Source organism: Bacillus sp. FSL W8-0640 (genome assembly GCF_038007725.1).
Lineage (GTDB): Bacteria > Bacillota > Bacilli > Bacillales > Bacillaceae_G > Bacillus_A > Bacillus_A cereus.
In genome coordinates, this window is the sequence record NZ_JBBOXT010000001.1 from 4,702,501 (window position 1) to 5,163,873 (window position 461,373).

Sequence of the window (461,373 nt, forward strand, 5' to 3'; positions counted from 1 at the left end):
GTTTTCAAAGAACTACTTGGTCGCTCATTTGCGACTTCCTTATGTTAACATCTTCGTTTTTCGATGTCAACTAAGTTTTTCAATTTCTTTTTTGTCGTTTTCTGCGTTTCCGCATCAGCGACGGTTATTAATATATCATGGTGAAAAATGAAATGCAACACCTTTTATAAACTTTTTTTAAAACTGCCCACATTTCTTTTTTTATATCATATACTTAAACGAAATATCTCTTTCATGTATGAGCAATTCCTACATATATTTTATATAAAGTTACTCTATCAAAAGACGTTTCTTTCTATAATAAGCGTTTTATTCATATAGCATATCATACAAGGAGGAATATATATGGACTATACCGATTTATTAATCAAACTAGGTCTCTCGGCTATTTTAGGATTTGCCATTGGTTTAGAACGCGAATTAAAACGGAAACCACTTGGTTTAAAAACGTGTTTAGTTATTTCTATTATTAGTTGCCTCCTAACGATTGTTTCTATTAAAGCAGCTTATAACTTACCACATACCGATCATATGAATATGGATCCACTTCGACTTGCCGCTCAAATTGTATCAGGAATTGGTTTTTTAGGTGCTGGCGTAATTTTAAGAAGAGGCAACGATAGCATTGCAGGGCTCACGACTGCCGCTATGATCTGGGGTGCTTCTGGTATTGGTATTGCTGTTGGGGCCGGATTCTATATTGAAGCGATATTCGGAATGTGTTTCCTTATGATTAGTGTTGAACTTATACCACTCGCGATGAAATATGTAGGTCCTAGATCATTTCGTCAACGTGATATCGCTGTGAAACTTGTTGTACGAAATATGGACAATATCCCAATCGTAATTGAAGAAATAAAAGAAATGGATATAAAAGTTAAGAATATGAAGCTTAAAACATTAGAAAACGGTTCTCACTATTTACATCTTAAACTGTCCATTGATCAAAAAAGACATACCGCTGATGTTTACTATGCTCTCCAGCATCTTGAAAGTGTCCAACAAACTGAAGTGGAAAGTATGTAACGTAAAACAAACTCTCTTTAATTAGAGAGTTTTTCTTTTTTCTATAATGGCAACAATGAATGTAGTCCTACAAAGTAAGGAGGAATAGGCAATTGAAATCCCGTCCGAATTTAGTAGATACATTTCGTGATTCCATTATTTTTCGTTTAATTTGTTTTATTATTGTACTGACTGCTTTTTCCGGTTTTCTTATACATAGATTAGAACCTTTTCATTTCACTACATGGTTTGACGGAATTTGGTGGTCAATCGTTACCATTTTTACAGTTGGATATGGCGACTTTGCTCCCCATACGACGATAGGAAAACTAATAGGTATAAGTATTATTTTATTAGGAACTGGCTTTTGTTCTTATTATATGGTGCTGTTTGCTACTGAAATGATTAATAAACAATATATGAAAATTAAAGGTGAAGAAGCCGCTACTTCTAACGGTCATATGATTATCGTTGGCTGGAATGAGCGCGCAAAACATGTTGTAAAGCAAATGCACGTATTACAACCAAACCTTGATATCGTTTTAATTGATGAAACACTTTCTTTACTCCCAAAACCATTTCATCATTTAGAATTTATAAAAGGTTGTCCGCATCACGATCAAACTTTATTAAAGGCTAATATTGCAACGGCACACACCATATTAATAACAGCTGATAAAGAAAAAAACGAAAGCTTAGCGGATACACAGTCCATTTTAAATATTTTAACTGCAAAAGGGCTCAACCCAAACATTCACTGCATCGCTGAACTTCTTACTTCTGAACAAATACAAAATGCAACGAGAGCTGGCGTGTCAGAAATTATAGAAGGAAATAAATTAACGAGCTATGTATTTACCGCTTCTCTTTTATTCCCTTCCATTTCAGGTGTACTATTTTCACTTTACGACGAAATCTCTGATAATAAATTACAACTGATGGAGCTTCCATCGTCCTGCACCGGACAAACTTTTGCCAATTGTAGCTATACTCTTTTAAAGCAAAACATTCTCTTACTAGGTATAAAGCGCGACGAACAATATATGATTAATCCAGTTCATTCCTTTGTTCTCATTGAAAGCGACATACTCATTGTTATTCACCATTAGTAAAATGACGCTCTAATTCTTGCATGAGCACTTTCCCAATATTGATATGTTTTCTTTTCACATCTCCATCTGGATCTTTCGGCTCAGCAAATTGATCCATTCCACTTGTTCCAGCTGTTAAAGTATTCACATTATCATCTAGTTCGTCTTGATATACGTGCGAAAGAATATACGGCGTTCCAAGACGAACTATTACGCCTGGTACATCTAGTTCTCCATCAATGGCTGTAAATGGAACTCGTAAAAATTGATACCCATCTTCTTCATCGATTTTGTAATCGAAGCATCCTTTATCATAATCCCAATTACCACCAATGCTATATCCAAGTGGTTTCATAATCTCTTCTAACTTATATAACGCATATGTACGTCCTTCTAAATTTGATTGAATCGGAATCAAGCCCATCCCTCCTAGACTTTTCCTTTAGCATACCCACTTTAGTTTGAATATACTGATGGACTTTTCGATAAAATAATAAAAAGCGACCGGATTCCGGTCGCTTTTTATTATTTTAAACGCTCTTCTAATTCTGCTTTTAATTCTTCAAATCCTGGTTTACCAAGTAAAGCAAACATGTTTTTCTTATATGCTTCTACTCCAGGTTGGTCAAATGGATTCACGCCTAATAAGTAGCCGCTCATCGCACATGCTTTTTCGAAGAAGTATACAAGGTAACCGAATGTGTACTCATTTAATTCAGGAATATTGACGATTAAGTTTGGTACTCCCCCGTCGCTATGTGCAAGTAATGTACCTTCGTATGCTTTTGTGTTTACGAAGTCTACGGTTTCACCAGCAAGGTAGTTTAATCCGTCTAAATCGTTTTCTTCTGATTCGATTGTTAGTTCATGTGTAGATTTACCTACTTTAAGAACTGTTTCAAATAAGTCACGACGACCTTCTTGAACGTATTGACCTAATGAGTGTAAATCAGTTGAGAAGTTTGCTGAAGATGGGAAAATACCTTTTTGATCTTTTCCTTCACTTTCACCAAATAACTGTTTCCACCACTCAGCGAAGTATTGAAGTGCTGGTTCATAGTTAACAAGCATTTCAATTGTTTTTCCTTTATTGTATAAAGCGTTACGAACTACTGCATATTGGTAAGCTGGATTTTCTTCTAGTTCTGATGTTCCGAAGTCATCACGACCAGCAGCTGCACCTTTCATCATCTCTTCAATATTTAAGCCACTTACTGCGATTGGTAATAAACCAACTGGCGTTAATACAGAGAAACGACCTCCAACATCATCTGGAATAACAAATGTTTCGTAACCTTCGTTATCAGCTAATGTTTTTAATGCACCACGCGCTTTATCTGTAGTTGCATAAATACGTTTGCGAGCTTCTTCTTTTCCATACTTTTCTTCTAATAACTTACGGAAGATACGGAATGCTAGTGCTGGCTCTGTTGTTGTACCTGATTTGGAAATAACGTTAATAGAGAAGTCTTTACCTTCTAATACGTCCATTAAATCTTTCATGTAAGTGGAGCTAATGTTTTGTCCAACAAATAGCACTTGTGGAGTTTTACGTTGTTCTTTAGAAAGCGTGTTGTAGAAAGAATGGTTTAACATTTCGATTGCTGCACGTGCTCCTAAGTAAGAACCACCGATACCTACAACAAGTAAAATGTCAGAGTCATTTTTAATTTTTTCTGCGCATTTTTGAATGCGAGCAAATTCTTCTTTGTCATATTGAAGCGGAAGGTCTACCCACCCAAGGAAATCGTTCCCAGCTCCAGTTTTTTCGTGGATTGCGTGATGTGTTACTTTCACTGCATCACGTAAATAAGTGATTTCATGTTCACCGATGAAGGATAACGCTTTAGAATAGTCGAACGTTACATGTGTACTCATCTTTTTCCCTCCAATTATGGATATGTATTTCTGTATTCACTTTAGCGAAACTGAAGTTGTAAATCAAGCGATTCAAACATTGTAAACGTAACCAATATATATTTTTTAGAAAAAGTTCATTTTTTGCATAAAAATTCGCGTTTTTCGGTATAGATGTATATACATCTTCTTTCAAACATTTTTTATGTATAAAAACAACATAACTACCCCATTCTATAAAAGAGTTAATTAACTCATCGCTTGCTCATGCTTCACAATTAAGGGGGGCTTTTTCATGAGTACTTTACAACGTATCGCATTAGTCTTTACTGTAATTGGCGCTGTGAACTGGGGACTAATCGGGTTTTTCCAGTTTGACTTAGTAGCAGCCATTTTCGGTGGACAAAATTCAGCTCTTGCACGTATTATTTACGGCATCGTTGGTATATCTGGGCTTATCAACCTTGGTTTACTGTTTAAACCATCTGAAAATCTTGGTACGCACCCAGAAACAAACGAAATTCGATAATCAGTATGTCCTTTCACCTCCGACATACGAATATGATTGCATGCAATCATATTTGCAAATATATATCATAAGATAAAGTAAAAGAGGAACGCTCATATGCGTTCCTCTTTTACTTTGTTAACTCGGACTCTTCAATCCATTCTGCCAACTTTTCTCGCAGCGTATTAAATCCGTTTTCAGATGGGTTCGGTATAAGAATCCTTCCTTGTTTTCTTTTCGCCGCTTTTAACGATAAACTCATTTTTCTGTGCTCTTCATCAATTGAAAGTACCTTTACTTCTACTGTATCGCCGACCTTTAAAAAGTCATGAATATCCTTTACATATCCATTTGTAATTTCAGATATATGCACAAGCCCTTGTGTTTCTGCATCTAACGCTACAAACGCACCGTAATCTTGAATTCCAGTCACTTTCCCTGTTACAACCACTCCTGTTGTATATTGTTCTGACATATGAAACACTCCCATACGTTTACCATTCTCTCTACAATTATAGAGAGCAAAGCAGATATATTTATTTTAAATATCCGATTGGTTAGTACGCATTCTAGATAACGTTATCTAGAATGCGTATACCTTATATTAGTAAATTATACCACTATGACAGAACTCATTCAAAATTCATGAAAAATTTCCCTTAAAGAAGTATAATTATCCAATATTGGGATAGAATACTAACACATGGCTTTCTAGTATTCCCCCCCTTTTATGGACAAAACGTATTACGTTTTGTCCTTTTTTTATTCTCTACAAACCGTTCCATTCTCTTCATTGCTTCCATAAGTTGTTCAAGCGATGTTGCATAAGAACAACGAATAAAACCTTCACCACTTTCGCCAAATACGCTACCAGGGACAACAGCCACTTTTTCTTCCAGCAATAACTGTTCTGCAAATTCCGCTGAAGATAATCCTGTTGAAGATATAGAAGGGAAAACATAAAATGCTCCGCCTGGCACATGACACGTTAAACCCATTTCATTGAAAGATTTCGTCATGAAGTTACGACGCTTCTTATAACTATCTCTCATTCGAATCACTTCATCGTTCCCTGCCCGTAACGCCTCAAGTGCTGCAAACTGAGACATCGTCGGTGCACACATCATTGAATACTGATGGATTTTGAGCATTAATTCTGAAAATTGAACAGGAGCTGCAATCATACCGAGACGCCATCCTGTCATCGCAAACCCTTTTGAAAATCCCGAAATTAAAATCGTATGTTCACGCATATTTTTAATACTCGCGAAACTTGTATATACTTCGTCGTATACAAGCTCTGCATAAATTTCATCAGATAATACAATTAGATTGTACTTCTCAACAATCACTGCTATTTCTTCAAGCTCGGATTTATTTAGCATTGCACCTGTCGGGTTATTTGGTGAACAAAGCAAAATCGCCTTTGTTTTCGCTGTAATAGCTGCTTCAATTTGTTCTGGTAGTACTTTAAACTCATTTTCTAAAGTAGTCGCCACAGGAACTGGAACTCCTCCAGCTAATGTCACAAGTGGTGCATAAGAAACGAAGCTTGGTTCAATAATGAGCACTTCATCATCAGGATTTATAATGGCGCGCATCGCTACATCTAACGCCTGGCTCGCTCCAACTGTAACAATGATTTCATCACTTGGGTCATAAGATACTGCAAATTGTTTTTTTAGATACTTTGCTATTTCTTGACGGAGCTCTAATAATCCTGCATTTGCTGTATATGACGTATACCCTTGTTCCAAAGAACGAATACATGCTTTCCTTACATTCCAAGGGGTAACAAAATCTGGCTCTCCTACCCCGAGGGAAATAACACCTTTCATATTTGCTGCTAAATCAAAAAATTTTCGAATACCAGATGGTTTTAAAGATTCTGCTGATCTAGATAGTTCAAATTGCTTCATGGTGTCACCACAATTCGCTTATCATCATCGTCTTTTTCATAAATAACACCCTCATGTTTATACTTCTTCAAAATGAAATGAGTAGTTGTAGAAACGACAGATTCAATTGTTGCTAATTTCTCAGAAACAAACATCGCTACTTCCCCCATCGTTTTCCCTTCTAATGTAATAGAAAGATCATATGTCCCTGACATTAAATAAACGGATTTCACTTCTGAATAACGATAAATTTGCTCAGCAACCGCATCAAATCCAACGCCGTGCTTTGGCGTAACTTTCACATCGATCATTGCCGTTAAACCTGTATGTTCTTTCACTTTCGTCCAATCGATATGTGTTACATAATCCACAATAATCTTTTCATTTTCTAATCTCGCAACCATCTTCTTTACTTCTTCTACTTCTATATTTAACAGCTTCGCTAATGTATCTACAGATAATCGACTACTCTTTTCAAGACAAGCTAATAATTCTAATTCTTTTTCTGTCACCATATAAATCATCCTTCCTTTTCGTTTGTGTCTAAATTATACAAATACCCTTTCAAGTTTGAAAAGAAGATTTTTCTATTGAATTATGTCAAAATAAAGTGAAACTTTAATCAGCGGAAAAATGCGGGATAAAGCGAAAGGGGATGGAACCGTGAAACCAAAAGTTTATATTGCTGAACCAGTTCCAACATTTGTAGAAAACTATTTATCAGAACACTGTGATTATGAAAAATGGGATCAAAATGAGAAAGTACCTCGTGATGTTCTATTAGAGAAAATACAAGATAAAGATGGGTTATTAAATTTCGGATCTGCTATTAATGAAGAATTACTGACAGTAGCTCCTAACTTAAAAGTAGTGAGCAACATTTCTGTTGGTTACGATAATTTTGATTTACAAGCGATGAAAAACCGAAATGTTATCGGAACGAATACACCATACGTATTAGATGATACAGTAGCTGATCTCGTTTTCGCCCTTATGTTATCAGCTGGGCGCCGCGTTTGCGAACTCGATTCTTACGTGAAAAATGGTGAATGGAACGCTGAAATCGGAAAAGAACACTTCGGACTAGATGTACACCATAGCACAATTGGTATTATCGGTATGGGCCGAATTGGAGAAGCCGTTGCAAAACGAGCAAAATTCGGATTTGATATGAATGTTCTTTACTATAACCGCCGTCGTAAAGAAGAAGCTGAACAAAAATTCGATGCTACATATTGTGATTTACAGACGCTACTGAAGCAGTCTGACTTTATTGTTCTTCTTACTCCATTAACAGATGAAACATATCACCTTATCGGAGAAAAGGAATTTTCATTAATGAAAGACACAGCAATCTTCATTAATGCTTCTCGCGGCAAAACAGTAGATGAAAAAGCGTTAATCCATGCTTTAACAGAAAAGAAAATCTTTGCAGCAGGTATCGATACATTTACACAAGAGCCGATTCAAAAAGATAATCCACTCTTATCATTACAAAATGTTGTGACTTTACCACATATCGGATCTGCAACATTAAAAACTCGTCAGCAAATGGCCATGACCGCCGCTGAAAATTTAGTTGCAGGGTTACAAGGAAAAACACCGCCTAATATTGTTCGCGGGTAATACTGAATAAACGAAAGGCAAGATGACATCGTCATCTTGCCTTTTTTTGTTAACATATTTTCTTCTTCCTTGGAGATGATATGAACAAAAATCAATGGAGTGACAAAAAATGAATCATAAATATACTTGTCCTTATTTCACTTTTTCCACTCGCGGCACTACTGTTCATTACGAATTGTATGAACATGATAATAAAACAGAACGTCCTACTTTCATACTCGTTCACGGCTTTTTATCTTCCTCATTCAGTTACCGCCGTCTAATTCCTTTACTATCGAAGGAAGGAACAGTCATTGCTCTTGATTTGCCACCGTTCGGAAAAAGTGATAAGTCTCATCTGTTTAAGTATTCTTATCACAATTTAGCAACGATTATTATTGATTTAATTGAACATTTATCTCTCTCAAACATTGTATTAGTTGGGCATTCTATGGGTGGGCAAATTTCTCTCTATGTAAACCGTATACGTCCTGAACTCATTTCAAAGACGATTTTACTATGTAGCTCGAGCTATTTAGCTCGCGCAACCTTACCTTTACTATACTCTTCTTATTTACCGTTCTTTCATTTATACGTAAAGAACTGGATTATAAGGCGCGGCATTGTTCATAACTTAATGAATGTCGTTCATGATCACTCATTAATTGACGATGAAATGAAAAAAGGTTACTCCGCTCCTTTTTATGACGACCGTATATTTCCCGCTTTAACTCGCATGATACGAGACCGTGAAGGTGACTTATCTTCAACTGAATTACAAAAAATCGAAACACCTATCCTACTCATTTGGGGTGAAAAAGACCGCGTCGTCCCTGTACATGTAGGTCATCGTCTACACAAAGATTTACCGAATTCAAAATTTATTTCTTACGAAAATACAGGACATTTACTACCTGAAGAAAAGCCTGAACATGTTTATGAAGAGATTATCGCTTTTTCCGCGCAATAAAATGAAGCTTTAATCAGCCCCCACCTAACTTCTTTGCTTCCGCTGAATTTTGAGGTGAGGGTCTTACTACCCAGCAAATAGCGGGATAATATAAAAAAGGCTGTCGGAAATCCCGACAGCCTATAATGAACAGCTTCCGCCTTCTTTTATTACAAGTAATTCCACAGCTAATTTCTCACATTTTTCAAGCGCAGGTACTTCCTCAAAAGACATAAAGTATATATGTTGAATCTTCTTTGCGATGTATTTTGGATCGTCAAACACACTTATGACGCTCACAACATCGCTCGCTTCTGTTTCATAAAACTCCGGTCCCATTTGAAACGGATCCCAATTCTTCACAACCTCTATCATCTTTTCATATGTACCCATTCGCTTCCCGCCTTTTCACTTTTTAATACTTTTCTTTATCCTATCACATCAGCTATTCTATAAGAAGAGAGAGAACTTTCATAACTTATTGGTTTTACAGAAGAAGGGAGCAAACTTATGCAACTATTTCATAAAGCAATCAATCGACGTGGAACGCATAGTATAAAATGGGATACATATAAAAACGAAGAACTTATCCATGCTTGGATTGCTGATATGGATTTTGAAGTACCAAAACCAATTCAAACTGCCTTAAAACAACGAATCGAACATCCGATTTTTGGCTATACACTTCCTCCCGAAAATATTGGAGATATTATTTGTAACTGGACAAAACAACAATACAACTGGGATATTCAAAAAGAATGGATTGTCTTTAGCGCCGGAATCGTTCCAGCTCTTAGTACGAGCATACAGGCTTTCACCAAAGAAAACGAATCTGTTCTCGTACAACCACCTATTTATCCTCCATTTTTCGAAATGGTCACAACAAACAACAGGCAGTTATGCGTGAGTCCATTACAGAAACAAAATGATACATATGTGATAGACTTCAAGCATTTAGAAAAGCAGTTTCAGCAAGGCATCAAACTCATGCTTCTTTGTAGCCCTCATAACCCAATCGGACGCGTTTGGACGAAAAAGGAACTTGTGCAGCTCGGATCGTTATGTACTAAATATGACGTAATCGTTGTGGCGGATGAAATTCATTCCGATATCATTTATGCAGACCATACACATACACCGTTCGCTTCTTTATCTGAAGAATTAGCAGCTCGCACGATTACTTGTATGGCTCCAAGTAAAACATTTAATATCGCTGGATTACAAGCGTCGATCATTATCATTCCAAACCAAAAACTCCGTCACGCCTTTACTGCTATCCAGTATAGACAGGGCTTCCACGGGTTAAATATCTTCGCTTATACAGCGATGCAAAGTGCCTATACAGAATGTAATGATTGGCTAAACGAAATTCGATTATATATAGAAGATAATGCTCAATTTGCTTATGAATATATTAAAACTCACATACCTGCTCTTTCCGTAACGAAGCCAGAAGGTAGCTTTTTATTATGGATTGATTGTTCTCGTCTAAAGCTTTCTCAAAACGAGCGTACCGCACTACTTGAGGAAAAAGGAAAAATCATCGTTGAACCTGGTGAGAAATACGGGTTAGGTGGCGAAGAACATATTCGAATTAACATCGGCTGTCCACGATCTGTTTTAGAAGAAATTTTAAACAGACTGCATCATACGTTTTCATAATAAGAAAGGAGTCTGCCCCTAATCATTCTTGGGGCAGACTCCTTTGTCATATTTTGTCGGTAAGTCGATATATTTCAATAATCGCTGATATATTTCAAGTTACGGTCGATATATTCCAATAATCGCCGATATAATTTGAGTTACAGTCGATATATTCCAATAATCGCTGATATATTTTCAATTACATTTCACAAAGAAAGCTACCATTCACGGTAGCTTTTACTTTTTCTTCATATCCGATGCTTTTTTTACAATTACGCCACAAGCAATTCGATCCCCTGATTTACCTGTCGGTTGTGTCATACCATCATCAGGGGTTTCTGTAATAATAATAGACGCTCCATCTTTTCTATGAATCGTCGTTTTCCCTTCTTCAAGTGTAATGTGAGGTGCATCGATTTCTGCTTTAATCTTTCCAGAACCATCTGCAACTACGTTCGGTAAATCACCGTTTTCTGCACCCTTCGGATTAAGGAGTCCATGCTTTTTATTATCAGGATTAAAATGATTCCCAGATGATTCAAATCGTGGTGCTTTACACTCACCAATTTCGTGCACATGTATGCCGTGCGGGCCTGGCGTGAAACCTTCCCCTTTAATCTTAATTTTCACTCCGCTTGTTTGCTGAGTTACTTTCGCAGTCCCCACTTCATCACCTGAAGCATTATGTAATTTCACGTCAATTTCTTTCGGCTTTCCTTGGTCACAACCTGCCATCAGAAATAGTAAACAACAACTGAAAAAAAGCCGTTTTTTCATTTTATTCCCTCCAAAATATATTCTGCCCTTAGATTGTCCGAGCATAGAAGGAAACATACAAAAATGAGTTACTGTTTCTTTTCAGCTAATAGTTTTTCTTCAACTTTCTGTAATCGGTCTGCTTCTCTTTTTGATATACGAATAAACATGCGCCACGTGGCAATAGCACCGATAATAAATAGAACGCAAACAATCCCTGGAATAATATATTCTGTTTTATCTTCCGGAAAATATAAAGGCATCATATAGAACACTCCTTATTATAGGATTTATAAAACATCAGAATTTTCTGTTATATCATTTTAAATTATAGTGCAACCTACCCATATTCTCAAGGGGCGTTCTGAAAACGAAGGATTTCTTTGACTCCTTCCCTCACTTTCCTTACTATAAACTTGAGGTGAAAAATATGAGAGAAACATTTGAAATTGGTGAAATCGTTACTGGTATTTATAAAACAGGAAAATACATTGGCGAGGTTACAAATAGCCGCCCTGGCAGTTACGTCGTAAAAGTATTAGCTGTTTTAAAACATCCGGTGCAAGGTGACTTACATAACGTAAAACAAGCTGACGTACCATTTTTCCACGAAAGACGTGCTTTAGCTTTTCGTGAGCAAACGAACATTCCAGAACAAATGGTGAAGAAATATGAAGGAGAAATTCCGGATTATACAGATTCACTAAAATTAGCATTAGAAACTCAAATGAATTCATTTTCTGAAGATGATTCACCTTTTGCAGAGCGTAGTCTAGAAACATTAGAACAGTTAAAGAAAGACTACAAACTCTAAAAAACAAAACGACCAAATTACATAATGTGCAATTTGGTCGTTACTGTGTGCTCACTTTCTTTAACACTTTTGAAAAATCAACAAGTTCTCCTAATGTTGGAGGTGCTGGTTTTACTAAATACTCTTTATCTTTTTCTACTAGTTTAAAAATGTTGTACGTCGTCATTGCATCATCAAGCGCACAATGATGCTTCCCTGTCCCTACTTTTCCATACGCCTCAATTGCTTTCCATAATCCTGTTTGATTTCTTTCTCCAAAAAACTTCTTATACTCAAGCGATAAATCACGACACTGTCCGAAGAATGGAAAAGCTATCCCTGCCATTTCACAATTATGCTTCAGCACTTTCATATCCATATTTCCCCACGTTACAATTGTCGGTTTACATTTCGTTTCGTATTCTGAAAGCTTCTTAACGAGTTCAGGAAATGAAATCCCTTTATCCACGACTTCTTGTTTTATTCCTAAAAACTTCTTACATCGATCCGTTAAAGAGGGAAATGTTTTCGGCCTAACATGTGATGAATACGTATCTTCTACCTTACAGCCAGCAACTGAAACGAGTCCTACCTCAATAATCTCTGGAAAAAATCCTTTCGGTTTCTTTCTATGCTGGGGCATCGTAAACTCAAAGTCTAAAAATAAAAATCGTTGTTCATCCATACGATCCCTTCCTTATCATTTTTGTCATTCCTTTCTATTTGACACTCCTACACGAACAAGCTCGAATGCTAATTCCATTTTAAATATTCAGATTGGATGTATCTTATATATATGTCAAATGCCCACAAATATTTTAAAAAATAAGAAAAAATGACCTATGCAGAAAATATGACAAAATCTCTCCTTTCATTTACATCCGCCATTTTCCTACTTTATAATGACGTTATGTGTGTTTCTTCTAGAGCATTTTTGACACACTAAGAAAAAGTGAATGAAAGGAGATGAGATTTTTGCACGAAACAACGCAAGAACTCGCTAACTGGCAGTATTATTTTGCTATCGCAGTCTTTTTAATTACATATGCCATTATTATTTCTGAAAAAATTAATCGCGCTGTCATCGCACTTCTTGGTGCGGCACTCATGGTAATTGTGGGGGTCGTCGATTTACATAACGCCTTTACGAAACATATTGAATGGGGAACGATTACGCTACTCATCGGTATGATGATTTTGGTGAACATTACGAGTAAATCAGGTGTCTTCCAATACGTTGCCATTAAAGCGGCAAAAGGAGCGCAAGGAAATCCAATTAAAATTTTAATTTCACTTTCCTTACTTACCGCGCTTGGCTCCGCATTTTTAGATAACGTTACAACTGTACTTCTTGTTGTTCCAGTTACTTTATCTATTACGCGCATACTGCAAGTAAATCCTGTTCCTTATTTACTTTCTGAAATTATTTTTTCAAACATTGGAGGAACAGCAACATTAATTGGTGATCCACCTAACATTATGATTGGTTCTGCAAATAAGCATTTAGACTTCAATGCTTTCCTATTGAATCTAGCACCAATTGTAATTATTATTATTGCAGTTACAGCGATAATACTTTACTTCATGTATCGCAAACAATTAATTGCCGATCCTGTACAAGTTAAAAAATTAATGAGCTTAGATGAAAAACAATACATTAAAGACCCAGTATTAATGAAAAAATCTTTAACGGTACTTGGACTTACGATTGTAGGTTTCATGACTCATTCTATTTTCCATATCGATGCCGCTATTATCGCCTTAACTGGTGCTACTGTACTTATGTTAATTGGTGTGAAAGAGCATGAAATTGAAGAAGTATTTGCAAGCGTAGAGTGGGTAACAATCTTCTTCTTCGCAGGGTTATTCGTACTTGTTGGAGGACTTATCGATATCGGTCTTATCAAAATGTTAGCTCAAAAAGTAATTGGTATAACAGGCGGAGATATTTCTTACGCATCCATCCTTATTTTATGGGTATCTGGTATCGCCTCTGCAACAATTGATAACATCCCATTCGTCGCAACAATGATTCCACTTATTAACGATATGGCAGTTGGGCTAGGCTTATCACCATCTGACGCACAAATCGATGTATTATGGTGGGCATTAGCACTAGGTGCTTGTCTGGGCGGAAACGGAACATTAATCGGAGCTTCTGCTAACGTAATCGTTGCAGGTATCGCGAGCCGCGAAGGACATAAATTTAGTTACATGGACTTCCTAAAAGTCGGTTTCCCAATTATGATCGTTTCATTAATCATTTCTCACATTTATATTTATTTACGCTACCTTATGTAGTAGAAAAAGCGCTCTGATAATCAGGGCGCTTTTTTACTTATAGCTACTTATCAACAAAAATGAAAAATCTACCCTTTATATCTCACCGGTTCATTTCGAATAATAAATAAGTGAATCGGTAAGAACACCGAAAATGTGATTACATGAATAATCGTAAATAATATAGAGTTCGTTCCGTATCTGTCTAAAATAGCGTAGATAAGATAAATGGACAATACAATCGATACAGCTGTTGCTAGTAAACTTATAATTGGTACGAAATTAAAAATGAAACATGCAACATATATGCCGAATACTTTCCACCCTGCTTCTTCTTTCAAAAAATCTGGTAATTTATCTTTCGCTAAGTCCCCCCACGTCTTACTATTCAAAAACGGAATAAACGCAAGCACCCCGTCCGTTGCACCATCATTTTTCGCCATCGAATAAAGTGCAAAAGCCGTTAACAAATATGAAATAATTGCCCAAATCAATATAACAAGAATAAACGCAAAACTAAGAGCAAAGAAACCTGCTAGTACGCCTTGATCCTCCATCTTATCCTCTCCTCTCTACTTTCAACATATTTCATTACATTGCAAGTTATGTTTTAAAATTTATCCAAACTCTTTGTATAATAAGAGAAGAAAGAGAATAAGAGAGGAGAAACACGTATGCATCCATTTGTAAAAGCATTACAAGAGCATTTTACAGCTCATCAAAATCTTGAAAAAGCAGAACCCATGGCTCGTTATATGAAAAATCACTTCCCATTTCTAGGTATTCAAACACCGGAAAGACGCCAATTATTAAAAGACATCATTCAAATACATACTCTCCCAGATAAAAGAGACTTCCAAATTATCGTACGTGAACTTTGGGACTTACCAGAACGTGAATTCCAAGCGGCTGCACTTGATATTATGCAAAAATATAAAAAGCATATAAACGAAACACATATCCCCTTCTTAGAAGAATTGATTGTAACAAAATCTTGGTGGGACACTGTCGATAGCATCGTACCTACATTTTTAGGTAATATCTTTTTACAACATCCAGAATTGATTTCTGCCTATATCCCAAAATGGATTGCATCAGATAACATTTGGTTACAACGTGCCACTATTTTATTCCAACTCAAATATAAACAAAAGATGGATGAAGAACTTCTTTTCTGGATTATTGGACAACTACATTCTTCAAAAGAATTTTTCATTCAAAAAGCAATTGGCTGGGTCCTTCGTGAATATGCAAAAACAAATCAGGATGTAGTTTGGGAATACATGCAAAACAATGAGCTCGCTCCATTAAGTAAGCGTGAAGCAATTAAGCATATTAAGCAAAATTACGGAATAAATAATGAAAAAATAGGCGAGACTCTATCATAGATAGACGCGTTCCTCTATTGAGATTTAAAAAAGAACGTGTTAGAATATGTTCATTATTATTAATATAAGTAGCGATGACGGACTTATAAGTACTTGCATAAAAAGCGATTCAGGGATAGTGAAAGCCTGAAGACGCAAGGAAACGGCAGTCTCGAGCAATACATGATAAAGTGGATGCACCTTTTGTGTATCAACTAGGGTGGAACCGCGGGCAAACGCTCGTCCCTAGGCAAATAAGCCTTTGGATGAGCGTTTTTTTATGTTCTTTTTAACATATACTGCCCGTTTCCAAAGTATCAGAGTATGTCATCGCCAATACGTTAACTTTCAAAAGGAGGATTTTCTTATGTATTCAATGGAACAAGTTGTAAACTTAGCGAAACATCGCGGTTTTGTTTTCCCTGGTTCTGAAATTTACGGTGGTCTTGCAAACACTTGGGATTACGGTCCACTTGGAATCGAATTAAAAAATAATGTTAAAAAAGCTTGGTGGAAAAAATTCATTCAAGAATCTCCACACAACGTTGGTTTAGACGCAGCTATTTTAATGAACCCTAAAACTTGGATCGCTTCTGGTCACGTTGGTAACTTCAACGATCCAATGATCGACTGTAAAAAATGTAAAGCTCGTCACCGTGCTGACAAATTAATTGAGGATGCTTTAGATGCAAAAGGCATCGAAATGGTTGTTGACGGTCTTACTTTCGACCAAATGGCTGACTTAATGAAAGAACATGAAGTAAAATGTCCTGATTGCGGTAGTGAAGAATTTACTGAAATCCGTCAGTTCAACTTAATGTTCAAAACATTCCAAGGTGTTACAGAGTCTAGCACAAACGAAATCTTCCTTCGTCCTGAAACAGCACAAGGTATTTTCGTAAACTTCAAAAACGTTCAACGCTCTATGCGTAAAAAGCTTCCATTTGGTATCGGCCAAATCGGTAAGAGTTTCCGTAACGAAATCACACCTGGTAACTTCACATTCCGTACACGTGAATTTGAACAAATGGAACTTGAATTCTTCTGTAAGCCTGGTGAAGATTTAGAGTGGTTCGCATTCTGGCGTGAAACTTGTAAAAACTGGTTACTTTCACTTGGTATGTCTGAAGAGAGCATGCGTCTTCGTGACCACGGTGAAGAAGAGTTATCTCACTACAGTAATGCAACAACTGACATTGAATTCAAATTCCCATTCGGTTGGGGCGAACTTTGGGGCGTTGCATCTCGTACAGACTTCGACTTAAAACGTCACATGGAACACTCAAACGAAGACTTTAACTATATCGATCCACAAACGAATGAGCGTTACGTACCATACTGCATCGAGCCATCTTTAGGCGCAGACCGCGTAACATTAGCATTCTTATGTGATGCATATGAAGAAGAGCAATTAGAAAACGATTCTCGTACAGTTCTTCGTTTCCACCCTGCTTTAGCACCATACAAAGCAGCTATCTTACCATTATCTAAAAAGCTATCTGAAGGTGCTACTGAAGTATTCGCAGAATTAGCTAAAGACTTCATGGTAGACTTTGATGAAACTGGTTCTATCGGTAAACGTTACCGTCGTCAAGACGAAATCGGTACACCATTCTGTATCACATACGACTTCGACTCAGTTGAAGACAAAGCTGTTACAGTACGTGACCGTGACACAATGGAACAAGTTCGTATGCCAATTAGCGAACTAAAAGGTTTCTTAGAGAAGAAAATCCAGTTCTAATTATAAGAAAAAGAGGCTGCTCATAAGAGCGCCTCTTTTTTATTTTTCACGTTTTTCTTTAATTGCTACTGTACATCTTGATATACATAGTAAATCATCATTTTCATCAATAATGCGAACATCCCAAACCATTGTCGATTGTCCTCTATGTATTGGTGTTCCAATCGCTGTTACAATTCCATCTTTCTTTGAGCGAATGTGGTTCGCATTAATTTCTAATCCGAAACAAATACATTTTTCTTGATCAATTAAATTATATGAACCAACACTTGCCACTGTTTCTGCTAATGCAACCGATGCACCACCATGTAAAAATCCAAATGGCTGATGCGTACGCTCATCAACAGGCATCGTAGCAACCACCTTATCTTCTGTCATCTCTAACAACTCAATTCCAAGTGAATCCATTAAAGTTTTTGCCATATCGCTTCCCCCTTCTCTTACTTTAATTAAATGTATAATTTTACCTATTTATTTTCAAACTACTTATAACACTTATATAAGGAGGCTTCACCTAAATGAAACAGAAATTTTGTATATTACTGCTTATGTTCTCCTTGCTGACTATTGTACCAAATTGTGCAATAACAGCCAAAGCATCTAACCTGACAATCGATGTTAAGACTGTAACGCAAAAAGGTAAGAAACCTTATATAGAATATCAAATAAACAGGCCTTCTTTTCACGAATTTTCTGACTCTAAATTTCAAAATAAACTCAATTTATACTACAAAAAATCCACTGACAAATTTAAAACCAAATTAGAAAAAGAAGCAAAAAAATATTATAAAGAGACAGAAGGATCTAGTACACCATTTCATCCGTACGTAGCAAATGTTGATTATAAAGTCTCTTTAAACAAACCACCTTTTCTTAGCCTATATGTGAATTACTATCAATATACTGGTGGAGCACACGGTCTTTATACGTGGAAGGCAAATACATTCGATTTAAACGAAAAAAAGGTACTGCACTTAGACGATTTATTTGAACAAAAGGATAAATATAAAGATGTAATCCGTGCGGAGATTGTACGACAAATTAAACAAAATGAAAGCATTTATTTTCCTGATGCAACTGAAAAAGTAATGAGTATGAAAAAATTCCACTTCTTTTTAGAGCCAGACAATCTCGTCATTTATTTCCCTTTATATGAGATTGCTCCCTATTCAAGTGGAATTCCGCAATTTCGTATTCCATATACGTTGCTAAGAGACTATTTAAAGCCTTCTTATCAAAATATTTTGATTGACAACAAGTAAATATTTTCGCTACGATAATGTTAACCTAAAAACAACAGGAGGTTAACATTATGAGAAGATTTCATGTTTTAGATTTAGCATTAGCTGCCATGTTCGTTGCTCTTATGGCAATCGGTGCAAATATTGTATCTTGGGCACCATTCCTTCAAGTAGCAGGCATCCCATTATCTATGCAACCATTTTTCGCAATTTTAGCAGGTCTTCTTCTTGGAAGTAGACTTGGTGCCTTATCCATGACTGTATATATGCTCGTTGGCTTAGCCGGCGCACCAATCTTCGCTAACTTCAAAGCTGGATTTGGAGCACTTTTAGATCCTACTGGTGGTTTTATTATCGCATTTATTATCGTTGCTTACGTATCCGGAAAACTAGTAGAACAAAAAGAAAGACCAACATTCATTACATTTGCAGTTGCCTCTTTCACAGGAATTATTTTAACTTATATAATCGGTACTACTTACATGTACGGGGCAGTCAATCTCTTTATGGGCGGTAATATGAGCTATAAAGCTGCTTGGATGATTATGATGTGGTTTGCAGTAAAAGATATTGCATTTACAATTATCGGTGCTATTATCGCACCTCGCATATATTATGCTGTGCGTCGTTCTGCTTATCAGCATTCTCATTCGACGATTTCATAATAAAAAAATGAGTTATTTCAGTATACTGAAATAACTCATTTTTTATTATGACTCTTGATTCGCTTGTTCTTCTAAAATTTTCTTCATCATCGCAACCATGTCATCACGTAATTCTGGGTGTTGCAGAGCCATTTCGATTGTCGTTTGAACGAATCCTAGCTTTTCACCTACGTCGTAGCGCTTTCCTTCGAAATCGTAGGCAAATACACGTTGGATTTCATTTAAACTTTGGATTGCATCTGTTAACTGAATTTCACCACCAGCACCGACATGTTGCTGTTCTAAGAACATAAAGATTTCAGGCGTTAAAATGTAGCGCCCCATAATCGCTAAGTTTGAAGGAGCTGTACCTTGTGCTGGTTTCTCAACGAAATTGCGAACTTGGTAACGACGACCTTCTTGTTCTAATGGATCGATAATTCCATAGCGATGTGTTTCCGACTCTGGAACAGTTTGTACACCAATAACAGAAGAAAGTGTTTTTTCATACTCATCCATTAATTGACGTAAACACGGTTTCTCAGCTTGGACAATATCATCACCTAGTAACACTGCAAATGGCTCATCACCAATGAATTTACGTGCACACCAAACAGCATGTCCTAGTCCCTTCGGCTCTTTTTGACGGATGTAATGAATATCTACCATTTTTGAAGAAGCTTGTACTTTTTCAAGCAACTCATATTTTTTCTTCTCTAATAAGTTTTGTTCTAGTTCAAATGCGTTATCAAAATGATCTTCGATAGAGCGCTTTGTTTTACCAGTAACAATAATAATATCTTCGATTCCCGATTTCACTGCTTCTTCTACAATGTATTGAATCGTTGGTTTATCTACTATCGGTAACATTTCTTTCGGCATTGCTTTCGTTGCTGGTAAAAAACGTGTTCCTAATCCAGCTGCTGGGATTATCGCTTTTCTTACTTTTTTCATCACAAAATACCCTCTCTCCTGTCGGAATCAATAGCAAGCATTTCCTACATAAAACAAAAGGGAGATTTCGCTCCCTTTTGTTCCTTACTACTTAAAATTACTTTGTATTATAAACGATTCATAATGTCTTCTTTAATAGTAAGTAACTTTTGTTCACTATTTTGTAAAGAACTATCTTTTACACCAAAGTAAAACTTAATCTTCGGCTCAGTTCCAGATGGGCGTAGGCAGAACCATGAACCATCCTCTAATTGATATTTTAACACATTTGATTTCGGTAAGTGAATCTCTTCTTTATGTCCATCTTGTAAAGATGTAACAACGCTCGCTTTATAGTCTTCAACTGCTACGACTGTTAAGCCCGCCACTTCTTTCGGAGGATTCTCACGGAACGTTGCCATCATCTCTTGGATTTTTTCCGCTCCATCTTTTCCTTTTAACGTTAACGATACAAGGTCTTCACGGAAGAAGCCGTACTTCTCAAATACTTCTAATAGACCGTCATATAACGTTTTCCCTTGTGATTTGTAGTATGCAGCTACTTCACATGCAAATAGAACAGATTGTACTGCATCTTTATCACGGCAGAATGGGCGGATTAAATAACCATAGCTTTCCTCATAACCGAATTGGAATTCATATTGTCCGCTTTCTTCATACTGTCTAATTTTCTCACCGATAAATTTAAATCCAGTTAGCGTATCAACTGTATCTAAACCGTATGCTTTTGCAATTGTACGACCAATTTCAGACGTTACGATTGTTTTTAATACGACACCGTTCTCTGGAAGCGTTCCGTTTTCTTTCTTTTGAGATAGTAAGTAATCAAGCATTAATGCACCTGTTTGGTTTCCTGTTAATACTTGGAACTCACCATTATGATTACGCACTGCTACACCAAGACGGTCTGCGTCAGGATCAGTTGCGATTAATACATCTGCGCCTACCTTTTCACCGTCACGAATTGCATACTCAAACGCTGCGTGCTCCTCTGGGTTCGGTGATTTTACTGTAGAGAAGTTTGGATCTGGTAACTCTTGTTCTTTTACAACTGTTACATCTGTAAATCCAACTTCTTTTAAACCACGGCGTACAGAAATATTTGATGTTCCGTGTAATGGTGTAAAGACGATTTTTAAGTCTTTACCGACCTTTTCCACCATTTCTTTATTAATGATGACATTGTTCAATTCTGCAGCATATGCATCATCTACTTCTTGTCCAATAATATGTAATAAACCGTCAGTTTTTAATTGCTCTACATCAGCGACTTCAACTGTTAATTCATCTTCTACTGCATTTACGTAGCTAATTAACTCATCTGCCTCTTTTGGAGGTAACTGTCCACCATCTTCACCGTATACTTTGTATCCGTTATATTCAGGTGGATTATGGCTTGCCGTAAGAACGATTCCACTTACTGTATGTAAATGACGAACTGCGAAAGAAAGTACTGGCGTTGGACGTAAGCTTTCAAACACATATGTTGTGATACCACATGCACCAAGTGTAGCAGCAACTTCCATTGCAAACTCAGGTGATTTATGACGAGAATCATAGGCTACAACAACACCGCGTTTTTTCGCTTCCTCACCTAACTTTTCGATAAAGCTTGCTAATCCTTTTGTTGCTTTACGAACTGTATATACATTTAAACGGTTCGTACCAGCACCAAGTTCACCACGCATACCACCTGTGCCAAACTCTAGATTTTTATAAAAGCTATCCTCGATTTTCTTCTCATCTTGCTTCATATTTTCTAGCTGTTCTTTTAATTCTGCATCTAATTGTGCGTAAGAAAGCCAGCGACTAAATTCTTGTTTCCAATTCATTCTTCTCTCTCCTCTCGCTCGTCATACCTTTATTATATGAAAAAAACATGCTGTATCTCAATATTTTATAAAATCTAACAGGATTTTACTAGGAATATTTGTATACACTATTATTAAATACTCCACTAAAGGGAATGAGGATTATGCACGAATGGGGCTTGTCAGAAGAGCTCAAAATACAAACAAAGCAAATGATTGAAATTGCTGAAAAAGAACTATCGATTATGAGGAACGCAATCGATAAAGAAGACGAATGTATTTTATGCAAAATGGAAGATATTCATCATATGTTAGCAAATGTACAAACATTGGCAGCTACATACTATATTCAGGCATATTTATCACCTTATACGGAAAGTTCATCTTTTATTACGACAGCTATCCAACATTTAAGCGCCAGAAAACATGGTGCTCTTATCGTCGTGGAACGAAACGAGACGCTTGAAGCTCTCATTCAAACTGGAACGACATTAAACGCTCATTTAACTGCGCCATTACTCGAATCAATATTTTATCCAGGTAACCCTCTTCATGACGGTGCCGTTCTCGTAAAAAATAATCATATTGTCTCAGCTGCTAATATTCTTCCTTTAACGAAAAGTACAGAAGTTGATCCTGAGCTAGGAACACGTCACAGAGCTGCAATTGGCTTATCTGAAAAGAGTGATGCACTTATATTAGTTGTCTCTGAAGAAACGGGCCGTACTTCTTTTGCTTTAAATGGGGTTTTGTATACGATTTCTTTATAAAGTGAAACTTTAATCAGCCCTCACCAATCGAGCGTTTACCGGCAATCCGACCTAACTGCTTTCCTTTCGCTGAATTTTGAGTTATGGGTCTTACTACCCGGCAAATAGTGGGATAAACAAACCTATAAAAAAGAAGACTGTTCCAAAATATCGGAACAGTCTTCACTTATACTCTTATTCTTCTCCAAAACGCTCCACAAGTGTTGCAAGTGTACGTACCATTGCGCCAGTTGCTCCAGCTGGACCTAAGTCGTGCGCACCTTTTGTTTCTGATGTTCCAGCGATATCTAAGTGTACCCATGGTGTATCTTCAGCGAATTCGCCTAAGAATGTACCTGCCATAACCGCATGTCCTTCACGGCCTGGTGAGTTATTTAAATCAGCAAACTTACTGTTTCTCACACGTTCTTTATCACGATCAAAAATCGGTAGTTGCCAAATTGGCTCATCTGTTTCCATAGAAGCCCCTAGCACTTGCTCAAATAACTCTTCATTATTTGTCATTGCGCCTGTCGTATAGTTTCCAAGTGCAACAATTACACCGCCTGTTAATGTTGCAACATCAACAAGGTAGTTTGCACCAAGTTTTTTCGCATACGTAATACCGTCAGCTAAAGCTAGACGACCTTCTGCATCCGTATTTAATACTTCAATTGTTTTTCCGCTCATAGATGTGATTACATCGTCTGGCTTAAATGCCGTACCACTTACAACGTTATCAGTTGAAGGAATAACAGCGATCACATTTTGTTCTGGGCGAAGTTCACCGATAATTTCCATCGCACCTAATACAGCAGCTGCACCGCCCATATCACCTTTCATACCAACCATGCCTTCACGTGGTTTTAAAGAATAACCACCAGTATCGTATGTAATACCTTTTCCAACGAACCCAATGACATCTGTCCACTCTTCTTTTCCTTTATAAATAAGAGCAATCATTTTTGGTGGCTCTACACTACCTTGGTTTACTGCAAGTAACGCACCCATACCAAGGTCTTCCATCTCTTCTTTCTCAAGAACTTTATAGTCCATATCATATTTCTCCGCTAATTCAACAGCATACTCAGCAAGCTTTGTCGCTGTTAATACGTTTGGCGGCATATTTACAAGTGTACGAGCTGAATTTGTTGCACGTCCATGTACGTAGCCAACTGTTAATGCTGCTTCAATTTCTTGTGCATCTTCCGCTGTAATAGCCGTGAACTTCTCTAACTCTACACGATCCTTTTTATCTGATTTATACGTTTGTAACTCATATGTACCAAGGCCTTGTACCTCTGCCGCAATATGAGCGACATCAATCGCGTCTAATTTCTCTGTTACGAAAGAATCAAGTAAGATTGCTGCATCTCGTACTTTTGCTGCTTGCAGTGTTTTAAACGCCTTACCAAGAGCCGCACGTAACGTTTCTGTCGTGTAAGATTCTTTCTTTCCTAAACCAACAAAGTAATAACGTTTCACATTTGTTTTCCCTAAGCTATGTACTTTCGAAATGGCCTTTTTCTTCGTAGATAATTCTTTCTCTTCTAGTAAAACTTGTAATTGCCCTTCAAACGCTTTGTCCAGTTCTTGTACAAAACTACTCATTTTCTCTTCTTCAAATAAAGCAACAATTACCGCTTCATGACCTGCTAATTCTTTTTGTACTTGAAACATGTTCAGACCCCCTAAATTTCTCTACCACCATTATAACTTTATTTTCGATAAAATGCGATAATTCTAACTACAGTTATATGGCGTGTAAAATCGCAGATCCAAAATCTCCTCTATCATGAAATAAGCCAAGAAAAAAAGTCTAGCGTAATTACGACTAGACTATCTTTGTTTTAAATATTGACCACGAAACACTTGCATCGTTTCGTCTTGATTTAACATCGTTAACTCTTCTTCTGTAAACTTACCATTTCCTACTTTTACTACGTACACATTTACTTTTTTCTTACCCCATTGGCTATAAACATCTTTCACCGTATCATAATATAGATCAAGACGGTTTCCTTTTATTGCACCGCCCTTATCAGCTACTACACCATACCCGTAACCTGGCACGAAGAGAATCGTTCCAATCGGGAATACGCGTAAGTCCGCAGCAATTGTGGAATATAAATCCCTTTTCACTTTGACACCTGAATATGTAATACCATACTCTGGATGCCCTGGCCTCTTACCAGTTGACTCAATCCCCGATGTATAACCTGTTGCAGTCATTTCAATTGAACGATATTTAGACCAGTCGTTTGCCTGCTCTAAAGCATTTATCACTTCTTTACTCGGAGCAACATTTCTCTTAACTTCTGCTGCATGTACTTCTTTTGCACTCATTCCTTCATATATCTTTACAATCTCTAATAAAGAAACTCCTGTGAAAGCATTCCATGTTACGCATAATGCAATTGCAAGTAAACAAGTCATCATAATGCGAATACAATATCGTTTTAACATTTTTATATTCCACACTCCTTCATCGTTAATCATTCCCTATACGATGAAGGAATATGCAAAAAAATAATCTCCAACTTAATTGGAGATTAAAACATTTGATATCCGCTTTTCCGAAGTTTCTTGATTACGACTCCTGCTAAAGCAGCCCCTACTAATCCAGTAGATAGAATAAATACGTCTGCTTGTCCTAAGTGCGATACACTTGTCCCAAATGAAGAAAATGTTTCTTTCGGTTTTGAAAAATAATCCCACATACTCGCTTTATTAATAATAAGCATACAAACAATCGGATACACAATAACCATTACCCAAGTAGCTCGCAAAATCATGTTGAGTAAAAATCCAATTCCAAAGAACAAAATAAAGAATAACATCATTGAAATAAGTAGTACCGGTATACTCACTCTTTTCCCCTCTCCTCCGCACGTGCCGTAAATACGTGATAAGCTGTATAACCAAATGGTTCACCTGGATTTAATGTTTTGTCCACTTCAAGATGTAGTTCTGATCTTCCTTCTAACAAATATTTAATAAGCACAGACGTATTCGGATCGTCTACAATCTTATTCGGATGTAAGAACGCCACTTCAGACAATTCTTTCTCCTGTACAATAATATTTTCTCCTTCAGGTTCCAAAAGGAAAATAATCATATTATCACTAATCTCATTACGAATAACACCCGATCGAACACCAATAATCCCCTTCACATGAGCGACAATGCCTGTCTCTTCTAACACTTCGCGTTTCACAGCTTCATCAACCGTCTCACCTTCATTTACAAAACCAGCCGGTAAAGACCATTTCCCTTTTAATCCACTGTATTTCTTCTTAACAAATAGCCACCTACCATCTTTTGTAGCTACTAAACCACTAACAGCTAGCCATACCTTCCCTCGTTTCTCCATGATGTAATAACCTCCTCCATCAGAACGGACAGAATATTCTTTCTTTTTTATATATTATACTATATTTTTAATATGAAAAAAGCAGAAACAGCTCTTAGCCGTTTCTGCTTTTTCTACTATATATTAAAAGAACTTTAATTTACCTTTTTTAAGAACTAATAAAGGTCCACCTAATAAGAATAGGTAACGGTTATCGATTACTTTCTTCATGAAGGAAGCTTTCCAACCTGTTAACTTTTTACCCATAACAACGCCCATTGCATCGTCATGACCTAAAGAACATACAGATCCTTTATTATCGAATGCGAATTTCTTCATTTCGCCCTTGCCACGAACTAATACAGTTAAGTTGTGTGCAATATTGTAACCTTGTTGAATTGCAATTTGTGCTGTTGGTGGGTAAGGACGGTTAATTTCTTCATTAATGATTAACGCTGCGTCACCAACCATGAATACATCTTCGTATCCTGGAGCGTGCATGTACTCATCAACTTTTACACGTCCGCGCATTGCTTCAAAGCCAGACTCTTCCACAATACCATTACCACGAACACCTGCAGCCCAAACTACTGTTTCAGACTTAATTAATTCAGTGTCATCGCCATTCGCAACGATAATACCTTCTTCAGTTGCTTCTTTAATTGCTGTACCGATGCGGAATTCTACACCTTTTTTCTCAAGTTGTTTTACAGCGTATTCTACTAACGCTGGATCGAAACCTGGAAGTGCTGTTGGAGCAGCTTCTACACAGATGATACGTGCTTTTTCACGTGGTACATTATACTCTTTGCAAAGTTCAGGAACACGGTTTGCAAGCTCACCTACGTACTCGATACCAGTAAATCCAGCACCACCAACAACGATTGTTACTAACTCATCGCGTTGTTCAGTTGCATATTTAGAGAAACTAGCTTCCATATGCTCACGAATTTCACGAGTTGCATTAATGTTAGCGATTGAGAATGCATGCTCTTTTAATCCTGTAATTCCGAATGTTTCTGATTCGAAACCAAGACCAATTACTAAGTAATCATACTCTAACTCGCCATCTTTTAAGATAATGCGTTTTTCAGCAGCTTTAATTTCTACTACTGTGTCTTGTACAAAGTTCACTTTATTTGTATCAATAACGTCTTGAATATCTAGACAGATTTTTTCATCTTGTAATGTACCAGCTGCGCTCTCATGTAACCAAGTCGCTTGGTAGTGATAGCTGTTGTTGTTTACTAGCGTAATTTCAGCTTCATTTACAGATAATGCTTTTTGCAGACGAACAGTCGTAATCATCCCGCCATAACCTGCACCTAAAACTACGATTTTTGGAGTCTTCACCAAATCACAACCCTTTTCTTTATATAATAGTAATAAAAAATAATACCAAGTACTAAAAACTCTATTTGTCAAGAATGTGGAATTTATCACATTCTATATCATAACAAAACGCAGTCAAAAAATCGTACGAATTTTGTCATAGAAATTTAACATAATACTTCCCTATATTAGTCGGTTTTATTCCAGAATTCAAGCGTCTGGAGAATTATCAATATTTTAAAATAACATAGCGTTTTCAAGGGTTTTTTAGCCTTTTTTTCATGTATTTTCCTTTCTGTATATTTTATACAATAAAAAAGAACCTATGCGAAAACTTACACACAATTCAGTCGTTTTCAGAAGTATTATGAACTCAAATATGCTATCATTTATTTGAAAGTGTCATCATTTGCAGGATTTTCGTGTACATATGAACAATATATGAAATCAATATCAAAATTCCATCTATAGGGGGAATGAAAGTGGCAGAAAATCAAAAAGTTTACGACATAACAATTATTGGTGGTGGTCCAACGGGACTGTTCACAGCATTTTATGGCGGTATGAGACAAGCAAGTGTAAAAATCATTGAAAGCTTACCTCAACTTGGCGGACAATTATCCGCACTCTACCCTGAAAAATACATTTATGATGTGGCTGGATTTCCAAAAGTGCGCGCACAAGAATTAGTTGATAACTTAAAAGAGCAAATGAAGAAATTTGACCCAACTGTTTGTTTAGAAGAAGCTGTCGATACGCTTGAGAAACAAGCTGACGGTATATTTAAACTTGTTACGAATAAGCAAACTCACTATTCTAAATCAGTTATTATTACTGCTGGCAATGGTGCTTTCCAACCACGCCGCTTAGAATTAGAAGGTACAGCGAAATACGAAAAGAAAAACTTACATTATTTCGTTGATGATATGAATAAATTTGCTGGTAAGCGCGTCGTAGTATTTGGCGGTGGCGACTCAGCAGTAGACTGGACAATGATGTTAGAACCGATTGCTGAAAAAGTTACAATCGTTCATCGTCGTGATAAATTCCGTGCGCATGAACATAGCGTAGAAAGCTTAATGAATTCTCGTGCAGAAGTAAGTACACCATACGTTCCAGTAGAACTCATTGGTGATGACAAGATTGAACAAGTCGTTCTTCAACATGTAAAAACGGAGGAAAAAATTATCATCGATGTTGATGACGTGATCGTAAACTACGGCTTCGTTTCTTCTCTTGGCCCAATTAAAAACTGGGGCTTAGATATACAAAAAAACAGCATCCTTGTAAATTCAAAAATGGAAACAAATATTCCTGGCATTTACGCTGCTGGTGACATTTGTACATATGAAGGAAAAGTAAAACTTATCGCTTGTGGATTTGGCGAAGCACCGACAGCAGTAAACAATGCAAAAGCTTACTTCGATCCAAATGCAAAACTTCAACCGATGCATAGCTCAAGTATGTTTTAATATGCAAAAATAAAGCTCCTTCCATACGTGGAAGGAGCTTTCCTTTTATATAACATAAAAGCACACTGAGTCCAATAAACTATCGAACTCAGTGTGCTTTTCGTCTAAAAAATTATTGTTTTCTTCTTCTACCTAATACGAATAATACTCCGCCAACTAAGAATGAAATTCCCGCACCAACTGACATCATCCATGAATGTGCTGCCCCTGTTTTCGGTAATTCTTTTTCTACTTTTACTTGCGGTTCTTTAATTAACTTTTCCAGTCTTACTTCCGGTTTCTCCGGTTTCACTTCTGGTTTCTTCAGATCTTTCGGTTCCTCCGGTTTCACTTCTGGTTCCTTCGGCTCTTTCGGTTCCTCCGGTTTCACTTCTGGTTCCTTCGGCTCTTTCGGTTCCTCCGGTTTCACTTCTGGTTCCTTCGGTTCTTTCGGCTCTTCTGGCTTCACTTCTGGTTCCTTCGGTTCTTTCGGTTCTTTCGGCTCTTCCGGCTTCACTTCTGGTTCCTTCGGTTCTTTCGGCTCTTCCGGTTTCACTTCTGGTTCCTTCGGCTCTTTCGGATCCTCTGGTTTCACTTCTGGTTCTTTTGGTTCCTTCGGCTCTTCTGGTATCTTAAGATCTTCTTTTGTTTTCGGTAAAATTGTAACTGTAGGCTCAAGTGGTGGATTTATTTTATCGTCCACTACCGCTCTATTTGTTATCCCTTTACTTGGTGCTGCTTTTACCTTCACTTTAAAAATAATACTACGTTCTTTCGTATCTGTAATTTCTAGATACTTTGCTATTACTTTTCCAAACTCCATTTTTAACTCTATTGGATTTGGTTCAGCCCCTTCAAATCTAATGCTATCTTGCACGTACTCTAAACCGGCTGGAATTTCATCTTCTACCTTTACCTCTGCTAGTTTGCCGTTTTCTACCGTATTTTTGAAACTAATTCGGTATTCTACTTCTTCTCCTAGCTTCGGTTCTTTATTATTTACTGTCTTCGTCGCTTTTAACTTACCATCTTTATATTCTGGCTTTATTGTCGCTGTCGGTTCCATAACTGGATGATCTGGATCATCTACATGAATGATCGCTTTATTTGTTATTTCCTCTCCAACTTTTACTGATTCTTTTACCTTTACTTTAAAGATGATACTTCTTTCTTTCGTATCCATAATTTCTGGATACTTCACTGTTACTTTTCCATTCTCGACTTTAAGTTCTGTTGGCACAGGCTTATCACCTACGGCCTCCAGACTTTCTTTCACATACTCTAAACCAGACGGAATTTCATCTTCAATCTTTACATCAACTAACTTCCCGCCATCTACTGTGCCGTTAAAAGTAATTCGATATTCGATTTCTTCCCCTAGCTTTGGTTCATGGTTACTTACTTCTTTCCTTGCCTCTAGTTTCCCATCTTTATATTGAGGTGTAATTGGTATAAGTGACTCAACTGGTGGATTTGTCGGATTATTATCATCCACAACCGCCTTGTTTATAATTTCTTTTCCTACTTGTACCGTTTCTTGTACTTTCACTTTAAAGATGATACTTCTTTTTTTCGTATCCGTAATTTCTGGATACTTTGCTGTTACTTTTCCATTCTCAACTTTAAGTTCTACTGGATTTGGTTCCGGCCCATCAGACTTTATACTATCCTGTACGTATTCTAAACCAGCTGGAATTTCGTCCTCTACTTTTACCTCAGTTAGTTTGCCGTTTTCTACTGTATTTTCAAAACTAATTCGATATTCTACTTCTTCTCCTAACTTCGGTTCATGGTTACTCACTGTCTTTTCAGCTTGTAATACACCCTCTTTATGTTGAGGTTGTATCGCGACATTCGGTTTCTCTGGTGGATTTATAGTATCTTCCACAACCGCCGTATTCACAATCGCTTCTCCAATTTTAGCTTTTTCTTTCACTTTTGCTTTAAAGACGATACTTCTTTCTTTCGTATCCGTAATTTCTGGATATTCTGCGAGTACTATGCCGTTTTTCACTTTTACATGCAACGGTTTTGGATTATCCCCCTCAGCTCTTTCGCTACCTTCTACAAACTCTAAACTGTTTGGTAATTCATCCTTAATTTTCACCTTCGCTAATTTTCCGTGCTCAACTACGTTACGGAACGTAATTCGATACTCTACTTCTTCTCCTAATTTTGGAGCTGGGTTATTTACTGTTTTCTCAGCTTTTATTTTTCCATTCTTATACTCCGGTGTAATAATCGCTTCTGGTTTTTGCGGAGGATTCTTCGGATTATCATCATCCACAATTGCCGTATTCACGATTTTCTTCCCGACTTTTACTGCTTCTGTTACTTTTACCTTAAAGATAATGCTACGCTCAGCTGTATCAGTAATATTTTCATACTTCGCTGTAATTTTTCCAGCTTCTTCTTTTAACTCTACCGGATTTGGTTCATTACCTTCTGCTTTTAAACTATCCTTCACATACTCTAATCCATTTGGTAGTTGATCCTCAATTTTCACTTCTGCTAGTTTTCCGTTTTCTACCGTATTTTTAAAACTAATTCGGTACTCTACTTCTTCTCCTAGCTTTGGATCTTTTTTACTTACCTTTTTATTAGCTTTAAATTTACCATCTTTATGCTGCGGTGTAATATCTACTTCTGGTCGCTCTGGTGGATTTTTTGTATCATCAACAATTGCTTTATTTACAATTGCCTTGTCCACTTCAACGGAATCTTTCACCTTCACTTTAAAGATAATGCTTCTTTCTTTCATGTCAGTGATATTTTCATACTTCGCACTAACCTTACCAGCTTCTTCTTTCAACTCTACTGGGGCCGGCTTATCACCTTCTGCTTTTAGACTATCTTTCACATACTCTAAACCAAACGGAATTTCATCCTCAATTTTAACCTCTGCCAGTTTTCCATCTTTCACCGTATTATTAAATGAAATTCGATATTCGATTTCTTCACCTAGCTTCGGTTTATGATTATTCACCTTTTTATGAGCAGCAATTTTACCATCTTTATATTGTGGTGTAATTTTTGCTGTCGGATCAATTACTGGATGGTTCGGATCATCAACATGGATAATCGCTTTATTTGTAATGTCCTTCCCTATTGTAACCGAATCTTTTACCTTCACTTTAAAGACAATACTTCTTTCTTGCGTATCCATAATCTCTGAATACTTTGCCATTACCTTACCATTTTCTACTTTCAACTCCACTGGTTTTGGCTCTTCACCTTCAGCTTTTTCGCTTCCTTCTACAAACTCTAATCCAGCTGGAATTTTATCTTCTATTTTTACCTCTGCTAGTTTTCCATCTTTCACCGTGTTATTAAAAATAATTCGATATTCGATTTCCTCACCTAACTTCGGTTCATGGTTACTTACTTCTTTTCTTGCCTCAATTTTCCCATCTTTATATTGTGGTGTAATCGGTACATAAGGCTCTTCTGGCAGATTCTTTGTATCATCTACAATTGCCTCATTTACGATTTCTTCTCCCACTTTTACGCTTTCTTTTACCTTCGCTTTAAAGACAATGCTTCTTTCCTCTGTATCTGTAATTTCTGGATACTTTGCCATTACCTTATTATTTTTCACATGTAGCTCTACTGGTTTCGGTTTAGAACCTTCTGCCGTGATACTGCCTTCCACATACTCTAAACCATTTGGTAATGCATCCTTTATATTTACCTCTGCTAGTTTTCCGTTTTCTACCGTGTTTTTAAAACTAATTCGGTATTCTACTTCTTCTCCTAGTTTCGGTTTATGATTATTCGCCACTTTCTGCGCAGCAATTTTACCATCTTTATATTGCGGAGTAATTTCCACATGAGGCTCTTCGGGCTCATTTTTTGTATCTACTACGATTGCTTTATTAACAATCTCCTTGCCTACTTCTGCCTCTTCTTTTACTCTCACTTTAAAGATAATACTTCTTTCTTTTGTATCCGTAATTTCTAGATACTTTGCCATTACCTTGCCGTTTTCAAATTTCAATTCTACCGGACTTGGTTTAGAACCTTCTGCTTGTAAACTGTTCTCCACGTACTCTAATCCAGCTGGAATTTCATCTTCTACTGTAACCTCTACTAGTTTTCCGTTTTCTACCGTGTTTTTAAAACTAATTCGGTATTCTACTTCTTCTCCTAATTTCGGTTTTTTATTGTTTACAAATTTCTCTGCTTTAAGCTTACCGTCTTTATATTCTGGCGTAATTGTTACTTCTGAAGTTGTTGGATCTTTTGTATCATCAACAACCACTTTATTGACAAGGCCTTCACCAACTTTAAATTCTTCTTTTACTTTCGCTTTAAAGACGATACTTCTTTCTTCTGTATCCGTAATCTCTGGATATTTGGCGATTACTTTTCCATCTTTCACTTTCAGTTCTACTGGATCCGGCTTAGTACCTTCCGCTCGTAAACTATCTTTCACATACTCTAATCCATTTGGTAAATTGTCTTCTATTTTTACCTCTGCTAGCTTTCCGTTTTCTACCGTGTTTTTAAAACTAATTCGGTATTCTACTTCTTCTCCTAACTTCGGCGTTTCATTATTTACCGTCTTCTTCGCTTCCACTTTTCCGTCTTTATGCTGCGGAGTAATTTCTGCCGTCGGTGTTTCTGGTTCATTTTTCGTATCATCAACAATTGCTTTGTTAACGATTTTTTTACCGACTTTCACTTCTTCCTTTACTTTCACTTTAAAAGTGATACTTCTTTCTTCTGTGTCCGTAATCTCTGGATACTTCGCCATTACCTTACCATTTTCCATTTTCAATTCTACTGGATCCGGCTTAGTACCTTCTGCTTTCACACTGTTTTCTACATACTCTAAACCTTCTGGTAAAGTATCTTCTATTTTCACCTCTGCTAGTTTTCCGTCTTCTACCGTGTTTTTAAAACTAATTCGGTATTCTACTTCTTCTCCTAACTTCGGCGTTTCATTATTTACCGTCTTCTTCGCTTTCACTTTTCCGTCTTTATGTTGCGGAATAATTTCTGCTGTCGGTGTTTCTGGCGGATGTTTCGTATCGCTCACAATCGCTTCATTAACAATTGAATCGCTCACTTTACCTTTTACTTTCACTTTAAAGGTAATACTTCTCTCTTTTGTATCTGTAATCTCAGGATACTTTGCCATTACCTTACCGTTTTCAAATTTTAATTCCACTGGATCTGGCTTAGAACCTTCTACTTTTAAACTATCTTTCACATACTCTAATCCATTTGGTAAATCATCTTCTATTTTTACCTCTGTTAGCTTTCCATGTTCTACCGTATTTTTAAAGCTAATTCGGTATTCCACTTCTTCTCCTAACTTCGGCGTTTCATTATTTACTATCTTTTTTGCTTCAAGTTTTCCATCTTTATACTGAGGAGTAATTTCCGCTGTCGGATTAACTGGCTTATTTTGCGAATCATCAATAGTTGCTTTATTAATGATTTTTTTACCGACTTTTACTTCTTCTTTTACTTTCACTTTAAAAACGATACTTCTTTCTTCTGTATCCGTAATTTCTGGATATTTTGCCATTACTTTACCGTTTTCAAATTTCAGCTCTACTGAATCTATTCCGGCACCTTCTGCTTTCAAACTATTTTCTACATACTCTAAACCTTCTGGTAAAGTATCCTCTACTGTCACGTCTGTTAGCTTTCCGTTCTTTACCGTATTTTTCATACTAATTCGGTATTCTACTTCTTCTCCTAACTTCGGTGTTTCATTATTTACGATTTTCTTCGCTTTAATTTTTCCATCTTTGTGTAATGGTGTAATTTTCGCTTCTGGTTCTTTCGGATCTTTCATATCATCAACAATTGCCTTATTGATGATTTCCTTCCCCACTTCCGCTTCTTCCTTCACCTTTACCTTAAAGACAATACTTCTTTCTTTCATATCCGTAATATTGTCGTATTCAGCAATAACTTTTCCATCTTTCACACTTAACTTTAATGGAGCTGGTTTATCACCTTCAGCCTTTTCGCTGCCTTTTACATACTCTAAACCGTTAGGAATTGTATCCTCTATTATTACCTTTTCTAGTTTTCCGTTTTCTACCGTGTTCTTAAAGCTAATTCGGTATTCTACTTCTTCTCCTAGTTTTGGTGATGGATTATCTACTGTCTTCTTCGAATCAATTATTCCATCCTTATGTTGCGGAGTAATTCTTTCCTCCGGTTCAATCGGTGGATTTTTCGTATCATCAACAATTGCTTTATTGACAATCTCTTTATCTACTTTTACTTCTTCCTTCACCTTTACTTTAAAGACGATACTTCTTTCTTTCATATCCATAATATCGATATACTTAGCTTTGACTATCCCATTTTCAACAGCTAATTCTACTGGTTCAGGTGCTTCTCCTTCGGCCTTGATGCTATTTTCTACATATTCAAGACCTTTTGGAATTGTATCTTCCACTCGCACCTCTTCAAGTTTTCCGTTCTCAACCGTATTATGAAAACTAATGCGGTACTCGATTTCTTCGCCTAACTTTGGCTTCTTATTATTAACTACCTTTGTAGCAGCAATTTCACCTTTTTTACTTTGCGGTGTAATAACAACCTTTGATTCAACAGGCTCATTTTTCGGATCTTTTGCAATTGCTTTATTTACGATTGCCTCCCCTACTTTTACCGAATCTTTTACTTTCACTTTAAAAACAATACTTCTTTTTTCTGTATCCGTAATTTCTGGATACTTGGCCATTACTTTGCCATCTTCCACTTTTAGTTCTACTGGCTCTGGTTTTATACCTTCAGCTTTCAAACTATCTTTCACGTATTCAACACCTTTAGGTAGTGTATCTTCTACTAGCACCTTTTCTAGTTTTCCGTTTTCTACCGTATTATAAAATGTAATTCGGTATTCCACTTCTTCTCCTAGTTTTGGTGTTTGATTCGTTACGCTTTTTTCTACATCCACTTTACCGTATTTATAATCCGGCGTAATCTTTTCCTCTGGATGCTCAGTTTGTCCATTTGGCTCACTCACAACCGCTTTATTAACAATCGTTTCTCCCGCTTTTGCCTCTTCTTTTACTTTCACTTTAAAGGCAATGCTTCGCTCTTTTGTATCCGTAATCTCTGGATATTTTGCGATTATCTTACCATTTTCTACTTTTAACTCTACTGGATTTGGTGCAGCACCTTCAGCTCTCACACTGCCTTGAACAAATTCTAAGTTAGCTGGAATTTCATCTTCTATTGTAACTGCATCTAGTTTTCCGTTTTCCACCGTATTTTTGAAGCTAATTTGATATTCAACTTCTTCTCCTAGCCTCGGCTTCTTATTTGTTGCTTTTTTCTTTGCAGCAATTTTACCGGCCTTATGCTGTGGTGTAATCTTCTCTTCTAGATTCTTTGGTGGATTTGTTTTATCTCTAACGGTTGCTTTATTAACAATTTCTTCACCAATTTTTGCAGTTTCTTTTACTTTTGTTTTAAAGACGATACTTCTTTCTTCCATATCCATAATTTCTGGATACTTTGCAATTACTTTTCCATTTTCAAACTTCAGCTCTACTGGCTCTGGTTTTGCACCTTCTGCTTTCAAACTATCTTTCACGTATTCAAGACTACTTGGTAATTCATCTTCAATGGTCAATACATCTAGACGTCCATCTTTTGTCTTATTTTTAAATGTAATACGATACTCTACCTCTTCACCTAACTTCGGTGTTTTATTAGAAGCTATTTTTCTCGCCTCTATTTCCCCTGGAACTTCTTTTGGGGTAGTAACCGTAACATTTGCATCGTCCTCAGTTTCATACTTTATCTCGGCACTATCTTGTCCCTTTACAACAACGACATTTTTTACTGTTGTATCTGATTGTACAGAATCTTTCACTTTTACTTTGAATGTAATAACGGTACTTTCACCAGGCTTTAAAACACCACCGTTTTTAGCATCTGCACCCTCACCAACACGGAAATCAATTTGATTATTTACAAACTCTGCTTCATCATCGCTTGCATTATCTGTTTTATTTCCTTTATTACTTCCAGAAACATATTGTATAGACCCTGGAACATACTCTAAACGATCATCTAATTTATCAAAACCTTTTACATTTGATACCGGCGCTTGGTTATTTTTCGTATCATTTTTCACTTCAATTTGATACGTAAACTCTTCACCAACTTTAACGTCCTTAATTTCTTTTCCGGCACTATCTAATGCCTTTTTATCAACTTGTAAGTTTGGAGCATTATGTTCTGTAACGAATGTAGCGTTATTTAATACGTAAATATCACCGCCACCACCATATGCTCTAAAACGCATTTTTGCTTCTTTTAAATCATTTTTCACTTGAGTGGGTCCTTCAAGGTGATACGTATGAATATCTGTACTGAAAGAATTTGTCCAATCTGGATTATATCCTGGGTATTTTTTCGTAACAAATTCGTTAGTACCATCTACTTGTACTTCTGTCATAGATGAGTCATTAACATCATTATCTTTACCTTTAATATTTTTAAACTTTTGATACCCTAACCCAAAATCATACTCTCCATAATCATAGGCATATCCATCATTATCAGCTGGATCACCTTGCGATGAAAAATAACTAAATTTCGCCTTAAAAGCACCTTCTTTTGGTGTGTTTATTTTATTAACATTAATATCTGTCCAGGCTGTACTTTTTTGAGAGACTAGCCCTTCCCAAATCTTCATGTCTTTTACTGTTTCTTTATAGTTTTCATAAACTAAGATAAGATTCCAGTTACCCCAGTAATAGCCACTGCCTTTTTCAAATTTAATTTGTGGCACATTTGCAACTGTCACCGTTTGAGAAATACCTTGCTGTGCAATTACATTTGTTACATCTGCATACGCTACGTATCCTGCACCACTGCCATAGTGATTTGCAATATACGGTAAAGAATCCGCTTTTCGTATACTATCAGCACTTACTTCAGCGTATTGCTTATTTCCCATCTTCATTTTAACGGGTTGTCTTACATCTTCATCGCTAACTCTATAATCTGTCCTTGCATCACTCGGAGTCCCCATAGCAGCTGTCCAAAACAAATACGCCTTTTTCACTTTACTTCCAGCAGGAATGTTAGGAAATGCACCTGTTGACGAATTAAATGTAGTATCATCATTATCAACATCTACAGCTTTTTTATTGGTTTTGCCACCAACACTTTGCCTAGTATAATGATTATCTGTTAAACCAAGCGTCACATTACCAGTCTGTACTAAATTACCAGGAGCAATTGTAGAATACAACGGGTCTCCAAATCCTTGTTTATCTCCTGTTTGGATTTGAACCTTCGAAGCATTTTCTGATGCAGCTTGTACTTCTGCATCACTCTGCTTTACTGCTAAAGGTGATTGCTTTTTCTCTTTTTCTAGTTGCTTCTCAGCCTCAGGTTGTTTTATCTTCTCTATTTCTGTTTTTTGTGCAGATGTATTTTTATCTTCTACAGATACTTTTAATTTTCCATCCACTTCTTTAGTTTTTGAATCAGTTGTTGATCCGATAGCTTTCTTACTACTGTCAGCCTCATCATCGGTATTAGCTTCTAACTTCTCTTCAGAAGGAAGCCCTTCAACATCTACAGACATGTTTCCTATTTGTAGTTGATCCTTTTGCACACTAATTTTTTGCTTATACTCTTTATTAAAATGTTGCGCACGACGAGCTTTTATTAATACAGTCATTTTTTCATGTGATTTTAAATCTTGAATTTTAAGATTAGAAGAAAGAACCTTTCCTCCATTATCTTTTTCCTCTACATAGAAATCCGCTACCTTATTTTCAAGTAACTTCTCTCCGTTTACTTTCACAGATTGCGAAAGAAACTCAATTCCATTGTCATTATTTTGTTTAATTACTAATTCTCGGATTGGTGTATCTCCCGTATTTTCAATCTTATATTGAAATACGTGCTCCCTCTCCGCTACTTCTCCCTTATACATTTCAGCATTCACTTGATCTGCCTTAATTTTCACATCATTTCCTTGTAACTCATCCCAGCTTTTTTTATTTATCTCTGTAGCAAAAGCACTGGGCGAAGGCAATATGATGGATAGAAGAAGTGTGATCATTGTTACGACATTAAAACACTTCAATACTTGCTTCATATTTTCTACCTTTCTCCTTTCTATATACTTGCTATCCGCCTACTTCATTTCAGTAACCCTTTCATTTAGTAGCCGAATACATAGCAATATATATCCACTCGCAACAATCCGACCTACGAAAATGTATCGTTGAAATCCCAATGTCAACAATATAAATCTCATAGAATATTACTATTTTAATTTATCAAAAATAGCATATATACCGGACACTTATACAAACCTTTACCATACTTTTAATATAGTAAAAACACCGTGCTGTATAGGTTTATATAACAGTTAAAGGATACTTAAAAATTTTAACATACTCCTCATCCTATTTATACATACAATAGAAAATTTACCATTTTTTAGTTATTTTCAGTTTGTTTTTTATGATTAAAATTTTCTAAAAATAACAACCGTTACATGTAAAAATATGTTATATTAAAACAAGAACAAATGTTCTTTTTTTTAAAAAAAAGGAGGAATTTTTTATGCTACACGAACCTATTATCGTAAAAAAAGAAGCTTTCCACGCAATCGGCGTTTCGGTTACGACGACTAATGAAAAAGAGGCATCTACTGAAGGAAACATTCCACAACTTTGGAACCGATACTTTCAAGAACAAATGATGCATCACATCCCAAATCAACAAACGAAAGAAACATTCGCTTTCTACTCAAACTACGAATCAGATGAAACCGGTACATATCAATTTACAATCGGTATGCCTGTTTCTTCATTAGAAGACGTTCCTGAAAATATGACAACTTTAACAATACCTGCCGCTACATATGCGGTATTTACAACAAGAAAAGGACCAGTTGCTGAAGTCGTTTGTGAAGCTTGGGAATATATTTGGAAATGGTCGAAAGAAAATAAACGTGCCTTCACAACAGACTTTGAGCTTTACGATGAAAGAGCGTTAGATCCAAACAACGTTCAATTGGATATTTATATTGCGTTAGCCTAAAAAAAGATGCCCATTCGGCATCTTTTTTTGTCGTTAAATAGCTACTGGGCAAATTCATTATTATTGTCTACAATGAGAAAGTGCAGTATAGAAATATTAGAAACTGTATAAAACGATTGTTAATAAGTTTTTTAGTTTAAATTCGTCACATAGAAAGGAAGCAATATGGAGGAACTACAACAAAATAAAACTGCTTTAGAAGGAAGCGGAAAACCGTTATTAAAAAATACGAATTTCCTTTTTCTTTGGGCAGCTACTCTTTTTTCAAGCTTTGCTTTAGCCTTTTTTACTTTTTCACAAACGTGGTACATAGCAAAAACATTAAACCTTGAAGCTTCACTCGGTGTTGTTTTCGTAGCCCTTAGTGTTCCAAGGCTTATTTTTATGATTGTCGGCGGCGCTGTAGCTGATAAATTCCCGAAAAAAAACATTATGTTTTACTCCAATATCATTCGAGCGATTCTTGTCGCAACCATTCTCACATGGTTCATTGTCGGTGATGTAACACTATATACATTTGCTTTATTCGCTTTATTCTTTGGACTTGCTGATGCTTTCTTCTGGTCAGCGGATGGATCTATCTTACCGGAATTGGTAGAAAAAAGCCGGTTAACACAAGCAAATTCACTTACACAAATGACGAACCAAGCATCGGTCATCTTAGGCCCTGTACTTGGTGGTATTCTCATTAAATTTACGAACTATGAGACAATCTTTTCCATTACGATTTTATTACTGATTGTCGCTGCCATACTCGTTCAAAAAATACAATTTACGATGCCAGAACAAAAAGATACAGATAAAGGTATGTTCACTTCCATTAAAGAAGGAATCTTATATGTAAAGGAATCGCCATTCCTTTCAACTTTCCTTATTTGTAGCGCTTTTTTAAACTTATTTTTAATCGGCCCGATGCAAGTTGGTTTCCCGCTTTTTGTTAAAAACGTTCTGCATGGTGATTCGCTCCATTTTAGTTACTTAGAAGCATCTGTAGGTGGCGGAATGGCAATCGGTGCTGTCATTGTCGGTTTAAAAAATATTAATCGTAGACGCGGTCTATTTTGTATTATCATGATGCTATTGTCTGGTATATTCTTCTTAGCTATCAACTTTAGTACCGTACTTTGGCAAGCACTATTAGCCGGCATGTTTTATGGTATTACAATCGCAATGGCGATTGTACCGCTTATGGCAATGATTCAATCGACAGTAAAAGAAGAAATGATGGGACGCGTAATGAGTTTACTTATGCTATCATCAATGGGCTTTATCCCGCTCTCTTATGCATTCACATCACTTGCACTTGCAATGGGAATTCCAATCGTAACCGTTATGAAAAGTGGTGCAATAGCTGTTATCGTCTTCGTACTATTTGTAGCGATTCGTGTTCCAGTTGTAAGGAAGTTCGATTAGCCACTTAGAGTCATGTATTATACGCATGGCTCTTTTTTGAATGGATCAAATAGTGATATTCCCTTACTTCTCCTTAATGCTGCTCCCCATTCTAATCCAACCTCTAAAAATAAATCTCGCACTGTACTGTATAAAAGTGCCCCAATGTCTTTACGAATTTCCCCATATTTATATGCTCTTACAACACTTTTCACGCGCCAAATTAAATTTCCATACACTTCTTCGTCAGCTAATATTTGCTCCAGTAAAACACCTTGTTCTAGTAACCCACTCTTTTTATACGCAAGCTCGACCTTACTCCAAAATATATTAATTTTCTTCGGATTACTCGTCATCGGCACCAGTGCGTATATAAAAGGCTTCGGTATATCATGACGGCAATACGTCTCATCAAGCTCATACGTTCCTTTTCTTTTCTCTTTTATTTGTGAAATGTTTTTAGAAAGAATTGTTTCCCCAGCAATTTTTTGCTCATTTTTACTACAGCCAGTTGCATTATCCTCAGTTTTACAAGCGGACATTTTCATACGGTCATCCATGCGGTCAATCGCAGATGTAAGAAATACATATAAGTTCGCACTATACCCGCCGCGTTTATGCCTTTCTTTTGTTGCAACACGCTTTATAATTCCTAGTTCCTCTAACTTTGCAATTGAACGGCGTACTGTACGAATACTCTTTCCAACATTCGTCGCAATCGTCCCCATTAATGGACAAGCGACTCCTACTGTTTTTTGTTTCTCATTCACCGCATATTTTCCTAAAAAATGAATAATGATAGAATCAGTTTTATTCAATTGAAATCGGTAGCACTTCAAAACTTGTTTTTGATATGTATTAAACTCTTCTTTACTTCGAAATTCACTATATGGTTTCATTAAATTATATAAGCTTCCCATTTATATCACCTCATTTATAAGTAAGAGGCAGGAAGCGAAATTGGCGTGATAGTTAATATTTTTTAATGGAGATGAAAATATGATCGTAATTAGCGCTTGTTTAGGTGGGATTGCTTGCCGTTATGACGGGAATGACAATCTCGTTTCAAAAATAGAGGAGCTTCTGCAAAAAGAAGATACAGTCCTCATTTGCCCTGAAGTATTAGGAGGACTACCAACACCTCGTCCTTCCGCTGAAATTATTGGCGGGAATGGCGACGACGTTTTAGACGGAAAAGCGAAAGTGATAACAAAAAATGGTGAAGATGTCACAGCAGCTTTCGTAAATGGTGCTTATAAAGCATTAGAACAAATTAAAGATTTACACCCAGAATATATTATTTTAAAAGAACGCAGCCCATCTTGTGGTAGTTCTACGATTTACACTGGAGAATTTAACGGTAATAAGCAAACTGGTTTCGGAGTGACAACTGCTTTATTTAAAAGACACGGATTTAAAGTCATTTCAGAAGAAGAATTTGAAAACAAAAAAAGGAATTGACCCTGTTCGTCAATTCCTTTTTATCTGTCTTATTTCACACTTAGTTTTTCTTTCACTTTCGCTGGAAGCTCGTCTTTTTTCACTTCTTCCCAAGCTGTTACACCTTTTTTATCTGAGTGGTATACGCGTAGGAATGCTTCTTTACGAAGATTTTTTTGAGCTATGAATTCTAATTCTTTCTCTTTACCGTCTTTATCAAAGCCAGTCAGCTTATATTCATAATCTTTAAATTTCTGCCCATTACTAGCTTTACTATCAAATTCTTTTCCATCTACTGTAATTTGAACATAATACTCATCTTTACCCATACGGTTTAAATCACAACCAACTAACAAACTTGCAAATACAACTAAAATACTAAATAGTGCAATGTATCTTTTCATTTCCTTCACCTCATATGTTTTTTCTTATATTCTTATCTTAAAGCCCGGAGCTTAAAGAAGAAATTCAAAAACATGACATGAACATTACACTTTTGTAAGATAATAATTATTTCTTCACTTTAGAAATTGTCATTCCATTAAGCTTCTGTATAACGTTTTTGTTTCTCACGCTCATCAGCTACACTACCGCCAATAACGTCTTTCACGCCAATTTCGCCACTTATCACGTAATTTCCTTATACCGTTTATTACGCCTTCTATTATGCCCTCAATTATAATCTCTATTACAAGATATCTCACTAAACTAATAATAGGTTTAATTACGTATCTCCCTATAAATTCAAGAATATCCTCCATCATATTTTCCTCCTTCTTTTAAAAGGAAGCTGCTACTCCTCCGCGTCCAGTTACAATTTCTGCCCTACTGCGGTATATATCAACAAAGATAATACGACAACAACATCCACGATAACGCTATTGAATTTGGAAGAAACTTCGGTAAATACTAATACTATAGTTAACATGGCTAAGAGAATTATTTTTTCACCTATATTCGGAGATGCTCCCAAAAACTTTATAAAATCAAAGACAACTTTACTACAATTCTTCCCGTAACTAATTTATTATCGTGGTAAACCGTCTTCCACTACATCCGTAACAGTTCCATTCGGTTCAAAGATTACACGTAATGATCCTTCTCCACCATAACCAGTATAGTCATATACTGAATAAGATTTATATTTCTCAATCACATGTGGCTGTCCAATTGCAGCTTTTACCTGATTCGCGGGCATACCTTTTTTGATTTTCAAATAATGATTGTAACTTACTGCTGCCGAATTGTTATTTACATCTTTATACCACGGTACACGATCGTTTTTTTCTTCATATTCCTTTACAGGCTCTTCACTACGTTTCGTAAATACCTGATTCTCTTTATCTGTATCTTTATCTTCATCCTTTATAGCAGTACGTTCAATGTTTACAACATAACCATATGTATTTAATTCAACCATAATTTCATATGTACCATCCGTATCTTTTTCAGTATAAAATACGCGTTTTTCATGGTTATTATAATGTTTTATGTTCTCACCACCATAGTCAATCGTATTAAGAATATCCGTATACGTCATCCCTTCCTCAATCTTTTGAGATTCATCATGAGAAATATAACGCTTTTGTGATGATGGTGCATCCTCATTTTTAATACTTTCACGTTTGCTCGTAGTCATAGGTGTTTTCTTCTGATCTTTTAGTACTTCACCTTCCGCCTTCGCTGGTTGCTTTGCTCCTGCTTTTGTTAATACGTCTGTATCGCTAGAACAAGCTCCCAAAATCGATACTGTAGTCAACGCCATCCCTACTATAAGTACTCTCTTAAATGACTTCACTCTAATCCCCCCGGTGTTTTTTATATCTAATAATCAACGTATTTTAATTAATACGGAACTATTCAGTTCTATACAATTTGCTATAGCCTTCTCGCTCATGCACCTTTTTTGTATAAAGTGAAACTTTAATCAGCCCTCGCCAATCATCTTCGTTACAAATATTAACATTAAATATAACTAATAAATAGTATATTTTTGCTAATCATTTACATTTTTTCTACATAATCTTATCTTAAAATGAACAATATGAATCTCGAATTCACAGCATTAATCATATATACCATATATAATAACATTTAAATTAAGATCTAAAGTAACTTTACATACATTTCCTGTTTTAACGCAAAAAGAAAAGACCTTTCTAACGATTTTATTCTATCGCTAAAAAGGTCTTTTCTTTTTTGGCTAAAAACTTAGCACTCTTCTGGCTTACCAGCATTCGATGCTGTACGGAAAGATGATCCACATCCGCATGATGCGATTGCGTTTGGATTGTCGATTGTGAATCCGCCGCCAAGCATAGATTGTTTATAGTCAATTTTTACTCCTTTAACAATTGGAGCACTTTCTGTATCGATAACAAATTCAACACCGAAAAACTCAAGCACTGTGTCGTCTTCTTTTGGTTCTACTTCAAATCCTAAGCCGTAAGAAAGACCGCTACATCCGCCGCCGTGTACAGCAAGGCGCACATACTTCTCTCCATCTTCAGCATCTTTTAACATATCTTTAATTTGAAAAGCTGCTTGTTCTGTTACTTCAATCATGAAATACACCTTCCTTTCTGTTCTTAGTCCATTATACATCTTTACGCTTCTATCTTGTACTCATACACTCCGCGGCAAATTACTTCCGCAGGTCCTTTCATCAACACGTTTCCTTCTTCAGTCCACGCAATCATTAAATCGCCGCCAGCTAAATGGACTGTAATTTCCTTACCACGTTCCATCTTTCCATTTAAAATAGCAGCTACAACTGCAGCGCACGCTCCTGTTCCGCAAGCTTGCGTTACACCAGATCCACGTTCCCAAACGCGGAAGTTCATCTCGTCATTATTCAAAATTTCGATAAACTCAACATTTACTCGCTCTGGGAACATTTCATGTGTCTCGAGAACTGGTCCAAGTGTTGTAAGAGGTGCTTTTTCTACATCATCAACAAAAATAACCGCATGCGGATTTCCCATTGAAACAGCTGTAAATGCATAACGATGATTATTGTATAAGAAGTTTTCACGAATAAATGGTGTTTCACCTTCACCAAGCATCGGTATTTCTGCACGTGTTAGACGAGGTGCTCCCATATCGATTTTTGCTAATGTCACGACACCATCTTCTACTGTTACTTCAGCCGTTACAATACCAGCTAACGTTTCAATTGTGAAAACTGTTTCTTCTACTAGTTTATGCTCATACGCATATTTCGCTACGCAGCGTAAACCGTTACCACAGCTCTTTCCTTCAGAACCATCATTATTAAACATACGCATCTTCACCGGAGCTACGTCTGAAGGGCAAATTAAAATCATCCCGTCTGCTCCAATACCAGTATTAATATTTGAAACCTTTTCGGCCACAAGGGCTAAATCTTCTTCAGGAATTTGCTCTTCAAACATATTTACATATATATAACTATTGCCAAGACCATGCATTTTTGTAAAAGAAAATTGGCTCATTTATATTCACTCCAAAAATAATTTGTTAGGTTAAGTATAAAATGCATGCTTTTAGAACACAATATGAATGTCCCCCGTTTCTCATATTTGACAACGTTTGGCGATGAGCCACTCTTACACAATTTGTGTAAGAAAAAAGCCCTTCTAAAAAGGGCCTTTTTTTATTTATCCTACTATTTTCGATTGGGGAAGACTAATACTCAGTATTAGTCTTCCCCACGAAATAAAGTTTTATCTAATGAAAAAGGTGCTACTAATTCGCAACACCTTAAAACATTGGATTTTCATCCAAATACTCATATACATTATTAACAAGCTCTTCTACTGTTGCACCTTGTACAACTTCACCATTTACAAGTGCAAATGGTCCTTCAAAACAAATGCCACAATATCCTAAACAACCATACTCCATTACATCTAAATTCGGATCTTTTTCTAATTTTTCTAGAGCTGCTTGTGAACCACTTGCAAGGTTACCTACACAAAATTCAATTAATGGTTTAATCAAAATTCTCCCCCCTGTACTACAAAACAAATTACCTTTTCACTTTATCTATAAGAAGAAAACTAAGCTGTTTCTTGTTGTTTTCGTTACACAGTCTAAACTATTTAGTTACTTCATTACTTCACTTCAAAGTAGATGATTTCTTCTATATAACATGCTACTTACAATGAAAGAGTAACTTAAAAAGAAAAACAGTTTACTTTTCTTCTTATTGTACAACAGAGTATTCATTCATGCATTGTTATTTGTTCACAAATTCGATATAATTTGATTGAGTAAAGTCAAAATATTTTATTAATATAAAATTTTATGATTAGGGGATATTTCAACAGAAAAGGGGTAATCCATCATGAAACACCTCGTAATACTAGGTGGGGGCTACGGTGGAATGAGAATTCTGCAAAGGCTACTTCCAAGCAACCAACTTCCGGATGATGTACAAGTGACATTAATCGACAAAGTACCATATCATTGCTTCAAAACTGAATATTATGCATTAGTTGCGGGTACTATTTCAGAAACGCATATTCGTATACCGTTTCCTGAACACCCACGCCTCAATATTCAATACGGCACAGTAACAAATATTGACCTCGAAGAAAAAGCTGTTCATCTTGATGGCGGCGAAGCGATCCAATATGATGATTTAATTATCGGACTTGGCTGTGAAGATAAATATCATAACGTTCCTGGAGCTAGAGAATATACACATAGTCTACAATCAATTGAACAAACACGTAAGACATATGAACAATTAAATAGTCTAGAACCAAATGCAACAGTAGCTGTCGTTGGTGCTGGCTTAAGTGGCGTTGAAGTAGCAAGTGAACTTCGTGAAAGCCGTTCTGATTTAAAAATCTATTTATTTGATCGAAAAGATAGAATTTTATTCCCATATCCAGAGAAATTAAGTAGATACGTAGAAGAATGGTTTGTAAAGCATAAAGTTAACATCATACGAAACTCTAACATTACAAAAGTAGAACCAAATATTGTGTACAACCACGATGAACCACTTGAATGTGATGCAATCGTTTGGACAGCTGGTATTCAAGCCAATGAAGTTGTTCGAAACCTTCCAGTTGAACAAGATGGTAGCGGACGGGTTGTCTTAACTAAATATCATAATATTCCAAATAACGATCATGTTTACGTTGTAGGAGATTGCGCAGCACTTCCACATGCACCATCTGCCCAACTGGCTGAAGGTCAAGGAGAACAAATTGTCCAAATATTATTAAAACGTTGGAATAATGAACCACTCCCGGATGAACTACCTGTTATTAAATTAAAAGGTGTTCTAGGATCTCTTGGTAAGAAGCACGGCTTTGGTTTACTAGCAAACCAACCATTAATGGGACGTGTACCGAGATTATTAAAATCTGGTCTTCTTTGGATGTACAAATATCATAAAGGTTAATACCTTACAGGCTGTCTACTATGTAGGCAGCCTCTTTGCATCAGTTTTTAAAAATTATCAGACACATCTTTCTCAATATTTATAATGATTTATTTTTCATTTTTATATTAAAAAATATTGATAAACATTGTATGCTATTTGTAAGTTGTTTTATTCTTTCCTTTAAGACCGAATTCATTCGGTCTTATTTTTTATGTGATAAATAAGACCGAATTCATTCGGTCTTATTTTTTATGTGATAAATACTTTTGTAGGAGGCATTACATTCCACTTATGAACTTATCGAAACTAAACAATCGAATAGAAGCGAAAAAGAAAGAGTTAATCTATCTCGTTGAACGATACGGATTCACTCATGATAAAGTGATTTCTTTCAGCCAAGAATTAGATCGTTTACTTAACTTATTAATAAAACTCAAGACGAAGAAAAAACGTTGTTCGTTATAACCATTTTCCCCTCTTTTTTTGATACGATATAACTAGAATCAGAAAGGAGCGATTTATGTTTATATTAAAAGACGTTATATATAAAGATATACTACACATTCCTTATTTACAGATTCAAAAAGAAAAGATTACTTGTATTATCGGTGAAAGCGGAAGCGGAAAAAGCACATTACTTCGCATGTTAAACGATTTACAATCCCCAACATCCGGTACAATTGAATATAACGGAAAATTAATTTCTGATTATTACCCTATTCAATTACGTCGTGACGTAGTTATGCTTGGGCAAACTCCACCTATTTTTGATGGAACCGTTAAAGACAACCTATTAATGGGACTTCGTCTTTCTGAAAAACCATTTCCAAATGATGATGCCCTGCGGAGTGCATTACAAACCGTTAGCTTAGACAAGCAATTAGAAGATAGCACCTCCTCATTATCCGGCGGTGAAAAACAAAGACTTGCCTTTGCACGTATCGTACTTATGGATCCGCCTGTCTATTTATTAGATGAACCCACTTCAGCATTAGACAGTGATACAGAACGCCGCGTTATGAAACAATTTACTGAACTAGCACGAAAAAAGAAAAAAACAGTTATCTTCATCACACACTCGCAACAACTTCCAGAAGAAATTGCAGATGATATTATTGAAATTAGCAAAACAAAGGGTGCAACTAGAAAGGAAGTGCTCTCAGTTGAAGGGCGTTATTGAACTCCAAATTTGGCAACTTGCAGCTGCCTATATTTTCATTCTTATTTTAATTGGACTTGTAAAATTAAAAGGAATACCTCGCGAAAAACAAATCGCGCTCGCAACATTCCGTATGACCATTCAGCTCGTACTTGTTGCATATGTCCTTACATACGTATTTGAAAACAGTAATCCATTTTATACAATCGCTCTCATCACTTCTATTACTACCTTTGCAATTTTTAATATTTATAAACGAGTTAACATCCCAATGTCTAAAGAATTAAAACGAGTAGCCGCCCTTTCCATGGTCGCCGGATCAATTGGGCCACTTCTACTATTTATCTTTGTTATTATCGGTCATGACCCTTGGTATGCTCCGCAATATATCGTCCCTATTACAGGAATGTTAGTTGGGAATGCCATGACTGGTGTTTCTCTTGGTGCAAATACGTTCTTAAATAATATGAAATCGCAAAGAGGTCAAATTGAAGGTGCACTTATGCTCGGCGCAACACCGAAAGAAGCTGCTGCTCCGCTCATTCGAGACGCTTTTGACTCTGCTATTTTACCAACAATTAATTCTATGGTCGGAATGGGAATTATAAGCTTACCAGGCATGATGACTGGTCAAATATTATCCGGTGTATCACCATTCACAGCCATTCAATATCAAATCGCCATCATACTCGGTATTTCTGGAAGTACTGCCTTTGCTGTCATTATCTTTTTACAGCTTGGATATAAAACGTTCTTTAATAAGCGATGTCAATTGAAAGAGGTTGACTATGATGCGAGGTAAATGATGCATCGTTCTCGGTGAGTGAAATTATATTAACGATTTTTTCAATATATCTATCATAACTTGCAATATATCAACGATTTTTCAAATATATCTATCATAACTCAGAATATATCAACGATTTTGTACGAAATATCGATTTACCGACAAAAAGTGACATAATAAAAAGAGGAGGCTATTCGCCTCCTCTTCTATTTACTTACGCCTTCTTAACGAACTGTGATTTTAACTTCATAGCTCCGAAACCGTCGATTTTGCAATCGATATCGTGATCGCCATCAACTAGACGGATACTCTTTACTTTCGTACCGATCTTCACAACTGAAGAAGTTCCTTTTACTTTTAAATCTTTAATAACAGTAACAGCATCGCCATCTTGAAGAACGTTTCCGTTCGCATCTTTTACAACTTTTGCACCATCATTATTTTCAGCTTCTGCTTCTTGGCCCCACTCATGAGCACATTCTGGACATACGAAAAGAACGCCATCCTCATACGTATATTCTGAATTACATTTTGGACAATTTGGTAAAGTAGCCATAAATTCATTTCCTCCGTTCATTATTTATACGTAAAAATCAAAATTGATGTTTACATCTCGATAAATAAAATTTGTATAGCATTTCTTTATAGTGCCATAGTCTCACGTTATTGACAACCCTACCTCAAATTCTCATTTTTTATTGTATTTTACAAAATTTCAATTTGTATGCCGTTTTTCTATTTGCTCTTCTACTAATTTTAAAAATCTTCGTTGTGCATTTTTATTTTTTACGAGCAATCGAACTCTTAGCTTACTTTGTAAATATGAGCGAACTTTGTAGTTCGTAATAAATAACTTTCGATACTTCTCGTCTTCATATGTCATTCGAAACCATTCATACTGCCGCAAGTAACGTATGTAACATCAATCTTTTTCGTGTGTAAACCCGTACTTAAACTAATAGATCCTATTAGAGCTTCTATTCATGCTGAAATCATTTCTCTCCCCCTAATAAACAAAAGAAGAACCTTCACAAGATTCTTCTTTTCAAAATGAATGAGTTCCCTCTAGAACCCCCAATTATTTTCTTCAATGTAAATTTGATATTCTTCTACTTCTTCTTCACTTAACTTCTTATTATCTTCATATATCTCTTGCCACTCGAAATAATCTTCATCGAAATAAACAGCAAATTTAATTTTCACGTTTTTCTTCTCTGTATAATCATAACCAGTAAACTCTACTACGTCATAATCTTTTTCTTTCTTCACAAACTTCCAAGTTGGATTATCAGTCATAATCTCTAACGTAACCCCTTCACCACTTGAACGAACAACGTTTTTAATATTCGGTTCAGTTGGTAAAAAGGACAGCCCGAACGCAGCTAACCCAAACACAATCCCGACTATAACTTGTAAACCAATCATACCAGCAATACTCACGCCACCCTTTGATTGTAAGAAATACGCCTTCTCATGATCAGACGCATCTTCTCCCTTACGAAAAACACGAACAGCATGCTTGTAATATAAACGGTTTCCTTGCCATCCAGTAAATATCATCATTCCTAATTGAAGAGCTAAATTAAATGTTACATAAATCCCACCTGGAATATCTATAAAAGGGGGTATAACTATACTAGGTATAGCCAATAACGCAAATATAATAAATAACTTATACATTTTTCGATAAGCTAACCAAAAAGTTGGGAAGAAAAAGGCTACCCAATTCCATGTATTCCCTTGCGCTGGATTTTCTACTTTCCCCCACTTAAAGTCATAATAAGCTGTATTCTTTTGAACAACTTTATGTAATTCTTGTGGAGAAATCGTTTCTTGTAAAACAGTGTCCTTCACGTACATCATCCTTTTCTTATTTCTATATACATTTATTGTATATGCACAAAATGAAGGAATCTAACAAAAAGTACACATATTTCATAAAAATGAACGGAAATCGAATATATTCCGACAATTATCCGTTTCTTATTTCATTTTACTTTTAAATATATTAAAATAATCATGTATCATATCTTTAATACACTAAGTTAATTATTTTATATATTCACTAAAAAGGATGCATCAAAATCATTTTTATACATCTTTTTTAGTGAATATATACTACATTTCCTCCCTCTTAATCACATTGAAATACTATTTTATTTCTCGCACATTCCCCTTCACTTTCTCAATAATATCTTCTATACGCTCCGCTATACATTCCGGCTCCCATTCTCCCTCACCGTGCATAGCTGTATAAACTGGACAGTTCTCATCATTACTATCTACAAAAATCGGGTCTCCAAGATATGAATCTATCCCTATTACAATCCATCCTTCTTTCCAATCTCCTTCTTCATTCCCGACTAAGCTTTGTCCTTCTTCATCAAAACTATAACCAAGTTGCCCTTCTTCTATTTCTTCACTATTAAACAATTCTATCGTCATAGGTTCAGATTCATACTCTAGCTCAATTTCATTATCATCAGCACGATCTACATGTGCTAAAAGTTGTTTAATTTTATTATGGTTAATCAAGATATCTTCTCCATTCTATCTTTTAAAAATCTAATTTTATTCATAATGAGCTGCCGCAAGTAACATTTGAGCAATAAACTTCCATGAAATATTTTCTGGAAACTTCTCTCCTTGATTTATATAAACCGATTCACAAGAACCTAACCAACTATTTAATGCCTCTAAATAAGTCTCTACCTCTACATTCTCCCATTCATCTCTATTCACTTTAAAATCCTTTTGGAGGTATACAAGAAATTTTAATAAATCTTCTTTAGAATTTACGTGATCGAGGTATTCATACACATCCATACTCCGTCCCTCCCTCTATTGCATGTTATCTAAACTAACTATAATATATGACATAAGATTCTTAAAACTATTATTTGAGGTGATCGAATATGAAGAGTACAATTTGGGCAGACGATGACTATTTAAAACTAGCACCCATTAACGATGAACTAATCAAAAAAGCAGAAGAAGTACTGAACGTAAAGCTTCCAGAATCATATATAAACCTTCTAAAAGAACAAAATGGGGGAACTCTTCGTCTCGATGTTCACCCTACTTCAAAGCCAAATTCTTGGGCAGACGATCACGTTAATGTATCTGGTTTATATGGTATTTCTTTTGATGAAAATGAATCTAGTATTTTAGAGAGCCGCTATTTAATTCGAGAATGGGAAATGCCTGAGAATATCATACTTTTATCTGGTGATGGACATACATGGATTGCATTAGACTATCGAAATGTAGCTGAAAATCCTCCAGTTATATTTATCGATAATGAGTTTGAGGAAATTATTGAATTAGCACCTAACTTTGAAAGTTTCTTACAAAACTTAACTACTTATGGATATGACGAAGAATAAGCCTGGCTCTAAAAAGGAGCAAGATTTTATTACAAATTTACACGCCACTTTAAAACCACTCGGCTTTAAGAAAAAAAGACATACATTTTTCAAAGCTGAAAACGGATTTTATAAGCTCATTAACATACAAAAAAGCCAGTTTGGAGATGACTTTTATATAAATATAGGAGTCCACCCTATCGGTCTCCCGCAGCTTATTACGCACCAATTACAAATAAAAGAAAACATTTCAATATTCGATTGCATTCTACAAACGAGAATAGAGCCTATACATATCAAACAGAACCAGCTATTGCATAATGTTTCACATGAAACTATCAACATTCCGAATTACCTTTCTACTATTTTCGACTGGTTTCAAACGTGGACATCTTATGAAAATTTAGTGGAAATAAATATACATTCCATTACTCCGGTACTAGCTGTCGTTCCAATATTAGAAGAAAAAGCGTTTCTACTTCTTACTTGTTTTTCTTTCTACAAATTAAAACAGTACGAACAAGCTAATCGCTACTTACAGCAATATTTACATTGCACCGTGCATCTGAATACTAAGGAAAAAGAGTCCATATTCTTTCACGAAGTTGATATGTATATGAAAAAACTAGTAGAAAGTGCAATGTAATTTCACATTGTTCTTTCTACTAGTCCTTTATCACAATTTTATATCCTATCCTACAACTCCCAAGTAATATTCATTTCTGCAAATGACTCCTTACTAGCTTCCAATCCTTCGCTATCTTCCGTTCCAATCATTGCTACTTCTTCTTTAGACAACTTAATTTCCTCATTTGGCCTTTGGATTTTTTTCTCATACACGAGTTGTAAAAGCTCTATTTGTTCCTCTGTCAGTTCATACTCTTCTTCCAGTCTTTCCATTGCTGATTCTGTATCAAGTAATGGAATTTCTAATAAGAATCCGCCGTGCTCTTCCATCTCTTCAAATGAATCAATTGAATACGCACCACTATCCTCAATCCAAAATGCAGTTGTAATAAAAGGAACTGTTTCGCCTTCTACTTCTTCTAATACGTATTGAAGTGCTTCTTCTTTCGCAATATCTATTACTTCCGAAGGTGCCCCTTCAAAATAACTTTTCGCATCAATCCACTCATCCATTCTCTCACTATTCACATCTTGAAGACATACAATCGTGTAATTCGGATGAAACGTAATTACCCCTTGTCCGCCTTGGCTATCTTGCATACTATAGTTAAATCCATCCCATGAACTTTCATGTGAGAAATCTGGACAATGCGCTACATTAATTGCATGGGCAATCGAATTTAAAACGCATCCTTTCCATAATTGTTCTCTATCTATATGTAATTTATATTTACTCATCATCTTCCCCCATGCACATATTTTTTCTATTATCTTTCCTCTACACAATACTTGTAAATACTTTTCTATCTACTACAAAATAAAAAAGACAATACACCACACTGTATTGTCCATTTTCTTCCCTACCATTTCTCTCTACACATCTCAATTAAATGTAGTAAGTACCTCTTCGTCATATCTGCCCTTCTCCACCTTGAGAGCATTCGCTTTTCTTTTGGGTTCTGCCGTATTCTCGCTACTTCTTTTAATAAAAGCTCCCATTCTTCCGCTGAACGTTCTGACAAGTATTGCAAGCCTCTATCTTTTGAAACGATTGTTTTATGATCTAGTGTATATAAAATACGTCCCATCGTAACGACAGCTGATTCTACCCACTCTTCTATAAAAAATAAATATGGCTTCTTCGCCTTTTCACTCCAGTACTGTTCTACGTTGTATTTCATCGTATTTACTACATCATTCCATTGTATTTGCAGTGGAAGATCTTCTGCTTCTTTTCCGGTAACTGTAATGCCTTGATTTTTCAACGTCCACCATGTGACCGCATTAATGTCCCAATGACCAACATTAGCTTTACCATCTGCACAATACACGTACTCGTTCATTTCATCATTGTATTTCCCTAAGTCAGCAAGCGGAATATACATACCGTCCATTCTTTTACCTAGCATATTATCACTAAGTTTCTTATGTAGTTCCACAAGCTGCTGTTTTTCAGCTTCATTCACGGAATCATTTATCACTGTAACAAAATCAACATCGCTCGTTTCCTTATGAAATGCACCTAGTGCGATGGATCCGTAAATATATACCCCGACTATTTTTTCATCCAAAAAAATTTCTTTTAATTCTACTGTGTACCGCTCCATTAACTGCTCTACTTCCGTTGGTAACGCATGCTTCACTCCATTTTTCATATCTATCCCTCCAATAAAAAAAGCCTTTGCAAATTCGCAAAGACTTCTTGTTTTATAAATATTTCTCGATTTCTTCGTAAACATCCTTCAAACGAGGATTTCCTTCTCCAACAATTTCTCCATTTACAAGAACGACCGGATAAAATAAATCTTCTTCCACTACGCGCTCTGCGAATGCTTTTTTATCCGCATCTTCTTGTTCTTCTTGGAAATCAATATACTCGAAATTAAATTTATTTTCTTGTCCTTCATATTTACGACCAATTGCCGCTTGTAACCACTCAAACGTTTCTGTTGAAGATGGCATTCCAACGCAGCTCGCACAAATTACTTTCGTCCCATACACTTGAACATTAACCATTTCTTCTCCCCCACTTCTTGTCCCAACAGTATATTCAGATGTCTTATTACATAAGCACATCATTTTACAAACTTATTCCATACCCCTATACTGAAAAAACACGATACAAAATTTCGACAATAAAACAAGAAGAGAAAAAATAGATTTTCCCCTCTATCTTGATTATAATAAAACTGATGAAAGGAGTCGATAAAAATGGAAAACCCACATATGCAAGAACAAGTATTAGAAGTATTAGATAAATTACGTCCATTCTTACTTCGCGATGGCGGAGACGTTGAATTAGTAGACATTGAAGAAGGTATCGTAAAACTACGCCTTATGGGTGCATGCGGAAGCTGCCCAAGTTCTACAATCACACTAAAAGCTGGTATCGAGCGCGCGTTACTTGAAGAAGTACCAGGCGTTATCGAAGTAGAACAAGTATTTTAATTAAAAGCGGAAGCGGCTCGTTCAGAACAGGAGGTCATTGGAGCTCCTGACGAAGAGGCGCTTTTTGCCTCACAGGAAGGCGCGAAATGGCCGACTGTTCTAGCCGCTGGAGCTAGATACTAATCTAAAAGCGGAAGCGGCTCGTTCAAAATGTGAGGGGGATGGAGCTTCTGACATAGAGGCGTTTTTTGCCTCGGCGGAAGAAGCGAAGCCACCGAACATTTTAGCCGCTGGAGCTGGATATTATCTAGCGGCTCGTTCAAAGTCACTTGCTAAAAGGAGACCAAATTTGGTCTCCTTTTTTTATTCAAATCGCATTTATCCGTTAACATCATAAAACAAAATTGGAAATCCCTCTCAAAAAATGCGATAATTAATACTATATAGTGAATCGTTCACACATATAAAGTAAAAAACATAGGGGGACGACAGATGCCAAAAATGGGGAACACTTTTTTAACAATTCAAGAACTAGAAAAGAAAAAAGAATATTTATTAGGCCTTTCATCCGTTATACCAACATGGAATACAAGCTATCAATTTTTATTTAAAGAAATCCAGCAAGAATTATTGGGTAAAGTAAATGAAAAACTCGAAGGGCATCAGTTCGTTTTAAATATATGTGCAGATCAGCAGGTAGGGGCATAATGTATTACATAAAATTGTGGTATAAAAAAGAGACCTCCATCGGTCTCTTTTTTATACTTTTAAGATAGCCAATCTAATTTTCTAATCCCAAGCTTATCTACTGGTAAACGAAGCGAGCCATAAAAATGCTTCATAAATTGCTCTGAGCGGTTCACATCGTGTAAAATGGCTTCTAAGCGATCTCTATATATGCTTTTTTGTTCTTCGTTTCCAGTTTGGTAATATCGTTCGACCGTTTCAAAATAGTGAAGCGGGAACAGGAGCCTTGCAAATAATAAGCGCCAGCCAAATGAGGATAGCGAATAATTCCGTTCATAATCCGTAACAAATTGAACGATTGTTTGCTCCCAGTCTTTCTTTTTTTCTATCGTCATATGGCGGATCCATTCTGCAATATCTCGACTCGGGTGATCATACACCCAATCAAAAGGAAGTTTGAGACGCTTCGTTTGATGCCATAATAAAGGTGTGAATCGTTCTTGGCAAATTGTTGCTGCATCCGTTAGTTGCGGCGTATCATCCATTTCTGTATCGACAACATATTGAATGGCATTTTCTGCAACTCCTAAGTAATACGGGAAGGATTCAATAAACAATTGATCGAATACATCTGAAGGGTGGTTCATCACTTGTGATTGCCAAAACTTTTCTAATTGATCGAGCCTTTTTTCCCATAACGCTTTCCATTCACCAATTCGGCTTAATTGCTCAATTTCTTCTGGAAAGAATGCACCTCGTTTATGGAATATAGAAAGCTCACTTCCTAATGACATAGCATGTCGTTCTAACGTGCGCATACCTTTTAATAAGCAATAATTTTGTTCTTCTATCTCACTTACATAGTAGCCGTGTATAGTCGGAACGAAAGTCGCTACAGTTATATCCCCTTGCTGGTTCATATAATCACTGAGCTTTTTCATCTCTACAAGTACTTCTTCCTCCATTTCTCCAATTGGAACAAGTACATAAATTTTGTTGCGAATCCAAAAGCTTTTATAGGGGCCAAGGGGGATTAATTCTTTAACATGCATGTGATAATGCTCATAAATATGCTGAATCATCGCAGTCGCCACCTATGGTTTTTCTTTATATATATGAGCTTGTGCTCGCCTTTCATTCCTATGCACATGATAAAGCAACGAAACGTATACAAATACTAAAAAGAAAAAAAGGTGATAAACATGAAAGAATCAAATCAACTACAAGAAAGAGCATTAAAACTATTACAAGAACGCGGTGTAACAATTGACGATATTGCTGAACTTGTTCATTTTCTTCAAAAAAAATATCATCCAAATTTAGAGATGTCAGAATGCCGTTACAATGTAGAACGTGTACTATCAAAACGTGAAGTACAAAACGCACTGATTACTGGTATCGAGCTTGATGTCCTTGCTGAAAAGGGAATGCTAAGTGAACCGTTACAAGATATTGTAAAACGTGATGAAGGCTTATACGGAATTGATGAAGTTATCGCACTTTCTATCGTGAATGTGTACGGCTCTATCGGTTTCACGAACTTTGGATATATTGATAAATTAAAACCTGGTATTTTAGAATACTTAAATGATAAATCAACTGGAAAGGTGCACACGTTCCTTGATGATATCGTTGGCGGAATCGCTGCCGCTGCTTCAAGCCGTTTAGCGCACCGAGCTGAGCACTCAGAATAATAGTGTTTTCTAGGCCGTCAGGTTCATGCTGACGGTCTTTCATATTCCATCAGCATAAATTCTCTTCCGCGACTCAAAAAAATAGGCCCTTGCTTAAATCCGATATTTTTATATAACGTAATCGCTCTTGTATTAAATGTCGCTACGCTTAATCGAAACATTTTTGCATTAAACTCTTTCGTGGCAAACGCTATTCCAGCTTGGAAGAATTCTTTCCCCATTCCTTTCCCGGTTAACGCCGGCTTCATGCCAAGTCCGGTATCAATCACATCTTCTCCACCATATAAATGAGCATCTCTTCCACCTGGTACTTGTGCATTTGCTCCAAAACAAAAATAACCGATGAAGTCTCCTTGATCATCACAACAGCCATAATACGTTCCATCTAATAGCTCTTCCATTACTTCTTTCTCGCCTGAAAAACTATATAAATTATATGGTTCCTCGTACGTCCAAGTATTTATCTCATTTGCTTCTTCCTCTGTTAATTTATGTATATCCACTTTCTCTTTCCCCCTATTATATTTCTATTAACAATATTCGATATTCATCTTATAATTCATCTTTCTCAATATATTTTTTTAATTTCTTGCTTCATTTTTATGGAAGATTTTTCTTATTATGTTACGATTAAACAGAATCATTATAAATAAGGTGGTGACAATTTGAATTACTTTTCTTATCTCTCCTCAGAAGAACGGCAAAATTTTTTCTATAAAGAACCTCTTAATTTTTCAAAAAATATAGGAAAAGAACAACTAGCTTACGCACTAGGCGCTACACTATATACTCCTGGCACGAAAGAAACGATTGCGGAAGATATAATTAGAAGGAAACATGTGGATGCTATCTCAATTATTCTTTGTCTAGAGGACGCTATAAGCGATGAGGAAGTAAAACTTGCAGAGCAAAACATCGTCGTTCAAATACAGCAAATCGCTAACTTAGTCAGTGCCAACATACTAAATCAAGCAGACATCCCACTCCTTTTTATTAGAGTTCGACAGCCAAGTCAAATGAAGAAAATTGTTACTGAATTAGGTAGTGCCGTTCATTGTTTATGTGGTTTTGTCTTTCCAAAATTCACACCGATTAACGGAAAGACTTATATCGATCAGCTTGCATATATAAACGAGTTATACTCATTATCGCTATATGGCATGCCGATTTTAGAATCACCCGAAATTATGTATAAGGAAACACGGGCAGAATCATTATTACAAATAAAGGATTTACTAGATTCTTATCACGATTACATCTTAAATGTACGTATTGGTGCTACTGATTTTTCAAGTATATTTAGTATTCGGCGTAATAAATACACACCTATCTATCATATTACTGTTGTCCGTGATTGTATTTCAGACATTATTAACGTTTTCTCAAGGGCAACAAATGAATATATTATTTCAGGATGTGTATGGGAATATTTTTCTAATGATCATGAAGAAGGGCTTATTCAAGAGGTATCACTTGACCATGCAAATGGCTTAATCGGAAAGACAGTTATTCACCCATCTCATATTAAAGTTGTACAGGCAATGCACATTGTCACAATGGAAGATTATTTAGATGCGAGATTAATTTTACAAAATGCAGATACGTATAATGGAGTGCTAAAAAGCAGTTTTTCTAACAAAATGAATGAAGTAAAACCTCATTATGGGTGGGCTCGCAAAACCATTTTAAAATCTAATATTTACGGGGTGCTACATGAAAACAAACAATTCACCGATCTCCTTATTACAAACGCAAAGCAACACGTATAACGTTTTAAATAATATACAAGTTCATGTAGAAGTACGTGATAATCCATATAATTTAGCGCTAGACAATCTTTTTCAAATGGCTGCGAGAATAAATAAGAAACGTAGTTTTTTATTTGTGAGTACAATCCTTGGAAAGCATCTTCCTATTAAACCTGCAGTCTCTCTATCAAGTGGAGTTGCTCTCGCTGCAAGATATATGGAAATACTACATAATATTTCTCATCCATTTCAAAAAGAAATTTTAAATCTCATTTCATTAGAAATTGATGAAATCCCAGAGGAAGTATTTCGTTATCAATATCCTCTGCAAGAAGAAGTTTTGTTCATCGGATTCGCTGAAACAGCGACATCACTTGGTCATTCTATGTTTCAATGCTTTCAAAATGCAAAGTATGTACATACAACTAGGGAATCGATACCCCACCTAGAATCTGTCATTACATTTGAGGAAGAACATTCTCATGCAACATCACACCGTTGTTATGTAGATGAAAGCTTTTTTCAAAACAACAATCCAATTGTTCTCGTAGATGATGAGATGACAACAGGAAAAACAGCATTAAATATTATTAGATCTATTCAAAATAAATTCCCACGAGAAGAATATATAATTGCTTCTTTGTTAGACTGGCGTTCTCATACTAATAGAAAACAATTTAAACAATTAGAAGAAGAACTTCAAATTAAGGTTCATGTTATTTCTTTATTAGAAGGCAGTATTCATACAACTGGCCAACCATTAAATATTGCAAAAAAAGAGATTCAAATTGAAGAAACAAAACCTGATTTCAAAAAACATACCCTTACCTGCCTAAAATCACCCTATACATCAAATTATATAAAATATACTGGGCGATTTGGCATTTCAGCATATGAACAAAAGCACATTCATTCTTTCGCCCAAGAAGCAGGAAAAACTTTAAAAAGAGAAAGAATTGGAAAACGAACACTCTGTCTCGGAACGGGTGAATTTATGTATATCCCAATGAAAATTGCTGCTGAAATGGGTGAAAATATTTTATATCAATCTACAACAAGAAGCCCTATCCATTCTGTTTCAAATGATGTGAACTACGCCATTCATAATCATTTCTCATATCCAAGTCCTGAAGATTCTACTATTACAAATTACTTTTATAATATTTCACCTCATGATTACGATGAAGTATTTGTTTTCATTGAGCGTGATTTAGGGGAAGAAGCCCTATCTCCTCTTCTACAGCAGTTACAAACAGTTATTCCTTTTATTCATATCGTCTCATTTTCAAATAGCATAGAAAAGGAAGGTTGATAATTATGGTAAAATTAAATTCTCATATTAGTAGTTACAATCCAAATGATGCTATTTTTCTATTAAAAGATATTAGTGATTTAATGAAAGAAAGTTCCACGGAAACTAGAGAACAAGCAATTCAAGCTGGCACACATTATTCCGAAATGTTACCAATGGAATATAAACCCTCTAAAGCGTATATGGATTTATTCTTTTCTTCCCTGCAACAATACAAACACAAACTAGCCATCGCTGTTGGAGTTGTCGCCGAACAGATTATACAAACTAAAGGAACTAACCTTGTCCTCGTTTCATTAGCTCGTGCTGGTACACCTATTGGCATTCTTATCAAACGCTACATACGCTATCAATACAACCTTGATGTACCTCACTATTGTATTTCTATTGTTCGCGGACGCGGTATTGATGAAAATGCACTCCATTATATTTTGGAACATCACCCTAAAGAAACAATTCAATTCATTGATGGGTGGACTGGAAAAGGTGCAATAAAAAAAGAATTAGAATATGCAGTACACACATTTAACGAACGAAATAATACACACATTTCTCATTGTATGGCTGTGCTTGCTGATCCCGGTTACTGTACTTCAATTTACGGTACACGTGAAGATTTTCTTATTCCTAGCGCTTGCTTAAATGCAACAGTCTCTGGACTCATTAGCCGCACTGTACTAAATGACACCTATATCGGTCCAAATGATTTTCATGGTGTTAAATATTATAAAGAGCTAGAACAAGAAGACTTATCAAATTTATTCATTGATGAGGTAACAGATTTATTCCCTTCTGTTCATTCTCATATAGATAATCAATTACGTTATATTACTTCAACTTACACTGATCCCTCTTGGCAAGGATTAAAAGATATACAGTCTATCCAAAATCACTTTGAAATTGACGATATTAACTTAATCAAACCAGGAGTGGGCGAAACAACTCGTGTATTACTCCGGAGAATACCATGGAAAATTTTAATACGGAAGCAAAACAATCCCGATTTAAAGCATATTTTACTTCTTGCTAAAGAAAAGAATGTCCCTATTGAAATCTATGAGAATATGGCTTATTCATGTTGCGGGCTCATTAAGCCTCTTAAGAGGGAAACGATATGATTTTCGCCAGTGATCTTGATCAGACGCTTATTTATTCCCGGAAATCGTTTCGTGCCCCTATAGAAGATGAATCAATTCAACTCATTGAAACTTTAGATGGGAAAGAAATTTCTTTCATATCACATAAAACCATTTCACTACTAAAAAAATTGCAACTGCACTCACATTTCATCCCAGTTACAACAAGAACTATTGAGCAGTTTCAGCGTATTTCTTTATTCCAAGACGAAATCATTCCCGAATACGCCATTACAAGTAACGGCGGTAATATCCTTCATAACGGTAAACAAGATGGTACTTGGAACAGGATAGTAAAAGAAAGACTATCGTTTGAATGTATAGAGGGAAACGACATACTAAAGGAATTTGGACAAATAGCTCATAAAGATTGGGTTATATCACAAAAAACAGCTGATGATCTATTCCATTATTGCATTATTAAACGGGAGAACATTCCTTATGATGAATTATCATCCTTCACTTCCTGGTTAGACAAACAAGGCTGGAATCATTCACTTCAAGGTAGAAAGCTATACTTTGTACCAAAACCAATTAACAAATGGGACGCCGTGCAATATATAAAAGAAATTTTGCAAATAGATACGATTATTACAGCTGGGGATTCTTTACTTGATTTATGCATGCTTGAAAAGGCGAACCATGCCTTTGCACCACTTCATGGTGAGTTAGGGGCAATGCATGATAACTTACAACCTCATATTTTAAAAACAGACGCAATCGGCATATATGCCGCAGAAGAAATCGTAAATAAATCACTTCAAATTATTCACAGTTCATTACCTACCTCATGATCATAATATGCACAATTGCATACGCACCACAATTAAACAAATGGTACAATCTATTTGAATCGCTGTTGCTACACTTCTTGATTAAAGAAAAGGCGTTAACACGGAAATTAGCGTCTTATCAACCTCAAGCAATTGGCACATTTTGTCATCTTAAAAGACACTCCACGAGTGTCTTTTTTTCTATATCCAACAAGGACTTACTCATTTCAAAGTATAAATACATAAAATAATGTAAATCATTACACGCATGAATCACTTTCTAAAAGTTATAAAGTAGATTCAAAATAAAAAAGCACTCTTAACTAGAGTGCTTTTTACTTTCAAACAAGGAGGCTACATATATGGATAGTACTCTCGTATTTAACTTCGGCATTGGTATTGTCATTATTTTATTTGTCTTTTTTGTACTTTGTATGAGCGGGGTATAAAAAGGCGATTTTCGGGCGTCTTTTTATACATACATATGTATTACTTGACTTCTATAAAGGTAGTAACCATAATAGTTACAGATATACAAATAACTATTCACATATCCACAAATAGGAGGAAGAAAAATGAAACATGTAATCGTTTATGCACACCCGAATACAGAAAGCTTCAACCATGCGATTTTAGAAACGGTAAAAAGTGAATTAGAAGGAAAAGGTCACGAAGTACGCGTTCGCGATCTATACGAATTAAACTTTAATCCAGTATTAGGCGCTTCCGATTTCATCTCATTTTCTAAAGGAAATACACCAGAAGATATTAAAGAAGAACAAGAGCATATCTCTTGGGCTGACAGCATTACATTTATTTATCCAGTTTGGTGGGCGGGACTTCCTGCTATTTTAAAAGGATACGTTGACCGTGTGTTTAGCCATGGATTTGCTTATGCTTACGGTGAAAACGGTATTGAAAAGTTATTAAGCGGTAAAAAAGGATTGTTATTATCTACAATGGGTAATACGAAAGAGGCATACACAGCAGGCGGCATGTTTGATGCAATGAAGAAAACAGCGGATGTTGGTATTTTTGAATTTACAGGCATTGAAACAATTGAGCATACATTCTATACAAGTGTTCCTTCTGTGGATGACAGTGTGCGTAAACAATATCTTGAAGAGGTTAAAGACGTTGTGAATCGTGCTTTTTAATAAAATTATATCAGCGATTTTCTAAATATATCGGCGATTTTTCAAATATATCGACTTACCGACAAAAATCGACACTAGTCACAACTGAATGTTAGCCTACACCAATCGGGCTGCCCGCAAATATTAGAAAAAAAGCTGTTCCAAAGTTTGGAACAGCTTTCTTCATTACATCTTCTCAATCCACTCCGTCAAGTTATGCACAACTTGCGTTGGTTGTACTTCGTATTCTGTTAACTTCTCCACAGTTGTGACTCCAGTGTGGACAAGAAGGGTATGCATGCCAGCATTTATTCCTGCTAAAATGTCTGTATCGTAGTTATCCCCAACCATTAATGCTTCATTTTTTTCTATGCCAAGTACTTTTAAAGCTTGTTCCATAATGATTGATTCTGGTTTTCCGATAAAGATTGGATCCACACCTGTTGATACTGCTACAACTGATGTTAATGAACCATTACCTGGTAATAATCCTCGCTCAGTTGGGATGGCAATATCCCCATTTGTAGAAATAAACGTCGCGCCATTACGCACAGCAAGACACGCTTTTGCTAACTTTTCATATGTGATGTCACGATCTAAACCAACAACAACGAAATCAGGATTTTCATCCACAAGTTCAAATCCTTTTTCCACAAGTGCATCGTGTAAGCCTTCTTCACCAATCATATATACAGTTGCGTCTTGTTTACGTTCATAAATGAAGTTCGCAGTCGCCATACTCGTTGTGAATACTTGCTCTGCTTTCGCTGGAATATCGAAACGAACAAGTTTTTCTGCCACTTGTTCTGGTTTACGCGTTGAGTTATTCGTAACGAATAAATAAGGAATGCCGCGCTCTCCTAATGCTTTTACGAAGTCGCTTGCCTCTTCAATTTGTTCTTCTCCGCGATACATCGTACCGTCTAAGTCAATTAAGTAACCTTTATACATCGATTATGTCTCTCCTTCTATGCTAACGTTCTCACCTTATCATACCACTCTTATATTACCCGCTTTTTCCAAAGAAAAAAACGCTTTACCTAAAAGCGCCCCATAACGTTCATTTTTTCTCTTTTACTTGGTAAGAACAACTACAATCGCCCTCACACATATTTGCTAACGTCTTTACATCTGCTCCTGCAAATAAACGCTTATACATCTCTTTTTCATCTTCACATACTTGCGGGAATCTCTCTGCAATTTCCTTTAACGGACAGTTTTGTTTTTCAATTACGAAAGAATTCTCTCCATCTCTCTTTATTTGAACCATATAACCGTTTTTCTCTTGCATAGCTGCTATCTCTTGCACTTTATATGCTAAATTCTTTTGATTACTCACTCTCTTTTGTAACTGTTCTTCCATTCGCTTCGTTCTCTCCTTTAAAACGTAACGAAGTATTTTTTCATCACCCATTCGAGCTAAATCTTCTAGCATATCAATCGCAAATTGCTTATACTCTTTCGGGAATGTATCTTCTCCCTTTTCACTTAATCCATACAAATAAGTTGGTCTTCCGACATGTTGCCTTACCATCTTAGAATAAATGAGTCCGTCTTTCTCAAGATTACTTAAATGTCTTCGGATCGCCATTTCTGTAATCTCTAAAACGTCAGCTAGTTCAGCTACCGTGTGCTCTCCCTTTACTTTCAACAATTGTACAATTTCGTCTTTCGTCGTACGTGCTTCCCCCATACTTCACCCTTCTCCCTTTTCTTTCTCACATACAATATAAGATCCCCAAAAGGCATTCTCTGGGGATCTTATAAGCATAATTATTCTGGTACAAATGCAGATACAGGTCCTAATTCCTTTTCTAAATAACTGCGAATATTTGCTGGGTATTTCTCTACCACTGCAATATGTTTTTGAATCGTCTTATATAATTCATCATGATTCATTTGAATATAGTCTTGCGTAAGCATTTTTCGAAGAAGGATAATTTCTTTCATCCCTTGTCCATCTTCTTCACTTATCACTCGCTCGTCCATTAAAATATCAATAATATCTTCATAGCTTCCTGGATCGCGCATAATAAATCCATCAATCATCGCATTCCCGGCATCTAATACACAATCAATAATAAGATGGGCTATGCGCTCTAATGCGTAAAATTCAAACTCGGTTTCATATATCTTTTTCTCTTGAAATGTACTTGTTGCTCGTTCTAAACATACTAGCATTTGTTCTATTTTCTTTCTGTCTACAAAATACATGAATGTCACCTACCTGGAAATTAAAGCATTTACATTTTAATTGTAACGCTTTCTTCTGAAAAAATCGACAATTTTTCGAATTCACCTTTTCTCCGTTATTTGTTATAGTTATATTTGTATGATTTTTGAAATTGGAGGAATGGAATCTTGGAACGTGAACTCGCACTAGAAATTGTCCGTGTAACAGAAGCAGCAGCCTTAGCATCCGCACAGTGGATGGGCCGCGGAAAGAAAAATGAAGCAGATGATGCAGCAACTACAGCAATGCGTGATATGTTCGATTCAGTAAACATGGCAGGTACAGTTGTAATTGGTGAAGGAGAACTTGATGAAGCACCGATGTTGTATATTGGTGAAGAACTAGGAACAGGTAACGGTCCAGAAGTAGACATCGCCGTTGATCCATTAGAAGGTACAAACATCGTTGCAAAAGGTCTTGCAAATGCAATGGCAGTTATTGCAATCGCAGACAAAGGGAACCTTCTTCATGCTCCTGATATGTACATGGAAAAAATCGCGGTTGGTCCAAAAGCAGCTGGTAAAATTAGCTTAGATGATCCAATTGAAAAAACAATTGAAATTGTAGCAGAAGCTAACAATAAAAAGATTCGCGATCTAACAGTTATCGTTCAAGAACGTGAACGTCATCAAGATATTATTGACCGTGTTCGTGCAAAAGGTGCACGCGTAAAATTATTTGGTGACGGTGATGTTGGTGCGTCAATCGCAACAGCACTACCTGGAACGGGTATCGACTTATTCGTAGGTATTGGCGGAGCTCCAGAAGGTGTTATTTCTGCAGCAGCATTAAAGTGCCTTGAAGGTGAAATGCAAGCTCGTTTAGTTCCAATGAACGAAGAAGAAGAAGCTCGTTGTCGTGAAATGGGATTAGAAGATCCTCGTCAACTTCTTATGTTAGATGACTTAGTATCTGGGGATGATGCAATCTTCTCAGCAACTGGTGTATCTGCTGGTGAGTTATTAGACGGTGTTAAATTCCTTGGTGGAGATTTAGCTGAAACATACTCTATCGTAATGCGTTACAAAACAAGAACAGTACGATTCATTAAAACGCATCACCATTTAGATCATAAACCACACTTAAACTTAGATATTTAATAAAGGAGCCATGTGTATGGAAGAACGTTTCTTTCTGTACGACGATACTGTCGCTACAAAAACTCGTTTCGTTAGCTTTATGGGAGAAAATGAGCGTCACGATTTAGCGCTATTATACTCCGATCGTCATTACGGTAAAACAATTGTCCTTGATATGCAACGCAATAAATTTGCAATCATCGGTGCTGACGATTTAAACGAACCAGGCTACTTAGAGCACGCATTTTCTATGACTGAAGAAATTGCAGAAGAATTACGCTCATTTTTATTTGAACTTATATAATTTATCGTATGCACCAGCTATTTTAGCTGGTGTTTTTTCATTGTAAGTATTTTTAATTTTCAAACTAATATGTTATAATTAAGAATAAATCTATTTGGATAGAAAAGACGTTATCTACGTATGCCAACATTTACTTTGTAATGGACCAGCAATTGGATAGCATTACTCTCAAAAAAGCACCACGCTTTTTCAAGGGAGTAGTCTGCCCATTCCCATTACAAAGGAACGTAACGCATCTGTAGTATGATGTTTACGGAGGTTCCTAAGGGAACCTCCTTTTATTTTTGTCTTTTTCTCATGTCTTCATACTACAAGACATCCAAATAGCTGTATTACGTTCCTTTGCCACTACTATAAGAGGTGAAGGAAAATGCAGAAAGTACAACTTTCTTGGAGTTTATATGAAAATGAACAAAACACAATCGAAAAGTATTGTAAAAATTGCAGACGCACTACCCTATTTACCGACACAAATATTCGTAGGCATAACGCCAACGGAAAAAACATATACCGCTTTGCCATTTATAAATGTCCGAAAGATCATACGTGGAATCAAAAACTGCGTATTTATAAATCATTTACTGATCACGTTGAAACAGTCGATATGACGCAGCAAGATCAAGCCGAAACAACTACTACTATTTCCATTATGCAACATAAAGAAAACGGCATAGCTAAAATCACGATCGTATTAGACATCGTTTTCGGTTCCCACCGCATCGATAAAGCCTTATCCACATATATTTCCGACTGGAGCCGTACACGCATTGTGGATAAAATTAAAAATGGGGATATTCAATTGAATGGACAACAAATGAAGCCAAATACAATACTATCTGAAGGAGATTATATCTCGATTTGTTTATAATGCAAAAAATCCTCTTACAATCGTAAGAGGATTTTTTTATTTCTTCACTTTTCGCAATACGAAGTGTGCACAACCGAAGTTACAGTACTCGTATAAATACTCCGTTAACGTACTAATTTTCGTATCATATGTCGCACGTTGGTTACTATCATCAAAGAATCCGCGCAGTCTAAGTTGCTCATATCCCCAGTCTCCAACGATATAATCATATTTATTTAAAATTTCTGCATAGCGCTCTTTAAATGCTTCTTCACTAAAACCGTCACGAAAGTTTTTAATTACTTCGTACTGCACATTATTAATGCTCACCGTAGCATGAATCTCTTGCTTTTGCTCCATCATTAACTTCCTCTCTAAGCATTCTTCTTTTTATCGTATCACAAAGCATAACAACCAACAATTTCAAATACAAAAAATTGAAAATTAGTGCATGCTATGGAGAAGGAGGTGATACATCGTGAAAAAACAAATTATACTCTCTCTCCTCACTCTTTCCTTATTTGCAGGCTGCCAATCAACGAATAAAGCCGAAATGGAACGTGAAGAAGGAAGCCGTGTTCTTGTTTCCAACAAAAACGACATGTATCATACGGAAAATACAAATACACGATTAACGAGAGTCGGTTATTCATCTAAACAAAAGCATGAAGTGTCTAACAAACAAGTAGGGGCCATTAACCGTGAGAAAGTCGCTGAAATGATTACAAGCATGACAGTCAAACTTCCTGACGTTACAAACGCTGCTACGCTCGTTACCGATGATGAAGTATTTGTTGTATACCGTGCAAACACAACGGATCCAAAACTCGTAGCGGATCAAGTATATAGAGCTGCTTTGTCCATCGTCCCTCGCTATTATAAAGCATATGTATCAACAGACCAAAAGTTGATTTCCCAAATTCAAGGTCTTCAATCTGGCGCATTAAATGATACAGAATATACGCAAAGCCTCGATATGCTAAAACGTGAAATGAGTAAAAATCCTCATTTGAACAATACGGGAGATCAGACTTTGAATGATATGATTAAAAAGTAAAACAGGTGGAGAAAATCTCCACCTGTTTTACTTTTTATTTTTTATTACGATCCGCATAAACCTCCATCGCATCACACATAAACTGCGCTAACCCTTCACCAAACTTATCGATATTTTTCGTAAAGCGCTCATCAGCGACGTACATTTGACCAAGTCCTTTAAAAGCATCTAATGAATATTCACCGAAGTTTTGCAAGTAATCGTACCACACCCCAATTGCTTCTTGTGCCTCTTTAGAATCTGGTGCTCCGTGTCTAAGCGCTGCTAAATTTCTATAAATAGCATTAAACTCCTCTTGGTTCTCTTTTGACATACCTTTTGCATATTCATTTGCTTTATCTACAGCTGCGTCTCCCCATTTTTCACGTGCTTCTTCTTCATATGGGTTATGGCTGAAATCGAATCCTTCAAATTTCTCTTTGTTCGTCATTTCAATCTCTCCTTTTGTATGCTGAATTGTTTTATCAATCGTCGCAATCACCTTATCTAATCTAGCACGCTTTTCAAGAAGCATTTTCTTATGAAGCTCTAGTGCCTCTTCGCGATCAAATGATGGACTCATGATAATCTCTTTAATTTTTTTCAAAGGGAAGCCAAGCTCTTTAAAAAACAAAATTTGCTGCAATGTCTCTAAATTTTCATTGGAATACAGACGATATCCAGACTCTGTCGTCTCGTCTGGGGTTAACAACCCAATTTCATCGTAATGATGCAGTGTGCGCACACTAATTCCAACTAAATCAGCTACTTCTTTTACTCTCATTGTCATTTGTATCTCCCCCTTAGTACATACGATAAAGTATGACGCAACGTTAGAGTCAATAAGTAAATTCATTTTATCTTAAAAAGTTTCATCTCTCCTATATTTGATGCATAATAGTTATGTACATATATTAGAAAGCGGTGAAAGTATGGTTTCAAATACTGTAATTGCCAGCATCATCTTTCAACTCATTGTCTCGATTCTGGTCCCAATTATTGTACTCGTTTATTTCCGTAAAAAATATAATATGAATTGGAAAGTGGTCGGCATTGGTGTTCTTATCTTTATCGGATTTACCCAAATTCTTGAAACACCATTCCACCTATTTATACGCGGTAATCCAACAATCGCTCCATTTTTAGAAAATCCGTTTGTCTTCGCAATTTATGGCGGATTGACTGCTGGTATTTTTGAAGAATTAGGACGCTTCGTTGCCTTCTTCTTCTTACTAAAAAAATATCTAGAATATAAAGATGGCTTCGCTTATGGAATTGGTCACGGCGGAATTGAATCTATTTTAATTGGCGGTTTTTCTGCATTACAAGCATTAATCTTTGCTAATTCTATTAACGATGGTAGCTTCGCTCGACTGATTGAACAAAAACCCGAGCTGAGCATTTTACAGGACATGTTAATTCAGCAACCTGCCTACTTATACTTCCTTGGTAGCTTAGAAAGAATTATGGCACTCGTGCTTCAAATTGCCTTTACAATGCTTGTTTTATACGCAGTAAAACAGAAGAAATATATCTTCCTAGTATACGCTATACTATTCCACGCATTTGTAGACTTTTTCGCGGCACTTTACCAAACAAAAACAATCAATATCTTCGTTGCAGAAGGAATTACACTTCTTTGTACAATTGGCGCTGTCGTTCTTATTCGCAAAATGAAAGCGAAATTAATGAGTGTACCGGAGTAAAAAATAAACCACCAATTGGTGGTTTATTTTTTATGGATTGTCGCAATGATGATAGCTTTTTCCTTCTTGCAGCTCCCTCTTTGTTTCTGCATCTATAACGATATATTTATGAAACTCTTCTACTTCATTTTGAGAAAAGGAAGCAAAAAAATAAACTTGGCGATCAGGATGAACAAAAAAATCTTGAAGCATCACACTACTCCGACAACCCACGGCTGTTTTTTGTAGGAAAGAAAATTCTTCATCGGGCACTTCTTTAAATAAGATTTTTTTCGAACACTATATGCTGCATTATTGTATTCTTTATAGATTTTCTTATCTAACTGTTTATAAAAAATATCCTCACTCACAAATGACTTATTTCGATTGCTTGGATAATTTACTTTTTGATTCGACTCTGCATAAGTTGTGGACAAGTGTATAAAAAAACAAAGACTAACTACAATACATATCATTTTATTCATGATTGCACCTCAAATGTTCATTATCCACATTACTTTTCCACATATTTAAATCCATATGCCGTTTTACAAGAAAAAGGAATTATTTCCACATTTGTCGAAGTATATAGCGTCAACTTGAAAGATGGGGATGAATTATGAAGAAAATTATTGTAATACGACATTGTTCAGCAACTGGGCAAAAACGTGATGCTGAATTAACGACCGATGGAAAAGACCAAGCAAATACCCTTGCTACATTTCTCTTAGAAAATCATCTACAAATCGATCATATTATTTCAAGCCCATTTGTCCGAGCTATCGATTCCATTCGGCCCTATGCGCTCCAAGCTAACTTATCTATCCAAGAAGATGAACGATTAACTGAACGCATATTGAGCAACGTTCCAATGGATGATTGGATGCAAAAACTAGAATCTACTTTTACAAATATAGATATTGCCTTTTCAGGCGGAGAGTCAACAAAACAAGCAACAGACCGTGCCATATCGCTTATTCAAGACGTTTTACAATTAAACCATACAACAACACTACTTGTTACACATGGCAATTTACTTACGCTCATTTTAAAGCATTTTAATCATACGATTGGCTTTAATGAATGGAGAACTTTAACGAATCCTGATATTTACGAAATTACAATCGACGAACAATGTATCATAAAACGCTTATGGGAAGCATCGTCTAAGTAATATCCCTTTCCAAAACATTCAGTTGACGCCACGAGAAGAAACTGTACTAATAATAGAAAGGGGTATCACTCCATATGTACGAAGATGTACTTGCTCTACTACATAAAACAAATGTTTCTTATGAAAAATTTGAACACGAACCAGTACTCGATTATGAGACAGATCGGATTGTACGTGAGAGACTCGGCTTACAAGGCACTCCAAGTAAAAGCTTATTTTTAAAATCAAAGTCTGGAGATTATTACGTATTTTTTACGTTAGAGGGCACAAGGCTCAACCGGGGAGAGATGAAAGAACTAACAGGAGAACGCTTATCTCTCTGTTCTCCTGATGAACTGCGAGACAAAACTGGTTGTACGCCGGGATGTGTGGCTCCTTTCGGATATTCACACGATGTAACAATTATTGTGGATAACGCTATTTATACGTACGATAAAATTTTAATTACACCTGGTGTACCTGAATTTACAATTGAATTATCCACAGAAGAATTAAAAAAGATTTTATTAACATGTCCAAATACCGTTTTAGAGTATAAACAAAAAGAGAGCTAATCGTTAGCTCTCTTTTTTCATTATTTAGCTTCTGCTGTTTTTTCTTTTGCAGAACGTACTTGCTCGTCCGCATGGTAAGAAGAACGCACAAGTGGGCCAGCTTCACAGTGGCTAAATCCTTTGCTAAGTGCAATTTCTTTAAGCTCTGCAAATTCTGCTGGTGGGTAATATTTAAGAACTGGTAAGTGCTTCTTAGATGGTTGTAGGTATTGCCCAAGAGTTAAAATATCCACATTGTTTGCACGTAAGTCATCCATTGCTTCAATTAAATCTTCTCTCGTTTCACCTAAGCCCACCATAATGCTCGATTTAGTTGGAATATCAGGCTGCATTTCTTTCGCTCGACGTAAAAACTCTAATGAACGTTCATATTTTGCTCTAGCGCGAACTCGGTCAGATAATCGACGTACTGTTTCAATGTTATGGTTTAAAATATCTGGTTTTGCATCCATTAACATTTTTAAGTTTTCTTCTACTCCACCCATATCAGATGGTAATACTTCGATTGACGTAAATGGATTTTTACGACGTACAGCGCGTACTGTTTCAGCAAAAACAGCTGCTCCCCCGTCTTTTAAATCATCACGTGCAACCGCTGTTATAACAACGTGCTTTAAGCCCATTTGTACTACTGAATCTGCCACGCGTTCTGGTTCTTGTAAATCAAGCTCAGTTGGTAAGCCTGTTTTAACCGCACAAAAACGACAAGCACGTGTACAAACCGCACCTAAAATCATAAATGTTGCTGTTTTTCTTACAGCCCAGCATTCATGAATATTCGGACATTTTGCTTCCTCACAAACGGTATGAAGATTTTTAGAACGCATCATTTTCTTTAAGCCTGTATAGTTTTCATTCGTGTTTAACTTAATTTTCAACCATTCGGGCTTGCGCTTATATTCTGTTTGTTTTGTCATGGTTATCAACTCCGCACAATATGAAATAGTTTACCGTGTTCGCTTCTTTCAATGTAACATATCTATTCTAACGTATGAAAGCGATTTGCTCAAATGAAGATTCTAAGATTTTTTCCAATCGTTCCCTATAATGAAATACTCCGTATATCCCACACTAAAAAGAGTGATGTTGTGAAAGGAGTCTATTTCATGCTTCGAAAAATTTCTCTTTTGCTTTCTATTTGTTTTCTTCTCCACCAAAACATCGCTTACGGTGAAGATAATCAGCAAAGCATATACGAAAAGCGCATGGTACTATATAAAGAAACCGAGCAGTCTTCAGGCATTCCATGGTATTACTTAGCTGCAATGGATCAATATGAAAGAAATATACGGAGCGTAAGAAAAGATATTCCGAAAAAACCAGATGCCATCATTTCCCTTTATTTCAAACCAGAAATATGGGCTGGACCTATTAATAGTAACGATACTCTTCCCCATACAATTTCTCTATTTGGCGGAATAGGTTTAGATGGTGACAAAGATGGATTTGCAAATGCAAATAGCGACCGTGATCTTCTGCATACCGCAGCGACTATTTTAAGGAAACAAGGAACATCAGAAGACCGTATTAAAATTATGCTCTGGGAATATTATAGACGTGCCAAAACAGTTGATTTAATTAGCGAATACGCCCAAATTTATAAACATTATGGACGTATTAATTTAGAAGGAAATGCTTTTCCTCTTCCGATCCGTAGTGACCATAGCTACCGTAGTACTTTCGGCGCTGGAAGAAGTTTTGGCGGCAGAAGGATTCATGAAGGAACCGATATTTTTGCCGGATATGGCGTGCCAGTAAGATCGACTTGCTATGGCATTATTGAAACGAAAGGTTGGAACCGCCTTGGTGGATGGCGCATTGGTATTCGCGACCTTCATAACAATTACCATTATTACGCTCATTTAGGCGGGTTTTCAAAAGAAATACAGCTTGGACAAATTGTTGAGCCAGGGAAAGTAATCGGATTTGTTGGTAGCACTGGTTATGGACCTCCTGGTACAGCCGGAAAATTTCCGCCCCACTTACATTTTGGCATGTATAAAGACAATGGCTATACAGAATGGGCCTTCGATCCATACATGCATTTAAGCCTTTGGGAGCGCAAAGAACGAGCAAATACAAAACGATAACCGTAGCTGCATTGCTACGGTTATTTTTTATCCAGTAAAAGTCTGACTGAGCCGGGTTTCACTTTATTTACAACTAACTATCTGTTTTCTTTTTATCAGGTACAGCAACACTTCCGCTTCCATAATACGTAGGCACTTCCCCTTGAACGATACGCGTCGCAATCGGAACATTTTGTTTCACCTTTATCTCTTTCGTATGAAATGGAATAATCACTTGCAATGTTACTTCCATTTCCATAACAATTTGAATCGCTGTAGTATTAATCCCATGCGGCTCAATTTTTTGTTTAATATCTGTATTCACATGTCCAACTGGCGTGAAATGAATCGGAATATCTGGTCCTATATTACCAAGAAGTGCATTATCAGTTACACGCCCAAAAGGAACTGCCATAGTCGCGCCGTTTTTTTCAGCAAAACCTAGCTCCTTCAACTTCCCTTGTTCTACTTGCTGCAAATATTTTTCTATGTACGTGGTCGTTGATGTTACGATTTCATTTACTTGCTTTGTATTTAAATTAATTGTGGATACTTTTCCGTTTTTATCATTCTGTACTTTCATTAATGAATCTACATCGAATCCTTCATTAATTCGATCCTTTACTGCCTTCGTCATAATTGCCGTCGCCATTTTATGTGTCTCTACTTCCCCATATTTAATTAAGGTCGGCTGAATATTATTATTCACAATCCACAACCCTTGCGTAAGTAATATAACAAAAAGAATAAACGACATAAGCAGTATATACCGAAAGGCAATAGGTCCCCTTCGAAACCGCGAGTTTTTCGAGCGAAATATACTCATAAAAAAACCTCCTTCTTATATCATTTCTATGCAAGAAGGAGGGACGATATATGCTTATCTCATTTTTAATAATGCTTCTTTTCCAATCGTACCTGCTGGAATGCCTAATGCTTCAGCTCCAGTCGTTACCGATTCTAGTGGCGCTTCAAGAAGTTGTTCAATCGTTCTTACACCAACCGCACGGCCAGCAATAATTCCTCGATCACCTAATTTCTCATTTAAAAGACCTACATCTAATGCACCACACATAATATATCCTTTATCGCTCATTACAGCTAGCAAATTCGTCTTTGGAAGTTTCACGCTAACTGCAATAAACGTATAATTATCAATTATAATTGGCTCCACATTAACCATAGTTCACACTCCTCTCTTTCTTATCTGTATGACAAGAGAAAAATGAGTGTTACAAGTTAACTAGCCTATAGTTTAACGGAAGATGTATAAGTTATTAACATATCTGTTAACACATCTCTAAGTAGTTCTGGCATATAATATTGTTTGTCAGAAAGTGTGGATAGCTCTGGGTATAAGTAGCCAAATGTAAACATATCAATCGTTCCTACTGTATATATACGATCTAATTCCAGCGATTCCCCGTTAATTAATACATCTTCGAGTAAAATTTTATTCCCGGGAATCGTATCTGGAATGACTTCTACACCAGCGTAAATCATTTTCCCCATCACTTTTCCCCGAAATCCAAATCCTTTCACCTCAAGATTCTCCATATTCGGCTTACGTGCTTTCAAAATAACTTCTCTTAATATCTTTCCTGGAACTTTCAAAGCACACGGATTAATTGGATGTGGACAAATTCTGTGAATATCTCCGCGCGTTACAACACCCTCTTCTAACCCTTCAAGAAGTACACCAGCGTTCACCATGCCAATCTCTGCATTGCACCATGTTTTCAGCGCACTTGCTAACATGTGAGAAAACGGCGTCTCATGAAACCAATCAACCGGTAATGACTCTTTTAAATGAACGACAGACTCTGCCATTATATGCTCACTTTCTTCCTGCAGTATTTCAATTGTGGATAACGGCTCGCTATAAGCACCTAACCGTTCCGTCTTAATCGCCCTACCGTCTTTTTTCAGCAATTTCTTCATCTCTATATCCACAGTAAGCTGCACGTGACCAACGTAACGCCCCCACTTTTCACAACAACAAAGTAAAGTATTATTCAGTAGAATACCACGCTCAAATAAATGATGCGTATGTGCTCCTAAAATAACATCTATATCATAATGCTCTGCCATATACTCATCCATACTTTTTCCAAGGTGAGAAAGGACAACCGTAATATGAGCCTCATCTTTCACTTCTTCTAAAATAGACTCTAAATGAATAATGGGATCTTCAATATGCCAATCGAGCATCTGATAAAACTCTGGATAAGCTACCGTTAATCCGATAAAAGCAATGGTAATCCCATCCGTCGTTGTATGCAATTTATAAGGCCTTGCCCATGACGGACGTACCCCTTCTTTTTCAAATAAATTTGCGACAAGTATTTCAAATCCAGCATCATCATAGAGCCGATTCAAATGCTCCTTCGCTAACGTAATTCCTTCATTATTTCCGATCGTTACATAATCATATAACGCCTCATTCAAAAGCTTCGTATTCCCAAGTCCATTCGTCGCTTCCGAAATACTATGAAAACGATCCACATGATCGCCGATATCAACCGTCAAAACAGTCTCTCCCGCTTCCTGTCTTCGCTTTTTCTCCCCTAGAACAAACCGAGAAATTTGCGGCCAATTTTCAAAATGACTATGTATATCGTTTGTATGATAAAGGTGGATGATTGTTTCTTTATTTGTATTCAGAGAAAAAACCTCCTCTCAGTTCCTTACTGCCATTTACGCTATGCGCACACAATAATCCTGTAAATACTTTTCGTCTTTTCTTGCTATTTTACATTGTACTCGCATTGTGAGAAAAAGCAAAAGATTGTCCTTTTTATATGAGAAACTTTATTTTTGCCAGTGTGGGGATTTGTTGGTAGAGCGGGGATTTGTCAGAAAGTTAGCCGTGGGGATTTTCCCATAAGTTCTTTGCTGCATTTGTCAGTATTTTAATCTAAATTACTTTCAGTTGCCCTCTTTATGTATAAATGCTCCTTTCCTTTTTGAAGGGTACGGGGTATTCGTTCCTCTTGCTATGTCGTAATTTGTTGATAAGTCGATATCCCTTGTCGAATCGTCGATATATTGAAATAATCGCTGATATATTTCGAGTTATGGACGATATATTTGAAAAATCGCTGATATATTTAACTGAACACCCACCCGGGTATCCTCTCCCAAGCCAAGACAAATCCGCAAAACAAAAAAGCGCCCTGCACAGCAGGGCGCTTTCTTCATACATATATTATCCAGCTTTGCCTCCTAGACCCTCATGTCTAAGAACCTTCCGCACGAGAAGATAAAAAGCATCTTCTGTGCGAAAGAACCTCAGCCAACGGGTCTGAACAGTCGGCTCCGCATTTCTATTTAACCAATAGAACCTTCCATCTCAAACTTGATCAGGCGGTTCATTTCAACTGCGTATTCCATTGGAAGTTCGCGAGTGAATGGCTCGATGAAGCCCATTACGATCATTTCTGTAGCTTCTTGCTCAGAAATACCGCGGCTCATTAGGTAGAATAATTGTTCTTCTGATACTTTAGATACTTTCGCTTCGTGCTCAAGTGAAACGTAATCGTTTTTGATTTCGTTGTAAGGAATTGTATCAGATGTAGATTGGTTATCCATGATTAACGTGTCACACTCGATGTTAGAGCGAGAGTTTTTCGCTTTTGGTCCGAAGTGTACGATACCACGGTAAGTTACTTTACCACCATGCTTCGCAATCGATTTAGAAACGATTGTTGAAGACGTGTTTGGTGCTAAGTGAATCATTTTCGCACCAGCATCTTGGTGTTGGCCTTTACCAGCAATCGCGATAGATAATGTTAAACCACGAGCGCCTTCGCCTTTTAAGATAACTGCTGGGTATTTCATCGTTAATTTAGATCCGATGTTACCGTCAATCCATTCCATCGTTGCGTTTTCTTCACAAACCGCACGTTTTGTAACTAGGTTGTATACGTTGTTCGCCCAGTTTTGGATTGTTGTATAACGGCAATAAGCATCTTTTTTAATGATGATTTCTACTACCGCACTGTGAAGTGAGTTAGTAGTGTAAACAGGTGCTGTACAACCTTCTACGTAGTGTACGTGTGCGCCTTCGTCTACAATGATAAGCGTACGTTCGAATTGTCCCATATTTTCAGAGTTAATACGGAAATACGCTTGAAGTGGTGTATCAACTTTAACACCTTTTGGAACGTAGATGAATGATCCACCAGACCAAACTGCAGAGTTTAATGCAGAGAATTTGTTGTCTGTTGGTGGGATTACTTTTCCGAAATGTTCACGGAAAATATCTTCGTTCTCTTTTAATGCGCTATCTGTATCTTTGAAGACGATTCCTAGAGCTTCTAGGTCTTCTTTCATGTTGTGGTATACAACTTCAGATTCGTACTGTGCAGATACACCAGCTAAATATTTTTGCTCAGCTTCTGGAATACCTAATTTATCAAATGTTGCTTTAATTTCATCAGGTACTTCATCCCAAGACTTCTCAGATTTCTCAGATGGTTTTACGTAGTACGTAATTTCATCGAAATCTAAGTCGTTTAAGTCGCCGCCCCATTGTGGCATTGGCATTTCGTAGAACTTATCCAGTGATTTTAAACGGAAGTCTAACATCCACTGTGGTTCTTCTTTCATACGTGAAATTTCTTCAACGATTTCTTTTGTTAAACCGCGTCCAGCACGGAAAATCGAAACGTCTTTGTCTTTGAAACCATATTTATAATCGCCGATATCTGGCAGTTGCTTCGCCATGTTGGTGTGTCCCTCCTTAGATAACCTCGTTTTTAGGAACCTTTAACATTACTTATCTTCGTTTAAGCCCTTTTCTAACGCTTTCCACGCTAATGTTGCACATTTAATACGTGCAGGGAACTTGCATACGCCTTGTAATGCTTCAATATCTCCTAAATCGATGCTGTCATCGTACTCTTTTCCTAGCATCATGTCAGAGAAAATTTTCGAAAGCTGAAGTGCTTCTTCAATTTTCTTACCTTTTACTGCTTGTGTCATCATTGAAGCTGAAGACATTGAGATTGAACATCCTTCGCCTTCAAACTTCGCCTCTTGCACAATACCTTCTTCTACTTTCATCGTAAGTTGAATACGATCGCCGCAAGTTGGATTGTTCAAGTTAACGGTAACACTATCTTCTAATACGCCATGGTTACGAGGATTTTTATAATGATCCATAATAACTTGACGATATAACGTATCTAAATTATTAAATGACATTTGTGAAATACTCCTTTGTCTTGATTAGCGAGTCAACAAATGTATCAATTTCTTCTTTTGTATTATATAAATAGAAGCTCGCACGTGCTGTTGAAGAAGCTTTTAGCCACTTCATAAGCGGTTGTGCACAGTGATGTCCTGCGCGAACTGCAATGCCTTCTACATCTAATACAGTCGCTACATCGTGAGGATGTACGTCTTCAATATTAAATGTAACAAGACCAGCGCGATGCTTTGGACCATAAATTATAACGCCATCTACTTCTGATAGTCTTTCTAAAGCGTATTGCGCTAATTCATGCTCATGCTTTTCAATATTATCAAGACCGATTTCTTCTAGGAAATCAATTGCCGCACCAAGTCCGATTGCATTACCGATAATCGGTGTACCTGCTTCAAACTTCCACGGAAGCTCTTTCCAAGTAGATTCTTGTAAATCTACGAAATCAATCATTTCACCACCAAATTCAATTGGCTCCATATTGTTTAGCAATTCTTTTTTACCATATAATACGCCGATACCTGTAGGGCCACACATCTTATGAGCAGATAATGCGTAGAAATCACAGTTTAAATCTTGTACATCTACTTTCATGTGAGGTGTACTTTGTGCACCGTCAACGACCATAATTGCGCCATTTTCGTGTGCAATTGCTCCGATTTCTTTTACAGGGTTAATCGTTCCAAGTACGTTAGAAACATACATGATAGAAACGATTTTTGTATTCGGTGTAATTGTTTGACGAGCATCTTCTATTGAAATTGTCCCATCTGGTTGAAGCGGAAGATATTTTAAAGTTGCACCAGTTTTCTTCGCAACTTGTTGCCACGGAATGATATTACTATGGTGCTCCATGTAAGAAATAACGATTTCATCGCCCTCTTTTACATTTTCAAGACCATAGCTAGCCGCTACTGTATTTAATGCAGTTGTCGTTCCGCGCGTGAAAATAATCTCTTCCATTGATTTCGCATTGATAAACTTGCGAACTTTCTCACGTGCACCTTCATACGCGTCGGTAGCTTTCGTACCGAGCGTATGAACACCGCGATGCACGTTAGAATTATATTCTTTATAGTAACGTTCTAACGTTTCAATGACTTGAATTGGTTTTTGAGAAGTTGCTGCACTATCGAAATAAACAAGTTGTTTGCCGTTCACTTTTTGATCAAGAATTGGAAACTGTTTGCGTATTTCATGAATATTCATTAGCGAACTTTCCTTTCAATTACCTCAACAAGCTGTGCCTTTACTCCTTCAATTGGAAGCTCATTAACTACAGGTGCTAAGAATCCATGGATGACTAAACGTTCTGCTTCGCGTTTTGGAATACCACGGCTCATCAAGTAGTATAGTTGGACTGGATCTACGCGACCTACTGAAGCTGCGTGACCTGCCATTACATCATCTTCGTCGATTAAAAGAATTGGGTTTGCATCACCGCGAGCTTTTTCATCTAACATAAGAACGCGAGAAGATTGTTGTGCATTTGATTTAGATGCACCGTGTTCAATCTTACCAATTCCGTTAAAGATAGATGTTGCACTATCTTTTTGTACACCGTGTTTTAAAATCCAACCTTCAGAATGTTTACCGAAGTGAACAACTTTAGTTGTAAAGTTTTGTGTTTGGTTACCACGGCCAATTGTTACTGTTTTCGTATCAGCATATGAACCGTCGCCCATTAAGTTCGTAACGTTCTCTGAAATTGTGTTTCCGTCATTCATAAGGCCTAGAGCCCAATCAATACGGCCGTCGCGTCCTACAACGCCGCGGCGGTTAACGTAAGTTGTTACGTCTTTTGCTAATAGATCAACCGCACCGAATTTCACTTGTGCGCCTTGTTCCACGATTACTTCTGCTACGATATTTGCAATACCTTTAGCATTTTCATTTGCAACATAGTTTTCTACATAAGTTGCAGTACTGTTCGCATCAGCTACGAATAGTACGTGGTTATATACGTTAGCTTCTTCGCCGTCTACTAAGAATACAGCTTGAAGTGGAGTTTCAAGAACAACGTTTTTCGGAACATATACGAATGCACCACCGTTGATTAATGCAGCATGAAGTGCAGTTAGACGATGCTCGTCTACTTTCACGCCGTCTTTCATTAAGTACTTTTGTACTAGTTCAGCATGCTCAGTTGCTGCTGTTACGATGTCTGTAAAAATAACACCTTTTTCTTTTGCTTCGTCTGCTAAAGAAACGAATGCAGTTGTACCAGTGCGTTGTACTAATACGCTGTTATTTTCATCGATTAAGTTTTTCACTGCTTCTGGAAGTTCAGTTAAAGAACTTACAGGCTCTTGCTTAGCAGCGTCGCCTTTTCCGATAAAGTCCCATTTGTCAATTTTCGTTTTATCAGGCGTTGGCATTGGAAGTTCAGTTGCTTGTGCAAGAGCTTGTAAGCGGAACTCAGTCAACCAAGCAGCTTCGTTTACTTCGCTTGCGCGTTGACGGATTGTTTCTTGATCGAAAGGTAATGTACCGATTGTCATGTTTATGCTCCTCTCTTACGCTTCTTGCTCTGTTGTTTCGTCTTCAATACCTAATTCTTTTTTAATCCAGTCGTAACCTTCAGCTTCTAGACGTTGTGCAAGCTCAGGGCCACCAGATTTAACGATACGACCGTTCATCATAACGTGAACGAAGTCTGGAGTGATGTAGTTTAATAAACGTTGGTAATGCGTAATCATTAGGCAACCGAACTCTTCGCCGCGCATTTCGTTAATACCTTTAGATACAACTTTTAATGCATCGATATCAAGACCTGAGTCGATTTCATCTAAGATTGCGATTTTTGGCTCAATCATCATTAATTGAAGGATTTCATTACGTTTTTTCTCTCCACCAGAGAAACCTTCGTTTAAGTAACGTTGTGCCATTTCTGGATCCATTTCTAGGAATTCCATGTTTTTATCTAATGTACGGATAAATTTCATAAGAGAAATTTCATCGCCTTCTTCACGACGTGCGTTAATTGCAGAACGTAAGAAGTCAGCGTTTGTTACTCCGCTAATTTCACTTGGATATTGCATTGCTAGGAATAGACCTGCTTGTGCGCGCTCGTCTACTTCCATTTCTAATACATCTTCACCGTCGATGATGATGCTACCTTCTGTTACTTCATACTTTGGGTGACCCATAATTGCAGAAGATAAAGTTGATTTACCTGTTCCGTTAGGTCCCATAATTGCGTGGATTTCTCCACCTTTTACTTCAAGGTTTACACCCTTTAAAATTTCTTTGCCATCAATTGATACGTGTAAGTCTTTAACCGTTAATGTAGAACCAGCCATCTCAATACCTCCATTAATCCTATATATACATTTTAAAAATTCCTAAAACGTTCATATTCTCATTTTATTCTCATTCTAATTTTATATCAAATAAAATGATATCGCAAACGACGAAAAAAAGTAACCGTTTTTTCACAAATGTATATAAGTATTTCCTTCACATCTTTCTATGATACACCTTTCTTCTTATTTATATAAAGAAAAAAGGACTGGTAATTTTCCAGCCCTTTCCTTATATTTATTCACTTACCGGAAGTACAGCACCTTTATATTCTTTATTAATAAAATCTTGAATTTCTTTTGAATGTAGCACTTCTACTAGCTCTTTAATTTCTTTTTTCTTCTCATCACCTTTACGAACTGCAATGATGTTTGCATACGGAGAGTCTGCTCCTTCAATCGCAATTGCATCCTTTGTTGGATTTAATTTTGCATCAATTGCATAGTTTGAATTAATAAATAAAGCATCACCTTCATTATTTTCATACAGCTTTGGTGACAATCCAGGCTCTACATCTGTTTTAAACTTTAAGTTTTTCGGATTTTCGACTACATCTTTTACTGTTGCCTTAACAACATCTACTCCGTCTTTTAATTTAATAACGCCGCCTTTTTGTAACAGTGCTAGCATACGGCCACGCTCCGCTACGTTATTACTCATAATCACTGTCCCGCCATCTGGTAAGTCTTTTAAGCTTTTATACTTCTTAGAATAAATACCCATCGGCTCTAAATGGATTTTTCCTGCGTTTACAATTTTATATCCCTTTTCTTGAATTTCTTTATCTAAGTACGGAATATGCTGGAAGTAGTTCGCATCAATTTCTTTATCCGCTAACGCTTTATTTGGCAGTACATAATCCTGAAACTTTTTAATCTCTAACTTAATGCCTTTTTTCTCTAATATCGGCTGTGCCTTTTCTAAAATAACAGCGTGCGGCACGTTAGAAGCTCCCACAACAAGCTTATTCTCTTCCTTCCCTCCGCAAGCAGCTAATGTAAATACAGATAATGCTGTAACAACTGACAATAGAATCTTTTTCATATGACGTCCCCTTCTCCCTATAGTTATGTAGTAAAAAAGGACCGGCATACACCAGCCCTTTTTCAGCAATTATTCTTTTACAGGAACAACTGCACCTTTATATTCTTTAGTAATAAAGTCTTCAATTTCTTTAGAATGTAATACTTCTACAAGCTCTTTAATCGCTTTTTTATCTTTATCACCTTTACGAACCACTAGTACGTTTGCGTATGGAGAATCATCGCCTTCAATTGCAATTGCATCTTTTTCTGGGTTTAATTTCGCATCAATTGCATAGTTCGAGTTAATTAAAACAGCGTCGCCTTCTTTATTGTTATACACTTGTGGCAACAAACCAGGCTCAATATCCGTTTTGAATTTTAAGTGTTTCGGATTATCTGCAATATCTTTTGGAGTTGCACTAACTGGATCTACTCCGTCTTTAATTTTTAAAATGCCTTCTTTTTGTAAAATTGCTAAACCACGTCCATGGTCAGTAACGGAATTACTCATAATAATTGTCGCCCCGTCTGGAAGTTCTTTTAAACTCTTATATTTTTGAGAATATACACCAATTGGTTCAATATGAATTTTCCCTGCTATTTCAAAATCATATTTTTTATCTTTAATTTCTTTTTCTAAATACGGAATGTGCTGGAAATAGTTTGCATCTAATTCCTTATCCGCTAACGATTTATTTGGCAACACGTAATCTTGGAATTTTTTCACTTCTAATTCAATTCCTTTTTTCTCAAGTAACGGTTTTGCTTTTTCTAAAATTTCAGCATGCGGTACGTTAGAAGCACCAACAACAAGTTTCTTTTCATCTTTATCTTTCCCGCCACAAGCAGCTAACCCAAAAATTGAAGTTGAAATAAGTGCCGTAAGTAATAATTTTTTCATTTAAAATATCCTCCCGTTTTTATTATCGTTTATCTATTCGAGTCGTTAAACTATCACCAATCCACTGGATTAAAAATACAACTAGTAATACACAAATCGTCGCAACGATTGTTACATCGTTATTCCCTCTCTGGAATCCTTCTAAGTAAGCAAGTGTTCCAAGGCCACCAGCACCAACAACTCCCGCCATTGCTGTATAGCCTACTAAAGCAATTGTCGTAACCGTAATACCAGATACTAATGCTGGTAATGATTCTGGAATTAACACTTTCAAAATAATTGTGCTTGTTTTTGCTCCCATTGCTTTTGAAGCTTCAATTACACCTTTATCAATTTCACGAAGTGCAATTTCAACCATTCTCGCGTAGAATGGTGCGGCTCCAATAATTAAAGCCGGCAGAGCTGCACTTGCTCCAAGAATTGTTCCAAGAAGAATCTTTGTAAATGGGATTAATAAAATAATTAAAATGATGAACGGTATAGAGCGGAATATATTTACGAATGCTCCAATCACCGTATTAATTGATTTGTTTTCCCATAAATTATCTTTTGCTGTCATGAAGAGTAACAATCCTAAAATTAGTCCTAAAACAAATGTCGCAAGAGCTGCGATTGCCGTCATATATAACGTTTCACCAGTTGCTTCTAACATTTGATTCCAATCAACATTTGCGAGTAACTTATCCATGTGCAATCACCTCCAGCTCTACTTGATCTTGATGAATTCCTTCTATTGCTTGCTGGATCGCTGTTTCCTCACCATTTAAATGAACAACTAAACTACCGTAAGAACCGTTATTCGTTTGTGCAATATTTCCTTGCAAAATGCTAACTTCTATATCACTGCGTTGCATTAATCTTTGAAGCACTGGTCTTTCTACAGCCTCACCGATAAACTGCAAACGAATTACTTTTCCATCTGGATATTTTTCAATTAAACTTTCAATTGTTTCATTTGTATCTTCAGAATCTGTTAACTGCTGTACAAATCGTTTCGTAATATCTTGCTTCGGATTACGGAATACATCAAGTACTGGACCCGTTTCTACAATCTTTCCTCTCTCCATTACCGCCACTCGGTTACAAATCTTTCGAATCACGTGCATTTCATGTGTAATGAGTACAATTGTTAAACCAAGACGCTTATTAATGTCTAATAGTAAATCTAAAATTTGATCTGTCGTTTCCGGATCAAGAGCTGACGTTGCTTCATCACATAAAAGCACTTGTGGATTGTTAGCTAATGCTCTTGCAATCCCGACGCGTTGCTTTTGTCCTCCACTCAGCTGAGATGGGTACGCGTCTCCTCTTCCTTCTAATCCAACAAGATGAATTAATTCATCAACACGTTTTCTTCTCTTCGCTTTATCAACACCTGCAATTTCAAGTGGAAACTCAATATTTTCACGTACAGTTCGTGACCAAAGTAAGTTGAAGTGTTGAAAAATCATTCCGATTTCTTGTCTTGCCTTACGAAGTTCACTTCCTGTAATTGCTGATATAACACGATTCGCAATTGTAATTTGGCCAGAAGTCGGTTTCTCTAACTGATTAAACAATCTGATTAACGAACTTTTTCCAGCGCCGCTATATCCAATAACACCAAATATTTCGCCTTTTTCTATTTTTAAATTGGCGTTATCTACAGCAGTGACATCACCGCTTTTCGCCTTATATATTTTCTTTACGTTCTCTAATAGAATCATGATGTTCACCCCTTTTTTGTTTGGATCGACTCCGCAATTTTTTATTTTTAATGCGTGTAGTCCACTGTTATCATTACTTTTATTATTTGAATGTCCTCCACATTCAAACAATAAAAAAACCTTTCTGCTTTAGAGAAGCAGAAAGGTTTATATGCGTATATAACAACATTATCCCTCTCTCTCATCTCTCAAAGCATTCGCTTTGCAGGAATTGGCACCATTTCAACATAAGTTGACGGTTGCCGGGCTTCACAGGGCACAGTCCCTCCACCTCTCTTGATAAGAGAAATCAGATTCAATTTTCGTCTGATTTGAAATTTATGAAATTGTCTATATTTTATGACTTGAATTGTATCAATATACACTCACCATGTCAACAGAAATTTTCGCAAAAAATGAAACTTCAGAATTTTAAGCACCTACTGACATCGGTTTACATATATGAAACATCGATTCCACTAATAACATCGTTCGGTACGTTCCTGAATATTGTACACGTCCATCGTTCATTAACATTTGCAATCGTACATTTCCATTCACCAATTGTTCTATATCCTTTTCATCTAAGCAAATGATTTGTTCCGTTCCTCTTTCCTCATGTACCAGCTCTATATAATCTCTTGAAATTTGTAACGAACAACTTTCATCTCCAAAGCGAAAATTAACAGTTTTTTCTTCTTGTCTTAAAAGCGGTTCTAAATGATATTGACCATTAGCGTAATTTACAAATGATTGAAGCAAAGAATATAATCTCACCCTAAATCACATCCTTCATATCACTTTCTATTACATACCATTCCCTCTCACTAAAGAGCAATCCTGTTATTTTCGCTCGACAAATACTGTATCCACCCTGCATCTCGACATATTTCCCAAGAAATATGTCGAGGCGGCAAAAATTTTGCCGCCTACTTTAATTCCGTATATAAATATTCAACCGAATGAAATGCGTATATCTTCTTCATCAGTGTCCCATTTTCAAAAACAAGTAAACAAGGTACACTTTCAATCCCATACTCTTTCGCTAAATACGGAGCATAATTTAAATCTAACATCCCAATTTTGAGGCCTTCAATTGTCATCTCAACGACTGTTAACATCTTTTTTGCTAATTGGCATGTTCCACACATTGGAGTATATACATATAATACTGTTTTTTCTTCGTTCTCTATTAGGGCTGTAGCTTCGGCTCCTGTCCAATCAATCACTTCTATCATTCCTTACCGTAAATATTCTGTATAAACGTCAATGTCGGCTCCCCATAATACATTTGCTAAGTGTGTAGATGGCGCAGTTGCCACTTCTCGGTACGAGCGATCAATATAGATATGCTCGGCTTGCGGAAATTCTTTTCGAAATTGTTTCCTTAACTTTTCTCCAGCATCATCAGCATCCACTAGCACATACACTTCCTTATCAAAAAACTGATCAACGAGCTCATCCATTTTCGACAAACCAATTGTACCATTTGTACAAACAATTTCCACCGGTTCACGAATAATAGATTCAATCTTTCTTCTATCTGATGTACCTTCTACAATAATGACTTTTTCTACATAAATCATATGTCATCACCCGATCACCATATACTATATAACCTTGAACTTAGTATATAGTATATTCGTTATTTTCATGTTGTTTCCTGTTTATTTTTGCAAAAGAAAAGCGGAAGCGGCTCGTTTAGAACAGGAGGGCATTGGAACTCCTGAACTAGAGGCGCCTTTTGCCTCAAGTGAAGGAGTGAAATGACCGACTGTTCTAGCCGCTGGAGCTAGACAACGAAAAGCGGAACCGACTGTTTAGCCCTGTTGGCTAAGGTTCTTTCGTACAGAAGACGCTTTTTGTCTTCTCGTACGGAAGGTTCTTAGACATGAAGGGCTAGGAGGTGGAGCTGGACAATGAAAAGCGCAAGCGGCTCGTTTAGATTGTGAAGACTTATGAAACCTTACCACAAAACAGTTTTTCTCATAATAGCTTATTTATTTACATATAACTTGAATTTCATTATTTCACACAAAATAAAAAAGGACAGCACAAAGGCTGTCCTTTAGTCGACTATAATTAGTCTTGGTTTGTCATTTCTGCATATTTTTCTGCAGTTAATAACTTCTCAACTTGGCTTGCATCAGAAAGTTCAACTTTAACCATCCATGCACCCTCGTATGGAGATTCGTTAACAAGTTCTGGTTGGTCACTTAATTCTTCGTTTACTGCTACAACTTTACCGCTTACAGGTGCGTATAACTCAGAAACTGTTTTAACAGATTCTACGCTTCCGAATGGCTCGTCAGCTTCGATTGTTGCACCTACTTCAGGAAGTTCAACGAATACGATATCGCCTAGCTCACCTTGTGCAAAGTGAGTGATACCGATAACAACTTCATTACCTTCAGTTTTTACCCATTCGTGTTCTTCAGAGTAACGTAAATTATTTGGAATGCTCATGACTGTACCTCCAGTGAATGTATTAATTATGTAAAAATACCTTATTGGTACTTTTTCCACACACTTTCAAACTGCTCTTCGTTAAAACCAAGTGTTACATTCGTTCCATCTGTTACAATTGGACGTTTAATCAACATGCCATCAGATGCTAAAAGCTCATACATTTCGTCTTCGCTTGCATCTTTCAACTTATCTTTTAGACCAAGTTCACGGTAACGCATTCCACTTGTATTAAAGAATTTTTTTAATGGTAATTCACTTTTTTCATGTAAATTACGTAAATCTTCTTTTGATGGTGGATTTTCAACAATATGAATCATCTCATATGCTACATCGTTTGCCTCAAACCATTTCTTTGCCTTTTGACATGTGCCACACTTTGGATATGAATAAAATGTTACTGTCATAAATTCACCTACTTTTTTACTAACCTTTACCTTTATCATATAGAAAACGTTTTATTATTTCAAACCATTATTCGCTAAACTTTTACTTATTTCGTGATAATTTTTAATAATCCTGCGAATTTTTCTTATTTTTCCGCCATTTGTTAAGAAAAAAATAAATATATAAATTTTTTAGATTCTGCACCAAACATATATCTTAAACAAGCGTTTGATTAATTCTCCATTTTTCTTTCTTAACCTTTGAACTACAGGAGTTTCTTCCTACCGAACATACAGCTTAAACAAACGTTTGATTAATTCTCCATTTCTCTTTGTTAACCATTGAGTTACATCAGTTTCTTCCTACCGAACATACAGCTTAAACAAACGTTTGATTAAAAAAATAAGAAGCCTCGTTTACAGGCTCCCTCATCATCTATTCAAATAATCTGCGATGGTTTGAAATACGACGATATACATATTATGAATACTTTCTTCTGTATTTCCACCATTAGATAAACCAATTGCCCATTGTTGCCCTTCACCACTTCCGATATTTGCAAAGCCTTGCGTATACATAGCATTTACATCTTTTCGTGCACTGTTATACTCTATTCCTTTTGTAATAAAAATTGAATATGATTTATCTTGTAAACCGATAAAAAACACTGGTTTCTTTAGCGATGAAAATACATTTTTATACTGCTCTGTTGAGGCTTCTTGAAAGTGATCTTTCATTATTAGAAAACCATCCACTTCCTTAGATTTCTTTTCTAGTTCCTCTAACTTCATTTCTTCAAACTTTACATTCCTAAACGTATCTTTCGGCTTTTCTCCAACAACTCCAATTACGAGTGCTCTTCCGTTATATTCTAATTTCTCTCCTTCTTTATCCTTTGCACACCCAGCACCTACTAGGCATATCAATATAAAAAATAAGAAATACGATAAACGCTTCATTTAGCACCCTCTCCTTCTTTTTAGTCAAGTGACAAAAACGTAAGGTTAATTCAAGAAAATGTAAGTAAAATCGATAGCCCAATTCACGTTTCTATATTATAATCAATTGAATTTACTTACATTACTAAACATAGGAGATCAACATGAAGAAATTTAAACTTTCATCTTTTCTTCCGTTAAGTTATATACTTCTACTCGTGCTCGTAAGTCCCCTTTACGACGTATTAAATAAATCGACTGTTCACGCAGTAGACGTTACAACTGTAGTAGATGATTGGATTCCATTTGTAAAAGCATTTATTATTCCTTATTTACTTTGGTTTCCATACTTATACGGCGCACTTATTTATTACTGCTTTGCTGACCGAAAGCAATATTATGTCACTTTAAGTAGTGTTATTTTTGGAAAGCTTGCTTGTTTTTCTATTTATTATTTTTGGCAAACAACTGTACCGCGTCCGACTGTCGTTGGAACAGATGTATTTTCTGAACTAGTTCGCTATATTTATAGTATCGACCAGCCAGTAAACTGTTTCCCTAGCATTCACGTTCTTACTACATTTGTAATTATGTTAGCTGCCTTTAAGCGTAGAGAACAGCATGCTTTTGAATATTACATCCTTACTTTCTTCGGTACACTTATTATTTTATCAACGCTATTTACGAAGCAGCATGCCTTTGTAGATGCCATTTCTGGAATGACGCTTGCAAGTATACTTTACTTCGGCGTTCAGCTCTTATTGGCCAAAGAACCAATAAGAGTTCCAGTAAAACAAAATCATAGAATGTAGCATGACAAAAAAGCAGACTGTGGCTTCTCAGTCTGCTTTTATATATTATTAAGGAGATTTTCAACTTAAGATTGCGGTACAGTCATATCACCAGAGTGAATACGACCTGCTTTTTTAAGAGCAATGTAAAGTATATAAGAAACAGCTACTGGAATGACGATATAAGTAATTACCATCGCCGGGAGAACTTCCCATCCTTGGCTGGAAATTAAATTAATTGGTGCGATAAGAGAACTTAATCCAAGACCTGCAATTTCCTTTCCTGCTTCCAGTTGGAAAATTAATGCGGATACTGGACCGACTATAGCACTGGCAACGACAGTTGGGACGAGAATCATTGGATTTTTAGTGATATTTGGTAACTGTACTTTCGGAGTACAAAGTGCTTGAGCTAATATGCCACCTAAATTATTTTCTTTCGCTGAGATGACAGAGAATCCGATAAACTGAGCGACGCATCCGGCAAGAGCAGCACCACCTGCAACACCGTCTAAGCTAAGTGCAATTGCTAACGCAGCTGATGAAGCTGGAGAGATAAGTAATAGCCCCCAAACTACTGCAATGACGATAGAAGCAATAAACGGACTACCAGCTGAGCTATCTTTAATAAACGCTCCAACTGCATTTAAAACAGGAGTAATATTATGAGATAACCAAATACCAACTAAACCAGAACCTAATATTGCTGCAAATGGAACGAGCATCATATCTAACGCAGTTTTTCCGCTTAAACGTTTACCAATATATACAGCTAAAGTTGCTGTTAATAATGCACCGATTGGCTCACCTGTTTTAATAATTAGACCGGCTTCAGTAATTGAAATGGATCCGGCACCAATTGCTCCGGCTACCATCGCCGAGAAGATTACAAGACCGTTTGCACCGAGCATAAAAGCAATTCCGGCACCAATTGCCGGTGCCATTAGTGATTTTGCAACAACTCCGATTGTAATAAGTAATGGTATATCAACAATTCTTCCTATATTTTCGATCAGTAAACCAATTCCGAGGGATACGAAAATACCTTGTGCGATTCCAGCAGATGCTTTAAATACACGAGACATTATATATTCCTTCATTTGTTTCACCTTCTTCTATAAGTTAGTAACCAATTGTTTTCATATAATCACGTAAAATATCGTTTGATTTTGCGAATCGAGATTCTTCATCCTCTGTTAAATTGAGTTCTACAACTTCTCTTATACCATCTCTAGTAATAATAGCTGGTACTCCTGTACAAATATCATATTCACCGTACTCACCATCTAAAATGGCTGATACAGCAATGACACGGTGATCATCATTAAAGATTGAACTCGCAATATATGCTAGAGAATTTCCAATTCCGTAATAAGTAGTTCCTTTACGTTTATAAATTTCCCAACCAGCTTTTGCAGTCTTCTCAACAATTTCATCTAAATCTATTTTACCAAATCGTTCTTTTTGTTCTTCTAAAATTTGCAGAATTGGCTTTCCACCAACAGTTACGTGAGACCAAGCAACCATTTGAGAATCACCATGTTCTCCTAATGAATACCCATGAATACTACGAGGGTCTACATGTAACATTTCAGATAAAATTGTTCTTAAGCGAGAAGAATCTAATGATGTACCTGTACCGATTACGCGATTTCTAGGTAATCCAGATAATTTCCACACTTCATATGTAATAATATCAACTGGGTTCGATGCAAGTAAGAAAATACCATCAAATCCACTTTCCATTACGCCGCCAACAACACTTTCCATAATCTTCGCACTCGCTCCTAAAGTATCTAAGCGACTTTGTCCAGGTTTTGGTGCTGGCCCTGCTGTAATAATAACAATGTCCATATCTTTGCAGTCTTCATAGCTTCCTGCATATACTTTTGTTCTTGTATTTGTAAAGTTAATGCAATGTGATAAATCCATCGCTTCCCCAACTGCACGTTCATGATTTATATCAATTAATAATAGCTCTTCGCAAATACCTTGATTCACAATAGAATACGCACAACTTGATCCAACTAATCCAGTACCGATAATTGCAATTTTTCTTGTATGTCTTTTCATAGCAATCTCTCCTAATTAATCATATAATCTATTTCTTTTGCTCTTTACACTCCTAATTATAAAGGTTCTCACGATAGAAACCATGGATACTTTGTGAAATATTGAGCAAAGTGTTTGTCCTTTTTGTGAATTGTTATATTCCATTTTCGTCATATTTGTTACAGCTGGAAAAATATTTATTATGTATTTATTGACATATACAAAAAGAAAACGAGCGAATCCATTTTCGCTCGTTTTTTCATCCTATTATTCTGCACTTAACTGACTTTTCAATTGCTGCACAATCATCGGATTGGCAGGTGCTGCCGGTTTGTAATAACTTTTTTGCTTTGCGTACTCATACATATTACGTTGGCGCATCTCATCTTGATTACGAATTTGAATTAACGTTTGATGTAACTGCTCATTATCAGACTGAGCAATATAATTTGCATAGCTTGTTAAACTTGCATTTAATCCTGCTAAATAATCATTTACCATATCTTTTTCATTCATGTTCCGCTTCCTCCTATCCTAGGAAAGTCATTAATTGCTGTTTCGTATTTCGTGCATCTTGCGCATCCTTTTGTAACATTTGTTTCAATTGTGGATCTGTACACGTTTCTGCATACTGCTCCAACTTGTTAATAATTGTTGCGTGTCCACCAATTAAATGACGTAAGTTTTCTACTTCAAGCTCTGTTAAATTTTGCATGGAATACTCCTACCTTTCTTTATTCGTTCACTGTTAGTATTTAGCTATTTTTTGATTGTATACATGAATTAACTTTTTCACGTGCATACAAAATAAAAGATGAATAGCTAAGCCATTCATCTTTTATACTCGTTATGTATTTATTTTTATAGAGATACAATCATACTTATACTCACAAGTAAGTTCCATACAATGTGTAAAATAATACTAGGTATAATCGATTGCGTCTTTTTGTATAACATTGCAAATACCGTTCCCATAATCGTTGCTGTAATTAGAAGACCTCCATGAAGAATTCCAAAAATGAAGGAAGAAATAATGATACTAACTAAAAAATTATATCTCTTTTCTAAAAATCGATATAAAATACCTCGAAATAGAATTTCTTCTTTAATCGGTGTAATGATAGCAACACTTAACACATATATAATACTTTGTATGCTATTTTGAAGCCTTAAACTCCCTAATTGTTCCTTTTGTTCCGCTGCACTTTCAAAACTAAACACATGTAACATTAAATATTGTGATACTGCAATGATAATAAAACCAATTAATAGATATAAATATGTCTTTCCACTCTTCAAAACGGATACATCCCAAATAGATTTAATAAAATGAAAAACCGGTTTATAGGCTAATAAAACGATAGCAACAACAATTGCATCGAATAAGAGTAAATAATATCCTTCTAATTTAGTACTTAATGCTTCTTCTCCATAAATCTCAAAGGCTAAACCAAGAAATAATCCTCCTAGGAGTGAAATCCCTATAATCATTGCTATCATTACAAATAGATTTTTATATGTTATATTCTCGATTTTTCTTTCCACACTATACGCTTCTAACACTGTTTTACTCACAGTATCCCTCCAGTTATTCTCATTTACCTTATTAAAATCCTTGAATTCGAATATAGGGATAATATAACAAAATTTACAAAAAGAATAATATGCAATTTTACATATTATGAAAACTTTATATTTTATAGTTTTAGGAATAGGATTGCTATGCAATAATTATTATATGAAATTTCAAAAAACACTTCCTATCCACCATAACCCTCGCATCATATAAAACTTATTAGTTAAAGGAGCAATGAACATGAAAACACATGACTTCCTTACAGAAATCCAGAAGGGCTCTGAGCCTAGTCCATATCAAGACCCCATCGTATTCAGTTTCGTTTGCTTTTTCTTAGCGATATATACATTTTTCAAACCTGCAAAATAATATCATTTCATAAGAAAAAGCCTACCATTCTTTTCGAATCATATGCACTAAAAAACCTTAGAATCACTTCTAAGGTTTTTGTTTACCTTGCTTCTTATTCACGTAACCCTTTAATAAACGTTTCCAATAATACATGTAAACTTATATCTAGATCTAACGGCAAACCAAATCCGCCTTGCTGTTCAATCGAAGCAAATCCATGACAAATACTTCTGAATCCGCGTGTCGCATGAAGTGCATTCTCTCCTTCTAAGCCATACTGTTGTAATACTTGAAGACAAAGCTTTACAATTCCGTCACCTGCTTTTCTTACTTCTTCATCTCGTAAAAAAGTTGCTTCATATAGTCCAGGATGTTTTCGGACAAATGCTACATACGCTTCTCCTAATGCATGAATTGCTTCATCCATACGTTTATCCTCGGTCGCTTCTTCCAGTCTGTTATACAGCTGTTTGATTCCGTAAATACCAAGATTTTTCCGTACATCTTGTAAACCTTTCACATGATTGTATAGTGAGGGCGAACGTATCCCTAACCTTTGCGCTAATGAAGCTAACGTTACTTCTTGTATTCCATTTGTATCTGCAATTTCTGCAGCTGTTTCTACAATTTTTTGTAATGTAAGTCCGATTCTCGGTGACATAAATTAACCCTCTTTCTTACTTTCTATATTCCGTTTCGCTTCCTTAATAGCAAGCTCTATGACAGTCCCTGGATTCTTTATCATTTCCCCATGCCCTGCCGCAAGTAAGGAAGGCTCATATTCGCTTAACTTCTCTGCACTTTGTAATGATATTTCTTTGCTCCACGTTGCCATCGCAGGAAACGGAAACCAAAATTTCATTTGTCCCGAAACAGCCATACCTCCTCTTGTTTGGAATGCATCCCCAACAATAAGAGCTTTATTCCGTACATCAAGAAACGACATGGATCCTGGTGTATGTCCCGGTGTCATAATTGCAAGAAGCGATCCAACTCGGTCGCCATCTTCTAATAAAACATCAGGTACCGTTTTTACTTTTTTAGGTACACCGCCTTTTATCGGTATATTCGGTTCATCCTTTTGTAACGTCGTATCTCCTTCTAACAGCTTTGCGTCCCGCTTAGAAATATAGACTGGAACATGAGGAAGTACTTCCTTTAATGCGTCTAATGCACCGATGTGATCATCATGCGCATGTGTTAATACAATTTTAGTAATTGGTTTTCCTATTTTCTCAGCCGCCTGTAAAATACCTTTTGCGCTATATGGCAAAGCCGCATCAATTAAAGTTAAACCATCTTCTTCCTCTACAAAGTAACAATTTACAGGAAACGCTCTTGGCAAAAATGACAATTGATATAACGTTTTTTCATGTATCATCCTCATAGTCCCATCCCCCTTTTCACGAAAACTAATACCATTAGTTTTATTGTACTAATGGTATTAGTTTTATGTCACTAAAAAATTTCTTTTTTTCAAAAAAAAGAACAGTAGCCGTATAAACGACTACTGTTCTTTAAAGATATTAAACTGTGTAACGCTCATCTTCTAAAATTTTCGCAGCGATTTCACGTTTCTTCGGAATTACGTTAAGTGGTGTGTGACGAGTTAATTTACGTAATGATGATAACATCATGCGCAGCATGTCGCCGTTTTCAACTGCGATAAGTGTTTCTTTCGCATCTGCTTCGATTTCGTTAAATGCTTCTTGGCAGAATACTTCAGTGTATAACACTTTTTGTTTATTCTTTTCAAGACCAGTTGTTTTGATCGCTTTTTCTGTACGAAGAACAGCTGATTCCATTGCGTATAGATTACTTACGATGTCAGCGATATTCACAAGAATTTCTTGCTCTTTATCTAATGCTTTACCGTATTTTTGAGCCGCTAATCCAGCTACCATTAAGCCGATTTTCTTCGCATTAGTTACTAAATACTTTTGAAGTGCTAATGGCTCATCGCCTACTTCTTCTGGCATCATCATCATTAACTCTTCTTGTAATTTTTGTGCTTTTTGAAGAAGTGGTAATTCACCTTTCATCGCTTTACGTAAGAACGTACCTGGTACGATTAGGCGGTTAATTTCGTTCGTTCCTTCGAAAATACGGTTAATACGAGAATCGCGGTACATTCTTTCAATCTCGTACTCTGCCATAAATCCATAACCACCGTGAATTTGAACACCTTCATCTACTGTATAGTCTAATACTTCAGAACCGAATACTTTGTTTAAAGAGCACTCGATTGCATATTCAGCGATAGAAGCTGCTACTGCTTTACCGTCTTTTACTTCTTCTTCAGATAATGTGCTCATGCGGCTTTCGAATAAACCTACTGTACGATATACAGAGCTTTCAGCTGCATATGTTTTTGCTGCCATATTCGCAAGTTTCTCTTGAATTAATGGGAAGCGAGCGATTGGTTGTTTGAACTGTTGACGTTGGTTTGCATATTGTGCTGAAATTTCTACTGCACGTTTCGCAGATCCAACTGTACCAACACCTAATTTATAACGACCGATATTTAAAATGTTGAATGCGATAATATGACCTTTACCGATTTCGCCAAGTAAGTTTTCTTTCGGTACTAACGCATCTTCTAAAATTAACGTACGAGTTGAAGAACATTTAATACCCATTTTCTTTTCTTCTGGGCTTGTAGATACGCCAGCGTAGTCTTTCTCTACGATAAATGCTGAGAAGTGCTCGCCATCAATTTTTGCATATACAACGAATACGTCAGCGAATGCAGAGTTTGTAATCCATTGTTTTTCACCGTTTAATACATAATGTGTACCTTCTGCATTTAAACGTGCAGTTGTTTTTGCGCCTAATGCATCAGATCCTGAACCTGGCTCTGTTAATGCGTATGCAGCTAATTTTTCACCAGTTGCAAGCAATGGTAAATATTTTTTCTTTTGCTCTTCGTTACCGAATAATACGATTGGTAAAGAGCCGATACCTACGTGAGCACCGTGAGTAATTGCAAAGCCACCAGCGCGAGAGAACTTCTCTGCGATTAACGCTGAGCTTACTTTATCAAGACCAATTCCGCCGTACTCTTCTGGTACGTCAGCGCCTAATAAACCAAGTTCTCCAGCTTCTTTTAAAAGACGAACTGAACGATCAAACTCATGTTGCTCTAAATATTCAAGCTCTGGAAGAACTTCATTTACGATAAAGTCCTCTGTCGTTTTAGCAATCATTTTATGCTCAGATGAAAAATCTTCTGGCGTAAACACTTGATCAATCGTAATCTCATCTACTAAAAAGCTACCGCCTTTAACCGCATTTCCTACTGTTTTTTCCATGAAAATTTCCTCCTTCATATTTTCATGAGCCGCTTCTCTCTTTTTGAAAGAAGCTGGCTCTCCCTTTTTTTATAAACCTTTGTTGCTTCCATTTTTTTCATAATCCAGTTCCAGTGGCTAAAACAGTCGGTCGTTTCACCCCTTCCTGTGAGGCAAAAAGCGCCTCTTCGTCAAGGCTTCCAACGCCCTCCTGTTCTAAACGAGCCACCTGCACTTTTTAAAGTAATTCAAATACTCCCGCTGCTCCCATTCCGCCGCCGATACACATTGTTACGATACCGAATTGTTCGTTGCGGCGTTTCATTTCGTGAATAAGAGATAGTGTTAGTTTTGCTCCTGTACAGCCAAGTGGATGTCCAAGTGCGATTGCACCACCGTTTACGTTTACTTTTTCTTCATCTAAACCAAGTTCACGAATAACTTGGATCGATTGAGAAGCAAATGCTTCATTTAGTTCGAATAAGCCAATATCAGATAACTCTAAGCCAGCTAGTTTTAACGCTTTTGGAATTGCAGCGATTGGGCCGATTCCCATTACTTCTGGTGGTACGCCAGCTACTGCAAATGAACGGAATTTCGCAAGTGGCTTCATGCCATCGCTCACTGCTTTTTCGCGATCCATTAATAATACAGATGCTGCACCATCACTCATTTGTGAAGAGTTACCAGCTGTTACAGAACCGCGAACGTTAAATGCTGGACGTAATTTACCTAAAATGTCTAGCGTCGTCTCTGCTCTTACACCTTCGTCTTGTGCGAAAGTGATTGTTTCTTCTTGAAGTTTATTGTTTGATCCAACCGAGCGTAACGTCACATCTACAGGTACTGTTTCATCAGCAAAGTTTCCTGCCGCTAATGCTTTCGCAGCACGTTGATGGCTTCTTACTGCAAATGCATCTTGCTCTTCACGAGAAATTCCATATTTCACAGCAACTTGCTCTGCTGTATGTCCCATACCCATATAATATTCTGGAGCCGCTTCTACAAGGCGACTATTCGGACGAACAACGTGTCCCATCATTGGAACTAAACTCATTGATTCTGCTCCGCCTGATAATACAGCTTCAGAGTGACCAAGCATAATACGCTCAGCTCCGTAAGCGATACTTTGTAAACCTGAAGAACAGTAACGGTTAATCGTAATAGCTGGAACATCGTAAGAAAGTCCTGCTAATCCGCCGATATTACGAGCCATATTTAAACCTTGCTCTGCTTCTGGCATCGCACAACCGAAAATTAAATCATCGATTGGTCCTTCATAATTTGCACGCTTTAACGTTTCCTTTACTACTAACGCCCCTAGATCGTCAGGACGAACTGTTTTTAATGAACCCCTCTTTGCTTTTCCAATTGGTGTTCTTGCTCCCGCAACAATGACAGCTTCTCTCATGAACGATATCTCCCCTCGTTATTAGTTACGTAATGGCTTTCCTTTTACAAGCATGTGCTGCATTCTTGCTTGTGATTTCATCTCACTTACTAAGCTAATAAATGCTTCACGTTCTACATCTAATAAATATTGCTCATCAACTTCTGTTCCGTACGGCACTTTTCCGCCCGCAATGACATATGCAAGTTTCTTAGCAATGTGAAGATCGTACTCTGAAATGTAACCAGATAAATGCATTGCTTCAGCACCAAGTGCAAGAGTTGCATATCCTGTTTCCCCAACAACTGGTATCTTTTTACGGATCGGCGCTTTATAACCAGCTTCATATAAAGCAAGTGCTTTCTGTTTCGCATCGTATAGTAAGTGATCACCATTCACACTAATACCATCTTTATCACCTAAGAAGTTATGAGAAACTGCTTCTTGTCCTGAAGTTGAAACTTTCGCCATTGCGACTGTTTCGAACACTTTATTTGCAACTTTTTGCAGATCAAACTCTACACCGTTTGCCATTTTGTTTAAGTGTTTAATGTATAGCTCTTTATTACCGCCTCCGCCAGGGATTAAGCCAACACCAACTTCTACTAAGCCCATATACGTTTCACTAGAAGCTTGAATGCTCGCTGCTGGTAAGCAAACTTCTGTACCTCCGCCAAGCGTCATACCATATGGTGCTGCTACAACTGGCTTAGAAGAGTACTTAATTTTCGTCATTGCATCTTGGAAGTTTTTCACAACCCACTCAATTTCAAAGTAGTTGTCGTCTTGTGCTTCCATTAAGATCATTGCTAGGTTCGCACCAACGCAGAAGTTCTTCGATTGGTTACCGATAACAAGACCTTTATAATTCTTTTCTACTTCATCAACAGCGTAGTTAATCATTTGCGTAATATCCATACCGATTGCATTACTCTTCGAATGGAACTCTAAGCAAAGGATGCCGTCGCCTAAATCAATTAAGCTCGCTCCGCTATTTTTCTTTAATACACCATTTTTTGCTTTTAATTGCTTAAGAGAAATTGCTTTTTTATTACGCTCGATTAGCTTATATTCGCCATTATCGTAATAGTAGCTATCGCCGTTATCATGTTTATAGAAAGTAGTGAAACCTTTCTCTAACATTTCTTTCACCCACGTAGGAACAACTACGCCGTTTTCTTCCATCTTTTGAACAGATTTTTCAACGCCGATTGCATCCCACACTTCAAATGGCCCTTGCTCCCAGCCGAAGCCCCACTTCATCGCTTGGTCAATTGCAACGATATCGTCAGCAATTTCTTTATGAAGTTTTGCAGAGTATAAAAGAGTTGGTGTAATGATGTTCCATAATAACTCTCCTGCACGGTCTTTCGCGTATACAAGCGCTTTCAATTTATTCGCTAATCCTTTTTCTTGTTTACTTAACTCTACGGATGCAGCTTTTAATTTTTTACGCGCTTCGTATTCCATCGTTTCAGGATTTAATTCTAAAATTTCTTTTCCTTGTTTTAAGAAGAAGCCTTGCCCCGTTTTACTTCCAAGCCATTTTTTCTCAAGCATGTCATGCATGAAAGCTGGTACTTTAAATACATCACGCTCTTCTTCTTGCACATTTTCATATACGTTATTTGCAACGTGTACGAATGTATCTAAACCGACAACATCTAATGTGCGGAACGTTGCGCTCTTCGGACGACCAATAAGTGGGCCTGTTACAGAATCAACTTCCCCAATGCTATAGCCGCGTTTTACCATCTCTTGAAGAGTAACAAGTAAACCATACGTACCGATGCGGTTTCCAATAAAGTTTGGTGTATCTTTTGCGATAACAACGCCTTTTCCAAGAACGTCTTCGCCAAATAGTTTCATGAAGCTTAATACTTGTGGATCTGTTTCTTTCGTCGGTATTACCTCTAGAAGTTTTAAATATCGTGGTGGGTTAAAAAAGTGTGTGCCTAAGAAGTGTTTCTGGAAGTCGTCTGAACGACCTTCTGCCATTTTTTCAACTGAAATGCCTGACGTATTCGAGCTTACAATTGAGCCCGGTTTACGAACAGCGTCTACTTTTTCAAATAATTTCTTTTTAATATCTAAGTTTTCAACTACTACTTCAATAATCCAATCTACATCAGCTAGACGCTCAAGATCATCTTCTAAGTTACCTGCTTCAATCAGTGCTAGATTTCCTTTCACTGTCAGAGGAGCTGGTTTTTGCTTTAATAGTTTTTGCACAGCCGTATTACTAAAACGATTTCTCACACTTTTATGTTCTAATGTAAGTCCCTTCGCTTCTTCTTCTTTCGTAAGCGCAGGTGGTACAATATCAAGCAATAATGTCGGAATACCAATATTAGCTAAGTGTGCCGCAATTCCCGAACCCATTACGCCTGAACCTAGAACAGCAGCCTTTTTAATTTGGAACATCCAATTCTCCCCCTATTCTTGAATGAATGCTCATTCAATTTTTCGACATAAGTCGCAATCAATGAGTGAGCCTCTACTAATAAATATATGATACTGTTTAAATTTTCGCAATATATTTATTGATAAAATTTTCTGAAATAAATATTTTTCTTTCATTTGGCCATGCTATATATGTATTTTCTTCACTAAAATACACTTTCCCTTTTTATAATCTGACGAAACTGGAGGAATATATATGGCAAAACTTAAGAAGAACCCTTCAAAGGCTGGAATTAGTGCAGCTAGTGTAACTGGAAATGCAGGTCCGCATAACCACGGCGTGGAAAAAGGACGTCAAGGTAATAACCAACAATATAAAAAGCATAATATGGGCGAAAAATAACGCTATATTTTTGGGCAGAGAACGTGGCATAATGATTAATGGCTGCTTTTTCTGCCCAATTTATTTGTAACAAATGAGGGAATTATAATGAAACGAACAATAGTTATGATTGTAATGATTGCTACACTATTTACAGGGATGATTTTCTTCTCTTATGCACAAAGGCAACAATCTGTAAGAGCTGATCAACCTAATATTACTGGGCAATACGGAGTTACAATCGATGCAGACACAGGTGAAATTTTGTATGGGAAACGTGAAGACGAACGCTCTTATCCGGCTAGTATAGCCAAAATGATGACAACCCTTCTTTTACTAGAGAATGTAAAAGAAGATGAAGAAATTACAGTTACAGAAAACGCAATTAAAACAGAAAGTCAAAGCAAGAAAATTAAACTTCGTGCTGGAGAAAAATTAAAGCGTGATGAGGCATTAAAACTTATGCTTATCATTAGTGCAGATCCAATAGCTGAATCAATTGCAGAACATATCGCAGGATCAAAAAATGAATTTGTGAAAATGATGAATGCTAGAGCGAAGGAACTTGGTACAAAGCATGCGACTTTCAAGAACGCAAGTGGTGCTGATGCACTTGGAAATAAAGTATCGCCATATGACATTGCTATTATTACGAAAGAAGCATTAAAGTATCCAGTTGTTTTAGAATATATGAATTCAACGCGTACAACTCTACATACTTCAGAACGCTCTCCAAACATCGCAAACTACGGACGAGAAGAACTATATGACGATCCATATGCGATTGGAAGTAAAAGCGGTCTATCAGCACTTGGCAAATATACAGTCGTAACAGTGGATGAAAAAGACGGTAAACGTGTCATTAATGTTGTATTATCTTCTACCCGCAAGCAACTGTATCCTGATACGAAGAAAATGGCACATTATGCATTTCAGCAATTAAAATAACCAAGGAGTATTTTCTCCTTGGTTATTTTTTAACCATACCTTTTAATACGAACGCAACGTTTGCTGGACGCTCTGCTAGACGACGCATGAAATATCCATACCAGTCGTTTCCATAAGGTACGTAAACACGCATTTTGTAGCCTTCTTTTACTAGCTCAAGTTGACGCTCATTACGAATACCATATAACATTTGGAATTCAAATTGATCCCTTGGAATGTTGTGTTCTTCAGCAAGTTTTTTTGTATATTCAATAATCGCTTCGTCATGTGAAGCAATTGCAGTATAATTTCCATTTAATAAGTGCATTTTAATAATTTTTTTATAATTGTCATCTACATCTTTCTTGTCTGGGAATGCCACTTCTTCAGGTTCTTTATAAGCACCTTTTACAAGACGTAAATTAGGATTATAAGCATTTAAATCTTCAATATCTTTTTCTGTACGATATAGGTAAGCTTGAATAACAGTACCAATATTATCGTATTCAGATTTTAATTGTTTAAAGATATCAATTGTTTTACCACAGCGTGTATAGTCTTCCATATCAATGGTAACGAACACACCATTTTCTTTCGCCGCTTCTAAAATACGGCGCATATTGTTCATTACGATTTCATCAGAGATATCTAATCCCATAGAAGTCATCTTTAAAGAAAGCTGCGAATCAAGACCTTCTCTTCCAATTGCACGGATTGCTTCAATCGATTGGTTAGCCATTTCATTTGCTTCCGCTTCATTATCAACGAATTCCCCTAAATAATCGATTGTTACACAAAGTCCTTGCTTGTTCAATTGTTTAATAGCTGCTGTCGCTAATTCAATTGTCTCCCCTGCGACAAAGCGACCTGCACCAAAGCGTAAACCGTACTTTTTAGCCAGTTTTGTTAGCGCTTTATTTTTAGATAAGAAAAGAAACGAATTTCGCATTAATTGTTCCATGTAATTCACCCCTATGACTTGATTTATCTGTTTTTTACCCCTCTTCAAAATTATATCATTGTTTAAAATTATTGGATACAAATAATTATTTAGATAATTTATAAAATACTATAAAAACATTTAAAACCCTATATTTCCGCTTATAAATATAACTGAAATATTTTTCGACATTTAGAAAAATGGAGTTTACTAGGCATAAAATAGGCATGTCGAAAATATTCGACATGCCTATAAAACCCTTAATATTCCATGTAAATTATATAAGGATATTAATACAGAAAACTTACGATTATATTTCCCTCAAGTTTTTTTATTGCTCATTTCGCTTCTCTTCATTCAGCCTTTTAATATCCGTAATTAACTGCACCATCTCTTCTTTCGCATCGGGATACGTCTCATTCCAATGCTTCACTAAAGCTGGCATCGTCTTCGCTATGTAAGAATAAAGTGCCCACTTCTGTACCTGTTCTTTTCTCTCTTCATTGCTCTCTCCAAGTAACAGTTCCGTGTATTTCTCTAACAACCCGTCAAATTGTTCGTTAAACTTTTCACTCATCTTATTTACCTCCTATATGAAAAAAGCAGCGAAAATCGCTGCTTTTCTTTATAATTTTGATCGAACAGAGTTTAATTTTTTCTCCATTGTGCTTACTTTATCACGACGATCATCAATACGAATTGTTGTTGCAACGCGCTGCGCACCTTTCGTATATGGAACTTCATGCATTTGTTGAATTACTTCTAGAATGACAGGAAGATCTCCTTCAATAATTGTATTCATCGGTGTTAATTGATACTTCACGCGATCCGCATTTTTCTCTAGCACCTTTTGTACTTCTGCTACATATTCACTCACACTTGGATTACCTGTTCCTACTGGAATAATCGATACATCAACAATTGCCATAGTAGTCTTCCTCCTATAATCGTTTCTTATATATCCATTGTCTATTTTACCGAAATCCTCATCATTTTACTAACATGTTACTCTTCCACTTTAAACTGCTCGACTAATCTTTCTAAATCTCTCATATGTTCTGTCAAACTTTCCATCGTGTGAGCTACCTTTTCTAAATGATTCACCTGTGATTCCGTTGCAGCATGTACCTCTTCAGAAACAGCTGCACTTTCTTGACTCGTACCAGCAATTGTATGCATTACTGCTGTAATTTCCCCTTGCTCGTAACCTATGTTATGTACCTCTTCTACAATTTTTTCAACTGAAGTACTAATCGTATTTACGACTGACATAATTGTGCGGAACTCCATTTCCGCCTCTGTCGTCACTTTATTTTGCACATCTGCAATGTCTTTCAATTTACTTACAACTTCTACAACCCTTTTTACTTCTAATTGTACATCACCAATCATCGTTGTGATTTCTCCCGTTGCCTCTTTTGATTGTTCCGCTAATTTCCGAACCTCTTCAGCAACAACCGCAAATCCCTTACCTTGCTCACCTGCACGGGCAGCTTCAATCGATGCATTTAAAGCAAGTAAATTTGTTTGATCTGAAATGCCTTTTATAAGCTCAACAACATTTTGAATCGATCCAACTCTTTGTTCTAACTTATCCGATGCTTCTTCTGTATGAACAACAATCGAAGATGATTGTCCCCTCGTACGGATTAAATTCCTCATTGTATTTAATCCTTGCTTAGATGCCTCTTCCGCTTTGCCAGCCACTCCTTTTATTTCACCAACGGAGCTATTCATTTGTTCCACTGACTCCGCCATATTCTCGAGCTGAGCTGAAACTTCATCCACACTATTCGCAAGAGTAGAAGCTCCTCCACTCACATCATCCATTGCTCCTGAAACTTCTCTACTAGCCGCTACTGTTTCATTCGTTAAGTAATGTAAACTATTCGTTGATTGTTGCACCGTTGATACGCTGTTTTTAATTTTACTTACCATTTCATTCATTTGTTCAACCATATCATTAAAGTGCTTAGTCAACTCTCCAACTTCATCTTTACTTGTCACTTTCATTCGCAGCGTTAAATCGCCTTCTGCTACTTTTTGCACGTGATTCTTTAATAGTTGCAGTGGTCTTGCTAATCTTCTTGAGAACAAGTAGGAAGCTACGATTCCAACTAATAAACTAATACATGCCATTATAATAACTGTATTTCTCGTACTATTTAATAGCCCATCGATCGTTTCTTTCGGATAAAAGATTCCTATCGTCCATTTCATCGTATCAAATGATTGACTGTAAACAACTACATCTTCACCTTTTATTGTAGTGACCGCATATTTTGTTACCTCTTTATTTAAGCTCTTTATAAGTAGCTCTTTAGAAACATCTTTTCCTATCTTTTCTGGATAAACAAGAGCCATATTTTTATCATTTATAATAAACATTTCTCCGTCATTATTGTATTGAATATTGTGAAGCAACTTCTGAATCGTCCCAAGCGATACATCCATCGCAACAACGCCTAATATAGATCCATCTTGAGCTGTAATTGCTTTAGAAACACCTACACTTAACTTTCCTGTTGCAATTTCATAAGAAGGTTGTCCCCAGTGGACCTTTTTTACATCAGCCTCTGAATCTTTATACCATGGTCTTGTCGTTGGATCGTATCCTTCTGGCACTTGCCCACCTTCAGCAAGATTGGCACTTAATGTTTTTTTATCTTTCGTACCAATATATAAATCTAAAATACCAGGATGATTCTTTTTATACTCCGCAAACTCTTTCGTTAAAAACGCTTCCTCTTCTGGAGTAACCCCACCTTGAAGTATATTACGAATCATCTCACTGTTCGCGTAATACCCCATATCTTCATCCGTTCTTTGAACAAATGTCGTAAGTTGCTCTGTTACAAGATCCATCGCATTTTGAGAATACTCGTCTAAGGAACGCACTTCCTTTTCTTTCTGTAATTGATACACAGCTGTACCCAATATTACGAACATCATAGAAATAAGAACTGAAAACACTACCGCAATTTTTAAACGTAAACTTCTTAACATCTTCCCCAAAGCATCCCCTTCGCATTAAATTAAAATCTTATTAATCATTATATTAAGTATAATAGATAAAATTAAAAAATTGAAATTAATTCTCACCTTAATACAATTAGAAAACGGACTACCACTTGTGCAAAAACAAATAGTTCATTATCCTTAAAATATAATCTCATTCGTTCGGAGGGAACTATGTTACAAAAATTCGGTTTCTCACAATATGAAAGCCAAGCTTATGAAGTTGTCGTATCAAGCAATGAACCATTAGATGCTACAACAATTGTGAAGCATTCAGGTGTTCCAAAAGCAAAAATATATGAAGTACTAGCACGCCTAATCGATAAAGGAATGGTAATGGATTCTGTTTCAGAAAAGAAAAAATTGTATACAGCATTACCACTAAAGCTAGCAATTGAAAAATTAACGACAGAATTCCAATCAAATATTAAAGAACTGGAAACAAATATATCAAAAAAATCATTTACAGATGACCGTGTGTGGAGCTTAAAAATGCAATCTTCTATTCGAGTTCAAAGTAAAGAACTCATTGAAAGTGCAAAAGAATCAATCCGCATTTCAGCTTGGAATGATACTCTTTTAGAATATCTTCCTTTACTAGAACAAAAAGCAAAACAAGGTGTTCAAATTGAATCCCTTATTGTTGGAGAAGTAGAGACAGACTTAGAAAACATGCATTTTCTAATCCCAGCTGAAGAACCTAATGCATTAGAGCGCTACTTGCTACTCATCGTTGACGATCGTGAAATTTTATTTGCTGGCGTAGAACAAGAGTCATGGCAAGCGATGAAAACAATGTCACAACCTTTCGTGAAGTTCTTTACAGAATTTTTCTATCACGACGTTGCACTTGCAAAGATCACCCAGAAGCACCATGACCTCTTTATGGAAGATGAGGAAATTAAGAGTTTGTTGATGAAATTAAGATACTAATTAAATAATAAAAAGGAGTCTAGTTTTTCACTTAGACTCCTTTTCGTTTTGTTCCTTTATCTCCATCAACAGCTCAATGATTTTCTCATTTTGCTCTACTTGTTTCTCTGAATTTTTATAGATGAAACGAACCCATCTAAGTGCAAGAATAATAAGAAACAAAGGGAGCATTGAAATTAGAAGACCAATAATTGAAAAATTCGTATACATATACATCACCTCGCTACATACAAATTCTCCACCTTTCTACTAAAACCTACAATTTTTTACAAATAAAAAAAGAACCTATCAAACGATAGATTCTTCTTTCACGAACTGAGTAGAGCGTCCTCTTGTAATCGAGAAAATCGCACAAAGCAGAGCTAATATAATAAAGCCACCGCCTACCCAAGCATTATATATAACAGATGATTTTTCGATAACAACTCCGCCTACTGTTGAACCAAGTGCAATTCCTAAATGAAGGGCAGAGTTATTTAAACTTTGCTGAATACCAGCTGATTCTGGTGCAATTTCAATTAAATAGTTTTGTTGCGCTGGTGAAATCGCCCAGCTCAGCATACTCCAAAGTCCCATCATAATGATGAAGAGCGGGAATGAGAATGTCATTAATGGCAGTATGAAGATTGCACACGCAAATACGATAATGATGGAAATAATACTTTTCTTCGATCCCCATTTATCAGCAAGCCAGCCACCAAAGCCGCCACCAATTACTGCTGCGATTCCGAAAATAAAGTAAAACACACTAATCCAGTTTGCTTCAACATGCATGACATCTTTTAAAAACGGTGTTAAATATGCATACAATGTTAAATGCCCTGTTAAAAACAAAAATGATGTTAACTGTGCACTTACAATTTTTTTATCTTTTAAAGTAGCAAGTTGTTCTTTTATTGATAATACCGATGTCGGTGGTACTTTCGTTAAGAATAATGAAATACAAGCAATTGCCATAACTGTTAATACCGAAATTAATACAAATGGTGCACGCCATCCGTATGCATTTCCGAGTACAAGACCAAGCGGTACTCCAAGTACAAGTGATCCACTAATTCCCATAAAAATGATTCCAATTGCACGCGCACGAAAATGCGGTTCTACTACACTAGAAGCAAGTGTTACCGATAGTGCAATAATTAATGAACCACTGGCCGCACAAATAACCCTTGAGAACATCAGCATTCCGTAATTCACACTAAATGCCGAAATAATATTTCCGATTAAGAAAATCGATAATGCTCCAACATACAATGTTTTTCTTTCAAACTTCCCTGTCAAAGCTAATAAAACTGGACCTGACAAAGCAAATACTACCGAAAATATTGTTATAAGCTGACCAGCTGCACTAATAGATACTCCTAAATCATTGGCAACTAAATCGAGCGTTCCTCCTATAATTAGCTCAACCGTTCCGACTACAAAAGCCGCGATAGCTAAAATATAAACACGAAAATTCAAGTCTTTCCCCACGCTTTCTATTTTGGTTACTACCATCATAGTAACCAAAATAGAAAGTGGAAGCAAGTACAATTTTTTTACAGTAAAAAAGGTAGGCGTATAATACGCCTACCTTTTTATCATTCTGTTTCTTCCTTCTTATTCAAGTACCAATACACCGGCAGTCCCGTAAATACAATTCCAATCGATAAGAAACAACTTACTGGATCGTTAATAATTGCACTACCAATTACAAATAACGAACCTAAAATCGCTACGATTGGTACGATTGGGAATAACGGTACACTATATGCACGCTCTTTATTCTTATTACGTTTTCTTAAAATGAAGACACCAATAAACGTCATTACATAGAAAATATAAATAATGAATACGGAAATCTCAGATAGCTTATTTGGATCACTAATAATCATTAAAATAATTCCTAAAATGATTTCAACAGTAATCGCATTTGCTGGTGTTTTAAATCTCGGACTTTCCTTTGCAATAAACTTAGAAAATGGAAGTTGTCCACGCTCTGCCATAGACATTGGGATACGTGGGAACGTTAAAATCTTTCCATTTAAACAGCCGAAAATAGAAACGATAATACCGATACTAATAATTTTTCCGCCATATTCTCCAAGTAACATGCCTGCAGCTGTCGCTGTTGCATTTTCTCCAAGGTCTACAATTTTCGCTGCTGGTAATACATTTAATAATGCCAAGTTAATTAATACGTAAGCAGCCGTTACGATTAAAATCCCTACTGTCATTGCTTTCGGTAATAACTTTGTTGGATTCTTCATTTCTCCACCAATCGAAGCAAGTAAAATCCAGCCGTCATAAGCAAATAACGTTGCTAAAATTGCCATACCGATACTTTGATTTTCCGATATCGGCACAACTACGTTAAAAATATCGCTATTCCCTTTCCAGAAACCTAGCACAACAATTAACACAATCGGAATCATCTTCCCAATTGTCGTGATTGTTTGAACGATACCTCCGTATTTTGTTCCCATACTATTTACAACGCCAAGGAACACAACCGTTCCAATTGCGATTGGTAAATTCCACACTTTATCTAAATAGAAAAAATTAATCACTAAAGAACTAAAGTATAAACCTAATGTTCCGATAATAGCAGGTCCATAAACAATTGTTTGCATCCAACCTGATAAATATCCCCAAAAACTTCCGTAAATCTCCTCTAAATACGTATACAACCCACCATTTTTCGGGATTTGCGCTCCAATTTCAGCTACTGTTAAACCACTTGCTAGCGTCAACAGGCCACCAATTACCCAAGCAAGAATGGCCATATTAGAACTCCCCGAGTAATCTAATACGCTCCCTGGTTTCATAAACACACCAGATCCAATAATCGTTCCTACTACGATAGAAAGTGCTACTGTTAAACCAATTTTGTTCTTCTCATCATGATGCATGCTGCGTATCCTCCTTCCAATCCTAGTGTGATGCAAAAATGAAATAAAAAAACACTCCTCCCTAAAAAAGGGACGAGTGTTGTATTCGTGGTTCCACCCTTGTTTCAATTCGTAAAGTAATACACTTCACCAATTTCTCAAGTCTAAATAACGGTTTTTGCCGGCAAGCAATTACTAGATGCTCGTTCACTGCTGCAGTTCAGAGGTGGTAATCTATTTTTCCGTATTAGGAAGCTCACAGCCAAAGGCTTCCCTCTCTGGAAATCGTAAAAAATTGATCGTGTCCTCATCATCACTTCTTGATGTCGAATTTTGTAGTTATTGTTCATTATATTGAATTGTTAGAAAAAATCAATATATTTTTTATATAACATAGGAAATATTTATCTTCTTATATTATAACAGAAGCTGTAATATTTCTCTAATTCCCTCGTATCTTTGGAGCAGTGTAGCTGTAAAAATTATATCAGCGATTTTTCAAATATATCGATTTACCAACAAAAAACGCCAACAATAAAAGGAGGTCTTTCAAAAGAAAGCCCCCTCACGCCTGTACCTTTCGGTTGCCCACACGAAAGATACGACTTCATTCAATTATTTCTCATCTTTTTTCATAAAAAACTTATGGTGCGGTAAATCAACATTCAATGCCTCTAATTGTTTCTTTTCATTGTCTAAAATCGCTTTCGCTTTTGTTTTTGTTGCTTCATCTAATCCTGCAAAGATGTCTTCATGCTTCTCTTTCTCTGGAAGTTTCACACCTAATTTTGTTAATTCTTCTTTTGCTTGCTCATGCGTTAATTTTCCAGATTTCTTTTGCTCTAAAATTGACTTTGCTTTTTCTTTTGCCTGTTCATCTAAGTTAGCAAACATGTCTCCATGTTTACCTTTCTCCGGCATTTTCACGCCTAGCTTTGTTAATTCCTCTTTTGCTTGCTCATGCGTTAATTTTCCAGATTTCTTTTGCTCTAAAATCGACTTCGCTTTCTCTTTGGCCTGTTCATCTAAGTTAGCAAACATGTCTCCACGCTTACCTTTCTCCGGCATTTTTACGCCTAACTTTGTTAATTCCTCTTTTGCTTGTTCTCGTGTTAATTTTCCAGACTTTTCTTGCTCTAAAATCGACTTCGCTTTTTCTTTCGCCTGTTCATCTAATCCCGCAAACATTTCTTTACGTTTTTCTTTTTCTGGAAGCTTTACACCTAGCTCCTGTAACTGTTTCTTTGTATCGTCCATAATCGTTTTTACTTTTTGTTTTGTAGCGGCATCTAAATCTTTTTTCACTGTTTTTGTCGCTTGCTCAGCTGTTGGAGTATTTGTTGCCGCGAATGCCGGAACACCGACTCCTCCAATGATTCCGAATGATAAAGCACCTGCAATCGCTAAATAACCAACTGTTTTCTTCTTCATAGGAAATTTCCTCCTTCATATTTCTAAAGCATGTACACTTTCGTATACAACGCCAATAGTAATATTGGTTTCTTAAAATTTCCTTAACGATTCAAATAAAAAACACCGCTCGTAATGAGCGGTGTTTCTCTATGCTTTTTGTAATTGTAACTCTTCACGTTCCATTATTTTTCTTAATACAATTGTTTGTGTCATTGTAAATAAGTTACCTGTTATCCAGTACAACACAAGTCCTGATGGCGCCGCAAACCCCATAAATAGAATCATTGCTGGCATCATAATTTGCTGCATCTTTAGCATCTGTACTTGTTCTCCAGGTGTAATATTCGATTGGAAAACTTTCATCTGAATAAATGTCGTTAACGCTGCAATAATCGGTAATATATGATATGGATCTGCATGTCCTAGGTTCACCCATAAAAACGAAGATGTGCGAATCTCTTCCGTTCTGCTAATCGCATAATACAAAGCAGAGAAAATCGGCATTTGTATAAAAATTGGCCAGCAACCAGCAAGTGGATTCCAACCGCCTGATTTCATTAGTTCTGACATTTCTTTTTGATACTGCTTTTGTTTTTCAAGGTCTTTGCTTACATCACCGTATTTTTTCTTTAGCTTCTGCAATTCAGGTTGCATTTTCTTCATTTTCGCTTGGCTGCGATATTGCGAAACAGCTAATGGAATCATGGCTGAACGAATAACGAGCGTCATAATAATGATAGCAACCCCGAAGCTAGCTCCCGGTATATGATGAGCAACAAATTGAATCATATACGAGATTGGATATACGAAATAATGGTTCCATATCCCCGTACTATGTGAATCAATTGTGCCTGCATTACTGCAGCCAGATAAAACAAAAACAAGTACTACTGATAAACTAATGAGCGCAGCTCGGTATGATTTTAACATGTTCATTCCTCCAATGTTTCGTAATTATTTAGCGAAACATTGGTGTATACGGACCAACCTCATCATTCTCTTCACTTGATTCTTGTCTGCGTACGGAACGAATCATTCCATATTTATAAAAAATTGAAAATAGCGGTACATTTCCCGCACTATCTTCACATGTATCAACTAACGTAAAAGCTCTTTGTCTACCGCTTGATGCTTGTTGACGCACAAAGCGAGAAACATTAGCAAGGAAGAAAACTTCTAATAAGCAAAGTGCTGTCGTTACAAACGATATATATAGAATTGCATCCTGCAATAAAAATTCCATCGCTTCACATCCTTAATAAGGTCATTTTAGCACATCGGGCAAATATTCTCTATTTCCTTTTATTTTCAAAAAAAGTATTTTGCATATTTTCTCAAGAAAACAATAATTAAGAAACGTTGTATTCGCTTTCTTTAGCATATTCACACACATCAATGAATAGGCTTGATTTATTAGAAATTTATAAAATTTTTGCATTATAATAAAACTATTGCCAGTTTTTGAAAAAACCTTTATTCTCTTCTTGTAATCAAAAATGAATATGGAGATGAAACATACTATGGGTCAACTAGGAGACGCCGATTACGTTCCCGACACCGCCTTTTTATCCTTCCCAGCAGCTAAAACATTTCACTTAGAATTTATGATACAGTTGGTTGTTATTTTTATAGCTTCTATTTTGTATGCAATTTCTATGAATATGTTTTTTATCCCGCATAATATGATTAGCGGTGGATTCGCTGGTGTAGGGATGATTATCGGTTATTTAATGCACTACAATATCGGTGCACTTATCTTTTTACTAAACATTCCTCTTCTTATTTTAAGTCACTTTTACTTAGGAAAGAAGACAACCTTTTTAACAGCGTACTTTGTAGCTGTATCATCGTTAGCGATGAACATTATCCCGGTACACCAAGTTTCAGACGATATTTTACTTTCTTCTGTATTCGGTGGTGTTATCTGCGGAGCAGCTTCAGGAATTATATTCCGATTTGCTTCTTCAACAGGTGGTTTTGATGTTGTCGGATTGATTGTAGCGAAATATCGAGATGTTTCAATTGGAGCAATCATATTTGTATTCAACTTAATCTTACTTGTAGCAGCAGGTTTTATTTTCGGATGGGATATTACACTTTATACGTTAATTAGTCGATTTGTAGTCAGCAAAGTTATCGACGCTGTGCATACGAAACATATTAAATTAACGATAATGACTATTACAGAAAAAGGCGAGGAAATAAAAAGCGCACTACTACATCACGGCATACGCGGGGTGACAATGGTAGACGCTGTCGGCGGCTATACAAACCATAAGAAAAAAATGATTTACACTGTCGTGACTCGCTATGAGTTAGGCGAAATGAAACGTATTATCCGTCAAGTGGATAACAAAGCATTTATGAACATTACTGAAACAGTTGAAATTGTCGGCCGTTTCAAACGCATATAAAACAGGTTAACAAATTAAAGGGCATAACATATTAGTCATATATAATATGTTATGCCCTTTGTTATTCAACTAACGTACCTTTTAGCATAATAAAATCACTAAGTTTATTACTACAAATCGGAGGATAGCATTCCATATACAATACTATCTGTCCATTCATCTTTATTCCAAAAATCTTGTATCAAATGGGCTTCCTTTCTCATGCCTATTCGTTCACACAATTTTTGTGAAGCTGTATTACGTGCATCAAGATTAGCCTGTATACGATGTACATTACATTCATTAAATAATTTCAATACCAAACTACTTACTGCTTCTGTTGCCAAACCTCTCCCAGCTACTTCATTTGAAAAACTATAACCAATCTCAACAGTGTCTTTCATATTTGTGTACCATACTGATAAATCACCAACTACTTTAGTTTTGTATATAACTGCCAAACTTAATATTGTTTCTTTAGTAAGTACATTATTTGCTAGCTTCTTATTAAATCTTTTCTGCATGTCTTCATGAGTCCACTTATTATGTAATAGGAACTTACATGTATCAGCACTATTATAAATAGCAAATACATCCTGTAAATCAGTACTCTTAAAAGGTCTAATTATTAATCTTTCTGTTGTGAACTCCAAGTTAGCTCTCCTCCCTTACATTCATGCTATAAAACATTTTTTATAGTATTTAAGCCTCATTCTTAGATCTCACCTTGATTACATATTTCATCATAATAAATTAAAATCCTTCTTCCACTAAACTGCACCGTTAATGGTATTTCCTTAAGCTTTTTATTTTTTACACTTATCACAAAATCAGATAATTCTATTATTATGTCCCTAAATGTGTTATAATGAAAGCAGACTCACAAAAAAAGAGTATATAGACTTGGAAGTTTCTCTTATTTTACAAGCAAAAAGAAACGAGCAGTCGGGTATATTTCAGACACCATACACGTAACGGTTTAAACAACCGATCATCTTAGTTACTCTTCAATGATCTTTTTATAAAAAGATACGTACAATTAAAACTCACTTCAATATACTATACCTACCTTTTTGACTTCCAAATCATCTTATTACATAGGGAGATGAACATATGAATCAATATATACGATATACAATAGCTGTCCTGTTTGCTATTATCGGCGGAACAATCTGCTTCTGGACAAACACTCAGCTTGGAGAGAATATCATCTTTAATGGAATCGAAACGCTTGTAAGCGCTTCAATTTTAGGCGGATACATTTACTTCCTCTTCAATCCAGAAGAAAATGCTCAAAAAACAATGTTATTAACAATGATCGGAATCGTTGGTGGATGTATTTCCTACTCAATGACAAACTATACATTACCACTTCAATTAAGCTCAGCTTTCTTCCACGGTCTATGGACTTGGTTCATTGCATTCTGCCTAGCAGACGTATTCAACCTATTACAAGACACTGAAGAAGATAGCGGTCGTCAAATTGAAAGTAACTCTTAAGCTGGAAGATACTCTTCCAGCTTTTTTATGTTGGTTTGCATACCCCGCATCACGATAAAAAGAAGTTGCCCTCACGGCAACTTCTTTCTCACATACCCCATCCAGTACCAACCGGATTATATCAGCGATTCTCCATATATATCGGCGATTTCTCCACTTATATCAGCGATTTTTTCATTATATCGACCGTTCGACACAGGATATCGACTTACCGGCAATTTTCGGCAACCTATTTATGCTCTATACCCTGCCACTACAATAAAAAGAAGCTACCCAACGGCAACTTCTTTTCCACATACCCCACTTCGTATTCACTAAAATATATCAACGATTTTTCAAATATATCGATCATTTCTCCACTTATATCAACGATTTTTTCATTATATCAACGGTTCAACACAAGATATCGATTTAACGACAACCTTCGACACTCGAAACGCACAATATACCCTATCCCCCAAGCAACTTACTGCCGAACTCTACGATTAAAAAGATAATTAATAGGATCGCGAGTATCTTTAATGCTACATATGCCACTTTAAAAACAACATAAATGAGCAAGACTATCAAAATAATTGATAAAATTTCCATATTTACTTCCTCCAAGCTTTGCTCTTCTTATCTCATTTTACTCGCCCCGGACTATTTATGGAACGGCATAAGATGACATAGAAAAAAGAGGATACCTCACCCATCGTAAGATACCCTCACCTTCAACTGCTCAAACCATTCTCTTTCTAATTGTAAATATCCCATCTCACTCTTCTCGGCGCTCTTTAATTCTTTATCAGCTTTCTTCATATAAGTATGGGAAGCTTCTAGATCATTCTCTAAATATTTGATAATTCCTTGTGTACGATAATATCCGTTTAAGTCCATTTTTGTAATAGCCTTTGCATGTTCCTTTGCTTCTTGCAAAGAAAGACTATCCATCTGATAAAGGGCTTTATATAAAAGATACCAACTATGAAAACTGCTAACGAAAAACTTATTTTCTTGCGTTACAGGTAGTTGAACAATTCTTTCTATATACGGTATCGCTCTTTCCATTCCCTCTTGATCTGCACGAGCAAAAAAGACAAGCATAAGTCTACTCATTATCTCTCTTATCCCTTTATTGTCTTTTATTTTCTCCTCACTCAATTCTACTAATCTTTCATCCCAATCTTTCGGTCTTTTATAACTAAATAACTCACTCGATATTTGAATCTCATATAAATGATTTCTAGCTCTTTCATCATCTTTAATTAAAATAAGAAATTGCATCCCATCACTCATAAGCGTTCCTTTTATCGGCACAATTGTAACCGCAAAGGTTGCAAAATGGAAAAAGGAAAAATATAAAAGATATTGATAATAACTCACCATGTATATGTAACCGGAAGTAATACCAAACAGTAAACTCGTAATTGGTCCACCTAAAGTGAGCCACGCCCATTTTTTCGAAAGATTCGGTGTCTCTATAGAAGGTGGTACTAGTGTTGCAACGCCTCCAAAGTAAGCCCATAATTTATTTTCTCGAATGCGTAATTTTCCCTTTTCTTTTTGAATAGTAATGGGTCCTACTGTCATAAATTTAAATGTTAAACCACCTATTACACCAAATACTACATGTCCTAGCTCATGAATGGCTAACACTAATAATGAAATTCCAACTATTGCCCATAGGTTCAAAATTACTTCTAATTTCCCAGTTCGGATTACTCCGTATAAAATGGACAGAATTAACGCCACTGTCATTGAGCCAGCTGGCCTTCTTAAAATATCCACCTTTTTCTCCCCTTAATAAATCATTTTCCTCTGCATTTCGTACATGAACTTCCCAAGATGCAATATCCAAATAAATGAGATTAAGCCAATTAATACAAAATCGATATTACTAGCAGCTGTATATATAACAGCAGCCCACCATACATATGCCAATATTGTATTCGTAAATTCATATGCTTTATATCCAGCCTCATGCACAATGTGCTTTAATCCTTCATCTGCATTTTTCGTCCACATTTTCATAGATTCCATATACGTTACACCTTGTTCAGGATATAGCTTATTATAACGATTTTTTGTTATGAGTCCGATAATTACTACAGTAGTTAAACAAGCAATAGAAGCTACTAAATTCCACACCGCAAATGAAACATTTGTATCCTGCAACAGTGCACGTCTACATGTAATAACTGCATATACAAACCATGCCTGCGTAACTATATCACCTACACGTAAATATATACTTATAATGCCTAATTTTCTGCCTTGTACGCTCTCTTCTTCATCGCGTGCCTCTGCTAACATACGTGTATTCTTCCAAGTATAGTACATCATTAAAATTCCAAAAATAGTACATATACCTATAAATGTATTGGATGATAATTTTCTCGGTTCATCCGAGAGTAAATTTAAAGCTATATAAGACGTTAAAAATCCTCCTATCATACTTAATGTTATTTTCCCCACAGAATCAAATTGTTTTTTTCGCTTACTCTTCATCGTCCTCTTCCCCCTCTACTAACGTAAATATTTCCTCCACCGGTACATTGAAAATTTGTGCAATTTTTAACGACAATACGATAGATGGTGCATAATCCCCACGCTCAATTAAACTAATCGTTTGCCGTGATGATCCAATCGCTTTCCCTAAATCCCCTTGTGATAAACGATGCTTTGCTCGCAATTCCCTCACTCGATTTTGAAGCTTCATGTCTTCCCTCTTTTTCATTTATTTAATTAAAATTGTAAATAATATCCTTATATTTGTCAATTATATTTGTCATTACGACTATAATAATTGACAAAACACTTATTTCTTATCCTGTATCAAATTCCTATAAAGAATGTAAAATGTGCATTAAACATAGTCTTAAAAATAAAATAAAAAAGGCAGTGCTTTTGCACTGCCTTCCTAAATTCTGACATAGAATGGATTTCATATTAACTTGCGTTTTGTAGTAATACTCGTTTTAACTGCTTACGGAAACGAATACCTAACGTAACCGCTACAATCACAATAACTCCAAAAATAATTTTACCGATATGACCTTCTAGCACTCCAAAGATATCATGTAAGTTTCCACCTAACCAGTAACCACCGATTAAGAAGAATGATACCCAAAATAGAGCGCCTGAATAAATTGTAATGGCAAAACGACGGAATGGTAAATTAATAATTCCTGCAAAGTATCCTGTGAAATGACGTACACCAGGAATAAAGAAACCAATAAAAATTAGGAAGTACCCATACTTATCAAACCACATTCTCGTTAAGTCAATTTTTCTTTGTGTTAAAAATACGTATTTCCCATACTTTTGAATGAAAGGCATACCTAATTTATTTCCTAAAAAGTATTGAATCGTCATTCCTACACTTGTCCCAATAAAGGATAGAATAATTAAAATTGGTAAACTTAAATCACCCTTATGTGCTAAAAATCCCGCATATGCTAATGTTGGCTCTCCCGGAAACGGAAGTGCAATATATTCTAACAGCAAGCCGACAAGTACAACATAATACCCGTATTGCTGAAATAATTCATGAATCCATTCCATGTCATCTCTCCTTTCAATCACGTACAACTTCTTACTATTATTGTATAAAAAAATTGTCGAAATAACTATCACAATAGCTTACATTTTTATTACATTTTTGTAAGGGTCACACTAATGATTTTCGTTCTTTATTAAATAGTAAAAATTATTTTCCAAGTCGCAATAGCGAAAAGACGCATTAATAACATGCAGATTTTATCCATTTTTTAGCACTAAAAAAGCTCTCTTATTTTGTTCTCAATAAAAAACCATCACAAACTCATGCTAACTTCATATTAGCTTCATATACGTATTGTAAGATTATATCGGAATTTGTTGAAAAATTTAACCAATATATGACTAAGCATTAATTTGAATAAATATAAGTCGTTTTTCGAAATTGAAAAAAGGGTGAATACGAAATGGAAGCATATAAAATGCACGATTTTATTAATACAAATGTTGAATCTCATCAAAATGAAACCGTTTTTAATTTACAAATATGTGAAACAAGTGAATTTGACGTAAGTTTAACAAAATCTACAACACTATCTTTTATCGTTTCAAAAAAGAATATTAAAATTGTCACGAAAAAATGGATTAATTCAAATCAAGAAAGCATGATTGGCAAAAGCTACATCATTCCAACAAAAGCTTTTCACTATTTCTTACCAATCATTTCTGAAAATGAAGATGAGCTAAATATTCAAGTTCAAAGTTTTGGACTACGTGGTGAGCTTTTATTAAATGAAAGATTACTTATTGATAACAACAAACACAACAGCAAAATCACTACATTCTTTGAAACATTAGATGAAAATGTAAATAAAGCATTACGAGGATTACAACTTCATTGTATGTAAGACTATTACGATAGTAAAAGGAGAATAACAATGAAAAAATTATTATTAAGCGCACTATTATCATTAGGATTTTTAACTCTTCCATTCGCTAGTGCAGAGGCAGCTACAACGAAAGATCAATTAATCGTAGACACTCAGTTAAATAAAATGGATTATTATCAGGATGGAAAATTTATAAAAAGTTTTACTGTCGCTACTGGAAAAGCTGCAACACCTACACCTAAAGGCACTTTTCAAATCGTAAATAAAATTAAAAACCGCCCTTATTATACAGGCAAAATTAAAGGCGGCGATCCACGTAATCCACTTGGTGACCGTTGGCTCGGATTAAATATGGCAGGAACTTACGGAACAACTTATGCGATTCACGGAACTAACAATAATCAAGCAATCGGCAAATGGACAACACTTGGTTGTATTCGTATGTATAACAATGATATACACTGGTTATTTGAGCGCGTTCAGCAGCAAGCTACTGTCACTGTAAAATAGCCTAAAAACAAGATTTATGTGTAGCCAAGAATTTTATGTCTTGGCTTATTTTATTTATTCATTTACAGTAGCAAAACAACTGTATTTACATATATAATAGGAATAGATTTGATTAGCTAATATCTAAACATTGATAAACGTAGATATTAAAATTATACAGTTATAATGTTTTATAAATTTTATAATACATACTATAATAGAACTACTGTAATTCTGAACTATTCAGTAACACTAAACTATTCCCCTTGCTACCTTCATGATTATTTTATAGCGGGGGCTTATTATATGTATAAACAATCTGAGTCACTCGAAAAATGATGAATTCGAATATTGCAGTAAAAAGCGTTATTTAGGAGGTGTTACTATGACGCATATACTGGTGATTGAAGACAACCCAGATATACAAGAACTTATTCGTGAATTTCTAATGGCACAAAACTTTACAGTTGATGTAGTTGGTGCTGGAACAGAAGGTATTCTTCTTTTCCAAAAAAATTCATACGATCTTGTCCTCCTCGATGTAATGTTACCAGATATAGATGGCTATAGTATTTGTAAAATTATGCGAGGACAATCTGATGTACCAATCATTATGTTAACAGGCTTACATAATGAAGAAAGTGAAATTAAAGGATTTGAGTTAGGTATTGATGACTATATTACGAAACCGTTCCATTACACTGTATTTATTAAGCGTGTAGAGGCTGTATTAAGAAGGGCAGCAACGAAGGAAGCAGAAGCTGCAACTATACTACAATTCCATGAATTGATGTTAAACTCTACAGCATATGCAGCTTATGTTCATGGTAATCAAATTGAATTGACAACAAAAGAATTTGAAATTATTTATACTTTACTGCAAAATCGAGGAAAAGTATTATCAAGAAGTGATTTGTTGAATAAGGTATGGGGCTATGAACATTATGGTGATGTAAGAGTTATAGATACACATATTAAAAACTTAAGAAAAAAATTAGGAATTCCTTATATTAAAACGGTGAAAGGCATTGGCTACAAAATCGAATCGTAGCAAAGACAACATCACCAAAAATATTTTCATCAAAACCTTATTATTTTGTATTCTTTTATCACTTTGTCTTTATCAAATTATTTACTTTCTAGCTTCAAACTACGATAAAGAACGTTTTGCGAAAGAAAATGGAACGCCGACTACAGAACAGGCCGATTCAGATAAGCAAAACGACGGAAGTAAAACGAAGCAAAATAAAGCTGTGTCAAAGGGGAGTATTTCTAATTTCCAATCTTCTATTATAGATTATAAATCTCTTTCTACAGCTATCAATCACCTTTTGCAGCCTAGCCAAACTGCAAAGGCAAAAGAACATACACAAAATCTTTCGGGGAAAAATAGCACTTCTAATCCGCCTACAGAAGCAGAAAAGAAAGCCGCTAATAATGATGCCTTACATACACAAAATGCAGCAAGTAAAACAAATGATACAAATGATAATCCAAAGTTAGCAGATGCGTTGCAGCAATTAGCTCCACATATTGGCGCGACAATGCTTGCATTATCACTACTCGGATCATTAATTTATACAAAACTAATTGCCAAACCTTTTCAATATATGAGTGATGCTTTAAAAGATATTATGAATCTTGATTTCTCCGATAAAAAGCTACTTAACAAAAATGCAGATCAAACAGATTTTAATTTGCAAGTAGCTGCTTCACAAGTACCAAATATTGTGAAGAATTTACATGCAAGCAATCAAGATTTAAGAAACGAGCTCAAGAAGGAACAACAATTAGAACAATCTCGTAAAGAATTTATGTCTATGGTGTCCCATGAATTAAAAACACCAATCGCAGCCGTTATGGGACAACTAGATGGCATGATTCACGGAATTGGAGCTTATAAAGATAGAGATAAGTATTTGAAACGTTCCTACGAGATGATGCAAGACATTAACATATTAACGGAAAAAATGTCGGAATTATCCAAAATACAAAACCCTCAATTTAAACCGAATTTAGAAGTCATTTCTTTATCTAATATTATTGAGGATGTTATGAAGAAAGTAGATTACTTTGTATCTGTAAAACAATTAAATGTACAATCTAATATTAAACACGACGTACAAATTTTAGCTGATCCTAAATTTATTCAAACTGCTATTTTTAACATTATTTCAAATGCAATTCATTATACAATTGACCATCAGCACGTATATATAAAGCTTTATGAAAAACCAAATGGTTACGCATTAGAAGTATTAAATACAGGTTCACAAATTGATGAAGATAAACTTGCTCATTTATTTGAGCCTTTTTATCGCGCAAACCCTGATAAACACGGTTTAGTACAAGGTAGTGGTCTTGGATTATATATCGTGAAACAAATATTAGATAAACATCAGTTTCCTTACGGGATACAAAACACAGCTCAAGGTGTAAAATGCTCCATTGTATTCCCAAAAGCAATGTAACATTCACTATAATTACATACCCCAAACTCATACTTCATGTGTGAGTGGCGGAATTTTGTAGAGTGTCTTACTCTGTTTCGTTCGCCCGTTATCCTTATTTGGATAGCGGGCGTTTTTTATTACTTAAAAGGAGGATTTTTTATGGAAAAGTTTAAATATTCATTGCTCGTTTTATTCGGTGCTTGCAGCTACGGCATACTTTCAACTATTTTCAAACTCGGATTCATAAATGGATTTTCAGCACATCAACTCCTAGGGGGACAATATGTCTTCGGATGGATTGGACTATTTCTACTCGTTCTTTTCTTTTCACATCATAAAGTAACAAAAAAACAATTTTTTTCATTACTAACCGTCGGAACAACAATGAGTATGACTGGGATTTTTTACGCTATTTCTGTAGAAGAACTACCCGCATCTATCGCTGTCGTCCTACTCTTTCAGTTCACTTGGATTGGTGTCATTATCGAAGCCATTGCAAATCGAACATTTCCAAGCCGCGATAAGATCATATCTATCCTTATTTTATTTGCTGGTACATTGTTTGCAGGTGGTGTATTTGAAGGCCTCGGACAAAGTTTTTCTACGAAAGGGATTATCTTTGGGCTATTAGCTGCGGTCTCTTTTTCATTCTATGTTTTTGCAAGCGGGCGCGTCGCTACGGATGTTCCGCCTTATACGAAAAGCTTTCTTATGACAACAAGTGCTACTCTTATCGTATGCCTATTCTTTCCGCCAACCTTTTTAACAGACGGTGCTTTGCAAGCTGGCCTATGGAAATATGCTTTCTTCCTCGGCTTGTTCGGTGTTGTCGTACCTGTCATTTGTTTTTCAATCGGTGTACCAAAGGTTGGAACAGGGCTTAGTACGATATTAGGTGCAGCTGAATTACCAACTGCTATTATTGCTTCAATTACACTTGTACATGAAGTCGTAACGTTCATGCAGTGGATTGGAATTATTTTTATATTGGTTGGGATCTTCACTCCTCAGCTGCTTACGGCTAGGAAAGAAAGGAAACACAATCGCGTGCACAGCGCTTGAAAAAATACAGAATTTATATAAAAGATATAACTGCAATTAAAATAAGTAAATTTATCTGGAGGTATAAATGACTATTTTAAGCATCGTATTTTTTGCTATTATGTGTATCTTCTTCCTAATAAGATATATGAAAGAAAAGAAATTTTACGATTTACTTCTCGTTCCCGTTTGTATATATGCAGGAGCAGTGAAAACTCCTTTCGTAGAGTACTTAAACTTTAATACTACATTTAAAATAACGTATGATATTGCAGCTATTATTCTTGTAATCCTTGCTGTACTTTTCTTTTTGAAAGATAAGAAAGAGAATCATACTGCATAACAAAAGACCTTTCATTTACTTGAAAGGTCTTTTTCTCTATCTCATTTTACCGCTCCATACAGCTTCTCTATCTCATGCTCAATTTGTTTTACATCGATTCGCTCAAATAATGGCTGCACGCTATCAATTCTACTTGGCAACGTATTTTGCGGTTCCCAATTTCGGTTCACAATCGACAATGTGTTTCGAACTCTTTCACTTGAAAATGGTAAAAATGGTTCAAGGAGATGGGCAAAATTAGCGATAAGATACACACAGTTATAAATCGTTTCTTCAGATGAAACTGGATCATCTTCTCTTTGTTTCCAAGGCTGCTTTTCATCAAAATATTTATTTGCAAAACGTACTGTATCAAATATTATTTCTAGCGCCACCTTAAATTTAGTTTGCTCAATCGCCTCTCCTACACGCTTATATAATCCTTCTACTTTATCTTTCAGCTCTACCTCAATACTTCCCTTCGGCACGATACCACCATAATATTTTTCGATAAACTTTAATGTCCGGTTCACAAAGTTCCCGTATGCACCTAATAATTCACTATTATGACTGTAAATAAATTCCCTCCATGAAAAATCAGTATCGCGATTTTCTGGTGCGTTGACGGTTAAAAAGTAACGAATAGAATCTGGATCATAGCGTTCTAATATGTCAGGCACCCATACTGCCCAGTTTTTACTTGTAGATAATTTTCTTTTTTCAACTGTTAAATATTCATTCGAAACGATATGACGCGGGATTGCTTCCTCCCCTATTCCAAGTAATACCGCTGGCCAAATGACGGAATGAAACGGAATATTATCCTTTCCGTGCACATAATATGTTTTCGCTTCGCTATCCCAAAACTCTTGATCATCTTTCCCTGTTTCTTCAGCCCAATGTTTACTCGCTGAATAATAGCCTGTCACTGCTTCAATCCATACGTAAATTTTCTTATCTTCATACCCTTCTACTGGAATTGGTACCCCAATTGGTAAATCACGTGATACGGCCCTATCTAGTAATCCTTCCTTTACATATCTCTCTGTTAGTTGAATCGCATTGTCGCGCCATGTCCCTGTTTGTTTGGCAATTTCTACAGCTCTTTTAATTTGCTGCTGAAATGTATGCAATGCAAAATAGAAATGCTCTGTTTCCTCTACAGATGGCGTACTACCACATAACTTACATTTCTTTTCTAACAAATCGAGAGGATCTAAAATAGCAGAACAAGCATCGCATTGATCTCCTCTTGCTGCTTCATGGCAATGTGGACATATTCCTTCTACATAACGATCCGGTAAAAACTGTGTACACGTTTCACAATACGCTTGTTCCACTGTTTTTTTATAAATATGTCCTTCTTCTAATAAACGTAAAAAAACATTTTGAACCGTTTCATGATGGTGCTCACTATCTGTACGTGTATAACAATCATAAGTAAAACCAAGGCTACGAAAACATCGCTGGAACTCTTCATGATACTTATCAGCAATTTCTTTCGCTGTCACACCTTCTTGTTTTGCTCTAATTGCAATCGGTGTTCCATTACAATCACTCCCTGAAACATACAGCACATTCTCACCTTTTGCCCTGTAATAACGCGCTAAAATATCTCCAGGTAACAAACTCGCAATATGGCCAAGGTGTAACGAACCATTTGCATACGGCCAAGCGCCTCCAATAAAAATACTCATCTTACATTCCTCCTTTTAAATATAAAAAGCCCCGCCCTTATCTTAAAAAAGATAAGGGCGGGGCTGTATAAACAGTCGCGGTACCACCTTATTTCGCTAATTACTCACATAATTAGCCTTAACAAGTACGGAGCAATATGCTCTTATACTGTGGTTTTGATAACGAGTACCAACTCTCGTCGCCGCCTACTATTATCATTTGATAAGTTCAGGACGAAGCTCAAAGGCCATTGTTCAAATGAATATTCTTGCTTCTTCTCAGCTACCGAAGCTCTCTGGAAAGAATGTGTTCATCCTACTTTTCCTTTTCAACGCTTTTACGTATAAAAAGTATTGTACGACTTAATCACGGAAAAATCAAACTTTTATCCAGAAAGAAAAGGAAATCCCATCCCCCTGCCGAATAACTATACGTTCACAAAAGGAGTGATAACATTGAATCAAAAACAACTAAGCACTATAAATGAAAAAAGCTGGAATGCAGCTGCTTATGAAGCTTGGACGAATCGCCACGGGGCACCAGCTGATTATGCGAAAAAAATCATGAAAGATCCCACGCGCGAAGTAGCACATTATTTACCTTACATAAAATCCCCAAAAGGAAAATGTATTATTAATTTACTCGGCTCAAAAGGAAATAAAGCTGTCGCACTCGCCCTTTTAGGCTCTGACGTAACAGTTGTTGATATTTCAGCAAGTAATGCAAAATATGCAAATGAACTTGCGGAAGCCGCAGGCGTCTCTATTCATTACATCGTTTCTGATGTACTAGATGTAAATCTCTCCAAATCATTTGATATCGTATTACTGGAACTTGGTGTACTTCATTACTTTCTAGATTTAAAACCACTTTTCACAACAATCTCTCAACTACTAAAGCCCGGTGGAATACTTATCCTTCGCGATTACCATCCAATATACACAAAGCTATTAGGAGTAGACCATCCATCATTTCGAGCAAGTGGAAATTATTTCGATGAAGAATTAATTGAAGATGATGTTGCTTATAGCATCCTTCTTACAGAAGCACAGAAAGAATCGCTACCTAAAACAGCCATCCGTCGCTGGACGTTAGGAGAAATCATTACAACACTCGCGGAAGAACATTTTAAAATTGAAAAACTAGTTGAAGAACACGGACCTCATCAAAGATGGCTCTTCCCTTCTACTGCACCGGAAAGAATCGAAGAACGTATCCCTGGTCTATATACAATAATTGCGACAGCATGCAAAAAAGGATCCCTTCACGGATAGGATCCTTTTTGCATGCTCACGCATATAAGTTGAGGTTGGAGATTACCATAATTCTGTAGAATAGGACACAAGATATTTCAACATTTCGTCTCTGACTTACGTCGTCAAAAAGGGGTATGACCAACATAACGAAGAGTAATGTTTTAGTTGATACTGATAATCGTTATCAACTAATTAGAAGTATACATGATGTCATTTCAAATTTCAATAGCATTTCTAATATTTATTTATGAATTTTATGATATGCAAATGTATACATTTTAAGAACTTTTTCTAATATCAATCTGACTCCTTCCATTATCTGCTATAATTTTCATTGAACAGATTAATAACTTCATAATAATGTTTTTATTAATTTCGTTTTAAATATCTACAAATCATAATAAACAGTTTAAACGAGGGTAGGGGTAACGATGAAATATGTTAGTATTCGAAAAAAACTACTGTTCACACTCTTAAGCATTTCTTCTTTATTTAGCATTGCTCTTATTGTTATTCTTTCATTCGCCATGAATCAAGCAAGTGAAATCGAAACGTTAAAAAATGATGTATCAAAAAGAGCGACGATTTTAAAAGAACGTGGCGATTGGTTCCAAGCACAAGTTGCTGGTTTACAAGAATATTTACTATCACATGATCAAAAAGGATTAGATAAGTTCAACCGAGAAGGGAAAAAATTAGCTGATACTAGAGAGAAAGTAACAAGTGACAAGAAGCTCCCAGAAGGAATGAAAGAAGCTATTTTAATGGGGGGAAAATGGCGTAGCGTCATAGATAATGAGGTACTACCTCTTGCTCGTGAAGGAAAATGGGACGAAGCATCCAAAATTGCTTTAGCACAAACAGATTATGTAAATGATCTTTTAGGTCGTTTTAATAAATATACAAATGAAGAGAATGAGAAACGTGACGCATTAATTGCTGACGTCGAGTCTTCTTCATCACTTATTCAATATATTATTTTCTTCTCACTCATTACATGTACATTAACGTCTATTTTATTAGCATGGTGGTTCTCTGGTAAACTCGTTAAACCAATTCGACAAATTGATGAGAAGTTAAAAGAATTAGCTTCTCAAGATGGAGATTTAACGGCTAGATTACACGTAACAAGTAAAGATGAAATAGGTGACATTGCAAATTCCTTTAATCAAATGCTCACTAACTTACAGCATATAATAAAACAAGTTCAACAAACATCAACAAGTGTAAAAGAAGCTTCCGAAAATGTATTTATCGAAACGACTGCTTCTATGGAAAATACCGCAAGGACCCAAGAAACTATGAATGCTCTTGAACACAATATTCGTTCACAAGTTTCTAGCATTGAAGAAAGTTCAACTGCAATGGATGACATGGCAACAAGTGTTCAGCGTATCGCTGAGTCCGCCTCTTCTGTTACTAGTTTAGCTGTCACAACTTCAGAAAAAGCAGATGATGGGAATAAAGTCATTGAGAAATCTATTACACAAATGCACACAATTAACGAAGCTGTTAACGCTACATCACAAGTAGTTGAGCGACTCATTACACATACAAATCATATCGATACTGCACTTCAATCTATTTCGAATATCGCCGAGCAAACAAATTTACTCGCTTTAAATGCTTCTATTGAAGCAGCTCGTGCTGGTGAACATGGAAAAGGATTCGCTGTTGTTGCTGATGAAGTTCGAAAACTTGCTGAACAATCTCAACTAGCCGCAACTGACATTAACCATTTACTGCATCAAATTCAAGCCGATACTAAAATAGCAAATGACATGATGACACAAGGTCAAGCAGAAGCTTCTGAAGGAATTACTGTTATTCGTACTGCCGGATCTTCATTCTCAGAAATTGTTAACCACATTAACAAAGTCTCTACGCAAATGCAAGAAATGTCTGCAACTGCTGAAGAGATGGCTGCAAGCTCTGAAGAAATGAACGCAGCTTTAAATAATATCGCCTCTATTTCAAATGAAGTTGCTGCAGAAACATTACAAACAGCACATTCAGCTGGTGATCAAGTAAACAAAATGAGTATCGTGGCTAACAAATCATCTGAAATGAAAACAATCGTACAAGAACTTGAAGTTCTCGTCTCTCATTTCAAAACAAACGCTTAAAGTGAACCTTTCGCTTGTAATGACACAAGCCCAAAGGTATAGGAAAGAAAATTTTACAGTCTCTCTTTTTTCAATTTAAAATATCTCTTTCTATCTCTCATTCCGTCTGCTATAATTCCTAAAGGAAATAAGAAAGCTTTATTCCAACTGGAGTAAAGCTTTCTTTCAATTTTTTACATTTATTAATTCTAATACTAAGATTTCACAAAGGAGGCTTTTAATCATATGAATTTTGTAAGTATCAGAAAAAAACTTATGTTCATGATGGGAACGATTTGCGCTTTATTTGGCATCGCCTTAGCTTTTATTTTATTTTTTGCTATTGACCAATCTCGTAAAGCTGAAACATTACAAAAAGAAATTTCTCCACTGGCAACAGAATTGAAAGAGCGTGGAGACGCTTATCAAGTACAGCTATCTGCTTTAAGAGGTTATTTACTACAACATGATCAAGTCGAATTAGACAAGTTTAATGAGATGAGTAAACGTCTTGAGGATTCAAAAGATAAACTTCTTTCTAATCCAAATCTTTCTTCGTCCGTAAAAAGTACAATGGAATTAGGGTCTACTTGGAGAAAGTTCGTTGAAGAAAAAGTATTCACTCTTGCAAAAGAACAAAAATGGGAAGAAGCTTTACAAGTAGCTTCTTCAGAAAACGGAACGGTCTATAAAGTAATTGGTGACTTCACAAATTACAGTAATGAACAAGCTAAATTACGTGAACAATCTATTGAACAAATTGATCAATCTTCACTAGGAATTGAATATGCAGTCTTTCTATCACTTGTTATTTGTATTGTCGTTGCAATTATTCTTGCATGGTGGTTCTCTGGTAAACTGGTGAAACCAATTCAACAAATTGACACGAAACTAAAAGAATTGGCCTCTCAAGAAGGTGACTTAACGGCACGTCTACAAGTAAATAGCAACGATGAAATAGGTGCTATCGCAACATCATTTAATAAAATGTTAGAAAACCTACAACATATCATTAATCGTGTTCAAAAAACATCAGTGGAAGTGCAAACCGCTTCTGAAAATATGCTAGAAAAAACGAATACATCACGTGAGGCGACATTAAGAGTCCAAAGCTCAATGTCCAACTTAAATGCAAGTATTCAATCACAAACTTCTAGTATAGAAGAAAGTTCAACTGCAATGGACGATATGGCAGTAAGTGTTCAGCGTATTGCTGAATCTGCTTCATCTGTAGCGGAACTTGCTGTTGCCACATCTGAACATGCTAGCGATGGAAGTACCGTTATCCAAAAATCTGTTTCACAAATGACAACAATACACGAAGCTGTAAATGCTACGTCAGAAGTGGTTGAACGTCTAATCACTCATACGAAATATATTGATACTGCTGTACAATCTATTTCTAATATTGCTGAGCAAACAAACTTACTTGCTTTAAATGCTTCTATTGAGGCTGCTCGTGCTGGCGAGCAAGGAAAAGGATTTGCTGTCGTAGCTGACGAAGTTCGAAAACTTGCTGAACAATCTAAAACAGCTGCAACAGACATTAATCAATTACTACATCAAATTCAAAATGATACAGAAACTGCTAGCTCTATGATGTCTCAAGGCCGTTCTGAAGCATTTGAAGGTATCAATGTTATTCGTGAAGCTGGTACTTCTTTCACAACAATTGTGGAACAAGTAAATAAAGTATCTACTCAAATGCAAGATATATCAGCAACTGCTGAAGAAATGGCTGCAAGTGCTGAAGAAATGAATGCTTCACTTAATAACATCGCTTCTATCTCTACTGAAGTATCCAGCGAAACTGCCGCAACGGCACAATCTGCTGAACAGAAAGTTATTGTTATGAATGAAATGACAGTAACTGCTAGAAAAATGAAACAAACAGTTGAAGAGTTAGATCAGCTCGTATCTCATTTTAAAACAGAATAGATGTTCAAAAAATATCCCTCTTGCGAAGAGGGATATTTTTTTGAGCTCATTTCCTGCACATTATGCTCATTTCCGTTATAATGAGAATCGATATCATTAAAGTGTAGGAGGGGCTGCTTATGTCACAAGAAGCATTTGAAAATAAATTACTTGCCAATTTAGAAGCTGTTATTGACCCTGAACTAGGTGTTGATATCGTTAATCTTGGATTAGTTTATGATGTTACAGCAGATGAAAATAATAATGCTGTCATTACGATGACTATGACTTCTATCGGTTGTCCAATGGCTGGGCAAATCGTATCAGACGTTAAAAAAGTATTATCAACAAACGTACCTGAAGTTAATGAAATAGAAGTAAATGTCGTTTGGAATCCACCGTGGTCGAAAGAACGTATGTCACGTATGGCGAAAATCGCATTAGGTATTCGCGACTAAATAAAGTGGAAATTTCATCATTTGGGGATAGCGGGATAAAGAAAAGACCTGACTAGGATGTCAGGTCTTTTCTCTTATTATTTTACACCTACTGCATCATAAGCTTTCGTTACAGCTTGTACAGCTTTAGAGTTTTTACCGTATAAATCTTCAGCTGACTGAAGTGCCGCTTGACGCATCATTTTGAAGTCAGAGTTTGCAGTTAAATATTTCGTAAGCGCACGGTAGTAAATTTTTTCTGTCGCTTCACGGCCCACTCCAGTTACTTTCACGCCGTAATGATCTCCGCCTTCAGAAACTAAATAAGCAGCTTTATTATTAATACTACTGTTAATATGAACGCCGCCATTATCAGCTGTTCCAGTATAACGTTTACTATAGTGATCTGGGTAACCTTCACTTGGTTTTAATGGGTTTGGAATAGATGCTGGATCTTTTAGTGAACGAAGCGCATCACCAGGTTTATCAGGTGTATAAATGTCAGCACCTAAATCCCAGCTCTTCTTCTCAACCATAACACCCATAATATCAGATAACGATTCATTTAACGCCCCTGACTCATTTTTGTAAACAAGGTTTGCTGTATGTTCAGTTACAGCATGCGTTAATTCGTGACCGATAACATCAAGTCCAGCAGATAATGGAATGAATGTTTTTCCATCGCCATCACCGTACATCATTTGCACACCATTCCAAGCTGCGTTATTCCAAGCTGTACCTACGTGAACAGTTGAAATAAGCTTCGCACCTTTATCATCGAAAGAGTTACGATTAAATGTCTTTTTGTAGTAATCATATACTTTTCCTGCATTTACATGAGCATCAACTGCAGCTTTATCTTCGAAGAACTTAGATTTACTTTCAACTTCTTCTCCTGTATATCCAAGCCATTGTGAGAATAAATTAAACCAGTTCTCGTCCATATTTTCTGCATCAAATGTATGAACACCTTGTCCTCGTTTACCATCAAACAAGTTGAATTGTCCTGTTTTCGTATCTTGAGCAATTTCAAATGATTGTCTAGCACCTAATACTCCGTAACCAAATCCAGTAATGTTATCTACAGCGTTATATTTCTCAATAACATTTCCATTCGTTGCATCAACAAAATAATGCCAATACCCTGGAGCTGGTTTTGAAATCGATGCCTTAACTAAGTATGCAAGGTAGTAATTACCGTCCTTTTCATATACAAATAAATCTTTTTTCACACCATCATAACTCTTTACTTTACCAATTTCTTTCTCAATATCTGCCTTTGCAATTGTTTCTGCTTGTTCCGCAGTAATGCTTGCAGCTGCAGGAATATTTTTATCATCTAAATTCGGAATAACTTGTCCGAAGAATGCTTTTACATTATTCTCTTTATCAAGTGTAACAGTTTGATCAGAACCGTACACAGGAATGTTATTATGTTTCTCAACTAGCTTCACATGTGTCGTATCAGATTCAGCGTCTTTTTCTTCCCCAACGATATTAAAATGCTTTTCAATATTTCCTGCTAATTTAAACATATCTTTCTTACTCTCTAAGTATTGAAAGACTGTCTCTTTTTTATCTAGTCCTTCCGGTGCTTTCCATTCTTCACCTATGTATGCAGGTGTTTTAAATTCTTGATGATATTGAATTTTTTGTTCTTCCGCTTTCGTTGTCGTTGCCCCAAACGCTCCAAATCCCCCGGCGATAACAGTTAACGCTAATGCTGATGAAATGACTTGCTTTTTCACTATAACATTCCCCATTCCCATAAAGATTTTTGACACTTTTATACAATTCTTATTTTCCCAGCCAATACCTCTACCGAAAATTTGAGAAACATTTTTCAGACAATTCCAATCAAAAAAAGAGGACATCTATCGGATGTCCTCTTTTCTATAAACCTTTTATTGTTTTTTCAATTCAATTGCTAAATAGTGTGATTGCTCTTTCGCTTGAATGTGAATATCTTCTTCTACAGATTCTGCCGCATCCCGCATAACAAACGTTTCACCATTGATTACACTGCTTCCTTCAATTTGTACAAGATACAATTGACGGCCTTCTTTCACTGGAAAATGAATTTCTTTTCCAGCCTCTAATGATAAGGAGTATAAATTCGCATCTTGGTGAATTTGAATTGGTGCATTTCCTTCTACTGAAGATACCATATGGAACCATTCATTTTCGCGCTTGCTCCAATCAAATTTAAACTCACCATAGTTTGGTTTATGATCCGCACGGTCTGGTAAAATCCAAATTTGTAATAAACGCAGCGTTTCATCGCCTAAATTATGCTCGCTATGAAATACACCCGTGCCAGCACTCATATATTGAACATGTCCACGCTCAATCGTTCCGCGATTTCCCATGCTGTCTTCATGTGTTAAAGCACCATCTACAACGTAAGAAATAATCTCCATATCACGGTGCGGATGCATATCAAAACCAGTTTGCGCCGCTACTAGATCATCATTAATAACACGTAACGCTCCGAAGTTCATTTTATTTGGATTGTAGTAATTGGCAAAAGAAAAATGAAAATGTGTATTTAACCAACCATGATTTGCTCTGCCCATATTTTTATGATCAACTTTTCTAAACATATCCTTCACCTCATACTATCTCGAATTCGAGATTTATTTTAAAATTTTTTCTTACTGTAACTTTTTTAATAGTGTTAATAACTGCTTTTGTTCCTCTATATTTAAATTATGAAACTTCTCTGCTTGGAACGTTTCTTGAGGTGGGACGATTTCCTCATATAAAGCTCTTCCCTTTTCTGTTAAAGAAATATATTTCGTAGTACCCTCTTGTTCACGCAAAATCCACTCAAGCTGCTCCATTTTATTTAAAAGCTGCGTTACATTTCCTTTCGTAACAAATAGCTTATTTCCAAGTTCTTGCTGCGTTAAACGATTATGTCCTCCAACTTGAGCTAACACATCAAACTGGGCGGCAGATATATTCCATTTTTTCAAATGCTGATTCGTCTCACGAATACTCTTATTATAAAAGCGTGACAAACGAAACCATAATAGTAGCCCTAGTCTATCTTCTGTTTTCATTTCATCACCTCGCTCGTTTCATATCATTAGTTTAGAACTAAACTTTATAAAAGTCGAATACTTATTTTTAATAAGTGAAAAAGCACAGCGCTATTTCTCCACTATGCTTTACTTTAACTTTCTACTCTTATATTCATCCAATTTCCTCTCCGCGAACTTCCTCGCATCTTTTTCAATCCACCGCTCTTCGTACCGTTCACTTCCCACATACAATATATCTCTCTTATGTTGCATCGCATGGCGAAATTCATGCAGTAGCGTTTTGAGAACTTGCTCATACTCTTCCCACATACAAACGAAAATTAATTTCTTTTCTTTATGATAAAAACCACCTACTGGGAATAGGAACTCTTCTTCCTCTTCCCCTAATGATAGAAGTACATCATTTGCATCACACGTATCACAAAAAATAACGGGCGTTTTACATACTTCAATAAGAGAACACAAATCCTCTCTCAGCTTTTTGACATCCCAAGGAAGCTCCGAATCCAACACATACCAATTCTCTACCTGTTGATATACATTTTGAAACTGGAGTTCCATTTCTCTTTATTCCCCTTTCCAAACTCCCTTTTCCTATATGTATGCCACAATATAGTAAATATTAAACGTATTCTTTCATCCTTGAAAAAATGCCAATAAAAAAAGAATCTATGTCGACATAGATTCCCAGGCTGTGGAGAAAGTCTTCTCCACAGCCTGTTTTTGTGTCTGAACCTCTTTTTATGTGTCAACACTGATAAAAAGAGGTAAAGGAGAGATTTTTTATGATGGGTGCTTTAAAAAATCATCGTGATGAACGTGTATCTGTTTCTGTAGAAGAGTTGGTTCCACAAGATCATTTCCTTCGTGCGATCGAAGCGACAATTAGTTTTGATTTTATTGAAGAGAAGTTACGCCCTTATTACTGTGAAAACAATGGACGTCCTTCAATCCATCCTATCGTTTTATTTAAAATGATGTTTATTGGATATTTTTACGGTATTCGTTCGGAGCGTCAATTGGAAAAAGAGATTAAAACGAATATCGCCTACCGTTGGTTTTTAGGGTTTTCTCTATCAGATACTATTCCGGATCATTCTACAATCAGTTGGAATCGTCGTACTCGCTTTATTCATACAAATATTTTCGAAGAAATTTTTGATGAGATCGTGAGGCAAGCGACAGAGCACCGGATGGTGGGAGGACGTGCGCTGATGACAGATTCTACGCACATTAAGGCCAATGCTAATAAAAATAAGTTTGTACATAAATATAAAAAAGAAAAGGCAAAGTTTTATATAGATGAACTAGAAGCTGCGGTAATTGAAGATCGTGAGGTACACGAAAAAAAGAATTAAAACCCAGAAAGGAAAGTGATACTCCCACTAAAAAAACTCGTATAAGTACTACGGATCCAGATAGTGGATTTTTAATGAGAGATGGAAAACCAAACGGTTTTCATTTCTTAGACCATCGTACGACTGATGCGAAGTACAATATTATTACAGATACTTATGTAACGGCTGGAAATATGGCAGATTCCGAGCCATATTTAGCGCGTCTACAAGCTCAAATTGATAAATTCGGATTTAAAGTGGAAGCTGTAGCTCTTGATGCAGGCTATTTTACAGGGTATATCTGTAAGAAATTATCGGAGAGAAATATATTTATGGTGATGGGGTATCGCCGATTTGGAAAACGAAATAAAGAAGTACCAAAAAGCCAATTTAAATATGTAGAAGAAATGAATGCATTTGCTTGTCCGATGGGGTGTATTTTAGAGTATGCGACAACGGATCGTGAAGGATATCGTCACTATAAATCCAACCCAGAAGACTGCGCTGTTTGTCCGCTACGTGAGGTATGTTTTTCAAAGAAACAAAAACAAAAAGTTATCACTCATCATATATGGGAGAAATATAAGGATATCGCTAGAAAAAACAAACTAACAGTTACAGGGAAAAAGTTGTACAAAGTACGCTGTTCAACTATAGAGCGAAGCTTTGCGGACGCCAAAGAACTACATGGCTATCGATATGCTCGATTTCGGGGGCTGAAGTCTGTCCAAATGCAGGCTTATCTCACCGCAACTTGTCAAAACATGAAAAAAATAGCCCTCCATCTGACCAAAAAAGGTCTGGTGGAGGGCTATTTTTTTGAAACTCTATTATTTTATGTTGTTTTTATTCGCTAAAATCAAAATGATTCCAGAGTGTGGGGAACCCTAAAGGGTTTCCCAACACTCTGAGAATCTATGTCGACATAGATTCCTTTTCTGTAATCACTTTTTTTTCATCATTTTTTTTAATACAAAATAACCAATTGCACAAACAATAGCAGCAAGTGCAAAGTATTTCACATATGGCCCCGCAACTTTATTAATACTTTCCCACTCTGTTCCTAATTTAAAACCTAAATATACAAACACAATTGACCACGGAATAACAGCTAATGTAGTTAGCGTAATAAACTTAGCATGTGACATTTTCGCAATACCCGCTGGTATCGAAATAGCATGACGCACAACCGGAATAAAACGTGCGGTAAAGATAACGCCAGTTCCATAACGATTAAACCAATCTTCAGCATAATCAATATGTTTCTTCTGAATTAAAATATATTTTCCATATCGCTCAAGAACAGGTCTTCCTCCATATCGACCAATCCAATAAATGAATAGTTGTGCAATTACACCACCAATTGTACCGAACGCGACAGCGCCCCAAAATGTAATGCTTCCTGTTGATACTAAATAGCCTGCATAAGACAATACGATTTCACTTGGAATAACCTCTAGCATTAATCCAAGCATAATTCCCCAATAACCAAGTCCTTCTAAAAAAACTAAAACCGAATGAATCAACTCTCCTAACATCATGTACCTCTCTTTACTGTTTTCATTACAAAAATAAAAGTACAAGCAGGTAATATCTTGTACTTTTATTTTTTTAATTTAGTTAGTCTTCGTATCCCACTTAAAGATTTTATTTAAGAATTTATATACATTCTTCGACTCTTTTGTCAGAAGTGGGCCTAAAATGGATAGTATAAGCACGTATAGTGCTGAAAATGGTTTCAGTACTGACATTAAACCACCGGCGATGCCGATATTAGCCATAATGATGGAGAACTCTCCTCTTGAAACGATTGTTAATCCGATATTTGTTGATGCCTTATGAGATAATCCAGCTTGTCTTCCTGCGATCATTCCTGCTACAAAGTTACCGATTATCGTAAGAAGGACAGCACCTAACGTTAACCATATCGCTCCGCCTAATGAGAACGGATCAATACTTAACCCGAAGCTGAAGAAGAAAATAGCTCCGAAAAAGTCTCTAAATGGAACAACAAGATGTTCAATTCGGTCACTATGCTCTGTCTCAGAGAAAACTAATCCTAGAAGAAGTGCTCCAATTGCTTCTGCAACGTGAATTGTTTCTGAAAAACCAGCAATGAAGAATAACGAAGCAAATACTACAATAATAAAGATTTCATCTGAGCTAATATTGAGCAATTTATTTAATAACGGCGTAGCCTTTCTAGCTACTATAAAGAATAGAAGCATATATCCTAAAGCAATTCCAATTGAAGTAAGGGCACCTAAGAAGGAAGCGTGATCTCCAAGTACTAAACCAGAAACAACTGATAAATATACAGCAAGGAATATATCTTCAAACATAATAATTCCTAAAATTAATTCGGTTTCATTATTACCAGTTCTTCTTAAGTCCACTAACACTTTAGCAACGATAGCGCTAGAAGAAATCGTAATAATACCCGCAATAATTAAGATTTCTAGTAATGGGAATCCCATTATAAATCCGTATAACAAACCAAGTGAAAAGTTAATTAAAATATAAATCGTTCCGCCAATCGCAATAGAGCGTCCAGATTTAATTAGTTTTTTCATTGAAAATTCTAATCCTAGATAGAATAGAAGGAATAGAACCCCAATTCGTCCAAGGAAGGAAATTACACTTGCACTTTCAATAAATTTGAGATCGATAACACCTATTGTCGGTGCATGCGGTCCTACTAACATTCCAAGAACGATTAGAAAAGGAATTACTGAGAATTTAAATTTTCCAGCAATTACTGCTGCAATTGCCACTAAAACTAAAGCTGTACCAACTTCAAAAATTAACGTATCCATCTAATCAGTCCCCCCTATTTGAAAGTAATTCATTAATGATTTTTTTAATTTCTTCTCTCTCACCTGAAACTACAAGCATATCTCCTTCTTCAATTACTGTTTCTGGTCCTGGATTAAATAGCTTCTTCATGTTCTTCTTCATAACCGCGATTATTGTTACGCTATATGTTTTTCTTATTTCAAGATCGCCAATTGTTTTTCCGATTGCTGGAGCTGTATTCTCCACTTTGAACCACTCAATCGCTAAACCTTCAAAAACCATCTCAACATTTTCTAACGCCCTAGGCTTATATACCATTCCACCTAATATTGCAGCGATTTGTCTTGCCTCTGAGTCACGTAGTGAAATACTTGAGATGCTTTCTTCATGGTCTGAATCAAAATGATACATTTCTCTACGACCATCATCATGAATGACAATTACCATCTTTTCATTGCCTTTCGTAACGATTTGAAACTTATAACCAATACCCGGAAGTTCACTTTCTCTAATATTCATTTTTAGCTCCTCCATAACTTGTTTATTTTAATTTTCTGTTTTTCTGTCTTTTATTCATCCAATCAACTTTAGAAATTCTAACCACTCAGGATATTTGTGATTTGGAAATCTTTTATTGTAATAATAAGTGGACCCTAAAAAGATACTTAAAGATGTAATGATAAAAAATATATTACTTCTCATTTTCAAACTCTCAAGGCTTACTTTCCATAAAGAATCTTCTTTCAAATTATCCCCACCTTCTCGCTTTAAATTTAGTTTTTTAAAATGTAAATAATTCTAAAAATATTACGATGTAACATAATCATAACATAAAAATGTTTTAAGTAACATAATTTTTTAGAAAAATTGATTCTCGTATATTTTTTGCATATAATTTTCTTATTACGAAAAAAAGGAAGTGTATTATATGGTTGATATCTTTAGCAGATTCCTTGAGGTAACGAATAATATTTTATGGTCATATATTCTTATTGCAATGTTAATCGGCTTCGGTCTTTACTTCTCTTTTAAATTAAAATTTGTCCAAATTACTCATTTCAGTGAGATGGTCAGCTTAATTAGTAAAGGGTTTAATCGAAAAGAAAAAAAGAAAGATAGCATCTCACCATTCCAAGCATTTTGCTTAAGTGCAGCAGCACGTATCGGTATCGGAAACTTAGCTGGTGTAGCATTAGCAATTTCAATGGGTGGACCTGGCGCAATATTTTGGATGTGGTTTATCGCAATTATCGGAGCAGCTACTAGTTTTGTAGAATGTACACTTGCGCAAATTTATAAAGTAAAAGATGGAAGTAGGTTCCGTGGTGGACCAGCATATTACATGGAAAAAGGGTTAAACAAACGCTGGATGGGCGTCTGGTTTTCACTTCTTATTACAGTTGCGTACGGATTAATTTTCAATTCAGTGCAAGCAAATACAGTAACAATAGCGTTTGAAAATGCTTTTGGACTAGAGCGAACAATCGTAGGAGCTCTATTAGCCTTATTAGTTGCAGTTATTATTTTTGGTGGCATTAAGAGCATTTCACGTATTACAGAAATGATTGTTCCGCCAATGGCAATCGTTTATATCGGCGTGGCTATTTTTGTCGTTATTAACAACTTCAGTATGTTACCAAGCATTTTCATGGAAATCTTTAACGGTGCATTCGGTTTAGACCAAGCCATCGCTGGTGGTATTGGAGCAGCAATCAAGTTCGGAATTCAGCGCGGTTTATTCGCTACAGAAGCGGGAATGGGTAGTTCTCCTAATGCAGCCGCAACATCTGATGTATCTCACCCTGTAAAACAAGGGCTTGTTCAAGCGTTAGGCGTTTTCGTAGATACATTCTTAGTATGTACATCAACAGCATTTATCGTATTATGTTCTGGACTTTACAAAGGATCAAATTTAGAAGGTATCGAATTAACACAAAACGCATTAAGTTCACAAATTGGACCGTGGGCAAGCACTTTCTTAGCGATTATTATTTTCCTATTCGCTTTCAGTTCACTTCTAGGAAACTACTATTATGGTGAAACAAATATCGCATTCATTAAAGAAAGTAAAACATGGTTAATGATTTATCGTGTTGCAGTTGTCGGAATGGTATTCTTCGGATCAATCGCTGCTCTTAAAACAGTTTGGAGTTTAGCTGATTTATTCATGGGACTAATGGTATTCACAAACTTAATTGCCATCTCATTCCTTAGCAAATTTGCTTACGCTGCATTAGTAGACTATTTGAAGCAAAAGAAACAAGGAAAAGATCCTGTCTTCGTTGCAAACTCTATCCCTGGCTTAAAGAATACAGAGTGCTGGGATGGGCAAGATGTAGAAGAAAAACAAAAGGCTGTTTAACAAATAAAAGCGGAAGCGGCTCGTTCAGAATCTCAGGACACTTCAAGCTCTCGACCTTGAAGCGCTTTTTGCTTCGAGCGAGAGAGCGAAATGACCGGAGATTCTAGCCGCTGGAGCTGGATATCAATTAAAAGCGGAGGTGACTTGCTCAGAACAGGAGGGCATTGGAGCTCCTGACGAAGAGGCGTTCTTTGCCTCACAGGAAGGCGCGAAATGACCGACTGGTCTAGTCACCGGAGCTGGATATCATTAAAAGCACAAGCGGCTCGTTTAGAACAAGAGCCATATCTCAAACAAAGGCCCTATTACTTCACCGTAATAGGGCCTTTTATTTACAACAGTTCATAATTTGTTCAAATTAATTCCAGCAAAAGGGTTGATTTATAGAGATTACTAGATTATAATGATTATAAATTAGTAATTGATATCACATAACAACTCAAAAGGAGATTGATCATAATGAACAAACAAGTAATCGAAGTATTAAACAAACAAGTAGCAGACTGGAGCGTTTTATTCACAAAACTTCACAACTTCCATTGGTACGTAAAAGGACCTCAATTCTTCACATTACACGAGAAATTCGAAGAACTTTACACAGAATCAGCTACTCACATCGATGAAATTGCAGAACGTATTTTAGCAATTGGCGGCAAACCAGTAGCAACAATGAAAGAATACTTAGAACTATCTTCTATTCAAGAAGCAGCATACGGAGAAACTGCAGAAGGGATGGTCGAAGCAATCATGAAAGACTACGAAATGATGCTAGTCGAACTGAAAAAAGGCATGGAAATCGCTCAAGACTCTGACGATGAAATGACATCTGACCTACTACTAGGCATCTACACAGAACTAGAAAAACACGCTTGGATGCTACGTGCGTTCTTGAATCAATAATAATTAAAAGCGGAAGCGGCTCGTTCAGAATCGCAGGGCATTGGAGCTCTCGACCTTGAAGCGCTTTTTGCTTCGAGCGAGAGAGCGAAATGACCGGAGATTCTAGCCGCTGGAGCTGGATATCACCTAAAAGCGGAAGCGGCTTGCTCAGAATGTGAGGGGGATGGAGCTTTTGACGTAGAGGCGCTCTTTGCCTCGCAGGAAAAAGCGAAGCCACCGAACATTCTAGCTACCGGAGCTGGATATCATTAAAAGCGGAAGCGGCTCGTTCAGAGTCGCTTTTTTCTATAGATTGGTCGCGCATGCTGGTACATGAAATTTATATCAGCGATTTTTCCAATATATCGGCGATTCCCCCCAATATATCAGCGATTATCCAATTATATCGGCGATTCCCTCCAATATATCAGCGATTTTTCAATTATATCGACTTATCGACAAATCACGACAATATTAACAAACACCTCTCCCCTACTTTTATCAATATATTACAATCTCATCTATGTTAAAATATAGGAAACACCCTTTAGTATCATAGACCCAAAAAGCTTTTCCAAATTCATCATTTACTACTTAAATGACGGGAGTGGTTCAGTTGAAAGACTACTTAATTAGAGCATTTTTTGCGTTAATAACAGTTGGGATTCTCTTACTTATAGCTAATATTTTCAATATACGTGTCGAGGTTAAGGACTATGCTTTCCTCGTTGTCGTAGCAATTGGTGGCGGCTGGGGTGGCTGGTACCTGTATAAAAAACAAAGCAATCAAAATAATAAAGGCATTCCAAAGTAATACGGAATGCCTCTTTTTATTGCCTTCTGTAATAAATAATGAAATTCAGACCACTAATACAACCAATCGCAATAAACATACAAAACGATTGTGGATCTCCACCTAGATTATACTCATCAACGATAAATCCAGACATAAACAACGTTATCGCGGAAACACCGATACATAATACCGAAATAAACCAAAGCGAAAATTCATTAATCAACTCTTTCTTCTGTCTCAAAACAATTAGCATAACAAGAATAGACGCTGCTAAAATACTTTTAAAAACCGGACGTAAATATACGAACTCCTCCATCTATTTCTCCTTTCCCAAAAACATTACATCTAAACATTAACATATTTAACCAAATTAAAAACACATGCCATCTTAAATTAAAACGACATGTGTTTCCGTATTTGCTATGATAGTTGCTTCCACTTCGTTCCCAAAACAGGACGCTCATAATTTTGGATTGCATGAATTAGTTTATCTGCTGTCTCTGCTGAAACGATCAATTCTTTATTTGATGGATTCATAAATCCTTCTTCTGCTGCACGTTCAACCATTTGCAAAATTGGTCCGTAAAAACCTTTTATGTTTAATAAACCAACCGGCTTATTATGTATACCAATTTGTGACCAACATACAACTTCAAATAGTTCTTCAAACGTTCCGTATCCACCTGGAAGCGCGATAAAAGCATCCGCAAGCTCTGCCATTTTCGCTTTACGTTCGTGCATTGTTTCTACTTCAATTAATTCCGTTAATCCTGTATGCACAATCTCTCCTCTAAATAGACCGCGCGGCATAACACCTGTTACACGTCCACCTAAACGAAGAACTTCGTTTGCTACTTCTCCCATTAATCCGACACATGAACCACCGTATACGAGCTCATAATCGTTCTCAACAAACATTTTACCTAACTGAATTGCCTGCTCTTTAAATTCCGGTCTCTCCCCTAAATTAGAACCTGCAAACACACAAATCTTTCTCATCCCTACACCCCAAAACTATATATTGTTATGATACAATGAACATTGTACAACATATTGAGGAGATGAGGAAGAAATGGATATCGTTGCATTTCAAAGATGGGTTGAGGAATTTTACGAAAAACGAAGCTGGTCACAGTATAATGCCTTTATTCGCTTAAATTTCTTAACCGAGGAAGTTGGGGAAGTTTCACGAGTCGTTCGTGCTATTGAAATTGGCCGCGATCGCCCTGATGAAGATGCGAAAACAGAAGAAGAGCTAAAACAAGAACTAAAAGAAGAACTTGGCGATGTACTATCTAACCTTATTATTCTTTCGCAAAAATATGATTTAGACTTACAAGACATTATGGATGCACACGTCACAAAGCTTTCGAAAAGGTTCGAAGTATCTAAATGAGAATATTATCAATTATGGTATAATATTATTGTCACAATACTAAGGGGGATTTTATGTTATCAAAAAAATTGCACGACGCATTAAATGAACAAATGAACTTTGAATTTTACTCTGCCCATGCTTATATGGCAATGGCTGCTTACTGTACAGCTGAGAGCTATGATGGATTCGCTAACTTTTTCCTTGTACAAGCTGAAGAAGAACGTTTCCACGCAATGAAGCTTTACAACTATATTAATGACCGCGGAGAACGCGCTATTATTACTGGATTTGATAATCCAAATAACGAATACGAATCTGTATTAAACGCTTTTGAAGTCGCACTTGAGCACGAGCGTGAAGTAACGAAACGTATTTATAACTTATCTGATATCGCTTGGGACGAGCGTGAACATGCAACAATTACATTCTTAAAATGGTTCGTTGACGAACAAGTTGAAGAAGAAGCTTCATTCGATAGCATCATTCAAAAATTAAAACGTATTACAAGCGATTCAAACGCACTGTTTATGCTAGATGCTGAATTAGAGAAACGTACATTTACGCCTCCAGCTGAATAATATTTCAATCACCTTAATACATGAATTAAGGTGATTTTTTTGTTTGCTCTCTATCTTAAAATCACCTTAAATTTCCTCATATTTGACATAGTGCCAGCTATAAAATGGTATTATTTTCAATATAAAAACGAATATACGAGGAGAGGAAAAATGAATCAACGTGTAGAAGCTGTTGATGCAATTCGTGGTTTCGCTTTGTTTGGCATTTTACTAGTCAATATGACATTAATTCAATTCGGGTTCTTCACCAGTGAAAAACCAACTTATCTATTCGGCGATCTTGATAAAGGCGCTAATTGGTTTATTCAATTCTTCGGCACACATAACTTTATATCCCTATTTTCTTTTCTATTTGGACTTAGCATTATTTTGTTACAAAAAAGTATTATCGCAAAAGGAAAAAAATTCTTCCCCACATACATAAGACGTATTATCATTCTTTTACTACTCGGCTACATTCACGGCACTTTTGTTTGGGAGGGCGATATTTTATTTGCATACGGAATAATCGGGATTTTCTTAATGATGTTCATCAATCGAAAACCGAAAACTTTGCTCATTTGGGCGATTATTCTACTCGCACTTATTACACTTATGTCTTATCAAACTGATCCATCTACAAATATAAATGATTTTGCACCTTATACTGAAAAAGAACATAAAGTCCATCAAACTGGAAGCTATATGGATCACGTCAACTTTAGATTGACTGAAAATCCTTTTGATTACATGGGAATTGACGGTGCATTCGGATTATTTTTCATATCAGTTTTCGCAATAATTTTTATGTCTCCACTGTTCCTACTCGGAATGTATGTAGGGAAAAAAGGCTGGCTATTTGAGGTCAGTAAACATATACCTGCTGTCAAAAAAATATGGTTTGCCACCGGTCTCTTCTCTTTTACAATTAAAATCTTAGCTATGTTCGTAAAGCACCCGCTTTTAATTATGTTACAAGATGGCCTTACACCAGTAACTATGACCTTCTTTTACGGAAGCACAATCATTTTATTATTCCATTACAAAAAAGCAACCCGTCTACTAACATACATGGCGAACATGGGGAAAATGTCCGTTAGTAATTACTTAGCTCAATCTATTATCGCAACAACCATTTTTTACGCATATGGATTTGGCTTATACGGGAAAATCGGCTATTTCTTCGGTATTCTTTTAACCATCGGAATTTATACGATTCAATTATTCGTTAGCACCTATTGGCTCCAGAAATACCGAATGGGGCCAGTGGAATATGTGTGGAGACTGGGAACTTATTTAGAGAAACCACGTTTTAAAAGAGACTTGGATAAAGCAAGTTAAACAAAAAAAGCAATGAGCCTACGCTCATTGCTTTTCTTAATTTATTAAAGCATAACCCCAACGATAATCGCTGATAATATACTTACTAATGTTGCACCGTATACAAGTTTTAAACCGAATGATGATACAACGTTTGCTTGTTTGCCATCGATACTCTTCGTTGCACCTGCGATAATTCCGATAGACGAGAAGTTCGCAAATGATACAAGGAAGATAGATAAAATACCTACTGTACGAGCTGATAAATCACCAGCTACTTTTCCAAGGTCAAGCATTGCAACGAATTCGTTCGTTACTAATTTTGTTGCCATAATTTGTCCTGCTTGTAGCATCTCTGATGTTGGAATACCCATTACGAATGCTAATGGTGAGAAGATGTATCCTAAAATGCTTTGGAATGTGATTCCGAAAATTGAATCGAATACACCGTTAATTGCTGTAATTAATGCTACGAAACCGATTAACATCGCCGCTACTGTTACAGCGATTGAGAAACCAAGCATAATATATTCGCCTAACATTTCAAAGAATGTTTGTTTCTTGTCTTCTTGTAATTCTAAAATATCGTCTTCTTCTTTTACTTCATATGGATTAATGATATGAACGATAATGAATCCACTGAATAAGTTTAATACAAGTGCCGTTACTACATATTTTGGATCAATCATTTTCATATAAGAACCGACGATTGACATCGATACTGTAGACATTGAAGATGCACAAAGTGTGTATAAGCGATTTTTCGGTAATTTGCTTAGTTGATCTTTTACTGTAATGAATACTTCCCCTTGACCAACGATTGCAGCTGCTACCGCATTATATGATTCTAGTTTTCCTAAACCGTTAACTTTACTTAATAGAAAACCGACTGCACGAATGATAATCGGTAAAACTTTAATATGTTGCAGAATCCCGATTAGTACTGCTAAGAAAATAATCGGTAATAATACTGTTAAGAAGAATGGTGCTTGTCCATCGTTTGCTAGACCACCAAATACGAAATTAACCCCAGCTTCCGCAAATTTTAAAATAGCGCCAAATCCATCTGCGATTCCTTTTACTAATACGAATCCGACCTTTGTATTTAGTAAGAAATACGCAAGTACCAATTGAATGACAAGCATAAGTGCAATTGGTTTATATTTAATTTTCTTACGATCTGAACTGATAAGGAAACCTAGTACAAACACTACAAGTAAACCGACTAGAAACATTACGAACTTCATATGTGAATCCTCCACTTCTCCCACGAGTTATTGGTCGTATAACGTATAACGAATGACGTCTGACCATTGTTGTTAAAAAAATTTAAAACCCCTAAAACTATTCAACTGTCATCTAAAATCAGTAAGCGTTTACATAAATTGCAATTTATAAAAGGTAGCTTCTTCTCTCCTACCATAATTGAAAGTCTGAAATTGATACCACCTACAAATCAAATTGTAAGCGTTATCTAGACGAAATGCAATATAAATTTTAAAAGATTTTTATATGTTAATATATTCCTAATTAATTGGTTTTTTCATGCAAATTTACCATAAAAATAGCCCTAGCTATGAGCTAGAGCCATCTTTTTTATAACATAACACCAACGATAATCGCTGATAGAATACTTACTAATGTCGCACCGTACACAAGGCGTAGACCAAATGATGATACAACATTTGATTGATTTTCATCGATACCTTTCGTTGCACCTGCGATAATTCCGATAGATGAGAAGTTCGCAAATGATACAAGGAATACAGAAAGGATACCAACTGTACGAGCCGATAAATCACCAGCTACTTTTCCAAGATCAAGCATCGCAACAAACTCGTTTGATACTAATTTTGTTGCCATAATTTGTCCGGCTGTTACCATCTCAGCTTCCGGGATACCCATTACGAATGCTAATGGTGAGAAAATATATCCTAAAATAGCTTGGAATGTAATACCGAACATTGAATCAAACAAGCTATTAATTGCTGTAATTAATGCTACGAAACCAAGTAACATAGCTGCTACTGTAATCGCAATCGTGAAACCAAGCATAATGTACTCGCTTAGCATTTCAAAGAATGATTGTTTTTTCTTATTTTCTAATTTCAGTGTATCTTCTTCTTCTGTAATATCGTACGGGTTAATAATATGAATGATAATGAAACCACTAAATAAATTTAATACAAGTGCTGTTACTACATATTTCGGTTCGATCATTTTCATATAAGAACCAACGATTGACATCGACACTGTCGACATAGAAGATGCACATAATGTATATAAACGATGTTTTGGGATTTTACTTAATTGATCTTTTACTGTAATAAATACTTCTGCTTGTCCAACAATGGCAGCTGCTACTGCATTATATGATTCTAGTTTTCCTAGACCATTTACTTTACTTAACAACGTACCAATAGCACGAATAAATATCGGTAAAATTTTAAAGTGTTGCAGAATTCCGATTAAAACCGCAAAGAATACGATTGGTAATAGCGCTGTTAAGAAGAATGAAACCTCTCCTTTATTAACAAGACCACCAAATACGAAAACGATTCCAGCTTCCGCATATCCAAGAAGTGCGCCAAATCCATCTGAAATTCCTTTTACTAAAATATAACCAACTTGCGTATTTAATAAGAAATAAGATAATGCTAGCTGAATAATAAGCATAATTGCGATTGGTTTATACTTAATCTTCTTTCGATCGGCACTTATAAGAAAACCGAGTACAAATACAACGAGTAATCCTACAAGGAACATAACAAACTTCATTAATAAAATCCTCCATTTAACTCTTCATTAACGTTGAACGTCTGACCATTCAAAACAAGAAATAATCCGAACTTTCCATTTCTCCTCCGTAACCTTCGATTGGATAGGAAATGTCATAAAAACTCTTGTTTCAAAGGCATTTTCCATTCTAACATAAATCACAACTCATATCCGCACTTTTCTTTAAAAAATTACATTTAATTATGAAATGCTCATAAATGTTCGTCTTTTACCATCTATAAACAACTGGATAAAACAAAAAATGAGCATCAAGTTTCACTTGATGCTCACCTCATTATACTGCTTTTTCTTTATCAGCTACTGCTGACTTATCCCAGCACTCTGTATTTTTCAAACCTGGAATAGAATCCGCATAGAATACCGGATCTTTCCCTTGTTTCTTTTGATTTACGTAATCTGATAATGCCGCAAAAGCATACTTAGAGAGGAATACAATCGCCACTAAGTTAATAACAGCCATAATACCCATGAATAAATCTGCTACATCCCAAACGATTTGAATTGTCGCTACAGATCCTAACATAACCATACCAAGTACAGCAATGCGGTACGCTGTTAATAGCACTTTACTTCCATTTAAGAATTCAATATTTGTTTCACCATAGTAGTAGTTACCTACTAATGAACTAAATGCAAACAAGAAGATTGCAACTGCTACAAATATAGAAGCCCATGGACCGATATGTTGACTTAACGCCTGCTGCGTTAATTGAATTCCATTTAAATCAGCTGCATTATGCACATCTGATAAAAGAATAATAAATGCTGTACAACTACAAATTAATAATGTATCTGTAAATACCCCTAAAGTTTGAATAAAACCTTGTTTAACTGGATGCGTTACGTTTGCAGTCGCTGCTGCGTTCGGCGCACTACCCATACCTGCTTCATTTGAGAATAATCCGCGTTTTACCCCTAGTAAAATCGCGGCTCCTAATCCTCCACCTACTACTTCTTTAATTCCGAAAGCATGTAAGAAAATCTCTTTAAATACATACGGAATTGCCGTAATGTTTGTTACAACAACGAATAATGCCACTGCTACATAAATAATTGCCATTACTGGAACAATCATTTCAACCGCGCGAGCAATTCGTTTTACTCCGCCGAAAATGATAACGGCAAGTAAACCAGCCATAACAAGACCTACTAATCTACTATCTGTTTTGAATGCCCCATCAAAAGCTGCCGCTACAGTATTAGACTGTACAGCATTAAAAATCAATCCGAAACTTACTGTTATTAGAACAGAGAACACAACACCTAACCAGCGTTTATTTAAACCCTTTTCCATATAATACGCTGGGCCCCCACGGAATGCATTCCCATCTTTCACTTTATAAATTTGCGCTAATGTGCTCTCTACAAATGCAGAAGCACCCCCAATTACCGCGATTAACCACATCCAAAATACTGCTCCTGGACCACCCGCTGAAATTGCGATAGCTACACCAGCTAAGTTACCAGTACCTACACGAGAAGCTGTACTCATACAAAATGCTTGGAATGATGATACGCCGCTCTTCTCTTTTTGTGCTTTCCTCGTTTTCGAGCTTGCTCCATCCCCAAGCAATCGAATCATTTCACCGAAGTAACGAACTTGGACAAATTTCACACGAAATGAAAAATAGAGCCCTAACCCAATTAACATCGCAATAATGACATATGACCAAAGGATATTATTTACATCCCCAATTACCCTAGCTAAAAAATCCATATTTGCATTGCCCCCTCTTCCTAACAATAAGAAAATTATATTCTAAAAACTTTTAGTAATCAAGAACTTTATGTTAGGTTTCATGACATGAATACGTTAACTATCTTAACATATGTGTTTTTTTCATAAAAATATAGCTATTACATGCATTTATCCAATACTCAATCTCTTATCCTCTTCGACCAGCCATACTTTTAAAACAGTACGTTCCCCACAAATAACGAGAGGAACAAACAAAAAAGTTATATTAATAATTACCCCTCACCCTTTTCATCATTTACTACAACAAAAAAGGCGAGCATCAAATTTACCTCGATGCTCGCCTTTTCAATTACACTGCTTTTTCTTTATCTGTTACCACTGGCTTATCCCAGCACTCTGTATTCGTTAAACCAGGAATAGAATCTGCACTGAAGACTGGATCTTCCCCTTGTTTCTTTTGCCTTACATAGTCTGTTAATGCCGCGTACGCAAATCGGCCAAGAAGTGTAATCGCAATTAAGTTCGTTATTACCATTAGACCCATAAATAAGTCTGCCATATTCCATACAACTTGAAGCGTCGCAACAGAACCGAATAATACCATTCCAACTACCGCAACACGGTAAATTGTTAACCACGTTTTACTTTGCTTAATAAATTCAATATTTGTTTCACCATAGTAGTAGTTTCCTAGAAGTGAACTGAAAGCGAATAAGAAAATAATAATCGCTAAGAAACTGCTCGCCCACGGGCCAATTTGTGAACTTAATGCATTTTGTGTTAGTTCAATACCTTCTAAATTCGTTGCTTTATATGCACCAGAACATAGTACGATAAATGCTGTTGATGTACATACTAAGAATGTATCTACTAAAACCCCGATTGTTTGAATAAAACCTTGTTTGGCTGGATGCGTTACATCAGCTGTTGCTGCCGCGTTCGGCGCACTACCCATACCTGCTTCGTTCGCAAATAATCCGCGCTGAATACCATATTTCATCGCAGCACCGATACCACCGCCTACAGCTGAATCTAAACCAAATGCACCTTTAAAGATTTCTGTAAACACATCTGGTAGTAAATAGAAGTTTTTAATAACAACGAAAATCGCTACCGCAATATAAAGAATTGCCATTGGCGGAACAATCATTTCCGACATACGTGCAATACTTTTTACACCACCAAAAATAATAACCGCAACTAATACTGCTAATACAATCCCAACAACGTAACGCTCAATACCAAATGCATTTTTAAACGCTAATGTAACTGTGTTTGCTTGTACTGAGTTGAAAATTAAACCGTAACTAATTGTAATCAGAATAGAGAACCAAATCCCCATCCAACGTTTATTTAAACCTTTTTCCATATAATAAGCAGGACCACCACGGAAGCCACTGCCATCTTTTATTTTATAAATTTGTGCAAGCGTACTTTCTACGAAACTTGAAGAAGCCCCGATAATCGCAATAACCCACATCCAAAATACAGCTCCAGGTCCTCCCATAGAAATAGCTAACGCTACACCAGCTAAGTTCCCGATACCAATACGAGCTGCAGAACTCATACAAAATGCTTGGAACGATGATACGCTGCCCTTTTTACGTGTCTTTCCAGTTAGTCCATCACTCATTAAACGAATCATTTCACCTAAATGAGTAATTTGTACAAATTTCAATTTAATAGAAAAATAAAGACCTAAACCAATTAACATTGCAATAAGAATATATGACCAAAGAATTGTATTTGTTGATGAAATAAATTGCTCTAAAATATTCATACAATTAACCCCTCCTTTTCTCCATAAAACGAATTATATTTAAAAAACATTCAAAAATCAACATTTTTCGACAATTTGCAATTTCCAAATATTAGCCAGGTTCACAGTAACAATATCTTTATGACTGACTACCCTCCCTCTAACTGTGCATACTAAAACAAAAAATAAATTCACAAACAACCCTATTGACAAAAATACCAACCTGTAACTATAATGATTACAACAAGTTGTAACAAACCTAATTACAACAAATTCATTTACTTTCAGATATACACTTTAACAAAACACTTTGGAGGGATTTATTATGAAAATCGGAATTATCGGAGCAACTGGTAAAGCAGGAAGTCGTATTTTAAAAGAAGCATTGAATCGCGGACATGAAGTAACTGCAATCGTAAGAAACGCTGCAAAAATTACAGAAGAAAACGTAAAAGTTTTAGAGAAAGATGTATTCTCTCTTACATCTAACGACCTGCAGGCATTTGACGTAGTTGTAAATGCATTCGGTGCTCCAGCAGGCGAAGAACACCTTCACGTAGATGCAGGAAACGTACTTATTGAAGCTATGAAAGGTGCACCAAATACAAAATTACTTGTAGTTGGAGGCGCTGGAAGCTTATTTGTAGACGAAGAGAAAACAACACGTGTATTTGAGACACCAGGTTTCCCGAAAGAATATCTTGCAACAGCTCAAAACCAAGGTAAAAACTTAGAAATTTTACAACAAACAAATGATATCACTTGGACATTCATCAGCCCTTCTGCACTATTCGCATTAGGAAAACGCACTGGTTCTTACAAAGCTGGCAAAGACAATCTTCTTGTTAACTCAAAAGGTGATAGCTACGTAAGTTACGAAGACTTCGCAGTTGCAGCACTTGATGAGATTGAAAACCCAAAACATGTAAACGAACGCTTCACAGTAGTTTCTGAAGCTGAATAATAAAAAAAGCTCGTAAAACATAATGTTTCACGAGCTTTTTCTTATTATTGCACTTGCTCTAAACCATTTGGAGTAATCTTAAAGGAAATTTCTTTAAACTTTTTCTTATCTCCTTTTCCAACTAACTCACTCTTTTTATACCAATTCAAACGATCTGATTCCGCATGATACACTTTCACTACGTCACCATACTCGAACGCCATACCATTTACTTGTTCTGCAAAATTCTGCGAAGTTTCTTGTCCTTCTGCGGTTACATGCTTTTTCTCAGTTCCATTTTGATCATAAATCGTAAGGCCTATATACTGTTCATTTACAAAGCGATAATGAATCTCATCATTTGTAAATGTTGCATGTAATTTCTTTTCAGCGTGGTTTAACGTAATAATTGAACGTGTAACATCGGACACACCTTGATAGACTAGACTATCCCCATATGTCACTTCTACAGGAACTTCCGTCACTTTCTTATTTCCAAATCGATCTTTCGTTTCTACTTTCACTTTTTGCTGACCAATTTTTGTCGTATCTATTTCCCCTACAAAACCTACTACTTCTCCACCCTGTACTTCAACAAAGTTCTTCGCGTCTAGCGTTTCGCTATTTGTTCCGATTACTACTTGCTGCGGATTTGCTTTTACTGTTTGCTCACCGTCTAATCTTTCAAATCCATTTTCAGTTATTTTGAAGACTAATTCCTTTATCTCTTTACTTTTTCCTTCGCCCACATATACATCTTTTTGATACCAATGTAAACGAGAAGATTCCGCATGATATACTTTCACTACATCTCCATACTCAAATGCAATTCCATTTACTTCCTTAGCAAATTCTTGCGTATTCTCTAAACCTTTTACTGCTATATTTTTCTTCACTCTTCCTTCTTTATCGTACAATGTGAATTCAAAATACTTTTCATCTTTAAAGTAATCATGAATTAGGTTCTTTGTATCTGTCGCACTCAGTTTTTTCGTATCATGATGCAAAGTTACAATTGATTTCAAGTCACCATCTCTATAGCTCAGCCCATATACAAGTAGGCTATCTCCATATGTTACTGTTAGAGGAACTTCTGTCACTTTCTTATTTCCAAATCGATCTTTCGTTTCTACTTTTACTTTTTGTTCTCCGATTTTTGATGTATTTGGTTTTTCTGCAAAACCAACCACTTCTCCATATTTTACTTGTACAAATTCTTTCGGATCTAGTTTCTCTACATCCATTCCAACTACTACTTTTTGCGGTTTCGCCGTCACTTCTTGTAAACTATCTTTTAATTCGAACCCTTGCTCAGTGATTTGGAATAATTTCTCTTTTTTATTTTTAGCCTTCCCTTGATCTACAAGTGTATTATTTTGGTACCACTTCAGACGATCCGGTTCTGCATGGAATACTTTTACTACATCACCATATTCAAAATCCAATTCATTTAGTTCCATCGCAAATCTTTTTCCCGTTTCTTGTCCTTCTGCAGATACACGTTTCTTTTCAATCCCATTTCGATCATATAGCGTTAAGCCCATATATTCTTCTTTTTCAAAACGGTAATGTATTTCATTATTAGTAAAGTTTACATTTAATTTCTTCTTATTGTGGTGAAGTGTCACTGTCGACATTACATCATCTGAAAGTCCTTGAAAAACTATACTGTCATCATAAAATCCGTTAACTTGGACAGGAATTGAATTTTTATTTCCTTTCTCATCCCCAATTTCTACTAACACTTCCTGTTTACCATTCTCTAATTTAGGCCATACAATCTTTCCTGTTACTTTTACATTCTCACCTAAATTTCGAACAAGTTTACTTGCTTCATTCTCGTCAGAATCTGTACCAACTAAAAGATTTTGTACTTCATTAGCAGGTTCACCATATGGAACCTTATACGGTTCAACTTGCTTCTCACGAATATCATTACTATCTGTAGCTTTCCAGATTTCCTTTTCTAATTTAGGTAACTTTGATTTTTCTATTTTCTCTCTAATATCATCATTTGGTGTTAATCCCCATTCCTCAAAGAAAGGAATTAAATTTTGCCCTGCCACTTGCGATGTCATATAAATAAATAGCTGCTTTTTCTCTTCATCAGAATGAGGCATTTCACTCTGAGGTAACAAACGATAAGCTTGATGTAACCTAGGATAAAAATGTTCTCCATACACTACATTTAATTGCCAAAACATTGTAAGAGGATTAATGTCATCAATGAATCTTTCTGCTTTAGGCTTCTCTAAATACTCAAATGAGTTTTTATAGTGCTCATCCATTTCTAATTGATTCCCTAACGCCTTTTGAGCAGCTAATGAGTAAATATTTACTGTTACTTCCCTTACTTTAGACCACTTCCACGGTTCTTGCTGATGTAAATGACCAACTTCATGCCACGGTCCCCATCCATCCTTCTCAAGTACCTCTATATCTAAAACTCTATTCATTGCAGTTGGAATATATCCTGTATGATAATGTTTTGCAAACATAAAGTCCCCTTTAGCAGGCTTCCGTTTTTCAACAAACTGAACATAATGAGTTGGAGATTTTGCAAACCCAACACTGTCCTCAGATAATCCTGCCACTGCGTTTTCTAAACGGATAATCTTATCATGCAATTTCATTAAATCTGTTGGATCCGTATTCTTCATATATTTCTGCACAGAATCGTAAGTAGTAGTAATTAAGCTTCTCTCACCTTTTAATTCAACTGCATAAGGATCCTTATATTTTTTTAACATTTCATCCCAATCTTTTTTTGTATGCTTACCTAAAATAAATAAAGGAAAGTGACTACCACCATTTGTAACGGAAGCTGTTACTTCTCCTTCGTTATTCATATTATAAAAATATAAAATACCGCCTCTTGAAGATGAAATAACATTTTTCCCTGGTTTTAAATTAAACTCCTCTGGGTCCTTTTCATCATAAGATCTCGTTCCAATAAAAGCTTGGATAGACTGCGTTCCTTTTATGTCAATTGTAATCTCTTCATTTGGCTCTGCATAAATTCCAGTCGGTTCATTAGCGGAAAGTTTCCAAGTAACTCTTAAACGATTATTTTCTTCTTCTACGCTACCTTTCCCCGGCAACTGAAATACTCTCTGCTCAAACTTATTCTCTTTTACCTCTTCTAATTTCCCACCTTTATTTTCTTCCAAAGGTGCTGCATATCCTTTCGATGCTTCGAAAGCTACTGGCGATAATAATGTAGATATACATATTCCAGCTACTAATACCCTACTCGTCTTTTTCTTCGACATAATCTGTGTCCCCTGTTCCTTTATTTAGATAAACTACCCTATATATTCATCTAATAAGTAATCCTATTATTCCTATAAAAACATTTGATGAATGGACTAACACCTCGCGCACCTGTATATATTACTACCGCATTTCTCTCCATGCATTCGCTTTCTTACATTGTAAAATTTATATGTAATATGCCCTCCTCACTTCTCTCTATTTGTGATGAGTTCTCTTGCTACATAAAAAAGAGAATAGTAAAAGATATTTTTCAGTATTGTCATCTATACATCTAAAAATAAAAATAACAATAAAAACTTACATTTTCTTCATATATGACCATCTATAGGTAGTTTTTCCAAATGAATTTTACACGCTTTACACTTTGTTTGATAGCCTCTCTAATTAGAATAATGTTACAATTTCGTGAATAAAATCTATTTATTGCAACGTTTAGATTTTGTCACATTTTATTATTTTTAAATACTTTTTAAAACGTTAAAATAGTGTTTCACTCGATTAATTATTATCTTGATATACCTTTAAAGAATTCATATGAAAAAGCATTGGCATACGCCAATGCTTTTTCATTATCTCTTTTGATTCGGTTTATGCGGTTCATTTGGAGTATATGGCTTATTTGGTTTATTTGGAGCCTCAGCCTTTTTCCAACTTACCGCTAACTCTGGACTTGTTTTTTCTTCACTACGCTCAAGTAATACTACTGCATTTTGAATAGTCGGTGTACCTTTATGCGCAATCCCTTGTAATTTCGTTAAATTTCCTGATACTTTAAAGCTAAATCCACCAGCTGGTGTTTGTTTCGGAATTAAAATGCGGAACTTTTCTCCTACATTAAATTCTGTTTTTGTTTCGCCTTTTTCATTTGCAAATTTCACGCCCGCTGGCGCACCTGTTGCTTGCACTTTATACGTTCCGCTTTTTGCATTTGTTTCTACTGTATATAAACCTGTTTCAAAGAAATCATTTTTTAATACTGCTTCTTGTTCTTCTGTAGGAGTTACACTCATCGTAATTTCTTGTAACTCTTCACTAGCGCTTGCTTTTGCAACGATGTCTTTCGTTACTTTCTCTACATTTTTATTGCGGAAATCTAAATCATTAATATCGATTTGTTTTAACGCATTCCACACTGCAAGCTGCGTTGCGTAATGTGCTTCTCTCCAATCAGAAACACCTAATTCTTGTGGACTCTTTTGTGGATATCCATTCAATAGTACACGGTATACGTTAATATCCACTTTCCCCATTTCCGGTAAATCTTGACCGCTTGGAGATTTCAAATCTACATTTAAGCAAAAAGCAATTTTGCCATCTGCGGTTTTAATAAGCTCTGTTCGAATTGGTTTCTTCTTTGACTTACTATAACTCCAATTCATTTCATACTTTGTATGGTCCATAACTTCTGCAAATGCTTTTTGAAGCGGGAATAACACAAATAAAACACTTAAAAACATAGCTAAAATCTTGAACGATTGCTTTATATTCATGTTTACAGCCCCTTATCACAAACTTAATACTAAGTAGTATTTATTTAGAAACTATTTTTATGCACAAAAAAAGAGTGCTTTTACGCACTCTTCTTTCTTACTTTAATCTTAGAAATCGAAGTTATCAGGATCCGGACCAACGCGGTGATTTTGATTTAACGCATCGATTTTTTCCATATCTTCTTTCGTTAATTCGAAATTAAATATATCGGCATTTGCAATAATGCGGTGTTCTTTCGTTGATTTTGGAATAGTGATTACTCCATTTTGAAGATCCCAACGTAAAATAACTTGCGCTGTTGTTTTACCGTGTTTCTCAGCAATTTCTTGTAATTTTTCGTTATCTAATAATTGACCTTGCATAAGTGGTGACCATGCTTCCATTTGAATACCTTGTTCTTTACAGAAAGCTTGTAATTCTTTTTGTGTTAAACGAGGGTGGTATTCTACTTGGTTAATCATTGGTTTAATTTCTGCATCTTTCATTACATCTTGTAAGTGATGAATTTGGAAATTACTTACCCCAATTGCACGTACGCGTTTTTCGTTATAAAGTGTTTCTAACGCTCTCCACGTATCTTTATATTTCCCTTCTACAGGCCAATGAACAAGGTATAAATCTAAATAATCCAGCTCTAATTTTTTTAAGCTTTCTTCATATGCAGCAAGTGTCGTTTCATATCCTTGATCCGAATTCCACACTTTTGAAGTAATGAATAAATCTTCACGAGAAATGCCTGCTTCTTTTATACCCGCGCGAATTCCTTCACCTACAGCTTTTTCATTTCCGTAAATTGCAGCTGTATCAATGCTGCGGTATCCTGCTTTAATCGCCGATTTCACTGCTTCTACAAGTTCTGGTCCATCCTCTACTTTAAATACACCTAAACCGAACCAAGGCATTTCTACACCATTATTTAATACTGTTTTACTTTGTAAGTTTTTCATTTTATTTTCTCTCCTTTTATTTTACTTGATCTCTTTTTTCTAATGTCATACTCCACGCAGTTAAAACAACAGCACCTACTACCATAATTCCACCTACCCAAGCCGTATGAATTAATCCTAACGAGTTCGTTACAATACCGCCCAAGTAAGCACCAAGAGCAATTCCTGCGTTAAATGCTGCAATGTTAATCGCCGATGCTACATCAACAGCGCTAGGTACAAACCTCTCAGCTAATATAACAACATACACTTGTAGCCCTGGAACATTCATAAATGCGAATAGTCCCATGAAAATAATTGTGATGAATCCAGCGACTTTAAATGGCGCTGTAAATGTTAAAACAAATAATACAATCGCTTGAATAAAGAACATGTAAAATAACGCTCGAATCGGATTATGGTTTGATAATTTTCCCCCGACCATATTCCCAATCGCAATTGCAATTCCGTATACTAACAAAATAATTGTAACGGTACTTGCTTTAAATCCTGTTACTTCTTGTAATAACGGAGATAAATACGTAAATGTTACGAACGTTCCCCCGTATCCTAATGCAGTAATAATAAATAAAAGTAACAGTCTTCCATTCGTAATCAGCTTAAATTGATCGCGAAATGATACAGACGTACCTTTTTTTAAATTAGGAGGAATTAGCATACTATTGGCGATTAAAGCAACGATTCCAATGGCCACAATAACAATAAACGAGGCCCTCCAGCCAAATTGTTGACCGATAAATGTTCCAATTGGTACACCTGTAATAGTCGCAACAGTTAAACCAGTAAACATAAATGCTATTGCACTTGCACGTTTATTCTCAGGTACAAGCGCAGCCGCAATTGTAGATCCAATTGACATAAAAACACCATGCGCAAATGCAGATACAACCCTCGCAATAAGTAACACAGTAAAACTTGTTGCTACCGCCGCAATTCCATTACCAATAATGAAAATAATCATAATCCACATTAATAACGTCTTTCGCGACATACTAGCTGTTAATGACGTTAATACTGGAGCACCAAACGCTACTCCTAATGCATATAAAGAAACAGTTAACCCCGCTGTTGTAACAGAAACATGTAAATCCTCTGAGATAGATGGTAATAAGCCGACACTAATAAATTCAGTTGTACCAATTCCAAACGCACTAATTGCTAGTGCTAATAAAGCAAACATACTTCTCCGATTCGTCTGCATAACCGAAGAAGATACTGTATATGAATTCAATTGAACTCCTCCTTAATGCGAGAAATCCAATCATAATAGTATGATAAAAAGGCCTTTTTATCTTCTACAAAAATAACTTTACTGTTGATATACGCTATTATGAATGGCTTTACTCTTTTTTTGAAGAACGCACTTAAAAGTACGATAGGTACCTAAAAGTAACATAGGCACTTTTTAGTACCGTACTACTCATTTCCCTCTTACGTATGCTATTATGGAACATATTCAACATGATAAAAAGTACGTACTTTAAAGTGCTATAGGCACTTTTTAGTAACATTTAATTATTTAGCTTCTTTTGTTGGAGAACTTAAATCTACATTCATCAAAGGAGATTTTTATATGAAGAAATACAATATTCCCGTTGAAGCGACTTTAGAGGTTATCGGTGGAAAATGGAAGGTTGTTATCCTTTGTCATCTAACGAAAGGCACAAAAAGAACGAGTGAACTAAAACGTTTAATGCCTGGGATTACACAAAAAATGTTAACTCAGCAATTACGTGAATTAGAAGACGATGGGGTTATTCAAAGAAAGGTATACAATCAAGTACCACCAAAAGTAGAATATTCACTTACAGAATACGGTTGGTCTTTAGAGTCCATTCTTGATTCTCTTTGTACTTGGGGCGAATGCCATCTTGAAAAAAGCGGTAACACATCGATGCTAATTGTAGAAGGTGAATAATAGGAAAAAGGAAAAAACGAACATGAATTTGTTCATTTTTTCCTTTTTTTCTTTATATGTATATACATTTCTAACTGGAACAAAATATTTTATACGCTTTCATACCTTGTCAGCACTACGTTATACACTTAATATCAAATAATTAGGAATCATTTTTATGTTAACATAGGTGTATATAGTATATAATATAGGATATATATTATATACACTTTCCGGTAACGGAGCTTTTCCATTATGCGGACAAGCCATGTATCGGACAGTTCATAAATAATAAGTAAGACGTTATGGTTTTAGATTTATGTTTGCAGCTTACTTGCTGTCATAAATTTAAAGGCATTTTATTGTGTTTTGTGAAACTTTGTATAAAGTTTCGTAAACGTTTACTATCTTACTTATAAAAAATAAGAGTATTGCTATCGTAAAGGAGAATTGGAGATGCCAGAAACTATGACTCAAACAAAGCCAGAACAAGAAACTGTACAAATTTCTGCTAGCCAAGGACAACTTGATGTACTTGATCAGTTGTTAAAACCTGAGGTACAAGAATCATTAACAACACTAGTAGAACAGCTTCCAAAATTAACTGAGCTTGTTAACATTTTAACTAAGTCTTATGACTTCGCTCAAACTGTTGCTACTGATGAAGTATTAAAAAGCGACACTGTTGGTGCAATTACAGAGCTTGTAGAACCTGTAAAAGATACAGTGAAAAGCATGGCTGCAACTGCAATCGAAGCGAAAGATCGTGCTGAAGAAAGCAACGAAGTTATCGGCCTATTCGGTCTGTTAAAATTACTAAAAGATCCACAAGCACAAAAAATGTTCCGCTTTGTGAACGCATATCTTCAAATTAGTGCAGAACGTAACAATAAATAATTTAACTTATAACAACAATTAGTAAAGACGGGGGATATCATACTATGTCAAAACAAATTGTCATCTTAGGCGCTGGTTATGGCGGTCTTCTTGCCGCTTTAAACGTACGTAAATATTACAGCAAATCAGAAGCACAAGTTACAGTGATTAACCAATACCCAACACACCAAATCATCACTGAACTACACCGACTTGCAGCTGGTAACGTGTCTGAGCAAGCAGTTGCAATGCCACTTACAAAGCTTTTCAAAGGGAAAGACATCGATCTTAAAATCGCAACAGTTGAGTCATTCTCAGTTGATAGCAAAGAAATCAAACTAGCTGGTGGCACTACTTTATCTTACGATGCACTTGTAGTTGCTTTAGGAAGTAAAACTGCTTACTTCGGTATTCCAGGACTAGAAGAAAACAGCATGGTATTAAAATCTGCTGCTGATGCAAACAAAATCTACAAACACGTTGAAGACCGTATTCGTGAATACGCGAAAACGAAAAACGAAGCTGATGCTACAATCGTAATCGGTGGTGGCGGATTAACTGGCGTTGAGCTAGTTGGTGAGCTTGCTGACATTATGCCTAAACTTGCAAAAAGCCACGGCGTAAATCCAAAAGAAGTGAAACTTCTTCTTGTTGAAGCAGGTCCAAAAATCCTTCCAGTATTACCAGACCACTTAATCGAACGTGCAACTACTAGCCTAGAAGCACGCGGTGTTACATTCTTAACTGGTCTTCCTGTAACAAACGTTGCTGGCAATGAAATCGACTTAAAAGACGGTCAAAAACTTGTTGCTAACACATTCGTTTGGACAGGCGGCGTACAAGGTAACCCATTAATCGGTGAATCAGGTCTTGAAGTTAACCGTGGACGTGCAACAGTTGATGCATACCTACAATCTACTTCTCACAAAGACGTATTCGTTGCTGGAGACAGCGCTGTTGTCTTCGCTCCAGACGGACGTCCATACCCACCAACTGCACAAATCGCTTGGCAAATGGGTGAGTTAATTGGATACAACTTATACGCAGCACTAGAAGGCAAAGCATTAGAAGAGTTCGCACCTGTAAACTCTGGAACACTTGCTAGTCTAGGACGTAAAGATGCGGTTGCTACAATTGGAGCAAGCAATACTCCACTTAAAGGCTTACCAGCATCATTAATGAAAGAAGCAAGTAACGTTCGTTACTTATCACACATTAAAGGTCTATTCAGCTTAGCTTACTAATCTGAATATAAGCCCGAATCATGCCCTGCATGGTTCGGGCTATTTTTTATCCGTAATTTTCTCTAACTTATTTATTCGTCAAAAAAATTATATACCCTTTAAATTTATCTAAATATACTGACTTTTTATAATAAAAGCTGTCCCGTTCGGAACAGCTCTTATTGTCGCTTTTTGTCGGTAAATCGATATATTGGGAAAATCGCTGATATATTCGGATTTGCGCTGATATATTTCGAAAATCGCCGATATAATTTGAGTTACGGTCGATATATTCGAAAAATCGCCGATATATTTTCCAGCCTTACTTATTATCCTAATTTCACAAGACTGTAGTTCTTCTTCCCTTTACGAATAATAATAAATCTTCCATCAAATGAATTTTCTACAGTAACATCTGTACCCACATCTGTTACTTTCTCACCATTCATAGAAATCGCACCATTATTAATGTCCTCGCGTGCTTGTCGTCTAGATGGTTCAATCCCTAAATCGACTAGCCACTCTACGATGTTTTTCGTCTCTTTTGAAGACTGGAATGTTGGCATTTCTTTAAAGCCTTGTTCAATTTCATCAGCTGTTAACGATTTAATATCTCCGCTAAATAACGCTGCTGTAATTTTCTCAGCTTGCAGGAACGCCTCTTCTCCATGAACAAATTTCGTCATTTCTTCCGCTAACACTTTTTGCGCTTCACGTTTATGAGGCTCTGTTTCTACCTTCGTTGCTAATTCATCAATACGCTCTTTCGTTAAGAACGTAAAGTATTTCAAGTATTTAATTACGTCACGGTCATCTGTATTTACCCAGAACTGGTAAAATTCAAACGGTGTCGTTTTTTCAGGATCAAGCCAAACCGCACCACCCGCTGATTTACCAAACTTCGTACCGTCCGATTTTAATAATAACGGAATCGTTAATCCGAATACTTTCGCCTCATGACCTTCTAACTTACGAATTAAATCTAAACCACTCGTAATATTTCCCCATTGGTCACTGCCACCAATTTGAAGTTGAACATCCTCTTTCGTGTATAAATGATGGAAGTCCATCGCTTGCAAAATTTGGTACGTGAATTCTGTGAAAGAAATACCTGTATCTAAACGGCTTGCTACAATATCCTTCGCTAACATGCTATTGATGCTAAAGTTTTTCCCGTAATCACGTAAAAACTCAATAATATTTATTTCATGTGTCCAATCATAGTTATTTACCATCTTCACTTCGCTATTTCCACCAAAATCAAATAGCTTTTTCATTTGTGCTGTTAACGCATCTACATTATGCTGAACCACTTCTAACGTTTGGAGCTGACGCTCTGATTGTCGTCCACTCGGATCACCAATTGTTCCTGTTGCCCCGCCAATTAAAATAACAGGATGATGGCCAGCTAATTGGAATCTCTTCATCATCATAAACGGAATCAAATGTCCGATATGCATACTATCACCAGTTGGATCAACTCCGCAGTATAGTGAAATCTTTTTCTCTTCTACTAGCTTACGTAAGCCTTCTTCGTCAGTCTGCTGATTAACGGCGCCGCGCCATTCTAATTCATCAATAATATTCATCTTTTGTCATCCCCTTTATTTTTTAAAAACAAAAAAGCCCCTATGTCTACGATAGACATAGGGACGATTATTCACCGTGTTACCACCCAGTTTGCATAAATAGCATAGCTACTCATACCACTCTTAGCAATAATATCGATTGCTAGTCCGCTTAGCATTACCTAAGATACTCCAGAGTGTAATTCGCAAGTTTGTTTGTGCTAGGTTCCAGCAACCCCTAGCTCTCTCGTTAACAGTGACAAACTGCTACTGGGCTCTTTCAACGTATGTTATTTGTTAAATTATTAGCCATTATATTGAATTGAAAACAAATTGTCAACAATACCCAAATGTTATTTTAAAATAATTCATATCTTCATACGTATTTCGTTATTCTTTATCTTCTCCAATAATCCTTACTTCTCGCTCCAACTTCACGCCAAATTTCTCTTCAACTGTCTTTTGTACGAAGTGAATTAAATCGATGTAATCTTGTGCTGTTCCGTTATCAACATTCACCATAAATCCAGCGTGTTTTAAAGAAACTTCTACTCCACCAATTCGCTTACCTTGTAGTCCTGAGTCTTGAATTAACTTACCAGCAAAGTTATTTGGTGGGCGCTTAAATACGCTACCACATGAAGGATATTCTAGAGGCTGTTTTGACTCACGTTTAAACGTTAAATCATCCATTTTGGCTTTAATTTCTTCATGTACACCTTCTTCAAGTTCAAATCTCGCTTCAAGAATAATGTAATGGTTGTTCGCAAATACACTCTTACGATATCCAAATTCAAATGCTTCTTTCGTCAAAGTACGTAGCTCTCCATCACCTGTCATTACGACAGCTTCTGTTAATACAAACGAAATTTCACCGCCGTATGCACCAGCATTCATATATAATGCTCCGCCAACTGAACCTGGAATACCACAAGCAAACTCAAGACCCGTTAAGTTATGGTCTAAGGCAATACGTGATACGTCAATAATTGCTGCACCGCACTGTGCTACAATCGTCGTTCCTGTTACAGTAACACCTGTAATATGAATTAAACTTACTGTAATTCCGCGAATTCCACCATCTTTAATAATGACATTCGATCCATTTCCTAAAAACGTAACTGGAATATTATATTCGTTCGCATATCTAATAACTTCTTGAATTTCATCATAATTTGTAGGCGCAACAAAAACATCTGCTTTTCCGCCAACTTTAATATGCGTATGATTCTTTAACATTTCATCTTGTTTAACATGTCCTTCAGGCAATACCGTACTTAAATATTTATAAACCTCTTGCATATTCATTTTACGATTCCTCTATTTCTATATTCATTTTATCCCGTTATACGGGCCCATAATATCCCCACGTACATGAAAGAACCTAAAGTGGTGGATACAGTGTACCCAAAATCAATTCGAGACACCTATAAACCTCTTAATTTATAAGAGGTGCCACTCATATTAAAATATATATTGCATAATAAAGCAACCCAAATGGACTACTAAACTTGACATGTCATCAGAAAGACAACAATTTGTAAAATATATGACTTTTTCAAAACACTATCCCTCAGTATCTTACTATACCACACAAAAAGAAAGTGGTATTTTTTTGTACTTTTTACTTTATTTACATCAATAAAAAAGAGCACATCCCACAGAATGTGCTCTTTCTATACTCTTTATATTACTTTTCGTTCTCTTCTTTTTCTTTATCAAACCATAACAGCTCATCGTTATCAACTTCACCATTATAATTGATTAAAATTTCTTCTCCTGCTTTTATATCTTTATAAGCATAGAAGTTAAATGTATGATTCTCAAAAACGATGTCATACGTTGCATTCGGTGTATATGAATGATTAAATAACATACCATATCCTAAAAGGATTGCCGTATGATTGATTCCATACTCAAATGCGTAATCAGCAAGTAACGTTTTCTCAATATGTTCATGCTGTTCATTCGGATAAGAGATAACTGGTGCTGCGTGTATCAGCTCACCCTTTTTAATATCACGAGTTGCAAATACACCTCTATTAAATTCTCCATCACTAAGTTCAGAAGTCTTAACTTCGATCATATGCGTCACCTATATAATTCTTTCTTTGAAGTATTTTATTCCGCTATTTGCGGATAGCTTGATTGGTGAGGGCTAATAATCAGTATGTACTAGTCTCACTTTATCTCCTTAAGCTTGGCAGAAAACGCGCAGAAAAGCAATTAAATTCCTATCAAGTATTCGTTTCAATGAAAAAAGAGCACATCATTCGTGCTCTTTCCAAGCAATATTACTTTTCTAAAATATCTTCTAACAACTTCACTTGCTCACTAACAGTTTGTAACGTCTTCACTGACGTATCATTTCGATGTTTTTCTTCTTCCACACTCGCTAGCACTTCTTCTGTAGCTGTAGAAGTTTGCTGAATTACGTTAGAAGCATGCGTAACATCCTTTACAATATTCGTCGTTTTAACTTGGAAACTTTCTTGATGAACAACAACCTCTCGCATTACTTTATTAATCGCATCAATAAACTTCCCTAAATCAGTTACATTTGTTAAAACACTTGCTAACATCTCGTTACATTCTTCTTGCACTCTTTCTGACTTCTCTACCTGCACTTCTACCTTACTTGCTTGATTACTAAACTCCTTCAAAATCCCTTGAATTCTTCCCGCAGAACGATTTGATTCTTCAGCAAGCTTTAACACTTCACTCGCTACAATAGCAAAACCTTTTCCATGCTCGCCTGCCCTCGCAGCTTCAATATTTGCATTTAAAGCTAGCAAACTCGTCTGACTTGAAATATTCGTTATTACATCTACAATTTCATTAATTTGTTTCGATTGCATCATTAAATCTCTAAATATAATTCCAGACTGTGAAACAACATCATTTAAACTTCTCATGTTAGTTTCAAAATTTCTTAGAGTATGTACACTACCTTTTGAAATTTCTAAGCTTTCATCCACATGAGCCGATGCAGTTCTTACTTGAGAGATGATTTGCTCAATATTTCCCTCCATATCATTCAATACTTCTACCGAACGATACATCATCTCTGATTGTGATTGCGTACCAACTGCCACCTCTTCAAAGGCAAAATTAATTTCACTCATCGATTCCATCGACGTGTTCATATTTTGTCTTAAATGATTGAAATTACTATCTAGTTTCACAACTGTTTCTTCAATAAGTCTTTGCGTCTCTTCTAACTCCTGAGCTTTTCTCATTACTTCTTGCTTCTCATCACTTAAACGAAGGAGCAGATTAGAACCGATTTTCGTGACGCCCCACATAGCGATTGTTACAATCGCTAACAAACTTGCGAAATTAGCAGCTTCAGATGAGGCTGTATAAGCAAAAAATTGCTCCGGCCAATAGCTACAAAGGATAAATGTGATCACAACAGCTACCCCGCCAATAATTAAAATGAGGCGCTCGCTTAAATAAATAAGTGAAACAGCTAATGTAAAATAGACCATTTGAAATACAGCCGGGCTTTCATTAAAAGCTTGTACCATAATGTAAGACATTGTAAGCAACATAAATGTCATGATATATTTATACGCTGATTCCATACTTTTTATAAAAGTAAAAAGCGTTCCAAATGCAACGACAGAAATACCACAAATCCAAAATGCTATGGCTCTCTCTGTAAAAATATATCCATAATACCCAATTGCGATTATCCCAAGGAAGAAACTACAAATCGTTATAAACAGTAATAAATGATTTTTCTGTGATTCTTTCTCAAGGTTAGAAAAACAAGTCCTCTTTAACCACTCCATATGAAGCCCCACCTTCTACTTATACATATCAATTACTTCAGTTTAAATACCGCACTTACTGGGTTATGATCGCTATTTTCAAACTTTAAATCTTTCCCTTGTACATTTACAATCTCTACATTCGGTGAAACGATAAAGCCATCAATAATAGTGACGAAATTTTCACCTTCTACATATTTCTTTACATCATCTCTTACAGTCATAACAGACGGATCTACAGCCCACTTAAAGCCACCGTCTGTAAAGTCCTTCGGTAACTCTACTAACCACTCAGGACGCTCTTTCACGAACTTCGGATCACTTAATTGAGCGTTCGAAACCAATTGATTCCAATCTCCACCCATTATTACGTAATCACCATTTTCATAATGCTTGTTCATATATTCTTTTAAATACTCTACTTGCTGTTTTCTAATTTTCCCGCCTTCATCATAAGCAGACAAATGTAAATTTACGAGTCTAACATGTTTTCCATTATTAACAGGAATTTTATATTCCACAATTGCTCGATCTAAATCAAACAAACGCTTTGGCCAAGGCTCCATTCCAGGCAGCTGGAACCTCTTCGCTTCTTGAACAGTGTATTTAGAAAACGTACTTAATCCAGCCTCCGCATATCCCATTGGATTTGTTATTGGCACTGGAACCCATTTCGTATCGTAGTTCTTGCCAAATGACGAAACATAATTAGGTAATCCTTTTTTCAAAAATTCATGTTCATTTACATCAAATGAACGAAGTGACTTTATATCAACTTCTTGTAATAGCGCAAAATCACTATTCTCATTTTGTAAAAACGAAAGCATATTCTTTAAATTAGTTTCCGTTTGCTCTTTACTACTTGAACCAGATCCCTTTCCACCATCCATAAAGAAATCTTGATCCTTATCTAACCCAGCATATCCAATATTAAATGTTGTAACTTTAAACTCATTTCCAGTCGCTAATACGCGCTCCTTATTATTCTCTACCTTCAAGCTTATAACATCAGCAGGCTGTTCTTTAGTAAGTGTCATATAAGCTAGAAATCCTCCTACAATGCCCGCTACTACTAAAACACATGTAAATACGATTTTTAAAAATTTCTTCAAATAAATGACTCCTTTTCACGCAAATTTATTTTTCTTTATTTTCAGTCAAATAAAACAAAACGACACACATAAGAAACATTTTATCATAATTAAAACCGTATATCACTATATTTAGTTGATAAGTAATCAATCCCATTTTAATTACTTAAAAAGCCTTCAGACATCAAAAAAAGAAAAGTTACACCCTCCTCCTCACTGGAAATTAAACGGTATATTTAGTACACTATATGTAATAATCATAGGCGATGGAGTTCGCCATAAACGCTGCTTAGCTAATGACTCCTACCAGTATGGATACTGGTAGGAGTCTATTTTTTTGAGCAAGCTATTTAAAGAGGTGAGAAAATTGATTTATATTATCGTTGGCATTGCTGGTATATTAGGAGCTCTTTCTCGTTATTATTTAGGTCTTAATATCAACACATTTTGGCATCATTCATTTCCATTGGCAACATTACTCATTAACTTAATCGGTTGCTTTTTCTTAGCGTGGCTAACTACTTATATCGCTCGGCTAAACATCTTACCTTCAGAGGTTATCACAGGCATCGGAACTGGATTCATCGGTTCCTTTACGACTTTTTCAACATTTAGTGTAGAAACTGTGCAATTGATCAATCATTCTGAGTGGAGCATAGCCTTCTTATATGTATCATGCAGCATACTTGGTGGCCTCATTATGTCTGGCCTTGGCTATACACTTGGAGATTTCTTAATTAAGAAATCTCTTACAGAAGGTGATTACTCATGATAGAAGCTTTATTAGTCGCAACAGGAGGATTTTTCGGTGCGATTACACGATTTGCAATTAGCAATTGGTTTAAAAAAAGAATTAAAACACAATTTCCAATTGCTACATTCCTTATTAATATAACAGGGGCATTTTTACTTGGATATATAATTGGCAACGGAGTCACTACAGGCTGGCAACTATTATTAGGTACTGGATTTATGGGCGCATTCACTACATTTTCTACGTTTAAATTAGAATCTGTTCAGCTTCTCAATCGTAAAAAACTATACATCTTCCTTTTATATTTAAGTGCTACTTACATAATTGGTATCGCCTTTGCCTTCCTTGGAATGAAGTTAGGCGGAATATAAAAAAGCGACTCTATTGAGTCGCTTTTTTTCATAAGAAATATGTCCCGCCATATGGAATGGAAAATAAACCAGCTGGATGTACATCGTAATGTATAATTTGCATCGGAAGTTGTGAATACGGCATATACTGACTTTGCATCATTTGTGCAAAATATGCTTGTTGCTGCATTTGAATAGCTTGATTCACAGCATGAATTGTCCCTTGTGCCCCAGCCAACGTAATAGCAGCTCCTACTTGTCTACCATTATAAAAATAATGATTCATCATGATTCATCTCACTTATTCTTTTTCTTCCATATGGTATGTTTCTATTTCATAGTGAGTGTTTTGTCCCTATCTATTGCCCTTTTTCAGCTTTGAAGTAATAAATCCAAATAGCAATATACCAATACCACTAAGGAACAATATATAACTTATCGGTACTAGGAAAAAGAAAGGTTCTTCAAGAAATCCATCCGCTCCTACTTTACTGTTTGAAGCATGTATCGTTAAAGAAATAATCGCTAAAATCATGAAAGAAATAGCTACTACGTATTTATTTTTCATTTCACATTCTCCTCTACTTATGTAATTCCCCTTAGATTCTTACCATCATATTATCTAAAAAAGAATTAACAGTCAATAATTATTTATTGTTAAACAATAAATAATTATTGACTAAACAAACAACAAAAAGGTTTGCAAAGCATCTTAAATCACTTCGCAAACCTTCTAAATTATAAATATTTACACTTCAAACCTCTTGCTTAATACAATATACATTGCGCAAAATAGCACGAATATCCCAGCATAAATTAACAAAATCTCTACACTAAACATATCCGACAACGGACCAAATATTATCATTCCTAAAGGAAGCGCGCATGAATTCGCAATTTGTACAAGGCTAAACATCCGTCCGTGCATTGATGGTTCTACTTTCTCCTGCAATAACACAGTAACTGGTGTATTGAAGCACGGCATTGTTATACCAATTAAAAAATTAAAGACTAAATACATAATAAATATCGGTGCTATTCCGAGTCCAATCATAAGCAGTCCATATAATGCACAAGCTAGCGCTGTTGTATGCATACGATTACGAAAACCACCCCACGCTGCAATCAATACGCCACCAGCTGCCGCACCCACACTAAAGGTCATCTCACTAGCAGTAAGTCTCCACATTTCGGCCCCGAAAGAACGAGTTACCATTAAAGGTGTTAAAAAAGCAGCTGGACTTATTAAAATCATGACGATAATCAATAAAACGATTAGCCTTTTAATAAATACATTTTCTTTTAAATAAGTGAACCCTTCTTTAATTCCTTGTAGATTAGATTTTTGCTTACTTTCTACATTCACATGTCCTTCCACATGAATGACAAACATAATACTAATTCCAATCATAGCTGTAATAACATCAATAAAAAATGTTGTTTCAATGCTGGCAATAGAAAGAATCGCAGCACTTGCTGCTGGAGAAAGAAACATAATTAAAGATGTAATACTGCTATTTATTCCATTTACTTTCATAAGATACTCTTTCGGAACGATTTGCGGAATTAATGCATTCACAGCTGGCGTTTGTACTCCTGTTCCAGCTGAACGAATGAGTAACACAATAAAAAGTAACCAAATACTTTTATATCCTGTTAAAAATAAAATTGCTAAGACTAACGTCGCAATCGCTATAATTCCATCCGATAACATAATCATCTTTTTACGGTCATAACGATCAATCCAAACACCTGCAAACAAAGATATCGCAATTTGTGGTAGAAAACCGCAAACAGTTGAAATAGTCAACATCACTCCTGATGATGTTGTAAGGGTGATATACCATATAATCGCGTATTGCACGAGAGAGGAACCGAACAACGAAATAGTTTGAGCGGTCAAAAATAATATAATTTTCGTTTTCCAATTGTTTTCACTCATATGTTTCACACCCCCTTAACTAATCCCGTCTCTATATGAAAGATGCTATCTGCCCAATCAAGATAAAAACTTGCTTCGTGAGATACGAGTATAATGCTGCCCTTAAACTTAATTAACGCCTTTTGCAAAGCTTCCTTCGCTTCTGCATCCAAATGATTTGTCGGCTCATCTAAAATTAAGAAGTTACAAGGTGATAGTAATAATCCACACAGTTTCACCTTCGATTGTTCACCACCACTTAACGTACGAATTTCTTGCGAAACGTGCGTATCCTTCACTCCACACGCAGCTAAATGATGGCGTATTTCCTTCATATTCAGTTTAGGAAACTGTTCTGAAATAATTTGAAGCGGCGTTAAAGAATCATTGCTCCAATTTAAATCTTGCTCATAATATCCAATCTTTATTTGCTCTGAAAAGTGAAACTCTCCAGAAATACTAGCAATATTTCCAACGATTGTTTTTAATAAAGTAGATTTCCCTACTCCATTGAAACCTGTAATGACAAGTTTTTGCCCACCCATTACTGAAAAATTCAACTTTGGTAAGAGAGCGAAGTCGTAACCAACTTCAAGATTATTTACTTCAAGAACTGTCTGAACTGAAATGGGAAGTTCCTGAAAATGAATAGACGGTTTATGAGTAAAACTTGGTGGCGCAATTCTTTCCATACGCTGTAATTGTTTTCTACGACCTTGCGCTATTTTTGAATTCACCCCAGCAATATTTCTACGAATATACTCTTCCGTTTTTTCAATTTTCTTTTGCTGTGCATAATATTGGCGAATATAATCTTTTCGCAAATGCTCCTTTTGTCTTACAAAATCTGAGTATTTGCCGTAATACTTCTTAACTGTTCCGAACTCTACATCACATATGCAAGAAGTTACCTTTTCCAGAAAATCAAAATCATGTGATACGACAATAAACGCTCCTTCAAAATTCATTAAATAATTAGCAAGCCACTCCACATGCTCCTTATCGAGAAAATTCGTCGGTTCATCTAGCAATAAAATATTAGGCTCTTCTAATAAGAGTTTCGCTAAAATTACCTTTGCACGCTGCCCTCCGCTTAATTCACCAATCACACGATTCATCCCAATCACATCAATACCTAAACCGGCTGCCACCTTATTCGTAATACTATCTACTGAATAAAAATCACGAGCCTCGAGCAGTCCTTGAATTTCTGCCGCTTTCAATAGTTGATTTTCATCTCCAGTCATCGCACTTTCTTCATATAACTTGTTCATTCTCTTTTCCATTTCATACAAATCATAAAAGGCTCTCTTTAAATATTGTGAAATGGTATAACCCTCATCAATTTCTGCGTATTGATCAAGATGTCCAATTTGAATATTAGGTTGCCACTTTATGTCTCCCTTATCAGGAATAATTTCCCCCACCAATATTTTCATTAATGTGCTTTTTCCTGCACCATTCTGTCCAACAATTCCCATATGCTCCCCTTTATGCAAATCAAAAGAAGCATTTTCGTATAATACTTTATCTATAAAACTATGTGATAAACTTTCCACTTTAAGTAAACTCATTTTTATTCCTCTTTTCCTGAAATTAAAAAAAGCAGAGAGATAGCGTCATTCGACACTAGCCCTCTGCTTCGTGGTTTTTCCTATACTACTCCAATTTATAGTAAAGACTCATCGGAATAATATACACAAAGGGCCATAGACAAAGCATTGTCTATGGCCCCTTAATCTATTTTATACACCAGCTGAAAAACCATAACGAAATAAGCATAGATACACTATACTTTTTTAGAAAAGTTATTCAGCCGATGAATATAGGGGATTTATACCCCTTGATTAAGCTCCGTACAACGCTTCACCGTATACATTTGTGCGGAGCAAAGTTTTCTAATGAGTTTTACAAATTTTATATAAAGCATATTATGCACCTTCCTTAATACTTAAAAAGGATTTTAGCATACGGTTTTACGAAGCGTCAACATTACTTCCGAATCTTTCAACTACTTGTTTTCAAAATATTGCTTCTGAAACATACACATTCTTATTGCATTATGATAGTTACCATCAACGAAAAACTCATCGATAAGCTCACCTTCTACCATAAACCCAACTTTTTTATAAACATGTACTGCCTTTTCATTTTCCTTATCCACAACTAAATAAATCTTATGCATATTTAGTACGGAAAAAGCGTAATCCATTGCTAAACGCGTCGCATCCACTGCATAACCATATCCTTGATAATTCGGATCAATAATAATTTGGAATTCTGTTCTACGGTGAATATAATCGATTTCTACTAACTCAACTAATCCAACCATTTCATTGTCTTTCTCAACGATAAATCGACGTTCGCTTTGATCATGTATATGTTTATCATATAAGTCTTGCAGCTCCACAAATGCCTCATACGGCTCTTCAAACCAATACGACATAATATGCGCATTATTATTCAGTTCGTGTACAAACTTTAAATCTTCTCGTTCTAATGGACGTAACTTCAATTCCTGATTCATTCCTATAACCTCCAAGTAAAAGAAACCTCTTCACTTAATTTCTCAATTTTTTTCGATTTCAAACGCCCTAATTTCATTGTAAACTTTCAAGCAACTTGAAGGTCAAGATGTAAAAAAGTAGTGCTGACTTATGTCTGCACTACTACTCTTTTCTCAAATCTCTCATATTTGATATGTATAAAGCAATAACTAAAACAAGAATTGCTCCTGCGTATAATAACGTCTCCATCGGTTCCTCATGAGACACAATAATTAATCGAATTAAGGCCGTAATTCCGATATAAATAAAATAGCGTAACGGGAAATGATAATTCGATTTAAAATACTTAATAATTAATGCAATGAACTCGAAGTATAAGAAATAGACGATGATACTTTCAACCAATTTATAAGACGTATACTCTTTTGCCGAAAAAATATACTGCACGAACGTAATTGTCTCATTCACTAAGAAAATTGATAACACAATGGATAATATAATTAAGGCTATATTTAATATCCATTGCAAAACACTAGCTATAACATGATCGATATTAAATGACTTCATTTTCTCTTTAGACTCCCCTTCGTATAAGTACTTATTTATTATAGCAAAATTACGATTGGAAAGAAGTTAAATCATATATTCGTCCTTTGTTGTTGCCAGTGAAGGTGATGTTCATTGTTTGGAGGAGTCTTTTAACCGCAGAACTAGATTCCATATTAAGAAATTCCCTCAATTCGCTATTAGTAGTTATCACACTAAACAGAAGTGTGTAATCTTGTACAGCACGTAAATGAGCATGTTTAGACATACTATTGCAATTTGAACAACGCCATCCCTGTCTTTCTTTTAACATTGCCATTGTAAAACATTCCTCACACTGTACACCCTTTAGCAATTCCTCTTTTTTAATTTTATATTGCGCAAGAACATTTTGACGTTGCGGAATGTGCTCATTCATAATCTGGCCTATAAGTCCATTTATATTATCAATCACTTTTTCTTTATATTAATTTTTAATCTGTTTTATTCTATTAGGTAAATTTGCACTGTGGATAATTTTACTAGACAGTATTTCATCTGAAGTTTTAATAATTGTACGAGGGGAACTAATTACAACGAGGGCTTCAATCGGAATATTATGTAAATCATGTAGATTCAGCCATTTTCTCAGTTGCATCTCTTACCGTTTCAGTTGTAAAAGCGGATCTGGGAATCCTTCTTCCGTATTACCATCTACTATTCGAATAAGTTGATTGAACTTTGTATCAAAAATTAATGTACCAATAATATTTTTTATTTCAAGAAAAAGAAGAAAATAAGATGAAACTATGAGGGTATCAATTTGGAAATAATGTTTTTGATCAAATAACCTAATATCATGTAAAATACTGTATTCTGTTTCGGGTAAAGAACTAAGTGGATACTCAATCGCCTGCTCTCCTTTATAGCCGGCCATAAATTTCGCTAGACTTTCAACCACCACATTCCTTTTTGGATGATGAGCAGGCAATCTTCTAAGTAAAGCTTCTAATTGCAGCAAATATACGGGCATTTTCCGCTCTTTCACAATCATTTTTATCCCCCTCCAAAATATATCAGCGATTTTTCAAATATATCAGCGCAACTCCAAATATATCGGCGATTTTCGAAATATATCGGCGCAACTCCAAATATATCAGCGATTTTCGAAATATATCGACTTATCGACAAAAACCGACACAACATACACACATAAAATCTTATACACAGTATAACATCACATCTAAAATCGCAATGTAAGCATAATGTGTATACCCCAATGTGATTACGCCAGTTTCAAAATAAAAAATTCACATTCACCCCATGTAAAAAACCTTTTTATAAGTATGAAAAAAATTTAGGAATTAGTTTATCTTTTTTTAATGTTTTATTTAGAGGCAGTTTATAGTCGAGTATTAACATAAGAAACGTAGCAACTAAGCTCGTATATGACGCACTGCTACTTTAATCGCTAACCGTACTACCTAAAATCATAAAATAAGGAGACGATAAAACATGAACAAAAAAACAAAAACACTATCATCCATACTGCTCGGATTCACATTAGCATTAACAGGGTGTGCTGGTACTAAAGCTGAAGAAAATCATGGGAAACAAAAGCAAGAACAAGTTGCTAAAGAAACAAAAAAGGAAAATAAATTAACTAAAGGGCAAAAAATGGCTAATATTCTTAGCGAGACAAATTGGCAAGGTACACGAGTGTATGACAAAGATAAGAATGACTTAACAAAAGAGAATGCAAACTTCATCGGTCTTGCAAAATATGATGCGAAGTCAGGCAGATATGAATTTTTTGATGCTAAAACAGGTGCAAGTCGTGGCGATAAAGGAACTTTCTTTATCACAAATGATGGGAAAAAGAGAATATTAATTTCAGAATCAATGAAGTATCAAGCTGTCGTTGACATGACAAAACTAAATAAAAATCTATTTACTTATAAACGAATGGGGAAAGACGCTAACGGTAAAGATGTAGAAGTTTTCGTTGAACATGTTCCATATAAAGAAAAAGAACTTTCTTTCACTGATCCGGACAAGCAGCTGAACACGACTACAGGAGATATTGTTAAAAACGTTGATGGAGATAAAATTTTAGGCGGTACCCTTTGGCACGGAACAAAGGTATTAGACGAAACTGGTAACGATGTAACACAGTTTAATTCGAATTTTATAAGTCTAGCAAAATTTGATGACAAATCTAATAAATATGAGTTCTTCAATAGCGAAACAGGTCAAAGCCGCGGTGATTATGGCTACTTCGATGTTGTACACGAAAATAAAATAAGAGCCCATGTTTCAATTGGAAATAACAAATACGGTGCTGCTCTTGAACTTACTGAACTAAATAAAAATAAATTTACGTATAAAAGAACTGGTAAAGACCAAGCTGGTAACGATATAACTATATTCGTTGAACATGAACCTTATAAAGGTGATATGAAACCACAATTTAGCTTTTAAAAACGTTTGATTCTCTTTAAAAAATCATCTCATATCCACCCTCAACACTTCAGCTTGATTGTTGAATATGAAAACTTTAAAAAGCCTTACTACACATAAATTGTAGTAAGGCTCTGACTATTTAAGATAAAAATTAAAAGACTTCATTCCATCTATACAAATAAAGTTTAACAACTGATATTATCATCCCCTCCAAGGAAAAGAAACCTTATTTCAACTTTCCTATTGATAAGTTAACACGATAATTCCCGTATTTTAATAGTCGTCCTAGAAAGTTATCTAAGTCTTCATTGGAAGCAAAATGTGTTTTTAATAAATAACACCCCTCACCACTTATACGGTGTACTTCAGAAACCCCTTCTTCTCCTTGAAAGAAATTCATAAACTCTTGGTGATTGGCTGTTGTTACGAACAAAGTAACAAATGCAGTCACTACTTGCCCTAATTTAATTCGGTTTATTGCAATTGTATACTGTTCAATAATCCCTAGATCCTCTAATCTTCGAATTCGATTTCCCACAGCTTGCCCCGTCATATGTATTTTTTGGCCAAGTTCTTTCCATTGTATTCTTGAGTTTTCTCCTAATAATTTCAGTATCTCAAAATCTGTTTGATCAATGATATAAACCAATCCTTTCACCGTGAAAGTAGAAAGCCCGAAAGTATTTCGCCAACTTATTCTGCTTATCGATACAATTCACTATACTTAGTTTATCCTCTTACATCACATTATTTATCAGCTATATTTACTTATAACACAGAGGACACAACAAAAAAATACATCTAGATTTAAAGGAGGTTACAAATATGTTATTACAAGAAATTCTAGCGTTCAATGAACACTTTGTAGAAAATAAGGAATACGCTCATCGTGAAGCGACAAAGATGCCTAAAAAACGTATGGTTGTTGTTTCTTGCATGGATGCTCGTTTAATTGAGCTACTTCCAAAAGCTTTAGATATACACGATGGTGATGCAAAAGTTATCAGAAATGCAGGTGGTAAAATTGCTTCTGCTTTTGATAGTGTTATGCAAGGTGTTGTAGCGTCAGTATACGATTTAAATGCAGATGAGATTTTCCTTATTGGACACCATAGATGTGGCGCGAGCCAAACGAATCCAAAAGGAACACTTCAAAAAATATTAGATCGCGGAGTAGTTTCACCAGAAATTTTATCAGCGATTGAATATGCTGGTATTGATCTTGAAAAATGGTTATTCGGATTTGATGATGTTTGCGACTCAACGCAAGCTAATGTTGATTTAGTAAGAAATCATCCACTTATCCCAAAAGATGTTCCTGTACATGGTTTAGTTATTGACCCTCACACAGGTAAATTAGATGTAGTGGTTGATGGCTATAAAGCGTTAAATAGTGAAACAAAATAATAATTATCACGTATATGAAAGGAAGTTATGAGATATGAAAAAACAAGTATTAGATATGAATAGACAAGAAGCTACGCAAAAAATTCTAGCAGCAAAAATTAAAAAAGGGTTAACTTGGGAAGAAATTGCAAAAGTAAGTGAAAACTCTGAGACTTGGGTTGTAACAGCATTATTAGGACAAGCTACAATGACACGTCCAGAAGCAGAAAAAATCGGTAAACTATTAGAATTAGATGAAGAAGTAGTTCAAGCATTAACAGTAGTTCCACTTCGTGGCCAAATAATGGAGATGCCTCCTACGGACCCGATTGCATATCGTTTATATGAAATGATGTTACAATATGCACCAACTATTAGAGAATTAATCTTAGAAAAAGCTGGCGAAGGTGTAATGAGTGCAATTAACTTCAACTTGGGTGTAGATACACAAGAAGATCCAAAAGGTGGCGATCCTCGTATCGTGATTACACTTAACGGTAAATTCTTACCATTCCGTGCATGGTAATTAATTTAAAATCTATCTATATAATTAAATTAATTTTATAGATTTACAAAATCCATCCTTTTTAATCTAACTGTGTAGAAAGGATGGATTTTTACTATGAAATTCTTTTTCGGCAAAGGAGAATAATATGAATAAAAAATACTTTAATACGAGCTTTAATATTCTACAATGGTTTGTGTTTCTATTAGCAAATGCAATTGCATTACCTATAATTATTGGTGGCATATTTCATTTACCAATAGAAGATGTCTCAACATTAATGCAGCGAACTTTTTTAGTTGTAGGAGTAAGTTCATTTATACAATCATGGTTTGGGCATCGCTATCCCATTGCGGATGGGCCAGCCGGTTCATGGGTAAGTATATTTGTCATATTGGGACAAGTCGCTATGCATCAGGGACAAAGTGCAAAAGACGTTTTGCAACTTTTAGAAGGTGGATTAATTATTTCAGGCATATTACTCTTCGTTCTTGGTATAACAGGGCTTGTTCATCGAATCTTACGTTTATTTACCCCTTTAGTTACAGGAACTTTTCTTTTAATCTTAGCACTTCAGCTTAGTGGTGTGTTACTAAAAGGAATGATGGGATTACAAGGATCTGCAACTCATCCTGACTATACAACAGCTACTATTGCTCTCTTTGTTTTTGCCCTTATTACTTTCTTATCAATTAAAGGGAGAGGATGGATGAAAAGTTACGCTGTATTACTTGGAATTTCATGCGGTTGGCTTTTGTATGCAGTATTAGGAAAATCATCTCATATGCCTTCGCACACAACGCTAGTTAAGTTACCAGAAATATTTGCTTGGGGCACACCTAGATTCGATATTGGAATGACTCTAACTGCAACTTTATTTACATTTCTTTTAGTTGCAAATACAATTGCTGCTATTTCGGCTGTAAAACAAGTGGCCCCATTATCTAAAGAAAATGAAAGGCAAACACTGAACCGTGGTGTCTGGGTCGGAGGTATATCACATATTATCTCGTCGTTGTTCTCTACAATTGGAATTGTACCATTACCTGCATCAGCAGGATTTATCCAACTAACAGGACAAAGAAAAGTGAAGTCGTTCCTTATAGCAAGTCTTATATTAGCAGGAATTTCTTTTATTCCCTCAATTGTAAACTTTATATCCTTGCTACCAGGACCTATTGCTAATGCTGCACTTTTAGCAACACTTGTCCAAGTAATAGGAATTTCATTTCAATCCATTTTACGCGAAGAAGTAAATCAACGCCGATTAACTATATTAGGAATTTCATTACTAATCAGTTTAGGAATAATGTTTCTTCCAGAAAGTGCATTTAGCGGTATTACTTCTTCCTTACAATATGTTTTAAGTAATGGCTTACTTGTGGGTACCATACTTGTCATTCTATTAGAACAATTTTGGAAAGAGTAAAAAGCGCCCTACTTATAGGGCGCTTGTTTTATACTTAATGACTAATACTAGCTGTTGGGTATAATGTTGTTCCTCCAATTGAAACTTTTATTTCATTTGTTAATGGAACATTTTGTTCATTAATAATTGTTCTCCACCATTCCCATGCAAGACCTGTACATTCTCTTGCTACAATTTTTATATTTTTTGAGTTCGGTGGAAGAGGGATAACTGTAGAGTAATGAGCCGTTTTGTCTTTTCCGCTACCATCCCATGTTTTATGTGTTAATACTTCGTTACCCTTTTGGTCAAATGTGAATTCATCCCAAGATACATCAAATTGAGCAACGTAAGCACCGTAATGATCAAGTGTCATTTTAGCACTTGAATATTCTGTAGTTGTCGTCTCAATATAATCTGTATTGTTATGAACAGCAGCAGTTGCATTATCTTTTAAGAAAGTGCTTGTATATGAAATTGGGTATGCTGGATTTTTAAGACTTAATTCAGCATTATCTTTAATGATATTTCGGATTTCATTGAAATCTTTAGTAACAACCTTGTTATGCTCTTTCGCATCTCCGCCTAATACTACAGCAGTAAAGGTACTTTCTTCAAAAATATCTTTATACTGTCCACTTGTTTCAACGCTGTTATTCTTAAGTAAGGCTTTAAAAGCAGCTTGTACATCTTTGCTCTTAGATGTTGTTTCTAATTTTACATAAATCGTTCTACCATAAGCTACATTTGAAACCATAACAGGTGGAGCCGAATTACTTACGCCTTTTCGAGTTAACTCGTCAAAAGTAACGCTATTATCAAAAAGGTCGGATGGATTGTTAGGTAGTTCAGCACTTACCGTATAAAATATTTGCTTATACGCCGCTACCATCACTTTTTTCTCTCCATTTGCAACCGCATTAAAATCAATGTTTAGACTGTTATCAAGATATTTAGCGTTAACATTAAGAGCACTTGCTATTTGTGATTTACTATAAACCATAGATTCCGTATACTGCATTCTTGCAGGTAACGTATGTGTTGTAGAATACTTTTCATTCCAAGTAGATACTAAATCGTCTACTGCTCCAGCTACATTACCATATGTCGGATTTTGGACAGTGATTGTATTTTCTTTTCTCATGCCCGGTAAGTCTATACTAATATTCAAAGGCTTTCTCTTAGCCACTAATAAACTTGGTTGATTGTCTGCAAAAGCTTTATTTGCAAGTTGTACAGCTCCTGGATACGTGCGATTCACTACAGAATCAATAATTGAAATATCGACTGGTGACGTTGTAAGTGATTTTTTCTCGCGTTCCACTACTACAAATTTACCATTTGAATTGATACTTTCTTTCGGAACAAAACTTTCTACTTTATCACCATTTACAGCTAAAACCTCTTGATTATTATATTTAAGATTTGCTATACCAGTATTAATGCCACTAGCATTTTTGGTTACATCAGTTGCATTACTTGCTTGTGTTTCTGCGAAGGAAATAGATGAATAATTAATAGTGCATAGACTAACTAATAAACATGCAAGGAACTTTCTTCTTTTAGTGTTTTTCTTAATATTCAGAAAAATCACCCCGTTCTTTTTTTAGTAAAATATGATAATGATTGATAAATGATAGCTAACTAATAAACTTACATAAATGCTTTTAAAAGTTCTTGAATTAACGGGATTACGCCACCTACAAATTTTAAAACTGCCATTGCGATTTCCATATTATTTCCTCCTTTTTATTGCTACGAAATTTTGATTTATCTTTATGCCCTCATTATAGTGACCCCTTACACTTTTATCAATACACTCTGATATGCAATATTACATATAAAAAAACAAGCTGAATTCTTTTAAAAAGTTATACAGAGATATTTTTTTCGTTTGGTACATACTTGAAAAGGTGAAGTATTCTTTTGCATTTTATAAGTAATCACATAAAAAAAGCTGCTGCCTATAAAATACAGACAGCAACTTCAACTAGAGTGGCTTGCATAATCTACGCAAGCTACAGTATTTTTTCACATTTTATAACTAATAAACTGCGATTGGCCCATAAGGACCATTAATAATTTCTATTTTTGTTTCAAAAATATCTGTCAAAAGTGTTGAGTCCATAACCTCTTCTACTGTTCCAAAAGCAGCAATTTGTCCATCTTTCATAGCACAAATTTTATCCGAGTATTTAGCTGCAAAATTTATGTCATGCATAACAGTCAAAATTGTTCTTCCAAATTCATTAGCTGCACGTCTTAAATGCTCCATCATTTGAACAGAACGAGCAACATCAAGGTTGTTCAGAGGTTCGTCCAAAAGTACATATTCCGTCTCTTGGCACAATACCATCGCTACATATGCCCTTTGTCTTTGACCACCAGAAAGCTCATCTAAATATCTATTCTCTAAACTAGTTAAATCTAAGAAATCGATATATTTAGAAATGATAACCTCATCTTCTTTAGTCAATCTTCCCTTTGAATAAGGAAAGCGCCCAAATCCAACTAATTGTCTAACTGTAAGCCTAGTTACAAAATGATTTTCTTGTCGCAATATAGTCAAAACTTTTGCTAAGTCTTTCGATTTAGATTCAGAAACATCCATATTTGCTACCTGAATTTGGCCTTCATCCATATCTAAAAGTCTGCCAATCATCAAAAGTGTCGTTGACTTTCCAGCACCATTTGGTCCAATTAAAGAAGTAAAGCCTGCTTTTGGTATTTCAATATCCAAAGGTCCTATTTTTACCTTATCAGTATAGAACTTTTTAACATTATCAATTTTTATCATAAAGCCCTCTTCCTTAAAACTATAGTTAAGAATATGATTCCACCAAATAATTCAATAATAACTGAAACTACACCTTGAGCATGGAATACATGATACATTAAAAAGTATGCGCTCGTCATTATTAAAAATCCTATAGCAAAAGCCATTGGGAAAATATATCTATGATCATAAGTTGACGCCGCCTGATAACTCAAAGTTGCTACTAAAAAGCCGTAGAAAGTAAGTGGCCCAATTAGAGCTGTTGAAATAGACATCAAAATAGCTACTAATACAAGCGTATAAATTACACTAGGTTGATATTTAACTCCAAAAGAAGTAGCAACATCTTTTCCTAGTGACAAAACATTCAAATTCTTAGAATGAGCAAAAATTAATACCGCTACAATTATGATCATAGGAATTACAATAGGAAAATATGCAGGATCTGCATGATTAACAGAACCAAATAATCTTGCTTGTAAAATATCAAATTCTGAAGGCGCAAGTAGTTTTCTCATGAAAGTTGACACAGAATTTAGCCCGGTACCAATAATAATTCCAACTAAAAGCATAAGTTGTAAATTCCCGTATTTACCGGAAAGTAACCATCCATAAAGTATTAAACTCATGAAGACCATAACAACAACTTGGAATAAAAATGATCCAATTCCATTAAAATTTATTAACGCACTAGCACCAAAGAAGAATACTGTACTCGTTTGAATTGCTGAATAAAGTGATTCGAAACCTAAAAGTGAAGGAGTAATAATTTTATTATTCGTAATAGATTGGAAAGCAACTGTCGACAAGCTATGGCAAACCGCAGCAATAATCATTGCAACAATAGCTACTATCCTTCTCTTAACGACTGGGATAAAAGAAGGTGAATCTATCGGAACTGGATTGTTATAAACTAAAAGTCCATATGAAGAAAGAAGACCTAAAGCAATCAATGTTATCAGTAAAATCCAATAACGTCTTGCTTCCTTCTTAGACCGAAAAGCGCTAGCTGATCTACTTTCATTATGAAGGCTAGAATCGATTTCGACATTTTCTTTTTTTCTATATTCTAATGTGATCATCGTAGCCTCCTTGGTTTTCTTTTTCTCAATAAAATAGTAATAAACACGACTGCTCCCACTGTTGCAAGTATTAAAGAAACAGGTAATTCAAAAGGCTGTATAATTGTTCGAGAAATGATGTCACAGGCAGTTATTGATCCCATTCCGATCACACAAACCCAAGGTAAATTACTCCTAAGATCATCACCTCTAAACATTGAAACGATATTTGGCACAATTAATCCTAAGAAAGGTAAGTGTCCAATAACAGCTGCAACAATTCCAACTGCAACAGAGATAAGAGCAGTCCCAAAAAGAACAATTCTATTGTAATTAACTCCAAGACTTGTTGCGACATCTTCTCCTAGTCCAGCTAAAGTCAATCTATTAGCATACATAAAAATAAGAAAAGTAATGATAACAATCAGCCATAAATATTCATATCTTCCCACCTGAATGTTAGCAAATGAACCTACAAACCAAGTTTCAATACTTTGCGTCTTTTGAAAAAGGAGTCCTAAAAAAGTAGACACTGCAGAAATTACTGCTCCAAGCATCAATCCAATAATCGGAACAATTAAAGACGAACGAAGCTTAACTCTTCTTAAAAATAGAAAGAAAATCATAGTTCCTATAAAAGAAAAAATGATTGCACCAGTCATTCTTTGAACTAAAGTCGGGGCAGGAAATAGTAAATACACAAAAAGCAGGCCTAAGCCTGACCATTCAATCGTCCCCGTTGTAGTAGGTTCAACAAAGCGATTCTGTGTAATGAGTTGCATGACGAGCCCTGCCATCGCCATTGCAGCTCCAGTAAGCATTAATGCAACTGTTCTCGGAACACGAGTGATGAAAAACATCTCCATTCCGTCCTCTTGTCCACGTATATCATAAACTCCAGTAAACAGTGATATAATCCCTAAAATTATAACAACTACAATCGCTATTATAAAAGGTTTTGTCCATATTTTATTTTGATTATAAAACTGGGGTTGAGAAATATTCTCAACCCTAGAAATCATATTTTTTGACACTGTTTCGTACCCCTTTACACTACTTAGCTAAAGTTTTTGCAAGATTTCCAAATAACTCTATATAAGTTTGAATTGATTCATTTGTGTAAGTATCTTCTGGTGCATAAATAACTTGTTTTTTAGAAACAGCAGTTGTGTTTTGAAGAGCTGGTGATTTAGAAATAACATCCTTAGCTGGAGCTGACTTAGCTGCATCAGATGTTGCAGCATCACGATCTAATACGAAAAGCCAATCAGGATTTGTTTGTGCAATAGCTTCAACAGAAACGTCATCACCTTTATGACCTGCAGTAGAATTCGAAACTTCTAATGCTGGAGTCCAACCGAAAATGTCATACATAGGTCCCCAAACGCGACCAGAATGTGGAGCAGCAAAGCCAATATTTCCACCAGTAACGATAACACTCATAACTTTATCTTTTCCGTTATAAGCAGATTTTGCTTTTTCAATAGATTTATCGAAATCAGCTACTAATTGTTTAGCTTCTTTATCTTTATCAAAGATTTTTCCTAGAGTAGTTGTAGAATTTTTAAGTCCATCTACTAAATTTTTTCCAGGCGTAGTAGATTTCTCAGAAACATCAAAATTAAGATCAATAACAGCTGCATTTGGCACTAATTTTTTGATTTCTTCGTAATGATCAGCAAATCTTTGACCAACGATTACAAGGTCAGGGTTTGCCGCTGCAATAATTTCAAGATTTGGTTCGCGGTGATTTCCAATATTTTGAACTTTTTCATCCTTTTTATATGCTGAATCAGCAGGCATGATATCCTTTGGAGCAGCCGCTAATTTAATTCCCCAATCAGATAAAGTTTCAAAAGTTCTGTTATCCAAAGCAACTACATTCTTTGGGTTTACAGGTACTTTAACAGTTCCATGAGCATCAGTGATTTCAACCGTTTTTGGCTTATCATTACCATTATCTTTATTATTAGCCTTCGAAGTTTCTTTACTTGAATCTGAGCAAGCCACTAACATTAAAGTAAAAATTGCTAGAATACTCACTAATTTTAAAAGCATAGATTTTTTCATATGTATACTCCTTATAGTGTGATTTATTTCGAAAATGATGACATCCATAGATTGAATTAGAAGGTAACTTTTATTCAATTGAATCGCTATTGATAATCATTTTCATTTGAACATCCTGTTAATTAGTATAGTCATTAATTCTGTGAAAATCTTGTGAATGGTGCGAATTCATAAAATCAGGCATAGAAAGTAATATGTGAAGTCGGGCGTATTGATTAACCTTTATTCTTCAGAGCGTGTCGATTTTTTTCGAGTAGACACTTTCATTAGATCTGGTCTCAACTAATGCGAGCTAGAATCGTCCCCTCCACACTACCCAAAAGATGCTCATTAATAGCTAATGTTTTCATAATCCATTGCCTGATAGAAATATTCTTTTTACAGTTTTCATCTATTAATATTTCTCAGAAACTATTTGATTATCACATTTAACAAAAAAGCGAGTAAAACTGAATGAAACAATTTTACTCGCTTTTCTATTACCTTATTTTATCATTCAATCATTGAATAGCCTCTGCCGTGTATCGTTTGAATATATCTGTCTTTCTTCTCGCACTTTAACTTTTTTCTTACATACCCAATATATAAATCTACTACATTTGGATTTACTACTACGTTATATCCCCAAACTTGATTCAAAAGCATTTCACGGCTCAATATTGTGTTTTTATTCTTGATTAAAAATACAAGTAAATCGTACTCACGCTTAGTAAGTGAGAGATTTTCGCCACCTTTTTTCACAAGATTGCTAGATGCATCAACAAAGAGATCTTTAAACTGAAAAAAGTTTATCTCCTTTTGCTGGTTACAATCACTTCTCCTTAAAATTGCTTGAACCCTTGCTACTAATTCTTCTTTCGCAAATGGTTTTCTAATATAATCATCTGCTCCTGCTTGTAACCCTGCAACGCAATCCTTACTAGAAATATTGTCAGTCACAATAATGATCGGTGTCGTTTTAACAAGTCGTATTTGTCTGCAAATTTCTGGTCCCGATATACTTAATGAATCCCAATCCAATATGATAATATCCCAATCTTGTTCATATATTATATTTAAACCTTCGTTTTCATTGTGAAGTTTTAAAATGAAATAGCCTTCTTGCGTTAGACCGCTTACTATTTTCTTTGCTGAAGACCGTTCATTTTTAATCACCAACACCTGCTTCACCGATGGTTCACCTCTACTTCAATATAAATTATTTAGATAAAAAATTATCCCGAAAAAATAATTTAAGATTTATAAATTTAAAACCCCTAAATAATCCATTAAAACAGTTTATTAGGAGAACTCTATATAATCTTACAATAGGTATGGATAAAAACACAAAACATATGAAGATTCGAATAAAGTAAAAAAATAATAACTACTTAACAATTGAGCGTTTACAATCTGCTATAGTATCTACCCGCTTATCATCAATAACCATTTTTTATTCTCTCTTTCAGGGATACCGTCCCATCAACTTCAGCATTCTATAAAACCACAAACAAAAAGAACCATAACCTCGCCAATCTGGCAAAGTTATGGTTCATATCATACAAAATAAAAAACCACCAAATATGTATTGGTGGAGACGGTGGGAGTCGAACCCACGTCCAAAAATATCGGCACTTAAGCTTCTACGAGTGTAGTCGATATATTAGCATTTCGCGAACTCTTCGGCCTATCGACAGGCTTCCAAGTTGCTAGTCTGGTTATTCTCTTCCTTTGTCCTCAGACGGCGAACTCCGGCGTAGTCCACTTAGTTTGAGTCCCTTACCCTACCACATGGACGATGGAGGGAGGAACCTTTAGTGCAATTAAGCAGCTAAAGAAAGATTGTTTTGTTTGCCAATTATAGGCTTTGACGTTTTAACGAGGCCGATCCCCTCGACTCGCAACCTAAGCTCGAACTATCCCTGTCGAATCCGTAACGTCCCCATGATAAAAATGGAGCATACGAAGAAAATATCGTGATAGCTACTAAGAGCTGTTTTTCAATGTGCAACAACCTTACATAAGTTATTATAACATACGCGCTCCATTTTACAAATGTAAATATCTGTATTACATCTTTTGGCGATCACGGAACGCGCGTGCAATTTCACGTTTAGCTTCTTTCTCTTTTAAATCGTGACGTTTATCGTATTGCTTCTTACCTTTTGCTAAACCAAGTGCCATCTTTGCAAATCCATTTTTTAAATAAATTCTAAGTGGAACTAATGCGTAACCTGTTTCTTTCGCAGCGCCCGCTAGTTTATCAATTTCTTTTTTATGCAGAAGTAATTTTCTCGTACGAAGTGGATCATGGTTGAAACGATTCCCTTGTTCGTACGTATTAATGTGCATATTATGAACCCATACTTCACCATTATGTACACGTGCAAACGCATCTTTCAAGTTTACGCGTCCAGCGCGAATCGACTTAATTTCCGTTCCTTGAAGGACAAGCCCTGCTTCGTATGTTTCTTCGATGAAATAATCATGAAATGCTTTTTTATTCTGTGCAATAACCTTACCTGTACCCTTTGGCATATAACGTCCCTCCTCTATTTTTACTATTGTAACAAATGTTAATAAAAAGCGAAAGTGGCTCGCTCTCAAGCCACGAAGAAAAAAGAAAACGGCCCCGCTTTTCATCAAAGCGAAGCCACTCTTTTCTTACTTACGCTTTTTCTTTTTCTTCTTGAATCCTGGTACGTTTTCGAAGAATGCTTTTTTCTTCTTACCGTTACCATCTTTTTTTCCTGGCTGGCTAGCAGAAGCGGATGCAGATGCAGATCCTCTTCCTTTTCCTTTTCCTTTACCACCACGGTCAAATTTTCTACCTGTGCCACGTTCACCGCCGCGCTCATTACTGCGCTCGCTACGTCCACCGCGTTTCTTTCTGCCTGTTCTTGGCTGCTCGATAACGACTGGACGATCTTTGAACTTACGGCGAGGTGTGCCTTTCATGCCAACGATTTCAAAGTCGATTGCACGCTCGTCTTTGTTTACGTTAATAACGCGAATTGTAATTTCATCACCGATGCGGAATACGTTTCCTGTACGTTCTCCGATCATAGCGAAATGTTGCTCGTCATAACGGTAGTAATCATCCGTTAAGTAGCTAACGTGTACAAGACCTTCAATTGTATTTGGAAGCTCTACGAATAAACCGAAGTTTGTTACAGAGCTAATCATACCGTCATACTCTTCACCGATCTTATCAACCATATACTCTGCTTTTTTCATCTCATCTGTTTCACGCTCTGCTTCAACAGCACGGCGTTCCATATTAGAAGAGTGCTCTGCAATCTCAGGTAATTTTTCACGCCATTTTGCTTGCGTTTCGTTGTCGACTTTACCATTAATAATGTATTCACGAATTAATCTATGAACGATTGTATCTGGGTAACGACGAATTGGTGATGTGAAATGTGTGTAGAACTCAGTTGATAAACCGAAATGTCCTAAACTATCCGCATCGTAACGAGCTTGCTTCATAGAACGAAGCATAACTGTTGAAATAACTACTTCTTCTGGCTGTCCTTGAACCATTTCAAGAATTTGTTGCAGCGCACGAGGGTGCACTTCATTCGCACGTCCTTTTACCGCATATCCGAAGTTCGTTACAAACTCGAAGAAACGCTCAAGCTTATCTTCTTTCGGATCTTCATGGACACGGTACATAAACGGTACGTTCATCCAGTGGAAGTGCTCTGCTACTGTTTCATTCGCAACAAGCATAAATTCTTCAATTAACTTCTCTGATACAGAACGATCGCGCATGACAACGTCTGTCGGTTTTCCTTCTTCATCTACTAATACTTTCGCTTCTTTAAAGTCAAAGTCAATTGCACCACGGCGCATACGTTTTTCACGTAAAATTTGTGCCAATTGACCCATCTCTTTAAACATCGGTACGAGCGGCTCATAACGCTTAATTAACTCTTCGTCCTCATCTTCTAAAATGCTTCTTACGTCAGCATACGTCATACGCTCTGTCGTTTTAATCACACTTTGGAAAATCTCGTGTTTAACAACATCACCTAAGTTGTTGATTTCCATTTCACAAGATAATGTCAGACGGTCTACTTTCGGATTTAATGAGCAAATACCGTTAGATAGACGATGCGGAATCATCGGGATTACACGGTCAACAAGATACACACTTGTCGCTCTTTCCGCTGCTTCAACATCAATTGGAGAGCCTTCTTGAACGTAATGACTTACATCCGCAATGTGAACGCCTAGCTTGTAGTTACCGTTCTCAAGCTTCGTTACTGTAACAGCATCATCTAAGTCTTTCGCATCTGCACCATCAATCGTTACGATCATTTGATCACGCAGGTCGCGGCGATCTTTTAAATCTTCTTCTGAAATCGTTTCTGGTACACTGTTTGCATGCTCCATCACTTCCTCAGGGAATGCTAAAGGTAAATGATGTTTATGAATGACAGATAAAATATCTACTCCTGGATCATTTTTATGACCTAGAATTTGAATAACTTCACCTTCTGCACTTAAACGATTCTCTGGATAGCTCGTAATTTTCACAACTACTTTATGACCTTCTACAGCACCCATTGATGCGCTTTTCAAGATAAAGATATCACTCGTCCAGCGCTTATTGTCAGGTATAACAAATCCAAAGTTTTTCGATTCTGTATATGTACCAACTAGTTCTTTCGTTCCACGCTCTAAAATGCGTACAATTGAACCTTCTTGACGCGAACCGCTCGATTGAGAACTAAGGCGTGCTAATACTGTATCGCCATGAAGTGCACCGTTTAATTCTGTAGGCGGGATGAAAAGATCATCGTCTCCCGTTTTCTTCTCGTCTGGTACAACGAATGCAAAACCACGTGCATGTCCAATTAACTTACCTCTTACTAAATTCATCTTTTCAGGAAGACCGTAACGGTTGCTACGAGTACGAATAACAAGTCCCTTTTCTTCCATCGTTACAAGTGCCTTTACGAAATCTTTAAAGCCCTCAGAACCTTCAATCCCAAATGCCTCTTCTAACTCTTGTATCGTTAGCGGTTTATACGCTTCTTCTCTCATAAATAATAACAACTTATCAATATGTTCTTGTATGATTTCTTCCAAGCAAAAATACCTCCTTTAAAACCTTATATTATTTAGTGTATCCGAAAGATAGGGGATGTATAAAGTGAAACTTCAATACTCCCCTTATGATTTTTACAGTTTTCACAAAAAATTCCTTATGAAAAAAAGAGGCAACTAGATCTTACCAATCTAGTTGCTCCAAGAAGTTATATACATCCTCATGTAGCTCGTCACGTTGTTTATCAAGTGTAATGACATGCGTAGAGTCTTCATACCATTTAATGTCTTTTAACGTAGATTCTACACCGTTATAAATAATGTTAGCACTATCTGTATTAATCATTTCGTCATGACGTGCTTGTACAACAAATGTTGGCGCATAAATCATATCCACATTGTTACGTACGTCAGCAATTAATTGTTGTAATGCTTTTAATGTATTCATCGGTGTCTTTTGGAATTCCAACATTTCTTGTTCAATTTGTTCTGGTGATTTTTGCTCACGTTTTTTATATTCGCGGGCATATGCCAATATACCTTGGTACATCGTTTCTTCACTCTTAATATACATCGGTGCACACATTGGTACTACACCTAAAACCGGTACTGTATAACCTAATTTTAAAGAAAATACGCCGCCAAGTGACAATCCAACAACAGCAATTTTCTCAAAACCTTTATCTTTTAAAAGCTGATATGCCTCCGTTACATCTTGCCACCAATCTGTAGGCCCTGTATGAACAAGCTCTTCTGGTGGTACACCGTGCCCTTTATAAATTGGCGCATGACAAGTATAGCCTTTCTTTTCTAAGAAACGCCCTAACATACGTACATCAGCTGAGTTCCCTGTGAATCCATGTAGTAATAAAACAGCGCGGTCTCCACCCTCAAATGTAAATGGTTTCGGAGATGCTAATTTCATCATGTATTTCTCCTCTTTCTCTTCTGTAATCTAGTCGTATTCTTTCTATATCTAGTGTACCATATTTGTATTTCTATAATCTAATTAGAAACATCTTTCAAATAGCAAAACAAAAAAAGAAGAACCATTAGTACCATTCACTAACGCTTCTTCTTTCAATTCTATAAATTGAAGTACGTAACACCAATTGTTAATACAAAGAACAATACAGCTAAAACAATTGTAATACGGTTTAATACCGCTTCAATTCCACGTGCCTTTTGCTTACCAAATAATTGCTCCGCACCGCCTGAAATTGCACCTGAAAGGCCTGAGCTATTACTAGATTGCATAAGTACCATAACAATCATTAAAATCGATACAATAATAAGTAAAACTGATAATAACGTATGCACTTGGCGTACCTCCTACAAAGATTCAGTTATTGTAACTGTAGCATAAATTCTATAGAAAAGCGAGAGCTATAGAGGCGCTCTCGCTTTTCTTCTATTACATAAACATCATCGCAAATAACGGTCCAAGTAAACATGTCAAAATTGCTGTTAATGTCATTGTTACCGATCCAATAACACCTTCATGTTCGTTATTTTTCATCGCTCTCATCACGCCCATAATATGAGAAGCACATCCAAATCCGATACCTTTACCAACTGAGTTTGTAACACGGCTCCATTTTAATAAAAGGGGTCCTGTAATCGTTCCAGTAATACCTGCGATAACAACGAAAGCTGCTGTTAAGGAAGGTACACCACCAACTTGTTCAGAAACACTCATCGCAACTGGCATTGTCACCGATTTTGGTAATGACGATAAGATTAAGCTTTTATCCGTTCCCATAAGTGAAGCAATCGCAAAATCACTAGCGATTGCAACTGTTGTACCTACTAATACCCCGCCAGCAATCGGTACAACATATTTTTGCAGAACATGACGTTGTTTATAAAGAGGAATTGCAAATGCTACAACACCGGGTCCAAGTAGCTTTGCAATCCAGCCACCACCACTTTCCATATAATGTTGATATGGTATATCAAGCACGATAAATAGGAAAGCCATTAATCCAGTTGCTACAAGCATTGGAATGGTGAATGGTGTTGGAAATAATTTATAGATTTTTTTAGATAATTGATATAATAGCACCGTAAAAAGAACCCAACCGATTCCGATTAATATTTGGCTCATCGCGACTCTCTTTCCTTCCTATTCGCAAGATATTGTCCTGTATGTCCTGCGACAATAATAATTAAAAATGTACTCGCTACAACTGTAATGAAAAGAGAAATTCCTTTACTCATAAAAAAAGCACCGTAATTCATTAGGCCAAGCGTTGGCGGAATTAATAAAAACGGCATAATAGCAACGAGTGTTTCTGCTCCTAAATCGAACCATTTCACTGGAAGAACTTTTAGGCTAAGTAAAACAAGTAAGAGGAACATTCCAATCAAACTTCCTGGAATCGGAATATTTAACATTTCTTGCACCCAAGTTCCAACCATATAAAACACGTAAAGAGCAGCAATTTGGACAAGAATCTTTGTAAATTTCATGTTCATCATCCCTCATGTTTATACGATCTTCTGTTAATATCTTTATCATAGTATAAATTGTAAAAAGCTGCAATTTATCAACTTGACAGCAAAAACAGCCTATGTTATACGCTTACAACCTTGATATGACTGCATTTTCAAACGAAAATTACGTCAAAAACCTTGACCTAATATAAAAAGTTTTTATTTTCTGAATTTAAAAGACTATTATTTCAATAAAATAATCTTTTTATCCTTAAACTTACATATATATAAAGTGAAACTTTAATCATTGAGGTTTTCCTCATCCCCATTAATTATTATCCCTCACCAAGCGGATTTGTACCGGATAAACAAGATAGGTGGTGAACATATGCCCAAAAAAGTTCTCATTTTTTGTGATCCTGGGATTGATGATACGATGGCTCTCCTCTTAGCATTCTTTATCGATGAAATAGAAATCATCGGTATCGTTGCTGATTACGGCAATGTTCCAAAAAAAATGGCCGTAGAAAATGCTCATTTTTTTAATAACGAAACAAAGAATAGAAATATCAAGATATTCGGTGGTTCAGAACGTCCCCTTACAGGTGCCCCACCTGCGTTTTTTACGGATGTACATGGGAAACAGGGGCTCGGTCCAATTATTCCAAAGGTGAATGTGACTAACGGAGAAATGGAGAATTTTTTTGAAGTCATTCCTCTTATTGAACAGTATAAAGATGAATTAATCATTGTAAGTTTAGGAAGACTTACCTCCCTAGCAATTTTATTCATCGTATGTAAACAGTTAATGAAGCAAGTTAAATCTTACTACGTAATGGGCGGTGCCTTTTTACATCCTGGTAATGTTACCCCTATCTCCGAAGCAAACTTTTATGGCGATCCTACTGCTGCTAATATAGTCCTTCAATCTACAGCTAACATGTACATATACCCATTAAACGTTACCCAATATTCCGTCATTACACCAGAAATGGCAGAATACATTGAGGCAAAAGGAAAAGCTCCACTTGTCAAACCGTTATTTGATCATTATTACTACGGATATTATAAAGACGCCCTACCACATTTAAAGGGGAGCCCCTTCCATGACACAATGCCAATACTCGCTTTATTTGATAACTCTATGTTCACGTATCATAAATCACCTATTGTTGTCATGACAGAATCCTCTGCACAAGGAGCAAGCATAGGGGAATTTCGTTCTCTAGTGAACCAGAAGCCATTTATTGATTGGCCGGTTCATCAAATCGCAATTGATTTTGACTATAACCGCTTCTTCAAACATTTCATGTCACTTATGACGGGTGAACAATTTTAGCATAAAAAAACAGACCGTGATTTCTCACGGTCTGTCGTTTATTTTCTACAATTATCGTTTGATGTTATAGAAAGATTTGATACCATCGTAAACAGCGATTTCGCCTAGTTCGTCTTCGATGCGTAATAATTGGTTGTACTTAGCAATACGGTCAGTACGGCTCATAGAACCAGTTTTGATTTGGCCAGCGTTAGTTGCAACTGCGATGTCAGCGATTGTAGCATCTTCAGTTTCACCAGAACGGTGAGATACAACTGCTGTGTAACCAGCACGTTTAGCCATTTCGATAGCTTCGAAAGTCTCAGTTAAAGTACCGATTTGGTTAACTTTAATTAAGATTGAGTTAGAGATACCTTTTTCGATACCTTCAGCAAGTTTTTGAGTGTTAGTTACGAATAAATCGTCACCAACTAATTGTACTTTATCACCGATACGCTCAGTTAATAATTTGTGACCATCCCAGTCGTTTTCGTCTAAACCATCTTCGATAGAGATGATTGGGAAGTCTTTGCAAAGCTCTTCATAGAAATCAACCATTTCTGCAGAAGTTAAGCCAGTACGGCCTTCGCCTGCAAGGTCATATTTACCAGTTTCTTTGTTGTAGAACTCAGAAGAAGCAACGTCCATTCCTAAGAATACGTTCTCGCCAGCTTTGTAACCAGCTTTTTCGATAGCTTCGATGATTACTTCTAAAGCTTCACGGTTAGAACCAAGGTTTGGAGCGAATCCACCTTCGTCACCTACTGCAGTGTTAAGACCTTTGTCATGTAATACAGCTTTAAGTGCATGGAATACTTCAGCACCCATACGGATTGATTCTTTGAATGTTGGAGCACCAACTGGTAAGATCATGAACTCTTGGAAGTCAACGTTGTTATCAGCGTGAGAACCACCGTTGATGATGTTCATCATTGGAGTTGGTAATTGTTTTGCATTGAATCCACCAAGGTAACGGTATAATGGAAGACCTACGAAGTCAGCTGCTGCGTGAGCTACTGCCATAGATACACCAAGGATAGCGTTAGCGCCTAGTTTACCTTTGTTTGGAGTGCCATCTAATTCGATCATAGCACGGTCGATACCAGCTTGGTCAGTTACATCGAAACCAGCGATTTCTGGAGCGATAATTTCGTTAACGTTGTTTACTGCGTTAACAACACCTTTACCAAGGTAACGAGATTTGTCACCGTCACGTAATTCTACTGCTTCGTGCTCACCAGTAGATGCACCACTTGGTACGATAGCGCGTCCGAAAGCGCCGCTTTCTGTGTAAACTTCTACTTCTACAGTTGGGTTACCACGAGAATCAAGGACTTCGCGAGCATAAACATCAATAATTGTTGACATAATAAATTCTCTCCTTTTTATATAAGCAAATTATTTAATAATTGTTTTACCTGTCATTTCTTTCGGTTGTTCCACATTTAAAAGTGTAAGCATTGTTGGAGCGATATCTCCTAAAATACCACCTTCACGAAGCTCTACATCATTTTTTGTAACGATGAAAGGAACCGGGTTAGTTGTATGAGCTGTCATAGGACCGCCATCAGCAGTTAACTCCTGATCAGCATTACCATGGTCAGCAGTAATAAGTGCTACACCATCTTTTGCAAGAATCGCTTCTACAACTTTTCCTAAACATTCGTCAGTTGCTTCTACTGCTTTAATTGTTGGTTCCATCATCCCAGAATGGCCAACCATATCACAGTTCGCAAAGTTAAGAATGATAACATCATGTTTATCATTTTCGATTTCATTTACTAAAGCGTCCGTTACTTCGTAAATGCTCATTTCAGGTTTCAAGTCATACGTTGCAACCTTCGGTGAGTTAATTAAGATACGCTCTTCTCCTGGGAATTCAGCCTCACGACCACCGCTAAAGAAGAATGTAACGTGCGGATACTTTTCAGTTTCCGCGATGCGAAGTTGCTTTAATCCCGCTTGCGCAACAACTTCACCTAAAGTGTTATCAAGGTTCATTGGCTTGAATGCCACGTATCCATCTACAGTTTCACTGAAGTGTGTCATACATACGAATTCTGGAATGTGAGGTACTTTTTCACCACGATCGAACTCACGGAAGTCTTCGTTTGTAAATACACGAGCAATTTGAATTGCACGGTCTGGACGGAAGTTATAGAAGATAACTGCATCATCATCATTGATTGTTGCAACTGGCGTGTTATCTTCGTTAACAATTACAGACGGCAATACGAATTCATCATAGATACCGTTAGCATAAGAGTCTTCTACACACTCTTCTGCTGATTTATAAGTAGGGCCTTCACCATTCACCATAGCACTGTAACATTTTTCTACGCGATCCCAACGCTTGTCACGGTCCATAGAGTAATAACGACCAGAGATAGTCGCGAATTGTCCTACTCCTGTTTCTTTAATTACTTCATTCGTTGCATCGATATAACCTTTTGCTGTTTGTGGTCCAACATCGCGGCCGTCTAAGAATGCATGGATATAAACTTTCTCCACGCCTTCTTTTGCTGCTAAGCGAAGAAGAGCAAACATATGGTTCATGTGACTGTGCACACCACCGTCAGAAAGTAAACCGAATAAATGAAGTGCAGTACCTTTTTCTTTTACGCTTTTAATTGCATTTTGAAAAGTTTCGTTCTTATCGAACTCGCCTTCACGAATTGCAACGTTAACGCGTGTTAAGCTTTGATATACTACGCGGCCAGCACCGATATTTAAGTGACCAACCTCAGAGTTACCCATTTGACCTTCTGGAAGACCTACTGCCTCGCCACAAGCTGTAAGCGTTGTGTGAGGGAATTTGTTCCAGTAACCATCAAAATTAGGTTTCTTAGCTTGTGCTACAGCATTCCCGTAAGTTTCTTCACGAAGTCCGAAACCGTCAAGAATGATTAAAGCTGTTGGCTTTCTCATTTTACCGCCCCCAGAAGACCTAAGAACGAAGCAGGCTCTAAGCTAGCACCGCCAACTAAAGCGCCGTCGATGTCAGATTGTGCCATATACTCTTTAATGTTTTCTGGTTTTACGCTACCGCCGTATTGGATACGAACAGCTTCTGCAGCTTCTGGAGAAACAGCTTCTGCAACAACTTTACGGATGTGCGCACATACTTCGTTTGCATCTGCAGAAGAAGAAGATTTACCTGTACCGATAGCCCAGATTGGCTCATAAGCGATAACAGTTGCTTTAACTTGCTCTTCTGTTAAACCTGCAAGTGCTTTTGTCACTTGACCTGCTACTAGATCAAATGTTTTTCCGCTTTCGCGCTCTTCTAAAGTCTCACCACAACATACGATTGGTGTTAAACCATGTTCAAATGCTGCGATAGTCTTTTTGTTTACTGACTCATCTGTTTCAGCAAACATTTCACGACGCTCAGAGTGGCCAAGTACTACATAGCCAACTTTTAAGTCGCTAAGTGCTACTGGGCTAATTTCGCCAGTGAATGCACCATTTTTTTCGAAGTGCATGTTTTGTGCACCTACTTGTAAGTCAGTTCCTTCAGTTGCTGCTACAAGGCGCTCTAAGAATAGAGCTGGAGAGCAAACTACTGCATCAACAGCTGAAGCTGCTGGGATTTGACCTTTAACTTCCTCTACGAAGCTAACTGCTTCAGATAGAGTTTTATTCATTTTCCAGTTACCTGCGATAATTGGTTTACGCATGCTTTGCACCGTCCTTTTTCTTTGGCTGCTACTTATTTGTCGTTAAGACAAACTACACCTGGAAGCTCTTTACCTTCCATGAATTCTAATGACGCACCGCCGCCAGTAGAAATGTGGCTCATTTTATCAGCCATACCGAATTTTTCAACAGCTGCTGCAGAGTCACCACCGCCGATAACAGAGTATGTATCTTCTGCATCTGCTAATGCTTGTCCTACTGCTTTTGTACCTTCTGCGAATGGAGTCATTTCGAATACACCCATTGGTCCATTCCATACAACAAGCTTAGAATTTTTAATTACATCTGCATAAATTTCACGTGTTTTAGGACCGATGTCCACGCCTTCCCAGTTAGAAGGGATAGAGTCGATACCAACGATTTTAGTTGTTGCAGTTTCAGAGAATTCCTCAGTGATTACAACATCAACTGGCATGTAGAAGTTTACGCCTTTTTCTTTTGCAAGTTGCATAAATTCTTTAGCTAGTTCGATCTTGTCGTCTTCACATAGAGATAGACCAATTTCATGACCTAAAGCTTTAACGAATGTGTAAGCAAGTCCACCACCGATGATTAAGTTATCTACTTTGTCTAATAGATGACGAATTACACCGATTTTATCTTTTACTTTCGCACCACCGATGATAGCTGTAAATGGACGTTCTGGGTTAGAAAGTGCTTTACCAAGTACATCTAACTCTTTTTCCATTAATAGACCAGATACTGCTGGTAGGTGGTCTGCGATACCTGCTGTAGAAGCGTGAGCACGGTGAGCTGCACCGAATGCATCGTTTACGAAGATGTCAGCAAGTGCTGCAAATTCTTTCGCAAGTTCTGCATCGTTCTTTTCTTCGCCCGCATAGAAACGTACGTTTTCAAGAACTAATACGTCGCCTTCGTTCATTGCTGCAACCATTTCTTGTGCAACTGGTCCGAATGCTTCGTCCGCTTTTTTAACGTCTTTACCAAGAAGCTCGCCTAAACGTGCTGCTACTGGAGTTAAACGCATTTCTTCTACTACTTGACCTTTTGGACGGCCTAAGTGACTTGCTAAAATAACTTTCGCACCTTGCTCTACTAAATATTGAATTGTAGGAAGAGCTGCACGGATACGAGTTTCATCTGTAATTTTGCCTTCTTTCATAGGTACGTTGAAATCAACGCGGCAAAATACACGCTTACCTTTTAAATCTACGTCACGAATTGATTTTTTGTTCATTGGATTTCCCTCCGACTACTAGTTAGGATTGACAAAACCCACTCAAAAGCTTAACACATTTGCTTTTAAAACGAAAGAAGAGAGAGAGGGAACAAACCCTCTCCCTCGTTTTGTCATTGATAACTTATATAATTAAGAATTAAAGACCTTTTGAAGTCATGTAAGCTGCTAGGTCTACTACGCGGTTAGAGTAACCAGTTTCGTTATCGTACCAAGAAAGTACTTTAACCATGTTACCTTCCATTACCATTGTAGATAATGCATCGATTGTAGAAGAAGCTGTACATCCGTTATAGTCGATAGATACTAATGGCTCTTCGCTGTATCCAAGGATACCTTTTAATTCGCCTTCAGCTGCTGCTTTGAATGCTGCATTTACTTCTTCAACTGTTACTTCTTTGTCAAGTTCAACAACTAAGTCAACTAGAGAAACGTTAGCAGTTGGAACACGTACAGCGCCACCGTTTAATTTACCTTTAAGTTCTGGTAATACTAATGCTACAGCTTTAGCTGCACCAGTAGATGTTGGGATCATGTTTTCAGCTGCTGCACGAGCACGACGTAAATCTTTGTGTGGTAAGTCTAAGATTTGTTGGTCGTTAGTGTAAGAGTGAATTGTTGTCATCATTCCGCGTTTTACGCCGAATTTTTCGTTTAATACTTTAGCGAATGGAGCTAGACAGTTTGTAGTACAAGAAGCGTTAGATACTACGTTGTGGTTAGCTGCATCGTATTGTTCGTGGTTAACACCCATAACTACAGTGATATCTTCGTCAGAAGCTGGAGCTGAGATGATAACTTTCTTAACTGATCCACCTAAGTGTTTCTCAGCATCTGATTTTTTAGTGAAACGGCCAGTAGATTCTACTACTACTTCTACTCCGTAGTCGCTCCATGGTAATTGAGCTGGGTCACGCTCAGCGATAACTTTAATTTCTTTACCGTTAACAACGATGCTGTTTTCGTTAGCAGATACTTCTGCATTTAAAGTTCCGTGAACTGTGTCATATTTTAAAAGGTGAGCTAATGTTTTAGCATCTGTTAAGTCGTTGATTGCTACTACTTCTACCTCAGAGTTGTTAAGAGCTGCGCGGAATACGTTACGTCCGATACGTCCAAATCCATTAATACCAATTTTAGTCATTTGAATTTCCTCCTTGGGGGATTATATTAAAGGGTAAAACCCTTTGTTAACTGTTTTGCTGCACCTTCATCTGTAATTAGAATTGAAGTGTGCCCTTGTTTAATTACAGCCTGTATTGCTTTTGCCTTTGAAGAACCTCCAGCGACTGCAACAACATGAGATACATTTTGTAAGTCCTCTAGTTGCATACCAACTGTTCTTACTTTATGAACAACATTTCCTTCTTCATTAAAGTAGTAACCGAAAGCTTCGCCAACTGCTTCGCTTGCCTGAATCTTTAACCAATCTGCTTCTGAAGTACTTCTGCGACGTGCCATTGTTAACGCATCACCTATTCCATGAATGACGATATTGGAAGATCGAATCAACTCAAGAATTTCTTTCACGGAAGGCTCTGTCACAATAGACGCATATGCTTCGCTACTAACATGGTCTGGAACATACAATAAGCGATAATTACTCATCGTATTTTGCGCCATCTTGGCACAAATGGTATTGGCTTCTAATTCAACACCTTCTCCAATTCCACCACGTGCTGGGACAAACAGCATATGTAAATCTTTGCAATCAAGTTGCATCATGTCCGCAGCAGCAGCTAGCGTAGTTCCTCCAGCCACAGCAACGATATTATTCGCTGTCAGACGGTCTTTTATACAAGTCACACAAGCACGGCCCATCTCCAGTTTGACCCAAGGTGATTCATCACTATCACCAGGGACAACGAAAACTTCATCCAAGTCTAATGTTTCCTTAAGTTGCTTTTCTAAAACCTTTAACCCGGAAATTTCTTTCATAAAGTCTTCCAAAGCAAGAACTAAAGCTGTTCCTTCTTCTGTCAAAGTCATTCCAGAAGAAGCGACGTGAACTAAGTTTTGTTCTTTCAAAACTTGAACTTCACTTCGCAATACTCGTTCTGTCATACCGAGACTTGCTGATAAGTTTCTTCTTCCAATCGGCTGCATGAGCCTAATGTATTGAAGAATTTGCATTCTCGTTTGCATAACAGGTAGCAGATCAGGTAATAATTTTTTTGTGTTCTGAATCCATGAGCGCATATCTTTTCTCCTCACTACATCGGTTCATTTTCCCTCGTGGTCACTTTACGTCCCGTAGTGACATTTTGTGTCCCACATAGGTTAAAAAAATAATCCCTGCTACGTGTATTATTGTAACAGGAGATAGAAACTTATTCAACTCTTAACTGCATTCTTTATATAGTTTATTATGACACCTTTGTGAATGTTACCATATTCTACTTGTTTTCCGTCCATTTCTACAACCGGAATCATTAAGTGATATTTTTCTAAAAGGTCATTATCTTCATATATATCTATTTCCTCGATTTGAAAAGAATATTCACATTGTACTTCCTGTAAAACTTGTTTTGCCTTCACGCAAAGGCCACAATCTTTTTTAGTATACAGTACAACTTTCATCTTCTTCACCTATCCGATCGTTTTTCGTAATGACGAAGCTGGGATATGCATTTGTTCTCTATACTTCGCCACTGTTCTTCGAGAAATAACAATTTCATGCTCTTCTTCTAATAATTTTGAAATCTTTTGATCTGAAAGTGGCTTTTTCTTATCCTCTGCCCCAATTAGCGTTTGAATAAATTGTTTTACACGTTTTGTAGAAACTGCTTCATCTTCAGTCGTCGAAACGGCATTGCTAAAGAACGATTTCATCTCAAATAAACCGTGTGGTGTTTGCACATATTTATTTCGCGTCGCACGACTAATTGTCGATTCATGCACACTTAACTCTTCCGCTACCTCTTTTAAAGCGAGAGGTCTTAAATACTCTGGACCTTTCCAGAAGAAATCACGTTGTTTTTCCATAATAATAGTCATTACTTGCAGCAATGTCTGTTTTCTCTGCTTCAAACTGCGCATAATCCACTGCACATGCTGATACTTTTCTGATACGTAAGATGCTACTTCACTTTCACTATTATTAAGAAGCGCACTATATTCAGAATGAATTTCAATTCTCGGCATATTTCTCTCATTCATTTGTAAAACGAGGCGATCGCCATCTTTTTTCACCGCCATATCAGGTACAATGTAAAGTGGTTTATCTGAAGAAAACGCAAGACCTGGTTTTGGTTGTAATGACGTTATACAATTTACCGCAATCTGCAATTCCTCATTACTACACTTCAACACTTGAACGAGCTTTCGCCAATCTTTCTTCACAAAATAAGCGAAATGATCTTCTACAACCTCTTCTGCTAATCCATTACGTCTTTGTAAGCGCTTCAATTGTAAGGTTAAACATTCCTGAATATTACGCGCCCCTACCCCTGCTGGCTCCAGTGATTGGACAAGCTCTACAGAACGGTCGACTACATGAATATGTGCAGAAAGGAGCTCTGCTAACTCTTCATTCGTTTCTTGTAAATATCCATTTCCATCCATGTTCATAATAATGAAAGAAGCTACTTTTCGCTCTTCTTCATCTATTTTATAATACTGTATTTGATTTAATAAATGTTGCTGAATCGTTGTAGAATCCACACTGTAGATCTCCATCTGATTCTCGACTTGTTTGCTGGTACTTTTACTGTTGTTAGAGCTCTTTTTCTTCTCCCTCTCAAAACCACCTAACTCAATAAGGGGATTCTCTAACGATTGCTCATACAAAAACTCCGATAATTCTTGTACATTATACTGGAGCATTGTAATCGCTTGCCTTAACTCTTGTGTCATTGCCAAACGTAAGCTTTGTTCTTGTAAAAGACTTGCCTTCAAACTAATCTCCCCCTTGTTTCTATTGTACAATAAGTTTGGTAAAAGGAGAATCCTCACGCAGACACCCATTCCAAAATATTATTAATTTATATGTATTAATGAGATTTACAACTTACAACCGAAATTTGAATAATATTGAAAGAAAATAATAAAATTAAAAATTATTATCAAGTACTAATAGTAAATCTTATTACTAGATATAACAAGAGGTAAATAAAAAAAGTCCTAACCTACAAAACGTAAGTTAGGACTTTTTGACGCGCCCAGAGGGATTCGAACCCCCGGCAGACGTGGTACCGGAAACCACCGCTCTATCCGACTGAGCTATGGGCGCATGATTATAGAAAACACTTCATTTTCTTCTCATAATAATAGCAATAAAATCCATCTAAATCAATAAAAATATCCCCGTAATACCTTATGCATCTTAGCTAAAAGCATATAAAACCCATTCCACCCCTAAATTTTCCAATCATAAATTCTCCCCAACTCACAAATTATAATCTTTGAATTGATATTCCAAAGGGGGCTTCATTCAATGACTGTAATTACAAAATTAAAGCAGACTGTTTCTGGATTAAAAAGTGCACAAGCTAGCTTAGAGGGATTCGCTCTTGATACGGATAACCAACAAGCTAAGCAACTTTTCCAAACAGCTGCGCAGCAAACACAAACGATTATCGATTCTTTAAACCCACGTGTTGAAGAAGTCCAACAAGAAGAACCACAATACTCACAGCAATAACGAATCAATCTTGCTGTGAAATAGAAAAAGGATGATATGCAGTCATCCTTTTTCTATCACATTACATATTGCAATAGAAATGGAATGATGATTATGCGAAAGATTGGACTTATAACCGCGTTATTTATACTTCTATTTAGTTCTTTTACCGGTTGTGATCATAGCCCATTAGATAAAAAGGTAAAGAAAGAAGAAACAAAACGAACAGAAAAAGAAAAGGGTCCAAAATTAACAAAGATGAGTACAGAATCCTTTAATCAATCTATATCGCAAGGAGCTAAGAAAAAGGCCCTCGCTATGGATGAAATTATAAAAAGCGCAGCAGTGAATTCAAATTTAGATCTCTACATAGCGGTTATACCTGAGCATCATGAAAGGTTTGGATTAAAACCTTTGCGCAAGAAACTTCAAAAGCAACTAAGTGATGAATATCCTACTTTCGATGTTCGTGTTAGTACAGATAAAAAAATCTTTATGTTACTCGAAAAGCTTGCAAACAAAATTAAGAAAAAAGAAGTATCTAAAGATGAGATCAAAAAACAGTTAAAGCTAATCGGATCAGAAATGGAATCTAACACTTAACGCTTTCGAATAGAAAAGGAAGGATTGCAATGTCAAGTAAAGATAAAAACTTAACCCCTGTACAACAGGAATACAAAAAATTTGAGCAAGAACGCGAACCGAAACGCCCTGTTCTAAAAAATTGTTTAAAGGCCTTTTTCGTTGGTGGTTTTATCTGCCTAATCGGGCAACTGATATCAACTTTTTATATTACGTATTTCGATTTTACCGAACGCTCAGCAGGAAATCCAACAGTCGCAACTCTCATTTTTATCTCAATGTTGCTAACCGGATTCGGTGTATACGATCGTCTCGGTCAGTTTGCAGGCGCTGGAACAGCTGTACCTGTCACTGGATTTGGTAACTCTGTTATCTCCGCGTGTATTGAACACCGAACGGAAGGTTTTGTACTCGGTGTCGGCGGCAATATGTTTAAACTAGCTGGTTCTGTTATTTTATTTGGTGTATTTTCCGCTTTCGTCATCGCACTTATTAAAACTATTCTCGTTCAATGGGGAGGGCTATAAATGTTACAAGGACACCGAACGTGGGTATTTGAAAACAAACCAGTCATTATTTCAACAGGGGTTGTCGGTGGACCATTTGAAGCAAAGGGGAACATCCCAGAAGACTTCGATATCCTTCATGAAGATTTATGGCTCGGACAAGATTCCTATGAAAAAGCACATAAGATTTTATTCGAAGAAGCTTGTAGTCGCGCTACTGAAAAAGCAGAGCTTCGTAAAGATGATATTCAATTCGTACTCGCAGGAGATTTAATTAATCAAATTACTCCAACAAGCTTTGCTTGCCGCACACTTGGGACTCCTTATCTCGGATTATTCGGGGCTTGCTCTACTTCCATGGAAGGTTTAGCACTTGGGGCAAGTATCGTAAATGCAAAAGGTGCAAAATATTTATTAACTGGAGCTTCAAGCCATAATACAGCTGTAGAAAAACAGTTCCGCTACCCTACCGAATACGGTGGACAAAAGCCGCCTACTGCACAGTGGACAGTAACCGGAGCAGGAGCCGCTATTTTAAGCGATACTGGACACGGTCCAAGAGTAACCTCTGCAACAATCGGCCGAGTGGTTGATATGGGATTAACGGATCCGTTTAATATGGGAGGCGCAATGGCTCCAGCTGCAGTTGATACAATTGAAGCCCATTTACGTGAACGTCAAATTGATGCCTCTTACTACGATTTAATCGTAACAGGCGATCTCGGACATGTAGGACGCGAAATTGCTTATGACTTACTACATAAACACGGAACGAAAGTAACGAGCGAACAATTTCAAGATTGCGGAATTATCATTTATAGAGAAGGACAACCTGTCATAGCTGGTGCTAGCGGACCTGGATGTTCTGCAACAGTCGTGTACGGTCATTTATTAAACCGAATGAAAAGAGGAGAGTTCAAAAAAATACTTGTCGTTGCGACAGGCGCTTTACTATCTCCACTTACATTCCAACAAGAAGAAACGATTCCGTGTATCGCTCACGCCGTTTCGATTGAGTTTGGAGGTGCAACGCAATGATTTTTTTCTGGGCTTTCGTCATTGGCGGACTCATATGTGTAATCGGCCAACTTATGTTTGATGTCGGCAAACTAACACCTGCTCATACAATGGCAACACTCGTTGTTGCTGGAGCTATATTAGATGGATTTAATTTGTATGAGCCATTAATTGATTTCGCTGGAGCCGGGGCAACTGTACCTATTACAAGCTTTGGTAATGCCCTCGTTCATGGCGCAATGGAAGAAGCTGCAAAACATGGCATCGTTGGCGTTATTACCGGCATGTTTAAAGTAACGAGCGCCGGTGTATCAGCGGCTATTATTTTCGGCTTCATTGGAGCATTGTTATTCAAACCGAAAGGATAAGAGGTGTTTATATGACTGTTATCGCTAGCGTAAAAACTTGCCTTGCTAGTGTAAGGGGCGCTCAAGCAAGTTTAAGCTCCCTTTCATTAAATTCACAAGACGAAGAATCAAAACGCGTATTTCATGAATGTATGTTAGAAATGGACAGCGTCATCGCTGATTTAAAGGATAGAATTTCAGTATTAGAACGTGAAGAACCTCAATATAAAGGGTTTTAAGTAGACTGGAGGAAACGACTATGTCTCACCTGCCGGAATGGACACTTGTCATTCTTCGCTCTGTATTCATATTAATTATTTTATTCGCTATTACGAAATGGTTAGGGAAAAGACAAATCTCTCAGCTTTCCTTTTTTGAATACATAGCCGGAATGACGATTGGTGACATCGCTGCCCAAGTATCTACAGGGCTCGATTCAAAATTTTTTCACGGCGTCTTTGCGATACTCATTTTCGCTGTGGTACCTTTTTTAACAGGAATCCTCTCTTTAAAGAACAAAACAGCTCGGGACTTCTTTGAAGGGAAATCTACCGTATTAATAAAAGACGGAAAGATACTCGAAGATAACTTAAAGAAAGAAAAATATACGAGTGACGAATTACTGGAACTTCTCCGTGGAAAAAGTGCGTTCAGCGTAGCTGAAGTCGAATTTGCTGTCTTAGAACCGAGCGGAGAATTAAATGTATTATTAAAGAAAGATTCCCAGCCACTTACAGCAAAAGACATCGGTTTAAAAGTACCAAACGAGAAAGAACCACAAACTGTTATTATGGATGGAAATGTACTAGATGAACCTCTTTCAGCAAGCGGACATAACCGCGCTTGGCTACATTCAGAATTAGAAAAACTCGGTGTTGTTATTGAAAATGTCTTCCTCGGTCAAGTGGATTCATACGGACAACTTACTATCGACATTTACAATGACAAACTCCAAATGCCTTCTCCTCAAAACAAACCTTTATTATTAGCATCTTTAAAAAAATGTCATGCTGATCTTGAACTATTTTCCCTAGAAACAAAGTCGAAATCAGCAAGCGAAATGTATAGTAAAAACGCGAAACAAATCGAAAAGATTTTAAATAAAGTAACCTATCTTTTAAAAGACTAATTATCGAAAGAACGCTTCAGTTAAAAGGCGTTCTTTTCTTTTTTCTCCAGTTTTCATAACGTTTAAATTTATGTAATTCGGTTATGATGTTGAAGATACATAAGCAGGGAATTTCGAAAACATAGCGAATATTTCATGGTACAACTACATATTTTTTTGATTTAAAGTGGTTTCGTTTGACCTTTATTGACCATAATTGTATTATAAGACTAAGAAAGCTTTATAAGGAGGAAATAACAGATGAATTTAATTCCTACAGTAATTGAACAAACAAATCGTGGAGAACGCGCTTACGATATTTACTCTCGACTATTAAAAGACCGCATCATTATGCTTGGTAGTGCAATTGATGACAACGTAGCTAACTCAATCGTTTCCCAGCTTTTATTCTTGGAATCTCAAGATCCAGAAAAAGATATTCACATCTACATCAACAGCCCTGGTGGTTCTATCACAGCAGGTATGGCAATCTATGATACAATGCAGTTTATTAAACCACAAGTATCAACAATCTGTATCGGTATGGCAGCATCTATGGGTGCATTCTTACTTGCAGCAGGTGAAAAAGGAAAACGTTATGCACTTCCAAACAGTGAAGTAATGATTCACCAACCACTTGGCGGAGCACAAGGTCAAGCGACTGAAATCGAAATCGCTGCAAAACGTATCCTATTCTTACGTGAAAAACTAAACCAAATTCTTGCTGACCGCACTGGTCAACCACTTGAAGTACTACAACGCGACACAGACCGCGACAACTTCATGACAGCAGAAAAAGCTTTAGAATACGGTTTAATCGATAAAATCTTTACAAATCGTTAATAACTAAAAGCGGCAGCGGCTCGTTCAGCTCTGACTGGCTAAGGTTCTTTCGCATAAAAGGCGCTTTTTGCCTTCTTATGCGGAAGGTTCTTAGACACGAAGAGCTAGCCGATGGAGCTGGATACAACTAAAAGTGGAAGCGCCCTATAATTGGGCGCTTCTTTTATATATTGTTCCCCGCTCACATACCCCATCCAGTATCTCTCTAAATATATCAGCGATTTTTCAAATATATCGACCGCAACTCCGATTATATCGGCGATTATTTTAATATATCGACGTTTCGACATAACTTATCGACTTACCGACAATTCTCGACAAGCACGTACCCCTTAAATACCCCTCCTCGCTAATTCGCACAGACAACAAAAAAGCTATCGCATATACGCGATAGCTTTTTATTGTACATATGCAGCTAATGCTTCTAAAGCCTCTTCTGCATCTGAACCTTCTGTTGTAATTGTTATCATGCTTCCAGTTCCAATTGCTAAGCTCATAATCCCCATTATGCTCTTTGCATTTACTGTCTTTCCATCTTTCTCGATGAAGATATCTGCATGAAAGCGATTTGCCTCTTGTACAAACAACGCAGCCGGACGTGCTTGTAAACCGTTTTTTAATGAAACCTGAACTCGTTTTTGAACCACAGCTCCATTTCCCCTTTAACCTCTTATTTTTTTGCTACCGTTTCCCCCGCGCGTAATTTCTCTGCAATTTCATCGATTTTACGCAAACGATGATTAATACCCGACTTACTAATCTTCCCCCCGGATACCATCTCACCTAACTCTTTCAATGTTACATCTTGATAATCTCTTCGTAATTGTGCAATCTCTTGTAGTTTATCCGGCAATATATCAAGACCAACTGTCTCATCAATGTAACGAATATTTTCAATCTGCCTTAGTGCTGCACCAATTGTTTTATTTAAATTAGCTGTTTCGCAGTTCACTAAACGATTTACAGAATTACGCATATCACGTACGATTCGAATATCTTCAAATCTTAAAAGTGCATTATGAGCACCTATAATATTTAAAAACTCTGTAATTTTTTCTGCTTCTTTCAAATACGTAATGTACCCTTTTCTTCTCTCCAGCGTCTTACTATTTAAATCAAATCCGTTCATCAGTTCACATATAGCATCATTATGTTCCTTATATAACGAAAAGATTTCTAAATGATAAGATGATGTTTCTGGGTTATTTACTGAACCACCTGCTAAAAATGCTCCGCGTAAATACGATCGTTTACAACACTTCTTCTCAATCAATTCTTGTGATATATTTCGAATAAATGAAAAGTCATCTCGAACAATATGAAGATCAGCTAATATTTCGCGAGACTTCTCAACAAGCCGCACAATATATACATTATTTTTCTTCAATCGCATTTTTTTACGAACAAGTAATTCTACCGTCACGTCATATCCTTTTTTCAAAAGCGTATAAATCCTTCTTGCAATTGCCGCATTTTCCGTTTGAATATCGATAGATAGACGACGGTTTGAAAAAGAAAGCGACCCGTTCATTCGAAGTAACGCTGATAATTCTGCTTTCTCACAGCATTCCTTCATCTCAAGATTCGTCAACTCTTTCTTTGTTTCTGATGCAAATGACACAGTCAACACCTCCTTATACGATTATTATGGAACAAAATTCTTGTCCTATATGAATGAGGAGCGCTACCTCAAACGAGGCAACGCATATTTATAACAATGAATATAAAATGGAAGCTAACTTTAACGTATCATGCCTTACAACATGATCATCATACTTCGCTAATCCCTCTTGAATAACATCAATATTATTTTCAACAAAACGTTCTTCATCCACTACAACTGGTGTAGACATTTCTTCATCATATAACTTACGTAATTCACAAGGAATCTCACGGTTATTTACAATTGCAGTATTGATAAATGGTTGCCCTAAATGATCGTGTAACGCCTGCACATGATCAAAAGCAGTATATCCCATCGTTTCACCCGCTTGTGTCATAACGTTACATACATATACCTTCTTCGCCTTTGCAGCAAGAACAGCGTCTCCAATTTTGTTAACAACTAAATTGGGCAATATACTCGTATACAAACTGCCAGGACCGAAAACAAGTAAATCAGCTCGTTTAATCTCAGCCAACGTTTCATGCAATGGCTCTACATCTTCTGGAGTTAAAAAGACACGATTAATCTTCTTTCCGTAATAAGGAATCTTTGATTCACCTGTTACAATTTCCCCATCTTCAAGTTCCGCATGAAGTACCGCACTTTGATTCGCTGCTGGTAATACACGTCCTCTGACATTTAATACTTTACTTGTTTCTGTAATTGCATGGAAAAAGTCTCCTGTAATCGAGGTCATACCTGCCAATAATAGATTTCCTAACGCATGACCTTTCAGTCCGTCTCCTGTTGTGAAACGGTGCTGAAATAAAGCTTCCACCAGTGGCTCTACATCCGATAACGCAACAAGTACGTTACGGATGTCACCTGGAGGTGGAATTTCTAGCTCATCACGTAATCGACCCGAACTGCCACCATCATCAGCGATTGTAACAACTGCTGTAATATCAACAGGATATTGCTTTAATCCTCTTAATAAAACTGAGAGTCCAGTTCCGCCTCCCATGATGACAATTTTAGGTTTTCTCTCTTTTTTCATCCCTTAATGGCCCTTTCTCTTCTCCACATCACGATGAGATACATGAACACTATACTCTGGTTTCAAATGTTTCCCAAGGTATTCTGTAAGCGTAACAGAACGATGCTGTCCACCTGTACATCCAATTGCAATTACAAGTTGACTTTTGCCTTCTCTTTTATAATGAGGCAGCATGAAAGTAATCAGATCCGTCAACTTCTCTAAAAACTTATGTGTCTCATTAAATTTCAGTACATACGAAGAAACTTCTTCATCTAGTCCTGTTAATGGCTTCATGTGTGGAATGTAATATGGATTTGGTAAAAAACGAACATCAAATACTAAATCTGCATCAATTGGAATACCGTACTTAAATCCAAATGACATAACATTTACACGAAATGCTTGCTCAGTTTCTGTTGAGAACAAGTGAACAATTTTTTCACGTAATTCTTTCGGTTTTAAATCCGATGTATCAAGCACAATATTCGCTCGTGCTTTCATATCTGTTAATAAATTGCGCTCTGCTTCGATTCCCTTTAACGGCAAACCAGTTGGTGCAAGTGGATGCGAACGTCTCGTTTCTTTATAACGAGTTACAAGCGTACTATCTTTCGCATCTAAAAATAAAATATGAGGAATAATCCATGTACGTTCTGATAAATCATCAAGTGCTCCCCATAAATGTTCGAAAAACTCGCGGCCACGTAAATCAATACCAAGTGCCACTTTATTCATTTTCCCTTTTGAATCCGCCATAAGCTCAATAAACTTTGGCAATAACATCGGTGGTAAATTATCTACACAAAAATATCCTAAATCTTCAAAACTTTGTAAAGCTACTGTTTTTCCAGCTCCAGACATCCCTGTAATAATTACCATTTTTATATCATTATTCTCTGTCATCGTATCCTCTCCTTGACGGTTTAACTCGGATCTAATCGATATGAAAGCAACTCAAAATCTGGGGTATATACAAATGTACCGTAGATTATGCCATTTCCTTTAATTAAATAATCAATAATGTGATAATCTCCTGGCGCCATTGCTAAATCATCAATTTTATCAAATGTATGCCAACCAATGATGCCTTCTTCGCTCTCTAGTTTGTTTTCTCCTGCAAAATCTGTCGCTAAAAAGGAGAACATCATCCATTCAGAAACAACTTTATCACCTTCTTGGATGACAAAGGTGAAGACCCCCTTTAACGCTGGGTTTTTCAAATAAATACCTGTTTCTTCGCGATATTCGCGAACAACGGAATCTCTTACAGTCTCACCACGCTCCATTTTCCCGCCTGGTGCAACCCACCAATTCCGGCGAGGTTTTTGGAGTAAGAGTACTTCATTATCTCTAATTAACACACAGTTTGTCACTCTTTGCATGTTTCTTCACCTCAGCTACTTGCAGTAAAATTCCTCACTGCATACTTCTTTCATTATACTATCAAAAACAGTTTGCTACAACGAAGGAGCCAGTCCTCTTTCGCTAAGCATATGCTACTCAGCAATTTTAAAAAAGCTTTCTATAACAAGCAATGTAAATGCTTAGACTTTTAATGAATAGCATGAAAAATCCCCTTAACGATTTTTATCGCCAAGGGGATTAAAGCCCTTATTTCTTACCGAAATAAGTAACAATCGCAAATCCTAAAATAAAGGTAATGATTGAACTTATAATTGAAAATCCACCAGTCGGAATCCCTGGGAATACAATTACAATCGAACCGATTACAAGTCCAATAATTGCCGCAAATGTCATACTTTTATAACGATCTAATAAAAAACTAATGCCTTTACTACTTACAACAAATCCGACCATAACACCAGCACCGATAACCACGATTAAAGGTAAATTAAGTGTAGTTAAAGCGTTAATTGCTGTTGGATACACACCAATAATTAATAAAATAAACGATCCACTAATCCCAGGAAGCAGCATGGCCATACTAGCCATCCATCCTGCGAAAAATAAACCAATTGCATTTAAAATTGTTAAAGTCGTAATTGGATCTGCTGCCTTATCTGGTTTAAAGAAAGCTGTAATCGCAACAAGAATTGCTGCAACTATTAATAAAACGATGTGCTTACCTTTAAACGATGACTTTGCATCAGCTTCCCTCATTAACATCGGTAATATACTAATAATTAAACCGAGGAAGAAAAATTGAGTCGGTTCATAATGATTTGCAAGTAAATATTTAATAACGTGACTTAACGTTAAAAATGCAGCTGCCACACCAGCTGCAAGGGGAATTAAAAATCCTAAATGTTTTTTCCATTCACGACTAAAGAATCCACTAATTGCCGCAAGCAATTGTTCATAAATCCCTAACACAACAGCGATTGTACCGCCGCTCACACCAGGAATTAAATCACTAACGCCCATACAAAATCCACGATATATATTACGCCATTCCATACTGAATAAATTCCTCATTTCTTATAGTGATTTTTTCCGTAAAGTCCAGTATATCAATAAGAAAGCTTATAATCCTTATATTTTTTGACAAAACTTTGACATTTTCACACAAAAAAAGAAGAAAGCTCCTGTCGGTAGCTTTCTTCTCAAAAGGTATATTATCCCTTATTTTTCTGATACAGTTTTTAATTCCTCTAATAATTCTTCTACGTAATGTTGTGCACTTTGCGCTGCAATACTACCGTCACCTGTTGCAGTTACAATTTGACGAAGCATTTTTTCACGAACATCACCAGCTGCGAAAATACCAGGGATTTTCGTTTCCATACGCTCGTTCGTTTCAAGGTAACCATTTTCATTTGTAATACCTAGTTCAACAAATGGTTTTGATAAAGGTAACATACCGATGTATACGAATACGCCGTCAGTTTTGACTTCTTTCTCTTCTCCACTATTTACGTCCACAAGTGTTACACTTCCTACTTTACCACTTGCTTCGTTGATTTCTTTTATAGTGTGATTCCAAATGAAATCTACTTTTTCGTTTTGGAAAGCACGGTCTTGTAAAATTTTCTGTGCACGAAGCGTGTCACGACGGTGAACGATCGTTACTTTTGATGCGAAGCGTGTTAAGAACACACCCTCTTCAACAGCAGAATCTCCGCCACCAATTACGATAAGCTCTTTTCCTTTAAAGAATGCTCCGTCACATACTGCACAATATGATACACCGCGGCCGCCAAGTTCTGTTTCACCCGGTACACCAATTTTTTTATACTCTGCACCGCTTGCAACGATAATTGCACGTGCTTTATATTCTTTTTTACCAGCAATAATTGTTTTGTATTCTTTACCATCGATGACTTCTTTCACATCACCGTATGCATATTCAGCACCAAATTTCTTCGCATGCTCAAACATTTTATTTGATAAATCTGGTCCTAAAATAGACTCATAACCTGGGTAGTTTTCTACATCTTCCGTGTTTGCCATTTGGCCACCTGGAATACCACGCTCAAGCATTAATGTGCTTAAATTTGCACGAGATGTATATACTGCAGCTGTCATACCAGCTGGTCCTGCACCAATAATAACGACATCATAAATTTTTTCTTCTGACACACTATTCACTCCTATCCATTCCTACACAATTAAGTTACCCTCATTATACTGTTAGCATCATTTTTTTCCCAATGATTTGCTTATCTTATGTGTGCGTACGCTTAACAGCTTGCACATACTTTCGGACAGTCGCTACAGATACATTATATACATCTCCAAGCTCCGACTGTGTCATTTTATTTCCTTGTTCGCCGCGTACAATGTATTCAATCGCAGCTGACCAGCCGTACACATTTGTAAATATGTCTCCAGATGTATATAAACGTATGAACGTACAAAACCAAAAGTGTAAACACTCTTCAATTAATTCATCATCTTTTTTCGTATAATTGTATAATGCATCCGCAATTCTCGCGCACTGCTCAAATTGCTGTAAATCAGCTGGAATACTCTTATGACTATTAAGTAAAAAGAAGTACTTTGCAAGTTGCGATACGATGGGAACACCGTTCTTCGCTTGCGTTATATCAAAGAAGAATCCAACCTTCTCCGGCGTTGACAATTCATTCATTAAATATAAAGCTAGCATTTGTTCTTCTAGCGTCGCACTTTGCTGAAATGATTTTCGTAATTCTTCAAATAACACATTTTGCCCTTCATCTGCTAAATTCAGCGCATTCCACGGTTCTTTTCCCTTTTTATCAGGATGTAATTCCACGACATATTGCCACATTTTTTCAGCTAGTTGCTGGTCTTTCACCATATACGCAGAATATGCAAACCAATAATAAAAACTAACGTCTCCCTCATATCCTTGACGCTTTAATAGTTTGAACCACTTATATGCATGCTCGAAATAACCAATTGTTGCGAGTGTAGTTCCCAGTTTCAAACGATGTTCAAATGAAATCGGATATACCGAAACTAGCTGTCCCGCTAATGCCTCTACTTGTTTATGCTCTCCAATTGAATATAGAAAAATAAGCGTATTACAAAGCGCATGTATATTACCAGGGTTTTTCTCTAAAATCATTTCTGTTAACTTCAGTGCTTTGTCTACATTACCAGATTGAAAATGTGCAATGGCTAAATTATTATGACCTGACCAAAATTCCGGATAATCTTTCGTAACAATTTCTAATGTAGCAATTGCTTCTTCCAATTGTCCATTACGAATATAGCGATTCGCTTCTTCCTGCATAACAATTAAATCATCTTCATCTTCAATCTCTTCCGCACCCATTGCTTCTTCTTCCATAATCTCAAGAAGTTCTAATGTATCTTCTACGAATTCCTTCTCTTTTGCAACTTCTAAATAACGATCTGCATATTTCTTCGCCTGTTGAAATAACCCCATATATGCATAATTATTTGCAATAAAATAATAGCACTGTTCAAGTTCTGGATTAGATCTAACTAACTTTAAGAAGATTTGATTCGATTCTTGATATTCACCAGCCTCAGATAATACTGATGCTAATTGACATAAAATAAACGGCTCCTTCTCACTTTGTGCCGCTCTTCGAAAATATTTAATTGCATCTTGCAATTTTTGTCCTTTGTAAGCTCTCATCCCTTTTTTATAAAAGAAGTCCGCTAATTGATTAAAAGAGATAACTTGTCCGTTCTCCTTATATATCCTTTGATTTTTCCCCATATATCCTCCAGTTTTTTGTTTTCTTCGTTCACACATTCTTCTATCTATAAGTATAAACGATTCCGTAAAAAACAAAACAGTATATTATACTCAATTATTTCCTTTTTATTCATAAAAAAAGAGGAGAAATGTTACATTTTCACCATGAACCTTCTCTTGCGGTCATTTGCTCTTTCGTATAAATAATACGCATTGGATTTCCACCTACGAAAGCACCGCTCGGTACATCTCTATGAACAAGTGTGCCAGCTGAGACAGTCGCACCGTCTCCAATGTTCACACCTGGTAATATTGTTACATTCGCTCCAATCATTACTTCATTTCCAATGACGATTTCGCCAAGTCGATATTCACGAATTAAATATTCATGTGCTAAAAGCGTTGTGTTATAGCCAATAATCGAATTCTCTCCCACAGTTATCTTTTCTGGGAACATAATATCCGGCATTACCATAAGCGCAAATGATGTTTTCTTTCCTACTTTCATCCGTAAAAAAGTGCGGTACAACCAATTTTTTACGGATAAAAATGGCGTGTAACGCGCAATTTGGATAATAATAAAGTTTTTCATTACCTTCCAAAAAGACACTGTTTTATACACATTCCATAACGAATTTTCTCCTGAAACAGGATAGCGCGTTGTCCGTCGCACTTAGCTCGCTCCTCTACTAACTTACTTGGACCTTTATGAACGGTTCATGTTAGACAAAATCGGTAGCAAATCACTCATTTTATCTAGCATAAAGTCCGGCTTGTAAGCCTCTAAATACGCTCTACCTTTCAACGTCCATGAAACCGCAGCTGTTTTCGTCCCCGCATTTTGACCACCGACAATATCATGATGATTATCCCCAACCATCAATGCCTCTTCTGGTTTTGCATCTAATAATTCAAGCGCTTTTTGAAGTGGCTCCGGATGTGGTTTCACATGCTCTACATCATCAATTGTCACGACAACATCAAAAAATTCATCAAGCTTTGACAACTGTAATCCCATCTCAACGGTTTGTCTCGCTTTCGTTGTAACAATACCAACTTTATAACCTTGCTTCTTCAACTCTCGAACTGTTTCATATACAGTTTCATATTCTTCTACTAATTCATCATGATGATCATGGTTAAATTTCCGATAGCTAGTAATCATCTCTTCAACCTTACTTTCATCAATCTTGCTGAAAGTATCATGCAAAGATGGACCGATAAATGGCAACACATCTTCACGCTTATATTGATTTGGATAATATGTATTTAAAGTATGTAAAAACGAAGAAATAATAAGTTCATTTGTATTAATTAAAGTTCCATCTAAATCAAATAACACGGTATTTATTCTCATCGCCTTAGTCCTTTCGCCTTCCTGAATATGAAAGAAGCAGCATCTTATAATAAGATGCTACTTGTCTCTAATTTTCTAAATATCTTTTATCAGCTTGCCCCATTTTTCGTCTCACAATAATGAAAATAATAGAAATAACAACAAGTCCAATTGACATTACTTGTGCAATACGAAGTGGTCCTAGCATTAAACTATCTGTACGTAAGCCTTCTACGAAGAAGCGTCCTACTGAATACCAAATTAAATATGTGAAGAATAACTCCCCGCGACGTAAATTCACTTTTCTTAATGCAAGTAGTAAAATTACGCCTGCAAAATTCCATAATGATTCATATAAAAACGTCGGATGATAGTACACACCCTCAATATACATTTGATTAATAATGAAATCCGGTAAATGAAGACCTTCTAAAAACTGTCTCGTTACTTCATCACCATGCGCCTCTTGGTTCATAAAGTTTCCCCATCGGCCAATTGCTTGTCCTAGTAAAATACTTGGTGCAGCAATATCAGCCAACTTCCAGAAGGAAACCCCGCGTCGCTTCGCAAAAAGAATTCCGGTAATAACAGCTCCGATTAAACCACCATGAATCGCCAAACCGCCTTGACGAATATTAATAATTTGACTCGGATTTTGTGCGTAATATTCCCATTCAAAAATAACATAGTACATTCTCGCAAAAAGAATAGCGATCGGTACTGCAATTAATACAAGGTCAACAAATGTATCTTTTGGAATACCTAGCCTTTCTCCCTCGCGAGTTGCCAGCCAAAGACCTAATAGCACACCTGTACCGATAATAATCCCGTACCAATACACAGGAAACGGCCCAAGTTGGATAGCTACACGGTCAAGCTGTGGTACAGAAGCTAACAGCATATGTATATGACCTCCCTCTCCAAAGTTTACTCCTGATTTCCTAACTCAATTGCACTCATTAATCGTTCAGAGAACTGCTGTGCTGCATTGACTCCCATACGTTTTAAACGGAAGTTCATCGCTGCTACTTCAATAATAACAGCCAAGTTTCGACCAGGACGAACTGGAAGTGTAATCTTCGTAAGCTCTGTATCAATAATTTTCATCTTCTCTTCATCAAGACCTAAGCGATCGTAATTTTTCTTTTGATCCCAAATTTCAAGATTAATAACAAGTGTAATACGCTTATAATTTCGTACTGCCCCTGCACCGAATAACGTCATAACGTTAATAATACCTAGACCACGAATTTCTAATAAATGCTCGATTAAATCTGGTGAACTTCCGACTAACATATCTTCATCTTCTTGACGAATTTCTACACTATCATCCGCAACAAGACGGTGACCACGCTTTACAAGCTCAAGAGCTGTCTCACTTTTACCAACACCACTTTGACCTGTAATTAAAACACCAACGCCGTAAATATCTACTAACACACCATGAACAGCTGTTGTTGGTGCTAACTTACCTTCTAAATAGTTTGTTAAACGACTTGATAATCTCGTTGTCGTTTGAGAAGAACGTAATAAAGGCATACCTGATTCACGTGATGCTTGTAATAACTCATCTGGTACATCTTGATTACGAGTTACAATAATACACGGCGTCTCCTCAGTACAAAGCGCTTTCATTCTCTCTTGTTTTTGCTCTGACGTTAACGTGTCAAAGAAAGTAAGCTCCGTTTTACCAAGAAGCTGCACACGATCTGCTGGATAGTATGTAAAAAATCCTGCCATTTCAATTCCAGGTCGTGATAAATCACTTGTATCAATTGGACGATGAATACCTTCTTCACCACTGATTAACTCCAATTGAAATTGTTCAATTAAATCTTTTGTCCTTACTTTCGGCATATGTATAAACCTCCACTCCGCTGCGGGTTCAGTCTCGTTTGATGTAAAATTCCATTCTATCGGATATTGTACCATTTTTTTCTGAAAACAAGAAATACGGTTTCTAATAAATAGAAAAAAACATTTCATACGAATAATGAAATGTTTTTCTTTTTGTCACTTTCTCTTTTTTTCATATAGAGGCTCAACAATTGCCTTTTCAATTATCATATTAAAAATTGAAATACAAATTGCCGCAACAATCGCTACACCAAATCCTGATATATTAAAAGCATCTCCTAATAATGAATCTGCTATTTTTAACGTAATCGCATTAATAACAATTAAGAAGAAGCCGAAAGTTACAACAGTAATTGGTAGCGTAATTAAAATTAAAAATGGCTTTACGAACACATTTAAAACCGCCAATATAATACTCGCAATAATTGCAGTTTGTATATTTGCTACGTAAAATGCATCTGGTGCAATCCCTTTTAAAAGTCCCGATACAGCGATTAACACAACGCTATTTACAAGAAGTGATACAATCCATCTCATTTCGTTACACATCCTTTTAAACATATATATTTCATCATACGCTAATAGATAAGAAACGCAAGTATGATACGAACACTTATATCAACTTATTCTATCTTTCATGCTTGTATACCTACTAACATTTCTTAGTAAAATAAGGGCCGCACCATCTATGTTCATGAGTTTTTACAAAAGTCCAAGTGAACTCCTTATCTACAATATAGATATCACCCTTATACATATCGTCCCTCTCACACAATATATCATCCATATGTAACAAACTCGCATCCTTTATTAACAGTACCTCATCACAGTGTTGGTAGAAAATGTAGCAATCCTTTTTCACTTCATTATGAAACGCGTTCTTTGCTTCTTTACCCTCTAAACACTTCTTTTTCTCATAACTAAATATGTGCCAAAGATACCCACATCCATACTTATCTCCATAAAGAAAAATGTCTTCTTTTTCTTCATCACTTAAATGATTTGCAAAGTGATCCTCCCAGCGCTTTCGAAAATATACACCCCAACTTTGAAACTCTCTTACTTTCATATTTTTCTTCCTTAACACCTCTAAAAACTTCATCTTCTCCCCCTATACAATAAAAACCGAGCGTCATTTCCACCCGGTTTTCATCAATAAACTTATTGCGATAATTCTACTTCTTTTATTTTCTCTTTCATTCTTGCTTTATCACGATTTAAAATCTCTTTTAAATATTTACCTGTGTACGAGCGCTCTTCTTTCACTACTTGCTCTGGCGTTCCGGAAGCAACGATTTGTCCACCTTTATCTCCACCCTCTGGTCCAAGGTCAACTATATAATCAGCTGTTTTTATCACATCTAAATTATGTTCAATTACAAGTACCGTCTCACCGCTCTCAACAAGACGTTGCAACACTTCTAGAAGACGTGCAATATCATGCGCATGCAAACCAGTCGTTGGTTCATCTAAAATGTATAACGTACGTCCTGTAGAGCGACGGTGTAATTCAGAAGCTAATTTCACACGCTGTGCTTCCCCACCAGATAATGTTGTTGCTGGTTGACCTAATTTCATATAACCAAGCCCAACGTCTACAAGCGTTTGAAGTTTACGCTTAATTTTTGGGATATTAGCAAAGAACTCTACTCCATCTTCAATTGTCATCCCTAACACTTCAGAAATATTCTTATCTTTATATTTCACTTCTAACGTTTCACGGTTGTAACGTTTACCATGACAAACTTCACACGGAACGTATACGTCTGGTAAGAAGTGCATTTCGATTTTAATAATTCCATCACCACGGCACGCTTCACAACGTCCACCTTTTACATTAAAGCTGAAACGTCCTTTTTGATATCCGCGCACTTTCGCTTCATTCGTTTGTGCAAACACATCACGAATATCATCGAATACACCTGTATACGTCGCTGGATTAGAACGTGGTGTACGACCGATTGGTGATTGATCAATATCAATTACCTTATCTAAATGTTCAAGACCTTTAATCTCTTTATGAGTACCTGGCTTCGCTTTCGCTTTATATAACTTTTGAGCTAGCGATTTATATAGTACTTCATTAATCATCGTACTTTTACCAGAACCAGATACCCCTGTTACCGCTACAAACGTACCAAGCGGGAATGACATTTTCGCATTCTTTAAGTTATTCTCTTTTGCGCCGACAATCTCTACTTTACGTCCATCACCTTTACGTCTTTCAAGTGGAACTGGAATAAACTCTTTACCGCTTAAATACTTCCCTGTTAATGAATTATCATCTTGCATCACTTCAGCCGGCGTCCCTGCTGAAACGACCTGTCCACCGTGAATACCTGCACCAGGCCCTATATCAAGTAAATAGTCAGCAGCCATCATCGTATCTTCATCATGTTCAACAACAATTAACGTATTACCTAAATCGCGCATTTCTTGCAATGTACGAATAAGACGATCGTTATCACGCTGGTGTAAACCAATTGAAGGTTCATCAAGAATATAAAGTACGCCAGTTAGACGAGAACCAATTTGCGTCGCTAAACGAATACGCTGCGCCTCACCACCTGATAAAGTTCCTGCGGCACGACTTAACGTTAAATAATCTAAACCAACGTTCACTAAGAACCCAACGCGCTCCTGAATTTCTCTTAAAATTAAATGAGCTATTTTTTGTTGCTTCTCCGTTAGCTCTACATTCGAGAAGAATTCTTGTACTTCTTGAACTGAATACTTCGTTACGTCAGCAATCGTTTTATTGCCAACAAATACAGCTAAGCTCTCAGGCTTTAAGCGTCCACCTTTACACTTCGGACAAGCTTGTTCTGCCATATACTTTTCCATTTGCTCACGAATGTAATCGGAGCTCGTTTCACGATAACGACGTTCAATGTTTGGAATAACACCTTCAAATAAAATCTCATTTTCCTTTACTTGACCAAATTCATTTACATAGCGGAAATAAACCTTCTCTTCCCCGCTTCCGTACAACACTTTATCAAATAAATCTTTCGGTATATTTTTCACAGGCACATCCATATCAACGCCGTAGTGATTACATACAGATTGTAAAAGTTGCGGGTAATATTGTGAACTTGTCGGTTCCCAAGGTGCAATTGCATGTTCATTTAATGATAAATCCCAGTTCGGGATAACAAGCTCTAAATCTACCTCTAGCTTTGAACCAAGTCCATCACAAGAAGGACATGCTCCGAACGGACTGTTGAATGAGAACATACGCGGCTCTAATTCTCCGATTGAAAAACCACAATGCGGACAAGCATGATGTTCACTAAATAGAAGTTCCTCTTCTCCCATTACATCAATTAACACTCGGCCTCCGCCAAGCTTTAATGCACTTTCAAGTGAATCAGCAAGACGGCTTGCGATTCCTTCTTTTACAACAATACGGTCAATTACAACTTCAATGGAATGCTTCTTATTTTTATCTAACGTAATATCCTCAGATACATCAAGCATTTCACCATCAACACGTACACGAACATATCCTTCCTTCTTAATATCTTCAAGTACTTTCACATGTGCACCTTTACGCCCAGACACGATAGGAGCTAACACTTGTAATTTCGTACGTTCAGGATATTCAAGAACACGGTCTACCATCTGCTCTACTGTTTGTGATGTAATTTCAATCCCATGATTTGGACAAATTGGCGTACCAATTCGCGCAAATAATAAACGTAAATAATCATAAATCTCCGTTACCGTTCCGACAGTTGAACGTGGATTACGACTCGTCGTTTTTTGATCGATTGAAATCGCTGGTGACAATCCTTCAATCGTGTCCACATCCGGCTTATCCATTTGTCCTAAAAACTGGCGCGCATACGCAGATAATGATTCTACGTATCTGCGCTGCCCTTCTGCATAAATCGTATCAAATGCTAATGATGATTTCCCCGAACCAGACAATCCCGTTACAACGACAAGCTGATTTCTCGGAATGGTTACATCAATATTTTTTAAGTTATGTGCTCTAGCACCTTTTACAACGATAAAATCCTTGCTCTTACTCACTTTTTTCACCCTTCCGCTTTTAATTCTAATAGTAAATCTCTTAGTTCAGCTGCACGCTCGAAGTCTAACGCTTTTGCTGCTTCTTTCATCTCTGCTTCCATCTTCGCAATTGTCTTTTCGCGCTCTTTTTTCGTCATTTTCTTAGAAGGAGTTGCTTCGTATGTTTCTGTCTCTTCAGCAGCTGTCGTTGCACGGATAACATCACGAACGCCTTTTTGAATCGTTTTCGGTGTAATACCATGCTCTTCATTGTAAGCTTCTTGTATACTACGACGACGCTTCGTTTCTTCAATCGCAATCCCCATAGATTTCGTTATACGATCTGCATACATAATAACGCGGCCGTTTTCATTACGCGCGGCACGACCAATTGTTTGAATTAATGAACGTTCTGAACGCAAAAATCCTTCCTTATCAGCATCTAAAATAGCGACAAGTGATACTTCCGGAATATCTAATCCTTCTCGCAATAAGTTAATGCCGACAAGTACATCAAATTTACCGAGGCGAAGATCACGGATAATTTCAATACGTTCTAACGTTTTAATTTCAGAGTGAAGATAGTTAACTTTAATTCCTACATCTTTTAAGTAATCCGTTAAATCCTCTGACATTTTCTTCGTTAAAGTCGTAATTAATACACGTTCATTTTTTGCAATGCGATCTTGAATCTCTCCTAATAAATCGTCAATTTGCCCTTCAATTGGTCGTATATCAATTGGCGGATCTAAAAGTCCTGTTGGACGAATAATTTGTTCTATTACTTCTGGTGACTGCTCTAACTCGTACGGTCCTGGCGTTGCCGAAACATAAATAACTTGATTCGTTTTCTCTTCAAACTCATCAAACGTAAGCGGCCTATTATCTAAAGCCGATGGCAGACGGAATCCATGATCCACAAGCACTTGTTTACGTGCTTGGTCACCGTTATACATCGCTCTTACTTGCGGTACTGATACGTGCGACTCATCCATAACGATTAAGAAATCTTTCGGGAAATAGTCTAATAACGTATACGGCGTTGCCCCCGCTGGACGAAGTGTTAAATGACGGGAGTAGTTTTCAATACCTGAACAAAAGCCCATCTCGCGCATCATTTCTAAATCATAACGTGTACGTTGCTCTATACGCTGCGCTTCTAACAACTTACCGTTATCATTTAACTCCTTTAAACGCTCTTCTAATTCTTTTTCGATATTTTCAATAGCGACCTTCATTTTCTCTTCACGTGTAACGAAGTGAGATGCTGGGAAGATTGCTACATGATCACGTTCTGCTAATACTTCACCTGTTAACGCATTTACTTCACGAATACGATCGATTTCATCACCGAAAAATTCAATTCGAATACAATGCTCATCAAGTGATGCCGGGAAGATTTCAACTACATCTCCGCGTACACGGAATGTACCACGCTTGAAATCAATATCATTACGTCCATACTGTACATCAACAAGTTCACGAAGCAATTGATTGCGGTCTTTTTCCATACCAACTCGAAGCGAAACAACTAGCTCGCGGTATTCTTCTGGAGAACCTAAGCCATATATACACGAAACACTCGCAACGATAATTACATCGTCCCGTTCAAATAATGCAGACGTTGCCGAGTGACGCAATTTATCAATTTCATCATTAATCTGCGCATCTTTTTCAATAAACGTATCTGTTTGCGGCACATACGCTTCTGGCTGATAATAATCGTAGTAACTAACAAAATATTCAACTGCATTATTCGGGAAAAAGTCTTTCAACTCACTATACAACTGCCCTGCTAACGTTTTATTATGAGCCATAACAAGTGTTGGCTTTTGCACTTCTTTAATGACATTTGAAATCGTAAATGTCTTACCCGTTCCTGTCGCTCCAAGCAACACTTGCTTTTTCTTTCCACTATTAATTCCCTCTACAAGCTTCTCTATAGCTACCGGCTGATCACCTTGCGGGGAATACGCTGAGACAATTTCAAATTGACGTTCCAAGAAAATCCGACCTCCTCATAAAAATCTGTATTATTATTTTACCACGAATACCTATAAAAAACCTAAAAAAACGAACAGATATTCGGTAAAGTTTTCGACAATATACACATAGAAAAAGGAAGGAGTAAATACTTCCTTCCTCTACTAATTCTATTTTTTAGGTACATATACTAAGTCATATCCATTGCGCCCAGCTTCATTCATACAATCTATTAACCGATAAGTACTTTCTGATTCGCGCTGCTCTTTAACAATACCTTTACAACTATCTTTATGTAACCCTTTATCCTTCCCAGCAAATTTGTCTTTTCTATTATCTGACACATAAAATATATCGTTCCCACTATACTCTAACGTTTGAAAAATCGGGTCCCCTTCAAGGGTATACTGTACAATTCTTATTTTATCAACTTCCCTTTGCTCGACATTCAAAACGAACTTTTCAAATTTATCTAGATTGAGAATTCCTGCTCCCTTTACAATGACATCATTCTTCTTATCAATTGTAGTGCTAGATGGTGAACATGCTACTAAACTAAAGAGAAATAGACTTATAAAACTGGTTCTTTTTCCTATTGTCATCCTCTCCTATAAAAATTATTTGTATACCAGAAAAGCTACTTTCAATTATGAAAGTAGCTATTCTTTTCCTTTCTCCTTCTTCGGAAAAATCACATATGAAAATGAAATCGCTGTATCAACTAAAAATATAATCGCCCACACTTGACTCACGCGACTTGCAGCTTTATTTAAAACGATTCCCGATTCTAACCAATTACCCCATTGTTCAAATGGAATAAATCCATACGCGAAGAAAAAGAATATGTGCACACCAACGAATAAAACAAGATGTAATACCCAATTTTTTATTTCCTGCTTTGCATAGGCCATACCTGTTAATTCTACCTGTTCTTCAATAATAGGCGCCGGTTCATTACGCCATTTCGCAACTGATTTTTGTACAAATATATCAAGCTTCTTTAAATCCTTTTTCCCGTAGAAAACTGCATATAATAAAATGATTACAGTAATAATCTGAAAGTTAGAGAACTTTCCTGTTTGATAATAGTCCACTACCCCTAAAGTTAAAATAAATACTTCATTTACGAGGAGTACAATCCCCATAATAAAACTCGCTCTTTTCAAACGGAATCCGTAGCGAAGTAAAAAGAAACCGATAGCTGATAACCAAAATACAATTTCTGCCCCAATTAAAAAATACCAACGATATTCTGCGAGTATACTCATTTATCCTTCTCCCTTTCATCATAAATACGAAAAGCCTCATCCATATATGCTAAAAGTTCTTCTTCAATTGGATACATGCTCATTTTCTGTGAATCTTCCTTCGATTTTCTAACTTCCCATAACTTATCTAAAAACGCTTCGTCACCATTAGCCATTTCTAAACATTTCTGCATTAATTTCTTCGTTGCCTCTTGTACTTCATCACTTGCGACTTCTTTACCGTCTTTCATAAAAGTACGTAATTGCTTTAATAAATCTACCCATTCTAAAACATTCGGATCTTCCTCACTCATATTTGGCAAATTCTGAAGCAATTTTTGTTCTTCCTTTGAAAATACTTCATTTTGAAATATTTCACGTATACGAGGAGACTGTTTTGAAAGCTGAATAAGTTCAAACATAACTTTCCAATCAAGTTCTCCCTCTACATCTACCGAATAAACAACTGCTTGTAAAACACGCTCCATTCGATTAAATTTCTTTTGTTCTTCCTGTACAAACCGAAGTTGTTTTTCAAGCGAATTTTTTAAATCCAGCTCACCTTTTACTAACATATTCGCAGCTTCTTTTAATGAAAATCCCATTTCTTTCAAAAATAAAATTTGTTGCAAACGAATAACGTCATTTTCACTATATAACCGATGTCCACCCTCTGTTTTTCCGCTCGGCTTTAATAAATCTATTTGATCATAATAACGTAGTGTACGTACTGTAACCCCTGTTTCTTTCGTCAATTCTTGTATTGAAATCACTACCATCACCTCTTCCCTCTCATTATAAAAGATGACGTTACGTAACTTTCAAGCGTTTTGTAAAAAAAATACAAAAAGCTGTTTATACAAAGTGTATAAACAGCTTTTATGGAAATAACCCCTTTTGTATGGCGCGCCCACAAAATAAAATAAGTGCTCCAACAACAACACTCGTTGCCGTTTTATGATAATGGGCTAATAATAATAAATAATACGATAAACCTACAGTACCAATCATAATACAAATGCTCGGCACTGGATTACGAGAAAAGTTTTGCATTCCCCAAAGAAGCGAAAATATAGCTGTAGCGACACATAACACCGGTAATCCCATCCCAGTTCCCCTTTTTCTATCTATTATTCCTTGTTGCTAACACGCTCGTTGATGCGATACTAATTAATAAATCAAAACCAATCCTTATATATTTAAACGTTTACTCTAATTGAAATCTCTCAAGCTTATCATTTATTTTCTTTCTCCTTACTCCAGCGTAAATATTTCCTCCACCTTCACTCCAAAATACTTGGCGATTTTTAAAGATAACTCTAGACTCGGATTGTAATGATGGTTTTCAATCGCCACTATCGTCTGCCGCGTCACCTGCATCGCCTTTGCCATTTCAACTTGCGTTATATGATTTTGCTTTCTTAACTCTTTTATTTTATTTTTTACACCCATAGGCTCCACCTTCAAAAGTAAAGATATCTTTACTTAAATTATAAATATTTTCCAGTTATAAGCAAAGATATCTTTACAAATTTTAGAAAAACGTTTCACTGAACACCTACTCTAATAAAGTACAAGAGTAATTCAATTTATATCAGCGCAACTTAAATTATATCGGCGATTTCCCAAATATATCAGCGCAACTCCATTTATATCGGCGATTTTTCAAATATATCGACTTACCGACAAATATCGACATCCGTAGCGCTACTATAATCATAAGAAAAAGCTGTCCCCAAATACCTTCGGGAACAGCTTTCTCCTCTACTACATAAATCCTAGCGCATATACAAGAACGTATCCAAGAACCGATAAGCAAACCGAGCCAATCAGCCCCGCCACGAACGCTTTGCTTCCTAACTTACGGAACGTTTTAAACTCTACATTTAAACCAAGTCCTGCCATCGCCATTGCGATTAGCATATAAGCAATGACAACAATGTATCCCGCAACAACTTCTGGAATAATCCCGAGCGAATGCACGGCACTCATCGCTAAAAATCCGAAAATGAACCATGGAATTGGAAGGTCGCGCCACGATCTTTTTTCCTTGCTTCCTTCACTCTTTCCAAACCATAATCCAATTAAAATTGCTACTGGTACGAGCATTGCAACGCGCGTTAACTTCACGATAACTGCGATGTCTACAGCTGTACTTCCTCCTGGCGCCGCAGCTGCGATAACATGAGCAATTTCATGCAGCGTGGCCCCTGAGAATACACCGTAACCATATGGAGATAGGCCAAGCACTGGATATAATAACGTATAAATAAGCGTAAATATCGTACCTAAAATAGCAATAATTGCAGCCCCAACTGCCGTTTCATCATCTTTTGCTTTCACTTGCGGCGCAATTGCCACGACCGCTGCCGCCCCGCAAATTGCTGTACCACATGCTGTTAAAATCCCAAGTTTCTTTTCTACCTTAAATACTTTCGTTAGTCCATATACAACGAAAATCGTAAATGTAATAACAACCGCTGCGATGACCAATACTTTCGGCCCTGCCTTCGCAATATCAACAAGATTTAATCGCATTCCAAGTAAGATGATTCCAAAGCGCAGCAACTTCTTACTCGCAAAGTTCGTCCCTGCAATCGCATCTTGAGGGACTCCAATTGCCGCACGCCAAACCATCCCAATTAGAATAGCAATTACTAATTGTCCCATAATATTTAAAAATGGAAGCTCTGCTAAATATTTCGCGGCAATTGCGATTAATAATGTAATCCCAATTCCTTGCGAAAATCCAAAACGCTTCTTCTTTTGTATAACAAGTGTTTGTTCCATTTTGAACCACTCCAATAATCGTATTGGAACATGCATGTTCTTTCTACTTACATTATAAGAGAGTTTCTATAATAAGTTTAATACCAATACCAAATCTCTATCATTAGAAATACTTATGATAAGATAATAGAAAAAGAAAGGAGCCCATTATATGAACGTAGACATTTTAAAAATTTTTGTTACTGTCGTTGAACAGAAACACTTCTCCCGTGCAGCAGAATTATTAAACCTTTCACAGCCTGGAGTAAGTATGCATATACGCAACTTAGAAAACGAATTTGGCACTACACTTATTCAACGCTCCCCGAAGCACGTCCAAGTTACTGAAGCTGGAAACATATTATATATACATGCAAAGCAAATGCTCTCTCTTTACGAAGATGCTAAACAAGAAATTAATGAACTACATAACGTTGTAACAGGAACACTTCGCATTGGTGCTAGTTTTACAATTGGCGAATACTTACTTCCAAAAATACTGGCTAACTATGCGAATGAAAATCCACACGTCGAAGTTCATACTTTCATCTCAAATACAGAAGACGTTTTGCAAAGCCTTCGCTCTAATCAAATTGATATCGGCCTAGTGGAAGGACAAGTCGTATACGCCGACGTAGATGTTGAAACATTTATGCAAGATGAAATGAAGCTCGTCGTCCCGCCAAATCATCCATTACTCCGCACAAATGAAATAAATGAAAGTACACTCCAAGATCAAGTATGGGTATTAAGAGAAAGTGGTTCTGGTACACGCGCTTATAGTGACCGCTTTATTCATCAACACCATTTAAAAATGAAACGATTCTTTACATTCAGTAGTATCCAAAGCGTAAAGGAAGCTGTTAGTGCCGGGCTTGGCATCGCTATCCTTTCTGATTGGACTGTACGGAAAGAGCTACTAGCAAAAGAACTATTCCACGTCGAAGTTCCAAATGAACAACTCATCCGTCCATTCTCCATCGTGCGCGGCAAATATTTTATTCCGTCTAAAGCTATTCAAGTGTTTTTAAATCATGTAGATTCCTTTGCGAAAAAACAGCATTGACCTTCACATTAGTGTGAAGGTTTACAATACATGTAAAAGGAGTGAAACACATTGCGAATTGGAGAGTTATCAAAAGAAACTGGCATTAGCGAAAGATCTCTAAGACATTATGAAGAAAAGGGGTTACTCCCTTCGAAACGCCTCGCAAATGGTTACCGTGATTTTGATGAAAGTGCCATCGAAAAAGTGGAGCTTATTCAAATGTACTTACAAATTGGCTTAAATTTAGAAGAGACGGCAAGGATGCTGCGCTGCCTTGAAATTGAACCGCACCTGTACGACAATCCGTGCAGCAGTATCCTTACGCTTTACGAAGATAAACTCAATGAAGTAACAAAGCAAATCTCATTGCTTTCCAACATCCAAACGAATTTGCAAAAACACGTTTCACTCCTAAAACATGCAAAAGAAAAGGGATGATTACATGTTTGTTATACATGGCAGTTCAAGACAAAACGGAAATACAGAAGCTTTAACACATATGATGATAGAGGACATTGAAACAGAACAAATTTATTTGCGTGATCATACCGTCTATCCTATTACAGACCAACGTCATGATGCAGAAGGATTCCAATCCGTAAATGATGACTATGAGCAGTTAACGAAACGCATGCTAGAACACGACACGATTATCTTTGCTACACCATTATATTGGTACGGAATGAGTGGACATATGAAAAATTTTGTTGATCGCTGGTCACAAAGCTTGCGCGATACATCCCTTCATTTCAAAGAAAAAATGAAAGGCAAAAAAATGTATGTTGTCATCGTTGGCGGGGACAACCCAAAGGTAAAAGCATTACCGCTTATTGCTCAATTCCAATATATCTTTGATTTTGTTGGCTCTTCATTTGAAGGTTATGTTATTGGGAATGCGAATGGACTGGATGAAATTAAAAACGATGCTGAGGCGCTGGCAAAAGCACAATTGTATAATGATAAATTCAAAAATAGCGAACAGAAATAAGTTTGACAAACCCTTTTGTATGCGCATACAATAAAAGTAATATTATGAAAGGAAGGTACTTTGACCAATGAAGTTCTAATTCTCTTATTTATTTCATCCATCACAAATAGTGAACAAAAATGATGAAAACTAGCAGGGGATTAGTCTGTCCATTTGTCGATACTTTCTTTCGAAACGATCATGTAAAAAATCGTTTATTTATGTACGATTTTTTACATACAAGGGCGACGTTTATCCTCTCTAGTGAAACTAGGGAGGTTTTTTTATGACTATTTTATTCGCAAGTAATATTGAAAAGAGCTTTGGTGATCGCACACTATTTACATTACCATCACTGGAAATTCAAGCACAGGATCGCATAGGAATTGTCGGAGTCAACGGAGCTGGTAAATCTACGTTATTACAAATATTAAGTAAAGAAATAGAAGCTGACAGAGGCATAGTAACTCATCATAGTTCTATCAGCATCATTCCTCAGCTTAGCGAAGAACTACCGGAAACTGCTTCTTCTCTTGCAAAAGGAAAATGGAGTATTTCAAACGTTACCGACGCAATGAGCGGCGGTGAACGAATGCGGCTAAAGATCGCTCATGCTCTCGAACAAAATGCAGGCATTTTATTCGCTGATGAACCAACAAGCCACTTAGATATGGTCGGTACAGAGCAATTAGAAAAGGCACTTTCATCTTATAAAGGAGCACTTGTTTTAATATCGCATGATCGTGAATTTCTAGATAATATATGTACCAAAATTATTGAAATTGAAGATGGTACTATTCAAGAGTATAAAGGGAATTATTCCAACTATCGAAAACAAAAAGAACGTGAACGAATACAAAAACAAGCAGAATATGAGCAATATATACAAGAAAAAAATCGTTTAGAGCAATCCATTCTACAAAGAAAGCAACGTGCTTCTAACATGACAAAAATCCCAACGCGGTTCAGTTCATCTGAATCTAGACTTTATAGGTTAAGTGGGGCTCATGGCCAAGAACAGGTTAGCAAAGCAGCGAAGGCATTAGAGACACGTCTCGAAAAACTAGAAAAGAAGGAAAAGCCAAAGGATCTTTCTCAAGCTCAATTTGACGTGCAATACCATACTCCCATTCATAGTAAGGTGGCAGTACAATTCAATAAAGTAACAAAGAAAATAGGCGACCGCACACTATTTAAAAATATGAATGGAACTATTGCCCCTGGTGCAAAGCTTGCCGTTTTAGGGGCAAATGGAAGCGGCAAAACCACTTTGTTCAACATGCTTCTCACAAACGAGCGTGGCATGCAGCTATCGAAAAGTTGTAAAATTGGATACTTCGAACAAACATTATCTATTTTAAAAACAGATAAAACCATTTTAGAAAATGTTCTAGAAGAAACAAACTATACAGAAGCATTCGTTCGCACAATACTTGCACGACTTCTATTCCGCCGTGAGGATGTTCATAAACCTGTGCACGTTCTAAGCGGGGGTGAACGAATGAAGGTTGCACTCGCAAAAGTATTTTTAGGAAACTATAATATGCTTCTGCTAGATGAACCGACAAACTATTTAGACTTAGCGACGCAAGAAGAATTAGAAACCATGTTACAAGAATATCCTGGCACAATACTTTTCATTAGCCATGACCGTGCCTTTATTCGCTCTGTTGCAGACCATATTCTACAAGTAGATGAGAGTGAACCAAGAATCTTCCACGGTAATTACGAGCAATACACAAAAAGAACCACCGGAGCTTCTGTAAACGTTACTGAGCAAGAATTGTTACGATTACAAACAAAATTAACAGAAGTCATCGGCCGGATTTCCATTCCAAATCATCACGATGACATCACATCTCTCGAACAAGAATACGCAAAATTATTAACTCAAATTCAAAAATGTAAAGAAGCGCTCTAATGTCTTCCCTATATATCGACGGGGCCTTCCACATTTCCCAAGAAATATTGAAACTTCGACATACAAAGTAAAAAGCCGTGCATCAGCACGGCTTTTTACTTTATATGCGGACAGCAGTCCCGCTCACCGCAACCATTAACATACCTTCGCGAACTACTTCGTAATCCACGTCGATACCAACAATTGCATTTGCATTTTTTTGTCTTGCGAAAGTTTTCATCTCTTCCATTGCGATGTCGCGTGCTTCTTTTAATTTACTTTCATAAGCGCCAGCACGACCACCGACAACGTCACGAACAGAAGCGAAAAGGTCACGAACGATATTCGCACCCATAATCGCTTCTCCATTGACGATATCGATATACTCAATAATTTCTTTTCCTTGAATTGTAGACGTTGTTGTTACAATCATACTTTATAGCCTCCCATATGAGATTTTTACCTACTTATGGTGCACTAATTCAGTACAAATTATATTTACGAACTAAACTGAGCTTCGTATAACCTACTGTATCCTCCGCCTTGCTCAATTAATTCATTATGTGAACCTTGTTCTGCAATGCCATCTTTATTTACAACGACGATGCGATCTGCATTTTTAATCGTTGCAAGTCTGTGAGCGATAACTAGCGTTGTGCGACCGACAGCTAATTCAGCAAGCGATTTTTGAATCGCAAGTTCTGTCTCTGTATCTAGTGCAGAAGTTGCTTCATCCAATATTAAAATTGGCGGGTTTTTCAAGAACATACGAGCAATAGCTAGACGCTGCTTTTGTCCACCTGAAAGTTTCACGCCGCGCTCACCGATAACAGTATCTAAACCTTCCGGCTGTGAGTAAATTAAATCTTCTAACTGCGCACGTTTTACTGCCTGCCAAATTTCAGGCTCTGATGCCTTTAAATTTCCGTAAGCGATATTTTCACGAATTGTTCCTGAAAATAAGAACACGTCTTGCTGCACAATTCCAATTTGCTTACGAAGTGAAGATAATGTCATATCTTTCGTATCAATCCCATCAATTTGAATTGATCCAGATGATTGCTCATAAAAACGTGGTAATAGGCTACATAACGTCGTTTTCCCAGCTCCTGATGGTCCAACGAACGCAACCGTTTCACCTGCATGTATTTTCAAACTAATGTCATTTAAAATTGGTTCTTTATTTTCATATCCGAACGTAATGTTGTTATATTGAATATCACCATGTACATGTTTAACTTCCATTGCATCTTTAGAGTCTACAATGTCAGGCTCTGTTTCAAGAAGCTCTACATATCTTTTAAAACCGGCGATTCCCTTCGGATAGCTTTCGATTACCGCGTTAATTTTTTCAATTGGGCGGAAGAAAATATTCGTTAATAGAACGAATCCGATAAATCCACCGTACGTTAATTCTCCTTGCAGAACAAACCATGTACCGCATATTAAGACGAAGAGCGTTACGAGCCGCATGAGCATATAACTAATCGATGAATTTAACGCCATAATTTTATACGCCATTAATTTCGTTGTACGGAAACGAGCGTTGTTGACAGCAAATTGCTCTTTCTCAAACTTTTCATTTCCGAATGCTTGTACAACACGAATTCCCCCAACATTGTTCTCAATGCATGCATTAAAATCAGCAACGTCTGAGAATAAACGTCTAAATGTACCTGTCATTTTTTTATTAAAGTAAAGTGCTAACCATAATAGGAATGGAATGACGAAGAACGTTAATAACGCTAACTTCCAGTTGATCATCATCATAAATGAGAATGCCCCAACTAAAGTCATTACGGCGATAAATAGATCTTCTGGTCCATGGTGAGCAATTTCCCCAATTTCCATTAAATCGTTTGTAAGGCGTGAAATTAAATGACCAGTTTTATTATTATCAAAAAATCTGAATGATAGCTTTTGAATATGATCAAATAATTTCTGCCTCATATCTGTTTCAATGTTAACACCAAGCATATGTCCCCAATATGTAACGACATATTGTAAGCCTGCATTTAACATATAAACTGCGAGTAAACCGAAACAAGCCCATAAAATAAGCGTCCAGTTTTGCCCTGGCAATAACTTATCAATAAATTGATTTACGATAAGCGGGAAGCCGAGTTCTAATAATCCTGCGACAACCGCACAAGAAAAGTCGAGTATAAATAAACCTTTATACGGTTTATAGTACGAGAAAAATTTAAGCAGCATATCTTACCTCCATTTTCCAAAATTAAAAAGACTCCCTAAATGATAACCATTATCAAATAATTATTCAAGTTATCCGTCTATGAAACTGAAAATAAGCTTTGCGATAGTTGTCGTTTTTTGCTGGAAAGTCGATATATTCGAATAATCGCCGATATATTTCGAGTTGCGCTGATATATTTGCAAAATCGCCGATATATTTCAAGTTGCGCTGATATATTCGGATAATCGCCGATATAAATTTCATTTACTAACTACTCTCCCCTCCCCCAAAAACAAAAAAGGTACCACCACAAGGTGATACCTTTCCTTCTATTACATCGCTTCCGAATCCCACTCATGCTCCTGTTCAACGAATACAATACCTAATTCGTGATGCCCACCAGCATATAATGCAGTTTGTGCAAGACGAAGCTCACCATTTGTATCTAATACTTCTAATTTACAAAATGCTCCTGTCGTCTTCGTTTGAAGCGCATCATAAAATTCCTCGGCGCTTTTTGGAATGACTCCATTTACTTTCGTAATAATTTCTCCAGGCAGTAATTTTAGCTCTGCTCCAATTGTATTTGGAATTGTATCTAGTACAACGAGCCCATCATTGCGTGCAGCAAAATATGCTGGTCTTGTTTCATCGGCAATTTTCTCTTGCATCGAGATTGTGAAACGCCCAAGCATTGCGACTCCCATCGCGATAATTGCAAGTACGTGCCACCAATAACTTGCGATTCCTAAAACGAGCACAAGTCCTGCTAATCCATAAACACGTCTTCCTGTAAATAATAAAGCTTCCGTCGGCTCATAACTTTTAATCTTTCTCATAAATCCAATTAAAAATGGAACGAGGAATAGAGAATATGTATTTGAACCGATTGAAACGACAGGCCACCATGAAATAAACTGCGTTACCGCATCACCCGGTACAAGAATAAAAATAGGAACGATCCATAAACGCTTTGATTCGTGTAAACCAATCTTTAATCCACGCTTCCCCTTCCTAATCCTCGGCGTCGAATATCCTACTGCGTTTTTAGAAATCAATAAGCCTTCTACAATAAGCATAACGCCTAGTAAAATAACAAGGGATACAATGGTACTCTCTTCACCTTCTCGAAGCTGTAAAAAGGAAACTGGTAGCTTAGAAGATAATAGAACACATACAATCGCAATGCTAAATGTATAAGCCGCCGATAAATATCGATACATAGCCGTTAATCCAAATAGTAACGTCCAAATTAAAATGGCCCATAAGCTCGCTTTAGAAACAACAAGTCCAAGCCCAATCGTAACAATAGATACTACTAATCCGTATCCAATCCCTGCCAATAGAGAGGTTCGCAGTTCAAACCAAATATCATAAACTTTAAAAGAAAAATCTTTTCGTTCTCTTAACATACGTAAGTATCCAACGAAGATACTACTTATTACAAATATATAGACAGCAGGGTGTAAGAAAAAACGTCCAACTGCCCGCATTATTTCAAAAATCCACGCCTCCATGAACTCATTCACCACCATTTATATCATTCTTTCTTTTTATATTATCATAACTAAACAAACGTTTGTTTAACACAAAAAAATACAGGCAGCAAACTGCCTGTATTTCTTCTTATTTTGCCATTAATTTTAATGCTGACTGTAATTGTAGATCATTTTCTCCAGAACGAATTTTTTCGATAATTTTAGTTTGAATCGCTTCAGCTGTCTTTTTATCAAGCTGTCCTGTCGCTTCCATCTCATTTGCATTTTGGAATGCTTTCAGAGCCGATTCTGTCTCTTTACTAAAGTATCCATCTTCACGACCTGGTACATACCCTAAGCTCTTAAGCATTTCTTGAGCATGTTTTACTTGTACATCATTTGAATTGTATGAAAGTGTTTTTTCAATTTGAATTGGTGTCGCATGATAATAATTTGGTTGCTTCACTTCTACTGTTGGCGCGATTCCTTTTTTATGAATCCAGTTCCCATCCGGTGTTAACCATTTAAACATCGTTAATTTAATGTTGCTGCCGTCTTTAAATGGAACAGCTTGCTGGACAGTACCTTTACCAAATGTCTTTTCACCAATTAAATCGTATCCTTCTCCTTCTTTTAGCGCACCCGCTAAAATCTCTGAAGCAGAAGCACTTCCATTATCAATTAATACTGAAATTGGATATGGTTTTCTCTCTTTCAGTTCCGTAGAGAATTTCTTCTTCTCACCATTTCGCTGCTCTACTTGTAGCATCGGCTTTTTATTCGTCATAATTTCCCCTAGTATATCTTCTACACTATTTAAATAGCCACCAGGATTACCACGTACGTCAATAACTAAGCCTTTTATATTTTTCTTCTCTAACTCTTTTAACTGATCCTTAAATTCTTTCGCTGTATTTTCAGCAAAAGAAGTGATTTGCATATAACCGATATCTTTTCCACTCTCTTGCTTCACAGAACTAAATACTGTAAAGATTGGAATCTTTTCACGCTTAATTTTAAATACGATCGGATCAGTTACTCCCGCACGTTTAATTTCAATTGCGACAGTCGTTCCCTTTTTACCACGAATTTTTAATACCGCTTCTTCACGTGATAAGTCTTTCACACTGTTTCCATCTACAGATAAAATTTGGTCATTCGGTTTAATTCCTATCTTTTCTGCTGGTGAACCTTTAATTGGCGATACGATAATAAGCTTACCGTCCGTCTTGTTCACCTCAGCCCCAATCCCCTCTAATTCGGGATCAAGCGATTCACTAAACTGTTTGGCTGTTTCTTTATCCATATACGTGGAATAAGGGTCCTTCAGCGTAGACAACATACCTTGTATTGCACCTTCAACTAACTTTTCATCTTTCACGTCTTCCACATAACGTGAATCAATTAGTGCATACGCCTCATTAATTTTTGCCAAATTCCCTTGCGCAGTGCTAGCATTCCCACTCGAAATTGTTTGCGTTACTTCTGATGGGTTAACCCCAAATACAGACATGCCTGCAAACATTCCGCCAGCACCAATTAAAAATGCAACAACCATTCCAATAATTGCAACTCTACGTTTCAATGCGGAATTCCCCTTTCCAAAACACACAGGTGGTGTAGCAAAAGGCATCACACAGTGTGTGATGCCTTTACCTATTTCTACTATATGATAAGCTTGTACGAATTATGTTTGCAACTTTTTATACTTTTAAGAAGCGACGAATTGACATTACACTTCCCCACATACCGATTAAAGCACCGATTAACACTAGTAAACCAGCTAATTGGAATACGAACGGACTGTATGGTAGAAGCTCGAAAATTGTTCCGCCAAGTTTTTCATTAAACACACCTTGCAACGAATTATACGTAATTAGAATTAGGCCAATTGGAATAATTGATCCTAATACTCCTAAGAATAATCCCTCTAGCAAGAATGGCCAACGAATAAACCAGTTTGTTGCACCAACAAGTTTCATAATTTCAATTTCTGTACTACGAGCATAAATTGTAATTTTAATTGTATTAGAGATTAAGAACATCGCTGTGAATAAAAGACCAGCAATTAACGCAATCCCAATGTTACGACCAGTTTTTACAGTATCAAATAATCGTTCAACTTGTCCTTTTCCGTACTGAACATTACTAACAAACTGCATTTTTTCAACCTTCTTCGCGATTGTCGCTGTATCGGTTGGTTCTTTTGCTTTTACAACGAATACGTTTTTAAGTGGGTTATCTTGTTCAAATAACTCAAACGTTTTTCCACTATCACCTAAGCTTTTAATTAAACGTTTTAACTCTTCTTCTTTAGAAGAATATTTAATAGAATCTACTTTTGCAATCTTACTCATATCTTCTTCTAATTTCTTTTGATCCGCTTCTTTTGCAGCTGGATCAATGTGTACACGAATCTCTACATCTTGCTCTACTTTCGTCGCAAAATGGTTCATATTCATAATCGCTGTTAAAAAGACACCTACAAGTAATAATGTAACTGTTACTGCACTAACAGAAGCAAATGTCATCCATCCGTTACGTGATAGATTCTTTACACCTTCTCGCAAATGTCGACTAAGGGTCTTAGCCTTCATATCCGTATCCTCCCTCAATCTCATCTCGAACAATTTTTCCGCCTTCAATCGCGATTACACGATGACGGATTGTATTTACGATATCTGCATTATGCGTCGCCATAACGATCGTTGTGCCGCGCTCATTAATGCGAGTAAAAATATTCATAATATCAAGAGCTGTTTCAATATCTAAGTTACCTGTTGGCTCATCGGCAATTACAACCTTTGGTCTATTTACAATTGCTCTTGCAATAGCCACACGTTGTTGCTCCCCACCTGAAAGCTCACTTGGAAGTGCGTCTGCACGATCTTCAAGGCCTACAAGACCTAGAACTTCTGTTACACGCTCACGAATTGCATCCGGTTCTTCTTCAATTACTTCTAAAGCAAACGAAACATTCTCATATACCGTTAATTTAGGTAGCAATTTAAAATCTTGGAAAATTACGCCTAATTGACGACGAAAATACGGAACGTCTCTTTCTGCCAATGTTTCGATAGTAAGTCCATTTACATTAATAGATCCTGTAGATGGTTTCTCTTCACGATACATCATTTTAATAAATGTAGATTTCCCGGCTCCACTCGGTCCAACTACGTATACGAATTCACCTTGTTTAATGTTAACTGTAAGACCAGCAATGGCTTTCATACCATTCGGGTACTCCTTATAAACATTCGTCATTTTTATCATTATTTATCACCCAATACTTAATGATTTTTTTCGAAATACTTTTCTGTACATCTGAAAATAAAAGACATCCTTCATTTTCATTTAGTCATCCTTGTTGAAGGTAGTTTACTTATGCTTTCTCATAAGCAATACCACTCTATGTAATATATTTCAGCAAAATTCTACAAACCCCATTGTAACATCAAACGGTTTCCAATTTGGATACATTTTTGTTACAGTTATGTTACATACCAGAAAAAGGAAAACGAGTTGACTATATTATCAACTCGCCCATTTCACCTTTTTTATTTATGTTCAGCTAACCATTCAGATACTTTTTTTGCATCTTCACCTTGAATAAGTCCTGGTGACATTGAACCACGGCCTTTTTTAATAATCTCTTCGATATCTGCAGCGTCGTACTTACCGCCTACTTTTCTTAAATCAGGTCCAGTTGCCCCTGATAAATCTGTTGCGTGACATCCCGCACAACTTCTTTGGAAAATTTGTTCTGCGCTGTCTGTGCTTGCAGACTGTTTCGAAGACTTACTCTCTTCTTTATTTCCGCATGCTCCTAAAGCAAAAACAACCGATGTCCCTAGCGCAATAGCCAACAATTTCTTTTTCACTTCTATCGCTCCCTATTGTTGATATTCTTTTTATTCCTAACACACTCATTTTCATTATAAGCATTATCTTTATATAGAAAAACTAAGGTGTATTTTATATTCCTCAAAAATACAGTGAGAACCTTGATAAAATAAAGCTTTCATAAGTTGTTTCAATTCTGTGAACAACTTAAAAAACTTCTATAAAGTATCCTTTTTAAAAGGAAAATTAGAAAAGTTCTATATAAATCTTTACCCTATTACCGCTCTATTTTACTATTCTCTACTTTTTACAAAACAATATACAGCATTGTAATCTACATATAATCCCATCAAAAAGAGAAGTTGTCGTTTCCAACTTCTCTTCCTCTTTACTTCATCTATAAAAATAAAATCAAATTCTTTATATCCTCTATTGTCCTCAGCATGCGCCAACAATTTCGTTGGCTTTTTTTCGCTTATTAGATGCGAGAACGTAAGTAAGCATCAATAAATGGATCAATCTCTCCATCCATAACAGCTTGTACGTTACCAACCTCCGTATTTGTACGATGGTCTTTTACAAGAGAATACGGGTGGAATACATAAGAACGGATTTGGCTACCCCATCCGATTTCTTTTTGCTCTCCGCGAATTTCATCTAATTCTGCTTGTTGCTCTTCTAGTTTCTTTTGATATAATTTCGCTTTTAACATTTTCATCGCATGCTCACGGTTTTTAATTTGAGAACGCTCCGACTGACATGTTACAACCGTATTTGTCGGTGTATGTGTAATACGAACTGCTGAATCTGTCGTATTTACGTGCTGCCCACCAGCTCCACTTGCTCGGTACGTATCAATTTTTAAATCTTCTGTACGTACTTCGATTTCAACTTCATCATTGAACTCTGGTACAACTTCACAAGATACGAACGATGTATGACGGCGCCCTGAAGAATCGAATGGTGAAATACGTACAAGACGATGTACACCTTTCTCTGCTTTTAAGTAACCGTAAGCGTTATGACCTTTAATTAATAAAGTTACACTCTTAATACCAGCTTCATCACCTGGTAAATAATCAACCGTTTCTACTTTGAATCCGCGTTTTTCAGCCCAGCGTGTGTACATACGTAATAACATAGAACCCCAGTCTTGTGACTCAGTTCCACCTGCACCTGGATGTAATTCTAAAATCGCATTATTTTTATCATAAGGATCACTTAATAGTAACTGAAGCTCATACTCATTCATTTCTTGAATTAAGCCTTTTACTTCTGATTCTAATTCCTCATGTAAATCTTCATCATACTCTTCTTTTAAAAGCTCATGCGTGATTTCTAAATTTTCAAACGTCTCATCTAACTGACGGAACTTTCCAACCATATCTTTTAACGCATTCGCTTCATTAATTACAGCTTGTGCGCCTTGTTGGTCATCCCAAAATCCTGCGCCCATCATTTTTTCTTCTAATTCTGCAATTTGTTTCTCCTTAGTAGGGAGGTCAAAGAGACCCCCTAAAAGCCGCTAATCGCTTAGCCATTTTCTCTAATTCCTGTCTAATTTCTACTAATTCCATTTCCTTCACCTCTATGTAATTGCTGTTACTTTCGTATGAAAACAAGGGAAACTCTCTCCACTTATTACGGAGAGAGTTTAATCCTTCTTAATTATACATTTTTGATATAAAAGTTTGCAAAACAGCCAAAGCTACCGTCCTATATTACTGAACGATACCACAGCAGTTTTTATATTTTTTACCACTACCACATTTACATAAATCGTTGCGGCCCACTTGGTCACCTTTTACAACTGGCTTTTTCTTTGCTTCTTCGCCATCGCTAGAAGGATGAACAGCTTCACCTTGAACAACTTCTTGACGTTCTAAGTTTTGTTCAATTTCAGCTTTCATAATGTAACGAGAAATTTCCTCTTCAATAGAAGCAACCATTGACTCGAACATCGCGAACCCTTCCATTTGGTACTCACGAAGTGGATCGATTTGACCGTAAGCACGTAAATGAATACCTTCACGAAGGTGATCCATTGCATCAATATGCTCTGTCCATTTCGTATCTACAACGCGGAATACAACAACCTTCTCAAACTCACGCATTTGCTCTTCTGGCATAAGCTTTTCTTTTTCATTGTATCGCTCTATTAATTTCGCGATAATCGGTTCGCTCATTTCCTCAGGAGCAAGGCGACGTAATTCTTCTTCTTTTACATCTCCGTCTTGAAGAAGGTTTGTATTTAAGTAGTCAACAAGACCTTTAATGTTCCAATCTTCTTCAATTTCCTCTTGCGTATGAAGGGCAACAGCACGTTCTACTGTAGATTTCATCATACCTTCAATAATGCCGCGTAAGTTGTCAGACTCCATTACCTCTTGACGCTGTTTGTAAATAACTTCACGTTGTTGACGAAGTACATCATCATATTGCAGTAACTGCTTACGTGCATCATAGTTATTTCCTTCAACACGTTTTTGTGCAGATTCTACCGCACGAGAAACCATTTTACTTTCAATCGGCTGAGAATCATCCATACCAAGGCGGTCCATCATTGCTTTCATATTATCTGAACCAAATCGGCGCATTAATTCATCTTCCATCGATAAGTAGAACTGCGTAACACCAGGGTCCCCTTGACGACCAGCACGACCACGTAACTGATTATCAATACGACGACTTTCGTGACGCTCTGTACCGATAACTGCTAAACCAACGTTTTTCACATCGTCTCCAAGCTTAATATCTGTACCACGACCTGCCATGTTCGTCGCGATTGTTACAGCACCTTTCATACCAGCCTCTGCAATGATATCTGCTTCACGAGCATGGTTTTTCGCATTTAAGATGTTATGACGTACACCTTTACGCGTTAACATTTTTGAAATAAGCTCTGAAGTTTCAATTGCAACTGTACCTACAAGAACAGGTTGTCCTTTTTTATGACGATTTACAATATCCTCAACAACAGCATTGAACTTACCTTCCATTGATTTAAAGATTAAATCGGCACGATCATCACGAATAATCGGTTTGTTGGTCGGAATTACAATAACGTTCATATTGTAAATGTTACGGAATTCCTCTTCCTCTGTTTTCGCTGTACCAGTCATACCAGATAATTTTTCATACATACGGAAGTAGTTCTGGAATGTAATTGTTGCAAGCGTCATGCTTTCATTTTGAATTTCTACACCTTCTTTTGCTTCAATCGCTTGGTGTAATCCTTCGCTATAACGACGACCTTTCATAAGACGACCAGTGAATTGGTCTACAATTACGATTTCGCCTTCTTGTACAACATAATCTGTATCACGGTGCATAACAACGTGTGCACGAAGTCCCTGATTAATATGGTGAAGAAGTGCTACATGTTTTAAATCGAATAAGTTTTCAATATGGAAAGCTTTCTCCGCTTTCGTAATACCATCTTCTGTTAGCATTACATTTTTCGTTTTCACATCAAATGAATAATCTTTTTCATTTTCTAACGTACGAACAAATGCATTTGCAAACATGTATAGCTCTGTTGATTTTTGAGCTTGTCCTGAAATAATAAGCGGCGTACGTGCTTCATCGACTAAAATAGAATCGACTTCATCGATAATAGCAAAGTGAAGTGGACGTTGAACGCACTGCTCTTTATATAAAACCATGTTATCACGTAAGTAATCGAATCCAAGCTCATTATTTGTGCTATACGTAATATCAGCAGCATAAGCCTCTTGTTTCTCTTCGCGTGACATACTATTTAAGTTAATTCCTACCGTTAAGCCAAGGAACTCATGAAGTTGTCCCATTTCGCTCGCATCACGTTGTGCTAAATATTCATTGACTGTAACAACATGAACACCTTTTCCTGTTAAAGCATTTAAATATACAGGTAATGTAGATGTTAACGTTTTACCTTCACCCGTTTTCATCTCAGAAATATTCCCTTCATGTAAGGCAATACCACCCATTAACTGTACGCCATATGGACGCATTCCAAGAACACGAGTTGCCGCTTCGCGAACAACTGCAAAAGCTTCAGGTAGTAGATCATCTACTGTTTCACCTTTTGTTAGACGTTCTTTAAATTCAAGCGTCTTTCCTTTTAATTGTTCATCAGTTAGTGGCTTAATAGATGACTCTAATGCATCAATTTGCTCAACTGTCTTTTGCATACGTTTAATTTGGCGTTGATTTACATCAAACACCTTTTTTAAAATACCGATCATAGGAAATACGCTCCTCTTTTTATTAAAATAAAACTTCCGATTGTTTTCTTTTTCTCTATTACAATCAGTCGTTATAAAAATCAAATGTATGTTATGCCAATTTTTCTCCTAATTAAAAAAACTAAAATGTATATACCTAATGATAATTGTAACACTTGTCTCATAACTATGACAACAATCGGCAAGATGTCGGGCCTTATATTCAGAAAAAGTTTTTATTTCATTTGTTACGTTCCTTTTCTCTGTCTCGCTATTTCAATTTCACGTTACAAATTTCGTATTAAATCTAAGTCATATTCTTTCAAGTTTCCTTTTAAAGAATATGACTACCAGAAATTCCTTAATAAAATCTAAATCGACAATTACAAAAAGCCGGAAACTTTGCAGGTGCAGCATCCATAGATACTTACACCTACAAAAAAACTCCGACTTTAAAAGATATTGTTATGTTGCAAGATCTACAAACACCATTAAAATATAGCTGTATCAATCATAAATTTTATTAATTTATCGGTATTTCTAATTCATGATATTTCCCTTTCTTATCCTTTATACAAGAAATGAATTTCACTTTAGTTGATTCATTTGAAAAGTTTTTATAATTTTTATAAGGGTCATCTCCTATAAAATAATTTGTCCCTATATACCCTCGTACTGTTTTACCAGCAGGTATTACAGGATCAAACTGATATTTTTTAGGTAATTCCATTGAATAAGGGATTAAATTATAAAACTCACCTATTTTAGAATAAAACATTGTATCGGAAATAGACTTATTACTAAGCAAGTTAATATCTCGATTTGTTGTATTTGTAATATCTAAAGGTAAAACATACGTCACTACTTCACGGTCTTCATAGGGATCATAAACTTTTGTAGGATCAAGAGGATTGAGTGCATGAAACGTAACTCCTTGCCCATCTTCAAAAGTTCTATTAGATAAAAACTCATCTTTTACCACTTTATAAGATTCATTATTAAGATTTAATGTTTTAAATCTTAATAAACTAGCAAATATACATAGCAACAGACACAATCCAATACTTATTAAGATATGTTTTCTCGTCACTCTTAATCTACCAACTTTCCATTATTAACATGTACAATACGATCTACCATTTCATTATCTAGAACATGCACATCATGACTGGCTACAACAATAGTCGTTCCCTTGGCTTTTTCTACTTTCAAAATATCTAAAACATCTTTTATCCCATCACTATCTAAAGCATTAGTTGGCTCGTCTAATAACAGTAATTTGGGTTGTTCCATTAAAGCTTGCGCTATCCCTAAACGTTGTTTCATACCTAAAGAGTATCTTTTATACTTTCTCTTATCTGTTTTATCAAGTCCAACCCTTTGAATAATATTATAAATCTCCTCATCGGAGATTTTATTGTTAATCGATGATAAAAATTTCAAATTCTGAAAACCAGTATACCCTGGAATAAAACTTGGATATTCAATCAATATTCCCATAGAATCAGGAAATTGCTTTTGTTTTCCAATTATTTCATTATCTATATAAACAACTCCAGAATTCAAGCGCATTAACCCTGATATAGCGCGTAAAATCATCGTTTTACCAGAGCCATTATGCCCCTTCAAAACTAAAAATTCGCCTTTTTTTACTGACAAACTAATATTATCTAACACAATATTTCCTTTTAATCTTTTCGTCATACATTCACATTTAATATAATTGTCCATAAATTATTCACCTATCACATCTAGTTTTTTAAAACAAAAACTACCTAATAAAATCATTACAACAACAATTACTACTCCTATTAAAAGTAAATCATTATATTGAATAGATTGATTATTACCTAAAGTCAATTGAATTGAACTGTGATCAACAAAATACCAACGATTTGGCATAACAAAAGAGCCTAAAAAATAAATACTATGAAAGAAAATAGACAAAAATAGGTACAACAACATTAGTACAAAAACAATAGTTATCGGTATATAAAAAGTTAAAAACTCAAAAATCAAAGCTAATAAAAAGCTTATAATTATTTGAATTAGCATAGTACCTAATATCTTATAAGGAAATTGACTATATAAATTTAAAAAATTATACTCGCCTAAAGAAAGCAAATAGTAAGCGCTAAACCAAATAAAATACATACCAATCCAAATAATAATTATATAAAAAAACAAAGATAATATTTTCGTTAACCACAGAAAATGCTTCTTCTTAACACGAGGAAATAAATAAACACCATTCTGTTGAATATCTGAAAAAGCAAAATTCCCTACAAGCAACAAAGGAGTGATTTGAAAGAAGATCCAATAAAAAGGGATAGAAAATCGCCCCTCCTTATAAAAATAAAATAAATCCACAAAATCTACTCCATGAAAAAATCGATAAAAGGTAGCATCTACTAATACAGATTCTTTACCATTACTAAGAGGCTGATTGTATAAAAAGGCAATTGCAATAATAGCGTAAATTAAGAATAAAAAAACCATTATCTTGATGGAATCTCGAAACCTTACATATAAATCTCTTTTTAACAAATAATATAAGATCATAATGTAAACTAGACCACCTCTGTCTCATCATTCATAGAAATATAACTTTTTTTAGATAAAATCCATACACTTATAAAAAAGATAAAAAAACAGCCAAATAAGCGTATAAATAAACCAGTAGCATCTTCAAAGACATTTATATAAAAAGCATTTGTAAATAAAAATCCATGTAATATAAATCTATCTAATAAAACAGCAGTAATCATACATATTATTACAAGTAAACTAGGTAAAAATAATTGCAATAAAGCACTTATCATACATATAAAAACACTCGCAAATAATTGAATGCAAAATAATAATGGATAATTTACATCAACACTAGTTACAGCCATCATAGTTGACATCAAAAACAACTGTAAAATCATACTCCCAGCAAAAAAGTAAACAAAAACGAATAATTTTAAATAATATATAGAAACTAATTTCAATGCATTATTCACTCTGTAAACAACATAAATACTAAAAAAGTTCGACATAGAATATACAGAAAAAACAATTGTTAAAGGAATAAATATAGTCGACAAATTATACAACGACATAACCTTATACAAAGCTTCCAATTCGTTCATTTTCTCTTTTACAATTCCGGGTTCAAAATAATTGAACAAGCAACCAATGATACTAACATTAAGTACAAAAAGAATACTTAACCAAACATATTTCATCCTTATAGTTTCTTTCATAACATTATAAAAGAACATGCTTCCTACTCCCCCGTAAATAAAGAACTACAGAACAAAACCAAATACATAACAGTACACTAAGAAAAATTTGTAATTCAAAAAAGCCAAAATCTTTAATTAAATAATCTTTAGGATTGAGAATCCCTTTTCCAATACCAAGCCAAAAAATATGTAAAATAAATGGAACTAAATAAATAAAATAAACTCGTTTTATAAAAAACGAAACTGATAAAGCTAAACTCGAAAAAGCCGCACCGTATAAGCCATTTAAAAATACATACATTAGAAAATATAAAGTAGGGTACTTATAATAAACTATATGAAATTGAGCTGTTGGCGAAACAGTAGAAGCCATATAATTTAATATTGGATGCGGAGCAACTGTTGGATAAGTCATCACATATAAATAAAAATTAAATAGTAAAGGGACACTTATAATAAAAAAAGATACAATAAAATTAATAAAATAAAGCAGCTTAAAATAATAACATGTTCCCATCTTAGAAATAACAGGATAAATAAATCCATAATTTTTATCAATTCTATAAATCCCTGCTACAGCCATTGCGGAAAGCATAGGAAATATAAGTAAATAAAACTCACTATAAAACGATAATCTATTAAAATATTAGATAAATATGGGGATACCTTTATAATCCCAGCATCGTTAAATCCTTTAGTTGTCACAAACATAGCAATATATTGAGCAATAACAATTACTAACATAATAAATAAAGACAACCAAAACATCCTACCTTTTAAAATCCTTCCTAAAAAGTAACTCATCTATAGCTCCTCCATAAACCATTAAATTTAAATCTTTTTTAATATGAACAATTGATCCGCAACACCATAACATTTCTTTTCTTTATTTAACCAAATGTAACGAAAAGAAACATTTGCTCTCTCTCCTTCAAATTTAGGAAACTCAACTTCATACTGATAAACATCATTTGCGCCTTTTCTTTTTACACTCTTAACTTCTTGTTTCCACTGAATTACTTCTCCATCAGTTTGTTCAATCCGTCCCAAGAGATACGTTGGTTTTTTCTTATTCGTAACACCCGTCAAAAAAACATAATAATTTTCTGGTATAACTCCTAATTTCAATTTTTTATTTGAAAGCTTATCCTCTATTAAACTATCATTTTTTTCTATTTGTCCTTGAAAGAAATCATCACCATTTTCACTTTCCAAAAACACTTGTTCAAAAATAGTATTTTTGTTAATCCCTTTTAATTCAATACTTTTCAAATTATCTTTTTCCGTTAAAGTATCTTCAATATGTACAATAGGTTCATCTACTTTCTTTTGACAAGAAACTAAGAAACTAATACTCAATATAAAAAAACAAACTAAAATATATTTTGAAATAAACCTCATTACAGCTCCTCCTATTTTAAAAATGAAATAGCAGGAAAAGTCGTATAATCCGGATTTGAAACTATACCACTTTTTCTAGCACTATAAAATAAATAATTTCAATTTATAATTTCTAAATCAATATTCAATGTAAGGTCCACTAGGTCTTACACTATCAGGACTCCAAGCAGTAGGATAAGCATTATTTTCTCTAGAATAACCACCAAATCTCACAGGCACATTTTTCCGATGGTTTTCATATGCATAATTTTGAAAAAGATATGTTCTACCTGGTATCACTGTTCCTTCATGCTTACCTGAAACATTTACCCATTTTCTATCTTCTGCATTTTTATTTTTATCTGCTTCTGTCCAAACATTGAAAGAACCTCCGCCCTTCTCACTGCTCTTCACACGCATATACATAGAGGTAGGCGTCTCTTTAGGACGTGCATTAGTATAATCATATGGACTCCAAAGTCTAAAGGTAAAATTCACATGGTCATCCCTTGTACTAGCCTTAGCCGGTTCGGTTAAAGCGAAAGTACTAGCTAAAATACCTAACGATAAAACAGATCCAAACATAAAACGACTTTTTTTCTTAATGCCCACTAAAAGCACCTCCGATAATTTGTAGCATTATATTGATTGTATTTTTCGACTGAAGGAACAAAATCAATATAATACAATATTATGGTAACAACACCTCAACACACCTTCAATGGATTTCAGAATATTTAATATTACTTTTACACTTGCGAACATTTCGTTAAATTTTTAAAAACAATACTATATCCCTAGCAAAGAATTACTTGTAAAGGTAGCTACATTCCTATGCCTGTTCCAAATAATAAAGAGTAACTCACCTCTCTAAGTTTCGAATTTTCTCCTGCTGTTTTGAGGAAATACCGCCTAAAAATCACTTCTTAATGAAATCGGCTACTTATAAAACTTTTTTAACCTTGCTGCGAAAAATACAAAAAAAGCGCAGCCATTTCGGCTGCGCTTTCGAATTATTATTTAGTTTCGATTAAACCGTATTTCCCATCTTTACGGCCATATACAACATTAGTTTCGTTTGTATCAGCATTTGTGAAGACGAAGAAATTATGTCCTAGCATATCCATTTGTAGGATTGCCTCTTCAACGTCCATCGGTTTTAAATCGAATCGTTTTGTACGTACAAGTTCTAATTCATCTTCTTCTACCTCATCCAAAACAGCTACTGCTTCTGGAAGGATAAAGTTCGTTTTCATAGAACCTTTCTCACGTAACTTACGATTTACTTTTGTTTTATGTTTACGAATTTGTCGCTCAATTTTATCAACTACTAAATCGATAGCAGCGTACATATCGCTATTAGTTTCTTCTGCACGAAGTAATAAATCAGTAAATGGTATTGTTACCTCGACACGTTGCTTGTCAGAGTATACTTTTAAATTAACTTTAATCTCTGGGAATGTATCAAAATAACGCTCTAACTTACTTAGTTTTTTCTCTACATATTCCTTTAATGCTGGAGTTACTTCAATATTTTCACCACGAATGTTGAATTTCATAGATGAATTCCTCCTTTCAAGCCTATGTATTATAATTTCGACATTGGCTTAAAAACTCCTTCTAACTTTTTTAAAAAAATTAGTGGAATTGCGATTTTTTTATCGTTTTTTGTTGAAATGAAAAGATGCATCGTTTCTATCTTTATTTTATCCTATTAACATCGTGAATAACGAATATTTCTGTGGACAATTCGTTACAGAAAAGAAACAACTTTTTGACAACTTACACTATAACAAAAACCCCTTGCGAAAAACAAGAGGTTCTACTACATATATATAACGTTGCCACAAACGCAGCTTTCTCTTCCAAAAACAATATACCCTACAGTTTCACAACATTAGCTGCTTGTGGTCCACGTGCTCCATCTACAATGTCAAACTCTACTTGTTGCCCTTCTTCTAATGACTTATATCCATCTTGTTGAATAGCAGAAAAATGGACAAATACATCGTCACCATCTTCACGCTCAATAAACCCAAATCCCTTTTCTGCATTGAACCATTTCACTCTTCCTTGCATGTTCATTCCATTCCCTTCACTCTAAAAATCAGGGCATTCGCCCCATATTTTGACTATAACGAATGACAACATATGAAGTCAAAGAAGACTTATCGCCTTTTTATTATCCCTTTCGACACTGCCATATTAACTTCTACAAAGTGTCAAACTAGATACTTCTCTTGCCCCTCTTTCATATAACAAACTTCCGATTTGCCTAACTGTAATCCCTGTCGTATACACGTCATCAACGAGTAAAATATGTTGCCCAGAAAACATCTCTTCTCCCTGAAAATAAAAAGGATTGCTTCCTGACACCCTTTCTTTACGTGTCTTCTTACTTTGCTTTTCTGTTTCCCTTCTTCTTAATGATGGATAAGAAATTTTGACAGGCAAACAAGTTGCTAATAACTCAGCTTGATTAAAACCACGTTCAATTTCCCTTTCCTTACTAAGCGGAACAGCGATAACAGTTGAAACATTGGCAAAATGCTTTTGAAATAAATTTCGAAAAGGACGATAAAAAATGTGCACTAACTCTGCATCCCCCCGAAACTTAAACTGCGCTACTATTTCTTTCATCTCATCATCATACATATATAACGAACGGTTTTTAAAAGAACGATACTTCTCCTCTTTCGTCCACCTTATACAATCTATACAAATACCGTCTTCTTGAAATGAGGCAGGAACAAATTCTAAAGGTCGCCCGCACTCCATGCAAATTTCTCCTATAATATAGGAAAGTTTCTGCTCACATCTATCACATATATATTTTCTATGACACTTTACAAAAAAAGTGTACCAACTAATCTTTTCTACAAAACACTCATCACAAAGTAAACAATGCATTAATCGATCAATCCTTGTTCTTTCGCATTTTTATTCATACCTTGAATATGTTTTTTCGCGCGCACCATCGCCTCTGTCTTGCCATAGTGAAAATAAATGACCTCTCCATACGGTGCTTCAAAGCTCCGCCCTGCTCGGCCCGCAATTTGTACGAGCGCACTTTCTGAAAATATTTCTTCTTCCGCCCCCAAAACTGCGACTTGCAAATTTTTCACCGTTACGCCTCGCTCTAAAATTGTCGTTGTAACTAATAATGGGATTTCTCCCTTTTTGAAAGCCGCTACTTTTTCTTTTCTCCCTGGATCTTCTGCATGTACACCTTCAATTCGATTGTTTAATGGTTTTAACAACAAGCTTATTTCTTCTATATATCGCACATGGGGGACGAATAAAAAAATAGGGAATTTTTTATTTAAGTATGTTTGTAACCACTGTAGTAAAACTCGAGGAATTCTTTTATGAATGAGGTTTTTTTTCCAATTCCCGCACCAACAAAATAAAGGAACTGGCAAAGGATGACGATGATATCGTCCAGAAACAATAACACCTTTTTGTTTACCTTGTTTAAGTTTTCGCTTCCACGTTTCATCTGGAGTCGCAGTTAAATAAATACGCGCCGCTTTTTCTTTCATCGCTTGTTTTACCGCGTACTGTAACATTTGATCTGCACAATATGGAAACGCATCTATCTCATCTACAACCATGACATGAAACGCCCTATAATAACGTAATAATTGATGCGTAGTCGCAACGACTAGTACTTCATCTTTTTCTTTATCCACACTCCCTCCATATAAAGCCGCTACCTTTATATATGGAAATACTTCTTGCAATCTCGGTGCTAATTCCAGAACAACATCCGTTCTCGGCGTTGCGATACAAACTCTTTCTCCTTTTTGAAGCGCTTCGTTAATTCCGTAAAACAACATCTCTGTTTTCCCAGCCCCGCATACAGCCCAAATAAAAAATGATTCTTTTTGCTTAATAGCCTCTATAACTCCTTGCGCCGCCAAATTCTGGCCAGTAGACAACGTCCCGTTCCACTGTAACAAATTTGAATTCTTTTCTCTCTTTCTTTCAGCAATCCCGCGAACAAGTACAGCACATTCACTTACTCTCCCCATCGTTATACACTTCCGGCAATATGCGCACACTTTACTGCACCTTTTACATAAAAACGACGCAAATAGCCGCCGATCTACATTTCCGCAGCGTTGGCACATATATTTAGAATTCTTCTTTTTTACACCTTGTACACATACGATCTCTCCCTTCTTTTTCAAATCGTTTAATTCCCTCTGTAAATCTGAAGAAAGTTCTTCTAATAGCAACTGTTTCCCCGCTAGCATCAACAATCACCTCCAGCACTACTATAAACCTTTCTCATCATCTCGTAAAAACTCAAAAAAGCCGATAACCTACTTATAAAATAGTAAGCTATCGACTTTATACACGTTTTTTATTCTTTTATAAATCCTAGAATCGACCGTATCCTAAGAAATGTTTTTGGTTATACGAACTGTTAATATCACCGTACGCAATTCCTTTATCACTAGCATGGATCATTTGGCCATTACCAACGTAAATACCGATGTGAGATGGACCTGCTTTATAAGTACCTTGGAAGAATACTAAGTCTCCTGGTTGTGGGCTATCTACTTTAGAAACTGAGTTCCAGTAACCCCTAACGTCTTGACGACCTACACCAAAGATGTAAGAAATGAATCCACTACAGTCAAAACCACCGTTTGATGGAGATGCACTTCCCCAAACATATGGTAAACCTAAGTAGCTTTGCGCTTTACCAATTACGCCACCCACATTTGGAGCTGGTTTTTTCTCTTCTTGTTTAGGTGCTTCTTTCTTAGGCTCTTCCTTTTTAGGTGCTTCTTTTTTAGGCTCTTCTTTTTGAGCTTGTCCACCATTGTTTGCTGGTGCAGCTTGCTCTGCAGGTGCTTGTGCTGGTTGAGCTTGCGCAGCTTTAGCAGCTTGCTCTGCTTGTTTTTGAGCAGCAGCTTCTTGTGCAGCTTTTGCTTGTGCTTCTTCTTCTGCAATGCGTTGTAATTGTAACGCTTGTTTCTCAAGCTCTTTCAATTGACCTTCCGTACTTGTCATTGAAGTTACAACTGTATCCATTTTACCGCTTAAATCGTTTACCGCTGTTGCTTTTTTCTCTTTTTCAGCGTCAAGTTCTTTCTTAGCAGTTTCAATTTGAGCTTGTGCTTCTTTTAATTCTTTTTGTTTCTCTTTTACCGTTGCAACATCTTTTTTCACACTAGCTTGATCTTCTTGTTGTGTTTTCATGATATCTTCATCAGACTCAAGAATTTTAGAAACAGAAGTTAAACGATCAACTAAATCTGCAACGTTTTTAGAGTTTACAAGAACTTCTGTTACAACGTTCGTATTTGGTTGTTCTTGAAGTGCAACTAAACGCTTTCTTAATAGCTCTTCACGTTTTGCAATCTTTGTTTGTAATTCTGCAATATCTTTATTTTTCTTTTCAATTAATTGCTCAGTATCAGCAACTTTTTTCATTGTTTCATCAAGCTTTGCAGCATTCTCTTGAACAGATTTATCTAAACCTTGAATTGTTTTGTTTAAGTCATTCATTTGCTTTTGTAATTCATCACGTTCTTGTTGTTGTTTATGTAAAGTGTCATTTTGTGTGTTAATTTGTGATTTCACGTCAGAAATTTTATCTTCTGCAAATACATTTGGTGTTAGCCCAGAAAACATTAATCCTGCAACTAATGCACAAGATGCCATTTTTAGCTTTTTCATTTTATTTTTTACACCGCTTTCTTTTTTCTTTTTCCGTATATAACCTATAAAATTTATACCATAATTCGGGATTTTTTTTGCTAATGTTACGTTTTTGTAAAACAAATGTAATATTATATGTAGCTCTAGCGCAAAATGCGTATATTTTTGTATGTATGTGTAGAAATTTATATACTTTTCTCACTTCTATAAACAAAGAAAAAACGTAAGGAATTCCTTACGTTTTATTAAATATACGAATACAGATGAAATGCTACTTCATCCATTTCTCAGCCCAATTTTGGACCTCATCCATAACACTTTCTAACGCTTTTCCCTTGTCAGTTAAGCCATACTCGATTCGAACTGGTACTTCTGGATAGACATTACGAACTACAATGCCCTCGCTTTCCAATTCCTTCAAACGCTCTGACAACATACGATCGCTCATATTTGGGATAATATCTGCGATTTCTCTAAAACGTTTCGACTCTTCAAGCAAAGATTTAATAATTAAGCCAGTCCACTTCTTACTAAGCAGAGTAAAAGCTGACTCAAACTTTGGACATAAACAAGAATTATGCTCCATATGTTTCACCTCTCTTCCATTATAATATAGTTTCTTGTAAAAAGTAAGTTATAAAACTTTCCTCATTATTTTATTTTACGTACATTTTACCATTTCCAAATATTAACTTGTCAACTAAACGTAACATACCCGTAAAAAAACCCTCTTAAAAAGAGAGCTTTTTATATCTTTATTACTTCGTATACCATCCAAGACCTAATGCACCTTCACCTAAGTGCGTACCAATTACAGCTCCAAAATAACCTGTACGAATTGTGACGTGAGGATATTTTGCTTCTAATTCTTTCTTCCATTCATGCGCTTCCTCTTCACGTTGCGCATGAATGATAACTGCTTCCATAGGTACACCTTTACTTGCTTGCTCATCAAAAATTTCAATGATACGTTTTAATGCTTTTTTACGTGTACGAATCTTTTCAAACGGAATAATGATTTTATCTCTAAAATATAAAACTGGCTTCACTTGTAACAGACTGCCGATGAAAGCTTGCGCGCTATTTAATCGACCACCACGTTGTAAATGATGTAAATCATCAACTACAAAATAGGCGTCCATCGTTTTCTTCATTTCATCAAAACGAGCGATAATCTCTTTTGGATTCTTTCCTTCACTTGCTAACTTTGCACCTTCACGCACATAAAATCCTTGTACTTCACAACTAATTTCAGAGTCATACGTGTATACATCAATACCTTCTACCATCTGTCCAGCTGTTGTTGATGTTTGATATGTACCACTAATTCCACTTGATAGGTGAATACTAATAACTGCATCATAATCTTTAGCTAGTTCTTCATATAGCTCAACAAACTTTCCGATTGCTGGTTGAGAAGTTTTTGGAAGTTCCTCTTGTTCACATACTTTCACATAAAAATCATCTGCTGAAATTTCAGCTTCTTCTTGATAAGATTCTGTTCCAAACACAACGTTTAATGGAATCATATATATATTGAGTTCATCACGAATTTGCTTCGGTATATATGCCGTACTATCAGTAACAATAGCTATTTTCATTTTCGTACCTGCCTTATAAAAAGTTTTATTTCCTAATTTTACACGAAAACTACAAATGGTGCATCCATACATGAAAATGCCGGTTGAAATTATACCTACCATCTCGACAAATTACAACAAAAAGATTAAATACTCACCAAAAACTTCAGCATATTTAGAAAAAATGTTTGAATATAAAAAGGCTCGCTTTTAAAATGGAAAGTACTAGTCATTTTGATAGATAGGGGCGTACACAAGTGCTATTACAATATTTTACAATCAAAGACTACGGCGAACACGAAATCGTCATTCAAAAATCAAGATTTATTTGTTATATTAGCCGAGCAACAACTGAGGAAGAGGCTCAAGAATTTATACAAAAAATAAAAAAACAACATTGGAATGCAACACATAATTGTTCCGCTTATTTAATTGGCGAACAAGATCATATTCAAAAGGCAAATGATGACGGTGAGCCTAGCGGTACAGCTGGCGTACCAATGTTAGAGGTACTAAAAAAACGCGGACTAAAAGATACCGTCGTCGTCGTAACACGCTATTTTGGTGGCATTAAACTTGGCGCAGGTGGATTAATTCGTGCATATGGAAAGTGTACAAGCGAAGGCATTAATCATGTCGGTGTTGTTCAGCGAAAACTAATGCGTGTGATGCAAACCGAGATTGATTACACATTACTTGGCAAAGTGGAAAATGAATTACGCAATTCAAAATATGTCATTAAAGATATTCATTATCTAGAAAATGTCACATTTGATACGTATGTAGAAGAAGACGGCAAACAAGCATTTACAGATTGGATGATTGAATTAACAAACGGGAAATGTACAATTACAGAAGGAGATATGTTGTACTTAGAACAAGATGTTATCTAAGAATAACCCATTTATCACCTTCAAAGATTAATGTAGTGAATTACTTCCCTACAAATGAACTAACGAACTAAGGAGATTATATATGGAAGAACGTTATTATCATCTCCAAAATAGCAGAATAAAAAAGAAGCGAAGAAGGAAACTTTTCTTCTTCCTTATTTTCGCATTTTTATTTGGCAGCATAGGAGTTTATGTGTTAAATTCTTACTCTTCTCTTATGGGGATGTATAGTGGTTTTACTCGTGAAAAATCGGATTTAAGAAACGAAGATGTAGAAATTACAAAGGAACCTTTTACAATTCTCATTATGGGTATAGAAGATTATGCGACAGATGGTCAAAATGGTCGTACAGACTCATTAATGTTTGCAACAGTCAATCCGAAAACTAAAAAGATTTCGCTTATGAGCATTCCTCGTGATAGCCGCGTTCCGATTGTCGGAAAGGGAAAAGAAGACAAAATTAATGCCGCCCATGCTTACGGTGGAGAGGAAATGGCAATCAAAACTGTAGAAGGTTTTCTAAAAGTTCCTGTAGACCATTATATTAAAATTGATTTCCAAGGCTTTAAAGGTATCGTTGATGCTGTTGGCGGTGTTACCGTTGACGTACCCTTCGATTTCTGGGAGCGCTCTGACGTGGATTACTACAAAAAAATTCAGTTTAAGCAAGGACAGCAAAACTTAAACGGTGAAGAAGCACTTGCTTATGTCCGTATGCGAAAGCAAGATCCAAATGGCGATTATGGTCGAGCTGCTAGACAAAGACAATTACTGGCCGCTGTTGCCCAAAAGCTAAACTCCACCTCTACTGTATTTAAAATTAAAGATTTAACAGCTGTCGTTGGAAAATATATAAAAACCGACATTCCTATTTCAGACGGACTTGCTCTTTACAATAAACTTTCTGGATTTGATCCTTCTACAATGCAAACGTTAAAGCTTGAAGGCGAAGACAAAAAGATAGGCGGTATTTATTACTTCCTTCCAGATCCAATCAGTGTAGAAACGGTGCGTAACGAAATTGAAAAAGAATTAGGAGAAAAAGCAAAAAAACCAACTACAAAAAACAACTCAAGTCCTGATTCAAATTCTAATTCTAACGAACAAACAAAAAAAGCAACAAACCAAAATAAAACACCAACTGATCCGCCACCTTCTACAAATGCTCATGCAGAGTGGATTATGCGCAATCAGCCGTAACAAAAAGGCCCAATCTATGCGATTGGGCCTTTTTTATTTACTTATTAAAGTGCTGTAAAATTGCTTCTACAATACGCTCTGATGCACGACCATCACCGTAAGGGTTAGATGCTTTCGCCATCTTATCATGAGCTTCTTTATCTGATAACAGCTCATCAGCAAGACCAAAGATTGTCTCTTCGTCTGTTCCTGCTAATTTCAGCGTACCTGCTTCAATACCTTCAGGGCGCTCTGTTGTATCACGAAGAACAAGAACTGGTACACCAAGTGATGGAGCTTCTTCTTGTACACCACCAGAATCCGTTAACATTAAGTATGAACGAGCTGCAACATTGTGGAAATCAATTACATCTAGCGGCTCAATTAAATGAATACGGTTATGTTCACCTAAAATTTCATTTGCTATTTCACGAACAACAGGGTTCATATGAACAGGGTACACAACTTGTACATCTTCATGTTTGTCAACAAGACGCTTAATTGCACGGAACATATTACGCATCGGTTCACCTAAGTTTTCACGGCGGTGAGCTGTCATAAGTACAAGACGATCATTTCCAAGTTTCTCTAGTACAGGATGACTATATGTTTCTTTTACAGTCGTTTGTAGCGCGTCAATCGCTGTATTTCCTGTGATGAAAATACGTGACTCATCTTTATTTTCCTTCTGTAAGTTCGTTGCTGATTTTGCTGTCGGTGAGAAATGAAGATCCGCCATTACACCTGTTAATTGACGATTCATCTCTTCTGGGTATGGAGAATACTTATCCCACGTACGAAGGCCCGCCTCAACATGACCTACTGGAATTTGATTATAAAAAGCAGCTAAACTTGCAATAAATGTTGTTGTTGTATCACCATGTACAAGTACAATATCCGGCTTCGCTTCTTTCATTACTTTATCCAAACCTTCTAAACCACGTGTTGTAACATCAATTAAAGTTTGGCGGTCTTTCATAATATTTAAATCGAAATCTGGCGTAATTCCAAAGATACTTAATACTTGATCTAACATTTGGCGATGTTGTGCTGTTACAGTCACAATCGATTCAATTTTTTCTGGGTGTTTTTGCAACTCTAATACAAGAGGTGCCATTTTAATTGCTTCTGGACGTGTCCCGAAAATTGTCATTACTTTTAAACGTTCAGTCATGTGATTGCCTCTTTTCTTTCACTAATTACAGCTTCTATTATGACATATAAAAATATGCATGAGTACATCCCTTTTTAACGCATAACAGAAACTTTTCTATTACAAATACTTTTTCTTCCCACCGAGTAATAATCTATCTTTTGTTTCTTAACATCTTCATCAGTATAACAATTTCTCCCATCAAATAAAATAGGCTCCCTCATAAGTTGTACGTACTTTTCTAACGGATAAGTTTGAATATCTCCCCATTCTGTTACGATAAAAACCGCACTCGCATCTCTAATCGATTCATCTATACATCTACTATATTGTATAGCATCTCCAAATATATTCTTTACATATTGAATTGCTTTTGGGTCATAAAGAACAATATCTGCACCTATATTAATTAATGCTTCTATTATAATAAGAGATGATGCCTCTCTAATATCATCCGTATTCGGTTTAAAGGATGCGCCAAGAACTGCAATCCGCTTTTTATTCATGTTCATAACTTTTTTCGCTTTTTCAATCAATAGCAGCTGTTGCTTATTATTTACTTCAATAACTGCTTTTAACAAACGAAAATCATGAGCAACATTTCCCGCAATTTGTACCAGTGCTTTCGTATCTTTCGGAAAACACGACCCTCCGTAGCCAATGCCCGCATTTAAAAAAGATGCACCGATTCTCTTATCCATTCCCATCCCTTTGGCAACATCCAATACATTCGCGCCTACCTTCTCACATATATTTGAAATTTCATTAATGAAACTAATCTTTGTAGCTAAAAAGGCGTTCGACGCGTATTTAATCATCTCCGCACTTTTAATATCTGTAACATACGTTTCTAAGCATAATTGACTATACAAACTCTCTACTCTTCTTGCTACTTCCTTACTATCCGCTCCAATTACAATACGATCTCCATGAAAGAAATCATAAATACCTGAACCCTCACGCAAAAACTCTGGATTCGATACGATATGTACTGTATGCCTCCCTTTTAACTTCTCCTCAATCCATCCCTTCATTACATCATTTGTGCCTACTGGAACTGTACTTTTCGTAACAACAATAATATCGTTCGTCGCATATAATCCAATATCGTTACAAGCACTCTGAATATACGTTAAATCTGCCGTCCCATCTAATAACGGTGGTGTTCCAACTGCAATAAATATAAACTCTACATCATCAAATGCCTCTTCTTTATTTGATGTAAAAGTTAAAGCATTATTCTCATATGCATAATTTATTAATTCATGTAATCTGGCCTCATAAATAGGTAAATCCCCTTGTTTTATCCGTTCAATTTTTTCATCATCTATATCAAAACATGTAACTGAATGCCCTAATTTTGCCAATCCTACTCCTGTAATCAATCCAACATATCCAGTACCTACTATCGTAATTTTCATTTCCTTTTCGCACAGGAATTTACAATAGAAAAGATATGAAATATAGAACTCTCCCTGCGCTTCCCCCTCTCATATTAAAAATGAGAAAACCCTTTTCCTTCTTCATTATATGAATTACTTCCCTTACTTTTTTTAAAGTTTTTGTAAAATTAAATGCACTATAAAGTAAAACTTAATCAGTGAGAATCAGGCTGCCAGGTCACGCGTGATAAATTCCCACATTTTAACACGAAACTTACTCATTTCTACGTGCAACACTTATAATACTGAAATAAAAGTATTCACTATTGAAGAAAAAGAGGAAATGTTACATTCCAAAGCCCAGTACGATTAACCTTCTTATATGATTCAACATTCTATATACAATTGTCATATATTCTATCCGCTTCCATTAACCGTAAAAAGAAAAAAAGATTGAATTCTAATCTTTTTGTGATACCATATGTTATGAGCCTGTAAATAAACATCATAATTTTCAGATAAATATATTTTCAAAAAAAAATTACGTTAGACTATAAAGGGTGGGGTATTAATGGACTCACAAGTGATTTATGCCATTTTGGCATCTTTCATCACTGTACTCGTCGTTACTCCTTTAGTTATTAAATTAGCTTTTAAAATAGGAGCGACAGATAAGCCAAACGCACGTAAAGTGCACCAAAAGATTATGCCACGTCTTGGCGGGTTGGCAATATTTATTGGTGTAGCTGTAGGATTTGTTGTCGGCGGCTTATATGAACAAAGAATGTTATCGATAACGCTAGGTGCGATTATCATTGTAATCATCGGAATTTTAGATGATATGTACGAGTTATCTGCGAGAGTAAAATTCGGTGGACAACTGTTAGTTGCCATTATGATTGTAAAAAGTGGATTATTAGTGCAAGTATTATATATCCCATTCCTTGGGGATACTGAACTTGGATGGCTTGCTTATCCAATTACAGTATTTTGGCTTGTAGGTATTACGAATGCAATCAACTTAATTGACGGCTTAGATGGATTATCTGCTGGGATTTCATCTATCGTACTTGCAACGCTAGCATATATGGCCTTCACTAGCCCATGGGGTACTGGAACAGCTATTATCTTGCCACTTGCATTAATTATATTAGCAAGTACAATTGGATTTTTATTCTACAACTTCCATCCAGCAAAAATTTTCATGGGAGATACAGGAGCACTATTTTTAGGATACTGTATTTCTGTTATATCGTTACTTGGATTATACAAAAGTGTAACGTTATTCAGTTTTATCGTTCCAATTATCATTTTAGGTGTACCTATATTTGATACGATATTTGCAATCATCCGTCGTATCGTAAATAAAAAACCTATTTCAGCACCAGATAAATCGCATTTACATCACCGCTTACTTGCAATGGGATTCTCTCATCGCAAAACGGTACTAATTATATACGCATTCGGTATTTTCTTTAGTGTAAATGCCATTATTTTCACTAGTGCAACGTTATGGTTATCCATTATTCTTCTTTTCGCTTTGATTTTCTTCACAGAAATCATCGCTGAAATAATCGGGCTTGTACATGAACGCTACAAACCAATCATTTCCTTTTATAAAAAAGTGAAAAAACGCGAAGACTAATTGTAGTATAGCCTTTTCAATTATGAAATATTCAAATAGCATCCTCTTTCTTATAAGAGGATGCTATTTTTTATTCTCATTTTATATTTCCAAAATATAGATTGTTTGAGAGTTCCTCTATTGGAGAAAGATATACATAATAAGAAAAGTATCAAGTTTTCTTTTTACATCTTGATTGTCAAACTGAGGGTGAATGTTATGATCAAGCGAGTATTTCAATGTATTATTTTATTTTTAACGATTACTATGTACGTATCATCTAATACTGAAGCAACAACTGTTATTCCTGCTGAATATCATCCAAATACTGAAACAACTTCTCCTACACAAAAAATTGCGTACTTAACATTTGATGACGGGCCAAACAAATATACTACACAAATTTTAAACATCTTAAAAGAAAAGAACGGAAAAGCAACTTTCTTTGTTATTGGCGGAAAAGTGCCACATTACACAAAAACGATGCAACGATTAATTAAAGAAGGACATTATATCGGGCTCCACAGCATGTCACATGATGTAAAACGCCTTTACACTGGTGACCCTTCCACTTTAATTGCAGAAATGGAGCAAACACAAAGCATTGTCCAGCAAGTTACGAAATTAAATACACATCTCGTTCGCGTTCCATATGGTAGTATGCCTTACTTAAAAAAGAATTACCGTGACGCACTTGTATCGGCCCAGTATAAAATGTGGGATTGGACGATCGATACATACGACTGGAAAAGCTATGACAATCCTTCTGCCATACTCGAAAGAGTACGTAATCAAAGCGATGAACAAGTCGAAGTCATTTTAATGCATGATTCGAGTGTAACCGTACAAATACTGCCAAAAGTAATTGATTATTTACAGTCACAAGGATACAAACTTCTTCCCTATAATCCTTCTTCTCATCTCAAGGTGAATTTTTGGAAAGACACAAGATTGTAACAGCTTTAGTGCCTATGTGCTAAAGCTGTTTTATTTTTCTCTTCCCACCCTTCCCATTTTTGTGTAAAATTTTAAATAGTGATGAAGTTTCGAGGTGAATAGAAATGAAACGAATAGATCTCATTTTTAACGCAATACAAAAAGGCAATTATACAGAAGGTGTAACCGCATCAGAACTCGCTACATTTCTGCAACTAGATCGCGCCAATGTAAGTAGCGATTTAAACAAACTTGTAAAAGATAAACGTTTATTAAAAACAAATACGCGACCTGTTCGTTTTTACATAGAAACGAACACTTCGTTGGAAACGCATTCAAAAGACATAACTTCATTAGATACATTTGCAATTGAAAATACGAGCCTTAAAATTGCAATTGAAAAAGCGAAAGCTTCTATTCTCTATCCTCCAAACGGTATGCATACTTTACTACTGGGAGAAACAGGGGTCGGAAAGTCTATGTTTGCTTCTTTAATGCACGAATATGCAATTGAAGTTGAACAGCTTCCAAAAGATGCACCATTTATCGTATTTAACTGTGCTGATTATGCAAATAATCCACAGTTACTACTCGGGCAATTATTTGGGATTAAAAAAGGAGCTTATACAGGAGCAAGTGATCAAAAAGGGTTAATTGAAAAAGCACATGAAGGAATTCTTTTCTTAGATGAAGTACATCGCCTGCCTCCAGAGGGACAAGAAATGCTTTTCACCTTTATTGACCGCGGAGTATACCGCCGCCTTGGAGAAACAGAGAACGAACGTAAAGCACAAGTATTAATCATTACTGCAACAACAGAAGAACCAAATTCATTTTTATTAAAAACATTTACAAGACGTATACCAATGACTGTTACGCTGCCACCACTTCGTGAGCGTACACATAAAGAGCGCTTTGCTTTACTACAGCTATTTTTCACAAATGAAGCAATTCGTCTACGAAAAGACATTCACGTTAGCCCAAATGCAATGCGTGCTTTCGTCTTTTACAATTGTCCCAATAACATTGGTCAATTAAAAACAGATGTTCAAATTGCCTGTGCGAAAGCCTATTCTGATTTGGTCACAAAGAAACGTGATTCTGTCTATGTTTCAAGTACAGATTTACCTTGGTATATGAAAGAAGGATTGTTCATTGAAAGGAAGAGCCGTCACTTATACCAAATACCAAATGAAACATTTGTATTTACAGGTGAGGAAGGTTGGAGTAATCATAAAACAGAAGATGAAAAACGCTCCTCTATTTACGATTATATTGATTATAAATACGAAGAACTTCAAGCACGTGGTATTGAAGAGGAAGAATTAGAATTACTAATAGAAAATGATGTTCAAAGCTTTTTCGTACAATATTTTAACCAAATATCAAAAAAAACAAGCCATGAAAATGTTTTTAAAATTGTGGATCGTAATATCGTTTCCGTATGTGAAAAAATAGCGGAACTTGCTGAAAAGCATTTATCTAAGACGTTTGATGAAAAAGTATTTCTCGCTTTAAGTTTACATGTACAGACAACTCTACAACGTTTACAAAGCGGAAAACAAATACATCACCCACAATTAAATCAGATTCGTACGAAATATAAAGAAGCTTTTTCCGTAGCTATGCAATGCATTCAACTACTGGAGGAAGAATTACAAATAACAATGCCTATTGATGAAGCTGGCTTTTTAACAATGTTCTTCGTTGTTGATCCAATTCCTGCCTCACAAACAGAAGTAAAAGTATTAATATTAGCACACGGTAATGGCATCGCAACTGAAATGGCAAACGTCGCAAACGAACTTCTCGGCATTGAGGAAGTAACCGGTATTGATATGCCGTTACACGAATCACCGAAAGATTTCTTGGAACGTGTGAAAGTGTATATGAAAACACTACAAAATGTAAATGGGCTTCTCTTACTTGTCGATATGGGGTCACTTGCTTATATCGGTGACATATTAGAAACGGAGTTCAAAATCCCTGTACGTGTTCTCTCGATGACGAGCACACCACACGCACTAGAAGCAGCTCGAAAAGCTCAGCTCGGTTATTCATTAGATGCGCTGTATGAAACAGTAAAAAATTTAACACCATTTTACTTAAACGTACAAGAAGAAAAGAAAAAACCTCTCTCTCCAATGAAATCTGTTATTTTAACAGCTTGCTTAACTGGTGAAGGAAGTGCTTTAGCTATTCAAAAAATGTTAGAGAACTATTTACGATTTGATAAAGACTTAATTGAAATTATACCAATTAGTATCGTCCATGAAAAAGATTTAACGAAAATGATTGAGAACATAAAAAAAGAGCGTAACATCATTTGTATTGTCACGAATTTCGATGTGCAAGTACCATGCTTAACATATCATTTCCAAGACATCGTAAACTACACAGCGATTCAGCCAATTCAAGAATTAATTACGTATGAAGAAACATATGCAAAAATGGCGGATATTCTTGAACAACAAATGCAGCGTAACGATGGAGCATTACTTATCAAAACAATTCGTTACGCATTAAATACAATTCAGGAATTAATTTCCTTACAACTAACTCCTGATAGCTTAATGGGTGTTATTCTGCATATGAGCTGTATGGTTGACCGTCTTCAAAAAGGAGAAAGCCTTCTTCCTCACCCTGATAAAGAGAAAAGAAGACAAGATGAGTACTGGATGTATATGAAAGTAAAAAAAGCGTTGCAACCAATTGAAAATACATTTGAAATACAAATACCTGATGACGAAGTATTTTATGTTATGGACTTCTTTATTAAAAATCAGCCTGTGAAAAATTAATCGAGGCCGTTTTTAAAAATATCGACCGTAACGTGAGTTATATCAGCGATTTTCAAAATATATCGGCGTAACTCAGATTATATCAGCGATTTTCAAAATATATCGATTTACCGACAATAATTGCTAAAACTAGCACCTTATATAATGAGAAAAGGCTGTTCCAACATATGGACAGCCTTTGCCTCTATTTCTTTACTTTTCTAACTCGCCCTCTTATTTCTCCTCTTTTTTGTGATTTCGTATGGACATTAACATATACATTTGCTTGAATAATTTCTTGAAGTAAATGTACGAATGATTTCCCTTGTAAAGGTCCCTCAAAATCCTCTACATTCACTACACCAGTAATACTTCCCTCGTTCAAGCTAATCCCTTGCTCCAGTGGACCATACAAATATAAAACAACAGGACCAATTTGAGTAGACTTCCCTAAATGAATTTGACAAGATGTAACCTTTTCTATATTTTTTAGTATTACTCTGTAATGCAATTTCGTTAAATCATCACTAAAAATAAACTCTGCTACCCCAAAAGCTTCTGTATTTACAGGAGGCACTTCCCTCTTACCTGTTAACCTGGCAAAGAAATGTGTTGTCATAAGGCATTCTCCTTATATAAATTTCCCAGCACTACTTCTACTACTTTATGGTTTAAACATAATCATTTATGACTTTTTCAATTTTAATTACAAAGAAAAGATTCACAAAATCTTTACATTGTGATTGTTCCTGTAGATTGAAAGTCTCTTGTATAATGCACATAGAAAAACATTATAGGAGGTTCCATTGAAAACTAACAAATACACTTTTCATACATTATTAGAGATTTTTCTCGTCTCATTTAAATTAGGACTTACTTCATTCGGCGGTCCTGTCGCTCATCTCGGCTATTTCCACCACGAATACGTGCAAAAAAGAAAATGGATGGATGAACGAAGCTATGGAGATTTAGTAGCACTATGTCAATTCCTTCCCGGTCCTGCCAGCAGTCAAGTCGGTATGGGGGTTGGATTATTACGGGGCGGTCTATTAGGAGCTATTATTTCATGGATTGGATTCACTTTACCGTCTTTGCTTGTTTTGGTTTTCTTCGCCTCATTCCTTAATCAGTTCGATCTTGGAAGTGCTGGCTGGATTCATGGACTAAAACTTGTAGCAGTCGCTATTGTCGCTCATGCCATATGGGGAATGGCGCGAAAGTTAACTCCAGATCGAAATCGTGCAACGATTGCGATTGTAACTGCCGCAATCGCCTTATTATGGCCAAGTAGTTGGACACAAGTCATCCTTATTATAATATGTGGCTTTATCGGTTGGTTTTTATATCGCAACCAACCAATTAGCCAATCTCAAAATATAAGAGTACCTATTTCAAAAAAGATAGCAGTTTCTTGCCTCGTCTTATTCTTTGGACTATTACTACTGCTACCAATATTAAGACCGTTCTCTTATTACATCGCTTTATTTGACAGTTTCTATCGCTCTGGCGCACTTGTATTTGGAGGAGGACACGTCGTGCTGCCCCTTCTTGAAGGTGAGTTCGTACAAAACGGAATGATGACGAAAGAACAGTTCCTAGCTGGATACGGATTAACACAAGCAGTACCAGGACCACTATTTACATTCGCCTCTTATATAGGAGCAGTGTTAAACGGGACGCTTGGGGCAATAATCGCAACAATTGCGATTTTCCTCCCTGCTTTCTTACTCGTTATTGGTGTTTTACCATTTTGGAACAATGTGAGAAAAATATCATTCATACAAGGCGCACTACTTGGTGTTAACGCCGCAGTTGTTGGTATTTTAATTGCCGCTTTTTACGATCCTATTTGGACGAGTACAATTATAAATGCTTCAGATTTCGTTTTCGCTTCGCTTCTTTTTTGCTTACTAGCTTTTTGGAAAGCACCGCCTTGGGTTATCGTTATACTTGGAGCTTTTGGCGGATATATTCTATCCATTTTGTAAATAAAAAACGACGGCATGATGTAGCCGTCGTTTTTCTATTAAAACTTCACAAGTTCTATCCCTTCAGGCAACTCACTCTCTGTTAAAATACGCAATTCCTTCACACGATCCATTACGTAAGAAGAACGCTTCACAAGCTCTGGATCAATATAAGCTGGATGAACCATAATTTCTACCGTTTGTTCACCTTGTACTCTTTCTTTTAACTTCACAAAGTAATCTTCCGTCACACCATCCGCATAAAAGTCACTGTAAAATACATCAGAAAATGGATGCACCGCTCTATCTTCCCCACAACGACGAATTGGAACATTATATTTAGCTGCTAATCTCTCAAGAACCTCGTGTAAGATCGGTAATCCGTGTACATGATGATGACTATCTAAATGAGTTGGTGTTAATCCATAAGATAGGAATTTCTCAATTTGAGCAGTCCACTCTCTCTCAACTTCTTCTGGATTTATATTCCCTTCCCTTACAACACTTTGTTTATGAAACGATCCGTCGCTACCTACAAGTGATGGTACGTTTCCAAGAAGTGGTTCCCCTGCTGTTAATACGAGATGTACGCCTACTCCGAGTAGGTTATACTCTTTCGCTAAGCGTACCGCATGCTCTGTTCCTGGCATATTCATCATCATCGTCGTTGAATTTACAAGTCCATTTATATGCCCATCAATAATGCCGTAATTTGTACCTTCTGTAAGACCGAAATCATCTGCATTTACAATTAACTTAATCATCATAATACCTCCTAATAGAATAAAAAAAGCGGGCTAAATAGCGCCGCTTTTACTTCTCTACCTTTTTAAAGAACTGTGGAAGATACTCTTTATGTGCTTCCAACATTTCATCTAAAATTTGTTTTGCAACTTTATCTGATGGTACAAGTGGATTGATTGTCATAGCAAGCAGCGCCTTATGATAATCCCCTGTAACAGCAGCTTCAATTGTTGTGCGCTCGAATGATTTAATTTGTTGTACTAAACCGCGAACTGGTACTGGAAGATCTCCAACTGCAATTGGTTTTGGGCCTTCTTTCGTAATAATACAGTTCACTTCAACAGCTGAATCATGTGGTAAGCTTGCAATTGTTCCGTTGTTTCGTGTATTAACAGGCTGGATATCACCTTTATTATTGTAAATAGACGTAATTAAGCTACATGCTGCATCACTATAATAAGCTCCGCCACGTTTTTCTAATTGTGGTGGTTTAATATCTAAGTTCGGGTCTTTATATAACTCAAATAAATCATTTTCTAATTGTTTTACTACTTCTGCACGTGTACCTTTTTCAACAGAAGCCTCTTTCTCTTCTTCTAACATTTCACGTGTTTTGTAGTAGTAACGATGGTATGGACATGGAATTGCACGAAGGCCCCGAATAAAGTCTGGTTCCCAGTTAAGCGCTGCGATATTTTCCATCGTAATTTGCTTTTCTGGATCTGTCACAAGCTCTAACACACGATCCATTACACTTACGCCATCTAAGTATACATCTAGTCCGTATACCATATGATTTAAACCTGCGAAATCAACGTGGACACGACTTGCATCTACTTCAAGTAATCTTGCAAGACCCATGCGGATTCCGATTGGAACGTTACATAGACCAACTACTCTTTGAATATTTGTATAACGAAGGACAGCCTCTGTTACCATACCAGCTGGATTTGCAAAGTTAATTAACCATGCATTCGGACAGAGCTCCTCCATATCTTTACAAATATCTAAAATAACAGGAATCGTTCTCAACGCTTTAAATAAACCACCAGGACCATTTGTTTCCTGACCGATTACATCATATTTTAATGGGATTGCTTCATCTTTTGCACGTGCTTCTAATAAACCAACGCGAAGTTGTGTTGTTACGAAGTCTGCATCTTTTAATGCCTCACGGCGATCAAGTGTTAAATGTACCTCGATTGGTAAACCTGATTTTTTCACCATACGTTTCGCTAAGTTACCAACGATTTCTAACTTTTCTTTTCCTGCCTCAATATCTACTAACCAAATTTCACGAACAGGAAGCTCATCATAACGCTTAATAAATCCTTCAATTAACTCTGGTGTATAACTAGATCCACCGCCGATTGTAGCAATTTTAATTCCAGTCATGCTTTATTCCCCTTTCACTTCAAACTTTTTATAAAGATCGATAAACTCTGCTGCTAATTCTTTCACTGTAATCGCATTCATTAAATGATCTTGTGCGTGAATTAAAAGAACACTAACCTCTGTTTTTTCTCCTCTTGCTTCTGATTGTATGAGCTCTGTTTGAAAATGATGCGCTTCATTAATCGCTTCTTTCGCCTTTACCATCGCTTCATCTGCTTCTGCCATTTTCCCCTGTTTGGCAAATTGAAGTGCCTCCATCGCAAAGCTTCGTGCGTTACCACTATTTAAAATCAATTGGAATGGAATTTGTTCTGCTGTAGTCATCATAATTACCGCCCTCTCTATAAGGTTCAACCGATTTAAATACCCCTTCAGTTTGAACATGTCTATTAAATTATTATTTTATGAATGATAGTTTGGTGTTCTTGTAGATGAGTATCATCTTTTTGAACATGATATAAAGGTAATTATTCTGACGAGCTATAGGAACTCGCCAGAATAATATTTTTTAAAGTGATACTGAATTGTCGCTTCCTTTTGTTTCAGCTTTTGCAGCCTGTACATAAGTACGGTCACACATTAATACGAATGGATAGTAAATTACTACCGCAATAGCAAAGTTCACCACTTGTAGTGCTGCACCAGCGATGCTTCCGCCCGATACAAGATAACCACTAAAGATTGGTGGCATTGTCCATGGAACTAACGCAACTGTTTTTGGTACCCATCCTAAAGTGATTGCTGTATAAGAAGTAATAACTAATACAACTGGTGTAAGTACGAACGGGATAATTAACGTTGGGTTTAATACAATTGGCGTACCGAAAATAACTGGTTCGTTAATATTAAAGAAACCAGGACCGATAGATACACGGCCTACACCGCGAAGCTGCGCACTTTTCGCTACAAGCATTACTGCCACTAAGAATGCTAACGTTGCACCCGATCCCCCGATATATACGTATACATCAAAGAATGGTTTTGTGAAGATATGCGGTACGTCATATGCAGACATACCATCATTAAATAATTTCATATTTTTCTCTAATGCTGGTAAATAGATTGGGTCAATAATCCCCCCAATAATATTTGGACCATGTAATCCGAAGAACCATAATACGTGAATAAGTAGAGCAATAATAATTGCACTTGGTAATGTACCCGCTAAACCTTGTAATGGTAATTGAATTGTTTCAAATACCATTTTATGAATGCTTGTTCCCGCAAGTTTCACAGCTAATTGAATACCTGCTGTTACAATCAAAATAACGAATGCTGGAACTAACGCTGCGAATGATTTCATTACTGCCGGTGGAACACCATCTGGCATTTTAATTGTAATATCCCTTTGAACAAAGAATCTAAACACTTCTGTTACAAGAAGAGCCACTATAATGGAAACGAATAGACCTTGTGCCCCTGTCCACGCTAAATCAATACCGCCTTCTTTTGGCGTTGTCGGAGAAATAATAATTAATGCACCGAATGTAATGATTGCTGCTGACAACGCATCGACGCCGTAAGATTTCGCTAAATTGTAACTTATCCCAACTGCGACTATGAGGGCGAGTATAGCAAAGGAACCAGTCCACATACCGCCACCGACATCTTTCCAAGCGTCACCAAATGTGCCCTTCATAAAGTTTTGGAAAGCATCAATTGGTAAGTTATTTATAAGTACTGCAAATGATCCAACTAAAATAAGAGGCATAACTGCGATAAATCCGTCACGGATTGCAACTAAGTGGCGCTGCGATCCAATTCTACCTGCGACTGGAACTAAATATTTCTCCATAAATGCAATAAACTTTTGCATTTCGCTTCCCCCCTAATTATTTTTTAAGTGTTAATGCGTGATCTAAAACTGCTTCTCCATTCATCATGCCGTAGTGCATTGGATTGATAACGTCGATTCCAACATTTTTCTCGTCAGCAAGCGTTTTCATTGAAGAGAGCATGTAACGAACTTGTGGTCCTAGTAATAACACATCTGCTTGATCGATATTCGTTTTTACTGCATCCCCAGATACAGCCCAAATCTTGCCTTCTAGACCGCGAGCTTTTGCAGCCGCTTCCATTTTTGTAACTAGTAAACTTGTAGACATCCCTGCTGAACAACATAATAAAATATTCATTTGAAAATCCCCCTTGTGTAGTATAAAAAATTTATGTTTATTTATTTTTCTTTACGCTATTTATTAATGCAATTAGCGTGCCAACTTTTTAAAACCACTAAAATCAGTGCTTTTTCGAGCATTTTCTTTGTGTGTTAACGCTTTCAATTAGTGTGTCGTCCAAAAAATACACAGTGTGTTATAAAACAACACGCTTTTAACACATAACTGTATGAAAATAGATTAGTGTTTAGTCGTCTAGTTGTGTTTAATATGAAAAAACACTAAAAAAACTTTTTCAATGAAAAATAATTCATTATTTTAACCCACTATTTAGTGAAATAAAAAAACCTTGCATAAGCAAGGTTCATTCATCCACCGACATCTTCCTATATAACTCTACAAACTCACTCGCTAATTCTTTCACCGTAATTGCATTCATTAAATGGTCTTGCGCGTGTACCATTAAAAGAGTAACTTCGGTCTTTTCGCCACCAGCCTCTTTCTGGATAAGCTCCGTTTGTACGCGGTGCGCCTCCTTTAATTCCTCTAGTGCTTCTTGTAATTTAGCTTCAGCTTCTGTAAACTCCCCACGCTTCGCACAATCAATTGCTTCCATTGAACAACTTCTCGCGTTTCCCCCATGCAAGATTAAATGAAAAGCTTTCGTCTCTATCGTATCCATTGTAGTTCTTTACTCCCCCTTTTCTTCCGCCAGTTTTTGTTTATCCCATATTTTTAAGAACGGTAAATAAATGAAGAATGCTAGCGCAAAGTTAACAAGTTGCAAAATAACACCTGAAATTTTCCCGCCCGATCCTAAATATCCACTAAAAAGAATAGGTGTCGTCCAAGGTACAGCGGCCCCACTCGGACGTGCAACCCATCCCCATTCCATTGCAAAGTAAGAAACAATTGTTAGCACGACTGGAACTAATATAAATGGAATTAGTAAAAGTGGGTTCATCACAATCGGCATACCAAAAGTTACCATCTCATTAATATTAAATATACCAGGTGCAATTGACAATCTCCCTAAACTTTTTAATTGTTGACTTCGTGCAAATAGTAACATTCCGACAACTAGAGCAAGCGTTGCACCAGAACCGCCCATATAAATCCATAAGTCAAAAAACTGTGCCGTAATCGTATTTGGTACATCTTGCCCAGCTTGAAAAGCAACTCGGTTTTGATCCATTAACGACAACCAAACGGGGCTCATTACACCACCAACAATAGTAGCACCATGAATTCCACAAGACCAAAGAACATGAACGAGAATAACTGCTATTATCGCGCCCCAAAGACTAGCACCAAGTACACTAAGCGGTTCCTGTAAAATTTGTCCTACAATATTATGGATACTGCCAAAAGAAGTATTTTCTATAATTAAGCGCAAAATCCAAATAACTGTGACAACAATAAATCCTGGAACAAGTGCTGCAAATGAACGCGTGACAGCTGGTGGAACTGTCTCTGGCATCTTTATAATTATCTTTTTTTGTACAATAAACCGATAAAGTTCAGTAGATATAAGTGCAATAATCATTGCTACAAATAACCCTTGGCTTCCCATTAATGCAGCTGGGATAGCGCCTTCTACAAGTACACTTTCTTTTGTACTTGGTATAATATATGCAACTTGAAATGGAGTCGCAAGTAAAAACGTCACAAGCGACAATGCCCCGGATGCTAAAGCATCTACTTTATAATACTCTCCAAGTCTGTAAGCGATTCCAAAAACAGCTATTAAAGCCATTATATTAAAAGTTGCACTAACTGGATACCCTAAAGCTCGCTGCCAATTCTCCCCAAACAAACCTGCCATAAAATCTTTATATCCCGGTATCGGCAGTGCACTAATAATGAGGAAAAACGATCCAATAATTAAGAAAGGCATCGTTAAAATAATTCCATCTCGAATTGCTTGTAAATGCCTCTGCTCTGCAACCTTCCCTGCTACCGGCATCACATACTTCTCTAAAAACCGTATCATCTATCCCACTCTCCTCATGGTTTCATTAACAAAGCTGCTTGCAAGATAGCTTCTCCATTACAAAGTCCGTAATGAACAGATTGAATGACATCAACAGGTATCCCTTTATCCTTACATAGTTCTTTCATTTTCGGTAATAAATAACGTACTTGCGGTCCAAGTAAAAGGACATCAGCTTTATCAATATGACTATTCACTTCAGAACCTGATACTGCCCAGATTGTTACTTCTATCCCTCTTGCCTCTGCTGCTTTCTCCATCTTTGTAACAATCAAACTGGAAGACATTCCCGCTGCACAGCAAAGTAAAATATTCATCCCGCTTCCCTCCCCCTTTTTCTCTACCTAAGTTATGGTGCATCCCTTGCCACCACTAGGTTACAAATATATATGTCTAGATTTCCTGCTGTATGCCGAGCTTAAAAACAAAAATTTCTTCGTTTTCACGCTATTCCATTTATCCGTATTCTCCTAGTAAAGAGGACGCTAACTCGCTATAATAATTCAGTATGATTTTTTTAATTGATAGGAGGATATATTTATGAAGGCATATCGCTTTCCACTTATTTTGTTATCTTCTATCCTAATTGGTGGTTTCATTGGTTATTTCATGGGTGCCGATGCAGTTGCTTTAAAGCCGCTTGGTGACATTTTCTTAAACTTAATGTTTACGATTGTTGTACCTCTAGTGTTCTTTAGCATCGCATCGTCTATTGCTAATATGGATGGATTAAAACGTTTCGGTAAAATTATGTCTAGTATGGCTGGGACTTTCTTATTTACAAGTATTTTAGCTGCTATTTTTATGATTATTGTCGTGAAAGTATTCCCGCCAGCACAAGGTGTTGTACTAGAACTAACACAACCTGACAAAGCCGGCAAAGCTGTTAGTGTTGCAGATCAAATCGTCGGTATTTTAACAGTATCTGACTTCTCGAAGTTACTATCTCGTGAAAATATGTTAGCTCTTATTTTCTTCTCTATCTTAATGGGGATTGCAACTTCAGCAGTTGGCGAAAAAGGAAAGCCATTTGCTACATTCCTACAAGCTGGTGCAGAGATTTCAATGAAGGTTGTATCTTTCATTATGTACTACGCTCCAATCGGACTTGCTGCTTACTTCGCAGCATTAGTTGGCGAATTCGGACCACAACTTCTTGGAACTTACTTCCGAGCAGCAATGGTATACTATCCTGCTTCTCTCATTTATTTCTTTGTATTCTTCACATTCTATGCATACCTTGCAGGTCGCAAACAAGGTGTACAAGTATTTTGGAAGAACATGGTCTCTCCTACAGTTACATCACTTGCAACTTGTAGTAGTGCCGCAAGTATTCCAGCAAACTTAGAAGCAACAAAGAAAATGGGTATTTCTTCAGACGTTCGTGAAACAGTTGTCCTTCTTGGTTCTACACTTCATAAAGACGGCTCTGTTTTAGGTGGCGTATTAAAAATTGCTTTCTTATTCGGTATTTTCAACATGGAATTCGAAGGACCGAAAACATTAGCAATCGCACTTGTTGTTTCTCTATTAGTAGGAACAGTAATGGGTGCTATTCCAGGCGGCGGTATGATCGGTGAGATGTTAATTGTATCTCTATACGGTTTCCCGCCAGAAGCACTGCCAATTATCGCAGCAATTAGTACAATCATTGATCCTCCTGCAACGATGTTAAACGTAACAGCAGATAACGCTTGTGCCGTAATGACAGCTCGCCTTGTAGAAGGTAAGAACTGGATCAAAAACAAATTTGCTTAATAAATAGAAAGAGGATGCTCGTTTTGAGCATCCTCTTTCTTTGTTGTTAATCCATTCCGCCACAAATTTGTTAAAACCTTCACAAATATTCCACACCTCTTATCCATTCTCCGTACTATAATCATGTATGGAAAAGGAGATGGACACAATGACACAAAGCGCACCAGAATTTAAAGTTTTGCAAAGCATTGCATTTCTCGCTGTCGTTTTGCAAAGTTCTTTATTATATACAATGAATCAAGGAAATGTCTTACTTGAGCAATCCCTCATTATGGGCATGCTATTTAATCTTGCAAAATTCTCAGCACCAGCATTCATATTTATCGTTGGATTTCACTTAATTCGTCACTATACAAAGCAATTAGTATACAAAGAATATATTTCCGAAAAAGCGATACACTTACTCATTCCTTATTTCTTTTGGTCTATTCTTTACTTATTAACAACAAATAATCTTATTACGTTACAAAGTGGAATAAAAAGTTTATTACTCGGAACAGCCGCTCCCCATCTTTGGTACGTTATTATGATGTTCCAAATTCACTTATTGTTCCCTTTACTATGCACACTTTTTTATTGGTTTCAAAAACGAACAGAAAATAAAAAAGACATATATAAATATATGACCTTTTTCGCTTGCCTATATTTTCTATTAATGTGGTTCTCTTCTCACTATATTTTTAATGGAGAAAAATTAACAAGTTCAACAATTTTACATTATACAGATCGATCATTTCTATTCTACTCATTCTATTTCGTTATGGGCGGCATTGCCGCTGTAGCACTAAAAACTTGGCGTCTATTCGTCATGAAACATATCCCGCTTATAACAATATTATTTTTCATCTTATTTTTATTCATCAATTATGAGTTGTTTAGTTTTTACGGAGCAAACTCTATTCATTTAACTGTTTCTACCTATTTAAAACCATCTATGTTTTTATATATCGTATGCGAAATTATCATACTGTATGTGTTATCTATTATGATAGTACAGCGTCGTGGTTTCTTATATAAAACGTTACGTTTCATTGGTAATTACACGTATGGTGCTTATTTAGCTCATTTATTCTTCTTGCAACTATGCACAAAACTTCTTTCCTTATTCACACTGCAAGAAAATACTATATTATATGCCCTATTACTATTTGTGTTAACGGCCATTATCTCTATTTCAACAATGGTCATTTGTAGCACAATACCATTTCATACTTGGATTACAGGGCCTTCTCCTACAACAAAGATGAAATGGACGAAGGTTGTATTACGAAAAAATCATAAAAAACTATTCAAGCCATATATTTGATATAATAATACGCATATAAAAAGAAAGCGAGAGACACCTATGATTAATCAAGTTGGACAAATTATGCTATATGTAAATAACCAAGACGAAACAGTACAATTTTGGACAGAAAAAGTAGGGTTCCAAATCATTGCGGAAGAAAATAACGGAAACGGATTCCGCTGGATTGAAATTGCACCGGCGAAAGAAGCAGGAACAAGCATCGTCCTTCACGATAAAGCGTTAATCGCGAAGATGCAACCTGAACTAAACCTAAATACGCCTTCACTTATGTTCTTCTCAAATGACTTAGACCGTCTATATAAAGATCTTTCTGAGAAAAATGTCACAGTTGGACAGGTTGTAGATTTACCTACTGGTAGAGCATTCAACTTTGCTGATAATGAAAATAATTACTTTGCAGTAATGGAACGCAAATAAAAAATAAGCTATCCGAAAAAATCGGATAGCTTATTTCATTTTAAGAAACTTGTTCTACATTCGTTTCTCTATGCTGTATATGACTCGTGATCCAAGCAATTCCACCGGCAACAACGAGATAACATAACAATATTAAAATTTGCATTTGTAATTGCGACCAATCTCCTAAAGAAATAACATCTTGTAATCCTCTAAGAGAATGAGACATTGGGAGAAACTGTCCAATTTTGCTAAGAACAGCTATGTTTAATTCTCCTGGGAAAGTACCTCCGCTCGTCGCTAATTGCAGGACAAGAAGCGTTACCGCTAAGAACTTTCCAACAAGACCAAATACTGTTACTAGCATAAGAATAAATGTCATAAACGTAAAGGAAATAACAATACTTGATAAAACAAAGAGTGGCACACTTGCGACTTCTAATTTCATAACACCTAGCACAACTACATCTACGAGTAGCGCTTGAATGAGTCCAATTAAATATACCAATCCTAGTTTATTAATAAAATGTACCGTTCCGCTTACCTTCATGTTTTGTCTGCGGCCAAGAGGTAAAATATTCGATGCCATAATTCCGCCAACATAAAATGCAAGTGATAAGAAATATGGTGCAATGCCTGAACCGTAGTTAGGAACGTCAGAAACTGTTGACTTCACTAACTGAACTGGCTCTGAGAACATCGTATTGCGTGCATCATCATTACGAACATCCGCTATCTTCTCTGCGCCCTCTCCTAATTTCGTAGAAAGTTCTTTCGCACCATCATCAAGTTTAACAAGTCCATTTGTTAATTTACTAGCACCGTTATTCAGCTCCGTTCCACCACTCGCAAGCTGATTTACACCTTCTTGCAGGGATGTAAATCCATTTCCCCACTTCATAAATCCATCAGCCAAATTCGATGCACCATCTGCTATCTTTTTCGTTCCAGCAGTAGCTTCATTTAACTTAAATCCGAATGTATTCATGCCTTCTTCAATCTTATGTTGACCATCAGTTAGCTTCTTCGCACCTTGTGTCAATTGTTGTTGGCTATTATTTAAAGTACTTGTTGCTTTAGCTAGTCCATTAGACGTAGCAACAATTTTTTGAAAAGCGGGATCTTGCTGCACTTCTGGATGATTTTTCACGTACTCTTCTAATTGTTGTTTCACACTATTGGCCGCCCCATCCGCTTTTACTTGCCCTTCAGCAAGCTTCTCACTTCCGCTCACCCATTCATTTGTACCAGCACTTAATTCACTAACTCCTGATTGTAACGTTTTTTCACCTTGTGCTAATAACTCCATACCACTATGAAGTGATGTCGCTCCTTGACTCAGCTCATTTGCTCCCCCCGTTAAGGCAGATTGGCTAGACGCAAGCTTGTCACTTCCTTCTTTCAATTTCGATGTCCCGTCACTTAAACGATCAATACCATTCGCAAGCTGATTCGCTCCATTTTTTGCATCGGTCGTTCCTTCATGTAACTTCTCAGCACCATTACTTGCATCACTCAACCCTTGTGCCAAATCTTGAAACTTTGAAAAAACACCTTCTGTATATGATTTCGTAATACTGTTTGAGATTTTTGTTTTCATATTTTCAACAGCTGTCGTTCCAATTTGAGCCGCTACAAAGTTTTTACCTGGATTTACTTTGTACTGCAACTTTGCTGGCTCTGGTTTCTCATCCATAAGTGTACTTACCTTTTTAGAGAAATCTTCCGGAATCGTAACAACCATATAATATTTATCTTCTTTTAACCCTTCATCCGCACTTTTTTCTGATACGAAATGAAAAGCCAATTCCTTATTCTCTTTTAAATTTTTAACAAAATCGTCTCCTGCATGAATTGTTTTTTCATCCATCGCAGCACCCTTATCTAAATTCACAACCGCAACAGGTAATTTATCTAATTTTCCGTACGGATCCCAATATCCAGCTAAAAAGAATCCTGAATAAATTAACGGAACGATTAATAAAAAAATTAAAGCGATACGTCCATGTTTATGGTGCCACATCGCTTTCCAATCTTTAAATATAAGTTTAATTCCCTTCATGAAACATACTCCTCTTCTAATTTAACACCCTTCGAATGGTTTAACAGATTTACTATACACGTCACTTTACATACTGTATAATACATCTTTAATTATTAATTCATTCCTTTTGGTCTATAGAAAGGAGACTCGAAATGGAACTGCTCCAGTTAAAATACTTTCAGACAGTTGCACGACTAGAACACATGACAAAGGCAGCTGAAGAATTGCATATCGCGCAACCTTCACTCAGCAAAACAATTGCTAGACTCGAAAAGGATTTAGGAGTCCCTTTATTTGATCGCCAAGGCCGACAGATTACTTTAAATTCTTTCGGAAAAGTATTTTTAAAACGAGTAGAACGTATTTTTCATGAATTAAGTGAAGGAGAACGAGAAATTAAAGATTTAGCCGAATTACAACAAAGCTCTATTACACTGGCCGTTTCTATTCCAAGAATATTACCAGAACTACTTGGCTCTTTTTTACTAGAACATCCTAACGTTCGATTCCAACAATTTCTTGCATCCACTCCTTCTATGAAACGACAACTAGATAATATAGAAATTGACTTTTGTATCTCCTCTGTGCCAATTGAAGGTGAGGAGATTGTTTGGGAACCACTTATTACAGAAGAAATTTTCTTAGTCGTCCCTTCAGGCCATCGTTTATCAGGCCGAAAAAATATCCACCTGCATGAAGTAAAAAACGAACCGTTTATTAGTATGAACACTGGCTATGGATTTCGACACTTAACGGATGAATTTTGCAAAGAAGCTGGTTTCACTCCGCATATTGCTTTTGAAGTAGATGAACCGACCGTGATTAGCGACCTCATTAAGCAAGGTCTCGGCATCGCTTTTGTTCCAAGTTTAACTTTATTAAAAAACTCTACTTTAGCATCAAGCAAGTTGCGTATTATTGAACCCAATTGTCAGCGAACCATCGGATTAAGTTGGTCAAAAAAACGCTACTTATCAAAAACAGCTCAGCAATTCCGTGAATTCGTGATTGATTACTTCTCCAACATTAGGACGTAAAATTATATCAACAAATAAAAGTTGCCACCCTCATATGGTGGCAACTTTTATTGTTCACTCTTTTTTAATTCCATTTCAGCTAAAAGTGGTAGTACATTATCAAAAATATGCGTATTATTATTTTCACCTGTTACATATCCACCGTAATATCTACTAAATACGTTATCATTTCGGAATGTGGCCATATGATCATACAATTCTTTCGCAAACTTTTTATCACCTGTTTGTAGTACGTACAAAATCGTTAATCCGTATGCGGCTGGCGATTCATAATTCACAGTTTGTTTTCCCGTTTCTAAATTGTAACGACCGTATAGCTTTCCATCCTCCTGGAATTTCTTCTTTATAAATTCCAAATAAGCAGTTGATGAAAGACCACCTAAACTTCGATGATATGCAACGTATGATTGGTCAATAAGATTCACTTCTTTATCGTACGTAAATGTACCATCTTCTTTATACTCTTTCGGGAATGCCCAGCCATGCCTTGGATAGTCCGCTAAAAATTGAACGACTTCCTGATATTGCTGAGCAGAAACTTTGTCGTACTTCTTCATATAGGAGAATGCACGTGGATTTATGTATGATGTTGTTACAAAATTATTTTGTTTCCCTGCATCTGCATCATAATAATCAACATAATAATTATCTTTTTTATTATAACGAAGTACAGCATCACTTAATTGATCGGCAAGGTTTTTATAACGCTCTTCCTTATACATTTCATAAGCACGATATAATTGTTCTATAATACGAAGATCATCTATAAGTGCATTTGTAGCTGACTGCCTCTCTCCCTTTTCAGAGAGTTTCCATAAAACGATATGATTCTTATATACGAAATTATCTTGAATAACCTTTACTTGCTCATCAAATAACGCCTGATCATCTTTATCAAGTGTATATTGTAACCATAATCCCGCTGATTCTGATAAAGCTTCACGTCCCTTTGCTTCACCCGTACCTGCCTTAGTATCTACTAAACGGTACGTGGCAAGCGTTCCATTGTCATTCACCATATGTCTTAAAATAAAATTTTCTGTACGGTTTCCTTGTAAAGCTGACCAAAATACAATTCCACCTAAAGCGATCAAGAAGATAATTCCAATCCCTATATATAAACGTTTCCGCAATCTTTTCACCTCCCTAGTAAGGCTAACCTTAATTTTATCAGAACATACATAAATTTAAAAAAGACAATCCACTAGATTGTCTCCCCCATTTCTATCCCTCGTAAACCTCTTTAGAAGGTTTATATAGCGATTGTACAAGCCGATCATATTCACGACGTGTAATCTCTTTATTATATAGCTTCAATAATAAATCTCTATGCTCTTTTGAAAATGCCATCTTTTTAATGACTTCAGGATACATAAAACACCCTCTCCATTTCACATAAACTTCTTCTTTTCGAAAAATAGAACTTATGTTCGCATAAAAGATTATAAAAGATTCCTGTAAAAAAACAAACAAAACATGAGAAACTATTTATTTCTTTCTATTCAAAATATTACAACATTATATTATCATATTCACTTTTTAAATACATATATATTTTTGGTAGTTTTTTTGAATAAATCTTCCAATTCAATCAGAAAATAATGGCAAAAAAGAAGAGGAGTTTACATATGGATACGGTAACATTAGCAAGAGCATTTTTTGGTTCTTCATTAGCATTCCACATTATTTTTGCAACACTTGGCGTCGGACTTTCATTGATGATTTTTATAAGCGAAATACTCTATCACTGGAAGAAAGACTCCGACTATGCCATTATGGCGAAAAGATGGACAAAGGCGTTTGCTATTCTTCTCGGTGTAGCAATTCCAACTGGAACAATTGTTGGTGTGCAAATCTCACTTCTTTGGCCTGGTTTCGCCAAAATTGTTGGGCAAGTTATTTCTGTTCCCTTCCAAATTGAGATTTTCGCCTTCTTTTTGGAGGCTTTATTCATGTCGATTTACGTATATGCAGCTGATAAACTTCCTCCATTTATGAGATTAATCTCGCTATTTTTCGTCATGCTTGGTGCCACGGCATCCGCCGTGCTTATTACATCAGCAAATACATGGATGAATACACCAGCAGGCTTTTCAATGAATCCAGATGGATCTGTTTTTAACGTTGATCCGTGGAAAGCTTTCTTTAATCCAAGTTTTGGCACAAGTGCATTTCATGTCGTTATTACGGCTTATGCAACCGGTGCGGCTGTCATTGCTTCTATTGCTGGATTTAAATTATTGAAGAAAAATTTAAGTACACGTGAAATTGCTTATCATAAAAAAGGGCTGCTATTAGGGCTTGTCGTTACATTTATTACAGGCGCTACGATGTGGCTTTCAGGACATGAATCAGCGATTGCCTTACATAAACACTCACCTGAAAAACTTGCATCTGCTGAAGCTTTATTTGAAACGACATCACACGCACCGCTATCCATTGGCGGAGTTGTGGATCCTAATACACTTGAACTAAACTATGCACTTGAAATTCCAAACATGCTTAGCTTATTAGTGGGACTAGACCCTAGCACTGTCGTAAAAGGACTAAACGAATTCCCACAAGAAACATGGCCACCATTTTATACACATACACTATTCAACTTAATGGTAGGAACTGCTGCGTTTACCTTTGCTGTTGCAACAATTGCACTCTTATATTGGTATTTCGTGTACCGAAAAAAGGGAACAGAACTACCGAAGTGGCTACTTTGGGGGGCTGCCGCATGCGGACCAATTATGATGCTCGGTATTGAATTCGGATGGATTTTCAGTTGTAGCGGTCGTCAACCATGGACAATTTATGGTATGCAACGTACCGTCGATGCATCTACACGCGCCGATTTCGTCGGTCCTTTATTTGTTTTGTTCATCATTTTGTATATTGGACTCGCTATTTTAACAGTCATTGTTCTACGGACATTCTTTAGAAGACATCCATTAAAGAATGATTTACAACACCAAGGAGGCGATTCTCATGTATGAGGAAAGTATTGCAATCATCATCTTATGGGCCCTTATTTTCGTATACAGTATACTAGGGTCCATTGATTTTGGCGCTGGTTTTTGGGGCATGGTATACGCAAAACATCCGACGCTCGCTGCTAAACTTGCGAATCGGTACTTATCACCAACTTGGGAAGTAACAAATACGTTTCTCGTTTTCGTCGTTGTCGCATTTCTCGGCTTCTTTCCAAAAGCGGCCTTTACTCTTGCGACAGTAATGTTCGTACCAGTTATGTTAATTTTAGTGCTCATTGCAGTACGTAGTACATTTATGGTATTTGCTTACTCCTTGCCAAAATACCAATACCTTCTTCGGGTTATTTCAGGTATTACTGGTCTATTAATTCCAGCACTATTAATTACCGTTTTACCCGTTACAGAGGGAGCCTATATTACAATGTCTGAAGGAAAGGAAGTACTCCTATATGGAAAACTTCTTTCTAGCCCAGTTATCTACTGTTATATGCTCTTCGGACTAACTTCTGAACTATTTCTCTCCTCTCTCTTTCTTGCTGATTTTTCGAGAGAACAAAGTTCAGAAGATACGTATAGAATTTATAGAAGAAATGCTATCATCCTTGGTCCTGCAACGCTCGTTACGGCAATTATTGCCCTCGTTGTAATGGATCCAGAAACACATTGGGTTATGCAAGGATTAATAAAGCAATTCCCGTGGTTTACAGTTTCTATTGTTTTATTCGTTATCGGATACTCGTCCCTTTGGTGGACAAACAAAAAGTACAATACACTAGGATACCCTCGCATTGCCGTTTTAGCTGTCGTCGCTCAATATGCATTTGCAAGCTATGCTTACGGGGTCGCGCATTTACCGTATATTATTTATCCTGACGTAACTGTATTTACAAGCTTTACAACGAAAGAAACGTTCTATGCACTGCTCATTCTATACGCAATTGGGATTGCAATTTTATTACCAGGATTTATTTTCTTCTGGAACTTATTCTTGAAGGATCGTACTTTTTTGAAGGAAAAATAATATAGCATTGGAGTCTGTTCCAAAAGGCATTTTGGGATGGGCTCCTTTTGTCGTGTTTTGTCGATAAGTCGATATATTTTAAAAATCGCTGATATATTTTGAGGTGCGCCGATATATTTCAATAATCGCTGATATATTTTAACTTGCGCCGATATATCTCAATAATCGCTGATATATTTTAACTTGCGCCAATATATCTCAATAATCGCCCATATAAATTTCATTTACTATCTTACTGCCCAATAATTTATAGACTCCTCTCATAATAGTTATTTCACTATTCGTGACACTTGTCCTTTAGCATGAAAAACACATATTCGGTTCATCTCGTTATACGTCTAGTTCTTCTTATTTTTTGCTGAATATACTACCAATATAAACTTGAGACAAGCTACATCTGTTCAAGGGAAAATAGAAAGGTAGGCAAAATATGAGCATTGAAATATGGATTACTATTATTGTATTTTTCTTAACGATGATCGTTATCTTTTGGCGACCTCGCGGCTTAAATGAGGCATGGCCAGCAGCAATCGGAGCTGGTATCATCATAATTACTGGACTTGTATCAAAACCAGACATCATGGATATTATAAGTAAAATTGGCGGTGCTTCCATAACAATATTAGCAACTATTGTTATGGCAGTTATATTAGAAAGCTTCGGCTTCTTCCATTGGTCCGCAGCGAAACTGGCAAATCTAGCGAAAGGTTCTGGACGCCGTCTATACTGGTATATTCAATTATTATGTTTTCTTATGACTCTTTTATTTAATAACGACGGTAGTATTTTAATTACAACTCCCATTTTAATTCTTCTTCTAAAAAACCTTCAATTAAAACCACATCAACAAATTCCTTATTTATTAAGTGGTGCTTTAATCGCTACGGCATCTAGTGCACCAATTGGTGTAAGTAATATCGTAAATTTAATCGCATTAAACATCGTCCATATGACTCTTTATATGCATACCGCTATGATGTTTGTACCTGCAACATTAGGCTTATTATTTATGTCATGGCTCATGTATACAGTTTTGAAGAAAAAACTTCCGAAAAAATTACCTGTTTCTTCATATGATATTGAAGAAATTTTCTTCACGAAAAACTTCCATCCACTAAAAGGAAATAATTCTGTCGATACGAAACAAAAACGGACAAGATTCATGTTAAAAGTATTAGGTTTCGTCTTCCTGATGCGCTGTCTTCTATTCGTTGCATCCTTCTTATCCATCCCAATTGAAATCGTTGCAGTACTTGGTTCACTCGTTCTTCTCATTTGGAGATGGTACTACTTACGAACAAATCCTGTCGACATTTTGAAAAAGACACCGTGGCACATTTTAATTTTCGCCTTCTCTATGTACGTCATTATTTACGGACTACACAACGCAGGATTAACAGCTGCACTTGTACAATGGCTCGAGCCAGTTGTGAATCAGCATCTACTCTATGCTAGCTTTGCAATGGGCGGACTTGTATCCATCCTCTCTAACGTCTTCAATAACCATCCTGCCCTTATGATTGGTACAATCACATTAACAGAAATGGGACTAGATCCAGTCACATTAAAAACTATCTATCTTGCAAACATCATTGGTAGTGACATCGGTTCACTATTACTACCAATTGGTACGCTAGCTTCACTCATTTGGATGTATATTCTGAAACAAAACAAAATTAAAGTAAAATGGAAAGACTATTTAAGTGTATCCCTTATCGTTATCCCGCTCACAACAGTCGTCACACTATTCCTCTTATTCTACTGGGTACATCTCTTCTTCGCCTTATAAACAACAGAAGCCCCATTTGCTACCGTCTTAGCAAATGGGGCTTCTTCTATAATAAAGTTAGGTACTACAGTGTGATCAATCAAGTAAAGAGGTGTAACATGTTATTGATATAAATGACTACCAGCTTCTTTAAATTCTTCTGCTTTCTCTTTCATTCCTTTTTCAATTGCTTCTGTCGTTTCTAAATCATTTTCTTTTGCATATTCACGAATATCATGTGAAATTCTCATACTACAAAACTTCGGTCCACACATTGAACAGAAGTGAGCTGTCTTTGCCCCTTCTGCAGGCAACGTTTCATCATGATATTCCATCGCACGTTCAGGATCTAAAGATAAATTAAATTGATCGCGCCAACGGAATTCGAAGCGTGCTTTTGAAAGTGCATCATCACGCTGATGAGCCGTTTTATGTCCTTTCGCAAGATCAGCCGCATGCGCTGCAATTTTGTACGTAATAACACCCGTGCGTACATCATCTTTGTTTGGCAAACCTAAATGTTCTTTCGGCGTTACATAACAAAGCATCGCTGTTCCAAACCAGCCAATCATCGCAGCTCCAATTGCAGATGTAATATGGTCATAACCTGGTGCAATATCTGTCGTTAGTGGCCCAAGTGTGTAAAACGGCGCGCCCTGACAAATATCAAGCTCTTTCTCCATATTCTCTTTAATTAAGTGCATCGGTACGTGTCCAGGTCCTTCAATCATAACTTGCACATCATGTTTCCAAGCAATTTTTGTTAATTCACCAAGTGTTTCAAGCTCAGAAAACTGTGCTTCGTCATTTGCATCTGCAATAGACCCTGGACGTAATCCATCTCCAAGAGAGAACGAAACATCATACTGCTTCATAATTTCACAAATCTCTTCAAAGTGAGTATATAGGAAGTTTTCTTTATGATGGAATAAACACCACTGTGCCATAATCGAACCACCGCGCGAAACGATACCTGTCGTACGCTTTGCCGTGATTGGAATATAACGAAGCAATACACCAGCGTGAATCGTAAAGTAATCAACGCCTTGCTCCGCCTGCTCAATTAACGTATCACGATATACTTCCCACGTTAAATCTTCTGCAATTCCGTTTACTTTTTCCAGCGCTTGATAGATCGGTACAGTTCCAACTGGTACAGGCGCGTTACGAATAATCCACTCACGCGTCGTATGAATATTTTTACCTGTAGATAAATCCATAATCGTATCCGCACCCCAGCGCGTTGCCCATGTCATCTTCTCTACTTCTTCTGCAATCGAAGAAGATACAGCTGAGTTTCCGATATTCGCGTTTACCTTCACATGAAAATTACGCCCGATGATCATCGGTTCAGCTTCTGGATGATTAATATTCGCTGGTAAAATAGCGCGGCCTTCTGCGATTTCCTTACGAACAAACTCCGGCTCTACCCCTTCACGAATCGCAACATATTCCATCTCAGACGTAATAATGCCATTACGTGCATAGTGCATTTGCGTAACATTTGCACCTTGCTTTGCTCTAAGTGGCTGGCGATCCATTTGCGGGAAAACAGGTGTATGCTTCGAAGCTACTTTCACACCGTCATCCTCTGGTTTCACTTCACGCCCTTCGTATGCTTCTACATCACCACGCCCCATAATCCAAGAGTGGCGCGGCGTTGGAATTCCTTTTTCCAACTCGACCTTATACGCAGGATCTGTATAAGGACCGCTCGTATCATACACACGGATTGGTGGATTTGGAACGCCATTCGTTTCGCTTTGTTCAATCTCACGCATCGGCACTTTCATACCTTCTCGTGGTCCATCCACATATACTTTCTTACTCCCTGGTAAACTCGACTTCAATTCAATTTGCTCAGCTGAAACAGATTGTTTCATAAATTTTGTTGCCCCCCTGTTCGTGACAAGGACAAGATATGGCCAGCGCATGCCAAAATAAAAAGAGCCAGGTCCATAAAAAAATAAGGACCTGGCTCATAAAGACATCATTATGTAAAGCCGTTAACTTCCCTACGCTGGTACGAGCCAGATCAGGTCCAAAGGGTTAAGAAGTTCACGCGCTTCTCTCTCAGCCTACGCATACGTTAGGCACCCCTAGTTTATCACTGATTTAATTTTCAATACTTTCCCATCATACACGATAATCTGAAAAATGAAAAGTTTATTTCTTTTGCTCTTTACGGAATCATCCACGTTAAATAATACGCTTGCACATACGTCATAATACCAACAATAATTACGAAGAATAAGCTATGCTTCACTGTAAAACGGAACAAATCCGATTCTTTTCCAGCAAGACCAACCGCCGCACAAGCGATCGCAATCGACTGCGGGGAAATCATTTTCCCTGTTACACCGCCTGTTGTATTTGCTGCAACAAGAAGCACTTCAGATACGCCGACTTGCTGCGCTGTAATGGCTTGTAAATTTGAGAACAGTGCATTCGCAGACGTATCAGACCCTGTTAGGAATACGCCAATCCAGCCTAAGAATGGTGAGAAGAACGGGAATAGTCCGCCAGTTCCGGCTAATGCTAACGCTAACGTAGAAGATAGACCAGAATAGTTTGCGATAAATGCAAACCCTAGTACGAATCCGATAGATAGAATTGGCACTTTTAATTCGCTTAACGTTTCTTTAAATGTCACTACTGCATCTTTTACATTCATTTTCAAAATAAACATGGAAATGATACAAGCAATTAAAATCGCTGTTCCAGTTGCCGATAATACATCAAACTTCAAAATTGCCTCGTAAGGCGTTGCTTTATTTACAATTGGCTCTGCTTTCATTACTAAATTATGCAGACCTGGAATTTCAAACTTAAATACAAGACTTTCTAAAGCCCCTCCTGGAGCGAATAATGCCTTAAAGAAACTTTGGCTCCAAATGACTACCATAACCGTTAATACGATAAATGGAGACCATGCTTTCACTACTTTTCCAAACGTTAATTTCGGCATCGATGCCGCTGTCGTTGTTACTGCTACTTCACTATTTGCTTGCCCGGATTGATAAATTTCTTTCGGCTGCCAAACTTTTAAGAACAGCGCTAAACTAATTAAACTTACAAGTGCCGATGTAATATCCGGAAGTTCCGGTCCTAAAAATGTCGCTGTAATGAACTGCGTAATCGCAAATGAACTACCGGCTACAAGTAACGCAGGCCACGTTTGTCTTATACCTTTAAATCCATCCATTAAAAATACGATAAAGAATGGAACAAATAATGATAGGAACGGTAATTGATGCCCAGCCATTTGTCCAATTTTATGTGGATCAATACCTGTTACTTGTCCAGCAACTGTAATCGGAATTCCCATCGCTCCGAACGCCACTGGTGCAGTATTTGCAATCAAACAAAGACCTGCTGCGTATAAAGGATTTAACCCAAGACCCGCAAGAAGCGCTGCTGTAATCGCTACTGGTGCCCCAAATCCTGCCGCTCCTTCTAAAAATGCTCCAAATGAAAATCCAATTAAAATAACGAGTAGACGATGATCGTTCGTAATCGATAATACCGATGCACGAATCACATCAAATTGACCTGTTTTCACAGAAATTTTATATAAAAATACGGACATAATGATAATCCAAGCAATTGGCCATAACCCATACAAAAAACCGTACCCGGTTGCTGCCATTGCCATCGTGAACGGCATTTTATAAGCGAATAACGCTACTAAAACTGTAAGTACAACTGTAATAAATCCTGCCACATACCCCTTCATGCGGAAAACTGCTAAAGCTAAGAAAAAAAAGATAATCGGAATAAGTGCGACCGCTGCCGAAATCCAAATGTTTCCGAATGGATCATAAACTTGTGTCCATGTGTTCATTGTTCTCTCCCCCTAAAGAATCCCCTTTTAAATAGAATAACCTCATCAATAGACTATCAGGTCATCATACCTTTAAGCCTAAAATAAAAAAACGTTTAAGAAAACGTTTTCAACAACTTTCATTTATACTGTACCATAACAATTTCTATTAAAAAAGATTTTTTTGAAAATTTTATTATTTAACAGAAAATCTTACAAAATCGTCACGTTCTTGTAATGTTCATCGATAGGAAGTTTGCCAAAATTATTGCATAATAATAGTATAACAACAGAAATTATTCATGAGGTGATATATATGAACGGAAATAAAATATTAGCTGCGTTATCATACTTTAGTGTACTATTTGCCCCTATCTTATTCCCTATTATCGTTTGGATCGTGGGAGACGCTGAAACAAAACCACATGCAAAACGTGCTCTATGGACGCACATCATTCCAAGTATCGCTACATTCATTGGCGTAACTATTCTAGGAATTATGGGTCTTGGATCTGATCAACCAGATGTAACACTTGGAATTGGATCAATGATTGTCTTAGCTATTTGCGGAATCATCAGCTTATACTACTTCATCTGGAACATTGTAAAAGGAATTAAAGTGCTGAAAGCTTAATTTTAAACAAATTTTTGTTTAAAAAGGGCCCCTTGCAATTTGCAAGGGGCCCTTTTCCTAATTCGTTCACTTTATCTTCTGCGTTTCTTCTTTTTTCTCATCATTTTCTTTCGGCGCGTATTCACTTTATCCGCTATAATGTGGAGCGTACTTGCCACAACAATTCCCATTAAGAACGTTACAATTTCAACCTCATGCTTCTTCGCAATTTCTATTAAATTACCATCCAGTGCGATTACATTTAATAGTAATAAAAATGGAGAAAAGACGATTAACATGTACGCAATACGAATTACATCACCAAGTATAATCGTATGTGTAAAGAAAGATCGATGCGGCATTACTTTCTTATAAGGATACCAAAATATACGTAAGAAACCCCATTTGTTATAAGCATTACTGTACGTATCTAAATCTGGTGTTAAAAATGAAGTACCTACTAAAAAACCAATCGCAAAAGTTAATAAAAAATCAAAATTTGTTAATCCATACGAAAAGAGCAAAAACAAAACAACCGGAAGGGATATTAAGTTTATTTTCGTATGCGTTCTTCCTGATGGCATAATGCACTTCCTCGCTTACGTTCGTCCTGTCACCTTATGACAGGTTTCACCTATTGACCTAATTTCTGATCGATAAATGTTGTGTCTACATCCGAACCAAACCATTCTGCCAACTTCACTCGTGCCTTATCTTTCACATCTTCATTGACGTATAACGACACCTGTATTAGTGCGGCCGTTAACGCCCCCAAATCATCCGTATAGCCAATTCCAGCAATGAAATCTGGAATCGCATCAATCGGTGCAATAAAATAAGCAAGTGCTCCAATTACAATAATTTTCACTCGTTTTGGAACATCGGGTCTTTGCAAAACGTAAAACAGTAATAAACTTGCATAAATGACAGATTGCCCTGCTTGCTTTGCAACATGTTTTACTTTCTTCCAAAACGCTTCAACTGAAAATTTTTGTTTCATGTAAAAAGCCTCCCTATTTTTAAAAAGAAATAAGCTACAATATGTTATCAGTAAAAGTTCATGGAAATTACACAAAACCTATCAATGAACTTTTATTGTAACAAACAAACCAAAAAAGAACAAGTGTTCGTTAATTTTCACACTATTTCCTTCATATAATAGATTTCTAGATAACCCTTACCCATCTTCATTTCTTATTTCTCAACAAAGAAAATTTTCACTTCCACTTAACATTCTGCTCTACCTTTGTTATATTTTCTAGTTGACGGACATATAAACGAATGTTAAAGTTTTCTCTGGTAGTGACAAATCTTATACAAAAAATGTAAAATGTTATAGTGTTTCTCAGAAATGAATTTTGTTGTATAATACAGAAATGACGTTATGCTTATGAGCAACAAAAGAAACCAAAAGGGTATGCATAGTTATAGTCGTATATGGGTGAATATAGAACCTTTAATTATGGCCAAGAAAACTATGTATTTTTTATTTTAGCATTTTTCGCTCCAAAATCGACCAAGCCTGATAGAGAAAGGGTGGAAATGAATGAAAGAAACCTTGAAATCACAATTTCAAAATGTGCGTTTCACTGTATTCGTAGCTTTAGCCTTATGGCTGAAAACTTACCTTATTACACGCACAAGCTTTGATTTAAAACTTGAATCTTTCATGCAAGAATTCATTTTATTCCTTAGCCCATTAGCAGCATCATTACTGCTTGTTGGTCTTGCATTATTTGCAAAAGGGAAAAAACGTAACTATATAGCACTTGGAATTAATTTTGTCTTAACAATCGTTCTTGTTGGTAACGTAATGTTCTACGGATTCTACAATGACTTCGTTACATTACCGGTGCTAGGACAAACATCTAACTTCGGAAGTTTAGGTTCTAGTGTGAAAGAATTATTTAACTACAAAATTATTCTTGCATTTGCAGACATTATCGTTTTCTTCGTTCTATTAAAGAAAATGAAGAACTTTGCACCTACAGAGCGTGTAGCACGCCCGATGCGTTCTCTATACTTCGTATCAACAGTTGCTATTTTCTTCGCAAACTTAGGACTTGCAGAAGCTGAACGCCCAGAACTATTAACACGTTCATTCGACCGCGTTATGCTTGTTAAAAACTTAGGATTATATGTACATCAAGTATACGATCTTGGCTTACAAGCAAAATCAAGTTCACAAAAAGCGTTCGCTGACGGTAGTAAATTACAAGAAACAGAAAACTACGTAAAAACAACACAAAGTAAACCAGATCCAAATATGTTCGGTACTGCAAAAGGGAAAAACGTAATTGTTGTCTCTCTTGAGTCATTACAAACATTCTTAATTGGTGCAACAGTTAATGGACAAGAAGTTACACCATTCTTAAACCAATTTACGAAAGAAAGTTATTACTTTGATAACTTCTTCCATCAAACTGGTCAAGGTAAAACATCTGATGCTGAATTCCTAGTAGATACTTCGTTATATCCACTAGACCGCGGTGCTGTATTCTTCACACACGGTAACAATGAATATACAGCAACTCCAGAAATTTTACGTCAGCAAGGGTATCACACGTCGGTATTCCACGCAAACAACGCAACATTCTGGAACCGTAACATTATGTATCCAGCACTTGGTTATGATCGTTACTACAACGAGCTTGACTACAAGATTACGCCAGAAACAAAATTAAACTGGGGATTAAAAGATATCGAGTACTTCGATCAATCTATTGATATGTTAAAACAAGTGAAGCAACCATTCTATACTCGCTTCCTTACTTTAACGAATCATTACCCATTCACTTACGATGACAGTACAAAATTAATCGATGAATACAATTCTGGTGATGGAGTATTTGACCGTTACATGGTAACTGCTCGTTACTTAGACGAAGCAATGAAACACTTTATTGAGCGTCTAAAAGCAGAAGGTATTTACGACAACTCAGTAATCGTATTCTACGGTGACCACTACGGTATTTCTGAAAACCATAACCGTGCAATGGCACAGTTCTTAGGAAAAGAAGAAATCACTGCATTTGACCATATGAACTTACAAAAAACACCGATGTTTATTCACGTTCCAGGTCAAAAAGAAGGTAAAACAATTTCGAAACCAACTGGTGAAATTGACATTAAACCAACTATTCTAAACTTACTTGGTGTAGATTCTACAAATGACGTTCGATTCGGTCATGATGTATTCTCACCTGATAATAAAGGATTCGTTGTTCTTCGTGACGGTAGCTTCGTTACAGATAAATACATGTACACAAACAGTACATTCTATGACCGTGCTACTGGCGAAGTTGTACAATTACCGAAAGAAGAATCCCAGCCACTAATTGATCGTGCCCAAAATGAATTGAACATGTCTGATAAAATCATTGAAGGTGACTTACTTCGCTTCTCTGAAAGTAATAAGATCAAAACTGGTGAAGTAAAAACAGTTATTAAAGAAGAAAAGAAGAGCGCTGAGTAATCTCAGCCTCTTTTTTATTTTCTTCCATACAACTACTTATATTCATTAACTTTAAAATTACATAACCTTTACCAAATATTCACATAGTGTTAATGAAGAATCTCTATAATAAAATATGTAAACGAGGTTCTACATATTTCTTATCTCTCATCTTTCGTAAGATCCCTTAAAGAAATGTGTAAATCTTTTGTTTCTACTTTCTTATAATTGTCTTTCAACTTGTTTTGTTTCCATACACAAAGCATTCAACGAGACAATGTCCCTATGAAAGATAGCTACCCTCCTTGTGCAGCATTCCATAAGAATGTTGCTTTTTTTTATTTAAAAGCAGGATTCTCATTTCTTATTTTCGAATTTGTATATACAAAATGCTGTAAAGTGAAACTTTAATCAGCCCTCATCAATCGGGCATTTACGGGCAGTGATTCGCCCACTTCACTTCTTTGCTCTACCCGAATTTGTAAGTAGGGGCTTTACTGCCGTTAATGCGGGGTAGATCATCCTTATTTCTCTATGATTTACAAATACATATATGGTCATATGTAGAGAATTGCTCACATAAAAATTACTATAGTGATTTTTATCTCGCATGAATGAAAGTTTCACGTTACTTACGTACTTACGAAAGGATGGGACGGAAATTGGCATACGAAAAATTTGTACTTTGGAATGATGAAGTTATTGATACAACAAAACAACAAACGTACATAGAACTTGAAGAGAGAGGTTCGCAGTTCGGAGATGGTGTCTATGAGGTTATTCGCCTATATAAAGGGAACTTTCATTTATTAGATCCGCACATAACGAGATTATATCGATCCATGGAAGAAGTAGAATTATCGCTCCCTTTCTCAAAAGCTGAGCTCATCACTTTACTTTACAAATTAATTGAACGAAACCATTTCCACGAAGATGGCATCATTTATTTGCAAGTATCTCGTGGTGTACAAGCTCGCACACATGTATTTTCATATGACAACCCTCCGACAATTTATGCCTATATTACAAAAAAAGAACGACCAGCTTTATGGATTGAATATGGTATACGCGCTATATCAGAACCCGATACTCGATGGCTACGCTGTGACATTAAATCATTAAATTTATTACCAAACGTACTAGCTGCTACGAAAGCTGAACGGAAAGGCTGTAAAGAGGCACTTCTCGTAAGGAATGGTATTGTAACGGAAGGAAGCCATTCCAACTTCTTTTTAATTAAAAACGGAACGCTTTACACACATCCAGCCAATCACCTTATTTTAAATGGCATTATTCGTCAATATGTCCTTTCTTTAGCGAATACTCTTCACATTCCTGTGCAGGAAGAACTTTTCAGCGTTCGTGACGTTTATCAAGCAGATGAATGCTTTTTTACAGGCACAACGATTGAAATTTTACCAATGACCCACCTTGATGGGACCGCGATTCAAGATGGGCAAGTTGGGCCTATCACCAAAAAACTGCAAAAATCTTTTAATCAAATCTTATTACAATCCAATATGGCATCTTCTTAAACACGAATAATTTCTGTCCTTTCATATTCAATATATGCATTTAAATGGAAATCAAGGTGTAATTTTATGCCTTGATTTTTTTCTTGTAATCTTTTTGTCATATTCAGATTCCTATATAAGTCTTGACAGTAATCGACATGCTCTTTAGAATTTTTAACAGTTGGTAAATATTTCTTCACTACATTACAGACAGAAAGGAATCGACAAATTATGAAAAAGTATCTTGCCGGTCTTGCGGCAGTGTCTGTAGCAGGAGGAGCAGCACCTACACTTGATAGTGTTCAAGCTGCACCTGAACAAAATACACAAAAAGCTGCTACAACTGTCCAAGCTTCTGCGTCAAACAACTCATCTTATACGGTAAACGCGAGCGTCTTACATGTTCGTGCGGGATCAAGTACTTCTCACGACATCATCTCACGTGTTTATAACGGTCAATCACTAAACGTGATTGGCGAAGAAAATGGTTGGTTCAAAATTAACATTAACGGAAAAACAGGCTTTGTTAGTGGCGAATTTGTATCAAAAAGTGGAGCAGCAAACAACAATGTAAGCACAGGTGGAAACAATAAAGTTACTGCTGATGTATTACGTGTACGTACAGCTCCTAACACTTCTAGTTCTGTTTCTGGACGTGTATATGCAGGACAAACATTAAACGTAATTGGACAAGAAAATGGTTGGGTGAAAATTAACCATAATGGACAAGTAGGTTATGTAAGTGGCGAATTCGTATCTGGCGTTTCTTCTAATGCAGGTTCTTCAAACAACAATACGAATAATAACAACCAAGAAGTAAAACCAGCAAGCGGAAACTATACAGTAAATGTATCTTCCCTTCGCGTTCGTACAGGTCCTAGCACTTCTCACACAACTGTAGGTTCTGTTACAAAAGGACAAGTAGTACAAGTGGTTGGAGAAGTTCAAGATTGGTTCAAAATCAATTACGCAGGACAAACTGCTTATGTAAGCAAAGACTATGTATCAAAAGGCGGTTCTAACGAAAACGTTACAGAAGGCAACAAACAAGAGCAAAACAATAATAATGGAACTATTCAAACTGGTGGTTCTTACGTGGTTAACGCTACATCTCTACGTGTTCGTACAGGCCCTGCCGCTTACCATAGTGTAATTGGTGGCGTTTTAAATGGTACAACATTAAACGTAGTTGGATCTGAAAACGGTTGGTTTAAAGTAAATTACCAAGGAAAAACAGGCTTTGTTAGTAGCGAATTTGTAAAATTCGTTAAAGGTGGCACTACTACTCCTGAGCAACCAAAACAACCTGAAAAACCTAACCAAGGTGCAATTGGCGACTACTACATTAATGCTTCTGCACTAAATGTACGTAGCGGCGAAGGTACAAATTATAGAATCATAGGCGCACTTCCACAAGGACAGAAGGTTCAAGTAATCTCTGAAAACTCTGGATGGAGCAAAATTAACTACAACGGTCAAACTGGTTATATCGGAACACGTTACCTATCTAAAACACCAGTTGGAGGCGCAGTAGATAATAAGCCTAACAATAACCAAAATAACAATCAAAACAATAGCAACAATAATAATACAGGCAACAATAGCGGCGACAGTTCTTCCGTACTTGCATATGCAAAATCAATGCAAGGTGTACCGTACGTTTGGGGCGGAACTTCTGCTAACGGCGTAGACTGCAGTGGCTACATCTACCACGTATTTAAGAAATTTGGTCATAACATTAGCCGCCAAAGTGTTGCAGGATATTGGAGTAGCCTACCAAAAACTTCAAGTCCACAACCTGGTGACCTAATTTATTTCCAAAACACTTATAAATCTGGTCCTTCTCACATGGGTATTTACCTTGGGGGCGGATCGTTTATCCAAGCTGGAGATAACGGTGTAGCAATCGATTCATTAAGTAAATCTTATTGGAAGAGCCACTTCTTAGGATACACGAAAGCACCTTAATTAATAGTTTCAAAGCCTTCTAGTTTACTAGAAGGCTTTTTTGCTATGAGTTCAACATATTACTCCCTTTCTCCTACCTTCTCTCTACAAAAATAATGTATCCATTCTTCCATTTCATACACTTTATTCTACAAAAACAATGCATAACGTTATCATAATGTATATATTTTCATAAAAAACATAACCTATTTCATGTCTATTTATTTTATATGTGTTTTTTTGAAGAATTTTCTTTTTATTTAAACTTTTCATTAGACGTTTGACCTCCGATGTCCATTATGATAAGTTACTAAAGATGTTATATTCGCAAACGTATAGACAACTGGTTTATACACTGTTTTTACTATGAGGAAGGAGCATACACTGCATGAATCTTTTATGGGGAATTGGCGGCGTGATTGGAGTATTAGCAATTGCTTTCTTACTATCTTCCAACCGCAAAGCTATTAATTGGCGCACAATTTTAATTGCGCTAGCATTACAAATGTCATTTTCATTTATCGTATTACGATGGGATGCTGGTAAAGCAGGTTTAAAACACGCTGCTGACGGTGTTCAAGGATTAATTAATTTTTCTTACGAGGGAATTAAGTTCGTTACTGGGGATTTAGTCAACGCAAAGGGACCTTGGGGATTTGTATTCTTTATTCAAGCACTACTTCCAATCGTATTTATTAGTTCATTAGTAGCAATCTTATATTATTTCGGTATTATGCAGAAATTTGTTAGCATCGTTGGTGGTGCATTAAGTAAACTTCTTGGAACTTCTAAAGCAGAAAGCTTAAACTCAGTAACGACTGTATTTTTAGGACAAACTGAAGCTCCAATCTTAATTAAACCTTACTTAGCACGCTTAACAAATAGTGAATTCTTCACTATTATGGTAAGCGGTATGACAGCTGTTGCTGGATCCGTTCTTGTCGGTTATGCAGCAATGGGTATTCCGTTAGAGCACTTATTAGCAGCTGCAATTATGGCGGCTCCATCGAGCTTATTAATTGCGAAACTAATCATGCCAGAGACAGAAAAAGTAGATAATAACGTTGAACTTTCTACAGAACGTGAAGACGCAAATGTTATTGATGCAGCTGCACGCGGCGCATCTGAAGGTATGCAACTTGTTATTAACGTAGCAGCAATGTTAATGGCTTTCATCGCATTAATCGCTTTATTAAATGGATTATTAGGATGGGTTGGTTCTCTGTTCGATATTAAACTTAGTCTTGATTTAATCTTTGGTTACTTATTATCACCATTCGCAATCTTAATCGGGGTTTCTCCTGGTGAAGCGATACAAGCAGCAAGCTTTATCGGTCAAAAACTTGCAATCAACGAATTCGTTGCATACGCAAACTTAGGACCACACATGGCAGAGTTCTCTGACAAAACAAATCTAATTTTAACATTTGCAATCTGTGGATTTGCAAACTTCTCTTCTATCGCAATTCAATTAGGTGTAACAGGAACGTTAGCTCCTACTCGCCGTAAACAAATTGCACAATTAGGGATTAAAGCAGTTATCGCTGGTACATTAGCGAACTTCTTAAACGCAGCAGTTGCAGGTATGATGTTCCTATAAACTTATATAGAGTCTTCTCTTTCTACAAGAGGAGACTTTTTTCATGCAATCCAAACGTCTTTTATGTATCTATTAATCAATTTATCCTAAATATAGGCACATTATGATACAATAATGTTTAAGTCTTTTTATTTTTCTTATGAAAATAGAGATACTACTTGTTGTTACCCTTCAAAAGAGTTTAACGACATGGTCAATTTCTTAATAATTGCGCATACTACAAGTATCTATTGATGAAATAGCTTTAAGGAGGAAAGTTTTGTGAAAGATAAGTTCTATAAAATCCTCTCTATGTGGATTTTACAAATTGTATTTTATTTTACTACTGTACATGTGACGAAATATGAGCATGCTCTCATTTTTACACTAATATACGTAATCGTAAATGTACTATTCTTATTTTTAGCTGACAAAACAGCATTTATTTTCTTCATACTAGGAACCATTATTTCCGTATTTTATTTGTTCTATCAAGCATGGCTTCACTTATGGAGTACATCAGATCAATGGCAATATATGATTACCCACTTCCTGATGGCAGCTAACTTCTTCATTGTATATATAACAACTCACCTATTGAAAAAAGTGATTCATGAAAATAAAGCTTTAACTGAGCGTGTGAGAACATTGGAACAATATATTGGAGAATCCAAATTACTAACAAGACAAGAATTCGAGAGACGCCAAGCGTTATTAACGACTGCAATGAATCGTCGTAATGAAACAGGCATTATTGTTTACTTTGATTTCACTTCCTTTAGTAAATATACAAAGGAAAGTGTTATGGACCGTGTAGCTTCTTTATTAGTTGAAACGGTAAGGAATGATTTTGACCTTGCTGCTGAATATGATAATAATACGCTAGTTATTTTATTACAAAACACAAATGAAGCTGGTGCTGACATTGTAATGAACCGCCTAAAACCAAAAATGGAGCAATGGCTTGCTGCTGAAGCAATCAAAGATATAAAAATTTCACGCGAGCAAATTGGAAACAAAGGACAGACACTGTTATGATGACTCTCGTTATACTTCTTTTATTCCTTCTGTTTTGCGTACTCGTTTTTTGGATTAGTATCACATTTTCAATTAAATATGTACTTATTTTTACGGCCTTTCTATTCTCTGGCTTACTCGTTTACTACTCTTTCTTAACAATCGCGGGCTTAATTCACCGAAATAGTAAACGAAAATATCGTACGCTAGAACATTATCCGAGCGTCGATATTTTCATACCTGCCCATAATGAAGGCGTCGTTATTAAAGATACTTTAGAGGCGATGGCAAAGATTGAATATCCAGGAAAGCTAACTATTTATTTATTAAATGATAACTCTCAAGATGAAACACCTGAAATCGGAGATGATTTCGACAAAGCTTATGCTCATATTCGTCATATTCGTGTTCCTCCCGGTGAACCGAAGGGTAAATCACGTGTACTAAACTATGGGCTTAGTATTTCAGATGGTGAGTACTTCTGTGTTTACGATGCAGATAACCAACCTGAACCACACGCACTGCGAATGCTTGTAGAACACGCTGAAACAACTGAAGATGCTGTTGGAGCTGTTGGACACGTTCGTACAGTAAACGAAAAAAGAAACTGGTTAACGCGAATGATTTCGCTAGAATTCCAAATCTTCCAGCTCCTTATGCAATCTGGACGCTGGTTACTATTCCAAACGGGCTCGCTGACAGGAACAAACATGCTTCTTCGTCGCTCCGCACTAGAAGAGCTTGGTGGCTATGACCCTTACGCAATTGCAGAAGATGCTGAATTAACATTACGAATTACACAAAAAGGTTATCTCTTACCAATCGTCCCAGAATCAGTTACTTGGGAACAAGAACCAGAGCATTTAAAAATTCTTATTAAACAACGTACACGTTGGCTCCAGGGAAATTTATATATTTTAGAAAAAATGTTCTCATCATTAAGTTTCTTTAAAGGAAAGCTGCTTGTTCATTCCTTACAACAAGTTCTAGTGTATGTTGTATTTTGGCTATTCCTAATCATTTCGAACGTTTGGTTTGTAATTGGGCTACTCGGGATATTCCAAATTCAATATAGCATTCCGCTACTATTTATGTGGTATGTCGCATATATTACATATGTTTCTCAATTATTTAGTGCCCAGAGTGTCGAACGAACCTTTACACCGACTAATATTTTTATTAGCGTTATTATGTACTTTACGTACGCACAGCTCTTTACGTACTTATTTATTCGTAGCTTAATCTTATACTTACGTGCAAAGAGCAAGAAACAAGTCATTGACTGGGATAAAACAGTTCGATTCAAAAAAGATAAATAATAAAAATAAGCACAGAGCGCCGTATGCTCTGTGCTTATTTATTGCCGTATAAATTATATATCAGACAATACCCCTTAGCTGAAAGTAATTTCACGTCCATCCCCCAACGAACGATCGACCTTCATTTATATACGAAAAAGTGATTGCTATTTTTGTAGAACCAATTGCTTCTCTTGCTGTTCTTTGCGCGTTTCAGTCTTAGGTTCCGTGCTTTCTTGGACACTACGATGTGCCACACGTTTCAAACAAATATGCTTCCACTTTCTTTCGTAACGTTTCATTATTCTAGATGTCCCCCTTGAATGCGCTTTAAAACTATTTGAAATCGCTTACAGGAAATAATATAGCACATATATATAAACGTGACAACACATTTCCGACAATTTTTTGTCAAAAATATGAATAGAATTCGTAAGGGATCGAATATTGTCGAAACCTATCGTTTTTTCTTCGTATAAAAGGCATACTACTTATATGGTAAAGTATTTTATTTACCCTACCCGCATTTCAAATTCCTTCTATATAAAGTGAAACTTTCATTAGCCATCACCAATCGGGCTTTTACAAGCAGCTCGATTTATTTGCTTTTGCTGAATTTTGAGGTGGGGTTCTTACTGCTCAGCAAATAGAGGGATAAAAAAAGAGCTGATATGAAATCAGCTCTTTTCCTTCTATTATTAATGACGCTTCATACGTCCTTCTTTTTGTAACTCTTTAAATAATGCTGCCATCATAAAGAAAATAACAAAGACGAACGGGAATGCTGCAATGATAGCTGCCGTTTGTAATGCTTCTAATCCGCCAATATATAATAGCGTAGAAGCTATCGCGGCTAGAACGATACCCCAAATCATTTTAATACGATTTGGTGGGTTTAAACTACCATGTGTCGTTAACATCCCTAAAACGAATGTTGCAGAGTCTGCAGATGTAATAAAGAATGTTGCAATAAGTAAAATACCTAAAACTGATAAAGCTGATCCAAAGCTGCCCATCTGATCGAACATAGCGAATAATCCTACTTCTGTTCCCATCTCTTTCACTTTTTCGAAGATATGTGCATCACCAAACAGCTCCATATGAATACCTGTTCCGCCGAAAACAGAGAACCAAAGTGCACCAATTACGGTCGGCACAAGTAACACACCGATTACAAACTCACGAATTGTACGTCCTCGTGAAACACGAGCAATAAACGTACCTACGAATGGTGACCATGCAATCCACCATGCCCAATAGAAAATTGTCCACGATTGAATCCATTGGTTTCCACCTTCGTCTAATGGACTTAAACGGAAGCTCATGCTTGGTAATTCCTGAATGTAAGAACCGATTGTTGAAGTGAAGTAATTCATAATAAAGTTTGTTGGACCCGCAAATAATACAATAATCATAAGTGCAAACGCAAAAATAATGTTCGTATTACTTAAATATTTAATTCCCTTATCAAGACCTGTTTGTGCAGATAACATGAAAAGAACCGTTACGATTGCAATAATAACTAACTGTGTCGTTAATGAGTTCGGGATAGATGTTAAATAACTAACACCACCCGCAATTTGTTTTGCACCGAGACCTAATGACGTTGCAACACCAAACACAGTTGCAAAAACAGCTAACACATCAAATGAATGAGCAATACGCCCGTGTTCCCCGCCCTTAAATAACGGACCTACTGTCGCACTAATCGTACTTGCTTTTCCTTTTCTAAAGGTAAAGTAAGCAATACATAACGCTACAAACGCATATAGTCCCCAAGGATGTAATCCCCAATGGAAAAATGAAAAACGCAGTGCAAGACGCGCACTTTCCTCAGTTGCACCTTCTCCAAACGGAGGTGCGTATAAATGGTTTAATGGTTCAGCAACGCCCCAGAAAACTAAGCCGATACCCATACCAGCACTAAATAGCATAGCAAACCATGTCATATAACTATAATCAGGTTCGTCATCATCTTTACCTAAACGAATAGAACCGTATTTCGAAACAATTAAAAAGATAGACACACCTAAAATAATAGAAACGGAAATAATATAAAACCAGCCGAACTTACTAACTAATGCAGTTTGAATTGCGGTTGTTACATTTCCTAAACTACCTTTTCCAATAATAGATTCGGGAATAATCCCCCAAATTGTAAATGCAATACATAATGTTAATGAAACGATGAATGTTTTTGTCAGTTTCCTCATCAAATCCCCCTTCGTAGGTTTCGCTTTTGTAAACAACATAAATTCCGATATGTAAAATCGGATAGAAAACTATAATTTTGCGGTGATTTTCTTACTTTCACCTTCACCAATTCGAATTCTTATGGACAGCCTTACCTTTCGTATAACCTTTTCACTCTGCAAGAGCTACAAGCTAGAAATACTGCTGTCAAATTGTGTGAGAAAAACGCGGATAGGAATGTATTTTCCTAAAAAAGGATGTGTTACATATGTAAAAAAGGGCAAATTTCTTCCTTGCAACCCTTTCGTTTTGTAACAATTATGCGGTTTTTTTGCTAGTATATAGCACGTGTTTATAGCTTCACAAACAAAATGTTTATGTTTATATAACTATATTACCCATAAAACGGTAAAATACTCAAGGAATGTAATCGTTTAGTAAACATCATGTAACATTACTGTAACATTTTTATTTACGTCGAAAAAAACATGTTGTATTAAATATTTTGAATATAACTAGAAACCTATGATTCATATAGAATGAAAAACGCTTTCTTATATTTTTTGTTATATTACAGGATATTAACGACTTATTACGAATGGTTTGTAATTGTGTGTTTTCCCCAAATCCGAAAAAATCTGTTGCTATAATGAGGACACGAAAACAAACGCAATGGAGGCTATCATGAAAAAATTAATTGGTATAGCAACAGCAGCAGTTTTTGGTCTTGGGATTTTCACATCATCTGCTAATGCAGAAACTGTTGTAACAACAGATGTACTAAACGTACGCGAAAACCCTACTACGGAATCAAAAGTTGTCGGTAAATTACTAAACGGTAATAAAATAGATGTACAAAATACAGAGAACGGATGGTCAAAAGTTACTTTAGACGGTAAAGACGCATTCGTAAGTGCAGAGTTCACAAAAAGCATCTACTACGTAACAGCTAACGTATTAAACGTACGTGCTGAAGCGAACACAAACTCAGAGGTTCTTGGAAAGTTGAAGAAAGACGATGTAATCGAAACAACGAACCAAGTACAAAATGAGTGGTTACAATTTGAATATAACGGGAAAACAGCTTATGTTCATGTTCCTTTCTTAACAGGTACAGCACCTGTAATTGAGAAACAAGAAACAACGGCTCCTGCTAAAGCTGAAGCACCAGCTAAGGCTCAAACACCTGTAGCACAAGCAAAACCAGCTGCTAAGCCTGCTGTGAAAGCTGCTGAAACTAGCGAACCATCTGGTGGTCGTGAGTTAACAGTTGTAGCTACAGCATATACAGCTCACCCGAGCGAAAACGGTGGCACATATGGCGGCCGTGTATTAACTGCAATGGGTCATGATTTAACTGCGAATCCAAACATGAAAATGATCGCTGTTGACCCGAAAGTAATCCCATTAGGATCTAAAGTATGGGTAGAAGGTTACGGAGAAGCTATCGCTGGAGATACTGGTGGTGCAATTAAAGGTAACCGTATCGATATCTTACTTGGATCAGATAGCGCTGCTCAAAAATGGGGACGCAAAACTGTTAAAGTGAAAATTTTAAAATAACCAATGACTGCTAAATTACAAGCCGGTTCTCTTTATTGAGAGCTGGCTTTTATTTATTTATAATACATATAAGGAGGCTATGCCCATGAATGTACAAGCAAAAGTAGACTGGATTGGTACGCCAAAACCGTACATATATAAAGATGAAGTAACATATAACGCTACGTCTATTGATTTCTCACTCGCTGGCGATGATAACCGCTATAAGTTAATTGTGCTCAAGTCTGAAAACAATACACATTACAAAATTGTGCAATATGGAATAAAACCAGGCTCTCAAAAGCCATTTCCTATCGACATTCCATTTGAACAAAACATGTTACCAATTATAGAGCAGATATTACATGATCCATATGTACAAGAAATATTAAAGGAAACACACTCATAATTGTAAAAAATATATCAACGATTTTTCAATTATATCTATCATAACTTACGATATATCAACGGTTCGACACGAAATATCGATTTAGCTACAAAAAAGAAGCTGTTCAAATATTGAACAGCTTCTCTCATATTAACGAGTTGGACCAGATACATCTTCTGATTTCAAAGTATTATTTGCACCAAGAGAATGATACAGCATCTTTCCATTTCCATTCAAGGTTACAATATGTTCGTTATTAAAACTTTTGAACTTCACAGATCCATCACCGTAACGAATATGATACTCTTCATATGTCGTTACTTTATATTTCGTATCACTTTGACGCTCTACATTACGAACTTCCATCGCTAATAAGTCTTCTGTAATTCCTTTTTTGTGTAAATACTGTATATAATCACGGTCTTCCTTATACGATTTCCCGCTCTTATCATAATTATTTTCAATTAAACTAAAATCATTTAATGAAATTGCACGTACGTTATCATAAATATGATTTCTTACAAATTCGCCCACTGCTGAACTTGATGTTTCTTTCGGGAATTTTAAGTAATACGTGCTTTGGTCTCCAATTTTAACACTTTCAGATTTCATCACACCAAAATCAGTAGTTTTCTCTAAATGTACTTCTACTGTTTCATCTGTGGATACAGGGCCAAGCTTATAACTTCCATAATTTAATTTTCCACGTTTTTTCCCATTCACAAATACAGTTGCATCACTTTCATCAGAAGAAATGCTTACATACTTACCTTCAAGCGATAAATCCACTTTCACCTTCTCGCTCTGTTCATCCGCTAAATCTACTTCTTTCTCTGTTTCTAATTCAGTCAGTTCTGTCTTCGCCGTTGCCTTTACAACATATGTACCTGGGAAGTATGGCCCCAACTCTTTCGAAGTTTTATCACTAGAAAGCTCTGTTTCTTTTTTGTCATTCACATGTATTTCTGCATTTTTTGCAGTTGTACTAATGCTCATATAATAAGATTTCATGCTAAACTTATACTTTGGATATAAGAACCACTCTTTTCCCTCTTCTACTATTTCCCCGTCCTTAAATGAAGATTTATCTTTAGTTAACTTTTGATCTACTGTCTCTTTCTGTAAATAAGACAGTAATTGTTTGTTGTAAGAAGGATTCTCTTTTAAATAACGCATGTACGCTTTAATATCCTCTGTCTTAATCTTTAAGCTTGAATCATTCGCTTTTACAAACTCATCAATTGCATTAATATCTTTCTTTTGGAATGCTTCAATCATTACATTTACTTGCTTTTCTTTTGAAAACTTATATGCTCCAAATTTATATGCCCCAAATAATAATGCAGCAATAACAGCAAAACCAATGATCAAAAATAAATTTTTCTTACTTTTCACTGATTTTGTCTCGCTTTGTAATTCTGTATATGAAGCAGCAGTGTTATCAACGATTACTTCTACTTTACTCCCACACTCCGGACAAAAGTTCAAATGGTCTGCAACGTTCTTTTTACATGTTCCACAAAACTTCAACGTGCTCTCCTCCTATTTTTTAGCTAATTTCATTCCAGCAAATGCCGCTACATATGTCACAATCAAGCTAAACAAAGTTAAATATATAAATGAATTTTGCATAGATAATACCGTTCCACTTGTTCCAAATAAACCTGTTACAGTTCCTGAAACATTAATTTGGAACTTAGAAATCATATTCATTACAATCATCATAATTGTGTAAGAACCACTACATACCGCTAATGTAATATATATATTGGCAGTCGGTAATTTAGCTAACTTTCTTCCCGCTCTAAACATAAAGAACAATGGAATAATAAGCAGTAATAAACCATAATGGAATACGTTATTCACTTTATCAAATTCTGCAAGGCTTTCCTCATTTGCTCCTTTTGAAATCAATATCTTTCTAAGCTCTACGCCATTTACAGAGACGCCTGATATAAATGAAAACGATAGTGTGCTCTCATATGTATTTGATTTTTTACCAATTCTAGTAAATTCTTTACTAAGTGCTGGACTTGATACTTCTAAGGGCGCAAAATGAGCCATACTCCATAATTGAGGTGTTAACTCTAATGCTAATAATGTACTTTCAGATTTTAAAGTTGTTATTTCTTTTAATGGTTCAATACCATCTTCCTTACTTACTAACGCCATAATACAAACCGCTACCGCTGTTACTAAAAGTCCTTTTATCATAGCTGAAACACCGTAATACACAGACGCTCCATATGGCATTAACTCTTGAAATGCTACTGCCATATTGTTTTTACTTGTATGAGCAATAAATCCTAATAAGGTAAATAATGTCCCACATACAAAACCACTCAATAAACTCTTAATCGCTGAATAGCCAACCGTAATCTTACCTGCTTCTGAGAATGGAATTGCAAAAGATTGTGATGCTATAAAACTTATAATGAATAAAAAGACGCCATAAATAATACCAACTGTTGCTGCCATAAAGATTTGATCTTTAATCGTTTTCGCAACATGCTGTTTCCCTAACCAAATTCCTGTACCAGCGAAAATAATAAATGGAATGATTAATAATAATGTAAATGGAGTATGCCAAGATAAAGAAAATATCAACCCACTATCATCGTTAGCTGTAAAACCAAGTAAATGGTAACTTAACATCGTAGAAGTTGCACTCGAATAAAAACTTGGCAACATTTCTAATTCTTTCGCAAATTTGCTAAACATCTCACTTAACATAGAAGCAAATAATAAACTACCAATCCAACCAGCAATTAACATGAGAATACTTGCAACAGCCCCACCAATAAAACCTTTTTGTAAAACGGCTTTATCTGCTTTAAATTCAACTTTAGGAGCACCATCCATTGTAGGCAATTTTACAGATTGTTCTTTTTTCTTCACAACAGATAAAGAATACCCGCACTTTTGACAATATAAATTTTTTTGAGCATTTTCACTGCCACAACCTTTGCAGTATTTTGCAGTATCTTTTTCTAATGTTACTGCATCTATAGCTCCTGCAATCTCCATACTACCTTCATTTGGGCAATAATTTACTTCTTCACCATGTTGTTTTCCACATGTGCGACAATACATTTAATTCACTCCCCACTTTGCTTAATTCCACAAACTGGACAGTAAGTAGAGTTTTTATCGATATGCTCATTACATGAAATACAATTTACCGTTTCACCTTCATTTTCTACTGCTAACATCGGGTTAGGTTTTCCACACGAACCACAAAACTTATCATTTATTGATAAAGGTCCACCACATTCACATGTAGCTTTTTCACCTTGTTGTTTTTGCAATTCAACAATGCGCTTTCTTGCTTGATAAATAGCTACATCAAATTCTTGAACTGGAGCAATCATTTCTTTTAAGCTCGCTTCATTTACTCCACTTCCTCTTAATTGAACATACACTTGCTGCCCAACCTCTAATAGAACCTCTGCTTTTTTCTGCATTTGCACTTGCATTCCCTTTTTCAATTGAGCAATTTCTTGTGCAACTTGCAACTTCATTTTCCCTTGTTCTATTCCTTCTTGTAACTTATTCATTCCACTACCTAACTTCGTCTGTAAATCTGACAAATTATTTCTCCTCCTATACGTATATATTAATATACGAAATTAACATTTTATATATTACCATGATTTTCAAGTTATGTAATCCAAATTTCATTTTTTCTGTTTTGAGCATTTTTTGTTTATAATGGTAAAGGAAAGAAATATGTGTACGGAGGAATATTATGCTGCAACACTCAATTACGAAAGATGAAATTATGATGATTGCGAATGAGTTCGTTCAAGGACTAGATCCACAGCAAACAGCTGATCAGGAACATGTCGCTACAGCTCGGCACCTATATCGTAGTGGTGTTGTCTACAACGTTGACTTTGATGGTTATACACTATCAGGAACTGTAGATGCGGAAGGCAACGTATATAGCGTTCATATTCCGATTCGTAATGTCGCTGAAAGTTATTGTGATTGCTTCGCACCAACACAATGTGAGCATATGCTCGCTGTATTACTATCTGCAGCGTCTAGTTTCGGGCAAGTAGGAGATGTATTAACTTTATTTAAAAATAATACGAAACCTTCCCTTCCTCCTATTAGAACTGCAAGACAAGTATTGCAATCATCAGCTTTTGAAGAAACGGATTATAAAAGTTGGGAATCATATTTTGAAAAAGAATATGAATCATTTAAAAAAGAACAAGCTCGCCTTACTTATAAACAAATGTATTTTCTTATGAGTATCTTTACAGATTTCTATACGAAGCTTGAGCGGAAAGCTCCGCGCGTCATCGCCATACATGAATTATTCAGGTTACATGCAGCACTTTACTGCTTTCAAAAATTATTAGAAGAAATTCAGGCATTCGAAACAAACAAAACGTATTCTTATCACCAACCTGTTAATGTCATTCGCCTATTTGTAGATAAAGTGGAATCCATCGTTCGGGACTTACAATCAGAAGCGATTCCTTCAGAGTCTGAAATAATTTTGCAAGAAACAGCTCGTCTCGTTCATGAAGTATTCTTCTCTACCGATGCTTATACGCAAGAGCGATTTTTCATTTATCGTCACATATGGAGTGAACTTTTAAACAATAAAGAGAACATACAAGAGGAAGAAAAACGAATCGATACGAAAATCAATCCACTATCCAAAGCATTAGCGTCTTCTCATCTTCTCTTTTTAAATGATGAAGATTTACTAGCGATGGACTTACTAAAGAAACAACCTGCTTCTGTTGTGAGTCTATACTTCTATTGGTTAGAAGAACTATTAAGTGCCATGCAATGGGATCGTGCAAAAAACTGGCTTTCCTTTACGTATAAACAAGTAAAGAAAACGATCCAAGATCACGAAAATACGATTTTCATAAAAGATATCGTTCGGCTATTTGTAATCATGTATGAAACATACGCAACACATACAAATGAACAAGCTGGTTTTGAAATGATTTTACAAGAACTATTACCGTATAGCTTCACAAACTACGAACAGTACGTACTCACGAAAAAACAGTATCGCACATGGGCAGAGCTTCATCTCTTATATGGATTTGAGGCAATTGAACTGTTGAAAGAGCCACTGAAAGATATTGAAAAAGAAGCGCCAGAAGTGGCACTTCCTCTTTACCATCTTGCTGCTGTAGAGGCGATTGAAGAACGAAATCGTAAATCATATAAACGTGCAGTTCGTTACTTAAAGAAATTACGTACATTATATAAACGATTAAAACGCACCGATGAATGGGATGCTTTCATTATTCACATCGCCAATCTCCATTCACGTCTGCGTGCACTACAAGAGGAATTACGGAAAGGAAAATTAATCGATGATCAATCAAACTGAAGTAACAATTAGGCTCCAGCATGTTAGTCAAGGTTGGTTCCTTTGGGGAGAAGATGACAGCGGTACTCCATTATCCGTAACAAGTTGGAAACGAAATGCATTCACATGGCACTCCACTTCTTTCTACGGTACGTTTCTAAAAGAAGCAACCTTCGAAGGAAAACAAGGTGTGCTGCTAACAAATGCACAAGCCTTTGAATACATTGCAAACAAACCGATGAATTCCTTTGCACATATTCAAATAAACGGCACGATTACAGCACTTACGAAAGATGCAAATGAACTATGGGATGCCTTTACGAGTGGTAGTTTCGTACCAGATATGAATCATTGGCCTAAACAACCATCTTGGAAAGTTCAAAATACACCAATTGAAGATGACACATTAGCATCGCTTTTCTCAGCAGCAGTAAATGAAAGCATATTACAAGACAACCGCTCAAATGACGGCTGGGAAGATGCTAAAAGACTATATGAACATTACGACTTTACGAAAAGACAACTGGAAACAGCACTACATGAAGAAGATTGGCTTCGGAAAATTGGTTATATCGAAGATGATCTTCCGTTTACAATCGGACTAAGACTACAAGAACCACAAGAAGAATTTGAAATGTGGAAGCTTGAGACAATTGTGACACCAAAGCGCGGGGCGCATCGCATATATGTATATGAAAACATCGATTCCTTACCGAAAAGATGGCACGATTACGAAGAACGGATTACAGAAACACAAGAAGGTTTTAGTAAACTCATACCGTGGTTAAAAGAAGGAGATACGTTCCGAAATGAGCTCTTTGAAACAGAAGCTTGGAACTTCTTAACAGAAGCAAGCAATGAATTACTTGCAGCCGGTATTACAATTTTACTACCATCATGGTGGCAAAATTTAAAAGCAACAAAACCGAAATTACGTGTCCAGCTGAAGCAAAATACAGCACAAACACAATCGTTCTTCGGTATGAATACGCTCGTTAATTTTGATTGGCGCATTTCGACGAACGGCATTGATTTATCAGAAAGCGAATTTTTCGAACTCGTTGAACAAAATAAACGTCTATTTAATATAAATGGTCAATGGATGCGACTAGATCCAGCCTTTATCGAAGAAGTAAGGAAACTCATGAACCGTGCCGATAAATACGGACTAGAGATGAAAGATGTCCTGCAGCAACATTTATCAAATACGGCTGAAACAGAAATTGTAGAAGATGATAGTCCGTTTACTGATATTGAAATCGAACTAGATGGATATTATGAGGAACTATTCCAAAAGCTGCTTCATATTGGAGATATTCCAAAAGTGGATGTCCCTACTTCACTAAACGCAACACTTCGCCCGTATCAACAACACGGCATTGAATGGTTATTATATTTACGAAAACTTGGATTTGGAGCATTGCTAGCTGACGATATGGGACTCGGGAAAAGTATTCAAACAATCTCTTACTTACTATATATAAAAGAAAACAATCTCAAAACAGGCCCTGCATTAATCGTAGCGCCGACATCTGTTCTTGGAAATTGGCAAAAAGAATTTGAGCGTTTCGCACCGAATTTACGTGTTCAATTACATTACGGAAGTAATAGAGATAAGGGCAATTCTTTTGAAGATTTCCTTCAATCAGCAGATGTTGTATTAACATCTTATGCATTGGCTCAACTCGATGAGGAAGAACTAACTTCATTATGCTGGGATGCTGTTATTTTGGATGAAGCACAAAATATTAAGAACCCACATACGAAACAGTCGAAAGCAGTACGAAACTTGCAAGCAAATCACAAAATCGCTTTAACTGGTACACCGATGGAAAATCGCCTCGCTGAACTTTGGTCCATTTTCGACTTTATTAATCATGGATATCTCGGAAGCTTAGGACAATTCCAACGCCGCTTCGTCACACCAATTGAAAAGGATCGTGATGAAGGAAAAATCCAGCAAGTTCAACGGTTTATCTCACCATTTTTACTGCGCCGAACGAAGAAAGATCAAACAGTCGCATTAAATTTACCAGATAAACAAGAACAAAAAGCTTACTGTCCTCTTACTGGTGAACAAGCTTCCTTATATGAACAACTTGTTCAAGATACACTGCAAAATGTCGAAGGATTAAGTGGAATTGAAAGACGCGGCTTTATATTACTTATGCTGAACAAGCTAAAACAAATTTGTAATCATCCAGCTCTTTATTTAAAAGAAGAAGAGCCACAAAATGTCGTTGAACGCTCTATGAAAACAAAAACGTTGATGGAGCTCATAGAAAATATAAAAGATCAAAATGAAAGTTGCCTCATCTTCACTCAATATATCGGCATGGGGAACATGCTAAAACGTGTGCTAGAAGAAAAATTCGGCCAGCGTGTCCTCTTCTTAAACGGTAGTGTACCGAAAAAAGATCGCGACAAGATGATTGAGGAGTTCCAAAACGGAACGTATGACATTTTCATCTTATCCTTAAAAGCTGGCGGAACAGGATTAAACTTAACCGCTGCCAACCATGTCATTCACTACGATCGTTGGTGGAATCCAGCTGTGGAAAATCAAGCAACAGACCGCGCATATCGCATTGGTCAAAAACGATTTGTTCATGTTCACAAACTCATTACAACAGGAACATTAGAAGAAAAAATTGATGAAATGCTAGAAAGAAAACAATCTCTAAACAATGCTGTCATCACAAGCGATAGTTGGATGACTGAACTATCAACAGACGAACTAAAAGAATTACTTGGTGTATAAAGTGAAACTTGAATCAGGCCAGTTAAGTGGAGTTTTACTACCCGCAAAAAAAGCGCTAATCTCAAAATGAGATTAGCGCTTTTTTCTATTCCAAAACCAATTACTTATTATAATCCCCGTTAACCCACCGCACGTATCAAGCAATGAATCTTGCCACATTGGTGTACGGTCTCCCGTATACCATTGGTGGATTTCATCAAATGTTGCATAACCCGCAACGAAAAGAAGGGCATATATAAAACATCTTTTCCTCGAATAACCTGATCGATGAAAAGCGTAATAAATCAATGAACCTAGCATAAAGAACACCATAAAATGAGCACCTTTACGAAGGAAAAACTCAATAAATCCGCCTACACCTTTATTCGCAATACTAACAGGGGTTCCTCCACCATAATCGATAGATACCCATGAAAAATGCTCTTTCACAAATTCAACATTTACATATTGTTCAATATCTGAACGCATATCCTGCTTTTTATATGGTTGTGCCGAAGAATAGAAAATCAGCCCCATCCATAGTAATACAGGAATCCAAAATAACCATTTACGATTCATTATCCAGAATTCTCCTCTCTTAATCTTTTAAGGGTACCAAAAAAAAGAAAAAATTTCACGCCAAAACATGACATTTGCATCCTATTTATAAAGTGAAAGGAGGTGATACACATGGCGATTGAAACAATCGTAATGGATTTAACTTTACGTCTTGTCTTAAACAACGGATTAGATAAGAACGGCAAAACAGTTTTCAAGAGCAAACAATTTAAACGTGTTAAAACAAACGCGAGCTTAGATCAAGTACACAACGTAGCTCATGCTCTAGCTTCCTTACAAGCATCACCACTTCACGCTGTGCAACTTGTAAGCACATCAGATCTTTCTAAACTATAAAGTAAAACTCGGATTAGTGGGGATTTTATTCATCCCAGCTGATTATTAGACCACAATTTAACCGGCAGACCACAATCCCGTAAATAGCTTGATAAATACAAAGGAGGGAATAACACATGCAAGTACTAGAGTTGATTTTCGCGAAAGAAGATGGAAAAACAGTCGTTTTTTCTATCGATACGCCCATCACACCAATCGATGCACAAGTCGTAAATCAAGTAATGGATACAATCCTTGCCTCATCTGTATTTTCATCCATTGATGAAAATACACGAAAAAAGGGAGCTCGCCTTGTAGAAAAAAATGTATCTGAAGTTCCAATTACTCTATAAAATTAAAAAGACGAATCTGCATCATTTTGCAGATTCGTCTTTTTTCTTCGGCATTTCAATTGGAATAAAAATCTTTGAGAAACCGACGCATACGTACTTATAATGTTCTTCACCTATATCAAACTCAGTCGTATATGTTGAGAAGAATATATAATCATTTCGCTTCGTATAATGATCAATTAATAACCCAACTTGTGGCTCAACATACTTTTTCGCTAACTTTTTACCGGCCGATGCCAAGTCGCCAAGGAGACCCTCTTCATTCTCTTTTTGAACTTCATCTAGCTTCTTACTCACATCATTACGCTTCATAAACTGCTTCGCTGCCCATTCTGTATATTCTCCCTTACTCGGATTACTGTTTGCTAAATATACTAGGAGAACGACAACTAAAGCCATAATAATATACTTTTTCTTCATACTATATCACCGCCTACTCTTTTCTATTTTCATATATATGTACAAGCGATGCAAATTAGAAAGACTATCACCTATTGATTGTAAACGAATAGACAAAATTTACAATATGAAATAGAATATTAGCAATTAATTTACTTAATTTATATATAATTATATTCAGAATGAAAATTATAAGGGAGGATATAGAATTATGGATAATGAAAACAACATTTTTATTTCTAGTTCTACAATGATGCTTGAACCATATAAACACCCTTATTACCGTACAAAAATTATTGACAGTAGCGGAAACCATCTTTACTCCTGTCAAACTGCTCTCCAACTTATACAGAAATCTTGTCTAACAAATATTCATTCTACTTATCAAGGGAGACGTAATGCTGTAAAAACAAAATTTAAATTCAAACAAAACGTTCCAATTCCGATCAATCATAGAGAATATATTTGTGCTTTTCCAACAGAATCTCCTGCTTCTCCAAATTGTATTTGGCTTTTCTTCAAACATGTTCATACAATAGAGTTTTTCAAAAAAGCTAAACGAGCTAAAATTCATTTTTCAAACGGAGCTACCGTAACGATACAAATTAGTTCTCATAAGCTAAGTCAGCAATTATGGAAAGCTGGATATGTATTATCCCAAATGAACATGCAAGATTCATCACCTTAATAACAAATAGAATGGAAGGTAGTATTTCCTCACCTTCCATTCTATTTGCTATTTTTATCCTTTTACACTATCGCGCATTTTCTCGAGTGCTTGCCGATACATCCATCTTACTTGATAATATGTCATTTCCGTCTCTAAAGCGATTTCTCCCATCGTCTTCCCTACAAAAAAACGTTCAAAAATAATATACTTCTCCTTCTCGTCTAACACACTCATAAAATCCTTCACTCTTATTTCAACATCTTCAAAATGAAAGATTTCCTCATACTCACCTACACATACACATCTTTCTTGCAAAGTAGATTCTTTCTTCAATCTTTCTAATATATAACCACGCACCGTTACAAGTGCATATGCAGGGAAATACCCCTTCTTTGCATCAAATCTTTCATACGCATGCCAAAGACCAATTAAACCACATTGATAATACTCTTCATAATCTTGACGAATACCTAATTTCTTTATTTGATTTACAATCATCCCTTCATACAAAACAACTGCCTCTGTAAAAGTGGCTGGCTTCACACAGTACCCGTTTCTAAAAGGTATACCTTTCTAGTATTCCGCGGTACCTTCACAATATAAAAATAAAGAAAAGATTTCACTGTGAGTAATTTCAAATACTACCGACGGAATTTGAAATTACACCAGCTAGTATTTGAAATTTTGTTGGTGGTATTTGAAATAGGGGTAAAAATAAAAAAAGGTGACTCTCTTGAAGAGTCACCTTTTTAAAATAATATGTTATGCACCAAAGCCGCTTACTAAACCTCTTACAACGCCTAATGCAATTGTTAGGATAAAGAAGATTACAATTAAAATCGTAGCTTGTTTCTTACTTAAACCAGCTACAATGTGTAAGCCTAGTCCTGTTAGAATGAGGCTCCAAATATTAAAAATTTCAATTGAAGAGGCAATTCCATGTGCTACTGTCCCTTGTTCAAATAAAGGAGCTAAACTTGTATAAACATCAGTGCCATTTCCATCAAAAATAAAGCCTAATCCTGCATTTAACAACCCGCCGATATAATAAACAAGATTAGCATATAAGTAAATCGATAATATTTTCATGTATGGTGTATCATTGCTCATAAACATCATAATAATTTTATAAAAACCTGCCGCAATAAAGAGACCTATAGGTGTTCCTAATAGACCAACAAGTGCGCCTCCACCAAGGGTAAATCCTTTTACCATTGCCCCTGCTTCACCATTTAATTCTTTTGCCAATTCTGGAGTACTAATTAATGTTAAGTAAGACACTGCTGTTGCTATAATCGTTCCTAATATAACAAATAAGACAAATGCCCCCCAAACCGGACTTTTCGTCTTCATTCTCTCAAACTGCTCACCTGGAGAAGTAATCATTCCAAATAATGATGGCTTTTTTGAAACTACATCTTGCGTATTAATATTAGCTTCCATTATAACGCCTCCTTCTATTTATATAACCCGTTCTAACGGGCGGTTCACTTCCTCATATAGAGGCTACGAACCGCCCACTAGAACGGTAATGTGTAGTTCTACTACACTATTAATTACTCATAACGCAATGCTTCAATTGGATCTAATTTCGCAGCTTTATTTGCTGGAATTAATCCGAAAATAATACCGAGTGTCATCGAGAACAGTACGCCTCCAACGACAACTTCCCACGAAACGAGCGGTGGCCATTTTGCGAATGTAGAAACGATATATGCTCCGCCATACCCAAGACCAATTCCGATTAAACCACCTAAAAGTGTTAACATAACAGCTTCAATTAAAAACTGTAATAAAATTTTACTACGCGTTGCTCCAAGCGCTTTACGTATCCCAATTTCGCGCGTACGCTCCGTTACAGATACGAGCATGATATTCATAACACCAATACCACCAACGACTAATGAAATACCAGCGATACCACCGATAATCATCGTCATGATGCTAGTTACTTTAGAAACATTTTCTTGGAGTTCTTTTAAATTCACCAGTTCATATTTACCTGGGATTTCACTTGGCTTACGACTATTTAATACATCAACAGCTCGTTTCCCTGCTGCTTCTAAATTGTCTACATTTTTAGCTTGAATTGCGATATTTTGAATATCATCTGTCCCATATAAAACAGGCCATAACGTAAGAGGAATTAACGCTTCTTCCATTTCAAATCCCATAAATTCATTATCTGATGTATACACACCAATAATTTGCATTGGCTGTCCCTTCATCTCAATAATTTGTCCAACTGGGTTTACGTCCTTAAATAACGTTTCCTCTGTTTTTGTGCTAATCATCACAACGTTATTCGCGTGAGAAATATCTGATTCATTTAAGGAGCGGCCCTTTACAACCTTTACTTTATTAACCGCAAAATATTCATTATCAAGTCCAATAACATTCAGCCTTGCTTTTTTATCATTTACATCAAGTGTCTCTGTTGTCGAATTTGTTGTAATAACGTGTGAAACATCTTTCACTTGTTTTACTTCCAAAATATCCTCTTCCGTTAACTTCGGTATTTCAAATCCACCTATAGCAAATTCATCATTAATATCTGCTTTAAATTGAATTGGCATAAGGTTATTACCACCAGAACCTGCGAATTTTGATTTCAACATCGCTTCCCCGCCTTGCCCAATTGCAACGACAGTAATAATCGAACCTACCCCGATAATAATACCCAGCATCGTAAGAGCTGAACGCAGTTTATGAGCTAAAATAGAAGATAAGGCAATTTTTATACTATCTAGTAAACTCATACCGCACACCTTCTATCTTCTGTAACTTTCCCGTCTCGCAGTACAATGCGGCGGGAAGAATACGCTGCCACTTCCTCTTCATGCGTAACCATAACAATCGTCGTACCTTCTGCATTAAGCTTCGTGAAAATATTCATAACTTGCTCACCAGACTTCGTATCAAGTGCACCAGTCGGTTCATCGGCCATAATAAACGTTGGATTATTTGCAATCGCTCTTGCAATCGCTACACGCTGCTTCTGTCCACCTGATAACTCATTTGGTAAATGATGCACGCGATCTGCCAATCCAACTTTACCTAGCGCCTCCAAAGCACGCTTGCGACGCTCTGCTTTCTTCACGCCACCGTATACGAGCGGAAGCTCAACATTTTCCACTGCTGAAAGACGAGGCAGTAAATTAAAATGCTGGAATACAAAGCCAATATATTCATTACGAATTAAAGCAAGCTTTGACTCGTCTGCTGTTAAGATATTCACGTCATTCAGCTTATATTCGCCTTCTGTTGGACGATCTAAACAACCGATAATATTCATAAGCGTCGACTTACCAGAGCCAGACGGTCCCATAATCGAAACGAACTCACCGCTCTGAATCGTTAAACTAATACCGTGCAAAATCGGCACTGCCAATTTTCCTTGATAATACGTTTTAGCAATATTATTTAACGTAATCATTTCTCTTTCACTTCCATTCCGTCATACACATCGTCGGAAGGATTTTTAACCACCTTTTGCCCCACTGTTACGCCTTCTACAACCTCTGTCCAGTCCCCATCAGTAGAACCTTTTTTCACATTTTGTTTACGAAGCTTACCTTTATCCTCAACATAAACAAATGCATCATCGCCTTTTGCTACAATGCTCTTACTTGGGACAGCAATCATCTTCTTATTCTCTAAGTTTACTTGCAGAGAAACGTGGTAACCTGGAGATAAACCGTCTTGGCTATCAAGACTTGCTTTATATGTATATTGAGACATATTTTGAGTTGCTTCACCCATGCCGCCAGCTTGCGCCATCTCTGCACTTGTTGGGAACTCACTTACCTCTGTAATCTTACCTGTCCACTTCTTCTTATTATTTGCTTTCGCCGTTACAGTGAATGTTTGATCTTTTTGAATTTGTGACTTCTGAAGCTCAGTTAACGTACCTTGAACTTGGAATGGATCTTTAGAAGCTACTTGTAAAAACGCTTTTCCTTGACCACCTAACGCTTGAGATGAGCTTTGTGCCGCATCTTTATCTAACTTTTGAACAACACCAGCGAAATTACTATAAATCGTAAGTTCTTTCTGCTTCTTACTTAACTCTTCTTTCTGCAACTTTCCTTTTTCTTTCTCAAGGTCAATTGTTTTTTGCCCTATCTCTAACTCGTTTACTTGCTCGTCCATCGGATCTGTTACTTCTTTCCCAGCTCCGCTATCTTTCGCCTTCTTAATTTCTTTCTTCAACGAATCAATCTTCTTTTTCCCTTGATCGTAACGCATATCCGCCATCTTCTGATCAAGCTCAGCTTGCTTCATTTGAAGATTAATCTCTTCATTATCATAAGAGAATAACTTCGTACCTTTTTCTACCTCTTGCCCTTCTTTTACCTCAATATCTTTCACTTTCCCTTTGGCCGGATCTGCATAGAAGCTTTCAATATTACCAGGCTTCACCTGACCAGAAATTAACTTCGTATTATTCAGCTTACGCTCTGTCACTTTCTCAAAACTTACAGCATCAGCATTTGTTGATGCACCCTTCTTCTTACCTTGCATAACAAAAATATTAATTGCCGCTACAATAACAATTAGTGCAATAACCCCAATAATAATCCATTTCTTCTTCTTGTTTGGAGTACGAACCGTATTTGGTAACATATTCTCGCTCCCTTTTATAACTTAATAGTTTAATATAAAAATTGTATAAAACTTTCTGAAAATAGATTACATATTATTACATTATTTTTACAAAGTTTTACACATCCATTTATATTGTAACAAAAATTCCAATGATTAGAAATATGACATTATATCTTTTAAGATAGATTTAAGGAAAGATTATATTATATAGAAAAAGCCATCCAAAATAATAATTGGATAGCTTTTTCAAACAAAATATTACGCTACTTTAGGATCTTTTCTCTCATGTCCACGTTGAACAATAAATAAGAAGATTGTTGATAAAACCGCACCTGTTAATAGTAAGATGAAACAACCATCCCAGCCAGAACTATCAACAATAACACCGATTGCTGCGTTAGCTACAAGACTTCCACCTACATAACCGAATAGACCACACATACCAACTGTCGTACCTACTGCAAATTTCGGTACTAATTCCATCGCACTTAAACCGATTAAGAACTGTGGTACATAGATTAAACAACCGATAATAGAAACTGCAATACTTACAACAAGTACGCTAGTTGCTTGCCAATATATAAACGTACCAATAACAACTCCAACCATACTAATAATACATAATGGCATACGTTTTCCTTTAAATAATTTATCACTTAAAAAGCCAACGATTAATGAACTTGGAATTGCCATACCTTCAAAGATTGCATATGCCGCATGCGCTTCTGCTTTTGAAAATCCTTTAACTGTCGTTAAATAAAGTGGAACCCAGTTAATAACACCGAAACGAATTAAATAAACAAAAGCATTCGCAATACATAAGAACCATACAAATTTATTTTTCACTACATACTTCATTAAAATTTCTTTTGGTGACATCTTGTTAGCATTATCTGCTTTTTCAAGATTTTCATAGTCATTACGATACTCATCAATTGGAGGAAGACCTTCAGATTCTGGTGTATCCTTCGCATTGATCCAAACAAGTACTGCAATTACCATTGCGATAATCGCTGGGAAAATAAACACGCCGCCTTGCCAATGATTTTCACCGAAAATACCTACACCAATTCCGACAAGTGGTGGCACAAGCATTCCACCAACGTTATGTGAAATATTCCAAAGACCTGTTTTCGTACCGCGTTCTTTCTTCGAGAACCATTTCGTCATAACAATACTACAAGGTGGTGCTCCCATACCTTGTACAATACCGTTAACAACAAGTAATGTAACAATCATCCCAAATGATGATGCAAAGCCGAAACAAATATTTACAAGCCCTGATAAGAATAAACCGACTGCGATAAAGCGCTGGGCGAAAGCTTTATCTGATAAATTACCCATAAAGAACTTACTAAATCCATAAACAATTGCCATTACTGAACCTAGTAGACCAATTTCAGCTGTACTAAAACCATATTCTTGTACTAAATACGTACTTGATAACGTAAAGTTACTACGAACTAAATAATAAGCAGCATATCCAACTGAAATCCCGATTAACACACGAATACGTAGTAATCGATATACACGGTCGATCATATCCGCTGGCAATCTTTCAATTGCAGGTGCTGGCTTGAGCCATTTAAACATATATTTTCGTCTCCTTTTCTCACTTCAGAGAGAGACGCTGTCTATTCCATATCTCGATTATTCCGCTATTTGATATATTTTGGTTCGTCCTTCTAACCGGCTGTCCTTCTATTTCTTTCTCATTCTTCGCAAACATCGTTGGTACGCCAAACGACACTTTTTCTAAAATATGACCCGCTTCTTCTGATAAACAATAATCAATAAATAAATCCGCAATAATACCACTCGGTGCACGTTTTAGTTTCGAAATCGCATTAACAGATAACCCTGTTTGCTCAGGTTCGTTACTTAAAATCGGAAAGCCTTGTTTTTGAAGCATTCTCTGATCTCCCATAAAGTTGATGCCTATCATATATTCACCGCTCGCAACAAGTTCTGCTGGGATGTAACCATTCACTGTTACTTCTCCAACTTGTTCTGCCAGATTCTTCACATATCCCTTCGCTTCCTCTTCACCTAACGTATCAATCAGTGATTGGAAAAACGTATATGCTGTACCTGAAACATTTGGATCGGGCATGACAATCTTTCCTTTATATATTGGATTCAATAAATCTTTCCATCTTAACGGATACGAGAGACCGAGCGGCGCTATTTCCTCGTTCCACCGCTCTTTATTAATCGCAATTGCCAGCTTCTCCACTTCATAACCGTACCAATAACCATCTTTATCTTTAACAGTTTTTGAAATACGATTTGCATGTTGGCTTATCACAGGAATAGAAAGATTTTTTTGCTTCATCATTTGATGCGCATCTACTGTACCGCCAATAATAATATCCGCCTTCGGATTTCCAGCTTCTTCTTCCACTCTACGAAGAAGTTCTTCTGTTGAAAGACGAATAAATTCATACGTACATCCACGTGGTTTACAAAATGATGAAAGTAACGCTTCACCAACTTCCTCACGAGCCGCCACATACGCAACAATATGACGATCATCCAAAATAGGGAGACCATTTTTACTATATTTAATAGAGGTTGTATCTCGAGAGCAACTAGACATCGCTCCTCCAATTACTAGCAAAAAGAAGAAAAAGGCTATCTTTCTCATGACGCATTCTCCTTTACGAATAACTCTGCTAGAGAGCCTTTCATATACATGACATTCCCGTTATTATCACCGAGATATTGCACAACAAAGTACGATGGATACACAGAAATCGTAAGAATATCTTCACGATCATTCTTTACACGCTTACCTGTTTTATAAGCTGTAATATAAGCAATCGGTTCATTCTGCGATTGTAATAACTTCTGAATTTCTCCGTAATCTGTAATTTGCTTTGCGGACCGAATAGAATCAAGTATGTGCGTAAGATTGATAGTACGTACCACATCGCCTTGACGTACTACGACATCCTTTGCTGAAGCAAAGAAATTATTAATACGCTCTGGCGTGTAATACAGGCTTAATAAATACGTTTGAAGTGCTGAAATCATCGGATCCATGCCATTCTTTCCGTATACATTTTCCCCATACTGGAACAAGTCACCTACTGCAAAAGTACGCTTATGTCCATTCAAGTACGTTACTTCTCCAGTAAATACTTGTTCTTGGCTCTTAACGCCCTCAGGCTCTATTCGAATTCGGTCAAAGAATGAAACAATCGTATGCAAACGAACTTCATCCGTTACAACGATTTCTCCCCACTTTTCATGTCTTACTTTCACTTCAATTGGAAGAGATTCATTCACCCTTTGTAAAACGGCTTGTTTATCATTTACAATGTTGATTCGATTATAGATTTGCTTCTCCATAACATAAAACAAAATAAGAGAAACAATCATACAAATGACAAACATAAGAATTTGAAATGATAGCCTTTTCATTTCTGCCTACCTCCAAGATAAAAAAACGTTGTTTCGAAAATACCGCATAATTGTTTCATAAATGTATCATTTAACCGCTTTCAAGTTTTTTATGTCTTCCATCCTTCTCGGAAGCAAAAATGTAATGAATATTGTAGTACCTACTTCTTCACTACTCTCAATCCGCATGCTTCCGCCCTGCTTACTCATAATCTCCTGACAAATATACAAACCATAACCATTCCCGTAACTAGAAGGAAGTGCCTTTCCTTTCGGAGACTCATTCCACTCTGCAAGCACCACTTCATCTATACCGATCCCATCATCATGAACAAAAACCTTCGCCTCATGCTCATTTACAATTACATTCATACGAATGTGCGAAGCATCACTATACTTAATTGCATTATCAAGCACATTTAAGAAAATTTGCTTCGTCTTATCAAAATCCGCAACAACATGTACATCCGTTAACTCATTTATCACTTCAATTTCAAACTGATTTAGGCGAGGTTTCACAATTGAAACTGCTTCTTCTGCCAATTCCTTTATGTTCACAACTGTAGGAGACACTTCAAACGTACTCGTCCCATATTTCGAAGACTTAAGCAGTTCCTCTACAAGTGATAATAAACGCTCACTTTCCACAGCCACATAACGAAGACTTTCCTGTACATCTTCTTTTGATTGTAACTTCGGAATTAAATCAACATAACCGATAATTGCCGTTAGCGGTGTTTTTAGCTCATGCGTAATGCGGTCTAGGAAATCTTTCTGCTTCTCCTTCTCCTCCTGCAATTGCTTAATATGCAACTCAATTCCATCGGCCATCGCGTTAAAAGATGCTGAAAGCTGAGCGATTTCCACGTACTCATTTAACTCAATCTTACTCTTATAATCACCATTCGCGAGCCTCTGTGCCATTTGTCTCAACTGATCAATTGGTTTATGAAGAGACTTCGCCAAACGAATCGCAAAGAAAATACCGGTAGCTACTAAACAAAGAGACGTCATTAAGAACGTCCAGCTCACATTTGTTAAAACTTCCTTCTCACCCGTTAACTCATTTATAAAACGAATACTTCCAATGACATCGTTTCCATAATAAACCGGGCTTGAAAACAAAAGAATAGGAGCTGGATCCGCCTCCTCAAAAACGTAAGACTTCTTTCCCTTCAAAGAACTCTCAATGTCGATGTTACGGTGAAGCAATGCTCCTTTTTGTGTATCTGCAACAACATCGCCATTCTTCCCGATCATCTGCACACGGACATCCATACGCTTCGCTAAATACGACGCAATTAAAAGTGAATTCGGACCAAGCGTATCCACTTCTGCTTCCCTCTCTAAATAATTCATCGTATAAATTTGTGCTTCTACACTTAACTTTTCTAAAGAATCTGCTGCGTTATGATACATATTCTTTTCTAACGTAATATAAACAACTGCATATAAAAGAACAAAAATCGGAATTAACAGCCCAACTATTCCAAACACCATATTTCGCTTTAAAGACATACCATCACCACTTAACAATCCAGTTTATAGCCAACGCCATAAATTGTCTTAATATATTCTCCGCTCGTCCCAAGCTTCTTGCGAAGTCTCTGCACCATAATATCAACGGCTCTCGTATTTCCGATATACTCAAATCCCCATACTTTCTCAAGTAACTCATCCCTCATAAACACACGCTGTGGATTTGAAACAAATAACTGACATAAATTAAACTCTCGGTACGTTAACTGAATCTCTTGTCCACTCACATGTACCTTTCTTTCCTTAGGACAAATCACTATCTCTCCAGCCTCAATTACTTCATGACTTACAGCCGCCTCCGTCTTCTTTACACGCCGCGCCATATTCTTAACCCGAAGAATAAGCTCCGCATAATTAAACGGCTTCGTCACATAATCATCAGCACCAAGCTGCAATCCAAGCAACTTATCATTCATCTGACTCTTTGCCGTTAACATAAGCACCGGAATATCCCTATCCCTCTCACGGAACAAACGAAGCAACTCATACCCATCCGTGTCCGGAAGCATAACATCCAAAATCAATACATCCGGCCCTTCATTCCATCGCTCCAAAGCTTCTCTCCCATCAGCCGCTGCCAATACTTCATAACCTTCCATCTCCAACTGCATCCGAATCAAATTACGAATACTCGATTCATCATCCACCACAAGTATTTTCATCATTCTCCTCCTTCCACCACGTATTATAGTACAGTTTAGTATAGCAAAAATCTTATAAAAAAAGAGAGGGTATTGTCGAACATATTTTGTCGACGATACCCTCTCCCCTTTTATTATTTAGCTACAAAATAATCCGTTACATATTGTGCCCAAACTTCATGACCTTTAGCAGTTGGGAAACCAAATTCTTCTTTTAAATATGGTAGAATAGCCTTTGTCGATGCATCCGGCCATGCTCCCCAATGATCAATATATGTATAATTATTTTGCGTTGCAAATTGTTTTAATGCTTCAATTGCTTTCGGGTAATTTTTCGCACCATACACTGGATTTGATGGTTGAATCATAATTGTAGCACCCTTTGCACTAGTAGAAAGTGCTTGAACGAACTTCTGTGTATTTACTACAGAGTTCCCATTACCAGTTTTACCGTTATCAGTAATAAATGGTGGCTCAAATAAAATCACATCTGGATTCTCTTTCGCAATCTCTTTATCACGCTTATTCGCAATTAACTCTTCTGTGCTTTCACCCTTATATTCCTTTACAGTCACATTCCATAAACCTTTACCGTAAGCAGTTTCTAAATTAGACGTTAACTTAGCTGCCCAAGCACCTTTTTCAGATGAAGAAGCTTCATCACCAACGATAACAAGATTTACTGCTTTTTTATCCTCAGCAGCTTTCTTTAACTTCTCTTTCACTGCATCTGGCAAGTTCTTCGCGTATGCCTCATTAAAAGATGACTTCGCATCTTGTTTTTTCTCTTCTTTTTTCTCTTCTTTTTTCTCTTCTTTCTTTGCTCCGCTATCTTTCACTTCAGCTTTTGTTTTCGTTACTTCACTCGTTTGTCCCGTTGCATTTGCAACTTTCTTATTCCAGTACAATTTACCGCTCACAATCGAAGCAACAAACAATACAAAAACAACAAGGACAAGTACTGCTTTCTTATTCATCGATTCACCTCATCTATTAATCTCACAATATATAATACTAATATAAATCCACGCAAAAATAAACCCAACTCCTTCCAAAGGAGTTGGGCCATTACATATTACTTAGTTAATTCAAGATGTGCTCTTAACTTATTTGTTATATCTTGTTTCGCTGCATCCGGAACATAGTAGTACCAAATACCGTCGGCGGCTTTGTGGCCGTCGCCTGGGATTTGAATTTCTTCACTGTTCTCCATACAATCTTTATAATTCTTTTGAATATCAAACATTTGCTCTTGCGTTAAACTTGTTTTAACATTTTTCTCAATTGCTTTTAATACATCACCGTAGCTTGCTAGAGAAGATACACTTGCACCCTTCTTAATTACAGCCTGAATAACTTGACGTTGGCGCATTTGACGACCGAAGTCACCACGTGGATCTTCATAACGCATACGAGTATACTTTAATGCTGTTTCACCATTTAAATGGATGTTACCTTTAGCAAAATGTTGGTTCCTAGATGTAAACTCCAAATCGTTATTTACATCAACACCACCAACAGCATCTACAATATCTTTGAATCCAGCCATGTTTACTTCAATGTAATGATCAACCGGTACATTTAGGAAATTCTCTACTGTTTTTACAGCCATATCAATACCACCAAATGCATAGGCATGGTTGATTTTATCTTTTTTCCCTTTCCCTACAATCTCCGTATAAGAGTCTCGTGGAATACTTGTAATTTTCATAGATTTTGTTTTTTGATTTAAGGTAAATAACATAAGTGAATCGGATCTACCTGTTCCATTACCTTCTTGGTCTACCCCCATCAGTAAAATAGATATAGGTTTATTATCCGCAATGTCTACCTTCTTATCTCGTTTGTCAGACTTATCACGATCCAAAGGCTTGTGTACCGTATTTAACGTATTTGATACATCAGAATAAATAGTATACGCATATACACCGCCAGCAATAACAAGAACACCAATGATACCTAGGATCCAAAATAGAATCTTTTTCTTCATCGTTTTTCCTTCTTTCGATTAACAATTTCAACATTATAAATTTCATTCCATATAATACTATACGGATATACATATAACTTGTAAATGACTTGTAAACTAAATGCTACTCTAATATTCCATTAATAAAAGGCATAAATGTATATATATCAAGAATTTAAAAATAAATTCTCATAATCATTCACTATTTTCTCCCAAGAATACTCATGAATAATTCGATCTTTAGCTTTGTTACTTAACTTATCAATTTCAGCTTCAGAATAAGCTTCTACTTCTTGAATTAAATTAGCTAAATTGCCTTCTTCTTTAGAAAAATAAACCGCACCTTCTTCGCCGACTTCTTTATTGAATACTACATCCAAAAGCATATTCAATTTCGTTGATGCTAACGCCTCTAATAATGATGGATTTGTTCCACCCACTTCATGACCATGGAAATAGGCAAATGCATCTTCACGAATTTTTCTTAACAAGTCTTGGTCATAAACAGTGCCAACAAATTTAATACGTGGATCTTTATTAAAATTCGTTTTTGTTAATAATTCTTGATAAAATTGATTTTCTTCAACATTCGAAATGATAACAAAATCTTTTTTAGAATTTGATTTCATAAACTCACGGACCATTAATTCATAGTTATTCTCTGGAACGAAACGACCAACTACTAAATAATATTCATTCCCAGCCACATCATGCTGCTTATACCATTCAATTACCTTGCTGTCGTCCTCTTTTAAAAGAGAGGTTGTAACATCAGCGCCATAGGCAATAAAAGTTGTCTTTGGTTCATGCTTTTTGTAATCCTTTTGAATATATGACTCAATACCTTTAGAATCACATACCAGTAAATCAGCATGCTTGACCATTAGATTTTCAGATATTTTCCAATAAGCTCTAATAGCTGGACTCCATTTACTTCTTTTCCATTCATGACCATCTGGATTTACAAAGACTTGAACACCCATTTTTTCTAACTTCCTTTTATAAAAAGAGAAAAATGGGCCAATGCGACATGCGAGTATATATACAATACAATTTTTAAGATTATTTTTTTTAATATAACTAATACACTCTCTTAAACTTAATATATCATACGCAACAGCTTTCGCACTCCCAATTTCAGGGGTCTTCACGTTGAAGCATCTCGCCTTATTATACTGAAATTCTTCATTGTTATCCGCTAAGCAAGATACATGATACTGAATATCTTCACTTTGCTTTCGTTCCGTTAAATACTCTACAAACGTTTCAAATCCCCCATACTTCGCTGGGATTCCTTTCGATCCAATAATAAATACGTGTTTCATCTAATTTTCTACTCCCGCTCTTACCTCTTGATATAGGCTTATTATTTCTTTAGTATGTTGTTCCATTAAATGAGGGAAATCCAATTCCAACAGATTTTTACTTACTCGTTCTAATAATGAAATATCATCAAGAATCATTGATAGTTTATCAATAAAATCATGTTTATTTACTTTATAAATAAAGCCAGTTTCTCCATCTTGTATCAAGTCCTTAAAACCAACGTATTCAGAGACCATAATTGGAACACCATACGATTGTGCTTCTAAACCAATAAACCCAAAAGTTTCCTTCCAAATGCTAGGGATAATTAACAAATCAACTTCATTAAAAATATCCTTTAACTGGCTATAATTATATCTACCATAAAATGTATAATATTCTGGATTATATATGTCTGGATCATTTAAAAAATCACCATACACTCCTAAGTGCCAATTAGTATATCCCTTTTCTTTTAAAGATTCCAATGTATCTTTCAAAGAATAAAACCCTTTATAAGTATCTATAGGCCCTAAATATCCTAATTTAACTAACGCGTTTTCTCTTTTTGTAATACTGCGCTCTTGACGATAATCAAAAATATCTTGATGGCTAATAGAAACTACCTTTCCGCTCACATCAAAATATTTTTCAAATTGCTCTTTTGCTATAGAACTATTGAAATGGAAGTAATCTACTAACTTAAACATTTTTAAATAATAATTTCTTAATTCTATATACTGCTTCGCTAAATCCACATCTATTTCTTCAACCCCTTGTTTCACACTAGGAGCTGCATTATTATTTTTAATTTGATTCTTTTTAATTTTCCTTAGCGATTTCACTATACTACTATCTTTTAAATAACGATATGGATACGATTGCATCACATGAACCGTTGGAAGACTTAATGCATTCACATTGCATTCTATACAGCTTTTTCCATCATTAAAATCATTACAAATGTTACCTTTTGAGTCCATCAAATTTACTTTTGGACAAAGACCAAAATAATCATGTGTAGTAAATACAATTTTTATGTTTAATCTCTTTGCTGTTTCAAAAAATTCTTTGTGTATCCCCATTAAGGTATGCACATGAATTACCTCTGGTTTTAATTCTATTAAAAATTCCTCATATACCTTATGATCTACTTCCTTCATAAAATGCTCAGGTTGATTAATCCCATTTAATAAAGGAATTGGTAAAGGATTAATTAATTCATATACCGATATACTTCCATATGGTTTATTTTTCTTAACAGCTGTCCTTTTCGAGAGCGTAAATTTCCCTGGATACAAAAGAAACACTTGATGCTCTTGTCCTTGTGAATGCATTAAATCTACTGAGTATTTTGTTAACCCACCTGTGCGATAAGGTGGTAATCCCAGTGAAATATGCAATATTTTCAATTTGTTCTCTCCTTAGTTTCGTCATAGGATTATAAATTTCCCACGTTATTATTTATAAAAAATGAAGGTAATAAAATTTATTACCTTCATCTCAAAATCATTCTATTGAATGACATTCATATTAATAATCTCTATTACTTATAAAGTTGTATACTGCTTCGCAAAGTAACTCTTGTATTCACCTGTTACAATCGCTTTCCACCATTCTTCATTATCTAAATACCATTTAATCGTTTGAGCAATTCCTGTTTCAAATGTATAAGTTGGTTTCCAACCTAACTTTTCTAGCTTTGTTGGATCAATTGCGTAACGTTTATCATGACCTAAGCGATCTTGAACGAACTCGATTAAGTTTTCTGATTTACCAAGCGTACTAATAATTGTTTGAACTACTTCTAAATTTGTACGTTCATTATGCCCACCAACATTATACACTTCACCATTTATACCTTCATGCATAACTAAATCAATTGCGGCACAATGATCAATAACGTGTAACCAGTCACGAATATTTTTACCGTCCCCATATACAGGAACCTTTTCATCATTTAATACACGTGAAATTGTTAATGGAATTAATTTTTCTGGGAAATGGAATGGTCCATAATTGTTTGAGCAACGTGTAATATTAATTGGTAAACCAAATGTTTCATGATACGCTCGAACTAATAGGTCAGAAGAAGCTTTACTTGCACTATATGGGCTATTTGGCTGTAGAGGCGTCTCTTCTGTAAAGAATGTAGTTGGATCAAAATCTAATTCACCGTATACTTCATCTGTCGATACATGAACAAATTTAGTAATACCAAACGCTTTTGCTGCATCTAATAATACTTGTGTCCCTAATACATTGGTACTAATAAATACTTCAGGTTCAGTAATAGAACGATCCACATGACTCTCTGCAGCAAAATGCACAACATAATCAAATTTCTCTTGTTCAAATAGTTGGTTTACCGCTTGACGGTCTACGATATCAACCTTAGCAAATGAATAGTTATCTTTGTTCTCAATATCTTTATGCTTTGTTAAATCTCCTGCATATGTCAATACATCTAAATTTACAATATGATAACCGGGATATTTATTTACCATATACTGTACAAAGTTTCCTCCAATAAAACCTGCGCCACCTGTTACTAATACTTTCTTTTTTTCCATCTTATTTCACCTCTTGTTGTAATTGTGTAATATAATGTTTTGTTGCTTTCTTCCAATCTTGTAATGGCTCAAATCCATTATTAATTAATTTCTGCTTAGACATACGTGAATTTTTAGGGCGTACTGCACGAGTAGGATATTCTTCTGTTGTAATACTATTTACTTTTACATCTTGTCCTGCAATCTCAAAAATTTCTTGCGCAAATTCAGCCCAACTACAGAAACCTTCATTTGTAGCATGATATGTACCATATTTCTCTGTTACAACCATATCAACTAACAACCGAGCTAAATCATACGTGTAAGTTGGTGATCCTATTTGATCCCCCACAACGTTCAGTTCATTACGTGTTTCACCTAAACGAAGCATCGTTTTAATGAAGTTATTTCCATTAATACCGAATACCCATGAAATACGCACAATAAAGTTGTTATCTATTAAGCTTCTAACTACTTTTTCTCCCTCATACTTTGTTAAACCGTAGTATCCAACCGGATTAGGTGCGTCAGTTTCTACAAATGCATGAGTTCCTTCTCCATCAAATACATAATCTGTACTAATATAAACAAATTTAGCATTTAATTTTTTTACTGCTGTAGCAAGATATTTTGTACCTTCTACATTCACATTCCAACAAAGCTCTTTATCATCTTCAGATTTATCAACAGCCGTATATGCTGCACAATGAATAATTGCATCTGGTTTTACTTTATCTACAAATTTATAAACCGCAGCTTCGTTTGTAATATCTAAATCTTCTATTCCAATACCTTGCATTTCTAGTCCTTGCTTCTCTCCACGTTTTACTACGTCATATCCAAGCTGACCATTATAACCGGTTACTAAAATTTTCATTTTTTTACTCCCCGTATACAAAGTTATTTTCTGCTTCTTTTAATGAAGGTGCTTTTTCGTCTTTTTCAGATAGCACTGGTTGAATCTCCATTGGCCACTCAACACCTACTTCAGCATCATTCCAAATGATTCCTCGATCACATTCAGGTGCATACAATTCATCAACTTTATACTGAACCTCAACATCATCCGTTAATGTCATAAATCCATGTGCGAATCCTTTTGGAATTAATAACTGTTTTTTATTCTCAGCACTTAACTCAATACCGAACCATTGACCATATGTAGGGCTTCCCTTACGAATATCTACTGCAACATCGAATATGGACCCACGTGTACAACGTACAAGCTTAGTTTGTGCTTTAGGGTTTAATTGATAGTGTAAACCACGAAGTGTTCCTTTGGTTGCAGAAAACGATTGATTGTCTTGTACAAATTGCAAATCAATACCTGCTTCTCTCATTGCCTGATCACTAAAAGTTTCCATGAACCAACCACGGTGATCTCCAAATACTTTTGGTTCAATTACTTTTACACCTAACAAATTTGTATCTACAATTTTCATTATATTCACTCCAAATTAGTATTTAATACTACCATTTGCCACTTTTAATAAATATTGACCATAGCCATTTTTAGAGCACTGATCACCTGATTCAATTAAAGTTTCTTTATTAATCCACCCATTAATAAAGCCAATCTCTTCAAGTGCTGCAATTTTAATTCCTTGATGATCTTCAACTGTTTTTACAAAGTTTGTTGCATCCACAAGACTTTGATGTGTACCTGTATCTAACCATGTGTAACCACGACCTAATAATTCAACCTCTAATTCACCATTATTTAAATATGCTTCATTTATAGACGTAATTTCTAATTCGCCACGTGCTGATGGTTTAACATTCTTGGCAATTTCAACTACGCGATTATCATAGAAATATAAACCAGTGATTGCATAGTTTGATTTTGGCTCTTCTGGTTTTTCTTCTACGCTCAATACTTTTCCATTCTCATCAAATTCAACCACACCAAAACGTTCTGGATCATGCACATGATAACCAAATACTGTCGCTCCACTTTCTTTCTGGGCAGCTCGCTGTAACATTTTTCTCATTCCGCTACCATAATAAATGTTGTCCCCTAGCACCATCGCTACAGAATCATCACCAATAAATTCTTCACCAATAATAAATGCTTGTGCTAGTCCATCTGGACTTGGTTGTACTTTATATTGAAGAGAAATTCCAAATTGAGATCCATCCCCTAATAAAGCTTCGAAACGCGGTGTATCCTCAGGTGTTGAGATAATTAAAATTTCACGAATTCCCGCTAACATCAGTGTAGATAATGGATAATAAATCATTGGTTTATCATATATCGGTAATAATTGTTTACTTGTAACCATTGTTAATGGATATAATCTTGTCCCACTTCCACCTGCTAAAATAATGCCTTTCATGTATCCTCATACTCCTTTTTATTGTAAACAAATGAGGAATGCATCAATTAGAGACATTCCTCATTATCTTCAATATATTTAAATGTTCATATAAAATTAAATTATATTATTCATCATCATCCTAATACTGACACGTTATTGCCGATTATTTTCAACTTTAATCTTATACTCAACATATAAATTAAGTGCTAAACCAGTCAAACATAAAATAAGAATTTGAACTTCAGCTTCTTGATAACTAGGTAAGAAGAAATACGAAACACTTACTACAATCCAACTATAAAATACACTTTCTATAAACAAGGACTCTTCTTCCTTTATAACCCTATATGCTTTCTTAAAAACCCTTAAAATTGACATGTTAAACATAAGAAATAACAACAAACCAATTACTCCTAGTTCATATGCTATTAAAAAGTATGAACTCTCTACATTAAGAAATTCACCTGTTAATGCTGATGCCTTAGGGCCAGCTATACCTAGACCAATACCAATTGGATTATTTGTAATAAAGTTAATTCCTTCAATCCAAGAATTCCAATGCCCTAATGAGGAAGAATCTTGTAAGGTTATTGTCTTTATTAAATAATTTACAATGGTATTATCAGGGTTTGTAATTAGCATTACAAAGAAATATAAACTACCTATTGTTGCTATAAAAACAATCATCATAAAAAGTTTTTTCTTCTTTTCTAACAACACGTATATAACTATACACATGATTAGTCCTAACCATGCACTCCGTGAAAATGTTTCTATTAAAGAAATACATTGTATTGTTAAAAATATATAGTATAACCATTTATTTTTGAAAAAACCTCTAAAATATACAGCAATAATTATACTAATTCCAACGAATACACCATAGTTATTAGGAACTGCCAACGTACCCATAGCTCTTTGGAACGTGTGTCCAGCAATAAAATAAGCTGGATCCAAGTACCCATTATTGCCATAACCGTTTTCAAATAAAAATTTAGTTCCAAGAATGTTAGCTTGAATTAAAGCCCATATCGCTAAAAGAAATGAGAATATCAGAAAAGCTTTTAAGAATCTAAATATTTTTTTTCTGTCAATTTTCAAATTATATGCTGCGAATAAAATCAAAAATGGCTCATAATCGTACCTATATCCACTTAAACCACGAATAAAATCAGATTTAATAAAAAGATAAGCCGTACCTAAAAATATAAAGGCTAATAAGTAGAAAAATGGGATAGGTAGAAACTTGTGTTTTTGACGATTCCTAGCATCAAAAAGACTCCTAATAAACACCAATATCAACAAAACATCCTTCCAAGATAATACAATATTAGCGGTTATTCCCGTTAATTGAAACTTATTAACCAATATTTTGCTTACCAACATAGGATGTAGCATAAAACCAAAAGTTAATAAAACTAGGAATAAAAAAGGATATCTAAAAACTAAAATTACCAATAAAACACCGCACACTAGTAGCAAAGATAGCCATGGATAAAACATTGTTAACACTAGCATTATTAAACTAAAACCTATGTACAAGCCTAAAAAAGTAAATTTATGATTTTTAAATTCCTTTTTTATTAATAATTCCATAAATATAAATACTCCTTATTTATTAAAAATTATTCTCCATATAGGATATATATATCGTCTTAATAATAAGATTAAAACTTTCTCTAATTTAATAAGAGGAATTAAGGTTTTAAATAACATTTCTTTCCCTTTGGAAATATTTAAATATTTTCGATGATATATATTTTTACTCTCTAATAAAATTTTTTGTTTTTTTAAATCACTAACAAACTTACTAATTGTAACAGAGTGATCATGAATATACGTTTCATTACCTAATAATATATTCTTAAAACCTACTCTTTTTAATTTGTAAGCTAATATTCTTTCCTCACAATATAAAAAGGTTTCCTCATCAAAATAATCTACCTTTTTTAAAACGTCTGCTCTTGCTCCAAATAAAGAACCTGGAAGGACATCAACTTCATTTATATCTTTTGATAAATCTTCCTTATACAACAATGGATCACCCATTAACCTTTTACCTACTTCAAACGAAATTACTATATCGTCTTTCAATGTTGGTAATTTCCAAGCAGGGACTGCATTCTTTTCATTAGAATTTATCATTGTAGGTGCTACCAAACCTATTTCACTATCAGACATACCTACTTCAATAACCTTTTTAATAACTGATTCCGTAAATAAAACGTCTGGATTGGAAATAATAACAAATTCTACATCTAATTCTTCTATTGCGTATTTTATCCCTACATTGTTACCATATGCATATCCACCGTTCTTCTCACTCTTAATAACCTTAATTTTGCTACTCTCATAAACCTTTAATTTGATATATGATTCATTTGTAGAATTATTATCAACTATAACTATATTATTAATTATATTATAATCCTTTATTTTCTCAATAAGGCCACATGTCGTCTGATAATCATTATAGTTAAGTATTACTACTGCCACATTCTGCTTCATTTAAATTTAACCCCTACTGATTTTAAAATTCACTTTAAAAATTAAACTTTAAAAGATTTTTCCCTAAACTTCGGTTTTTACTCTCCAATTCAAAAACACTATAGAATTCTTTTATATTCTTGATTGAATACTCATCTATAATTAATTTTTCAATTGAATTAGTAAATTCTTTTGATTGGAATAATTTAATTCCATTTCTAAAATCTTCAACATTACTTCTAGTCACACCAAACATACTTAAACCTTTTTCAAGTATCTTTCTTGTATTTATCTCTACATTTTGCTCGCTAACACCTGTTAAAACAATCTTTCCGCCAATACTTATAGCATTAATAATTTCTTCAATAGCACTTTCAGCACCATTCCCACCGACACACTCAAATGCAATATCTATATTTAACTCCCTTAGTTTTTCTTCTCCTATATAAAACTTATCTGTTACCAAGAACTCATTGAGCTTAGATTCATTTTTACCTACAATAAATACATCACCACTATGTATTTGTTTTAACACACTGCATAGGATATACCCTAATATTCCATCTCCCCATACAGCTATCGTTTCATTACCTTCTATTTTTATCCTTCGAATAGTACTCATACAAACAGAAATCAACTCACTAAATACCCCTATAGAAAAGGGAATTTCTTCCGGCAATTCTACCAAATTCCCTACAGGGTAGTTTACATACTCTCGAGCAAATCCATTATAATTACTAGACGCGAATAATGCATCTGGACAATAGTTTTCACCTAATTCCGATTTACCACAGGCATGATGTTTTTTATTACCTTTATCACAATTTGAAGCGATATTAGGAACCAATGCTACCTTTTGTCCCTTCTTAAACGTACCAGTCGGATCTTTTACAACAGTTCCAACAGCTTCATGTAGTAAATTCATAGGATATTTTAATGCCAAAAGCCTAGGATCTCTATTTCCAAGATAATATCTTAAATCAGCCTTACAAACTGCTGCAGTATCGATTCTAACTGTAGCACAATTATCTTTACTTTCTACCTCTTCAATATATAATTCGAATTGTTTAGGATTAACAACTTTAAAACTTTTTCCAAACATATTAAACTCTCTCCAATTTACTTAATTTTATAATTGATTTGAGTAATAATAAATCTTCTGGTGTAGTGATCTTGAAATTCAATTTTTCTCCTTCAACCAAGTAAACATCTCGATTCATCTTAAGGACTAATTGACAATCATCTGTAGCATCTTTCACTTTACTACCTATCACCTTTTTATGTGCCTCACTAATTATTGAGTATTTAAAACTTTGCGGCGTTTGACCTAAATAAAGTTCTTTTCGAGTAGGTACATCCTTAATTGTTTTTGCATCTAAGCTTCTTATAATCGTATCCGCAGTAGGAATAACTGTATCCACAGCCCCATACTCTTTTGTATATTTTATATTGTCAGTAATAATTCGGTGTGAAATTAATGGACGTGCAGCATCATGTATTACTACAATATCATCAGCTTCCATATATGTATTTAAATATTCCAGAGAGTTATAAATAGATTCCTGTCTAGTACTCCCTCCATCAACTATGGCTTTTACTTTATTAATCTCATACTTCCTCAGCCATATTCTAATATCTTCATGCCATTCCTTTAATGCCACTATAACAATACCATCAATTTCTGGATGTGTATCAAAACTTTCCATAGTATGAACAATCAAAGGCTTACCATATATTTCAATGAATTGTTTAGGAATATCTACATTCCCCATTCTCATACCTACGCCACCAGCTAAAATTACACCTATATTCATCATTTTGCTCCTTTGTGTTATAAATTAAGTTCCTTCAATATTAAATCCCAAAATCTTTTACAACTCTCTCCATCATAATAATGATAGTATAGTTTTTGTGATTGTTTCCTTATTTGCTCGTAATCATCTTGTCCCTTTAATACATCTTTGATGTATTCCATTAATTCTTCCATATTATTCAATTTCGGACCTGGCGTTTCTATATCATTTTGGAAATCTATAGCCAGCCCTCTATGCCTATCATACTTTTCGCTATCAAAAGGAATAAACGCAATTGCTTTTCCAATAGCTAGAAAATCTATATAAATAGAACTGTAATCTGTAATTAACAAATCTGTAGCACATAAAATTTTTTGAGTATTTGGTTCTTCCTCAAATCCCACGATTTGTACATTACTTAATCCCTGTATTAATTCCTTTGTAATGATTCCTTCTAAATAGTGACCCCTATACAAAAATTTACAATTCATTCCCTTTAAAAAATCGTTTAATCTATTAAAATCCTCCCTAGAAAATGTAAATTCATTTTTTAAATCGTATCCTCTCCAGGTAGGAGCATATAAGATTATTTTTTCATCTGAACCTATTCCTAGTTCTTTCTTGAAAATCCTTGTATTCTGTTCTATTTGATTATTATTAAATAACATATCATTTCTGGGTAGACCTAATGGAATATACTCAGGTAAACGATGTATTTCTAAAGTTTCATGACGCATATAATATTCCTCATCTCTTTGAGATAAGGTGACTATATAATCAACATTTTTTCTCATTGAACGATAGAAATTCATAGTTTTTTTATTATCTAATTCATCGTACCCAGGTGTTTTTTTAGTACCATATCCATGACTAACAAAAATACCTTTTTTACTAGTCGCATAGAGTTTTGTTGGATAATCAGATACTATTAAATCATAACCACCAAACATATCAACTAATCTTTTAACAAACTTAATAACTTTACTATCTTTATATTTATAATGATTTACATATTCTATTTTTAATTTATTATCGTATTCATTTTTTAAATACTGATTGTAATAATTTATTAAAGCGGTTATATTTCCTTCATTGTAAGTATTAAACAATACTTTTTTCAAATTTGCTCTCTCCTATAAAAGACTCTAACTTTACAATTAGAATCTATTTTTTTTAAATGATAATATAAAATTTTGGACTTCTGAGAAGAAACAAATTAATATCAATATTAATATTCCTGCTAGATAAATCATTCCACCTATTATTGTATTCATACCTAATGAGCACAATAAGAATAATATTAAGTATATAATCAAAAACATAGTTTCTCTTATACTGCTTTTCATATCCTTAAACTCTTTTCCTGAATACACATACCAAATATAAAATGATACACTAGTTGCTATCGCTATTGATTCTATCCCTGTATATATATATATAGCTAATAAATTCATCACAATATTAATTACCAACACACAAAATATGGTAAAGAAATATTTTTTTTGTCTTCTTTTTAATTTATACAAATTAGAATACAATGCATTGATAACAACAATGGCAGGGAAACTTACAAATAGAATAGATATAATCGATAAAGATTCTGTATATTTTACTATAAATTCCTCTACAATGAATGCAAATCCAAAATAACTTGTACTCAACAGTGCACCTAAAATTAGAAGATACACCTTAATATTATTTTCTATCAGCTTTTTATTTCTTGCTAAATGGGGATATAAGGTTGTTGTTAATGCACCTATTAAAACCGTAATTACCGTCATCATTGAGATCGCAAATGAATAAAAAGCGAAGCTACGAACATCCATATAATATTTAACAAACCATCTATCAATTGTATAAAAAATTATAGATGAAAAATTACCAATCATTACAAAAATACCTATGCGAAAATTATCCATTAAGCCTTCCCTATTATAGGTAGCTTTGATATATTTTTGTTTCTTCAAAAATATTAGTTCCAATATGACAAAAATCAAGTAATTACAAACTATATTAGCTAAAATATAAAATTCAAATTTATTGACTTTAAAATAAAAAATCAAAAGCAAGTTAAATATAAAAGTTATACTTGGTGCTAAGAGTGTTATTCTAGAATAAATTTTAAACTCTCCTATAGCTTGATAAAAAAACTTGAATAAGCTTTGAACATTGATTGGAAGGATACATAATGATATTGCGATGTATATATAATCATTATAATAAATTCCAATACCTAAAAATGTACCCATTACTACTATTTGAAAATATAAAAAAAATAAATTTTCACCCTTTAATACACTTAAATCTATACTATCCCTTTGTTTCCCACCATATTTAAGGAATAATCCATCTATATAACCCACATGTAATAACCCTATATAAGTTAAATATAAAGTAAATGTTTTCAAGTATGCATACTGATCAATGGGCATAAATGCTGGCAATAAAAATCCTGTCACTATACCTATAAAAAGGTTTAACACATTAACATTTAAAACTCGGATAAAATCTTTTTTAAAATTCATGTTCTCACCTAAAGTATATTTCCATATTTATCTTCCTACTATATCCATCACATATAATAATGAAGCTGTTTCAAAACCTATTTTAATAAGCGTTATTTGATCCTAATAATACTCTAATCGTTTTAAAAATAATCTTCACATCATAGGAAATACTTCTGTTTCGTATATATTCTAAATCTAACTCTACCATTTCAGAAAATCCAACGCTATTTCTTTCTGTAACTTGCCAAAGTCCTGTACATCCTGGAGTGACAAGTAACCTCTGCTTATCATATAATGTATATTCCTTTACTTCTCTCGTAAGTGGTGGACGAGGTCCAACTAGACTCATCTCTCCTTTTAAGACATTTAATAGTTGCGGTAATTCATCAATACTTGTCTTACGAATAAACTTACCAATTTTTGTAACACGAGGATCATCTTTCATCTTAAACATAGCACCTGATACTTCATTATGCTGTAATAAATCTTTTAATTGTTCCTCCGCATCTGTTACCATTGAACGAAACTTATACATTCCGAATTCCTTTCCAGCTTTCCCAACACGAATTTGTTTAAAAAAAACGGGACCCTTCGGATCTTCTACCTTAATTAATATAGCAACAATAATAAAAACTGGTGATAGTAAAATAATTCCACACAACGCACCAAATATATCTATTACACGCTTCATAAATAAATACATCACATTTCGGTTTATCTCTTCAGCAGCAAGTAACCCTTGTTCTTTTATTGTTTCACCCGATACTTTTTTCAAAGCCAATTCCTTTCCACCTCACCTTATACATTTTCAGTTTCAACAAGTTCATTCATATATTTCATCAGTTCGCCTTTCAATTCTTTATGTTGAAGTGCTATCTCAATCGTTGTCTTAATAAATCCAAACTTCTCCCCGACATCGTAACGAATACCTTCAAAGTCATAAGCAAATACACGTTGAACTTCATTTAATCGTTGAATGGCATCTGTTAATTGGATTTCTCCGCCCGCACCTGTTTGTTGATTTTCAAGGAACATAAAGATTTCTGGCGTTAATACGTAACGTCCCATAATTGCTAAATTTGATGGGGCAGTTCCTTGAGCTGGCTTCTCCACAAATTGACGTACTTGATAACGGCGATCGCTTTGTTCAATTGGATCGATAATACCGTAACGATGTGTTTCGTTTTCAGGTACTGTTTGTACACCAATAACTGATGACTGTGTACCTTCATATTGATCCATTAATTGACGTAAACATGGCGTTTCTGCTTGAACAATATCATCACCAAGTAATACTGCAAACGGCTCATTTCCAATAAATTTACGTGCACACCATACTGCGTGTCCCAGCCCTTTTGGTTCCTTTTGTCTTATGTAATGAATATTAATTTTTGAAGAAGCTTGTACTTTTTCTAGCATTTCATGCTTTCCTTTTTCTAGTAGGCTTTGCTCTAATTCAAAGGAATGATCAAAATGATCTTCAATAGCACGTTTACCTTTTCCAGTAACAATAATAATATCTTCAATTCCTGATTCTATCGCTTCTTCTACTATGTATTGAATTGTCGGTTTATCAACGATAGGTAACATTTCTTTCGGCATTGCTTTCGTTGCTGGTAAAAACCTTGTCCCCAGTCCAGCAGCTGGAATAATTGCTTTCCTTACTTTTTTCAAATCTAGTACCCCCAAAAATAAATTATTATATCTATATGTAGCAATAACAAAAACCCTACCTATAGAGTCATGGTTATAACTCTATAGGTAGAGTTTCTATTAGAAATAAATTATGGGCATCTAACCCACCCTCACGTCATACTCCCGACGACAAGCGTCTAAGGTAGGTTCGAAATAAAAATTTCTACCCACAGCACGACCGAGTGCCTCCGTTGATAACGGTTAGGAGACATCACCAGTTCTGTATTTAAAAAATACCGAACAATTTTTTACGGCGAATTTGTTCTGGATCTTCTTTATAAATTGCTTTCCCGCTAATTAATAAATATGGATTTTCTTTCAAATCACTCATAACATTCATTCCGAATTCTTTCTCAATTATTTCATAGCTTTCTGCTAAATGAAATCCTCTCGACGTCGTGTTATGTGCATCTGAAGCGACCATATGCGTTAAATTATGTTCTACAAGTTGAAGTGAAAACTTTTTAATTTTTTTACCGAATTTCCCAAGCAAACTCCCTGCTGTCACTTGTGTTAATGCACCTTTATTTACAAGGTTATATAACTTATCTGGCCGCTCGATTAACTCGGCATTACGTTCTGGATGAACGATAATTGGAATCATTCCTTTTACACGTAATTCGTATAATAATTGTTCGGCATAACGTGGTACGTGATTCGATGGAAATTCAATGAATATATATTTATTTGTTTCATTTAAAGTAACGATTTTATCAGCTTCATAGTCTTCTAATAAATTGCCATATAACCTGACCTCTTGCCCAGGTAAAATAGTAAGTGGAATATTATGTTGTTGTAGTTCATCATTTAGTTGTTTTACGTGATGAATAATTGAGGTACGTTCATTTATATATTTACCATTTTGATGATGTGGTGTTGCGACAATAGTATGTATTCCTTCTGACACGGCTTGTTGTGCCATTGCTAAACTATCTGTTACTGTCTGTGCACCGTCATCGATACCAGGTAAAATGTGACAATGTAAATCTATCATTTGTTTCATCCTCCCTCTCTCCTATAAAGATCTTTTTTCCCTTGAATATGAGATATTGCTCATATTCAAGGGAAAAAAGGAGATATGTTTTTACCATATCTCACTTTAAAATTAGTTTGCACCGTAGTAATAATATAAGCCCTCTTCACGTTCACGGTCATTTAGAACAACACCTAACAATTTACCTTTAGCCGATTCTAACAATCCTTTTGCTTTTACTGCTGTTTCTTTCTCTGTTGATTCACTACGAACAACAAGAATAGAAGCATCACATATATTTGCCATAATTTGCGCATCGGTTACAGCTAAAATAGGCGGCATATCAAAAATAACTAAATCATACATACTGTATGCTTGTCCAAGAAGTTCTTTCATTGATTTTGAACCTAACAATTCCGCTGGATTTGGCGGGATTGGACCACATGCTAAAAAGCTTAGATTATCTATAGATGTCGTTTGCACACATTTTTCTAAACGTTCACTATGTGTTAGTACGTTCGTAAGTCCAAAAATGTTATCCACTTGGAACATTTGATGCATCGCTGGTTTACGCATATCTGCATCAATTAATAATACTTTTTTTCCTTGTTGAGCAAACACAACTGCCATATTCGCTGTCGTTGTCGTTTTCCCTTCACTTGGGTTTGCAGACGTGACCATTAATGAATGTAAATTCGTGTCAACAGCTGCAAATTCAATATTCGTTCGAATATTACGATATTGTTCTGAAATTGGTGATTTCGGTTGTTGATGAGCAATTAATTGACGGCGTTGACGATGATTCTTTTTCTTTTTAAATAAATTAAGAGCCAATTGTTTGTCCCCTCACTTTTCTTGATGATGGAGCGTGTGATTTCACGTTCAATGTTTCTTCATCCATACGGGCTACAATACCTAATACTGGTAAACCAAGTAAGTTTTCTACATCTTCTTCTTTTTTCACTGTGTTATCTAAGTACTCTAGTAAGAATGCAAGACCAACTGAAGCCATTAAACCAACAACGAAAGCGATTACCACATTTAACATTGGACGTGGTTTAATTGGAGATTGATTTTCTGCAACTTCAGCTTTAGATAATACTGTTACGTTATCAACGCTCATAATTTTTGCAACTTCACTTTTAAATACATCTGCAGTTGCATTTGCAATATCACGGGCTAGCTTCGGATTTTTATCTTCAGCTGTTAAAGATATTACTTGTGAATCTTTTTCATTCGCAACATTAATCTTTCCTGTTAAAGCTTGAGCTGTCATATTTAAATTTAATTTTTCATTTACTTGATCTAAGATTACTGGACTTTTAATAATAACCTTATATGTATTTGTTAATTGAATATTCGTTTGAATTTCACCGGCTTGAATCATTGCCCCTTCTTGCTTCTTCTGATTAACAAGAATTTGCGTCGAAGATTGATAGATTGGTGTCATAAAGAAGAAGCTAATGATAGCACTTACTATTGCTGCACCAAAGGCAATTACGAGGATCATTGCTAAACGTTTTTTTAAGATATGAAATAACTCTTTTAGACTAATTGTTTCTTCCATAGGTTCCTCCAACTTTCTAAAATTTACACATAGGAAAAATTATAACATATAAATCTTACATTTTTCATTTTTAATAATTCAGTTTTATATTTGTTCACAACAAACAAGTTTAATCTTACAAAATTATCTTAAATATGACAACACATTCCAATGATTTCCCAAATTATTTATCATATCATGCTTTTTATACTATGTAACTTGAGAAATAAATTTCAAAATGAGAAAAAAGCCAATAAGTATTTCTTATTGGCTTTTTTCTCATTTTAGTAATAACCATACTGCTCTTTTTCTTCTCTTTTATCATTCAAAACAAAACCTAGTAGTTTTCCTGATGCTTTATCTAATATTTGTTTCGCTTTTACGATTTTATCTTTTTCCGTCTTTTCACTTCGTACAACGAGTACGATTCCATCACATTTATTCGCAAGTATTTGTGCATCCGTAACCGCAAGGACAGGTGGTGTGTCGATTAATATAATATCAAACATGTTATATGCTTCTAGCAACGCCTCGTCCATTGCCCGGCTCCCTAATAGTTCTGCTGGGTTTGGCGGGATTGGACCTGCTGCCATTAAGTATACGTTCTCTATATCTGTTTTTTGAATGCATTGCATAAGTTTTGCTTGTCCTGATAATAAGTTCGTTAACCCATTTGAAATATGAATGGCAAATAAGTTTTGTATCGTCGGCTTACGCAAGTCAGCTCCAATTAATAAAACTTTCTTTCCTTGTTGTCCGAAAACAACTGCTAAGTTTGAGATTGTCGTTGTTTTCCCATCACCTGGATCGGCTGAAGTAACAATAATAGAACGAACATGATTATCTACAGATGTAAACTCAATGTTTGTACGAATGTTACGGTATTGTTCTGTAATACGCGATTTAGGCTCTTTATGTGTAATTAATTGTCGTAATGGTTTTCTTTTCTTTCTCCCGAACATATTCATAATCTCCTTTTGTGAAATGCGACATTTCCCTTTTCTCTCTCTTATGCTCGATTTCATACGTCTAATTAATATTTTTGCTGATTTCCCTATATCTCATCATAATCAATAACATTCTACTTTGTCTTACTTAAGTACCTTAACAATATGACAATGCCTTTATTTCTTTATTACCTTTATCACTTATCCTGTTTTCTAGATAAATAATAAAGTAAGTATATGGTAATTACCATCTATTTACAAGTAATTTTCTGATTAGTTTGTACATTATCTTTTCATCGTTATATAGTAGAAATCAAAAAATCCCCTTGTCTTTTCACAAGGAGATTTTTTAGTACTATCTATTCTTTTTTATCACCAATCGCAAATGTGATTTCTGCCTCACATGCAACTTCACCATCTACTGTTGCGATTGCTTTTCCTTTTCCAATTGGGCCGCGTACGCGTGTCATTTCTACTTCTAGACGAAGCTGATCACCTGGGCGTACTTGTTTTTTGAAACGGCAATTGTCGATACCTGCAAAGAAAGCAAGTCTTCCGCGGTTTTCTTCTTTCTTTAATACTGCAACTGCTCCTACTTGTGCTAATGCTTCTACAATAAGTACACCAGGCATAACTGCATAGTCAGGGAAGTGTCCGTTAAAGAATTCTTCATTTGCGGATACATTTTTAATCCCAACCGCTCTTTTGCCTTCATCTACTTCTAATATTTTATCAACAAGTAAAAATGGATAGCGGTGAGGAATGATTTCTTTAATTTGTTCTATATTTAGCATGTAACAATCGCCCCTTTTGTAATATTGGTCTTACCACTTGGACATATTGCTATTATCCCATTTTGTTTATTATTTGTCATTACAAAGTAACATTTTATATTTAGCACAACTTCCTAAAAAAAATGCACACACTCTATTCCATTAAAATAGTTGCACATTTTTGCAACTGACACGGAGGTGGAAAAGAGTGTATGCCCAAATTAGGGAAAGGCAATATGTATTGAAACATTATTTGCCTTAATGTCGTATTCGACTCATTATATTATAAACGTTTTCAATTAAGGAAATATTAAATTTAACCATATATATGAATATTTTACCTGTTTCCTTCATATTTCTCTATTTTCCTTCCATTTTCGCAAAAAAACAAAATAAAAAAATATAAAAACGAAAAAAGAACTAAGGCATTAGCCTTAGTTCTTTCAAATCATCTCAAAGCACGCTTTGGTAATCTGTCGATATTCTCTAACATAATACCTGTACCAACCGCAACGCAGTGCATTGGGTTTTCAGCAATTAATACTGGTACTTTTAGTTCTTCTGCTAGAAGCATGTCGATACCGTGTAGTAAAGCTCCACCGCCTGTTAGAATAACACCGCGGTCGATGATATCTGCAGATAGTTCTGGTGGTGTGCGCTCTAATACGCCTTTTGCAGCTTGTACAATAACAGCTGCATTTTCTTTTAATGCTTCTGTAATTTCTTCAGAGCATACTGTAATTGTACGTGGTAAGCCTGTTACCATGTCACGTCCGCGAATTTCAAGTTCTTCACTACGTGCACCTGGGAATACTGTACCAACTTTAATTTTAATATCTTCTGAAGTACGTTCTCCGATTAATAGCTTATACTTACGTTTAATATAGTTTAAGATCTCCATATCAAACTTATCGCCAGCCATTTTGATAGAGGAAGAGGTAACAATATCACCCATAGATAGTACAGCGATATCTGTTGTACCTCCACCAATATCAACAACCATGTTACCGCTTGGTTGGAAGATTTCCATACCAGCACCAACTGCGGCTACTTTTGGTTCTTCTTCTAAAAATACTGTTTTACCACCTGAACGTTCAGCAGCTTCACGAATTGCTTTTTGTTCTACTGATGTAATATTTGTTGGACAACAAATTAAAATACGAGGTTTTGAAAAGAAGCTCTTTACGTCCAATTTGTTAATGAAATACTTTAACATTGCTTCTGTAATTTCGAAGTCTGCGATTACACCATCTTTAAGTGGACGAATTGCTACAATATTACCAGGCGTACGTCCCACCATGCTTCTCGCTTCTTCACCTACTGCTAATACTTTACCACTATTACGATCAATCGCCACAACAGATGGCTCATTTAATACAATACCCTTACCTTTAACATGAATTAATACGTTAGCCGTACCTAGGTCAATTCCGATATCTCGCGCAAACATTCCCGTTTTTTCCTCCTCGATATTCAAAATCAGGTTACACCCGAATTCTTTTCACCTAATTTCTGATTTTATCATAAATTTAACAGAAACGTAATATTCGCAAAAAGAATTCTTCTGAAAAATATTACCGAATGTGAACGGAATGTTTGCTACTGTAACATTATTGACGTACAGGCTTCTCTACATCTTCTTTTCTATACTTTTGTTTTGTTGCTTCTCCCCCTCTTAAATGACGAATAGACTTATGATAATCAAGAATTTCTTTCACTTCATTTGCGAGCTCTGGATTAATTTCTGGTAGACGTTCTGTTAAATCTTTATGGACTGTACTCTTTGATACCCCAAATTCCTTTGCAATGACACGCACTGTCTTTCTTGTCTCCACGATATACTTACCAATCTTGATAGTTCTCTCTTTGATGTAATCGTGCACACCACTCGCCTCCCTAATTTGGATGTGAGAAGGGTGAAATGAGCCTCGCTGCATACGACTAAGAAGTAAGTGTGAGTGCTGTTTGTAAGCGTTAAACATTCTTGGATTTATAATGAAATGATTCACGATTTCTCACCTCAAACACTCTCTTTGCTTTGGTTTATACCATTGTATTGCCCGCACTACTGATATATGCTACATGTTCACTATTTTTGCGGACTAAGTTAAGAAAAATTACGTTTTTTTGTGAGAAATACGTTAAAACTGACTATTATAGCGAAAAAAAATGACACCTTATATATAAGGTGTCATTCTTCTCGTTCCAATTCTTCTTCTAACAATTGATGGTGGGGAACCTCTTTCTTACCGGCAATGTAATAATATAAAGTGAATAAAACAAACAATAAAATAATAGCAGTCGACAGAACAAACAAAAATGACACAGTATCCCCTCCCTTTTGTAATATATATTCGAGAATCTCGTCATTTTTCCTTGTTATTGCAACTTTTTTCTCGAAATTGAGTATTTTTATATAAAAATAAAAAAATCAGCTCCCCTAGTGGGAACTGATTTTTTCACTTCATTATTCTTGTGAAGAAGAATCGTTAGATGATTCTGTAGAACCATTTGTTGATTTTTCTTCTTTCTTCGGTTCTTCTTTTTTGTCACTAGTTGAACCGCTTGTTGATTTCTCTTCTTTTTGAGACTTGTCTTCTGTTTTACTTTCAGGTTTCGTGCTCGTTGACTTCTCTTCTTTTTGAGATTTGTCATCAGCTTTTTTACCAGAAGCATTCGTAGCCTTTGCAGCACCTGCATCAGCTTTAATTTCTGTTACTGATTTATTTAAGTAACGTTCAGGGTTCACAGCCACATTGTCTTTACGTACTTCAAAATGAACGTGAGAACCTGCCTCTTTATTCATTGCACTTAGACCGGATGTTCCTAATACTTCACCTTGTGCAACTCTTGCACCTTTTTCTACTTTCACACTGCCTAAGCTTTGATAAGATACCGCTACACCATTTCCACTATCAACTGTTACAACATAACCAAGAAGTGAATCTTTTTCAGCTTTCGTTACTGTACCACTTAAAGCAGCAGCAACATTGAATTCTTTTCCATTCTTCGCAGCAATGTCAATTCCTTTGTTCGGGGAATATGTGTTGTTATAAAAGACAAGTGCTTTTTCTTGTTCCGCCTCAGTTGCTGCATCTTCATAGAATTTCTTCTGTACGACTACTTCCGCATTCGCGGCAGCTGGCATTTTCACTACTTCTGAAGATTTTGTTACTGGTACTGCTGGATCTTCCGATTGTGTATACGGTGTTGCTTGATCGTGGTTTGGAGTCTTCTTCGGATTAGCTCCTTGGAACCATAGCGCAACCATTAAGATTACCGCTGCACAAGCAATGTATAGTGCCGGAAACACCCATCTTTTTTGAAATAAATGTACTACCTTTTGCGACTTTTTATTATTTCTTCCTCGCATTCCATCATCACCTCAGCAATCATTTTGAACAATATTCACGTATCCTATACAACGTATAACTAATTACTTTTCGACAAAATCTGTAAAAATATGTATGAGAATTGCAAAATTTCCGAGGAAATGATAGAAAAAAGAAAAAACTGAGCACTTTTGGCTCAGTTTTTAATCTAATTGTTTCTTTTTATATACGATTAAACATACAAAGAGCGATATAATAAGCCAAACTGCAACATTTAATACATGCCCACTAATACTACCAAATCCCGCCCCACCTACTAAACTGTTAAGTGCTTTCACAATATGAGATGTTGGAAGATATCCAATCATCGTCTTAATTACTTTATTTTCAACCATTGGCTCAAACTGTACAGCCAAATACATCGTCATTAATATCGGCATTCCAATTATTGATGTTTGTGGTACAGATGCAGCTAACAATCCAATCATTGTTCCAATCACAATAAATAAAATTGTTCCACATAAGAAAATAAATCCTAGCAATAATAGATTTCCACTGAATTGATCCAAAATAAATAAGTTCACAATACAAATGCCCAATGTCAAACATGCTGTTAATATACTTTTTCCAAGTAGAACTTCAACCGAAGATGCCGGTGATAGCATTAATACACGCAATGTATGTTTTTCTTTTTCTTCTGCAATTACCATAGATTGAACAAAGCCTGCGACAAATAGGAAGGCCGTTATAGTAGTAATGCCTAACATTTCCTTTCCCGCTCCAAATCTGCTAAACAAAAATGAAAGTATAATTGGTAAAAATGCCATTAACAACACTTGTGAATTTGTCTTAAAATCTTGTACTTCTTTTCTAAAAATAGCTGATACACGTCTCATTGAAAATGTCATTATAATCCCCTCCCAGTAACTTCAATAAAAATATCGCCTAAAGTTGGTTCGTGTGAATGAATGGATAGTAATTCTCCTTTGTTCATCCATTCTGAAATACGTTTTGCACCTAATTCATCTTTTTGTACCGTTTCTTTCTTCTTATCCTTTAACACGACTTGTATTTGATCTTTCGCGTATTGTAAGCGAAGGTTCTCCGGTGTATCAAGTGCTACAATCTCTCCGCCACACAGGAAGGCAATGCGGTTACAAAGCGTTTCTGCTTCGTCCATGTTGTGAGTCGTTAAGAAAATCGTCGTTCCTTCTTTATTTAAGTCTTTTAAGATTTTATGAATGTTTTGTACGTTTACTGGATCAAGTGCAGATGTTGGTTCGTCTAAGAAGAGGATATCTGGTTTATGAAGGATTGCTCTTGCTAGTGTGACGCGTTGCTTCATTCCCTTTGATAATTTTTTTACTGGTGTTTTTTTATCATCTAATAAATTCACTTGTGCTAGTACTTCATCGATTCGTTCTTTTTTGCAATCATATAAGTCACAAAATAATAGTAAGTTATCATAAATGCTAAGTCTTTCATATAAGCCGCTGTTATCTGTTAAAATACCAATTCGTTTGTAATCGATGCTACTTGGTCCTGTAATATCTTTCCCTAATACTCTTACCGTTCCAACACTATGAAGCAATTGAGAAGTTAAAATTTTTACTGTTGTCGTCTTACCAGATCCACTCGGTCCAAGGAATCCGAATATCTCTCCTTGCTTCACCTCAATATTTACATTTCGAAGTGCCGTTTTTCCGTTGAAACTTTTCATTACATCTTTCATTTCAATTGCCAATGTCATTTCTTCATCCCCTTTGTTTTTCTTCTTTATAGATGAAAGTCGCTTTAGCGCTTTTCGTTCGTTTGTTTCGCTTTTCTTGACTCAATCATATGAAAAACAAAGGGTAGGCGCATTAAAATACCGGTAAAAGGAGTATTTTTACCGGTGAATGAATCGCATGTTGAGCTTATTAGAGCACTTTTATAGTCCAATAACACCTTTTAATTCATCCATTCGTCCTTTTGAAAGCGGGATTGAACTTTTTCTTTCGTCGTCTAAAATTAAGCTAAAACTATTACGAGTCCAAGTAATCACTTCTCGTACTCTTTGTAAATTCACAAGGTACGAGCGATGACATCTAAAGAAACCAAAACCTGTTAACCTTGCTTCTAGTTCACTTAATGTTAAAGCGCATACGAAATCTCCTTCACGAACGTGAATATGTGTTACTCCGTTTTGTGTTTCAATGAAATGGATTTCCATCGGATCAAGTAAAATGATTTTATCGTTCACTTTCGCAGGTATTCTTTCTAACTTCATTTGCGGAATTATTTGAACGACCTTCTCTTCATCGACTTCTTCTGCTTCCTCTTGTTCAATTTCTACTTTTTTCACACCGTCATTGTTTAGTATGTATACATCTTCCGTTAACGAAAGGGCATCCGATAGGAAAGATGACGTAATAAAAATTGCTTTTCCTTGCTCTTTCATTTTCATAATCGCTTTTCGAATAATAATCGTACTCTCTGTATCTACATTTTGCTCTGGCTCTTCCAAAACGACTAAATCCGGATTATGAATCATCACTCGCCCAATATGAAGACGACGTTTCTCTGAAAATGATAGTTTTTCTATTTTAACGTTTAGTTTATCTAGGAGACCAACATACTGTACGACTTCTTCTATACTTACCTTTGATTCATAAAGTCCTAATAGAAACTTAAAGTATTCCTTCACCTTCAAACGATCATATGCTTCATCTTTCAAAAAACAAAAGCCGATGCGGAAATAATTTTTCTTTCCAATTTCTTCCCCTTCAAACAGTACGTTGCCAGTTGAAGCTTCTTCTTCACCAATAATAATGCGGTGTAACACTTTAGCTGTATGATTATTGCATTGCAAAACAATACATTGTCCTTTTTCAACCTTTAGCTCAATTTCCGGTAACTGGTTCGTCTTCCCTAACTGTTTCAACTCTAGTAACGCCATTTCATCTCCCCCAAATGCCTTTTTATCCTATTATATCAAACAGTTAATGGAAAATTATGATATTTTAAACAAAAAAAAATAGGTGCCAGAGTTCTGACACCTATTTCTTCACCATCAGTTTTCCTTCATAATCATTCATCGTCTTTATTTCAACGCCTTTATAGTAATGAGCGACGATATCTGTATATTTCTTTCCTTCCGCTGCCATGCCGTTCGCCCCGTATTGACTCATACCAACGCCGTGACCGAAGCCTTTCGTTGTAACGATGATTTTATCTCCTTGTTGTTTCCACGTGAAATCAGAAGAACGTAAATCTAACTTTTCACGAACTTCTTTTCCTGTTAATGTTTTTCCTTGAAAAGCTACATCCTTTACGCGCTTTCCTTCCGTAAGGTCTTTAATATTTCCAACCTTCCCGTCTGCTAGCACTTTCACACCGAGACGTTTTTGAAAATCAGCTACTGTAAATGTTTGCTCGCTCGTAAACTTTGGAGAGGCTTGATCCCACGGACTATCTACACTTTTCAAGTACGGATAATCATTTCCCCAATAGTCAGCTGCATTTTCTGTTCGGCCATTACTCGTTGAAAAGAAGGATGCTGAAATTGGTTTTCCATCATACGTTAAAACTTGTCCTGCTGTTTTCGAAACGGCTTCTTCGATTTTCTTCAAATTATTTTCGTAGTTATTGCCCCATTGCTTCTTCAATTCATCTTTGCTTTTGTACACTTGATCTTTCACCGTATCTGTCACGTCCGCATTATTTTTCTTTCCTCCGCTTAGCATACGTTGTACTACAAATGTTCTCGCTGCTAATGCCTGCGCCTTTAGTGCCTCTATTTCAAAACTGGCATTCATCTCAGAAGCTACTACACCTGTCACATACTCCTCCACTGGTAATGTTTCTACCTTCTTCTGTTTTTCGCGATATACAGCAACTTGAACAGCTGTATCTACTTTTCCTGGAGCTGGTATGCTTTCTATCGCTGGAGGAGTTTTAGAGGCCGTTTCTTCCCCTACTTTTGCTTTCGCAAATGGAATAACAAGGGCTGCAGGTACAATGATAACGAGCGCTATTAAGAGCGCTACTGTAATAAAAAGTGGCTTTGAAAATTTCATCCTATTTTCCCCCAATATAAAAGCTTTACTCCATTCATTCTTATGGAACAACTCTTTCTTTTAGAACATACTTAAGGGGAAGAGTATAAAACAGAAATTTTCTAAATATTTTTACTGGTACGTGCATAAGTATAGAATTTATTGACTATAACAGTAATAACCCAAAAAAATAGCCCCTATGTCAAAAGACATAGAGACTATTTCAATTAAGCGTGAAGATCAGAAACTTCTTGTTCTTTCACTTCTTCTACTTTTTCGTTTACACGTTCAATAGTTGCACCTAATGCAGCTAATTTCTTATGGAAGTTTACATAGCCACGGTCAAGATGTTTTAACTCAGTTACACGAGTATAACCTTCTGATACTAAACCAGCTAAGATTAATGCAGCTGCAGCACGTAAGTCAGTTGCTGCTACTTCAGCACCTTGTAAGCTGTTTGGACCGTTCATAATAACAGAACGACCTTCAATTTTAATATCAGCATTCATACGACGGAATTCTTCAACGTGCATAAAGCGGTTTTCGAATACCGTTTCTGTAATCATGCTTGTTCCATCAGCTTGTAGTAATAATGCCATCATTTGTGATTGCATGTCTGTTGGGAAACCTGGGTGAGGCATAGTTTTAATATCAACCGCTTTTAACTTATCTGGGCCGATAACACGTACACCTTCGTTTTCCTCAATAATTTTAACACCCATTTCTTCCATTTTCGCTGTAATTGAGCGTAAATGTTCAGGTACAGCATTTTCAATTAAGATGTCTCCACCAGTAATTGCTGCTGCAACCATGAATGTTCCCGCTTCAATACGGTCAGGAATAATAGAGTGGTTTGCACCATATAATTTATCAACGCCTTCGATACGAATCGTTCCAGTTCCAGCTCCGCGTACTTTCGCTCCCATCGCATTTAAGAAGTTAGCTAAGTCAACGATTTCTGGTTCTTTCGCTGCGTTTTCAAGAATTGTTGTCCCTTTTGCTAATGTAGCTGCAGACATAATGTTTTCTGTCGCGCCTACGCTTGGGAAGTCTAAGTAGATTTTAGCTCCTTTTAGTTCTCCCTCAACATATGCCTCAACAAAACCGTTACCAACCTGTACTTTTGCTCCCATTGCTTCGAAGCCTTTTAAATGTTGGTCAATTGGACGTGAACCAATTGCACATCCACCAGGAAGTGCAATACGAGCACGACCGTTACGTGCTAATAATGGTCCCATTACTTGAACAGATGCACGCATTTTACGTACATATTCAAATGGTGCTTCAATGTTTAGTTCTTTAGAAGAATCGATTGTTACTTGATTATTTTCAAATACGACTTCAGCATTTAAATGACGTAATACCTCATTAATTGTGTATACATCAGACAAAACTGGTACTTCAGATAGTACATTCTTTCCATCACTCGCTAATAGGGCTGCAGCGATTATAGGTAATACAGCATTTTTTGCGCCCTCAACACGCACTGTGCCGTTTAACCGCTTTCCGCCACGGACGATGATCTTTTCCAAATTATTCCCCTCCGTGTCCTTTTTTCAGTATCTATTCACTCAATACTCAGAAGTTATGATCGGTGTGCCAACCACAATTGTATCTTTGTTGTCTGTAGAACGTATTGCTATTTGCACATTTATTTTCTCTCTATTTGTTGAAAGAGCGTCATCCCACTTTTTATTGTATGCGGAGACTGACACAAATGCTCTTTCTTCTACTTGTTCGATCGCTCTTGCTGAAAGATCTTTCAAAACCTGATTGGTTTTATTTTGCAAAACACCTTCAATCTTATCATTCAGTACACCTTGAACACAAGTGTAAATTATAGGTTTTTCACTAAAAATTTTATTCATGTTTTGAACATACTTCGGGTCCCATTTCGCCCCACTTACTTCAAAGATAATGAAAGTGTTTTCTTTAGTATTTTCTTTACTCCAAGTTACTACTACTCGTTCTTCATAGGAAGAAAGCTTTTTATAGGATGTAGCTTTATATCCATCTGGAGATTGCTCTACTTCCCACTTTTGAATATTTGCCTTTTCCTTCACATCGTTTAACAACTTTTGAAACGTATGTATGTTAGAAATTGTTTTTGTTTCTCTCGCTAACCATGACCATTTTTCTACTTTAGCATCATTTTTCTCTAAAGCCTTGATCATGCTCTCCATTTTCTGTTCATCGCTTATCGGTTTCATCTCTCTATATCCAACCAAAAATAAAACAACACTAAGTGCAACAATAAGAATGGCTTTAAGCTTCAATTTCATCCCCTCCTATCCCCATTGTTAACGGAGATTTGAGGTTCTATACACTTACTTTACTAAATACGTTAAACTCTTCGAATAGCCTAAATAATCAAGGAAAAAGTTACTTACAGATGTCCCAATTGCAATTGTAATTAAGATGAGTAATACTCGCGTCTGCAGCACTTTTCCGGACTTCATTAAACGCTCAATGTGAATGCCTTGTAAGGCCCACCACGTAATGGTAATAAACAATAAATGCGAAACAATGGCAATCAGTGCTTGTTGCCCTAAAAGTTGTGCCAAAAAATCGACCCCTTTTTACTCAGCTACTACTTATGAAAGAATATAAAAACGATACCATAATAAGTAGGAGCTACACTTTTTCAAATGCACATAGACATCTTACATTTTACATCGTGATTTTCTTTCCAAAAACGTATATCTACATTACAAGTTAACACAAAATAAAAAGCGCAGAGTACTGACTCCACACCTTTTATTTTCACTATTGTACCACGTTCCCTAAGAAGAAGAAATCTTTCATTAATGGAAAATATTCATAAAAGAAATTGTACCCAATCATCGGCATAATCCCTAGTATTACAATCGAAATTGCACAAAGACTCATAACAACCTTTATATTTAACGGTAACCGTATCCTCTCTTCTGTCTCTCCTGTGCGGAAAAACATTTGTTGTAAAATACGGAAATAATATACGAATGAAATAACTGTCGTACCCATCATAATCGAAGCTAGTACGTAATGTGCTGGCTCTACATGAAGCGCGCCTAAAAAGATGTTAATCTTTCCAATGAAGCCAGCCGTTCCTGGTATCCCAGCCAGCGATAAAATAAAGATTGTCATCATAATCGCTGCAAATGGTGACCTTTTATATAAACCTGTGAAAATCGTTATATTTTCCTCATCATTTTGTAAGATTAAGCCGTGGATGATAGCAAATGCACCTATATTCATAAGCATGTATGCCAACATATAAAACCACATGCTATCCATCGTAAATGGTGATAATGCGACAAGTGGAACGAGTAAATACCCTGCATGAGCAATGCCCGAATAAGCAAATAAACGCTTTATATTGTATTGTTTTAACGCGACTACATTCCCAACAATCATCGTAATACTTGCTAACACCGCGATATATATACTCATATGCCCATATAAAGATTGCATATCTCCTTGTATTAATACACTTGCAAAAACCATAAGGAACAAACGAATAATGAGTAGGAAACCAGCAATTTTAGAAATCGTTCCAAGAAAAGCAGTAACAGGTGTAGCCGCTCCTTCATACACATCAGGTGCCCACATATGAAACGGCACTGTGGCAATTTTAAATGAGAGACCGACTAGCAATAAAAGAAATGCGAGAGCTAACAATAACTGAATACCACTAGCGAGTTCCCCAGTGAGTACCTTTTGCATATCTACAATGTTAGTTGAACCTGTAATACCGTATAAATAACTCATTCCGAAGAGCGTAATCGCCGTTCCAATTCCTCCGCTAATGACGTATTTCATTGCCGCTTCATTTGATGCACGGCTCTTTTTTCGTATTCCTACTAAAATATAGGAAGAAAGTGAAAGTAACTCCAAACCAACGAAAAGGGTAATAAAATCAACACTAGAAGCCATGAACATCGCACCAAGAAGTGCCATTAAAAATAAGTAATAATATTCACCCTTATCTTCAATTGGATTCTTCTTATCATCGCTCATTGCGGTGCATAAAATGAGGGCTGAGGCACCTAATAGCAACGTTTTAAACCCTTTTGAAAATCCATCTAACACAAACGATCCATTTAAAATATCTCCTGCCGGTTCGCTGTATAGCGTAATTAATGACACGATTGCTAATACGATAGCAGCAATCGCACCAAGAGCTACATATCTATGGTTCAGCTTAAAAAACAAATCACATATGGAAAGAAGGATGGCGGCGCCGAGAATAATAAATTCTGGCACCATTAGATGCCACGATAAGCTAAGTAACGTATTCATATCCACCCTACTTCACCCCCAATGTTTTCAAAGTATTTTGAAGCGGATCCCCTAGTATTTCTGGCATAACTCCAATTGCAATAATACAAAAGATAAGTAGTAAAACAGGGACATACTCCCATCCGTGTATATCAGTTTTTGCTTCCCACTCTTTCTTTCCAAATGTCACTTGAAGTGTCGCCCTTAATACATATACAGCGGTTAAAATGATGCCAATCACACCGACTGCAGCAATGACGGGCTCTCCTTGAAATAAACCGAGAAAGGCAAGAAATTCACTAACAAACCCAGACATCCCTGGTAATCCAAGCGATGCCATTCCTCCTGCTAAAAAGAATCCGCTAAGTATCGGTACACTTTTCGCAAGTCCGCCTAGCACCGTAATATCCGAAGTTCCAAATCGTTGTTCTATAACACCCAGTAGGAAGAAGAGCAAGGCTGCAATTAAACCATGTGATACAACTTGGAATAACGCTCCTTGTGTACCAGGTGCATTAAGTGACGCAAGTCCCATTAACACAATTCCCATATGCGAAATACTAGAGTAAGCCAGTACTTTCCTAAAGTCCGTTTGGATGAGCGCTAAAAAGGCACCGTATAATAAATTAATTACGCCTAATATCGCAATTAGTGTTGCAACATCGTGAAAATATTCCGGGAATAGCCCTTTCCCGAAGCGAATAATACCGTACGCTCCAATCTTCAGCAAAACACCCGCATGAAGCATAACTACAGCTGGATGCGCTTCTATGTGTACATTGACCATCCAGCGGTGCAACGGAAAAACAGGTAGTTTAATTGCAAAAGCAATCATTATGGCAATAAATACACTAAGCTGCAAACTACTTGGGATGACGAGTGCTCCCTCTGCGTTTATGCTTCTTAATATCTCTTTCAGCTCCACAATATTTGTTGTACCTGTTTTCGCAAACAAAATTGAGAAAACAATGAGCAAAATAGCTGAGCCAATACCGTTATATATTAAATAACTATACGCAGCCTTTTCACTCGACAATTTTCCCCACTTTCCAATTAATAAGAACATTGGTGGCAACGTAATTTCAAAGAAGATAAAAAACAACATTAAGTTTTGAGCAGCAAAGACGCCGAGCATTCCTATTTCTAGCATGAGTAACAGCATATAAAATGCTTTTAAGTTTCTTTTAATAGAAAAGGCTGCAATTGCTGCAAGCATCGCTAGAAGAGCCGTCAGTACCATCATGACAAGCGACAAACCATCAATACCGAGCTCGTAATAAATAGAAAACCACCTTTTATCCACCGCTGTAAAATCTCCAAACTTAATCCATTTCACCTTTTCATCAAATAGGGACAAATTCTTTCCAGAAGCATATGTACAAGCGAGGACGATAGCGATTCCAAATGGAAGTGCCGTCCCAAATAAGCCAAGCGCCCGCACTGTACGTAATTCCTTTTTCGGTGTTAATACAAGCAATAAAATTCCTAAAAGCGGGGAAAAAATGAAGAACGTTAACAACAAATCATTCATCGTAAATCCCCTCCCGTATAGAGCAAAATAATGACGAGTACAGCGAGCGAAACCGCCGTTACAGTACCGTACACTTGTACATTCCCGTTTTGAAGTTTCGATCCAAGATTACTTGTGCCTTTAACTACACTTCCAATTAAAACTGCAATTCCTTCGACTACATACACTTCAAATAAGCGAAGTACATGAGCGATTCCTTTCGTAATAGGGATCACCGTCATGTTGTATAGTTCATCCACATAATATTTTTCTTTCAAAAGATTATAAAGAGATGTTTCCGTACCCCCAGCCCAATCTCTAGAAATTGATTTCTTGCCATATATGAAATATGCAAGAGCGATTCCCGCAAATGAAACGAGTGTCGCAACAATCATAATCCAAACTGGTCCATGCGCTTCTTCAACCTTAAACCCTACATCTTTCGTCAACCAATCTCCGAGAAACGTCCCAAACCACGGTGTATTTATATATCCTGCCACTACCGCAAGAACGCCGAGAACAATCATTGGATACGTCATAACGCGAGGCGATTCATGCACTTCTTCCTTCGTCTTCGTTTCTCCAGTAAAGACAAGAAAGTATAGGCGGAACATATAAAATGCTGTTAAAAACGCCGCAATTACCGCTAAAGTAAATAAAACGTAATTGCCATTCATCCACGTCGCCGCTAAAATTTCATCTTTGCTGAAAAAACCGGAAAGCAGCGGAACACCGCTAATGGCAAGGGTACCTATTAAAAATAGCGTACCAGTTACTTTCATCTTCTTCTGTAAACCGCCCATTTTATTAATGTTTTGCGTATGCACAGCATGAATTACACTTCCTGCTGCCAAAAATAGTAGTGCTTTAAAAAAAGCGTGTGTCGTTAAATGGAATATACCAGCTACATAGCCGGCAGAACCTAACGCGAGCATCATGTACCCGAGCTGGCTAACTGTAGAATAAGCAAGCACCCTCTTTATATCTGTTTGCACAAGACCGATAGAGGCCGCAAAGATTGCAGTGAAAGCTCCAACGATTGCCACTGTCTGCATCGCCACTGTACTTGCTGAAAATAGAGGGAACATCGTCGCTACTAAATATACGCCAGCCGCGACCATCGTCGCCGCGTGAATAAGTGCCGAAACGGGCGTTGGCCCCTCCATTGCATCTGGCAACCACGTATGAAGCGGGAACTGACCTGATTTTCCCATCGCCCCGATAAAAATTAATATCGCTGTTATTGTAATCATGTAAGGAGGTAGATCCCCTGTATAAATCGCCCTAAATATTGCGTCATATTCAAAACTACCTGCGTACCAAAAAATTAAGATCATCCCGATAAATAAACCAACATCCCCAATACGGGTCATAATAAAAGCCTTTTTTGCAGCAGCCTTCGCTTCTTCTTTAAAGAAATAAAAACCGATAAGTAAAAATGAACCAAGGCCAACTAATTCCCAAAATATATAAAACTGTAATAAATTCGTTGATATAACAAGCCCTAACATCGCAAATGTAAAGAGTCCTAAATATGCGTAAAAGGTTGGTAATCGTTCATCACCTTTCATATAACCTTTCGAATACACATGTACAAGTAGACTCACAAGCGTCACGATAAATAACATTAAAGCTCCTAATGCAGTCACTTCAAAGCCGAATGATATATCCACATCTCCAGCTCTAAGCCACACCCACTTATGCTTCACGCTTGCTTCTGAAAACCTTTCTATTAACACAAGTACCGCAAGTATAAAGGAGAGAAAGACGAAAAAAATACTAAGTACGCTGCTTCCTTCTCTAATTTTCTTCCCGAATATAATAAGTAACAAAAACGAAACGAGTGGGAAAAGCGGTATGAGCCATGCATAATCGATCATTGTTTCCTTCCCCCTTTTTCGGTCACAATGCTATCCTTTAAGCGTATCCATTTCATCCACCTGAACTGTTGTACGATTACGATATAAAGCAATTAAAATAGCGAGTCCTACCGCCGCTTCCGCTGCCGCTACAGCCATCGTAAACAGTGAGAAAATTTGACCTGTTAAATTCGGAAATAAGCCTAATTTACTAAACGCCACTAAGTTTAAATTGGCAGCATTCAGCATTAATTCGATACAAACTAATACGATTACTGTATTCCGCTTTGTTAAAGCTCCAAATAGACCGATGCAAAACAAAATAATCGCAAGTGTTAAATATGCAGAAGCTGGAACGCTACTCATTGGAATCCTCCTCTTTCTCATCCTTTTTCGCAAGTACAATCGCGCCAACGAGTGCTACAAGTAAAATAACTGAAGTTAGTTCAAATGGGATAATATATTTTGAATAGAGAAGCGTACCGATTTGAAGTGTGTTGTTTTCATGGAGAGGTAAACTTCCTTGTGTGCTTTCATTTGCAAAATCAACATTATTAACAGCGAAATACATAACCGCTCCAAATGCTACAACTGCAAAGAAGATAATCCATTTTCGAAGAGTAAGACGCGATTCATTTTCCGCGTTATGTTTCGTTAACATAATGCCGAAAATCATAATAATTGTGATTGCACCAGAGTAAAGTAAAATTTGTGCAACGCCTATAAATTCAGCTGATAAAAGAAAATACAAACCTGCAATGCTGAGAAATGTCAGAACGAGAGCTAGCATCATGTGCATAACTTTCGTTAAGTTCAACATAAGAACACCGCCGATAATTGCAGACAAGGATAGTATAAAGAATGCTACAAACTCGCCATTCATGCCTAGTTCTCCTTCCTGACGTTTTCGTCGTTTTCGTCAAGCCACTGCAAATTTTTAAATAAGTCATCACGTGAATATTCCGCGAGTTCAAAGTTATTTGTCATGACAATTGCCTCTGTCGGACAAACTTCTGTACATAAATCACAAAGAATACAAATTTCAAAATTAATATCATACGTGTCGATAATTTTCCCTTTTTTCGTAGGATCCGGATGTTTCTTTCCTGTTAACTGAATACAGTCTGTCGGACAAATGTTAGAGCACTGATTACAAACAATACATTTCTCCGGATAAAATTTTTGAATTCCACGAAAACGGTCTGGCAACGGCAACGGTTGATTTGGATAATCATACGTTACCTTCTTCTTGCTCAAATTACTTAATGTATATTTTAATCCTTTAAATAGTCCTTTCATCTCTTACTGGCACCCCCCTCATAGATTAGAAGAATAACTCCTTAATCAATGCCGTTAAGAAAATATTTGCAAGTGCAATCGGCAATAATACTTTCCAACCAAACTCCATTAACTGGTCACCTCTTATACGCGGGAACGTAACGCGGAACCAAATTAATAGAAAGACTACACTGCTAAATTTCAAAGCAAACCATACGGCACCTGGGATAAATCCAAGAAACATGACTGGATTCCATCCACCTAAAAAGAGCACTGTAATTAACGATGCCATCCCGAAGAAATATACGTACTCTGAAAGCATGAAAAACGCCCAGCGAAAACCTGAGTATTCCGTATGATATCCAGAAACAAGTTCTGACTCCGCTTCTGGCAAATCGAATGGCGTTCTATTTAACTCTGCAACTGCTGCGATTAAGAAAACGACGAAGCCAATTGGCTGTACGAAAATGTACCAAACCTTCTCCTGCGCCGCTACAATCTCATTTAAATTCAGACTACCAGCTAGCAAAACGATACCAATTACACTCATTACGAGCGGAATCTCATAAGAAATCATTTGCGCCGCCGCACGCATTCCTCCTAAAAGGGAATATTTATTATTCGATGCCCATCCCCCAGTTACAACACCTATCGTCGTAATACCGGAAACAGCAATATAATAAAGTAGCCCAACTCCAATATCTGCAAATTGAAATTTATCAGTGAACGGGATAACCGCAAGCACCATAAATGCTGGTGCAAATGCAATGACAGGTGCTAATATAAACAGCGGTTTATCTGCTGCTTTTGGAATACTATCTTCTTTCAATAATAGTTTTAAAACATCAGCTACCGTTTGCAGTAAACCAAATCGGCCTCCAACCTGGTTTGGGCCAATCCGCCCTTGCATAAACCCCATCACTTTCCGTTCTGCCAAGATTCCATATGTAACGAAGCCAAGGACTGCAAATAGTAGAAGTACCGCTAATCCGAAAAAAATGAAGAAATTCGTCCAGCTTGAAGGTGATTGTAAGAGCGTCTCAATCATTAGCCATCAACCTCCCCAAGTACAATATCAACTCCACCTAAAATCGTAATTAAATTAGCGATGTTTTCACCTTTCAATAGCTTTGGTAAAATTTGCAAGTTATAAAAAGATGGCCTACGAAACTTCAAACGGTACGGCTCTTTCTTTCCGTCACTAGCGATATAACACCCAATCTCTCCGCGCGGCGATTCGATACGTACAAATGCTTCTCCCTTAGGTGCCTTAATAATTTTTGGTACTTTTGCCAGCACAGCTCCATCTTTCGGGAACTGCTGAACCGCTTGCTCAACAATCTTTAAAGACTCCTCGATTTCTTGCATTCGGCAAACGTAGCGATCCCAAGCATCTCCCACGCTTCCAACAGGAATATCAAAATCAAAACGATCATAAATCGAATACGGCTCATCTTTGCGAAGATCCCAGTTTACTCCAGTGCACCGCAAATTTGCTCCACTTAAAGAATACGAAATCGCTTCTTCCGCGCTATATATACCAACGCCTTTCACACGATTTAAGAAAATCTCATTACCGCTAACAAGATCATGATAACCTGCCAGTTGCTCCCTCATATACGGAACAAACTCTTCCACCTTTTCAATCCAACCATCTGGCGCATCCCACTTCACACCACCAACTCTCATATAGTTAAAAGTAAGCCGTGCCCCGCATAATTCATTTAATAAATTTATAATCATCTCTCGTTCACGAAACGCGTACAAAAACGGGCTAACCGCTCCTATATCAAGAAGATTCGTCCCCCACCAAACGAGATGGCTCGCAATTCTTCCTAGCTCCATCGCAAGTACTCGCAAGTATTCGGCACGCTCTGGAATTTCAAGCCCCATCATCGTCTCTACAGCATGGCAAATGACGTAATTATTCGTCATAGCTGATAAATAGTCCATTCGATCTGTATAAGGGATAATTTGCGTATACTGTAAGCTCTCAGCGATCTTTTCCGTCCCGCGATGTAAATACCCAATAACAGGTGTAGCTTCTTTAATAATTTCCCCGTCAATCTTAATTACGAGCCTGAACACACCATGTGTACTCGGATGCTGAGGTCCTACATTCAAAAGCATCTCTTCCGTGCGGATCATAGCTACACCTCCACATCATACGGTTCATAGTCTTTTCTAAGCGGATATCCTACCCAATCCTCTGGCATTAAAATACGTGTTAAATTCGGATGCCCTTTAAATATAATGCCGAGCAAATCGTATGCTTCTCGCTCCGGCCAGTCAGCCCCTTTCCAAAGCGCTGTCACAGATTCGACTTGCGGCGTTTCCCGGTCTAGCTTTACCTTCACCGCTACCGATTGTTTCTTACCATATGAAAACAAATGAACATACACTTCCATATGTGTCACAAAATCCGTCGCATGTAGCTCTGACATATAATCAAAAGCAAGTCCCTCATGGAATCGCAGTGACTCCATCACTTCATAATATTTTTCGGGATCCACCACAAGAGTTGGCACATCCTTTGACAGTTTATTAATGTAGGAATCTACTAATGCACCCTCTCCTAACTTCTCCCTAATAGCCTCAACATACTGATTTAAATATGGCTGATTTACGGACAGTTCTTCCTGCTTCGGCTCATCCTCTTTCTTACCTTCAGCCCCCTTTGTCTTCGCTCTTGCAGCCGCTGCTGCTTTCGCTTTTGCCGCTGCAATTGCCTTTGCCTTTTCATCTCCCGAATCCCCATCACCTTGCGAGGCTTTCTGCTTCGCCAATGCTGCCGCTTTTGCCTTGGCAGCTGCCACCGCCTTCGCCTTGGCTTTCGCTTTTTCTTCTTCCGTTACTTCTTCTGTCCCTTCTCTTTTCTGCTTCGCTAACGCCTCCGCTTTTGCCTTGACTTTCGCTTTTTCTTCTTCCGTTACTTCTTCGGTTCCTTCTCTTTTCTGCTTCGCTAACGCCTCCGCTTTTGCCTTGGCTTTCGCTTTTTCTTCTTCCGTTACTTCTTCGGTTCCTTCTCTTTTCTGCTTCGCTAACGCTGCCGCTTTTGCCTTTGCGGCGGCTGCTGCCTTCGCCTTGGCTTTCGCTTTTTCTTCTTCCGTTACTTCTTCTATTCCTTCTCTTTTCTGCTTCGCTAACGCCGCCGCTTTTGCTTTTGCAGCTGCTGCTGCACGTCGTTTTGCTTCTTCTATAGTAATATCATCTTTTTTTGGTAGCGCTTTCTCTTTTTCTTGATCTTCTTCCTCAAGCTCACTTATTTCCGCCTCGTGTTTCGCTACAAGGCGTTTTCTCGCTTCTTCTTTTGCACGCCTAGCTGCTTCTTTTTTCAGCTCCTCTAAATCTTTATTTGGATTGCTCATTTATTCGTCACCTGCTTCCCGGTCTTTGCTTCGTAACGAATTTTTTCTTTTAATTTATTAATTCCATAAATTAAAGCAGCTGGATTTGGGGGACAACCAGGAATATACACATCAACTGGTACAATTTGGTCTACACCTTTCACAACAGCATATGAATTTACATACGGACCACCTGCTGTCGCACAAGATCCCATCGCAATAACCCATTTCGGTTCGGGCATTTGATCATATAAGCGCCGAACAATAGGAGCCATCTTCTTCGTTACCGTTCCCGATACAATCATGACGTCCGATTGCCTTGGTGAAGTCCGAAAAAATGACCCAAATCGATCTAAATCATAATGTGATGAACCTACTCCCATCATTTCAATTGCACAGCACGCCAGTCCGAATGTCATCGGCCATAAAGAATTGCTCCTCGCCCATCCTTTCAACTGTTCCAATGTAGAAAAAAAGATATTTCGTTCTAATTCTGCTCGCTCATTTGGATGTAATTCCTCAAAATTTATAACCATTGTAACACCTTCTTTTTCCAAGCATACGCTAATCCAACTAGCAACATTACAACAAAGATGAGCATTTCAATTAATGCAAATAAACCTAGCTTGTCATACGCAACAGCCCAAGGATATAAAAATAAAGTTTCTACATCAAAGATCACAAACAATAAAGCGAAAATATAATAACGAGCATGAAACCGAATATTTGCATCATGAAAAGGCTCAATTCCACTCTCATACGTCGTCGCCTTTGCTGCACTTGGTTTATTTGGGCGCAGCATCCTTCCTAATGTAAGAGCCACTACCGGCAGCAATATACCTAATAGCAAGAAAATCAAAACGATCATATAACTATTTTCATATACACTTGCCATTGTGAAACCCTCCCCCCTAAATTAAGAACAAGTTCACATAGTAAACAATATGTCCTAGTTGCAGTAATTATTATTTTTAAATTTTTCTAAATAATGCAACTATTCTAATCATTATAGCAAACTTCAAATTCCTATGTCGATATGTTGGGAGACAGAAACAAGAATTATTAAAATCTATCTTTACAACTTGCTATAATTGTGCAAAATAAATATAAACTTATATATGCTTTTCAAAAAACCGTAGGTGATATAAATGAAAAAACAAACACATGTAAGTATTCTTATAAGCATTGTATTGCTGTCTATAACGCTTCACTATGTAGCGATGCCTTTTCTATATGAATACTCATTTTCTTTTCAGCTATTAATCGGAACGAGTACCCTATTAATTGATATTATCGCTTGTAGTTATATACTTTATTTTTCAAACATGAAAGAAGGGCTATCTCGTTTATTTTGGATCATATTATCTGTTGGAGCTCTCTCTTATTTTATCGGTGATATAGTCGTTGCCTATCAGCGTTTAATTGTAAAAGACTTCTATACGTTCGTTGATCCATCTGACTTTTTTTACTTACTTTTTTTATTTAGCATTACGTTTGCCTTTCTATACGAAATCATTTACAACCGAGATTTATTAGAAAAACTTTTTATGCTATGTGATATTTGTATTATCGTTACAGCCCAATTTACTTTAAGTTACTACTTACTTATTGAACGAACTATTCACATCTTTACAACATCCTATATCGACATATTTGTTCAACTTACCTATCCAATGGCTGATTTACTCTTTCTCTTAATAGGAATCAACCTTTTATTTAAACCACTATCCTTATTACCTAAAAAGGTAGGTGCACTTCTTGGCAGTGCTTTAATTTTATATGCTACTACAGATGCGATTTATGCTTATATAAAATACTTCATACCAGAGTATTCTATGTTTACAGTTACTCCTTTCTATCAAGTAACCTTAGTACTAGTAGCAATCGCCTGTATTCTCCATACAAAAGAGCCTGAAAAACAAGAACAAGTACTACTAACACCTAAAATTGGTGAATCAATCCGATTATCATTACCGTATATTTCGGTAGTAATGCTTATTGTTTTTATATTAGTTGAATACGTTTTTGCGCCTATTATAGTAATCGGACTTATAATAACTTTCTCCTTCGTGCTCATACGTCATAGTTTAGTTCGAAAACAAAATAAAATATTATTGATTGCTCAAATGCAATTCAACTCAGAACTCGAGAAACAAATTAAACTACGTACAGAAGATTTAGTAGAACAGAAAAATGAACTCTATCATAATCAACAAATGTTTAAATCTTTATACGAGCATCATCCAGATCCAATCTTCACATTAGATTTGTACGGTAATTTTCTCAAAGTAAATAACGCTGGTACTACTTTACTCGGTTATCAAACGAATGAATTATTAAACCAGCCTTACTATTCACTCATATACGAAGAAGATTTAGAAGAAATGATTAACGCCTTTCATCGCGTGAAAAAGGGGTATTCTATCTCTTTAGAAATACGGGCGTACCATAAAAACAGAGACATTTACTACTTGCACGTTACCGCCGTACCGATCTTTTTAAAGGAGAAAATTTCTGGGGTTTATTTAATGATTAAAGATATTACGGAAAGCAAACAACAACAAGAACAAATTAATTTCCTAGCATACCATGATACTTTAACAGAGCTTGCAAATCGACGTGCATTTCATCAACATTTAGAACAGGCAATTACGCGAGCAAAAATATCGAAAAAGCCTTTTGCTGTTATGTTTCTCGACCTAGACCGTTTTAAAGTTATTAATGATACCCTCGGTCATCGAGTAGGAGACCTGTTGCTCATCGCAGTAGCAAAAAGGCTCGAAAGAATAGCAACATCAAATATGAAACTCGCGCGGCTAGCTGGGGATGAGTTCACAATCCTTATCGAGAATTACAAAAAAAAGCCAGATGTCCAAAAAATAGCTGATAGGATTGTAGCGGCCATGAATGAGCCATTTGAAATCGAAAATCAACATTTACAAATCTCACCGAGCATCGGAATTGCAATATATCCTGAAGCAGGTGAAGATGCGCTATCCATTTTGCAGCATGCTGATATGGCCATGTACGAAGCAAAGAATAAAGGAAAAAACGGTAGCTCTCTTTACACGAAAGAACTATATAAAAAAATGGAACGAAAAGCTCGAATTGAAAAAGATTTGCCCATCGCTTTAGTAAACAAAGAATTTTATCTCGTTTATCAACCACAAATTGATACGATAACAAATAAAATTATCGGTGCTGAAGCTTTAATACGTTGGAAACACCCACTATTAGGTGACATTTCACCATGTGAGTTTATTCCAATTGTGGAAGAGACGCCACAAGTAGTCCCACTTGGACATTGGGTATTACAAGAAGCTTGTCTCCAATTAAAAATATGGCATACCTTTGGCTACCAAAATTTAAAAATAAGTGTTAATTTATCCGCAAAAGAATTCCGGCAAGATCAATTAATCGAAAACATTTCACAAATATTAAACGACGTGCAAGTCGATCCAAAATATGTAACACTTGAGTTAACAGAAAGAATTGCAATGATTGACGAGAAAGAAACATTATTGAGACTGAAGCAATTAAAAGAGTACGGTATCCAAACTTCCATTGATGACTTCGGTACTGGGTACTCTTCTCTTGCTTATTTATCAATTTTTCCAATCGACACATTAAAAGTACCGAGAGAATTTACACAATTAGCTGATCATCGTCCTGAAGAACGAGCCATCGTTTCTACAATTCTTTCCCTCGCGAATACTTTAAATCTTTCAGTCGTCGCCGAAGGAATTGAAACCGAAAAACAACTTAAGTTTCTGCAAAAACATAACTGTAAATATATGCAAGGTTACTATTTCAGTAAACCACTTACTAGTAATCAGTTTATAAAGTTTCTACAAAAAACCCCCAGTATGAACAAATAATTCATACCGGGGGTTTTTTAGTGCTAAATATTTTTCTCATAATATTCTTCTGCAATCTCTTCGTAAAAAGCTGCAGATGTCGTATAGAAATATGGAATTAACCATAAGAATCCAATCCCTAACGTAATACAACTTAATATAAACCAGCCAATAAAACTTAAACATAAAATGAAATACTCCATCTTATGTCCATCCATCATACGACGACTTTCTGTAATAGCTTGGTTCAGTGAATACTCAGGATGATCGTTTATAATAAAGTATGTCATCGCATAAGAAAATGATTTAATAATACCTGGAATAATGAACAATAACGTCCATAAGAAAAGATAAAGATTTACTAATAAATATAATAAAAATGATTTTAGAAATCTCTTTCCCTCTGAAAACCAAATGAATACATTACCGATACTAGCTTGCTTTTCACGAAGGATATTTAAACCAAGGTAATATCCACCTAAAGTTAACGGTCCAGTAACGAAAAATGTAAGAATATTCATTGAAATTGAACCGTTTGTTTTTTGCCAACCGAAAATTAAAGAAAATCCCCAATCAACACTAAAATCAAAAGCTGTGATAAGAATTGAAATGAGTAGTGTAGCCCCAACAGCTAATCCCCATTTCCCTTCTAATGAATCTAGTGCTTCTCCTTTTAAATCACTAATCATGCGTAGCCTCGCCTCCTATACACAATAATTCTATTAGTATAGCATGTTCCTATTGAAATTCACCTTTTGAAATATAGCAATAAAAGTGTGCTGTCGTCGTACTCATATACGGACTAAACCAAAGAAATCCTATTCCAAAAGTAAGAAGCGCTAAAATAGCCCATCCTATGAAGCTCAGCCATAAAAGAAACAAATCTAACTTATGACCCTTCATAAGATTCTTACTTTCCTTCATCGCCTGCGAAACACTATATTCTGGATTTTCAATCATCACATAGTACGTCAGTGCATAAGAAAAATACATCACAATCATACCAACAATTGAAATTGCTAATAGTACGAAGAAAGCTATTGCAAATGACGTATTCCCTTCTTCACCTAACAATGCAAATAAGCCTATTAACAGCATCGGAATCCATGTACCTGTATATAACAAAATCGCAAGCATTGCCCACATTGTTTTCATCATTCTTTTAAAGCCACGAAATCCTTCAAATAAGTAATCTACTTTAGCATCTTCTCGTTTACTAATCTGTAAAAATACATTTGTATAACCATATGACGTGATCCCATACGATGCGTTACTCAAAATTATTATAATGCAATAAAAAATTCCAAAGGTAATACCTGCTCCAATTGACATCGTTTCCTCTTCAAATGATCCCGTTAAGCTTGCAACTGAGAGAAATATAATAATTCCTGGAATTAATAGTATAAGCATTGCAACCATCGAAACGACATAACTTAAAATAAAATATAAAATTGTTGATCCAACACCTAGTCCCCATTTTCCCTTTAAAGAGTACAATGCTTCTCGCTTCATTTCACCAATCATTGATTCATCCCCTTTATGAAATATAAATTGTTGTACACTTCTACTTATACAAGCATCAATATAATTATACCAGTTTTGTAAAATTATCCATAAAATACACACAAAAAAAATCCGTAAAGGCAAAGCCCTTACGGATTTTTTCACTTCATATCGGAAACGTTTAAACGGTTCACGGCACGTTGTAATGCCATTTCTGCACGTTTAAAGTCAACATGTGCTTGTTTATCTTGCAGACGTTGCTCAGCGCGACGCTTCGCTTCATTTGCGCGATGGATATCGATATGGTTTGCTTCTTCAGCAGATGATGATAATACAGTCACTTTATCTGGACGAACTTCGATAAAGCCACCGCTTACTGCTACATAATCAGTGTGTCCACCATTTTTCAGACGAACTGCACTAATTTTTAATGGTGCAACAGTTGGAATGTGACCTGGTAAGATCCCCATTTCCCCACTCTCTGCTTTTACACTTACCATTTCTACTTCTTTTTCGTAAACCGGTCCATCAGGAGTTACAATACTGACTGGAAATGTCTTCATACTTCGTCCCTCCTAAGGCCTTACGCCATCATTTTCTTCGCGTTTTCAATAACTTCTTCAATGCCACCTACTAAGCGGAATGCATCTTCTGGAAGGTCATCATATTTTCCTTCTAGAATTTCTTTGAAACCACTAACTGTATTCTTTACAGGTACGTAAGAACCTTTTTGACCTGTAAACTGCTCAGCTACGTGGAAGTTTTGAGATAAGAAGAATTGAATACGACGAGCACGATGTACAACTAACTTATCTTCTTCAGATAACTCATCCATACCTAAGATAGCGATGATATCTTGAAGCTCTTTATAACGTTGTAAAGTTTGCTGTACTTGACGAGCTACTTCATAATGTTCTTCTCCTACAATTTCTGGAGAAAGTGCACGAGATGTAGATGCTAATGGATCTACGGCTGGGTAAATACCCATTTGCGTTAAACGACGCTCTAAGTTTGTTGTTGCATCTAAGTGAGCGAACGTTGTAGCTGGTGCTGGGTCAGTATAGTCATCGGCTGGTACATATACCGCTTGGATAGACGTGATAGACCCTTTATTTGTAGATGTAATACGCTCTTGTAATTGACCCATTTCTGTTGCAAGTGTTGGTTGGTAACCTACCGCAGATGGCATACGACCAAGAAGGGCAGATACTTCAGAACCCGCTTGCGTGAAACGGAAGATGTTATCGATGAACAGAAGTACGTCTTGTCCTTGCTCATCACGGAAATGCTCAGCCATTGTTAAACCTGTTAATGCAACACGTTGACGTGCTCCAGGTGGCTCGTTCATTTGTCCGAATACCATCGCAGTTTTCTTGATTACGCCAGAATCGCTCATTTCGTGGTATAAGTCATTACCCTCACGAGTACGCTCACCTACACCAGCGAATACAGAGATACCACCGTGCTCTTGTGCGATGTTGTTAATTAATTCCTGAATTAATACTGTTTTACCTACGCCGGCACCACCGAATAGGCCGATCTTACCACCCTTAATGTAAGGAGCAAGTAAGTCTACTACTTTAATACCAGTTTCAAGAATTTCTACTTTAGTAGATAATTCTTCGAATGCAGGTGCTTGACGGTGAATTGGATCACGATGTACATCTGCAGGAACCTCACCATCTAAGTCAATTGCATCACCTAATACGTTAAATACGCGACCAAGTGTTATATCACCAACTGGTACAGAGATTGGTTTACCAGTATCTTCTACTTCTGTGCCACGAACAAGTCCATCTGTGGAAGACATTGCAACTGTACGAACTGTATCATCACCTAAATGAAGTGCAACTTCAAATGTTAAGTTAATACTTCCGTTTTCGTTGCTTTGTTTTACCGTAAGGGCGTTGTAGATTTCTGGTAGCTTTCCGCCATCAAACTTAACGTCTACAACCGGACCCATGATTTGCGTAACGCGCCCTTTATTCATCGGGTTCCCTCCTAGCTTTCTTTTAATTAGCCAACTTTCTACGAGCAGCTAGCTTTTAATTTTTTATTGGTTTATAGCTTACGCGACTCTTTTGACAGAGCCGCTTCCGCTTTTTAATACTATTCTAACGCTGCTGCTCCACCAACGATTTCCGTAATTTCTTGCGTAATCGCTGCCTGACGCGCACGGTTGAATGAAAGTGTAAGTGAATCGATAACTTCCATTGCGTTGTCTGTAGCACTCTTCATTGCTGTCATACGCGCTGCGTGTTCACTTGCTTTACCGTCTAGTAATGCACCGTACACTAAGCTTTCTGCGTATTGTGGCAATAGTACTTTTAAAATTTCTTCTTCAGAAGGTTCGAATTCATAAGCTGTCGTCGGTTTGTCAGACGCCACATCAGTAAGCGGTAAAATTTTATTTTCCGTTACCTCTTGTGAAATTTTACTTACGTAATGGTTGTAGTAGATGTACAGCTCATCATAAGCACCATCTGCAAACATCGCAATTGCTCGAGAAGCAAGGTCTTTAATATCAGTAAATGATGGGTGGTCAGATAATCCAACTACTTCATCAATAATGTTAAAGCCGCGACGTTTTAAATAATCACGTCCTAGTCGTCCAAGCACAATAATAGAATATTGGTTTGAATCCATATTATGACGTTCACGAATTACGTTACTTACTGTACGTAATACGTTACTGTTATAACCACCTGCTAGTCCGCGATCAGACGTAATAACGATGTATCCTGTACGCTTTACAGGACGCGCATTTAGCATTGGATGATTAATCCCTTTGCTTCCTTGCGCAATGCTCGCTACTACTTCTTGAATCTTTTCCATATACGGAACGAAAGATTTAGCATTTTGCTCTGCACGGTTTAACTTAGATGCAGATACCATCTCCATCGCTTTCGTAATTTGACTCGTTTTCTTTGTCGAGTTAATCTTCGCTTTTATATCGCGTAAAGATGCCACAGGTTTTCACCACCTTTTTTCCGGAAGTTGGCACGATTAGTAAGAATCCTCTTCCTAATCTACGTTGCAAGATATTCTTGCTCATGATTGAAGGAAAAGAATAGGTGCACCTACTCTTTTCCTTTACATGACCTTTAGCAATCTCAGAGCCCGAGATGCCTTTTATATATACTATCTAGCTCCAGCGGCTTGAATGCTCGGTGGCTTCACTTCTTCCTACGAGGCAAACACCGCCTCTTCGTCAGAAGCTCCATCCCCCTCACATTCACAACGAGCCGCTTCCGCTTTTATTATTCAGAAGCTACAAATACTTTTTTAAATCCATTGATTGCTGCTGCAAATTTGTCGTCATCCGCAAGTTTCTTAGTTGTGCGGATTTCTTCTAATAAGTCAGTCGCATTAGAATCTAACCAAGCATGGAATTCTTCTTCAAAACGAGTGATATCTACTACTGGGATATCATCTAGGAATCCACGTGTTAAAGCGTAAAGAATGATAACTTGTTTCTCTACACGTAATGGTTTGTGTAATCCTTGTTTTAATACCTCAACAGTACGAGCACCACGGTTTAATTTCGCTTGAGTTGCTTTATCAAGGTCAGAACCGAATTGAGCGAACGCTTCTAACTCACGGTAAGATGCAAGGTCAAGACGAAGTGTACCTGATACTTTACTCATTGCTTTAATCTGAGCAGATCCACCTACACGAGATACAGAAGTACCCGCATCGATCGCTGGACGTACGCCAGAGAAGAATAGGTCAGATTGTAAGAAGATTTGTCCATCCGTAATAGAAATTACGTTTGTTGGGATGTATGCTGATACGTCCCCTGCTTGTGTTTCGATGAAAGGTAGTGCAGTTAAAGAACCGCCGCCTTTTGCATCACTTAATTTTGCTGCACGCTCTAATAAGCGAGAATGTAAGTAGAATACATCCCCTGGGTAAGCTTCACGACCTGGAGGACGACGTAATAGTAATGACAGCTCACGGTAAGCCGCTGCTTGTTTTGATAAGTCATCATATACTACTAATACGTGTTTACCATTGTACATGAACTCTTCACCCATTGTTACACCAGCGTAAGGAGCTAGGTATAATAATGGAGCTGGTTGAGAAGCAGATGCAGTTACAACAATTGTGTACTCTAATGCACCGTGCTTACGTAGTGTTTCTACTACGTTACGTACAGTTGATTCTTTTTGTCCAATTGCTACGTAGATACAAATCATGTCTTCATCTTTTTGGTTAATGATTGTATCAAGTGCAACTGCTGTTTTACCAGTTTGACGGTCACCAATGATTAACTCACGTTGACCACGGCCAATTGGTACAAGAGCATCGATCGCTTTAATACCTGTTTGAAGTGGCTCATGAACAGATTTACGATCCATTACACCTGGTGCTGGACTTTCGATTGGACGAGTGTTTGTTGTATTGATTGGGCCTAAACCATCAACTGGTTGACCTAATGGGTTTACAACACGACCAATTAGTTCTTTTCCTACTGGTACTTGCATGATGCGACCAGTACGACGAACTTCGTCACCTTCACGAATTTCTGTGTAAGGTCCTAAAATGATAATACCTACGTTGTTTTCCTCTAAGTTTTGTGCTAGTCCCATAACGCCGTTAGAGAACTCTACAAGTTCACCAGCCATAACGTTATCAAGACCATGAGCACGCGCGATACCGTCACCAACTTGGATAACTGTACCAACATCACTAACTTCGATTTCAGACTGATAGTTCTCGATTTGTTGCTTTATCAGTGCGCTAATTTCTTCAGCTCTGATGCTCATGTGCTTCACCCCTATCTATTCTTCATTAATTCACGCTGAATACGTGCTAATTTTCCTTGTAAACTTCCGTCATAAATGCGATTTCCAATACGTACTTTAATTCCGCCTAGTAAATCTTCATCTACAACATTTTTCACGCGAATTGCATCTTTTCCCGTTCTCTTTGCAAATGCTTCAGCAATGTTAAGCTTCTCTTCTTCTGATAGAAGACGAGTAGAATATACAGTTGCATCCGCTACGTTACGTTCTTCATTAGCAAGAACAACATATTCATCTGCAATTTCAGGTAAGATATCAATGCGTTTGTTATCAATTAAAATATATAACGTATTTAAAATAGATTCAGAAACAGATCCGAATACGTTTGCAAGAAACGTTTTCTTTTGTTCCTTTGAAATGTTCGGTTGCGTTAAAAAGCTATGTAGTTCTCCGTTCTTTACATAAACGTTTTGTACAAGGCGTAATTCCTCTTCAAACATTTCTAATACGTGTTTTTCTTTAGCAATTTTAAAAAGAGCGACAGCATAACGTTTTGCTACAATCCCATTGCTCATCGCGCTTCTCCTACTTCTTTAATATAATCGCGAATTAACTTCACTTGATCTTCTTCTTTTAATTCTTTTTCAATTACTTTAGAAGCAATTTGAACAGATAAAGAAGCAACTTGTTCTTGTAAAGCAGCAATTGCTTGCTCTTTTTCGCGTTGAATTTCTTGTACAGCAGATGCTTTAATTGATTCTGCTTCTTCTTTCGCAGCAGCAACAATAACATCTTTTTGATCTATAGCTTGCTTTTTCGCTCTTTCAATTAACTCTTGTGCTTCAACACGTGATTGTTTTAACATTTCACGTTGTTCTTCTACTAACTTCTTCGCCTCAGCATTACTTCTTTCTGCAGCGTCGATTTCATTAGTAACATGCTCTTCACGTTCTTTCATAATTCCCATTAAAGGACCCCACGCAAATTTGCGTAGCATTACTAATAGAAGTAAGAAAATGAACAATGTATAAGCAATCGTTCCAAATGGAATGGCAGCACCTAATAATAAAGTTGGCACAAGGATTCACTCCCTTCAAAATATCTAAATTGATCATATGAAAAAAAAAGACATACGTTTCATTCATAAAGCAATGGCGAAGAAAGTTCGGAAAAACACTCTTCGCCATCTATGTAAGGGGAGTCTCCCTTATTTGTTCATTACGATGAATGCAATAACTACACCGATGATTGGAAGTGCCTCAACTAAAGCAACCCCGATGAACATAATTGTTTGAAGTGCGCCTTTTAATTCTGGTTGACGAGCAACACCTTCGATTGTACGTGATACGATAAGACCGTTACCAATACCTGCACCTAACGCTGATAAACCAATTGCAATTGCAGCTGCGATTACACCTAAACTCATTTAATTTGTCCTCCTTTGTATTATAAAAAAATAAATTTTTTCTTACTTAAATTATATTAATGGTCATGGCTTACTTTATGAGCCATATAAACCATCGTTAACATAACGAAAATAAATGCTTGGATTGATCCAACGAATACACTGAATCCCATCCATGCTAACATTGGTACAAGCGCACCTAATGCCCCAAGGACTGATGCTCCGCCCAACTTAGCAAGTAATCCTAATAAGATCTCACCTGCATAAATGTTACCAAATAAACGAAGACCTAACGTTAATGTGTTAGCAAACTCCTCAATAACCTTTAATGGGAATAAGAATTTCATAGGTTGGAAATAACCTTTTACGTACTCTTTCGTACCCTTCATCTTAATTCCATAATAATGGGTGAGGGTAACTACCATCACGGCTAATGTTAATGTAACTGCTGGATCAGACGTTGGTGATCTCCACCATGCAATATGTTCGCCAGCTTCAGTTGCTGAATACATGAATGGTAAACCAAGGAAGTTCGATACGATGATAAACATGATAAGCGTAACGCCAAGCGTTAAGAAACGTCCACCTGTTTTCCAGTCCATCGTACTATTGATAATCCCTTTCACGAAGTCAAACACCCATTCCATGAAGTTTTGCATTCCGGTTGGGCGAAGAGCTAAGCTGCGAGTTCCAATAACAGCGATTAAGAAAACAATAACTGCTGCTACAGTAACCATCATAACTGATGACAAATCGAACGTTAAACCTAGAAATTCAACTAATTTACCGTGTTCCACTAGTAATTCACCTCTCTTCCCTGCTCTTATACTCTAAATAAAGAAAATCTATGATCATGACAAGGTATCCTGTCAGCAATCCTACACCTAGGCCCCACATCGCGATTAACTCTTGATATTTGGCTGCAAATAAAATTAATAACCCAATCGTGGCGAATCTTGAATATGTACTTACCGCTGTTGCCTTGAACTTCACGTTTTCTCCATTTGTTACGCGATCTAGCAGCTTGTCTGTTCTACGTGCAATGATGCGCAAACTAAGAAAACTGAAAATCGTCCCGATAATCAGTCCAAGAAATACATCCTTGTAAGAGGTAAATCCCCATCCTAGCACTAGAAGCGCAAGCAAGTAGTACATATATTTCTTTTGTCTTTGGACAAGTCCATGTACGTCTATCATCATTGCTCTCCCGAATAGTAATGTCGAATGAGTCGAATCATTGCGTATACCCCTGTTCCTAGTCCGAGTAATAACCCTATAATAAGAAACAACGGAAACGTTCCAACCTTATTATCAATCCACTGCCCACCAAAGATTCCAACAAGAATAGAACCGACTAATTGAGCAAGAATACCTGACATTAAAGCATAAGCTTTTATATGGCTGCGATCGTTTTTTTGCAAGGATTCATCCCTCCAATATGTAACCCTCATTCACGATGTGTTAATAATAACTCATTTTTTTGCATAAATCCTATACAAAACAAAAAGTTTACATTTTCGTCACGGAATAGATGTAATTTTGTCACTGAAAGCCCTACCATCTATCCCCGTTGTTAGCATACAATAGGGTATTAACAGTGTCAACGAGAAATCGTAAAAAATCTAAAAATTTGAGTATTAGGCATTTCCTCCCAAAAATGAAAACGTTCCCCTTCTAAATACTGGTTACATATATGCAATTTCTAACAGTTTTCTCTTTATAATAGAAGGAAATGTTCACAAGTTTGTCACTATTATATTTTCGAGATATAACGCTTTTCTTCCATAATATAGTGTTCCTCAGACGTAAGACTTCTATATTATATGTGAGGTGTATGCAACTTATGTTGTATATACGATGTATATTTATCCTCTCCCCCTCCCCTACTTGCTTACAACAAAAAAGACGAGCTGGGGAATCTCCCCTGCTCGTCAGTTGTCTTACTTCGTTCCGAATAAACGGTCACCAGCATCACCAAGACCTGGTACTACATATCCGTGGTCATTTAATTTCTCATCTAATGCTGCTACATAAATATCAACATCAGGATGTTCTTCTTGTACTACTTTTACCCCTTCTGGAGCTGCAACGATACACATTAATTTAATTTGTTTCGCACCGCGCTTTTTCAGAGAGTTAATTGCTTCAGCCGCAGAACCACCTGTTGCTAGCATCGGATCTAGTACGATAAAGTCACGCTCTTCTACATCCGTTGGAAGTTTCACATAGTATTCTACCGGTTGCAATGTTTTAGGGTCACGGTATAAACCAACGTGTCCTACTTTTGCTGCTGGAATTAATTTCAGAATTCCATCAACCATTCCTAAACCTGCACGTAAAATCGGAATTAAACCAAGTTTTTTACCAGCGATCACTTTTGTTGTCGCTTTGCTTACAGGTGTTTCAATTTCAATGTCCTTAAGTGGAAGGTCGCGAGTAATTTCGAAAGCCATTAAGCTTGCTACTTCGTCCACTAATTCACGAAAATCTTTCGTACCTGTATTCTTATCGCGAATATATGTAATCTTATGTTGAATTAACGGGTGATCAAATACATACAGTTTTCCCATGTGAATCTCTCCTTTAGATGATATTCATGCGTTTGCACGCTTTTTTACACTATTTACGATTGTAAAGAAAACGCTACTAATATTCAAGGGCAAATTTGGCAAAATCATGATTTTACGATGAATCTATCTAGTATCTTTACCAATTATGGGAGCTGTATCCTTCATTATATCGCCAAAATTTATTCATCATTTGTATACATACTTTAAAAATAATATATGTCCACAAAAAAGACCGCCAAAACAATTAAGTCTCGGCAGTCTTCTTCAATCTATTATAGATTTGGATACATTGTGAATTTGCTAGTTAACGCTTCTACACGCTTACGTACTTCTTCTAATGCAGCTTCATTTTCATGATTTTTTAATGTATAAGCAATAAGTGACGCAATTTCATCCATTTCTTCTAAACCGAAACCACGAGATGTTACAGCTGCTGTACCGATACGTACCCCACTTGTTACAAATGGGCTTGCTGTTTCAAATGGAATTGTATTTTTGTTCACTGTAATACCAACTTCATCTAATACGTGCTCTGCTACTTTACCTGTGATTTCTAAGTTACGAACATCAATCAAGATTAAGTGATTGTCTGTTCCGCCAGAAACAAGTGTAAGTCCTTCTTTTTGAAGACCTTCAGCTAAGCGGTTCGCATTGTTAATGATATTTTGTGCATATGTTTTGAAATCATCTTGAAGTGCTTCACCAAATGCAACAGCTTTTGCAGCGATTACGTGCATAAGTGGACCACCTTGAATACCAGGGAAGATTGATTTATCAATTTGTTTTGCAAATTGCTCTTCACATAAAATCATACCACCACGCGGACCACGTAACGTTTTATGTGTTGTCGTTGTAACGAAATGTGCATGTGGTACTGGATTTGGGTGTAAACCAGCAGCTACTAAACCAGCGATATGTGCCATATCAACCATTAAATAAGCGCCCACTTCATCTGCAATCTCACGGAATCGCTTGAAATCGATAACACGAGGGTATGCACTTGCACCTGCAACGATTAATTTTGGTTTATGTTCTTTCGCTTTTGCTAATACATCATCGTAATTAATACGGTGAGAGTCAGCATCCACGCCATATTCTACGAAATTATATTGTACTCCACTGAAGTTAACAGGGCTTCCGTGTGTTAAGTGACCACCATGAGATAAGTTCATACCAAGCACTGTATCGCCTTGCTCTAAAATCGTGAAGTATACTGCCATGTTCGCTTGTGCACCAGAGTGTGGTTGAACATTTACGTGCTCTGCGCCGAAAATTTCTTTCACGCGATCACGTGCGATATCTTCTACTACGTCTACGTGTTCACAGCCACCATAGTAACGTTTTCCAGGATATCCTTCAGCATACTTATTCGTTAAAACAGAACCTTGTGCCTCCATTACTGCTTCACTTACGAAGTTTTCCGAAGCAATTAACTCAATCTTTGAACGCTGTCTTCCTAGTTCTGCCTCAATTGCAGCAAATACCTTTTCATCTTGACGTTTTAAATGATCCACCAAAATCCCCCTTTTCTGAACGAATTACATCGATTCCCAACAGTTTTTTCTTATTTATTCAGAAAAAACGAAAATTCAGGTTGTAATTCTTTCGAACCTTCATGTTTTCAACTACATTCTAACATGACTTTCTATATCATAAAAGAAAAAAAAGACCGAAAATCGGTCTTTTCTTTCTTCTATTATAAAGTCAGACAACATACCTTTTATCTTATGATAAACAGTTACTATATGACTTCCTAATTTCTCATATTTAACGGCAAGTGGTAGTCTCTTCCACTGCCGCATAGACAGCACGTGCTCCACCAATTAGTTTTCCACGTGTTTTGGCCATCGTTACATGCGCACTTCCAATTTCCTTCACACTTGTACGAACCGGAACAGCTACATGCTTTAAATGCATACCGATAAATGTATCACCAATATCCATTCCTGCATCAGCTTTAATAAACTCAACTACTACCGGATCTTTCAAATTGTGATACGCGTATGTCCCCAATGCACCACCTGCTGATCTAACAGGCGTAACTGTTACAATTTCAAATTGATATTTTATCGCTACTTCTCTCTCAACTACTAAAGCACGGTTTAAATGCTCACAACATTGAAACGCTAATTCAATACCTGTTTGCTCTTGAAATTGTTTTAACTCAGAGAAAATCGCCTCTGCTACTTCCATCGTTCCTGATGTTCCAATTCTTTCGCCTAGCACTTCGCTCGTGCTACAACCCACTACAAAAATTTGACCGCTTTGTAATGAAGCTTGTTCTTGGAAATCAGAAAGCGACATTTGTAGCTGTTCTCTTACCTTTACGATTTCTGTCATTACGCCTCTTCCTTTCACAGGTTGGTTCACCAAATTATATTTCACACTACTGATAGTTAGAATCTATTACTTTGTTTCGTATGTTTTAATTTTTCCTACGCGGTTTTCGTGACGACCACCTTCATAGTCAGTTGTTAACCAGATTTTCGCGATATCACGCGCTAGACCAGCACCAATTACACGCTCACCCATCGCTAGCATGTTAGTGTCATTATGCTCTCTCGTTGCTTTCGCGCTGAAAGTATCATGAACTAACGCACAACGGATACCATTTACTTTGTTTGCTGCGATTGACATACCAATGCCTGTCCCACAAACTAAAATACCACGATCTACTTCACCATTCGCTACCATTTCAGCTGCTGGAAACGCAAAGTCAGGGTAATCAACAGAACCAGCTTCACATTCACAACCTAAATCAATATATTCAATATTTAACTCTTCTAATAAACTTACAAGTTCTTTGCGGATATTCATACCGCCGTGATCAGATGCTATTACTACTTTCATTTTTACCCCTCCAAAGTTTCAATCAATTATCTTCATTTCACACTCGCTACCTCACATAGGAAGAAGTGATCTCCAATATCGTATTATACACGAAACATCAACCTACTGAATGTTTTTTCAGTAAAGTTTGTACAAGTTTTTCCATCTCATCTAACGTTTCTTTATAAATAGAAAGCGAGCCTCCAAATGGATCTGAAATGTCCTTGCCTATACCTTCAGTTAATCCATATAACGTATTTAATTTCTTTTCAACGCTCGGATAATGCCCAAGTACAATTTGCTTATGGTTTTCTGTCATCGTTACGACAATATCAGCCCAATCAAGCAAAGTTTCATTTATTTGCTGCGCCGCATGATCAATTAAAATTCCTTTTTCAGCTAAAGCTTCCTTCGCATGTACCGATGCATCGCTCCCAGGATAGGCGAAAACACCAGCAGATTGCACTTCAAACTTATCTCCTCCGTGATGACGAAGCAACGCCTCAGCCATTGGACTACGACATGTATTGCCAGTACAAACAAATAACACTCGTTTCATTCAAACCCACCCCTATATTCGATTTCTTACCATTCATCATAACTTACATTAGAATAGAACAAAAGAAATGTGAATATACAAAAGGCGCATTTCTCTTATATTTTTTCTAAGAAAAATGCGCCTTATCCACATATATGTGAAACCCTATTTCCAAGTGCCTAGAGTATTTTAACATACATGCTGAACATGCAACAAAAATAAGGAATCCATTTCATACGAAACGGATTCCTCTTATATTGCAATTATTTCATTGTAACTTTCATTACTTCTGTTGAACCTTTTGTAGCTGCTACGCCTACAGTTGTCTTAATAGACTCAGCTGCATCTGTGTTTGTAATAACAATTGGAGTAATTGTGCTTTTCGCTTTTTCACGGATTAATTCTAAGTCGAATGAGATTAATTTATCTCCAGCTTTTACAGCTTGGCCTTCAGAAACGTGAGCTTCGAAACCTTCGCCTTCCATTTTTACAGTTTCTAATCCAACGTGGATTAAAATTTCTGTACCGTTTTTCGCTTTAATTCCGATAGCATGTTTTGTGTGGAATAATTGTACGATTTCACCATCAACTGGAGATACAACTACACCTTCAGTAGGATCGATTGCAACACCGTCACCCATCATACGACCAGCAAATACTGGATCTGGTACTTCTTCAATATTTTTCACTGCTCCAGTTAATGGAGCTACGATTGTTTCTTCATTTGTTTTTGAACCAAGACCGAATAATTTTTTAAACATAGGATAGTCCTCCTTATAATTTACCTAAAAGTTTATAGGGCAATCCCTAGTAAAGCTCGGGATACATGTAAGACTTCATACTTCGAATATTATACTGTAAAAACGCTTTCGAAATAAATTACGTCATTACTAATAGACTCTTATTGTAGCGCTTCACAAAATTCCAGTCAATTCTGATTGTCTGAATAACAATTAGAAGTTAACTTCTATTTATATTTTCTCTTTTTTTGCCCAACTTGTCTAGAGGTCTTTACTACATTTTATTTTTTGTTGTTAATTTGTAAAATTTAATTCAAACTTTTTTCAAAATACACTTGACTAAAGTAAGTAACTATTTTAGTATTACTTACGTAAGGTAAGTTAATAACTTTTAGGAGGTTTTTAAAAATGATGGATTTCGGTCTACTTATTATTCGTCTTATTATAGGAATTACATTCATGGGTCATGGCGCTCAAAAATTATTTGGTTGGTTCGGCGGTTACGGTTTAAAAGGAACAGGTGGCTGGATGGAGTCAATCGGTTTACGTCCTGGTGTATTTATGGCATTTATGGCTGGCGCAACTGAATTACTAGGTGGTTTCTTATTTGCATCAGGTATTTTCATTGTAGTTGGTTCATTATTTATCGTTGGAACAATGTTAATGGCTATCTTCACTGTTCACGGAAAAAATGGTTACTGGGTAACACAAAACGGATATGAATATAACTTAATGTTAATCGCTGTCGCTGTTGGTGTAGCTTTAATCGGACCTGGCGCATACGTTTTACTTTGATTTTTATCTCAAATTTGAGATTCTTGAAAAAAGAACTTACTTCATTACAATTGAAGTAAGTTCTTTTTATGAAACAAAATATTATTTCCAGCAGGATTTTCTCATCGTTATCTTGTAAACAAACAATAAGTATTCATATTTAGAAAGGGGATTACAAGCATGTTATCCATTAATCCAAATGAACAAACTGAAAAAGATAATTACAAATTACTTACTGGAAGTATCATCCCTCGTCCTGTCGCATTCGTTACTTCTGTAACAAAAGAAGGCGTACTAAACGGAGCACCATATAGTTATTTTAATATTGTCGCTGCTAATCCACCACTTATCTCAGTATCTGTACAACGAAAAGCCGGAGAAAGAAAGGACACTTCCCGAAACGCAATTGAAAAAGGAGAATTTGTCGTACATATTTCTGACGAATCATATGTAGCAGCAATTAACGAAACAGCAGCTAACCTCCCGCCAAATGAAAGTGAAATTGAACTAGCAAAACTAACACCAATCGAAAGTGAAGTCATCTCTGTTCCAGGTGTAAAAGAAGCAAATATTCGAATGGAATGCGTATTAGAACGTGCAATTCCACTTGGCGGAACGGAAGACTCACCAGCTTGTGATCTACTAATTGGACGCGTCGTTCGTTTCCACGTTGCCGAACATCTATATGAAAAAGGGCGCATTCACGCCGAAGGACTCAAACCAATAAGCCGCCTAGCAGGACACAACTATGCAAAATTAGGAGAACAATTTGAATTGGTTAGGCCAGTTTAAAAGTGGAAGTGGCCCGTTTAGCTCTGACCAGCTAAGGTTCTCTCGCACAAAAGGTGCTTTTTACCTTTCGTGCGGGAGGTTCTTAGATGCGAAGAGCTGGCCACTGGAACTGGATAATATCTAAAAGCGGAAGCGGCTCGTTCAGAATCGCAGGACACTTCAAGCTCTCGACCTTGAAGCGCTTTTTGCTTCATGCGAAGAGCTTGTCGCTGGAGCTGGATATATTTAAAAGCAAGGCGGTTAGATTCCTCCCATCACTCAAATATAAAATCCCCTGCTTTTTAGCAGGGGATTTTATCATTGTAATTCTTCCTTCTTTTCCTCTAAAGTAGGCATTTTCTCTTTTTTCGGCTTCCCTAGCTTAATTACGAAGAAGTATAGGGAAAGCAATGTGATAAGAAAAACAATTAAAAACGGGTACGGAGAGTAAAAGGCACGCGCCGCCTCAGTCTTTCCCGCAACAAATTTCAATGACTCAATATCTAAAAACTCAGCAAACATTTGTACACCGAGCATACTAAACCAAAAAACAAAAAAACTAATAATAATACCAAAAACTTGCTTCAATCTCGTCATTCATCTCATCCTTTCTATATCTGTAATTTTTAGCGCAATAAATATAGTACAAACAAAATATTCACAGAAAGGAACTATCTCACCATTCACGAATTAACTTAATCCAACCTAACATCGAAATTTGCAAAATAATACCCCAAATTATAAGTCTTCTTAGCCATCGAGGATAGAAGGTTAAAAATTTAACATACCATTCCAATAGCTTGTTCATAATTCCCTCCTACATAAAATTATATAGGAAAAAGGATATATAATCCAAACCCAACCAAAATGATACCACCTACTATCTCACCATATGTACCGAGCATATCTTTCGCATGTCTCCCAATTAATAAACCCATCCACGCTAATAACATGCTAACAAATCCAAAAAGTAAAATCGTAATAATTGTTTGTGCTCCATAAATACCAAGACTAAGTCCTACTGAGAAACTATCTATACTGACGCCAAATGCAAATACGAATAAACTAATTCCAATAGGGGCTGTTCTAGTCTCTTCATTTTGTAAAATGCTCGAATATACGATATAAAACCCTAGTCCGATTAATAAAATAGCACCCGCAAAATGTGCGATATCTCCATACTTCTCTGATAAAAAACGACCTAGTACCATTCCTATAAACGGCATAATAATATGAAATATCCCTATCGTCATACCAATATACAGGATTTGTCTTAACTTTAGGGGTATCATCCCCATACCAAGACTCACCGAGAACGCATCCATCCCTAAGGCGAATGCCATAATTATTAAAGGTATTAGCTGTTCAAACGTCATTCATGCCCCTCCTTGGACGTGCTACTTCACAATATGCTTATCCAAGGAGAAATATTCTGTTTGCTAATCTTACCTTATCATTCAATAATAATATGATGTCCTGCCGCTTTTGTTAAACGATTCATAATTGCATTCCCTATTCCTTCATTAGGGAATGACTCACTAAAAATAACATCCACTTCACTTGCATCAAATGTTCTAAGTACATCATATAATTTAGTCGCAACACTAGCTAAGTCACTTCTAACACCACAAGATAATATAACATCTGCACTATATACATGCTGATACTCTTCTGTCGTTAATACGCCTACTTTAAATCCTTCTTCCTTTTTCTCATCCACAAGATGCTGAATAAACTCACGTGAGCCCTCAACAATACTAAGTGGTGCTTTCGGGGCATAATGTGTGTATTTCATTCCAGGCGATTTCGGTTTTTCCTTCTCATCCTTTAAAGCTGGATCTAAAGAAACAGTACCTATCACCGCTTCTAATTGTTCTTTCGTAATCCCACCTGGACGTAATATTGTTGGAACCGCGCTTGTACAATCAATTACAGTTGATTCAACGCCTACTCCAGTTGCACCACCATCAACAATACCTGCAATCTTCCCATTCAAATCTTCATATACGTGAGAAGCTAATGTTGGACTTGGACGCCCTGAACGATTCGCACTTGGTGCCGCAACAGGTACATTCGCCTCTTCAATAAGAGCAAGTGCAATTGGATGATCAGGCATTCTTACTCCAACCGTATTAAGTCCTGCCGTCACCTTCTCTGAAATCCCTTCTTTTCTCGGCAAAATAATTGTTAATGGTCCTGGCCAAAAATGCGCCATTAACTTCTCTGCAACTGGTGGAATTTCTTTCACAATCCCATCTAACTGAGATTTTGTACCTATATGGACAATGAGTGGATTATCACTCGGTCTTCCTTTCGCTTCGAAAATTTTCGCGATTGCTTCATCATCCATCGCATTTGCACCTAACCCATATACTGTTTCCGTAGGGAAAGCAACCGCCTCATTTTCTCTTAATAATTTTGCTGCTTCTTGTAACTGTGGATAATATTTTTTTCTTTCCACAACATTATCCACAACCCACATGTTTGTATGCATTTTTTTCCACGTCCTTTTCTACCCTTAAATACTTGTATATTTTTAGTTTACTATGAGATTTATCCAAAAGACAAACAAGGTTTATCCACAAAATGTGGATAAACCTAATTAATCCGTGGATAACTTTGTGAATAGCTGACAATTTAGTATTATTGCATTCTGCTCTTTTATATTTTTACAAAAATGTTCTAGTTGTTGAATTCCCTCTGGAACCTCATCCTTTTCTATAGTAAAAAAGTCAAAAAACTGAAAGATCGGTACAGATTGTGGATGATTTGTTAGTAAGTACAATTGTTGAACACTTTTTTCTTTCATATACTGCAAAAACATTTCAAAAAAATATAAGAAAGTTTGTTTATCCACATGAGGTGTGAATAAACAAGAACGAATAAGCACATCTTCCCCACTTTGTTCATAACCAATTACAGCTCGTATTTCTTCCGCCTCTTCCAAAATCATAAATTGTGCGTACAACTCATTTATTTTATCATCTTTTTTATTAGCTTGTCCGAAAAAAGAATGTAATCTTTCCACATCTGCTTTCGTAGCAAAATACACTTTCTTCATAATAAATCCCTCCTCATTTTTATATATGAAGAGAGATTTATTAATAGTACTATTTAGAGAATAAAGATGTAAAAGCTTCTACAATAAACAATTTAACTTCTGGCTTTTCTTCTTCCTCTTCTACTTTTACATACTCATTTTGCTTTTCTTGTTTTTTCTCCACAGGTTTCTCCACTTTTTCCACAGTTTTTATTTCTTCTTTACTTACAGGCTGCTCTTCGACTTTTGTTTCATTTTTTACTACTTTCTTTTCAGAAGCTGTTACTTTTTTTACTACTTCCTGCTTTACAGCTTTCGTTTCTTTTACCTTATCTACTTTCTTCTCTTCTTTATCTATTACTTCCTCATCTAGTTGTTTCACCTGCTCCTCTTCAGGAGATTCCGCCTTCACAACGTGCTCTTCTTTTCTTACAGCTGTCCCGCTCGAAAAATCTAAGAAACACATTGGTGGAAATAATACACACCACCAGTTCGCCCCTTCACCTTCTCCAATTGTGATTAATACTGCTTCATATTCTCCTGCTGGATAAATAAAATTCCCGTATACCTTTGTAGGAAACTTTACATTCTTACTAAATTTCACTTGAAATGAATCTTTACTTCCTTCTCTTTTTAACGTATTTTCCACCGTTTTCTCGATTTCTGGAATATGACTTTGAATTACTTTGCGTGCCTCTTCAAATGAAGTTAAATCCGCTACCCACCCATCAATTTGTGCTTTTACTTCATCACGCACTTTACGCTTTAATGCCTGGTCTTTATCTGAATCACTATTTGCTAAAATTCGTAATCGAACGGCCTCTTTCGGAATAACTGAAGGCCCTTTCGCATCAGCTTTCATATATCCAAACTGCACAAGTAACTGTGCACCAATTAATAGTATAAGAAGATAAGCAATAACTTGTTTTTTCATTTCCTCCACCGTCCCTTCTACAAACAGTGTGGACAGACTTTCATCTTTCTAAACTATTAAATTCAAAATCTATATGAATTTTTCCACAAAAAAATAGAGTAAGGTGTGAACCTTACTCCATCTCTGCAAATACCATACGATCTTTTCCGTTAATATCGAAAACAACCTCAACATGAGCATGTGGAAAAGCTTGTTGTAACAATCTTTTTACATCCTCACCTTGTCCTACTCCAATTTCAAACGCCACAATCGCTTTCTTCTGCAACACATTCGGCAATTCTTCCATAAAACGGCGATAGAAATCTAATCCGTCTTCACCACCAACAAGTGCTCTCTTCGGCTCATGCTCTTTCACAACAGGAGAAAGACCACGCCAATCCTCTTCCGGTATATATGGAGGATTTGAAACAACAACATCTAGCTTTTGACCCGTTTTATGAAATGGTGACAATAAATCACCGTGATAGAACGTTACTTCTGCACCTAAAGCTTTTGCATTTTCTTTTGCAACTTCAATCGACTCTTGTGCAATATCTACTGTATACACATGAAGATTTTCATTTTCTAAAGCAAGCGTAATAGAAATCGCTCCACTACCTGTACCTATATCTGCTACATGTAGTTTCTCATCACCAAAATGGCGCTCGATTCTTTCTAATACTCCCACTATAAGCTCTTCTGTTTCCGGTCTTGGTATTAATACTTCTTCATTCACAAAGAAAGACCGTCCATAAAACATTTCATAACCAATCATATATTGAATAGGAATACCTTCTACATGCTTGTGGATAAACTCCGTAAAGCTTTTCTCTTGATCCTCAGTTATTTCTTCACGCATATTCATAAGTAATCCTGTTCTGTTCACCTTTAATACATGACAAAGGACAATTTCTCCCGCATTTTCATCTCGTCCATTTTCCTGTAAAAAAGAAGAAGCCCATTTCAGGGCTTCATAGACACGCATTACTCAGCTGCCTCCATCTTTTGAGCCTGATCTTCCATCACTAAGGCATTGATGAAATCATCTAACTTACCTTGTAAGATTTGATCTAGCTTTTGAATCGTTAAACCGATTCGATGGTCTGTAACACGGTTTTGCGGGAAGTTATACGTACGAATACGCTCTGAACGATCTCCCGTACCAACAGCTTGTTTACGGTTTTGATCATACTCAGCTTGCGCTTCTTGTCTAAACTTATCATAAACACGTGCGCGTAATACTTTCATCGCTTTTTCTTTATTCTTGATCTGTGATTTCTCATCCTGACAAGATACAACTACACCAGTCGGTAAATGCGTTAAACGCACCGCTGACATCGTTGTATTAACGCTCTGTCCACCAGGTCCACTAGAAGCGAATGTATCAACACGAACATCTTTCTCGTGAATATCAATTTCTACTTCTTCTGCCTCTGGTAATACAGCTACAGTTGCTGTAGATGTATGAATACGTCCACCAGATTCCGTTTCAGGAACACGTTGTACACGGTGAGCACCATTCTCGAATTTCAGCTTCGCAAAAGCACCTTTACCATTAATCATAAAGATAATCTCTTTATATCCACCTAACTCTGTATAGCTAGCCTCAATAATCTCCGTTTTCCAGCCCTGTACCTCAGCGTAACGGCTATACATACGGTATAAGTCACCAGCAAATAAAGCTGCCTCGTCTCCACCAGCAGCTCCACGAACCTCAACGATAACATTCTTATCATCATTAGGGTCTTTTGGAACAAGTAAAATTTTCAGACGCTCTGATAATGTTTTATCTTGTGATTCTAACTCAGAAACTTCTTCTTTTACCATTTCACGCATTTCTGCGTCTAACTTATCTTCTAACATTGCTTTCGCATCTTTTAATTGCTCACGAACATCCTTATACTCACGATACACCTCTACCGTTTCCTGTATATCAGACTGTTCCTTTGAATATTCACGAAGCTTATTTGAATCACTAATAATCGCTGGATCACTTAACAATTCATTTAACTTCTCATAACGATTTTCTACAGCTTGCAAACGATCTAACACATCATTCACCTCTACATCCTAGTATCTAATACAAATAGTATATGGTACTTACTCAAAAAAACGCAAATTATATTTAAAAGTGGCGGTGGCTCTTTCAGCTCTGACCAGCTAAGGTTCTTTCGACCTAAAGGTGCTTTTTACCTTTTGGGCGGAAGGTTCTTAGATGCGAAGAGCTAGCCACCAGAACTAGATATATTTAAAAGCACAAGCGGCTCTTTCAGAATCGCAGGCCACTTTCAACTCTCGACCTTGAAGCGCTTTTTGCTTCAAGCGAGAGAGTGAAATCGCCGGAGATTCTAGCCGCTGAAGCTAGATAATATATTTAAAAGTGGCGGTGGCTCTTTCAGCTCTGATCAGCTAAGGTTCTTTCGACCTAAAGGTGCTTTTTACCTTTCGGGCGGAAGGTTCTTAGATGCGAAGAGCTAGCCACCAGAACTAGATATATTTAAAAGCGTAAGCGGCTCACACCGCTCATTCTCTCTATTTTGAAAAAAACCCGCCTTGCGCAGCGAGTTTTACTTATCTTTGTTTGCAGGTACTGCATGACAATGACGACAACGCGGTTCATACGATTCTGAAGCTCCAACTAAAATAATTGGATCATCAAATGCCGCTGGTTCTCCATCAATTAATCGTTGTGTACGACTTGCTGGAGATCCACATACAGAACATACTGCTTGTAGTTTTGTCACATGTTCAGCAATCGCCATCAGCTGAGGAACTTGTCCAAATGGTAGACCACGGAAATCTTGGTCTAAACCAGCTACAATGACACGATAGCCACGATTTGCCAATACTTGCACCACTTCCACAATGTCCCCATCAAAAAATTGCACCTCATCGATTGCAATAACATCCAGCTCTTCTGTAATATGTTCAAATATATCCTTTGAAGCTGAAACAGGAACTGCTTTTACCTTTAATCCGTTATGTGATACTACATCTTCTTCACTATATCGATTATCAATACATGGTTTAAATACAATTGCATGTTGTTTTGCAAATTGCGTACGGCGCACACGGCGGATTAGCTCTTCTGACTTGCCAGAAAACATACTACCGCAAATCACTTCAATCCAGCCATTTTGATTTATTAAGTACATGAAGCTCTCCTTTCATCTACTTTTCAGTTAAAAGTAGGGTAAAGGTATAATATTTTCGCAAAAAAAACAGACAAGCGAATACATACACTTGCCTGTTTTATGTTTTTATTACTTAAGACCGTATTTCTTATTGAAGCGGTCAACGCGTCCGTCTGCAGTAGCAAACTTCTGACGTCCAGTGTAGAATGGGTGAGAATCAGAACTGATCTCAACTTTTAGTAATGGATAAGTGTTACCATCTTCCCACTCAACAGTTTCGTTAGATCCTTTAGTAGATCCGCTTAAGAATTTGAAGCCTGTGTTTGTGTCCATGAATACAACTTTCTTGTAATCTGGGTGAATTCCTGCTTTCATTCTTTTCATCTCCTTCCGCCCTGAATCATTTTCGAAACAGAGTTTTTCATCTTCAGCTGCATACACAACTATATTGATGAAACACATATGATGAAATTATAACAAGGCTAACTTCATTTTGCAACTACCTGTTTTTGTCTTTTTAATTTTAAAAGCGCAAGCGGCTCGTTCAGAATGGGAGGGGGATGGAGCTTCTGACGTAGAGGCGCTTTTTGCCTCGTAGGAAGACGCGAAGCCACCGACCATTCTAGCCGCTGGAGCTGGATATTAAATTGAAAGTGGAGGTGGCTCGCTCAGCTCTGACCAGCTAAGGTTCTTTCGCCCTAAAGGTGCTTTTTACCTTTTGGGCGGAAGGTTCTTAGATGCGAAGAGCTAGCCACCGGAACTGGATATTATCTTAAAGTGGAGACGGCTCGTTTAGCTCTGACTGGCTAAGGTTCTCTCACTTATTTCTCTCTTTAATATCACCTAAACAGCATAAAAAACTCGCTTACTATAAAATAAGCGAGTCCTGATTTTTTCCCTTTACTTAGTTGTTACATACCTTTTTGAGTCTGCAACAATGTTTTGTAAAAACTCTTCATTTGTCTTCGTTTGACGAAGCTTACGTAAGAAACTTTCAACGAAGTCTGGTGTATCACGCATTGTTTTACGAATGCCCCATAACTTGTCTAAATGTTCTTTTGGAATTAATAGATCTTCTTTACGTGTACCAGAACGACGAATATCGATCGCCGGGAAGATACGACGTTCAGCTAATGAACGATCTAAGTGAAGTTCCATATTTCCAGTTCCTTTAAATTCCTCGTAAATAACATCGTCCATACGTGATCCTGTATCAACAAGGGCTGTTGCTAAAATTGTTAAGCTACCGCCTTCTTCAATATTACGCGCAGCTCCAAAGAAACGCTTCGGTCTATGGAAGGCAGCTGGATCGATACCACCTGATAATGTTCTACCACTTGGTGGAATAACGAGGTTGTAAGCTCGAGCTAAACGGGTAATACTATCCATTAAAATGATAACATCTTTCTTGTGCTCTACAAGACGCATCGCACGTTCTAACACAAGCTCAGCTACTTTAATATGATTTTCTGGCACTTCATCAAAAGTAGAACTTACAACATCTCCTTTAACAGAACGTTCAATGTCTGTTACTTCCTCTGGACGCTCATCAATTAAAAGTACAATTAATTCTGCTTCCGGATGATTTGTTGTAACACTATGCGCGATTTCTTTTAATAGACTTGTTTTACCAGCCTTTGGAGGCGCAACAATTAAACCACGTTGTCCAAATCCAACTGGTGCGATTAAATCCATGATGCGTGTCGGTAACTTTTTAGGTTCCGTTTCCAATTTCATTTGGCGATCTGGGTATAATGGTGTTAATGCAGGGAAATGCACACGCTCTTTTGCTGAATCTGGATCATCTCCGTTTACAGCTTCAACTTGTAATAACCCAAAATAGCGTTCATTTTCTTTCGGAGGTCGTACTTTACCAGAAACCTTATCTCCATTACGTAAATCGAAACGACGAATTTGCGAAGCTGAGATATAAATATCTTCTGAGCTTGGAGAATAGTTGATAGGACGTAGGAATCCAAATCCTTCTGATTGAATAATTTCTAATACGCCTTCCATGAAAAAGAAACCCTCTTTTTCTGCTCGAGCTTTCAAAATAGAAAAAATTAACTCTTTTTTCGTTAATTTGCTATAATACGAAATCTTAAATTCTTTCGCAAGCTCGTATAACTCTTTTAATTTCATGTTTTCTAATGCTGCAATTGACAAATTCATTCAGACACCACACTTTAACGTTATTCTCTTTTTTCATGGGTAAAGGGAAAAAATACGGAAGGCAAATAATTAATAATGAAAGGCAATAAGTTCAAGTAGGGTAATATTCACTATTGTAACCCTTTTATCTAGTTTTAATCAATACGTTGGAACACAAATACAAGAAGCGAAGACAAGAAAATTTGTCTTCGCTTCTTATTTAATTTAGTTCCAGCTCCGATAGTTAGAAAAGTCGACCATTTTAACCTTTCTGAGCGAGCCGCTTGCACTTTTTATTTAATCCAGCTCCGGTGTCTAGAAGGGTCAGTCATTTCACCCCTTCCTGCGAGGCACAAAACGCCTCTTCGTCAGGAGTTCCAATGCCTTCCCCTTCTGAGCAAGCCACCTCCGCTTTTTACTTAATCCAGCTTCAGCAGCTAGAATGGTCGGTGGCTTCACTTCTTCCTACGAGGCAAAAAGCGCCTCTACGTCAGAAGCTCCATCCCCCTCCCATTCTGAACGAGCTGCTTACGCTTTTTATTTAATAACCAAGTTTGGTTTTTTATTCAAGCTATGACGTCCATCCACGAAGCGAACTGTGCCTGATTTTGCGCGCATAACAAGGGATTGCGTTGTTCCTACGCTACCTTTAAATTGAACACCGCGTAATAGTTCTCCATCTGTTACGCCTGTTGCTGCAAAGATTGCATCGTCACCTTTTACTAAGTCCTCCATGCGAAGGATACGATTAATGTCTTCTATGCCCATTTTTTTACAACGTGCTAATTCAGCTTCGTTTTGTGGCAATAGTTTCCCGTGAATTTCTCCACCTAAACATTTTAAAGCAACTGCTGCTAATACACCTTCAGGTGCTCCACCAGATCCAAATAAAATATCTACACCTGTACGATCAAACGCTGTATTAATCGCTCCAGCTACATCTCCATCATTAATCAATTTAATGCGCGCACCAGCTTTACGAATTTCTTCGATAATTTCTTGATGACGTGGACGATTTAAAACTGTCGCTACAACATCTTCAATATCTTTATTTTTCGCTTTCGCAACTGCACGTAAGTTATCAATAATAGGCGCATCAATGTCGACCGCCCCAACTGCTTCTGGGCCAACCGCGATTTTATCCATGTACATGTCAGGGGCATGTAACAAATTACCGTGGTCTGCAATTGCAATAACAGCAAGAGCATTCCAGCCACCAGCTGCTACGATGTTTGTCCCTTCTAAAGGATCAACCGCAACGTCTACACGTGGTCCATATCCTGTACCTAATTTCTCTCCGATATATAGCATTGGTGCTTCATCCATCTCACCTTCACCAATTACAACTGTACCTTTCATCGGAATTGTATCAAATACATCACGCATAGCTGATGTTGCTGCACCGTCTGCCTCATCCTTTTTCCCGCGCCCCATCCAACGCGCTGATGATAAAGCTGCAGCCTCTGTTACACGTACTAACTCCATAGATAAACTTCTCTCCACGATAATCCCTCTCCTTTAAGTCTTTATATTTCTGCCGTATTTTGTGAACCGTGTTTTTCTATAAAGTGTACTTCCGCAAGTAGTGATGCTTCGCTTCCCCCTTGCGGAAGTATCACTTATGCGTTCTTCATTTCTTCAATTTCTTGCTTTGTCATTTGTTCTCGCCAAATGTTTGCTCCAAGCCCTTTAAGCTTGTCCACTATATTCTCATAACCTCGATCAATATGCTCAAGTCCTGTTACTTCTGTAATTCCATCTGCCATTAATCCTGCAATAACAAGTGCCGCTCCTGCTCGTAAATCACTCGCCTTCACTTTTGCACCTTGCAATAATACAGGACCAGTTACAATTGCCGAACGACCCTCTACTTTAATTTGAGCATTCATACGACGTAATTCATCAATGTGTTTGAAACGGGCACCGTAAATTGTATCTGTTACAACTCCCGTCCCGTGCGCCTTTGTTAAAAGCGTCGTAAACGGCTGTTGTAAATCCGTTGGAAAACCTGGATATACAAGCGTTTTGATATCAACTACTTTTAACTTTCTATTACCGTTCACCGTAATTTGATCATCGTTCGTTTCAACTTGAACACCAGCTTCTCTTAGCTTTGCAGTAACTGATTCTAAATGCTGAGGAATAACGTTATCAACCGTTACTTCTCCTCCTGATGCAGCTCCTAGAATCATATACGTACCAGCTTCAATACGATCTGGGATGATAGTATGGTGACAACCATGTAAAGAGTCCACACCATCTATTCGGATTACATCTGTACCAGCACCTTTAATACGTGCCCCCATGCTTGTTAACAATGTAGCTACATCAATAATCTCGGGCTCTTTCGCTGCATTTTCAATAACAGTTCTACCTTTTGCTCGTACAGCTGCTAGCATAATATTAATCGTAGCTCCTACACTAACAACATCTAAATAAATACGTGCCCCGCGTAGCTCATCTGCTCTTAAATAGATGGCACCTTGTTCATTCGTAACATGTGCACCTAGCGCTTCAAACCCTTTAATATGCTGATCAATCGGCCTCGGTCCTAAATGACATCCACCCGGAAGCCCAATAACAGCTTTTTTAAAACGGCCAAGCATTGCACCCATTAAATAATAAGAAGCGCGCAATTTTTTCACTTTTCCATTTGGCAAAGGCATTGCAACCATGTTAGAAGGATCGACTACCATCTCTTCCTCCTGTCCATAAGTTACTTTCCCTCCAATTTCCTCTAGTAAGTCTCCTAACATTTTTACGTCCGAAATATTAGGGACACCACCAATAGTTACTGGAGTATCTGCTAAAATTGTCGCTGGAATTAATGCAACGGCGCTGTTCTTTGCACCACTTACTCGAATTGTTCCATTTAAAGCTCTTCCGCCTTCAATTAGCAATTTTTCCATATTGAGCTCCCTTCTTGTGAATGTATTTACTTTCTATCTTTTTATAGAAAGCTCCCCTTAAGAATCTCAATTACTCTTTCCATCCCAAAACTCAATAAATAGGAAACCATTATCTTCATTTCTCCTATAGCACGAATAGATAAAGATCAACTATTCATCGAATTCACTTTATCAATTTAGATACGTTATCACATTTATTAATAGGACTATGCACATTATTTTCTATTTAAAAACAAAAATGATAAAATCTTTAGACTTGTTCACGCTTTCATTATACAACGAAAGGAAACCGTCTAAAAGACTAGACGGTTTCCAAAACGGAATTTTATTCTTACGCTTTACCGTTAGAACCGAATTCGCGAATTTTACCAATAACAGTTGCTTTGATAGCGTCGCGGCCAGGTCCGATAAATTTACGAGGATCGTAAACTTCTTGGTCTTTGTTTAATACTTCACGAACAGCTTTTGTAAACTCGATTTGGTTCTCCGTGTTTACGTTGATTTTTGAAGTACCTAAAGAGATAGCTTTTTCGATATCAGCAGTTGGGATACCAGTACCACCATGTAATACTAAAGGTACGCCAGTGAAGTCACGAACTTGTTCCATTTCAGCGAATCCTAAGTTAGGCTCACCTTTGTAAGGACCGTGTACAGAACCTAAAGCTGGAGCTAGGCAATCGATACCTGTTGCTTCAACAAGGTGCTTACACTCTGCTGGGTCAGCGTAAATTACGCCTTCAGCGATTACGTCGTCTTCTTGTCCGCCAACTGTTCCAAGCTCAGCTTCAACAGATACGTTACGAGCGTGTGCGTATTCTACTACTTGTTTAGTAGTTTCAACGTTTTCTTCGAATGGGTGGTGAGAAGCGTCGATCATTACAGATGTGAAACCTGCATCGATTGCTTCTTTACATTTTTCGAAGCTTGAACCATGATCAAGGTGAATCGCTACAGGAACAGTGATGTTCATTTCTTCGATTAAAGCTTTAACCATAGCTACAACTGTTTTGAAACCAGTCATATGACGAGCTGCACCCTCAGATACACCTAGGATTACAGGAGATTTTTCTTCTTCCGCAGCAGCTAAGATAGCTTGAGTCCACTCTAAGTTGTTCATGTTGAATTGACCAACTGCGTATTTTCCTTCTAGTGCTTTGTTTAGCATTTCTTTCATAGAAACTAAAGGCATGGTGAATCCTCCTAAAAAACGTTTTTTGTATCCGATAAGTTCTTATCGCTGGTAGTATGACCAGAATAAGGTAAAATATGTATATCTACATACCGGACTTTTTTCTACACTCAATAGGATAACAACTTGTACTCAAAAACTCAACCGTATTCACCTGCACAATAGTCCATGTAAACGCTTTTTTCCATATTTTTTATAAAAAATTCATTTTTACGCCTCTACAGCGAGCTCATTTCTCACAGCTTGACGAATTTCATCAATATCAAATGGTTTAGCAAAATGCATTAAAGCACCTAAATCTTTTGCTTCTTGGATCATATCAAGCTCTCCATAAGCAGTCATTAAAATTACTTTAATACTCTCATCAATTTCTTTTACATGCTTTAAAATCTCTATACCATCCATGCCTGGAATTTTCATATCTAACACTACTAAATCTGGATTATCTTTTTTCACGATATCTAAAGCTTGAAATCCATTTGCTGCTTGGAATGTCTGATAACCTTCTTTTTGGAACACTTCATGTAATAGCACACGAATCCCATATTGATCATCAACGATTAAAATTTTACCTTCCATAATTCCCAACCTTTCTGTGTAAGTACAAGATTTAAAGCTTCTTATATCTTAACGATTTATTTTCGCTATTCTTTGGCAAATTCCTTCCTATTCTTTCTTATTTTACCGTTTCCTATTTTGTTATGCTACCCTACGATTTCACCTTTCTAAAAAAATAAACTATAATGAAAGCCGGCAAACACGTACGAAGGGAGTAACATTATGTTAAAAATTTTTTCAACTCAATTAAGTGGTTATTTCTCCAGAGTTTCTCAAAAAGAAGAAATGAATATAGAAGATAGTGCTCGTTTACTTGCTCAAGCACTAGTTGGCGATGGTTTCATTTATTTACATGGTACAAATGAAATGGAAGGCGTTGTTGCCGAGGCACTATTCGGTGCTGAACCAATGAAGCAAGCAAAACGCTTATTTGAAAATGGTAAAGAAGCAGAAGTAACCTCTGCGGATCGTGTACTTCTTATTAGCCGTTTTTCAACAGATGAAGCCATTGTAGAAATTGCAAAAAAACTACAAGAAGAGGGACACTCTATTGTCGGCATTTCTGCTCTTCAAGAAGGTACGGAATCACTCGAACGATATACAGACGTACATATTGATACAAAACTGTTAAAAGGTCTTATTCCAGACGATGAAGGTAATCGCTACGGATTCCCAAGTTTAATAGTAGCTTTATTTGCTTATCACGGAATCAAATTTACAATCGATGAAATGTTAAATGAATATTAAAAAAAAGCGCCTTATTTCAGGCGCTTTTTTTATTACTTGCTCTCTTTATTCGTAATAGAAGCTCTTACGAAGTCATGGAACAATGGTTGTGGACGGTTTGGACGAGAAACAAGTTCTGGGTGGAACTGTGCTGCCACGAACCAAGGGTGGTCTTTTAATTCAATGATTTCAACTAGACGGCCGTCTGGGCTTGTACCAGAGAATACAAATCCTTCTTTTTCCATATCAGGACGGAACTGGTTGTTGAACTCATAACGATGACGATGACGCTCATATACAACCGGCTCATTATAAGCATTGTAAGCATTTGTTTCTTCAGCAAGCTTACATGGGTATAGACCAAGACGAAGTGTACCACCTAGGTCCTCTACATCTTTTTGTTCTGGTAATAAGTCGATGATTGCATATGGTGTGTCAGGGTTGATTTCAGAAGAGTTAGCACCTTCTAAACCTAATACATTACGTGCGAATTCGATTGATGCAAGTTGCATACCTAAGCAAATTCCTAAGAATGGAACTTTGTTTTCACGAGCATATTGAATCGCAACGATTTTACCTTCTACACCACGATCGCCGAAGCCACCTGGTACAAGGATACCATCTGTATCGCCAACTAATTCTTTTACGTTTTCTGCTGTTACGTGCTCAGCATTTACCCATTTTACTTCTACATCTGTGTCGAATGAGTAACCAGCATGACGAAGTGCTTCTACAACAGAAATATAAGCATCTTGAAGTTCTACATATTTACCAACAAGAGCGATTTTTGTTTTCTTAGAAAGATTACGCACTTTGTTAACTAGCGCAGTCCACTCTGTCATATCTGCAGCTGGATTGTCTAATTTTAAGTGGTCACAAACGATTTGGTCCATGTTTTGTTCTTGAAGAGATAATGGAACCGCATATAAAGTATCTGCATCGCGAGCTTCGATAACTGCTTTTGTATCAATGTCACAGAATAATGCAAGCTTGTCTTTCATATCTTGAGAAACAGGCATTTCTGTACGAACAACGATAATGTTTGGTTGAATACCTAAGCTACGAAGTTCTTTAACACTATGTTGTGTTGGTTTTGTCTTCATTTCACCCGCTGCTTTTAAGTACGGGATTAACGTACAGTGAATGTACATTACATTGTCACGACCGATGTCGCTCTTAATTTGACGGATTGCTTCTAAGAATGGTAGAGACTCGATGTCACCAACAGTTCCACCGATTTCTGTAATAACAACATCCGCATTTGTTTCACGACCAGAACGATATACGCGTTCTTTAATTTCGTTAGTAATATGAGGAATAACTTGAACTGTTCCTCCTAAATATTCACCGCGACGCTCTTTTTGAAGAACTGAAGAGTAAATTTTACCTGTTGTTACGTTGCTGTATTTGTTTAAGTTAATGTCGATGAAACGCTCATAGTGACCAAGGTCTAAGTCAGTTTCTGCGCCATCATCTGTTACGAATACCTCACCGTGTTGGTATGGGCTCATAGTCCCTGGGTCTACGTTAATGTATGGATCAAACTTTTGAATCGTTACGTTTAAACCACGATTTTTTAAAAGTCTTCCAAGAGATGCTGCTGTAATACCTTTTCCTAAAGACGATACTACACCGCCTGTTACAAAAATATACTTAGTCATGAAAAAGCTCCCTTCTATTTTGCTGTTATATAATCACCGTTGCAAAGCGCAACGTATGTAGATAACACTGTATCCATCTTATTGTTAGACTCTTTTTATTTTCTAAACAAAAAACAAAAAAGAAAATTGCTCCCCTCATCACAAAAAGTAATAAGTAGGGAGCAATTTTCTTTTATATTTACACTTTAAAAGTATTATCGTCCTTTTTTAAAGAGCCCAAAAATGATTCTACATGGACGATAATGAAAAGTCAAGAACTACAGTTCTTCCTCTTCTTCTTCTTCAGTTTCATCATACTCAAGTTCTTCTTCAGCGAAGTCGTCGTCATCTTCGTCTAAATCATCAAGATCGTCGTCATCTCCGTCTTCTTCTTCAAGAACCTTGTCCAAATCTTCTACATCGTCTTCATCTTCACTTACGTCTGCATCGTCGAAGTCATCTTCGTCTTCTTCAATGTAGTCGTCAAAACCGTCTTCTTCAACTTTACGTTTCTTCTTCGGTTTTGGTTGAGGCAAGATTTCTTCATCAATTTGCTCATATGGGTACCAGCTGCGTAGTCCCCAACGATTTTCTCCTAAATTAATGAAACGTCCATCGATGTTTAAGTCTGTATAAAATTGTGCGATTTTCGCATTAACTTGCTCTTGAGATAGTCCCAGCACTTGAGCGATTTCTTGAACCAACTCGTTGAATGTCGTTGCTTGTTTTTTATCCCCTAAAACGCTATGTACAACTTCAATCATTGAACATTCTTTTAGCTCTTCTGGTGAATATTGCTTAAAATCCACTTATGCGGCACTTCCTTTCATCAAATATAACCTTATATATAACGGCCTGCTTAAAAAAATCCATACTATTCATTATAAACAAAAGTCGCACAAATATGCTACAAAAAAAACGGGAAACTTTTATAGGGTAGTAAAATTATAATTTGTCTGTTCCTTATTTCGGAAGCATATGGGCCCCTTGCAATACATACCTAATTTGCATTTCTGTATATTCTTCGAGCGTATACAGTTTTTGCAGCGCCCAGCGTCTAAATCCCCACATCTGTCCTTGTATAAAAATATTATGCGCAAGAAGCTGTATTTCTTTTTTATTTAATGTAAATGTTCCATTTTCCGTACACTGTTCTAAAATATTCTCGAACATTCCTACCATTTGAAACTCCTTTTCTAATACATACGGAAGTGATTCTTTCGGTAAAAAGCGTACCTCTTGATACATTATCAATACTTCTTCCTGTAATTCGTCCATCACTTTAAAGTAATTCGTTATTGCTATCTTTAAACTTTCTATACTTCCTTTTTCTGTACACACTACTTCCTCTAATCTTTCTTTTACATGTTCATATATACTATCACAAACTAAATATAAAACATCATCTTTGGTACGAATGTACTCATAAAGTGTCCCTATACTAAACCCAGCCGCTTTTGCAATCTCTCTCGTTGTTGTACGCGGAAATCCTTTTTGTTTAAACAGTTGCACCGCACCTTTAATCATTTGTTCACGTCTTAACGCAACTAATTTTTCATCTTTCACCGATGCATGCACATTATGTTTAACCATTCCCTTCACCTCTCTCTATTATTTTTTGGAAGGAAAAAGCGTAGGAAAATACCTACGCTTTCGTTCCTACTTCGTTAACATACGAGAAATTACAAGCCTCTGAATCTCTTGTGTTCCTTCATATATTTGTGTAATCTTTGCATCTCGCATATAACGCTCTACTGGATAATCTTTCGTATAACCGTAACCACCAAATACTTGCACCGCTTCAGTCGTCACCTTCATCGCTGCATCGCCTGCAAATACTTTTGACATCGCTGATTCTTTTCCATACGGAAGCCCTTCTGATTCAAGCCAAGCCGCTTGATATGTTAAAAGGCGTGCTGCTTCTACATCTGTTGCCATATCCGCAAGTTTAAAGCCAATCCCTTGCTGCGCCGCAATTGGTTTTCCAAATTGATGGCGCTCTCTTGCATATTCTACAGAAGCATCTAAAGCCCCTTGTGCAATACCAACAGCTTGCGCCGCAATACCGTTACGACCTCCATCTAATGTTTGCATCGCAACTTTAAACCCTTGTCCCTCTTCTCCAAGTAGATTCTCTACAGGAATACGGCAATCTTCAAACATAATTTCAGTCGTTGGTGAAGAGCGAATCCCTAGCTTGCTCTCCTTCTTCCCAACTGAAAATCCCGGTGTATCACTTTCTACAATAAATGCACTCGTACCGCGCTGCTTCGATTCAGGATCAATTAGCGCAAAAACAACATAAATATCAGCAATACCGCCATTTGTAATGAAAATTTTTGATCCATTTAAAATATAATGATCGCCATCTCTCTTTGCGATTGTCTTCATTCCACCAGCATCCGATCCAGATCCTGGTTCCGTTAAGCCGTATGCACCAATTTTCTTCCCTTCAGCCATCGGCCGTAAAAACTTTTGCTTTTGCTCTTCCGTCCCAAATTTAAAAATTGGCCATCCCGCAAGTGAAGTATGCGCAGACAGTGTTACACCTGTTGAAGCACAAACGCGAGATAATTCTTCAATAGCGATTACGTATGCTAAGTAATCACTTCCAATTCCACCGTACTCTTCAGGCCATGGAATACCAGTTAAACCAAGCTCTGCCATTTGATCAAATAACTCTCGATCAAATCGCTCTTCTTCATCACGCTCAGCTGCTGTTGGTGCCACTTCATTTTTAGCAAAATCTCGAACCATTTTTCTTATCATTTCATGTTCTTCTGATAGTTTAAAATGCATCTCCGTCTCCCCCTCGCCCTTTTATAAAGCACGGCTAATAACAAGTTTCTGTATTTCACTTGTTCCTTCATATATTTGCGTAATTTTCGCATCACGGAAAAATCGTTCTACTGGATAGTCTTTCGTATAACCGTAACCACCAAATACTTGCACCGCCTCAATCGCGACTTCAACCGCTGTCTTAGAAGCAAATAATTTCGCAATAGATGCTTCTTTACCGCATGGTAATCCTTGTGCCCTAAGAGATGCCGCTCTATATACGAGTAACCTTGCTGCCTCGACACTTGTTGCCATATCTGCAAGCTTGAAGCCAATCCCTTGCTGCGCCGCAATTGGCTTCCCGAATTGCTCTCTTTCTTTTGCATAATCAATTGCACAGCCAAGCGCCGCTTCAGCAATTCCTAAAGCCTGCGCACCGATTCCAATTCGCCCAACATCTAAATTCGCCATCGCCACTTTGAATCCTTGTCCTTCTTCCCCAAGTAAATTCTCAGCTGGCACTTTCATATCTTCAAAAGTAAGTTGTACTGTACGAGAACCGAGAAGTCCCATCTTATGTTCATCTTTTCCAATGATTAAACCAGGTGTATCTTTCTCTACTATAAATGCAGAAATACCACTTTTTCCTGCCTCTGGATTTGTAGAAGCGAATACAATGTATGTACTTGCTTCACCACCATTTGTAATAAACACTTTCGATCCATTAATAATATAATGATCACCTTTTTTCACAGCTCTTGATTTCAAACTCCCTGCATCTGATCCTGCATTTGGCTCTGTTAAAGCAAATGCACCTAAATATTCCCCGGTTGCAAGTTTAGAAACATATTTTTTCTTCTGTTCTTCTGTTCCAAAATATAAAATCGGATTCATTCCAACTGACGTATGTACAGCTAAAATTACACCAACTGTTGCACTTACCTTTGAGATTTCCTCAATTGCTAGAATGTAAGAAATAAAGTCCATTTCTGCCCCGCCGTATTTTGCAGGCGCTGGAATACCCATTAATCCAAGCTCACCCATCTTTTGCAAAATCTCTTTCGGGAACACCCCTTGTTCCATACTAGGAACAAAGGGAGCTATTTCCTTCTGTGCAAAATCCCGAACCATTTTCCTCATCATTTGCTGCTCTTCATTAAAACGAAAGTTCATATATTCCGCCTCCATTTGCTATATATCCTTTAAATAATTTGGTAAGACCACTATGTTGTAACAAAGGGGGCATTTATTCGTAAACGTAGAATCCACGACCTGTTTTACGCCCTAACCATCCTGCATTCACATACTTACGTAATAATGGACATGGGCGATATTTACTATCTCCTAATCCTTCATGCAACACTTCCATAATGTATAAACACGTATCTAAACCGATAAAATCAGCGAGTGTCAAAGGCCCCATCGGATGGTTCATACCAAGCTTCATGACTTCATCAATTGCTTCTTTCGTCGCTACACCTTCATATAACGTATAAATTGCTTCGTTAATCATCGGTAGTAAAATGCGGTTTGATACAAAACCTGGGAAATCATTCACTTCAACTGGTACTTTCCCAATTTTTTTCGTAATATCTTCAATTGCTTCATATACCGCATCATCGGTAGCCAAACCACGAATAATCTCAACAAGCTTCATAACTGGGACTGGATTCATAAAGTGCATACCGATTACTTTTTCCGGACGCTTCGTTACCGCTGCAATTTCTGTAATTGGCAGAGATGACGTATTCGTCGCTAAAATTGCGTGTTCTGGAGCAATTTCATCTAGATTCGCAAAGATTTTCTTTTTAATATCCATTTTCTCAACAGCTGCTTCAATAATAAGATCCGCTTCTTTCACACAATCTAAATCAAGCGTTACTGTAAGACGATTTAATGTCGCTTCCTTCTCTTCTTCCTTCATGCGTCCTTTTTCTACTTGGCGCGCTAAGTTTTTCGTAATGATAGCCATTCCTCTATCTAATTGCTCTTGCTTTAAATCTTGTACCTTCACGTCATATCCTGCCATTGCACATACTTGTGCAATTCCTGATCCCATTTGCCCTGCACCAATTACAACAATGTTTTGTACACCCATTTTTTCTTCCCCCTTAATTGTTAATAAATTTTATACCCTCGAACTTTAATTAGTGGACTTCAATCATCACTGCGTCCCCTTGACCGCCACCGCTACAAATCGAAGCAATTCCAATTCCGCCGCCGCGCTGCTTAAGTGCATGGATTAGTGTAACGATAATGCGCGCTCCGCTTGCTCCAATTGGATGTCCCATCGCTACCGCGCCGCCATTTACATTCAATTTTTCCGGATCAATTCCTGCGATTTCTGTACTTGCAATTGCTACCGCTGCAAATGCTTCATTAATCTCGAATAAATCGATGTCTTCAATTTTCTTGCCTGTTTTTTCAAGCAATGCGTTAATTGCATAACCTGGCGTTCTTGGGAAATCTTTAGATTCCACTGCAATTGCTGTATGCGCCAAAATTGTCGCTAATGGCTTTCTTCCTTCTTGCTTCGCTCTGTCTTCGCTCATTAATACAAGTGCGGCACCACCATCATTTAGTCCCGGCGCATTACCAGCTGTCACCGTCGCTGTCTTATCAAATACAGGTTTTAACTTTGCTAACTTTTCAATCGTTGTATCTTCACGTGGCGCCTCATCCTTTGCAACGACAATAGGATCGCCTTTTCTTTGCGGAATCGTTACTGGCACGATTTCCTCTTCAAAACGCCCTTCTTTATGCGCTGAAACCGCACGCTGATGGCTACGATATGCCCATTCATCTTGCGCTTCGCGAGAAATTCCATCTTCCTTCGCAACTTCTCCGCCATAAACGCCCATGTGTGTACCTGAAAATGCACATGTTAAACCGTCAGCAACGTTTAAATCAACAACTTCGTTATTGCCCATTCTGTATCCCCATCTTGCTCCGCGTAAAATGTAAGGACTGTTACTCATCGACTCCATACCGCCAGCTACAATTAGTGATTGATCGCCAGTACGAATAATCTGATCCGCCAACGTAACCGCACGAAGTCCTGATGCACAAACTTTATTCACTGTTTCCGTCTGCACTTCCCATGGGATTCCAGCAGCCCTTGCAGCTTGGCGCGATGGAATTTGCCCCTGTCCACCTTGAATAACCGTTCCAAATATAACTTCTTCAACATCACTAGCCGCAACATTTGCTCTTTCAAGCGCTGCTTTAATTGCAATTCCTCCAAGTTCCGCCGCTTTTACATCTTTTAAAGATCCTCCAAATTTTCCAACTGGTGTTCTTGCAGCACTTAAAATAACTGTTTTACTCATGTTTCTTTCCCCCATTTCATTTTTTAACACTGAGCGCTCGCTCGGTATCCCTACGTTGAGAAGAGGTGCAATCATTGCACCTCTTTCTAAAGTTGTATACATTCTTACAAACTACATCGCTTCTTTTTTCTGTCCGATAACAGATCGTTCTAAAATCTCTGTCACATCAAGAGTTTGAACCTTCTCTTCTACCTCTTTCGCTTTCGTTCCATCACTGATCATCGTTAAGCAATATGGACAACCTGTACCGATAATGGATGGCTGTACAGCTAATGCTTGTTCTGTACGAGCAACGTTAATACGTGAACCTGTTGTTTCTTCCATCCACATTAAGCCACCACCTGCGCCACAGCACATTCCCGTTTCACGGTTACGTGCCATTTCTACAAGATTCACTCCAGGAATCGCTTTCAAAATGTCACGTGGCGCTTCATACACTTCGTTGTATCTTCCTAAATAACAGGAATCATGGTACGTAACTGTTTCTTCAATAGCGTGAACAGGCTTTAAGCGCCCTTCTTTCACCCACTGAGCTAACAATTCTGTATGATGATAGACTTCTGCTTGCAAGCCAAAGTCCGGATACTCATTTTTAAATGTGTTATAAGCATGAGGATCAATCGTAACGATTTTCTTCACTCCTGCCTTTTCAAATTCTTCGATATTCTTTGTCGCCATCTCTTGGAATACAAATTCATTTCCAAGGCGGCGTGGTGTATCTCCAGAATTCTTTTCTTTATTACCGAGAATTGCGAATGAAATGCCTGCTTCGTTCATTAACTTCGCAAACGATATCGCAATCTTCTGACTACGATTGTCGTATGATCCCATTGAACCAACCCAGAATAAATACTCGAATTCCTCCCCAGCTTTTGATTTTTCTTTTACAGTTGGAACTGTTACTTCGTCATCACCTTGGCGCCATGTTTCACGCTCTTTACGGTTCAGCCCCCACGGATTTCCTTGACGCTCGATATTTGTCATCGCGCGTTGTGCTTCCGCGTCCATTTTTCCTTCAGTCAAAACGAGATATCGACGTAAGTCAATAATTTTGTCAACATGCTCATTCATAACTGGGCATTGATCTTCACAGTTACGGCACGTTGTACATGCCCAGATCTCTTCTTCTGTAATAACATCTCCGATTAAACTCGGATCGTAAGCGAGCGTTGTAGACGCTGATTCTTGTTGCCCTTTTCCAGCTGCCATCATCGCTAACTGATTTCCTTGTGTATTATTGAAGGCAACTACTGGAACCCACGGTGCTTTTGATGTTACCGCAGCTCCTTTATCAGTTAAATGATCGCGAAGTTTTAAAATTAAGTCCATCGGTGATAACATTTTTCCTGTTCCTGTTGCCGGACACATATTTGTACAACGGCCACACTCTACACAAGCGTATAAGTCAATAAGTTGATTTTGTCTAAAGTCTTCAATTTTACCAACACCAAATGTTTCTTGCGTTTCATCTTCAAAATCAATCTTTTCAAGCTTCCCTGGGTTTGAAAGACGACCGAAGAATACATTAGCTGGTCCTGCAATTAAATGCGCATGTTTTGATTGTGGAACATACACTAAAAACGTTAACAAAATTAGTAAATGCACCCACCAAGAAAAATAGAACACTGAAATGGCTACGGTTTCATTTATCCCGCTAAAAACGTAAGCGATTGCAGAAGCAATTGGTTCACTCCATGAAAGCTCCTCGCCATGCCATATAAGTCCCATACCGTTACCAAGTAGCACAGAAATCATTAAACCACCGATAAAAATAAGAACAAGACCTGATTTGAAGTTACGTTTTAAACGAACAAGCTTTTCTACATAACGTCTATGAAAAGCCCAAAATACTGCAATTAAAATAACAAGTGTGACAATTTCCTGGAAGAATGTAAATGCAGGGTATAGTGGTCCAAGTGGAAGATGTGATCCTGGTGCGAGTCCTTTCCAAACGAAGTCAATTGCTCCAAATTGGACAAGAATAAATCCGTAAAAGAACATAACGTGAATGATGCCGCTTTTCTTATCTTTCAGCAGCTTTTTCTGACCGAAAACATTGACCTTAAGGAGATCCCAACGCTCTTTAAAACGACGGTCAAACTCAATTTTTTTTCCTAATTGTATGTAGGCCATTCTCGTCCGTATAAGATATACAAACAAATATCCTGCATAAGCAATAACAGCAATGGCAGCCAGCCAATTAATAATCAGTAAGCTATTCATTTTTATGCTACCCCTCTCTTTGTAAGCCCTCTTTCTTTTTGAATCTTCAAAAATATATAATTTTCTGAATTATATCCCCTATCCCCATTATATAATGAGTGAGCATTCAGTCAACAGTTTTTTGTTATAGAACAACACATTTTTTCATAAAGCTGTTTATTTCGGTGAAACTATAAAGTGAAACTTTAATCAGTAGGGGTGGTTCATCCCCCACTGATTATTAGTTGAACCAATCGGGCTTTTACGGGCAGTTGATTTCCTAACTAACTTCTACTTATCCAACAGTTTTTGAGGTGAAAGGCTTACTGCCCGTTAAAGCAGGATAAAGTGAAACTTTAATTAGTACAACATCTATCCTCTAAAGAAATTTATAATAACAGCCGTGCTACCCGTATCATTTGTAACATACTGAAGGTGAAAAGAATGCGAAGGAGGGAATTCACTGATGCTCTACTTATCTCTTTTGTTAATATCCGTTGCTCTTTGGATTACAATTGACCTTTCATACGGGAGACTTCTTCATTTAAAACGGGTAAGCTCTCGCACTTTCCCTTTACGTCAAAGTGATTTTCACCTTTATACATATGGGAAAGATTTATATGATGCTTTATTTACTGATATAAAACAAGCACAGCACCACATTCATATTTTATTCTTCATTGTAAAAAACGATAAAATCAGTCGTGAATTTTTAAAGTTGCTGATTGATAAGGCTCAGGAAGGAATTGAAGTACGACTTTTACTTGATCGATTTGGCAGCCATTCTTTATCAAACGAAGCTATTCGCTCCCTGCAAAAACATGGTGTATCTTTTTCATTTTGTCATAAGGTAAAATTTCCTCTTCCTTTCTTTTCTGCCAATCAAAGAAATCATAGAAAAATTACAGTGATTGATGGGAAAACCGGCTATATCGGGGGATTTAATATTGGCGAAGAGTATCTAGGGCATAATGAACACTTAGGATTATGGCGAGACTATCATTTACGTCTTACAGGAGAAGGGGTTCAAGATTTACAAAAGCAATTTTTGCATGATTGGTTTGATGATACGAAACAGAATTTATTGGATGCTTCTCTTTATTTTCCAAAACAACAACCAGGTACCATCTTGCATCAATTTATTCCGACTGATGGTGCTTATTTACAGCATACTTTTTTACATTTAATTAACGGAGCAAAAAAAGAAATCTGTATCGGTACGCCATATTTCATTCCTGGAAAAAAAATTATGAATGCCTTATTAAAAGCAAGAGAAAGAGGGGTTCAAATCACAATTCTTGTTCCAGAAAAAGCTGATCACCCTCTCGTTCGGGAAGCAAAATTCCCGTACTGCCGAAAATTAATACAGGCTGGTTGCAATATTTATGCATTTCAACAAGGGTTTTTTCACGCCAAAATTATTATAGTGGACGATGATATTTGTGATATCGGAACGGCAAACTTTGATATGAGAAGTTTATATATTAACCATGAAATAAACTGCCTGTTATATAATAAACATTTCATTCAAACAGTAAAAAATAAATTTCATGAAGATCTAGAGAATGCATCCGTACTTTCCTATAGCGATGTAAACCCGCCTTCTCTTATCAATAGAGGAAAGGAATGGATTGGAACAATACTTGCTTTCTTTTTATAGGAAAGACAATGAATAAAAGAGGTGTATCTCATATGATTATACGGTTTGGATATGTCTCACATGCAATGGCACTCTGGGACTGTTCTCCTGCCAAAACAATGACGTTTACAAGTTTTAAGAAACTTAGCAAGCAAGAACGAGAAGACAAACTGTACCATGTTATAAAGCAAAATTTAGAGCACACAATACGTATCCTTCATTACAATATAGCGCATGAAATCCCACTATATCGCCTATCGTCTTCCATCGTCCCACTTGCAACACATCCCGAAGTCGAGTTTGACTATATTGGGGTATTCACACCACTTTGGCGTAAAATAGGGGCTTTAATTAAAGAACACAATTTACGAATAAGTTTTCATCCAAATCAATTTACGCTATTTACAAGCGACAAGCCACATATTACTACTAACGCTATTACGGATATGACTTATCATTATAAAATATTGGATGCTATAGGCATTGCAGATTCTTCTTACATTAATATTCATGTAGGTGGAGCCTATGGAAATAAAGAAAAGGCGATTGAGCGCTTCCATGAAAACATAAAAAAACTTCCTACACATATAAAAAAACAAATGACTCTTGAAAATGATGATAAAACCTATACAACCGCTGAAACTTTATCCATTTGCCAAAAAGAAAATATTCCATTTGTATTTGATTATCATCATCATATGGCCAATCTTTGCGAGGAACCACTAGAAGAGTTGCTTCCTGCAATTTTTGAAACTTGGTCACATACAAATATCTCTCCTAAAGTTCACATTTCCTCCCCGAGATCGGAAAAAGAATTTAGGGCTCATGCTGAATATATCGATTTAGAGTTTATTAAGCCTTTCTTACACATTGCAAAAAAACACAATCATAATTTCGATATTATGATTGAAAGTAAACAAAAAAACTTAGCACTATTCCAATTAATAGATGAACTTTCTGCTATAAGAGGAATTAAAAGAATAAGTGGTGCAATGTTACAGTGGTAAATTGTAACTTTGCACCATTTTTTCAAAAAAGTAATTTTTATAGTAAAAAACATTCTGTTTTATATGCTATTATTTAAATTAGCATTTTCTCCCCGAGATTCAACTTTATTGAAACGGAGTCATAATATGATTAATCAAAAAAAGTATATACAATCTGTCATAATATACATATTTATATTTGCTCTTTGGATATTCCTTATACCAAATGAGTCGAATATAAAAGAAATCGGGATTCTTTTCTTATTCTGTTTCGCTGCACTTTTTTCTTGCTATTGCTTATGTAAAGCGATTAGAAAAATGACGCATGGTGATAAATTATTTTGGATTTTATTATTATGTACTTGTCTATGCGGGTTAGCTATGGAAATAACTTTATTTCTTCCTTCACTTTCTATTCATAAGCAAGTTATATTCTCATATAAAGCATTACCTTTTTTTATCATACAATATGTTTTACTCTTTGTTGGATTTGCTATAAAGTTTATAAAAATTTACTCTATTAAGGGTCTTGCTCAATTTTCATTCGATAGCATCTTTATTGTTATTATGAACATTTATTTCACTTTAACTTTTATCTTGGACCTTTCAAGCTTCCGTATGTTAACAAAGGAAACTTGGATTTTAATTGGCTATTTTATTGCACAATCATTAGTAATTTACGCCGTTATTAGTCTTTATAGAAGAGAACAATATTCTTCTAGTAGAATCGCATTAATTATCGGTTTCACTATTATACTCGTATACGGTTACATTCATCTGTTTCAATTAAATTTTGGGATGAAAACTTCTCCTGAATTTAATTATTTAATACACACTGCTTCTATTTTATTAATTGGACTTTCTTCCATACTATATATCTTGGATAAACCAATGCAACATGAAACGAAAGCAAAATATTATCGATTCGATTATGTACGTTTTATACTACCTTATTTTAGTATAATTATTACTTTTTCCTTTATTATCATTCAACCTTGGGATGATAAATTTATGTTAATTGGTCTCGTATTATCACTTATTTTGTTATTCTTGCGGCAACTTTACATGTGGAAAGATAATCAAGCACTAATCCTTACATATGAACAGTTGACTACACAACTAGAAGATGAAGTTGAAGAAGGTGCATTTGCATTATCAAAAAGTGAACAACGCTATAAGTCTTTATTCGAAGATCATCCCGATGCCGTTTTCTCTTTAAATATGAATGGCATTTTTCAACAATCTAATAAGGCTTGCGAAAGCTTATTTACTGCCTATTATTGCCAAGTGGCAAGCTATTCTCTGGTACACTTCATTGATTCAAAAGACCACGAACTACTAAAGAAGGCTTTACAAATTACAAAGGAAGGTAGGCCACAAACGTTAGAAGTTCGGACAAAAGAACAAGAAGGCTATTATTATTATCTTCATATTACACTTATCCCTACTTTTATAAACAAAGAAGTGGTCGGAATGTTTGGGATAGCACGTGATATTACCACCTTATATGAAAAACAAAAACAAGTAGAACATTTAGCCTTTCACGATGCACTTACTGGATTACCAAATCGCCGAAAGTTCGAAAAAGATTTAAAAGCCATTTTAAATACAGCTCAAACTAACGCAAATGATGTCGCCGTCATATTCCTTGATTTAGATCGATTTAAAAAAATTAACGATAGACTTGGTCATGACGTCGGAGATTTATTATTAATTGAAGTAGCAAAAAGATTACGCGGTTGCTTGCGTTCAAAAGATATCGTCGCTCGCCAAGGTGGAGATGAGTTTACAATTCTATTACCAGAAATGTACTCAGAAAAAAGTGCAATTTTTATAGCTGAACAGATTTTAACTATTTTAAACAAACCATTCTTCATTCAAGGCGAAGAACTCTCTATTACACCAAGTATCGGAATTGCGATGTACCCTGATTATGGAACTGATGTAAATGAGTTAATGAAAAATGCTGATATGGCTATGTATCGTGCGAAAGCAAATGGAAAAAACAGATTTGTTTTCTTCTCAAAAGAAATGAGTATCGCTCAAAATGAAATTCAATTCTTAGAAGGTGAACTTTCAAAAGCATTACAACAAAATGAATTTTTCCTTGAATACCAGCCACAAGTAAGCACAAAAACAAAACAAATTATCGGTTTTGAAGCATTAATACGTTGGAAGCATCCAAAACTCGGTATCGTATCTCCTGCCCAATTTATCCCTCTAGCAGAGGAAACTGGTTTTATTATTGAACTTGGCAATTGGATTTTACGTACTGCCTGTTTAGAAGCAAAAAGATGGCATAATCAAGGTTTTTCTCACTTGAAAGTTGGTGTGAATTTATCTGTTGTTCAATTTAACCATGCAGATTTAATCCCAACTATTTCAAAGGTGTTGGAAGAGACAGAACTGAAACCAGAAGCACTAGATATTGAAATTACGGAAAGCATCGCAATTAATCAAAATCAATCTGTAGTTGCAAAACTAGAACAACTTCAAAATCTCGGTATTCAAATTTCAATCGACGACTTTGGTACTGGTTATAGTTCTTTAGCTTATTTAACAAAATATCCAATCAACACATTAAAAATCGCTCGAGAGTTTATTTGTGGAATTACAACTAGTCCTTTAGAAGAAGCAATTGTCTCTTCCATTATTACACTATCAAAAGAACTAAATTTAAAAGTGATTGCAGAAGGTGTAGAAACAGGAGAAGAATGGGAATTTTTACATAAACAAAATTGTGATCACATTCAAGGATTCTTTATTAGCAAACCTGTTTCTAGTAAAGACGTTTGGATGTTACTCCATAAAAAAACAACCGCCTAAGTAAGACGGTTGTTTTTTAATATTCAAAAGGTAAATCTTTAGCTAATTGTACCTCTTGATCGTTATGAGAAATTATATGGCTTTTCTCTAATGCCGTATCGCCTAATGAAATACCCCATGCCATCGCTAACGTCAATAAACTACCAATAAGTAATTTCTTCATATTCCATCACCCACATTTTTTATTTTAATATATCATGAAAATTTATCCCTATTATATGCAATTATGCATACCCATTTTTTAGGATATTTATCTACTGATTTTATTTACGAGCGCTTCTTTATATGCATGCATTTCTAATATATCAAAAAAGAAACTTGCCTTTTTATATGCATCTTCAACCTCTGCCTCATCGTACTCCAACTTCCCTAGGCATTCACCTCTTTGATAATATAGCTGTCCAATTAATGCCATACTATTAATTCGGCATGATATTTCAATCGCTTTATTTACTTGATAAAGTGACTCTTCATATTGATTATCTAAATATAATGCTTTTGCATGATTATATCTTACCTTCACTTCAAATTCTTCATTATCATGCAATACATCTAATTGTTTTAATATATCTTCAAATAACTCAATACTCTTCTTAAAATAGCTATTTTCAGCATAAATATTTGCAATCGCATTTTCTATATAAAGATTTTGGTATACGTCTATTCCAGCTAACTGTTGATTTAACAATTTTTTCAATTCTAAAATACAATATTCGTAATCGATTTTCTTTAATATGTAAGCTGCTACATGATATTGCCATTGAAGAAACTGCTGAAATTCAGGATGATATTCTTCCTTTTTCAGCTCATTCCATACTTTATTATAAATTTCTTTATATCTTTTTTGCTTACAAAGCATAATGATTTGATCTTTAAACTTTTTTTTTCTTTCAATATCAGAATAAATGAGTACCTCATAAAAATGAATAATGGGAACTTGTAATTTTGCTGCGATACCTTGCAATATATCCATACTTGGGTATACCGCACCCGATTCAATCCTGCTCACTTCCGATTGATGACATATATTATCGGATAACTGTTTCTGTGTTAATCCCCTCATCACCCTAATTTTCTTAATTTCACTTCCTAATTTTTCTGCGTGCATACTTACTCACCATCCCATTAGAACAATCTAATTTTTTGAGTTGTCATACCACTACAATAATGTGAATTCGACAATTTTTGATATGAAATAATGCATAATATATATAAAATTCGGCAATTTTTTCATACAATTCATCTCACATACAATAATAGATTAGGAGTGTTATAGATGAATTATAGAAAACTTGCTAGTGCTTTCATTACATTCGGTCTTCTTTGCCCTTTATCAACAGAAGCTATTCATGCTCAAGAATTAGACAAAAGTGCAGTCAAAGTTGAAATTGCTCAGCCTGGTTTAACAATCGGGAAATTAACACAACCTCAAAATGATACGAAAGAAAATATTGCTAAAAAGTATTTAAAAGGTGAGGTAAATGGGGCGAAAGCTCAACAAGAACAAGTCACTACTGAAAAAAATGTAGATTTCCAACCTACAAATAAAGAAACCAAAGAAAATCAAACCGAAGTTCGCCTTGCACAAACATATAAAAACTATAAAGTATATGGCCAAGATCTCATTGTAAAAGTAGATAAAAATGGAGTAATCACAACTGTTAGTGGTAAAGTTGTTCAAAATTTAAATCAACAACCTAATCTTACTATAACAAATTTTTTGTCGAAAAATGAAGTAAAATCTAAATTACGCGATATAGTTCAAATTCCAAGTGATGCAGTTGAGACAGAATTCTCTAGCGAAACCGTTGTTTATAAGAAAAAAGATGGCTATTATACATTCGCAACTGTTATTACATTTACTTATGAAAACAATGAACAAATTATAAACGGCAATGCTATAGTTGATTTAAAAACTGGCGAAGTACTTTTCCAAGAAAAATTCATTAAAAACAAAGAGAATAAGACTATAAATCAAGTAACATCACCTAGATTATCCCCCGCAAGTGAGCAAGGAACTGGGAAAAATGCACTTCAAGAAAACATCTCTTTCAATATTGCCAAAGGAACTGATGGAAAATTTTATTTAGCGGATTTATCACGCGGAAATGGTATTTATATTTATAATGCAAACTACGCCGATTCCCTCGGGGGATATAGTCAAGCTGGTTATCCAGGGACACTAATTTCAAGTAGTACTCCTAATTTTGCAGATAAAGAAGCCGCGGGCGCTATGAAGAACATGAGTGATATTTACGATTACTTTAAGAAAGAACATAATCTAAAAAGTTACGACAATAAAGATTCAAAAGTTGTCGCTAGTGTACACGGTTTTGATTCTACTGAAGTTAGTGATGGTGTAAAAGAAGACTATGTAAATGCATTTTGGCATCCCGCTTGGAACCAAATGGTATTTGGTGATGGTTTAGACGGAAAACTAACATCCGCTCTTGATGTAACAGCTCATGAATTTGGACATGCTGTATTTAGTGGCACGACGAAAAATAAAGTCGTGAGATATCCAAGCGCTGAAACATCTGCACTAAACGAGGGATTAGCGGATTTCTGGGGTACACAAATCGAATATTACGTAAAGAAAGATAAAGGAAACTGGATTATGGGCGATACATTAGGTGGCCTAACAATTCGTGATATCCCAAGGGAAATTGGTGACGGCGGTCATAAATTATATACAAATTTACAAGATTTCTATAACGATGGTAATAATCAAGAATCACACGTGAATTCTGGTATTATCAGTCACGTATTATATCAATTAGCTGAAGGTAAAACATATAACGGTGTTGCTGTTCAAAAGCAAGGAAATGAAAAAGTAAGTAAAGTTGTTATGCGTACATTGCAAAATTATGCAACTTCTGCTGAAGACTTTGAATCACTTCAATCTCATATTGTACAAGCTGCAAAAGATTTATATGGCACTGCCGTATCAAATGAATTTGCAAAGGCATTTGAAGCACACGGTTACAAACCGTTACAAAAAATAAATAAAGTAATAGCGGTACAATAATAAAAAAGAAGTTTACCAATCATAGGTAAACTTCTTTTCATATCCAACCCTTTTCTTCCGCAATTGTAATTGCCTCAATTCTATTTTTCGCATCGAGCTTCGTTAATACTTCAGAAATATAATTACGTACTGTACCCGGCGAAAGATAAAGTGCCTTCGCAATTTCATTTGCCGTCTTTCCTTCTTTCGCAAGCAACAATACTTCCTTTTCGCGATCTGACAACGGATTTTGCTCCTGCCATAGGCCGAACATTAAATCTTGGGAGACCTCTCGTTTTCCCTTCATTACATTACGAATTGCTGCCGCTAAATCTTCACTTGGGCTATCCTTTAATAAATAGCCGTGCACACCAGCTTTCATTGCTCTTTCAAAATATCCCGGCCGTGCAAATGTTGTTAAAATCATTACTTTGCATGATGATTTTTCTTTCTTTAACGCTTCAGCAACATCTAATCCACTTTGAATCGGCATTTCAATATCCATAATACTTATATCCGGTTTTAACGATTCAATTAATTTTAGCGCCTCTTCCCCGTTTGCCGCTTGTCCAATTACTTCGATATCATCTTCTAGATCAAGCAGAGCCCCTAACGCACCACGAAGCATCCGCTGATCTTCTGCAATAATAATTCGGATCATGCCCTCACCTCATCTTTTCCTGTTCTAATAACAACTGGAACTTTTACTGTTAACAACGTCCCTGGATTGATTGTACCTAGTTCAACAAATCCATCAATAAGAGCAATTCGTTCTTTCATGCCGCGAATACCATTTCCATCATGATTTTGATCTGTTAAACCAATTCCGTTATCTTCTACTTTCAAAATTAGTTCACCTTGTGATTCTAATACAGAAACTGCGCACCGCGTCGCCTTACTATGTTTTACAACATTTGTAACGGCCTCACGTAAACACATCCCGACAATATTTTGTTCAATTGGTGATAACGAGCTCGATCTTGCTTCTTGCCTCACTTCTAATTCAATATTAGCTGCTTGTAAGATTGCTTTTATTTGCTCTAGCTCTTCTTCTACCGTAATCATACGCATATCAGAAATTAATTCTCTCAGCTGTTTTAAGGCTGTACGAGACGTTTGTGTAATTTCCTTCGCTTCCGCACTTGCACGCTCCGGATTTTTCACAATTAACTTCTCTACAAGCTGGCTTTTCAAAGTAATAAGAGATAGCGTATGTCCTAATGTGTCATGAAGATCTCTTGCAATCCGCTGCCGTTCTTCCCGTTTTACTAAGTCTTTAATTTGCTCGTTCGCCTCATCTAATTGATTTCTTAACATCTTTTTCTGATTAAAATTACGCATACCAAATGGCGTAAGAAGCATTAAAATAAACATCGGGACGATATTTACTAAACTTGTTGGTGTTAGTTGATTCATATTTACAAATACAAATGCTCCAAGCATTATAACTAACGAGCATAACAGCACTTGAAATACTTTCTTATTCGGCGCAAATCCCATCGCACTTGCTGTGAAAAAGCCAAAAAATATCATGAAGGGATTATAAAATAAAGCAAATAAAAAGATGAGTATCATTTGAATGCATGCCCATAAAATAAACGTCTTCTGAACAAAATATAGCTGACGGTATGTGATAATAAAAAGTATCAACATACCGCTTCCTAGCACAAGCTTCCATCCTGATGCTTGTGCTAAATGGTAAATTGGAAATAATAAATACACAAGCCACATGTACGGAAAAAATCCCATATGTTTCGGAAAAATCTCAATCCTCTTCTTCTCTATCATTTATACCGCTTCCTGTCTTTTTCTTATATATATTGATACTACAACAAATATAAGGAAATAACCTCCTAATACCGCGATATTTTCCCATCCAATTGATTTTCCAGCTACAATATCCCACGCACCACTTCCGAAATGGTATGTTGGTGTCCATTCACCAATCGTTCTTAATATTTTGGAGAATACTTCAATCGGCATCCATAACCCGCCAACTATAGCTAAACTCATATTTAAAATATTTGCTAAGCCAGCAGCTGCGTCCGCCTTCTTAATGGAACCTATTACTGTTCCTAACGCTAAAAATGGTGTTACCCCTAACAATAACCATAACCCCGCACCAATCCATTGCCCTACCGTTAACTCAACATGATTAATTAGTATCCCTGCAATAAAGATAACTAATATTGAAAAAGCATTTACTACTGTTTGAGCGATAATTTTCGCTGTTAAATATGCTCCCTCTGGAAGCGGTGTAATTTTTAAAAGATGTGTCCATCCTTGCCCTTTTTCCTGAGAAAGTCTCACACCGAAACTAAAGAGTGCAGTCCCTACAATACTGAAAGTTGCCATCGAAATTAAATAATGTGCTTTCCACGCATCTCCGTTTTGTGGTACTTGAACAACATTTGTAAAAATGTAGTAAAACATAACAGGCATTAATAATGAGAAAAAGATAAATAATTTATTGCGGAATGTACGTAAAATTTCTATTTTGCACTGCATCCATAACGCTCTCATGCGATTTCCTCCTTCTGATTTGCGACAAACTGTTCAAATGCCTCATCAAGGCTTCCACGTTCAACTGAAACATCTGTTACAGGTAAACTCCTTTGATAAATGGCTTTTAAAGTTGCATCCGTATCCTCCGTTGTTAAAATGAAGCGGCCTTCGTTTGACTTTACTTCTATTACATTTGATAATTCCTTTAGTAATTTTGTAGGAATGCTTTCCTTTGAGTAAAATGTGATTGTTTTTCTCGAAATCGTTGCTTTCATTTCGTCTGGTGTACCATCTGAGATAATCTTTCCGTTCGCAAATAATAAGATACGATTTGCTAAAGCATCTGCTTCTTCTAAATAATGCGTCGTTAAAATAATCGTTTTCCCTTCACTTGCTAACTTTCGAATCGTTTCCCAAAACGTTCTTCGAGACGTAATATCCATTCCGACTGTCGGCTCATCTAAAAATAACAAATCCGGATTTCCCGCAAGTGCAAGCGCAAAGTTTAACCTTCTTTTTTGCCCACCTGATAATTTCTCACATCTTTGCTTTCGCTCTGATTCTAAATTTGCTAACTGCAGTAACGTTTCTTTCTCTATAGGATTCGTATAATAACTACGGAATAACTCAATTGCCTCTTCCACCGTAATACTATCAATGACACTTACTTCTTGCAGCATCGCACCGAGGCTATTACGAACATCTCTATGCTTTGGACTCTTTCCAAATATAGAGACCTTACCTTCCGTTGGTTCCTTTAATCCAAGCATCATCGACATCGTCGTTGTTTTCCCCGCACCATTTGGACCAAGCAACGCTACTATTTCCCCTTTATTTACATGAAATGAAACATTATTTACTGCGTTTTTATGTTTAAATGTTTTAGAAACATCATTTACTTCAATAATCTTTTCCATCTCTCCACCCCCGCTGTTTCTTATATTTACATTGTATTCCTTGGAAAACTTAGGAAACAGTATGATGCGTCATGACATCGATATGACAATTGTCATGTATTCTTTATGAGAGGAATCAGCCCCCATACCGCAAGCGAGTAGCAGGACGAAAATAAACATGATACAATCGGATAAGATATATATTCGAGGAAGGACAGTGGTTTTCATGATTATTCGTAATGAACAAGATTTAGAAGGCTTACGAAAAATCGGCCGCATCGTTGCGCTTGCACGTGAAGAAATGAAAAAACAAGCGAAGCCAGGTATGACAACGAAAGAGCTTGATTTGATCGGTAAAAAAGTATTAGATGAGCATGGTGCTATTTCTGCACCTGAAAAAGAATATGATTTTCCAGGTGTAACTTGCATTAGTGTAAATGAAGAAGTTGCTCATGGTATTCCAGGAGATCGTGTATTAAAAGAAGGCGACTTAGTAAACGTCGATGTATCCGCTGCACTTGATGGCTATTATGCAGATACAGGCATTTCATTTGTTCTTGGAGAAGACGAGGCAAAAGAAAAACTTTGCCAAGCAGCGGTTGATGCATTTTGGGCAGCAATGAAAAAGGTTAGAGCTGGCTCAAAACAAAATCAAATTGGTCGTGCTGTTTCAAACTTCGCACATAAAAGTGGATACAATGTTATCCAAAACTTAACTGGTCACGGCATTGGTCTTAGCTTACATGAAGCACCAAATCACATTTTAAGTTACTATGACCCAATGGATAATGCGCTTCTAAAAGACGGTCTTGTTATCGCTGTAGAACCGTTCATCTCTATGAAAGCTGATCATATTATTGAACGTGGTGACGATGGTTGGACATTCGTTACACCAGATAAAAGTCTTGTTGCACAATGTGAACATACCGTTGTCGTAACACGCGGTGAACCAATAATCTTAACAGAAATCTAATACCAAAAACGGCTGTTTTGTAGATTTATTCCACATAAAACAGCCGTTTTTTATTTTTGGGAAAATATGTGAACTAGTGTTGAACTCTTTATCATTTAAGTATATAATCTTTAGCGGAGGTTACTTAAGCTTATCTTTACTAAAAAGATATTGTAACTAAGGAGTAAAACACCTTCTTTCCTATTGTTTAAACAGGCTCAAAAATGACCGTAGTAACGTGTTAGTCGAATATTCTGTAATCCTTATATTTCTCTAACAATGTAAGAAACTATCACCTTTCAACTTCGGTCCACTAATCGCACAACTCTCTTTAGACAAAATAAATGACTATTTTCAAAGTACATATTGTCTTCATTCTGACCAAAACCAACCCTATCTAGATTTTTATTTCCACATAACTTTAAGGCAAAAATAAGCCTTCACAAAGGGATACACTACATTGGTTAGTATGTATCGTAAAACTTACCTTTATAACCATTCTTTTTTACTAGATATACATGAAAACTATCTCACATATAAAGGTCTGATATCATTATTTATATCAGTATTTTTTTCGACATTTTTTGTCGAATTGTGTATATTTCCATAGAACTGTGTAAATATACATTTTGTTTTACGTTAAATAATATTGCTTTGAACATAATTCTGTTTGTCTGAGAACGCGTATAGAAACGGAGGGATAACAAAAATAAATAGCTTATAACAAATACTTTTAATATTCCATTTGTTCATGTGGAATAAGTCCCCAATGGACAAATGAATGTTCAGAGGAGGAAAAATGAAAAAACTTTTTAATGTATGTTTAATTGTATTCGTACTATTTTCGCAACTTGCTAGTTTTCCATACAATCAAGTAAAAGCGGAAACCTTAACAGGAGATTCCTTATTTGACACTGTTGAAATGAAAGATGCGACGAATCATATTATTGACGAAGCAAAAAATCCTAACAATTTAATAAAGATAGGATCAACCATTCAAGTAGAATACGCTTGGTCAATAAAGGATCAACAAGTTGCACACGCAAATGATACAGCAGTAGTTCAAATACCACTTGCATTAAAAGTATCTAAAGATTTGCAAGGGGATTTAGTAACAGATCAAAAAAATATTGGTCAATATTTTATAACAGCTAAAGATAATAAACTAAAATTAATATTTAATGATCAAGTAGAAAATTTGAAAGACGCTAAAGGAAAAATTAAAGTTGATACCGTGTTTAACTCAACTTTAAAACCTGGGGAAAAATCAGTTCAAATCGCTTTTCCTTTAGGAACAATGGTTCAGCCTATATCAGTTCCTGTTCAAGTAGAAAACTCTAAAGAAGATGGCACCAAACAGGATACTAATAAACAAGCGCAAGATCCAGTAGCTAAACCTGTTACTGACAATCCGGAGCAAGATCCAGCAACTAAAACTGTTACTGATAATCCGGAACAAAACCCAGCAACTAAAACTGTTACCGATAATCCGGAACAAAACCCAGCAGCTAAAACTGCCACTGATAATCCGGAACAAAACCCAGCAGCTAAAACTGCCACTGATAATCCGGAACAAAACCTAGCAGCTAAAATTGCTACTGACAATCCAGAACAAAAGCTATCAAGCGACCCTGCTGAGAATACAAATTCAGGTCCAAAGCAAATAACAACAAACATTTTAACCGGTGTAAAGTTGACGGATAAAGACGGAAAACCATTTACAGAGGATAACCGTCCAAGTACAGATTCCCCTGCCAATATTGAGTTTACATGGGAACTTTTAAAGTCAATGAATGTGAAAAATGGAGATTACTATATTTTTGATCTTCCTAAACATTTTAAGATTTACAATACAATTAACAGTCCTTTATATGATAGTGAAAACCATCAAATTGGTAATTTTACTGTTACAAAAGATGGAAAAGTCACGATGACATTCAACGATTATGTTGAAGAGCATCCAGATGTTGCTGGTAACCTACAATTAAAGACAGAATTTAATAAAGCTGAAATTAAAGGTACAACAACACAAGAAATTCCTTTCCCGATTAAAGATAAGGATGTTTCTATTACAGTTGACTTTAAGCCTAATGTACAAACAGCTACGAATAAAAAAGGATTACCTGATAGACCAATTAATACAAATGAAATTAATTGGAAAGTAGAGATGAACAAAACGCAAGACACCCTTAAAAACGCTATTTTTAAAGATAACATTCCACAAGGTACAAACTTAAATAAAGATTCTATTAAAGTTTATTATTTAGAAGTTGATGTTAATGGGAATGTAACGCGTGGTGCAGAAGCTGAGCCAACAGATTACAATATTATTTCATCAGATGGCTCAAAATTGGAGATTGCTTTTAAAGATTCTATCAATAAAGCATATCAAATCGAATATGCCACAAAAATTACTGATGAAAATATTAAAAGTTTCCGAAATAACGTTACGATAACGAGTGATAATCAAAAGCAACAAAACGCAAGCTCTACTGTAACGGTTTCTCGTGGTACACACTTAAATAAAACAAGTAAATATGATCCAAAGACGCAAACAATTGAGTGGACAATTACTTACAATGGTGATCAAAGAGAGATCAAAAAAGCAGATGCGATTTTAAAAGATATTTTTGACGATACACACGAACTAGATGCAAATTCTATTGTTGTAAAAAACGCTTCATATAATGAAAAAGGAACGCTTGTAACAGGAGACGCTGTTAATAATTACACTGTAAGTAACAAGAAGAATGGCTTCGATTTACAGTTTAATGATGATATTAATAGTGCTTATGTGATTACCTATAAAACCAAGCCAACTAATAAAGTTATAGAAGATGGAAAAGTAAAAAATAAAGTTACAGCTGATAATGATTCAAGTAAAGAAAATGAAGCTAGCTTCAAGCAGCAAAATATTATTAAATCTAATAATAAAGCTGAAACAAATTATAAAGACAAAACAACAACTTGGACAATTATAGTAAACAATAACAACTATCCATTAAACAACGCGATCATTACGGACACCTTTGATCATGGTGGATTACAATTAAAAGATAAGAAACTAGAAATTAAAGACGGAAATTATACCCTTCAGGCTGGGACTGACTATATTTTAGATACAACAGATAAAGGCTTCAAAATTACTCTTATAGGTACGTATCAGTCTAATATGACAAAGACATTAGTTGTAAAATATACGACAGACTTTGATTATACAAAGCTAGAAAGTGGTAAAACTTCATTTAAAAATACAGGTAACCTATCTTGGATAGATACGGATTCTAATCCACAATCAAATAAAGTTGAAGCTAATTTTGATCCTGATACTTTCACAAAAGCAAATGGTTATAAATACGGTTCTTATAACGCCCAAACGAAGGAAATTACTTGGATAATAGGCTTTAACTATAATAATGTTGAGATTAAAGATCCTTATGTTATAGACGTCATACAAGATAAACAAAAGTTAGTGCCTGGATCCATTGAAGTGCGCGATATGATTTTAAATGGAAATCCTAATAATGCACAACCTGGTAATGCTGTACCAACTGAGCAATATGAACTTGAAGAACCTACAGAGAACAATAGAAACACCCTAAAGGTTCATTTCAAACAATCAATTAATTCACCTTACTATATTATCTTTAAAACAAGCCTTGATGGTGAACTTATCCAAGGTACCTACAAAAACGAGGCAGATTTAAAAGATGGCTCTAAAATTGTAAACACCCTTACAGGTGACACTCAAGTAAATAAAGGTGGCAGCTTTGTTACTAAAAAAGCTGTGCAAGACGACAACTATATTAATTGGAGTATCGCAATTAACGAAAGCCAATCAACCATTGCAGATGCCGTTGTAACAGATGACCCAACCGAAAATCAGGTAATTGTGGAAGATTCATTCCACTTATATCCTACAACTGTTGATCCATATGGAAATTTAACAAAAGATACAGTAAACGAATTAAAAGAAGGAACAGACTATAAACTCAAAATAACAACAGACAATAATACCGGAAAGCAACATTTCGAAATTGCCTTCTTGAAAAAAATTGATCGAGCTTATATTTTAGAATATCGCTCACTTATTAATGCAGACGATAAAGAAAAAGTAAGTAATAAAGCGAAAATCACAGGCAATAAGTTGACAGTTAAAAACACAGAAACTACTGAAACGATTGAAGTGAGAATGTCTTCTGGTTCAGGCGGAGGATCTGCTACTAAAGGCCGTGGAAACCTTGAAATTATAAAGGTAGATAACGACAATAAAAACGCACTATTAGCTGGGGCAGAATTTACTTTATACGATCGTACAGGTAAAACTGTTATCCGTAAAATTACAACAGACAAAGACGGTATCGCTAAATTTAATAATTTAAAACGCGATAAATATTTATTAAAAGAAACAAAGGCTCCTGAAGGCTATGTAATTAGCTGGGATTTAAAACAAGGAAAAATTGTTGAACTTGGTACACAAGAGACTACAACATATAAACTTGCAAATAAGAAGTTTGTCGGTAAAGTAGTTTTAACAAAGTCTGATGACCTGAATAAAAACGTCACACTGCAAGGTGCCGTTTTCACACTACTTGATAAAGATAAAAAAATAATTTCAGAACACGAAAAATTAACAACAAATGATAAAGGACAAATTACTGTAGATAATTTAAAACCAGGAACTTACTATTTAAAAGAAATAAAGGCTCCTGAGCATTATCAATTAGATGATCGACTTATTGAATTTACAATCGAGGAAGATCAAACAACAGTAATCAATAAAACGGCCCAAAACAGCTTAATTAGAGGCTCAGCTATCCTAACAAAAGTTGATAAAGAGGGTAATACTTTAGAAGGTGCTGTATTTAGTGTACGGGACCAAAATAACAAAAGAATTCCTGGTTATACCAAATTAACGACAAATGGTAACGGACAAATCGAAGCGAAAAATTTACTTCCTGGAGAGTACCAGTTTGTTGAAGAGAAAGCACCTGAACATTATGAAATAGATAAAAAACCGCTTAAATTTACAATTGAAAAAAGCCAACAGAAAGCACTTACTGTTACCGCGACAAATCACCTCATTAAAGGTGGTGTCACTTTAACGAAAGTCGATGATGTCGATGGCACTGCCCTTGAAGGTGCTGTATTTAAAATTGTCGATGCGAATGACGAGAAACAAGTAATTCGTGAAAATATAAAAACAGGTTCCGATGGAAAAGTTACCGTTAAAGATCTAGAGCCTGGTGTTTATAAATTTATCGAAACAGAAGCTCCTAAGGATTATACGTTAAGTACAAACCCTATCGAGTTTACAATTGATAAAAGCCAACAAGCTCTTGCTACTGTTACGGCAAATAACAGCTTAAAAACGGGCGAAGTTGAATTATTAAAAGTTGATGAGTTTGGTGAGAAAAAACCACTTGAAGGTGCAGTATTCAAGCTTGTCGATACAAATAATAATGACGTTTCCCCTTACACTAACTTAACTACTGATAAACACGGTAAAGTTAAAGTTAGTAACCTACGTCCTGGTACGTATAAATTCATTGAAATAGCTGCTCCTGAACATTACGTTTTACGAGCAGAACCTATTGAATTTACAATCGATAGAAGTCAGAAAGAAACTCTACTTGTGAAAGCTGAAAATGCTTTAAAACCAGGAGATGTTGAATTAACAAAAGTTGATGATATCGATGGTACAGCTCTTGAAGGTGCTGTATTTAAAATTGTTGATGCAAATGATGAAAAGAAAGTCATTCGCGAAAATGTAAAAACTGGTGCGGATGGTAAAGCTATCGCTACTGGCTTACGCCCTGGCGATTATAAATTTATCGAAGTAACAGCACCGAAGTATTACGACAAAAATACAAAACCAATTAAATTTACGATTACAGAAAGTCAAACAACTCAGGCTACTGTTACCGCTAAAAACAGCTTAACAAAAGGCGGTATTGAGTTAACAAAAGTGAATGCTGCAGATGAAAAGGAAACACTTGAAGGTGCAGTATTTAAAATCGTTAATAGAGATACTAATGAAGATGTTCGTACGGACCTTGTTACGAATAATAAAGGAATGCTAGTTGTAGATGACTTACGTCCTGGTAACTATAAACTTATCGAAACAAAGGCTCCAACTTATTACGATGTAAATGTAGAACCAATTGAATTTACAATCGAAAAAGGACAACAAAAACTCCTTCCACTTACATTTAAAAATAGTTTAACGAAAGGAAAAGTTAAACTTATTAAAGAAGATGATGTGGAAAGTAGTAAAGCTCTTGCCGGCGCTGTATTCACATTGCAAGACCCAACTGGCAAAGAAATTATGAAAGATTTAACAACAGATGATCACGGAGTATTAGTTATTCCTGATTTAGCACCAGGGGATTATCAATTTATCGAAACAAAAGCCCCTGAACATTATAAATTAGACAAAACACCTATTAAGTTCACAATTAAAAAAGGTAGTAAGGAAGATCTTCCTATCCCTGTTACTGTAAAAAATAGTTTACTTACAGGTGGCGTCACTTTAACAAAAGTTGATGATGTTGATGGCACTACTCTTGAAGGTGCAGAATTTATAATCGTTGACGCTCATGATACTAAAAAGGTAATTCGAAAAGATTTAACGACTGATAAAAACGGTAAAATTACTGCTTCTGATTTACGTCCTGGAGACTATCAATTTATTGAAGTAAAAGCTCCAAAAGACTATACCTTAAGCAAAGACCCTATTCCGTTCACTATCGAAAAAAGTCAAAAAGAGAATATTACTGTTACCGCTACTAACAGTTTAAAGAAAGGTGCAGTAACATTAACAAAAATTGATGACATCGATCGTACGATGCTCGAAGGTGCAATCTTTAAGATTGTGGATATGAATGGTAAGGAAGTTCATACGAATCTTGTTACAGATAAAAACGGAAAAATTTCTGTTTCTGATTTACGCCCTGGAGACTATCAGTTCATTGAAACAAAAGCTCCTGAGCACTATGTATTAGATGAAACAACGATTCCATTTACAATTGAAAGAAGTCAAACGAAAGAGATCAATGTTACAGGCAAAAATGCTTTGAAAAAAGGTAGCGTTGAACTAACAAAGATTGACGATATTGATATAAATACAAAACTTTCTAACGCCGTATTTAATTTATTAGATGCAGACGGTGAGCTAGTTGAAGAAGGCTTAAAAACAAATGCTGAAGGTAAAATTGTTGTTGAAAATCTACGTCCTGGTACGTATCAATTCGTTGAAACAATTGCTCCTGAACATTACGATTTAGATAAAAAACCTATCGTATTTACAATTAAAAAGAGCCAAACTGAAACTCTTCATATCACTGCTACAAATGCTTTAACAAAGGGTGCAGTTAAACTTTCTAAAGTAGACGATATTGATGGCACTGTTCTTAAAGATGCAGTATTTAAAATTGTTAATATGAACGGTGATGTAGTTCATAAAGACCTTGTTACAAATGAACAAGGAATAATCGAAATTAACGACCTACGTCCTGGTGATTACCAATTCATCGAAACGAAAGCTCCTAAGCATTACGTTTTAGATGAAACACCAATCAAATTCACTATTGAAAAAGGACAGAAGAAAGTTATTTCTTTAACTGCTACAAATAGCTTAAAACAAGGTAGTATCGAATTACTTAAAGTTGATGATTTAAACACTCAAACAAAACTTGCCGATGCGGTATTTAATTTACTAGATCAAGATGGCAAAGTACTTAAAACAGATTTAAAAACAAACAGTGAAGGTAAAATCGTTATCGAAAACTTACGTCCTGGTACGTATCAATTCGTTGAAATAACGGCTCCTGAACACTATGATTTAGACAAAAAACCAATTATATTTACAATTGAAAAAAGCCAAAAAGATATTGCTACCGTTACTATGAAAAATAGTTTAACAAAAGGCGGCGTGGAACTTTCTAAAGTGGATGACGTCGATGGCACTACTCTTGAAGGCGCAGTATTTAAAATTGTGGATATAAATGGCACTGTAATTCGCAAAGATCTTGTTACGAATCAACAAGGTAAAATTAGCGTTTCTGACCTACGTCCTGGTGATTATCAATTCATCGAGACAACGGCTCCGAAACACTATGATTTAAACAAAGAGCCAATTCCATTCACAATCACAAAGAGCCAAGCTGATCCTATCTCCGTTACAGCTACAAATAGCTTAACGAAAGGCACTGTGGAACTTTCTAAAGTAGATGATGTAGATGGTACTGCTCTTAAAGATGCGATATTTAAAATTACTGATATGAATGGTAACGACATTCGCACTGAGCTTACAACAGATGTACATGGAAAAATTTCTGTTTCTGATTTACGTCCTGGGGACTATCAGTTTATTGAAACGAAAGCTCCTGAACACTATAAATTAGATAGTACACCTATTAAGTTTACAATTAAGAAAAGCCAAAAAGAAAAGCTCCAAGTTACTGCTACAAATAGCTTAACTGAGGGTGCTGTAGAATTAATAAAAGTGGATGATATAAATCCAGATACAAAACTTTCTGATGCAGTGTTTAACATCATCGATGCGAAAGGTAAAATTGTTCGCACTGATTTAACTACTGATAAAGATGGGAAGATTTCAGTTTCTGATTTACGTCCGGGAGATTATCAGTTCATTGAAACGAAAGCTCCAACTGGCTATGATTTAAACGTTAAACCAATTCCTTTCACAATTACGAAAGGACAATCTCAGGTTACCTCTGTTACAGCCTTAAATAGTTTAACAACAGGTTCAATTGAGTTAACTAAAGTTGATATTGATCACCATGGAACACTTGAAGGTGCCATTTTCAATATTTTAGACCAAGATGGAAAAGTCATCCGAGAAGGTTTAAAAACAGATCAACACGGAAAAGTAATCGTAAATGATTTGAAACCTGGTAATTATCAATTAGTAGAAACAAAGGCTCCTAAAGGCTATCAATTAGATGCATCACCAATAAACTTTACAATTGATAAAGCCCAAGCTAAGCCACTACAAATTACAGTTTCAAATAAAAAAATTGAATCTTCTTCAGGTGGAGATGACAAGCCAATTACTCCTCCAAATAAAGAAGATAACAAAGGCAATGAAACATCTGAGAAACACGAAAACGGAACTTCCGAAGAAACATCGAATAAAACAGATAACAAACATCAAGATGATCGAAATACGGATAAGCACCTTCCAAATACAGGTCATAAAGAAGACCCTACACAAACAGTAGGTATTGTTCTTCTACTAGCTGGATTATTAAGTATTTTAGCTACAAAACGCAAAAAAAATTATTAATAATTTTTTCACATCCAATCAATCTCTCAATTGATTGGATGTTTTTTTATACAAAAAGGACGATACATAAAGTATCGTCCTTTTAACGGGGTGAGGCTGCCCAAAAGTACGGAAAACCTTTGAACAGCCTCTTATTTTCATATGGATGCCTTACATATATCACTGATAATAATTATGAAATGCGGAAACATAATTACCATCAACTGATTCAAACATGAGAAATGAAACCCTACAGTGGTTCCATTCCTCTACATAATCTAAAGTTTGGGTACACTAGATTCATGCAATGTAGGAGCTTTCAGAGTAGAAAGCGAACCTTCGTTTAAAATGATAGCATACATATCTCCCTCAAAAATATGCAAATATGCATATATCGTTTTTTTATTTCTCAATGTCAGAATATTGAAAAATAAAAGGTGTGAAGGTAAAATAAAGTCATTATCCGTCTTCTTTTGTCAGTCAGAGAGAATAGAAGAATAGGAGAGGAAAAAATGAGAAAATCATTGAAACAAAAAATAGTAAGCTCTTTGCTTGCTGTATCACTTGCTGTTAGCTTAGCTCCAATTGGGCAAGCAAAAGCGGATTCCACGTCAGAGGTTACACAAACTCCATCTATTACAAAACAGATTGATCCAAACCGCGCGATTGAACATGTTCGTTTCTTATCTGAAACAATTGGTCCTCGCCCCGGTGGAACAAAATCCGAAGAATGGGCTTCTCGTTACATTGGTATGCAGCTTAAATCAATGGGCTATGAAGTAGAATATCAACCATTTCAGGTGCCCGATCAATACGTTGGATTCATTGAATCACCCCTATCAACAAAACGTAATTGGCAAGCTGGTGCTGCTCCTAATGCACTAATTTCTACAGAAGCTGTTACAGCTCCCCTTATCTTTGTTCAAGGTGGGACAAAATTAGAAGATATTCCAAATGAAGTAAACGGTAAAATTGTTTTATTTGAAAGAGGAACGACAGTTACCGACTATAATAAACAAGTTGAAAATGCTGTTAGCAAAGGTGCAAAAGGTGTTCTTTTATACAGTTTAATTGGCGGACGCGGAAATTATGGACAAACCTTCAATCCCCGCCTAATGAAAAAGCAATCTATCCCTGTCTTTGGTCTTGCTTATGCGCAAGGAAATGCATTTAAAGAAGAAATCGCTAAAAAAGGGACAACAATTCTTTCCCTAAAAGCGAGACATGAATCTAAATTAACATCTCTAAATGTTATCGCCAAAAAGAAACCAAAGAAGAGTACAGGTAATCAAAAAGCAGTCGTTGTAAGCTCGCACTATGATAGTGTTGTCGGAGCACCTGGCGCAAATGATAATGCTTCTGGAACTGGATTAGTATTAGAACTAGCTCGTGCTTTTCAAAATGTAGAAACTGATAAAGAAATTCGCTTTATTACCTTTGGTTCTGAAGAAACTGGATTACTTGGTTCGGATTATTACGTGAATAGTCTATCCCAAAAAGAACGCGACCGTATTTTAGGTGTCTTTAACGCCGACATGGTTGCAACAAATTATGATAAAGCAAAGAATTTATATGCTATGACACCTGATGGCTCTACAAACTTTGTAACAGACGCTGCCTTGCAAGCAGGTAAACAACTAAATAATAACCTCATCCTACAAGGTAAATTCGGTTCTAGTGATCATGTTCCATTTGCTGAAGCTGGTATTCCTGCTGCTCTATTCATTTGGATGGGTGTCGATAGTTGGAATCCATTAATCTATCATATTGAGAAGGTATACCATACACCTCAAGATAACGTATTAGAAAACATTTCACCTGAACGAATGAGAATGGCATTAGACGTTATCGGAACAGGAGTTTATAACTCGCTTCAAAAACCTGTTCCTCAAACTGAACAGAAAGCTGCTTAATCATTTAAAAGACCACTGATTTTATCGGTGGTCTTTTATTGAGAAAAAATATATATGCATAAAAGCATATTTTATCCTACCCATTATCGTATACAATATTAATTGTAACAAATCTGATTACAACTAATAAGGAGGCTTTTTCTATTATGAAAAAAATGATTTTAGCAGGTGCATTAACTTTAGCAGGAATTACTGGAGCTACTGCGTTTATTCCTGAAACAAAAGTCGCTGCTGCCGCTCAAGAACAAAGCTTTACAAAATTTTATTCTTTGCAAACTGGAGGTAGTTCTGAACAAGAACCTATTTTCCTTCAAAAAGGACAAGAACTAACAATTCATCCTAACAGCAAAACTCCTAGTTACAGTGTTTATGACTCAAATCATAACCTAATTGGACGTTATTCTGATGGTTACGGCCGAATTTTCACTGCAAAAACAGATGGAAATATGTATGTTCAATTTCATGCACCTTACGTTTACTATAGTCCTGTTAGTTTCTCTGTTACTTATACTATTCAATAAAAAAGAGGTCCTTTATAGGGCCCCCTTTTATTTCTCTTGCCAATTCACTTTTACAAATCCATCTTTTACTGTTAATCCGCTTATATTCAATACATATTCTTCATTTGCTTTTAAAGTAACTGTAAAAGTACCTTTTTTCGATTCACAAATTTCCTTTAACTCTTTTATACCTTCTCCTTGTCTTTCATACACACTAAAGCATAAGTTTCCTCGTTTTGCATCTGTCTCATAAGAAAATGTCACTTCTGTATCCTTTTCATACTGAAATTCAATATCCTTACTGGCAATATCCCATGATGAGAATTTTGCCTCATAACTTGTTTTCCCTTGCTTCTCATTTGCTAAATATATATCCCCGGCTCTCCACGCGTCATCTAACGTTTGTGCAAAAGTAAAACCACTAAGTAATACAAACATTGTGCTTGCCAATATCGCAACTAATGTTCCTTTCTGTTTTTTAACAAAATTCACCTTACATTCTCCTTCAACCTTCTTTTTACTTCTTCTTACCATATATAATAAAAACCCAATAAAGAATGGCAATATAACTGCTAAAATACTCCATCCTTTGCTCATTTGATGTGCTTTAGCATCTGTATATACCCATGATGCAACACATATTAAAAGTGCTATAAAAGCTAAAAACATCGTCACTCCAGCTACTTCAAATAGTACAAACGGATTAGCGAACTCTTTCATGTAATCTATACTCCTTCTTTAAAAATGACTGTATTACAACATATATCGGAATGTATACATGCATCATAATCACAATGGCTATCAACATAGGAATTTTATAATCCAAATGTGTGACAAATTGTTCTATAACAATTGTTAACAAAACAATCCAAATGGTGTGAATACAAATCATCCATTTCCTCTCTAACTTCTGAGCCTTTCGCACGCCCTGCTTCGTGTTATTTATTAGCTCTTCGCTTGGAGTTATCTCTTCTGCTAAGCTACTCTTTACCTTCTGTTCAAATTTATCTTCTGTCATAAACGAACCCCTCCAAATGTTCTCGCATTTGCTTCTTCGCATAATTAAGGCGATATTTCACTGTACCAATCGGTATATTTAATATTTCGCTCATTTCTTTATAAGAGTATTGTTCATAATAGTAGAGTACGAGCACGGTTTTATATTTTTCATTCAATAGCTGTATAACTTCCCGTATCATTTCCGCTTCCACTTTTTGAATAAATTCTTCTGATATATTTACATCATCTGCGAAATCTATTTCTCCACCATCTTCTTTATGAAATAAATCTAAGACGCGATCTTTCCATCTTTTCTTCTTGCGGTAAAAGTCATAAAATGTACGAACGCAAATTGTAGTAATCCACTTTTTATAATTATCCACATAAAAAAGTTGGTGCCTTGATGAAAAAACCTTTATCCACGTCTCTTGAAAAATATCTTCCGCATCTTCTTTCGTTTTCGCTAACTTATAGCATAAGGAATATATTTGCTGCTTATATATATCAATTAATTCTTCTATCTTTTCTTCCATCATAAACCTCCTGTCATTTATATAAGACGACGCAAATTCCCCTTTTGTTTGATAAATTTTTTTTATTATCTCCATACAAAAAGGCAATCACAACATTGTGTGATTGCCTTTTACTGAAAGCGAAAAATCGGCTCCGCTTTTCTTTATGTCCAGCTCTGCCTCCTAGCCCCTTCTGTCTAAGAACCTTCCCCACGAGAAGATAAAATGCATCTTCTGTGGGAAAGAACCTTAGCCTTCGGGACTAAACAGTCGGCTCCGCTTTTCTTTATTGTCCAGTTCCAGCGGCTAGAATACTCGGTGGCTTCGCGCCTTCCTCCGAGGCAAAGTACACCTCTCTGTCAGGAGCTCCATCCCCCTCCTATTCTAAACGAGCCGCTTCCGCTTTTCTTCATTACATTTTTTCTGGTGCAGATACTCCTACGATTGCTAATGCATTTTGAAGTGTAGTGCGTACTGCTTTCATTAACTCGTAACGAGCTTTACTTAATTCTACGTTATCTTGGTTTAATACTTTTTCTGCATTGTAGAAGCTGTGTAATGTTGCTGCTAATTCAAATGCATAGTTTGTAATACGGTGTGGCAGACGTTTTTGTGCTGCATCCGCAACTACCGCTGGGAATTCACCAAGTTTTTTCAGTAACTCTACTTCTTTCTCAGAAGTAACAAGTTTATAGTTCACATCTCCATCTACAGCTAATCCTAATTCTTCGCCTTGACGAAGGATACTGCATACGCGAGCATGAGCATATTGTGCATAGTATACTGGGTTTTCATTAGATTTTGATACAGCTAAGTCCATATCGAAGTCTAAATGAGAATCACCGCTACGCATTGCGAAGAAGTAACGCATTGCGTCCACGCCTACTTCTTCCATAAGCTCACGAAGTGTAACTGCTTTACCCGTACGCTTACTCATCTTCATTTTTTCACCATTTTGGTATAGTTGTACCATTTGGATGATTTCTACTTCAAGCGTGTCTTTATCGTAACCAAGTGCTTGAATAGCAGCCTTCATACGAGGAATGTAACCGTGGTGGTCAGCACCCCAAATGTTGATTAACTTATCAAAACCACGCTCTAATTTATCACGGTGATACGCGATATCTGGCGTTAAGTATGTGTAAGAACCGTCGTTTTTAATTAATACACGATTTTTGTCATCGCCGTAAGTCATTGAACGGAACCAAGTTGCGCCGTCTTCTTCAAAGATCTCTTCACGCTCTTTTAATACAGCAAGAGCTTGATCGATTTTTCCGTTTTTGTATAGTGATGTTTCTGAGAACCATACATCAAATTTAACACGGAAGCTTTCTAAGTCTTTTTGAAGTTTTGCTAATTCATATTTTAAACCGTACTCACGGTAGAATTCATAGCTTTCTTTTTCATCAGCTTTCGCATAACGATCGCCGAATTCTTCTGCTAAACGTTTACCAATTCCAATGATATCCGCACCATGGTAACCGTCTTCTGGCATTTCTTTATCTAAGCCTAAAGCTTGCATGTAACGAGCTTCAACAGAAAGAGCTAAGTTATGAATTTGGTTACCAGCATCATTAATGTAGTACTCACGAGATACATCGTAGCCTGCTTTTGCTAATAGGTTACATAAAGTGTCACCTACTGCCGCACCACGTGCATGTCCTAAGTGAAGGTCACCTGTTGGATTAGCAGATACGAACTCAACTTGTACTTTTTCACCTTTACCAGTATTCGTTTCACCGTAAGCTTCACCAGCGTTTACGATTGTTGGAATTAAATCTGTTAAGTAGCTATTATCCATATAGAAGTTAATAAAACCAGGACCAGCGATTTCGATTTTTTCAATAGAAGCTTTTGCTTTATCGAAGTTTGCAACTAGTTCTTCTGCAATCATACGAGGTGCTTTTTTCGCAACGCGTGCAAGTTGCATTGCCATATTTGTAGAGAAGTCACCATTTGTTTTATCTTTTGGAGATTCTAATACAACGTTTGGAATCTGTTCTTCTGTCGCTAATTCTGCCTTTAATACAGCAGCCTGAATTTCTTCTTTAATCAATCCTTTTACTTGTTCTAAGGAATTCATTATTTTGCCTCCTTCAAATTAATTGTAATAGTATATCTGCCAGCTTCTTGTTCACTTAGAAGCAATGCGTAAGTTAAGAAGAGTTGTCCTTTTTTCTTTTCATCCGACCATTTAAAAAGAACGTTATCAGTCTTTGTTTGCAATGCAAACGTACCAAGTTCACTCGTATACGTACCAGTTGTCCATTCACCTTTCACATGCGTCTGACGCATAGAAACAGCACCTGAACGCATAATGAGAACTTGTTCATCTTGAATTTTAATAATTGTTTTCACTTCGCCTTGTTCGTTCGGCTCCTGGAATGTTACATATGTACCTTGACCTTTTACATAGTATTGACCATTTGCTTCAAAAGCAACGGTTTCCTTCCTCGCCCCTTCACGGATTTCTGTTACAAAATGAACGTGTACCGGCAAGCCTGCAAGTTGTTTCTCCACGTCTTGCACACCTTTCAAATGTTATAGATATTAAATACTACTTATAATAAATCACTTTTCCTATCATATCAAAAAAAGACTCTGTCTGTCTGCTGAAAAATCAGGAAAACTCCATTTCAAAAAATAATTCACTTCTACTTTATTTCATATGATAAAATATTTTTTAAATCTAAATATTCTTTCAATTAAAGAGGTGAATATAGTGATACCAACAAAGTTAAAAAAGGGTGATGAAATACGAGTGATTTCACCATCGTGTAGTTTAAGTATTGTTTCAAATGAAAATAGAAAACTTGCTATAAAAAGATTAACTGACATGGGCTTTCAAGTTACATTCTCAAAATATGCTGATGAGATAGATCGATTTGCTTCCTCCTCTATTTCTTCCCGCATTCAAGACCTCCATGAAGCATTTGGAGACCCTAATGTAAAAGCTATTTTGACTACACTTGGCGGATACAACTCAAATGGTTTATTGAAACATCTCGATTATGATTTAATTCGTGAAAACCCGAAATTTTTCTGTGGTTATTCTGATATTACTGTCTTAAATAATGCAATTTACGCAAAAACAGGGCTTGTTACATATTCAGGACCCCATTTCTCTTCGTTTGGAATGGAGAAAGGGCTCGGGTATACAACCGATTACTTTTTAAAGTGCTTAACTTCTAATGAGCCTATTGAAGTCCTGCCATCTGAAACATGGAGCGATGATTCTTGGTATATAGATCAGGAAAATCGAGAATTTATTAAAAATGAAGGATACGTTTCAATTCAGGAAGGAGAAGCTACGGGAGATATTATCGGTGGCAATATGAGCACATTTAACTTACTGCAAGGCACACCATATATGCCAAATTTAAAGCACAAAATTTTATTTATTGAAGAAGATAGTTTAACTGGAACATCTACTCTTAAAACTTTTGATCGTTATTTACATTCCCTTATGCAGCAGCAAGATTTTGAATACATAAAGGGAATCATTATAGGAAAGATGCAAAAAGGTGCAGAATGTACGATAGAAGACATTCAAGAAATGATTGCTTCAAAACCTGAACTTGCACATATTCCTATCATTGCAAACGCAAGTTTCGGGCATACAACCCCGATTTTCACTTTCCCAATTGGTGGACGTGCAAAAATTATTTCTAACAAGGAAAAAACATCTATCACTATTTTAACCCACTAAAAAGGAGCGAATGAGTCGCTCCTTTTATGGTTTTTCTATTTTTTCCAACGCTTTTTGTGGAATAGATTCTTTCGGGATTTCAGCCCATCCTTTTCCTTGCATACCTTTTGCATAAATTTTTATAAACGCCCCCGTATGCAATTCACGGTTCATCATTCTTTTAATGATCTGTAACTTTCCGTCTTCTGTATACCCTTTAAAAGTATACAAGTATTCTCCGTCTTTTTTCTCACCTTTATCTATAACCGCATAATAATCTTGTATTTCTTTATTTGAAAAGAAGTTGTCTACAAAAGCATGTACACCTTCTGTTTTTGTGTTCAAATAATACGCTGTTCCACCTAGAATAATGGCGAATATAGCTAAAACTTTAATTACCAATTTCATACATGAACCTCCTGTTTGCACTTCTTTCTCACTAGTATTATATCTATACTTGTATTATACGGAAAAGAGCATACTATACTCTATCTAAAAGTCTTACACTTTCCTTACATTATTGTAAGGGATTTTTTCTTACAGCAAGTTCCCAAGAAAAAATTTTTCCGTTTCATACACTTTTATATTATTATTGAATGATACGAATTTTTATTACAAAAATCAAAGGAGACAGTTTTCAAATGGCTATCTTGCAAGGTTTAGCACTATTACTTGTTGTACTTTGTCTATTTACACTTTTTAGTTACCGTGCGCCTTATGGAATGAAGGCGATGGGTGCTTTAGCTAATGCAGCAATCGCAAGTTTTCTTATTGAAGCATTTCACCGTTATATAGGTGGAGAAATGTTTCATAATGACTTTTTACAATCAGTAGGAGAAGCTTCCGGTAGTATGAGCGGTGTCGCAGCAGCGATTTTAGTCGCATTAGCAATCGGTGTTTCCCCCGTATACGCTGTTTTAATTGGTATCGCTACTAGTGGATTCGGTATTTTACCAGGATTTTTCGCTGGATACGTTTGTGCTTTCGTCGTGAAATTTCTCGAAAAGAAATTACCAGCTGGCGTGGAATTTTTAGCAATCCTATTTATCGCTGCACCAATCTCACGCGGAATGGCAATGCTTATGGATCCGCTTGTTAACGCAACACTCGGTAAAATCGGTTCTATGATTTCAGTTGCAACTACAGAAAGCCCTATCATTATGGGTATTATGCTTGGTGGATTAATAACAGTTATTTCTACCTCTCCACTAAGTTCTATGGCACTAACTGCAATGCTTGGATTAACAGGTTTACCTATGGCAATTGGTAGTCTTGCCGTTGCGGCCTCAGCCCCGATGAACTTTATTTTCTTTAAACGATTAAAAATTTGTTCAAAGAAAGATACAATTGCTGTAGCAATCGAACCTTTAACACAAGCCGATGTTGTCTCAGCAAATCCAATTCCAATCTATATGACAAATTTCGTTGGCGGTGCACTTGCCGGTATTATTACATCGCTATTCCAGCTTGTTAATAATGCACCAGGAACAGCATCACCAATTCCAGGTCTTCTTGTCCTATTCGGATTTAATGACGTTATAAAAGTAACGCTCGCTGCCGTACTATGTGGAATCGTTACCACTATTGTCGGATACATCGGATCTATTGTGTTCCGTAAATATCCAATCCGCTCTGCTGATGAAATTCGCGGAGTTACTTCGGAAGAGAAGGTTGCATAAGAAAAAGAGCTATTCCCATCGTTTGAGAATAGCTTTTTTTGTGTTGCGTAACGGTAAATGAAATTATATCGGCGGTTTTTTAAATATATCAGCGCAACTCGAATTATATCAGCGATTTTTTTAATATATCGACTTACCGACACATAACGACAAAATAAGAGCCCTCTAATCATATAGAGGGCTCTTACTTTATCTAGCTGCAGCGGCTAGAATGATCGGTGGCTTCGCTTCTTCCTTCGAGGCAAAAAGCGCCTCTACGTCTGAAACTCCATCCCCCTCACATTCTGAGCGAGCCGCTTCCGCTTTTATTTCACCCAACCGAGCAGCATTTCCCGCACGAATTTGCTTGCTGCGACTGGTGTTTGATCACTATGGTCGTAGACTGGAGCTACTTCTACTAAGTCTGCTCCAACTACATTTATATTTGAATTTGCAATTGCTACGATGGAATCTAATAATTCTTTAGATGTGATACCGCCAGCTTCTAACGTTCCTGTTCCTGGAGCGTGAGCTGGGTCTAATACATCAATGTCGATTGTGACATAGACTGGGCGGCCAGCAAGTTTCGGTAATACTTCTTTTAACGGTTCTAATACGTCAAATTTGTATAAGTTCATACCTACTTCTTTCGCCCATTCAAATTCTTCCTTCATTCCAGAACGAATTCCGAAAGAATATACGTTTTCCGGACCAATTAAATCACACACTTTACGAATTGGTGTAGAGTGGGATAAAGGCTCCCCTTCATACGATTCACGTAAATCAGTATGAGCATCCATGTGGATGATTGCTAAATCCGGATATTTTTTTGCCATTGCCTTAAAAATTGGCCAAGACACTAGGTGCTCACCGCCGAGACCTAGTGGAAACTTATCGGCATCTAAAAGTTTTGATACATACTCTTCAATCATGTCTAAGCTGCGTTGTGCGTTTCCGAATGGTAATGGGATATCACCCGCATCAAAATATTTTACCTCTTCTAGTTCACGATCTAAATACGGGCTATATTCTTCAAGACCGATTGATACTTCACGAATACGTGCAGGGCCAAAACGAGATCCCGGACGGTAACTTACTGTCCAATCCATAGGCATCCCATAAATAACTACCTTTGACTCTTCAAAACTTGGATGACTTTTAATAAATACTTTACCTGAATAAGCTTCATCAAAACGCATATTCTTTTCCTCCTTATGTGGAACTTAAGGTATCCCAACCTTTCACTATTTCTCAAATTTGGAGCGAATTGCTCCTCTTTCTCGATTTACCGGGTCTTCTTTTTAACAACAAGAAGACGATTTTCTTTACAGGAGTGTAAGTAGCTAGCATGTTCAAGTCTTCTGGACAAACACCTTAAATGAGCTACTTACACTTTATTTATTTGATACAATTCTCTTACTTAATTAAATCGCCAACAAATTTCGGTAATGCGAATGCTGCATTGTGTAATTCTTTTGTGTAGTATTTCGTTTCGATTTCGTGGAAACGCTCTTCACTTACTTCTAATGGATCATGTTTTTTAGATCCAATTGTGAACGTCCAAAGACCACTTGGGTAAGTTGGAATGTTTGCTGTGTATAAACGAGTAATTGGGAAGATCTCTTTTACGTCTTTAAACACAGTTGTAATTAGTTCTGGTGTAAACCAAGGGTTGTCCGTTTGTGCAACGAAAATACCATCTTCTCTTAACGCTTTTGAAATTCCAGCGTAGAAGCCTTTTGTAAATAGGTTTACTGCTGGTCCTACTGGCTCAGTAGAATCTACCATAATTACATCGTATTCATTTTCGCTTTCTGCGATATGTAGGAAACCGTCTCCTACTTTTACTTCTACACGCTCATTATCTAATGCGCCTGCAATTGATGGTAAGTATTGTTTAGAGTACTCAATTACTTTTCCATCGATTTCAACAAGAGTTGCTTTCTTTACACTTGGGTGTTTTAACACTTCACGAATAACACCACCATCACCGCCACCAACAACTAATACGTTTTCAGGGTTTGGATGTGTAAATAAGGGTACGTGTGCTACCATTTCGTGATAAACGAACTCATCTTTTTCTGTTGTCATAACCATGCCATCTAAAATAAGCATGTTTCCGAACTCTTCCGTTTCGACCATATCAAGTTTTTGGAATTCTGTTTGCTCCGTATGTAATGTGCGGTTAATACGCGCCGTAATCCCAAAATGTTTTGTTTGTTTTTCAGTGAACCATAGTTCCATCGTACAATCACGCCTTTCAATGCAAATTTATAATAGGGACATCATTAATGTCCCCTAACAAAAATAAAACAAAACATCCAAAATGTATAGTTAAAAGTACAAAAATACCGAAAATATATTTTAGTCAGAGGGTTCTAACATATGTGCGGAAAGGGTTTGCACCGCAAAAGGAAAGAAAACCCTTTCTTAAGAAAGGGCTTTTGTCTCTATTTCTACTGGTTTACGAATTGGAATTAGGATCATAATACAACCAACTAACACAACAATTCCACCTACTAAAAACGGACTTTGTGGTGAAACAGTATGACCGATAATTCCTGATAAAATTGGAGCAATCGCACCACCTAACCAACGAACAAAGTTATAAACACCTGACGTAACAGATCTTTCATAAGGTGAAATATCCATTACATAACTTGTATATAATGCATTGTTTAAGCCAGATGCCAATCCTGATAAAACGATAAGAGTAATTTGTAACCACATAATTTTCACAAAGAATAGTGCAATTAAGAAAATCGCAAATACGAGTAAACTACCCTTTAATAATGTTTTTGGTTCATATTTCCCTTCTAGCTTATGTGCTAAAATTGCAGAACCGTAAGCTAACGCGAGCCCCCATCCGCAAAATACAAAGCCTAATTGAATAGCTGATAAATGCATAATAAGTGGTGAATATGCTAACACAACGAAAAATCCGTAGTAGTATAACATTCCTGAAATCGCACCTTGCATAAACGGTTTATACTTCACCAGGTTAAGTAATTCTCCTACCCCAGCAGCCTTACGCTTCACTTTTCGCTCCGGTTCTTTTACAAAAAAGAATACTAAAATAAATGCTAAGAAAATTAAAATACTTGTCGCGAAAAACGGATAACGCCAAGAATGACCACCTAATATCCCGCCTAATAATGGTCCGCCAGCCATGCCTAAACCGATAGCTGCTTCGTATAATCCTACTGCTTCATGAACTTCTTTACTTAATGCTATTAATAGCGTCATTGCTGTAGCAAAAAACATCGCATTTCCTAATCCCCATCCAGCGCGGAAAAGAGATAATTGAGCAATCGTTTGCGATATACCGCATATAAACGCAAATACAGTCACAATCGCAAGACCGATTGTCATCATCCGTTTATCACCAAATCTCGATGCAAATATACCAGCTGGTAACATCATGATTGCCATCGTTAAAATATAAGCGGTAAATAACATTTCAACTTGCCAATGCGTTGCACCAATTTTCTCAGCAATAATTGGCAAAATTGGGTCAACTACCCCTATACCCGAAAAGGCAAGGAAGGTAGCCACCACTGTAATCAATCTCCCTAGTTTTTGTTTGCTCTCCATTTTGATTACTCTCCTTTTGTGTTCTCTAAAAATGTTACTGCACGATGTAAACTATCTTCTAGTTCTGCCTTTACACGTTGCATTTGCTCCATTTTTTCGTCTAGCGTTTCCACTTGTTTTTCAAGCATATCTTTAATTTCTTGAATCACTTCACGATCACGAGGGTTTTCGCTATTTCTTCTTTGCTCCATTCTTTCTTTTAACGATAAAAAATGCTGCATCTCTTGAAGCGTAATTCCTAACACTTCTTTCGCTTCCACAATTTTTTTAATTCTGGCGATATCCCCGTCTGTATACAGGCGAATGTTCCCCTCACTACGTTCAGGGGGATGAATTAAACCAATTTCCTCATAATAACGAAGTGTACGTTTTGTCAAACCAACTTGCTTTGTTACTTCATCAATTTTATACATGTTTATTCCTCCCTTCACTTGATTATTACATTTTACGTTAACGTTAACTTTTGTGCAACTGTTAGACTTTTGTAAATGTTTGTCATATTCAATTGTATTTTCCCTAAAGCAGTTTCATAATGAAAGAAAAGAGATAATAAGGAGAATTTCACATGAGTAAACCACTTATTTTCGCTCACCGCGGAGTAAAAGGAACACATCCCGAAAATACGATGATTGCCTTCCAAGAAGCAGAACGCATTGGCGCTCACGGAATTGAACTCGATGTCCACTTATCAAAAGATGGTGAACTTGTCGTAATTCACGATGAAACCTTCGATCGTACAACAAATGGCGTTGGACTTGTTTCGGAAAAAACGGTAGAGGAACTACAATCATTGGACGCTGGTAGCTATAAAGACCCTTCTTTCCATGAAGCAAAAATCCCAACGTTGCGTGAGGTTTTCATTTGGCTTTCCACAACGAACTTACAACTAAATATTGAATTAAAGACAGATGTTATTCATTACCCAAATATTGAGGAAAAAGCTGTTGCACTTGTGCGTGAATATCATCTTTCTAATCAAATTGTATTTTCATCATTTAACCATGACTCTGTTTCATTATTAGCAGAAATTGCTCCTGAAATCCCAAGAGCAATTTTATATGATACACCACTTTCTGATCCAATTGCCGAAGCAAAACATAGAGAAGCAAATGGATTACATCCAAACTTCCAGTTATTAACGAAAGAATTTGTGCAGTTAGCACAAGAGCAAGGGTATGTTTTCCGTCCATATACAATTAATGAATACAAAGATTTACAAACTATGATTGATTATGGTGTAGATGTCATCATTACCGATTGGCCAGCACGTGCCTTTGAGCTCCTTTCTTAATGGAAGGGGCTTTTTTATTTTCGAAATTTCATTGTTTAAAATAAACGAAAACCCTCAATACTAATACAATAACGCTTGTATTAATGAGGGGCTGAAAAAAGATGGATCAAACTATGAATCCAAAACTTAAAAAATATAAACGTCTTTTCTTCACCGCAATGTTTTCTTGCGTCCTTTTCTTCGTTTTTTCTTTTTTTATTATTATTATAGTTGCAAAAATTATGGGACCTCCTCCTGTTGCGGTCCCGCAAACAAGCGTCTTTTACGCAAATGATGACACTGTTATAGGACAAAGTAATGAAATGCAAAAACGTTACAATGTATCTCTTAATGAAATTTCACCTTATGTAAAAGAAGCGACCCTTTCTATTGAAGATCAAAGATTTTATAAACATCACGGCTTCGATATGAAACGGATTGCGGGTGCAATTGTTGCTGATTTAAAAGCGATGGCAAAAGTACAAGGAGCTAGTACAATTACACAACAATACGCGCGTAATCTGTATTTAGATCATGATAAAACGTGGAAACGTAAATTATTAGAGGCAATGTACACTGTCCGCCTTGAAGTAAACTATAATAAAAATCATATTTTAGAAGGATATTTAAACACAATTTATTACGGACATGGCGCTTATGGCATCGAAGCTGCGTCCCGTCTATATTTCGATAAAACGGCAAAAGAGTTAACATTAGCAGAAGCTAGTATGCTCGCAGGTATCCCGAAAGGGCCAAGTGTCTATTCTCCCTTTTTGAAAGAGGATCGTGCGAAAGGACGACAAGCTCTCATATTAGATGAAATGGTAGAACAAGGATATATTACGAAGCAACAAGCAGCCTTAGCGAAGAAAGAGCCACTAACTTTTGCCTCATTGGATACGAAAAAAGTAGCAGAGGTCGCACCATATTTCCAAGATGCTGTACAAGCTTCGCTCCTTCGTGATGTTGGATTAGACGAACAAGCTTTACAACGGGGTGGCTTGCGAATTTATACAACGCTAGACCCTAAACTACAAGCTGTAGCAGAACAAGCTGTAAAAGATCATATACCTGATACAACAAACATACAAACTGCTCTCGTCTCTATGAATCCAACGACAGGTGAAGTGGCTGCTCTTGTTGGTGGGACTGATTATAATATGAGTCAATTTAACAGGGCTACACAAGCCGTTCGTCAGCCTGGTTCTACATTTAAGCCATTTCTATATTATGCGGCATTAGAACGAGGATTCACGCCTGCTACGCGCTTAAAAAGCGAATATACTGTATTCACCTTAGGTGACGGAGTTTCAAAGTATAAACCGAAGAACTATAAAGATTATTATGCAGATGATTTCGTAACGATGGCACAAGCTCTCGCAGTCTCTGATAACATATATGCTGTGAAAACGAATTTGTTTTTAGGAGATGACGCGCTTGCAAAAACAGCGAAACAATTTGGAATTAAAAGTGCATTAAAAGATGTGCCTTCTCTAGCTCTCGGTACGTCACCAGTAAAACCAATTGAAATGGTTAACGCTTATAGCATGTTCGCAAACGGTGGAAAAGAAGTAAAACCTACTTTCATTCGCCGCATTATGGATCATGAAGGAAATATATTATACGATGCTCATTTAGAGAGTAAACAAGTTCTCGACAAGAGCAAAGCGTTTGTAATGGAAGAAATGATGACTGGTATGTTTAATAAGAAACTAAGCAGTTATGCTGCTGTAACTGGCCAATCGATGTTATCAAAATTATCAAGAACATATGCAGGAAAATCCGGTTCTACTGAAACGGATAGTTGGATGATCGGATTTACTCCGCAAATCGTAACAGGTGTATGGGTCGGATATGATCAACCTAAATCTATTTCAAACGTAGCAGAACAAGGGTATGCGAAGAAAATATGGACTGATACGATGGAGAAGGGCTTAGATGGACAGCCTAAAAAAGAATTTAAACAACCAAGTGACGTCGTAGCGGTTAATATCAATCCAAAGAACGGTAAAATTGCTACAAAAAATTGTCCTATTTCTGTGAAAATGTATTTCGCTAAAGGTACCGAACCGACTGAATATTGTATGGATCACGTCGATGATAAAGAAGAATTTGAAAAAACGACTGAAGAAAAGAAAAAAACAAGTTGGTGGAAAAAATATCTTCCTTGGTAAAAAAATAGCTGACGGGCATCCGTCAGCTATTTTTTATTCACTTAATAATGCACGGCGCAATTCTTCACTAGATTCGTTCCAAATCGCTTCATTATGTTCTTTCAAGAACGTACCAAGTACCTTTTTAGATGATTCATCCATATGGTCAACCATAATGTGACGCTTCAATGATTTATCCATTTTATTTACGTGCTCTGGAAGTGATTTATATCCGCGGCGAATTTCACGGTCTACTGTCATTTCACAAGCTGTTACACCTGCATAATACGCACCTGTCGCAGTTCTTTCAATCGTTACCCAAACAAGCCAAAATGGTTTTCCGTTTGGAACTTCATCTTTATTTGTTAAAAACTTAATACCTTTTTCTACTGTACTACGCGCGTGCATCGCACCAATATCAACGAATGCAGTTTTCTCTAGTACATCAACAAATACAGGTGAAATGTTTTCTAAGCTTAATGCCCCAACACCAAATCCACCATGTCCATCTGTTGAATCATTTTTCACGATATTAAAACCGATTTTTTTCTTTTTCTCTGTCATATGTAAAATCCTCCTCACTTAAAAATTATAAAAGGCCAAAAATAGGCGCAATGATGCTATCTAAAAATACAAATACATGCGGAATAACTACCTGGAAAATAGGTTGAATTGTGTAATTACTAAGCGGTGTAATAACGAGAATTAATAACGCAATTGCCCCGTATTTTTCATACTGTGTCATTTTCGCGCGAATATTTGCTGGCGCTAAATCTTCCACAACTCGATACCCATCAAGTGGCGGGATCGGTAATAAGTTAAATACAAGTAAAACGATATTCAGCATAATAAAAATCTGGAAAAATTGAGCTAACGTATCTGCTACTGCAGATGGAATTGAGTATAATACACCAAATTTTACTAAGCTATACCAAATAATTAAACCAATTGCGCTTAAAATTAAGTTACTAATCGGCCCTGCAATTGAAACTAATATACCTGCAAGACGCGGTCTTTTAAAGTTATATGGGTTAACAGGAACCGGTCTTGCCCAACCGAATCCAAGAATTAATACTGCAATCAAACCTATAGGATCTAAGTGTGCCATCGGTGATAACGTTAAACGGCCTTGTCTCTTTGCTGTATCGTCTCCAAATTTATATGCTACATATGCATGTGCAAATTCATGAACTGATAATGCGATAATAATGGCCATTGCTACCAAGGGAATTTGGTGCAACGGGTATCTAAATAACTGATCCATGCTTCATCTCCTCTTCCATATGTCAAAAAAAGAAATTATTTGTTTTTTCGATTGTTCTTCCCCATAATCCGCTATAATAAGAGTGTAACTTACATAAAAGGAGCGATTGTACATGCCATACGTAACAGTGAAAATGCTAGAAGGACGCACAGAAGAACAAAAGAAAGCTCTTGCTGAGAAAGTAACAGCAGCAGTAAGCGAAACAACTGGTGCTCCTGAAGAAAACATCGTTGTTTTCATCGAAGAAATGTCTAAAAACCATTATGCAGTTGGCGGAAAACGCTTAAGTGACAAATAATTTCAAGTTTTTTCATAAGAAGCAGCCATTAGCTGCTTCTTATTTCTTTCCTTCTAACAACTCAATAATTCTCTCTTTATATTTTCCTTTTCTTCCATCTTCATAGATTAAATCATGTGGATAGAATAGCTTTTGATCCGTTCTTTTCTTACCTGTAATCGCCTCAACAATATCCGACTCACGTGAAAGCTCTCTAAGCTCTCCGTTTGGCATAAGAAGTAGGATTGGTAGACGCTCTTCTTCTTCTCCTGCACGATAAAAGTCATACGGTAAGTCTGATGTTGAATCAACTACTAAATAATACTCCGGATCAAGTCCAATCTTTTTAAATAAACTACTTAATTCCATCCAATTATCTAAACCGTGTTTATCTGTAAACTCTACATATTTAAATAGATTTCGATTCATAAAACGGCGGCATAAATCGCTTAAAATTGAATCTTCTTCTTCCTGCCATACTTGGAAGTAGTAATACATAACGTTCTCGTCTAACTTTAAATAATCCTCTACTGTTACTTCTTCTTCAAATAAAGAATAGAAATGAACAGGATGATTTTTAAATGTATAATACTTCTCGTGCAGTGATTTCGCACGGTGTAAAATCTTCGTTAAAATAACTTCTGCACTTCGCGTTACCGGGTGGAAATATACTTGCCAATACATTTGATAACGACTCATAATGTAATGCTCAACAGCATGCATACCACTATTTTTAATGACTACTTGATTCCCATACGGACGCATTACACGCAGTATACGTTCCATATCGAAGTTTCCGTACTTTACGCCTGTAAAATAAGCATCTCTTAATAAATAATCCATACGATCCGCATCAATTTGGCTCGAAATCATACTAATCGCTAATTTATTAGTAGATGTTTTTGCAATTACATCTGCTACCTTTTGTGGAAACTCCTTATCAACACGACTTAATACATCATTAATCTCCGTATCGCCTACGATAATCTTTTGCGTAAATTTCTCATGATCTAATGAAAATACTTTTTCAAACGAGTGAGAAAATGGGCCGTGACCGACATCATGAAGTAATGCCGCACATAAACATAACAATCTATCTTCAGCATTCCAATTTGGTCTGCCATCAAACACATCATCAATCATACGACGAATAATTTCGTATACACCTAACGAATGAGTAAAGCGACTATGCTCTGCACCGTGAAATGTAAAAAATGTCGTTCCAAGCTGCTTAATACGGCGCAAGCGTTGAAATTCTTTCGTTCCGATTAAATCCCAAATAACACGATCACGCACGTGCACATATTTATGTACTGGGTCTTTAAACACTTTTGTTTCGCTGAGTTTGTCGTTTAAATATACCACTTTCCGACATCCCCCTTTCTTTACTACATTCTTACTTTATATTATAAACGAAATGAGAAACAGAAAGAAATGAAAGACTGTATTAATTCCCTTTATAAAAAGAAAAAATCACCTTTACCGAAGTAAAAGTGATTTCCTTTATACATTATTTACCTAAAACGAATTCAGCAACTTCGTCTAAGATCATATCTTTCCCTAGTGGGAAGTAACCTTTGTTTAAGTCTTCATTTTTAATTGTAAATACGTGGTTATTTTTAACAGCGTTCATGTTTTTCCAAATTGATTCTTCTTGGAATTCTTTTAAGCGCTGAGAACCGTCACCAGTTGTAAATACGAATAAGTAATCTGGGTTGTAATCGATTAAAGCTTCTTTTTGTACTTGTACTAACGGTTTATCAGTTGGTGTACCTTTAACTGCTGGTAGTTTTAAATCATTAAAGATTACGCTACCGTAACCGTAATCACCATATACGCGGAAAGCATTTGGATATGCAGCCATTTTCATAAATGTTGCTTCACCAGTTTTAGCGACGATTTTGTCATGTAATTTGCTTGCTTTTTCATCATACTTTTTGAACCATTCTTTTGTTTCTTTTTCTTTACCGAAGATTTGACCTACTTCTTCGAATTTTGGACGCCATTGATCTAATGGAGTGTTTAACATAACTGTTGGTGCAATTTTAGATAATTGATCATAAATCTTTTCTTGACGATTATTTACAAGAATTAAATCTGGTTTTGCAGCAGCTACTGCTTCAATGTTAATTTTATCGCCCCAAGCAGAACCAACTGGTTTAACGTCTTTTAGTTTCTTTTCAATATGTGCATCAATTTTTTCTTGAGATGTATTAGCAGTAATAACCGGTTTCATACCGAAAATTAATAATTCTTCTGTTGAACCACTAAGGTCAGCAATTTTCTTTGGGTTTGCAGGAATTTTAATTTCCCCTTTTGCATGTTTTACAGTGCGCTCTTCAGTCTTTGCATCTGCTTTCTTTTCTTCTTCTTTGTTAGAACAAGCTGCAAATAGTACAGAAGTCACAACTAGTACCATTGCTAATAGTGCCATTTTAAAATTCTTCATGTTCCCACTCCTTCTAGCTGTATTTATCTTATAAGTTACAATGAACTATAAGAAACAAATATAACAATTAATTAATATATATTTATTAATTGTTGTTAACAACCCATTCTAACGGGCGTTCAACTTCCCATTCTTATATAAGAAGCTCAACGTCCATTAGAATTCCCCCTCTTTACGAGGGGGTTCTACTTATGCTTTTTTACGCAATTGATTACTAATCATCGCTAAATCATATGTTAAACAAATTGGCTTACAGTTTACTGGACATGGAACGATTTGAGCTTCAATCTCAAATACGTTACGAAGTGTTTCACTTGTCATAACTTCATCTGGCGTTCCTTGTTTCATTAACTTACCTGCTTTTAATGCAATCATATGATCAGAGAAACGAGAAGCGTGGTTTAAGTCATGGATAACCATAACAATCGTTCTACCTTCTTCTTCATTTAACTTTTTCAATAAGTTTAATACTTCTAATTGATGAGCCATATCTAAGTACGTTGTTGGTTCATCCAATACAAGTAATTCTGTTCCTTGTGCAAGAGCCATTGCGATCCAAACACGTTGACGTTGGCCACCTGATAGCGCTTCTGCTGGACGATTCGCAAATTCTTTCATTCCTGTCACTTCAAGTGCCCAGTTAATGTAGCGATAATCCTCTTCTTTCAACGTGCCAAACCCTTTTTGATGAGGGAATCTTCCATATGACACAAGCTCAAATACAGTAAGACCCGTTGGCACTTCTGCAGTTTGTGGTAAAATCGCCATTTTCTTTGCAATTTCTTTCGTTGGCTGTTTCTCAATTGCTTTTCCGTCGAGATAAACAGTACCTTGCTTTGCCTTCAAAATACGAGACGCCGTTTTTAATAATGTGGACTTCCCACAACCATTTGGTCCAATAATTGTTGTAATTTTCCCTTCCGGAATTTCAACTGTTAACCCGTCAATAATTAAACCTTCATTATAGCCAACAGATACCGCATCCACCGCTAAAGTTGCCATACGAAAAGCCTCCCTTTATTTTGTCCTCATAAGTAAATAAATGAAATATGGTGCACCAATTACAGAAATAACAAGACCGACTGGTATTTCTGAAGTTGTTAATACACTTCTTGAAATTACGTCTGCGAATAAAAGTAAAAACGTTCCTATTAGCGCAGCGGTGGGCAACATAATTTGATGTTTACCACCAACAAGGCGCCTTGCTAAATGCGGGGCCATTAAACCGATAAAGCCAATTCCGCCCGCAACAGCAACAGATGCACCTGCTAAACAAACTGCAATAAATAATAATTTACGTCTTTCTTTTTCTACGTTTACACCAAGGCCAACTGCTGTAGAATCGCCTAGGTTCATTACATTTAATATGTGTGCTTTACTTATAGCAAGCGGTAAGAAAATAACCATCCATGGAAGTACACTTAATACGAATTTCCAATCTGTACCCCATAGACTTCCCGCCAGCCAAATCGTAGCAAAACGAAAATCGTTAGATGTCATCTTCATAGAGAAAATTAAACTAACAGCTCCAAATCCAGCTGCAACGGCAATACCGACAAGTATTAATCGAGTCGATGAAACGCCGTCTTTCCATGCTAGTAAATAAATAATTACCGCTGCTAATATCGCTCCAACTAGTGCAAAGAATGGAAGAATGAATACAGATAAAAATGTACCAGTCCCTACTTTCCCGAAGAAGAAGTAGACGAATATAACAACTGTTAATCCCGCTCCAGCATTAATACCTATAATACCTGGATCAGCAAGCGGATTTCGTGATAAACCTTGCAAAATCGCACCTGACATAGCTAAAGCAGATCCGACTAGTATAGCAATTACCATACGCGGCATACGGAATTCAAATAAAATAACAGACTGATCTTCAGCCCCTAGTCCAACCAATGACTTTAATACGTCCATTGGCGGGATTTTAAAAGTTCCTGTATTTAAACTAATAAGAAATATAGAAACGATTAGTCCTACTAAAATCGTTAATATAGAAATGTTCTTTTTTGTTAAGACACTCGTCCTCACACCTTTCCTCTCCCTTCATTACGTGCTAAGTAGAGGAAGAATGGAACCCCAATTAGCGCTGTAATTGCTCCAATTGGCGTTTCAAATGGCGGGTTAATAACGCGAGATAACATATCTGCACATTCAATTAACAGCCCGCCTAAGACCGCAGAACATGGAATAACCCATCTATAGTCCGAGCCTACAAGAAAACGAGTCATATGCGGAATTACAAGACCAACAAATCCAACTGATCCTGCCATGGAAACTGCGGAACCCGTTAAAACAAGAACAAGTACTGTTCCGATAAATTTAATTAATGTCGTATTTTGACCAAGTCCAATTGCAATTTCTTCACCGAAGCTCAAAATTGTAATATATCTCGACATCATAATTGCGATAAAAAGACAAACAAGGCCAATTGGCACTAACATATTAATACTTTGCCATTTCACTCCAGCAACTCCGCCTGCATTCCACATGCTTACCTCTTGGGCAAGATTGAAATACAATGCGATTCCAGATGAAATCGCCCCTAATAAAGCACTAATAGCTGCACCTGCTAAAGCTAATTTCACAGGTGTTAATCCACCTGGTGAAGAAGACCCAATTCCATATACAATGCTTGCACCAAACGCAGCTCCAATAAAAGATGCGATAACAAACATTAAATAAGGTGAATTAGGAAAAAATGCATACATAATTGCAATTCCAAATACAGCCCC

Annotated in this window: 449 protein-coding genes, 1 tRNA gene, 1 other RNA gene, 6 pseudogenes, 3 riboswitches and 3 other annotated features (1 of these 463 only partly in view); of the genes and pseudogenes, 130 read left to right on the forward strand and 327 right to left on the reverse strand. The window is 36.3% G+C overall.

Going from position 1 to position 461,373, the window contains the following annotated elements; genetic code table 11:
- Positions 1-345: 345 nt before the first annotated feature.
- Together N2V80_RS24440 and N2V80_RS24445 are read left to right on the forward strand one after the other, a co-directional pair.
- Positions 346-1,026 (forward strand): MgtC/SapB family protein, encoded by a 681-nt coding sequence (locus tag N2V80_RS24440; protein WP_000386676.1) that lies wholly within the window; start codon positions 346-348, stop codon positions 1,024-1,026.
- Positions 1,027-1,118: 92 nt separating this feature from the next.
- Complete coding sequence (locus N2V80_RS24445; RefSeq protein ID WP_000842320.1) at positions 1,119-2,114, forward strand: potassium channel family protein; 996 nt, start codon at positions 1,119-1,121, stop codon at positions 2,112-2,114.
- Here N2V80_RS24445 and N2V80_RS24450 read toward each other — a convergent pair.
- Positions 2,101-2,514, reverse strand: a complete 414-nt coding sequence (locus N2V80_RS24450) for a YugN-like family protein (RefSeq protein WP_061655574.1) — start codon at positions 2,512-2,514, stop codon at positions 2,101-2,103. The two genes, N2V80_RS24445 and N2V80_RS24450, sit on opposite strands and share 14 nt — an antisense overlap.
- Before the next feature lie 107 nt (positions 2,515-2,621).
- Positions 2,622-3,974, reverse strand: coding sequence for a glucose-6-phosphate isomerase (locus N2V80_RS24455; RefSeq protein ID WP_000103658.1), 1,353 nt, complete (start codon positions 3,972-3,974; stop codon positions 2,622-2,624).
- 274 nt (positions 3,975-4,248) lie between these two features.
- Between N2V80_RS24455 and N2V80_RS24460 the strand changes: the two genes are divergently transcribed.
- Complete coding sequence (locus N2V80_RS24460) at positions 4,249-4,482, forward strand: DUF378 domain-containing protein (RefSeq protein WP_000105788.1); 234 nt, start codon at positions 4,249-4,251, stop codon at positions 4,480-4,482.
- A 109-nt stretch (positions 4,483-4,591) separates the two neighbouring features.
- Here the strand turns inward: N2V80_RS24460 and yugI are convergent, their stop codons facing one another.
- The 3 genes from yugI to N2V80_RS24475 form a co-directional block, all read right to left on the reverse strand.
- Entirely contained in the window at positions 4,592-4,936 is a 345-nt protein-coding gene (yugI, locus tag N2V80_RS24465) for a S1 domain-containing post-transcriptional regulator GSP13 (RefSeq protein WP_000003764.1), read from the reverse strand.
- 253 nt (positions 4,937-5,189) lie between these two features.
- A complete protein-coding gene (locus N2V80_RS24470) occupies positions 5,190-6,380 on the reverse strand; it encodes an aminotransferase (RefSeq protein ID WP_061655573.1) in 1,191 nt (396 codons plus the stop codon).
- Positions 6,377-6,874, reverse strand: a complete 498-nt coding sequence (locus N2V80_RS24475; protein ID WP_000255696.1) for an Lrp/AsnC family transcriptional regulator — start codon at positions 6,872-6,874, stop codon at positions 6,377-6,379. Before N2V80_RS24475 ends, N2V80_RS24470 begins: the two co-directional genes overlap by 4 nt.
- Before the next feature lie 118 nt (positions 6,875-6,992).
- Between N2V80_RS24475 and N2V80_RS24480 the strand changes: the two genes are divergently transcribed.
- Both N2V80_RS24480 and N2V80_RS24485 read left to right on the forward strand, forming a co-directional pair.
- A complete protein-coding gene (locus N2V80_RS24480) occupies positions 6,993-7,985 on the forward strand; it encodes a 2-hydroxyacid dehydrogenase (RefSeq protein ID WP_061655572.1) in 993 nt (330 codons plus the stop codon).
- 109 nt (positions 7,986-8,094) lie between these two features.
- A complete protein-coding gene (locus tag N2V80_RS24485; RefSeq protein ID WP_001015858.1) occupies positions 8,095-8,934 on the forward strand; it encodes an alpha/beta fold hydrolase in 840 nt (279 codons plus the stop codon).
- A 120-nt stretch (positions 8,935-9,054) separates the two neighbouring features.
- Here N2V80_RS24485 and N2V80_RS24490 read toward each other — a convergent pair whose 3' ends face one another.
- Positions 9,055-9,306, reverse strand: coding sequence for a YugE family protein (locus N2V80_RS24490; RefSeq protein ID WP_000537645.1), 252 nt, complete (start codon positions 9,304-9,306; stop codon positions 9,055-9,057).
- Between the two features lie 117 nt (positions 9,307-9,423).
- On the opposite strand from N2V80_RS24490, the gene N2V80_RS24495 reads away from it, so the two are divergent.
- Entirely contained in the window at positions 9,424-10,575 is a 1,152-nt protein-coding gene (locus N2V80_RS24495) for a MalY/PatB family protein (RefSeq protein WP_061655571.1), read from the forward strand.
- Between the two features lie 219 nt (positions 10,576-10,794).
- On the opposite strand, the gene sodC is transcribed toward N2V80_RS24495, so the two are convergent.
- Together sodC and N2V80_RS24505 are read right to left on the reverse strand one after the other, a co-directional pair.
- Positions 10,795-11,334 carry a superoxide dismutase [Cu-Zn] gene (gene sodC, locus N2V80_RS24500; RefSeq protein ID WP_061655570.1) on the reverse strand — a complete coding sequence of 180 codons (540 nt, stop codon included), beginning with the start codon at positions 11,332-11,334 and terminating at the stop codon, positions 10,795-10,797.
- 68 nt (positions 11,335-11,402) lie between these two features.
- The gene (locus tag N2V80_RS24505; protein WP_000982755.1) at positions 11,403-11,579 is read right to left on the reverse strand and encodes a hypothetical protein; all 177 of its coding nucleotides are present in this window, start codon (positions 11,577-11,579) and stop codon (positions 11,403-11,405) included.
- Between the two features lie 164 nt (positions 11,580-11,743).
- Between N2V80_RS24505 and N2V80_RS24510 the strand changes: the two genes are divergently transcribed.
- A complete protein-coding gene (locus N2V80_RS24510) occupies positions 11,744-12,127 on the forward strand; it encodes a kinase-associated lipoprotein B (RefSeq protein ID WP_001209340.1) in 384 nt (127 codons plus the stop codon).
- Positions 12,128-12,167: 40 nt separating this feature from the next.
- Here the strand turns inward: N2V80_RS24510 and kapD are convergent, their stop codons facing one another.
- On the reverse strand, positions 12,168-12,791 hold the full coding sequence (gene kapD / locus N2V80_RS24515) for a 3'-5' exonuclease KapD (protein WP_000344358.1): 624 nt from the start codon (positions 12,789-12,791) through the stop codon (positions 12,168-12,170).
- Between the two features lie 290 nt (positions 12,792-13,081).
- Between kapD and N2V80_RS24520 the strand changes: the two genes are divergently transcribed.
- Positions 13,082-14,407: an ArsB/NhaD family transporter gene (locus tag N2V80_RS24520; RefSeq protein WP_000545231.1), complete on the forward strand. Its 1,326-nt coding sequence runs from the start codon at positions 13,082-13,084 to the stop codon at positions 14,405-14,407.
- Between the two features lie 68 nt (positions 14,408-14,475).
- Here N2V80_RS24520 and N2V80_RS24525 read toward each other — a convergent pair whose 3' ends face one another.
- Positions 14,476-14,943 (reverse strand): hypothetical protein, encoded by a 468-nt coding sequence (locus tag N2V80_RS24525; protein WP_061655569.1) that lies wholly within the window; start codon positions 14,941-14,943, stop codon positions 14,476-14,478.
- Between the two features lie 117 nt (positions 14,944-15,060).
- On the opposite strand from N2V80_RS24525, the gene N2V80_RS24530 reads away from it, so the two are divergent.
- Positions 15,061-15,774: a DNA alkylation repair protein gene (locus N2V80_RS24530; RefSeq protein ID WP_061655568.1), complete on the forward strand. Its 714-nt coding sequence runs from the start codon at positions 15,061-15,063 to the stop codon at positions 15,772-15,774.
- A gap of 346 nt (positions 15,775-16,120) precedes the next feature.
- Positions 16,121-17,497 carry a glycine--tRNA ligase gene (locus N2V80_RS24535; protein WP_000287147.1) on the forward strand — a complete coding sequence of 459 codons (1,377 nt, stop codon included), beginning with the start codon at positions 16,121-16,123 and terminating at the stop codon, positions 17,495-17,497.
- A 39-nt stretch (positions 17,498-17,536) separates the two neighbouring features.
- On the opposite strand, the gene N2V80_RS24540 is transcribed toward N2V80_RS24535, so the two are convergent.
- Positions 17,537-17,920 carry a hotdog fold thioesterase gene (locus tag N2V80_RS24540; RefSeq protein ID WP_001140612.1) on the reverse strand — a complete coding sequence of 128 codons (384 nt, stop codon included), beginning with the start codon at positions 17,918-17,920 and terminating at the stop codon, positions 17,537-17,539.
- Positions 17,921-18,015: 95 nt separating this feature from the next.
- Between N2V80_RS24540 and N2V80_RS24545 the strand changes: the two genes are divergently transcribed.
- Complete coding sequence (locus tag N2V80_RS24545; RefSeq protein ID WP_000810318.1) at positions 18,016-18,759, forward strand: DUF3298 and DUF4163 domain-containing protein; 744 nt, start codon at positions 18,016-18,018, stop codon at positions 18,757-18,759.
- Between the two features lie 50 nt (positions 18,760-18,809).
- Positions 18,810-19,403 (forward strand): biotin transporter BioY, encoded by a 594-nt coding sequence (locus N2V80_RS24550; RefSeq protein ID WP_061655567.1) that lies wholly within the window; start codon positions 18,810-18,812, stop codon positions 19,401-19,403.
- Positions 19,404-19,448: 45 nt separating this feature from the next.
- On the opposite strand, the gene galU (N2V80_RS24555) is transcribed toward N2V80_RS24550, so the two are convergent.
- Together galU (N2V80_RS24555) and N2V80_RS24560 are read right to left on the reverse strand one after the other, a co-directional pair.
- Positions 19,449-20,336, reverse strand: a complete 888-nt coding sequence (gene galU, locus N2V80_RS24555; RefSeq protein ID WP_002097988.1) for a UTP--glucose-1-phosphate uridylyltransferase GalU — start codon at positions 20,334-20,336, stop codon at positions 19,449-19,451.
- 107 nt (positions 20,337-20,443) lie between these two features.
- On the reverse strand, positions 20,444-22,168 hold the full coding sequence (locus N2V80_RS24560) for a phospho-sugar mutase (protein WP_061655566.1): 1,725 nt from the start codon (positions 22,166-22,168) through the stop codon (positions 20,444-20,446).
- 143 nt (positions 22,169-22,311) lie between these two features.
- Between N2V80_RS24560 and cdaS the strand changes: the two genes are divergently transcribed.
- On the forward strand, positions 22,312-22,917 hold the full coding sequence (gene cdaS, locus N2V80_RS24565; protein ID WP_000545253.1) for a sporulation-specific diadenylate cyclase CdaS: 606 nt from the start codon (positions 22,312-22,314) through the stop codon (positions 22,915-22,917).
- Positions 22,918-23,091: 174 nt separating this feature from the next.
- Here the strand turns inward: cdaS and pepA are convergent, their stop codons facing one another.
- The 5 genes from pepA to N2V80_RS24590 all read right to left on the reverse strand — a co-directional run bounded on the left by pepA (position 23,092) and on the right by N2V80_RS24590 (position 27,601).
- Complete coding sequence (gene pepA / locus N2V80_RS24570) at positions 23,092-24,576, reverse strand: cytosol aminopeptidase (protein WP_061655565.1); 1,485 nt, start codon at positions 24,574-24,576, stop codon at positions 23,092-23,094.
- A 159-nt stretch (positions 24,577-24,735) separates the two neighbouring features.
- Complete coding sequence (locus tag N2V80_RS24575) at positions 24,736-25,362, reverse strand: 3D domain-containing protein (protein ID WP_000920098.1); 627 nt, start codon at positions 25,360-25,362, stop codon at positions 24,736-24,738.
- A gap of 86 nt (positions 25,363-25,448) precedes the next feature.
- Complete coding sequence (locus N2V80_RS24580; protein ID WP_000027016.1) at positions 25,449-25,766, reverse strand: YuiB family protein; 318 nt, start codon at positions 25,764-25,766, stop codon at positions 25,449-25,451.
- Positions 25,763-26,269 carry an NUDIX hydrolase gene (locus N2V80_RS24585; RefSeq protein ID WP_000415326.1) on the reverse strand — a complete coding sequence of 169 codons (507 nt, stop codon included), beginning with the start codon at positions 26,267-26,269 and terminating at the stop codon, positions 25,763-25,765. The genes N2V80_RS24580 and N2V80_RS24585 overlap by 4 nt, the downstream gene beginning before the upstream one ends.
- Before the next feature lie 123 nt (positions 26,270-26,392).
- The gene (locus tag N2V80_RS24590; protein ID WP_000856612.1) at positions 26,393-27,601 is read right to left on the reverse strand and encodes an NAD(P)/FAD-dependent oxidoreductase; all 1,209 of its coding nucleotides are present in this window, start codon (positions 27,599-27,601) and stop codon (positions 26,393-26,395) included.
- Positions 27,602-28,062: 461 nt separating this feature from the next.
- Between N2V80_RS24590 and N2V80_RS24595 the strand changes: the two genes are divergently transcribed.
- Complete coding sequence (locus tag N2V80_RS24595; protein WP_000829788.1) at positions 28,063-29,052, forward strand: NAD(P)/FAD-dependent oxidoreductase; 990 nt, start codon at positions 28,063-28,065, stop codon at positions 29,050-29,052.
- A 112-nt stretch (positions 29,053-29,164) separates the two neighbouring features.
- Here the strand turns inward: N2V80_RS24595 and N2V80_RS24600 are convergent, their stop codons facing one another.
- Positions 29,165-39,130, reverse strand: coding sequence for an isopeptide-forming domain-containing fimbrial protein (locus N2V80_RS24600; RefSeq protein WP_340980790.1), 9,966 nt, complete (start codon positions 39,128-39,130; stop codon positions 29,165-29,167).
- A gap of 473 nt (positions 39,131-39,603) precedes the next feature.
- On the opposite strand from N2V80_RS24600, the gene N2V80_RS24605 reads away from it, so the two are divergent.
- Positions 39,604-40,083 (forward strand): GyrI-like domain-containing protein, encoded by a 480-nt coding sequence (locus N2V80_RS24605; protein WP_000902159.1) that lies wholly within the window; start codon positions 39,604-39,606, stop codon positions 40,081-40,083.
- 165 nt (positions 40,084-40,248) lie between these two features.
- Positions 40,249-41,496: an MFS transporter gene (locus N2V80_RS24610; RefSeq protein ID WP_000391938.1), complete on the forward strand. Its 1,248-nt coding sequence runs from the start codon at positions 40,249-40,251 to the stop codon at positions 41,494-41,496.
- Between the two features lie 17 nt (positions 41,497-41,513).
- Here N2V80_RS24610 and N2V80_RS24615 read toward each other — a convergent pair whose 3' ends face one another.
- Positions 41,514-42,395 (reverse strand): helix-turn-helix domain-containing protein, encoded by an 882-nt coding sequence (locus N2V80_RS24615; RefSeq protein WP_000535260.1) that lies wholly within the window; start codon positions 42,393-42,395, stop codon positions 41,514-41,516.
- Between the two features lie 79 nt (positions 42,396-42,474).
- On the opposite strand from N2V80_RS24615, the gene N2V80_RS24620 reads away from it, so the two are divergent.
- Entirely contained in the window at positions 42,475-42,936 is a 462-nt protein-coding gene (locus N2V80_RS24620) for a DUF523 domain-containing protein (RefSeq protein ID WP_000635484.1), read from the forward strand.
- A 29-nt stretch (positions 42,937-42,965) separates the two neighbouring features.
- Here N2V80_RS24620 and N2V80_RS24625 read toward each other — a convergent pair whose 3' ends face one another.
- The 6 genes and pseudogenes from N2V80_RS24625 to N2V80_RS24650 form a co-directional block, all read right to left on the reverse strand.
- A complete protein-coding gene (locus N2V80_RS24625) occupies positions 42,966-43,319 on the reverse strand; it encodes a YxeA family protein (protein ID WP_000833145.1) in 354 nt (117 codons plus the stop codon).
- Positions 43,320-43,462: 143 nt separating this feature from the next.
- Positions 43,463-43,531 (reverse strand): annotated as a pseudogene (locus N2V80_RS24630) (methyltransferase); the annotation flags it as partial.
- 411 nt (positions 43,532-43,942) lie between these two features.
- Positions 43,943-44,713, reverse strand: a complete 771-nt coding sequence (locus N2V80_RS24635; protein ID WP_000834603.1) for a hypothetical protein — start codon at positions 44,711-44,713, stop codon at positions 43,943-43,945.
- Between the two features lie 413 nt (positions 44,714-45,126).
- Positions 45,127-45,480 carry a HesB/IscA family protein gene (locus N2V80_RS24640; protein WP_000573825.1) on the reverse strand — a complete coding sequence of 118 codons (354 nt, stop codon included), beginning with the start codon at positions 45,478-45,480 and terminating at the stop codon, positions 45,127-45,129.
- 41 nt (positions 45,481-45,521) lie between these two features.
- Positions 45,522-46,388: a diaminopimelate epimerase gene (gene dapF / locus N2V80_RS24645; protein ID WP_000077397.1), complete on the reverse strand. Its 867-nt coding sequence runs from the start codon at positions 46,386-46,388 to the stop codon at positions 45,522-45,524.
- A gap of 268 nt (positions 46,389-46,656) precedes the next feature.
- On the reverse strand, positions 46,657-46,896 hold the full coding sequence (locus N2V80_RS24650) for a YuzB family protein (RefSeq protein WP_000595026.1): 240 nt from the start codon (positions 46,894-46,896) through the stop codon (positions 46,657-46,659).
- A 346-nt stretch (positions 46,897-47,242) separates the two neighbouring features.
- Here N2V80_RS24650 and N2V80_RS24655 point away from each other — a divergent pair, with 346 nt between their 5' ends.
- The 4 genes from N2V80_RS24655 (at position 47,243) to N2V80_RS24670 (ending at position 50,256) form a co-directional block, all read left to right on the forward strand.
- Positions 47,243-48,313, forward strand: a complete 1,071-nt coding sequence (locus tag N2V80_RS24655; protein ID WP_000682077.1) for an NAD(P)/FAD-dependent oxidoreductase — start codon at positions 47,243-47,245, stop codon at positions 48,311-48,313.
- Between the two features lie 273 nt (positions 48,314-48,586).
- A complete protein-coding gene (locus N2V80_RS24660; protein ID WP_001054089.1) occupies positions 48,587-48,760 on the forward strand; it encodes an aspartyl-phosphate phosphatase Spo0E family protein in 174 nt (57 codons plus the stop codon).
- A gap of 55 nt (positions 48,761-48,815) precedes the next feature.
- Positions 48,816-49,475, forward strand: a complete 660-nt coding sequence (locus N2V80_RS24665) for an ABC transporter ATP-binding protein (protein WP_000470265.1) — start codon at positions 48,816-48,818, stop codon at positions 49,473-49,475.
- Complete coding sequence (locus tag N2V80_RS24670; RefSeq protein ID WP_000679260.1) at positions 49,459-50,256, forward strand: ABC transporter permease; 798 nt, start codon at positions 49,459-49,461, stop codon at positions 50,254-50,256. The genes N2V80_RS24665 and N2V80_RS24670 overlap by 17 nt, the downstream gene beginning before the upstream one ends.
- A 199-nt stretch (positions 50,257-50,455) precedes the next feature.
- Here N2V80_RS24670 and phnA read toward each other — a convergent pair whose 3' ends face one another.
- From phnA to N2V80_RS24695, 5 genes and pseudogenes are all read right to left on the reverse strand, one after another.
- On the reverse strand, positions 50,456-50,797 hold the full coding sequence (phnA, locus tag N2V80_RS24675) for an alkylphosphonate utilization operon protein PhnA (protein ID WP_000212737.1): 342 nt from the start codon (positions 50,795-50,797) through the stop codon (positions 50,456-50,458).
- A 159-nt stretch (positions 50,798-50,956) separates the two neighbouring features.
- A pseudogene (locus N2V80_RS24680) lies at positions 50,957-51,222 on the reverse strand (hypothetical protein).
- An 84-nt stretch (positions 51,223-51,306) separates the two neighbouring features.
- The gene (locus N2V80_RS24685) at positions 51,307-52,104 is read right to left on the reverse strand and encodes a DUF2628 domain-containing protein (protein ID WP_154695870.1); all 798 of its coding nucleotides are present in this window, start codon (positions 52,102-52,104) and stop codon (positions 51,307-51,309) included.
- Positions 52,105-52,392: 288 nt separating this feature from the next.
- Positions 52,393-52,776: a hypothetical protein gene (locus N2V80_RS24690; protein WP_000607080.1), complete on the reverse strand. Its 384-nt coding sequence runs from the start codon at positions 52,774-52,776 to the stop codon at positions 52,393-52,395.
- 36 nt (positions 52,777-52,812) lie between these two features.
- Entirely contained in the window at positions 52,813-53,067 is a 255-nt protein-coding gene (locus tag N2V80_RS24695) for a DUF7660 family protein (RefSeq protein ID WP_000383681.1), read from the reverse strand.
- Between the two features lie 89 nt (positions 53,068-53,156).
- Between N2V80_RS24695 and N2V80_RS24700 the strand changes: the two genes are divergently transcribed.
- Both N2V80_RS24700 and N2V80_RS24705 read left to right on the forward strand, forming a co-directional pair.
- Entirely contained in the window at positions 53,157-53,627 is a 471-nt protein-coding gene (locus N2V80_RS24700; protein WP_061654815.1) for an SMI1/KNR4 family protein, read from the forward strand.
- Entirely contained in the window at positions 53,614-54,252 is a 639-nt protein-coding gene (locus N2V80_RS24705) for a DUF4304 domain-containing protein (protein ID WP_061654818.1), read from the forward strand. Before N2V80_RS24700 ends, N2V80_RS24705 begins: the two co-directional genes overlap by 14 nt.
- A gap of 50 nt (positions 54,253-54,302) precedes the next feature.
- On the opposite strand, the gene N2V80_RS24710 is transcribed toward N2V80_RS24705, so the two are convergent.
- The 3 genes from N2V80_RS24710 to N2V80_RS24720 all read right to left on the reverse strand — a co-directional run bounded on the left by N2V80_RS24710 (position 54,303) and on the right by N2V80_RS24720 (position 56,249).
- Positions 54,303-54,971 (reverse strand): hypothetical protein, encoded by a 669-nt coding sequence (locus N2V80_RS24710; RefSeq protein WP_061654814.1) that lies wholly within the window; start codon positions 54,969-54,971, stop codon positions 54,303-54,305.
- A 122-nt stretch (positions 54,972-55,093) separates the two neighbouring features.
- Positions 55,094-55,888, reverse strand: a complete 795-nt coding sequence (locus N2V80_RS24715; RefSeq protein ID WP_001986998.1) for a nucleotidyltransferase domain-containing protein — start codon at positions 55,886-55,888, stop codon at positions 55,094-55,096.
- A 52-nt stretch (positions 55,889-55,940) separates the two neighbouring features.
- Positions 55,941-56,249, reverse strand: a complete 309-nt coding sequence (locus tag N2V80_RS24720; RefSeq protein ID WP_000248588.1) for a YuzD family protein — start codon at positions 56,247-56,249, stop codon at positions 55,941-55,943.
- Positions 56,250-56,444: 195 nt separating this feature from the next.
- Between N2V80_RS24720 and N2V80_RS24725 the strand changes: the two genes are divergently transcribed.
- Positions 56,445-56,681: a NifU family protein gene (locus tag N2V80_RS24725; protein WP_000431159.1), complete on the forward strand. Its 237-nt coding sequence runs from the start codon at positions 56,445-56,447 to the stop codon at positions 56,679-56,681.
- A gap of 432 nt (positions 56,682-57,113) precedes the next feature.
- Positions 57,114-57,329 (forward strand): hypothetical protein, encoded by a 216-nt coding sequence (locus tag N2V80_RS24730; RefSeq protein WP_016118827.1) that lies wholly within the window; start codon positions 57,114-57,116, stop codon positions 57,327-57,329.
- Between the two features lie 59 nt (positions 57,330-57,388).
- On the opposite strand, the gene yutH is transcribed toward N2V80_RS24730, so the two are convergent.
- Entirely contained in the window at positions 57,389-58,390 is a 1,002-nt protein-coding gene (gene yutH / locus N2V80_RS24735) for a spore coat putative kinase YutH (protein ID WP_000614218.1), read from the reverse strand.
- 120 nt (positions 58,391-58,510) lie between these two features.
- Here yutH and N2V80_RS24740 point away from each other — a divergent pair, with 120 nt between their 5' ends.
- Entirely contained in the window at positions 58,511-59,002 is a 492-nt protein-coding gene (locus tag N2V80_RS24740; RefSeq protein ID WP_000665094.1) for a phosphatidylglycerophosphatase A family protein, read from the forward strand.
- Positions 59,003-59,025: 23 nt separating this feature from the next.
- Here the strand turns inward: N2V80_RS24740 and N2V80_RS24745 are convergent, their stop codons facing one another.
- Positions 59,026-59,505, reverse strand: a complete 480-nt coding sequence (locus N2V80_RS24745) for a GNAT family N-acetyltransferase (protein ID WP_016110886.1) — start codon at positions 59,503-59,505, stop codon at positions 59,026-59,028.
- A gap of 162 nt (positions 59,506-59,667) precedes the next feature.
- On the opposite strand from N2V80_RS24745, the gene N2V80_RS24750 reads away from it, so the two are divergent.
- The 5 genes from N2V80_RS24750 (at position 59,668) to N2V80_RS24770 (ending at position 65,128) form a co-directional block, all read left to right on the forward strand.
- On the forward strand, positions 59,668-60,771 hold the full coding sequence (locus N2V80_RS24750; RefSeq protein WP_001106078.1) for an HpcH/HpaI aldolase/citrate lyase family protein: 1,104 nt from the start codon (positions 59,668-59,670) through the stop codon (positions 60,769-60,771).
- Positions 60,716-62,062, forward strand: coding sequence for a phosphoribosyltransferase family protein (locus N2V80_RS24755; RefSeq protein ID WP_000856300.1), 1,347 nt, complete (start codon positions 60,716-60,718; stop codon positions 62,060-62,062). The genes N2V80_RS24750 and N2V80_RS24755 overlap by 56 nt, the downstream gene beginning before the upstream one ends.
- A gap of 5 nt (positions 62,063-62,067) precedes the next feature.
- Entirely contained in the window at positions 62,068-63,180 is a 1,113-nt protein-coding gene (locus tag N2V80_RS24760) for a cysteine protease StiP family protein (RefSeq protein WP_000239908.1), read from the forward strand.
- Positions 63,177-63,992, forward strand: coding sequence for an HAD family hydrolase (locus tag N2V80_RS24765; protein WP_000575383.1), 816 nt, complete (start codon positions 63,177-63,179; stop codon positions 63,990-63,992). Before N2V80_RS24760 ends, N2V80_RS24765 begins: the two co-directional genes overlap by 4 nt.
- Positions 63,993-64,546: 554 nt before the next feature.
- The gene (locus tag N2V80_RS24770; protein WP_000683436.1) at positions 64,547-65,128 is read left to right on the forward strand and encodes an NAD(P)H-dependent oxidoreductase; all 582 of its coding nucleotides are present in this window, start codon (positions 64,547-64,549) and stop codon (positions 65,126-65,128) included.
- Between the two features lie 165 nt (positions 65,129-65,293).
- On the opposite strand, the gene N2V80_RS24775 is transcribed toward N2V80_RS24770, so the two are convergent.
- From N2V80_RS24775 to N2V80_RS24785, 3 genes are all read right to left on the reverse strand, one after another.
- Positions 65,294-66,058 carry a TIGR01457 family HAD-type hydrolase gene (locus N2V80_RS24775; RefSeq protein WP_000276467.1) on the reverse strand — a complete coding sequence of 255 codons (765 nt, stop codon included), beginning with the start codon at positions 66,056-66,058 and terminating at the stop codon, positions 65,294-65,296.
- Between the two features lie 109 nt (positions 66,059-66,167).
- Entirely contained in the window at positions 66,168-66,800 is a 633-nt protein-coding gene (locus N2V80_RS24780) for a helix-turn-helix transcriptional regulator (RefSeq protein WP_000503346.1), read from the reverse strand.
- An 80-nt stretch (positions 66,801-66,880) separates the two neighbouring features.
- Positions 66,881-67,321 (reverse strand): DUF86 domain-containing protein, encoded by a 441-nt coding sequence (locus N2V80_RS24785; RefSeq protein WP_000273999.1) that lies wholly within the window; start codon positions 67,319-67,321, stop codon positions 66,881-66,883.
- 147 nt (positions 67,322-67,468) lie between these two features.
- Between N2V80_RS24785 and glpX (N2V80_RS24790) the strand changes: the two genes are divergently transcribed.
- The 3 genes from glpX (N2V80_RS24790) to N2V80_RS24800 all read left to right on the forward strand — a co-directional run bounded on the left by glpX (N2V80_RS24790) (position 67,469) and on the right by N2V80_RS24800 (position 69,591).
- Entirely contained in the window at positions 67,469-68,440 is a 972-nt protein-coding gene (glpX, locus tag N2V80_RS24790) for a class II fructose-bisphosphatase (protein ID WP_000439090.1), read from the forward strand.
- A 16-nt stretch (positions 68,441-68,456) separates the two neighbouring features.
- Positions 68,457-68,723 carry a DUF3055 domain-containing protein gene (locus N2V80_RS24795; protein WP_000392606.1) on the forward strand — a complete coding sequence of 89 codons (267 nt, stop codon included), beginning with the start codon at positions 68,457-68,459 and terminating at the stop codon, positions 68,721-68,723.
- 370 nt (positions 68,724-69,093) lie between these two features.
- Positions 69,094-69,591: a hypothetical protein gene (locus N2V80_RS24800; RefSeq protein WP_001174575.1), complete on the forward strand. Its 498-nt coding sequence runs from the start codon at positions 69,094-69,096 to the stop codon at positions 69,589-69,591.
- Positions 69,592-69,627: 36 nt separating this feature from the next.
- Here the strand turns inward: N2V80_RS24800 and N2V80_RS24805 are convergent, their stop codons facing one another.
- Entirely contained in the window at positions 69,628-69,930 is a 303-nt protein-coding gene (locus tag N2V80_RS24805) for a YutD family protein (protein WP_000435943.1), read from the reverse strand.
- 118 nt (positions 69,931-70,048) lie between these two features.
- Between N2V80_RS24805 and N2V80_RS24810 the strand changes: the two genes are divergently transcribed.
- Positions 70,049-70,627, forward strand: a complete 579-nt coding sequence (locus N2V80_RS24810) for a YhcN/YlaJ family sporulation lipoprotein (RefSeq protein ID WP_000744038.1) — start codon at positions 70,049-70,051, stop codon at positions 70,625-70,627.
- A gap of 34 nt (positions 70,628-70,661) precedes the next feature.
- Here the strand turns inward: N2V80_RS24810 and N2V80_RS24815 are convergent, their stop codons facing one another.
- Positions 70,662-71,396, reverse strand: a complete 735-nt coding sequence (locus tag N2V80_RS24815) for a MerR family transcriptional regulator (RefSeq protein ID WP_000178769.1) — start codon at positions 71,394-71,396, stop codon at positions 70,662-70,664.
- Positions 71,397-71,496: 100 nt separating this feature from the next.
- On the opposite strand from N2V80_RS24815, the gene N2V80_RS24820 reads away from it, so the two are divergent.
- Positions 71,497-72,312: a YhfC family intramembrane metalloprotease gene (locus tag N2V80_RS24820; RefSeq protein ID WP_002005924.1), complete on the forward strand. Its 816-nt coding sequence runs from the start codon at positions 71,497-71,499 to the stop codon at positions 72,310-72,312.
- 30 nt (positions 72,313-72,342) lie between these two features.
- Here the strand turns inward: N2V80_RS24820 and N2V80_RS24825 are convergent.
- A pseudogene (locus tag N2V80_RS24825) lies at positions 72,343-72,776 on the reverse strand (hypothetical protein).
- 134 nt (positions 72,777-72,910) lie between these two features.
- Between N2V80_RS24825 and N2V80_RS24830 the strand changes: the two are divergent.
- Positions 72,911-73,465 carry a histidine phosphatase family protein gene (locus N2V80_RS24830; RefSeq protein ID WP_000721050.1) on the forward strand — a complete coding sequence of 185 codons (555 nt, stop codon included), beginning with the start codon at positions 72,911-72,913 and terminating at the stop codon, positions 73,463-73,465.
- Positions 73,466-73,539: 74 nt separating this feature from the next.
- Positions 73,540-74,019, forward strand: coding sequence for a YbaK/EbsC family protein (locus N2V80_RS24835; protein ID WP_000272747.1), 480 nt, complete (start codon positions 73,540-73,542; stop codon positions 74,017-74,019).
- Positions 74,020-74,039: 20 nt separating this feature from the next.
- Here the strand turns inward: N2V80_RS24835 and lipA are convergent, their stop codons facing one another.
- A complete protein-coding gene (gene lipA / locus N2V80_RS24840) occupies positions 74,040-74,936 on the reverse strand; it encodes a lipoyl synthase (protein ID WP_000166372.1) in 897 nt (298 codons plus the stop codon).
- A 189-nt stretch (positions 74,937-75,125) separates the two neighbouring features.
- Here lipA and N2V80_RS24845 point away from each other — a divergent pair, with 189 nt between their 5' ends.
- Entirely contained in the window at positions 75,126-76,109 is a 984-nt protein-coding gene (locus N2V80_RS24845) for a M23 family metallopeptidase (RefSeq protein WP_061654813.1), read from the forward strand.
- A gap of 73 nt (positions 76,110-76,182) precedes the next feature.
- Here the strand turns inward: N2V80_RS24845 and yunB are convergent, their stop codons facing one another.
- From yunB to N2V80_RS24935, 18 genes are all read right to left on the reverse strand, one after another.
- Positions 76,183-76,914, reverse strand: coding sequence for a sporulation protein YunB (gene yunB / locus N2V80_RS24850; RefSeq protein WP_061654812.1), 732 nt, complete (start codon positions 76,912-76,914; stop codon positions 76,183-76,185).
- A gap of 54 nt (positions 76,915-76,968) precedes the next feature.
- Positions 76,969-77,271 (reverse strand): YunC family protein, encoded by a 303-nt coding sequence (locus tag N2V80_RS24855; protein WP_000248466.1) that lies wholly within the window; start codon positions 77,269-77,271, stop codon positions 76,969-76,971.
- Between the two features lie 65 nt (positions 77,272-77,336).
- Positions 77,337-78,752 carry a bifunctional metallophosphatase/5'-nucleotidase gene (locus N2V80_RS24860; protein ID WP_153580208.1) on the reverse strand — a complete coding sequence of 472 codons (1,416 nt, stop codon included), beginning with the start codon at positions 78,750-78,752 and terminating at the stop codon, positions 77,337-77,339.
- A gap of 666 nt (positions 78,753-79,418) precedes the next feature.
- On the reverse strand, positions 79,419-80,816 hold the full coding sequence (gene sufB, locus N2V80_RS24865) for a Fe-S cluster assembly protein SufB (RefSeq protein WP_001118827.1): 1,398 nt from the start codon (positions 80,814-80,816) through the stop codon (positions 79,419-79,421).
- Between the two features lie 48 nt (positions 80,817-80,864).
- Entirely contained in the window at positions 80,865-81,296 is a 432-nt protein-coding gene (gene sufU, locus N2V80_RS24870; protein ID WP_000009523.1) for a Fe-S cluster assembly sulfur transfer protein SufU, read from the reverse strand.
- Positions 81,286-82,506, reverse strand: coding sequence for a cysteine desulfurase SufS (sufS, locus tag N2V80_RS24875; RefSeq protein ID WP_021727830.1), 1,221 nt, complete (start codon positions 82,504-82,506; stop codon positions 81,286-81,288). Before sufS ends, sufU begins: the two co-directional genes overlap by 11 nt.
- Complete coding sequence (sufD, locus tag N2V80_RS24880; protein ID WP_000152167.1) at positions 82,506-83,798, reverse strand: Fe-S cluster assembly protein SufD; 1,293 nt, start codon at positions 83,796-83,798, stop codon at positions 82,506-82,508. Before sufD ends, sufS begins: the two co-directional genes overlap by 1 nt.
- Positions 83,799-83,813: 15 nt before the next feature.
- Positions 83,814-84,599 carry a Fe-S cluster assembly ATPase SufC gene (gene sufC / locus N2V80_RS24885; protein WP_000929160.1) on the reverse strand — a complete coding sequence of 262 codons (786 nt, stop codon included), beginning with the start codon at positions 84,597-84,599 and terminating at the stop codon, positions 83,814-83,816.
- 238 nt (positions 84,600-84,837) lie between these two features.
- A complete protein-coding gene (gene metQ / locus N2V80_RS24890; RefSeq protein ID WP_000722399.1) occupies positions 84,838-85,644 on the reverse strand; it encodes a methionine ABC transporter substrate-binding lipoprotein MetQ in 807 nt (268 codons plus the stop codon).
- Positions 85,645-85,713: 69 nt separating this feature from the next.
- On the reverse strand, positions 85,714-86,526 hold the full coding sequence (gene metQ, locus N2V80_RS24895) for a methionine ABC transporter substrate-binding lipoprotein MetQ (protein ID WP_000735096.1): 813 nt from the start codon (positions 86,524-86,526) through the stop codon (positions 85,714-85,716).
- Between the two features lie 22 nt (positions 86,527-86,548).
- Positions 86,549-87,214: a methionine ABC transporter permease gene (locus N2V80_RS24900; protein ID WP_000359401.1), complete on the reverse strand. Its 666-nt coding sequence runs from the start codon at positions 87,212-87,214 to the stop codon at positions 86,549-86,551.
- Positions 87,207-88,232, reverse strand: coding sequence for a methionine ABC transporter ATP-binding protein (locus N2V80_RS24905; RefSeq protein WP_000601780.1), 1,026 nt, complete (start codon positions 88,230-88,232; stop codon positions 87,207-87,209). The genes N2V80_RS24900 and N2V80_RS24905 overlap by 8 nt, the downstream gene beginning before the upstream one ends.
- Before the next feature lie 178 nt (positions 88,233-88,410).
- Positions 88,411-88,518: riboswitch (SAM riboswitch) on the reverse strand.
- 125 nt (positions 88,519-88,643) lie between these two features.
- The gene (locus N2V80_RS24910; RefSeq protein ID WP_001242139.1) at positions 88,644-88,988 is read right to left on the reverse strand and encodes a hypothetical protein; all 345 of its coding nucleotides are present in this window, start codon (positions 88,986-88,988) and stop codon (positions 88,644-88,646) included.
- 152 nt (positions 88,989-89,140) lie between these two features.
- Positions 89,141-89,449 (reverse strand): thioredoxin family protein, encoded by a 309-nt coding sequence (locus N2V80_RS24915; protein WP_002062684.1) that lies wholly within the window; start codon positions 89,447-89,449, stop codon positions 89,141-89,143.
- 3 nt (positions 89,450-89,452) lie between these two features.
- On the reverse strand, positions 89,453-89,797 hold the full coding sequence (locus N2V80_RS24920; protein ID WP_000640870.1) for a toprim domain-containing protein: 345 nt from the start codon (positions 89,795-89,797) through the stop codon (positions 89,453-89,455).
- A 496-nt stretch (positions 89,798-90,293) separates the two neighbouring features.
- Complete coding sequence (gene gcvH, locus N2V80_RS24925; protein ID WP_000026896.1) at positions 90,294-90,677, reverse strand: glycine cleavage system protein GcvH; 384 nt, start codon at positions 90,675-90,677, stop codon at positions 90,294-90,296.
- Between the two features lie 41 nt (positions 90,678-90,718).
- Entirely contained in the window at positions 90,719-91,084 is a 366-nt protein-coding gene (locus N2V80_RS24930; protein WP_000218968.1) for an arsenate reductase family protein, read from the reverse strand.
- Positions 91,085-91,495: 411 nt separating this feature from the next.
- Entirely contained in the window at positions 91,496-92,023 is a 528-nt protein-coding gene (locus tag N2V80_RS24935) for a hypothetical protein (protein WP_000826877.1), read from the reverse strand.
- 143 nt (positions 92,024-92,166) lie between these two features.
- Here N2V80_RS24935 and N2V80_RS24940 point away from each other — a divergent pair, with 143 nt between their 5' ends.
- Positions 92,167-92,814 carry a phosphatase PAP2 family protein gene (locus N2V80_RS24940; protein WP_000713771.1) on the forward strand — a complete coding sequence of 216 codons (648 nt, stop codon included), beginning with the start codon at positions 92,167-92,169 and terminating at the stop codon, positions 92,812-92,814.
- A gap of 65 nt (positions 92,815-92,879) precedes the next feature.
- Here the strand turns inward: N2V80_RS24940 and N2V80_RS24945 are convergent, their stop codons facing one another.
- The 10 genes from N2V80_RS24945 to N2V80_RS24990 all read right to left on the reverse strand — a co-directional run bounded on the left by N2V80_RS24945 (position 92,880) and on the right by N2V80_RS24990 (position 103,876).
- The gene (locus N2V80_RS24945) at positions 92,880-93,893 is read right to left on the reverse strand and encodes a PTS transporter subunit IIC (protein WP_000666172.1); all 1,014 of its coding nucleotides are present in this window, start codon (positions 93,891-93,893) and stop codon (positions 92,880-92,882) included.
- A 22-nt stretch (positions 93,894-93,915) separates the two neighbouring features.
- The gene (locus tag N2V80_RS24950) at positions 93,916-94,866 is read right to left on the reverse strand and encodes an L-lactate dehydrogenase (RefSeq protein ID WP_000820651.1); all 951 of its coding nucleotides are present in this window, start codon (positions 94,864-94,866) and stop codon (positions 93,916-93,918) included.
- 246 nt (positions 94,867-95,112) lie between these two features.
- On the reverse strand, positions 95,113-95,361 hold the full coding sequence (locus tag N2V80_RS24955) for a spore coat protein (RefSeq protein ID WP_001002987.1): 249 nt from the start codon (positions 95,359-95,361) through the stop codon (positions 95,113-95,115).
- Between the two features lie 13 nt (positions 95,362-95,374).
- Entirely contained in the window at positions 95,375-95,560 is a 186-nt protein-coding gene (locus N2V80_RS24960; RefSeq protein ID WP_001180551.1) for a hypothetical protein, read from the reverse strand.
- Positions 95,561-95,706: 146 nt separating this feature from the next.
- Positions 95,707-96,420, reverse strand: a complete 714-nt coding sequence (locus N2V80_RS24965; RefSeq protein WP_061654811.1) for a CPBP family intramembrane glutamic endopeptidase — start codon at positions 96,418-96,420, stop codon at positions 95,707-95,709.
- Between the two features lie 464 nt (positions 96,421-96,884).
- Complete coding sequence (locus N2V80_RS24970; protein ID WP_061654810.1) at positions 96,885-97,433, reverse strand: TetR/AcrR family transcriptional regulator; 549 nt, start codon at positions 97,431-97,433, stop codon at positions 96,885-96,887.
- A 3-nt stretch (positions 97,434-97,436) separates the two neighbouring features.
- Positions 97,437-98,159 (reverse strand): MBL fold metallo-hydrolase, encoded by a 723-nt coding sequence (locus tag N2V80_RS24975; RefSeq protein WP_001242324.1) that lies wholly within the window; start codon positions 98,157-98,159, stop codon positions 97,437-97,439.
- A 139-nt stretch (positions 98,160-98,298) separates the two neighbouring features.
- Positions 98,299-100,083 (reverse strand): acyl-CoA dehydrogenase family protein, encoded by a 1,785-nt coding sequence (locus N2V80_RS24980; protein WP_000416291.1) that lies wholly within the window; start codon positions 100,081-100,083, stop codon positions 98,299-98,301.
- A 217-nt stretch (positions 100,084-100,300) separates the two neighbouring features.
- Positions 100,301-101,473: an acetyl-CoA C-acetyltransferase gene (locus N2V80_RS24985; protein WP_001206324.1), complete on the reverse strand. Its 1,173-nt coding sequence runs from the start codon at positions 101,471-101,473 to the stop codon at positions 100,301-100,303.
- 21 nt (positions 101,474-101,494) lie between these two features.
- Positions 101,495-103,876, reverse strand: coding sequence for a 3-hydroxyacyl-CoA dehydrogenase/enoyl-CoA hydratase family protein (locus N2V80_RS24990; RefSeq protein ID WP_000486378.1), 2,382 nt, complete (start codon positions 103,874-103,876; stop codon positions 101,495-101,497).
- A gap of 235 nt (positions 103,877-104,111) precedes the next feature.
- Here N2V80_RS24990 and N2V80_RS24995 point away from each other — a divergent pair, with 235 nt between their 5' ends.
- Positions 104,112-104,258 carry a YuzL family protein gene (locus tag N2V80_RS24995; protein ID WP_001096344.1) on the forward strand — a complete coding sequence of 49 codons (147 nt, stop codon included), beginning with the start codon at positions 104,112-104,114 and terminating at the stop codon, positions 104,256-104,258.
- Between the two features lie 87 nt (positions 104,259-104,345).
- Positions 104,346-105,185 carry a D-alanyl-D-alanine carboxypeptidase family protein gene (locus N2V80_RS25000; RefSeq protein WP_000831483.1) on the forward strand — a complete coding sequence of 280 codons (840 nt, stop codon included), beginning with the start codon at positions 104,346-104,348 and terminating at the stop codon, positions 105,183-105,185.
- Between the two features lie 22 nt (positions 105,186-105,207).
- Here the strand turns inward: N2V80_RS25000 and N2V80_RS25005 are convergent, their stop codons facing one another.
- From N2V80_RS25005 to N2V80_RS25020, 4 genes are all read right to left on the reverse strand, one after another.
- Complete coding sequence (locus N2V80_RS25005) at positions 105,208-106,125, reverse strand: proline dehydrogenase family protein (protein ID WP_000436772.1); 918 nt, start codon at positions 106,123-106,125, stop codon at positions 105,208-105,210.
- Positions 106,126-106,435: 310 nt separating this feature from the next.
- Positions 106,436-106,681: a YusU family protein gene (locus tag N2V80_RS25010; RefSeq protein ID WP_001290594.1), complete on the reverse strand. Its 246-nt coding sequence runs from the start codon at positions 106,679-106,681 to the stop codon at positions 106,436-106,438.
- Between the two features lie 48 nt (positions 106,682-106,729).
- Entirely contained in the window at positions 106,730-107,032 is a 303-nt protein-coding gene (locus N2V80_RS25015; RefSeq protein ID WP_001018860.1) for an MTH1187 family thiamine-binding protein, read from the reverse strand.
- A 77-nt stretch (positions 107,033-107,109) separates the two neighbouring features.
- Positions 107,110-109,110 carry a methyl-accepting chemotaxis protein gene (locus tag N2V80_RS25020; RefSeq protein ID WP_061654809.1) on the reverse strand — a complete coding sequence of 667 codons (2,001 nt, stop codon included), beginning with the start codon at positions 109,108-109,110 and terminating at the stop codon, positions 107,110-107,112.
- Positions 109,111-109,296: 186 nt separating this feature from the next.
- On the opposite strand from N2V80_RS25020, the gene N2V80_RS25025 reads away from it, so the two are divergent.
- Entirely contained in the window at positions 109,297-110,055 is a 759-nt protein-coding gene (locus N2V80_RS25025) for a TrmB family transcriptional regulator (RefSeq protein WP_000939479.1), read from the forward strand.
- 27 nt (positions 110,056-110,082) lie between these two features.
- Here N2V80_RS25025 and N2V80_RS25030 read toward each other — a convergent pair whose 3' ends face one another.
- The 6 genes from N2V80_RS25030 to N2V80_RS25055 form a co-directional block, all read right to left on the reverse strand.
- A complete protein-coding gene (locus N2V80_RS25030; RefSeq protein WP_000288473.1) occupies positions 110,083-110,265 on the reverse strand; it encodes a hypothetical protein in 183 nt (60 codons plus the stop codon).
- Positions 110,266-110,343: 78 nt separating this feature from the next.
- Positions 110,344-111,528 carry an MFS transporter gene (locus tag N2V80_RS25035; protein WP_002062676.1) on the reverse strand — a complete coding sequence of 395 codons (1,185 nt, stop codon included), beginning with the start codon at positions 111,526-111,528 and terminating at the stop codon, positions 110,344-110,346.
- Between the two features lie 107 nt (positions 111,529-111,635).
- The gene (locus tag N2V80_RS25040; protein WP_061654808.1) at positions 111,636-112,946 is read right to left on the reverse strand and encodes an APC family permease; all 1,311 of its coding nucleotides are present in this window, start codon (positions 112,944-112,946) and stop codon (positions 111,636-111,638) included.
- Between the two features lie 65 nt (positions 112,947-113,011).
- Positions 113,012-113,248 (reverse strand) — a binding site (T-box leader).
- Between the two features lie 292 nt (positions 113,249-113,540).
- Positions 113,541-114,356 carry a hypothetical protein gene (locus tag N2V80_RS25045; protein WP_000730882.1) on the reverse strand — a complete coding sequence of 272 codons (816 nt, stop codon included), beginning with the start codon at positions 114,354-114,356 and terminating at the stop codon, positions 113,541-113,543.
- Between the two features lie 129 nt (positions 114,357-114,485).
- Positions 114,486-115,268 (reverse strand): membrane protein insertase YidC, encoded by a 783-nt coding sequence (locus tag N2V80_RS25050; protein WP_000920519.1) that lies wholly within the window; start codon positions 115,266-115,268, stop codon positions 114,486-114,488.
- Positions 115,269-115,296: 28 nt separating this feature from the next.
- Entirely contained in the window at positions 115,297-115,581 is a 285-nt protein-coding gene (locus N2V80_RS25055) for a hypothetical protein (protein WP_000394934.1), read from the reverse strand.
- Between the two features lie 277 nt (positions 115,582-115,858).
- On the opposite strand from N2V80_RS25055, the gene N2V80_RS25060 reads away from it, so the two are divergent.
- Entirely contained in the window at positions 115,859-116,752 is an 894-nt protein-coding gene (locus N2V80_RS25060) for a YitT family protein (protein ID WP_000530044.1), read from the forward strand.
- A 110-nt stretch (positions 116,753-116,862) separates the two neighbouring features.
- Here N2V80_RS25060 and N2V80_RS25065 read toward each other — a convergent pair whose 3' ends face one another.
- On the reverse strand, positions 116,863-117,384 hold the full coding sequence (locus N2V80_RS25065) for a GNAT family N-acetyltransferase (RefSeq protein WP_061654807.1): 522 nt from the start codon (positions 117,382-117,384) through the stop codon (positions 116,863-116,865).
- A 460-nt stretch (positions 117,385-117,844) separates the two neighbouring features.
- Here N2V80_RS25065 and N2V80_RS25070 point away from each other — a divergent pair, with 460 nt between their 5' ends.
- Complete coding sequence (locus tag N2V80_RS25070; protein ID WP_001077776.1) at positions 117,845-118,231, forward strand: DUF3938 domain-containing protein; 387 nt, start codon at positions 117,845-117,847, stop codon at positions 118,229-118,231.
- Positions 118,232-118,681: 450 nt separating this feature from the next.
- Here N2V80_RS25070 and N2V80_RS25075 read toward each other — a convergent pair whose 3' ends face one another.
- The 5 genes from N2V80_RS25075 to N2V80_RS25095 form a co-directional block, all read right to left on the reverse strand.
- On the reverse strand, positions 118,682-118,822 hold the full coding sequence (locus N2V80_RS25075) for a DUF3985 family protein (protein WP_000404758.1): 141 nt from the start codon (positions 118,820-118,822) through the stop codon (positions 118,682-118,684).
- Positions 118,823-118,918: 96 nt separating this feature from the next.
- Complete coding sequence (locus N2V80_RS25080; protein ID WP_061654817.1) at positions 118,919-119,971, reverse strand: hypothetical protein; 1,053 nt, start codon at positions 119,969-119,971, stop codon at positions 118,919-118,921.
- 42 nt (positions 119,972-120,013) lie between these two features.
- The gene (locus tag N2V80_RS25085; protein ID WP_061654806.1) at positions 120,014-120,721 is read right to left on the reverse strand and encodes a DUF3169 family protein; all 708 of its coding nucleotides are present in this window, start codon (positions 120,719-120,721) and stop codon (positions 120,014-120,016) included.
- On the reverse strand, positions 120,711-120,932 hold the full coding sequence (locus N2V80_RS25090) for a helix-turn-helix transcriptional regulator (RefSeq protein ID WP_000776168.1): 222 nt from the start codon (positions 120,930-120,932) through the stop codon (positions 120,711-120,713). The genes N2V80_RS25085 and N2V80_RS25090 overlap by 11 nt, the downstream gene beginning before the upstream one ends.
- A 230-nt stretch (positions 120,933-121,162) precedes the next feature.
- The gene (locus N2V80_RS25095) at positions 121,163-121,777 is read right to left on the reverse strand and encodes a DedA family protein (RefSeq protein ID WP_000454754.1); all 615 of its coding nucleotides are present in this window, start codon (positions 121,775-121,777) and stop codon (positions 121,163-121,165) included.
- Positions 121,778-122,178: 401 nt separating this feature from the next.
- Here N2V80_RS25095 and N2V80_RS25100 point away from each other — a divergent pair, with 401 nt between their 5' ends.
- The 6 genes from N2V80_RS25100 (at position 122,179) to N2V80_RS25125 (ending at position 126,927) form a co-directional block, all read left to right on the forward strand.
- Positions 122,179-122,619 carry a DUF3978 family protein gene (locus N2V80_RS25100; RefSeq protein ID WP_000388768.1) on the forward strand — a complete coding sequence of 147 codons (441 nt, stop codon included), beginning with the start codon at positions 122,179-122,181 and terminating at the stop codon, positions 122,617-122,619.
- A gap of 30 nt (positions 122,620-122,649) precedes the next feature.
- Positions 122,650-123,111 carry a L,D-transpeptidase gene (locus N2V80_RS25105; RefSeq protein ID WP_000735058.1) on the forward strand — a complete coding sequence of 154 codons (462 nt, stop codon included), beginning with the start codon at positions 122,650-122,652 and terminating at the stop codon, positions 123,109-123,111.
- A 364-nt stretch (positions 123,112-123,475) separates the two neighbouring features.
- A complete protein-coding gene (locus N2V80_RS25110; protein WP_000148833.1) occupies positions 123,476-124,141 on the forward strand; it encodes a response regulator transcription factor in 666 nt (221 codons plus the stop codon).
- Positions 124,119-125,561 carry a sensor histidine kinase gene (locus N2V80_RS25115; RefSeq protein ID WP_000201959.1) on the forward strand — a complete coding sequence of 481 codons (1,443 nt, stop codon included), beginning with the start codon at positions 124,119-124,121 and terminating at the stop codon, positions 125,559-125,561. The genes N2V80_RS25110 and N2V80_RS25115 overlap by 23 nt, the downstream gene beginning before the upstream one ends.
- A 141-nt stretch (positions 125,562-125,702) precedes the next feature.
- On the forward strand, positions 125,703-126,605 hold the full coding sequence (locus tag N2V80_RS25120) for an EamA family transporter (RefSeq protein WP_048568696.1): 903 nt from the start codon (positions 125,703-125,705) through the stop codon (positions 126,603-126,605).
- A gap of 67 nt (positions 126,606-126,672) precedes the next feature.
- On the forward strand, positions 126,673-126,927 hold the full coding sequence (locus N2V80_RS25125; RefSeq protein WP_000154132.1) for a hypothetical protein: 255 nt from the start codon (positions 126,673-126,675) through the stop codon (positions 126,925-126,927).
- 41 nt (positions 126,928-126,968) lie between these two features.
- Here N2V80_RS25125 and metG read toward each other — a convergent pair whose 3' ends face one another.
- Entirely contained in the window at positions 126,969-128,603 is a 1,635-nt protein-coding gene (metG, locus tag N2V80_RS25130; RefSeq protein ID WP_061654805.1) for a methionine--tRNA ligase, read from the reverse strand.
- Positions 128,604-128,653: 50 nt separating this feature from the next.
- Positions 128,654-128,924, reverse strand: a binding site (T-box leader).
- A 114-nt stretch (positions 128,925-129,038) separates the two neighbouring features.
- Between metG and N2V80_RS25135 the strand changes: the two genes are divergently transcribed.
- The 4 genes from N2V80_RS25135 to N2V80_RS25150 all read left to right on the forward strand — a co-directional run bounded on the left by N2V80_RS25135 (position 129,039) and on the right by N2V80_RS25150 (position 134,319).
- Positions 129,039-129,857 carry a class I SAM-dependent methyltransferase gene (locus tag N2V80_RS25135; protein ID WP_061654804.1) on the forward strand — a complete coding sequence of 273 codons (819 nt, stop codon included), beginning with the start codon at positions 129,039-129,041 and terminating at the stop codon, positions 129,855-129,857.
- 413 nt (positions 129,858-130,270) lie between these two features.
- A complete protein-coding gene (locus N2V80_RS25140) occupies positions 130,271-131,965 on the forward strand; it encodes a methyl-accepting chemotaxis protein (RefSeq protein ID WP_000878440.1) in 1,695 nt (564 codons plus the stop codon).
- A 225-nt stretch (positions 131,966-132,190) separates the two neighbouring features.
- Positions 132,191-133,882 (forward strand): methyl-accepting chemotaxis protein, encoded by a 1,692-nt coding sequence (locus N2V80_RS25145; protein ID WP_061654803.1) that lies wholly within the window; start codon positions 132,191-132,193, stop codon positions 133,880-133,882.
- Positions 133,883-134,001: 119 nt separating this feature from the next.
- Complete coding sequence (locus N2V80_RS25150; RefSeq protein WP_000076422.1) at positions 134,002-134,319, forward strand: metal-sulfur cluster assembly factor; 318 nt, start codon at positions 134,002-134,004, stop codon at positions 134,317-134,319.
- Between the two features lie 77 nt (positions 134,320-134,396).
- Here N2V80_RS25150 and N2V80_RS25155 read toward each other — a convergent pair whose 3' ends face one another.
- The 4 genes from N2V80_RS25155 to N2V80_RS25170 form a co-directional block, all read right to left on the reverse strand.
- On the reverse strand, positions 134,397-136,046 hold the full coding sequence (locus N2V80_RS25155) for a M4 family metallopeptidase (protein WP_033685825.1): 1,650 nt from the start codon (positions 136,044-136,046) through the stop codon (positions 134,397-134,399).
- A 156-nt stretch (positions 136,047-136,202) separates the two neighbouring features.
- Complete coding sequence (locus N2V80_RS25160; RefSeq protein WP_061654802.1) at positions 136,203-136,901, reverse strand: pirin family protein; 699 nt, start codon at positions 136,899-136,901, stop codon at positions 136,203-136,205.
- Between the two features lie 51 nt (positions 136,902-136,952).
- Positions 136,953-137,363 (reverse strand): MarR family winged helix-turn-helix transcriptional regulator, encoded by a 411-nt coding sequence (locus tag N2V80_RS25165; RefSeq protein ID WP_000845467.1) that lies wholly within the window; start codon positions 137,361-137,363, stop codon positions 136,953-136,955.
- Positions 137,364-137,471: 108 nt separating this feature from the next.
- Entirely contained in the window at positions 137,472-137,906 is a 435-nt protein-coding gene (locus tag N2V80_RS25170) for a DUF3920 family protein (protein ID WP_000422794.1), read from the reverse strand.
- A gap of 224 nt (positions 137,907-138,130) precedes the next feature.
- Here N2V80_RS25170 and N2V80_RS25175 point away from each other — a divergent pair.
- Positions 138,131-139,539, forward strand: a protein-coding gene (locus tag N2V80_RS25175; protein ID WP_097821175.1) for an IS1182-like element ISBth7 family transposase whose coding sequence is annotated in 2 segments (ribosomal slippage) — positions 138,131-138,689 and positions 138,689-139,539 — 1,410 coding nt in all. Because the reading frame shifts where the segments join, the coding sequence is not laid out codon by codon here.
- 87 nt (positions 139,540-139,626) lie between these two features.
- Here the strand turns inward: N2V80_RS25175 and N2V80_RS25180 are convergent.
- The 3 genes from N2V80_RS25180 to N2V80_RS25190 form a co-directional block, all read right to left on the reverse strand.
- The gene (locus N2V80_RS25180) at positions 139,627-140,220 is read right to left on the reverse strand and encodes a DedA family protein (RefSeq protein ID WP_000900214.1); all 594 of its coding nucleotides are present in this window, start codon (positions 140,218-140,220) and stop codon (positions 139,627-139,629) included.
- A gap of 78 nt (positions 140,221-140,298) precedes the next feature.
- Positions 140,299-141,498, reverse strand: a complete 1,200-nt coding sequence (locus tag N2V80_RS25185) for a cation:proton antiporter (protein WP_000380223.1) — start codon at positions 141,496-141,498, stop codon at positions 140,299-140,301.
- Between the two features lie 4 nt (positions 141,499-141,502).
- Positions 141,503-141,997: a cation:proton antiporter regulatory subunit gene (locus N2V80_RS25190; protein WP_001026075.1), complete on the reverse strand. Its 495-nt coding sequence runs from the start codon at positions 141,995-141,997 to the stop codon at positions 141,503-141,505.
- A 409-nt stretch (positions 141,998-142,406) separates the two neighbouring features.
- Between N2V80_RS25190 and N2V80_RS25195 the strand changes: the two genes are divergently transcribed.
- The 3 genes from N2V80_RS25195 (at position 142,407) to N2V80_RS25205 (ending at position 145,533) form a co-directional block, all read left to right on the forward strand.
- Positions 142,407-143,840 (forward strand): alanine/glycine:cation symporter family protein, encoded by a 1,434-nt coding sequence (locus N2V80_RS25195; protein WP_000227591.1) that lies wholly within the window; start codon positions 142,407-142,409, stop codon positions 143,838-143,840.
- A gap of 459 nt (positions 143,841-144,299) precedes the next feature.
- A complete protein-coding gene (locus N2V80_RS25200; RefSeq protein WP_001041895.1) occupies positions 144,300-144,740 on the forward strand; it encodes a Dps family protein in 441 nt (146 codons plus the stop codon).
- Between the two features lie 595 nt (positions 144,741-145,335).
- A complete protein-coding gene (locus N2V80_RS25205; RefSeq protein ID WP_000656313.1) occupies positions 145,336-145,533 on the forward strand; it encodes a hypothetical protein in 198 nt (65 codons plus the stop codon).
- Positions 145,534-145,549: 16 nt separating this feature from the next.
- Here the strand turns inward: N2V80_RS25205 and N2V80_RS25210 are convergent, their stop codons facing one another.
- Positions 145,550-145,831, reverse strand: coding sequence for a hypothetical protein (locus N2V80_RS25210; RefSeq protein ID WP_000390910.1), 282 nt, complete (start codon positions 145,829-145,831; stop codon positions 145,550-145,552).
- A 104-nt stretch (positions 145,832-145,935) separates the two neighbouring features.
- Entirely contained in the window at positions 145,936-146,514 is a 579-nt protein-coding gene (locus N2V80_RS25215) for an LOG family protein (protein ID WP_001225751.1), read from the reverse strand.
- Between the two features lie 73 nt (positions 146,515-146,587).
- Here N2V80_RS25215 and N2V80_RS25220 point away from each other — a divergent pair, with 73 nt between their 5' ends.
- The 3 genes from N2V80_RS25220 to N2V80_RS25230 all read left to right on the forward strand — a co-directional run bounded on the left by N2V80_RS25220 (position 146,588) and on the right by N2V80_RS25230 (position 148,791).
- Positions 146,588-146,911: a MazG nucleotide pyrophosphohydrolase domain-containing protein gene (locus N2V80_RS25220; protein WP_000355749.1), complete on the forward strand. Its 324-nt coding sequence runs from the start codon at positions 146,588-146,590 to the stop codon at positions 146,909-146,911.
- Positions 146,912-146,964: 53 nt separating this feature from the next.
- The gene (locus N2V80_RS25225) at positions 146,965-147,471 is read left to right on the forward strand and encodes a ferritin (protein WP_000949403.1); all 507 of its coding nucleotides are present in this window, start codon (positions 146,965-146,967) and stop codon (positions 147,469-147,471) included.
- A 150-nt stretch (positions 147,472-147,621) separates the two neighbouring features.
- Positions 147,622-148,791 (forward strand): DUF418 domain-containing protein, encoded by a 1,170-nt coding sequence (locus tag N2V80_RS25230; protein ID WP_001076356.1) that lies wholly within the window; start codon positions 147,622-147,624, stop codon positions 148,789-148,791.
- Between the two features lie 44 nt (positions 148,792-148,835).
- On the opposite strand, the gene N2V80_RS25235 is transcribed toward N2V80_RS25230, so the two are convergent.
- From N2V80_RS25235 to N2V80_RS25250, 4 genes are all read right to left on the reverse strand, one after another.
- On the reverse strand, positions 148,836-150,017 hold the full coding sequence (locus tag N2V80_RS25235; protein ID WP_000673874.1) for a NupC/NupG family nucleoside CNT transporter: 1,182 nt from the start codon (positions 150,015-150,017) through the stop codon (positions 148,836-148,838).
- A 349-nt stretch (positions 150,018-150,366) separates the two neighbouring features.
- The gene (locus N2V80_RS25240) at positions 150,367-151,548 is read right to left on the reverse strand and encodes a NupC/NupG family nucleoside CNT transporter (protein ID WP_061655246.1); all 1,182 of its coding nucleotides are present in this window, start codon (positions 151,546-151,548) and stop codon (positions 150,367-150,369) included.
- A 295-nt stretch (positions 151,549-151,843) separates the two neighbouring features.
- The gene (locus N2V80_RS25245; RefSeq protein WP_000346416.1) at positions 151,844-153,286 is read right to left on the reverse strand and encodes an alanine/glycine:cation symporter family protein; all 1,443 of its coding nucleotides are present in this window, start codon (positions 153,284-153,286) and stop codon (positions 151,844-151,846) included.
- A 331-nt stretch (positions 153,287-153,617) separates the two neighbouring features.
- Positions 153,618-155,048, reverse strand: a complete 1,431-nt coding sequence (locus N2V80_RS25250; RefSeq protein WP_061655245.1) for an alanine/glycine:cation symporter family protein — start codon at positions 155,046-155,048, stop codon at positions 153,618-153,620.
- Between the two features lie 304 nt (positions 155,049-155,352).
- Here N2V80_RS25250 and N2V80_RS25255 point away from each other — a divergent pair, with 304 nt between their 5' ends.
- Entirely contained in the window at positions 155,353-155,991 is a 639-nt protein-coding gene (locus N2V80_RS25255; protein WP_016110915.1) for an NAD(P)-dependent oxidoreductase, read from the forward strand.
- Positions 155,992-156,035: 44 nt separating this feature from the next.
- Here the strand turns inward: N2V80_RS25255 and N2V80_RS25260 are convergent, their stop codons facing one another.
- From N2V80_RS25260 to N2V80_RS25275, 4 genes are all read right to left on the reverse strand, one after another.
- Complete coding sequence (locus tag N2V80_RS25260) at positions 156,036-159,242, reverse strand: putative mucin/carbohydrate-binding domain-containing protein (protein WP_061655244.1); 3,207 nt, start codon at positions 159,240-159,242, stop codon at positions 156,036-156,038.
- 573 nt (positions 159,243-159,815) lie between these two features.
- The gene (locus N2V80_RS25265) at positions 159,816-160,736 is read right to left on the reverse strand and encodes a thioester domain-containing protein (protein WP_001022514.1); all 921 of its coding nucleotides are present in this window, start codon (positions 160,734-160,736) and stop codon (positions 159,816-159,818) included.
- Positions 160,737-160,844: 108 nt separating this feature from the next.
- On the reverse strand, positions 160,845-161,684 hold the full coding sequence (locus N2V80_RS25270; protein WP_000793551.1) for an aldo/keto reductase: 840 nt from the start codon (positions 161,682-161,684) through the stop codon (positions 160,845-160,847).
- Between the two features lie 16 nt (positions 161,685-161,700).
- A complete protein-coding gene (locus N2V80_RS25275) occupies positions 161,701-162,885 on the reverse strand; it encodes an MFS transporter (RefSeq protein WP_167091631.1) in 1,185 nt (394 codons plus the stop codon).
- A gap of 372 nt (positions 162,886-163,257) precedes the next feature.
- Between N2V80_RS25275 and N2V80_RS25280 the strand changes: the two genes are divergently transcribed.
- The 3 genes from N2V80_RS25280 to N2V80_RS25290 all read left to right on the forward strand — a co-directional run bounded on the left by N2V80_RS25280 (position 163,258) and on the right by N2V80_RS25290 (position 165,701).
- Positions 163,258-163,602, forward strand: a complete 345-nt coding sequence (locus N2V80_RS25280; protein ID WP_000760475.1) for a winged helix-turn-helix transcriptional regulator — start codon at positions 163,258-163,260, stop codon at positions 163,600-163,602.
- 435 nt (positions 163,603-164,037) lie between these two features.
- The gene (locus N2V80_RS25285; protein ID WP_001115311.1) at positions 164,038-164,478 is read left to right on the forward strand and encodes a DUF1641 domain-containing protein; all 441 of its coding nucleotides are present in this window, start codon (positions 164,038-164,040) and stop codon (positions 164,476-164,478) included.
- 44 nt (positions 164,479-164,522) lie between these two features.
- Positions 164,523-165,701, forward strand: a complete 1,179-nt coding sequence (locus N2V80_RS25290) for an NAD(P)/FAD-dependent oxidoreductase (protein WP_000043203.1) — start codon at positions 164,523-164,525, stop codon at positions 165,699-165,701.
- A 308-nt stretch (positions 165,702-166,009) separates the two neighbouring features.
- Here N2V80_RS25290 and tyrS read toward each other — a convergent pair whose 3' ends face one another.
- The 5 genes from tyrS to N2V80_RS25315 form a co-directional block, all read right to left on the reverse strand.
- Positions 166,010-167,269, reverse strand: a complete 1,260-nt coding sequence (gene tyrS, locus N2V80_RS25295; RefSeq protein WP_001021098.1) for a tyrosine--tRNA ligase — start codon at positions 167,267-167,269, stop codon at positions 166,010-166,012.
- A gap of 56 nt (positions 167,270-167,325) precedes the next feature.
- Positions 167,326-167,541, reverse strand: a binding site (T-box leader).
- A 97-nt stretch (positions 167,542-167,638) separates the two neighbouring features.
- Positions 167,639-168,556: a UDP-N-acetylmuramate dehydrogenase gene (murB, locus tag N2V80_RS25300; protein WP_061655243.1), complete on the reverse strand. Its 918-nt coding sequence runs from the start codon at positions 168,554-168,556 to the stop codon at positions 167,639-167,641.
- 382 nt (positions 168,557-168,938) lie between these two features.
- Positions 168,939-169,334, reverse strand: coding sequence for an SET domain-containing protein (locus N2V80_RS25305; RefSeq protein ID WP_000573649.1), 396 nt, complete (start codon positions 169,332-169,334; stop codon positions 168,939-168,941).
- 208 nt (positions 169,335-169,542) lie between these two features.
- Positions 169,543-171,045, reverse strand: a complete 1,503-nt coding sequence (locus tag N2V80_RS25310) for a DUF4077 domain-containing protein (protein WP_000455078.1) — start codon at positions 171,043-171,045, stop codon at positions 169,543-169,545.
- Between the two features lie 32 nt (positions 171,046-171,077).
- Positions 171,078-172,136: an endonuclease/exonuclease/phosphatase family protein gene (locus tag N2V80_RS25315; protein WP_061655242.1), complete on the reverse strand. Its 1,059-nt coding sequence runs from the start codon at positions 172,134-172,136 to the stop codon at positions 171,078-171,080.
- A gap of 232 nt (positions 172,137-172,368) precedes the next feature.
- Positions 172,369-172,428, forward strand: a riboswitch (Fluoride riboswitch).
- 54 nt (positions 172,429-172,482) lie between these two features.
- Here N2V80_RS25315 and crcB (N2V80_RS25320) point away from each other — a divergent pair.
- On the forward strand, positions 172,483-172,887 hold the full coding sequence (gene crcB / locus N2V80_RS25320; protein WP_000639312.1) for a fluoride efflux transporter CrcB: 405 nt from the start codon (positions 172,483-172,485) through the stop codon (positions 172,885-172,887).
- Complete coding sequence (gene crcB, locus N2V80_RS25325) at positions 172,884-173,240, forward strand: fluoride efflux transporter CrcB (RefSeq protein ID WP_000568572.1); 357 nt, start codon at positions 172,884-172,886, stop codon at positions 173,238-173,240. Before crcB (N2V80_RS25320) ends, crcB (N2V80_RS25325) begins: the two co-directional genes overlap by 4 nt.
- A gap of 28 nt (positions 173,241-173,268) precedes the next feature.
- Here crcB (N2V80_RS25325) and N2V80_RS25330 read toward each other — a convergent pair whose 3' ends face one another.
- From N2V80_RS25330 to N2V80_RS25360, 7 genes and pseudogenes are all read right to left on the reverse strand, one after another.
- Entirely contained in the window at positions 173,269-173,508 is a 240-nt protein-coding gene (locus N2V80_RS25330; RefSeq protein ID WP_000980955.1) for a DUF3947 family protein, read from the reverse strand.
- Positions 173,509-173,574: 66 nt separating this feature from the next.
- Complete coding sequence (locus N2V80_RS25335) at positions 173,575-173,787, reverse strand: DUF3955 domain-containing protein (RefSeq protein WP_000792610.1); 213 nt, start codon at positions 173,785-173,787, stop codon at positions 173,575-173,577.
- Positions 173,788-173,967: 180 nt separating this feature from the next.
- Positions 173,968-175,161 (reverse strand): MFS transporter, encoded by a 1,194-nt coding sequence (locus N2V80_RS25340; protein ID WP_061655241.1) that lies wholly within the window; start codon positions 175,159-175,161, stop codon positions 173,968-173,970.
- Positions 175,162-175,166: 5 nt separating this feature from the next.
- Complete coding sequence (locus N2V80_RS25345; protein WP_000054865.1) at positions 175,167-176,714, reverse strand: ABC-F family ATP-binding cassette domain-containing protein; 1,548 nt, start codon at positions 176,712-176,714, stop codon at positions 175,167-175,169.
- A 437-nt stretch (positions 176,715-177,151) separates the two neighbouring features.
- The gene (gene speG, locus N2V80_RS25350; protein WP_001071092.1) at positions 177,152-177,667 is read right to left on the reverse strand and encodes a spermidine N1-acetyltransferase; all 516 of its coding nucleotides are present in this window, start codon (positions 177,665-177,667) and stop codon (positions 177,152-177,154) included.
- 142 nt (positions 177,668-177,809) lie between these two features.
- A complete protein-coding gene (psiE, locus tag N2V80_RS25355) occupies positions 177,810-178,214 on the reverse strand; it encodes a phosphate-starvation-inducible protein PsiE (RefSeq protein ID WP_000834708.1) in 405 nt (134 codons plus the stop codon).
- A gap of 49 nt (positions 178,215-178,263) precedes the next feature.
- A pseudogene (locus N2V80_RS25360) lies at positions 178,264-179,226 on the reverse strand (nuclease-related domain-containing protein).
- A gap of 461 nt (positions 179,227-179,687) precedes the next feature.
- Here N2V80_RS25360 and N2V80_RS25365 point away from each other — a divergent pair.
- Positions 179,688-180,653 (forward strand): DUF4822 domain-containing protein, encoded by a 966-nt coding sequence (locus N2V80_RS25365; RefSeq protein ID WP_025709813.1) that lies wholly within the window; start codon positions 179,688-179,690, stop codon positions 180,651-180,653.
- A gap of 208 nt (positions 180,654-180,861) precedes the next feature.
- Here N2V80_RS25365 and N2V80_RS25370 read toward each other — a convergent pair whose 3' ends face one another.
- Positions 180,862-181,293, reverse strand: a complete 432-nt coding sequence (locus tag N2V80_RS25370) for an Lrp/AsnC family transcriptional regulator (RefSeq protein WP_025709812.1) — start codon at positions 181,291-181,293, stop codon at positions 180,862-180,864.
- 167 nt (positions 181,294-181,460) lie between these two features.
- Here N2V80_RS25370 and N2V80_RS25375 point away from each other — a divergent pair, with 167 nt between their 5' ends.
- The 3 genes from N2V80_RS25375 to N2V80_RS25385 all read left to right on the forward strand — a co-directional run bounded on the left by N2V80_RS25375 (position 181,461) and on the right by N2V80_RS25385 (position 183,955).
- On the forward strand, positions 181,461-182,042 hold the full coding sequence (locus tag N2V80_RS25375) for a beta-class carbonic anhydrase (RefSeq protein ID WP_025709811.1): 582 nt from the start codon (positions 181,461-181,463) through the stop codon (positions 182,040-182,042).
- 55 nt (positions 182,043-182,097) lie between these two features.
- Positions 182,098-182,547: a cyanase gene (gene cynS, locus N2V80_RS25380; RefSeq protein WP_025709810.1), complete on the forward strand. Its 450-nt coding sequence runs from the start codon at positions 182,098-182,100 to the stop codon at positions 182,545-182,547.
- A gap of 127 nt (positions 182,548-182,674) precedes the next feature.
- Positions 182,675-183,955, forward strand: coding sequence for a purine/pyrimidine permease (locus N2V80_RS25385; RefSeq protein WP_061655240.1), 1,281 nt, complete (start codon positions 182,675-182,677; stop codon positions 183,953-183,955).
- 34 nt (positions 183,956-183,989) lie between these two features.
- Here the strand turns inward: N2V80_RS25385 and alo are convergent, their stop codons facing one another.
- From alo to N2V80_RS25450, 13 genes are all read right to left on the reverse strand, one after another.
- Positions 183,990-185,528 (reverse strand): anthrolysin O/cereolysin O family cholesterol-dependent cytolysin Alo, encoded by a 1,539-nt coding sequence (gene alo, locus N2V80_RS25390; protein WP_000576732.1) that lies wholly within the window; start codon positions 185,526-185,528, stop codon positions 183,990-183,992.
- 450 nt (positions 185,529-185,978) lie between these two features.
- The gene (locus N2V80_RS25395) at positions 185,979-186,731 is read right to left on the reverse strand and encodes an iron ABC transporter ATP-binding protein (RefSeq protein ID WP_000590071.1); all 753 of its coding nucleotides are present in this window, start codon (positions 186,729-186,731) and stop codon (positions 185,979-185,981) included.
- On the reverse strand, positions 186,728-187,792 hold the full coding sequence (locus N2V80_RS25400) for an iron chelate uptake ABC transporter family permease subunit (protein ID WP_000631245.1): 1,065 nt from the start codon (positions 187,790-187,792) through the stop codon (positions 186,728-186,730). Before N2V80_RS25400 ends, N2V80_RS25395 begins: the two co-directional genes overlap by 4 nt.
- Positions 187,789-188,805: an ABC transporter permease gene (locus N2V80_RS25405; protein WP_061655239.1), complete on the reverse strand. Its 1,017-nt coding sequence runs from the start codon at positions 188,803-188,805 to the stop codon at positions 187,789-187,791. The genes N2V80_RS25400 and N2V80_RS25405 overlap by 4 nt, the downstream gene beginning before the upstream one ends.
- Positions 188,806-188,824: 19 nt before the next feature.
- The gene (locus N2V80_RS25410; RefSeq protein WP_061655238.1) at positions 188,825-189,841 is read right to left on the reverse strand and encodes a siderophore ABC transporter substrate-binding protein; all 1,017 of its coding nucleotides are present in this window, start codon (positions 189,839-189,841) and stop codon (positions 188,825-188,827) included.
- A gap of 492 nt (positions 189,842-190,333) precedes the next feature.
- Positions 190,334-191,011: a response regulator transcription factor gene (locus tag N2V80_RS25415; protein WP_061655237.1), complete on the reverse strand. Its 678-nt coding sequence runs from the start codon at positions 191,009-191,011 to the stop codon at positions 190,334-190,336.
- Between the two features lie 398 nt (positions 191,012-191,409).
- Positions 191,410-191,764: a transfer-messenger RNA gene (gene ssrA, locus N2V80_RS25420) on the reverse strand.
- 126 nt (positions 191,765-191,890) lie between these two features.
- Complete coding sequence (gene smpB / locus N2V80_RS25425; RefSeq protein WP_001123919.1) at positions 191,891-192,358, reverse strand: SsrA-binding protein; 468 nt, start codon at positions 192,356-192,358, stop codon at positions 191,891-191,893.
- A gap of 126 nt (positions 192,359-192,484) precedes the next feature.
- Complete coding sequence (gene rnr, locus N2V80_RS25430; RefSeq protein ID WP_061655236.1) at positions 192,485-194,917, reverse strand: ribonuclease R; 2,433 nt, start codon at positions 194,915-194,917, stop codon at positions 192,485-192,487.
- A 142-nt stretch (positions 194,918-195,059) separates the two neighbouring features.
- Complete coding sequence (gene estA, locus N2V80_RS25435; RefSeq protein WP_000761986.1) at positions 195,060-195,800, reverse strand: carboxylesterase; 741 nt, start codon at positions 195,798-195,800, stop codon at positions 195,060-195,062.
- A 161-nt stretch (positions 195,801-195,961) separates the two neighbouring features.
- The gene (secG, locus tag N2V80_RS25440; protein WP_000557264.1) at positions 195,962-196,195 is read right to left on the reverse strand and encodes a preprotein translocase subunit SecG; all 234 of its coding nucleotides are present in this window, start codon (positions 196,193-196,195) and stop codon (positions 195,962-195,964) included.
- Between the two features lie 94 nt (positions 196,196-196,289).
- On the reverse strand, positions 196,290-196,982 hold the full coding sequence (locus tag N2V80_RS25445) for an LrgB family protein (protein ID WP_000078304.1): 693 nt from the start codon (positions 196,980-196,982) through the stop codon (positions 196,290-196,292).
- Positions 196,979-197,347 carry a CidA/LrgA family holin-like protein gene (locus N2V80_RS25450; RefSeq protein ID WP_000673222.1) on the reverse strand — a complete coding sequence of 123 codons (369 nt, stop codon included), beginning with the start codon at positions 197,345-197,347 and terminating at the stop codon, positions 196,979-196,981. The genes N2V80_RS25445 and N2V80_RS25450 overlap by 4 nt, the downstream gene beginning before the upstream one ends.
- A gap of 352 nt (positions 197,348-197,699) precedes the next feature.
- Here N2V80_RS25450 and N2V80_RS25455 point away from each other — a divergent pair, with 352 nt between their 5' ends.
- Complete coding sequence (locus N2V80_RS25455) at positions 197,700-198,650, forward strand: nucleoside hydrolase (RefSeq protein ID WP_061655235.1); 951 nt, start codon at positions 197,700-197,702, stop codon at positions 198,648-198,650.
- 51 nt (positions 198,651-198,701) lie between these two features.
- On the opposite strand, the gene eno is transcribed toward N2V80_RS25455, so the two are convergent.
- The 9 genes from eno to N2V80_RS25500 all read right to left on the reverse strand — a co-directional run bounded on the left by eno (position 198,702) and on the right by N2V80_RS25500 (position 207,757).
- Positions 198,702-199,997, reverse strand: a complete 1,296-nt coding sequence (gene eno / locus N2V80_RS25460) for a phosphopyruvate hydratase (protein ID WP_000103951.1) — start codon at positions 199,995-199,997, stop codon at positions 198,702-198,704.
- Between the two features lie 30 nt (positions 199,998-200,027).
- Positions 200,028-201,557 carry a 2,3-bisphosphoglycerate-independent phosphoglycerate mutase gene (gene gpmI, locus N2V80_RS25465; protein WP_001231158.1) on the reverse strand — a complete coding sequence of 510 codons (1,530 nt, stop codon included), beginning with the start codon at positions 201,555-201,557 and terminating at the stop codon, positions 200,028-200,030.
- On the reverse strand, positions 201,554-202,309 hold the full coding sequence (gene tpiA / locus N2V80_RS25470) for a triose-phosphate isomerase (protein WP_001231038.1): 756 nt from the start codon (positions 202,307-202,309) through the stop codon (positions 201,554-201,556). Before tpiA ends, gpmI begins: the two co-directional genes overlap by 4 nt.
- A 32-nt stretch (positions 202,310-202,341) precedes the next feature.
- Positions 202,342-203,526: a phosphoglycerate kinase gene (locus N2V80_RS25475; protein WP_061655234.1), complete on the reverse strand. Its 1,185-nt coding sequence runs from the start codon at positions 203,524-203,526 to the stop codon at positions 202,342-202,344.
- Between the two features lie 139 nt (positions 203,527-203,665).
- Positions 203,666-204,670, reverse strand: coding sequence for a type I glyceraldehyde-3-phosphate dehydrogenase (gap, locus tag N2V80_RS25480; protein ID WP_000161236.1), 1,005 nt, complete (start codon positions 204,668-204,670; stop codon positions 203,666-203,668).
- 26 nt (positions 204,671-204,696) lie between these two features.
- Positions 204,697-205,725: a gapA transcriptional regulator CggR gene (gene cggR / locus N2V80_RS25485; protein WP_061655233.1), complete on the reverse strand. Its 1,029-nt coding sequence runs from the start codon at positions 205,723-205,725 to the stop codon at positions 204,697-204,699.
- 135 nt (positions 205,726-205,860) lie between these two features.
- A complete protein-coding gene (locus N2V80_RS25490) occupies positions 205,861-206,106 on the reverse strand; it encodes a glutaredoxin family protein (protein WP_000869730.1) in 246 nt (81 codons plus the stop codon).
- Between the two features lie 9 nt (positions 206,107-206,115).
- Positions 206,116-207,423 (reverse strand): RNA polymerase factor sigma-54, encoded by a 1,308-nt coding sequence (gene rpoN, locus N2V80_RS25495; RefSeq protein WP_000647952.1) that lies wholly within the window; start codon positions 207,421-207,423, stop codon positions 206,116-206,118.
- Positions 207,424-207,681: 258 nt separating this feature from the next.
- A tRNA-Arg gene (locus N2V80_RS25500) sits at positions 207,682-207,757 on the reverse strand.
- A 204-nt stretch (positions 207,758-207,961) separates the two neighbouring features.
- On the opposite strand from N2V80_RS25500, the gene N2V80_RS25505 reads away from it, so the two are divergent.
- The 8 genes from N2V80_RS25505 to clpP all read left to right on the forward strand — a co-directional run bounded on the left by N2V80_RS25505 (position 207,962) and on the right by clpP (position 212,550).
- A complete protein-coding gene (locus N2V80_RS25505; RefSeq protein ID WP_000216166.1) occupies positions 207,962-208,168 on the forward strand; it encodes a DUF1657 domain-containing protein in 207 nt (68 codons plus the stop codon).
- 93 nt (positions 208,169-208,261) lie between these two features.
- Positions 208,262-208,750, forward strand: a complete 489-nt coding sequence (locus N2V80_RS25510) for a YhcN/YlaJ family sporulation lipoprotein (RefSeq protein ID WP_001226064.1) — start codon at positions 208,262-208,264, stop codon at positions 208,748-208,750.
- A 29-nt stretch (positions 208,751-208,779) separates the two neighbouring features.
- Entirely contained in the window at positions 208,780-209,256 is a 477-nt protein-coding gene (gene spoVAC / locus N2V80_RS25515) for a stage V sporulation protein AC (RefSeq protein WP_000095408.1), read from the forward strand.
- Positions 209,257-210,273 (forward strand): stage V sporulation protein AD, encoded by a 1,017-nt coding sequence (gene spoVAD / locus N2V80_RS25520; RefSeq protein WP_000938972.1) that lies wholly within the window; start codon positions 209,257-209,259, stop codon positions 210,271-210,273.
- Positions 210,270-210,620 carry a stage V sporulation protein AE gene (spoVAE, locus tag N2V80_RS25525; protein ID WP_000575919.1) on the forward strand — a complete coding sequence of 117 codons (351 nt, stop codon included), beginning with the start codon at positions 210,270-210,272 and terminating at the stop codon, positions 210,618-210,620. Before spoVAD ends, spoVAE begins: the two co-directional genes overlap by 4 nt.
- Positions 210,621-210,631: 11 nt before the next feature.
- Entirely contained in the window at positions 210,632-210,838 is a 207-nt protein-coding gene (locus tag N2V80_RS25530; RefSeq protein ID WP_000215909.1) for a DUF1657 domain-containing protein, read from the forward strand.
- A 20-nt stretch (positions 210,839-210,858) separates the two neighbouring features.
- Positions 210,859-211,728: a DUF421 domain-containing protein gene (locus tag N2V80_RS25535; protein ID WP_000018924.1), complete on the forward strand. Its 870-nt coding sequence runs from the start codon at positions 210,859-210,861 to the stop codon at positions 211,726-211,728.
- Between the two features lie 240 nt (positions 211,729-211,968).
- Entirely contained in the window at positions 211,969-212,550 is a 582-nt protein-coding gene (clpP, locus tag N2V80_RS25540) for an ATP-dependent Clp endopeptidase proteolytic subunit ClpP (protein ID WP_001049162.1), read from the forward strand.
- Positions 212,551-212,948: 398 nt separating this feature from the next.
- On the opposite strand, the gene N2V80_RS25545 is transcribed toward clpP, so the two are convergent.
- The 22 genes from N2V80_RS25545 to N2V80_RS25650 form a co-directional block, all read right to left on the reverse strand.
- A complete protein-coding gene (locus N2V80_RS25545) occupies positions 212,949-213,197 on the reverse strand; it encodes an HPr family phosphocarrier protein (RefSeq protein ID WP_000250307.1) in 249 nt (82 codons plus the stop codon).
- Between the two features lie 23 nt (positions 213,198-213,220).
- Entirely contained in the window at positions 213,221-214,171 is a 951-nt protein-coding gene (gene whiA, locus N2V80_RS25550) for a DNA-binding protein WhiA (RefSeq protein ID WP_000006560.1), read from the reverse strand.
- Positions 214,172-214,259: 88 nt separating this feature from the next.
- Entirely contained in the window at positions 214,260-215,213 is a 954-nt protein-coding gene (locus N2V80_RS25555) for a gluconeogenesis factor YvcK family protein (RefSeq protein WP_000712186.1), read from the reverse strand.
- A 3-nt stretch (positions 215,214-215,216) separates the two neighbouring features.
- Positions 215,217-216,098, reverse strand: a complete 882-nt coding sequence (gene rapZ / locus N2V80_RS25560) for an RNase adapter RapZ (protein WP_000138459.1) — start codon at positions 216,096-216,098, stop codon at positions 215,217-215,219.
- Between the two features lie 20 nt (positions 216,099-216,118).
- A complete protein-coding gene (locus N2V80_RS25565) occupies positions 216,119-216,577 on the reverse strand; it encodes an NUDIX hydrolase (RefSeq protein ID WP_001190080.1) in 459 nt (152 codons plus the stop codon).
- Positions 216,578-216,806: 229 nt separating this feature from the next.
- Positions 216,807-217,613 carry a DUF368 domain-containing protein gene (locus N2V80_RS25570; RefSeq protein ID WP_000455196.1) on the reverse strand — a complete coding sequence of 269 codons (807 nt, stop codon included), beginning with the start codon at positions 217,611-217,613 and terminating at the stop codon, positions 216,807-216,809.
- Positions 217,614-217,778: 165 nt separating this feature from the next.
- On the reverse strand, positions 217,779-218,735 hold the full coding sequence (gene trxB, locus N2V80_RS25575; protein ID WP_001288078.1) for a thioredoxin-disulfide reductase: 957 nt from the start codon (positions 218,733-218,735) through the stop codon (positions 217,779-217,781).
- 85 nt (positions 218,736-218,820) lie between these two features.
- Positions 218,821-220,332, reverse strand: a complete 1,512-nt coding sequence (locus N2V80_RS25580) for a tetratricopeptide repeat protein (RefSeq protein ID WP_000517720.1) — start codon at positions 220,330-220,332, stop codon at positions 218,821-218,823.
- A 139-nt stretch (positions 220,333-220,471) separates the two neighbouring features.
- Positions 220,472-220,984, reverse strand: a complete 513-nt coding sequence (locus N2V80_RS25585) for an acyltransferase (RefSeq protein ID WP_001255073.1) — start codon at positions 220,982-220,984, stop codon at positions 220,472-220,474.
- Between the two features lie 33 nt (positions 220,985-221,017).
- Positions 221,018-221,668 carry a pyrophosphatase PpaX gene (gene ppaX, locus N2V80_RS25590; RefSeq protein ID WP_002097946.1) on the reverse strand — a complete coding sequence of 217 codons (651 nt, stop codon included), beginning with the start codon at positions 221,666-221,668 and terminating at the stop codon, positions 221,018-221,020.
- A gap of 67 nt (positions 221,669-221,735) precedes the next feature.
- Positions 221,736-222,548 carry a prolipoprotein diacylglyceryl transferase gene (gene lgt / locus N2V80_RS25595; protein ID WP_000922848.1) on the reverse strand — a complete coding sequence of 271 codons (813 nt, stop codon included), beginning with the start codon at positions 222,546-222,548 and terminating at the stop codon, positions 221,736-221,738.
- 26 nt (positions 222,549-222,574) lie between these two features.
- A complete protein-coding gene (gene hprK / locus N2V80_RS25600; RefSeq protein ID WP_001127250.1) occupies positions 222,575-223,504 on the reverse strand; it encodes an HPr(Ser) kinase/phosphatase in 930 nt (309 codons plus the stop codon).
- A gap of 156 nt (positions 223,505-223,660) precedes the next feature.
- Positions 223,661-224,041 carry a phage holin family protein gene (locus tag N2V80_RS25605; RefSeq protein WP_001267308.1) on the reverse strand — a complete coding sequence of 127 codons (381 nt, stop codon included), beginning with the start codon at positions 224,039-224,041 and terminating at the stop codon, positions 223,661-223,663.
- Positions 224,042-224,156: 115 nt separating this feature from the next.
- The gene (locus N2V80_RS25610; RefSeq protein WP_000670206.1) at positions 224,157-224,606 is read right to left on the reverse strand and encodes a DUF4275 family protein; all 450 of its coding nucleotides are present in this window, start codon (positions 224,604-224,606) and stop codon (positions 224,157-224,159) included.
- A 59-nt stretch (positions 224,607-224,665) separates the two neighbouring features.
- Positions 224,666-227,542 carry an excinuclease ABC subunit UvrA gene (uvrA, locus tag N2V80_RS25615; protein WP_000045558.1) on the reverse strand — a complete coding sequence of 959 codons (2,877 nt, stop codon included), beginning with the start codon at positions 227,540-227,542 and terminating at the stop codon, positions 224,666-224,668.
- 5 nt (positions 227,543-227,547) lie between these two features.
- Positions 227,548-229,524: an excinuclease ABC subunit B gene (gene uvrB / locus N2V80_RS25620; protein WP_000441060.1), complete on the reverse strand. Its 1,977-nt coding sequence runs from the start codon at positions 229,522-229,524 to the stop codon at positions 227,548-227,550.
- A 150-nt stretch (positions 229,525-229,674) separates the two neighbouring features.
- The gene (locus N2V80_RS25625) at positions 229,675-230,106 is read right to left on the reverse strand and encodes a DUF4362 domain-containing protein (protein ID WP_000152001.1); all 432 of its coding nucleotides are present in this window, start codon (positions 230,104-230,106) and stop codon (positions 229,675-229,677) included.
- Positions 230,107-230,163: 57 nt separating this feature from the next.
- On the reverse strand, positions 230,164-230,772 hold the full coding sequence (locus N2V80_RS25630) for a hypothetical protein (protein WP_000025224.1): 609 nt from the start codon (positions 230,770-230,772) through the stop codon (positions 230,164-230,166).
- Positions 230,769-231,530, reverse strand: a complete 762-nt coding sequence (locus tag N2V80_RS25635) for a MerR family transcriptional regulator (RefSeq protein ID WP_000260337.1) — start codon at positions 231,528-231,530, stop codon at positions 230,769-230,771. The genes N2V80_RS25630 and N2V80_RS25635 overlap by 4 nt, the downstream gene beginning before the upstream one ends.
- A gap of 100 nt (positions 231,531-231,630) precedes the next feature.
- On the reverse strand, positions 231,631-231,858 hold the full coding sequence (locus tag N2V80_RS25640; protein WP_000524139.1) for a hypothetical protein: 228 nt from the start codon (positions 231,856-231,858) through the stop codon (positions 231,631-231,633).
- Positions 231,859-232,005: 147 nt separating this feature from the next.
- Positions 232,006-232,203, reverse strand: a complete 198-nt coding sequence (locus N2V80_RS25645) for a helix-turn-helix transcriptional regulator (protein ID WP_000538364.1) — start codon at positions 232,201-232,203, stop codon at positions 232,006-232,008.
- A 315-nt stretch (positions 232,204-232,518) separates the two neighbouring features.
- Positions 232,519-233,541 (reverse strand): YeiH family protein, encoded by a 1,023-nt coding sequence (locus N2V80_RS25650; RefSeq protein WP_000438439.1) that lies wholly within the window; start codon positions 233,539-233,541, stop codon positions 232,519-232,521.
- 151 nt (positions 233,542-233,692) lie between these two features.
- On the opposite strand from N2V80_RS25650, the gene N2V80_RS25655 reads away from it, so the two are divergent.
- From N2V80_RS25655 to abc-f, 4 genes are all read left to right on the forward strand, one after another.
- Positions 233,693-234,586, forward strand: a complete 894-nt coding sequence (locus tag N2V80_RS25655) for a LysR family transcriptional regulator (protein WP_001099986.1) — start codon at positions 233,693-233,695, stop codon at positions 234,584-234,586.
- A gap of 51 nt (positions 234,587-234,637) precedes the next feature.
- Complete coding sequence (locus N2V80_RS25660) at positions 234,638-235,006, forward strand: MerR family transcriptional regulator (RefSeq protein ID WP_001219181.1); 369 nt, start codon at positions 234,638-234,640, stop codon at positions 235,004-235,006.
- A gap of 4 nt (positions 235,007-235,010) precedes the next feature.
- Positions 235,011-235,556 (forward strand): flavodoxin family protein, encoded by a 546-nt coding sequence (locus tag N2V80_RS25665; protein WP_061655232.1) that lies wholly within the window; start codon positions 235,011-235,013, stop codon positions 235,554-235,556.
- A gap of 265 nt (positions 235,557-235,821) precedes the next feature.
- On the forward strand, positions 235,822-237,456 hold the full coding sequence (gene abc-f / locus N2V80_RS25670; RefSeq protein ID WP_061655231.1) for a ribosomal protection-like ABC-F family protein: 1,635 nt from the start codon (positions 235,822-235,824) through the stop codon (positions 237,454-237,456).
- A 100-nt stretch (positions 237,457-237,556) separates the two neighbouring features.
- Here abc-f and N2V80_RS25675 read toward each other — a convergent pair whose 3' ends face one another.
- The 9 genes from N2V80_RS25675 to secA all read right to left on the reverse strand — a co-directional run bounded on the left by N2V80_RS25675 (position 237,557) and on the right by secA (position 249,179).
- Positions 237,557-237,868, reverse strand: a complete 312-nt coding sequence (locus tag N2V80_RS25675) for a heavy metal-binding domain-containing protein (RefSeq protein WP_000637523.1) — start codon at positions 237,866-237,868, stop codon at positions 237,557-237,559.
- 65 nt (positions 237,869-237,933) lie between these two features.
- Positions 237,934-239,649 (reverse strand): ABC transporter ATP-binding protein, encoded by a 1,716-nt coding sequence (locus N2V80_RS25680; RefSeq protein ID WP_061655230.1) that lies wholly within the window; start codon positions 239,647-239,649, stop codon positions 237,934-237,936.
- Positions 239,650-239,961: 312 nt separating this feature from the next.
- Complete coding sequence (locus N2V80_RS25685) at positions 239,962-241,146, reverse strand: PDZ domain-containing protein (RefSeq protein WP_061655229.1); 1,185 nt, start codon at positions 241,144-241,146, stop codon at positions 239,962-239,964.
- Positions 241,147-241,255: 109 nt separating this feature from the next.
- Positions 241,256-242,692 carry a S41 family peptidase gene (locus tag N2V80_RS25690; RefSeq protein WP_000830313.1) on the reverse strand — a complete coding sequence of 479 codons (1,437 nt, stop codon included), beginning with the start codon at positions 242,690-242,692 and terminating at the stop codon, positions 241,256-241,258.
- A 118-nt stretch (positions 242,693-242,810) separates the two neighbouring features.
- Positions 242,811-243,704, reverse strand: coding sequence for a permease-like cell division protein FtsX (ftsX, locus tag N2V80_RS25695; protein WP_000645027.1), 894 nt, complete (start codon positions 243,702-243,704; stop codon positions 242,811-242,813).
- Positions 243,694-244,380, reverse strand: a complete 687-nt coding sequence (gene ftsE, locus N2V80_RS25700) for a cell division ATP-binding protein FtsE (protein WP_000594321.1) — start codon at positions 244,378-244,380, stop codon at positions 243,694-243,696. The genes ftsX and ftsE overlap by 11 nt, the downstream gene beginning before the upstream one ends.
- A gap of 284 nt (positions 244,381-244,664) precedes the next feature.
- Positions 244,665-244,988 (reverse strand): cytochrome c551, encoded by a 324-nt coding sequence (gene cccB, locus N2V80_RS25705; protein ID WP_000727971.1) that lies wholly within the window; start codon positions 244,986-244,988, stop codon positions 244,665-244,667.
- A gap of 440 nt (positions 244,989-245,428) precedes the next feature.
- Positions 245,429-246,527 (reverse strand): peptide chain release factor 2 gene (gene prfB, locus N2V80_RS25710; protein WP_096001716.1). Its coding sequence is split into 2 segments (ribosomal slippage): positions 245,429-246,454 and positions 246,456-246,527, totalling 1,098 coding nucleotides; the frame shifts between segments, so codons are not numbered across the junction.
- A gap of 144 nt (positions 246,528-246,671) precedes the next feature.
- Complete coding sequence (gene secA, locus N2V80_RS25715; protein ID WP_000579387.1) at positions 246,672-249,179, reverse strand: preprotein translocase subunit SecA; 2,508 nt, start codon at positions 249,177-249,179, stop codon at positions 246,672-246,674.
- A gap of 356 nt (positions 249,180-249,535) precedes the next feature.
- Between secA and N2V80_RS30585 the strand changes: the two are divergent.
- Positions 249,536-249,685: pseudogene (locus N2V80_RS30585) on the forward strand (tyrosine-type recombinase/integrase); the annotation flags it as partial.
- Here N2V80_RS30585 and N2V80_RS25720 read toward each other — a convergent pair.
- The 14 genes and pseudogenes from N2V80_RS25720 to N2V80_RS25785 form a co-directional block, all read right to left on the reverse strand.
- The gene (locus N2V80_RS25720; protein ID WP_033668381.1) at positions 249,682-250,209 is read right to left on the reverse strand and encodes a hypothetical protein; all 528 of its coding nucleotides are present in this window, start codon (positions 250,207-250,209) and stop codon (positions 249,682-249,684) included. The pseudogene N2V80_RS30585 and the gene N2V80_RS25720 sit on opposite strands and share 4 nt — an antisense overlap.
- Positions 250,210-250,250: 41 nt before the next feature.
- Positions 250,251-250,889: an ATP-binding cassette domain-containing protein gene (locus N2V80_RS25725; RefSeq protein WP_000371027.1), complete on the reverse strand. Its 639-nt coding sequence runs from the start codon at positions 250,887-250,889 to the stop codon at positions 250,251-250,253.
- A 3-nt stretch (positions 250,890-250,892) separates the two neighbouring features.
- Positions 250,893-251,657, reverse strand: a complete 765-nt coding sequence (locus tag N2V80_RS25730; RefSeq protein WP_061655249.1) for a hypothetical protein — start codon at positions 251,655-251,657, stop codon at positions 250,893-250,895.
- Positions 251,658-251,728: 71 nt separating this feature from the next.
- The gene (locus N2V80_RS25735) at positions 251,729-252,424 is read right to left on the reverse strand and encodes a hypothetical protein (RefSeq protein ID WP_000466510.1); all 696 of its coding nucleotides are present in this window, start codon (positions 252,422-252,424) and stop codon (positions 251,729-251,731) included.
- Positions 252,411-253,192 (reverse strand): annotated as a pseudogene (locus N2V80_RS25740) (hypothetical protein). The gene N2V80_RS25735 and the pseudogene N2V80_RS25740 overlap by 14 nt, the downstream one beginning before the upstream one ends.
- Positions 253,193-253,219: 27 nt before the next feature.
- A complete protein-coding gene (locus tag N2V80_RS25745; RefSeq protein ID WP_001211057.1) occupies positions 253,220-253,789 on the reverse strand; it encodes a hypothetical protein in 570 nt (189 codons plus the stop codon).
- 117 nt (positions 253,790-253,906) lie between these two features.
- Positions 253,907-254,380, reverse strand: a complete 474-nt coding sequence (locus N2V80_RS25750; protein ID WP_061655227.1) for a hypothetical protein — start codon at positions 254,378-254,380, stop codon at positions 253,907-253,909.
- Between the two features lie 404 nt (positions 254,381-254,784).
- Entirely contained in the window at positions 254,785-255,327 is a 543-nt protein-coding gene (hpf, locus tag N2V80_RS25755; RefSeq protein ID WP_000671186.1) for a ribosome hibernation-promoting factor, HPF/YfiA family, read from the reverse strand.
- Between the two features lie 322 nt (positions 255,328-255,649).
- Positions 255,650-255,847 (reverse strand): cold shock protein CspC, encoded by a 198-nt coding sequence (cspC, locus tag N2V80_RS25760; protein ID WP_001990088.1) that lies wholly within the window; start codon positions 255,845-255,847, stop codon positions 255,650-255,652.
- Positions 255,848-255,973: 126 nt separating this feature from the next.
- A complete protein-coding gene (locus N2V80_RS25765; RefSeq protein ID WP_080450914.1) occupies positions 255,974-256,678 on the reverse strand; it encodes a ComF family protein in 705 nt (234 codons plus the stop codon).
- Entirely contained in the window at positions 256,678-258,027 is a 1,350-nt protein-coding gene (comFA, locus tag N2V80_RS25770; RefSeq protein ID WP_061655225.1) for an ATP-dependent helicase ComFA, read from the reverse strand. The genes N2V80_RS25765 and comFA overlap by 1 nt, the downstream gene beginning before the upstream one ends.
- 127 nt (positions 258,028-258,154) lie before the next feature.
- On the reverse strand, positions 258,155-259,567 hold the full coding sequence (locus N2V80_RS25775; protein ID WP_061655224.1) for a C40 family peptidase: 1,413 nt from the start codon (positions 259,565-259,567) through the stop codon (positions 258,155-258,157).
- A 148-nt stretch (positions 259,568-259,715) separates the two neighbouring features.
- Positions 259,716-260,030, reverse strand: coding sequence for a winged helix-turn-helix transcriptional regulator (locus tag N2V80_RS25780; RefSeq protein WP_000400857.1), 315 nt, complete (start codon positions 260,028-260,030; stop codon positions 259,716-259,718).
- A 172-nt stretch (positions 260,031-260,202) separates the two neighbouring features.
- Positions 260,203-261,045, reverse strand: a complete 843-nt coding sequence (locus tag N2V80_RS25785; protein WP_061655247.1) for a DegV family protein — start codon at positions 261,043-261,045, stop codon at positions 260,203-260,205.
- Between the two features lie 236 nt (positions 261,046-261,281).
- On the opposite strand from N2V80_RS25785, the gene N2V80_RS25790 reads away from it, so the two are divergent.
- Positions 261,282-261,917: a YigZ family protein gene (locus tag N2V80_RS25790; RefSeq protein ID WP_000926666.1), complete on the forward strand. Its 636-nt coding sequence runs from the start codon at positions 261,282-261,284 to the stop codon at positions 261,915-261,917.
- 82 nt (positions 261,918-261,999) lie between these two features.
- The gene (locus tag N2V80_RS25795; protein WP_000392785.1) at positions 262,000-263,118 is read left to right on the forward strand and encodes an LCP family protein; all 1,119 of its coding nucleotides are present in this window, start codon (positions 262,000-262,002) and stop codon (positions 263,116-263,118) included.
- Between the two features lie 37 nt (positions 263,119-263,155).
- Here the strand turns inward: N2V80_RS25795 and wecB are convergent, their stop codons facing one another.
- Together wecB and N2V80_RS25805 are read right to left on the reverse strand one after the other, a co-directional pair.
- Complete coding sequence (wecB, locus tag N2V80_RS25800) at positions 263,156-264,271, reverse strand: non-hydrolyzing UDP-N-acetylglucosamine 2-epimerase (RefSeq protein WP_000140145.1); 1,116 nt, start codon at positions 264,269-264,271, stop codon at positions 263,156-263,158.
- Between the two features lie 74 nt (positions 264,272-264,345).
- Positions 264,346-265,671, reverse strand: a complete 1,326-nt coding sequence (locus tag N2V80_RS25805) for a UDP-glucose dehydrogenase family protein (RefSeq protein ID WP_000704920.1) — start codon at positions 265,669-265,671, stop codon at positions 264,346-264,348.
- Between the two features lie 532 nt (positions 265,672-266,203).
- On the opposite strand from N2V80_RS25805, the gene N2V80_RS25810 reads away from it, so the two are divergent.
- From N2V80_RS25810 to N2V80_RS25820, 3 genes are all read left to right on the forward strand, one after another.
- Positions 266,204-267,277: a glycosyltransferase family 4 protein gene (locus N2V80_RS25810; RefSeq protein ID WP_000378319.1), complete on the forward strand. Its 1,074-nt coding sequence runs from the start codon at positions 266,204-266,206 to the stop codon at positions 267,275-267,277.
- A 198-nt stretch (positions 267,278-267,475) separates the two neighbouring features.
- Positions 267,476-268,213 (forward strand): polysaccharide deacetylase family protein, encoded by a 738-nt coding sequence (locus N2V80_RS25815; protein WP_000597152.1) that lies wholly within the window; start codon positions 267,476-267,478, stop codon positions 268,211-268,213.
- Positions 268,214-268,317: 104 nt separating this feature from the next.
- The gene (locus tag N2V80_RS25820; protein ID WP_000820967.1) at positions 268,318-270,993 is read left to right on the forward strand and encodes a PRD domain-containing protein; all 2,676 of its coding nucleotides are present in this window, start codon (positions 268,318-268,320) and stop codon (positions 270,991-270,993) included.
- A gap of 184 nt (positions 270,994-271,177) precedes the next feature.
- On the opposite strand, the gene exsM is transcribed toward N2V80_RS25820, so the two are convergent.
- On the reverse strand, positions 271,178-271,591 hold the full coding sequence (gene exsM, locus N2V80_RS25825) for an exosporium regulatory protein ExsM (protein ID WP_000207046.1): 414 nt from the start codon (positions 271,589-271,591) through the stop codon (positions 271,178-271,180).
- 187 nt (positions 271,592-271,778) lie between these two features.
- On the opposite strand from exsM, the gene N2V80_RS25830 reads away from it, so the two are divergent.
- Positions 271,779-272,960: a chromate transporter gene (locus tag N2V80_RS25830; protein ID WP_061655223.1), complete on the forward strand. Its 1,182-nt coding sequence runs from the start codon at positions 271,779-271,781 to the stop codon at positions 272,958-272,960.
- A 38-nt stretch (positions 272,961-272,998) separates the two neighbouring features.
- Here N2V80_RS25830 and chbG read toward each other — a convergent pair whose 3' ends face one another.
- The 8 genes from chbG to N2V80_RS25870 form a co-directional block, all read right to left on the reverse strand.
- Positions 272,999-273,703, reverse strand: a complete 705-nt coding sequence (gene chbG / locus N2V80_RS25835) for a chitin disaccharide deacetylase (RefSeq protein ID WP_044584987.1) — start codon at positions 273,701-273,703, stop codon at positions 272,999-273,001.
- Positions 273,704-273,752: 49 nt separating this feature from the next.
- Complete coding sequence (gene celF / locus N2V80_RS25840; RefSeq protein ID WP_000145762.1) at positions 273,753-275,078, reverse strand: 6-phospho-beta-glucosidase; 1,326 nt, start codon at positions 275,076-275,078, stop codon at positions 273,753-273,755.
- Between the two features lie 3 nt (positions 275,079-275,081).
- Positions 275,082-275,405: a PTS lactose/cellobiose transporter subunit IIA gene (locus tag N2V80_RS25845; protein WP_061655222.1), complete on the reverse strand. Its 324-nt coding sequence runs from the start codon at positions 275,403-275,405 to the stop codon at positions 275,082-275,084.
- 181 nt (positions 275,406-275,586) lie between these two features.
- The gene (gene celB / locus N2V80_RS25850; RefSeq protein ID WP_001168848.1) at positions 275,587-276,894 is read right to left on the reverse strand and encodes a PTS cellobiose transporter subunit IIC; all 1,308 of its coding nucleotides are present in this window, start codon (positions 276,892-276,894) and stop codon (positions 275,587-275,589) included.
- A 16-nt stretch (positions 276,895-276,910) separates the two neighbouring features.
- Positions 276,911-277,213, reverse strand: coding sequence for a PTS sugar transporter subunit IIB (locus N2V80_RS25855; protein WP_001023567.1), 303 nt, complete (start codon positions 277,211-277,213; stop codon positions 276,911-276,913).
- 346 nt (positions 277,214-277,559) lie between these two features.
- The gene (locus tag N2V80_RS25860) at positions 277,560-277,877 is read right to left on the reverse strand and encodes a PTS lactose/cellobiose transporter subunit IIA (RefSeq protein WP_000379645.1); all 318 of its coding nucleotides are present in this window, start codon (positions 277,875-277,877) and stop codon (positions 277,560-277,562) included.
- A gap of 9 nt (positions 277,878-277,886) precedes the next feature.
- Positions 277,887-279,188: a PTS cellobiose transporter subunit IIC gene (celB, locus tag N2V80_RS25865; protein ID WP_061655221.1), complete on the reverse strand. Its 1,302-nt coding sequence runs from the start codon at positions 279,186-279,188 to the stop codon at positions 277,887-277,889.
- Positions 279,189-279,202: 14 nt separating this feature from the next.
- Complete coding sequence (locus N2V80_RS25870) at positions 279,203-279,505, reverse strand: PTS sugar transporter subunit IIB (protein WP_001023554.1); 303 nt, start codon at positions 279,503-279,505, stop codon at positions 279,203-279,205.
- A 223-nt stretch (positions 279,506-279,728) separates the two neighbouring features.
- Here N2V80_RS25870 and N2V80_RS25875 point away from each other — a divergent pair, with 223 nt between their 5' ends.
- The 3 genes from N2V80_RS25875 to N2V80_RS25885 all read left to right on the forward strand — a co-directional run bounded on the left by N2V80_RS25875 (position 279,729) and on the right by N2V80_RS25885 (position 282,672).
- The gene (locus N2V80_RS25875; protein WP_000649376.1) at positions 279,729-280,946 is read left to right on the forward strand and encodes a dicarboxylate/amino acid:cation symporter; all 1,218 of its coding nucleotides are present in this window, start codon (positions 279,729-279,731) and stop codon (positions 280,944-280,946) included.
- A 148-nt stretch (positions 280,947-281,094) separates the two neighbouring features.
- Positions 281,095-282,252, forward strand: coding sequence for an acyltransferase (locus tag N2V80_RS25880; RefSeq protein ID WP_000194320.1), 1,158 nt, complete (start codon positions 281,095-281,097; stop codon positions 282,250-282,252).
- A gap of 39 nt (positions 282,253-282,291) precedes the next feature.
- Complete coding sequence (locus tag N2V80_RS25885) at positions 282,292-282,672, forward strand: VOC family protein (protein WP_000610162.1); 381 nt, start codon at positions 282,292-282,294, stop codon at positions 282,670-282,672.
- A 40-nt stretch (positions 282,673-282,712) separates the two neighbouring features.
- Here the strand turns inward: N2V80_RS25885 and N2V80_RS25890 are convergent, their stop codons facing one another.
- Positions 282,713-284,713, reverse strand: coding sequence for a YhgE/Pip domain-containing protein (locus tag N2V80_RS25890; protein ID WP_000676213.1), 2,001 nt, complete (start codon positions 284,711-284,713; stop codon positions 282,713-282,715).
- Between the two features lie 134 nt (positions 284,714-284,847).
- Here N2V80_RS25890 and N2V80_RS25895 point away from each other — a divergent pair, with 134 nt between their 5' ends.
- Positions 284,848-285,732 (forward strand): LysR family transcriptional regulator, encoded by an 885-nt coding sequence (locus N2V80_RS25895; protein ID WP_000421928.1) that lies wholly within the window; start codon positions 284,848-284,850, stop codon positions 285,730-285,732.
- A 47-nt stretch (positions 285,733-285,779) separates the two neighbouring features.
- On the opposite strand, the gene N2V80_RS25900 is transcribed toward N2V80_RS25895, so the two are convergent.
- Positions 285,780-286,865 carry a hypothetical protein gene (locus N2V80_RS25900; RefSeq protein ID WP_001231654.1) on the reverse strand — a complete coding sequence of 362 codons (1,086 nt, stop codon included), beginning with the start codon at positions 286,863-286,865 and terminating at the stop codon, positions 285,780-285,782.
- Positions 286,866-286,956: 91 nt separating this feature from the next.
- Positions 286,957-287,106 (reverse strand): hypothetical protein, encoded by a 150-nt coding sequence (locus N2V80_RS25905; RefSeq protein ID WP_000283181.1) that lies wholly within the window; start codon positions 287,104-287,106, stop codon positions 286,957-286,959.
- 254 nt (positions 287,107-287,360) lie between these two features.
- On the opposite strand from N2V80_RS25905, the gene cydA reads away from it, so the two are divergent.
- From cydA to N2V80_RS25920, 3 genes are all read left to right on the forward strand, one after another.
- On the forward strand, positions 287,361-288,716 hold the full coding sequence (gene cydA / locus N2V80_RS25910) for a cytochrome ubiquinol oxidase subunit I (protein WP_000381987.1): 1,356 nt from the start codon (positions 287,361-287,363) through the stop codon (positions 288,714-288,716).
- On the forward strand, positions 288,709-289,734 hold the full coding sequence (locus tag N2V80_RS25915; RefSeq protein ID WP_000272788.1) for a cytochrome d ubiquinol oxidase subunit II: 1,026 nt from the start codon (positions 288,709-288,711) through the stop codon (positions 289,732-289,734). Before cydA ends, N2V80_RS25915 begins: the two co-directional genes overlap by 8 nt.
- 430 nt (positions 289,735-290,164) lie before the next feature.
- A complete protein-coding gene (locus N2V80_RS25920) occupies positions 290,165-291,523 on the forward strand; it encodes an arsenic transporter (RefSeq protein WP_000021120.1) in 1,359 nt (452 codons plus the stop codon).
- A gap of 101 nt (positions 291,524-291,624) precedes the next feature.
- Here N2V80_RS25920 and thiC read toward each other — a convergent pair whose 3' ends face one another.
- Together thiC and lldP are read right to left on the reverse strand one after the other, a co-directional pair.
- A complete protein-coding gene (thiC, locus tag N2V80_RS25925; RefSeq protein ID WP_000814479.1) occupies positions 291,625-293,385 on the reverse strand; it encodes a phosphomethylpyrimidine synthase ThiC in 1,761 nt (586 codons plus the stop codon).
- A gap of 112 nt (positions 293,386-293,497) precedes the next feature.
- Positions 293,498-293,613, reverse strand: a riboswitch (TPP riboswitch).
- Positions 293,614-293,684: 71 nt separating this feature from the next.
- On the reverse strand, positions 293,685-295,346 hold the full coding sequence (lldP, locus tag N2V80_RS25930; protein ID WP_061655220.1) for an L-lactate permease: 1,662 nt from the start codon (positions 295,344-295,346) through the stop codon (positions 293,685-293,687).
- A 295-nt stretch (positions 295,347-295,641) separates the two neighbouring features.
- Here lldP and N2V80_RS25935 point away from each other — a divergent pair, with 295 nt between their 5' ends.
- A complete protein-coding gene (locus N2V80_RS25935; RefSeq protein WP_001014099.1) occupies positions 295,642-295,959 on the forward strand; it encodes a DUF4870 domain-containing protein in 318 nt (105 codons plus the stop codon).
- A gap of 71 nt (positions 295,960-296,030) precedes the next feature.
- On the opposite strand, the gene N2V80_RS25940 is transcribed toward N2V80_RS25935, so the two are convergent.
- Both N2V80_RS25940 and N2V80_RS25945 read right to left on the reverse strand, forming a co-directional pair.
- A complete protein-coding gene (locus N2V80_RS25940) occupies positions 296,031-296,522 on the reverse strand; it encodes a metal-binding protein (protein WP_001139060.1) in 492 nt (163 codons plus the stop codon).
- Between the two features lie 50 nt (positions 296,523-296,572).
- On the reverse strand, positions 296,573-296,938 hold the full coding sequence (locus tag N2V80_RS25945) for a YkvA family protein (protein ID WP_061655219.1): 366 nt from the start codon (positions 296,936-296,938) through the stop codon (positions 296,573-296,575).
- Between the two features lie 546 nt (positions 296,939-297,484).
- Between N2V80_RS25945 and N2V80_RS25950 the strand changes: the two genes are divergently transcribed.
- From N2V80_RS25950 to N2V80_RS25975, 6 genes are all read left to right on the forward strand, one after another.
- Positions 297,485-299,413 carry an LTA synthase family protein gene (locus N2V80_RS25950; RefSeq protein ID WP_000665358.1) on the forward strand — a complete coding sequence of 643 codons (1,929 nt, stop codon included), beginning with the start codon at positions 297,485-297,487 and terminating at the stop codon, positions 299,411-299,413.
- A 629-nt stretch (positions 299,414-300,042) separates the two neighbouring features.
- Complete coding sequence (locus N2V80_RS25955) at positions 300,043-300,927, forward strand: D-amino-acid transaminase (RefSeq protein WP_080119342.1); 885 nt, start codon at positions 300,043-300,045, stop codon at positions 300,925-300,927.
- Positions 300,928-301,137: 210 nt separating this feature from the next.
- Entirely contained in the window at positions 301,138-302,874 is a 1,737-nt protein-coding gene (locus tag N2V80_RS25960) for a C40 family peptidase (RefSeq protein ID WP_061655218.1), read from the forward strand.
- Between the two features lie 367 nt (positions 302,875-303,241).
- Positions 303,242-304,453, forward strand: a complete 1,212-nt coding sequence (locus tag N2V80_RS25965; RefSeq protein ID WP_001051029.1) for a NupC/NupG family nucleoside CNT transporter — start codon at positions 303,242-303,244, stop codon at positions 304,451-304,453.
- Between the two features lie 261 nt (positions 304,454-304,714).
- Positions 304,715-305,470 (forward strand): diguanylate cyclase, encoded by a 756-nt coding sequence (locus N2V80_RS25970; protein ID WP_000653224.1) that lies wholly within the window; start codon positions 304,715-304,717, stop codon positions 305,468-305,470.
- Positions 305,467-306,768, forward strand: coding sequence for a glycosyltransferase family 2 protein (locus tag N2V80_RS25975; RefSeq protein WP_061655217.1), 1,302 nt, complete (start codon positions 305,467-305,469; stop codon positions 306,766-306,768). The genes N2V80_RS25970 and N2V80_RS25975 overlap by 4 nt, the downstream gene beginning before the upstream one ends.
- Before the next feature lie 677 nt (positions 306,769-307,445).
- Here the strand turns inward: N2V80_RS25975 and opuD are convergent.
- Positions 307,446-308,960, reverse strand: a complete 1,515-nt coding sequence (opuD, locus tag N2V80_RS25980; protein WP_001230117.1) for a glycine betaine transporter OpuD — start codon at positions 308,958-308,960, stop codon at positions 307,446-307,448.
- A 664-nt stretch (positions 308,961-309,624) separates the two neighbouring features.
- On the opposite strand from opuD, the gene N2V80_RS25985 reads away from it, so the two are divergent.
- Together N2V80_RS25985 and N2V80_RS25990 are read left to right on the forward strand one after the other, a co-directional pair.
- Complete coding sequence (locus N2V80_RS25985; RefSeq protein WP_000733346.1) at positions 309,625-310,503, forward strand: cell wall-binding protein EntA; 879 nt, start codon at positions 309,625-309,627, stop codon at positions 310,501-310,503.
- An 85-nt stretch (positions 310,504-310,588) separates the two neighbouring features.
- Entirely contained in the window at positions 310,589-310,891 is a 303-nt protein-coding gene (locus N2V80_RS25990) for a DUF3910 family protein (protein WP_001102540.1), read from the forward strand.
- Between the two features lie 129 nt (positions 310,892-311,020).
- Here the strand turns inward: N2V80_RS25990 and N2V80_RS25995 are convergent, their stop codons facing one another.
- The 3 genes from N2V80_RS25995 to N2V80_RS26005 are packed head-to-tail and all read right to left on the reverse strand — an operon-like array spanning position 311,021 to position 314,460.
- A complete protein-coding gene (locus N2V80_RS25995) occupies positions 311,021-312,400 on the reverse strand; it encodes a zinc ribbon domain-containing protein (RefSeq protein ID WP_061655216.1) in 1,380 nt (459 codons plus the stop codon).
- A 12-nt stretch (positions 312,401-312,412) separates the two neighbouring features.
- The gene (locus tag N2V80_RS26000) at positions 312,413-313,963 is read right to left on the reverse strand and encodes a zinc ribbon domain-containing protein (RefSeq protein WP_061655215.1); all 1,551 of its coding nucleotides are present in this window, start codon (positions 313,961-313,963) and stop codon (positions 312,413-312,415) included.
- 5 nt (positions 313,964-313,968) lie between these two features.
- Entirely contained in the window at positions 313,969-314,460 is a 492-nt protein-coding gene (locus tag N2V80_RS26005) for a zinc ribbon domain-containing protein (protein ID WP_001281753.1), read from the reverse strand.
- 158 nt (positions 314,461-314,618) lie between these two features.
- Here N2V80_RS26005 and N2V80_RS26010 point away from each other — a divergent pair, with 158 nt between their 5' ends.
- Together N2V80_RS26010 and N2V80_RS26015 are read left to right on the forward strand one after the other, a co-directional pair.
- Positions 314,619-316,238 (forward strand): SWIM zinc finger family protein, encoded by a 1,620-nt coding sequence (locus tag N2V80_RS26010; RefSeq protein ID WP_061655214.1) that lies wholly within the window; start codon positions 314,619-314,621, stop codon positions 316,236-316,238.
- Complete coding sequence (locus tag N2V80_RS26015) at positions 316,222-318,978, forward strand: DEAD/DEAH box helicase (protein ID WP_000610111.1); 2,757 nt, start codon at positions 316,222-316,224, stop codon at positions 318,976-318,978. Before N2V80_RS26010 ends, N2V80_RS26015 begins: the two co-directional genes overlap by 17 nt.
- A gap of 72 nt (positions 318,979-319,050) precedes the next feature.
- On the opposite strand, the gene N2V80_RS26020 is transcribed toward N2V80_RS26015, so the two are convergent.
- Positions 319,051-319,536: a VanZ family protein gene (locus N2V80_RS26020; RefSeq protein ID WP_001080709.1), complete on the reverse strand. Its 486-nt coding sequence runs from the start codon at positions 319,534-319,536 to the stop codon at positions 319,051-319,053.
- A gap of 111 nt (positions 319,537-319,647) precedes the next feature.
- Between N2V80_RS26020 and N2V80_RS26025 the strand changes: the two genes are divergently transcribed.
- Both N2V80_RS26025 and N2V80_RS26030 read left to right on the forward strand, forming a co-directional pair.
- Positions 319,648-319,872: a DUF1659 domain-containing protein gene (locus tag N2V80_RS26025; protein WP_000963861.1), complete on the forward strand. Its 225-nt coding sequence runs from the start codon at positions 319,648-319,650 to the stop codon at positions 319,870-319,872.
- 116 nt (positions 319,873-319,988) lie between these two features.
- The gene (locus N2V80_RS26030) at positions 319,989-320,204 is read left to right on the forward strand and encodes a DUF2922 domain-containing protein (RefSeq protein WP_001197593.1); all 216 of its coding nucleotides are present in this window, start codon (positions 319,989-319,991) and stop codon (positions 320,202-320,204) included.
- 21 nt (positions 320,205-320,225) lie between these two features.
- Here N2V80_RS26030 and N2V80_RS26035 read toward each other — a convergent pair whose 3' ends face one another.
- Positions 320,226-320,624 (reverse strand): DUF4359 domain-containing protein, encoded by a 399-nt coding sequence (locus N2V80_RS26035; protein ID WP_000731405.1) that lies wholly within the window; start codon positions 320,622-320,624, stop codon positions 320,226-320,228.
- Between the two features lie 190 nt (positions 320,625-320,814).
- On the opposite strand from N2V80_RS26035, the gene N2V80_RS26040 reads away from it, so the two are divergent.
- Positions 320,815-321,291: a competence protein ComK gene (locus tag N2V80_RS26040; protein ID WP_061655213.1), complete on the forward strand. Its 477-nt coding sequence runs from the start codon at positions 320,815-320,817 to the stop codon at positions 321,289-321,291.
- Between the two features lie 54 nt (positions 321,292-321,345).
- Here the strand turns inward: N2V80_RS26040 and N2V80_RS26045 are convergent, their stop codons facing one another.
- The 53 genes from N2V80_RS26045 to nuoA all read right to left on the reverse strand — a co-directional run bounded on the left by N2V80_RS26045 (position 321,346) and on the right by nuoA (position 372,849).
- Positions 321,346-321,816: a sigma-70 family RNA polymerase sigma factor gene (locus tag N2V80_RS26045; RefSeq protein ID WP_061655212.1), complete on the reverse strand. Its 471-nt coding sequence runs from the start codon at positions 321,814-321,816 to the stop codon at positions 321,346-321,348.
- Positions 321,817-322,035: 219 nt separating this feature from the next.
- Positions 322,036-322,716, reverse strand: coding sequence for a Yip1 family protein (locus N2V80_RS26050; protein ID WP_061655211.1), 681 nt, complete (start codon positions 322,714-322,716; stop codon positions 322,036-322,038).
- 113 nt (positions 322,717-322,829) lie between these two features.
- Positions 322,830-324,032: an ABC transporter permease gene (locus N2V80_RS26055; RefSeq protein WP_000054354.1), complete on the reverse strand. Its 1,203-nt coding sequence runs from the start codon at positions 324,030-324,032 to the stop codon at positions 322,830-322,832.
- Positions 324,029-324,709 (reverse strand): ABC transporter ATP-binding protein, encoded by a 681-nt coding sequence (locus tag N2V80_RS26060; protein ID WP_061655210.1) that lies wholly within the window; start codon positions 324,707-324,709, stop codon positions 324,029-324,031. The genes N2V80_RS26055 and N2V80_RS26060 overlap by 4 nt, the downstream gene beginning before the upstream one ends.
- Positions 324,706-325,899, reverse strand: coding sequence for an efflux RND transporter periplasmic adaptor subunit (locus N2V80_RS26065; protein WP_000937316.1), 1,194 nt, complete (start codon positions 325,897-325,899; stop codon positions 324,706-324,708). Before N2V80_RS26065 ends, N2V80_RS26060 begins: the two co-directional genes overlap by 4 nt.
- A gap of 240 nt (positions 325,900-326,139) precedes the next feature.
- Positions 326,140-327,474 (reverse strand): MFS transporter, encoded by a 1,335-nt coding sequence (locus tag N2V80_RS26070; RefSeq protein WP_000477602.1) that lies wholly within the window; start codon positions 327,472-327,474, stop codon positions 326,140-326,142.
- A 19-nt stretch (positions 327,475-327,493) separates the two neighbouring features.
- Complete coding sequence (locus N2V80_RS26075) at positions 327,494-328,528, reverse strand: ABC transporter substrate-binding protein (RefSeq protein WP_001225639.1); 1,035 nt, start codon at positions 328,526-328,528, stop codon at positions 327,494-327,496.
- Complete coding sequence (locus tag N2V80_RS26080) at positions 328,525-329,307, reverse strand: DUF3919 family protein (RefSeq protein WP_061655209.1); 783 nt, start codon at positions 329,305-329,307, stop codon at positions 328,525-328,527. Before N2V80_RS26080 ends, N2V80_RS26075 begins: the two co-directional genes overlap by 4 nt.
- A 66-nt stretch (positions 329,308-329,373) precedes the next feature.
- On the reverse strand, positions 329,374-330,804 hold the full coding sequence (locus N2V80_RS26085; RefSeq protein ID WP_033693512.1) for a HAMP domain-containing sensor histidine kinase: 1,431 nt from the start codon (positions 330,802-330,804) through the stop codon (positions 329,374-329,376).
- Between the two features lie 11 nt (positions 330,805-330,815).
- Positions 330,816-331,487, reverse strand: a complete 672-nt coding sequence (locus N2V80_RS26090) for a response regulator transcription factor (RefSeq protein WP_000699553.1) — start codon at positions 331,485-331,487, stop codon at positions 330,816-330,818.
- 113 nt (positions 331,488-331,600) lie between these two features.
- A complete protein-coding gene (locus N2V80_RS26095) occupies positions 331,601-332,443 on the reverse strand; it encodes an SGNH/GDSL hydrolase family protein (RefSeq protein WP_061655208.1) in 843 nt (280 codons plus the stop codon).
- Positions 332,444-332,541: 98 nt separating this feature from the next.
- Entirely contained in the window at positions 332,542-333,456 is a 915-nt protein-coding gene (gene tagU, locus N2V80_RS26100) for a polyisoprenyl-teichoic acid--peptidoglycan teichoic acid transferase TagU (RefSeq protein WP_061655207.1), read from the reverse strand.
- Positions 333,457-333,602: 146 nt separating this feature from the next.
- Positions 333,603-334,760 (reverse strand): beta 1-4 rhamnosyltransferase Cps2T, encoded by a 1,158-nt coding sequence (cps2T, locus tag N2V80_RS26105; protein ID WP_061655206.1) that lies wholly within the window; start codon positions 334,758-334,760, stop codon positions 333,603-333,605.
- The gene (locus N2V80_RS26110) at positions 334,761-336,152 is read right to left on the reverse strand and encodes a glycosyltransferase (RefSeq protein WP_061655205.1); all 1,392 of its coding nucleotides are present in this window, start codon (positions 336,150-336,152) and stop codon (positions 334,761-334,763) included.
- A 138-nt stretch (positions 336,153-336,290) separates the two neighbouring features.
- On the reverse strand, positions 336,291-337,313 hold the full coding sequence (rfbB, locus tag N2V80_RS26115; protein WP_061655204.1) for a dTDP-glucose 4,6-dehydratase: 1,023 nt from the start codon (positions 337,311-337,313) through the stop codon (positions 336,291-336,293).
- 1 nt (position 337,314) lies between these two features.
- Positions 337,315-338,169, reverse strand: a complete 855-nt coding sequence (gene rfbD, locus N2V80_RS26120) for a dTDP-4-dehydrorhamnose reductase (protein WP_061655203.1) — start codon at positions 338,167-338,169, stop codon at positions 337,315-337,317.
- Between the two features lie 4 nt (positions 338,170-338,173).
- Positions 338,174-338,734 (reverse strand): dTDP-4-dehydrorhamnose 3,5-epimerase, encoded by a 561-nt coding sequence (gene rfbC / locus N2V80_RS26125; protein ID WP_061655202.1) that lies wholly within the window; start codon positions 338,732-338,734, stop codon positions 338,174-338,176.
- A gap of 15 nt (positions 338,735-338,749) precedes the next feature.
- Positions 338,750-339,628: a glucose-1-phosphate thymidylyltransferase RfbA gene (gene rfbA / locus N2V80_RS26130; RefSeq protein ID WP_061655201.1), complete on the reverse strand. Its 879-nt coding sequence runs from the start codon at positions 339,626-339,628 to the stop codon at positions 338,750-338,752.
- A gap of 135 nt (positions 339,629-339,763) precedes the next feature.
- Positions 339,764-341,206, reverse strand: coding sequence for an O-antigen ligase family protein (locus N2V80_RS26135; protein WP_061655200.1), 1,443 nt, complete (start codon positions 341,204-341,206; stop codon positions 339,764-339,766).
- A 15-nt stretch (positions 341,207-341,221) separates the two neighbouring features.
- Entirely contained in the window at positions 341,222-342,118 is an 897-nt protein-coding gene (locus N2V80_RS26140; protein WP_061655199.1) for a glycosyltransferase, read from the reverse strand.
- Between the two features lie 34 nt (positions 342,119-342,152).
- Complete coding sequence (locus tag N2V80_RS26145) at positions 342,153-343,199, reverse strand: alcohol dehydrogenase catalytic domain-containing protein (protein ID WP_098559618.1); 1,047 nt, start codon at positions 343,197-343,199, stop codon at positions 342,153-342,155.
- Position 343,200: 1 nt separating this feature from the next.
- Positions 343,201-343,911, reverse strand: a complete 711-nt coding sequence (ispD, locus tag N2V80_RS26150; RefSeq protein ID WP_061655609.1) for a 2-C-methyl-D-erythritol 4-phosphate cytidylyltransferase — start codon at positions 343,909-343,911, stop codon at positions 343,201-343,203.
- A gap of 17 nt (positions 343,912-343,928) precedes the next feature.
- Complete coding sequence (locus N2V80_RS26155) at positions 343,929-345,011, reverse strand: CDP-glycerol glycerophosphotransferase family protein (RefSeq protein WP_061655610.1); 1,083 nt, start codon at positions 345,009-345,011, stop codon at positions 343,929-343,931.
- Between the two features lie 36 nt (positions 345,012-345,047).
- Positions 345,048-346,415: an oligosaccharide flippase family protein gene (locus tag N2V80_RS26160; protein WP_061655611.1), complete on the reverse strand. Its 1,368-nt coding sequence runs from the start codon at positions 346,413-346,415 to the stop codon at positions 345,048-345,050.
- Positions 346,416-346,497: 82 nt separating this feature from the next.
- Complete coding sequence (locus N2V80_RS26165) at positions 346,498-347,178, reverse strand: sugar transferase (protein ID WP_061655612.1); 681 nt, start codon at positions 347,176-347,178, stop codon at positions 346,498-346,500.
- Positions 347,179-347,195: 17 nt separating this feature from the next.
- A complete protein-coding gene (gene galU, locus N2V80_RS26170) occupies positions 347,196-348,071 on the reverse strand; it encodes a UTP--glucose-1-phosphate uridylyltransferase GalU (RefSeq protein WP_061655613.1) in 876 nt (291 codons plus the stop codon).
- A gap of 247 nt (positions 348,072-348,318) precedes the next feature.
- Positions 348,319-349,086, reverse strand: a complete 768-nt coding sequence (locus N2V80_RS26175; RefSeq protein ID WP_061655623.1) for a tyrosine-protein phosphatase — start codon at positions 349,084-349,086, stop codon at positions 348,319-348,321.
- A 111-nt stretch (positions 349,087-349,197) separates the two neighbouring features.
- Positions 349,198-349,899 (reverse strand): CpsD/CapB family tyrosine-protein kinase, encoded by a 702-nt coding sequence (locus N2V80_RS26180; protein ID WP_061655614.1) that lies wholly within the window; start codon positions 349,897-349,899, stop codon positions 349,198-349,200.
- Positions 349,889-350,632, reverse strand: coding sequence for a YveK family protein (locus tag N2V80_RS26185; RefSeq protein ID WP_061655615.1), 744 nt, complete (start codon positions 350,630-350,632; stop codon positions 349,889-349,891). Before N2V80_RS26185 ends, N2V80_RS26180 begins: the two co-directional genes overlap by 11 nt.
- Before the next feature lie 263 nt (positions 350,633-350,895).
- Positions 350,896-351,573 carry a CpsD/CapB family tyrosine-protein kinase gene (locus N2V80_RS26190; RefSeq protein WP_061655616.1) on the reverse strand — a complete coding sequence of 226 codons (678 nt, stop codon included), beginning with the start codon at positions 351,571-351,573 and terminating at the stop codon, positions 350,896-350,898.
- Positions 351,574-351,917: 344 nt separating this feature from the next.
- On the reverse strand, positions 351,918-352,352 hold the full coding sequence (gene fabZ / locus N2V80_RS26195) for a 3-hydroxyacyl-ACP dehydratase FabZ (RefSeq protein WP_000931959.1): 435 nt from the start codon (positions 352,350-352,352) through the stop codon (positions 351,918-351,920).
- Between the two features lie 427 nt (positions 352,353-352,779).
- The gene (locus tag N2V80_RS26200; protein WP_000457978.1) at positions 352,780-353,781 is read right to left on the reverse strand and encodes a rod shape-determining protein; all 1,002 of its coding nucleotides are present in this window, start codon (positions 353,779-353,781) and stop codon (positions 352,780-352,782) included.
- A gap of 160 nt (positions 353,782-353,941) precedes the next feature.
- Positions 353,942-354,214, reverse strand: a complete 273-nt coding sequence (spoIIID, locus tag N2V80_RS26205; protein WP_000544012.1) for a sporulation transcriptional regulator SpoIIID — start codon at positions 354,212-354,214, stop codon at positions 353,942-353,944.
- A gap of 308 nt (positions 354,215-354,522) precedes the next feature.
- Complete coding sequence (locus tag N2V80_RS26210) at positions 354,523-354,657, reverse strand: hypothetical protein (RefSeq protein WP_000008903.1); 135 nt, start codon at positions 354,655-354,657, stop codon at positions 354,523-354,525.
- A gap of 141 nt (positions 354,658-354,798) precedes the next feature.
- A complete protein-coding gene (locus N2V80_RS26215; RefSeq protein ID WP_001214926.1) occupies positions 354,799-355,704 on the reverse strand; it encodes a M23 family metallopeptidase in 906 nt (301 codons plus the stop codon).
- Between the two features lie 162 nt (positions 355,705-355,866).
- Positions 355,867-356,571: an ABC transporter permease gene (locus tag N2V80_RS26220; protein ID WP_000144441.1), complete on the reverse strand. Its 705-nt coding sequence runs from the start codon at positions 356,569-356,571 to the stop codon at positions 355,867-355,869.
- Complete coding sequence (locus N2V80_RS26225; RefSeq protein ID WP_061655617.1) at positions 356,571-357,413, reverse strand: ABC transporter ATP-binding protein; 843 nt, start codon at positions 357,411-357,413, stop codon at positions 356,571-356,573. Before N2V80_RS26225 ends, N2V80_RS26220 begins: the two co-directional genes overlap by 1 nt.
- Before the next feature lie 180 nt (positions 357,414-357,593).
- Positions 357,594-358,601 (reverse strand): LytTR family transcriptional regulator DNA-binding domain-containing protein, encoded by a 1,008-nt coding sequence (locus N2V80_RS26230; protein WP_061655618.1) that lies wholly within the window; start codon positions 358,599-358,601, stop codon positions 357,594-357,596.
- 100 nt (positions 358,602-358,701) lie between these two features.
- The gene (gene spoIID, locus N2V80_RS26235) at positions 358,702-359,721 is read right to left on the reverse strand and encodes a stage II sporulation protein D (protein ID WP_000672663.1); all 1,020 of its coding nucleotides are present in this window, start codon (positions 359,719-359,721) and stop codon (positions 358,702-358,704) included.
- Between the two features lie 206 nt (positions 359,722-359,927).
- On the reverse strand, positions 359,928-361,232 hold the full coding sequence (murA, locus tag N2V80_RS26240) for a UDP-N-acetylglucosamine 1-carboxyvinyltransferase (RefSeq protein ID WP_000411274.1): 1,305 nt from the start codon (positions 361,230-361,232) through the stop codon (positions 359,928-359,930).
- 39 nt (positions 361,233-361,271) lie between these two features.
- Positions 361,272-361,976, reverse strand: a complete 705-nt coding sequence (locus tag N2V80_RS26245) for a YwmB family TATA-box binding protein (protein WP_000767916.1) — start codon at positions 361,974-361,976, stop codon at positions 361,272-361,274.
- 51 nt (positions 361,977-362,027) lie between these two features.
- On the reverse strand, positions 362,028-362,264 hold the full coding sequence (locus N2V80_RS26250) for a DUF1146 family protein (protein WP_000057889.1): 237 nt from the start codon (positions 362,262-362,264) through the stop codon (positions 362,028-362,030).
- Between the two features lie 202 nt (positions 362,265-362,466).
- Positions 362,467-363,981 carry an NADH-quinone oxidoreductase subunit NuoN gene (nuoN, locus tag N2V80_RS26255; protein WP_061655624.1) on the reverse strand — a complete coding sequence of 505 codons (1,515 nt, stop codon included), beginning with the start codon at positions 363,979-363,981 and terminating at the stop codon, positions 362,467-362,469.
- 7 nt (positions 363,982-363,988) lie between these two features.
- Entirely contained in the window at positions 363,989-365,491 is a 1,503-nt protein-coding gene (locus N2V80_RS26260; RefSeq protein ID WP_061655619.1) for an NADH-quinone oxidoreductase subunit M, read from the reverse strand.
- Positions 365,488-367,350: an NADH-quinone oxidoreductase subunit L gene (gene nuoL / locus N2V80_RS26265; RefSeq protein ID WP_061655620.1), complete on the reverse strand. Its 1,863-nt coding sequence runs from the start codon at positions 367,348-367,350 to the stop codon at positions 365,488-365,490. The genes N2V80_RS26260 and nuoL overlap by 4 nt, the downstream gene beginning before the upstream one ends.
- A gap of 30 nt (positions 367,351-367,380) precedes the next feature.
- A complete protein-coding gene (nuoK, locus tag N2V80_RS26270) occupies positions 367,381-367,695 on the reverse strand; it encodes an NADH-quinone oxidoreductase subunit NuoK (RefSeq protein ID WP_000100079.1) in 315 nt (104 codons plus the stop codon).
- On the reverse strand, positions 367,688-368,212 hold the full coding sequence (locus tag N2V80_RS26275; RefSeq protein ID WP_001012814.1) for an NADH-quinone oxidoreductase subunit J: 525 nt from the start codon (positions 368,210-368,212) through the stop codon (positions 367,688-367,690). Before N2V80_RS26275 ends, nuoK begins: the two co-directional genes overlap by 8 nt.
- Before the next feature lie 2 nt (positions 368,213-368,214).
- Positions 368,215-368,628 (reverse strand): NADH-quinone oxidoreductase subunit NuoI, encoded by a 414-nt coding sequence (gene nuoI, locus N2V80_RS26280; protein ID WP_061655621.1) that lies wholly within the window; start codon positions 368,626-368,628, stop codon positions 368,215-368,217.
- Positions 368,629-368,653: 25 nt separating this feature from the next.
- Positions 368,654-369,655 (reverse strand): NADH-quinone oxidoreductase subunit NuoH, encoded by a 1,002-nt coding sequence (gene nuoH, locus N2V80_RS26285; RefSeq protein WP_000573426.1) that lies wholly within the window; start codon positions 369,653-369,655, stop codon positions 368,654-368,656.
- Positions 369,655-370,755 carry an NADH-quinone oxidoreductase subunit NuoD gene (nuoD, locus tag N2V80_RS26290; protein ID WP_000621434.1) on the reverse strand — a complete coding sequence of 367 codons (1,101 nt, stop codon included), beginning with the start codon at positions 370,753-370,755 and terminating at the stop codon, positions 369,655-369,657. Before nuoD ends, nuoH begins: the two co-directional genes overlap by 1 nt.
- 2 nt (positions 370,756-370,757) lie before the next feature.
- Positions 370,758-371,975, reverse strand: coding sequence for an NADH-quinone oxidoreductase subunit C (locus N2V80_RS26295; RefSeq protein WP_340980890.1), 1,218 nt, complete (start codon positions 371,973-371,975; stop codon positions 370,758-370,760).
- A complete protein-coding gene (gene nuoB / locus N2V80_RS26300; protein WP_000236331.1) occupies positions 371,972-372,490 on the reverse strand; it encodes an NADH-quinone oxidoreductase subunit NuoB in 519 nt (172 codons plus the stop codon). The genes N2V80_RS26295 and nuoB overlap by 4 nt, the downstream gene beginning before the upstream one ends.
- Positions 372,481-372,849 (reverse strand): NADH-quinone oxidoreductase subunit NuoA, encoded by a 369-nt coding sequence (gene nuoA, locus N2V80_RS26305; protein ID WP_000179273.1) that lies wholly within the window; start codon positions 372,847-372,849, stop codon positions 372,481-372,483. Before nuoA ends, nuoB begins: the two co-directional genes overlap by 10 nt.
- Before the next feature lie 253 nt (positions 372,850-373,102).
- Between nuoA and N2V80_RS26310 the strand changes: the two genes are divergently transcribed.
- Positions 373,103-375,832, forward strand: a complete 2,730-nt coding sequence (locus N2V80_RS26310) for a putative bifunctional diguanylate cyclase/phosphodiesterase (RefSeq protein WP_061655666.1) — start codon at positions 373,103-373,105, stop codon at positions 375,830-375,832.
- A 23-nt stretch (positions 375,833-375,855) separates the two neighbouring features.
- Here the strand turns inward: N2V80_RS26310 and N2V80_RS26315 are convergent, their stop codons facing one another.
- The 19 genes from N2V80_RS26315 to N2V80_RS26405 all read right to left on the reverse strand — a co-directional run bounded on the left by N2V80_RS26315 (position 375,856) and on the right by N2V80_RS26405 (position 390,165).
- Positions 375,856-376,500 carry a DUF975 family protein gene (locus N2V80_RS26315; RefSeq protein ID WP_000622458.1) on the reverse strand — a complete coding sequence of 215 codons (645 nt, stop codon included), beginning with the start codon at positions 376,498-376,500 and terminating at the stop codon, positions 375,856-375,858.
- Positions 376,501-376,549: 49 nt separating this feature from the next.
- On the reverse strand, positions 376,550-377,335 hold the full coding sequence (locus N2V80_RS26320; RefSeq protein ID WP_061655667.1) for a DUF975 family protein: 786 nt from the start codon (positions 377,333-377,335) through the stop codon (positions 376,550-376,552).
- Between the two features lie 140 nt (positions 377,336-377,475).
- Positions 377,476-377,877 (reverse strand): F0F1 ATP synthase subunit epsilon, encoded by a 402-nt coding sequence (atpC, locus tag N2V80_RS26325; RefSeq protein WP_000847211.1) that lies wholly within the window; start codon positions 377,875-377,877, stop codon positions 377,476-377,478.
- Positions 377,878-377,897: 20 nt separating this feature from the next.
- A complete protein-coding gene (gene atpD, locus N2V80_RS26330; protein ID WP_061655668.1) occupies positions 377,898-379,304 on the reverse strand; it encodes a F0F1 ATP synthase subunit beta in 1,407 nt (468 codons plus the stop codon).
- Between the two features lie 119 nt (positions 379,305-379,423).
- Positions 379,424-380,284: a F0F1 ATP synthase subunit gamma gene (gene atpG / locus N2V80_RS26335; RefSeq protein ID WP_000157696.1), complete on the reverse strand. Its 861-nt coding sequence runs from the start codon at positions 380,282-380,284 to the stop codon at positions 379,424-379,426.
- A gap of 290 nt (positions 380,285-380,574) precedes the next feature.
- The gene (atpA, locus tag N2V80_RS26340; protein WP_000027518.1) at positions 380,575-382,083 is read right to left on the reverse strand and encodes a F0F1 ATP synthase subunit alpha; all 1,509 of its coding nucleotides are present in this window, start codon (positions 382,081-382,083) and stop codon (positions 380,575-380,577) included.
- A gap of 11 nt (positions 382,084-382,094) precedes the next feature.
- On the reverse strand, positions 382,095-382,637 hold the full coding sequence (atpH, locus tag N2V80_RS26345; RefSeq protein WP_000064683.1) for a F0F1 ATP synthase subunit delta: 543 nt from the start codon (positions 382,635-382,637) through the stop codon (positions 382,095-382,097).
- The gene (gene atpF / locus N2V80_RS26350) at positions 382,634-383,140 is read right to left on the reverse strand and encodes a F0F1 ATP synthase subunit B (protein ID WP_061655669.1); all 507 of its coding nucleotides are present in this window, start codon (positions 383,138-383,140) and stop codon (positions 382,634-382,636) included. The genes atpH and atpF overlap by 4 nt, the downstream gene beginning before the upstream one ends.
- Before the next feature lie 129 nt (positions 383,141-383,269).
- Entirely contained in the window at positions 383,270-383,488 is a 219-nt protein-coding gene (gene atpE, locus N2V80_RS26355; protein ID WP_000052064.1) for a F0F1 ATP synthase subunit C, read from the reverse strand.
- A 56-nt stretch (positions 383,489-383,544) separates the two neighbouring features.
- Entirely contained in the window at positions 383,545-384,264 is a 720-nt protein-coding gene (gene atpB, locus N2V80_RS26360) for a F0F1 ATP synthase subunit A (protein ID WP_000399871.1), read from the reverse strand.
- Positions 384,265-384,271: 7 nt separating this feature from the next.
- Positions 384,272-384,664: an ATP synthase subunit I gene (locus N2V80_RS26365; RefSeq protein ID WP_000567600.1), complete on the reverse strand. Its 393-nt coding sequence runs from the start codon at positions 384,662-384,664 to the stop codon at positions 384,272-384,274.
- Positions 384,664-384,888, reverse strand: coding sequence for an AtpZ/AtpI family protein (locus N2V80_RS26370; RefSeq protein ID WP_001171223.1), 225 nt, complete (start codon positions 384,886-384,888; stop codon positions 384,664-384,666). The genes N2V80_RS26365 and N2V80_RS26370 overlap by 1 nt, the downstream gene beginning before the upstream one ends.
- A 26-nt stretch (positions 384,889-384,914) precedes the next feature.
- Complete coding sequence (locus N2V80_RS26375; RefSeq protein ID WP_000232962.1) at positions 384,915-385,028, reverse strand: DUF4024 domain-containing protein; 114 nt, start codon at positions 385,026-385,028, stop codon at positions 384,915-384,917.
- A gap of 379 nt (positions 385,029-385,407) precedes the next feature.
- Positions 385,408-386,037 (reverse strand): uracil phosphoribosyltransferase, encoded by a 630-nt coding sequence (gene upp / locus N2V80_RS26380; protein WP_000517539.1) that lies wholly within the window; start codon positions 386,035-386,037, stop codon positions 385,408-385,410.
- A gap of 272 nt (positions 386,038-386,309) precedes the next feature.
- A complete protein-coding gene (gene glyA / locus N2V80_RS26385; RefSeq protein WP_000349807.1) occupies positions 386,310-387,551 on the reverse strand; it encodes a serine hydroxymethyltransferase in 1,242 nt (413 codons plus the stop codon).
- A gap of 253 nt (positions 387,552-387,804) precedes the next feature.
- Positions 387,805-388,377 (reverse strand): TIGR01440 family protein, encoded by a 573-nt coding sequence (locus N2V80_RS26390; protein WP_000136379.1) that lies wholly within the window; start codon positions 388,375-388,377, stop codon positions 387,805-387,807.
- A gap of 66 nt (positions 388,378-388,443) precedes the next feature.
- Positions 388,444-388,887 (reverse strand): ribose 5-phosphate isomerase B, encoded by a 444-nt coding sequence (gene rpiB / locus N2V80_RS26395; RefSeq protein ID WP_000869542.1) that lies wholly within the window; start codon positions 388,885-388,887, stop codon positions 388,444-388,446.
- A 97-nt stretch (positions 388,888-388,984) separates the two neighbouring features.
- On the reverse strand, positions 388,985-389,425 hold the full coding sequence (locus N2V80_RS26400) for a low molecular weight protein arginine phosphatase (protein WP_000832368.1): 441 nt from the start codon (positions 389,423-389,425) through the stop codon (positions 388,985-388,987).
- 242 nt (positions 389,426-389,667) lie between these two features.
- Positions 389,668-390,165, reverse strand: coding sequence for a PTS sugar transporter subunit IIA (locus N2V80_RS26405; RefSeq protein WP_000473665.1), 498 nt, complete (start codon positions 390,163-390,165; stop codon positions 389,668-389,670).
- Between the two features lie 387 nt (positions 390,166-390,552).
- Between N2V80_RS26405 and N2V80_RS26410 the strand changes: the two genes are divergently transcribed.
- Together N2V80_RS26410 and N2V80_RS26415 are read left to right on the forward strand one after the other, a co-directional pair.
- Positions 390,553-390,939: a DoxX family protein gene (locus N2V80_RS26410; RefSeq protein ID WP_000968616.1), complete on the forward strand. Its 387-nt coding sequence runs from the start codon at positions 390,553-390,555 to the stop codon at positions 390,937-390,939.
- Between the two features lie 159 nt (positions 390,940-391,098).
- Complete coding sequence (locus tag N2V80_RS26415) at positions 391,099-391,710, forward strand: flavin reductase family protein (protein WP_000949055.1); 612 nt, start codon at positions 391,099-391,101, stop codon at positions 391,708-391,710.
- Positions 391,711-392,007: 297 nt separating this feature from the next.
- On the opposite strand, the gene N2V80_RS26420 is transcribed toward N2V80_RS26415, so the two are convergent.
- The 15 genes from N2V80_RS26420 to spo0F all read right to left on the reverse strand — a co-directional run bounded on the left by N2V80_RS26420 (position 392,008) and on the right by spo0F (position 405,604).
- Positions 392,008-392,286: a DUF3935 domain-containing protein gene (locus N2V80_RS26420; protein ID WP_000197472.1), complete on the reverse strand. Its 279-nt coding sequence runs from the start codon at positions 392,284-392,286 to the stop codon at positions 392,008-392,010.
- A gap of 79 nt (positions 392,287-392,365) precedes the next feature.
- A complete protein-coding gene (locus N2V80_RS26425) occupies positions 392,366-392,497 on the reverse strand; it encodes a hypothetical protein (protein ID WP_001037636.1) in 132 nt (43 codons plus the stop codon).
- 19 nt (positions 392,498-392,516) lie between these two features.
- Positions 392,517-393,065 carry a manganese efflux pump MntP gene (locus N2V80_RS26430; protein WP_000142463.1) on the reverse strand — a complete coding sequence of 183 codons (549 nt, stop codon included), beginning with the start codon at positions 393,063-393,065 and terminating at the stop codon, positions 392,517-392,519.
- Positions 393,066-393,142: 77 nt separating this feature from the next.
- Positions 393,143-394,183, reverse strand: a complete 1,041-nt coding sequence (locus N2V80_RS26435; protein ID WP_000557351.1) for an L-threonylcarbamoyladenylate synthase — start codon at positions 394,181-394,183, stop codon at positions 393,143-393,145.
- A gap of 108 nt (positions 394,184-394,291) precedes the next feature.
- Positions 394,292-394,750 (reverse strand): mechanosensitive ion channel protein, encoded by a 459-nt coding sequence (locus N2V80_RS26440; RefSeq protein ID WP_000758437.1) that lies wholly within the window; start codon positions 394,748-394,750, stop codon positions 394,292-394,294.
- Between the two features lie 49 nt (positions 394,751-394,799).
- Positions 394,800-395,663, reverse strand: coding sequence for a stage II sporulation protein R (spoIIR, locus tag N2V80_RS26445; RefSeq protein WP_000745063.1), 864 nt, complete (start codon positions 395,661-395,663; stop codon positions 394,800-394,802).
- A 112-nt stretch (positions 395,664-395,775) separates the two neighbouring features.
- Positions 395,776-396,627 (reverse strand): peptide chain release factor N(5)-glutamine methyltransferase, encoded by an 852-nt coding sequence (prmC, locus tag N2V80_RS26450; RefSeq protein ID WP_001267055.1) that lies wholly within the window; start codon positions 396,625-396,627, stop codon positions 395,776-395,778.
- A complete protein-coding gene (prfA, locus tag N2V80_RS26455; RefSeq protein WP_000887064.1) occupies positions 396,627-397,694 on the reverse strand; it encodes a peptide chain release factor 1 in 1,068 nt (355 codons plus the stop codon). Before prfA ends, prmC begins: the two co-directional genes overlap by 1 nt.
- A gap of 515 nt (positions 397,695-398,209) precedes the next feature.
- The gene (locus N2V80_RS26460) at positions 398,210-398,797 is read right to left on the reverse strand and encodes a thymidine kinase (RefSeq protein WP_000280859.1); all 588 of its coding nucleotides are present in this window, start codon (positions 398,795-398,797) and stop codon (positions 398,210-398,212) included.
- A 108-nt stretch (positions 398,798-398,905) separates the two neighbouring features.
- On the reverse strand, positions 398,906-399,151 hold the full coding sequence (locus N2V80_RS26465; protein WP_000643433.1) for a type B 50S ribosomal protein L31: 246 nt from the start codon (positions 399,149-399,151) through the stop codon (positions 398,906-398,908).
- A 525-nt stretch (positions 399,152-399,676) separates the two neighbouring features.
- Positions 399,677-400,948: a transcription termination factor Rho gene (gene rho, locus N2V80_RS26470; protein ID WP_001053903.1), complete on the reverse strand. Its 1,272-nt coding sequence runs from the start codon at positions 400,946-400,948 to the stop codon at positions 399,677-399,679.
- 516 nt (positions 400,949-401,464) lie between these two features.
- Positions 401,465-402,430, reverse strand: coding sequence for a class II fructose-bisphosphatase (gene glpX / locus N2V80_RS26475; protein WP_000442340.1), 966 nt, complete (start codon positions 402,428-402,430; stop codon positions 401,465-401,467).
- A gap of 116 nt (positions 402,431-402,546) precedes the next feature.
- On the reverse strand, positions 402,547-403,836 hold the full coding sequence (gene murA, locus N2V80_RS26480) for a UDP-N-acetylglucosamine 1-carboxyvinyltransferase (protein WP_000413254.1): 1,290 nt from the start codon (positions 403,834-403,836) through the stop codon (positions 402,547-402,549).
- A gap of 331 nt (positions 403,837-404,167) precedes the next feature.
- Positions 404,168-405,025, reverse strand: coding sequence for a class II fructose-bisphosphate aldolase (locus tag N2V80_RS26485; protein WP_001131855.1), 858 nt, complete (start codon positions 405,023-405,025; stop codon positions 404,168-404,170).
- A gap of 210 nt (positions 405,026-405,235) precedes the next feature.
- Positions 405,236-405,604, reverse strand: a complete 369-nt coding sequence (gene spo0F / locus N2V80_RS26490; RefSeq protein WP_000398594.1) for a sporulation initiation phosphotransferase Spo0F — start codon at positions 405,602-405,604, stop codon at positions 405,236-405,238.
- A 201-nt stretch (positions 405,605-405,805) separates the two neighbouring features.
- Here spo0F and N2V80_RS26495 point away from each other — a divergent pair, with 201 nt between their 5' ends.
- Positions 405,806-406,330 carry a DUF2529 domain-containing protein gene (locus tag N2V80_RS26495; protein ID WP_000912400.1) on the forward strand — a complete coding sequence of 175 codons (525 nt, stop codon included), beginning with the start codon at positions 405,806-405,808 and terminating at the stop codon, positions 406,328-406,330.
- 32 nt (positions 406,331-406,362) lie between these two features.
- Here the strand turns inward: N2V80_RS26495 and pyrG are convergent, their stop codons facing one another.
- From pyrG to N2V80_RS26535, 8 genes are all read right to left on the reverse strand, one after another.
- On the reverse strand, positions 406,363-407,970 hold the full coding sequence (gene pyrG / locus N2V80_RS26500; protein WP_000170460.1) for a CTP synthase: 1,608 nt from the start codon (positions 407,968-407,970) through the stop codon (positions 406,363-406,365).
- A 257-nt stretch (positions 407,971-408,227) separates the two neighbouring features.
- Positions 408,228-408,758 (reverse strand): DNA-directed RNA polymerase subunit delta, encoded by a 531-nt coding sequence (rpoE, locus tag N2V80_RS26505; protein ID WP_000346280.1) that lies wholly within the window; start codon positions 408,756-408,758, stop codon positions 408,228-408,230.
- Between the two features lie 154 nt (positions 408,759-408,912).
- Entirely contained in the window at positions 408,913-409,542 is a 630-nt protein-coding gene (locus tag N2V80_RS26510) for a TetR/AcrR family transcriptional regulator (protein ID WP_000238599.1), read from the reverse strand.
- Between the two features lie 66 nt (positions 409,543-409,608).
- Complete coding sequence (gene acdA / locus N2V80_RS26515; protein WP_061655670.1) at positions 409,609-410,748, reverse strand: acyl-CoA dehydrogenase AcdA; 1,140 nt, start codon at positions 410,746-410,748, stop codon at positions 409,609-409,611.
- A gap of 21 nt (positions 410,749-410,769) precedes the next feature.
- Positions 410,770-411,900: an acyl-CoA dehydrogenase gene (locus N2V80_RS26520; protein WP_001011179.1), complete on the reverse strand. Its 1,131-nt coding sequence runs from the start codon at positions 411,898-411,900 to the stop codon at positions 410,770-410,772.
- A 73-nt stretch (positions 411,901-411,973) separates the two neighbouring features.
- Positions 411,974-412,825: a 3-hydroxybutyryl-CoA dehydrogenase gene (locus N2V80_RS26525; protein WP_000538880.1), complete on the reverse strand. Its 852-nt coding sequence runs from the start codon at positions 412,823-412,825 to the stop codon at positions 411,974-411,976.
- Between the two features lie 49 nt (positions 412,826-412,874).
- Entirely contained in the window at positions 412,875-414,158 is a 1,284-nt protein-coding gene (locus N2V80_RS26530; protein ID WP_002025101.1) for an acetyl-CoA C-acetyltransferase, read from the reverse strand.
- A gap of 9 nt (positions 414,159-414,167) precedes the next feature.
- Positions 414,168-416,279 carry a heterodisulfide reductase-related iron-sulfur binding cluster gene (locus N2V80_RS26535; protein ID WP_001086776.1) on the reverse strand — a complete coding sequence of 704 codons (2,112 nt, stop codon included), beginning with the start codon at positions 416,277-416,279 and terminating at the stop codon, positions 414,168-414,170.
- Between the two features lie 445 nt (positions 416,280-416,724).
- On the opposite strand from N2V80_RS26535, the gene cls reads away from it, so the two are divergent.
- The 3 genes from cls to N2V80_RS26550 all read left to right on the forward strand — a co-directional run bounded on the left by cls (position 416,725) and on the right by N2V80_RS26550 (position 421,709).
- Positions 416,725-417,918: a cardiolipin synthase gene (gene cls, locus N2V80_RS26540; protein WP_000966417.1), complete on the forward strand. Its 1,194-nt coding sequence runs from the start codon at positions 416,725-416,727 to the stop codon at positions 417,916-417,918.
- A 32-nt stretch (positions 417,919-417,950) separates the two neighbouring features.
- Positions 417,951-418,904: a UV DNA damage repair endonuclease UvsE gene (gene uvsE / locus N2V80_RS26545; protein WP_061655701.1), complete on the forward strand. Its 954-nt coding sequence runs from the start codon at positions 417,951-417,953 to the stop codon at positions 418,902-418,904.
- A gap of 126 nt (positions 418,905-419,030) precedes the next feature.
- A complete protein-coding gene (locus N2V80_RS26550) occupies positions 419,031-421,709 on the forward strand; it encodes a DUF4084 domain-containing protein (protein ID WP_061655671.1) in 2,679 nt (892 codons plus the stop codon).
- 16 nt (positions 421,710-421,725) lie between these two features.
- Here N2V80_RS26550 and N2V80_RS26555 read toward each other — a convergent pair whose 3' ends face one another.
- Positions 421,726-421,872 (reverse strand): quorum-sensing peptide PapR, encoded by a 147-nt coding sequence (locus N2V80_RS26555; RefSeq protein WP_000734730.1) that lies wholly within the window; start codon positions 421,870-421,872, stop codon positions 421,726-421,728.
- An 87-nt stretch (positions 421,873-421,959) separates the two neighbouring features.
- Positions 421,960-422,817: a transcriptional regulator PlcR gene (plcR, locus tag N2V80_RS26560; RefSeq protein ID WP_061655672.1), complete on the reverse strand. Its 858-nt coding sequence runs from the start codon at positions 422,815-422,817 to the stop codon at positions 421,960-421,962.
- A 168-nt stretch (positions 422,818-422,985) separates the two neighbouring features.
- Here plcR and N2V80_RS26565 point away from each other — a divergent pair, with 168 nt between their 5' ends.
- On the forward strand, positions 422,986-424,737 hold the full coding sequence (locus N2V80_RS26565) for a M4 family metallopeptidase (protein WP_061655673.1): 1,752 nt from the start codon (positions 422,986-422,988) through the stop codon (positions 424,735-424,737).
- Positions 424,738-424,774: 37 nt separating this feature from the next.
- On the opposite strand, the gene N2V80_RS26570 is transcribed toward N2V80_RS26565, so the two are convergent.
- From N2V80_RS26570 to N2V80_RS26585, 4 genes are read right to left on the reverse strand one after another with little or no spacing between them, the layout of a single operon-like run.
- Complete coding sequence (locus N2V80_RS26570; protein WP_000619245.1) at positions 424,775-425,377, reverse strand: response regulator transcription factor; 603 nt, start codon at positions 425,375-425,377, stop codon at positions 424,775-424,777.
- Positions 425,374-426,504 carry a sensor histidine kinase gene (locus N2V80_RS26575; protein ID WP_061655674.1) on the reverse strand — a complete coding sequence of 377 codons (1,131 nt, stop codon included), beginning with the start codon at positions 426,502-426,504 and terminating at the stop codon, positions 425,374-425,376. Before N2V80_RS26575 ends, N2V80_RS26570 begins: the two co-directional genes overlap by 4 nt.
- On the reverse strand, positions 426,505-427,239 hold the full coding sequence (locus N2V80_RS26580; protein WP_061655675.1) for an ABC transporter permease: 735 nt from the start codon (positions 427,237-427,239) through the stop codon (positions 426,505-426,507).
- Positions 427,236-428,138, reverse strand: coding sequence for an ABC transporter ATP-binding protein (locus N2V80_RS26585; protein ID WP_000411112.1), 903 nt, complete (start codon positions 428,136-428,138; stop codon positions 427,236-427,238). The genes N2V80_RS26580 and N2V80_RS26585 overlap by 4 nt, the downstream gene beginning before the upstream one ends.
- Before the next feature lie 157 nt (positions 428,139-428,295).
- Between N2V80_RS26585 and map the strand changes: the two genes are divergently transcribed.
- The 4 genes from map (at position 428,296) to N2V80_RS26605 (ending at position 440,792) form a co-directional block, all read left to right on the forward strand.
- Complete coding sequence (gene map / locus N2V80_RS26590) at positions 428,296-429,090, forward strand: type I methionyl aminopeptidase (protein WP_003313889.1); 795 nt, start codon at positions 428,296-428,298, stop codon at positions 429,088-429,090.
- Between the two features lie 778 nt (positions 429,091-429,868).
- On the forward strand, positions 429,869-438,379 hold the full coding sequence (locus N2V80_RS26595; RefSeq protein ID WP_061655676.1) for a SpaA isopeptide-forming pilin-related protein: 8,511 nt from the start codon (positions 429,869-429,871) through the stop codon (positions 438,377-438,379).
- A gap of 491 nt (positions 438,380-438,870) precedes the next feature.
- A complete protein-coding gene (locus tag N2V80_RS26600) occupies positions 438,871-440,271 on the forward strand; it encodes a M28 family metallopeptidase (RefSeq protein ID WP_061655677.1) in 1,401 nt (466 codons plus the stop codon).
- Between the two features lie 146 nt (positions 440,272-440,417).
- The gene (locus N2V80_RS26605) at positions 440,418-440,792 is read left to right on the forward strand and encodes a hypothetical protein (RefSeq protein ID WP_000738221.1); all 375 of its coding nucleotides are present in this window, start codon (positions 440,418-440,420) and stop codon (positions 440,790-440,792) included.
- Between the two features lie 27 nt (positions 440,793-440,819).
- Here the strand turns inward: N2V80_RS26605 and N2V80_RS26610 are convergent, their stop codons facing one another.
- From N2V80_RS26610 to N2V80_RS26630, 5 genes are all read right to left on the reverse strand, one after another.
- Positions 440,820-441,491, reverse strand: a complete 672-nt coding sequence (locus N2V80_RS26610) for a hypothetical protein (protein WP_061655678.1) — start codon at positions 441,489-441,491, stop codon at positions 440,820-440,822.
- Entirely contained in the window at positions 441,475-441,789 is a 315-nt protein-coding gene (locus N2V80_RS26615; RefSeq protein ID WP_000133823.1) for a hypothetical protein, read from the reverse strand. Before N2V80_RS26615 ends, N2V80_RS26610 begins: the two co-directional genes overlap by 17 nt.
- Complete coding sequence (locus N2V80_RS26620; protein ID WP_000391478.1) at positions 441,776-442,303, reverse strand: RNA polymerase sigma factor; 528 nt, start codon at positions 442,301-442,303, stop codon at positions 441,776-441,778. The genes N2V80_RS26615 and N2V80_RS26620 overlap by 14 nt, the downstream gene beginning before the upstream one ends.
- 391 nt (positions 442,304-442,694) lie before the next feature.
- Positions 442,695-444,365, reverse strand: coding sequence for an arginine--tRNA ligase (gene argS / locus N2V80_RS26625; RefSeq protein ID WP_061655679.1), 1,671 nt, complete (start codon positions 444,363-444,365; stop codon positions 442,695-442,697).
- Complete coding sequence (locus N2V80_RS26630) at positions 444,365-444,802, reverse strand: DUF1934 domain-containing protein (protein ID WP_000414867.1); 438 nt, start codon at positions 444,800-444,802, stop codon at positions 444,365-444,367. Before N2V80_RS26630 ends, argS begins: the two co-directional genes overlap by 1 nt.
- A 202-nt stretch (positions 444,803-445,004) precedes the next feature.
- Here N2V80_RS26630 and N2V80_RS26635 point away from each other — a divergent pair, with 202 nt between their 5' ends.
- Complete coding sequence (locus N2V80_RS26635; RefSeq protein WP_061655680.1) at positions 445,005-445,991, forward strand: S66 family peptidase; 987 nt, start codon at positions 445,005-445,007, stop codon at positions 445,989-445,991.
- Positions 445,992-446,015: 24 nt separating this feature from the next.
- Here N2V80_RS26635 and N2V80_RS26640 read toward each other — a convergent pair whose 3' ends face one another.
- Positions 446,016-446,378 (reverse strand): YxeA family protein, encoded by a 363-nt coding sequence (locus tag N2V80_RS26640; protein WP_000779915.1) that lies wholly within the window; start codon positions 446,376-446,378, stop codon positions 446,016-446,018.
- A 233-nt stretch (positions 446,379-446,611) separates the two neighbouring features.
- Between N2V80_RS26640 and N2V80_RS26645 the strand changes: the two genes are divergently transcribed.
- Complete coding sequence (locus N2V80_RS26645) at positions 446,612-447,649, forward strand: PTS sugar transporter subunit IIC (RefSeq protein WP_061655681.1); 1,038 nt, start codon at positions 446,612-446,614, stop codon at positions 447,647-447,649.
- Between the two features lie 305 nt (positions 447,650-447,954).
- Here the strand turns inward: N2V80_RS26645 and speB are convergent, their stop codons facing one another.
- The 4 genes from speB to N2V80_RS26665 all read right to left on the reverse strand — a co-directional run bounded on the left by speB (position 447,955) and on the right by N2V80_RS26665 (position 451,635).
- Positions 447,955-448,827 carry an agmatinase gene (gene speB / locus N2V80_RS26650; protein ID WP_001209831.1) on the reverse strand — a complete coding sequence of 291 codons (873 nt, stop codon included), beginning with the start codon at positions 448,825-448,827 and terminating at the stop codon, positions 447,955-447,957.
- Positions 448,828-449,044: 217 nt separating this feature from the next.
- The gene (gene speE, locus N2V80_RS26655; RefSeq protein WP_061655682.1) at positions 449,045-449,872 is read right to left on the reverse strand and encodes a polyamine aminopropyltransferase; all 828 of its coding nucleotides are present in this window, start codon (positions 449,870-449,872) and stop codon (positions 449,045-449,047) included.
- A gap of 186 nt (positions 449,873-450,058) precedes the next feature.
- Positions 450,059-451,222, reverse strand: coding sequence for an MFS transporter (locus N2V80_RS26660; RefSeq protein WP_000444233.1), 1,164 nt, complete (start codon positions 451,220-451,222; stop codon positions 450,059-450,061).
- Positions 451,223-451,227: 5 nt separating this feature from the next.
- A complete protein-coding gene (locus N2V80_RS26665; RefSeq protein ID WP_000276578.1) occupies positions 451,228-451,635 on the reverse strand; it encodes a MerR family transcriptional regulator in 408 nt (135 codons plus the stop codon).
- Positions 451,636-451,787: 152 nt separating this feature from the next.
- On the opposite strand from N2V80_RS26665, the gene N2V80_RS26670 reads away from it, so the two are divergent.
- Both N2V80_RS26670 and N2V80_RS26675 read left to right on the forward strand, forming a co-directional pair.
- The gene (locus N2V80_RS26670; RefSeq protein ID WP_061655683.1) at positions 451,788-452,513 is read left to right on the forward strand and encodes a glycerophosphodiester phosphodiesterase; all 726 of its coding nucleotides are present in this window, start codon (positions 451,788-451,790) and stop codon (positions 452,511-452,513) included.
- 101 nt (positions 452,514-452,614) lie between these two features.
- On the forward strand, positions 452,615-454,666 hold the full coding sequence (locus N2V80_RS26675) for a transglycosylase domain-containing protein (protein WP_061655684.1): 2,052 nt from the start codon (positions 452,615-452,617) through the stop codon (positions 454,664-454,666).
- Positions 454,667-454,699: 33 nt separating this feature from the next.
- Here N2V80_RS26675 and N2V80_RS26680 read toward each other — a convergent pair whose 3' ends face one another.
- Together N2V80_RS26680 and N2V80_RS26685 are read right to left on the reverse strand one after the other, a co-directional pair.
- Complete coding sequence (locus N2V80_RS26680) at positions 454,700-455,209, reverse strand: YwhD family protein (protein WP_000136678.1); 510 nt, start codon at positions 455,207-455,209, stop codon at positions 454,700-454,702.
- 25 nt (positions 455,210-455,234) lie between these two features.
- Positions 455,235-455,909 (reverse strand): site-2 protease family protein, encoded by a 675-nt coding sequence (locus N2V80_RS26685; protein ID WP_000372455.1) that lies wholly within the window; start codon positions 455,907-455,909, stop codon positions 455,235-455,237.
- A gap of 112 nt (positions 455,910-456,021) precedes the next feature.
- Here N2V80_RS26685 and N2V80_RS26690 point away from each other — a divergent pair, with 112 nt between their 5' ends.
- On the forward strand, positions 456,022-456,207 hold the full coding sequence (locus tag N2V80_RS26690) for a 2-hydroxymuconate tautomerase (protein WP_001147171.1): 186 nt from the start codon (positions 456,022-456,024) through the stop codon (positions 456,205-456,207).
- A 39-nt stretch (positions 456,208-456,246) separates the two neighbouring features.
- Here N2V80_RS26690 and N2V80_RS26695 read toward each other — a convergent pair whose 3' ends face one another.
- The 5 genes from N2V80_RS26695 to N2V80_RS26715 form a co-directional block, all read right to left on the reverse strand.
- Complete coding sequence (locus N2V80_RS26695; protein WP_000262731.1) at positions 456,247-457,551, reverse strand: HD domain-containing protein; 1,305 nt, start codon at positions 457,549-457,551, stop codon at positions 456,247-456,249.
- Between the two features lie 145 nt (positions 457,552-457,696).
- A complete protein-coding gene (locus N2V80_RS26700) occupies positions 457,697-458,635 on the reverse strand; it encodes an ABC transporter substrate-binding protein (RefSeq protein ID WP_000787724.1) in 939 nt (312 codons plus the stop codon).
- A gap of 189 nt (positions 458,636-458,824) precedes the next feature.
- A complete protein-coding gene (locus N2V80_RS26705; protein WP_000212068.1) occupies positions 458,825-459,637 on the reverse strand; it encodes an ABC transporter ATP-binding protein in 813 nt (270 codons plus the stop codon).
- A gap of 15 nt (positions 459,638-459,652) precedes the next feature.
- Positions 459,653-460,669 (reverse strand): FecCD family ABC transporter permease, encoded by a 1,017-nt coding sequence (locus tag N2V80_RS26710; RefSeq protein WP_001260757.1) that lies wholly within the window; start codon positions 460,667-460,669, stop codon positions 459,653-459,655.
- On the reverse strand, positions 460,666-461,373 hold the 3' portion of the coding sequence (locus tag N2V80_RS26715) for a FecCD family ABC transporter permease (protein ID WP_061655685.1). 348 nt of this gene lie beyond the right edge of the window; only the last 708 of its 1,056 coding nucleotides appear in the window; its start codon lies off the right edge, out of view; the stop codon is at positions 460,666-460,668. Before N2V80_RS26715 ends, N2V80_RS26710 begins: the two co-directional genes overlap by 4 nt.

What these genes read in the sequence shown, in the direction of transcription:
- N2V80_RS24440 (WP_000386676.1), top strand. Translation starts at nt 346, where the DNA reads ATGGACTATACCGATTTATTAATCAAACTAGGTCTCTCGGCTATTTTA.
- N2V80_RS24455 (WP_000103658.1), bottom strand. Translation starts at nt 3,974, where the DNA reads ATGAGTACACATGTAACGTTCGACTATTCTAAAGCGTTATCCTTCATC.
- N2V80_RS24460 (WP_000105788.1), top strand. Translation starts at nt 4,249, where the DNA reads ATGAGTACTTTACAACGTATCGCATTAGTCTTTACTGTAATTGGCGCT.
- yugI (WP_000003764.1), bottom strand. Translation starts at nt 4,936, where the DNA reads ATGTCAGAACAATATACAACAGGAGTGGTTGTAACAGGGAAAGTGACT.
- N2V80_RS24470 (WP_061655573.1), bottom strand. Translation starts at nt 6,380, where the DNA reads ATGAAGCAATTTGAACTATCTAGATCAGCAGAATCTTTAAAACCATCT.
- N2V80_RS24475 (WP_000255696.1), bottom strand. Translation starts at nt 6,874, where the DNA reads ATGGTGACAGAAAAAGAATTAGAATTATTAGCTTGTCTTGAAAAGAGT.
- N2V80_RS24480 (WP_061655572.1), top strand. Translation starts at nt 6,993, where the DNA reads ATGCGGGATAAAGCGAAAGGGGATGGAACCGTGAAACCAAAAGTTTAT.
- N2V80_RS24485 (WP_001015858.1), top strand. Translation starts at nt 8,095, where the DNA reads ATGAATCATAAATATACTTGTCCTTATTTCACTTTTTCCACTCGCGGC.
- N2V80_RS24490 (WP_000537645.1), bottom strand. Translation starts at nt 9,306, where the DNA reads ATGGGTACATATGAAAAGATGATAGAGGTTGTGAAGAATTGGGATCCG.
- N2V80_RS24495 (WP_061655571.1), top strand. Translation starts at nt 9,424, where the DNA reads ATGCAACTATTTCATAAAGCAATCAATCGACGTGGAACGCATAGTATA.
- sodC (WP_061655570.1), bottom strand. Translation starts at nt 11,334, where the DNA reads ATGAAAAAACGGCTTTTTTTCAGTTGTTGTTTACTATTTCTGATGGCA.
- N2V80_RS24505 (WP_000982755.1), bottom strand. Translation starts at nt 11,579, where the DNA reads ATGATGCCTTTATATTTTCCGGAAGATAAAACAGAATATATTATTCCA.
- N2V80_RS24510 (WP_001209340.1), top strand. Translation starts at nt 11,744, where the DNA reads ATGAGAGAAACATTTGAAATTGGTGAAATCGTTACTGGTATTTATAAA.
- kapD (WP_000344358.1), bottom strand. Translation starts at nt 12,791, where the DNA reads ATGGATGAACAACGATTTTTATTTTTAGACTTTGAGTTTACGATGCCC.
- N2V80_RS24525 (WP_061655569.1), bottom strand. Translation starts at nt 14,943, where the DNA reads ATGGAGGATCAAGGCGTACTAGCAGGTTTCTTTGCTCTTAGTTTTGCG.
- N2V80_RS24530 (WP_061655568.1), top strand. Translation starts at nt 15,061, where the DNA reads ATGCATCCATTTGTAAAAGCATTACAAGAGCATTTTACAGCTCATCAA.
- N2V80_RS24535 (WP_000287147.1), top strand. Translation starts at nt 16,121, where the DNA reads ATGTATTCAATGGAACAAGTTGTAAACTTAGCGAAACATCGCGGTTTT.
- N2V80_RS24540 (WP_001140612.1), bottom strand. Translation starts at nt 17,920, where the DNA reads ATGGCAAAAACTTTAATGGATTCACTTGGAATTGAGTTGTTAGAGATG.
- N2V80_RS24545 (WP_000810318.1), top strand. Translation starts at nt 18,016, where the DNA reads ATGAAACAGAAATTTTGTATATTACTGCTTATGTTCTCCTTGCTGACT.
- N2V80_RS24550 (WP_061655567.1), top strand. Translation starts at nt 18,810, where the DNA reads ATGAGAAGATTTCATGTTTTAGATTTAGCATTAGCTGCCATGTTCGTT.
- galU (WP_002097988.1), bottom strand. Translation starts at nt 20,336, where the DNA reads ATGAAAAAAGTAAGAAAAGCGATAATCCCAGCAGCTGGATTAGGAACA.
- N2V80_RS24560 (WP_061655566.1), bottom strand. Translation starts at nt 22,168, where the DNA reads ATGAATTGGAAACAAGAATTTAGTCGCTGGCTTTCTTACGCACAATTA.
- cdaS (WP_000545253.1), top strand. Translation starts at nt 22,312, where the DNA reads ATGCACGAATGGGGCTTGTCAGAAGAGCTCAAAATACAAACAAAGCAA.
- pepA (WP_061655565.1), bottom strand. Translation starts at nt 24,576, where the DNA reads ATGTTTCAAGTACAAAAAGAATTAGCAGGTCATGAAGCGGTAATTGTT.
- N2V80_RS24575 (WP_000920098.1), bottom strand. Translation starts at nt 25,362, where the DNA reads ATGTTAAAACGATATTGTATTCGCATTATGATGACTTGTTTACTTGCA.
- N2V80_RS24585 (WP_000415326.1), bottom strand. Translation starts at nt 26,269, where the DNA reads ATGGAGAAACGAGGGAAGGTATGGCTAGCTGTTAGTGGTTTAGTAGCT.
- N2V80_RS24600 (WP_340980790.1), bottom strand. Translation starts at nt 39,130, where the DNA reads ATGAAGCAAGTATTGAAGTGTTTTAATGTCGTAACAATGATCACACTT.
- N2V80_RS24605 (WP_000902159.1), top strand. Translation starts at nt 39,604, where the DNA reads ATGCTACACGAACCTATTATCGTAAAAAAAGAAGCTTTCCACGCAATC.
- N2V80_RS24610 (WP_000391938.1), top strand. Translation starts at nt 40,249, where the DNA reads ATGGAGGAACTACAACAAAATAAAACTGCTTTAGAAGGAAGCGGAAAA.
- N2V80_RS24615 (WP_000535260.1), bottom strand. Translation starts at nt 42,395, where the DNA reads ATGGGAAGCTTATATAATTTAATGAAACCATATAGTGAATTTCGAAGT.
- N2V80_RS24620 (WP_000635484.1), top strand. Translation starts at nt 42,475, where the DNA reads ATGATCGTAATTAGCGCTTGTTTAGGTGGGATTGCTTGCCGTTATGAC.
- N2V80_RS24625 (WP_000833145.1), bottom strand. Translation starts at nt 43,319, where the DNA reads ATGAAAAGATACATTGCACTATTTAGTATTTTAGTTGTATTTGCAAGT.
- N2V80_RS24640 (WP_000573825.1), bottom strand. Translation starts at nt 45,480, where the DNA reads ATGATTGAAGTAACAGAACAAGCAGCTTTTCAAATTAAAGATATGTTA.
- dapF (WP_000077397.1), bottom strand. Translation starts at nt 46,388, where the DNA reads ATGAGCCAATTTTCTTTTACAAAAATGCATGGTCTTGGCAATAGTTAT.
- N2V80_RS24655 (WP_000682077.1), top strand. Translation starts at nt 47,243, where the DNA reads ATGAAACACCTCGTAATACTAGGTGGGGGCTACGGTGGAATGAGAATT.
- N2V80_RS24660 (WP_001054089.1), top strand. Translation starts at nt 48,587, where the DNA reads ATGAACTTATCGAAACTAAACAATCGAATAGAAGCGAAAAAGAAAGAG.
- N2V80_RS24665 (WP_000470265.1), top strand. Translation starts at nt 48,816, where the DNA reads ATGTTTATATTAAAAGACGTTATATATAAAGATATACTACACATTCCT.
- phnA (WP_000212737.1), bottom strand. Translation starts at nt 50,797, where the DNA reads ATGGCTACTTTACCAAATTGTCCAAAATGTAATTCAGAATATACGTAT.
- N2V80_RS24685 (WP_154695870.1), bottom strand. Translation starts at nt 52,104, where the DNA reads ATGATGTACGTGAAGGACACTGTTTTACAAGAAACGATTTCTCCACAA.
- N2V80_RS24695 (WP_000383681.1), bottom strand. Translation starts at nt 53,067, where the DNA reads ATGGATGTGTATGAATACCTCGATCACGTAAATTCTAAAGAAGATTTA.
- N2V80_RS24700 (WP_061654815.1), top strand. Translation starts at nt 53,157, where the DNA reads ATGAAGAGTACAATTTGGGCAGACGATGACTATTTAAAACTAGCACCC.
- N2V80_RS24705 (WP_061654818.1), top strand. Translation starts at nt 53,614, where the DNA reads ATGACGAAGAATAAGCCTGGCTCTAAAAAGGAGCAAGATTTTATTACA.
- N2V80_RS24710 (WP_061654814.1), bottom strand. Translation starts at nt 54,971, where the DNA reads ATGAGTAAATATAAATTACATATAGATAGAGAACAATTATGGAAAGGA.
- N2V80_RS24715 (WP_001986998.1), bottom strand. Translation starts at nt 55,888, where the DNA reads ATGAAAAATGGAGTGAAGCATGCGTTACCAACGGAAGTAGAGCAGTTA.
- N2V80_RS24720 (WP_000248588.1), bottom strand. Translation starts at nt 56,249, where the DNA reads ATGGTTAATGTTCAAGTGTATGGGACGAAAGTAATTTGTGCGAGCTGC.
- N2V80_RS24725 (WP_000431159.1), top strand. Translation starts at nt 56,445, where the DNA reads ATGGAAAACCCACATATGCAAGAACAAGTATTAGAAGTATTAGATAAA.
- N2V80_RS24730 (WP_016118827.1), top strand. Translation starts at nt 57,114, where the DNA reads ATGCCAAAAATGGGGAACACTTTTTTAACAATTCAAGAACTAGAAAAG.
- yutH (WP_000614218.1), bottom strand. Translation starts at nt 58,390, where the DNA reads ATGATTCAGCATATTTATGAGCATTATCACATGCATGTTAAAGAATTA.
- N2V80_RS24740 (WP_000665094.1), top strand. Translation starts at nt 58,511, where the DNA reads ATGAAAGAATCAAATCAACTACAAGAAAGAGCATTAAAACTATTACAA.
- N2V80_RS24755 (WP_000856300.1), top strand. Translation starts at nt 60,716, where the DNA reads ATGAAAACAAACAATTCACCGATCTCCTTATTACAAACGCAAAGCAAC.
- N2V80_RS24760 (WP_000239908.1), top strand. Translation starts at nt 62,068, where the DNA reads ATGGTAAAATTAAATTCTCATATTAGTAGTTACAATCCAAATGATGCT.
- N2V80_RS24765 (WP_000575383.1), top strand. Translation starts at nt 63,177, where the DNA reads ATGATTTTCGCCAGTGATCTTGATCAGACGCTTATTTATTCCCGGAAA.
- N2V80_RS24770 (WP_000683436.1), top strand. Translation starts at nt 64,547, where the DNA reads ATGAAACATGTAATCGTTTATGCACACCCGAATACAGAAAGCTTCAAC.
- N2V80_RS24775 (WP_000276467.1), bottom strand. Translation starts at nt 66,058, where the DNA reads ATGTATAAAGGTTACTTAATTGACTTAGACGGTACGATGTATCGCGGA.
- N2V80_RS24780 (WP_000503346.1), bottom strand. Translation starts at nt 66,800, where the DNA reads ATGGGGGAAGCACGTACGACGAAAGACGAAATTGTACAATTGTTGAAA.
- N2V80_RS24785 (WP_000273999.1), bottom strand. Translation starts at nt 67,321, where the DNA reads ATGTATTTTGTAGACAGAAAGAAAATAGAACAAATGCTAGTATGTTTA.
- N2V80_RS24795 (WP_000392606.1), top strand. Translation starts at nt 68,457, where the DNA reads ATGGAAGAACGTTTCTTTCTGTACGACGATACTGTCGCTACAAAAACT.
- N2V80_RS24800 (WP_001174575.1), top strand. Translation starts at nt 69,094, where the DNA reads ATGCAGAAAGTACAACTTTCTTGGAGTTTATATGAAAATGAACAAAAC.
- N2V80_RS24805 (WP_000435943.1), bottom strand. Translation starts at nt 69,930, where the DNA reads ATGGAGCAAAAGCAAGAGATTCATGCTACGGTGAGCATTAATAATGTG.
- N2V80_RS24815 (WP_000178769.1), bottom strand. Translation starts at nt 71,396, where the DNA reads ATGACAATGAGAGTAAAAGAAGTAGCTGATTTAGTTGGAATTAGTGTG.
- N2V80_RS24820 (WP_002005924.1), top strand. Translation starts at nt 71,497, where the DNA reads ATGCATAATAGTTATGTACATATATTAGAAAGCGGTGAAAGTATGGTT.
- N2V80_RS24830 (WP_000721050.1), top strand. Translation starts at nt 72,911, where the DNA reads ATGAAGAAAATTATTGTAATACGACATTGTTCAGCAACTGGGCAAAAA.
- N2V80_RS24835 (WP_000272747.1), top strand. Translation starts at nt 73,540, where the DNA reads ATGTACGAAGATGTACTTGCTCTACTACATAAAACAAATGTTTCTTAT.
- lipA (WP_000166372.1), bottom strand. Translation starts at nt 74,936, where the DNA reads ATGACAAAACAAACAGAATATAAGCGCAAGCCCGAATGGTTGAAAATT.
- N2V80_RS24845 (WP_061654813.1), top strand. Translation starts at nt 75,126, where the DNA reads ATGCTTCGAAAAATTTCTCTTTTGCTTTCTATTTGTTTTCTTCTCCAC.
- yunB (WP_061654812.1), bottom strand. Translation starts at nt 76,914, where the DNA reads ATGAGTATATTTCGCTCGAAAAACTCGCGGTTTCGAAGGGGACCTATT.
- N2V80_RS24855 (WP_000248466.1), bottom strand. Translation starts at nt 77,271, where the DNA reads ATGGTTAATGTGGAGCCAATTATAATTGATAATTATACGTTTATTGCA.
- sufB (WP_001118827.1), bottom strand. Translation starts at nt 80,816, where the DNA reads ATGGCGAAGCAACTGCCAGATATCGGCGATTATAAATATGGTTTCAAA.
- sufU (WP_000009523.1), bottom strand. Translation starts at nt 81,296, where the DNA reads ATGTCATTTAATAATTTAGATACGTTATATCGTCAAGTTATTATGGAT.
- sufS (WP_021727830.1), bottom strand. Translation starts at nt 82,506, where the DNA reads ATGAATATTCATGAAATACGCAAACAGTTTCCAATTCTTGATCAAAAA.
- sufD (WP_000152167.1), bottom strand. Translation starts at nt 83,798, where the DNA reads ATGACAATCGGTACATTACCTTTCGATCAAGAAACAATCCGTCAACGC.
- sufC (WP_000929160.1), bottom strand. Translation starts at nt 84,599, where the DNA reads ATGGCTGGTTCTACATTAACGGTTAAAGACTTACACGTATCAATTGAT.
- metQ (WP_000722399.1), bottom strand. Translation starts at nt 85,644, where the DNA reads ATGAAAAAGATTCTATTGTCAGTTGTTACAGCATTATCTGTATTTACA.
- metQ (WP_000735096.1), bottom strand. Translation starts at nt 86,526, where the DNA reads ATGAAAAAATTATTACTTACGGCACTTATTTCAACTTCAATTTTTGGG.
- N2V80_RS24900 (WP_000359401.1), bottom strand. Translation starts at nt 87,214, where the DNA reads ATGGATAAGTTACTCGCAAATGTTGATTGGAATCAAATGTTAGAAGCA.
- N2V80_RS24905 (WP_000601780.1), bottom strand. Translation starts at nt 88,232, where the DNA reads ATGATTCTATTAGAGAACGTAAAGAAAATATATAAGGCGAAAAGCGGT.
- N2V80_RS24915 (WP_002062684.1), bottom strand. Translation starts at nt 89,449, where the DNA reads ATGATAGAAGTGATTGATTGGACAGGAGCCGAAGCTACAGCCCTAATA.
- N2V80_RS24920 (WP_000640870.1), bottom strand. Translation starts at nt 89,797, where the DNA reads ATGATTTATGTAGAAAAAGTCATTATTGTAGAAGGTACATCAGATAGA.
- gcvH (WP_000026896.1), bottom strand. Translation starts at nt 90,677, where the DNA reads ATGAGCATTCCAAATAATTTACGTTACTCTGAAGAACACGAATGGGTA.
- N2V80_RS24930 (WP_000218968.1), bottom strand. Translation starts at nt 91,084, where the DNA reads ATGACAGTAACATTTTATTCATATCCAAAGTGTGGCACATGTCAAAAG.
- N2V80_RS24935 (WP_000826877.1), bottom strand. Translation starts at nt 92,023, where the DNA reads ATGAAGCGTTTATCGTATTTCTTATTTTTTATATTGATATGCCTAGTA.
- N2V80_RS24940 (WP_000713771.1), top strand. Translation starts at nt 92,167, where the DNA reads ATGAAGAAATTTAAACTTTCATCTTTTCTTCCGTTAAGTTATATACTT.
- N2V80_RS24945 (WP_000666172.1), bottom strand. Translation starts at nt 93,893, where the DNA reads ATGAAGGAATATATAATGTCTCGTGTATTTAAAGCATCTGCTGGAATC.
- N2V80_RS24950 (WP_000820651.1), bottom strand. Translation starts at nt 94,866, where the DNA reads ATGAAAAGACATACAAGAAAAATTGCAATTATCGGTACTGGATTAGTT.
- N2V80_RS24955 (WP_001002987.1), bottom strand. Translation starts at nt 95,361, where the DNA reads ATGAATGAAAAAGATATGGTAAATGATTATTTAGCAGGATTAAATGCA.
- N2V80_RS24960 (WP_001180551.1), bottom strand. Translation starts at nt 95,560, where the DNA reads ATGCAAAATTTAACAGAGCTTGAAGTAGAAAACTTACGTCATTTAATT.
- N2V80_RS24970 (WP_061654810.1), bottom strand. Translation starts at nt 97,433, where the DNA reads ATGTCACCGAGAATCGGACTTACATTACAAAAAATTGTAGAAACAGCT.
- N2V80_RS24975 (WP_001242324.1), bottom strand. Translation starts at nt 98,159, where the DNA reads ATGAGGATGATACATGAAAAAACGTTATATCAATTGTCATTTTTGCCA.
- N2V80_RS24980 (WP_000416291.1), bottom strand. Translation starts at nt 100,083, where the DNA reads ATGGAAAAAACAGTAGGAAATGCGGTTAAAGGCGGTAGCTTTTTAGTA.
- N2V80_RS24985 (WP_001206324.1), bottom strand. Translation starts at nt 101,473, where the DNA reads ATGAGAGAAGCTGTCATTGTTGCGGGAGCAAGAACACCAATTGGAAAA.
- N2V80_RS24990 (WP_000486378.1), bottom strand. Translation starts at nt 103,876, where the DNA reads ATGTTCCAAATTAAAAAGGCTGCTGTTCTAGGTTCAGGCGTAATGGGT.
- N2V80_RS24995 (WP_001096344.1), top strand. Translation starts at nt 104,112, where the DNA reads ATGGCAAAACTTAAGAAGAACCCTTCAAAGGCTGGAATTAGTGCAGCT.
- N2V80_RS25000 (WP_000831483.1), top strand. Translation starts at nt 104,346, where the DNA reads ATGAAACGAACAATAGTTATGATTGTAATGATTGCTACACTATTTACA.
- N2V80_RS25005 (WP_000436772.1), bottom strand. Translation starts at nt 106,125, where the DNA reads ATGGAACAATTAATGCGAAATTCGTTTCTTTTCTTATCTAAAAATAAA.
- N2V80_RS25010 (WP_001290594.1), bottom strand. Translation starts at nt 106,681, where the DNA reads ATGAGTGAAAAGTTTAACGAACAATTTGACGGGTTGTTAGAGAAATAC.
- N2V80_RS25015 (WP_001018860.1), bottom strand. Translation starts at nt 107,032, where the DNA reads ATGGCAATTGTTGATGTATCGATTATTCCAGTAGGAACAGGTAATCCA.
- N2V80_RS25020 (WP_061654809.1), bottom strand. Translation starts at nt 109,110, where the DNA reads ATGTTAAGAAGTTTACGTTTAAAAATTGCGGTAGTGTTTTCAGTTCTT.
- N2V80_RS25025 (WP_000939479.1), top strand. Translation starts at nt 109,297, where the DNA reads ATGTTACAAAAATTCGGTTTCTCACAATATGAAAGCCAAGCTTATGAA.
- N2V80_RS25030 (WP_000288473.1), bottom strand. Translation starts at nt 110,265, where the DNA reads ATGTATACGAATTTTTCAATTATTGGTCTTCTAATTTCAATGCTCCCT.
- N2V80_RS25040 (WP_061654808.1), bottom strand. Translation starts at nt 112,946, where the DNA reads ATGCATCATGATGAGAAGAACAAAATTGGTTTAACAGTAGCACTTTCT.
- N2V80_RS25045 (WP_000730882.1), bottom strand. Translation starts at nt 114,356, where the DNA reads ATGAAGAAGAAAACAGTTGGTTATTTAGCGATTGCAGGTGCTTTATCA.
- N2V80_RS25050 (WP_000920519.1), bottom strand. Translation starts at nt 115,268, where the DNA reads ATGTTAAAATCATACCGAGCTGCGCTCATTAGTTTATCAGTAGTACTT.
- N2V80_RS25055 (WP_000394934.1), bottom strand. Translation starts at nt 115,581, where the DNA reads ATGGAATTTTTATTGCAGGATGCAATTCTATATATATCGTTTGTAACG.
- N2V80_RS25060 (WP_000530044.1), top strand. Translation starts at nt 115,859, where the DNA reads ATGGGTCAACTAGGAGACGCCGATTACGTTCCCGACACCGCCTTTTTA.
- N2V80_RS25070 (WP_001077776.1), top strand. Translation starts at nt 117,845, where the DNA reads ATGAATCAATATATACGATATACAATAGCTGTCCTGTTTGCTATTATC.
- N2V80_RS25075 (WP_000404758.1), bottom strand. Translation starts at nt 118,822, where the DNA reads ATGGAAATTTTATCAATTATTTTGATAGTCTTGCTCATTTATGTTGTT.
- N2V80_RS25080 (WP_061654817.1), bottom strand. Translation starts at nt 119,971, where the DNA reads ATGACAGTGGCGTTAATTCTGTCCATTTTATACGGAGTAATCCGAACT.
- N2V80_RS25085 (WP_061654806.1), bottom strand. Translation starts at nt 120,721, where the DNA reads ATGAAGAGTAAGCGAAAAAAACAATTTGATTCTGTGGGGAAAATAACA.
- N2V80_RS25090 (WP_000776168.1), bottom strand. Translation starts at nt 120,932, where the DNA reads ATGAAGCTTCAAAATCGAGTGAGGGAATTGCGAGCAAAGCATCGTTTA.
- N2V80_RS25095 (WP_000454754.1), bottom strand. Translation starts at nt 121,777, where the DNA reads ATGGAATGGATTCATGAATTATTTCAGCAATACGGGTATTATGTTGTA.
- N2V80_RS25100 (WP_000388768.1), top strand. Translation starts at nt 122,179, where the DNA reads ATGGAAGCATATAAAATGCACGATTTTATTAATACAAATGTTGAATCT.
- N2V80_RS25105 (WP_000735058.1), top strand. Translation starts at nt 122,650, where the DNA reads ATGAAAAAATTATTATTAAGCGCACTATTATCATTAGGATTTTTAACT.
- N2V80_RS25110 (WP_000148833.1), top strand. Translation starts at nt 123,476, where the DNA reads ATGACGCATATACTGGTGATTGAAGACAACCCAGATATACAAGAACTT.
- N2V80_RS25120 (WP_048568696.1), top strand. Translation starts at nt 125,703, where the DNA reads ATGGAAAAGTTTAAATATTCATTGCTCGTTTTATTCGGTGCTTGCAGC.
- N2V80_RS25125 (WP_000154132.1), top strand. Translation starts at nt 126,673, where the DNA reads ATGACTATTTTAAGCATCGTATTTTTTGCTATTATGTGTATCTTCTTC.
- metG (WP_061654805.1), bottom strand. Translation starts at nt 128,603, where the DNA reads ATGAGTATTTTTATTGGAGGCGCTTGGCCGTATGCAAATGGTTCGTTA.
- N2V80_RS25140 (WP_000878440.1), top strand. Translation starts at nt 130,271, where the DNA reads ATGAAATATGTTAGTATTCGAAAAAAACTACTGTTCACACTCTTAAGC.
- N2V80_RS25145 (WP_061654803.1), top strand. Translation starts at nt 132,191, where the DNA reads ATGAATTTTGTAAGTATCAGAAAAAAACTTATGTTCATGATGGGAACG.
- N2V80_RS25150 (WP_000076422.1), top strand. Translation starts at nt 134,002, where the DNA reads ATGTCACAAGAAGCATTTGAAAATAAATTACTTGCCAATTTAGAAGCT.
- N2V80_RS25160 (WP_061654802.1), bottom strand. Translation starts at nt 136,901, where the DNA reads ATGTTTAGAAAAGTTGATCATAAAAATATGGGCAGAGCAAATCATGGT.
- N2V80_RS25165 (WP_000845467.1), bottom strand. Translation starts at nt 137,363, where the DNA reads ATGAAAACAGAAGATAGACTAGGGCTACTATTATGGTTTCGTTTGTCA.
- N2V80_RS25170 (WP_000422794.1), bottom strand. Translation starts at nt 137,906, where the DNA reads ATGGAACTCCAGTTTCAAAATGTATATCAACAGGTAGAGAATTGGTAT.
- N2V80_RS25180 (WP_000900214.1), bottom strand. Translation starts at nt 140,220, where the DNA reads ATGTTAGGAGAGTTGATTCATTCGGTTTTAGTTTTTTTAGAAGGACTT.
- N2V80_RS25185 (WP_000380223.1), bottom strand. Translation starts at nt 141,498, where the DNA reads ATGGATACGTTAATTTTTGAAGTTGGTACAGCTTTAGTTTTAGTGGCA.
- N2V80_RS25190 (WP_001026075.1), bottom strand. Translation starts at nt 141,997, where the DNA reads ATGAATATTAGAGAAAGTGAACTTCCGGGTATTGGTTATAAGTTTCAA.
- N2V80_RS25195 (WP_000227591.1), top strand. Translation starts at nt 142,407, where the DNA reads ATGGTTGATATCTTTAGCAGATTCCTTGAGGTAACGAATAATATTTTA.
- N2V80_RS25200 (WP_001041895.1), top strand. Translation starts at nt 144,300, where the DNA reads ATGAACAAACAAGTAATCGAAGTATTAAACAAACAAGTAGCAGACTGG.
- N2V80_RS25210 (WP_000390910.1), bottom strand. Translation starts at nt 145,831, where the DNA reads ATGGAGGAGTTCGTATATTTACGTCCGGTTTTTAAAAGTATTTTAGCA.
- N2V80_RS25215 (WP_001225751.1), bottom strand. Translation starts at nt 146,514, where the DNA reads ATGAGAAAGATTTGTGTGTTTGCAGGTTCTAATTTAGGGGAGAGACCG.
- N2V80_RS25220 (WP_000355749.1), top strand. Translation starts at nt 146,588, where the DNA reads ATGGATATCGTTGCATTTCAAAGATGGGTTGAGGAATTTTACGAAAAA.
- N2V80_RS25225 (WP_000949403.1), top strand. Translation starts at nt 146,965, where the DNA reads ATGTTATCAAAAAAATTGCACGACGCATTAAATGAACAAATGAACTTT.
- N2V80_RS25230 (WP_001076356.1), top strand. Translation starts at nt 147,622, where the DNA reads ATGAATCAACGTGTAGAAGCTGTTGATGCAATTCGTGGTTTCGCTTTG.
- N2V80_RS25235 (WP_000673874.1), bottom strand. Translation starts at nt 150,017, where the DNA reads ATGAAGTTCGTAATGTTTCTAGTCGGTTTACTTGTAGTGTTTGTACTA.
- N2V80_RS25240 (WP_061655246.1), bottom strand. Translation starts at nt 151,548, where the DNA reads ATGAAGTTTGTTATGTTCCTTGTAGGATTACTCGTTGTATTTGTACTC.
- N2V80_RS25245 (WP_000346416.1), bottom strand. Translation starts at nt 153,286, where the DNA reads ATGGATTTTTTAGCTAGGGTAATTGGGGATGTAAATAATATCCTTTGG.
- N2V80_RS25250 (WP_061655245.1), bottom strand. Translation starts at nt 155,048, where the DNA reads ATGAATATTTTAGAGCAATTTATTTCATCAACAAATACAATTCTTTGG.
- N2V80_RS25255 (WP_016110915.1), top strand. Translation starts at nt 155,353, where the DNA reads ATGAAAATCGGAATTATCGGAGCAACTGGTAAAGCAGGAAGTCGTATT.
- N2V80_RS25260 (WP_061655244.1), bottom strand. Translation starts at nt 159,242, where the DNA reads ATGTCGAAGAAAAAGACGAGTAGGGTATTAGTAGCTGGAATATGTATA.
- N2V80_RS25265 (WP_001022514.1), bottom strand. Translation starts at nt 160,736, where the DNA reads ATGAATATAAAGCAATCGTTCAAGATTTTAGCTATGTTTTTAAGTGTT.
- N2V80_RS25270 (WP_000793551.1), bottom strand. Translation starts at nt 161,684, where the DNA reads ATGAAAAACTTACAAAGTAAAACAGTATTAAATAATGGTGTAGAAATG.
- N2V80_RS25275 (WP_167091631.1), bottom strand. Translation starts at nt 162,885, where the DNA reads ATGCAGACGAATCGGAGAAGTATGTTTGCTTTATTAGCACTAGCAATT.
- N2V80_RS25280 (WP_000760475.1), top strand. Translation starts at nt 163,258, where the DNA reads ATGAAGAAATACAATATTCCCGTTGAAGCGACTTTAGAGGTTATCGGT.
- N2V80_RS25285 (WP_001115311.1), top strand. Translation starts at nt 164,038, where the DNA reads ATGCCAGAAACTATGACTCAAACAAAGCCAGAACAAGAAACTGTACAA.
- N2V80_RS25290 (WP_000043203.1), top strand. Translation starts at nt 164,523, where the DNA reads ATGTCAAAACAAATTGTCATCTTAGGCGCTGGTTATGGCGGTCTTCTT.
- tyrS (WP_001021098.1), bottom strand. Translation starts at nt 167,269, where the DNA reads ATGAATATTATTGATGAATTAGAATGGCGCGGCGCCGTTAATCAGCAG.
- murB (WP_061655243.1), bottom strand. Translation starts at nt 168,556, where the DNA reads ATGAATATGCAAGAGGTTTATAAATATTTAAGTACGGTATTGCCTGAA.
- N2V80_RS25305 (WP_000573649.1), bottom strand. Translation starts at nt 169,334, where the DNA reads ATGATCGAAGTTAAGACTTCTGAACTTAGTGATGGAGAATTTAATAGA.
- N2V80_RS25310 (WP_000455078.1), bottom strand. Translation starts at nt 171,045, where the DNA reads ATGGAGTGGTTAAAGAGGACTTGTTTTTCTAACCTTGAGAAAGAATCA.
- crcB (WP_000568572.1), top strand. Translation starts at nt 172,884, where the DNA reads ATGATAGAAGCTTTATTAGTCGCAACAGGAGGATTTTTCGGTGCGATT.
- N2V80_RS25330 (WP_000980955.1), bottom strand. Translation starts at nt 173,508, where the DNA reads ATGATGAATCATTATTTTTATAATGGTAGACAAGTAGGAGCTGCTATT.
- N2V80_RS25335 (WP_000792610.1), bottom strand. Translation starts at nt 173,787, where the DNA reads ATGAAAAATAAATACGTAGTAGCTATTTCTTTCATGATTTTAGCGATT.
- N2V80_RS25340 (WP_061655241.1), bottom strand. Translation starts at nt 175,161, where the DNA reads ATGAGTGAAAACAATTGGAAAACGAAAATTATATTATTTTTGACCGCT.
- N2V80_RS25345 (WP_000054865.1), bottom strand. Translation starts at nt 176,714, where the DNA reads ATGAGTTTACTTAAAGTGGAAAGTTTATCACATAGTTTTATAGATAAA.
- speG (WP_001071092.1), bottom strand. Translation starts at nt 177,667, where the DNA reads ATGAATCAGGAATTGAAGTTACGTCCATTAGAACGAGAAGATTTAAAG.
- psiE (WP_000834708.1), bottom strand. Translation starts at nt 178,214, where the DNA reads ATGAAGTCATTTAATATCGATCATGTTATAGCTAGTGTTTTGCAATGG.
- N2V80_RS25365 (WP_025709813.1), top strand. Translation starts at nt 179,688, where the DNA reads ATGAACAAAAAAACAAAAACACTATCATCCATACTGCTCGGATTCACA.
- N2V80_RS25375 (WP_025709811.1), top strand. Translation starts at nt 181,461, where the DNA reads ATGTTATTACAAGAAATTCTAGCGTTCAATGAACACTTTGTAGAAAAT.
- cynS (WP_025709810.1), top strand. Translation starts at nt 182,098, where the DNA reads ATGAATAGACAAGAAGCTACGCAAAAAATTCTAGCAGCAAAAATTAAA.
- N2V80_RS25385 (WP_061655240.1), top strand. Translation starts at nt 182,675, where the DNA reads ATGAATAAAAAATACTTTAATACGAGCTTTAATATTCTACAATGGTTT.
- N2V80_RS25395 (WP_000590071.1), bottom strand. Translation starts at nt 186,731, where the DNA reads ATGATAAAAATTGATAATGTTAAAAAGTTCTATACTGATAAGGTAAAA.
- N2V80_RS25400 (WP_000631245.1), bottom strand. Translation starts at nt 187,792, where the DNA reads ATGATCACATTAGAATATAGAAAAAAAGAAAATGTCGAAATCGATTCT.
- N2V80_RS25410 (WP_061655238.1), bottom strand. Translation starts at nt 189,841, where the DNA reads ATGAAAAAATCTATGCTTTTAAAATTAGTGAGTATTCTAGCAATTTTT.
- smpB (WP_001123919.1), bottom strand. Translation starts at nt 192,358, where the DNA reads ATGCCAAAGGGTACAGGTAAGGTTATTGCACAGAATAAAAAAGCATTT.
- estA (WP_000761986.1), bottom strand. Translation starts at nt 195,800, where the DNA reads ATGAAATTAGCATCTCCGAAACCATTTACATTTGAGGGTGGAGACCGC.
- N2V80_RS25445 (WP_000078304.1), bottom strand. Translation starts at nt 196,982, where the DNA reads ATGAGCCAAATATTAATCGGAATCGGTTGGGTTCTTTTTACGGTGCTA.
- N2V80_RS25450 (WP_000673222.1), bottom strand. Translation starts at nt 197,347, where the DNA reads ATGAAATTTACAAAGATTCTTGTCCAAATTGCTGCTCTTTACGTGTTT.
- N2V80_RS25455 (WP_061655235.1), top strand. Translation starts at nt 197,700, where the DNA reads ATGCCCAAAAAAGTTCTCATTTTTTGTGATCCTGGGATTGATGATACG.
- eno (WP_000103951.1), bottom strand. Translation starts at nt 199,997, where the DNA reads ATGTCAACAATTATTGATGTTTATGCTCGCGAAGTCCTTGATTCTCGT.
- gpmI (WP_001231158.1), bottom strand. Translation starts at nt 201,557, where the DNA reads ATGAGAAAGCCAACAGCTTTAATCATTCTTGACGGTTTCGGACTTCGT.
- tpiA (WP_001231038.1), bottom strand. Translation starts at nt 202,309, where the DNA reads ATGCGTAAACCAATTATCGCAGGTAACTGGAAAATGAATAAAACTCTA.
- N2V80_RS25475 (WP_061655234.1), bottom strand. Translation starts at nt 203,526, where the DNA reads ATGAACAAAAAATCAATTCGTGACGTAGATTTAAAAGGTAAGCGTGTA.
- gap (WP_000161236.1), bottom strand. Translation starts at nt 204,670, where the DNA reads ATGACTAAAATTGGTATTAATGGATTTGGACGTATCGGACGTAACGTA.
- cggR (WP_061655233.1), bottom strand. Translation starts at nt 205,725, where the DNA reads ATGCGCTCATGGATTCAGAACACAAAAAAATTATTACCTGATCTGCTA.
- N2V80_RS25490 (WP_000869730.1), bottom strand. Translation starts at nt 206,106, where the DNA reads ATGAAAGTTGTACTGTATACTAAAAAAGATTGTGGCCTTTGCGTGAAG.
- N2V80_RS25505 (WP_000216166.1), top strand. Translation starts at nt 207,962, where the DNA reads ATGACTGTAATTACAAAATTAAAGCAGACTGTTTCTGGATTAAAAAGT.
- N2V80_RS25510 (WP_001226064.1), top strand. Translation starts at nt 208,262, where the DNA reads ATGCGAAAGATTGGACTTATAACCGCGTTATTTATACTTCTATTTAGT.
- spoVAC (WP_000095408.1), top strand. Translation starts at nt 208,780, where the DNA reads ATGTCAAGTAAAGATAAAAACTTAACCCCTGTACAACAGGAATACAAA.
- spoVAD (WP_000938972.1), top strand. Translation starts at nt 209,257, where the DNA reads ATGTTACAAGGACACCGAACGTGGGTATTTGAAAACAAACCAGTCATT.
- spoVAE (WP_000575919.1), top strand. Translation starts at nt 210,270, where the DNA reads ATGATTTTTTTCTGGGCTTTCGTCATTGGCGGACTCATATGTGTAATC.
- N2V80_RS25530 (WP_000215909.1), top strand. Translation starts at nt 210,632, where the DNA reads ATGACTGTTATCGCTAGCGTAAAAACTTGCCTTGCTAGTGTAAGGGGC.
- N2V80_RS25535 (WP_000018924.1), top strand. Translation starts at nt 210,859, where the DNA reads ATGTCTCACCTGCCGGAATGGACACTTGTCATTCTTCGCTCTGTATTC.
- clpP (WP_001049162.1), top strand. Translation starts at nt 211,969, where the DNA reads ATGAATTTAATTCCTACAGTAATTGAACAAACAAATCGTGGAGAACGC.
- N2V80_RS25555 (WP_000712186.1), bottom strand. Translation starts at nt 215,213, where the DNA reads ATGAAAAAAGAGAGAAAACCTAAAATTGTCATCATGGGAGGCGGAACT.
- rapZ (WP_000138459.1), bottom strand. Translation starts at nt 216,098, where the DNA reads ATGACAGAGAATAATGATATAAAAATGGTAATTATTACAGGGATGTCT.
- N2V80_RS25565 (WP_001190080.1), bottom strand. Translation starts at nt 216,577, where the DNA reads ATGCAAAGAGTGACAAACTGTGTGTTAATTAGAGATAATGAAGTACTC.
- N2V80_RS25570 (WP_000455196.1), bottom strand. Translation starts at nt 217,613, where the DNA reads ATGGAATGGCGTAATATATATCGTGGATTTTGTATGGGCGTTAGTGAT.
- N2V80_RS25580 (WP_000517720.1), bottom strand. Translation starts at nt 220,332, where the DNA reads ATGGGGAAAAATCAAAGGATATATAAGGAGAACGGACAAGTTATCTCT.
- ppaX (WP_002097946.1), bottom strand. Translation starts at nt 221,668, where the DNA reads ATGAGAATAAATACCGTGTTATTTGATTTAGATGGAACTTTAATTAAT.
- lgt (WP_000922848.1), bottom strand. Translation starts at nt 222,548, where the DNA reads ATGCTGTTAGCTTCTGTACCACAGCTTGACCGTGTAGCTATCCAACTT.
- hprK (WP_001127250.1), bottom strand. Translation starts at nt 223,504, where the DNA reads ATGCCGAAAGTAAGGACAAAAGATTTAATTGAACAATTTCAATTGGAG.
- N2V80_RS25605 (WP_001267308.1), bottom strand. Translation starts at nt 224,041, where the DNA reads ATGAGATGGATTGTATCACTTCTTGTAAATAGCGTTGTGTTAATCGCT.
- N2V80_RS25610 (WP_000670206.1), bottom strand. Translation starts at nt 224,606, where the DNA reads ATGAAGTTTTTAGAGGTGTTAAGGAAGAAAAATATGAAAGTAAGAGAG.
- N2V80_RS25625 (WP_000152001.1), bottom strand. Translation starts at nt 230,106, where the DNA reads ATGACAATAGGAAAAAGAACCAGTTTTATAAGTCTATTTCTCTTTAGT.
- N2V80_RS25630 (WP_000025224.1), bottom strand. Translation starts at nt 230,772, where the DNA reads ATGAGTATACTCGCAGAATATCGTTGGTATTTTTTAATTGGGGCAGAA.
- N2V80_RS25635 (WP_000260337.1), bottom strand. Translation starts at nt 231,530, where the DNA reads ATGGTAGTGATTTCAATACAAGAATTGACGAAAGAAACAGGGGTTACA.
- N2V80_RS25640 (WP_000524139.1), bottom strand. Translation starts at nt 231,858, where the DNA reads ATGGGATTACCGGTGTTATGTGTCGCTACAGCTATATTTTCGCTTCTT.
- N2V80_RS25645 (WP_000538364.1), bottom strand. Translation starts at nt 232,203, where the DNA reads ATGGGTGTAAAAAATAAAATAAAAGAGTTAAGAAAGCAAAATCATATA.
- N2V80_RS25650 (WP_000438439.1), bottom strand. Translation starts at nt 233,541, where the DNA reads ATGGAACAAACACTTGTTATACAAAAGAAGAAGCGTTTTGGATTTTCG.
- N2V80_RS25655 (WP_001099986.1), top strand. Translation starts at nt 233,693, where the DNA reads ATGAACGTAGACATTTTAAAAATTTTTGTTACTGTCGTTGAACAGAAA.
- N2V80_RS25665 (WP_061655232.1), top strand. Translation starts at nt 235,011, where the DNA reads ATGTTTGTTATACATGGCAGTTCAAGACAAAACGGAAATACAGAAGCT.
- abc-f (WP_061655231.1), top strand. Translation starts at nt 235,822, where the DNA reads ATGACTATTTTATTCGCAAGTAATATTGAAAAGAGCTTTGGTGATCGC.
- N2V80_RS25675 (WP_000637523.1), bottom strand. Translation starts at nt 237,868, where the DNA reads ATGATTGTAACAACAACGTCTACAATTCAAGGAAAAGAAATTATTGAG.
- N2V80_RS25680 (WP_061655230.1), bottom strand. Translation starts at nt 239,649, where the DNA reads ATGCTGCTTAAATTTTTCTCGTACTATAAACCGTATAAAGGTTTATTT.
- N2V80_RS25685 (WP_061655229.1), bottom strand. Translation starts at nt 241,146, where the DNA reads ATGGAGGCGTGGATTTTTGAAATAATGCGGGCAGTTGGACGTTTTTTC.
- ftsX (WP_000645027.1), bottom strand. Translation starts at nt 243,704, where the DNA reads ATGAAGGCTAAGACCCTTAGTCGACATTTGCGAGAAGGTGTAAAGAAT.
- ftsE (WP_000594321.1), bottom strand. Translation starts at nt 244,380, where the DNA reads ATGATAAAAATGACGAATGTTTATAAGGAGTACCCGAATGGTATGAAA.
- secA (WP_000579387.1), bottom strand. Translation starts at nt 249,179, where the DNA reads ATGATCGGTATTTTAAAAAAGGTGTTTGATGTAAATCAACGCCAAATT.
- N2V80_RS25725 (WP_000371027.1), bottom strand. Translation starts at nt 250,889, where the DNA reads ATGGACAATTATATTAAATGTGAATGTATGACGAAAAGATTAAAAGGA.
- N2V80_RS25730 (WP_061655249.1), bottom strand. Translation starts at nt 251,657, where the DNA reads ATGGTTTTTTTATTCTTAATTTACGCTATTATTGCAATTGCCTTTTTA.
- N2V80_RS25735 (WP_000466510.1), bottom strand. Translation starts at nt 252,424, where the DNA reads ATGTTCTTTTATAATGTTATGAAAGAAACTATAAGGATGAAATATGTT.
- N2V80_RS25745 (WP_001211057.1), bottom strand. Translation starts at nt 253,789, where the DNA reads ATGAGGTTTATTTCAAAATATATTTTAGTTTGTTTTTTTATATTGAGT.
- hpf (WP_000671186.1), bottom strand. Translation starts at nt 255,327, where the DNA reads ATGAAATTCAACATTCGTGGTGAAAATATTGAAGTAACTCCAGCATTA.
- cspC (WP_001990088.1), bottom strand. Translation starts at nt 255,847, where the DNA reads ATGCAAGGAAGAGTGAAATGGTTCAATGCAGAAAAGGGATTTGGGTTT.
- N2V80_RS25765 (WP_080450914.1), bottom strand. Translation starts at nt 256,678, where the DNA reads ATGCATTGTTTACTTTGTGATGAGTGTTTTGTAGAAAAGATTAGTTGG.
- comFA (WP_061655225.1), bottom strand. Translation starts at nt 258,027, where the DNA reads ATGCTAGCGGGGAAACAGTTGCTATTAGAAGAACTTTCTTCAGATTTA.
- N2V80_RS25780 (WP_000400857.1), bottom strand. Translation starts at nt 260,030, where the DNA reads ATGGAGCATAATTCTTGTTTATGTCCAAAGTTTGAGTCAGCTTTTACT.
- N2V80_RS25785 (WP_061655247.1), bottom strand. Translation starts at nt 261,045, where the DNA reads ATGAAAATAGCTATTGTTACTGATAGTACGGCATATATACCGAAGCAA.
- N2V80_RS25795 (WP_000392785.1), top strand. Translation starts at nt 262,000, where the DNA reads ATGGAAGAACGTTATTATCATCTCCAAAATAGCAGAATAAAAAAGAAG.
- wecB (WP_000140145.1), bottom strand. Translation starts at nt 264,271, where the DNA reads ATGACTGAACGTTTAAAAGTAATGACAATTTTCGGGACACGTCCAGAA.
- N2V80_RS25805 (WP_000704920.1), bottom strand. Translation starts at nt 265,671, where the DNA reads ATGAAAATTACGATAGTAGGTACTGGATATGTTGGATTGATTACAGGA.
- N2V80_RS25810 (WP_000378319.1), top strand. Translation starts at nt 266,204, where the DNA reads ATGGACTCACAAGTGATTTATGCCATTTTGGCATCTTTCATCACTGTA.
- N2V80_RS25815 (WP_000597152.1), top strand. Translation starts at nt 267,476, where the DNA reads ATGATCAAGCGAGTATTTCAATGTATTATTTTATTTTTAACGATTACT.
- N2V80_RS25820 (WP_000820967.1), top strand. Translation starts at nt 268,318, where the DNA reads ATGAAACGAATAGATCTCATTTTTAACGCAATACAAAAAGGCAATTAT.
- exsM (WP_000207046.1), bottom strand. Translation starts at nt 271,591, where the DNA reads ATGACAACACATTTCTTTGCCAGGTTAACAGGTAAGAGGGAAGTGCCT.
- chbG (WP_044584987.1), bottom strand. Translation starts at nt 273,703, where the DNA reads ATGATTAAGTTAATTGTAAATGCAGATGATTTCGGTCTTACAGAAGGT.
- celF (WP_000145762.1), bottom strand. Translation starts at nt 275,078, where the DNA reads ATGACTGGAATTAAAATTGCTACAATCGGCGGTGGATCTAGTTATACA.
- N2V80_RS25845 (WP_061655222.1), bottom strand. Translation starts at nt 275,405, where the DNA reads ATGATGACTACAGCAGAACAAATTCCATTCCAATTGATTTTAAATAGT.
- celB (WP_001168848.1), bottom strand. Translation starts at nt 276,894, where the DNA reads ATGCAAAAGTTTATTGCATTTATGGAGAAATATTTAGTTCCAGTCGCA.
- N2V80_RS25855 (WP_001023567.1), bottom strand. Translation starts at nt 277,213, where the DNA reads ATGAATATTTTATTATGTTGTTCAGCAGGGATGTCTACAAGTTTACTA.
- N2V80_RS25860 (WP_000379645.1), bottom strand. Translation starts at nt 277,877, where the DNA reads ATGGATACGATAGAGACGAAAGCTTTTCATTTAATCTTGCATGGGGGA.
- celB (WP_061655221.1), bottom strand. Translation starts at nt 279,188, where the DNA reads ATGATACGGTTTTTAGAGAAGTATGTGATGCCGGTAGCAGGGAAGGTT.
- N2V80_RS25870 (WP_001023554.1), bottom strand. Translation starts at nt 279,505, where the DNA reads ATGAATATTTTACTTTGCTGTGCAGCGGGAATGTCTTCCAGTTTGATT.
- N2V80_RS25875 (WP_000649376.1), top strand. Translation starts at nt 279,729, where the DNA reads ATGAAGGCATATCGCTTTCCACTTATTTTGTTATCTTCTATCCTAATT.
- N2V80_RS25880 (WP_000194320.1), top strand. Translation starts at nt 281,095, where the DNA reads ATGACACAAAGCGCACCAGAATTTAAAGTTTTGCAAAGCATTGCATTT.
- N2V80_RS25885 (WP_000610162.1), top strand. Translation starts at nt 282,292, where the DNA reads ATGATTAATCAAGTTGGACAAATTATGCTATATGTAAATAACCAAGAC.
- N2V80_RS25890 (WP_000676213.1), bottom strand. Translation starts at nt 284,713, where the DNA reads ATGAAGGGAATTAAACTTATATTTAAAGATTGGAAAGCGATGTGGCAC.
- N2V80_RS25895 (WP_000421928.1), top strand. Translation starts at nt 284,848, where the DNA reads ATGGAACTGCTCCAGTTAAAATACTTTCAGACAGTTGCACGACTAGAA.
- N2V80_RS25905 (WP_000283181.1), bottom strand. Translation starts at nt 287,106, where the DNA reads ATGTATCCTGAAGTCATTAAAAAGATGGCATTTTCAAAAGAGCATAGA.
- cydA (WP_000381987.1), top strand. Translation starts at nt 287,361, where the DNA reads ATGGATACGGTAACATTAGCAAGAGCATTTTTTGGTTCTTCATTAGCA.
- N2V80_RS25915 (WP_000272788.1), top strand. Translation starts at nt 288,709, where the DNA reads ATGTATGAGGAAAGTATTGCAATCATCATCTTATGGGCCCTTATTTTC.
- N2V80_RS25920 (WP_000021120.1), top strand. Translation starts at nt 290,165, where the DNA reads ATGAGCATTGAAATATGGATTACTATTATTGTATTTTTCTTAACGATG.
- thiC (WP_000814479.1), bottom strand. Translation starts at nt 293,385, where the DNA reads ATGAAACAATCTGTTTCAGCTGAGCAAATTGAATTGAAGTCGAGTTTA.
- lldP (WP_061655220.1), bottom strand. Translation starts at nt 295,346, where the DNA reads ATGAACACATGGACACAAGTTTATGATCCATTCGGAAACATTTGGATT.
- N2V80_RS25935 (WP_001014099.1), top strand. Translation starts at nt 295,642, where the DNA reads ATGAACGGAAATAAAATATTAGCTGCGTTATCATACTTTAGTGTACTA.
- N2V80_RS25940 (WP_001139060.1), bottom strand. Translation starts at nt 296,522, where the DNA reads ATGCCATCAGGAAGAACGCATACGAAAATAAACTTAATATCCCTTCCG.
- N2V80_RS25945 (WP_061655219.1), bottom strand. Translation starts at nt 296,938, where the DNA reads ATGAAACAAAAATTTTCAGTTGAAGCGTTTTGGAAGAAAGTAAAACAT.
- N2V80_RS25950 (WP_000665358.1), top strand. Translation starts at nt 297,485, where the DNA reads ATGAAAGAAACCTTGAAATCACAATTTCAAAATGTGCGTTTCACTGTA.
- N2V80_RS25955 (WP_080119342.1), top strand. Translation starts at nt 300,043, where the DNA reads ATGGGACGGAAATTGGCATACGAAAAATTTGTACTTTGGAATGATGAA.
- N2V80_RS25960 (WP_061655218.1), top strand. Translation starts at nt 301,138, where the DNA reads ATGAAAAAGTATCTTGCCGGTCTTGCGGCAGTGTCTGTAGCAGGAGGA.
- N2V80_RS25965 (WP_001051029.1), top strand. Translation starts at nt 303,242, where the DNA reads ATGAATCTTTTATGGGGAATTGGCGGCGTGATTGGAGTATTAGCAATT.
- N2V80_RS25975 (WP_061655217.1), top strand. Translation starts at nt 305,467, where the DNA reads ATGATGACTCTCGTTATACTTCTTTTATTCCTTCTGTTTTGCGTACTC.
- opuD (WP_001230117.1), bottom strand. Translation starts at nt 308,960, where the DNA reads ATGAGGAAACTGACAAAAACATTCATCGTTTCATTAACATTATGTATT.
- N2V80_RS25985 (WP_000733346.1), top strand. Translation starts at nt 309,625, where the DNA reads ATGAAAAAATTAATTGGTATAGCAACAGCAGCAGTTTTTGGTCTTGGG.
- N2V80_RS25990 (WP_001102540.1), top strand. Translation starts at nt 310,589, where the DNA reads ATGAATGTACAAGCAAAAGTAGACTGGATTGGTACGCCAAAACCGTAC.
- N2V80_RS26000 (WP_061655215.1), bottom strand. Translation starts at nt 313,963, where the DNA reads ATGTATTGTCGCACATGTGGAAAACAACATGGTGAAGAAGTAAATTAT.
- N2V80_RS26010 (WP_061655214.1), top strand. Translation starts at nt 314,619, where the DNA reads ATGCTGCAACACTCAATTACGAAAGATGAAATTATGATGATTGCGAAT.
- N2V80_RS26015 (WP_000610111.1), top strand. Translation starts at nt 316,222, where the DNA reads ATGATCAATCAAACTGAAGTAACAATTAGGCTCCAGCATGTTAGTCAA.
- N2V80_RS26020 (WP_001080709.1), bottom strand. Translation starts at nt 319,536, where the DNA reads ATGAATCGTAAATGGTTATTTTGGATTCCTGTATTACTATGGATGGGG.
- N2V80_RS26025 (WP_000963861.1), top strand. Translation starts at nt 319,648, where the DNA reads ATGGCGATTGAAACAATCGTAATGGATTTAACTTTACGTCTTGTCTTA.
- N2V80_RS26030 (WP_001197593.1), top strand. Translation starts at nt 319,989, where the DNA reads ATGCAAGTACTAGAGTTGATTTTCGCGAAAGAAGATGGAAAAACAGTC.
- N2V80_RS26035 (WP_000731405.1), bottom strand. Translation starts at nt 320,624, where the DNA reads ATGAAGAAAAAGTATATTATTATGGCTTTAGTTGTCGTTCTCCTAGTA.
- N2V80_RS26040 (WP_061655213.1), top strand. Translation starts at nt 320,815, where the DNA reads ATGGATAATGAAAACAACATTTTTATTTCTAGTTCTACAATGATGCTT.
- N2V80_RS26050 (WP_061655211.1), bottom strand. Translation starts at nt 322,716, where the DNA reads ATGGAAGCTAATATTAATACGCAAGATGTAGTTTCAAAAAAGCCATCA.
- N2V80_RS26055 (WP_000054354.1), bottom strand. Translation starts at nt 324,032, where the DNA reads ATGAGTTTACTAGATAGTATAAAAATTGCCTTATCTTCTATTTTAGCT.
- N2V80_RS26060 (WP_061655210.1), bottom strand. Translation starts at nt 324,709, where the DNA reads ATGATTACGTTAAATAATATTGCTAAAACGTATTATCAAGGAAAATTG.
- N2V80_RS26065 (WP_000937316.1), bottom strand. Translation starts at nt 325,899, where the DNA reads ATGTTACCAAATACGGTTCGTACTCCAAACAAGAAGAAGAAATGGATT.
- N2V80_RS26070 (WP_000477602.1), bottom strand. Translation starts at nt 327,474, where the DNA reads ATGTTTAAATGGCTCAAGCCAGCACCTGCAATTGAAAGATTGCCAGCG.
- N2V80_RS26075 (WP_001225639.1), bottom strand. Translation starts at nt 328,528, where the DNA reads ATGAGAAAGATAGCCTTTTTCTTCTTTTTGCTAGTAATTGGAGGAGCG.
- N2V80_RS26080 (WP_061655209.1), bottom strand. Translation starts at nt 329,307, where the DNA reads ATGAAAAGGCTATCATTTCAAATTCTTATGTTTGTCATTTGTATGATT.
- N2V80_RS26085 (WP_033693512.1), bottom strand. Translation starts at nt 330,804, where the DNA reads ATGTCTTTAAAGCGAAATATGGTGTTTGGAATAGTTGGGCTGTTAATT.
- N2V80_RS26090 (WP_000699553.1), bottom strand. Translation starts at nt 331,487, where the DNA reads ATGAAAATACTTGTGGTGGATGATGAATCGAGTATTCGTAATTTGATT.
- N2V80_RS26095 (WP_061655208.1), bottom strand. Translation starts at nt 332,443, where the DNA reads ATGAATAAGAAAGCAGTACTTGTCCTTGTTGTTTTTGTATTGTTTGTT.
- tagU (WP_061655207.1), bottom strand. Translation starts at nt 333,456, where the DNA reads ATGAAGAAAAAGATTCTATTTTGGATCCTAGGTATCATTGGTGTTCTT.
- cps2T (WP_061655206.1), bottom strand. Translation starts at nt 334,760, where the DNA reads ATGAAACACGTATTTATTATTGGATCGAAAGGAATCCCAGCGAAGTAT.
- rfbB (WP_061655204.1), bottom strand. Translation starts at nt 337,313, where the DNA reads ATGGAAAAAAAGAAAGTATTAGTAACAGGTGGCGCAGGTTTTATTGGA.
- rfbD (WP_061655203.1), bottom strand. Translation starts at nt 338,169, where the DNA reads ATGAAAATTTTAGTAACCGGTTATAATGGTCAGCTTGGATATGACGTA.
- rfbC (WP_061655202.1), bottom strand. Translation starts at nt 338,734, where the DNA reads ATGAAAATTGTAGATACAAATTTGTTAGGTGTAAAAGTAATTGAACCA.
- rfbA (WP_061655201.1), bottom strand. Translation starts at nt 339,628, where the DNA reads ATGAAAGGCATTATTTTAGCAGGTGGAAGTGGGACAAGATTATATCCA.
- N2V80_RS26135 (WP_061655200.1), bottom strand. Translation starts at nt 341,206, where the DNA reads ATGGAATTATTAATAAAAAAGGAATTTAAAAATCATAAATTTACTTTT.
- N2V80_RS26140 (WP_061655199.1), bottom strand. Translation starts at nt 342,118, where the DNA reads ATGAAGCAGAATGTGGCAGTAGTAATACTTAACTATAATGATTATCAG.
- N2V80_RS26145 (WP_098559618.1), bottom strand. Translation starts at nt 343,199, where the DNA reads ATGTTTGGAAAAAGTTTTAAAGTTGTTAATCCTAAACAATTCGAATTA.
- ispD (WP_061655609.1), bottom strand. Translation starts at nt 343,911, where the DNA reads ATGAATATAGGTGTAATTTTAGCTGGTGGCGTAGGTATGAGAATGGGG.
- N2V80_RS26160 (WP_061655611.1), bottom strand. Translation starts at nt 346,415, where the DNA reads ATGAATTTTAAAAAAGATTTTATCCGAGTTTTAAATGTTAATGTGTTA.
- N2V80_RS26175 (WP_061655623.1), bottom strand. Translation starts at nt 349,086, where the DNA reads ATGATAGATTTACATTGTCACATTTTACCTGGTATCGATGACGGTGCA.
- N2V80_RS26185 (WP_061655615.1), bottom strand. Translation starts at nt 350,632, where the DNA reads ATGGAAGAAACAATTAGTCTAAAAGAGTTATTTCATATCTTAAAAAAA.
- N2V80_RS26190 (WP_061655616.1), bottom strand. Translation starts at nt 351,573, where the DNA reads ATGTTCGGGAGAAAGAAAAGAAAACCATTACGACAATTAATTACACAT.
- fabZ (WP_000931959.1), bottom strand. Translation starts at nt 352,352, where the DNA reads ATGCTAAATATAGAACAAATTAAAGAAATCATTCCTCACCGCTATCCA.
- N2V80_RS26200 (WP_000457978.1), bottom strand. Translation starts at nt 353,781, where the DNA reads ATGTTTGCGCGAGATATCGGAATTGACCTAGGTACGGCTAACGTATTA.
- N2V80_RS26215 (WP_001214926.1), bottom strand. Translation starts at nt 355,704, where the DNA reads ATGCGAGGAAGAAATAATAAAAAGTCGCAAAAGGTAGTACATTTATTT.
- N2V80_RS26220 (WP_000144441.1), bottom strand. Translation starts at nt 356,571, where the DNA reads ATGACATTTTCAATGAGACGTGTATCAGCTATTTTTAGAAAAGAAGTA.
- N2V80_RS26225 (WP_061655617.1), bottom strand. Translation starts at nt 357,413, where the DNA reads ATGACATTGGCAATTGAAATGAAAGATGTAATGAAAAGTTTCAACGGA.
- N2V80_RS26230 (WP_061655618.1), bottom strand. Translation starts at nt 358,601, where the DNA reads ATGGCGTTACTAGAGTTGAAACAGTTAGGGAAGACGAACCAGTTACCG.
- spoIID (WP_000672663.1), bottom strand. Translation starts at nt 359,721, where the DNA reads ATGAAATTTTCAAAGCCACTTTTTATTACAGTAGCGCTCTTAATAGCG.
- nuoN (WP_061655624.1), bottom strand. Translation starts at nt 363,981, where the DNA reads ATGAATACGTTACTTAGCTTATCGTGGCATCTAATGGTGCCAGAATTT.
- N2V80_RS26260 (WP_061655619.1), bottom strand. Translation starts at nt 365,491, where the DNA reads ATGAATGATTTGTTGTTAACGTTCTTCATTTTTTCCCCGCTTTTAGGA.
- nuoL (WP_061655620.1), bottom strand. Translation starts at nt 367,350, where the DNA reads ATGATCGATTATGCATGGCTCATACCGCTTTTCCCACTCGTTTCGTTT.
- nuoK (WP_000100079.1), bottom strand. Translation starts at nt 367,695, where the DNA reads ATGAGTAGCGTTCCAGCTTCTGCATATTTAACACTTGCGATTATTTTG.
- N2V80_RS26275 (WP_001012814.1), bottom strand. Translation starts at nt 368,212, where the DNA reads ATGAATGGCGAGTTTGTAGCATTCTTTATACTATCCTTGTCTGCAATT.
- nuoI (WP_061655621.1), bottom strand. Translation starts at nt 368,628, where the DNA reads ATGAAAGGACTATTTAAAGGATTAAAATATACATTAAGTAATTTGAGC.
- nuoH (WP_000573426.1), bottom strand. Translation starts at nt 369,655, where the DNA reads ATGATTGAGACGCTCTTACAATCACCTTCAAGCTGGACGAATTTCTTC.
- nuoD (WP_000621434.1), bottom strand. Translation starts at nt 370,755, where the DNA reads ATGATCCGCACGGAAGAGATGCTTTTGAATGTAGGACCTCAGCATCCG.
- N2V80_RS26295 (WP_340980890.1), bottom strand. Translation starts at nt 371,975, where the DNA reads ATGAGCAATCCAAATAAAGATTTAGAGGAGCTGAAAAAAGAAGCAGCT.
- nuoB (WP_000236331.1), bottom strand. Translation starts at nt 372,490, where the DNA reads ATGGTTATAAATTTTGAGGAATTACATCCAAATGAGCGAGCAGAATTA.
- nuoA (WP_000179273.1), bottom strand. Translation starts at nt 372,849, where the DNA reads ATGGCAAGTGTATATGAAAATAGTTATATGATCGTTTTGATTTTCTTG.
- N2V80_RS26310 (WP_061655666.1), top strand. Translation starts at nt 373,103, where the DNA reads ATGAAAAAACAAACACATGTAAGTATTCTTATAAGCATTGTATTGCTG.
- N2V80_RS26315 (WP_000622458.1), bottom strand. Translation starts at nt 376,500, where the DNA reads ATGATTAGTGATTTAAAAGGAGAAGCACTAGATTCATTAGAAGGGAAA.
- N2V80_RS26320 (WP_061655667.1), bottom strand. Translation starts at nt 377,335, where the DNA reads ATGATTGGTGAAATGAAGCGAGAAGCATTGTACTCTTTAAAGGGAAAA.
- atpC (WP_000847211.1), bottom strand. Translation starts at nt 377,877, where the DNA reads ATGAAGACATTTCCAGTCAGTATTGTAACTCCTGATGGACCGGTTTAC.
- atpD (WP_061655668.1), bottom strand. Translation starts at nt 379,304, where the DNA reads ATGAATAAAGGGCGCGTTACGCAAATCATGGGTCCGGTTGTAGACGTT.
- atpA (WP_000027518.1), bottom strand. Translation starts at nt 382,083, where the DNA reads ATGAGCATCAGAGCTGAAGAAATTAGCGCACTGATAAAGCAACAAATC.
- atpH (WP_000064683.1), bottom strand. Translation starts at nt 382,637, where the DNA reads ATGAGCAATGGGATTGTAGCAAAACGTTATGCTGTCGCTCTTTTTAAA.
- atpE (WP_000052064.1), bottom strand. Translation starts at nt 383,488, where the DNA reads ATGAGTTTAGGTGTAATCGCAGCTGCAATTGCAATTGGTTTATCAGCG.
- N2V80_RS26365 (WP_000567600.1), bottom strand. Translation starts at nt 384,664, where the DNA reads ATGATAGACGTACATGGACTTGTCCAAAGACAAAAGAAATATATGTAC.
- N2V80_RS26375 (WP_000232962.1), bottom strand. Translation starts at nt 385,028, where the DNA reads ATGGTAGGGCTTTCAGTGACAAAATTACATCTATTCCGTGACGAAAAT.
- upp (WP_000517539.1), bottom strand. Translation starts at nt 386,037, where the DNA reads ATGGGAAAACTGTATGTATTTGATCACCCGTTAATTCAACATAAGATT.
- N2V80_RS26390 (WP_000136379.1), bottom strand. Translation starts at nt 388,377, where the DNA reads ATGACAGAAATCGTAAAGGTAAGAGAACAGCTACAAATGTCGCTTTCT.
- rpiB (WP_000869542.1), bottom strand. Translation starts at nt 388,887, where the DNA reads ATGAAAGTAGTAATAGCATCTGATCACGGCGGTATGAATATCCGCAAA.
- N2V80_RS26400 (WP_000832368.1), bottom strand. Translation starts at nt 389,425, where the DNA reads ATGAAACGAGTGTTATTTGTTTGTACTGGCAATACATGTCGTAGTCCA.
- N2V80_RS26405 (WP_000473665.1), bottom strand. Translation starts at nt 390,165, where the DNA reads ATGTTTAAAAAATTATTCGGTCTTGGTTCAAAAACAAATGAAGAAACA.
- N2V80_RS26410 (WP_000968616.1), top strand. Translation starts at nt 390,553, where the DNA reads ATGATGGATTTCGGTCTACTTATTATTCGTCTTATTATAGGAATTACA.
- N2V80_RS26415 (WP_000949055.1), top strand. Translation starts at nt 391,099, where the DNA reads ATGTTATCCATTAATCCAAATGAACAAACTGAAAAAGATAATTACAAA.
- N2V80_RS26420 (WP_000197472.1), bottom strand. Translation starts at nt 392,286, where the DNA reads ATGACGAGATTGAAGCAAGTTTTTGGTATTATTATTAGTTTTTTTGTT.
- N2V80_RS26425 (WP_001037636.1), bottom strand. Translation starts at nt 392,497, where the DNA reads ATGAACAAGCTATTGGAATGGTATGTTAAATTTTTAACCTTCTATCCT.
- N2V80_RS26430 (WP_000142463.1), bottom strand. Translation starts at nt 393,065, where the DNA reads ATGACGTTTGAACAGCTAATACCTTTAATAATTATGGCATTCGCCTTA.
- N2V80_RS26435 (WP_000557351.1), bottom strand. Translation starts at nt 394,183, where the DNA reads ATGCATACAAACATGTGGGTTGTGGATAATGTTGTGGAAAGAAAAAAA.
- N2V80_RS26440 (WP_000758437.1), bottom strand. Translation starts at nt 394,750, where the DNA reads ATGAAGAAAGTGTATTTTGCTACGAAAGCAGATGTGGAAAGATTACAT.
- spoIIR (WP_000745063.1), bottom strand. Translation starts at nt 395,663, where the DNA reads ATGAAAAAACAAGTTATTGCTTATCTTCTTATACTATTAATTGGTGCA.
- prmC (WP_001267055.1), bottom strand. Translation starts at nt 396,627, where the DNA reads ATGCGTGTCTATGAAGCCCTGAAATGGGCTTCTTCTTTTTTACAGGAA.
- N2V80_RS26460 (WP_000280859.1), bottom strand. Translation starts at nt 398,797, where the DNA reads ATGTACTTAATAAATCAAAATGGCTGGATTGAAGTGATTTGCGGTAGT.
- N2V80_RS26465 (WP_000643433.1), bottom strand. Translation starts at nt 399,151, where the DNA reads ATGAAAGCAGGAATTCACCCAGATTACAAGAAAGTTGTATTCATGGAC.
- rho (WP_001053903.1), bottom strand. Translation starts at nt 400,948, where the DNA reads ATGAATTTGTCAATTGCAGCATTAGAAAACATGAAATTAAAAGAGTTA.
- murA (WP_000413254.1), bottom strand. Translation starts at nt 403,836, where the DNA reads ATGGAAAAATTGCTAATTGAAGGCGGAAGAGCTTTAAATGGAACAATT.
- N2V80_RS26485 (WP_001131855.1), bottom strand. Translation starts at nt 405,025, where the DNA reads ATGCCTTTAGTTTCTATGAAAGAAATGCTAAACAAAGCACTAGAAGGA.
- spo0F (WP_000398594.1), bottom strand. Translation starts at nt 405,604, where the DNA reads ATGGAAGGTAAAATTTTAATCGTTGATGATCAATATGGGATTCGTGTG.
- N2V80_RS26495 (WP_000912400.1), top strand. Translation starts at nt 405,806, where the DNA reads ATGTTAAAAATTTTTTCAACTCAATTAAGTGGTTATTTCTCCAGAGTT.
- pyrG (WP_000170460.1), bottom strand. Translation starts at nt 407,970, where the DNA reads ATGACTAAGTATATTTTTGTAACAGGCGGTGTAGTATCGTCTTTAGGA.
- N2V80_RS26510 (WP_000238599.1), bottom strand. Translation starts at nt 409,542, where the DNA reads ATGGTTAAACATAATGTGCATGCATCGGTGAAAGATGAAAAATTAGTT.
- acdA (WP_061655670.1), bottom strand. Translation starts at nt 410,748, where the DNA reads ATGCATTTTAAACTATCAGAAGAACATGAAATGATAAGAAAAATGGTT.
- N2V80_RS26520 (WP_001011179.1), bottom strand. Translation starts at nt 411,900, where the DNA reads ATGAACTTTCGTTTTAATGAAGAGCAGCAAATGATGAGGAAAATGGTT.
- N2V80_RS26525 (WP_000538880.1), bottom strand. Translation starts at nt 412,825, where the DNA reads ATGGGTGTACAAAACATTGTTGTAATTGGTGCAGGGCAAATGGGATCA.
- N2V80_RS26530 (WP_002025101.1), bottom strand. Translation starts at nt 414,158, where the DNA reads ATGTATACAACTTTAGAAAGAGGTGCAATGATTGCACCTCTTCTCAAC.
- N2V80_RS26535 (WP_001086776.1), bottom strand. Translation starts at nt 416,279, where the DNA reads ATGAATAGCTTACTGATTATTAATTGGCTGGCTGCCATTGCTGTTATT.
- cls (WP_000966417.1), top strand. Translation starts at nt 416,725, where the DNA reads ATGCTCTACTTATCTCTTTTGTTAATATCCGTTGCTCTTTGGATTACA.
- uvsE (WP_061655701.1), top strand. Translation starts at nt 417,951, where the DNA reads ATGATTATACGGTTTGGATATGTCTCACATGCAATGGCACTCTGGGAC.
- N2V80_RS26550 (WP_061655671.1), top strand. Translation starts at nt 419,031, where the DNA reads ATGATTAATCAAAAAAAGTATATACAATCTGTCATAATATACATATTT.
- N2V80_RS26555 (WP_000734730.1), bottom strand. Translation starts at nt 421,872, where the DNA reads ATGAAGAAATTACTTATTGGTAGTTTATTGACGTTAGCGATGGCATGG.
- plcR (WP_061655672.1), bottom strand. Translation starts at nt 422,817, where the DNA reads ATGCACGCAGAAAAATTAGGAAGTGAAATTAAGAAAATTAGGGTGATG.
- N2V80_RS26565 (WP_061655673.1), top strand. Translation starts at nt 422,986, where the DNA reads ATGAATTATAGAAAACTTGCTAGTGCTTTCATTACATTCGGTCTTCTT.
- N2V80_RS26570 (WP_000619245.1), bottom strand. Translation starts at nt 425,377, where the DNA reads ATGATCCGAATTATTATTGCAGAAGATCAGCGGATGCTTCGTGGTGCG.
- N2V80_RS26575 (WP_061655674.1), bottom strand. Translation starts at nt 426,504, where the DNA reads ATGATAGAGAAGAAGAGGATTGAGATTTTTCCGAAACATATGGGATTT.
- N2V80_RS26580 (WP_061655675.1), bottom strand. Translation starts at nt 427,239, where the DNA reads ATGAGAGCGTTATGGATGCAGTGCAAAATAGAAATTTTACGTACATTC.
- N2V80_RS26585 (WP_000411112.1), bottom strand. Translation starts at nt 428,138, where the DNA reads ATGGAAAAGATTATTGAAGTAAATGATGTTTCTAAAACATTTAAACAT.
- map (WP_003313889.1), top strand. Translation starts at nt 428,296, where the DNA reads ATGATACAATCGGATAAGATATATATTCGAGGAAGGACAGTGGTTTTC.
- N2V80_RS26595 (WP_061655676.1), top strand. Translation starts at nt 429,869, where the DNA reads ATGAAAAAACTTTTTAATGTATGTTTAATTGTATTCGTACTATTTTCG.
- N2V80_RS26600 (WP_061655677.1), top strand. Translation starts at nt 438,871, where the DNA reads ATGAGAAAATCATTGAAACAAAAAATAGTAAGCTCTTTGCTTGCTGTA.
- N2V80_RS26605 (WP_000738221.1), top strand. Translation starts at nt 440,418, where the DNA reads ATGAAAAAAATGATTTTAGCAGGTGCATTAACTTTAGCAGGAATTACT.
- N2V80_RS26610 (WP_061655678.1), bottom strand. Translation starts at nt 441,491, where the DNA reads ATGAAAGAGTTCGCTAATCCGTTTGTACTATTTGAAGTAGCTGGAGTG.
- N2V80_RS26615 (WP_000133823.1), bottom strand. Translation starts at nt 441,789, where the DNA reads ATGACAGAAGATAAATTTGAACAGAAGGTAAAGAGTAGCTTAGCAGAA.
- N2V80_RS26620 (WP_000391478.1), bottom strand. Translation starts at nt 442,303, where the DNA reads ATGGAAGAAAAGATAGAAGAATTAATTGATATATATAAGCAGCAAATA.
- argS (WP_061655679.1), bottom strand. Translation starts at nt 444,365, where the DNA reads ATGAATTCCTTAGAACAAGTAAAAGGATTGATTAAAGAAGAAATTCAG.
- N2V80_RS26640 (WP_000779915.1), bottom strand. Translation starts at nt 446,378, where the DNA reads ATGAAATTGGTAATTAAAGTTTTAGCTATATTCGCCATTATTCTAGGT.
- N2V80_RS26645 (WP_061655681.1), top strand. Translation starts at nt 446,612, where the DNA reads ATGGCTATCTTGCAAGGTTTAGCACTATTACTTGTTGTACTTTGTCTA.
- speB (WP_001209831.1), bottom strand. Translation starts at nt 448,827, where the DNA reads ATGCGTTTTGATGAAGCTTATTCAGGTAAAGTATTTATTAAAAGTCAT.
- speE (WP_061655682.1), bottom strand. Translation starts at nt 449,872, where the DNA reads ATGGAACTATGGTTCACTGAAAAACAAACAAAACATTTTGGGATTACG.
- N2V80_RS26660 (WP_000444233.1), bottom strand. Translation starts at nt 451,222, where the DNA reads ATGGAGAGCAAACAAAAACTAGGGAGATTGATTACAGTGGTGGCTACC.
- N2V80_RS26665 (WP_000276578.1), bottom strand. Translation starts at nt 451,635, where the DNA reads ATGTATAAAATTGATGAAGTAACAAAGCAAGTTGGTTTGACAAAACGT.
- N2V80_RS26670 (WP_061655683.1), top strand. Translation starts at nt 451,788, where the DNA reads ATGAGTAAACCACTTATTTTCGCTCACCGCGGAGTAAAAGGAACACAT.
- N2V80_RS26675 (WP_061655684.1), top strand. Translation starts at nt 452,615, where the DNA reads ATGGATCAAACTATGAATCCAAAACTTAAAAAATATAAACGTCTTTTC.
- N2V80_RS26680 (WP_000136678.1), bottom strand. Translation starts at nt 455,209, where the DNA reads ATGACAGAGAAAAAGAAAAAAATCGGTTTTAATATCGTGAAAAATGAT.
- N2V80_RS26685 (WP_000372455.1), bottom strand. Translation starts at nt 455,909, where the DNA reads ATGGATCAGTTATTTAGATACCCGTTGCACCAAATTCCCTTGGTAGCA.
- N2V80_RS26690 (WP_001147171.1), top strand. Translation starts at nt 456,022, where the DNA reads ATGCCATACGTAACAGTGAAAATGCTAGAAGGACGCACAGAAGAACAA.
- N2V80_RS26700 (WP_000787724.1), bottom strand. Translation starts at nt 458,635, where the DNA reads ATGAAGAATTTTAAAATGGCACTATTAGCAATGGTACTAGTTGTGACT.
- N2V80_RS26705 (WP_000212068.1), bottom strand. Translation starts at nt 459,637, where the DNA reads ATGGCAACTTTAGCGGTGGATGCGGTATCTGTTGGCTATAATGAAGGT.